Source organism: Luteimonas sp. Soil_C_5 (assembly GCF_057656615.1).
Map to the genome: position 1 here is coordinate 1 of NZ_JBDGKA010000001.1, position 452012 is coordinate 452012.

417 protein-coding genes, 15 tRNA genes, 1 other RNA gene and 4 pseudogenes (1 of these 437 running past the window's edge) are annotated in these 452012 nt (G+C 68.0%); 240 read left to right on the plus strand and 197 right to left on the minus strand.

Translation table 11 applies throughout. The annotated features are described in order from the left end of the window. The 3 genes from AC3A5K_RS00005 to AC3A5K_RS00015 form a co-directional block, all read right to left on the minus strand. On the minus strand, window positions 1-243 hold a 243-nt coding region (locus tag AC3A5K_RS00005), incomplete at its 3' end, for a hypothetical protein (protein WP_487615478.1). A gap of 49 nt (window positions 244-292) precedes the next feature. Then, window positions 293-2884: a penicillin acylase family protein gene (locus tag AC3A5K_RS00010; RefSeq protein ID WP_487615479.1), complete on the minus strand. Its 2592-nt coding sequence runs from the start codon at window positions 2882-2884 to the stop codon at window positions 293-295. 164 nt (window positions 2885-3048) lie between these two features. Further along, window positions 3049-4410 (minus strand): Hsp70 family protein, encoded by a 1362-nt coding sequence (locus AC3A5K_RS00015; protein ID WP_487615480.1) that lies wholly within the window; start codon window positions 4408-4410, stop codon window positions 3049-3051. A 186-nt stretch (window positions 4411-4596) separates the two neighbouring features. Here AC3A5K_RS00015 and bfr point away from each other — a divergent pair, with 186 nt between their 5' ends. Beyond that, window positions 4597-5094 (plus strand): bacterioferritin, encoded by a 498-nt coding sequence (bfr, locus tag AC3A5K_RS00020; protein WP_487615481.1) that lies wholly within the window; start codon window positions 4597-4599, stop codon window positions 5092-5094. A gap of 238 nt (window positions 5095-5332) precedes the next feature. Here the strand turns inward: bfr and AC3A5K_RS00025 are convergent, their stop codons facing one another. Next, window positions 5333-5983 carry a thiopurine S-methyltransferase gene (locus tag AC3A5K_RS00025; protein WP_487615482.1) on the minus strand — a complete coding sequence of 217 codons (651 nt, stop codon included), beginning with the start codon at window positions 5981-5983 and terminating at the stop codon, window positions 5333-5335. A gap of 135 nt (window positions 5984-6118) precedes the next feature. Then, entirely contained in the window at window positions 6119-8362 is a 2244-nt protein-coding gene (gene parC / locus AC3A5K_RS00030) for a DNA topoisomerase IV subunit A (RefSeq protein ID WP_487615483.1), read from the minus strand. Window positions 8363-8560: 198 nt separating this feature from the next. Between parC and AC3A5K_RS00035 the strand changes: the two genes are divergently transcribed. From AC3A5K_RS00035 to AC3A5K_RS00055, 5 genes are all read left to right on the plus strand, one after another. Beyond that, window positions 8561-9331 carry a Crp/Fnr family transcriptional regulator gene (locus AC3A5K_RS00035; protein WP_487615484.1) on the plus strand — a complete coding sequence of 257 codons (771 nt, stop codon included), beginning with the start codon at window positions 8561-8563 and terminating at the stop codon, window positions 9329-9331. A 471-nt stretch (window positions 9332-9802) separates the two neighbouring features. Then, on the plus strand, window positions 9803-11428 hold the full coding sequence (locus AC3A5K_RS00040) for a cytochrome ubiquinol oxidase subunit I (protein ID WP_487615485.1): 1626 nt from the start codon (window positions 9803-9805) through the stop codon (window positions 11426-11428). Window positions 11429-11455: 27 nt separating this feature from the next. Further along, a complete protein-coding gene (gene cydB, locus AC3A5K_RS00045; RefSeq protein WP_487615486.1) occupies window positions 11456-12604 on the plus strand; it encodes a cytochrome d ubiquinol oxidase subunit II in 1149 nt (382 codons plus the stop codon). A gap of 48 nt (window positions 12605-12652) precedes the next feature. Beyond that, on the plus strand, window positions 12653-12766 hold the full coding sequence (gene cydX / locus AC3A5K_RS00050; protein ID WP_487615487.1) for a cytochrome bd-I oxidase subunit CydX: 114 nt from the start codon (window positions 12653-12655) through the stop codon (window positions 12764-12766). 100 nt (window positions 12767-12866) lie between these two features. Continuing rightward, window positions 12867-13079 carry a hypothetical protein gene (locus AC3A5K_RS00055; RefSeq protein ID WP_487615488.1) on the plus strand — a complete coding sequence of 71 codons (213 nt, stop codon included), beginning with the start codon at window positions 12867-12869 and terminating at the stop codon, window positions 13077-13079. 175 nt (window positions 13080-13254) lie between these two features. Here the strand turns inward: AC3A5K_RS00055 and AC3A5K_RS00060 are convergent. The 3 genes from AC3A5K_RS00060 to AC3A5K_RS00070 all read right to left on the minus strand — a co-directional run bounded on the left by AC3A5K_RS00060 (window position 13255) and on the right by AC3A5K_RS00070 (window position 14117). Further along, window positions 13255-13341, minus strand: a tRNA-Leu gene (locus AC3A5K_RS00060). A gap of 109 nt (window positions 13342-13450) precedes the next feature. Then, window positions 13451-13873 carry a HemJ family protein gene (locus AC3A5K_RS00065; protein ID WP_487615489.1) on the minus strand — a complete coding sequence of 141 codons (423 nt, stop codon included), beginning with the start codon at window positions 13871-13873 and terminating at the stop codon, window positions 13451-13453. A gap of 157 nt (window positions 13874-14030) precedes the next feature. Beyond that, window positions 14031-14117 (minus strand) — tRNA-Leu (locus tag AC3A5K_RS00070). A 135-nt stretch (window positions 14118-14252) separates the two neighbouring features. Between AC3A5K_RS00070 and rnr the strand changes: the two genes are divergently transcribed. The 4 genes from rnr (at window position 14253) to AC3A5K_RS00090 (ending at window position 21111) form a co-directional block, all read left to right on the plus strand. Next, window positions 14253-16730 carry a ribonuclease R gene (rnr, locus tag AC3A5K_RS00075; protein WP_487615490.1) on the plus strand — a complete coding sequence of 826 codons (2478 nt, stop codon included), beginning with the start codon at window positions 14253-14255 and terminating at the stop codon, window positions 16728-16730. A 107-nt stretch (window positions 16731-16837) separates the two neighbouring features. Continuing rightward, on the plus strand, window positions 16838-17605 hold the full coding sequence (gene rlmB / locus AC3A5K_RS00080; protein WP_487615491.1) for a 23S rRNA (guanosine(2251)-2'-O)-methyltransferase RlmB: 768 nt from the start codon (window positions 16838-16840) through the stop codon (window positions 17603-17605). Window positions 17606-17625: 20 nt separating this feature from the next. After that, window positions 17626-20634 (plus strand): diguanylate cyclase, encoded by a 3009-nt coding sequence (locus tag AC3A5K_RS00085; protein WP_487615492.1) that lies wholly within the window; start codon window positions 17626-17628, stop codon window positions 20632-20634. A gap of 201 nt (window positions 20635-20835) precedes the next feature. Beyond that, window positions 20836-21111, plus strand: coding sequence for a CBU_0592 family membrane protein (locus AC3A5K_RS00090; protein ID WP_487615493.1), 276 nt, complete (start codon window positions 20836-20838; stop codon window positions 21109-21111). A gap of 298 nt (window positions 21112-21409) precedes the next feature. Here AC3A5K_RS00090 and AC3A5K_RS00095 read toward each other — a convergent pair whose 3' ends face one another. Next, complete coding sequence (locus tag AC3A5K_RS00095) at window positions 21410-21862, minus strand: hypothetical protein (RefSeq protein ID WP_487615494.1); 453 nt, start codon at window positions 21860-21862, stop codon at window positions 21410-21412. A 396-nt stretch (window positions 21863-22258) separates the two neighbouring features. Here AC3A5K_RS00095 and sugE point away from each other — a divergent pair, with 396 nt between their 5' ends. Next, a complete protein-coding gene (gene sugE, locus AC3A5K_RS00100; protein ID WP_487615495.1) occupies window positions 22259-22573 on the plus strand; it encodes a quaternary ammonium compound efflux SMR transporter SugE in 315 nt (104 codons plus the stop codon). 271 nt (window positions 22574-22844) lie between these two features. Next, window positions 22845-23918: a metallophosphoesterase gene (locus AC3A5K_RS00105; RefSeq protein ID WP_487616277.1), complete on the plus strand. Its 1074-nt coding sequence runs from the start codon at window positions 22845-22847 to the stop codon at window positions 23916-23918. Between the two features lie 103 nt (window positions 23919-24021). Here the strand turns inward: AC3A5K_RS00105 and rnt are convergent, their stop codons facing one another. From rnt to pstS (AC3A5K_RS00140), 7 genes are all read right to left on the minus strand, one after another. After that, a complete protein-coding gene (gene rnt, locus AC3A5K_RS00110; protein WP_487615496.1) occupies window positions 24022-24678 on the minus strand; it encodes a ribonuclease T in 657 nt (218 codons plus the stop codon). A gap of 105 nt (window positions 24679-24783) precedes the next feature. Beyond that, window positions 24784-25488, minus strand: coding sequence for a phosphate signaling complex protein PhoU (gene phoU / locus AC3A5K_RS00115; protein WP_487615497.1), 705 nt, complete (start codon window positions 25486-25488; stop codon window positions 24784-24786). 116 nt (window positions 25489-25604) lie between these two features. After that, window positions 25605-26432, minus strand: a complete 828-nt coding sequence (gene pstB / locus AC3A5K_RS00120; RefSeq protein ID WP_487615498.1) for a phosphate ABC transporter ATP-binding protein PstB — start codon at window positions 26430-26432, stop codon at window positions 25605-25607. Between the two features lie 35 nt (window positions 26433-26467). Next, window positions 26468-27355, minus strand: coding sequence for a phosphate ABC transporter permease PstA (pstA, locus tag AC3A5K_RS00125; RefSeq protein WP_487615499.1), 888 nt, complete (start codon window positions 27353-27355; stop codon window positions 26468-26470). Further along, a complete protein-coding gene (pstC, locus tag AC3A5K_RS00130) occupies window positions 27355-28326 on the minus strand; it encodes a phosphate ABC transporter permease subunit PstC (protein WP_487615500.1) in 972 nt (323 codons plus the stop codon). Before pstC ends, pstA begins: the two co-directional genes overlap by 1 nt. Window positions 28327-28468: 142 nt before the next feature. Then, on the minus strand, window positions 28469-29560 hold the full coding sequence (gene pstS, locus AC3A5K_RS00135) for a phosphate ABC transporter substrate-binding protein PstS (protein ID WP_487615501.1): 1092 nt from the start codon (window positions 29558-29560) through the stop codon (window positions 28469-28471). A 231-nt stretch (window positions 29561-29791) separates the two neighbouring features. Further along, on the minus strand, window positions 29792-30826 hold the full coding sequence (gene pstS / locus AC3A5K_RS00140) for a phosphate ABC transporter substrate-binding protein PstS (protein ID WP_487615502.1): 1035 nt from the start codon (window positions 30824-30826) through the stop codon (window positions 29792-29794). A gap of 281 nt (window positions 30827-31107) precedes the next feature. Between pstS (AC3A5K_RS00140) and AC3A5K_RS00145 the strand changes: the two genes are divergently transcribed. Further along, window positions 31108-32406: a porin gene (locus tag AC3A5K_RS00145; protein ID WP_487615503.1), complete on the plus strand. Its 1299-nt coding sequence runs from the start codon at window positions 31108-31110 to the stop codon at window positions 32404-32406. Between the two features lie 69 nt (window positions 32407-32475). Here AC3A5K_RS00145 and AC3A5K_RS00150 read toward each other — a convergent pair whose 3' ends face one another. Further along, window positions 32476-33708 (minus strand): dipeptidase, encoded by a 1233-nt coding sequence (locus AC3A5K_RS00150; protein WP_487615504.1) that lies wholly within the window; start codon window positions 33706-33708, stop codon window positions 32476-32478. Window positions 33709-33981: 273 nt separating this feature from the next. Here AC3A5K_RS00150 and AC3A5K_RS00155 point away from each other — a divergent pair, with 273 nt between their 5' ends. After that, entirely contained in the window at window positions 33982-35568 is a 1587-nt protein-coding gene (locus AC3A5K_RS00155; RefSeq protein WP_487616278.1) for a M28 family metallopeptidase, read from the plus strand. 287 nt (window positions 35569-35855) lie between these two features. Here AC3A5K_RS00155 and nth read toward each other — a convergent pair whose 3' ends face one another. Genes nth through AC3A5K_RS00170 form a run of 3 tightly spaced genes read right to left on the minus strand, consistent with a single transcriptional unit; the run spans window position 35856 to window position 37734 of the window. Beyond that, the gene (gene nth, locus AC3A5K_RS00160) at window positions 35856-36548 is read right to left on the minus strand and encodes an endonuclease III (protein WP_487615505.1); all 693 of its coding nucleotides are present in this window, start codon (window positions 36546-36548) and stop codon (window positions 35856-35858) included. Then, window positions 36545-36937 carry a hypothetical protein gene (locus AC3A5K_RS00165; protein WP_487615506.1) on the minus strand — a complete coding sequence of 131 codons (393 nt, stop codon included), beginning with the start codon at window positions 36935-36937 and terminating at the stop codon, window positions 36545-36547. Before AC3A5K_RS00165 ends, nth begins: the two co-directional genes overlap by 4 nt. 14 nt (window positions 36938-36951) lie before the next feature. After that, entirely contained in the window at window positions 36952-37734 is a 783-nt protein-coding gene (locus AC3A5K_RS00170) for an enoyl-CoA hydratase/isomerase family protein (protein ID WP_487615507.1), read from the minus strand. Window positions 37735-37924: 190 nt separating this feature from the next. On the opposite strand from AC3A5K_RS00170, the gene AC3A5K_RS00175 reads away from it, so the two are divergent. The 3 genes and pseudogenes from AC3A5K_RS00175 to AC3A5K_RS00185 all read left to right on the plus strand — a co-directional run bounded on the left by AC3A5K_RS00175 (window position 37925) and on the right by AC3A5K_RS00185 (window position 40413). Continuing rightward, a complete protein-coding gene (locus tag AC3A5K_RS00175; RefSeq protein WP_487615508.1) occupies window positions 37925-38614 on the plus strand; it encodes an FKBP-type peptidyl-prolyl cis-trans isomerase N-terminal domain-containing protein in 690 nt (229 codons plus the stop codon). A gap of 133 nt (window positions 38615-38747) precedes the next feature. Continuing rightward, window positions 38748-39550, plus strand: a pseudogene (locus AC3A5K_RS00180) (NUDIX hydrolase). Beyond that, window positions 39547-40413 carry a sulfurtransferase gene (locus tag AC3A5K_RS00185; protein ID WP_487615509.1) on the plus strand — a complete coding sequence of 289 codons (867 nt, stop codon included), beginning with the start codon at window positions 39547-39549 and terminating at the stop codon, window positions 40411-40413. The pseudogene AC3A5K_RS00180 and the gene AC3A5K_RS00185 overlap by 4 nt, the downstream one beginning before the upstream one ends. A gap of 309 nt (window positions 40414-40722) precedes the next feature. Here the strand turns inward: AC3A5K_RS00185 and AC3A5K_RS00190 are convergent, their stop codons facing one another. The 3 genes and pseudogenes from AC3A5K_RS00190 to uvrA all read right to left on the minus strand — a co-directional run. After that, a complete protein-coding gene (locus AC3A5K_RS00190) occupies window positions 40723-41481 on the minus strand; it encodes an enoyl-CoA hydratase/isomerase family protein (protein ID WP_487615510.1) in 759 nt (252 codons plus the stop codon). Between the two features lie 104 nt (window positions 41482-41585). Then, entirely contained in the window at window positions 41586-41999 is a 414-nt protein-coding gene (locus AC3A5K_RS00195; RefSeq protein WP_487615511.1) for an acyl-CoA thioesterase, read from the minus strand. Between the two features lie 176 nt (window positions 42000-42175). Continuing rightward, a pseudogene (uvrA, locus tag AC3A5K_RS00200) lies at window positions 42176-45073 on the minus strand (excinuclease ABC subunit UvrA); the annotation flags it as partial. Between the two features lie 371 nt (window positions 45074-45444). On the opposite strand from uvrA, the gene rplU reads away from it, so the two are divergent. From rplU to cgtA, 3 genes are all read left to right on the plus strand, one after another. Next, window positions 45445-45762 carry a 50S ribosomal protein L21 gene (rplU, locus tag AC3A5K_RS00205; RefSeq protein WP_487615512.1) on the plus strand — a complete coding sequence of 106 codons (318 nt, stop codon included), beginning with the start codon at window positions 45445-45447 and terminating at the stop codon, window positions 45760-45762. 12 nt (window positions 45763-45774) lie between these two features. Continuing rightward, window positions 45775-46035 carry a 50S ribosomal protein L27 gene (gene rpmA / locus AC3A5K_RS00210; protein ID WP_487615513.1) on the plus strand — a complete coding sequence of 87 codons (261 nt, stop codon included), beginning with the start codon at window positions 45775-45777 and terminating at the stop codon, window positions 46033-46035. A gap of 199 nt (window positions 46036-46234) precedes the next feature. Then, complete coding sequence (gene cgtA, locus AC3A5K_RS00215; RefSeq protein ID WP_487615514.1) at window positions 46235-47275, plus strand: Obg family GTPase CgtA; 1041 nt, start codon at window positions 46235-46237, stop codon at window positions 47273-47275. 304 nt (window positions 47276-47579) lie between these two features. Here cgtA and rpsT read toward each other — a convergent pair whose 3' ends face one another. Beyond that, window positions 47580-47852, minus strand: a complete 273-nt coding sequence (gene rpsT, locus AC3A5K_RS00220; RefSeq protein ID WP_096208933.1) for a 30S ribosomal protein S20 — start codon at window positions 47850-47852, stop codon at window positions 47580-47582. A gap of 178 nt (window positions 47853-48030) precedes the next feature. Here rpsT and murJ point away from each other — a divergent pair, with 178 nt between their 5' ends. The 6 genes from murJ (at window position 48031) to AC3A5K_RS00250 (ending at window position 55424) form a co-directional block, all read left to right on the plus strand. Continuing rightward, window positions 48031-49575 (plus strand): murein biosynthesis integral membrane protein MurJ, encoded by a 1545-nt coding sequence (gene murJ, locus AC3A5K_RS00225; RefSeq protein WP_487616279.1) that lies wholly within the window; start codon window positions 48031-48033, stop codon window positions 49573-49575. A gap of 112 nt (window positions 49576-49687) precedes the next feature. Next, window positions 49688-50671, plus strand: a complete 984-nt coding sequence (locus AC3A5K_RS00230) for a bifunctional riboflavin kinase/FAD synthetase (protein ID WP_487615515.1) — start codon at window positions 49688-49690, stop codon at window positions 50669-50671. Between the two features lie 65 nt (window positions 50672-50736). Then, window positions 50737-53550, plus strand: a complete 2814-nt coding sequence (ileS, locus tag AC3A5K_RS00235) for an isoleucine--tRNA ligase (RefSeq protein WP_487616280.1) — start codon at window positions 50737-50739, stop codon at window positions 53548-53550. Next, window positions 53550-54047, plus strand: a complete 498-nt coding sequence (lspA, locus tag AC3A5K_RS00240) for a signal peptidase II (RefSeq protein WP_487615516.1) — start codon at window positions 53550-53552, stop codon at window positions 54045-54047. The genes ileS and lspA overlap by 1 nt, the downstream gene beginning before the upstream one ends. Before the next feature lie 314 nt (window positions 54048-54361). Continuing rightward, window positions 54362-55312, plus strand: a complete 951-nt coding sequence (gene ispH, locus AC3A5K_RS00245) for a 4-hydroxy-3-methylbut-2-enyl diphosphate reductase (RefSeq protein ID WP_487615517.1) — start codon at window positions 54362-54364, stop codon at window positions 55310-55312. 36 nt (window positions 55313-55348) lie between these two features. Further along, a tRNA-Thr gene (locus AC3A5K_RS00250) sits at window positions 55349-55424 on the plus strand. A 49-nt stretch (window positions 55425-55473) separates the two neighbouring features. Here the strand turns inward: AC3A5K_RS00250 and AC3A5K_RS00255 are convergent. Further along, window positions 55474-56601 (minus strand): sensor domain-containing diguanylate cyclase, encoded by a 1128-nt coding sequence (locus tag AC3A5K_RS00255; protein ID WP_487615518.1) that lies wholly within the window; start codon window positions 56599-56601, stop codon window positions 55474-55476. Window positions 56602-56751: 150 nt separating this feature from the next. Here AC3A5K_RS00255 and radA point away from each other — a divergent pair, with 150 nt between their 5' ends. The 3 genes from radA (at window position 56752) to AC3A5K_RS00270 (ending at window position 59570) form a co-directional block, all read left to right on the plus strand. After that, complete coding sequence (gene radA, locus AC3A5K_RS00260; RefSeq protein WP_487615519.1) at window positions 56752-58140, plus strand: DNA repair protein RadA; 1389 nt, start codon at window positions 56752-56754, stop codon at window positions 58138-58140. Window positions 58141-58288: 148 nt separating this feature from the next. After that, window positions 58289-58930 (plus strand): 2OG-Fe(II) oxygenase, encoded by a 642-nt coding sequence (locus AC3A5K_RS00265; RefSeq protein ID WP_487615520.1) that lies wholly within the window; start codon window positions 58289-58291, stop codon window positions 58928-58930. A gap of 130 nt (window positions 58931-59060) precedes the next feature. Continuing rightward, window positions 59061-59570 carry a hypothetical protein gene (locus tag AC3A5K_RS00270; RefSeq protein WP_487615521.1) on the plus strand — a complete coding sequence of 170 codons (510 nt, stop codon included), beginning with the start codon at window positions 59061-59063 and terminating at the stop codon, window positions 59568-59570. A gap of 88 nt (window positions 59571-59658) precedes the next feature. Here the strand turns inward: AC3A5K_RS00270 and AC3A5K_RS00275 are convergent, their stop codons facing one another. The 4 genes and pseudogenes from AC3A5K_RS00275 to AC3A5K_RS00290 form a co-directional block, all read right to left on the minus strand. Next, entirely contained in the window at window positions 59659-61230 is a 1572-nt protein-coding gene (locus AC3A5K_RS00275) for a DHA2 family efflux MFS transporter permease subunit (protein ID WP_487615522.1), read from the minus strand. A gap of 34 nt (window positions 61231-61264) precedes the next feature. After that, a pseudogene (locus tag AC3A5K_RS00280) lies at window positions 61265-62470 on the minus strand (EmrA/EmrK family multidrug efflux transporter periplasmic adaptor subunit). Next, a complete protein-coding gene (locus AC3A5K_RS00285; RefSeq protein ID WP_487615523.1) occupies window positions 62467-63972 on the minus strand; it encodes an efflux transporter outer membrane subunit in 1506 nt (501 codons plus the stop codon). Before AC3A5K_RS00285 ends, AC3A5K_RS00280 begins: the two are co-directional and overlap by 4 nt. Further along, window positions 63969-64424 (minus strand): MarR family winged helix-turn-helix transcriptional regulator, encoded by a 456-nt coding sequence (locus tag AC3A5K_RS00290; RefSeq protein ID WP_487615524.1) that lies wholly within the window; start codon window positions 64422-64424, stop codon window positions 63969-63971. Before AC3A5K_RS00290 ends, AC3A5K_RS00285 begins: the two co-directional genes overlap by 4 nt. Before the next feature lie 410 nt (window positions 64425-64834). Here AC3A5K_RS00290 and AC3A5K_RS00295 point away from each other — a divergent pair, with 410 nt between their 5' ends. Beyond that, window positions 64835-68194 carry an autotransporter family protein gene (locus AC3A5K_RS00295; protein ID WP_487615525.1) on the plus strand — a complete coding sequence of 1120 codons (3360 nt, stop codon included), beginning with the start codon at window positions 64835-64837 and terminating at the stop codon, window positions 68192-68194. A 12-nt stretch (window positions 68195-68206) separates the two neighbouring features. Here AC3A5K_RS00295 and AC3A5K_RS00300 read toward each other — a convergent pair whose 3' ends face one another. Beyond that, window positions 68207-68992 (minus strand): cytochrome C assembly family protein, encoded by a 786-nt coding sequence (locus AC3A5K_RS00300; RefSeq protein WP_487615526.1) that lies wholly within the window; start codon window positions 68990-68992, stop codon window positions 68207-68209. Between the two features lie 114 nt (window positions 68993-69106). On the opposite strand from AC3A5K_RS00300, the gene ffh reads away from it, so the two are divergent. From ffh to rplS, 7 genes are all read left to right on the plus strand, one after another. Next, on the plus strand, window positions 69107-70477 hold the full coding sequence (gene ffh / locus AC3A5K_RS00305) for a signal recognition particle protein (RefSeq protein ID WP_487615527.1): 1371 nt from the start codon (window positions 69107-69109) through the stop codon (window positions 70475-70477). Between the two features lie 4 nt (window positions 70478-70481). Next, window positions 70482-71552, plus strand: coding sequence for an NAD(P)H-dependent flavin oxidoreductase (locus AC3A5K_RS00310; protein ID WP_487615528.1), 1071 nt, complete (start codon window positions 70482-70484; stop codon window positions 71550-71552). Next, window positions 71549-72340 carry an aminotransferase class IV gene (locus tag AC3A5K_RS00315; protein ID WP_487615529.1) on the plus strand — a complete coding sequence of 264 codons (792 nt, stop codon included), beginning with the start codon at window positions 71549-71551 and terminating at the stop codon, window positions 72338-72340. Before AC3A5K_RS00310 ends, AC3A5K_RS00315 begins: the two co-directional genes overlap by 4 nt. Window positions 72341-72445: 105 nt before the next feature. After that, window positions 72446-72709, plus strand: coding sequence for a 30S ribosomal protein S16 (rpsP, locus tag AC3A5K_RS00320; RefSeq protein WP_487615530.1), 264 nt, complete (start codon window positions 72446-72448; stop codon window positions 72707-72709). A 37-nt stretch (window positions 72710-72746) separates the two neighbouring features. Next, complete coding sequence (gene rimM, locus AC3A5K_RS00325; protein ID WP_487615531.1) at window positions 72747-73274, plus strand: ribosome maturation factor RimM; 528 nt, start codon at window positions 72747-72749, stop codon at window positions 73272-73274. 101 nt (window positions 73275-73375) lie between these two features. Continuing rightward, the gene (gene trmD, locus AC3A5K_RS00330) at window positions 73376-74143 is read left to right on the plus strand and encodes a tRNA (guanosine(37)-N1)-methyltransferase TrmD (RefSeq protein ID WP_487615532.1); all 768 of its coding nucleotides are present in this window, start codon (window positions 73376-73378) and stop codon (window positions 74141-74143) included. Between the two features lie 145 nt (window positions 74144-74288). After that, window positions 74289-74756, plus strand: coding sequence for a 50S ribosomal protein L19 (gene rplS, locus AC3A5K_RS00335; protein WP_487615533.1), 468 nt, complete (start codon window positions 74289-74291; stop codon window positions 74754-74756). A gap of 572 nt (window positions 74757-75328) precedes the next feature. On the opposite strand, the gene AC3A5K_RS00340 is transcribed toward rplS, so the two are convergent. Beyond that, window positions 75329-75658 carry a PepSY domain-containing protein gene (locus AC3A5K_RS00340; RefSeq protein WP_487615534.1) on the minus strand — a complete coding sequence of 110 codons (330 nt, stop codon included), beginning with the start codon at window positions 75656-75658 and terminating at the stop codon, window positions 75329-75331. 128 nt (window positions 75659-75786) lie between these two features. Here AC3A5K_RS00340 and AC3A5K_RS00345 point away from each other — a divergent pair, with 128 nt between their 5' ends. From AC3A5K_RS00345 to AC3A5K_RS00360, 4 genes are read left to right on the plus strand one after another with little or no spacing between them, the layout of a single operon-like run. Continuing rightward, entirely contained in the window at window positions 75787-76107 is a 321-nt protein-coding gene (locus tag AC3A5K_RS00345) for a PepSY domain-containing protein (RefSeq protein WP_487615535.1), read from the plus strand. Beyond that, complete coding sequence (locus AC3A5K_RS00350; RefSeq protein ID WP_487615536.1) at window positions 76107-76769, plus strand: response regulator transcription factor; 663 nt, start codon at window positions 76107-76109, stop codon at window positions 76767-76769. The genes AC3A5K_RS00345 and AC3A5K_RS00350 overlap by 1 nt, the downstream gene beginning before the upstream one ends. Next, window positions 76766-78109 carry an ATP-binding protein gene (locus AC3A5K_RS00355; protein WP_487615537.1) on the plus strand — a complete coding sequence of 448 codons (1344 nt, stop codon included), beginning with the start codon at window positions 76766-76768 and terminating at the stop codon, window positions 78107-78109. Before AC3A5K_RS00350 ends, AC3A5K_RS00355 begins: the two co-directional genes overlap by 4 nt. Further along, window positions 78106-78504: an RNA-binding S4 domain-containing protein gene (locus AC3A5K_RS00360; RefSeq protein ID WP_487615538.1), complete on the plus strand. Its 399-nt coding sequence runs from the start codon at window positions 78106-78108 to the stop codon at window positions 78502-78504. The genes AC3A5K_RS00355 and AC3A5K_RS00360 overlap by 4 nt, the downstream gene beginning before the upstream one ends. Window positions 78505-78851: 347 nt before the next feature. Here the strand turns inward: AC3A5K_RS00360 and AC3A5K_RS00365 are convergent, their stop codons facing one another. From AC3A5K_RS00365 to mutS, 3 genes are all read right to left on the minus strand, one after another. Beyond that, entirely contained in the window at window positions 78852-79799 is a 948-nt protein-coding gene (locus AC3A5K_RS00365) for an SDR family NAD(P)-dependent oxidoreductase (protein ID WP_487615539.1), read from the minus strand. Window positions 79800-80201: 402 nt separating this feature from the next. Next, a complete protein-coding gene (gene katG / locus AC3A5K_RS00370) occupies window positions 80202-82448 on the minus strand; it encodes a catalase/peroxidase HPI (protein WP_487615540.1) in 2247 nt (748 codons plus the stop codon). A 1115-nt stretch (window positions 82449-83563) separates the two neighbouring features. Next, entirely contained in the window at window positions 83564-86164 is a 2601-nt protein-coding gene (gene mutS / locus AC3A5K_RS00375) for a DNA mismatch repair protein MutS (RefSeq protein WP_487615541.1), read from the minus strand. Between the two features lie 264 nt (window positions 86165-86428). Here mutS and AC3A5K_RS00380 point away from each other — a divergent pair, with 264 nt between their 5' ends. Together AC3A5K_RS00380 and AC3A5K_RS00385 are read left to right on the plus strand one after the other, a co-directional pair. After that, window positions 86429-88957 (plus strand): TonB-dependent receptor, encoded by a 2529-nt coding sequence (locus AC3A5K_RS00380; protein WP_487615542.1) that lies wholly within the window; start codon window positions 86429-86431, stop codon window positions 88955-88957. Window positions 88958-89090: 133 nt separating this feature from the next. After that, on the plus strand, window positions 89091-89603 hold the full coding sequence (locus AC3A5K_RS00385) for a CinA family protein (RefSeq protein ID WP_487615543.1): 513 nt from the start codon (window positions 89091-89093) through the stop codon (window positions 89601-89603). A 68-nt stretch (window positions 89604-89671) separates the two neighbouring features. Here the strand turns inward: AC3A5K_RS00385 and AC3A5K_RS00390 are convergent, their stop codons facing one another. Together AC3A5K_RS00390 and AC3A5K_RS00395 are read right to left on the minus strand one after the other, a co-directional pair. Next, window positions 89672-90910 (minus strand): endonuclease/exonuclease/phosphatase family protein, encoded by a 1239-nt coding sequence (locus AC3A5K_RS00390; protein WP_487615544.1) that lies wholly within the window; start codon window positions 90908-90910, stop codon window positions 89672-89674. Continuing rightward, window positions 90907-91656 carry an arginyltransferase gene (locus tag AC3A5K_RS00395; RefSeq protein WP_487615545.1) on the minus strand — a complete coding sequence of 250 codons (750 nt, stop codon included), beginning with the start codon at window positions 91654-91656 and terminating at the stop codon, window positions 90907-90909. Before AC3A5K_RS00395 ends, AC3A5K_RS00390 begins: the two co-directional genes overlap by 4 nt. A 155-nt stretch (window positions 91657-91811) precedes the next feature. Here AC3A5K_RS00395 and AC3A5K_RS00400 point away from each other — a divergent pair, with 155 nt between their 5' ends. Beyond that, window positions 91812-92489, plus strand: a complete 678-nt coding sequence (locus AC3A5K_RS00400) for an EF-hand domain-containing protein (protein WP_487615546.1) — start codon at window positions 91812-91814, stop codon at window positions 92487-92489. A 145-nt stretch (window positions 92490-92634) separates the two neighbouring features. On the opposite strand, the gene AC3A5K_RS00405 is transcribed toward AC3A5K_RS00400, so the two are convergent. The 4 genes from AC3A5K_RS00405 to AC3A5K_RS00420 all read right to left on the minus strand — a co-directional run bounded on the left by AC3A5K_RS00405 (window position 92635) and on the right by AC3A5K_RS00420 (window position 96277). Continuing rightward, complete coding sequence (locus AC3A5K_RS00405; RefSeq protein WP_487615547.1) at window positions 92635-93816, minus strand: RNA polymerase sigma factor; 1182 nt, start codon at window positions 93814-93816, stop codon at window positions 92635-92637. A gap of 79 nt (window positions 93817-93895) precedes the next feature. Then, on the minus strand, window positions 93896-94723 hold the full coding sequence (locus AC3A5K_RS00410) for a hypothetical protein (protein WP_487615548.1): 828 nt from the start codon (window positions 94721-94723) through the stop codon (window positions 93896-93898). A 1-nt stretch (window position 94724) separates the two neighbouring features. Further along, complete coding sequence (gene tesB, locus AC3A5K_RS00415; protein ID WP_487615549.1) at window positions 94725-95612, minus strand: acyl-CoA thioesterase II; 888 nt, start codon at window positions 95610-95612, stop codon at window positions 94725-94727. Between the two features lie 92 nt (window positions 95613-95704). Further along, complete coding sequence (locus AC3A5K_RS00420; protein ID WP_487615550.1) at window positions 95705-96277, minus strand: N-acetylmuramoyl-L-alanine amidase; 573 nt, start codon at window positions 96275-96277, stop codon at window positions 95705-95707. Between the two features lie 23 nt (window positions 96278-96300). Between AC3A5K_RS00420 and AC3A5K_RS00425 the strand changes: the two genes are divergently transcribed. The 4 genes from AC3A5K_RS00425 (at window position 96301) to AC3A5K_RS00440 (ending at window position 100852) form a co-directional block, all read left to right on the plus strand. Further along, complete coding sequence (locus AC3A5K_RS00425; RefSeq protein WP_487615551.1) at window positions 96301-96801, plus strand: MOSC domain-containing protein; 501 nt, start codon at window positions 96301-96303, stop codon at window positions 96799-96801. Then, on the plus strand, window positions 96798-97328 hold the full coding sequence (locus AC3A5K_RS00430) for an alpha/beta hydrolase (protein ID WP_487615552.1): 531 nt from the start codon (window positions 96798-96800) through the stop codon (window positions 97326-97328). Before AC3A5K_RS00425 ends, AC3A5K_RS00430 begins: the two co-directional genes overlap by 4 nt. A 186-nt stretch (window positions 97329-97514) precedes the next feature. Further along, window positions 97515-99722, plus strand: coding sequence for a bifunctional 23S rRNA (guanine(2069)-N(7))-methyltransferase RlmK/23S rRNA (guanine(2445)-N(2))-methyltransferase RlmL (rlmKL, locus tag AC3A5K_RS00435; RefSeq protein ID WP_487615553.1), 2208 nt, complete (start codon window positions 97515-97517; stop codon window positions 99720-99722). Between the two features lie 275 nt (window positions 99723-99997). Beyond that, window positions 99998-100852 carry a pirin family protein gene (locus AC3A5K_RS00440; protein WP_487615554.1) on the plus strand — a complete coding sequence of 285 codons (855 nt, stop codon included), beginning with the start codon at window positions 99998-100000 and terminating at the stop codon, window positions 100850-100852. Window positions 100853-100921: 69 nt separating this feature from the next. Here the strand turns inward: AC3A5K_RS00440 and AC3A5K_RS00445 are convergent, their stop codons facing one another. The 3 genes from AC3A5K_RS00445 to AC3A5K_RS00455 form a co-directional block, all read right to left on the minus strand. Next, window positions 100922-101371, minus strand: coding sequence for a hypothetical protein (locus AC3A5K_RS00445; protein WP_487615555.1), 450 nt, complete (start codon window positions 101369-101371; stop codon window positions 100922-100924). 83 nt (window positions 101372-101454) lie between these two features. Next, on the minus strand, window positions 101455-102318 hold the full coding sequence (locus AC3A5K_RS00450; RefSeq protein WP_487615556.1) for a pirin family protein: 864 nt from the start codon (window positions 102316-102318) through the stop codon (window positions 101455-101457). Between the two features lie 93 nt (window positions 102319-102411). Continuing rightward, window positions 102412-102924 carry a DNA-deoxyinosine glycosylase gene (locus AC3A5K_RS00455; protein ID WP_487615557.1) on the minus strand — a complete coding sequence of 171 codons (513 nt, stop codon included), beginning with the start codon at window positions 102922-102924 and terminating at the stop codon, window positions 102412-102414. 163 nt (window positions 102925-103087) lie between these two features. Here AC3A5K_RS00455 and AC3A5K_RS00460 point away from each other — a divergent pair, with 163 nt between their 5' ends. The 15 genes from AC3A5K_RS00460 (at window position 103088) to AC3A5K_RS00530 (ending at window position 116339) form a co-directional block, all read left to right on the plus strand. Further along, complete coding sequence (locus AC3A5K_RS00460) at window positions 103088-105499, plus strand: DNA internalization-related competence protein ComEC/Rec2 (RefSeq protein WP_487615558.1); 2412 nt, start codon at window positions 103088-103090, stop codon at window positions 105497-105499. Window positions 105500-105525: 26 nt separating this feature from the next. Further along, complete coding sequence (locus AC3A5K_RS00465) at window positions 105526-106161, plus strand: MotA/TolQ/ExbB proton channel family protein (RefSeq protein ID WP_487615559.1); 636 nt, start codon at window positions 105526-105528, stop codon at window positions 106159-106161. A 3-nt stretch (window positions 106162-106164) separates the two neighbouring features. Next, on the plus strand, window positions 106165-106617 hold the full coding sequence (locus AC3A5K_RS00470; RefSeq protein ID WP_487615560.1) for an ExbD/TolR family protein: 453 nt from the start codon (window positions 106165-106167) through the stop codon (window positions 106615-106617). A gap of 28 nt (window positions 106618-106645) precedes the next feature. Next, a complete protein-coding gene (msbA, locus tag AC3A5K_RS00475) occupies window positions 106646-108433 on the plus strand; it encodes a lipid A export permease/ATP-binding protein MsbA (protein WP_487616281.1) in 1788 nt (595 codons plus the stop codon). Continuing rightward, complete coding sequence (lpxK, locus tag AC3A5K_RS00480) at window positions 108430-109401, plus strand: tetraacyldisaccharide 4'-kinase (protein ID WP_487615561.1); 972 nt, start codon at window positions 108430-108432, stop codon at window positions 109399-109401. The genes msbA and lpxK overlap by 4 nt, the downstream gene beginning before the upstream one ends. 68 nt (window positions 109402-109469) lie before the next feature. Beyond that, window positions 109470-110246, plus strand: a complete 777-nt coding sequence (gene kdsB / locus AC3A5K_RS00485; protein WP_487615562.1) for a 3-deoxy-manno-octulosonate cytidylyltransferase — start codon at window positions 109470-109472, stop codon at window positions 110244-110246. Then, window positions 110243-110725, plus strand: a complete 483-nt coding sequence (locus AC3A5K_RS00490; protein ID WP_487615563.1) for a low molecular weight protein-tyrosine-phosphatase — start codon at window positions 110243-110245, stop codon at window positions 110723-110725. Before kdsB ends, AC3A5K_RS00490 begins: the two co-directional genes overlap by 4 nt. A gap of 7 nt (window positions 110726-110732) precedes the next feature. Beyond that, window positions 110733-112163, plus strand: coding sequence for a thioredoxin-like domain-containing protein (locus tag AC3A5K_RS00495; RefSeq protein ID WP_487615564.1), 1431 nt, complete (start codon window positions 110733-110735; stop codon window positions 112161-112163). Further along, window positions 112160-114031 carry an excinuclease ABC subunit UvrC gene (gene uvrC, locus AC3A5K_RS00500; RefSeq protein WP_487615565.1) on the plus strand — a complete coding sequence of 624 codons (1872 nt, stop codon included), beginning with the start codon at window positions 112160-112162 and terminating at the stop codon, window positions 114029-114031. The genes AC3A5K_RS00495 and uvrC overlap by 4 nt, the downstream gene beginning before the upstream one ends. Before the next feature lie 18 nt (window positions 114032-114049). Beyond that, window positions 114050-114649 (plus strand): CDP-diacylglycerol--glycerol-3-phosphate 3-phosphatidyltransferase, encoded by a 600-nt coding sequence (pgsA, locus tag AC3A5K_RS00505; RefSeq protein WP_487615566.1) that lies wholly within the window; start codon window positions 114050-114052, stop codon window positions 114647-114649. A gap of 36 nt (window positions 114650-114685) precedes the next feature. Beyond that, window positions 114686-114761, plus strand: a tRNA-Gly gene (locus AC3A5K_RS00510). A 75-nt stretch (window positions 114762-114836) separates the two neighbouring features. Continuing rightward, a tRNA-Cys gene (locus tag AC3A5K_RS00515) sits at window positions 114837-114910 on the plus strand. Between the two features lie 41 nt (window positions 114911-114951). Beyond that, window positions 114952-115027, plus strand: a tRNA-Gly gene (locus AC3A5K_RS00520). Between the two features lie 98 nt (window positions 115028-115125). Next, window positions 115126-115212 (plus strand) — tRNA-Leu (locus AC3A5K_RS00525). Window positions 115213-115361: 149 nt separating this feature from the next. Then, window positions 115362-116339, plus strand: a complete 978-nt coding sequence (locus AC3A5K_RS00530; protein ID WP_487615567.1) for a GGDEF domain-containing protein — start codon at window positions 115362-115364, stop codon at window positions 116337-116339. 135 nt (window positions 116340-116474) lie between these two features. On the opposite strand, the gene AC3A5K_RS00535 is transcribed toward AC3A5K_RS00530, so the two are convergent. Further along, window positions 116475-116777, minus strand: a complete 303-nt coding sequence (locus AC3A5K_RS00535) for a hypothetical protein (RefSeq protein ID WP_487615568.1) — start codon at window positions 116775-116777, stop codon at window positions 116475-116477. After that, window positions 116777-117043: a hypothetical protein gene (locus AC3A5K_RS00540; RefSeq protein ID WP_487615569.1), complete on the minus strand. Its 267-nt coding sequence runs from the start codon at window positions 117041-117043 to the stop codon at window positions 116777-116779. Before AC3A5K_RS00540 ends, AC3A5K_RS00535 begins: the two co-directional genes overlap by 1 nt. Before the next feature lie 193 nt (window positions 117044-117236). Between AC3A5K_RS00540 and AC3A5K_RS00545 the strand changes: the two genes are divergently transcribed. Then, window positions 117237-118868 (plus strand): FMN-binding glutamate synthase family protein, encoded by a 1632-nt coding sequence (locus tag AC3A5K_RS00545; RefSeq protein WP_487615570.1) that lies wholly within the window; start codon window positions 117237-117239, stop codon window positions 118866-118868. A gap of 32 nt (window positions 118869-118900) precedes the next feature. On the opposite strand, the gene arsC is transcribed toward AC3A5K_RS00545, so the two are convergent. The 9 genes from arsC to AC3A5K_RS00590 all read right to left on the minus strand — a co-directional run bounded on the left by arsC (window position 118901) and on the right by AC3A5K_RS00590 (window position 125110). Further along, window positions 118901-119257, minus strand: a complete 357-nt coding sequence (gene arsC, locus AC3A5K_RS00550; RefSeq protein ID WP_487615571.1) for an arsenate reductase (glutaredoxin) — start codon at window positions 119255-119257, stop codon at window positions 118901-118903. Continuing rightward, on the minus strand, window positions 119254-120549 hold the full coding sequence (locus tag AC3A5K_RS00555) for a dicarboxylate/amino acid:cation symporter (protein WP_487615572.1): 1296 nt from the start codon (window positions 120547-120549) through the stop codon (window positions 119254-119256). The genes arsC and AC3A5K_RS00555 overlap by 4 nt, the downstream gene beginning before the upstream one ends. Before the next feature lie 57 nt (window positions 120550-120606). Beyond that, the gene (locus tag AC3A5K_RS00560) at window positions 120607-121083 is read right to left on the minus strand and encodes a GNAT family N-acetyltransferase (protein ID WP_487615573.1); all 477 of its coding nucleotides are present in this window, start codon (window positions 121081-121083) and stop codon (window positions 120607-120609) included. A gap of 114 nt (window positions 121084-121197) precedes the next feature. Then, a complete protein-coding gene (locus AC3A5K_RS00565; protein ID WP_487615574.1) occupies window positions 121198-122295 on the minus strand; it encodes a dipeptide epimerase in 1098 nt (365 codons plus the stop codon). A gap of 16 nt (window positions 122296-122311) precedes the next feature. Further along, window positions 122312-123727, minus strand: coding sequence for a C40 family peptidase (locus AC3A5K_RS00570; RefSeq protein WP_487615575.1), 1416 nt, complete (start codon window positions 123725-123727; stop codon window positions 122312-122314). Window positions 123728-124038: 311 nt separating this feature from the next. Further along, window positions 124039-124115 (minus strand) — tRNA-Asp (locus tag AC3A5K_RS00575). A 532-nt stretch (window positions 124116-124647) separates the two neighbouring features. Next, window positions 124648-124724 (minus strand) — tRNA-Asp (locus AC3A5K_RS00580). A gap of 15 nt (window positions 124725-124739) precedes the next feature. Beyond that, a tRNA-Val gene (locus AC3A5K_RS00585) sits at window positions 124740-124814 on the minus strand. Window positions 124815-124834: 20 nt separating this feature from the next. Then, window positions 124835-125110, minus strand: a complete 276-nt coding sequence (locus AC3A5K_RS00590) for an HU family DNA-binding protein (protein WP_487615576.1) — start codon at window positions 125108-125110, stop codon at window positions 124835-124837. Window positions 125111-125369: 259 nt separating this feature from the next. Between AC3A5K_RS00590 and AC3A5K_RS00595 the strand changes: the two genes are divergently transcribed. Further along, on the plus strand, window positions 125370-127352 hold the full coding sequence (locus AC3A5K_RS00595) for a SurA N-terminal domain-containing protein (protein WP_487615577.1): 1983 nt from the start codon (window positions 125370-125372) through the stop codon (window positions 127350-127352). Window positions 127353-127597: 245 nt separating this feature from the next. On the opposite strand, the gene AC3A5K_RS00600 is transcribed toward AC3A5K_RS00595, so the two are convergent. Both AC3A5K_RS00600 and gloB read right to left on the minus strand, forming a co-directional pair. Beyond that, window positions 127598-128782 carry a lytic transglycosylase domain-containing protein gene (locus AC3A5K_RS00600; RefSeq protein WP_487615578.1) on the minus strand — a complete coding sequence of 395 codons (1185 nt, stop codon included), beginning with the start codon at window positions 128780-128782 and terminating at the stop codon, window positions 127598-127600. Next, window positions 128779-129543 carry a hydroxyacylglutathione hydrolase gene (gene gloB, locus AC3A5K_RS00605; protein WP_487615579.1) on the minus strand — a complete coding sequence of 255 codons (765 nt, stop codon included), beginning with the start codon at window positions 129541-129543 and terminating at the stop codon, window positions 128779-128781. Before gloB ends, AC3A5K_RS00600 begins: the two co-directional genes overlap by 4 nt. Before the next feature lie 44 nt (window positions 129544-129587). Here gloB and AC3A5K_RS00610 point away from each other — a divergent pair, with 44 nt between their 5' ends. From AC3A5K_RS00610 to dnaQ, 3 genes are read left to right on the plus strand one after another with little or no spacing between them, the layout of a single operon-like run. After that, window positions 129588-130241 carry a methyltransferase domain-containing protein gene (locus AC3A5K_RS00610; protein ID WP_487615580.1) on the plus strand — a complete coding sequence of 218 codons (654 nt, stop codon included), beginning with the start codon at window positions 129588-129590 and terminating at the stop codon, window positions 130239-130241. A 22-nt stretch (window positions 130242-130263) separates the two neighbouring features. Continuing rightward, entirely contained in the window at window positions 130264-130710 is a 447-nt protein-coding gene (gene rnhA / locus AC3A5K_RS00615) for a ribonuclease HI (protein WP_487615581.1), read from the plus strand. Between the two features lie 23 nt (window positions 130711-130733). Beyond that, window positions 130734-131456 carry a DNA polymerase III subunit epsilon gene (gene dnaQ / locus AC3A5K_RS00620; RefSeq protein WP_487615582.1) on the plus strand — a complete coding sequence of 241 codons (723 nt, stop codon included), beginning with the start codon at window positions 130734-130736 and terminating at the stop codon, window positions 131454-131456. Window positions 131457-131477: 21 nt separating this feature from the next. On the opposite strand, the gene AC3A5K_RS00625 is transcribed toward dnaQ, so the two are convergent. Next, the gene (locus AC3A5K_RS00625; RefSeq protein ID WP_487615583.1) at window positions 131478-132182 is read right to left on the minus strand and encodes a PP2C family protein-serine/threonine phosphatase; all 705 of its coding nucleotides are present in this window, start codon (window positions 132180-132182) and stop codon (window positions 131478-131480) included. A gap of 311 nt (window positions 132183-132493) precedes the next feature. On the opposite strand from AC3A5K_RS00625, the gene AC3A5K_RS00630 reads away from it, so the two are divergent. Continuing rightward, window positions 132494-134878 (plus strand): PAS domain S-box protein, encoded by a 2385-nt coding sequence (locus AC3A5K_RS00630; RefSeq protein ID WP_487615584.1) that lies wholly within the window; start codon window positions 132494-132496, stop codon window positions 134876-134878. 429 nt (window positions 134879-135307) lie between these two features. On the opposite strand, the gene AC3A5K_RS00635 is transcribed toward AC3A5K_RS00630, so the two are convergent. Then, window positions 135308-136654 (minus strand): sigma-54-dependent transcriptional regulator, encoded by a 1347-nt coding sequence (locus tag AC3A5K_RS00635; protein WP_487615585.1) that lies wholly within the window; start codon window positions 136652-136654, stop codon window positions 135308-135310. A 154-nt stretch (window positions 136655-136808) separates the two neighbouring features. Next, window positions 136809-136899 (minus strand) — tRNA-Ser (locus tag AC3A5K_RS00640). Between the two features lie 115 nt (window positions 136900-137014). On the opposite strand from AC3A5K_RS00640, the gene AC3A5K_RS00645 reads away from it, so the two are divergent. Continuing rightward, a complete protein-coding gene (locus AC3A5K_RS00645) occupies window positions 137015-137425 on the plus strand; it encodes a DUF6165 family protein (protein ID WP_487615586.1) in 411 nt (136 codons plus the stop codon). Window positions 137426-137437: 12 nt separating this feature from the next. On the opposite strand, the gene AC3A5K_RS00650 is transcribed toward AC3A5K_RS00645, so the two are convergent. Together AC3A5K_RS00650 and AC3A5K_RS00655 are read right to left on the minus strand one after the other, a co-directional pair. Further along, complete coding sequence (locus AC3A5K_RS00650) at window positions 137438-137800, minus strand: hypothetical protein (protein ID WP_487615587.1); 363 nt, start codon at window positions 137798-137800, stop codon at window positions 137438-137440. Further along, the gene (locus tag AC3A5K_RS00655) at window positions 137797-138873 is read right to left on the minus strand and encodes a glycosyltransferase family 9 protein (protein WP_487615588.1); all 1077 of its coding nucleotides are present in this window, start codon (window positions 138871-138873) and stop codon (window positions 137797-137799) included. The genes AC3A5K_RS00650 and AC3A5K_RS00655 overlap by 4 nt, the downstream gene beginning before the upstream one ends. Window positions 138874-138919: 46 nt before the next feature. On the opposite strand from AC3A5K_RS00655, the gene AC3A5K_RS00660 reads away from it, so the two are divergent. The 9 genes from AC3A5K_RS00660 (at window position 138920) to ffs (ending at window position 144839) form a co-directional block, all read left to right on the plus strand. Then, window positions 138920-139678 carry a 3-deoxy-D-manno-octulosonic acid kinase gene (locus AC3A5K_RS00660; RefSeq protein ID WP_487615589.1) on the plus strand — a complete coding sequence of 253 codons (759 nt, stop codon included), beginning with the start codon at window positions 138920-138922 and terminating at the stop codon, window positions 139676-139678. Then, the gene (locus AC3A5K_RS00665) at window positions 139678-140448 is read left to right on the plus strand and encodes an MBL fold metallo-hydrolase (protein ID WP_487615590.1); all 771 of its coding nucleotides are present in this window, start codon (window positions 139678-139680) and stop codon (window positions 140446-140448) included. Before AC3A5K_RS00660 ends, AC3A5K_RS00665 begins: the two co-directional genes overlap by 1 nt. Next, window positions 140445-141467: a GTP 3',8-cyclase MoaA gene (gene moaA / locus AC3A5K_RS00670; protein ID WP_487615591.1), complete on the plus strand. Its 1023-nt coding sequence runs from the start codon at window positions 140445-140447 to the stop codon at window positions 141465-141467. Before AC3A5K_RS00665 ends, moaA begins: the two co-directional genes overlap by 4 nt. Before the next feature lie 344 nt (window positions 141468-141811). After that, window positions 141812-142366: a cyclic pyranopterin monophosphate synthase MoaC gene (moaC, locus tag AC3A5K_RS00675; protein WP_487615592.1), complete on the plus strand. Its 555-nt coding sequence runs from the start codon at window positions 141812-141814 to the stop codon at window positions 142364-142366. Next, on the plus strand, window positions 142363-142605 hold the full coding sequence (locus tag AC3A5K_RS00680; protein ID WP_487615593.1) for a MoaD/ThiS family protein: 243 nt from the start codon (window positions 142363-142365) through the stop codon (window positions 142603-142605). Before moaC ends, AC3A5K_RS00680 begins: the two co-directional genes overlap by 4 nt. Window positions 142606-142618: 13 nt before the next feature. After that, window positions 142619-143059 (plus strand): molybdenum cofactor biosynthesis protein MoaE, encoded by a 441-nt coding sequence (locus AC3A5K_RS00685; RefSeq protein ID WP_487616282.1) that lies wholly within the window; start codon window positions 142619-142621, stop codon window positions 143057-143059. Further along, window positions 143056-144063, plus strand: coding sequence for a cytochrome D1 domain-containing protein (locus AC3A5K_RS00690; RefSeq protein ID WP_487615594.1), 1008 nt, complete (start codon window positions 143056-143058; stop codon window positions 144061-144063). Before AC3A5K_RS00685 ends, AC3A5K_RS00690 begins: the two co-directional genes overlap by 4 nt. Then, window positions 144060-144626: a hypothetical protein gene (locus AC3A5K_RS00695; protein ID WP_487615595.1), complete on the plus strand. Its 567-nt coding sequence runs from the start codon at window positions 144060-144062 to the stop codon at window positions 144624-144626. Before AC3A5K_RS00690 ends, AC3A5K_RS00695 begins: the two co-directional genes overlap by 4 nt. A 116-nt stretch (window positions 144627-144742) precedes the next feature. Beyond that, an RNA gene (gene ffs / locus AC3A5K_RS00700) (signal recognition particle sRNA small type) lies at window positions 144743-144839 on the plus strand. Between the two features lie 34 nt (window positions 144840-144873). Here ffs and AC3A5K_RS00705 read toward each other — a convergent pair. The 4 genes from AC3A5K_RS00705 to AC3A5K_RS00720 all read right to left on the minus strand — a co-directional run bounded on the left by AC3A5K_RS00705 (window position 144874) and on the right by AC3A5K_RS00720 (window position 148818). Further along, window positions 144874-146043 (minus strand): zinc-dependent alcohol dehydrogenase, encoded by a 1170-nt coding sequence (locus tag AC3A5K_RS00705; RefSeq protein WP_487615596.1) that lies wholly within the window; start codon window positions 146041-146043, stop codon window positions 144874-144876. 236 nt (window positions 146044-146279) lie between these two features. Continuing rightward, window positions 146280-146504, minus strand: a complete 225-nt coding sequence (locus AC3A5K_RS00710; protein ID WP_487615597.1) for a DUF378 domain-containing protein — start codon at window positions 146502-146504, stop codon at window positions 146280-146282. 457 nt (window positions 146505-146961) lie between these two features. Further along, complete coding sequence (locus AC3A5K_RS00715; protein WP_487615598.1) at window positions 146962-147852, minus strand: manganese catalase family protein; 891 nt, start codon at window positions 147850-147852, stop codon at window positions 146962-146964. 471 nt (window positions 147853-148323) lie between these two features. Then, window positions 148324-148818 (minus strand): YciE/YciF ferroxidase family protein, encoded by a 495-nt coding sequence (locus tag AC3A5K_RS00720; RefSeq protein WP_487615599.1) that lies wholly within the window; start codon window positions 148816-148818, stop codon window positions 148324-148326. A 423-nt stretch (window positions 148819-149241) separates the two neighbouring features. Between AC3A5K_RS00720 and AC3A5K_RS00725 the strand changes: the two genes are divergently transcribed. From AC3A5K_RS00725 to cydB (AC3A5K_RS00740), 4 genes are all read left to right on the plus strand, one after another. Further along, a complete protein-coding gene (locus AC3A5K_RS00725; protein WP_487615600.1) occupies window positions 149242-149628 on the plus strand; it encodes a response regulator in 387 nt (128 codons plus the stop codon). A gap of 54 nt (window positions 149629-149682) precedes the next feature. Next, window positions 149683-151476, plus strand: a complete 1794-nt coding sequence (locus AC3A5K_RS00730) for a PAS domain S-box protein (RefSeq protein WP_487615601.1) — start codon at window positions 149683-149685, stop codon at window positions 151474-151476. A 202-nt stretch (window positions 151477-151678) separates the two neighbouring features. Next, window positions 151679-153076 (plus strand): cytochrome ubiquinol oxidase subunit I, encoded by a 1398-nt coding sequence (locus AC3A5K_RS00735; RefSeq protein ID WP_487615602.1) that lies wholly within the window; start codon window positions 151679-151681, stop codon window positions 153074-153076. Continuing rightward, entirely contained in the window at window positions 153076-154095 is a 1020-nt protein-coding gene (gene cydB, locus AC3A5K_RS00740; protein ID WP_487615603.1) for a cytochrome d ubiquinol oxidase subunit II, read from the plus strand. The genes AC3A5K_RS00735 and cydB (AC3A5K_RS00740) overlap by 1 nt, the downstream gene beginning before the upstream one ends. Window positions 154096-154187: 92 nt before the next feature. Here the strand turns inward: cydB (AC3A5K_RS00740) and AC3A5K_RS00745 are convergent. Next, window positions 154188-154280: transfer RNA gene (locus tag AC3A5K_RS00745), tRNA-Ser, on the minus strand. A 123-nt stretch (window positions 154281-154403) separates the two neighbouring features. Between AC3A5K_RS00745 and dnaX the strand changes: the two genes are divergently transcribed. The 4 genes from dnaX (at window position 154404) to AC3A5K_RS00765 (ending at window position 157710) form a co-directional block, all read left to right on the plus strand. Further along, complete coding sequence (gene dnaX / locus AC3A5K_RS00750; RefSeq protein WP_487615604.1) at window positions 154404-156257, plus strand: DNA polymerase III subunit gamma/tau; 1854 nt, start codon at window positions 154404-154406, stop codon at window positions 156255-156257. Beyond that, a complete protein-coding gene (locus tag AC3A5K_RS00755) occupies window positions 156257-156577 on the plus strand; it encodes a YbaB/EbfC family nucleoid-associated protein (protein ID WP_487615605.1) in 321 nt (106 codons plus the stop codon). Before dnaX ends, AC3A5K_RS00755 begins: the two co-directional genes overlap by 1 nt. A gap of 88 nt (window positions 156578-156665) precedes the next feature. Then, window positions 156666-157259, plus strand: a complete 594-nt coding sequence (gene recR, locus AC3A5K_RS00760; protein WP_487615606.1) for a recombination mediator RecR — start codon at window positions 156666-156668, stop codon at window positions 157257-157259. Window positions 157260-157362: 103 nt separating this feature from the next. Next, on the plus strand, window positions 157363-157710 hold the full coding sequence (locus AC3A5K_RS00765) for a histidine triad nucleotide-binding protein (protein ID WP_487615607.1): 348 nt from the start codon (window positions 157363-157365) through the stop codon (window positions 157708-157710). 100 nt (window positions 157711-157810) lie between these two features. Here the strand turns inward: AC3A5K_RS00765 and AC3A5K_RS00770 are convergent, their stop codons facing one another. Genes AC3A5K_RS00770 through AC3A5K_RS00785 form a run of 4 tightly spaced genes read right to left on the minus strand, consistent with a single transcriptional unit; the run spans window position 157811 to window position 162170 of the window. Beyond that, entirely contained in the window at window positions 157811-158299 is a 489-nt protein-coding gene (locus AC3A5K_RS00770; RefSeq protein WP_487616283.1) for a Slp family lipoprotein, read from the minus strand. Next, entirely contained in the window at window positions 158299-160245 is a 1947-nt protein-coding gene (locus tag AC3A5K_RS00775; RefSeq protein ID WP_487615608.1) for a transglutaminase TgpA family protein, read from the minus strand. The genes AC3A5K_RS00770 and AC3A5K_RS00775 overlap by 1 nt, the downstream gene beginning before the upstream one ends. Then, window positions 160245-161201 (minus strand): DUF58 domain-containing protein, encoded by a 957-nt coding sequence (locus tag AC3A5K_RS00780; protein WP_487615609.1) that lies wholly within the window; start codon window positions 161199-161201, stop codon window positions 160245-160247. Before AC3A5K_RS00780 ends, AC3A5K_RS00775 begins: the two co-directional genes overlap by 1 nt. Window positions 161202-161213: 12 nt before the next feature. Beyond that, window positions 161214-162170, minus strand: coding sequence for an AAA family ATPase (locus AC3A5K_RS00785; protein ID WP_487615610.1), 957 nt, complete (start codon window positions 162168-162170; stop codon window positions 161214-161216). Window positions 162171-162228: 58 nt separating this feature from the next. Here AC3A5K_RS00785 and AC3A5K_RS00790 point away from each other — a divergent pair, with 58 nt between their 5' ends. Next, on the plus strand, window positions 162229-164088 hold the full coding sequence (locus tag AC3A5K_RS00790; RefSeq protein WP_487615611.1) for an ArnT family glycosyltransferase: 1860 nt from the start codon (window positions 162229-162231) through the stop codon (window positions 164086-164088). 3 nt (window positions 164089-164091) lie between these two features. Here the strand turns inward: AC3A5K_RS00790 and AC3A5K_RS00795 are convergent, their stop codons facing one another. Together AC3A5K_RS00795 and AC3A5K_RS00800 are read right to left on the minus strand one after the other, a co-directional pair. After that, a complete protein-coding gene (locus AC3A5K_RS00795; protein ID WP_487615612.1) occupies window positions 164092-164670 on the minus strand; it encodes a Maf family protein in 579 nt (192 codons plus the stop codon). A 2-nt stretch (window positions 164671-164672) separates the two neighbouring features. Next, the gene (locus tag AC3A5K_RS00800) at window positions 164673-165014 is read right to left on the minus strand and encodes a hypothetical protein (protein ID WP_487615613.1); all 342 of its coding nucleotides are present in this window, start codon (window positions 165012-165014) and stop codon (window positions 164673-164675) included. Window positions 165015-165170: 156 nt separating this feature from the next. On the opposite strand from AC3A5K_RS00800, the gene AC3A5K_RS00805 reads away from it, so the two are divergent. The 8 genes from AC3A5K_RS00805 (at window position 165171) to fabF (ending at window position 171533) form a co-directional block, all read left to right on the plus strand. Further along, the gene (locus AC3A5K_RS00805; RefSeq protein ID WP_487616284.1) at window positions 165171-165689 is read left to right on the plus strand and encodes a YceD family protein; all 519 of its coding nucleotides are present in this window, start codon (window positions 165171-165173) and stop codon (window positions 165687-165689) included. Between the two features lie 20 nt (window positions 165690-165709). Next, window positions 165710-165904 (plus strand): 50S ribosomal protein L32, encoded by a 195-nt coding sequence (rpmF, locus tag AC3A5K_RS00810; RefSeq protein ID WP_487615614.1) that lies wholly within the window; start codon window positions 165710-165712, stop codon window positions 165902-165904. Between the two features lie 142 nt (window positions 165905-166046). Then, complete coding sequence (locus AC3A5K_RS00815) at window positions 166047-167030, plus strand: beta-ketoacyl-ACP synthase III (protein WP_487615615.1); 984 nt, start codon at window positions 166047-166049, stop codon at window positions 167028-167030. 75 nt (window positions 167031-167105) lie between these two features. Next, window positions 167106-167897: a BUD32 family EKC/KEOPS complex subunit gene (locus tag AC3A5K_RS00820; RefSeq protein WP_487615616.1), complete on the plus strand. Its 792-nt coding sequence runs from the start codon at window positions 167106-167108 to the stop codon at window positions 167895-167897. Window positions 167898-167978: 81 nt separating this feature from the next. Then, on the plus strand, window positions 167979-168923 hold the full coding sequence (fabD, locus tag AC3A5K_RS00825; RefSeq protein WP_487615617.1) for an ACP S-malonyltransferase: 945 nt from the start codon (window positions 167979-167981) through the stop codon (window positions 168921-168923). 102 nt (window positions 168924-169025) lie between these two features. Further along, a complete protein-coding gene (gene fabG / locus AC3A5K_RS00830) occupies window positions 169026-169769 on the plus strand; it encodes a 3-oxoacyl-ACP reductase FabG (protein ID WP_487615618.1) in 744 nt (247 codons plus the stop codon). Window positions 169770-169899: 130 nt separating this feature from the next. Beyond that, the gene (gene acpP / locus AC3A5K_RS00835; protein WP_096208844.1) at window positions 169900-170139 is read left to right on the plus strand and encodes an acyl carrier protein; all 240 of its coding nucleotides are present in this window, start codon (window positions 169900-169902) and stop codon (window positions 170137-170139) included. A gap of 155 nt (window positions 170140-170294) precedes the next feature. After that, window positions 170295-171533: a beta-ketoacyl-ACP synthase II gene (gene fabF / locus AC3A5K_RS00840; protein ID WP_487615619.1), complete on the plus strand. Its 1239-nt coding sequence runs from the start codon at window positions 170295-170297 to the stop codon at window positions 171531-171533. A gap of 136 nt (window positions 171534-171669) precedes the next feature. On the opposite strand, the gene cysS is transcribed toward fabF, so the two are convergent. Continuing rightward, complete coding sequence (gene cysS, locus AC3A5K_RS00845) at window positions 171670-173037, minus strand: cysteine--tRNA ligase (protein ID WP_487615620.1); 1368 nt, start codon at window positions 173035-173037, stop codon at window positions 171670-171672. 267 nt (window positions 173038-173304) lie between these two features. Here cysS and AC3A5K_RS00850 point away from each other — a divergent pair, with 267 nt between their 5' ends. From AC3A5K_RS00850 to proB, 10 genes are all read left to right on the plus strand, one after another. After that, window positions 173305-173679, plus strand: a complete 375-nt coding sequence (locus AC3A5K_RS00850) for a hypothetical protein (RefSeq protein ID WP_487615621.1) — start codon at window positions 173305-173307, stop codon at window positions 173677-173679. Window positions 173680-173939: 260 nt separating this feature from the next. Then, entirely contained in the window at window positions 173940-174962 is a 1023-nt protein-coding gene (locus AC3A5K_RS00855) for an N-acetylornithine carbamoyltransferase (RefSeq protein WP_487615622.1), read from the plus strand. 72 nt (window positions 174963-175034) lie between these two features. Then, window positions 175035-176276 (plus strand): argininosuccinate synthase, encoded by a 1242-nt coding sequence (locus AC3A5K_RS00860; RefSeq protein ID WP_487615623.1) that lies wholly within the window; start codon window positions 175035-175037, stop codon window positions 176274-176276. 78 nt (window positions 176277-176354) lie between these two features. Then, a complete protein-coding gene (locus tag AC3A5K_RS00865) occupies window positions 176355-177455 on the plus strand; it encodes an acetylornithine deacetylase (protein ID WP_487615624.1) in 1101 nt (366 codons plus the stop codon). A 118-nt stretch (window positions 177456-177573) separates the two neighbouring features. Continuing rightward, a complete protein-coding gene (locus AC3A5K_RS00870; RefSeq protein ID WP_487616285.1) occupies window positions 177574-178839 on the plus strand; it encodes an acetylglutamate kinase in 1266 nt (421 codons plus the stop codon). Next, complete coding sequence (locus tag AC3A5K_RS00875; protein WP_487615625.1) at window positions 178840-179466, plus strand: GNAT family N-acetyltransferase; 627 nt, start codon at window positions 178840-178842, stop codon at window positions 179464-179466. Continuing rightward, on the plus strand, window positions 179463-180416 hold the full coding sequence (gene argC, locus AC3A5K_RS00880; RefSeq protein WP_487615626.1) for an N-acetyl-gamma-glutamyl-phosphate reductase: 954 nt from the start codon (window positions 179463-179465) through the stop codon (window positions 180414-180416). Before AC3A5K_RS00875 ends, argC begins: the two co-directional genes overlap by 4 nt. A gap of 100 nt (window positions 180417-180516) precedes the next feature. Next, window positions 180517-181812: an argininosuccinate lyase gene (argH, locus tag AC3A5K_RS00885; protein ID WP_487615627.1), complete on the plus strand. Its 1296-nt coding sequence runs from the start codon at window positions 180517-180519 to the stop codon at window positions 181810-181812. A 160-nt stretch (window positions 181813-181972) separates the two neighbouring features. Next, window positions 181973-182230: a YciI family protein gene (locus AC3A5K_RS00890; RefSeq protein WP_487615628.1), complete on the plus strand. Its 258-nt coding sequence runs from the start codon at window positions 181973-181975 to the stop codon at window positions 182228-182230. Between the two features lie 7 nt (window positions 182231-182237). Then, window positions 182238-183386, plus strand: coding sequence for a glutamate 5-kinase (proB, locus tag AC3A5K_RS00895; RefSeq protein ID WP_487615629.1), 1149 nt, complete (start codon window positions 182238-182240; stop codon window positions 183384-183386). A 359-nt stretch (window positions 183387-183745) separates the two neighbouring features. On the opposite strand, the gene AC3A5K_RS00900 is transcribed toward proB, so the two are convergent. Together AC3A5K_RS00900 and AC3A5K_RS00905 are read right to left on the minus strand one after the other, a co-directional pair. Further along, complete coding sequence (locus AC3A5K_RS00900) at window positions 183746-184990, minus strand: CynX/NimT family MFS transporter (protein ID WP_487615630.1); 1245 nt, start codon at window positions 184988-184990, stop codon at window positions 183746-183748. An 83-nt stretch (window positions 184991-185073) separates the two neighbouring features. After that, window positions 185074-185150, minus strand: a tRNA-Pro gene (locus AC3A5K_RS00905). 189 nt (window positions 185151-185339) lie between these two features. Between AC3A5K_RS00905 and cydD the strand changes: the two genes are divergently transcribed. From cydD to AC3A5K_RS00935, 6 genes are all read left to right on the plus strand, one after another. After that, a complete protein-coding gene (cydD, locus tag AC3A5K_RS00910) occupies window positions 185340-186998 on the plus strand; it encodes a thiol reductant ABC exporter subunit CydD (RefSeq protein ID WP_487615631.1) in 1659 nt (552 codons plus the stop codon). A gap of 8 nt (window positions 186999-187006) precedes the next feature. After that, window positions 187007-188695: a thiol reductant ABC exporter subunit CydC gene (cydC, locus tag AC3A5K_RS00915; RefSeq protein ID WP_487616286.1), complete on the plus strand. Its 1689-nt coding sequence runs from the start codon at window positions 187007-187009 to the stop codon at window positions 188693-188695. A 196-nt stretch (window positions 188696-188891) separates the two neighbouring features. Continuing rightward, complete coding sequence (gene hisS / locus AC3A5K_RS00920) at window positions 188892-190262, plus strand: histidine--tRNA ligase (protein WP_487615632.1); 1371 nt, start codon at window positions 188892-188894, stop codon at window positions 190260-190262. After that, window positions 190259-190576, plus strand: a complete 318-nt coding sequence (locus tag AC3A5K_RS00925; protein WP_487615633.1) for a hypothetical protein — start codon at window positions 190259-190261, stop codon at window positions 190574-190576. The genes hisS and AC3A5K_RS00925 overlap by 4 nt, the downstream gene beginning before the upstream one ends. Then, complete coding sequence (locus AC3A5K_RS00930; RefSeq protein WP_487615634.1) at window positions 190573-192489, plus strand: HAL/PAL/TAL family ammonia-lyase; 1917 nt, start codon at window positions 190573-190575, stop codon at window positions 192487-192489. The genes AC3A5K_RS00925 and AC3A5K_RS00930 overlap by 4 nt, the downstream gene beginning before the upstream one ends. After that, the gene (locus tag AC3A5K_RS00935; protein WP_487615635.1) at window positions 192486-192848 is read left to right on the plus strand and encodes a hypothetical protein; all 363 of its coding nucleotides are present in this window, start codon (window positions 192486-192488) and stop codon (window positions 192846-192848) included. The genes AC3A5K_RS00930 and AC3A5K_RS00935 overlap by 4 nt, the downstream gene beginning before the upstream one ends. 160 nt (window positions 192849-193008) lie before the next feature. Here the strand turns inward: AC3A5K_RS00935 and AC3A5K_RS00940 are convergent, their stop codons facing one another. Next, window positions 193009-193332 (minus strand): tetratricopeptide repeat protein, encoded by a 324-nt coding sequence (locus AC3A5K_RS00940; protein ID WP_487615636.1) that lies wholly within the window; start codon window positions 193330-193332, stop codon window positions 193009-193011. Between the two features lie 21 nt (window positions 193333-193353). Then, window positions 193354-194367: a hypothetical protein gene (locus tag AC3A5K_RS00945; RefSeq protein ID WP_487615637.1), complete on the minus strand. Its 1014-nt coding sequence runs from the start codon at window positions 194365-194367 to the stop codon at window positions 193354-193356. A 343-nt stretch (window positions 194368-194710) separates the two neighbouring features. On the opposite strand from AC3A5K_RS00945, the gene AC3A5K_RS00950 reads away from it, so the two are divergent. The 15 genes from AC3A5K_RS00950 to AC3A5K_RS01020 all read left to right on the plus strand — a co-directional run bounded on the left by AC3A5K_RS00950 (window position 194711) and on the right by AC3A5K_RS01020 (window position 207534). Then, a complete protein-coding gene (locus AC3A5K_RS00950) occupies window positions 194711-195034 on the plus strand; it encodes a YerC/YecD family TrpR-related protein (protein ID WP_487615638.1) in 324 nt (107 codons plus the stop codon). 10 nt (window positions 195035-195044) lie between these two features. After that, a complete protein-coding gene (gene hisG, locus AC3A5K_RS00955) occupies window positions 195045-195959 on the plus strand; it encodes an ATP phosphoribosyltransferase (RefSeq protein WP_487615639.1) in 915 nt (304 codons plus the stop codon). After that, window positions 195956-197293 (plus strand): histidinol dehydrogenase, encoded by a 1338-nt coding sequence (gene hisD, locus AC3A5K_RS00960; protein ID WP_487615640.1) that lies wholly within the window; start codon window positions 195956-195958, stop codon window positions 197291-197293. Before hisG ends, hisD begins: the two co-directional genes overlap by 4 nt. Continuing rightward, window positions 197290-198372: a histidinol-phosphate transaminase gene (hisC, locus tag AC3A5K_RS00965; protein WP_487615641.1), complete on the plus strand. Its 1083-nt coding sequence runs from the start codon at window positions 197290-197292 to the stop codon at window positions 198370-198372. Before hisD ends, hisC begins: the two co-directional genes overlap by 4 nt. Next, window positions 198369-199454 carry a bifunctional histidinol-phosphatase/imidazoleglycerol-phosphate dehydratase HisB gene (hisB, locus tag AC3A5K_RS00970; RefSeq protein ID WP_487615642.1) on the plus strand — a complete coding sequence of 362 codons (1086 nt, stop codon included), beginning with the start codon at window positions 198369-198371 and terminating at the stop codon, window positions 199452-199454. Before hisC ends, hisB begins: the two co-directional genes overlap by 4 nt. 15 nt (window positions 199455-199469) lie before the next feature. Then, window positions 199470-199658 carry a hypothetical protein gene (locus AC3A5K_RS00975; protein ID WP_487615643.1) on the plus strand — a complete coding sequence of 63 codons (189 nt, stop codon included), beginning with the start codon at window positions 199470-199472 and terminating at the stop codon, window positions 199656-199658. Then, window positions 199646-200245, plus strand: coding sequence for an imidazole glycerol phosphate synthase subunit HisH (hisH, locus tag AC3A5K_RS00980; protein WP_487615644.1), 600 nt, complete (start codon window positions 199646-199648; stop codon window positions 200243-200245). The genes AC3A5K_RS00975 and hisH overlap by 13 nt, the downstream gene beginning before the upstream one ends. A 3-nt stretch (window positions 200246-200248) precedes the next feature. Then, the gene (gene hisA / locus AC3A5K_RS00985; protein WP_487615645.1) at window positions 200249-200983 is read left to right on the plus strand and encodes a 1-(5-phosphoribosyl)-5-[(5-phosphoribosylamino)methylideneamino]imidazole-4-carboxamide isomerase; all 735 of its coding nucleotides are present in this window, start codon (window positions 200249-200251) and stop codon (window positions 200981-200983) included. Further along, window positions 200977-201750 carry an imidazole glycerol phosphate synthase subunit HisF gene (gene hisF / locus AC3A5K_RS00990; protein WP_487615646.1) on the plus strand — a complete coding sequence of 258 codons (774 nt, stop codon included), beginning with the start codon at window positions 200977-200979 and terminating at the stop codon, window positions 201748-201750. Before hisA ends, hisF begins: the two co-directional genes overlap by 7 nt. Continuing rightward, window positions 201747-202367: a bifunctional phosphoribosyl-AMP cyclohydrolase/phosphoribosyl-ATP diphosphatase HisIE gene (gene hisIE, locus AC3A5K_RS00995; RefSeq protein ID WP_487615647.1), complete on the plus strand. Its 621-nt coding sequence runs from the start codon at window positions 201747-201749 to the stop codon at window positions 202365-202367. The genes hisF and hisIE overlap by 4 nt, the downstream gene beginning before the upstream one ends. Window positions 202368-202454: 87 nt before the next feature. Continuing rightward, window positions 202455-204011, plus strand: coding sequence for a M20/M25/M40 family metallo-hydrolase (locus tag AC3A5K_RS01000; protein ID WP_487615648.1), 1557 nt, complete (start codon window positions 202455-202457; stop codon window positions 204009-204011). Further along, window positions 204008-204571: a GNAT family N-acetyltransferase gene (locus AC3A5K_RS01005; RefSeq protein ID WP_487615649.1), complete on the plus strand. Its 564-nt coding sequence runs from the start codon at window positions 204008-204010 to the stop codon at window positions 204569-204571. Before AC3A5K_RS01000 ends, AC3A5K_RS01005 begins: the two co-directional genes overlap by 4 nt. A gap of 29 nt (window positions 204572-204600) precedes the next feature. Next, complete coding sequence (locus tag AC3A5K_RS01010; protein WP_487615650.1) at window positions 204601-205380, plus strand: SAM-dependent methyltransferase; 780 nt, start codon at window positions 204601-204603, stop codon at window positions 205378-205380. A gap of 56 nt (window positions 205381-205436) precedes the next feature. Then, on the plus strand, window positions 205437-205667 hold the full coding sequence (locus tag AC3A5K_RS01015; RefSeq protein ID WP_487615651.1) for a hypothetical protein: 231 nt from the start codon (window positions 205437-205439) through the stop codon (window positions 205665-205667). A 16-nt stretch (window positions 205668-205683) separates the two neighbouring features. Further along, the gene (locus AC3A5K_RS01020) at window positions 205684-207534 is read left to right on the plus strand and encodes a sensor domain-containing diguanylate cyclase (protein WP_487615652.1); all 1851 of its coding nucleotides are present in this window, start codon (window positions 205684-205686) and stop codon (window positions 207532-207534) included. 21 nt (window positions 207535-207555) lie between these two features. Here AC3A5K_RS01020 and AC3A5K_RS01025 read toward each other — a convergent pair whose 3' ends face one another. The 3 genes from AC3A5K_RS01025 to xseA all read right to left on the minus strand — a co-directional run bounded on the left by AC3A5K_RS01025 (window position 207556) and on the right by xseA (window position 212300). Continuing rightward, window positions 207556-209022, minus strand: a complete 1467-nt coding sequence (locus tag AC3A5K_RS01025) for an aldehyde dehydrogenase family protein (protein WP_487615653.1) — start codon at window positions 209020-209022, stop codon at window positions 207556-207558. Between the two features lie 43 nt (window positions 209023-209065). Further along, window positions 209066-210715, minus strand: coding sequence for an acetolactate synthase large subunit (locus AC3A5K_RS01030; RefSeq protein WP_487615654.1), 1650 nt, complete (start codon window positions 210713-210715; stop codon window positions 209066-209068). A gap of 241 nt (window positions 210716-210956) precedes the next feature. Beyond that, entirely contained in the window at window positions 210957-212300 is a 1344-nt protein-coding gene (xseA, locus tag AC3A5K_RS01035; RefSeq protein ID WP_487615655.1) for an exodeoxyribonuclease VII large subunit, read from the minus strand. A gap of 112 nt (window positions 212301-212412) precedes the next feature. On the opposite strand from xseA, the gene AC3A5K_RS01040 reads away from it, so the two are divergent. Together AC3A5K_RS01040 and AC3A5K_RS01045 are read left to right on the plus strand one after the other, a co-directional pair. Then, entirely contained in the window at window positions 212413-214596 is a 2184-nt protein-coding gene (locus AC3A5K_RS01040; protein WP_487615656.1) for a TonB-dependent receptor, read from the plus strand. 62 nt (window positions 214597-214658) lie between these two features. After that, entirely contained in the window at window positions 214659-215159 is a 501-nt protein-coding gene (locus AC3A5K_RS01045) for a copper chaperone PCu(A)C (RefSeq protein ID WP_487615657.1), read from the plus strand. A 21-nt stretch (window positions 215160-215180) separates the two neighbouring features. On the opposite strand, the gene AC3A5K_RS01050 is transcribed toward AC3A5K_RS01045, so the two are convergent. Together AC3A5K_RS01050 and AC3A5K_RS01055 are read right to left on the minus strand one after the other, a co-directional pair. Continuing rightward, entirely contained in the window at window positions 215181-215753 is a 573-nt protein-coding gene (locus AC3A5K_RS01050; RefSeq protein ID WP_487615658.1) for a response regulator transcription factor, read from the minus strand. Next, entirely contained in the window at window positions 215750-216991 is a 1242-nt protein-coding gene (locus AC3A5K_RS01055; RefSeq protein ID WP_487615659.1) for an ATP-binding protein, read from the minus strand. The genes AC3A5K_RS01050 and AC3A5K_RS01055 overlap by 4 nt, the downstream gene beginning before the upstream one ends. A 113-nt stretch (window positions 216992-217104) precedes the next feature. Here AC3A5K_RS01055 and ispG point away from each other — a divergent pair, with 113 nt between their 5' ends. Then, window positions 217105-218400, plus strand: coding sequence for a flavodoxin-dependent (E)-4-hydroxy-3-methylbut-2-enyl-diphosphate synthase (gene ispG / locus AC3A5K_RS01060; protein ID WP_487615660.1), 1296 nt, complete (start codon window positions 217105-217107; stop codon window positions 218398-218400). Beyond that, on the plus strand, window positions 218390-219082 hold the full coding sequence (locus tag AC3A5K_RS01065) for a phosphatase PAP2 family protein (protein WP_487615661.1): 693 nt from the start codon (window positions 218390-218392) through the stop codon (window positions 219080-219082). Before ispG ends, AC3A5K_RS01065 begins: the two co-directional genes overlap by 11 nt. Before the next feature lie 291 nt (window positions 219083-219373). Here the strand turns inward: AC3A5K_RS01065 and AC3A5K_RS01070 are convergent, their stop codons facing one another. After that, window positions 219374-219907: a DUF2939 domain-containing protein gene (locus AC3A5K_RS01070; RefSeq protein WP_487615662.1), complete on the minus strand. Its 534-nt coding sequence runs from the start codon at window positions 219905-219907 to the stop codon at window positions 219374-219376. A gap of 293 nt (window positions 219908-220200) precedes the next feature. On the opposite strand from AC3A5K_RS01070, the gene AC3A5K_RS01075 reads away from it, so the two are divergent. The 4 genes from AC3A5K_RS01075 to AC3A5K_RS01090 all read left to right on the plus strand — a co-directional run bounded on the left by AC3A5K_RS01075 (window position 220201) and on the right by AC3A5K_RS01090 (window position 226737). Next, entirely contained in the window at window positions 220201-221307 is a 1107-nt protein-coding gene (locus AC3A5K_RS01075) for an efflux RND transporter periplasmic adaptor subunit (protein WP_487615663.1), read from the plus strand. Window positions 221308-221313: 6 nt separating this feature from the next. Then, entirely contained in the window at window positions 221314-224445 is a 3132-nt protein-coding gene (locus AC3A5K_RS01080; RefSeq protein WP_487615664.1) for an efflux RND transporter permease subunit, read from the plus strand. Then, a complete protein-coding gene (locus AC3A5K_RS01085; protein WP_487615665.1) occupies window positions 224442-225986 on the plus strand; it encodes an efflux transporter outer membrane subunit in 1545 nt (514 codons plus the stop codon). The genes AC3A5K_RS01080 and AC3A5K_RS01085 overlap by 4 nt, the downstream gene beginning before the upstream one ends. 136 nt (window positions 225987-226122) lie before the next feature. Further along, on the plus strand, window positions 226123-226737 hold the full coding sequence (locus AC3A5K_RS01090; RefSeq protein ID WP_487615666.1) for a TetR/AcrR family transcriptional regulator: 615 nt from the start codon (window positions 226123-226125) through the stop codon (window positions 226735-226737). A 25-nt stretch (window positions 226738-226762) separates the two neighbouring features. On the opposite strand, the gene AC3A5K_RS01095 is transcribed toward AC3A5K_RS01090, so the two are convergent. The 17 genes from AC3A5K_RS01095 to asnS all read right to left on the minus strand — a co-directional run bounded on the left by AC3A5K_RS01095 (window position 226763) and on the right by asnS (window position 241244). Next, on the minus strand, window positions 226763-227449 hold the full coding sequence (locus tag AC3A5K_RS01095; RefSeq protein ID WP_487615667.1) for a DUF2461 domain-containing protein: 687 nt from the start codon (window positions 227447-227449) through the stop codon (window positions 226763-226765). Next, window positions 227446-228918 (minus strand): exodeoxyribonuclease I, encoded by a 1473-nt coding sequence (gene sbcB / locus AC3A5K_RS01100; RefSeq protein WP_487615668.1) that lies wholly within the window; start codon window positions 228916-228918, stop codon window positions 227446-227448. Before sbcB ends, AC3A5K_RS01095 begins: the two co-directional genes overlap by 4 nt. Beyond that, on the minus strand, window positions 228915-230294 hold the full coding sequence (locus AC3A5K_RS01105) for an FAD-dependent oxidoreductase (RefSeq protein ID WP_487615669.1): 1380 nt from the start codon (window positions 230292-230294) through the stop codon (window positions 228915-228917). Before AC3A5K_RS01105 ends, sbcB begins: the two co-directional genes overlap by 4 nt. Then, window positions 230291-231559, minus strand: a complete 1269-nt coding sequence (kynU, locus tag AC3A5K_RS01110; RefSeq protein WP_487615670.1) for a kynureninase — start codon at window positions 231557-231559, stop codon at window positions 230291-230293. Before kynU ends, AC3A5K_RS01105 begins: the two co-directional genes overlap by 4 nt. Then, on the minus strand, window positions 231556-231939 hold the full coding sequence (locus tag AC3A5K_RS01115; protein ID WP_487615671.1) for a 5-carboxymethyl-2-hydroxymuconate Delta-isomerase: 384 nt from the start codon (window positions 231937-231939) through the stop codon (window positions 231556-231558). Before AC3A5K_RS01115 ends, kynU begins: the two co-directional genes overlap by 4 nt. Window positions 231940-231952: 13 nt before the next feature. After that, window positions 231953-232963 (minus strand): amidohydrolase family protein, encoded by a 1011-nt coding sequence (locus AC3A5K_RS01120; RefSeq protein ID WP_487615672.1) that lies wholly within the window; start codon window positions 232961-232963, stop codon window positions 231953-231955. A gap of 56 nt (window positions 232964-233019) precedes the next feature. After that, entirely contained in the window at window positions 233020-233604 is a 585-nt protein-coding gene (locus tag AC3A5K_RS01125) for a hypothetical protein (protein ID WP_487615673.1), read from the minus strand. 77 nt (window positions 233605-233681) lie between these two features. Continuing rightward, window positions 233682-234230: a 3-hydroxyanthranilate 3,4-dioxygenase gene (locus AC3A5K_RS01130; RefSeq protein WP_487615674.1), complete on the minus strand. Its 549-nt coding sequence runs from the start codon at window positions 234228-234230 to the stop codon at window positions 233682-233684. Between the two features lie 4 nt (window positions 234231-234234). Further along, window positions 234235-234660, minus strand: a complete 426-nt coding sequence (locus AC3A5K_RS01135) for a RidA family protein (RefSeq protein WP_487615675.1) — start codon at window positions 234658-234660, stop codon at window positions 234235-234237. After that, window positions 234653-235327: a carbonate dehydratase gene (can, locus tag AC3A5K_RS01140; protein ID WP_487615676.1), complete on the minus strand. Its 675-nt coding sequence runs from the start codon at window positions 235325-235327 to the stop codon at window positions 234653-234655. Before can ends, AC3A5K_RS01135 begins: the two co-directional genes overlap by 8 nt. Window positions 235328-235334: 7 nt before the next feature. After that, window positions 235335-236762, minus strand: a complete 1428-nt coding sequence (locus AC3A5K_RS01145; RefSeq protein ID WP_487615677.1) for an aldehyde dehydrogenase — start codon at window positions 236760-236762, stop codon at window positions 235335-235337. Between the two features lie 34 nt (window positions 236763-236796). After that, complete coding sequence (nei, locus tag AC3A5K_RS01150) at window positions 236797-237606, minus strand: endonuclease VIII (RefSeq protein WP_487615678.1); 810 nt, start codon at window positions 237604-237606, stop codon at window positions 236797-236799. Between the two features lie 49 nt (window positions 237607-237655). Next, window positions 237656-238441: an SDR family NAD(P)-dependent oxidoreductase gene (locus AC3A5K_RS01155; RefSeq protein ID WP_487615679.1), complete on the minus strand. Its 786-nt coding sequence runs from the start codon at window positions 238439-238441 to the stop codon at window positions 237656-237658. 3 nt (window positions 238442-238444) lie between these two features. Next, the gene (locus AC3A5K_RS01160; RefSeq protein ID WP_487615680.1) at window positions 238445-239083 is read right to left on the minus strand and encodes an FMN-binding negative transcriptional regulator; all 639 of its coding nucleotides are present in this window, start codon (window positions 239081-239083) and stop codon (window positions 238445-238447) included. A 12-nt stretch (window positions 239084-239095) separates the two neighbouring features. Beyond that, complete coding sequence (locus AC3A5K_RS01165) at window positions 239096-239395, minus strand: hypothetical protein (protein WP_487615681.1); 300 nt, start codon at window positions 239393-239395, stop codon at window positions 239096-239098. Window positions 239396-239411: 16 nt separating this feature from the next. Further along, window positions 239412-239714: a hypothetical protein gene (locus AC3A5K_RS01170; protein ID WP_487615682.1), complete on the minus strand. Its 303-nt coding sequence runs from the start codon at window positions 239712-239714 to the stop codon at window positions 239412-239414. Window positions 239715-239843: 129 nt separating this feature from the next. Continuing rightward, complete coding sequence (asnS, locus tag AC3A5K_RS01175; RefSeq protein WP_487615683.1) at window positions 239844-241244, minus strand: asparagine--tRNA ligase; 1401 nt, start codon at window positions 241242-241244, stop codon at window positions 239844-239846. Between the two features lie 122 nt (window positions 241245-241366). On the opposite strand from asnS, the gene AC3A5K_RS01180 reads away from it, so the two are divergent. After that, window positions 241367-241708: a HesB/IscA family protein gene (locus AC3A5K_RS01180; RefSeq protein ID WP_487615684.1), complete on the plus strand. Its 342-nt coding sequence runs from the start codon at window positions 241367-241369 to the stop codon at window positions 241706-241708. A gap of 147 nt (window positions 241709-241855) precedes the next feature. On the opposite strand, the gene AC3A5K_RS01185 is transcribed toward AC3A5K_RS01180, so the two are convergent. From AC3A5K_RS01185 to cyoA, 5 genes are read right to left on the minus strand one after another with little or no spacing between them, the layout of a single operon-like run. Continuing rightward, window positions 241856-242614: an SURF1 family protein gene (locus tag AC3A5K_RS01185; RefSeq protein WP_487615685.1), complete on the minus strand. Its 759-nt coding sequence runs from the start codon at window positions 242612-242614 to the stop codon at window positions 241856-241858. 10 nt (window positions 242615-242624) lie between these two features. Continuing rightward, window positions 242625-243026, minus strand: coding sequence for a cytochrome o ubiquinol oxidase subunit IV (gene cyoD, locus AC3A5K_RS01190; RefSeq protein WP_487615686.1), 402 nt, complete (start codon window positions 243024-243026; stop codon window positions 242625-242627). Then, window positions 243023-243676, minus strand: coding sequence for a cytochrome o ubiquinol oxidase subunit III (gene cyoC, locus AC3A5K_RS01195; protein ID WP_487615687.1), 654 nt, complete (start codon window positions 243674-243676; stop codon window positions 243023-243025). The genes cyoD and cyoC overlap by 4 nt, the downstream gene beginning before the upstream one ends. 2 nt (window positions 243677-243678) lie before the next feature. Continuing rightward, window positions 243679-245691, minus strand: coding sequence for a cytochrome o ubiquinol oxidase subunit I (cyoB, locus tag AC3A5K_RS01200; protein ID WP_487615688.1), 2013 nt, complete (start codon window positions 245689-245691; stop codon window positions 243679-243681). A gap of 45 nt (window positions 245692-245736) precedes the next feature. Then, window positions 245737-246933 (minus strand): ubiquinol oxidase subunit II, encoded by a 1197-nt coding sequence (gene cyoA, locus AC3A5K_RS01205; protein WP_487615689.1) that lies wholly within the window; start codon window positions 246931-246933, stop codon window positions 245737-245739. 185 nt (window positions 246934-247118) lie between these two features. Between cyoA and AC3A5K_RS01210 the strand changes: the two genes are divergently transcribed. From AC3A5K_RS01210 to alr, 6 genes are all read left to right on the plus strand, one after another. Further along, a complete protein-coding gene (locus AC3A5K_RS01210; RefSeq protein ID WP_487615690.1) occupies window positions 247119-248441 on the plus strand; it encodes an MFS transporter in 1323 nt (440 codons plus the stop codon). A 399-nt stretch (window positions 248442-248840) separates the two neighbouring features. Beyond that, the gene (rpsF, locus tag AC3A5K_RS01215; RefSeq protein WP_487615691.1) at window positions 248841-249278 is read left to right on the plus strand and encodes a 30S ribosomal protein S6; all 438 of its coding nucleotides are present in this window, start codon (window positions 248841-248843) and stop codon (window positions 249276-249278) included. A gap of 11 nt (window positions 249279-249289) precedes the next feature. Continuing rightward, window positions 249290-249520: a 30S ribosomal protein S18 gene (rpsR, locus tag AC3A5K_RS01220; protein WP_096208774.1), complete on the plus strand. Its 231-nt coding sequence runs from the start codon at window positions 249290-249292 to the stop codon at window positions 249518-249520. A gap of 86 nt (window positions 249521-249606) precedes the next feature. Further along, the gene (gene rplI / locus AC3A5K_RS01225) at window positions 249607-250059 is read left to right on the plus strand and encodes a 50S ribosomal protein L9 (protein WP_487615692.1); all 453 of its coding nucleotides are present in this window, start codon (window positions 249607-249609) and stop codon (window positions 250057-250059) included. A 270-nt stretch (window positions 250060-250329) separates the two neighbouring features. Next, the gene (locus tag AC3A5K_RS01230) at window positions 250330-251730 is read left to right on the plus strand and encodes a replicative DNA helicase (RefSeq protein WP_487615693.1); all 1401 of its coding nucleotides are present in this window, start codon (window positions 250330-250332) and stop codon (window positions 251728-251730) included. A 79-nt stretch (window positions 251731-251809) separates the two neighbouring features. Further along, window positions 251810-252898 carry an alanine racemase gene (alr, locus tag AC3A5K_RS01235; RefSeq protein ID WP_487615694.1) on the plus strand — a complete coding sequence of 363 codons (1089 nt, stop codon included), beginning with the start codon at window positions 251810-251812 and terminating at the stop codon, window positions 252896-252898. Between the two features lie 29 nt (window positions 252899-252927). Here alr and AC3A5K_RS01240 read toward each other — a convergent pair whose 3' ends face one another. The 3 genes from AC3A5K_RS01240 to AC3A5K_RS01250 all read right to left on the minus strand — a co-directional run bounded on the left by AC3A5K_RS01240 (window position 252928) and on the right by AC3A5K_RS01250 (window position 256085). Next, on the minus strand, window positions 252928-253287 hold the full coding sequence (locus AC3A5K_RS01240) for a YbaY family lipoprotein (protein WP_487615695.1): 360 nt from the start codon (window positions 253285-253287) through the stop codon (window positions 252928-252930). A gap of 168 nt (window positions 253288-253455) precedes the next feature. After that, window positions 253456-254298 carry an endonuclease/exonuclease/phosphatase family protein gene (locus AC3A5K_RS01245; RefSeq protein ID WP_487615696.1) on the minus strand — a complete coding sequence of 281 codons (843 nt, stop codon included), beginning with the start codon at window positions 254296-254298 and terminating at the stop codon, window positions 253456-253458. After that, on the minus strand, window positions 254295-256085 hold the full coding sequence (locus AC3A5K_RS01250; RefSeq protein WP_487616287.1) for a M14 family metallopeptidase: 1791 nt from the start codon (window positions 256083-256085) through the stop codon (window positions 254295-254297). The genes AC3A5K_RS01245 and AC3A5K_RS01250 overlap by 4 nt, the downstream gene beginning before the upstream one ends. 139 nt (window positions 256086-256224) lie before the next feature. On the opposite strand from AC3A5K_RS01250, the gene AC3A5K_RS01255 reads away from it, so the two are divergent. From AC3A5K_RS01255 to AC3A5K_RS01275, 5 genes are all read left to right on the plus strand, one after another. Beyond that, a complete protein-coding gene (locus AC3A5K_RS01255; RefSeq protein WP_487615697.1) occupies window positions 256225-257838 on the plus strand; it encodes a POT-type proton-dependent oligopeptide transporter in 1614 nt (537 codons plus the stop codon). Window positions 257839-257858: 20 nt separating this feature from the next. Beyond that, a complete protein-coding gene (locus AC3A5K_RS01260; RefSeq protein WP_487615698.1) occupies window positions 257859-258473 on the plus strand; it encodes a rhomboid family intramembrane serine protease in 615 nt (204 codons plus the stop codon). 15 nt (window positions 258474-258488) lie between these two features. Continuing rightward, window positions 258489-259613 (plus strand): hypothetical protein, encoded by a 1125-nt coding sequence (locus tag AC3A5K_RS01265; protein WP_487615699.1) that lies wholly within the window; start codon window positions 258489-258491, stop codon window positions 259611-259613. Window positions 259614-260265: 652 nt separating this feature from the next. Beyond that, on the plus strand, window positions 260266-260475 hold the full coding sequence (locus AC3A5K_RS01270) for a cold-shock protein (RefSeq protein WP_487615700.1): 210 nt from the start codon (window positions 260266-260268) through the stop codon (window positions 260473-260475). Window positions 260476-260636: 161 nt separating this feature from the next. Further along, entirely contained in the window at window positions 260637-261452 is an 816-nt protein-coding gene (locus tag AC3A5K_RS01275; RefSeq protein ID WP_487615701.1) for a DUF3298 and DUF4163 domain-containing protein, read from the plus strand. 4 nt (window positions 261453-261456) lie between these two features. On the opposite strand, the gene AC3A5K_RS01280 is transcribed toward AC3A5K_RS01275, so the two are convergent. Together AC3A5K_RS01280 and AC3A5K_RS01285 are read right to left on the minus strand one after the other, a co-directional pair. Further along, on the minus strand, window positions 261457-262314 hold the full coding sequence (locus AC3A5K_RS01280) for an NAD-dependent protein deacetylase (protein ID WP_487615702.1): 858 nt from the start codon (window positions 262312-262314) through the stop codon (window positions 261457-261459). Window positions 262315-262472: 158 nt separating this feature from the next. After that, window positions 262473-264665: a M3 family metallopeptidase gene (locus AC3A5K_RS01285; protein ID WP_487616288.1), complete on the minus strand. Its 2193-nt coding sequence runs from the start codon at window positions 264663-264665 to the stop codon at window positions 262473-262475. Window positions 264666-264861: 196 nt separating this feature from the next. Here AC3A5K_RS01285 and AC3A5K_RS01290 point away from each other — a divergent pair, with 196 nt between their 5' ends. Next, on the plus strand, window positions 264862-265347 hold the full coding sequence (locus tag AC3A5K_RS01290; protein WP_487615703.1) for a glutathione peroxidase: 486 nt from the start codon (window positions 264862-264864) through the stop codon (window positions 265345-265347). Between the two features lie 21 nt (window positions 265348-265368). On the opposite strand, the gene AC3A5K_RS01295 is transcribed toward AC3A5K_RS01290, so the two are convergent. From AC3A5K_RS01295 to AC3A5K_RS01310, 4 genes are all read right to left on the minus strand, one after another. Beyond that, window positions 265369-265791, minus strand: coding sequence for a universal stress protein (locus AC3A5K_RS01295; protein WP_487615704.1), 423 nt, complete (start codon window positions 265789-265791; stop codon window positions 265369-265371). A gap of 44 nt (window positions 265792-265835) precedes the next feature. Further along, window positions 265836-266630, minus strand: coding sequence for a ferredoxin--NADP reductase (locus AC3A5K_RS01300; protein WP_487615705.1), 795 nt, complete (start codon window positions 266628-266630; stop codon window positions 265836-265838). A 116-nt stretch (window positions 266631-266746) separates the two neighbouring features. Then, window positions 266747-268420: an ABC1 kinase family protein gene (locus AC3A5K_RS01305; RefSeq protein WP_487615706.1), complete on the minus strand. Its 1674-nt coding sequence runs from the start codon at window positions 268418-268420 to the stop codon at window positions 266747-266749. A gap of 92 nt (window positions 268421-268512) precedes the next feature. Continuing rightward, complete coding sequence (locus tag AC3A5K_RS01310; protein WP_487615707.1) at window positions 268513-268992, minus strand: redoxin family protein; 480 nt, start codon at window positions 268990-268992, stop codon at window positions 268513-268515. A gap of 476 nt (window positions 268993-269468) precedes the next feature. Here AC3A5K_RS01310 and AC3A5K_RS01315 point away from each other — a divergent pair, with 476 nt between their 5' ends. Beyond that, complete coding sequence (locus tag AC3A5K_RS01315) at window positions 269469-270374, plus strand: DnaJ C-terminal domain-containing protein (RefSeq protein WP_487615708.1); 906 nt, start codon at window positions 269469-269471, stop codon at window positions 270372-270374. Window positions 270375-270416: 42 nt separating this feature from the next. Here the strand turns inward: AC3A5K_RS01315 and pilH are convergent, their stop codons facing one another. From pilH to purB, 12 genes are all read right to left on the minus strand, one after another. Beyond that, entirely contained in the window at window positions 270417-270806 is a 390-nt protein-coding gene (gene pilH / locus AC3A5K_RS01320) for a twitching motility response regulator PilH (RefSeq protein WP_487615709.1), read from the minus strand. A 64-nt stretch (window positions 270807-270870) separates the two neighbouring features. Next, entirely contained in the window at window positions 270871-271863 is a 993-nt protein-coding gene (locus tag AC3A5K_RS01325; RefSeq protein WP_487615710.1) for an acrylyl-CoA reductase family protein, read from the minus strand. An 18-nt stretch (window positions 271864-271881) separates the two neighbouring features. Next, window positions 271882-272175: a GIY-YIG nuclease family protein gene (locus tag AC3A5K_RS01330; protein WP_487615711.1), complete on the minus strand. Its 294-nt coding sequence runs from the start codon at window positions 272173-272175 to the stop codon at window positions 271882-271884. Between the two features lie 278 nt (window positions 272176-272453). Beyond that, the gene (locus tag AC3A5K_RS01335; protein WP_487615712.1) at window positions 272454-273047 is read right to left on the minus strand and encodes an LOG family protein; all 594 of its coding nucleotides are present in this window, start codon (window positions 273045-273047) and stop codon (window positions 272454-272456) included. A 144-nt stretch (window positions 273048-273191) separates the two neighbouring features. After that, the gene (gene lpdA, locus AC3A5K_RS01340; protein WP_487615713.1) at window positions 273192-274628 is read right to left on the minus strand and encodes a dihydrolipoyl dehydrogenase; all 1437 of its coding nucleotides are present in this window, start codon (window positions 274626-274628) and stop codon (window positions 273192-273194) included. Window positions 274629-274745: 117 nt separating this feature from the next. After that, a complete protein-coding gene (sucB, locus tag AC3A5K_RS01345; protein WP_487615714.1) occupies window positions 274746-275987 on the minus strand; it encodes a dihydrolipoyllysine-residue succinyltransferase in 1242 nt (413 codons plus the stop codon). Window positions 275988-276032: 45 nt separating this feature from the next. Beyond that, window positions 276033-278879, minus strand: coding sequence for a 2-oxoglutarate dehydrogenase E1 component (locus AC3A5K_RS01350; RefSeq protein WP_487615715.1), 2847 nt, complete (start codon window positions 278877-278879; stop codon window positions 276033-276035). Between the two features lie 205 nt (window positions 278880-279084). Beyond that, entirely contained in the window at window positions 279085-279990 is a 906-nt protein-coding gene (locus AC3A5K_RS01355) for a GNAT family N-acetyltransferase (RefSeq protein WP_487615716.1), read from the minus strand. Then, a complete protein-coding gene (locus tag AC3A5K_RS01360; RefSeq protein WP_487615717.1) occupies window positions 279987-281207 on the minus strand; it encodes a JmjC domain-containing protein in 1221 nt (406 codons plus the stop codon). The genes AC3A5K_RS01355 and AC3A5K_RS01360 overlap by 4 nt, the downstream gene beginning before the upstream one ends. 551 nt (window positions 281208-281758) lie before the next feature. Beyond that, a complete protein-coding gene (locus AC3A5K_RS01365; protein WP_487615718.1) occupies window positions 281759-282157 on the minus strand; it encodes a VOC family protein in 399 nt (132 codons plus the stop codon). 16 nt (window positions 282158-282173) lie between these two features. Then, window positions 282174-282704 (minus strand): DUF3060 domain-containing protein, encoded by a 531-nt coding sequence (locus AC3A5K_RS01370; RefSeq protein ID WP_487615719.1) that lies wholly within the window; start codon window positions 282702-282704, stop codon window positions 282174-282176. 79 nt (window positions 282705-282783) lie between these two features. Next, complete coding sequence (gene purB, locus AC3A5K_RS01375; protein WP_487615720.1) at window positions 282784-284166, minus strand: adenylosuccinate lyase; 1383 nt, start codon at window positions 284164-284166, stop codon at window positions 282784-282786. A gap of 122 nt (window positions 284167-284288) precedes the next feature. On the opposite strand from purB, the gene AC3A5K_RS01380 reads away from it, so the two are divergent. Continuing rightward, window positions 284289-285704: a class II fumarate hydratase gene (locus AC3A5K_RS01380; protein ID WP_487615721.1), complete on the plus strand. Its 1416-nt coding sequence runs from the start codon at window positions 284289-284291 to the stop codon at window positions 285702-285704. A gap of 76 nt (window positions 285705-285780) precedes the next feature. On the opposite strand, the gene AC3A5K_RS01385 is transcribed toward AC3A5K_RS01380, so the two are convergent. From AC3A5K_RS01385 to AC3A5K_RS01415, 7 genes are all read right to left on the minus strand, one after another. Then, a complete protein-coding gene (locus AC3A5K_RS01385; RefSeq protein WP_487615722.1) occupies window positions 285781-286515 on the minus strand; it encodes a hypothetical protein in 735 nt (244 codons plus the stop codon). 32 nt (window positions 286516-286547) lie between these two features. Further along, entirely contained in the window at window positions 286548-287405 is an 858-nt protein-coding gene (locus AC3A5K_RS01390; protein WP_487615723.1) for a DUF4097 family beta strand repeat-containing protein, read from the minus strand. A 74-nt stretch (window positions 287406-287479) separates the two neighbouring features. Beyond that, complete coding sequence (locus AC3A5K_RS01395) at window positions 287480-288142, minus strand: hypothetical protein (protein WP_487615724.1); 663 nt, start codon at window positions 288140-288142, stop codon at window positions 287480-287482. A gap of 25 nt (window positions 288143-288167) precedes the next feature. Then, window positions 288168-289214: a hypothetical protein gene (locus AC3A5K_RS01400; protein ID WP_487615725.1), complete on the minus strand. Its 1047-nt coding sequence runs from the start codon at window positions 289212-289214 to the stop codon at window positions 288168-288170. After that, on the minus strand, window positions 289211-290089 hold the full coding sequence (locus tag AC3A5K_RS01405; RefSeq protein ID WP_487615726.1) for an ABC transporter ATP-binding protein: 879 nt from the start codon (window positions 290087-290089) through the stop codon (window positions 289211-289213). Before AC3A5K_RS01405 ends, AC3A5K_RS01400 begins: the two co-directional genes overlap by 4 nt. Then, a complete protein-coding gene (locus AC3A5K_RS01410; RefSeq protein ID WP_487615727.1) occupies window positions 290086-290457 on the minus strand; it encodes a GntR family transcriptional regulator in 372 nt (123 codons plus the stop codon). Before AC3A5K_RS01410 ends, AC3A5K_RS01405 begins: the two co-directional genes overlap by 4 nt. Before the next feature lie 4 nt (window positions 290458-290461). Continuing rightward, window positions 290462-290746 (minus strand): hypothetical protein, encoded by a 285-nt coding sequence (locus AC3A5K_RS01415; protein WP_487615728.1) that lies wholly within the window; start codon window positions 290744-290746, stop codon window positions 290462-290464. Window positions 290747-290934: 188 nt separating this feature from the next. On the opposite strand from AC3A5K_RS01415, the gene AC3A5K_RS01420 reads away from it, so the two are divergent. From AC3A5K_RS01420 to AC3A5K_RS01450, 7 genes are all read left to right on the plus strand, one after another. Then, window positions 290935-291495: a glutathione peroxidase gene (locus tag AC3A5K_RS01420; RefSeq protein ID WP_487616289.1), complete on the plus strand. Its 561-nt coding sequence runs from the start codon at window positions 290935-290937 to the stop codon at window positions 291493-291495. A gap of 102 nt (window positions 291496-291597) precedes the next feature. After that, complete coding sequence (locus AC3A5K_RS01425; RefSeq protein ID WP_487615729.1) at window positions 291598-292512, plus strand: FKBP-type peptidyl-prolyl cis-trans isomerase; 915 nt, start codon at window positions 291598-291600, stop codon at window positions 292510-292512. Between the two features lie 81 nt (window positions 292513-292593). Next, a complete protein-coding gene (gene bamJ / locus AC3A5K_RS01430; RefSeq protein WP_487615730.1) occupies window positions 292594-293361 on the plus strand; it encodes a BamJ family beta-barrel-assembly machinery protein in 768 nt (255 codons plus the stop codon). A gap of 52 nt (window positions 293362-293413) precedes the next feature. Further along, window positions 293414-293644 (plus strand): SlyX family protein, encoded by a 231-nt coding sequence (locus AC3A5K_RS01435; RefSeq protein WP_487615731.1) that lies wholly within the window; start codon window positions 293414-293416, stop codon window positions 293642-293644. Window positions 293645-293655: 11 nt separating this feature from the next. Then, window positions 293656-294354, plus strand: coding sequence for a DUF2058 domain-containing protein (locus tag AC3A5K_RS01440; protein WP_487615732.1), 699 nt, complete (start codon window positions 293656-293658; stop codon window positions 294352-294354). Continuing rightward, window positions 294351-295106 carry a transporter gene (locus tag AC3A5K_RS01445; protein ID WP_487615733.1) on the plus strand — a complete coding sequence of 252 codons (756 nt, stop codon included), beginning with the start codon at window positions 294351-294353 and terminating at the stop codon, window positions 295104-295106. The genes AC3A5K_RS01440 and AC3A5K_RS01445 overlap by 4 nt, the downstream gene beginning before the upstream one ends. Next, window positions 295106-295972 carry an alpha/beta fold hydrolase gene (locus AC3A5K_RS01450; protein ID WP_487615734.1) on the plus strand — a complete coding sequence of 289 codons (867 nt, stop codon included), beginning with the start codon at window positions 295106-295108 and terminating at the stop codon, window positions 295970-295972. The genes AC3A5K_RS01445 and AC3A5K_RS01450 overlap by 1 nt, the downstream gene beginning before the upstream one ends. A 46-nt stretch (window positions 295973-296018) precedes the next feature. On the opposite strand, the gene AC3A5K_RS01455 is transcribed toward AC3A5K_RS01450, so the two are convergent. The 4 genes from AC3A5K_RS01455 to AC3A5K_RS01470 all read right to left on the minus strand — a co-directional run bounded on the left by AC3A5K_RS01455 (window position 296019) and on the right by AC3A5K_RS01470 (window position 302212). After that, window positions 296019-297428, minus strand: a complete 1410-nt coding sequence (locus AC3A5K_RS01455; protein WP_487615735.1) for an amidohydrolase family protein — start codon at window positions 297426-297428, stop codon at window positions 296019-296021. 79 nt (window positions 297429-297507) lie between these two features. After that, window positions 297508-300192: a methionine synthase gene (gene metH / locus AC3A5K_RS01460; protein WP_487615736.1), complete on the minus strand. Its 2685-nt coding sequence runs from the start codon at window positions 300190-300192 to the stop codon at window positions 297508-297510. After that, window positions 300189-301286: a homocysteine S-methyltransferase family protein gene (locus tag AC3A5K_RS01465; protein WP_487615737.1), complete on the minus strand. Its 1098-nt coding sequence runs from the start codon at window positions 301284-301286 to the stop codon at window positions 300189-300191. The genes metH and AC3A5K_RS01465 overlap by 4 nt, the downstream gene beginning before the upstream one ends. Continuing rightward, a complete protein-coding gene (locus AC3A5K_RS01470; protein WP_487615738.1) occupies window positions 301283-302212 on the minus strand; it encodes an ArsR/SmtB family transcription factor in 930 nt (309 codons plus the stop codon). Before AC3A5K_RS01470 ends, AC3A5K_RS01465 begins: the two co-directional genes overlap by 4 nt. A gap of 157 nt (window positions 302213-302369) precedes the next feature. On the opposite strand from AC3A5K_RS01470, the gene AC3A5K_RS01475 reads away from it, so the two are divergent. From AC3A5K_RS01475 to AC3A5K_RS01485, 3 genes are all read left to right on the plus strand, one after another. Next, the gene (locus AC3A5K_RS01475; protein ID WP_487615739.1) at window positions 302370-303578 is read left to right on the plus strand and encodes an acyl-CoA dehydrogenase family protein; all 1209 of its coding nucleotides are present in this window, start codon (window positions 302370-302372) and stop codon (window positions 303576-303578) included. 294 nt (window positions 303579-303872) lie between these two features. Further along, window positions 303873-308873 (plus strand): NAD-glutamate dehydrogenase, encoded by a 5001-nt coding sequence (locus AC3A5K_RS01480; RefSeq protein ID WP_487616290.1) that lies wholly within the window; start codon window positions 303873-303875, stop codon window positions 308871-308873. Window positions 308874-309220: 347 nt separating this feature from the next. Continuing rightward, window positions 309221-310009, plus strand: coding sequence for an NAD kinase (locus AC3A5K_RS01485; RefSeq protein WP_487615740.1), 789 nt, complete (start codon window positions 309221-309223; stop codon window positions 310007-310009). Window positions 310010-310078: 69 nt separating this feature from the next. On the opposite strand, the gene AC3A5K_RS01490 is transcribed toward AC3A5K_RS01485, so the two are convergent. Further along, a complete protein-coding gene (locus AC3A5K_RS01490) occupies window positions 310079-311194 on the minus strand; it encodes an alpha/beta fold hydrolase (RefSeq protein ID WP_487615741.1) in 1116 nt (371 codons plus the stop codon). 188 nt (window positions 311195-311382) lie between these two features. Here AC3A5K_RS01490 and AC3A5K_RS01495 point away from each other — a divergent pair, with 188 nt between their 5' ends. From AC3A5K_RS01495 to AC3A5K_RS01535, 9 genes are all read left to right on the plus strand, one after another. Continuing rightward, window positions 311383-312288 carry a 5'-nucleotidase gene (locus AC3A5K_RS01495; protein WP_487615742.1) on the plus strand — a complete coding sequence of 302 codons (906 nt, stop codon included), beginning with the start codon at window positions 311383-311385 and terminating at the stop codon, window positions 312286-312288. Between the two features lie 5 nt (window positions 312289-312293). Next, on the plus strand, window positions 312294-313109 hold the full coding sequence (locus AC3A5K_RS01500) for a spermine/spermidine synthase domain-containing protein (RefSeq protein ID WP_487615743.1): 816 nt from the start codon (window positions 312294-312296) through the stop codon (window positions 313107-313109). 122 nt (window positions 313110-313231) lie between these two features. Then, window positions 313232-315268, plus strand: a complete 2037-nt coding sequence (locus tag AC3A5K_RS01505; RefSeq protein WP_487615744.1) for an alpha/beta hydrolase family protein — start codon at window positions 313232-313234, stop codon at window positions 315266-315268. Between the two features lie 294 nt (window positions 315269-315562). Further along, the gene (locus AC3A5K_RS01510) at window positions 315563-316012 is read left to right on the plus strand and encodes a PA2169 family four-helix-bundle protein (RefSeq protein ID WP_487615745.1); all 450 of its coding nucleotides are present in this window, start codon (window positions 315563-315565) and stop codon (window positions 316010-316012) included. Window positions 316013-316196: 184 nt separating this feature from the next. Continuing rightward, complete coding sequence (locus AC3A5K_RS01515) at window positions 316197-317504, plus strand: MFS transporter (protein ID WP_487615746.1); 1308 nt, start codon at window positions 316197-316199, stop codon at window positions 317502-317504. Between the two features lie 30 nt (window positions 317505-317534). Continuing rightward, complete coding sequence (locus AC3A5K_RS01520) at window positions 317535-317996, plus strand: DMT family transporter (protein WP_487615747.1); 462 nt, start codon at window positions 317535-317537, stop codon at window positions 317994-317996. Beyond that, a complete protein-coding gene (locus AC3A5K_RS01525) occupies window positions 317993-318628 on the plus strand; it encodes an HD domain-containing protein (RefSeq protein ID WP_487615748.1) in 636 nt (211 codons plus the stop codon). Before AC3A5K_RS01520 ends, AC3A5K_RS01525 begins: the two co-directional genes overlap by 4 nt. A 32-nt stretch (window positions 318629-318660) precedes the next feature. Continuing rightward, window positions 318661-319026: a DUF6164 family protein gene (locus tag AC3A5K_RS01530; protein ID WP_487615749.1), complete on the plus strand. Its 366-nt coding sequence runs from the start codon at window positions 318661-318663 to the stop codon at window positions 319024-319026. Window positions 319027-319140: 114 nt separating this feature from the next. Beyond that, a complete protein-coding gene (locus AC3A5K_RS01535) occupies window positions 319141-319356 on the plus strand; it encodes a hypothetical protein (RefSeq protein ID WP_487615750.1) in 216 nt (71 codons plus the stop codon). Window positions 319357-319366: 10 nt separating this feature from the next. On the opposite strand, the gene AC3A5K_RS01540 is transcribed toward AC3A5K_RS01535, so the two are convergent. Further along, the gene (locus AC3A5K_RS01540) at window positions 319367-319561 is read right to left on the minus strand and encodes a hypothetical protein (protein WP_487615751.1); all 195 of its coding nucleotides are present in this window, start codon (window positions 319559-319561) and stop codon (window positions 319367-319369) included. 14 nt (window positions 319562-319575) lie between these two features. Between AC3A5K_RS01540 and AC3A5K_RS01545 the strand changes: the two genes are divergently transcribed. The 3 genes from AC3A5K_RS01545 to AC3A5K_RS01555 all read left to right on the plus strand — a co-directional run bounded on the left by AC3A5K_RS01545 (window position 319576) and on the right by AC3A5K_RS01555 (window position 322503). Beyond that, window positions 319576-321153: a leucyl aminopeptidase gene (locus AC3A5K_RS01545; protein ID WP_487615752.1), complete on the plus strand. Its 1578-nt coding sequence runs from the start codon at window positions 319576-319578 to the stop codon at window positions 321151-321153. A gap of 382 nt (window positions 321154-321535) precedes the next feature. Further along, entirely contained in the window at window positions 321536-322285 is a 750-nt protein-coding gene (locus tag AC3A5K_RS01550) for a sulfurtransferase (protein WP_487615753.1), read from the plus strand. Beyond that, on the plus strand, window positions 322282-322503 hold the full coding sequence (locus AC3A5K_RS01555; protein ID WP_487615754.1) for a hypothetical protein: 222 nt from the start codon (window positions 322282-322284) through the stop codon (window positions 322501-322503). The genes AC3A5K_RS01550 and AC3A5K_RS01555 overlap by 4 nt, the downstream gene beginning before the upstream one ends. A 147-nt stretch (window positions 322504-322650) precedes the next feature. Here the strand turns inward: AC3A5K_RS01555 and AC3A5K_RS01560 are convergent, their stop codons facing one another. Further along, on the minus strand, window positions 322651-323406 hold the full coding sequence (locus AC3A5K_RS01560; protein ID WP_487615755.1) for a type 1 glutamine amidotransferase: 756 nt from the start codon (window positions 323404-323406) through the stop codon (window positions 322651-322653). A 628-nt stretch (window positions 323407-324034) separates the two neighbouring features. After that, window positions 324035-325888, minus strand: coding sequence for a DEAD/DEAH box helicase (locus AC3A5K_RS01565; RefSeq protein ID WP_487615756.1), 1854 nt, complete (start codon window positions 325886-325888; stop codon window positions 324035-324037). Window positions 325889-326103: 215 nt separating this feature from the next. On the opposite strand from AC3A5K_RS01565, the gene AC3A5K_RS01570 reads away from it, so the two are divergent. Both AC3A5K_RS01570 and AC3A5K_RS01575 read left to right on the plus strand, forming a co-directional pair. After that, window positions 326104-326778, plus strand: coding sequence for a glutathione S-transferase (locus AC3A5K_RS01570; protein WP_487615757.1), 675 nt, complete (start codon window positions 326104-326106; stop codon window positions 326776-326778). Further along, a complete protein-coding gene (locus AC3A5K_RS01575; protein ID WP_487615758.1) occupies window positions 326775-328376 on the plus strand; it encodes a protein adenylyltransferase SelO in 1602 nt (533 codons plus the stop codon). The genes AC3A5K_RS01570 and AC3A5K_RS01575 overlap by 4 nt, the downstream gene beginning before the upstream one ends. A gap of 620 nt (window positions 328377-328996) precedes the next feature. Here AC3A5K_RS01575 and AC3A5K_RS01580 read toward each other — a convergent pair. Together AC3A5K_RS01580 and AC3A5K_RS01585 are read right to left on the minus strand one after the other, a co-directional pair. After that, window positions 328997-330877, minus strand: a complete 1881-nt coding sequence (locus AC3A5K_RS01580; RefSeq protein WP_487615759.1) for an ABC transporter ATP-binding protein — start codon at window positions 330875-330877, stop codon at window positions 328997-328999. Window positions 330878-330919: 42 nt separating this feature from the next. Next, window positions 330920-331564 carry a trimeric intracellular cation channel family protein gene (locus tag AC3A5K_RS01585; RefSeq protein WP_487615760.1) on the minus strand — a complete coding sequence of 215 codons (645 nt, stop codon included), beginning with the start codon at window positions 331562-331564 and terminating at the stop codon, window positions 330920-330922. Between the two features lie 147 nt (window positions 331565-331711). Here AC3A5K_RS01585 and AC3A5K_RS01590 point away from each other — a divergent pair, with 147 nt between their 5' ends. Together AC3A5K_RS01590 and AC3A5K_RS01595 are read left to right on the plus strand one after the other, a co-directional pair. Continuing rightward, the gene (locus AC3A5K_RS01590) at window positions 331712-333229 is read left to right on the plus strand and encodes a fumarate hydratase (RefSeq protein WP_487616291.1); all 1518 of its coding nucleotides are present in this window, start codon (window positions 331712-331714) and stop codon (window positions 333227-333229) included. Between the two features lie 61 nt (window positions 333230-333290). Next, window positions 333291-333926 (plus strand): glutathione S-transferase family protein, encoded by a 636-nt coding sequence (locus tag AC3A5K_RS01595; protein WP_487615761.1) that lies wholly within the window; start codon window positions 333291-333293, stop codon window positions 333924-333926. Between the two features lie 33 nt (window positions 333927-333959). Here AC3A5K_RS01595 and AC3A5K_RS01600 read toward each other — a convergent pair whose 3' ends face one another. From AC3A5K_RS01600 to AC3A5K_RS01610, 3 genes are read right to left on the minus strand one after another with little or no spacing between them, the layout of a single operon-like run. Beyond that, window positions 333960-335117 (minus strand): phospholipase A, encoded by a 1158-nt coding sequence (locus tag AC3A5K_RS01600; protein WP_487615762.1) that lies wholly within the window; start codon window positions 335115-335117, stop codon window positions 333960-333962. Between the two features lie 2 nt (window positions 335118-335119). After that, complete coding sequence (locus AC3A5K_RS01605; RefSeq protein ID WP_487615763.1) at window positions 335120-336328, minus strand: mechanosensitive ion channel family protein; 1209 nt, start codon at window positions 336326-336328, stop codon at window positions 335120-335122. A gap of 15 nt (window positions 336329-336343) precedes the next feature. Next, window positions 336344-336844, minus strand: coding sequence for a DUF456 domain-containing protein (locus AC3A5K_RS01610; RefSeq protein WP_487615764.1), 501 nt, complete (start codon window positions 336842-336844; stop codon window positions 336344-336346). Between the two features lie 259 nt (window positions 336845-337103). On the opposite strand from AC3A5K_RS01610, the gene AC3A5K_RS01615 reads away from it, so the two are divergent. After that, window positions 337104-337313, plus strand: coding sequence for a cold-shock protein (locus AC3A5K_RS01615; RefSeq protein ID WP_487615765.1), 210 nt, complete (start codon window positions 337104-337106; stop codon window positions 337311-337313). 71 nt (window positions 337314-337384) lie between these two features. Here the strand turns inward: AC3A5K_RS01615 and AC3A5K_RS01620 are convergent, their stop codons facing one another. Further along, the gene (locus tag AC3A5K_RS01620) at window positions 337385-337861 is read right to left on the minus strand and encodes a glycine zipper 2TM domain-containing protein (protein ID WP_487615766.1); all 477 of its coding nucleotides are present in this window, start codon (window positions 337859-337861) and stop codon (window positions 337385-337387) included. 175 nt (window positions 337862-338036) lie between these two features. Beyond that, window positions 338037-338495 (minus strand): hypothetical protein, encoded by a 459-nt coding sequence (locus tag AC3A5K_RS01625; RefSeq protein ID WP_487615767.1) that lies wholly within the window; start codon window positions 338493-338495, stop codon window positions 338037-338039. 73 nt (window positions 338496-338568) lie between these two features. Here AC3A5K_RS01625 and AC3A5K_RS01630 point away from each other — a divergent pair, with 73 nt between their 5' ends. After that, window positions 338569-339369, plus strand: a complete 801-nt coding sequence (locus AC3A5K_RS01630; protein WP_487615768.1) for a tRNA threonylcarbamoyladenosine dehydratase — start codon at window positions 338569-338571, stop codon at window positions 339367-339369. A gap of 7 nt (window positions 339370-339376) precedes the next feature. On the opposite strand, the gene AC3A5K_RS01635 is transcribed toward AC3A5K_RS01630, so the two are convergent. Then, window positions 339377-340168, minus strand: coding sequence for a TatD family hydrolase (locus tag AC3A5K_RS01635; RefSeq protein ID WP_487616292.1), 792 nt, complete (start codon window positions 340166-340168; stop codon window positions 339377-339379). Window positions 340169-340217: 49 nt separating this feature from the next. Further along, window positions 340218-340460, minus strand: a complete 243-nt coding sequence (locus AC3A5K_RS01640) for a DUF6116 family protein (RefSeq protein WP_487615769.1) — start codon at window positions 340458-340460, stop codon at window positions 340218-340220. A gap of 176 nt (window positions 340461-340636) precedes the next feature. On the opposite strand from AC3A5K_RS01640, the gene AC3A5K_RS01645 reads away from it, so the two are divergent. From AC3A5K_RS01645 to AC3A5K_RS01665, 5 genes are all read left to right on the plus strand, one after another. Continuing rightward, entirely contained in the window at window positions 340637-341434 is a 798-nt protein-coding gene (locus tag AC3A5K_RS01645; RefSeq protein ID WP_487615770.1) for a glycine zipper 2TM domain-containing protein, read from the plus strand. Between the two features lie 122 nt (window positions 341435-341556). Then, window positions 341557-342720, plus strand: coding sequence for an acyl-CoA dehydrogenase family protein (locus AC3A5K_RS01650; protein WP_487615771.1), 1164 nt, complete (start codon window positions 341557-341559; stop codon window positions 342718-342720). A gap of 39 nt (window positions 342721-342759) precedes the next feature. Next, the gene (locus AC3A5K_RS01655; RefSeq protein WP_487615772.1) at window positions 342760-343344 is read left to right on the plus strand and encodes a GNAT family N-acetyltransferase; all 585 of its coding nucleotides are present in this window, start codon (window positions 342760-342762) and stop codon (window positions 343342-343344) included. Then, complete coding sequence (locus tag AC3A5K_RS01660; protein WP_487615773.1) at window positions 343341-343985, plus strand: glutathione S-transferase family protein; 645 nt, start codon at window positions 343341-343343, stop codon at window positions 343983-343985. Before AC3A5K_RS01655 ends, AC3A5K_RS01660 begins: the two co-directional genes overlap by 4 nt. A gap of 10 nt (window positions 343986-343995) precedes the next feature. Beyond that, window positions 343996-346263, plus strand: a complete 2268-nt coding sequence (locus AC3A5K_RS01665; RefSeq protein WP_487615774.1) for a thiamine pyrophosphate-dependent enzyme — start codon at window positions 343996-343998, stop codon at window positions 346261-346263. A 117-nt stretch (window positions 346264-346380) separates the two neighbouring features. Here the strand turns inward: AC3A5K_RS01665 and ygfZ are convergent, their stop codons facing one another. Then, on the minus strand, window positions 346381-347232 hold the full coding sequence (gene ygfZ, locus AC3A5K_RS01670; protein ID WP_487615775.1) for a CAF17-like 4Fe-4S cluster assembly/insertion protein YgfZ: 852 nt from the start codon (window positions 347230-347232) through the stop codon (window positions 346381-346383). A 25-nt stretch (window positions 347233-347257) separates the two neighbouring features. On the opposite strand from ygfZ, the gene AC3A5K_RS01675 reads away from it, so the two are divergent. From AC3A5K_RS01675 to lolD, 10 genes are all read left to right on the plus strand, one after another. Then, window positions 347258-347416 (plus strand): DUF1674 domain-containing protein, encoded by a 159-nt coding sequence (locus AC3A5K_RS01675; RefSeq protein WP_487615776.1) that lies wholly within the window; start codon window positions 347258-347260, stop codon window positions 347414-347416. Between the two features lie 80 nt (window positions 347417-347496). Beyond that, complete coding sequence (sdhC, locus tag AC3A5K_RS01680) at window positions 347497-347892, plus strand: succinate dehydrogenase, cytochrome b556 subunit (protein WP_487615777.1); 396 nt, start codon at window positions 347497-347499, stop codon at window positions 347890-347892. Beyond that, window positions 347889-348308, plus strand: a complete 420-nt coding sequence (gene sdhD, locus AC3A5K_RS01685) for a succinate dehydrogenase, hydrophobic membrane anchor protein (protein WP_487615778.1) — start codon at window positions 347889-347891, stop codon at window positions 348306-348308. The genes sdhC and sdhD overlap by 4 nt, the downstream gene beginning before the upstream one ends. A 7-nt stretch (window positions 348309-348315) precedes the next feature. Continuing rightward, complete coding sequence (sdhA, locus tag AC3A5K_RS01690) at window positions 348316-350106, plus strand: succinate dehydrogenase flavoprotein subunit (RefSeq protein ID WP_487615779.1); 1791 nt, start codon at window positions 348316-348318, stop codon at window positions 350104-350106. Window positions 350107-350211: 105 nt separating this feature from the next. Then, a complete protein-coding gene (locus AC3A5K_RS01695) occupies window positions 350212-350994 on the plus strand; it encodes a succinate dehydrogenase iron-sulfur subunit (RefSeq protein ID WP_487615780.1) in 783 nt (260 codons plus the stop codon). Between the two features lie 4 nt (window positions 350995-350998). After that, entirely contained in the window at window positions 350999-351430 is a 432-nt protein-coding gene (locus AC3A5K_RS01700) for an MAPEG family protein (protein ID WP_487615781.1), read from the plus strand. After that, window positions 351423-351680 carry an FAD assembly factor SdhE gene (locus AC3A5K_RS01705; protein WP_487615782.1) on the plus strand — a complete coding sequence of 86 codons (258 nt, stop codon included), beginning with the start codon at window positions 351423-351425 and terminating at the stop codon, window positions 351678-351680. The genes AC3A5K_RS01700 and AC3A5K_RS01705 overlap by 8 nt, the downstream gene beginning before the upstream one ends. Next, window positions 351625-352098, plus strand: a complete 474-nt coding sequence (locus AC3A5K_RS01710; RefSeq protein WP_487615783.1) for a hypothetical protein — start codon at window positions 351625-351627, stop codon at window positions 352096-352098. Before AC3A5K_RS01705 ends, AC3A5K_RS01710 begins: the two co-directional genes overlap by 56 nt. Window positions 352099-352165: 67 nt before the next feature. Further along, window positions 352166-353407 carry a lipoprotein-releasing ABC transporter permease subunit gene (locus tag AC3A5K_RS01715; RefSeq protein WP_487615784.1) on the plus strand — a complete coding sequence of 414 codons (1242 nt, stop codon included), beginning with the start codon at window positions 352166-352168 and terminating at the stop codon, window positions 353405-353407. Beyond that, window positions 353400-354131 carry a lipoprotein-releasing ABC transporter ATP-binding protein LolD gene (gene lolD, locus AC3A5K_RS01720; RefSeq protein ID WP_487615785.1) on the plus strand — a complete coding sequence of 244 codons (732 nt, stop codon included), beginning with the start codon at window positions 353400-353402 and terminating at the stop codon, window positions 354129-354131. Before AC3A5K_RS01715 ends, lolD begins: the two co-directional genes overlap by 8 nt. 121 nt (window positions 354132-354252) lie before the next feature. Here the strand turns inward: lolD and AC3A5K_RS01725 are convergent, their stop codons facing one another. The 10 genes from AC3A5K_RS01725 to lexA all read right to left on the minus strand — a co-directional run bounded on the left by AC3A5K_RS01725 (window position 354253) and on the right by lexA (window position 365864). Then, entirely contained in the window at window positions 354253-355119 is an 867-nt protein-coding gene (locus AC3A5K_RS01725; protein WP_487616293.1) for a DMT family transporter, read from the minus strand. Between the two features lie 59 nt (window positions 355120-355178). Next, complete coding sequence (gene murB, locus AC3A5K_RS01730) at window positions 355179-356207, minus strand: UDP-N-acetylmuramate dehydrogenase (RefSeq protein WP_487615786.1); 1029 nt, start codon at window positions 356205-356207, stop codon at window positions 355179-355181. Window positions 356208-356214: 7 nt separating this feature from the next. Beyond that, a complete protein-coding gene (locus tag AC3A5K_RS01735) occupies window positions 356215-357267 on the minus strand; it encodes a quinone-dependent dihydroorotate dehydrogenase (RefSeq protein WP_487615787.1) in 1053 nt (350 codons plus the stop codon). A 1-nt stretch (window position 357268) separates the two neighbouring features. Continuing rightward, the gene (locus AC3A5K_RS01740) at window positions 357269-357565 is read right to left on the minus strand and encodes a DUF4190 domain-containing protein (RefSeq protein WP_487615788.1); all 297 of its coding nucleotides are present in this window, start codon (window positions 357563-357565) and stop codon (window positions 357269-357271) included. A 213-nt stretch (window positions 357566-357778) separates the two neighbouring features. Then, the gene (gene amaB / locus AC3A5K_RS01745) at window positions 357779-359314 is read right to left on the minus strand and encodes an L-piperidine-6-carboxylate dehydrogenase (RefSeq protein WP_487615789.1); all 1536 of its coding nucleotides are present in this window, start codon (window positions 359312-359314) and stop codon (window positions 357779-357781) included. Window positions 359315-359420: 106 nt separating this feature from the next. Next, window positions 359421-359497 (minus strand) — tRNA-Arg (locus AC3A5K_RS01750). Window positions 359498-359551: 54 nt separating this feature from the next. Next, window positions 359552-362797, minus strand: a complete 3246-nt coding sequence (locus AC3A5K_RS01755) for an error-prone DNA polymerase (protein ID WP_487615790.1) — start codon at window positions 362795-362797, stop codon at window positions 359552-359554. Window positions 362798-363017: 220 nt separating this feature from the next. After that, window positions 363018-364439 (minus strand): Y-family DNA polymerase, encoded by a 1422-nt coding sequence (locus tag AC3A5K_RS01760; protein ID WP_487615791.1) that lies wholly within the window; start codon window positions 364437-364439, stop codon window positions 363018-363020. 200 nt (window positions 364440-364639) lie between these two features. After that, window positions 364640-365254, minus strand: a complete 615-nt coding sequence (gene imuA, locus AC3A5K_RS01765) for a translesion DNA synthesis-associated protein ImuA (protein WP_487615792.1) — start codon at window positions 365252-365254, stop codon at window positions 364640-364642. 1 nt (window position 365255) lies between these two features. After that, entirely contained in the window at window positions 365256-365864 is a 609-nt protein-coding gene (lexA, locus tag AC3A5K_RS01770; protein WP_487615793.1) for a transcriptional repressor LexA, read from the minus strand. A 209-nt stretch (window positions 365865-366073) separates the two neighbouring features. Here lexA and AC3A5K_RS01775 point away from each other — a divergent pair, with 209 nt between their 5' ends. Then, a complete protein-coding gene (locus tag AC3A5K_RS01775) occupies window positions 366074-367132 on the plus strand; it encodes an AI-2E family transporter (protein ID WP_487615794.1) in 1059 nt (352 codons plus the stop codon). 108 nt (window positions 367133-367240) lie between these two features. On the opposite strand, the gene AC3A5K_RS01780 is transcribed toward AC3A5K_RS01775, so the two are convergent. Together AC3A5K_RS01780 and rnd are read right to left on the minus strand one after the other, a co-directional pair. Then, window positions 367241-367316 (minus strand) — tRNA-Ala (locus tag AC3A5K_RS01780). A 13-nt stretch (window positions 367317-367329) separates the two neighbouring features. Continuing rightward, entirely contained in the window at window positions 367330-368457 is a 1128-nt protein-coding gene (gene rnd, locus AC3A5K_RS01785) for a ribonuclease D (protein ID WP_487615795.1), read from the minus strand. Window positions 368458-368545: 88 nt separating this feature from the next. Here rnd and AC3A5K_RS01790 point away from each other — a divergent pair, with 88 nt between their 5' ends. From AC3A5K_RS01790 to AC3A5K_RS01800, 3 genes are read left to right on the plus strand one after another with little or no spacing between them, the layout of a single operon-like run. Continuing rightward, window positions 368546-370408, plus strand: coding sequence for a formylglycine-generating enzyme family protein (locus AC3A5K_RS01790; protein ID WP_487615796.1), 1863 nt, complete (start codon window positions 368546-368548; stop codon window positions 370406-370408). A 31-nt stretch (window positions 370409-370439) separates the two neighbouring features. Further along, entirely contained in the window at window positions 370440-371363 is a 924-nt protein-coding gene (locus tag AC3A5K_RS01795; protein ID WP_487615797.1) for a M48 family metallopeptidase, read from the plus strand. A 34-nt stretch (window positions 371364-371397) separates the two neighbouring features. After that, on the plus strand, window positions 371398-371826 hold the full coding sequence (locus AC3A5K_RS01800) for a hypothetical protein (RefSeq protein WP_487615798.1): 429 nt from the start codon (window positions 371398-371400) through the stop codon (window positions 371824-371826). A gap of 39 nt (window positions 371827-371865) precedes the next feature. On the opposite strand, the gene phbB (AC3A5K_RS01805) is transcribed toward AC3A5K_RS01800, so the two are convergent. From phbB (AC3A5K_RS01805) to gluQRS, 4 genes are all read right to left on the minus strand, one after another. Then, window positions 371866-372612 carry an acetoacetyl-CoA reductase gene (gene phbB / locus AC3A5K_RS01805; protein WP_487615799.1) on the minus strand — a complete coding sequence of 249 codons (747 nt, stop codon included), beginning with the start codon at window positions 372610-372612 and terminating at the stop codon, window positions 371866-371868. A 67-nt stretch (window positions 372613-372679) separates the two neighbouring features. After that, window positions 372680-373168 (minus strand): polyhydroxyalkanoate synthesis repressor PhaR, encoded by a 489-nt coding sequence (phaR, locus tag AC3A5K_RS01810; protein ID WP_487615800.1) that lies wholly within the window; start codon window positions 373166-373168, stop codon window positions 372680-372682. A 160-nt stretch (window positions 373169-373328) separates the two neighbouring features. Further along, window positions 373329-374069: an acetoacetyl-CoA reductase gene (gene phbB / locus AC3A5K_RS01815; protein ID WP_487615801.1), complete on the minus strand. Its 741-nt coding sequence runs from the start codon at window positions 374067-374069 to the stop codon at window positions 373329-373331. A 50-nt stretch (window positions 374070-374119) separates the two neighbouring features. After that, entirely contained in the window at window positions 374120-375031 is a 912-nt protein-coding gene (gene gluQRS / locus AC3A5K_RS01820; protein WP_487616294.1) for a tRNA glutamyl-Q(34) synthetase GluQRS, read from the minus strand. A 140-nt stretch (window positions 375032-375171) separates the two neighbouring features. Here gluQRS and htpX point away from each other — a divergent pair, with 140 nt between their 5' ends. Then, complete coding sequence (gene htpX / locus AC3A5K_RS01825; protein WP_487615802.1) at window positions 375172-376077, plus strand: protease HtpX; 906 nt, start codon at window positions 375172-375174, stop codon at window positions 376075-376077. 71 nt (window positions 376078-376148) lie between these two features. Here htpX and AC3A5K_RS01830 read toward each other — a convergent pair whose 3' ends face one another. Beyond that, complete coding sequence (locus AC3A5K_RS01830) at window positions 376149-378230, minus strand: EAL domain-containing response regulator (protein ID WP_487615803.1); 2082 nt, start codon at window positions 378228-378230, stop codon at window positions 376149-376151. A gap of 26 nt (window positions 378231-378256) precedes the next feature. Beyond that, window positions 378257-379300: an EF-P beta-lysylation protein EpmB gene (gene epmB, locus AC3A5K_RS01835; RefSeq protein WP_487615804.1), complete on the minus strand. Its 1044-nt coding sequence runs from the start codon at window positions 379298-379300 to the stop codon at window positions 378257-378259. Between the two features lie 91 nt (window positions 379301-379391). Between epmB and efp the strand changes: the two genes are divergently transcribed. From efp to folE2, 7 genes are all read left to right on the plus strand, one after another. Beyond that, a complete protein-coding gene (efp, locus tag AC3A5K_RS01840; protein ID WP_487615805.1) occupies window positions 379392-379958 on the plus strand; it encodes an elongation factor P in 567 nt (188 codons plus the stop codon). A 125-nt stretch (window positions 379959-380083) separates the two neighbouring features. Then, window positions 380084-380791, plus strand: coding sequence for a PA3715 family protein (locus tag AC3A5K_RS01845; RefSeq protein WP_487615806.1), 708 nt, complete (start codon window positions 380084-380086; stop codon window positions 380789-380791). A 2-nt stretch (window positions 380792-380793) separates the two neighbouring features. Then, window positions 380794-382137, plus strand: coding sequence for a TRZ/ATZ family hydrolase (locus AC3A5K_RS01850; protein WP_487615807.1), 1344 nt, complete (start codon window positions 380794-380796; stop codon window positions 382135-382137). Window positions 382138-382150: 13 nt separating this feature from the next. Then, entirely contained in the window at window positions 382151-382861 is a 711-nt protein-coding gene (ubiG, locus tag AC3A5K_RS01855; RefSeq protein WP_487615808.1) for a bifunctional 2-polyprenyl-6-hydroxyphenol methylase/3-demethylubiquinol 3-O-methyltransferase UbiG, read from the plus strand. Further along, window positions 382858-383538: a phosphoglycolate phosphatase gene (locus AC3A5K_RS01860; protein WP_487615809.1), complete on the plus strand. Its 681-nt coding sequence runs from the start codon at window positions 382858-382860 to the stop codon at window positions 383536-383538. The genes ubiG and AC3A5K_RS01860 overlap by 4 nt, the downstream gene beginning before the upstream one ends. After that, window positions 383535-384197 (plus strand): phytoene/squalene synthase family protein, encoded by a 663-nt coding sequence (locus tag AC3A5K_RS01865; RefSeq protein WP_487615810.1) that lies wholly within the window; start codon window positions 383535-383537, stop codon window positions 384195-384197. The genes AC3A5K_RS01860 and AC3A5K_RS01865 overlap by 4 nt, the downstream gene beginning before the upstream one ends. Before the next feature lie 128 nt (window positions 384198-384325). Continuing rightward, window positions 384326-385231, plus strand: coding sequence for a GTP cyclohydrolase FolE2 (gene folE2 / locus AC3A5K_RS01870; RefSeq protein WP_487616295.1), 906 nt, complete (start codon window positions 384326-384328; stop codon window positions 385229-385231). Window positions 385232-385755: 524 nt separating this feature from the next. Here the strand turns inward: folE2 and AC3A5K_RS01875 are convergent. The 3 genes from AC3A5K_RS01875 to yidD form a co-directional block, all read right to left on the minus strand. Further along, window positions 385756-386544 carry a M23 family metallopeptidase gene (locus tag AC3A5K_RS01875; RefSeq protein ID WP_487616296.1) on the minus strand — a complete coding sequence of 263 codons (789 nt, stop codon included), beginning with the start codon at window positions 386542-386544 and terminating at the stop codon, window positions 385756-385758. Window positions 386545-386664: 120 nt separating this feature from the next. After that, window positions 386665-388017: a dihydroorotase gene (locus AC3A5K_RS01880; protein ID WP_487615811.1), complete on the minus strand. Its 1353-nt coding sequence runs from the start codon at window positions 388015-388017 to the stop codon at window positions 386665-386667. Further along, on the minus strand, window positions 388014-388250 hold the full coding sequence (gene yidD, locus AC3A5K_RS01885; RefSeq protein ID WP_487615812.1) for a membrane protein insertion efficiency factor YidD: 237 nt from the start codon (window positions 388248-388250) through the stop codon (window positions 388014-388016). The genes AC3A5K_RS01880 and yidD overlap by 4 nt, the downstream gene beginning before the upstream one ends. Before the next feature lie 111 nt (window positions 388251-388361). Between yidD and dksA the strand changes: the two genes are divergently transcribed. Continuing rightward, on the plus strand, window positions 388362-389354 hold the full coding sequence (gene dksA, locus AC3A5K_RS01890; RefSeq protein ID WP_487615813.1) for an RNA polymerase-binding protein DksA: 993 nt from the start codon (window positions 388362-388364) through the stop codon (window positions 389352-389354). Between the two features lie 150 nt (window positions 389355-389504). Here dksA and AC3A5K_RS01895 read toward each other — a convergent pair whose 3' ends face one another. Then, window positions 389505-390767 (minus strand): MFS transporter, encoded by a 1263-nt coding sequence (locus tag AC3A5K_RS01895; RefSeq protein WP_487615814.1) that lies wholly within the window; start codon window positions 390765-390767, stop codon window positions 389505-389507. Beyond that, a complete protein-coding gene (locus AC3A5K_RS01900) occupies window positions 390764-391204 on the minus strand; it encodes a SufE family protein (protein WP_487615815.1) in 441 nt (146 codons plus the stop codon). The genes AC3A5K_RS01895 and AC3A5K_RS01900 overlap by 4 nt, the downstream gene beginning before the upstream one ends. 213 nt (window positions 391205-391417) lie before the next feature. Here AC3A5K_RS01900 and AC3A5K_RS01905 point away from each other — a divergent pair, with 213 nt between their 5' ends. Both AC3A5K_RS01905 and AC3A5K_RS01910 read left to right on the plus strand, forming a co-directional pair. Beyond that, window positions 391418-392833, plus strand: coding sequence for a cryptochrome/photolyase family protein (locus AC3A5K_RS01905; protein ID WP_487615816.1), 1416 nt, complete (start codon window positions 391418-391420; stop codon window positions 392831-392833). Between the two features lie 276 nt (window positions 392834-393109). Then, window positions 393110-393787 carry a YiaD family glycine zipper/OmpA-like lipoprotein gene (locus AC3A5K_RS01910; RefSeq protein ID WP_487615817.1) on the plus strand — a complete coding sequence of 226 codons (678 nt, stop codon included), beginning with the start codon at window positions 393110-393112 and terminating at the stop codon, window positions 393785-393787. Window positions 393788-394002: 215 nt separating this feature from the next. Here AC3A5K_RS01910 and AC3A5K_RS01915 read toward each other — a convergent pair whose 3' ends face one another. The 3 genes from AC3A5K_RS01915 to AC3A5K_RS01925 form a co-directional block, all read right to left on the minus strand. After that, window positions 394003-395208 carry an acetyl-CoA C-acyltransferase gene (locus AC3A5K_RS01915; RefSeq protein WP_487615818.1) on the minus strand — a complete coding sequence of 402 codons (1206 nt, stop codon included), beginning with the start codon at window positions 395206-395208 and terminating at the stop codon, window positions 394003-394005. A gap of 125 nt (window positions 395209-395333) precedes the next feature. After that, window positions 395334-397706 carry a 3-hydroxyacyl-CoA dehydrogenase/enoyl-CoA hydratase family protein gene (locus tag AC3A5K_RS01920; protein ID WP_487615819.1) on the minus strand — a complete coding sequence of 791 codons (2373 nt, stop codon included), beginning with the start codon at window positions 397704-397706 and terminating at the stop codon, window positions 395334-395336. A gap of 51 nt (window positions 397707-397757) precedes the next feature. Continuing rightward, complete coding sequence (locus AC3A5K_RS01925; RefSeq protein WP_487615820.1) at window positions 397758-398375, minus strand: TetR family transcriptional regulator; 618 nt, start codon at window positions 398373-398375, stop codon at window positions 397758-397760. Window positions 398376-398593: 218 nt separating this feature from the next. Here AC3A5K_RS01925 and ndk point away from each other — a divergent pair, with 218 nt between their 5' ends. The 11 genes from ndk (at window position 398594) to AC3A5K_RS01980 (ending at window position 409931) form a co-directional block, all read left to right on the plus strand. Further along, window positions 398594-399019, plus strand: coding sequence for a nucleoside-diphosphate kinase (gene ndk / locus AC3A5K_RS01930; protein WP_133392641.1), 426 nt, complete (start codon window positions 398594-398596; stop codon window positions 399017-399019). Next, window positions 399016-400200: a dual-specificity RNA methyltransferase RlmN gene (gene rlmN / locus AC3A5K_RS01935; RefSeq protein WP_487616297.1), complete on the plus strand. Its 1185-nt coding sequence runs from the start codon at window positions 399016-399018 to the stop codon at window positions 400198-400200. The genes ndk and rlmN overlap by 4 nt, the downstream gene beginning before the upstream one ends. After that, window positions 400187-400999, plus strand: a complete 813-nt coding sequence (pilW, locus tag AC3A5K_RS01940; RefSeq protein WP_487615821.1) for a type IV pilus biogenesis/stability protein PilW — start codon at window positions 400187-400189, stop codon at window positions 400997-400999. Before rlmN ends, pilW begins: the two co-directional genes overlap by 14 nt. Continuing rightward, entirely contained in the window at window positions 400996-401835 is an 840-nt protein-coding gene (locus tag AC3A5K_RS01945) for a RodZ domain-containing protein (protein WP_487615822.1), read from the plus strand. Before pilW ends, AC3A5K_RS01945 begins: the two co-directional genes overlap by 4 nt. 105 nt (window positions 401836-401940) lie before the next feature. After that, window positions 401941-402573, plus strand: a complete 633-nt coding sequence (locus tag AC3A5K_RS01950) for a YfgM family protein (protein WP_487615823.1) — start codon at window positions 401941-401943, stop codon at window positions 402571-402573. Between the two features lie 23 nt (window positions 402574-402596). Next, window positions 402597-403793, plus strand: coding sequence for an outer membrane protein assembly factor BamB (gene bamB, locus AC3A5K_RS01955; RefSeq protein ID WP_487615824.1), 1197 nt, complete (start codon window positions 402597-402599; stop codon window positions 403791-403793). Between the two features lie 179 nt (window positions 403794-403972). Further along, window positions 403973-405385: a ribosome biogenesis GTPase Der gene (gene der, locus AC3A5K_RS01960; RefSeq protein WP_487615825.1), complete on the plus strand. Its 1413-nt coding sequence runs from the start codon at window positions 403973-403975 to the stop codon at window positions 405383-405385. Beyond that, on the plus strand, window positions 405382-405969 hold the full coding sequence (gene mobA / locus AC3A5K_RS01965) for a molybdenum cofactor guanylyltransferase (RefSeq protein ID WP_487615826.1): 588 nt from the start codon (window positions 405382-405384) through the stop codon (window positions 405967-405969). The genes der and mobA overlap by 4 nt, the downstream gene beginning before the upstream one ends. Then, complete coding sequence (locus AC3A5K_RS01970; protein ID WP_487615827.1) at window positions 405962-407194, plus strand: molybdopterin molybdotransferase MoeA; 1233 nt, start codon at window positions 405962-405964, stop codon at window positions 407192-407194. The genes mobA and AC3A5K_RS01970 overlap by 8 nt, the downstream gene beginning before the upstream one ends. Window positions 407195-407699: 505 nt before the next feature. Next, a complete protein-coding gene (gene moeB / locus AC3A5K_RS01975; RefSeq protein WP_487615828.1) occupies window positions 407700-408830 on the plus strand; it encodes a molybdopterin-synthase adenylyltransferase MoeB in 1131 nt (376 codons plus the stop codon). Between the two features lie 84 nt (window positions 408831-408914). After that, window positions 408915-409931 (plus strand): DUF2272 domain-containing protein, encoded by a 1017-nt coding sequence (locus AC3A5K_RS01980; RefSeq protein ID WP_487615829.1) that lies wholly within the window; start codon window positions 408915-408917, stop codon window positions 409929-409931. A gap of 229 nt (window positions 409932-410160) precedes the next feature. Here the strand turns inward: AC3A5K_RS01980 and AC3A5K_RS01985 are convergent, their stop codons facing one another. After that, window positions 410161-410928: an alpha/beta hydrolase gene (locus tag AC3A5K_RS01985; RefSeq protein WP_487615830.1), complete on the minus strand. Its 768-nt coding sequence runs from the start codon at window positions 410926-410928 to the stop codon at window positions 410161-410163. Window positions 410929-410930: 2 nt separating this feature from the next. Beyond that, a complete protein-coding gene (locus AC3A5K_RS01990) occupies window positions 410931-411260 on the minus strand; it encodes a DUF1244 domain-containing protein (protein ID WP_487615831.1) in 330 nt (109 codons plus the stop codon). Window positions 411261-412005: 745 nt separating this feature from the next. Here AC3A5K_RS01990 and folD point away from each other — a divergent pair. The 5 genes from folD to AC3A5K_RS02015 all read left to right on the plus strand — a co-directional run bounded on the left by folD (window position 412006) and on the right by AC3A5K_RS02015 (window position 420715). Beyond that, on the plus strand, window positions 412006-412884 hold the full coding sequence (folD, locus tag AC3A5K_RS01995; RefSeq protein WP_487615832.1) for a bifunctional methylenetetrahydrofolate dehydrogenase/methenyltetrahydrofolate cyclohydrolase FolD: 879 nt from the start codon (window positions 412006-412008) through the stop codon (window positions 412882-412884). 113 nt (window positions 412885-412997) lie between these two features. After that, on the plus strand, window positions 412998-414455 hold the full coding sequence (gene guaB / locus AC3A5K_RS02000; protein ID WP_487615833.1) for an IMP dehydrogenase: 1458 nt from the start codon (window positions 412998-413000) through the stop codon (window positions 414453-414455). A 36-nt stretch (window positions 414456-414491) separates the two neighbouring features. Next, window positions 414492-415148: a hypothetical protein gene (locus AC3A5K_RS02005; protein WP_487615834.1), complete on the plus strand. Its 657-nt coding sequence runs from the start codon at window positions 414492-414494 to the stop codon at window positions 415146-415148. Continuing rightward, on the plus strand, window positions 415145-416725 hold the full coding sequence (gene guaA, locus AC3A5K_RS02010; protein ID WP_487615835.1) for a glutamine-hydrolyzing GMP synthase: 1581 nt from the start codon (window positions 415145-415147) through the stop codon (window positions 416723-416725). The genes AC3A5K_RS02005 and guaA overlap by 4 nt, the downstream gene beginning before the upstream one ends. A gap of 12 nt (window positions 416726-416737) precedes the next feature. Continuing rightward, a complete protein-coding gene (locus AC3A5K_RS02015; protein WP_487615836.1) occupies window positions 416738-420715 on the plus strand; it encodes an nSTAND3 domain-containing NTPase in 3978 nt (1325 codons plus the stop codon). Window positions 420716-420871: 156 nt separating this feature from the next. Here the strand turns inward: AC3A5K_RS02015 and AC3A5K_RS02020 are convergent, their stop codons facing one another. From AC3A5K_RS02020 to AC3A5K_RS02055, 8 genes are read right to left on the minus strand one after another with little or no spacing between them, the layout of a single operon-like run. After that, the gene (locus AC3A5K_RS02020; protein ID WP_487615837.1) at window positions 420872-421888 is read right to left on the minus strand and encodes a DUF4917 family protein; all 1017 of its coding nucleotides are present in this window, start codon (window positions 421886-421888) and stop codon (window positions 420872-420874) included. Window positions 421889-421909: 21 nt separating this feature from the next. Then, on the minus strand, window positions 421910-422740 hold the full coding sequence (locus AC3A5K_RS02025) for a hypothetical protein (RefSeq protein ID WP_487615838.1): 831 nt from the start codon (window positions 422738-422740) through the stop codon (window positions 421910-421912). A 52-nt stretch (window positions 422741-422792) separates the two neighbouring features. Next, entirely contained in the window at window positions 422793-424514 is a 1722-nt protein-coding gene (locus AC3A5K_RS02030) for an ABC-three component system protein (RefSeq protein WP_487615839.1), read from the minus strand. Continuing rightward, window positions 424511-424759: an ABC-three component system middle component 6 gene (locus tag AC3A5K_RS02035; protein ID WP_487615840.1), complete on the minus strand. Its 249-nt coding sequence runs from the start codon at window positions 424757-424759 to the stop codon at window positions 424511-424513. The genes AC3A5K_RS02030 and AC3A5K_RS02035 overlap by 4 nt, the downstream gene beginning before the upstream one ends. Then, the gene (locus AC3A5K_RS02040; RefSeq protein WP_487615841.1) at window positions 424756-425676 is read right to left on the minus strand and encodes an ABC-three component system protein; all 921 of its coding nucleotides are present in this window, start codon (window positions 425674-425676) and stop codon (window positions 424756-424758) included. The genes AC3A5K_RS02035 and AC3A5K_RS02040 overlap by 4 nt, the downstream gene beginning before the upstream one ends. A 45-nt stretch (window positions 425677-425721) precedes the next feature. After that, window positions 425722-425916 carry a type II toxin-antitoxin system RelB/DinJ family antitoxin gene (locus AC3A5K_RS02045; RefSeq protein WP_487615842.1) on the minus strand — a complete coding sequence of 65 codons (195 nt, stop codon included), beginning with the start codon at window positions 425914-425916 and terminating at the stop codon, window positions 425722-425724. 58 nt (window positions 425917-425974) lie between these two features. Beyond that, window positions 425975-427834 (minus strand): DNA/RNA helicase domain-containing protein, encoded by a 1860-nt coding sequence (locus AC3A5K_RS02050; RefSeq protein ID WP_487615843.1) that lies wholly within the window; start codon window positions 427832-427834, stop codon window positions 425975-425977. 29 nt (window positions 427835-427863) lie between these two features. Then, window positions 427864-428214 (minus strand): nucleotide pyrophosphohydrolase, encoded by a 351-nt coding sequence (locus AC3A5K_RS02055; protein WP_487615844.1) that lies wholly within the window; start codon window positions 428212-428214, stop codon window positions 427864-427866. Window positions 428215-429086: 872 nt separating this feature from the next. Between AC3A5K_RS02055 and AC3A5K_RS02060 the strand changes: the two genes are divergently transcribed. From AC3A5K_RS02060 to AC3A5K_RS02080, 5 genes are all read left to right on the plus strand, one after another. Beyond that, window positions 429087-429656 (plus strand): RNA polymerase sigma factor, encoded by a 570-nt coding sequence (locus AC3A5K_RS02060; protein ID WP_487615845.1) that lies wholly within the window; start codon window positions 429087-429089, stop codon window positions 429654-429656. Window positions 429657-429744: 88 nt separating this feature from the next. Further along, a complete protein-coding gene (locus AC3A5K_RS02065) occupies window positions 429745-429963 on the plus strand; it encodes a FecR/PupR family sigma factor regulator (protein WP_487615846.1) in 219 nt (72 codons plus the stop codon). An 85-nt stretch (window positions 429964-430048) separates the two neighbouring features. Next, on the plus strand, window positions 430049-430273 hold the full coding sequence (locus AC3A5K_RS02070) for a FecR/PupR family sigma factor regulator (RefSeq protein WP_487615847.1): 225 nt from the start codon (window positions 430049-430051) through the stop codon (window positions 430271-430273). Between the two features lie 284 nt (window positions 430274-430557). Further along, window positions 430558-432837, plus strand: a complete 2280-nt coding sequence (locus tag AC3A5K_RS02075) for a TonB-dependent receptor plug domain-containing protein (protein ID WP_487615848.1) — start codon at window positions 430558-430560, stop codon at window positions 432835-432837. Window positions 432838-432862: 25 nt separating this feature from the next. Beyond that, on the plus strand, window positions 432863-435112 hold the full coding sequence (locus tag AC3A5K_RS02080) for an Atxe2 family lasso peptide isopeptidase (protein ID WP_487615849.1): 2250 nt from the start codon (window positions 432863-432865) through the stop codon (window positions 435110-435112). On the opposite strand, the gene AC3A5K_RS02085 is transcribed toward AC3A5K_RS02080, so the two are convergent. The 7 genes from AC3A5K_RS02085 to AC3A5K_RS02115 form a co-directional block, all read right to left on the minus strand. Further along, the gene (locus AC3A5K_RS02085; protein ID WP_487615850.1) at window positions 435018-436796 is read right to left on the minus strand and encodes an asparagine synthase-related protein; all 1779 of its coding nucleotides are present in this window, start codon (window positions 436794-436796) and stop codon (window positions 435018-435020) included. The genes AC3A5K_RS02080 and AC3A5K_RS02085 overlap by 95 nt on opposite strands. After that, window positions 436796-437476 (minus strand): lasso peptide biosynthesis B2 protein, encoded by a 681-nt coding sequence (locus tag AC3A5K_RS02090; protein ID WP_487615851.1) that lies wholly within the window; start codon window positions 437474-437476, stop codon window positions 436796-436798. The genes AC3A5K_RS02085 and AC3A5K_RS02090 overlap by 1 nt, the downstream gene beginning before the upstream one ends. Before the next feature lie 41 nt (window positions 437477-437517). Beyond that, on the minus strand, window positions 437518-437655 hold the full coding sequence (locus AC3A5K_RS02095; RefSeq protein ID WP_487615852.1) for a hypothetical protein: 138 nt from the start codon (window positions 437653-437655) through the stop codon (window positions 437518-437520). 153 nt (window positions 437656-437808) lie between these two features. Next, window positions 437809-438429, minus strand: coding sequence for a GntR family transcriptional regulator (locus tag AC3A5K_RS02100; protein WP_487615853.1), 621 nt, complete (start codon window positions 438427-438429; stop codon window positions 437809-437811). A gap of 81 nt (window positions 438430-438510) precedes the next feature. Next, a complete protein-coding gene (gene arsB, locus AC3A5K_RS02105; protein ID WP_487615854.1) occupies window positions 438511-439581 on the minus strand; it encodes an ACR3 family arsenite efflux transporter in 1071 nt (356 codons plus the stop codon). Next, window positions 439578-440069: an arsenate reductase ArsC gene (locus AC3A5K_RS02110; RefSeq protein ID WP_487615855.1), complete on the minus strand. Its 492-nt coding sequence runs from the start codon at window positions 440067-440069 to the stop codon at window positions 439578-439580. The genes arsB and AC3A5K_RS02110 overlap by 4 nt, the downstream gene beginning before the upstream one ends. Window positions 440070-440106: 37 nt before the next feature. After that, window positions 440107-440430: an ArsR/SmtB family transcription factor gene (locus AC3A5K_RS02115; protein ID WP_487615856.1), complete on the minus strand. Its 324-nt coding sequence runs from the start codon at window positions 440428-440430 to the stop codon at window positions 440107-440109. Between the two features lie 44 nt (window positions 440431-440474). Between AC3A5K_RS02115 and arsH the strand changes: the two genes are divergently transcribed. The 5 genes and pseudogenes from arsH to AC3A5K_RS02140 all read left to right on the plus strand — a co-directional run. Beyond that, the gene (gene arsH / locus AC3A5K_RS02120) at window positions 440475-441188 is read left to right on the plus strand and encodes an arsenical resistance protein ArsH (protein ID WP_487615857.1); all 714 of its coding nucleotides are present in this window, start codon (window positions 440475-440477) and stop codon (window positions 441186-441188) included. A gap of 203 nt (window positions 441189-441391) precedes the next feature. Further along, complete coding sequence (locus AC3A5K_RS02125) at window positions 441392-441541, plus strand: hypothetical protein (RefSeq protein WP_487615858.1); 150 nt, start codon at window positions 441392-441394, stop codon at window positions 441539-441541. Beyond that, window positions 441538-441951 (plus strand): helix-turn-helix transcriptional regulator, encoded by a 414-nt coding sequence (locus AC3A5K_RS02130; protein WP_487615859.1) that lies wholly within the window; start codon window positions 441538-441540, stop codon window positions 441949-441951. The genes AC3A5K_RS02125 and AC3A5K_RS02130 overlap by 4 nt, the downstream gene beginning before the upstream one ends. Next, window positions 441948-443246, plus strand: coding sequence for a type II toxin-antitoxin system HipA family toxin (locus tag AC3A5K_RS02135; RefSeq protein WP_487615860.1), 1299 nt, complete (start codon window positions 441948-441950; stop codon window positions 443244-443246). The genes AC3A5K_RS02130 and AC3A5K_RS02135 overlap by 4 nt, the downstream gene beginning before the upstream one ends. 14 nt (window positions 443247-443260) lie before the next feature. Continuing rightward, window positions 443261-443424, plus strand: a pseudogene (locus AC3A5K_RS02140) (GMP synthase (glutamine-hydrolyzing)); the annotation flags it as partial. A 49-nt stretch (window positions 443425-443473) separates the two neighbouring features. On the opposite strand, the gene AC3A5K_RS02145 reads toward AC3A5K_RS02140, so the two are convergent. Further along, entirely contained in the window at window positions 443474-445972 is a 2499-nt protein-coding gene (locus AC3A5K_RS02145; protein ID WP_487615861.1) for a glycoside hydrolase family 3 protein, read from the minus strand. 435 nt (window positions 445973-446407) lie between these two features. Then, entirely contained in the window at window positions 446408-447505 is a 1098-nt protein-coding gene (locus tag AC3A5K_RS02150) for a branched-chain amino acid aminotransferase (protein ID WP_487615862.1), read from the minus strand. A gap of 296 nt (window positions 447506-447801) precedes the next feature. Here AC3A5K_RS02150 and AC3A5K_RS02155 point away from each other — a divergent pair, with 296 nt between their 5' ends. The 4 genes from AC3A5K_RS02155 (at window position 447802) to tadA (ending at window position 450692) form a co-directional block, all read left to right on the plus strand. Next, the gene (locus AC3A5K_RS02155; protein ID WP_487615863.1) at window positions 447802-447996 is read left to right on the plus strand and encodes a DUF2256 domain-containing protein; all 195 of its coding nucleotides are present in this window, start codon (window positions 447802-447804) and stop codon (window positions 447994-447996) included. Continuing rightward, entirely contained in the window at window positions 447989-449539 is a 1551-nt protein-coding gene (locus AC3A5K_RS02160) for a cryptochrome/photolyase family protein (protein WP_487615864.1), read from the plus strand. The genes AC3A5K_RS02155 and AC3A5K_RS02160 overlap by 8 nt, the downstream gene beginning before the upstream one ends. Window positions 449540-449641: 102 nt before the next feature. After that, the gene (locus AC3A5K_RS02165; RefSeq protein WP_487615865.1) at window positions 449642-450196 is read left to right on the plus strand and encodes an NADPH-dependent FMN reductase; all 555 of its coding nucleotides are present in this window, start codon (window positions 449642-449644) and stop codon (window positions 450194-450196) included. After that, window positions 450180-450692, plus strand: coding sequence for a tRNA adenosine(34) deaminase TadA (tadA, locus tag AC3A5K_RS02170; RefSeq protein WP_487615866.1), 513 nt, complete (start codon window positions 450180-450182; stop codon window positions 450690-450692). The genes AC3A5K_RS02165 and tadA overlap by 17 nt, the downstream gene beginning before the upstream one ends. Window positions 450693-450705: 13 nt before the next feature. Here tadA and AC3A5K_RS02175 read toward each other — a convergent pair whose 3' ends face one another. Further along, the gene (locus AC3A5K_RS02175) at window positions 450706-451191 is read right to left on the minus strand and encodes a DUF2721 domain-containing protein (protein WP_487615867.1); all 486 of its coding nucleotides are present in this window, start codon (window positions 451189-451191) and stop codon (window positions 450706-450708) included. 81 nt (window positions 451192-451272) lie between these two features. On the opposite strand from AC3A5K_RS02175, the gene orn reads away from it, so the two are divergent. Further along, entirely contained in the window at window positions 451273-451833 is a 561-nt protein-coding gene (gene orn / locus AC3A5K_RS02180) for an oligoribonuclease (protein ID WP_487615868.1), read from the plus strand. A gap of 41 nt (window positions 451834-451874) precedes the next feature. Next, on the plus strand, window positions 451875-452012 hold the 5' portion of the coding sequence (locus AC3A5K_RS02185; RefSeq protein WP_487615869.1) for a hypothetical protein. It continues 576 nt past the right edge of the window; only the first 138 of its 714 coding nucleotides appear in the window; its start codon is at window positions 451875-451877; the stop codon falls past the right edge of the window.

The window sequence follows — 452012 nt, forward strand, 5'->3', positions numbered from 1 at the left end:
TGCCCTGCGCTTCTCGGACAGCGGGGCACGCAGCCCAAACTCGCTGCGCTCAGACATGGGCTGCTCTTCGGCCCCGCTGTCCTGCGATGCTCGGCTCGCTTTACGGCTCGGTAGATCAAAGGCTGGCAGCCACAGCCACAGCCACAGCCACAGCCACAGCCACAGCCAAAGCCAAAGCCAAAGCCAAAGCCAAAACCAGCCGAAGCCGAATCGGAAGCCGAAGCCGAAGCGATAGCGAAGCATGGAGCCAACGCCGACGTCAAAAGCAAGCCGACGCCAACCCGGATCGAAATCAGCGCCCCGTGCGCGCCTCCGGCACCAGTTGCAACGTATGCGCCGTCGCCTGCGGCAGAAACGGCGAAGCCCGTCCCTGCACCCAATCGGCATGCCCGGCGCCCCAGTACGGCGACAGCGGATGGCCGCTCTGGCCACCGGGCATGTGCGCGAGGCCGTCGGCTTCGTGACCGGGCGCGACCACCATGCGCTGCGATGCGCCGAAATCGGGGGCCTGCACGCGCGGCATCATGCTGTCGCCGGGCAACGGGTCGGCCGGCATGCACAGGTGACGGCGCGCGATGCCCGGCAGGGCGGAGGCCAGCGGATGACAGATCGCCGCGGTGTTGCGCTCGCCCCAGCGGCGTTCGGCCAGCGGGCCCGCGTCGGCGAATTCATCGCGGACCTGCTGCGCCGCGTCTTCCAGCAGAGCATCCCAGCCGGCAACGCCTGCCGCGCTGCAGTCGTCGTCATCGCAGGCGAACCGGCGCGGCAACAGGTGCGCGGGGCGTTGCTGCAGCAGGGGCCAGACCACACCCTCGAGATGCGACAGCCCCGGCATCTCGAACGCGTCGCCTGCCGCGGCCCGGGCCGGTGCCAGCAGGCCGTCGGTGATGCGCTCGTGCACCGCCAGACGCCAGGCGCGGACCAGGCGGTAGCCGGCCGAGTCGACATCGGCCCGACCCGACCAGTCGCGCGATGCCTCCGCCAGGGCGCGCAGTGCGCTGTCACCCTCGCGCGGCGCGCGTTCGCCCAGCAGCTGCCACCAGCGCGTCATCAGGACGGCGCGGTCGTCGAGTTGCAGGGCCAGCAGGTCGGTCTCGGTGAACTGCGTGCCGGCCTGGAGGACGTCGCGGATCTGTTGCGCGCGGGCGCCGAGGGCGCCGCCGCCATCGCCGATGCGTGCGAGGGCGTCGCCGTCGACGACGCGGGTGTTGGCAGTCCACAGGCGATCGGCGTCGGGCGAACGCAGCACCGGTGACACGTTGGTGGCGATCGGCCAGGGGGCGCAAACGTTCCCGATACCGTCGGCAGGCGCGTCGGTCGCGGGTGCATCCGCCAGCGGCGGCACCGAAATCGTGGCGCCTGCGCAACCGGGGCCGCGCACCGGCAGCGGTCCGAGCAGGCGCCAGGCGATGCGGCCCTGGGCGTCGCCGATGACGAGGTTCTGTGTCGGCGTCGCAGTGCGGTCCGCGATCGCCAGGGCGTCGTCGAGATCACGCGCATACGCGAAATCGCCCAGCGCGAAATTCAGCGCGCCGGGTAGATGCGCCACCCAGCGCAGCGCGAGCGCATCGCCGGCATGGGCATCGCGGTGCACGATCGGCCCCCACGCGGTCTCGTCGATCTCCAGCGTGCGTGGCGCTTCGCCTGCGACCTCGATACGTTCGACATGGCGGACGACCGGCGTGCAGCCGCCGGTCGGTGTGGTGTCCGGGGCGCAGGGGCGCACGCGCTGCCAGTCGAGGTAGTCGCCGTAGCTGTTGGTGAAGCCCCAGGCGACATGGCCGGTGCTGCCGACGATCACGGCCGGCAAGCCGGGCAGGGTGAAGCCGGAGACGTCGACGCGACCGTCGGGCGCACGCGGGTGGGGATAGCGCAGGCGCGCGCGGAACCAGATGTTGGGCACGCGCAGGCCCAGGTGCATGTCGTCGGCGACGAGGGCACGGCCGTCTGCCGTCAGCGCGCCGGAGACCGCGAAGTTGTTGCTGCCCGGGCGCAGGTCGCCGGCGCCGTCGGACCTGTCCGCCACCTGCGCGATCCAGTCGGGCAAGGCGCGCGTTGCGGGAGTGGCAGACGCCGACGCGACGCCATGCGCGTCTGCGCCAGCAGCGGTGCGCGAGGCCGCGGCGATGTCCGATGTCGGCGTGTGTCCGCTGCCGGCCTCGGGCGCGGGCAGGGTGCGCAGGTCCACCGCATCCGCGCCCGGCAACACCGCGTCGCCGCGCGCCGCGCCGAACAGGGGGGCATCCCACGTGCTGCCGTCATGGGTGATCAATGCGTACAGCGCCGGCGACACGAGCGTGCGCAGCGCATCGAGTGCGCGCTCGTTGCGGTTGGTCGCATCCTGCAGGTCGAAATACATCGCAAAGCCGGTCAGCGCGGAATCGGCGGGCGTCCATGGCGCCGGTTGCTGGCGCAGCAGCAGATAGGGCCAGGGCCGCACGCGCAACGCGGCCAGTCCGGCGTTGACGCCCTCGGTGTAGGCCTGCAGCTGCGCCATGCGGCCACCGGCCATGTCGGACAGGTTCGCGTCCACGCGGGCGCGCATGCGATGGGTGCGGTTGCGCGCATCGGTCTCGAACGCGCGCGCGCCGAACAGCCCCGACAGTTCGCCAGACGGCACGCGCCGCATCAGGTCCATTTCGAAGTAGCGCTCCTGCGCGTGCACGTAGCCCAGCGCACGCGCGGCGTCGTCCTCGTTCTGCGCGTCGATGGTGACCACGCCGTCAGCGTCGCGTGCAATCGAGACCGGGGCCGACAGGCCGGGCAGGGCGAGTTCGCCATCGAGCTGCGGCAGGCTGCCGCGCAGCAGCCACCACACGGCCACCGCGGCCAGCACGGTCAGGACGACAAGCGCGAGCAGGGCCCGCAGGATCCACGTGCGCATCGCGCCTCCCCAGTGCCGCAACGGAGATGCGGCGTCCGGGGATTATTCCACGCCGCTTCGCGGGATCCGCCCTGCTTGACGAAGCGCGACACGCGTTCCGTCGCGAATCGTCCAACGGCCGATGCGGCGTGGCAGGGCGCACGGCGTCGGCCGCGCGCGCTGGCTCAGTCGTTGCGCGCGTGCTCGGCCAGTCCGGAGACCACGCCCAGCGAGGGATCGCCGCGGACGATGCGCGCCTGCGGGAACCGGGCCTGCGCGGCGGCCTGGACATAGGGCGCGCCGGACATGCCGCCGGTGAGGAACAGGCTGTCGGGCGGCGATGCGAGATCGCCGCGCACCTCGTCGAGCAGCGCGCCGATGGTGTCGAGGAAGCGCGCGCTGGCGGCTTCGAGATCGCCGCGCGTGGCGTCGACCTGCAGGCCCGGCTCGATGTAGTCCAGCGTGTGGCCGGCGTCGTCGGCGCTGCTCAGGTGCACCTTCATGCCTTCCACGCCGCGATAGAGGCGCGTGGTGCCGCCGTCGCGCTGCAGCGCCTGCAGGCGCGGGCCGAAGGGCGCATCGACATGGCCGAAATCGCGCTTGTGGAAATCGCGCTGGCGCGGCATGTCCTGCACCGTCGCCGCCTCGACGAAGTGGTGCACCGGGATGCGGCTGGCGCCCTTGCCGAACAGCGGCATGACCTGGGCCATGCTCAGCGCCAGATCGACGTCGGTGCCGCCGTTGGCCACGCCCCAGGCGCGATGCACCTGCGGCGCCGCAGCGCCGCCGATCTCGGCCAGCGCGATGTCGGTGGTGCCGCCGCCGATATCGACGACCAGCGTGGTGTGCCGGTCCGGACTGCCGGCGTGATAGTGCAGCGCCGCCGCGGCGGGTTCTTCGAGGAATTCGATCGAATCGAAGCCGGCCTGGCCCGCGGCCTCGCGCAGCAGCGCCAGCGCCTGCTCGCCACCGGCTTCGCCGAGCGAACTGCGGAAGCGCACCGGGCGGCCCAGCGTCGCCGCGCGCACGGTCGTGCCCAGCTGCTGGCTCGCGGTCAGGCGGATGTGCTCGAGGATGTGCGCGGCGATGCCGGTGATCGTCTCCTTGGCACGCGGATGCAGGTTGAAGCCGAGCATCGACTTCGGTGACTGCACCAGGTTGCCGCTGCCTTCGAGCAGGTAGCTCTCGATCGCCGCCTCGCCGAAGACCGCGTGCTGCAGGTCGGCCGCCGAACTTTCCGCCTCGCGCATGCGCGCCTCCAGCCACTGCCGGCGCACCACGCGCACCGCGTCGCGGCGCAGCTGCGCCGACGGACGCACAGCGCCACCAGCGCGGCTCTGCTCGGTGCGCAGGGCGCGCATCAGGGACTCCACCTCGGCCTCCATCGCATCGTCGAGCGCGAAATCGTCGAGGTCGGGCAGCGTGGTCGGGAAAAACACCGCGGTGCGGAACTGCGGTTGTCCGTCGAACTGGATGTGCACCAGGCGCTCGCCGATACGGGCGGCGGCGGCGGAATAGCTGGTACCGAAATCGATGCCGATCTTCATGGGGGCGACAGGCGGAAGGCGCCGGAGTCTACGCGGATGCGTGCGTGGATGCAGCCCCGCGTCGGCGTGGTACAGCCGCGGTTGCCGTGGGCGGCGTTGCGAATGCGAAATGCATCTATTCGCATCCGAACATCGTCATCGGGCGCTCGCTAGACTGCGCCCAGTCCACGCCGCACGAGCACCGCCATGAAGGGTCATCCCGAAGTCGTCGATTACCTGAAGTTCCTGCTCCGCGGGGAGCTGGCGGCGCGTGACCAGTATTTCCTGCATTCGCGGCGCTACGAGGACCTGGGCCTGCACCAGCTCTATGCGCGCATCAACCACGAGATGGAAGAGGAAACCCAGCACGCCGACGCGCTGCTGCGGCGCATCCTGTTCCTGGAAGGCGATCCGGACATGCGTCCCGATGCGTTCGAGCCGGGACGCACCGTCGAGGAGATGCTGCGCAAGGATCTGGATCTCGAATACCAGGTGCGCGAGAACCTCGCTAAGGGCATCGCGCTATGCGAGCGGCACGAGGATTTCGTCAGCCGCGAAGTGCTGCTCACGCAGCTGGCCGATACCGAGGAAGACCACACCTACTGGCTGGAAAAGCAGCTGCGCCTGATCACGATGATCGGCCTGGCCAACTATCAGCAGAGCCGCATGGGCGAAGCCGAGGGCACCCACGCCGGCGTGGGTTGACGCGCCCCGCGGCCTTGCCGCGGTCCACCCGTGATGCCCAATCGCCCGCGCCTGTCGCGGGCGATCGGCGTTGGGGGGCGCAGCGGCGCATTCGCGCGTGGTGTTCGCATGTGGCGTCCGGCTGATCGCGGACCGCGGTTGCACGGTGCGTCGAACGACTGGAGCGGCCCGCTCTGTGGATGGTCCGCGTCGCGAGGGTGTCTCCCGGTTCCGAGATGCGCGGCACGCGCCCCGCGCCTCAGCCCCGTCGATCCAACCGGTATACCGCCGTCGACAACGCCGAAACGCCGAAGCCCGGCTCCTTCGCCAGGATGTCGCGCCGCTCGGCCAGGGCGACGGTCCAGTCCGCCGCCAGCAACGCATGCACCTCGTCGGCCGAGACCGAGAACGGTGGCCCGGCCTTTTCCGGCTGCGGATATTCCAGCGTGACCAGCAGTCCCCGGCAGCCCGGCGGCATGCGACGCCACGTGGTGGCCGCATAGGTCGCGCGCAGCGGCGGCGGCAGCGCGATCAGCGCGGCGCGGTCGTACATGCCCGCGCACCCGGCAAGCACGTCGGCGTCCAGCGCGAAGGCGTCACCGACGATCAGTTCGTAGGCGCCCGCGATGAAGTGTCGCCCGGCGGCCGACGCGTGGGTCGCCGGAACCAGCCCGCGTTCGTCGAAGAACTGGCGCACCGCCAGTTCCGAGAGTTCGACGCCGAGCACGCGGTGGCCGCGTTCGGCCAGCCACACCATGTCCAGTGATTTGCCGCACAGCGGCACGAACACGCGTGCATCCGGCGCCAGCTCGAGGGCCGGCCAGTGCGTCAGCAGCAGCGGCAGCGGTGCATCGAGATGGAAACCGATGCGGTTGCTCGACCAGCGTTCGTGCCAGAAACCGGGCTGCATGTGGCTTCCCTCTATCGCAGAAAAGGCCGTGGGCGCGATGGCCTGCTCGCGCGTTCCGTCGCGCGCGAGCGCGCTCCCACAGATGTTCGATCGATGATGGGGCGCGCGCGGCGGGTATCCGCCGCGCCCGCGCCGTTACTCGACCGCCAGCCCTTCGACCTTCTGCCAGCCACGCGGCAGCAGGCCGCCGCGCGAGGCGCGCGGCCCGATGTAGGTGTCGAGATCCTTGAACGTCAGGGTCATCGTGCGCGTGCCCGAGCGCACCAGCAGCGCATTGCCCGGTGCGATCACCGCCACCGCGACCACCTGTTCGGTGCCGCGCTTGGCCTTGGGAATCTCGATGATCTTGTTGCCTTTGCCCTTGTCGAGTTCCGGCAGTTCGCTCACCGGGAACGCCAGCAGGTGGCCGGCGCTGGTCACCACGACCAGACGATCGGCATCCACCGCGCGTACCGGCGCAGGCTGCAGCACGGTCGAGCCGGGCGACAGCGACAGCATCGCCTTGCCGGCCTTCTGCCGGCCGGTGAGGTTCTCGAAGCGGGTCACGAAGCCGTAGCCGTGCGAGGACGCGATGACGAAGCGCGCATCGGCTTCGCCGCTGGCGATGGCCTGGAACGCCGCGCCGGCGGCCGGCGAGAAGCGTCCGGTCAGCGGCTCGCCATTGCCGCGCGCCGACGGCAGCGAGTGCGCGATCGTCGAATAGCTGCGGCCATTGGAATCGAGGAACGCGACCTGCTGCGTGCTGCGTCCGCGTGCGAAGGCGAGCAGGCTGTCGCCGTCGCGGTAGTTCATGCCGGCCGGATCCACGTCATGGCCCTTGGCCGCGCGGACCCAGCCCTTTTCGCTGACGACGATCGTCACCGGCTCGCTCGGCACCAGATCGCTTTCGTCGAGTGCCTGCGCGCTGCCGCGCACCACCAGCGGCGAGCGGCGGGCATCGCCGAACTTCTTGGCATCGGCGATCAGCTCGTCCTTGATCAGCTTCTTCAGCTTGCTCTTGCTGTCGAGCGTCGAAATCAGGCGATCGCGCTCGCTTTCCAGCTCGGCCTGTTCGCCGCGGATCTTCATCTCTTCCAGGCGCGCGAGCTGACGCAGGCGCGTCTCGAGGATGTAGTCGACCTGCTCGTCGCTGAGGTCGAAGCGCGCCTGCAGCACGGCGCGCGGTTCGTCCTCGGTGCGGATGATGTGGATCACTTCATCCAGGTTGAGGAACGCGACCAGCAGGCCATCGAGCAGGTGCAGGCGGCGCTCGACCTTGTCCAGGCGATGGGCCAGGCGCCGGGTCACGGTGTCGGTGCGGAACTGCAGCCATTCGCCCAGCAGCATGCGCAGGTTCTTGACCTGCGGACGGCCGTCGAGACCGATGATGTTGAGGTTGACGCGATAGCTCTTTTCCAGATCCGTCGTCGCGAACAGATGGCCCATCAGCTGGTCGACGTCGACGCGGTTCGAGCGCGGAATCAGCACCACGCGCACCGGATTGGCGTGGTCGGATTCGTCGCGGATGTCTTCCAGCCACGGCAGTTTCTTGGCGCGCATCTGCGCCGCGATCTGCTCGATCACCTTGCTCGGGCTGACCTGGTAGGGCAGCGCCGTGATCACGATGTTGGCGTGTTCCTTCTGGTACGTCGCGCGGGCGCGCACGCTGCCGTGGCCGGTCTCGTACATCGCCAGCAGATCGCTGGCCGGGGTGATGATCTCGGCCGACGTCGGATAGTCCGGGCCGCGCACGTGTTCGCACAGATCGCGCACGGTGGCGTCGGGATCGTCGAGCAGGCGCAGACAGGCGCTGACGATCTCGTTGACGTTGTGCGGCGGCACGTCGGTCGCCATGCCGACCGCGATGCCGGTGGTGCCGTTGAGCAGCAGATGCGGCAGACGCGCCGGCAGCCACGAGGGCTCCTGCATCGTGCCGTCGAAGTTGTCGGTCCAGTCGACGGTGCCGTGGCCGAGTTCGGCCAGCAGCATCTCCGCGATCGGCGTCATCTTCGATTCGGTGTAGCGCATCGCCGCGAAGGATTTCGGATCGTCGCTGGAACCGAAGTTGCCCTGGCCGTCGATCAGCGGATAGCGGTACGAGAACGGCTGCGCCATCAGCACCAGCGCCTCGTAGCACGCGCTGTCGCCATGCGGATGGTATTTGCCGATCACGTCGCCGACGGTGCGCGCGGACTTCTTCGGCTTCGCCGCCGCGCCCAGGCCCAGCTCGCTCATCGCGTAGATGATGCGGCGCTGCACGGGCTTGAGGCCGTCGCCGATGAACGGCAGTGCGCGGTCCAGCACCACGTACATCGAGTAGTCGAGATAGGCGCGCTCGGCGAACTCGCGCAGCGGCAACTGCTCGAAGCCATGGAAGGGGGAACGGACGGACTCGGTCATCGGGACAGCATCTGCGGCGGAACCGGGATTTTAGCGGGTGGTGGTCGCAGCTGCTGCGTTGCGGTGTGCACGTGGACGAATCGGGCGTCGGGACGGCCTGGCTGGGCCCGCGCGCATTGAGTTCCACGGGTCTGCGGCGCCCCGGAGGCATCCTGTCCGTGCCGGCGCCGGGAACGCCCCGGTTATCATGGCGTCCGCATGGACACCAAGCCCCGATCGCGCAGTGCCACCGAGTCCAGCGGCGCCGCGCGTCATGCGGCGGTCGGCAGCCCCAAACGTGCGCCGCACGGGGGCTGCGATGGTTGCCTGGCCCGGCCGCTCGCGATCTGCGCTTCCATTCCCGCCGCGGAAACGCATGCACTGGAGGCCGCTGCCGGTGAAGTGCTGCTGCCCGTCGGCGCCACGCTGGCCAGCGAAGGCGACCCGCGCCGCGAGGTCTACACCGTCACCCGCGGCATGCTGCGCCGCGTGCGCCTGCTGCCCGACGGCCGCCGGCTGGTCGCGGGCTTCCTGATGGCCGGCGACTTCATCGGCTTCAGCGGCGCTCCGCAGTACCGCCACACCCTCGAGGCCGTGACCGACTGCGTGCTGTGCGTGTTTCCCATGCAGTCGATGCGCAGCCTGTGCCAGCGCTATCCAGAACTCGAATCCGGAATGCTGGCCCAGGCTTGCAGCGAACTCGATGCCACCCGCGGCAACCTGATGCTGCTGGCGCGGCTCGGGCCGGGCGAGCGGCTGGCCGGCTTCCTGGTCGAACTGGGCGGACGCCAGCAGCAGCGCGGCGGACCGGCGCATCACGTCGACCTGCCGATGACCCGGGCCGACATCGCCGACCATCTCGGCCTCACGATCGAAACGGTGAGCCGCAGCTTCACCAAGCTGCGGCAGAGCGGGGCGATCGCATTCGAGGATCCGCGGCGGATCGATCTGGTCGATGTGGCGGCGCTGCGGCGTGCTGCCGGGCTGTAGCGGCTTGGATCTGTGCGTGGCTGCGGTGACCGAGAGGCCCACGAACGCCTGACCCGGTCATCCCGGCGAACGCCGGAAGCGTCTTCCAACAGCGCGAAGTGCGGTCATCCAGCGTCTTGCGCGCCGCCAGCGCGTGTCCGTCCACGGCGTCGAAGCCGGTGGATGACCCGACATCCGTCTGTTGAACGCCCGGCGTTCGCCGGAATGACGGGCCGGGCTTGCGAGCGTGACGTGCCGGAATTGCCCGGATGACTGGCTGAGATGGGCTGGAAAGATGGGCGGACCGGAACGGCGGGCCGGAATCGCCGGAACGACGGACTCGCCGTAATCACGGACCAGGAATCGCGAAGACGCCGGGCTGAAGCGCGACGCGCGCCAGCAGGGAGAAACCCGCCCCGCATTGATCTGGATCAATGCCCATCCGCCGGCCGGCGCGCAGCCTTGGCGCATGACCCGTTCCGGCCGCAATCCATGATCGACATGACCGTCGTCGAGCTGTCCCGCCTGCAGTTCGCGCTGACCGCGATGTACCACTTCCTGTTCGTGCCGCTGACGCTCGGACTCTCGTTCCTGATGGCGATCATGGAGAGCGTCTACGTCATGACCGGACGCGATGTCTGGCGGCGGATGACGCTGTTCTGGAGCGTGCTGTTCGGCATCAACTTCGCGATGGGCGTGGCGACCGGCATCGTCATGGAGTTCCAGTTCGGCATGAACTGGGCCTATTACAGCCACTACGTCGGCGACATCTTCGGGGCGCCGCTGGCGATCGAAGGCCTGATGGCGTTCTTCCTCGAAGCGACCTTCATCGGCCTGTTCTTCTTCGGCTGGAAGCGCATGTCGAAGATCCAGCATCTGGTGATCACCTGGCTGGTCGCGCTGGGCGCGAACTTCTCGGCGCTGTGGATCCTGGTCGCCAACGGCTGGATGCAGAACCCGGTCGGTGCGGTGTTCAATCCCGACACCATGCGCATGGAAATCACCGACTTCGTCGCGGTGATCTTCAATCCGGTCGCGCAGGCCAAGTTCGTGCACACGGTCTCGGCCGGCTACGTCACCGGTGCGATCTTCGTGATGTCGGTCAGCGCCTTCTACCTGCTGCGCGGCAAGCACAAGGACATCGCGCGGCGCTCGATCGCGGTCGCCGCCAGCTTCGGTCTGGCCTCGGCGCTGAGCGTCGTGGTGCTGGGCGACGAGAGCGGTTATGCGGCCACCGAACACCAGAAGATGAAGCTCGCCGCGATCGAGGCGATGTGGCACACCGAGCCCGCGCCGGCCGGGTTCACCGTGATCGGACTGCCCAGCCAGGCCGACCAGCACAACCGCTTCGAGATCAAGATTCCCTACCTGATGGGACTGATGGCGACGCGCTCGCTGGACGGCGAGATCCCCGGCATCCTGGAGCTGGTCGAACGGGCCGAAGTGCGCATCCGCGGCGGCCAGCTGGCCTACGCGGCGCTGGACGCCCTGCGCGAGGACCGGACCGACACCGCGGCGCGCGCCGCCTTCGACCAGCACTGGCCGGACCTCGGCCATGCGCTGCTGCTCAAGCGCTATCGCGACGACATCCTCGATGCGACCGAGCAGGAAATCTCCCAGGCCGCGATGGACACCGTGCCGCGCGTGGCGCCGCTGTTCTGGACGTTCCGCATCATGGCCTGTATCGGGTTCTACCTGATCGCCTTCTTCGCCTTCGCGTTCTGGCTGGTCACGCGCAACCGCATCGAGGACAGCCGGCGCTTCCTGTGGGTCGCACTGTGGAGCCTGCCGCTGCCGTGGATCGCGATCGAATGCGGCTGGTTCGTCGCCGAGTACGGCCGCCAGCCTTGGGCGGTGGAAGGCGTGCTGCCGACGTTCTATGCCGCGTCCGGCATCGCGCTCAAGGACATCCTGATCTCGCTGGCGGGCTTCGTGATCGTCTACACGGGCCTGGCGATCGTCGCCGCGAAGCTGATGCTCAATGCGATCGGCAAGGGCCCGGATGTACTGGCGCCGCCGGCCGGTGACGACGCTCCGGCCGCGATCGACGACGTCGCACCGGACCTCGATGCACGCGCATTCGACGCGCTCGATCGCACGCCCGCTCCGCGCGTCTGACGCGCCCACGTTCTGCAAGGATCTGCCATGGAATTCATTCCCCTCGACTACGCGACGCTGCGCCTGATCTGGTGGCTGCTGCTGGGTGTGCTGCTGATCGGCTTCGCGGTGATGGACGGCTTCGATCTCGGCGTCGGCGCGCTGCTGCCGTTCGTCGCCAGGACCGATGTCGAGCGCCGCATCGTCGTCAACACCATCGGTCCGGTGTGGGAGGGCAACCAGGTCTGGTTGATCCTCGGCGGCGGTGCGATCTTCGCCGCGTTCCCGCCGCTGTACGCGGTGAGTTTCTCGGGCTTTTATCTGGCGATGTTCCTGATCCTGTTCGCGCTGATCCTGCGGCCGGTCGGCTTCAAGTTCCGCGGCAAGGTCGAAGACCCGCGCTGGCGCCAGACCTGGGACTGGGCGCTGTTCGTCGGCGGCGCGGTGCCGGCGCTGGTCTTCGGTGTCGCGGTCGGCAACGTGCTGCTCGGCGTGCCGTTCCATTTCACCCCGGAGCTGCGTCCGGTCTACACCGGCGGCTTCTTCGCGCTGCTGACGCCGTTCGCGCTGCTGGCCGGGCTGGTCAGCGTGAGCCTGCTGGTCGCGCACGGCGCGGCAATGCTGGTGATCAAGACCGACGGGCCCATCGCCGCGCGCGCAGCGCGTTACGGCAGTGTCGCAGCCGTGCTGGGCGCAGCACTGTTCGTCGCTGCGGGCGTGTGGATCGCCACCGGCATCCACGGCTTCCGTGTGGAGTCGGTCATCGATGGCGCGCAGGCCTCCAATCCGCTGTTCAAGACCGTCAGTCGCGCCCCGGGCCTGTGGATGGAGAACTACGCGGCGATGCCGTGGACGATGCTCGCGCCGGCGCTCGGCATCGCCGGCGCGCTGGTATCGGCGCTGCTGCTGCGCATGCGCCGGGGCATGCTGGCGTTCATCGCATCGGGCACGTCGGTCGCCTGCGTGATCCTGACCGTGGGCCTCGCGATCTTCCCGTTCCTGCTGCCGTCGTCCACGGTGCCGGACGCCGGGCTGACGCTGTGGGACGCGTCGAGCAGCCCGCTGACGCTGTGGATCATGCTGCTGGCGACGGTCGTCTTCCTGCCGCTGATCCTGGTCTACACCAGCTGGGTCTACCGCGTGCTGCGCGGCAAGGTCACCGAAGCCAGCGTCGCCGACACCCCCAACGCCTACTGACGCCGCGCGGGCACGCCCGCGTCCGTCATCTTCAAGGGAGACAGTCTCATGTGGTATTTCGCCTGGATTCTCGGCATCGGCCTCGCGGCGACGTTCGCGATCCTCAACGGCATGTGGTTCGAAGTGCGCGAGCAGCGTCGGGAAGCCGCGCGAACGGCGTGACCCTGCGGTCGGCGCAGCGTTCGATGGCCGCTGACGCGGCATCACGTGCGGCCGCGCGTCGGCTGCGCACACTGTCGCCACCACCCGCGGAGCGATCACGATGAGCCGGAATGACACCCCCGACACCACGCGCGGTCCGCTTGAAGATGCGCGGACGCCCGATGGTCCGAAAACGCCGGGCGAATCGTCCGAGAAGCGCGACCAGGATCAGCGCAACGATCCGGAATCGATGCCGGGTGCCCTTGAAGGCAACCCGACACGTCGCAGTGGCGAGGGGACACCGGACGACCCCGGAAATCGCAAGCGCGAATGAAGCGACACATGCTGCACGCACGGTGCTGTCGCGTATCCGACACGCGCGCAGCGCGCCGGGCGATGCCAGGCGCTGCGGGACGACAGTCCGTCGCCTGCCCGCAAAAAAAAGACAGGCACAAAAAAACCCGCGTCGGCGGGTTTGATGTTCACGGCTGGTAAGGCTGTGATGACCTTGGTGCCCGGGAGAGGACTCGAACCTCCACGGAGTTGCCCCCGCTAGCACCTGAAGCTAGTGCGTCTACCAATTCCGCCACCCGGGCAGGTCAGGGCGCGAATTCTGCGGGCGCGCCGCGCCGCTGTCAATGCACCGCGCGCGATCCGCCGTCCGCATGCAGCTGCAGCGGGCCGCAACGCATCGCAGGCGCGCGCTCAGACGGGTTTCGTCAGGGCGAGCAGGGCGATGGCCAATGCGGTGCAGAACGTCACCGGCGCGGCCAGGCGCAGCACGCCTGGCGGTATCCACGACGGGTCCACCGTGGACATGCGCCGCAGTGCGCGGCTCAGCCAGATATGCAGGCCCACCAGCGCCAGGACCAGGGCGAGCTTGATGTGCAGCCATGGCATCCCCCACCAGCCGGCCTGCACGGCCAGCGTCGCGCCCGCGCCCAGCGCGGCCACCAAGGCAGGTGCGGTCACCCAGCGGTTCCAGCGGCGCAGGCTCGCCAGCAGGGCGCGGCCGTTGGCCGAAGTGGATCCGGCCAACAATGCGACGGCGAGGCCATTGCCCACCATGCCGCCGATCCACGTGGCCGCGGCCATCAGATGGAGCAGTTTGAGCGTCGGGTAATCCATGAGGTCCGGGAGCGCGGGCGTACTGCGCGCAGCATGCGCCTGGCGATGCGTCGTCCGGGGCCGGCCTGCGCGCACCTCGGGGATCGGCGGATTGCGGGCACAAAAAAACCCGCGTTGGCGGGTTTGATGTTCACGGCTGGTAAGGCTGTGATGACCTTGGTGCCCGGGAGAGGACTCGAACCTCCACGGAGTTGCCCCCGCTAGCACCTGAAGCTAGTGCGTCTACCAATTCCGCCACCCGGGCAGGTCAGGGCGCGTATGGTGTCGATGCGCGCGGGTGTTGTCAACGAAAATCCATCGTGCATACACCGCTCCGGAGTGCACGTGCCGCAACAGGCCTCGACGCGGGCTTCGAGGGGCGGGGTGTACCATCGCCCCGATGCCTAAACCTCCAAGCAAGCGCGGCGGACGCCGCACCCCCTCCGGAACCGCCCGGCCGTCGGACGATCGTCGTGATGGCCCGCACCGCGGACCGAAATCCTCTTCTGCCACGTCGTCAGCATCGGGCGCATTGCCGCCGTGGATGCCCGATCCGGGCCTGACCCGCGCGCTGCGTTCCGCGCGCCCGGCGCAGCCCCGCGACGACCGGCCGCCGCCGCGCCATGCGCCGACCGTCGGTACGATCGACGATCCCTACGCCAGCCGCGAAGCCGCGCGCTATGCCAACCCGATCGCCAGTCGTGAGGCGATCCTGCAGTTGCTCGTCGATGCCGAGGGCCCGATGACGCTCGACGAGCTCGCCGGCAAGCTCGAGCTGACCGAACCCGATCGCGCCGATGCCCTCGGCAAGCGCGTCGCGGCGATGCTGCGCGAAGGCCAGCTGCTGCAGAACCGCCGCGGCGGTCTGGTGCCGGCCAAACGCATGGATCTGATCCCGGGCACGGTGATCGCCAATCCGGAAGGCTTCGGCTTCCTGCGGCCGGATTCCGGCGCGGGCGAAGACCTCTTCCTGCCGCCGACCGAGATGCGCAAGGTCATGCACGGCGACCGCGTGCTGGCCAGCCTCACCAATGTCGATGCACGCGGCCGCCGCGCCGGTGTCGTCGTCGAAGTGCTCGAACGCCGCACGACGCGGCTGATGGGCCGCTTCTCGGTCGAGCACGGCATCAGCTATGTCGTGCCGGACGATCGCCGCATCCAGCGCAACATCCAGATCCCGGTGGACGCCCGCCAGGACGCGCAGCACGGCCAGCTGGTCGTCTGCGAGATCACCGCGCCGGGCGATTCGCACCGTCCGCCGATCGGCCGCGTGCTGACCGTGCTGGGCGATGTGCTCAAGCCGTCGCTGGTGGTCGAAGCCGCGATCCACGGCCACAACCTGCCGCACGAGTTCTCGCAGGACGTGCTCGACGAAGCGGCCGCGGTGCCGGTCGACGTGGAAGAACGCATGCTCGGCGGCCGCGTCGATCTGCGTTCGTTGCCGCTGGTGACGATCGACGGCGAGGATGCCAAGGATTTCGACGATGCCGTCTTCTGCGAACCCAACCGCGACGGCTTCCGCCTCGTGGTCGCGATCGCCGACGTGTCGAACTACGTGCGGCCCGGTACGCCGCTCGACGACGAAGCCCAGCTGCGCGCGACCAGCGTGTATTTCCCGGGCTTCGTCGTGCCGATGCTGCCCGAGACGCTGTCCAACGGCATCTGCTCGCTGAAGCCGAAGGTCGACCGCATGTGCTTCGTCTGCGACATGCAGGTGCTGCGCGACGGCACGGTGTCGGAATCGAAGTTCTACGAAGCGGTGATGCATTCGCACGCGCGCCTGACCTATACCCAGGTGTGGAAGGCGGTCGGCGAACTCGACGAGGACACGCGCGCCGCGATCAAGCCGGTGCTGCCGCAGGTCGAACGCCTGCACCAGCTCTACGCCGTGCTGGCCAAGGCGCGCGCCAAGCGTGGCGCGATCGAATTCGAATCGTCCGAAGTGCGGTTCGTACTCGACAACACCGGCGAAGTCACCCAGGCCGGCATGCTCCAGCGCAACGATGCGCACAAGCTGATCGAGGAATGCATGATCGCGGCGAACGTGGAGGCCGCGCGCTTCCTGCTCGAGGCCGCCATTCCCGCGCCGTACCGCGTGCACGACAAGCCTCCGGAAGCGAAGTACACGGACCTGCTGGAATTCCTCAAGGAATTCTCGCTGCGCCTGCCGCCGTGGTCGAAGGTGCAGCCCAAGGATTTCACCCAGCTGCTGAAGAAGATCCGCGAGCGCCCCGACGCGACCCTGCTCGAATCGGTGCTGCTGCGCAGCCAGAGTCAGGCCGTCTACACGCCCGAGAACATCGGCCACTTCGGCCTGGCGCTGGCGGCCTACGCGCATTTCACCTCGCCGATCCGCCGCTACCCCGATCTGCTGGTGCACCGCGCGATCAAGCACGTGCTATCGGGTCAGCCGCTGGCGAAGTTCCTGTACACGCCGAGGCTGATGGAAAGCCTGTCGCTGCAGTGCTCGGAGCGCTCGCGACGCGCCGACGAGGCCGAGCGCGAGGTCGACGAGCGCTACCGCGCCGCGTGGATGGAACAGCACGTGGGCGGCAAGTTCGACGGCGTGATCAGCGGCGTGACCAGCTTCGGCCTGTTCGTCGAACTGGACCAGTCGAAGGTCAACGGTCTGGTCCACGTGACCCAGCTGCCGAACGACTTCTACAGCTTCGATCCGATCCGCCGGATGCTCAACGGCCAGCGTGCCGGGCGCCAGTACCGCCTCGGCGACCGGGTGCGGATCATCGTGCTCAAGGCCAGCCTCGAGGACCGCAAGATCGATTTCCGGCTGGTGGACCCGGACGGCCAGGACCCTGGTGGCCCGAAACCGCTGCCGCCGCGCGGCAAGCCGGCCAAGCGCGAGAAGAAGCCTTACTGATCAGGCCGTTTCGCTAGAATGGCCGTCATTCGCGGGGCCGGCGCGCAGGTGCCGGCCCCGTCGATGTGTCCAGACGCCCGCATTCCTTTCTTCGAATTCCCAGCACCATGACCAACAAGCAGAACCAGTGGATCGTCGGCATCAATGCCGTGGCCGCGGCCATCGAGCACGACGCCGAGAACGTGCGCGAGGTGCTGCTGGAAGCGGGCGCGAAGAATCCGCGCATCGTCGAGATCGAATCGGCCGCGCGCCGCCGCGACATCGACGTGCGCCGGGTCAACCAGCAGGCGCTCGATGGCGTCGCCGGTGGCCTGCGTCACCAGGGCGCGGTCGCGCGCTATGCCGCGGCGAAGACCTGGGACGAGAACGAACTCGAAGGTCTGGTCGAGGCCGCCGAAGGCAAGGCGCTGCTGCTGGTGCTCGACGGTGTACAGGATCCGCACAACCTCGGCGCCTGCCTGCGCAGCGCAGCGGCCGCGGGCGTGACCGCGGTGGTGATTCCGAAGGACAAGGCGGTGCAGGTCAACGCGACCGTGCGCAAGACCTCGGCCGGTGCGGCGGACAGCATTCCGGTGGTGCGCGTGACCAATCTGTCGCGCACGCTGCGCGATCTGCAGAAGCAGGGCGTGTGGATCTACGGCCTGGCCGGCGAAGCCACCGCGACGCTGTATGCGACCGACCTGCGCGGCAACGTCGCGCTGGTGCTGGGCGGTGAGGCCGATGGCCTGCGCCGCCTGACCCGCGAACATTGCGACGGCCTGGTCACGATTCCGATGCCGGGCGGCGATGCGCTGGGCGGTGTCGAAAGCCTCAACGTCTCGGTCGCGGCTGGCGTGACGCTGTTCGAAGCGGTGCGCCAGCGGATGGCCCGCTAAACCAGCCGTCGGAGCGGGGCATGCGGCCCGTGGACGCGACTGCAGGTGCAGGTGGCCCGGCCGCATTCGCGCGCGGCCTGCTGCGTGTCGTCGTCCTGCTGGCCGGGCTGGCGTGGACGGCCGCCGCCGCCGCGGCCGGATCGTTGCCCGGTGCCACGCCCGGGCCGCTGCGCGATTACGCCGTCGACCACTGGTCCTCGCGCGAGGGCCTGCCGCACAACTCGATCCGGGATCTGGCCCAGACGCCGGACGGCTATCTGTGGCTGGCGACCTGGGAGGGTCTGGTCCGCTACGACGGCCTGGAGTTCGTCGTCTATGACCGCAGCACCCCGGATCCGGCGCTGCCCGACAACGGCGTCGGTTCGCTGTACGTCGATCCGGCCGGTGCGCTGTGGCTCAGCGATTCGCGCGGCAATCTGGGAAAGCGCGACGCCGATGGCAGCTTCCGGTTCTGGACCTCGGCCGAGCAGGGCTGGCCGCAGGTCCTGATCCACGCGATGGCGATGGACGCCGAGGGGCGCCTGTGGCTGCTGTTCGAGGGACGCGGGCTGGGTTGCCTGCATCCGGATGGGCGCTTCGAGTTCTTCGAGGCCGCGGCCGATGTACCTCTGCCGCTGAGCTATCCGCACATGGCGGTCGGCGATGACGGCCGGATCTGGATCGGTGGCATGGGCGGCCTGGTGGTGCGCGAGGCCGACGGTGCGCTGCGCCGGGCGCCGGCCGCGTTCGGTCTCGCGCCCGGCCTGGCGTGGCCGTACCGCGCGCCGGATGGCGCGATCTGGCTGGTCGCCGGCGACGGCGTGCACCGCGTGGACGGCGCACGCGCGCCGCGGGTGCACCGGATTCCGGGGCAGGGCGACATCACCGCGATGCTGCAGGATCGGCACGGCGACCTGTGGCTGGGCAGCGAGAGTCGCGGCCTGCTGCGCATCGGCGCGCGCGGCATCGAGGCGCCGCCGGCCGATGCCGCGCGGCCGTCGGGACGCATCGTGCAGTTGCTGGAGGACGCCGAGGGCAGCGTCTGGGCCGGGGCCAACGGCGGCCTGTTCCGCGTCCGCGAAACGCTGTTCAAGCGTCTGCTTGCCCGCGATGGGCTGAGCGGCGACTACGTGCGCGCGCTGATCGAGGACGGCGCCGGACGGCTGTGGATCGGCAGCACCGGCGGGCTCGACCGGCAGGGCGGGGATGGACGCCTGCACCCGGTCGCGCTGCAGCCGGGCGTGGCGCCGTCGGTGCTCAGCTTGGCACGCGGCGCGGACGGCGACCTGTGGGTGGGCGCCTATGGTGGACGCGTCTTCCGCGTGCGCGACGGCCAGGTCGTGGACCGGCTCAGCGGATTTCCCGGACACATCCGCGCCATCGAGATCGACGGCGAGGGCGCGGTCTGGATCGCGACCCACAGCGGTCCGCTGCGCCTGGTCGACGGCCGCGTGTCCACGCCGCGGGTGCAGGGGCTGCCGACCGGCCTAGTGACGTCGCTGGCGTGGATCGACGACGCGCTGTGGATCGGATCGGTCGAAGGCGCCAGCGTGCTGCAGGAAGGCCGCGTGCGGCATGTCGCCCTGCCGCCTGTGGATGGCGCGCGCACGGTATTCGCGTTCCGCGGCATCGGCGACGCCGTGTGGCTGGCGACGGACCGCGGGCTCTACCGCGAGCGCGACGGCGTGCTCGCGCACGTGGGACTGGCGCAGGGCATGCCGGTCGACACCGTGTTCCAGATCGTGCCCGACCGCCTGGGCAACGCCTGGATCACCAGCAACCGCGGCATGCTGCGCGCACGCATGGACGATCTCGATGCGGTGGCCGATGGTCGCCGGGCCCGCGTCGCGCTGGAGCGTTACGACGAGATCGACGGCATGTCGAACGCGCAGGGCAACGGCAGTTCGTCGCCGTCGGCGATCCTGCGTCGCGACGGTTCCGTCTGGATGGCGACGGCGCGCGGCGTCAGCGCGGTCGATCCCGAACGCTGGCGCACCTTCAGTGCACGGCGTTCGCCGCTGCCGCGGATCGAATCGGTGCGCATCGACGGTGCATCCGCGCCCTGGCACGACGGCGACCGGTTGCCGGGTGGCACGCGGCTGTCGGTGTCGTACGTCGGTCTGAGCTTCCTGATGTCGGACCGCATCGTGTTCCGCACGCGCCTCGACGGTGTGGATACGGACTGGGTGGAGCGCGGACGGCAGCGCAGCGTGGATTTCGTCGGCCTGCCGCCGGGCGAGTACGTGCTGCGCATCGCCGCGGCGCATCCGGACGGCGAATGGAGCACCGAGGAGGCCGAATGGCGTTTCGCCGTCGCGCCGCTGTGGTGGCAACGGCGCAGCGTGCAGGCGCTGGGCATTGCGCTGGTGCTGCTGGCACTGGCGCTGGTCTATCGCGAACGGATCCGCCGCTATCGCAGCGCGAACGACCGGTTGAGCCAGCTGGTGGACGACCGCACGCGGGCATTGCAGCGGCAGACCGAACAGCTGATCGAGGCCGACAGCGAGAAGACCGAGCTGCTGGGACGCCTGCGCATGCAGGCCGAAACCTTCGAACGCCAGGCCTACGAAGACGCGCTGACCGCATTGCCCAACCGGCGCAGCTTCGATGCCGCGCTCGCGCGCGAGTTCGCCCGTGCGCATCGCCGGCGCCAGCCGCTGTGCCTGTTGATCCTCGACGTCGACCGCTTCAAGGCGATCAACGATGTGCACAGCCACGCGGTCGGCGACGAAGTGCTGCGCCAGGTCGGCGTGCTGCTGGCCGGTGCCTGCCGGGCATCCGACATCGCGGCGCGGATCGGCGGCGAGGAGTTCGCGATGATCTTGGTCGATGCCAGCCGCGAGGATGCGCACGCGGTCTATGCGCGCCTGCGCGAGACCTTCGCGGCCAAGCACGATTGGGGCGGGGTGGACGATCTGCAGGTCACGATCAGCGCAGGCGCGACGATGCTCGATCCGCTGGACACCGCGCCCGCGCAATTGATGCGCCGGGCCGACGTGGCCCTGTATCGCGCGAAAAGCGAGGGCCGCGACCGGCTCTGCGATGGCTGACCCGCGAGCACTGCGACGGTCTGGTGACGATTCCGATGCCGGGTGGTGATGCACCGGGCGGTATCGAGAGCCTCAACGTCTCGGTCGCCGCTGGCGTGGCCTTGCTCGAGGCCGTGCGCCAGCGCCTGGCCTGAATCCGCGGCTTGCCGCGGCCGGGGCATCGGCGGAAGATGCGCCGAACCTCGTCCCGTGGAGTACGCGATGGATCTGAAATGGCACCAGTGGAGCGGCATCGTCGGTGCGTTTCTCGTCGTGCTCGCGTATTTCCTGCTGCAGGTCACCCGCTTCTCGGGCGCGGGCCTGCCGTATCTGCTGCTGAACCTGTTCGGCGCCATCGGTATGGCGGTGTCGTTGTACGGTGCTTTCAGCATGCCGGTGTTGATCATGCAGTTGGCGTGGATTGCGATCAGCTTGTTCGGGATTGTCAGGACGTTGGGCGCGCGGGGGCGGATGCGCGCCGGTCTTTCATCCAGGTAATCAGTCCAGTCGACGGGCGCTGAGGCGCGTCGGGGATTATCTTCGCGTTCCGCTGGGGCGCGCGATGCGCTGAAGTACAGGGCTTTCGCCCGCTGCGCGTGCGAGTCCCTTTTGGATGGACCCAAAAGGAACCAAAAGGTCCCTTCGCCGGACGCGAGCCGACGCGATGGAGCCGCGTCGGTGCCCTGTGCTCCTCGCCTGACGCGGCACGCAGCCCAAACTCGCTGCGCTCAGACATGGGCTGCTCTTCGGCCACGCCAGGCTCCGGTGCTCGGCTCGCTTTACGGCTCGATTGAAGTCAAACGCGAGAAGCCGAAGCCGAAGCGAAAGCAGAGGCGTAGGCAGAAGCAGAGGCAGAAGCAGAAGCAGAGGCAGAAGCAGAGCGAGCCTGTAGCGTCGAGCCGAGCCGAGCCGAAGCGAAGAGGTCGAGGCCAGGTGGCACGCCATCACGCAGGGTGGTCAGCACGCGAGCGAACACCTCGCATTTCAGTGGTCCCGTGTTGCGGCCACGCACGGTTGAGTTTCCGTAGAAGCGCGCCGTCGCGCAGAAGCGCATCCAAGAAAAGCCGATCTCGTCATGCCCGCGAAGGCGGGCATCCATGGACCTTGCTGCTCGCTTTGGTCGTTGCAACTGCGGATCCGTTTCTGCCCGATCTTGCTGTTGCTGTTGCTGTTGCTGTTGGTGTTGCTCTTGCTCTTGCTCTTGCGGCGGCTCTTGATCTCGAATCGAGCCGTAAAGCGAGCCGAGCATCGCAGGGCGTCGGGGCCGAAGAGCAGCCCATGTCTGAGCGCAGCGAGTTTGGGCTGCGTGCCCCGGTGCCCGAGAAGCGCAGGGGCCCGAGCCGGCGCAGCCGGCTCGGATCGCGTCCGGCGAAGACGGTTTTGCTTACTTTTGCCAAGACAAAAGTAAGCCGCGCGACAGCGCGGAAGCTGTGCACCTGCTTTCGCAGGGATCAAGGAGTTCGAAGAAACCGACCGCGAAAGAGGAAGTCCAGCGCGAGACGCTCGCCGCACACCGCGGGTTACACCCCGGTAATCCGACTCCCCCACCCACCAGCGATAATCCCCCCACACCAGGAAGCGGGGACGACCCCGCCACTCCATTCCACATCCGGGGACGGCCCCATCGCAACGATGGAGGCATCCCATGTCCTGGATCATTCTCGTGCTCGCCGGCCTGTTCGAAATCGGCTGGGCGATCGGCCTGAAGTACACCGAAGGCTTCACCAAACTCTGGCCCACGGTCGGCACCGTTTCCGCGATGGTGATCAGCGTCGGGCTGCTGGGCATCGCCATGCGCGATCTGCCGGTCGGCACGGCGTATGCGATTTGGGTCGGCATCGGCGCGGTCGGCACGGTCATTCTCGGCATGGTGCTGATGGGCGATGCGGCGAGTCCGGGGCGACTGGTCAGTCTCGGGCTGATCATCGCCGGCATCATCGGATTGAAGCTGGCGAGCTGAGTGCACGGGCGCGCGCTGCGACAGCGGCGCGTGGCCCCCATCGCAGCGACACGTGCGCGCGATTGCTGCGCACGCGTGTCCTCACCATGCCGCGACGAATCCGGAGCCCGGTTCAGGGCGCGCTGGCGCGCGTCGGTCGCATCGTCGAATATGGCCGGCCCTACGTCGGTCCGTCACGCACGGACTGCGCCTCATTGTTCCGGGAAAGCCTGTGCTGAGTGTCGTTGCGGTCGTTCTTGCGTCCTATCTCGTGTTGCGTGTGGTGCTGGCCCTGCCGCTGTCGCGGCTTGCGCGCGCCGGCCTTGCGGTCCTGGTGTTCTGCCTCGCGCTGCACCACCGGATCGTGGCCAGTTTCGCCGGCAGCATGGCCTCGCCGGAAATTCCCAAGTCTGCCATCGCGGTGCTGGGCACGGGCTTCATCGCGCTGCTGCTGACCACCCTGTTCGTGCTGGTGCTGGACGGCATCACGCTGGGGGCGTGGGCGCTTCGCCGCCGGCGTGCGCTCGCGGTGCTGCGGCGTCCGATGCTGCGGCCGGGTCTGGCGGGCGTTGCGCTGCTGCTCTCGGCCTGGGGCACCTGGCAGGCGATGGCCGTGCCGCAGGTGCGCCAGGTCGAGATCCCGATCGCCGGCCTACCGGCCGCGTTCGACGGCTATCGCGTGCTGCAGCTCACCGACATTCACGCCAGCCGCCTGCTGACCGGCGACTGGGTGGCGCGCCTCGTCGAGGACGGCAATGCACAGGCGCCGGACCTGATCGTGCTCACCGGCGACATGGTCGACGGCAGCACGCAGGCGCGCGCCGACGACGTGCGCCCGCTGGCGGCGCTGCGCGCACCTGACGGCGTGATCGCGATCACCGGCAATCACGAGTACTACGGCGAATACCTCGACTGGATGACCGCCTTCCGCGCCATGGGCATGCAGGTGCTGGAGAACGAGCACGTGGTGATCCGCCGGGCGGATGCCGCACTGACGGTCGCAGGCGTGACCGATCCGGTCGCCGCGCGCTACGACATGCCGCTGCCCGATATCGATGCCGCGCTGGCCGGCGCCGATCCCGAGGCGCCGGTGCTGTTGCTGGAACACCGGCCCGGCGAAGCGCCCGACCGCGCGCGACGCGGCGTCGCGCTGCAGCTGTCGGGCCACACCCACGGCGGTCACATCATCGGCATGGACCAGCTGGTCAAGCGCGCGAACGGCGGATTCGTGTCCGGCCGTTACGACGTCGACGGCATGCCGCTGTACGTCAGCAACGGCGCGGGCCTGTGGCCGGGCTTCGCGTCGCGGATCGGCGTGCCGTCCGAGATCACGCTGATCACCCTGCGCGCCACGCCGGCGCGCTGACGCGGCATCGCGCGCAGCGTGGAGCTGCGCACCCGGTGCGCACGCGTTCTGCCTGGTCAGGAATCGGCTGTCGCGCGTCCCGGAGCGGCAGCGCCGGGCGGGATCACTCCGCCGGCAGCGACGACGGCCAGGCGTTGGCGATCCGGCAGAATAGCCGCGCCGTCTGCTCGGTGTCGTAGAGCGCCGAATGCGCCTGGTTCTGGTCCCACTCGAAGCCGGCCGCCTGCACCGCACGCGCCAGAACCGTCTGGCCATAGGCCACGCCGGCCAGGGTCACGGTGTCGAACACGCTGAAGGGGTGGAACGGATTGCGCTTGTGTCCGCTGCGGTCGACCGCGGCGTTGACGAAGCCCAGGTCGAAGTGCGCGTTGTGGCCGACCAGGATCGCGCGCTGGCACTGGTGGTGCTTGAGCGCGGCGCGGATGCCGAGAAAGACGTGTTCCAGCGCGTCGCGTTCATCGCGCGCCAGCCGGAACGGGTGGTGAATGTCGATCCCGGTCACTTCGAGCGAGCGCGGATCGATCTCCATGCCGTCGGCCGGCAGCACATGCGAATGCGCGGGCTTGCCGAGCACCAGTTCGCCGTCCGCACCGATGTCGAGCGGGATCGCCGCGATCTCCAGCAGAGCGTGGCGGCGCGCGTCGAAACCGCCCGTCTCGACGTCGACGACGACCGGCAGAAAGCCGCGGAAGCGGCGTGACATCGGGATGTGGGGCGTGGCCGTTTCGGCCGGTACTGCCGGCACTTCGATATCGCTCATGGCGGCAAGCCTAGCAGAGCGGTCGAGCCGCACGACGCGCGCGCGATGCGCGGAGCGCCGCGACGCGCCGGCCAACGGGCCTGGCGCGCCGCGTCACCGGCGCGCTCAGGCGACGGTATTGGTCTCGTCGCGCTTGTCGCGCGGCGGCAGCACATCGTCGCCATGCACCAGGAACCAGATGTTCTCGGCGATGTTGGTGGCGTGGTCGCCGATGCGCTCGATGTTCTTGGCCATGAACAGCAGATGGGTGCTCGGCGTGATCGCGCGCGGATCTTCCATCATGTAGGTCAGCAGTTCGCGGAACAGGCTGGTGTACACGGTGTCGATCTCGGCGTCCTGCGCACGCACGCGTTGCGCGGCCTCGGCGTCGCCGTCGCGGAACGCGGCCAGCACGTCGCGTACCTGGCGGACCGCCAGCGTGCCCAGCACCGTCAGGCCGCGGGTATGCGGCAGCGGCGGGGCGAGATTGAGCGCGGTCGAACGCTTGGCGACGTTGGCGGCGTAGTCGCCGATGCGTTCGATGTCGGCGGCGATGCGCAGCGCCGCGAGGATCTCGCGCAGATCGCGCGCCATCGGCCCGCGCAGCGCCAGCTTCATCACGTCCTGGCTGACCTCGTGCTCCAGCGCGTCGATCGCGACGTCGTTGGCGATGATCCGCTCGGCGGCCTTGTCGTCACGCCGCTCGACGACGTCCAGCGCCGATTCCAGCTGCGCAGCCGCCATCTCGCCCATGCGCAGGATTTCCTGCGTGAGCCGGTTGCGTTCCTCGTCGTAGCTTTTGACGATGTGGTCGTTCGGTTGGTTGGGCATGTTGGAGGCCGTGATTCGTGATTGGTGATTCGTGATTGGAAAAAGCGATGGCGATTCATGAGGGTGGTGCTCTTTCGAATCACCAATCACGAATCACCAATCACGCAGGTTCGGTGTCAGCCGAACCTGCCTGTGATGTAGTCCTCGGTCTGCTGCTTCGAGGGCTTGGAGAAGATCGTTTCGGTGGTGTCGTGCTCGATCAGGTCGCCCAGGTACATGAAGGCGGTGTAGTCCGAGACGCGCGCGGCCTGCTGCATGTTGTGGGTCACGATGACGATCGTGTAGTCGACCTTGAGCTCCTCGACCAGCTGCTCGATGCGGCTGGTCGAGATGGGGTCGAGCGCCGACGTCGGCTCGTCGAGCAGCAGCACGTCCGGGCGCAGGGCCACGGCGCGCGCGATGCACAGGCGCTGCTGCTGGCCGCCCGACAGGCCGAGCGCGTTCTGGCCCAGCTTGTCCTTGACCTCGTTCCACAGCGCGGCCTGGGTCAGCGCCTGCTCGACGCGCACGTTGAGCTCGGCCTTCGACAGCTTCTCGTGGTGGCGGATCGCGTAGGCGACGTTCTCGAAGATCGTCATCGGGAACGGCACCGGCTTCTGGAACACCATGCCGACCTTCGAACGCAGACGGTTCATCGGGTACTTCGGCGCGAGGATGTTCTCGCCGTCGATCAGCACTTCGCCGCTGGCGACCATCTTCGGATACAGCGCATAGATGCGGTTGAAAATGCGCAGCAGCGTGGACTTGCCGCAGCCCGAGGGGCCGATCAGCGCGGTCACGCGCTTTTCGGGGATCTCCAGCTCGATGCCCTTGAGCGCATGGAAGTCGCCGTAATGGAAATCCAGGCCGCGCGCGGCGATCTTCACCGGCGTCGGCGCCAGCGTTTCGCGTGCATGGGTCGCCAGCTGGATCCGCTGCGACGGGGCAGTGTGGAGGTCGTTCATGGACAGGTCCGGTCGGAAGAGGGTCATGGCGGGGGTCAGTCGTGGACGACCCGTTTGCGCAGCAGGATCGCGCGGGCGAGCAGGCTGACCACCAGCACGAAGCAGGTCAGCACCAGGGCACCGGCCCAGGCCAGCTGCTGCCAGGATTCATAGGGGCTGCCGGCGTACTGGTACATCACCACCGGCACACTGGCCATCGGCTGCATGATGTTGTTGTTCCAGTACTGGTTGCCGAATGCGGTGAACAGCAGCGGTGCGGTTTCGCCCGAGATGCGGGCCAGCGCCAGCAGGATGCCGGTGACGATGCCGGCCGATGCGCTGCGGTAGAGCACCTGCACGATGACCTTCCAGTGCGGCACGCCGAGCGACAGCGCGGCCTCGCGCATCTGCGTGGGCACCAGCTGCAGCATTTCGTCCGTGGTGCGCACCACCACCGGCAGCACGATGAAGGCCAGGGCGATCGCACCGGCCAGCGCCGAGAAGCGGCCGCCGGTGGTCATCACGAACGCGGTGTAGACGAACAGACCCAGCACGATCGACGGCGCGGACAGCAGGATGTCGTTGATGAAGCGCACGACCGTGCCGACCTTGCGGGCGCGGCCGTATTCGGCGAGCCAGGTGCCGGCGGCGACGCCGAGCGGCGTGCCGATGGCGATCGCCATGCCGCACATCACCGCGCTGCCGAAGAAGGCGTTGAGCAGGCCGCCTTCGACCATCGGCGGCGGGGTCATCTGGCTGAACAGCGCCCAGTTGATGCCGCCCGCGGCCTTGGACACCAGCGTCCACAGGATCCAGCCGAGGAAGAACAGGCCGAAGGCGGCCGTCAGGCAGCCCAGCAGGATGGCGATGCCGTTGACGATGCGGCGACGGCCGTAGAGGCGGTCGGCGATCTGGCGCTCGCGTTCGGTGACGACACTGCCCATCACTTGCCCTCCTTGCGGGCGAGTTGCATCAGCATCAGGCGGGCGATCGCCAGCACCACGAAGGTCACCAGGAACAGCACGAAGCCGAGCAGCAGCAGCGCCGAGCGGTAGGTCTCGGTGGCTTCACCGAAGTCGTTGGCGATCAGCGCGGCGATCGTCGTGCTGGGCTCCAGCAGCGACGGCGTCAGACGCACCGAGTTGCCGATGACGAAGGCGACCGCCATCGTCTCGCCGAGCGCGCGGCCGAGGCCGAGGAAGATGCCGCCGATCACCGCCGAGCGGGTGTAGGGCAGCACGATGTCCCAGCTGACTTCCCACTTGGTCGCGCCCAGCGCGTAGGCCGATTCCTTCAGGCGCGTCGGCACCGTCAGGAACACTTCCCGCATGACCGCCGAGATGAAGGGAATGACCATGATCGCGAGCACGAAGCCCGCGGTCAGCGTGCCGATGCCCAGCGGCGGGCCCCGGAACAGGACACCGATGCCGGGCACCGCGCCCAGATAGTCGTTGAGGAACGGCGTGACGTAGGTCGTCATCACCGGCACCAGCACGAACAGGCCCCACATGCCGTAGATGATCGACGGAATGCCGGCCAGCAGTTCGATGGCGGTGCCCACCGGGCCGCGCAGCCAGCGCGGTGCGACCTCGGTCAGGAAGAAGGCGATGCCGAAGCTCACCGGTACCGCGATGACCATCGCGATCAGCGCGGTGACCACGGTGCCGAGAATCGGCACGAGGGCGCCGTAGCGGTTCTCGACCGGATTCCAGTCGGCGCTGGTGAAGAAGGACAGACCCTGGGTGGCGAGCGCATCGCGGCCGCCCCACAGCATCGACAGTGCGGCACCGGCCAGGGCCAGCATCGCGAAGACCACGGTGGCCGACAGCGCGAGCCGGAACAGACGGTCGTTGCGCGCGTCGCGGATGTCGCGTTGCCGGGGTGCCGGCGTGGCGGTGAGGGTGGCGGCGGTCATCGGTTCCCGGTCTTCAGCCCGTAGGTCCCGCGTAAACGGGATGTGGGCTCACATGCGTGGTGGGATGGATCGGGCGGCGTGTGGCCGCCCGGGGCGCGCGGATGACGCGATGGGCCACGCGCGATGCGCGTGGCCCCTGGCATCACTGGAACTCGGAGGCCCAGTAGGCTTCGATCTGCTGCACCAGCTCCGGCGGCAGCGGCACGTAGTGCAGTTCGCTGGCCTGGGCCTGGCCCGACTCGAACGCCCACTTGAAGAAGTCACGGGCGGCCTGGCTGCGCGCGGCGTCCTTCGGCTGCTTGTGCATCAGCATGAAGTTGGTCGCGGTGATCGGCCACGCCTCGGCGCCGGGCGCGTTGGTGATGACCAGGTTGAAGTCCTGCGCGCTCGCCCAGTCGGCGGTCGCGGCGGCCGCGGCGAAGCTGTCCTCGCTCGGCTGCACCCAGTTGCCGGACGCGTTCTGCAGCGACGCGTAGGGCATGTTGTTCTGCAGCGCGTAGGCCAGTTCGACGTAACCGATCGAACCCTTGATCTGCTGCACGTACGAGGCGACGCCTTCGTTGCCCTTGCCGCCCACGCCCGACGGCCACTGGACCGAGGTGCCTTCGCCGACGGTCGACTTCCACGACTCGCTGACCTTCGACAGGTAGTTGGAGAAGTTGAACGTGGTGCCCGAACCGTCCGAGCGGTGGACGATGCTGATCTTGCCGGCCGGCAGGGTCACGCCGGGGTTCAGCGCGGCGATCGCCGGATCGTTCCAGGTGGCGACCTTGCCGAGGAAGATGTCCGCCAGCAGCGAACCGGTCAGCTTCAGCTGGCCCGGCTGCAGGCCGTCGACGTTGAGCACCGGCACCACGCCGCCGATCGCCGACGGGAACTGGCCCAGGCCCGCGGCCTGCAGCTCGGCGCTGTCGAGCGGCTTGTCGGACGAGCCGAAGTCCACCGTGCCGGCCTTGATCTGGGCGATGCCGCCGCCCGAGCCGATCGACTGGTAGTTGACGCGGTTGCCGGTGGCGGCGTTGTAGTCGGCCGACCACTTGGACACCAGCGGGAAGATGAAGGAGGCACCGGCGCCGGAGATGTTCGCGGCGACGCGATCGCCTGCGCCCTGGCCCTGGGCCGGAGCGCCATCGGCGGACTGCGCGGCAGGCGCGTCGGTGTTGCCGCCGCAGGCGGCGAGGAAGATCAGGGAAGACAGCGCCAAGGCGCAGATGCGGACCGGGTGACGGGTCATGACAACTCCATGTGGGTACGCGACGCCAGGCGCCGACTGGGTCCCGCCATGAAATGATGTTTTTGTTACACCCGTATGACGGTGGTCGTCCGAACCCGTGACATGGCCTCTGTGGCGCGGCCGGCGGCCCAAAAAAAAGCGGGCCCGAAGGCCCGCGCAGGATGCTGCTGCAGTCGACGGGCCGGCCGGGGAGAGGACGGCCGGCCCGTCAGGTCACAGGGGCGTCCCGGTTCAGTAGCGGGCGTTCTCGGCCCAGTAGCGCTCGATCTGCTGCACCAGCGGCGCCGGCAGCGGCACGTAGCCCAGCGCACGCGCCTGCTCGCCGCCGTTGGCGTACACCCAGCGGAAGAAGTCCTGGGCGTTCTTGGCGCCGGCGCGATTGCGCGGCTCGCGGTGCATCAGGATGAAGTTGGTCGCGGTGATCGGCCAGGAGTTCTCGCCCGGCGCATTGGTCATGACCAGGTGGAAATCGCGGCTCGCGGCCCAGTTGGCGCTGGCGGCGGCGGCCGAGAAGGTCTCTTCGCTCGGATTGACGAAGTTGCCGGCGGCGTTCTGCAGGCGCGAGTAGGCCAGGCGGTTCTGCAGCGCGTACGACAGTTCGACGTAGCCGATACCGCCCTTGATCTGGCGCACATACGCCGCGACGCCTTCGTTGCCCTTGCCACCGATGCCGACCGGCCACTTGACCGTCGTGCCTTCACCGACGCCGTTCTTCCAGTCCGGGCTGACCTTGGACAGGTAATTGACGAAGTTGAAGGTGGTGCCCGAGCCGTCCGAGCGGTGGACCACGGTGATGCGCGCGTCGGGCAGGGCGATGCCGCCGTTGAGCGCCACGATCGCCGGATCGTTCCAGCGGGTGATGTTGCCGAGGAAGATGTTGGCCAGCGTCGCGCCGTCGAGCTTCATCGCGCCGGCGGCCACGCCTTCGATGTTGACGATCGGCACCACGCCGCCGATCACCGACGGGAACTGCACCAGACCCGACTTCTGCAGGTCGGCCGGGGGCAGGGGGGCGTCGGACGAGCCGAAGTCGACCGTGCCGGCCTTGATCTGTGCGATGCCGCCGCCCGAACCGATCGACTGGTAGTTGATCTGCTTGCTGGTGGCGGTGCGGTAGTCGGCCGACCAGCGGGTCATCGCCGGATAGACGAAGGAGGCGCCGGCGCCGGTGACGTCGTTCGCCTGGGCGGTGGTCGCGAACGTGGTCGCGAGCAGCGTGGTCGAGATGACCAGCGTGGCGACCCGGTGCTTCAGTAGTGCGTGCATTGGAATCCCTGGAGTGAGACGGCAGCCGCCGCCGTGCGCCGTATTTCACGCAGCGCACATGACAACCGCGCGTCAGCCCGATGACCACGCGGTGACGCGTGCCGATGGGCGTTGCAGCCGCGGCAACGGCGCACGTGTCATCGGACTGTCATGTCGATGCCATCGCACTGTCAGCAACGCTGCGCAGGCTGCGCACCTGTCGCTAACGGGCGCTTAACACCAGGGCCGAATCCAGGCCCACGCGCGGCGTGCGATCCACCTCATCTCACGGGAATCCACCAATGCGTCATTCCATGCTGGCCGCGTCCATCGCACTTGCTGTCGCGTCTGTCTCGTTCTCCGCCGCCGCCCAGAGCCAGAATGCCGAAGTCGCCGCGCTGCGCGCGCAGCTGGCCGAAATGCAGGCCAAGATCGACGCCCTCGAAGTGCGTACCGACGCGCAGTCCGACATCAACATCGGTACCCAGGAAAGCCTGGACAAGATGGCGACCACGATGCCGGTCGTCGACACCAAGGGTGGCCTCAAGGTGACGTCCGCCGACAAGCAGTTCGAGTTCTCGGCCGGCGGCCGCATCCACTTCGATGCCTACGCATTCGACCGCGACCTGCAGCCGAGCACCGGCACCACCGAATTCCGCCGCGCGCGCCTGACCCTGCAGGGCAAGGCCTACGGCTGGGAGTACAAGCTGGAGCAGGACTTCAGCGCGGGCAGCGGCCTCGACGGTTTCCGCGACGTCTACATCGCCCGTTCGGCGCTGGGCGGCAAGTTCACCATCGGTCACTTCAAGCCCTACCGCTCGATGGAAGAGCTGACCAGCTCCAACGAGATCCTGATGATGGAGCGTCCGTTCTCCACCGCGACCGGTCTGTTCAACGGCCGCCAGTTCCAGCAGGGCGTGGGCTACATGCGCGCCGACGGCAACTACACCGCGGGCCTGTCGGTGTTCAACCTGCGCAGCGCCTCGGGGGTCCGCAACGAAGGCGTCGGCGCGGCCGGCCGCGTTACCTTCGCACCGATCAACACCGCCGACAGCACGCTGCACTTCGGCGGCTGGGCGAGCCAGGAAAACCTCAACCAGGGCTCGGCCGACTTCACCGCCGCCGCCAACTACGCCGGCCGTCGTGGCCCGGCGCAGACCATCGCCACGACCACCGGCGCCAGCCGCAACCAGGTCACCGCGGTCGGCGTCGAAGCGGCCGGTTCGTTCGGCCCGCTGTTCTTCCAGGCCGAATACGCCAACGCCACCTACGGCCGTCCGCTCGGCGGCGACCAGGATCTGGCCACGTGGTACGTGCAGGGCAGCTGGCTGCTCAACGGCGGCCACAAAGCCTACAAGCCGGCGAACGGCATCTTTGCCTCGCCGAAGGTCGCCGACAAGGGCCTGTGGGAGCTGACCGCGCGCTACGACACGATCGAGAACAAGGACATCTCCAACATGGATGTCAGCAGCTGGATCGTCGGCATGAACTACTACGTCAATCCGAACCTGCGCTTCATGTTCAACTACACGAAGGGCGACAACACCTTCAACGGCGACGAGACCGGCCAGTACGCGCTGCGTACCCAGTTCTCGTTCTGATCGAGGCGACACCTGTCACCGGAAGGCCCGCGGCGATTGCCGCGGGCTTTTCGCGTTCAGGGCGTCCGGTCAGCGCGCCCCGGGGCTCGCCGGATCGGCAAGCGCCTGCGCCTGGCGCAACACGCGCAGCAGGTTGCCGCTCCACATCGCCTCGATCTGCGCTTCGGTGTAACCGGCGTCGAGCAGGCGCGCGGTGATCTTCGGCAGGTCCGACACGTCTTCCAGTCCGACCACGCCGCCGCCACCGTCCCAGTCCGCGCCGAAGCCGACATGCTCGGGTCCGGCCACTTCGATGATGTGCAGGATGTGGGCGAAATAATCGTCCAGCGTGGCTTTCTTCAGGCCGTGCTTCGCGTCGAGCTCGCCGCGCAGGCGGTCGAACTCGACATAGTTGGCCTCGCTCAGATTCGCGCGGCCGCCGAAGCGTTCGTACAGGGCGCGCAGCTCGCTCTGGTAGGCGGGCGTCGCGCCGGTATCGATCAGATAGCTGCCCAGCGAGTTCACCAGGATCACGCCGCCGTGTTCGGCCAGGGTGCGGATGCGCACATCGTCGATGTTGCGCGGGTGCTCGTGGACCGCATCCGCGCCGGTGTGGCTGAGGATGATCGGCGCCTTGGACAGTTCGATCAACTGGTCGAACACCGTGTCCGACGCATGCGAATGGTCGAGCACGATGCCCAGCCGGTTGGCCTCGGCGACGAGCGCGCGGCCCTTGTCGCTGAGCCCGTTCCATTCCGGCGGCGTGCTCGCCGAATCGGCGAAATCGTTGTTCGACGTGTGTACCAGCCCGAGCACGCGCACGCCGAGGCGGTGATACAGCGCCAGCAATGACGGATCGGCGCTCAACGGCGACGCGTTCTCGATGCTGATGTAGACCACGCGCTTGCCGGCATCGCGGATGCGGGGCGCGTCGTCGGCGGTGAGCGCGAGTTCGAAGGTGTCGGGGTGGGCGGCCAGCAGCTCGCGGATTTCGACCAGCCGCACCAGGCCCGCGTCACGCGCTGCGCGGTCGTCCTCGGGCGTGCGTCCGCGCTGGCCGGTGTAGATGACCCACAGGCCGCCGTCGAGGCCGCCTTCGATCATCTTCGGCAGGTCGACCTGGCTGGCGGTCGGCGGCGTGTCGTTGCGCTGGAGAATGTCCCAGCCGTCGCGGCCGAAGAAGCTCGGCGTATCGAGATGGCTGTCGAGGGTGAGGATGCGCTCGTGCAGGGCGCGGGCTTCGGCGGAGACGGTGTCGTCGGCCAGCGCGGGCGCGCAGGCGAGCGACAGGGCGAGGGCGAGACCGGACAGCAGTGGTTTCATACGGGCGCGTCGGGGATGGGGCCGCCCCGATGGTCGCATCCCGCGCCATCGCGGTGCAGGCAGTAACGGACCGGCGACATGCCGAGGCCGCCCGGTCAAGTGCCGTCATGCACCCGTCCCGCGCCGTGGGCACCCGGTAGCATGGACGGCTGCGCCGCGGCACACGGGCGCTGTCACCGGTCTGCCGAGCATCGCGGGCCCACCGTTCCGATCTGTCCGGGGAGTTCCGTGAGCAAGCCGCAATCCAAGCGTATCCGCCTGCTGCAGGCGGCCATGGCCGCCGTCGTCCTGGTGCCGGGCCTGGCCTTCGCCCAGACCGTCGAACCGGTCGATCTCGATGTCGTCGCCCAGATCCGCCACGAGGCCTTCAACCGCTCGCAGGTCGCGGCCAATCTCAAGGAACTGACCGAGACCATCGGCCCGCGCCTGACCAATTCGCCGGCCTATGTGCGTTCAAGCGAATGGGCGCGCAACAAGCTGACCGGCTACGGCCTGACCAACGTGCGCGACGAGGTCTACGACGAGGCCTTCGGCCGCGGCTGGGAATTCCGCGCCTCGCGCGTCGAACTGCTCACTCCGCGCGAATTGCCGATCCACGCGCTGCCCAAGGCGTGGACGCCGGGCACCGACGGTCCGGTCGAGGGCGAACTGGTGCTGGCCTCGTTCAAGACCCTCGAGGACATCGAAAAGCAGCGCGGCAAGCTGGGCGGCCGGATCGTGCTGCTGGACGAGGCGCGCGCCTACAAGCCTTCCGACCGGCCTGACTTCCGTCGCCATACCGAAGAGGATCTCGGAGAACTGCAGACCTTCCCGGTGCCGCAGGACGCCGACCCGGCTGCGCAGGACAAGCGGCTGGACGAGTACCGCAAGCGCCAGGCGCTGGTGCGCGCGCTGAACACCTTCTTCGCCGAGGAAGGCGTGCTGGCGACGCTGTCGATCAGCTCCTGGGACAACGGCATCGTCCGTGTGATGGGCGGCGGCGGGCGCAAGGCCGGCGATCCCGAAGGCGTGCCCGACCTCGTGGTCGCGGCCGAGCATTACAACCAGCTGGTGCGCGCGGTCGAACGCGGCCAGGCGCCGCGCCTGCGCGTCGACGTCGATACACGCTTCACCAGCGACACCGACCTGCCGGCCACCAACACCTTCGCCGAATTGCGCGGCAGCTCGAAGGCGAACGAGACCGTGATCATCGGCGCGCATCTGGACTCGTGGCACACCGGTACGGGCGCGGCCGACAACGGCGCGGGCGTGGTCGTGATGATGGAGGCGATGCGCATCCTGAAAGCAATCGACGCGCGTCCGAAGCGCACGATCCGCATCGCACTGTGGGGCGGGGAAGAACAGGGCCTGCACGGCTCGTCGGGCTACGTCGCCCGGCACTTGGCCGACTGGCCCGCGCCGACCGATCCCGAACAGCAGGCATTGCCGCGTGCGTTCCAGCGCGGCACCGGCCCGCTGCAGCGCCGCGCCGGCTACGACCGCTTCTCGACCTATTTCAACTTCGACAACGGCACCGGCCGCATCCGCGGCATCTACGCCCAGGAAAACCACGCCGCGGTGCCGGTCTTCCGCGCCTGGCTGGCGCCCTTCCACGACCTCGGCGCGACCATCGTGACCACGCGCAACACCGGCTCGACCGACCACATCGCCTTCGACCGCGTCGGCCTGCCGGGCTTCCAGTTCGTACAGGACCCGGCCGACTACTTCAGCCACGTCCACCACACGCATCTCGACACCTACGACCACGTGGTGCCCGACGACCTGAAGCAGGCCGCGGCGATCATCGCCTCGTTCGCGTACCACGCCGCCATGCGCGACGAGCGCCTGCCGCGCAAGCCGTTTACGGATCGGGACGAGTGATGCGGTTCAAGCGCGACGGCGAGCGTGCCGTCGCGTGTGTCCATCAGCCAGCAAAAAGATCCCAGGGCTCGTCATTCCCGCGCAGGCGGGAATCCATGGAGCTTTACCTCGAAGTCTCGTGTGTACAGGCATTACAGTCCCGCCGACACACGCTGGCGGAATGACCCTCGATTAGCGCGGCCTCAACGTCCATGGATTCCCGCCTGCGCGGGAATGACGGTCGGAAAGATTCTGCGGGCGTTACGGTTCTTGCGTGCTTTCATGTCAGCAACGACGCAAGCAGATGCCTAACCCGTCGCCCCGGGCGTCTTGTCCTTGAATCGGCACAGATCCCGCACCACGCACTTCGGGCAGTCCGGCTTCCGCGCCTTGCAGGTGTAGCGCCCGTGCAGGATCAGCCAGTGGTGTGCGCCGAGCAGGAATTCTTCTGGCACCACGCGCATCAGCCGGTCTTCGACCGCGCGCACGTCCTTGCCCGGTGCGAGCCCCGTGCGGTTGGACACGCGGAAAATATGCGTATCCACCGCGATCGCCGGTTCGCCGAACACCGTATTGAGCACGACGTTCGCGGTCTTGCGGCCGACGCCCGGTAGGGCTTCCAGCGCGGCGCGGTCGTTCGGCACCACGCCGCCGTGCTGCTCGACGAGGCGGCGGCAGGCGGCGATGACGTTCTTCGCCTTCGCGTTGAACAGGCCGATCGTCGAGATGTGCCGCTTGAGCGCGTCCTCGCCGAGATCGAGGATCGCTTGCGGCGTGTTGGCGATCGGGTACAGGCGCCGCGTGGCCTTGTTGACGCCGACATCGGTCGCCTGCGCCGACAGGATCACCGCGATCAGCAGTTCGAATGGCGTGGTGTACTCGAGTTCGGTCGTCGGCTCGGGATCGAGCTCCCGCAGGCGGGCGAGGAATTCGTGGATCTCCGCACGCGTCATCGTCGGGCCGCGCCGTTTCGGCGCAACGGTGCTCTCCGGCGTGTTCACGACGCGCCGCCCGTCGCGCGTGCCTTGGCGCGGGCGAGGATCGCCGCAGCGCCCGAGGGCAGGGCAGGACGTACCGGCGCGGCATCGTCTGCGGCTGGCACCGACGCGGGCACGCGTCGAGCGGCCTCACGGGCCTCGGCCCGCCGTGCAAGCCGCGCATTGCGCGCCTCGTAGCGCGCACGTGCGTCCCATGCGGCACGCAGTCGTGCGCGTGTCGCGAGCAGCAACCCGCGCGCTTCGGCTTCGAGGGCGTCGGCGCAGGTGTCGGGCCACGCATCCATCAGCCCGGCCTCGATCGCGGCATCGAGGGCGTCTTCGCGCAGCAGCGCGACGAGGCGTTCGAGGGTATCGGGGGGCGGGGCGCTGGCGTCGGGCTGGCGGTGCGGCATGGCGTGCGTACGCCTCAGCGGTTCTGGAACTCGGGCTTGCGACGTTCGAGGAAGGCGCGCGTGCCTTCGCGCATGTCCTCGGTCGAGAACGCCAGGCCGAACTGCGCGGCCTCGTATTCCAGACCTTCGCCGAGTGCGCTTTCGCCGCCGATGTTGATGCAGTCGAGGATGCCGCGCAGCGCCAGCGGGGCCGCATTGGCCAGCTGGTTCGCCAGCGCCATCGTCGCGTCCGCCAGTTCCGCTGCCGGCACCACGCGGTTGACGATGCCCAAGGCCTGGGCGCGGGTCGCATCGATCGGGGTGCCGGTCAGGCACAGCTCCAGCGCCGCAGCACGTCCGGCCAACCGCAGCAGGCGCTGGGTGCCGCCGAAGCCGGGAATCAGGCCGAGATTGATCTCGGGCTGTCCGACCTTGGCGGTGTCGGCGGCGATGCGCAGGTGGCAGCACATCGCCAGTTCCAGACCGCCGCCCAGCGCGAAGCCGTTGACCATCGCGATTACCGGCTTGGGCAGAGTCTCAATCCGGCGCATCATCCGCTGCCCGCGCAGCGCGAAATCGCGGCCTTCGACCGGGCGCAGGGCGGTCATCTCGGCGATGTCAGCCCCGGCGACGAACGCCTTGGGACCGGCGCCGGTCAGCACCACCGCACGCACCGACGGCGCGTCGGCCGCCGCATCGAAGGCGACATGCAGCGCATCGAGGGTCGCGGAGTCGAGCGCGTTCAGCTTGTCGGGACGGTTGACCGTGATGATGCGCACGGCGCCCTGGTCTTCGATCAGCAGGGGAGAATCGGACATCGGAACAGCAGCCTCCAGGCGCATGTCCGCGGCGGCGTGGAACTTGCCAGGCCGCGCGCGGTCGGATAGGGAAGTCGTCAGTGGCGGTTAAGCCCTGCGACCGCTATCCTAGCGCGTCAAGATGGGGCGGTTCGACCGCCCTTTCTCGCGACAGGCGATATCGAAATCTGACCTAGCGGAGATCCACGGAATGAAGTTGCGTTTTATTGCGGTCGCAATCGCGGCCACCACGTTCAGCGGCGCGGCGTTCGCGCAGCAGGCCGCTGCACCCGCAGCCGGTAACGACAGGACCACGCTGAGCTACGCGTTGGGTTTCGATCTGGGCAACCGCCTGGCCGAGACGGGCGAGTCAGTCGACGTCAACACGATCATCAGGGGTCTGCAGGACGGTCACGGTCGCAAGGACCCGACCTACACCCCCGAGCAGATGGGCACCGCCTACAACGGCTTCCAGCAGCGCATGCAGCAGAAGATCGTGGCAGAGCGTCGTGCGGCCCTGACCGAGAATGAAGGCAACGCCACGGCGTTCCTCACCGAGTACAAGGCGCGCGAAGGCGTGGTCTCGCTGCCGAGCGGCGTGATGTACCGCGTCGTCGAAGCCGGTGCAGGCGCCAAGCCGACGGCAGCCAGCCAGGTCGAGATCGCCTATCAGGCGCTGGTCGTGCCGGTCGGCATCGGCCTGAGCTCCGACGACAAGACCGAGCCGTTCCGCGTCTCGGAATCGCCGGTGGCGGGTCTGCGTGAAGTGCTGCCCCTGATGCCGCTCAATGCGGTGTACGAGGTCGTGTTCCCGCCGGGCCGTTTCGTGACGGGCGAGAACACCCAGGAAATCGCACGCCAGCCGGTCGGCGTGATGGTGAAGCTGCTCAGCGTCCGCTGATCCGCGTCACCGCGAGTGGTGCCCTGCGCCGACGTGCCCTGCACGTCGGCGCAGTCGTTTCCGACATCCGCACAAGACGCCACGCGTCACGTCGGGTTCGGCGTGGGCGGTGCGCGACCGCTAGAATCGAGGCATGGATTCGATCCCCCGCGCAGTGCTGACCCCCTGCACCGGCGTCTGCACCATCGACGAACACCAGCGCTGTCACGGCTGCCTGCGCACGCTGGCCGAAATCGGCGGCTGGCTGCAGATGAGCGATGCCGAACGCCAGCGCATGATGGACGAGGTGCTGCCCGCGCGTGAGGCCGCGCGTCGATGACGCTGGCCGCTGCAGATCTGCGGCGTCTGCTGCATCCGCTGGACCGCGTGCCGACCACGCGCGGCTGGAACGTCGATGAACTCGATGGACTGCTCTCGCCCGATCTCGCGCTGCGCGAGGCCGCGGTGCTCGTCGGACTGATCCGCCGTGAGCACGGCCTGCATGCGCTGCTGACGCGGCGCACCGACACCCTGCGCCACCACGCGGGTCAGGTCAGTTTCCCTGGCGGCCGGCTCGAGCCGGAGGATGGTGGCCCGTTGCAGGCCGCGTTGCGCGAGGCGCAGGAAGAGGTCGGCCTGGCACCGGCGCAGGCCGCGCCGCTGGGTTACCTCGATCCGCTGGCCACGATCACCGGCTACCGGGTCATCCCGGTCGTGGCGATGCTCGATCCCGACTTCGAGCCGGTGCCGGATCCTGGCGAAGTGGCGGATGTGTTTGAGGCGCCACTGGCCTTCCTGATGGCGCCGGAGCGATTGCGGCGCGTGGACATCGAGTTCGGCGGACGCGTCCGGCACGTGCTGGAGTACGAAGCGCTGGCCGGCGCACCGACGCACCGGATCTGGGGCGTGACCGCATCGATCCTGTTGAATCTGCGCGAGCATCTGGAGCGCCTGTGAGCCTGCCGTGGACCACCCTCGTGGATGCGACGACGCTGGCGGATGCCCTCGGCGATTCCCGTCTGCGCATCGTCGATTGCCGCTTCACGCTGGCGGTCGCGGGCGCGTCGGATGGCGCCGGTGAAGCGGCGTGGCGCGCAGGCCACGTTCCAGGCGCGGTGTATGCGCATCTCGAACGCGACCTCTCGGGGCCCAGGGGCCCGGGCCTCGGTCGCCACCCGTGGCCGGGTGCCGATGCGTTCGCTGTGACGCTGTCGCGCCTCGGCATAGCGCCCGGCATGCAGGTGGTCGTCTACGACGACAGCGACGGCGCATTTGCCGCACGCCTGTGGTGGCTGCTGCGCAGCTTCGGCCACCAGGAAGTCGCCGTGCTCGATGGGGGCTGGGCGGCCTGGTGTGCACTCGAGCTTCCGGTCGAAACGACGGTGCCCCATGTCGACGCGGCGCCGCCGAGTGCCGGAAGCTTCGACGAAGCACGCCTGCTGCGTGATGCCGACGCCGTACAGCGTCATCTCGATGCCGGCGGCCTGCTGCTCGACGCCCGCGCGGGCGCACGCTTCCGCGGTGAAGTCGAACCGCTGGATCCACGCGCAGGCCATGTGCCGGGTGCGCGCAACCGGCCCTATGCCGAGAATCTCGACAACGGTTGTTTCAAATCGGCCGGGTCGCTCGCGTCGGAGTTCGACGCGCTGCTCGGCGGGCACGCGCCGGCCGATGTCGCGGTGATGTGCGGATCGGGCGTCACCGCCTGTCACCACCTGCTGGCGATGGCGCATGCGGGACGCGAGGGCGCGAAGTTGTATGCGCCATCGTGGAGCGGCTGGGTGGATGCGCCACAGCGTGAGGTCGCGGTCGGGGCCTGAGCGCGTCCCGGTTGCGGGCGACCAACGGCCTGGATCGAGGGTGTGGGGCAGGCTGTTCGAAACGGCCGGGGCGTATCGCCACCCCATCAATACGGGTCCCGGCGAGCGCAGACGCACGTCTGTTGGAAGTTACCGGGATGAAGGTACGAGCGAATCCCTGACGCGATCGATCTGCCTCGTCGGGCGACGAGGCCTCCCAGTCACGTGCACGAACCCCAAAGCCGTCGCCCCATCGGCTTTCGACAGACGAGTATCTGGTCAAGCTTGGCGCCACTTGATGCTGCGTACAGCGGATGGACCGACCGAACCTCAGCGGCCCAGTCTGGCCACCAGCGCCCGCAGGCCCGCCTGCGTATCCGGCGCATGCCAGGCCTCGACGAGGCGATCCAGTTCGATGTTGTCTTCCGACAACGCGTCCACCAGATCCGCCCGGGCAATCGCGCGGGTTTCCAGCATCGGCGCGCGGGGCAGGGCGAGCAGGGATTCGAGCCAGAGGCGCGCGCGCAGCGACACTTCGTCGATGCCGGCCAGTTCGTCCACCAGCCCCAGACGCAGTGCCTCGTCGGCATCGACCAGCAGGCCGCCGACGATCAGACGTTCCGCCTGACGGGCACCGATCGTGCGCCGCATCAGCCGCTGGATGCCGTCCGGCGCGACCAGTCCGACCTGGGTTTCGTTGAGGCCGATGCGGTAGGCGCCCGATGCCATGACGCGGTAGTCGCAACACAGCGCCAGCACGCAGCCGCCTGCCGGCGCGTGACCTGCAAGCGCGGCGACGACCGGCATCGGTGCGCCGGCCAGTGCACGCGCGCCGGCGAAGAACGCGTCCCAGGCATCGCGCAACGATGCGCTGTCGGGCAGCGCCAGCAGATGCGGCACGTCGAGGCCACCGGAGAATACTTTCGGGCCACCGGCCAGCACCACGCCGCCGATGCCATCCGCGGCCGCGGCGTCGATCGCATCACGCAACGCGAGGCACAACGTCGGGTCGAGCGCGTTCACCGGCGGACGCGCGAGCGTCAGCTCGCGGATCGGGCCGTGGTCCTGGATTTCGATCAGCGGGGACATCGCGCGGCTCCTTCGGATGGAAGCCGCATGTTAGCCGTTGCCGGATACGCGCCTGTGCGCGTACCGGAACAACCGGACATCGCGGCCGAAGCCGCGTCCGCGGTTCAACCCGCGGCGGCGAGCATCTTCGCGCGCACGGGCTCGGGCAGCGCCTTCGGCCGTCCGGTTGCACGGTCGATCCATACGATCACCACGTGGCCTTCGGCGTGCAGTGTGGCGCCGTCGTCGGAGACGATGCGGTGGCCGATCGTCACGCTGGTGTTGCCGAGACGCTCGGCCAGCAGTTCGACGACGATCTTCGACGGATACGGGATCGGCACCTTGTAGCTCATCTGCACCGCGGCCAGCAACGGCGCGATCTCGTCGGTGACCCAGGGCTCGCCCACGGTGTCGAACCAGCGGATGCGCGCTTCTTCGAGGTAGGTCATGAAGTTGGAATTGTTGACGTGGTTGAACGCATCGAGATCGCGCCAGCGCAACTCGATCGGCATCCGGATCATCACGTTCGACGCGCTCATGCCTTGGCTCCCTTCTTCTTCGGCGCCTGCTTCGCGCCGGTTTTCTTCGTGCTCGGCTGCGCCGCTTCGGACGCCTCCGGATCGGCCTGCTTCGAGCCGGCCTTCATCAGTTCCGCGCGTACCTTCGCATCGGCTTCGGCGGCCTTCGTGGACGCCCCCTTGCGCGGCAAGGGCTTGGGCAGATGCGTCGTCGCCTTGCGCGCCAGCTTGCGTTCCGGCTTCGGCGCTGCCGGTTCCGGCAGCTTGGCCTCGAGCAGGCGCGCGAGGAACTGGCCGGTATGCGACTGCGGCATCGCCGCGACCTGCTCGGGCGTGCCCTCGGCGATGATCTGGCCGCCGCGATGGCCGCCTTCCGGACCGAGATCGACCACCCAGTCCGCGGTCTTGATGACGTCGAGGTTGTGCTCGATCACCACCACCGTATTGCCGTCGTCGCGCAGCTTGTGCAGCACGGCGAGCAGATGCTCGATGTCGTGGAAGTGCAGGCCGGTCGTCGGTTCGTCGAGGATGTAGAGGGTGCGGCCGGTGTCTCGGCGCGAGAGTTCCTTCGACAGCTTGACGCGCTGCGCCTCGCCGCCCGACAGCGTGGTCGCGCTCTGGCCGAGCTTGACGTAGCTCAGGCCCACGTCGATCAGCGTTTCGAGCTTGCGCGCGATCGGCGGCAGGTTCTCGAACAGGCCCAGGGCATCTTCGACCGTCATTTCCAGCACGTCGTGGATGCTGTGGCCCTTGTAGAGGATCTCCAGCGTTTCGCGGTTGTAGCGCTTGCCGTGGCACACGTCGCAGGGCACGTAGACGTCGGGCAGGAAGTGCATCTCCACCTTCAGCAGGCCGTCGCCCTGGCAGGCCTCGCAACGGCCGCCGCGCACGTTGAAGCTGAAGCGTCCAGCCGCGTAACCACGGGCACGCGATTCCGGCACCTGCGCGAACAGTTCGCGCAACGGCGTGAACAGCCCGGTGTAGGTCGCCGGGTTCGAACGCGGCGTACGGCCGATCGGCGACTGGTCGATGTCGACGACCTTGTCGAACATGTCGAGGCCTTCGATCTCGCGGTACGGCGCCGCCTTGTGCGAGGCGCCGTTGATCTCGTTCGCGGCGAGCGAATGCAGGGTGTCGTTGATCAGCGTGGACTTGCCCGAGCCGGACACGCCGGTGATCGCGGTGAACAGGCCGGAGTGGATCGTCAGGTCGACGTTCTTGAGGTTGTGGCCCGAAGCGCCGAGCAGCTTGAGCTGCATCTTCGGATTCGGCTTGTGCCGCTTGGTCGGAATCTCGATGCGCTTGCGGCCGCTGAGGTACTGGCCGGTCAGCGAACGCGGCGCATTGAGTACGTCCTCGTACGAGCCCTGGGCGACGACTTCGCCGCCGTGCACGCCGGCGCCGGGGCCTATGTCGACGATGTGGTCGGCGAGGCGGATCGCGTCCTCGTCATGCTCGACGACGATGACCGTATTGCCGAGGTCGCGCAGGCGCGTCAGCGTGCCCAGCAGACGCTCGTTGTCGCGCTGGTGCAGGCCGATCGACGGCTCGTCGAGCACGTACATCACGCCCACCAGACCGGCGCCGATCTGCGACGCCAGGCGGATGCGCTGCGCTTCGCCGCCCGACAGCGTGTCGGCCTTGCGTTCCAGCGTCAGGTAGTCGAGACCGACATCGACAAGGAAGCTCAGACGTTCGCCGATTTCCTTGACGATCTTGGCCGCGATCTCGCCGCGCCAGCCCGGCAGCTCCATCGTGCTGAAGAACGACAGCGCCTCGTCGATCGGCAGCACGATGATCGACTGCATCGGCCGGTCGGCGACGAACACGTTGCGCGCGGAGCGGTTGAGGCGCGCACCGCCGCAATCCGGGCACGGCCGTTCGCTGATGTACTTCGACAGTTCCTCGCGCACCGCGGACGACTCGGTCTCGCGGTAGCGACGCTCGAGGTTCGGCACGATGCCTTCGAAGCGGTGCTTGCGCTGGGTGCGCGCGCCCGAATCGGTGATGTAGGTGAAGCTGATGGTCTCGGTGCCGCTGCCGAACAGCACCGCATCGCGCGCCGCCTTCGACAGTTCCTGCCACGGCGTGTCGACGTCGAAACCGTAGTGCTTGGACAGCGACTGCAGCAGCTGGAAGTAGTACGCGTTGCGGCGGTCCCAGCCGCGCACCGCGCCCGCGGCCAGCGACAGCTCGGGGTGTACGACGACGCGGTCGGGATCGAAGAACTCGCTCACGCCCAGGCCGTCGCAGGTCTGGCAGGCGCCGATCGGCGAATTGAACGAGAACAGGCGCGGTTCGAGTTCCGGCAGCGCGTAATCGCAGACCGGGCAGCTGTACTTGGACGAGAACAGCTGCGGCGCGACGGAGGCATCGTCGATCGCCTGCACCGACACCATGCCTTCGCCGAGCTTGAGCGCGGTCTCGAAGGATTCGGCCAGGCGCTGCTTCATGTCCTCGCGGACCTTGAAGCGGTCGATCACGGCCTCGATCGTGTGCTTCTGGCGCAGGGCGAGCGTGGGCAGGCCGTCGATCTCGTAGAGCACGCCGTCGACACGCACGCGCACATACCCCTGCGCGCGCAGTTGCTCGAACACCTGGGCGTGTTCGCCCTTGCGCTCGCGCACGACCGGCGCCAGCAGCATCCAGCGCTGTTCGGGATCGAGGGTCAGCACGTGATCGACCATCTGGCTGACCGTCTGGGCTTCCAGCGGGTAGCCGTGGTCCGGGCAGCGCGGACTGCCGACGCGCGCATAGAGCAGGCGCAGGTAGTCGTAGATCTCGGTGATCGTGCCGACCGTCGAACGCGGGTTGTGCGAGGTCGATTTCTGCTCGATCGAGATCGCCGGCGACAGACCTTCGATATGGTCGATGTCGGGCTTTTCCATCACGCTGAGGAACTGGCGCGCGTACGACGACAGCGACTCGACGTAGCGGCGCTGGCCTTCGGCGTAGATCGTGTCGAACGCGAGCGACGACTTGCCCGAGCCCGACAGGCCGGTGACCACGATCAGCTTGTCGCGCGGCAGATCGAGATCGATGTTCTTGAGATTGTGGGTACGGGCACCGCGAATGCGGATGGTGTCCATCGCCATCGACTTGGAATCCGGTTGGGAGCGGGGGAGGGCGGTCCAGACCCGATCGCGACGCCTGGGCGTGTGCGGGACGGGCAGTCGATCAGACTACCGAGGCGGGTAGATGGGGGCAAACCCGGCAACGACCAGTGTGCGGGCGCCGCGTCGCAGCCTGTGAGACCGCGCGGCGTTCAGGCAGGTGCACGGCCGACACGCGGGGCGGGGCGCGGCGATGAGCCACCTGCGGAGCGCTTCACCGGCGTGCGGCGGCAGATGCGGGGGCAGGTTGACCGCAAGTGGCTGAGTCCATTAGAATTCCGCGCCTGTCCGCCCTGGTTGGCGGTCAGAAACAAGAATAACTACAGAATCAACACCGATACGAGAGGCTCCACATGTACGCAGTACTGGTCACCGGCGGTAAGCAATACCGCGTGGCGCAGGGCGAAACGCTCCGCGTCGAGAAGCTCGAGGCCGAAGCCGGCAACGAGATCACCTTCGACAACATCCTGATGCTCGGCGACAGCGATGGCATCAAGCTCGGCGACGCCCTCAAGGGCGCCAGCGTCACGGCCAAGGTCGTGAGCCACGGCCGCGCCGACAAGATCCGCATCATCAAGTTCCGTCGCCGCAAGCACCACATGAAGCGTCAGGGACACCGTCAGCATTACACCGAAATCGAGATCACCGGCATCGCCGGTGGCAAGAAGTAAGGAGCAGCAGTCATGGCACACAAAAAGGGCGTAGGTTCCTCGCGCAACGGCCGCGACTCCAACCCGAAGTACCTGGGCGTCAAGATCTTCGGTGGCCAGGACATCGAAGCCGGCAACATCATCGTGCGTCAGCGCGGCACCCAGTTCCATCCGGGCGCCGGCGTCGGCCTGGGTCGTGACCACACGCTGTTCGCGCTGGTCGACGGCAAGGTGGAATTCGCGACCAAGGGTCCGAAGAACCGCCGCACCGTGAGCGTCGTCGCCGAGGCCTGAGCCTCCCGCGATGCGTGATCTCCGAAAGCCCCGCTTCGGCGGGGTTTTTCGTTGGTGGAGCCGGGGTGGGTGATTCGTAATTCGTGATTCGGCGAAGCGTGCCTGCTTTGCGATTTGCGCGCGACGCCCCACATAGATCTTGTTCCTGCAGTGCGCTTGCGTTTTCCAATCACGAATCACCACTTACGAATCACGCCTTATGAAACTCGTCGACGAAGTTGAAATCACCGTGACCGCCGGCACCGGCGGCAATGGCTGTGTCGGATTCCGGCGCGAGAAGTTCATTCCGCTCGGCGGCCCCGATGGCGGCGACGGTGGCGACGGCGGCAGCGTGTGGATCGAAGCCAACGAGAACCTCAATACGCTGGTCGACTTCCGTCACCAGACGATGTTCCGCGCCCAGCGCGGTGAGGGCGGCATGGGACGGCAGATGTACGGCAAGGGCGGCGACCAGCTGTCGATCGTCGTGCCCGTGGGCACGGTCGTGCACAACGTCACCACCGACGAGGTGATCGGTGATCTGACCGAGCATGGTCAGCGACTGCTGGTCGCGCGTGGCGGCCGCGGTGGTCTGGGCAACATGCATTTCAAGAGTTCGACCAACCGTTCGCCGCGCCAGTCGACGGCGGGCGAGCCGGGCGAGGAGCGCACGCTCCGGCTCGAGCTCAAGCTGCTGGCCGACGTGGGCCTGCTGGGCTTTCCGAACGCCGGCAAGAGCACCCTGATCCGTGCGGTCTCGGCGGCCACGCCGAAGGTCGCCGATTACCCGTTCACCACGCTGTATCCCAATCTGGGCGTGGTCAGCGTGGAGCCGGCGCGCAGTTTCGTCATCGCCGACATTCCCGGCCTGATCGAGGGCGCGGCCGATGGCGCCGGCCTCGGCGCACTGTTCCTGCGCCACATCCAGCGCACGCGTCTGCTGCTGCACCTTGTGGAAATCCAGCCGCTCGACGGCACTGATCCGGTCGACCAGGTGCGCGCGATCGAGCGCGAGCTGGAGAAGTTCGATACCGGCCTGCTCGACAAGCCGCGCTGGCTGCTGGTCAACAAGGCGGACACGCTGCTGCCCGAAGAGGCCGAGGCGGAAGCGGCGCGCGTCATCGCCACGCTGGGCTGGACCGGGCCGTGGTTCCTCGTCTCGGGCCTGGCCCACGACGGCACGCGCGAGGTGATGCTGAAGGTGCAGGCCGCTCTCGACGAGCTGGATCGCAGCGAACGCGAAGCGGCCGACGCGCTCTGACCCGCGAAGGCGGGCGGATCGCATTGCGCGGCCTGCTCGACACGCACGAAAAACCCGGCCATCTGCCGGGTTTTTTATTGCGCCGGTCGCCGGCCAGCGCTGTCGGAAGCGCTAGCGCCTCGGCCGATGCGCCGTCGCCCGGATTTCGTCCGCTACATTGCAGTCGTGCGCACAGCAGCAGGTTGCGGGCTGCTGCGCCGACCCGACGTCTGCTTCGCTTCCGGGCAGTCGGAACGCAAACGGAAAAACCCGGCCGAGGCCGGGTTCTTCTTGCATCGTCGACCGCCGAAGCGGTCGGCAGGACTCAGGCAGCGGCCTTGAGTGCCTTGATGCGCGCGGTCAGGCGGCTCTTGTGGCGAGCAGCCTTGTTCTTGTGGATCAGACCACGCGAGCTGAAACGGTCGAGGATCGGCTGGGCGACGTTGAACGCCTCCTGTGCGCCGGTCGCGTCGTTGGCGTCGAGTGCCTTGAGCACCTTCTTGACGGCGGTGCGGAGCTGCGAGCGCTGGGCGGAGTTGCGCGCGTTGCGCACAACGGTCTGCTTGGCGCGCTTCTTGGCGGACTTGATGTTTGCCACGATGGATTCCTGGAAGCTGGACGTGTGAAAATCCGGCGTCGCCGGACGAATGGAAATTTGAGCAGGAAATTATGGGTGTTTCAGTCACTTGCGTCAACATGCCCGGCATGAACGGGACCATCCGGTGACGGCGCCCGATCCGGCGGCCGCCAGTCCGACGCCGAACCGGCGCGGCGGACTGCTGCGTTCGAGCGCGGTGTTCAGCGCGATGACCCTGATCTCGCGGATCGCCGGCTTTGCCCGCGACATGCTGCAGGCGACGCTGTTCGGGACCGGTGGGGCGATGAGCGCCTTCATTGTCGCCTATCGCATCCCGAATTTCCTGCGCCGTGTGTTCGCCGAAGGCTCGATGGCGATGGCCTTCGTGCCGGTGCTCAACGAGATCAAGCAGCGCGAAGACCGCGCGGCGCTGAAATCCTTCATCGATCACATGGCCGGCGCACTGTGCGCGGTGGTGCTGGTGGTCTGCGCACTGGGCATGCTGCTGGCGCCGCTGATCGCGCGCGTGTTCGCACCGGGCTGGGTCGATCAGCCCGAATTGCTTGCGCAGACCGCGCAGATGCTGCGGATCACCTTCCCGTACCTGCTCTTCATCTCGCTGATGTCGCTGTCGGCGTCGATCCTCAACAGCCATGGCCGGTTCGCGCTGCCGGCGTTCACCCCGGTGCTGCACAACCTGACGATGATCGCCGCGATGCTGTGGCTGGCGCCGCGCTTCGAGCTGCCGCCGGAAGGGCTGGCCTGGGGCGTGCTGATCGCAGGATTCCTGCAGCTCGCACTGCTGTGGCCGATGCTCGGCAGGCTGGGCCTGCGCCCGCGCTTCCGTCCCGGGTTCGGGCATCCGGAAGTACGCAAGGTGGGCAAGCTGATGCTGCCGACGCTGTTCTCGTCGTCGGTGGCGCAGGTGAACCTGATCGTCGGCACCGCGTTCGCGTCGCTGCTGGCGGCGGGCAGCGTCGACTGGCTGTACTACTCCGACCGGCTGATCGAGTTTCCGCTCGGTCTGTTCGGCGTGGCGCTGGGTACGGTGATCCTGCCGCACCTGTCGCGCCGCCATGCCGCCGAAGACGCACAGGGCTACAGCCATTCGCTGGACTGGGCCTTGCGCATGGCGCTGCTGGCGGGCGTGCCGGCGGGCCTCGGCCTGCTGCTGCTGGCCGAGCCGATCACCGCGACGGTCTTCAACTACGGCGAATTCGGCGCGCGCGACACGCGCATGGCGGCGATCAGCCTCACTGCGATGAGCCTCGGCGTCCCGGCCTTCATGCTGAGCAAGGTGCTGGCGCCGGCCTTTTTCGCGCGCCAGGACACGAAGACGCCGATGCGCGCGGCGATCTGGACGGTCGCGGCGAACGTGGTGCTGACGATCGTGTTGACCACGCCGCTGTGGCTGTACGACATTCCGGGCGCACATGGCGGCATCGCGCTGGCGACCGCGCTGGCAGGCTTGGTCAACGCGGCGCTGCTGTGGCGCTACCTGCGCCAGCGCGGCATCTTCGCGCCGGAGCCGGGCTGGGGTGCCTACCTCGTGCGCCTGCTGGGCGCCTGTGTGGCGATGGCGGCGGTGGTTCTGGTCCTGCGCGTCTGGGTGGGCGACTGGACCGAGATCACCGGCGTCTGGCACCGCGTGGGCTGGCTGGCGCTGACGATCGGCGCCGGCGCCGCGGCTTACGGCGTCGCGATGATCGCGCTGGGGTTACGGCCGCGGCACCTGCGCCACTGACCGGCGCTCGAGCGCGAGGCGGCTGAACCCGGCCCAGGCCGGGTCGCGGCTATACTTGCCGGTCACTTTTTTCCGCGGGCGTGCACTGGTGCGCCCGCCGCAACGGACCCACATGAGCAGGCTGTTCCGCGACATCGCCGGCGGGCCCCTCTGTGCCGACGGCAGCGTGGTCTGCATCGGCGCGTTCGATGGGCTGCACCTCGGGCACCAGGCGCTGGTGCGCCACGCGGTGGAGCGGGCGCAGGCGCTGGGCGTCGAAGCCGCCGCCCTGAGTTTCGAGCCGCTGCCCCGCGAGTTCTTCGCCGCCGCGTCGCCGCCGCCGCGTCTCGGGCCGGTGCGCGCGAAGGTCGAAGGCCTGCGTGCGCTGGGTGCCGACGTGGTGGGTCTGCTGCGCTTCGATGCGCGCATGGCCGCGATGTCGCCCGAGGCCTTCGTCGACGCCGTACTGGTGCAGCGCCTGCGCGCACGCGAAGTCTGGGTGGGCCCGGGTTTCCGCTTCGGCCACAAGCGCGCCGGCGATCTGGCGACGCTGCAGGCGCTGGGTCGCGAGGCGGGATTCGCCGCCGGCGAGATCGAACCGCTGGTGATCGACGGCGAGCGCGTGTCGAGCACCCATATCCGCACTGCACTGGTCGCCGGTGATTTCGACCACGCCGCGCGTCTGCTCGGACGGCCCTATGCGGTGTCCGGGCGCGTGGTGCGCGGCAAGCAGCTGGGCCGCACGCTGGGTTACCCCACCGCGAATCTGCGCTTCGGCGGCAAGGTGCCGGCGCTGCGCGGCATCTACGCCACGCGCGTGCACGGCGTAGGCGATGCGCCCTGGCCGTCGGTGTCCAGCTTCGGCACGCGGCCGACCGTCGGCGGTGTCGAGCCGCTGCTCGAAGCACACCTGTTCGATTTCGAGGGCGACCTCTACGGGCGCCGCATCGAGGTCGAGTTCGTCGCACGGTTGCGCGACGAGGAAAGATTCGACGACCTGCCCAGCCTGGTCGTCCAGATGGACCGCGACGCCGAACAGGCCCGACGCGTGCTGGCCGCTGCCGGCACGGCCGACGACACTCCACGACACGAACCGCAACGACAGGACTACGCGTGAGCGCAGAGGCCAGCAACTCCAACCCCTACAAGTCGACGATCCATCTGCCGGCGACCGAGTTCCCGATGCGCGGCGATCTGCCCAAGCGCGAGCCGACGACGCTCGCACGCTGGGAGGAAGACGGCCTGTACGCGCAGCTGCGCGCGCATGCGAAGGGGCGTCCGCAGTTCGTGCTGCATGACGGTCCGCCGTATGCGAACGGCTCGATCCATCTCGGCCACGCGGTCAACAAGATCCTCAAGGACATCATCGTCAAGTCCAAGGGCATGGCGGGTTTCGATGCGCCCTATATTCCGGGCTGGGATTGCCACGGCCTGCCGATCGAGATCGCAATCGAGAAGAAGTGGGGCAAGGTCGGCGTCAAGCTCGATGCGGTCGAGTTCCGGCAGAAGTGCCGCGAGTACGCCAACGAGCAGATCGACATCCAGCGTCGCGACTTCAAGCGCCTGGGCGTGCTGGGCGACTGGGACAACCCGTACAAGACGCTCGATTTCCGCTTCGAGGCGAACGAGATCCGCGCACTGGCCAAGGTCGTCGACAACGGGCACCTGACCCGCGGCGTGAAGCCGGTGCACTGGTGTTTCGACTGCGGCTCGGCGCTGGCCGAAGCCGAGATCGAATATGCCGACAAGGTGTCGCCGGCCATCGACGTCGCCTACGCCGCGCGCGACAGCGCGGCCTTCGCGCATGCCTTCGGCGCCACGTTGCCGTCAGACGTCGAGATCGCACTGCCGATCTGGACCACCACCCCGTGGACGCTGCCGGCATCGCTGGCGGTGTCGCTGGGCGCGGATCTCGAATACGTGCTGGTCGAAGGGCCGGCGCGCGAGGGCGGGCGTCGCTGGCTCGTGCTGGCCGACGCGCTGGCCCAACGTGCGCTGCAGCGTTACGGCATCGACGGCGACCCCGTCGTGCATGGACGCGTCGCCGGCAGCTCGCTCGAGCACCTGGTGCTCGCGCATCCGTTCTATGCCGAGCGCGACATTCCGGTGATCCTCGGCGACCACGTCTCCGACGAGGACGGCACCGGCGCCGTGCACACCGCGCCCGGCCACGGTCAGGAGGACTACGTGGTCGGCAAGGCCTATGGCCTGCTCGACCGCTATTCCGCCGCGCAGATCAATCCGGTCGACGGTCGCGGCGTCTATCTGCCGTCGACGCCGCCCGCGGGCGAGACCGTGCTCGCCGGTCTGCACATCTGGAAGGCCAACGACGTCATCGTCGAAGTACTGCGCGCGGGCGGCACGCTGCTCGCGCTCGCGAAGCTCGAGCACAGCTATCCGCATTGCTGGCGCCACAAGACGCCGATCGCGTTCCGCGCGACGCCGCAGTGGTTCATCTCGATGTCGCAGGCCAACCTGCGCAACGACGCGCTGGCCGCGATCAGGAACGTGACCTGGTATCCCGAGTGGGGCCAGGCGCGCATCGCCGGCATGGTCGAAGGACGTCCGGACTGGACGATCTCGCGCCAGCGCACCTGGGGCGTGCCGATCGCGCTGTTCGTGCATCGCGAGACCGGCGAGCCGCATCCGCGCAGCACCGAGCTGATGCGCGACGTCGCCGAGCGCGTCGAGCAGCACGGCGTCGATGTCTGGTACACGCTGGATGCCAGCGAGCTGCTGGGCGACGAAGCGGCGGACTACGACCGGATCACCGACATCCTCGACGTCTGGTTCGATTCCGGCATCACCCACGAAGGCGTGCTGCTCGAGCGTGGTCTCGGCAAGCCGGCCGATCTGTACCTCGAAGGCTCGGACCAGCATCGCGGCTGGTTCCAGTCCTCGCTGCTGACCGGTGTCGCGATCGACAAGGCCGCGCCGTACCGCCAGTGCCTGACGCACGGTTTCACCGTCGACGAGCACGGCCGCAAGATGTCGAAGTCGCTCGGCAACGGCATCGAGCCGCAGGACATCATGAAGACGCTGGGCGCCGACATCCTGCGCCTGTGGATCGCCTCGGCCGACTACAGCAACGAGATGTCGCTGTCGCAGGAAATCCTCAAGCGCAATGCCGACGCCTACCGCCGCATCCGCAATACCGCGCGCTTCCTGCTCGGCAATCTCGCCGGTTTCGAGCCCGCGCAGCATCTGCTGGCGCCGACCGACATGGTCGCGCTGGACCGCTGGATCGTGCATCGCGCCCACGGCCTGCAGCAGAAGATCGCCGAGGCCTACGCGCGTTACGACTTCGCCGAGATCGTGCAGGCGCTGTCGAACTTCTGCAGCGTCGATCTCGGCTCGCTGTATCTCGACGTCACCAAGGACCGGCTCTACACGATGCCGGAGCACTCGGCCGGCCGGCGCAGCGCGCAGACGGCGATGTATCACGTGCTCGAAGCCTTCGCGCGCTGGATCGCGCCGATTCTCAGCTTCACCGCCGACGAGCTGTGGGCCTATCTGCCTGCGCCCGCGCAGGGTGTGCGCGAGGCCAATGTGCAGTTCGCCACGTGGTATCCGGGCCTGACGCCGCTGGACGGCGAGGCGCCGTGGTCGCCGCAGGATTTCGACCGCGTACTGGAGCTGCGAGAGCGCGTAGCCAAGGTGCTTGAACCGATGCGCGCCAGTGGCGAGATCGGCGCGGCGCTGGATGCGGAAATCGAACTGCGTTGCAGCGTCTCGGACGCGAACTGGCTGTCGCCGGTCGTCGACGAGCTGCGCTTCCTGCTGATCAGCGGCGACGTGCAACTGGTCGAGGACGCCGGGGCAACCGGCATCGGCATCGCGGCCCAGGTGACCAGCAAGGCCAAGTGCGTGCGCTGCTGGCAGCGCCGCGACGACGTCGGCGCGACGGCCGAGCATCCGGAGCTGTGTGGCCGCTGCGTCACCAACATCCAGAGCGACGGCCGCGGTGGCGGCGGCGAGACCCGGAGGTGGTTCTGATGGCCACGGTCAAACCGAATGCACTGCCGTGGCTGGTGCTGTCGATCGTCGTCATCGCGCTCGACCAGCTGACCAAGTGGTGGGTGCTGACCTCGCTGCCCGAGTACACCGCCATCCCCGTCATCGAGGGGTTCTGGAACTGGTACCGCACCTACAACACCGGCGCGGCCTTCAGCTTCCTCGCCGATGCGGGCGGCTGGCAGAAGTGGTTCTTCACCATCCTGGCGATCGTGATTTCCGGCGTGCTGGCGTTCTGGCTGTCGCGCACGCCGCGCAGCGACTGGCGGACGGCGCTGCCGTTCGCGCTGGTTATCGGCGGTGCGATCGGCAATGTGATCGACCGGCAGATCCACGGCCACGTGGTCGACTTCATCCAGTGGCACTGGCAGGACCATTACTGGCCGGCCTTCAACCTGGCGGACGCGGCGATTGTCGGCGGCGCGATCGGCATCGCGCTGTTCGGTTTCATCGGTGGCAAGGACGCGGCGAAGAAATAGGCCGAATCGAGGCCGGTTGATCGTGCGGCTGAATGTTGGCACGGGCTGCTTGGCCTCAGTGGCGAGCGGCGAGCAGCGCATGCGTTGACGATGCCGCGTGGCCGTCTTGCCCTCGATCTCGTCGGCGTTCGTCCTGGGCCTGTTCATCGTGGACATCGGCTCGGCGGGCTCGGATGGCCTGAACCGCGGCCCCGGCGCCCGTGCAGTGGCCATACAGTCCTGCCGGCGGCGAACCGGAAAGGCCGCCTCGCGTCCCGGCACGCGCCGCGCAGCGTTCCACCGGCGTTGCCGGCCATCCGGGTAAACTGCGCGCCATGGATATCGTGCTCGCCAATCCCCGCGGATTCTGCGCCGGCGTCGACCGTGCGATCGAGATCGTCAAGCGTGCGATCGAGACGCTCGGTGCGCCGATCTACGTGCGCCACGAAGTGGTGCACAACCGTTTCGTGGTCGAAGACCTGAAGCGTCGCGGCGCGATCTTCGTCGAGGAACTCGACGAGGTGCCCGACGGTGTCACCGTGATCTTCAGCGCCCATGGCGTGTCGCAGGCCGTCCGCGAGGAAGCCGCGCGTCGCGGCCTCAAGGTGTTCGACGCGACCTGTCCGCTGGTGACCAAGGTGCATTTCGAGGTCGCGCGCCATTGCCGCGCCGGCCGCGACGTGGTGCTGATCGGTCATGAGGGCCATCCGGAAGTCGAAGGCACGATGGGCCAGTGGCGCGCCGAAATGGGCAGCGGCTCGATCTATCTCGTCGAGGACGAAGCCGACGTCGCCGCGCTGGTGGTCAACCAGCCGGAGAACCTCGCCTACACCACGCAGACCACGCTGTCGGTCGACGACACCCGCGGCGTCATCGCGGCGCTGCGCGCGAAATTCCCGGTGCTGCAGGGGCCGAAGAACGACGACATCTGCTATGCCACACAGAACCGCCAGGACGCGGTGCGCGATCTCGCGCGCGAATGCGACCTGGTGCTGGTGGTCGGTTCGCCCAACAGCTCCAACTCCAATCGCCTGCGCGAGCTTGCCGAGCGCGACGGCGTGGAGGCCTATCTGATCGACGGCGCGCAGGAAATCGACCCGCGCTGGGTCGAAGGCCGGCAGCACATCGGCGTCACCGCCGGCGCCTCGGCCCCCGACGTGCTGGTGCAGGGCGTGCTGGACCGGCTGCTTGAGCTGGGGGCGGGCGGCATCCGCGAGCTGTCCGGCGAGCCGGAAAACATGGTCTTCGCCCTGCCCAAGGAACTGCGGCTGCAACTGGTCGATTGACCGCACGCCGCGCGCTCCCTAGAATTCGCGTCCCAAGCCGGAATAGCTCAGTTGGTAGAGCGGCGCATTCGTAATGCGTAGGTCGTAGGTTCGATTCCTATTTCCGGCACCAGTTCTACGAAACAGGCGACCTCCGGGTCGCCTTTTTCGTGCGCGCGGACTCAGGCCGGCTCGATCCGGTCCCGTCCGCCGGCTTTGGCGCGGTACAGGGCGGCGTCCGCATCGCGAATCCATTCCGACAGCGCGGTGTGCGTTGCGCGGGTTTCGGCCAGGCCGATGCTGATCGTGCAGGTCAGGCCGGGTTCGGCCTCGAAGCGCAGGGCGGTGACCGCCGCGCGTACGTGTTCGGCGACCGCGAGGCCGCGCGCGCGATCCGCCGCGGTCAGCAGGAGCGCGAACTCGTCGCCGCCGAAGCGCGCGGGAATGTCGTCGGCGCGCGCCGCATCGCGCAGCACGGCTGCGACCTGCCGGATGACGACATCGCCCATGCCGTGGCCGTAGCGGTCGTTGATGTCCTTGAACCGGTCCAGATCCACCAGCAGGAGAACAGCCGGGCGGCTGCTGCGCTGGAACATCAGGAAGGCATGGGCGGCGCGCTCGTCGAAATGGCGGCGGTTGGGCAGTTCGCTGGCCGAGTCGGTCAGGCTGGCCCGCGCCAGCTGACGGTTCTGGCGGGCATTGGTGCGCCCTAGCCGGTAGGTCACCACGCTCAGTGCCATCTGGTAGCCGAACAGCAGCGGCAGGCAGGCGAGCGCCGTGCGCAGCGAGGTGTCGGGTGCAAATGGACGGCCGCTCGCCAGCCACACCAGCGCCAGGCCGATCACGAAGGCGGGCAATGCGCGTCTGAGCAGTCGCCAGCCGCCGGCGGCATAGCGGTCGGCGACCAGCACGCTGATCATCACCGCGCTCGGCAGCAGGTTGAACGCGATCGCGGCGATCCACGCACCGCCCGCGATGGCGTCGACGATGAGGCTGCGGTATTCGACGGCGGCCGGATCGCGCGCGCGACGCGCCAGCCACCACGCGAGATGCGGCCAGCCGAGTGCGTTGAGCGCGAGCAGCCCCCAGACCCACGCCGGCGCGTCGCGTTCCAGCAGCACCGAGGCGATCGGAAGCGCGCACAACACCGTGCCCAGCATGCGCATGCGATGGATGCGGGTCACGAAATGCAGAGCCGGCGTGCGCGACCGATCGGCGATGTCGTCGTAGTACGGCACGGAGTGGGCCACCGGTTCGGCAACGATGCGGCTCGATTGTAGTGGCGCAGGCCGGCGGCACGTCACGGGCATGTGTCGAAGCGTGTCGGGCAACCGGTCCGGAAGGTGTCGGCGATCCCGTCATGCCGTGCAATGCCGTACGCGTCGCCATCGCGACGGTCTCCGATGGTGCGACGGGCCTCCGCTATGCTGCCGCGTCTCTTCCACCGATCGCGCATTCCCGTGGCCAAACCTGCTGCCAAAGCCCGTACCGCCTTCGTCTGCAACGAGTGCGGCGCCGATTTCAACAAGTGGCAGGGCCAGTGCAGCGCCTGCGGCGCCTGGGATTCGATCTCCGAAATCGTGCTCGAAAGCGCGGCCGCGGCGAGTTCGCCGGCGTCGCGTCGCAGCGGCTGGGCCGGAAAGATCGATGCGCCCAGGGTCATGGCGCTCAAGGACGTGCAGCAGGGCGAAGACGTGCGCGTGTCGACCGGCATCGGCGAATTCGATCGCGTGCTCGGTGGTGGTCTGGTCGAAGGTGCGGTCGTGCTGGTCGGTGGTGATCCGGGCATCGGCAAGTCGACGCTGCTGCTGCAGGCGCTGGCGCAGATGGCCGGCACACTGCCGGGCCTGTACGTCACCGGCGAGGAATCGCTGGCCCAGGTCGCGGGTCGCGCGGTACGGCTCGGGCTGTCGCTCGATGGTCTGCACGCGCTGGCCGAGACCGGCATTGAACGCATCCTGCAGCACGCGTCCGAACTGCGCCCGAAGCTGATCATCGCCGACTCGATCCAGACGCTGTGGACCGAGTCGCTGACCGCCGCCCCGGGCTCGGTGAGCCAGGTCCGCGAATCCGCCGCGCGTCTGGTGCGCTACGCCAAGGAAACCGGCACGGCCGTGTTCCTCGTTGGCCACGTGACCAAGGAAGGCGGCATCGCCGGTCCGCGCGTGCTCGAGCACATGGTCGATGCGGTGCTGTATTTCGAAGGCGACAGCGGCAGCCGCTTCCGGGTCATGCGCGCGTTCAAGAACCGCTTCGGCGCGGTCAACGAACTCGGCGTGTTCGCGATGGGCGACAAGGGGCTCAAGGAAGTGCCCAACCCGTCTGCGATTTTTCTATCCGGCGGCAGCACGCCGCAGCCCGGCAGCTGCGTGATGGTCACGCGCGAAGGCACGCGGCCGTTGCTGGTCGAAGTGCAGGCGCTCGTGGACGCATCGCCGCTGTCGAATCCGCGCCGCGTCGCGGTGGGCATGGAAGGCAACCGGTTGGCGATGCTGCTGGCGGTGCTGCACCGCCACGGCGGCATCATGACCGGCGACCAGGACGTGTTCGTCAACGTGGTCGGCGGCATCCGCGTGCAGGAAACCGCGGCCGATCTGCCGGTGCTGCTGTCGGTGCTGTCGTCGCTGCGCGATGCGCCACTGCCGGACAAGACGATCGCGTTCGGCGAGGTCGGATTGAGTGGCGAGATCCGCCCCGTGCCCAATGGCGAAGAGCGCCTGCGCGAGGCGGCGACGCATGGGTTCAAGCGCGCGATCGTCGCCAAGGCGAATGCGCCGAAGACCGGCAGTTTCAAGGGCATGGAGGTCATCGGCGTCGAGCGTCTGGCCGAGGCGCTGGAGCACATCTGATGCTCGTCATCTGAGGCACACTCCATACATGGCCGGATCCGATTTCACGACACTCCTCGACGCGGCTGCGTCGGATCCGCGCATCTTGCTCGGTCATCGGCAGGATATGGACTCGCTGTGCGGCACATTCGCCAGGGAGGGCCGGGTCGTGGTCGCGGACGCGCTCGACGGGGACTTCGCCCGTGCCTTGCGCGCCAGCATCGACGCATGGCCGCGCTGGGCCTTGGTGACCCGGATCAACGGCGCCCATCGCAATTTCGACGCGGCCGCGATCTCCGCGATGACACAGGAGCGGATCAAGCCTTTGCAGGCATTGATCGCCGAGGAAACACGCCACGGCATGCAGTACCTCTACGAACGCTTCCCGGTCCACGACATCGACTACGAGCCGGAACGCCTGCCGTCGGCACTCGACCTGTTCCGGGAGCTGCTGCGTGAGGGGCCGCTCATCGATCTGGTGCGCACGATCACCGGGTTCGAGGACATCGTGTTCGGCGACGGTCAGGCGACGCGGTACCGGGCCGGCCATTTCCTTACTCGTCACGACGATGCGCAGCCGGGCAAGCAGCGGCGGGCCGCCTACGTGCTGGGTCTGTCGGAAGACTGGCGCCCCGACGACGGTGGCCAACTGCAGTTCCTCGACGCGCGGGACCGGGTCGAGCACGTCGTCGTTCCGGCGTTCAATACGCTGACGCTGTTCCGGGTGCCGCGTCCGCATCTGGTCACGGCGGTGTCGCCGTTCACCGACAATGCGCGCCTGTCGATCACCGGCTGGATGCGCGCATCGTGAGCGTCGCGGCCCGCGCGAGACATGTATGTTCGCAGGCGCGAAATCCGGGGCCGCGCCTTGGACGACAGACCGCATGATCGACGGGCGATCCGTCGCACGCACAGCGTCAATCCTGCTGCACCCCTTCGTCGTGCTTACGGTGCTCGCCTTGCTGGCGGCATGGCAGGTCGATCCGGCATCGCTGATCCGAACCGCTGTCGGCATCTGTATCGCCATCGCGATCGTGTCGGTCTTCATCTGGCAGCGCCGCCGCGGCGGCCACTGGCAGACCGTCGATGCCTCACGTCGGCAGGAGCGACCGCTGCTGTACGTTCTCGCGCTGCTCGTCGCCGGTGGCTACTGGCTGTGGATGGGCGGCCGCGCGTCGGCGACATCCAACGGCGTACTCGCCGCCGTGGCGATGCTGTGCGTGGCCGGCATCGCCAATCGCTGGATCAAGCTGTCGCTGCACATGGCGAGTCTGTCCTTCGCCGGCGTGGCCGCATGGTCGTTGTGGCCGGCCGCGGCGATCGTCGCACTGGCGACGTTGCCGCTGCTCGGATGGTCGCGTCTGAAGATGGCGCGGCACACGGTGCCTGAAGTGCTCGGCGGCACCGTGCTGGGTCTGCTCTCAGGTGCGACGCCGCTCGCAGCGGGCTGACCATTCCGTAGGCGCGCGCTTGCGCGCGATACGGCTTTCCCGGTAGCGCCGTCGCGCGCGAGCGCGCTCCCACGTTCGCGCGTGGCGCTCAGTGCCCACCCGACGCCGCGCCGCCCAGCTTCGCCACGAACGGCGGCTTCGCCATCCACACGAAGGCGATGACCACCAGGAACAGGATGCCGAGCAGGTGGAAGATCTCGTTGAAGCCCAGCTGCGCGGCCTGCTGGGAGATCATCTGGTTGAGCAGCATCGCGCCGCGTTGCACATCGCCCTGGCCCAGCGTGGCGACGGTCTGCTGGATCACCGGGTCGTGCGCTGCGAGGTGTTCGGTCAGTTGTGCGTGGCGCACGGTGCTGCGCTGGTTCCAGCCCCAGGTCGTCAGTGACGCGGCGAAGCTTCCGCCGAGCGTGCGGCAGAACGTCGCCAGGCCCGAGCCTGCGGCGATCTCGTGCGGCTCCAGGTCCGACAGCAGGATGGTCAGCACCGGCATGAAGAACAGCGCGACGCCGAGTCCCTGCCACAGCTGCACGGTGGCGATGTGCTGGAAGTCGACGTCGAGGTTGAAGCCCGAGCGCAGGAAGCTGGTGAACGCCATCACCATGAAGGCGAAACTGGCGAGAATGCGCAGGTCGAAACGCGTCGCGTACTTGCCGACCAGTGGCGTCAGCAGCACCGGCAGGATGCCGATCGGCGCCGTCGCGAAACCGGCCCAGATCGGCGTGTAGCCGAGATTGCGCTGCAGCCACAGCGGCACCAGCAGGCCGACCGCGAAGAACGCCGCGTAGCCGAGCACCATCGCGATCGTGCCGAACGCGAAATTGCGGTGCCGGAACAGGCGCAGATTGACGATCGGATCCTGCTCGGTGAGTTCCCAGATCAGGAACACCGCCAGGCCCAGGACCGCGACGACGGCGAGCACGACGATCTTCGTCGAAGCGAACCAGTCCTCGTCGTTGCCGAGGTCGAGCAGGGTCTGCAGAGCGCCGACGCCGAGTACCAGCGTGACCAGGCCGACATAGTCCATCTTCGGCGTTTCGAGCTTTTCCGGCCGGCCGCGCAGCTGGTTGGCGACAACGACGCTGGCGAAGATGCCGATCGGCACGTTGATGAAGAAGATCCATTCCCAGCTGTAGTTGTCGGTGATCCAGCCGCCGAGGATCGGCCCGCAGATCGGCGCGACCACGGTCACCATCGCCAGCAATGCGATCGCCTGGCCGCGTTTGGCCGTTGGATAGATCGAGATCAGCAGCGCCTGGGTGACGGGATACATCGGGCCGGCGACGAAGCCCTGGATCGCGCGCGCGGCCACCAGAAATCCCATGCTCGATGCGAGACCGCACAGCAGCGACGCGAGCACGAACGCGAACGTCGCCCACACGAACAGCTTGCGTTCGCCGAAGCGCCGGACCATGTAGCCGGTCAGCGGCAGCGCGATCGCGTTGCTGACCGCGAACGAAGTGATCACCCACGTCGCCTGGTTGGAACTCGCGCCGAGGTTGCCGGCGATCGTCGGCAGCGACACGTTGGCGATCGTGATGTCGAGCACCTGCATGAACGACGCCAGCGCGAGGCCGATCGTCGTCAGCGCGAGGTTCGGCGGACGGAATGCGGTCGGCGCGGCGGGCGACGGCGCCGCGCCGTCTGCAGTCGTGGAGGCCATGGTGGGGGCTCGCGTTCGGCGTGTGGCGCAGGCGTCAGCGGGCCGCGGTCGCGGCGCCGGGCAGGTTCTGTTCGATGGTGCGTGCGATCAGCGCGTTGGCGGCCTGCAGTTCGTCCACGTAGGCCTGTGTCGACATCAACGGCGTCGCGCTGCGCGCGCTGTCGGCGGCCAGTACCGGACCGTCCTGGTCACGGATCGAGACATCCACCTGCATGCTCAGGCCGAGCCGCAACGGGTGCGCGGCGACCTGCGCGGGATCGAGCTCGATCCGCACCGGCACGCGCTGCACGATCTTGATCCAGTTGCCGCTGGCGTTCTGCGCCGGCAGCAGCGAAAACGCGCTGCCGGTGCCCATGCCGAGACTCGCGACGCGGCCGTCGTAGCGCACGTCGCTGCCGTAGAGATCGGCGTGCACTTCGACCGGCTGGCCGATGCGCATCTTCGTCAGCTGGGTTTCCTTGAAGTTCGCCTCGATCTAGACCTGTTCCAGCGGCACGATCGTCATCAGCGTATTGCCCGGCTGCACGCGCTGACCGAGCTGCACCTCGCGCCTGGCGACGTGGCCCGACACCGGCGCGACGATCGCGGTGCGCTGGCGGTCGAGATACGCCCGGCGCAGCTGCGACGCGGCGGCTTCGACCTGCGGCTGACTGGCGATCTCGGTCGCATCGACCAGCGCGCGACTGCGCGAGAGTTGCCCGCGCGAGGCCGACAGCGTGGCTTCGGCCGCGGCCAGCATGTCGCGTGCGTGTGCCAGTTCTTCCTGCGAGACCGCGCCGCTGGCGACAAGGCCCTCGCGCCGCTTCACGTCTGCGCGCGCCTGGGTCACCGCGACCTGGCGTGCAGCCAGTTCGGCCTGGCCGGATTCGACGCTGCTGTACAGGCCGCGCACCTGGCGCACCGTACCGGCGAGATTCGCGACGGCCTGGTCGTAGGCGACCTGCGCGTCGTTGGGGTCCAGGTGCACCAGGGCCTGGCCGGCTTCGACCTTCATGCCGTCGTCGGCATCGATCGAGACCACCGTACCCATCGTCTGCGGCACGATGCTGACGACATTGCCCTGCACGTAGGCATCGTCGGTGTCCTCGTGCCAGCGCGCCACCAGCAGGTAGTACGCCAGCCATCCGAGGAAGGCGATGACCGCGACGGCGGCGAGCAGCAGCAGGGCGCGGCGACGCTTGCCGTTTGGCGGCGCGGCGGCGGGCGTGGCTTCGGCGGGAGAGTGGGAAGCTGACGTCATGGCGTGATCGCCCGGGCAAGGTCGTGCGTGGAGGAGGGCGGTGCGATCGGCGTGAGGCCACCGCCGAGTGCGCGGTCCAGATCGACCGCCGCGTCGAGACGCAGTGCCCGCAGTGACGCGCGCTGCTGTTCGAGCTGGAACAGCGGACGTTGCGCGGCCAGCACATCGAGCTGGGTGCCGAGGCCGGCGTCGTAACGTGTGCGGGCCAGCGACAGTGCGCCGTCCGCGGCGGACACTGCCGCATCGACGGTCAGGAGCTGCGCGTCCAGCGCACGTGCGGCCTGCACGGCGTCGGTGACCTCGCGCAGCGCGCCGACCAGCGTCTGGTTGTAGCCGGCGACCGCGAGGTCGTAGTCGGCATCACGCTGCGCCAGGCCACTGCGCAGGCGGCCGCCATCGAAGATCGGCAGGCTCAACGCCGGACCGCCCAGGCCGAGCAGGGCCTCGTTGCCGAACAGGTTCGACAGGCCACCGGATGCCAGGCCGACCAGCGCGCTGAGGTTGACGCTGGGCTTGAACGCGGCGGTCGCAGCGTCGATGCCGCGACCCGCCGCTTCGACCCGCCAGCGCGCGGCGACGACGTCGGCGCGGTGGCCCAGCAGCTCGCTGGGCAGGACCGCCGGCACGGCGGGCGAGGGCCTCGCCAGCAGGCGCGGCGGCGCGATGTCGAGTCCGCGATCGGGGCCCTTGCCGAGCAGCGCTGCGAGTGCGTTGCGCAACGCGTCGATCCGCTGCTGCGCTGCCTGCTGCTGCTGGCGGGCGATGCCGATCGTGGTTTCGGCGTTGCGCAGCTGCAGCTGGTTGTCGAGGCCGGCGTCCACGCGCTGGCGGCTCAGCGTCATCAGGCGCGACGCGCGGTCCTGTTCGCGCCCGGCGACGGCATGCGCATCGAAGGCCTGTGCCAACGCGATGTAGGCGTGGGCGACATTGGCCGAGACGGTCAGCCGCGCGGCCTGGGCATCGACTGCCGTTGCCTGCGCCCGGCCGACGGCCGCCTCGTACCGGGCGCGCTGGCCGCCCCAGAGGTCGGGCGCCCAGGCGAACTGCAGCATCAGCACCGTGCTGGCATTGAGCTCGCCGCCGAGTGGCGCGGGTGCCAGGGTTTCGGGCAGCTGCACACCGGTGTAGCGCGCGCTGGCACCCAGCGTCGGCCGGCGCTCGGCATCGAATAAACCCGCCTGCGCCTGCGCTGCACGCGTACGCGCATCCGCGGCCGCCAGCGACGGACTGTCGCGCAGGGCCTCGGCGATCAGCGCGTCGAGTTGCGGGTCGCCCAGCGCGCGCCACCAGTCGGTGGCCGGAAACGCGGCGGCGCTGAAGCCGTCGCCCGTCGGCGCTGCACCGAGGCTGCGCGCGCTCGACAGGCCATCCGCATCGGCGGGGGCGAGTTGCGGCTGCAGGCCACGGCTGCTGGCACAGCCGGCGAGTGCCAGCGCGGACGCCAGCAACAGCACGGCCGGCGCCCCACGGGGGACGCTTCGAACACGGCAGGACATGGTCATTCGCCCGGGAAGGAGAGGTTGTCGCGAACCTGCGCAAGCAGGCGGGTGAGTTGACGCTGTTCGTCATCGGACATGCCGGACAGCGCGCGTTCGCGCACCCGGCGGCCGCACTGGTCGATGTCGCCCCAGATCGCGCGGCCCTGTTCGGTGAGGTCGATATGCAGCGCGCGGCGGTCACGTGGATCCACCACCCGCGTCACCAGCCCGCGGGCGACCAGCTTGTCGAGCAACCGGGTCATCGCCCCGGGATTGAGTTCCGCGGCGCGGGCGAGTTCGGTCGCGCCGACTGTGCCCGCGGCGATCTTTTTCAGCGTGATGTACTGGCTGAAGGTCAGCTCATGTCCTGCCTGCGCCAGCTCGTGGGCCATCCGCGCCCACATGGTGTCGCGCACCTGCCGGAACAGCAGGGCCAGCGACGACGCGCTTTCGTTGGGGGGCAGGAGAGCTTCCATGGCGGCGCATATTCCTCGCCCGCGCAATAGTTGTCAATGCAAGTATTGTTCTGGCAATGGAATGCTGCGGTCGGTCTGTCGAGCGGCCCGTTGCCGCGGAAAACGCGTGTGCGCACCCCGGCAGGTTTGCGTCATAGCGCGCAGTGGCGCGCGCCACGCGGGGGCACCGCAGCACATTGCTCACGCATGCCTCACACAGGGTCGTAGTGAGATCGGGCGGCAGGGGCTGAATTCCGGGGGTGCGTGCGTCGCAGATGCAGTCCCGTCAACGCGGCGGCGGATGCTGCCCGGGAGTCTTGTTGATGGTGTTGAAACGACGCACTCGCCTTACCACACGTTCCGCGCTGGCAGTTTCGATTGTCGCCGCGCTTTCGATCACAGGCACCACCGCGCACGCCGCCTGCGTTCTGGTGCCGACCGCCGGCAACGACACGCACGTCTGCAGCAGCGACGTGTACACCGGCGACCTCGTCGATCTCGATGGCAGCAACAGCCTTGAATTTCCCGCAGGCGGCAGCGGCGTCATCGATGGCGGCGTGACCTTCGGCGCCGGCGCCGATCGCATCGACATGCAGTCCGGCACCATCACCGGCACGGTGAATCAGGGCGCCGGCAATGACGTCTTCCTGATTGCCGACGGCGCGGTTGCGGGTGATGTGAACCAGGGCAATGGCGTCGACCGCTTCGTGATGACCGGCGGCACCATCGCTTCGCTCAACCAGGGCGCCCAGCTCGATTACGCCGAAGTGCATGGCGGACGGATCATCGGCCTGTTCTTCGCCGGCGATTTTTTCACCATGATCGGTGGCCGCATCGGCGAGGTCAACCTCGAGCAGGGCAACAACGAAATGCGCATGTCGGGCGGCAGCATCGACGGCAACGTCAGCGCCGCGCAGAACAACGACCTGCTGGAACTCTCCGCCGGCGACATCGGCGGCACGGTGAACTTCGGCAACGGTGCCAATACGGTGCGGATCAGTGGCGGCCGCATCGGTGGCGACGTGCTGACCGGCAGCGGTGTCGACGTGTTCGACATGCGTGGTGGCACGGTGGCCGGCAGCGTCAACCAGGGCGCCGGTGACGATCTGTTCGTCCTCGCCGACGGCACCATCGCGGGCTCGGTCTTGCAGGGTGACGGCAACGACCGTGCAGAGGTCTCCGGTGGCCGCATCGGCGGCGATCTGGACCAGGGCGAAGGCAACAACGTGGCGGTGATCAGTGGCGGCGAGATCGCAGGCGCGCTGACGAGCGGGAGCGGCGTCGACTCGATCTCGGTCAGTGGCGGCAGTATCGGCAGCGTCAGCCAGGGCGGTGGCAACGACGTGTTCGAGATCAGCGACGGCGTGGTGCTGGGCGCGGTCAGCCAGGGCGCGGGTGTCGATCGCTTCGTGATGACCGGCGGCACGATCGGTTCGTTGAACCAGGGCAGCGAGCTCGATTACGCCGAAGTCCACGGCGGCCGCATCGTCGGCCTGTTCTTCGCCGGCGACTTCTTCACGATGACCGGCGGGCGGGTCGGCGAGGTGGATCTCGAGCAGGCGAACAACGAGATGCGCATGTCCGGCGGCAGCATCGACGGCAACGTGCGTGCGGCGCAGGGCAACGACCTGCTGGTGCTGTCGGGTGGCACGATCGGCGGCGGCGTGACGTTCAACAACGGCAACGACACGGTGATCGTGTCCGGCGGCCGCATCGGCGGTGACGTGCTGCTGTTCAATCCGGGCAGTGCGAGTGTGCAGTTGCACGGCAACAATCTCGTGCAGATCAGCGGCGGTGCGATCGGCGGCGGCATCACGACCGGGCAGGGCAGCGACCGCTTCGAGTGGACTGGCGCCGGCAGCATCGGCGGCGACATCGCGTTAGGCGCGGGCGATGATCAGGCGATCCTGCGCGGTCTCGACGAGGCGTTGCTCACGGCGACCGCGGCACCTGGCAGGCGGATCGACGGCGGCGAAGGCGCGGATGTCACGACCGGCAACGCTACCGATCGTCTGGTGTTCGACGGCACGACGTCCGCAGGCGCTGCGCGCTATACGCGCTGGGAGCAGGTGGCGCTGACCAATGCATCGGCGTTGACGCTCGACAGCGACTTCGTGCTCGGCGATGCGGGGACCGCGACCGGGCGGTTCGACATCGATGCGTCCAGCCGGCTGCTGGTCGGTGCCGGCGCAGATGCGGCCATCGCGCCCTTCGCGGCCGGGAGCGCGGCGACCGTCGTCAACGCGGGTCTGATCGATTTCACCAACGGCGCATCCGGCGCGGGCGACCGGTTCACCGTTGTGGGGGACTACATCGGCGCAGGCGGCGCGTTGCGGCTGGACACCGTGCTGGGCGGCGATCACTCGGCCTCGGACCGCCTCGTCATCTCCGGCGGCACTGCCAGCGGCTTCACCGGGCTGGATGTCATCAATGCCGGCGGCACCGGCGCGCAGACGCGCGCGAACGGCATCCTGCTGGTCGAGGCCGTCAACGGGGGCGCGACGGACCCCGGCGCATTTGCACTCAACCAGCCGGTGGCCGCCGGCGCGTACGAGTACCTGCTGTTCCGCGGCGGCATCACCGATGGCAGCGAGGACAACTGGTACCTGCGCAATACGGTGGTCGCACCGCCGCCGCCTACGCCGGACGATCCGGATCCGACCCCGCCGCCGCAACCTGCGCCCGTGCCGCGGCCGATCGCGCCGGCGCCGGGACAGCCTGATCCGGCGCCGCCGATACAACCGCCGTCGTTTCCGCCGCCCACCCCCGGCAACCCTGCGCCCCCGCCGCCGGATCCGCCCACGCCGGAGGCCACACCGCGGATCGACGACGTCGTGCCGCTGTTCCGGCTGGAAACCCCGGCTTACGCAGTCGTGCCGCCCGCTGCGCACGAGATGGGCCTCGTGATGCTCGGCACGTTCCACGAGCGCCAGGGCGAGCAGGGGTTCCTGCGCGCGGATGGCGCGCTCTCCGCGGGCTGGGTCCGCGTACTGGGGCAACGCCATGAGCGCCACTGGCGCGGCACCGCGGATCCCACGTTCGATGGCGGACTGACCGGCGTGCAGGCGGGTGTCGACATCTATGGGTCGGCGCCGGGCGATGGGGCGCGCCATCACGTCGGCGTATTCGTCGGTCAGGCGCGGATGCGCGGCGACGTACGCGGATTCGCGCTCGGCTGGGACAATCTCACCGTGGGCGATCTGCGGCTCGACGGAGATCACGTCGGTTTGAGCTGGTCGCGCGTCGCGCCCGACGGGGCCTATCTCGACGCGGTCGTGATGGCCGCGCGGCTGGAAGGCACTACCCGCTCGAGCCGGAATCTGGGCGTGCAGCTCGACGGTGACAGCCTCGCCGCGTCGCTCGAAGGCGGCTGGCCGATCGCACTCGGCGAGCGCTGGACACTCGAACCGCAGGCGCAGCTCATCTGGCAGCGCGTGTCGTTCGACGATGCTGCCGATACGTTCTCCAGCATCGGCTTCGACGCGGAGGATGCCGTGACCGTGCGCATCGGTGCGCGGTTGCACGGCAGTTACGACACCGCGGTCGGCGTGGTGCGTCCCTATCTCAAGGCCAATCTCTGGCACGACGTGGGCAGCACCGATCGGGTCACCCTGGGTGGCGACGTGCTGGCCAGCGAACGCAAGGGCACTGCGCTGGAGCTCGGTGGTGGCGTGGTGTCGCGCGTCAGCGAGGGCGTCAGCGTGTTCGCGGTCGGCGACGTCACCCGCAACCTGGGCGGCGAACGGCGGCGGGTGCTGGAGGGCACGCTCGGCGTGCGCCTGGACTGGTGACGCGGCTGACGCTCAGCCGCGTCTGAGCACCAGCTCCAGCACGAACTTGCTGCCGAAGAACGCCAGCACCAGCAGCGCCATCGCGGCCAGCGTCCAGCCGACCGCGCGGGCGCCGCGCCAGCCGTGGCGCCAGCGGCCGAACAGCAGGGCGCCGAAGGCCAGCCACGACAGCACGCTGAGCACGGTCTTGTGCATCAGGTGCTGGGCGAAGAAATCGTCGACGAACAGCACGCCGGTGACGAGGGTCGCGGTGAGCAGGGCGAAGCCGACCCAGATCGTGCGGAAGAGCAGCGATTCGAGTTCGGTCAGCGGCGGCAGGGCGCGCAGCCAGCGATGGAATTCGCGCCGGCGCAGGGCGCGCTCCTGCGCCCACAACAGCAGCGCGAGCAGCGCCGCGACCGCGAGCGCCGCGTAAGCCAGCAGCGCGAACCAGGCATGCAGCTGCAGACGCCAGTCCAGAGTGTCGGACACCGGGTGCGCGGACTGGCCGTAACCGAGCAGGGTCAATGCCGCGATCGGAAACACGATCACGCCCAGCGCCGCCATGCGTCCGCGCACGTCGTACAGCACGGTCAGCACCGCCATGCCCAGGCCGACCAGCGACAGGGCCGCGAAGAAATGCAGTTCCGCGCCGACCTCGCGCCACACCAGCACGTGCGCGCCGGCATGCAGGGCGACCGCGCCGAGCGCAGGCACGGCCCACCACGCGTTGCCCGGCGCCGGCTCGCGTGCGACGCCGCGCACCAGCGCCGCGGCCGCCAGCAGATAGAGCAGGGCTGCGATGAGAACGATTGTCATCGCGCGAGTGTCTCATGGCGCGCGCGCTGCGGGCAGCGGCTGGCGTCCGGTAATGGGGTCTCGGAGGGCGCCGGGCTATAATCGCCGGCCGTATTCCGCCGCATCGAGTCCCGCATGTTCGAGTCCCTGACCCAGCGCCTGTCCGGCACCATGGAGCGCCTGCGCGGCCGCGGTCGCCTGACGGAAGAGAACATCCGCGAGGCCACCCGCGAAGTGCGCATCGCGCTGCTGGAAGCCGACGTCGCGCTGCCCGTGGTGCAGGCGCTGATCGAGCGCATCAAGGTGCGTGCGGTCGGCCAGGAAGTGCTCAAGTCGCTGACCCCGGGCCAGGCGCTGATCAAGGTCGTCCGCGACGAGCTGACCGCGGTCATGGGCGCGCAGGCCACCGAGCTCAATCTCAATGTGCCGGCGCCGGCGGTGATCCTCATGGCGGGCCTGCAGGGTGCGGGCAAGACCACGACGGTCGGCAAGCTCGCCAAGCTGCTCAAGGAAAAGCGCAAGAAGAAGGTCATGGTGGTCTCGGCCGACGTCTATCGTCCGGCCGCGATCGAACAGCTGAAGACGCTGGCCGAGCAGGTCGACGTGACGTTCTTCCCGTCCGAATCCTCGCAGCAGCCGGTCGACATCGTGCGCGCAGCGATCGCCGCGGCGAAGAAGTCCTTCATCGACGTGCTGCTGGTCGACACCGCCGGCCGCCTCGCGATCGACGAAGCGATGATGGACGAGATCAAGGCGCTGCATGCCGCGGTCAATCCGGTCGAGACGCTGTTCGTCGTCGACTCGATGACCGGCCAGGACGCCGCCAATACCGCCAAGGCCTTCGGCGAAGCGCTGCCGCTGACCGGCGTGGTGCTGACCAAGACCGACGGTGACGCCCGCGGCGGCGCGGCGCTGTCGGTGCGCTACATCACCGGCAAGCCGATCAAGTTCGTCGGCACCGGCGAGAAGGTCGACGGCCTCGATGTCTTCCATCCCGAGCGTGTCGCCAGCCGCATCCTCGACATGGGCGACGTGCTGTCGCTGGTCGAGCAGGTCGAAGGCCAGGTCGACAAGGACAAGGCGCAGAAGCTCGCCGAGAAGGTCGCCAAGGGCAAGAAGTTCGACCTCAACGACATGCGCGACCAGCTCGAGCAGATGCAGAACATGGGCGGCATCGGCAGTCTGATGGACAAGCTGCCGGGCCTGGGCCAGGTGCCCGAACATCTCAAGCAGCAGGTCAGCCAGGGCAAGGAAGTGCCGCGCATGATCGCGATCATCGGTTCGATGACGAAGAAGGAACGCCGCAATCCGAACCTGCTCAACGGCTCGCGCCGCGCGCGTATTGCCGCCGGTTCCGGCACCACGCCGTCCGACGTCAACAAGCTGATGAAGCAGTACATGCAGATGGAAAAGATGATGGGCAAGATGGCCCGCGGCGGCATGAAGGGCATGATGCGCGGCCTGCAGGGCATGATGGGCGGCATGGGCCGCATGCCGTTCCGCTGATCCGATGAGCCGTCCGGCGCGCCAGCGGGCCGACGCGTTCTGCGGGCGCTTCGGCCTGCGCGTGCCGGTGCTGCTCGGTCCGATGGCCGGCGCCTGTCCGGTTCCGCTGTCGGCCGCAGTGGCCGCGGCCGGGGGCATGGGCGCGATGGGCGCGGTGCTGTCGCAGCCCGATGACATCGGTACGTGGATGCGTGATTTTCGCGCAATGTCCGCCGGGCCCGCGCAGATCAATCTCTGGATTCCGGATCCCGCGCCGGCACGCGATGCGGCGGGCGAGGCCGCGACGCGCGCGTTCCTGGCGCAGTGGGGGCCGGTGGTGCCCCCGGATGCCGGGGATGCGACCCCGGCCGATTTCGATGCGCAATGTGCGGCGCTGCTCGCCGCGAAGCCGGCGGTGGCGTCCTCGATCATGGGCGTGTTTTCCGATGCGTTCGTTGCCGCGCTCAAAAGTGCCGGGATCGCGTGGTTCGCCTGTGCGACCACACGCGAAGAAGCCCAGGCGGCTGAAGCCGCCGGCGCGGACGCGATCGTCGCCCAGGGATTCGAAGCCGGCGGACACCGCGGCGCATTCGATGCCGGGAAAGCAGAACAGCAGGCGACCGGCCTGTTCGCACTGCTGCCGCGGCTGGCCGATGCGGTCTCGATTCCGGTCATCGCCGCGGGCGGCATCGCCGACGGGCGCGGAATCGCGGCCGCGCTGACACTGGGCGCCAGCGCGGTGCAGATCGGCACTGCATTCCTGCGCACGCCCGAGGCGGCCATCGCGCCGGCCTGGGCAACCGCATTGGCGACCACCGAACCCGAAGACACCTGGCCGACGCGCGCGTTCTCCGGACGCCTGGGCCGTGCGATCGCGACCGGCTACGTGCGCGCCGCGGCCGCCGGCGACGCGCCTGCGCCGCAGCCGTATCCGGTGCAACGCGGGCTCACCGCGCCGATGCGTCAGGCAGCGACCCGCACCGACACCTTGGCCGGGCTGCAGGCCTGGGCTGGGCAATCCGCGTGGCAGGCACGGGCAGAGCCCGCTGGCGCGCTTGTCGAGCGCTGGTGGTCCGACGCCAGGGCCCTGCTGTGACGGGGACCGTCGTCTACTGCAACGGCCGTCCGGCCACGGTCGAGGACCTGACCGGCCCGGCGCTGCGCAACGATGGACACTTCACGACCTTCCAGCTGCGCGAACGCGCGGTCCGCGGCTTCGCGCTGCATCTGCAACGCCTGGACGAGGCCTCGCGGGCCTTGTTCGACACCGGTCTGGATCCCGAGCGCGTGCGTCGGGCAGTCGCGGCTGCCGTGATCGGGACTGCCGCGCAGGACGCGACGGTGCGCATCACCGTGGTACCAGGCGCGGCGGGCGGCGCGTCGGGGCTGGACGTGCTGGTGTCGATCGCCCCGCCCGCGGATCCGGAGCCTGCGCCGTTGCGTCTGCGCAGCTTCGTGTTCCAGCGCGATACCGCGGCGCTCAAGCACGTGGGCACGTTTCCGCTGTTCCAGCACCAGCGCCTGGCCCGGCGGATGGGCGATGACGACGCGTTGTTCGTCGACCCGGACGGCTTGGTCATCGAAGGCTCGGTCTGGAATGTCGGGCTGTGGGACGGCGCAACGTTGGTCTGGCCCCGGGCCGACGCGCTGCGCGGGACCCAGGAGCGGCTGCTGCAGGCGGGGCTGGATGCGCTGGGCATCGAGCAGGTCACCCGCCCGGTGATGCTGAGCGAGTTCGACGCGGGCACAGCCGCATTCGCCTGCAACGCGCGGGGGCAACGGTTGATCGGATCGGTCGACGGTCGCCTGCTCGGGCAGGGGGCGGGTCTGCCGGCGCTGCTGGCCCGTGCGCTGGACACCCAGCCGCGGGTGCCGGTGGCCTGAGCGCTGCGAGCGGGGGCAGGGCTTGCACCCGCCCGGGAAATTCCCGTTATAATCGCCGGCTTACCTCGCCACTCTGGCGACTGGGCAACACAGGAAGCAAAGCAAATGGTCAAGATTCGTCTGACGCGCGGTGGCGCCAAGAAGCGTCCGTTCTACCACATCATCGTGACCGACTCGCGCAGCGCGCGCGACGGCCGCAACATCGAGCGCGTGGGTTACTACAACCCCGTCGCGACCGGTGGCGAGCAGCGCGTCGTCCTCGACACCGCGCGCGTCGACCATTGGGTGTCCAAGGGCGCGCAGATGACCGACAAGGTCCGCGGCCTGTACAAGGACGCGGGCAAGGCTGCGGCCGCCGCTGCTGCCTGATCCATGGGCCGCGCCTCCGGGCGCGGCCGTTTTCGATATGAATGACCCGACGCGCCAACCTCCCCGCCGCATGATCCAGGTGGGCAAGGTCCATGGCGCGTTCGGCGTGCGTGGCGAAGTGAAACTCGAATCCTTCACCGAGCCGCGCAGCGCGATCTTCCGCTATCAGCCCTGGGTGCTGCGCGACGCGCGCGGCATCGAGCGCGAGTGCGAAGGCGCGAAGGGTCGCGAGACGCCCAAGGGCGTCGTCGCGACGCTGCCCGGCGTCGAGGATCGTGACGGTGCCGAAGCGACGCGTGGACTCGAAGTCTTCGTGCCGCGAGAGGCGCTGCCGCCGCCCAGGCCCGGCGAGTACTACTGGGTCGACCTCGAAGGCCTGCGCGTGCGCAACGTCGAAGGCGTCGATTTCGGCGTCGTCTCGCATCTGTTCTCGACCGGCGCCAACGACGTGCTGGTCGCGCAAGGCGATCGCGAGCGCATGGTGCCCTTCGTCGTGCCGGACTACATCGTGTCGATCGATTTCGACACGGCGACGGTGACGGTCGACTGGGATCCGGAGTTTTGAAGAGCTGTCATTCGTGATTCGTCATTCGTGATTGGGAACAGCGGGCCATGACGCCGGAAAACCCACCGAGTCACCAATCACCAATCACCGATCACCGCCCTTTGCGCATCGACGTCGTCAGTCTGTTTCCCGATTTCATCGACCAGGCCGCAGCCGTCGGCGTGGTCGGTCGTGCGCGTGAGCGCGGGCTGCTGACGATGCAGGGCTGGAATCCGCGCGATTACGCCGAAGGCAATTACCGCCGTGTCGACGATCGCCCCTTCGGTGGCGGCCCCGGCATGGTGATGCTGATCGAGCCGTTGCGAGCGGCCCTAGACGCTGCACGTGCGGTCGATCCGGCGCCGGTGCGCGTGATCTACATGAGTCCGCAGGGGCGTCCGCTGACCCAGGCCAAGGTGCGCGAACTCGCGGCACTGCCGCGGCTGTTGCTGCTGTGCGGCCGCTACGAAGGTGTCGACGAGCGACTGCTGCAGGCCGAGATCGACGAGGAGCTGTCGATCGGCGATTACGTGCTGTCGGGTGGCGAACTGGCCGCGGCAGTCGTTGTGGACGCCGTCGCCAGATTGCAGGACGGCGCGCTCGGCGATGCGGAGTCCGCGGTCCAGGACAGTTTCGAAGGCGATGGCCTGCTCGATTGCCCGCATTACACGCGTCCCGTCGAACATGAAATGGGCCGGGTGCCGGACGTGCTGCTGTCGGGCAACCACGCCGAGATCGCCAAGTGGCGGCGCCAGCAGTCGCTGGTCCGCACGCTGGAGCGACGTCCTGAGCTGATCGACGAGGCCGCGCTCGGCAAGGCCGATCGCCGCCTGCTGGCGGCCTGGCGGGCCGGGCAGGGCGGGGATGCGACCGGCGGATCAGGCGGCTGATCCCGCCCGCCGGGGTGCTGGCATTCGCCGTGCGACCCCGTCTATAATGCACGGCTAACCCGTTTCACCCGAGCCAAAGAGCTCGCCGAGCCAGAGCGTGCGTCCACGTGCACCACGCCTATAACGACACCAACAGGCAAAGACCATGACCAACAAGCCCTCCCTGAACACCCTGCTGCAGGAATTCGAAAGCGCCCAGAGCTCGCGTGAGCTTCCCGAGTTTGGCCCTGGCGACACCGTTGTCGTCAACGTCAAGGTCAAGGAAGGCAATCGTGAGCGCGTGCAGGCTTACGAAGGCGTGGTCATTGCCAAGAAGAATGCCGGTCTGAACTCCGCGTTCACCGTCCGCAAGATCTCGCACGGTTTCGGTGTCGAGCGCGTGTTCCAGACCCACAGCGCGATCATCGATTCGCTGCAGGTCAAGCGCCGCGGTGCTGTGCGCGCCGGCAAGCTCTACTACCTGCGTGGCCTGGAAGGCAAGAAGGCGCGCATCAAGGAAGACCTGTCGGCGGGTGCGAAGGCCAAGAACGAGAAGGCCCGCGCCGACGAAGCCGCTGCCGCCGCCGCGAAGGCTGCGCAGGCGCAGGCCGACAAGGCGCCGGCCGCCGAGTAAGTCCGGCCCGCTCCAACGTCGCACGACGGCCGCCGCAAGGCGGCCGTTTGCGTTTGGGGCGAATCGCCGTGCGGTTGCCTGTCTGCATGCGCCGCCTGCGCGTGACTCGACGACGTCGCCGAATCCCTCGTGCGTCGGCATGCGTAAGGCCGGACGCGGTGTCCGGAGCGCGCAACGCGCGTGCCCGAGCAGGCAAGCCGCGCGGAAGATGTCCACGTGTCGGCACTTCTCTTCTTGCGCAGGTACATGCCCGCCGATGCGCCTGCGCATCAGCCGATCCGTGCGCCGTATCCCGTACCGCGGCATGCGCGAATGCCTTCGATACCAGTTGGAGAAGCTGGCGAGCCGGCGAGTGCACTGATCCGCACGACACGGCCGCTGTGACCTTCCAGATACAGGCGCGCGCGCTGCGTGCGGCCGGACACCTGCGCCTGCGCGTGCGCGAGCGACCGGCAGCGACGTACACGCGCAAGATCGCGCTGCATCGCCGCGAGCTGTCGAGGCCCCAAAAAAAAGGGCGCCGGATCCGCATCCGGCGCCCTGCATCCGCGACGTCGCGTCGCGTTGGCGACTCAGTCGTAGTCGGTCTCGAGCAGACGGCCGGTGCGCGCCGAATATTCCAGCTCGACGATGCGGCCATCGGTCTGGCGGATGTCGATGTCGTATTCGCTATCGTCGTAGGCCACATCGATGACGCGACCCGGGTAGCGGCGCTGCGCATCGGCGAGGATGGCATCGAGCGATGCGCTGTTGGCACGGGCACGCGGGTCCGCCTTGGCTGCGGCCGCCGCGTGCACGGCATCGTCGCGTCCGTCGCGGACCTCGTCCTGTGCGACGGCGCCGGAAATGGCGAAAGTGAGGCCGGTGGCGGCGAGCAGGCCGGCGATGACGAGACGCTTCATGGGATGTCCTCTTGGGATGTGGGAAGACCGGTTCGCAACCGGTTGAGGGCCAGTGTCCCGATCACGTCTAACCGGGTTCTGATCGGTGCGTTCACGATCCGGTTAATGCCGGCGGCGACACTGGCGTCATGCGTCCGTTTCTCCTCCCTGTCATCGCCGCTGCCGGCCTGCTGCTCGCGCCCCCCGTGTTGCTGATGCCGGCCGGCGCGCAGGACACGCGCCGCGGCGCCGACTACGCCCGCGAAGGTGTGCGCAGCGGCGAGTTCGTACGGCTGGAATCGTTGATCACCGACGCCGAGCGTCGCTATCCGGGTCGCGTCGTCGAGGTGGAGCTGGACGACGATGACGACGAATACGAAATCGAGATCCTGATGGCCGATGGCCGCGTCGTCGAACTGACTTACGATGCGCGCGACGGGCGACTGCTCAAGGTCGAGATCGACGACTGATGCGGATCCTGCTGGCCGAAGACGACGCCGAACTGGCCGATCGCGTGGCCGCCGCGCTGGCCGCCGCCGGCTTGGCCGTGGACCGTGTGGCCGACGGTATCGAGGCCGAGTTCCGCGGCCAGACCGAAGCCTACGACGCCGCCGTCCTCGATCTCGGCCTGCCGGGGCTCGATGGCGTGTCGGTGTTGCATCGCTGGCGTGAGGCCGGGCATACCTTGCCGGTGCTGGTGCTCACCGCGCGCAGCCGCTGGCACGACAAGCTGGCCGGGTTCAACGCCGGCGCCGACGACTATCTCACCAAACCCTTCCAGATCGAGGAACTGGTGCTGCGCCTGCACGCGCTGATCCGCCGGAGCGCGGGTCACGCGTCACCGCGCCTGCGTTGCGGGCCGCTGGAACTCGATGCGCACGCCGGCCGCTTCGCACTCGATGGCGACCCGCTGGCACTGACCGCGCAGGAGTACCGGATCCTCGCCTATCTGATGCACCACGTGGATCGCGTGGTCAGTCGCGCCGAACTCGGCGAGCACGTCTACGACAACGGCTACGACCCCGATTCGAACGTGCTGGACGTGCTGATCGGCCGGATCCGTCGCAAGCTCGGTGTCGCCCTGTTGCAGACCGTGCGCGGGCAGGGCTTCCGGCTCGCGGACGCGGGATGAGCGGCATGCGCGCGATGTCGCTGCGCTGGCGGCTGTGGCTGGCCGGCGCCGCGGGTGTGGCGATCGCGACCCTGGTCGCGGGCGTGGTGCTGGGTGCCCTGTTCGAGCGCTCCGGCCAACGCGCGCTCGACCGGCGTCTCGATGACGATTTCGCCACGCTGGCAGCACTGGTGGAAGCGCGCGCCGACGGCGGCTGGCAGATGCGGCGCGTGCCCGCCGACGAGCGCTACGCGCGTGTGTTCTCCGGCTGGTACTGGCGCGTGGGCACGGGCGACGGCAGCATGCAGGCGCGCTCGCTGTGGGACGGCGATCTCGCGGTCGATGCGCCGCCGCGGATCGGGCCCGCGACATGGGACGACACCGTCGGCCCGCGCGGACAGCTGCTGCGGGTCCGCGTGCAGCAACTTCGGCTGCCGGGCGTCGATGCGCCCGTGCCTGTGATCGTCGCCGGCGACCGCAGCGATGTGATCGCCGAGACGCGCGAGTTCCGCCGCATCGCGATGCTGGCGTTCGCGGCGGCAGCCGCGCTGTTGCTGGCCCTGCTGGCCTGGCAGGTGGAGTGGGGGTTGCGCCCCTTGCGGCGCATGCGCCGGACGCTTGCGCGGGTGCGCGATGGCGACGACATCCGCTTCGGCAGCGACCGCTGGCCGGCCGAAGCCGCGCCGCTGGCGCAGCAGATCGACGATCTGCTCGACGAACACGGTCGTCGCGTTGCGCGCGCGCGGCACGCGGCAGACGATCTCGCGCATGCCTTGAAGACGCCGCTGGCCGTACTGTCGGCCGACGCGCAGCAGCCAGGCCCCGGCTTGCCTGCCGTGGTGCAGGCCCAGGTGGCGCGGATGCGCGCTGAAATCGAACGGCGGCTGGCGGGTGGATTCGCAACCGATGGCCGTCAGCGCACACCGGTCGCCCCGGTGGTCGCGGCGCTGTGCGCCCTGTTCGAACGCACCTCCGGTCCGGACGTGCGCCTGCACCACGACGTACCGGACGGGCTGGTGTTCGCAGGCGCGCGCGAGGACCTCGAGGAAATGCTCGGCAATCTGGTCGACAACGCGGTGAAGTGGGCGCGGACGGCAGTGCGCATCCAGGGCGTTCGCGAAGGACGCCGCTTGCGGCTGGTCGTGGCGGACGACGGCCCCGGCATGCCGCCCGAACTGCTGGCGACGGCACTGGAGCGTGGAGCGCGCATGGACACCCGTGTGCCCGGTCATGGCCTCGGCCTGTCGATCGTCGACAGTATCGCCAGCAGCTACGATGGGCGTCTCGTACTCGACACCTCTTCCGATGGATTCCGCGCGGCGCTCGAGCTGCCGGCGGGCGATCCGCCCAGAACGCCATGACCGACTCTCCCGACAGCGTGCGCCTCGATCTCTGGCTGTGGGCCGCACGCTTCTTCAAGACCCGTGCGCTGGCCAAGCAGGCGATCGAGACCGGCAAGGTGGATGTCGACGGCCAGCGCGCGAAACCGGCGCGTGCGGTGCGGCTGGGCAATGCGCTGCGCATCGCGCGCGCCGAGGAATTCTTCGAGGTCACCGTGCAGGGACTGTCGGACAGCCGCGGGCCGGCTGCGGTCGCGCGGACGCTGTATGCCGAATCCGAGGCATCGCGTCAGGCCCGCGAAACGCGTCTGGCGGAGCTGCGCGCGGCGCGCGCAGGCTATCAGGCGCCCGAGCACAAGCCCGACAAGCGCGCGCGGAAACTGATCCGCGCACTCGGCGATATCGACGCGCTCTGATCCGACGCATCGTCGTGCTGGCGACCGTCAGGGCTGACGCGCCCGATTGCGGCGAGCTGTGCCGGTCCACAGGGAAGGGCAGGCGCGCTGTCGTGCGGATGCCTGCGACGCTGGGGTTCGCGAGCGTGAGCGGGCTCGGTGCATGTGCAGGTCAGCGGGCACGTTGGGTGGACGTGGGCTATCCGTCTCCGGGGATGGTGTGCCGACGTGGAGCGTCAGGTGCGCGATACGTCCCAACCGGAATCACGCGAACGCAGGCGCGGTTCGCTGCCGCAGCAGTGCCGGGAGGCGACGCGCGGCCTCCGTTTTTTGGGGGCATTGAAGCCGGGACGTCCCCGACTGACCGATCAACCGGTCAACCAGTCCTCGACGAGTGTTTCGGACACATCCCACAGCCGCGCGGCGATCGCCGTATCGCGCTGCGCGTCGCTCTGAGGCGCCGGTGCGAAATCCCGATAGAACGCGCCGTTGATGCCGGACGCCGCAGGCGACGCCGCCAGCCAGCACGGCGTTGCCGCGCCCTGTTGCACGCTGCGCGCGTCGTCGCGGTAGCGGTTGCCGACGTTGCGCAGGATGTTGCTGCGCGTGTGGCCGGGCGACACGCAGTTGGACGTGGTCCGTGTGCCCGCCAGACGCCGCGACAGTTCCAGCGAGAACAGGCCGTTCGCCAGTTTGGAGTGCGCGTAGCGTGCGTCCCAGCCCGCGCCGGAGAGGTCATCGAACTGGATGCCGCCCGGCGGCGCATTGCGTTCGTCGCCGCTGCCGAGCACGACCACGCGTCCCTGCGGCGCGGCGGTGACGCGATCGAGCAGACGCCGTACCAGCAGGTAGTGGCCGAGATGGTTCACGACGAAGGTCTTTTCGATGCCGCGGACCTGCTCCAGATCGTCGAGCACCACGCCGGCATTGCAGACCAGCGCATCGACCGGCACGTCGAGCGCGCGGATCGTGTCGCTCGCGGCGGCGACCGAATCGAAATCGGCGAGATCCAGCACCACCGGCGTTGCGCGACCAACGACGGCGGCGCAGGCGGCTTCGCCGCTCGCCTGCGACCGCGCGGTGCCGATCACGTGCCCGCCGCGCAGCGCGAGCACACGCATGGTTTCCTGGCCGATACCGGACGTGCAGCCAGTGACGACGATGGTCCGGCCACGCAGGTCGAGGCCGGCTGTCGCGTCTTCTGCGGTCGTCGTCGCATCGAGATTCGGCGTGCGAGCGAAGCCGGGCAGGGTGCTCGCAAGTGTGGCGAGCGCGCCGGCCTGCAGCAAGCGGCGCCTGCGTTGATCGAAATGCATCGGTCGTCGGATCTGTGACGGATCGGGCCGTCGAGTGTAGGACGACATGTGCGGACGGATCACGCGCGATGGGGTCTGCGTGCGCGAGGACCGCTCCGTAGGCCGGGTCGCGCGTAGCGAAATCCATCACACGATCCGTCCGCAGCGGCACGCAGAACGCGTGCCTCACGCGCCGCGTCGCGTCGACGCACGTCTCGACGCAGGCGTGCGATGGATTGCGCTGGGCTTTCCCCATCCGACGTTTCCGTGGGAGCGCGCGCGCGACGGTGAGATCCCGGCAGCGTGTCTTCGCGCGCGAGCGCGCTCCCACGGATGCGGGCATGTCGTCGGAAACAAAGACGCCGATGCGTGGAGCATCGGCGTCCGGTCTCACCATCGCCCGAGGGCGATATCGCGCAGTGATCAGCGCAGGTCGTAGCGATCCAGGTCCATGACCTTCGCCCACGCGGCGACGAAGTCCCGCACAAATTTCTCCTTGGCGTCGTCGCTGGCGTAGACCTCGGCCAGTGCGCGCAGGATCGCGTTCGAACCGAACACGAGATCGACGCGGGTGCCGCTCCACCTCTTCGCGCCGGTGCCGCGCGCGCGCCCTTCGAACGTCGTGCGGCCCGACGGCGCCCATTCGGTGCCCATGTCGAGCAGATGACGGAAGAAATCGTTCGACAGTACGCCCGGGCGATCGGTCAGCACGCCGTGCGGGCTGCCATCGTGGTTCGCACCGAGCACGCGCAGACCACCGACCAGCACGGTCGTCTCCGGCGCGGTCAGCGTCAGCAGCTGCGCACGGTCGATCAGCAGGTGCTCCAGCGGCACCACTGAATGGCCCTTGGCGTAATTGCGGAAACCGTCGGCCCAGGGCTCCAGCGCGTCGAAGGATTCGACATCGGTCTGTTCCTGCGAGGCATCGCTGCGACCGGGCGAGAACGGCACGCTCACCGACACCCCGGCGTCCTGCGCGGCCTTCTCGACCGCCGCCGCGCCGCCGAGCACGATCAGATCGGCCAGTGACACCTGCTTGCCGCCCGCGCCCTTGCCGTTGAAGTCGGCCTGCACCTGTTCGAGCGCGGCGAGCACCTTCGCCAGCTGCGGCGGATTGTTGACCGCCCAGTCCTTCTGCGGCGCAAGCCGGATGCGCGCGCCGTTCGCGCCGCCGCGTTTGTCGCCACCGCGGAACGTCGACGCCGACGCCCATGCGGTCGACACCAGTTCGGAAACCGACAGGCCGCTGGCGAGGATCGCCTGCTTCAGCGAGGCGACATCGGCATCGTCGATCAACGTGTGTTCGACCGCCGGCACCGGGTCCTGCCAGATCAGTACTTCGTCCGGCACTTCAGGGCCGAGGTAGCGCGCACGGGGACCCATGTCGCGATGGGTGAGCTTGAACCACGCACGCGCGAACGCGTCGGCGAACTGGTCCGGGTTTTCGAGGAAGCGGCGCGAGATCTGCTCGTAGGCCGGATCGAAGCGCAACGCGAGATCGGTCGTCAGCATCGTCGGCAGCTGCTTCTTCGACGCGTCGTAGGCGTGCGGAATCGTCGCCTCCGCGTTCTTCGCCACCCACTGCTGTGCGCCGGCCGGACTCTTCGACAGCTCCCATTCGAAACCGAACAGGTGTTCGAAGAAATCGTTGCTCCATTGCGCCGGCGTCTTCGTCCACGTGACTTCGAGGCCGCTGGTGATGGTGTCGGCGCCCTTGCCGCTGCCGAAGCTGTTGTGCCACCCGAAGCCTTGGGCTTCGAGCGTGTGCGCTTCCGGCTCTTCGCCGACGTGTTCGGACGGCGCCGCGCCGTGGGTCTTGCCGAAGCTGTGGCCACCGGCGATCAGCGCGACGGTTTCCTCGTCGTCCATCGCCATGCGGCCGAAGGTGTCGCGGATATCCGCGGCGGCGAGCAGCGGATCGGGATTGCCGTCGGGACCTTCCGGATTCACGTAGATCAGACCCATCTGCACCGCGGCGAGCGGGTTCTCGAGCTTGCGCGAATGCACGTCGCCGTCGGCATCGTCATCCGACACCAGCACGCCGTCGTCGCCATCCTTCGGCACGCCGTGCGAGCCGTGCGCATAACGCACATCGCCGCCGAGCCACGTGGTCTCGCGGCCCCAGTACACGTCGAGGTCCGGCTCCCAGGTGTCGTCGCGGCCACCGGCGAAGCCGAAGGTCTTGAAGCCCATGGTCTCCAGCGCGACGTTGCCGGTGAGGATCATCAGGTCCGCCCACGAAATCGCGCGGCCGTACTTCTGCTTGATCGGCCACAGCAGGCGACGCGCCTTGTCGAGGCTGACGTTGTCCGGCCAGCTGTTGAGCGGCGCGAAGCGCTGCTGTCCCCGACCGCCACCGCCGCGCCCGTCACCGATGCGATAGGTGCCGGCGCTGTGCCAGGCCATGCGCACGAACAGGCCGCCGTAATGGCCGAAGTCAGCCGGCCACCAGTCCTGCGAATCGGTCATCAGCGCGGCGAGATCGCGCTTGAGGCCGTCGTAGTCGAGCTTGGCGAATTCGGCGGCGTAATCGAAGTCTCCGCCCATCGGGTCGGACTTCGCGGAATGCTGGTGGAGCAGATCCAGACGCAGCTGGTTCGGCCACCAGTCGCGGTTGCTGGTGCCGCCGCCGGCGGTCTGGTGGAAGGGGCACTTGGCGTCAGTGGACATGGCTGGCGTTCTCCCGTGTGGTGTCTGGACGATGGCGCGCCGCGCAGTGACGTCGGCACATCGAGGATCGAGTTTGCGAACAACGGATGACAGATGGCGTACATACACCGGCGCACCTGCGGATCAGTCCGCGTGGGATTCGGCCGGCGCGCAATGACAAGGCCGCCGTCGGCAGAAAGCGATGCGCTGGCATATGGCTGGCGGCCTCCCGTCGCGAGCATTCAGGGTAGGTGCGCGGGTTGCCGGGAGGGAAATCGATTGTTCGCGTCTATCCGATAGGGGGCGGCTATCGAAATAGCGCTGTGGACATGCCGAACGTGTCGGCGTGTCACACCAGTGCGCAAACAGCCTGAGGTCGTCAGCCGGGCAGACGGGATTCCCGAACCTTCGTCCGGACGATCAGAGGTCCAGAAGTTGGATACGCAGATTCATGCATGTGGACCGACAGGCGCGACGTGCCATCTCCGGCCGTGCGAGGAAGTTGGATGCCGTCATTCCCGCCCAAGCGGAAAACCAAGGATTTCAATCCGGACCGTCGGAACTCCGCTGAAGCTGGATGACAGTGTCACGCTCGTGGATCGAACACGTGCGATATGCCACTGCGACCGAACTCGCAATTTCAACAGTCGCCATCCCCGCGCAGGCGGGGATCCATGGACGTCAATCCAGAGCGTCATCACCTCGCTGTAGCTGGATGACGGCGCCACACCCGTGGAGCGAACACGCGCGACGTATCACTGCGCCCGAACGCGCAACCCAACGGTCGTCATTCCCGCTCAGGCGGGAATTCAAGGACATCAATCCGGACCGTCGGAACTCCGCTGAAGCTGGAGGACGGCGTCACGCTCTTGGATCGAACACGCACGACGGACCACTGCGACCGCACGCGCAACCCAACGGTCGTCATCCCCGCGCAGGCGGGGATCCATGGACGTCGATCGGGAGAGTCGAAGTCTCTCAAAAGCCGGTCGCAGCCTTGCGTCCAGCGGATCGGATGCGACGGTGTTCTGCGCCGTTGAAGCCACGTCCCTGGATCCCCGCCTGCGCGGGGATGACGCTGTTTCAAACTGCGCGCGTCCTGCACAAAAAAGAGCGACGCGTCGTCGCGGCAACACTCAAAGCAACGCGCGCACCCGATAGAGCGCTTCCAGTGCCTGCTTGGGCGTCAGTTCGTCCGGATCCAGTCCCGCCAGTGCTTCCAGTGCGGCGGATGCGGGCGCGAACAGGCCGATCTGCTGCGGCGACTCGAGCGAGGCCGCCGACATCGGCGCGGACGACGGACTGTCGTGCCGCCGCTGTTCCAGTTCCGCCAGCCGTGCGCGCGCGTCGCGGACGACCTGCTTCGGCAGGCCGGCCAGCGCCGCGACCTGCAGGCCGAAGCTGCGGTCCGCGGGGCCGTCCTTGACCGCGTGCATGAACACCAGTGTTTCGCTGCCGCTCTTGTCGCGATGTTCCACCGCGTCGAGATGCACATTGGCGATGCCGCTGCCCGGCTGCGCCAATGCGGTCAGTTCGAAGTAATGCGTGGCGAACAGCGTGTAGCTGCGGTTGGCGGACGCGAGATGCCGCGCGCACGCATCGGCCAGTGCGAGACCGTCGTAGGTCGACGTGCCGCGGCCGATCTCGTCCATCAGCACCAGCGAGCAGTCCGTCGCGTGATGCAGGATGTAGCTGGTCTCCGCCATCTCGACCATGAAGGTCGACTGGCCCTTCGCCAGATCGTCGCCGGCGCCGATGCGGGTGAGGATACGGTCGATCGGACCGAGCACAGCGCGCGAGGCCGGCACGAAGCTGCCGATGTGCGCGAGCAGCACGATCAGCGCGTTCTGGCGCATGTAGGTGCTCTTGCCGCCCATGTTGGGACCGGTGATCACCAGCATGCGGCGGGCACGGAACTCGTCGCCATCGCCCAGCAGCAGATCGTTGGGTTCGAACGGTGCCTTGCGCACCGCCTCGACCACCGGATGCCGGCCGCGTTCGATGCACACGCCGGGCGCGTCCGTCAGCTGCGGGCGCGCCCAGTCCAGGCTCTGCGCGCGCTCACCGAAACAGGCCAGGACGTCGAGTTCGCTCAGCGCACCTGCGCACTGCTTCAGCGATTCCAGACGTTCGCCCAGGGTGTCGAGCAACTGTTCGTAGAGCAGCCGCTCGCGCGCGAGCGAACGTTCGCGTGCCGACAGCACCTTGTCCTCGAAGGACTTCAGTTCTTCGGTGATGTAGCGCTCGGCGTTGGTCAGCGTCTGCCGGCGCGTGTAGTGCGTCGGCGCCTTGCCTGCATGCGCTTTGGAAATCTCGATGTAATAGCCGTGCACCCGGTTGTAGCCGACCTTCAGCGTGGCGATGCCGCTGGCCTCGCGTTCGCGGGTTTCCAGATCGACGAGGAACTGGTCGGCGTGCTGGCTGAGCTGGCGCAGTTCTGCGAGCTCGGCATCGTGCGCATCGGCGAACACGCCGCCGTCGCGTGCGAGCACCGGCGGCTGTTCGACCAGCGCGCTGGCCAACAGATGCGCTTCGGCCGCGTGTTCGCCCAGTCCGTCGTGCAGCGCCTGCAGCCGCGGGGAATCGAGTGCGCCCAGCACGCTGCGCAGATCCGGCAACAGCGCGAGGCCGTCGCGCAGCGTGGACAGGTCGCGCGGGCGCGCGGAACGCAATGCGATGCGGGTCAGCACCCGCTCCAGATCGCCGAGCGCGCGGAAGCGCTCGCGCAGGTCGACGTCGCTGCCGGCATCGATCAGGGTCTGCACCGCATGCAGGCGGGCATCGAGCACGGCGCGGTCGCGCAGCGGCCTGTGCAGCCAGCGGCGCAGCAGACGGCCGCCCATCGGCGTGACCGTGGAATCGAGCACGCCGAGCAGGGTGTTGCGGGTGTCGCCGTCGACGCGGGTGTCGAGTTCGAGATGGCGCCGCGTCGCCGCGTTCATCGCGATCGCGCCGTCGCCGCTTTCCACGCTGATCGAGGTCAGATGCGGCAGACGCTGTTTCTGGGTTTCCTCGACATAGCCGAGCAGTGCGCCGGCCGCGGCGACCGCCAGCGGCAGGTCCTCGATGCCGAAGCCGGTGAGATCGTGCAGGCCGAAGAAGTGCAGCAGCTGGCGGCGACCGGAATCCGCATCGAACAACCACGGCGGGCGACGGCGCGCACCGGTGCGCTCGGACAGAAAACCCGGCCAGCCGTCCTCGTCGGGCACCAGCAGTTCGGCCGGATCGAGGCGGGAGATCTCGGCCTCCAGCGTGTCCTCATTGGCGCACTCGCAGACCAGGAAACGGCCGCCGGCGAGATCCGCCCAGGCCAGTCCGTACTGGCCGTTGCGATGCCGCGACACGGCCATCAGCAGGGTGTCGCGACGTTCCTGCAGCAGCGCTTCGTCGGTCACCGTGCCGGGCGTGACGACGCGCACCACCTTGCGTTCGACCAGGCCCTTGCTCGCGGCCGGGTCCCCGATCTGCTCGCAGATCGCAACCGACTCGCCGAGTGCCACCAGCCGTGCCAGATAGCCCTCGGCGGCGTGGTGCGGCACGCCGGCCATCGGGATCGGCGCGCCGGCCGAATTGCCGCGCTGGGTCAGGGTGATGTCGAGCAGACGCGCCGCCTTGCGGGCGTCGTCGTAGAACAGCTCGTAGAAGTCGCCCATGCGAAAGAACAGCAGCACATCGGGGTGATCGGCCTTGGCGGCGAAGAACTGCTGCATCAACGGCGTGTGCTGGGGCGCGGACATCAAATCACTCGTGTGGCCGGCCCGACATTCTGCCTGAAACGGGCGTTTTCCGGGGCGCGGACGCTGCCCGGAACGCCGTCCGGAACATCGTCCCGAAGCCCATACGCGGGCGTCCGGAAGTGTGCTAGCGTGCCGCCAAGACAAGCAATTGTCGGACGTTCCGGTCATGTCCCCCACGCGCGACCGGAACGGCGGGGCTTCCCGATGGCGCAATGCCGTCGGGCGTCGGTTTTTCGGGAAAACCACACGCATTCGGGGGACAACATGGATTCACGTCAGTTGCAGCGCAGCCTGCTCAGTCATGCCGTCGTCGTCGCGCTTGCCGCGGCTGTAATACCCGCACACGCCCAGTCGGCGCCTGCCGATCCGGACACGCCGACGACGCTGTCGGGGATCACCGTCACGGCGCAGAAGCGCGAGGAAGCGCTGCAGGACGTGCCGATCGTCATCAACGTCCTGCCCGAGCAACTGCTGCAGGACACCGGCGTGCGCGACATCAAGGACATGCAGGTCCTGGTGCCGGGCCTCACCGTCACCAGCACGCAGTCCGCGGCGCAGACGACGGCGCGCATCCGCGGCATCGGCACGGTGGGCGACAACCCGGGCCTGGAATCCTCGGTCGGCATCGTCATCGACGGCGTCTACCGCGCGCGCAACAGCGTGGGCTTCGGCGACCTCGGCGAGATGGAGCGCATCGAGGTGCTGAAGGGGCCGCAGGGCACGGTGTTCGGCAAGAACACCTCGGCCGGCGTCATCAACGTCATCACCCGGCGGCCCAGCTATACGCAGTCGGCGGAAGGCGAGATCACGGTCGGCAACTACGGGCTGCTCGGCGTGTCGGGTTCGTACAACGACGCCCTGAGCGACAACGCCGCGTTCCGCATCTACGCGACCAAGCGCAAGCGCGACGGCGTCGACAACGTCGACACCTCGGGCGGTCCGCGCGTGGAAACCGATGACGGCGACCAGAATTACCACTCGCTGCGCGGCCAGCTGCTGCTGGAGCCGACGTCGAACCTCAACATCAATTTCATCGCGGATTACACCAGTCGCGAAGAGAACTGCTGCGTCTCGGTGACCACGCAGCGCGGGCCGACCGCCGACATCATCGACCGGCTGACGCCGGGCGGCGAGGGCATCATTCCGGTGGTCGATCTCGACCGTCGGCTGGCCTATGCCAACCGCACCACCGAGCAGGACCTCAAGGACAAGGGCATCTCCGCCGAGGTCAACTGGACCACGCCCTGGGCCAACGACGCGGTGCTGACGTCGGTCACCGCGTTCCGCGACTGGAAAGCGATCACCAGTATCGACTTCGACTACAGCGGCGCGGATATCCTGTATCGCCCGCCGAATGAAGACGACTCGCTGGTGAAGTTCGAGAACTTCAGCCAGGAACTGCGCCTGACCGGATCGGGCGATCGCATCGACTGGATGGTGGGCCTGTTTTATTCCGACGAGGATCTGGGGCGAAACGACTCGTACCAGTTCGGCAATGCATACGAGCCGTACCTGTCGGTTGCGCTGCTGGGTAGGATCAATCCTGCGCTCGCGTTGCGGCCGGATGCGCCCTTGTTCCTCGCCAATGCGACAGGTCGCCCATTCGGCAGTCTGTTCCGGGGCGTGGGTGCGCAGGATCGCTACGAGCAGAATGCCAAGAGTGCGGCGATCTTCACCAACAATACGTTCCGGGCGACCGACGCCCTGGATATCACGCTTGGACTCCGTTACACACGCGAGAAAAAGACACTCCAGTCTGATTTCTCGAATCCAGATGGAAGCCCAGCGTGCGCGTCCTATTTCCTGCCTAGCGGGGCGGTGAATCCTGCTGCTGCCGCGCGCATCGGGGCGGCGCTGGTTTCCCGTGGGGTGCCCGCCTCGTCAGTACAGGCTGCAGTGCCGCAGGTGATCGCATTTACATGTCTGCCCTGGGCGAACATCGCGCACAACGGGAGTTCGACGTTCCAGGAGCGCACCGAAAAGGAATGGTCCGGCACGTTGAAAGTGGCCTACGACTGGTCTGACGACGTGATGACCTATGCGTCGGCCTCCCGCGGCTATAAGGCCGGTGGCTTCAATCTCGACCGGGTGCAGGGTCCGACCCCCGCCGACCCCCGCCCGTGGGCGCCGCTGACTGACGACACCTCTTTCCCGGGCGAGTTCGTCGACAGCTACGAACTGGGTCTCAAGACCACCTGGGCAGAAGGCAACCTGCTGTTCAACGCGGCGTTGTTCTATCAGGAATATGAGGATTTCCAGCTCAACAGCTTCCTCGGCACGGCGTTCGTCGTGCGTTCGATTCCGAAGGTGACCTCGCAGGGCATCGACGCCGAAGTGCTGTGGCAGACCGGCCTGCCGGGCCTGATGCTGCAGGGCGGCGTGACCTATGCGGAAACCGAGTACGGCGACGACATCGTGCCGGACCTGCCGTTGCTGCCGGGCGGACAGATGAGCTTCGCGCCGAAATGGTCCGGCAATGCCTCGGCCACCTACGCCTGGGACATCGGATCGACCTTGCAGGGCCGCTTCAACATTGGCGCCAAGTACATGTCCGAGTACAACACCGGCTCGGATCTGCGTCCGGAAAAGATGCAGGACGCCTACACGTTGCTCAATGCGCGGATCGGCTTCGGCCGCCAGGACCAGCGCTGGATGCTGGAGGTGTGGGGTCAGAACCTGACCGACGAAACCTACAAGCAGGTGGGGATCGACGCACCGATCCAGACCGGATCCTTCAATGCCTTCCTCGGCGCGCCGCGGACCTACGGCATGACCTTGCGCATGCGCTACTGAGGCATCACGTCCAGGGATGATCGGGACAGGCGGGCCGGAAACGGCCCGCCTTTTTCCTGCGTCGACGCCGCGCGAGGGCAGTGCGGGCCGGTAATTTGCGGTACAACGGCAGCCTCTTCCGCGGGCATCCGTCATGCACCAGGCCGATTTTCCTTCCGATGCAACCCTGCAGACGCTGGCCGAACGGACCGGCCAATTGCTGCGCGACACCCACCATCGGCTGGTGACGGCCGAGAGTTGCACCGGCGGCTGGATCGCCAAGGCGGTGACCGACGTCGCCGGATGTTCGGACTGGTTCGACTGCGGCATGGCCGCCTACAGCTACGAGGCCAAGCAGGCGCTGCTGGGCGTCAATCCGCACACGCTGGAAACCCAGGGCGCAGTGAGCCGCGAGACCGCGATCGAGATGGTGTCCGGCGCGCTGGTCAATTCGGGCGCCAGCGTGGCGGTGGCGGTCACCGGCATCGCAGGGCCGGGTGGCGGCAGCGAGGACAAGCCGGTCGGCACCGTGTGGATCGCCTGGAAGCGGCGCGGCGGTTACGCGAGCGCGCACCTGTTCCAGTTCGCCGGCGACCGCGATGCGGTGCGCCGGCAGACCGTGGCCGCCGCGTTGCTCGGACTGGCCGAGACCGTCGACGCGCGCTGAGCCTGCGTCCTACGAATCCCGTTCGACCGAATCGCCCGGGACACATCGGAGACCGTTGCCGCGGCCGGTCAATCGCGCAGCACGTCCACCCAGACCAGGCGGTGGTCGCTGCCGTCCACGATGTCCGCGTGCGGCGAGGTCGACGGCGGCCAGAACACGCCGCTCCTCGAAGGCCGCTGGCCGACTGACGGCAGGACGTAATCGATGCGCAGATTGCCGACGCGCGGCCCGAACTGCCCGGTGTCGTGTGCGGCGGCGCCGCGATGCACGGCGTTCGCACCGCCGTCGCGTTCCGCTGCTTCGACCGCGCCCTCGCTGCGCGGCGTCGCCATGCGCAGCACGCGCGCATGTTCCAGCAGTTCGACGATTGCGGTGTGGTCGCCGGAGCCGTCGACGGGATCGTTGTTGAGATCGCCCAGGATCACGAAGCGGGCATCCCCGGCGAGGCCGCCGCAGGTGCCCGCGTCGTCGCACAGCCAGCCGGTGTGTCCGGATGGCGCGAGATAGGCGTTCCAGAAGCGGATCTCGTCGCGGTTGCGCGCGACGTTGCGTTGCTCGGGTCCGTCGAACGCGGGCGGCGTCGGATGCGAGGCCAGCACGTGCAGCACGCCCTGCGGGGTACGCACCGGCACGTCCCAGTGGGATTTCGACGACAGCCGCAGTTGCGCCCACACCGCGTCGGGATGGAAGCTGCGACCGGTCGCAGGATCGCGCGGCCGCATGGCATCCGGCATCGCGCTCCATTTCAGCAACTGGAATGTGCGCGCCGCTTCGGCATCGATCGGGTGGCGCGACAGCAGCAGCATGCCGTACTGGCCGGGATGCAGGCCGTAGCCCCAGGCATCGTTGCCGCGGTCGCGTCCCTCACCGTCCACGGTGCCGTTGTTGTCGAGATCCAGCCCGCTCTGTACGCCGGTGTTGACCGGCGCGAGATAGCGATAGGGATAGTGCAGCGCGGCGCCGCCGCCCGGCTGCGGACGTTCCAGCCAGCGCTGCTGGAACAGGTCAGCCGCGCTGCCGTCGGCGACATAGTCGAATTCGTTGATCAGCACGATATCGGGACGCACCTGCTGCAGCACGGCCGCGACCTTGCGCGCGTTGTCGTCATCGCCTTGCAGGCGACGCACCAGTCCGCCAGCCTCGTCGCTGTTGAGCGAGGCGTTGTAGGTGGCGATGCGCAGCGCACCGCGCTCGGGTGCAGGGGGCGCGTTCGCAGTCGGCGGATCGCCCTGCAGATTCACGCGGACGCAGGCGGCGAGCAGCAGCGCTGCGAGGGCGAGCAGAAGCCAGGTCATCGTGCGGGTCATCGCGCGACGTCCGGCAGGCGGCGCCACTGGCGGCCGTCGAAACCCTCGAGCGGGTGGTAACTGCGTTTGTAATCCATCTTGCGGTGTCCTTCGATCCAATAGCCAAGATACAGATGATGTCGTTGCGCCCGCCGCGCCCAGGCCAGCTGCTGCAGGATCGCCAGCGTGCCCAGGCCGCGTGACGCGAGGTCGGGCTCGTAGAAGGTGTAGACCGCCGACAGCGCGTCGTCGGTGAGATCGGTCACGGCCACTGCGACGAGCTGTCCGTGCAGGCGCAGCTCCAGCAACCGGCCCTCGTTCCAGCTGCCGATCAGGAACTGGTCGAATTCGTTCGGGCCGTGGTCGTCCATGCCACCGCCCGGATGGCGGGACGCGAGGTAACGCCGGTACAGCGCGAGGCGTTCCTCGTTGCGCTCGGCGGCGACCACGCGCGTCTCGATGTCCGCGTTGCGGGCGAGCGTGCGGCGCTGGGTGCGGTTGGGGACGAAGTCGTCGACCGGAATCCGCACCGCCACGCAGGCCTGGCAGCCGGCGCAGTGCGGCCGGTAGACGATGTCGCCGGAGCGGCGGAAGCCCCAGCGCAAGGCCTGCGGATAGAAGCGTGCGAGCCGCGTGTCGTGCGGGTCCAGCACCAGGTCGCGTGCGGTCCGTTCGGGCCAGTAGCCACAGGGATGCGCGCCGGTGTGGAACAGGCGGAGGTCTGTGGCGATGTCGGCATCGGGATCGGGGCGCGGGCTGTGTTGCATGCAGGCAGGATAGCGTCGGCCGTCGCAGGCGACGCGACAGCCGGTCGTGACCGGCCCGCAGCTGAACCGCGCAGGCGGCCCGTCAACGCATCGTGCGGTGGACGCGTTGATCCCTGCACAAGGCGGCACGGTGCCGCACACAACGGGAACTGACGATGCAGATGAAGACCCTTGCCGCCGCCCTGGTCGCGGCCATGACCCTCACGATGGCGGGCGCGAGCGTGGCCCAGTCGCCGACGCGTGCAGCGGCGTCCGATGCCGCCACCACGGCCAAGCCTGCCGGCGAGCGCCAGCGTGCACACGGCATGCGCGGCCATCGCGGTCACGGCGGCAATCCGGTCGATGCGCTGGCGCGCTTCGATACCGACAACGACGGCCGCATCAGCCGCGCCGAAGCCCAGGCGGCGCAGACCGCGATGCAAGCCCGGCGCGATGCGAAGCGTGCGGAACGTCCGGCGCGCGAAGGCGCCGACAGGCCGGCGACACGGGGCGACGGTGCGCGTCGTGGCCCGGGCGGTTCGCGTCCGCATGCGGGGCGTGGCTTCGATCTCGTCGCCAATTTCGACGCCATCGACCGCAACAACGACGGCTATCTGACCCGCGGCGAGCTGCGCACCTGGCAAGAGGCGAAGGCGGTCGAGCGTCGCACCGAGCGCGAGCGCCGGTTCGACACGATGTTCCGCGAGGCCGATCTCAACGGCGACGGCAAGCTCAGCCGGGTCGAAGTGGCCGAGAAGATGCCGCGTCTGGTCGAGCGTTTCGCCTGGATGGACGAGAACGGCGACGGCTTCCTCAGCCGCGAGGAGCTGCAGGCGGGTCGTCCGCAGCGCTGAGTCGCGGGCGATACAGCAACGGAAAGGCCGCGCAGTGCGCGGCCTTTTTCTTTGAAGCGCAGGATCGCAAGGGCTCTCGCGAACGCATCCGCAGACGGCGTACGCGCAGGAAAACCGTCCGCGCGACACCGTGTGGAGGCACGGATCAGGCGCTTTTGAGCCATAAGATCAACAGCACACCCACCAGACCGACGTTGGTCAGGATCAGGCCGCTGGGTCCGAACATCAGGCGATAGCCGAGTGCGCGGCGGGCGCCGCCCTTCGGGTCGCGGGCGATGTCCCGCGCGATCAGCGGATTCATCAGGCGCGGCATGCTGGTGAGCAGCGGATAGTTGTAGGGAAACAGGGCAATGACGAGCAGGACGGACATCCAGCCAACCGGCAGCCCGCGAAAGCCGGCGATGAAGCCGATACACAGCGCCACCAGGCCGCCTGCCAGCGAACCCCACAGGAACCAGCGGTCGTAGAGCTTGAGAATCGCGACGCGTTCGGCGTCGGTATCGGCATACCGCGCGACCATCTTCCGGCACAGCCACATCGTCAGCCCGCCGAACACCAGCGACACGCCTGCGGCGCCGAGTGCGCCCGCACTCCCCAGCGCCGCCTTGCCGGCGACACCGGCGCCGAATGCGCCACCGGCTGCGACGCCTGCGACCGTACCCGCTGTCGCGGGCTTCGCGAATGCAGCCAGACCGGCCGTGACCAGCACGGTGAACGCCGTGCCCGGCGCCGAGCCCGTCGCGAACTCCCGGAAACGCGCCATCAGATCCTCGCGCAGGCTGCGGCGTGCGCGCGACAGACGTTTACGCACCGCGGCGTCCGACAGGCCGAGCAGGGCGGCGACCTGCTTCGAATTGCCGCCCTCGCGGTAGTACAGCAGCAGGACTTCGCGGCTCTCGTCGGGCAGTTCGGAGATCAGGTCGGCAGCGACGCGCCCGCTCTCGTCGTCGACGATCCGCTGCATCGGGCAACCGTCCGGATCGGCGGCCTGTGCGATTGCGATCTCGGCGGCTTCGCCGGCGACCAGGCGCTCGCGACGCGCACGCAGATGGTCGCGCGCCAGGTTGCGGGTGATCTGGCGCAGCCACGGCAGGAAGCTGGTCGTGTTCTGCAGGCGTCCCAGGTGCTGCCAGGCCTTGAGATAGGCCTCCTGGGCGATGTCCTGGCTGGCCTGCACGTCGCGGGTGATCGCCAGGGCGATGGCGGTCGTGGCGTTCTGGCTCAGGTGGACGATGCGTCCATACGCTGCCTGGTCGCCGCTGCGGGCGGCAGGCAGCTCGAAGTGGATGCGGTCTTCCAGGCTGGCGTCGGTTGCGATCGCGGTCATCGGTTCGGGTCCATTCGGCGGGTCACGACCCACAGGACGTGTCCCGCCGGCCGGATGTGACCGGCCGGCCGATAGTGCCTCAGTCCGCCGCTGTGAAGCTCCAGGCGCGGCCGTCGCGGGCCACGTCCAGGGTGCGCGTGTTTCGCGCGTCTGCGGTGTCCGGATCACCGCTGATCACGTCGACGGTGCCGGTGCCCATGCCGTCCGTGCGGTAGTTGGTGATCTCCAGCCACGTGGCCGGCGTGTCGCCAGCGCAGTGTGGCGCGGCGCGCAGGCCGGGGCCGGCGGCCTCCAGGCTTGCCAGCACCGGCGCGGTCGGCGTTGCGCCATCGATCGCGATGCAGGCCGGGCCGTCGATGCCGGCAATTTCGGCGGCCAGCACCGTTTCGGCCAGCGCCTGCGGTACCGGAATCCGGTTCACGGTGGCCTCGACGGTCGGCGGCACCATGTCCAGGCGCGGTTCCTCGACCGCCGCCGGTGCCGCGGCAACCTCGGCAGCTCCGGTGTCCGGTCCCGAGCGGGTGAACCAGGTCAGCGCCACCACCAGCGCCGCGCCGCCCAGCAGGGTGTAGCGGACCTTGGACGCGCGCGACATGCCCTGGCGCGCTTCCGGACGCTCCGAGGCGAACACCACGTCGGTCTGGCCGAGGTAGCTGCGCGTCGACGGCTGGGTCTGCAGCAGGCCGATGTCACGCAGCAGTGCACGTGCCCGGGTCTGGTCGTCGGATCGGATCACCCACACCGACGGCCTCGGGCCGCCGGCGTTGTCGCGAAAACTGAAGGAACTGCGGCGGCTGCCCTTGTAGGAGCGGCCGTTGAGGATGCGCACCTCGATGCCGTCGGCGCGCAGCAGTTCGGCGACGCGTTCGACGTTTTCCAGGCGCGGGCTGCTGAAGATCTGGCGCATCTCAGACCACCTTCGCGGCAGCGGCGTCGCCGGGCAGCACGCGGATCATCCCTTCCTGCGCGGTGCTGGCGACCAGTCGGCCGGCGCGGTCGAAGATCTGTCCGCGCGCCAGTCCACGCGCGCCCTGCGCGCTGGGGCTGTCGAGCGAATACAACAGCCAGTCGTCGACGCGGAACGGGCGGTGGAACCACAGCGCGTGGTCGAGCGAGGCCATCTGCACGTTCGGCTGGTAATAGCTGATGCCGTGCGGGAACGTCGCCGTGCCCAGCAGCTGGAAATCGGACGCGTAGGCCAGCAGCGCGCGGTGCAGCACGGGCGCGTCGCCGACCGGGCCGGTCAGGCGGAACCACATCTGCTGGAACGGCGGACGCTTGGGCGGATGCAACTCGTCGCGTGGGTACACGTGGCGGAATTCGAACGGTCCGCTGCGGTCCAGCCAGCGCTGCACCTTCACCGGCAATTTCGCCAGCACTTCGGCCGGCAGCGGATCCTGCGGCGCGATGTCTTCGGGCGCCGGCACTTCCGGCATCGTCAGCTGATGTTCGGCGCCGGCTTCTTCCTCCTGGAACGACGCCGCGCAGAAGAAGATCACCTTGCCGTGCTGAATCGCGGTCACGCGGCGCACCGAGAAGCTGCCGCCATCGCGGGTGCGGTCGACGTCGTAGACGATCGGCGCGTCCACATCGCCGGCGCGCAGGAAATACGCATGCAGCGAATGCGCCGGGCGCGGGCTGGTCATCGTGGCCTGCGCGGCCGACAGCGCCTGGCCCAGCACCTGGCCACCGAACACGTACTTGGTGCCGATGTCGCGGCTCTGGCCGCGGAACAGGTTGTCTTCGAGGCGCTCGAGCGAGAGCAGATCGATCAGTTCGGAAACGGGCGGGGTCATCGCGGGTGCCGTGCACGGTGGGGACGGCAGCGCAAACCGCGTGCCGGCCGACGATTATAGGTGGGGCCGGGCCGACGCCCTGACGCGGACGTTCAGACGCCGATTCGGGTCAGCGGCACGCGCGCCAGCACATCCGCCCATGGGAACAGCGGGCCGGGATCACGCTTGCGGGCGACGGTCAGGGCCGGGTCGTCGCTGGCGGCGACGCGATCGGTGTCCAGATCCTCGTGGCCGGCGATCTCTTGCAGGTTCGGCAGCGTGGCGCGCAAATGCGCGAGCAGGGCGACGAGCGCGTCGATCTGCGCCGGCGTATAGGCCTCGTCCATCGCCTGATGGCGGCTGTCGTACCAGTCCGGAAAGCGGCCGGTATTGACCAGTTCGATGCCGACCGACTGCGCGTTGTGGCCGCGCACGTGGTGGGCGACGCGGGTCGCCGGCACGTATTCGACGATGCGACCGTCGCGGTCGATGTACCAGTGACCGCTGGCGCCGTTGCCACTGTCGTAGAGCACGCGCTCGCCGTAGACACGCGCCGTGGCGAGGTCGGGCAGCTCGGTGCAGTGGATGACGACCAGGGTGATGTCCGACGCCGCACGCGGCGCCAGCAGGTCCACATAGGGCAGCGGTTGCAGTGCGATCCGGGGTGCGGACGTGGGGTCGGACATGGCCCGGATGCTAGCATTCACACATGAGAAATCCGCCTCCAGACTCCGACCTGCACGCCCTGATGACGCAGTTTCCGCGCGTCGGACGTGTGGACTGGATCGGCCTTCGGCCTGCCCGTGACGTGCCGATCCGCGCCGTCGACAGCGCGGTCGCGGTGACCGGCGTCGGCCTCGAAGGCGACCGTTACACCGGCGGCAGCGGCAAGCGCGGCGTGACCCTGATCCAGGCCGAACATCTGCCGGCGATCGCTGCGCTGAGCGGCCATGCCGAGGTCACGCCGGTGACGCTGCGCCGCAACCTCGTGGTCTCGGGCATTCCGTTGATCGCGCTCAAGGGGCGGCGTTTCCGCGTCGGCGATGTGCTGCTCGAAGGCACCGCGCCGTGTGATCCGTGTTCGAAGATGGAGGCGGCGCTCGGCCCCGGCGGCTACAACGCGATCCGCGGCATGGGTGGCCTATGCGCGCGCGTGATCACCGGCGGCGCGCTGAAGATCGGTGACGCGGTCGAGTGGGTGGACGCATGAGCGCGCGCGGCCACTGCATACTCTCGCACGGGTTCGAAAGCGGCCCCGATGCGACCAAGGTCACCGCGCTCGCCGAGGCCGCGGAACGCCTGGGCTGGAGCCACGAGCGCCCGGACTTCACCGATCTCGACGGCAAGCGCGACGTCAGCCCGCTCGGGGATGTCGCCGCGCGCATCGAACGTCTGCTGCGGCTGACCCTCGATGCCGCCGCGCGCGGACCGGTGGTGCTGGCCGGTTCCAGCCTCGGTGCGTGGATCGCGGGGCATGTCTCGCTGCAGGTGCCGGTGGCCGGCCTGTTCCTGATGGCGCCGCCCGTGCGCCTCGACGTCGCGCATCCGCTGCAGGCGGCCGAGGTGCCGCTGTCGGTCGTGCACGGCTGGGACGACGAACTGATTCCCGCGGCCGATGTCGTCGGCTGGACCTGCGCCCGCCGCGGCCGGCTGTTGCTGGTCGACGACAATCACCGCCTGTCAGCGAACGTCGAGGTTTCGGCCGATGCGTTCACGGCATTGTTGCGGTCACTTTGATCGCGCCGGAGTTTCACGCGTTCCGCTGCTCCCCGGACGTCATTCCCGCGAAGGCGGGAATCCAGTGCCTTTTCCCGCGCCGCAGAACGCTTCCGCGCTCGGTTGCGTCGTGGAGCGAGGTCGCTGGATTCCCGCCTTCGCGGGAATGACGGGTTTGAACTCTCTTTCCTTGAATTCCTGACACCCATGAAATTTTTCGCCAGCTGCCCCAAGGGCCTCGAATATCTGCTCGTCGACGAGCTGCTCGCACTCGGCTGCGCGCACGCCACAGCGACGACCGCCGGCGCCAATGTCGAGGGCACCCTGCATGACGCGCAGCGCGCGGTGCTGTGGTCGCGTCTGGCCAGCCGCGTGCTGTGGCCCATCGCCGATTACGCCTGCGAGGACGAGGACGCGCTGTATGCCGGCGCGCGCGCCGTCGACTGGACCGAACATCTCGACGCGACCATGACGCTGGCGATCGATCCGCATGTCTCGGGCAGCGCGATTACCCACGCGCGCTACGCCGCGCAGCGGGTCAAGGACGCGATCGTGGACGGCTTGCGCGAAGCGACCGGTGCGCGTCCGGATGTCGATGTCGAATCGCCGGATCTGCGCCTGAGCCTCGTGGTGCGCAAGGGCCGCGCGATCCTGTCGGTCGATCTCGGCGGTGGCCCGCTGCACCGTCGCGGCTGGCGCCGCGCGCAGGGCGAAGCGCCGTTGAAGGAAAACCTCGCCGCTGCAGTGCTGATGCGCGGCGGATGGCCGGCGCTCTACGCCGAAGGTGGCGCGCTGCTGGATCCGATGTGCGGCAGCGGCACGCTGCTGATCGAAGGTGCGCTGATGGCGGCCGATGTCGCGCCCGGTCTCGCGCGTGACGGCGGTGCGGCGACGGCCGGCCGTGCGCCCAGCCGCTGGCGCGGGTTCGACGTCGCGCACTGGGAGACGCTGTGCGAAGACGCGCTCTCGCGCGAACGGACCGGCCGTCAGCGCTTGCGCGCCGTGTTCTTCGGCCGCGATCTCGATCCGCATGCGATCCATGCCGCGCGCGAGAACGCCACGGCCGCCGGCCTGCGCGAGGCGATCGAGTGGCAGATCGGTGACATCGCCACGCTACAAGCACCGGTGCCGCCGGCCTCGCAGGAAGACGCAGCGTTGGCGGAATCGGTGAAGCGCGGGCTCGCGGTCTGCAATCCGCCCTACGACGCGCGCCTTGCCGCCGACCCCGCGCTGTACCGCACGCTCGGCAATGCGCTGGGACGCGCGGTGCCCGAGTGGCGCGCGAGCCTGCTGTGCGGCGATCCCGAACTCGCGCACGCCACCGGCCTGCGCGCGAAGAAGAAGTACCAGGTGTTCAACGGCGCCATCGAGTGCAGCCTGATCGTCTGCGATCCGGTACGGCCGCCGCAGCGCGCCGTCAGCGAAACAGCGGACGCACTCGGCGAAGGCGCGACGATGGTCGCCAATCGCCTGCGCAAGAACCTGCGCAAGTTCAAGACCTGGCGCGAGCGCGAGGGCGTGACCTGCTACCGCGTCTACGACGCCGATCTGCCGGAATACGCCGCCGCGATCGACGTCTACATCCAGTCCGAAGCGGACGTCAGCGCCGAAGGTACGCCGCTGTGGCTGCACATCCAGGAATACGCCGCGCCGGCCGAGATTCCCGAAGCCGTGACACGCCGACGTTTCGGCGACGTGCTGGCCGCCGCGCGTGACGTGTTCCGCATCCCGCGCGAGCGCATCGCGGTCAAGACGCGTTCGAAGGGCAAGGGCGGCAGCAAGTACGGCCGCTTCGATGCGCGCCACGAATTCCTGCTGGTCGACGAAGGCCGCGTGCACCTGCGCGTGAACCTGTTCGACTATCTCGACACCGGCCTGTTCCTCGATCACCGGCCGATGCGTCTGCGCATCGCCGATGAAGCTGCCGACACGCGCTTCCTCAACCTGTTCGGCTACACCGGCGCCGCGACCGTGCATGCGGCTGGCGGCGGCGCGCGCACGACGACCACCGTCGACCTGTCGGGCACGTACCTGCAGTGGTGCGCCGACAACCTCGCCGCGAACGGCTACGGCGGCGCGAAGCATCGCCTGGTCCAGGCCGATGCGCTGCAGTGGCTGGAGGCAGAGACGGCGCAGTTCGATCTGATCTTCTGCGACCCGCCGACGTTCTCGAACTCGGCGCGTGCCAAGGACTTCGACATCCAGCGCGAACACGTGCGCCTGTTGGAGGCCGCGGTCGCGCGGCTCGCGCCGGGCGGCGTGCTGTATTTCTCCAACAACTTCCGCCGCTTCAAGCTCGACGCCGAAGCCGTCGCCGCGTTCGCGCACGTCGAAGACATCAGCCCGGCGACGATTCCGCAGGACTTCGAACGCAACCCGCGCATCCATCGCGCCTGGCGCATCACCGCGCGCTGAGCTGCTGACGCCCTGGGGAGCGCGGCTGTGGGGCATTTCCCCGGCCGCGGCTCCCCTCGAACGTATGCAAGCGCAGGCACGGACCGTTGCGAGCGATGGGCGCGCGTCTGCGCCTGTCGCGTGGGCGCGCGTTTGCGCGCGATAGGACGTCGACGGTCCGGCGCCCTCGCGCGCCCATTTGCCGACGCGCCACGGAAACCTCCGTTCCAGCCAAGCGCGTGGAATCCGGCCGGGGTGCCCGCATCGTGTACGCAGTCCCGACAGGAGCATGCCCGATGACCGCCACTGCAGACGCCGCCCGCATCATTCGCCACGTGCGCGGCATGCCCGCCAGCGATGGTGCGGGCGTGAAACTCACCCGCGTGATCGGCTCGCCGCAGCTGCCCGATCTCGATCCGTTCCTGATGCTCGACGAGTTCGGGACCGACCGGCCCGAGGATTACCTCGCCGGTTTTCCCGAGCACCCGCATCGCGGCTTCGAAACCGTGACCTATATGCTCGACGGCCGGATGCGCCACAAAGACAACCACGGCAACGAAGGCCTGCTGGTGCCCGGCAGCGTGCAGTGGATGACCGCCGGGCGCGGCCTCGTGCATTCGGAAATGCCGGAGCAGGAAGCCGGTCGCATGCGCGGCTTCCAGTTGTGGATCAACCTGCCGGCGCGCGACAAGATGACCGCGCCGAAGTACCAGGAATTCGCGCCCGCGGGCTTGCCGGTAGTGACGCCCGCGGCCGGGGTGTCGGTGAAGATCATCGCAGGCGAGGTCGATGGCGTGGCCGGACCGATCGTGCAGCCCGCCACCGATCCGGTCTATCTCGACATCACCCTGCAGGGCGGAACCGCCTGGACCTACGCGCTGCCCGAAGGCCACAACGCGTTCGCCTACGTCTACGAGGGCAGCCTGCAAGTGGGCGAGGGCGAGGCAGCGCGTCCGCTGGCGCAGCAGGAACTCGCGGTACTTGGCGGCGGGGCGCGCCTGCGCCTGCAGGCCGGCACCAGTGAGACGCGGTTGATCCTGGTCGCCGGTCGTCCCTTGCGTGAGCCGGTCGCGCGCCACGGGCCGTTCGTCATGAACACCCGCGAGGAACTGATGCAGGCCTTCGTGGATTTCGAACAGGGCCGGTTCTGATCCCGCGCCCCTGACGCCGAAGGCCCGGCGATTGCCGGGCCTTCGGGTGTCGACCGGTTGCGATCGGGCTTACTTGCTGCCCAGCCTCACATCGGAGAAGTGCAGCGCCTCGGCGTCACGCAGGGTGTTGGCCAGCTGCGTTTCGTTGGTGGCGCGCACGATGATGTGGGCGTACTCGCCGGACGGCAGTTCCAGCAGCGTCTCGCGCACGAGGGCGCCAGTGAGGTCGTTCTGCGGCGCATGCCAGTACGTCCGGCTGCCGTCGATCGTGACCCGGTCGCCGATGCGATCACCCCGACGCGGCTTGAACGTCGCCTCGCGTCCGATCGTGACCGCGAACGCTTGGCGTTCGGTGTCGCGCTCGATCGCACGGCAGAACACGAAGTTCGGTCCCTGCTGGACCTCCCAGTGCGCGGTGCTTCCGCCCGGCAGCTGCGGACAATCGTTTGCGGATTGCGCCTGCGCTGCGCCTGCGCACAGCAATGCGCCGATCAGCGCCAGCGATCTGGTGGCTTGCATGGCATTCCCCTAGTGGTTGTGTCACCCCACGTTGACGATACGCCTACAACCGTGCTGCATCGCAGTAAATTTTGTGACGAGTTTCACTTTTTGGGCAGTGGGATGAACTCGTCGTCGCCCGGAACTGTGCCGAACCTGCCGTCCCGCCAGTCCTGTTTGGCTTGTTCGATCCGCTCTTTGGACGAGGACACGAAGTTCCACCACAGGTGACGCGGGCCGTCGAGCGGCTCGCCGCCGAACAGCATCGCTTTCAGCGGCGTCTTCGCGCGGAGCTTCGCCGACGCGCCCGGATCGAGCACGGCGAGGTGGCGCGATGGCACGTCGACACCGTCGAGCTGCGCGTCGCCTTCGAGCACGTAGAGCGCGCGTTCGGCGTGCGAGGGCGGGATGACCAGCTCCGCATCCGGTGCGAGATCCAGCGCCACGTTGAGCGTGTCCGCGAAGACGCGCACCGGCGATTCCTCGCCGAAGCCGCGTCCCGCGATCACCCGCACCCAGGCGCCGTCGCGGCGGAACTGGGGCAGGGTGCTGGCCGGGTGGTGATGGAATTCCGGCGCGGCTTCCTCGTGCGATTTCGGCAGCGCCACCCAGGTCTGCATGCCGTGCAACGGCTGCTCGCCATCGCGCAGCGTCAACGGGGTCCGCTCGGAATGGGCGATGCCGCGGCCCGCGGTCATCCAGTTGACGTCGCCGACGGTGATGTCCTGCGACGAGCCCAGGGTGTCCGCGTGGTGGATCCTGCCCGCCCACAGGAAGGTCACCGTGGCCAGGCCGATGTGCGGATGCGGGCGCACGTCGATGCCGCCGCCGCGCTCGAACACCGCAGGTCCCATGTGGTCGACGAAGACGAACGGACCCACGCTGCGGGCCTGCAGCGTCGGCACCGCGCGGCGGACTTCGAGGCCGCCGCCGAGGTCGTGGGCGCGGGGCTGGATGAAGGTGGTCATGGCGTGCTCCGCATGCGATCCGGACAGGGCGCCAGCATGCCAGCAGCGATGCAGCCGGCGGCACCGCGGTGCGGGACGATCCGTTGCGGTCGCTCAGGTCGCGATCTTCAGGCCGTCCCGCCAGGCCGCGAGCTTGGCGTCGTACGACATCGCCGCGTGCGCAGGACTGGTCGAAGGCAGTCGAACGCAGGCCGGCGGCGCATCCAGTGTCGGCAGCACATGGCGGCGGAACAGCGCGTCCGCCGTCGCGCCGTTGAAGCAGATGCGAACGATGCCGGGCTGCGCCTGCAGCAGGCCGGCCAGATCGTTGGCGACCACGCTGCCGGGCAGGATCCGCGCGTCCAGGCTGCCGGGGCGCACGCATTCGCCGGCGACATCCCACAGCGCGACACCCGCGGCAGTGAGGCGCGCCAGCCGCTGGTCGTACCCGAGGTCGGGCCCCGCATCGAACAGCGCGCCCATGATCGGCCAGAACAGATTGCGCGGATGCGCGTAGTAACGCTGCGCGTCCAGCGAGGCGTCGCCCGGCATGCTGCCCAGCACCAGTACCTGCGCGCCGTCGGCCACGACAGGCGGGAAGCTTCGGACGGGCGTCGGGGCAGGCATGGCCGCGGATGATGCCGGAGCGCCGGTGAAGCCTGCACGCCCGTGCTTTCCTGACGCCGGCGCGCCCTGAAGGCGGATGGGCGCGTGGCAGCAGCCGTTCGACGCTGCTGGGATGACCAGTCGACCGCCCGATCCCGTACACGGCCCCACGCCTGATGCCCCCTTGTCTGCGCTCGCCGTGTCGTCGCGCGGGCCAGACCACGGAATCCAGCGTCTGCCGGTCTTCGGTCTGGAGACCGCAGCCGGCCTGGTGTTCGGCGCTGCCGGCCTGCTGATGCTGCCCGTGTTGCCCCCGATGTGGCTGGTCGCCGCCGCGCTGGTGACCGGCGCGATGGGGTGGGCGCGCGGACGCCGGCTGGCGCGCCTCCTCGGCGCGTGTGCGTTCGGCGCCGCGCTGTGCGCCCTGCATGCGAGCCACAGTCTGTCGCTGCAATTGCCGCTGGACCTGGAGCGTGCCGATGTCGAAGTGCGCGGACGCGTGGTGCAGTTGCCGACGCACGAACCGCAGCGGTCGCGCTTCGCGTTCCGCGTCGACGCCGCCGCCGGCGTGCCCGAAGTCCTGCAGGGCCGTCTGCTTCGTCTGACCTGGTACGACGACCGCGGCGCCGAACCCGATCCGCGTCGGCTGGCGATCGAGGCCGGCAGCGAATGGGCATTCACCGCCCGCGTGCGCGCGCCGCGCGGCCTGCGCAATCCTGGCTGGATCGACAGCGAAAAACACGCGATGGCGCACCGGGTCACCGCGGTGGGTTACGTGCGCACGCAATCGCCGGTCGAACGGCTGGACGGTCGCAGCGGAATCGACGGCTGGCGCGATGCGGTGGCGACGCGCATCGACACGGCCGTGGGCAGTCCGACCTCGCGCTACGTGCGTGCGCTCGCGATCGGCGACACCCGCGCCCTGGGCGATCTGGACTGGGAAGCCCTGCGCGCGACCGGGTTGACCCACCTGATCGCGATCTCCGGATTCCACGTCGGTATGGTCGGCGGCTTCTTCGCGTTGCTCGCCACGGCGCTGTGGTGGTGCGTGCCCGCACTGGCCCGCATCGTGCCGAGACCGCAGGGCGCGGCCGTGGTCGCGCTGCTGGCATCGACCGGTTACGCGGCCGCCGCGGGCTGGGAACTGCCGACCGTGCGCACCGTCCTGATGATCGCGGTAGTGGCGGCCGCGCGCCTCACGCGGCGCCAGCTGCGGGTTCCCGATGCACTGGCCTATGCCGCGATCGCCGTGGTGCTGGTGGATCCCATGGCGGTGCTGTCGGCGGGCTTCTGGCTCAGCTTCGCCGGCGTCGCCTGGCTGGTCTGGTGCCTGCCCGATGCGCGCGATCTGTCGATGGCGCGCGGGCTGGTGGTCTCGCAGTGGGTGGCGACCCTGGGCCTGTTGCCGCTGACCGCGACCCTGTTCGGCCAGGCCTCGCTGGCCGGGCCGATCGCAAACCTCGTCGCGATTCCATGGTGGAGCCTGGTCGTGGTGCCGCTCGCTCTGGTCGGCACCGGTCTGGAGGTCCTGCACAGCGGCAGCGGCGACTGGGCATGGCGGCTCGCGGCGCAAGCGTTCGATCTGAGCTGGCCGCTGTTCGACTGGCTCGCGGCCAGTCCCTTCGCCTTGTGGTGGCTGCCGGAGCCGCCTCTGCTCGCGCTGCCCCTGGCCCTGCTGGCCGCGTTCTGGATGCTGCTGCCACGCGGGGTGCCGGGCAAGGCGCTGGCCGCGGTGCTGTGGCTGCCGCTGCTCTGGCCGGATCGCCGGCTGCCGCCGCCCGGCGAGGCGGACCTGATCGTGCTCGATGTCGGTCAGGGCCTGGCGGCCCTGGTGCGCACGGCGACGCATGCGGTGCTCGTCGATGCGGGCCCTGCGGTGCCCGACGGCTACGACGCCGGCGAACGCGTGGTCGTGCCGGCCCTGCAAGCGCTGGGCGTACGCCGGCTGGATGCGATCGTGATCAGCCACGGCGATGCCGACCACGCCGGCGGCTACGCGGCCGTGCAGCGGCGGTTCGCGGCGCCGGTCGTGTTCGCGCCGCAGTGGGACCGCGTGCCGGGCGCATCGCCGTGTCTGGCGGACTCGGGCTGGACGACCGACGGCGTGGCATTCCGGTTCCTGCATCCGGATGTGTACTTCCCGGCGTTCCGCAATCCGTCCAGCTGCGTGCTGCGGGTCGAGACCGCACACGGCGCGGCCCTGTTGCCGGGCGACATCGACGCGGTGGTCGAGCGGATGCTGGTGTACCGCGACGCGGCGGCGCTGCGCGCAGACGTCGTCGTGGCGGCGCACCACGGCAGCCGCAGTTCCTCGGATCCGGCCTTTGTCGCAGCGACCGCGGCCGGTCACGCGGTGATGTCGGCCGGGCACGGCAACCGCTTCGGCCATCCGCATCCGACGGTGGTGGAACGCTGGACGGCGGCAGGCGCCGAGGTGTCGGGGACTGCGGACGGCGGCGCGGTGCGGATCCGCCTGGGGCAGGGCGGGCCGGTGCTGGAGACGGAGCGGCGCCGGTTTCCGCGTTTGTGGGATGCCGCGCAGCGCACGGCGGCACAGGCGCGGCAGCGGGCTACGCTATCCTATCCGGACGACTGAACCGGCCACGGGCCGAAGGGGTTTGCGTGCTCGAACTGGTGAAGGCCGGCGGCTGGCCGATGATTCCGCTGCTGCTGCTGTCGGCGTTCGCGCTGGCGATCATCGTCGAGCGCTTCTGGGCCCTGCGCCGCAAGGCCGTGCTGCCGCCCGGGCTGGGCGAGGAAGTACGGGTGTGGGCGGCGCGTGGCGCGCTGGACCCGGCGCACATCGAATCGCTGCGCAAGACCGCGCCGCTGGGCGCGCTGTTGGCCGCGGCGCTCGACGTGCGCAACCGGCCGCGCGAAGAGATCCGCGAGCGGGTCGAGGACGTCGGCCGGCACATCGCATTCCGCATGGAGCGCTATCTCAACGCGCTGGGCACGATCGCCGCGGCCGGTCCGCTGCTGGGCCTGTTCGGTACCGTGGTCGGCATGATCCAGATGTTCCTGGGCGTGATGGACCACGGCGTGGGCGACGTCAACCAGCTCGCCGGCGGTATCGGCAAGGCGCTGGTGTGCGCGGCGGCCGGCATGATCGTCGCGGTGCCGGCGCTGATGTTCCACCGGCATTTCCGCGCCCGCATCGACGGCTACATCGTGCAGATGGAGCACGAGGCCATCGCGCTGATGGACGCCATCGATCCGCGCAGCCGGCCAACCGCGCAGGCCGCGGCGCAGGCCTGACCCATGCGTATCCGTGACCGCCGCGCCGAGGACAACCCGGAGCTCAATCTCGTGCCGCTGATCGACGTGATCCTGGTGCTGATCATCTTCTTCGTGATCACCACCACGTTCGACGCGCGCTCGGTGCTCAAGCTCGAGCTGCCGCAGGCCACCGGCGAGCGCAACGATGCCCAGGCCGGCACGCTGAGCCTGCTGATCAATGCCGACGGCCGCTACTTCGTCGACGACCGCGAAGCGCTGCGTACCGATGTCGAATCGCTCAAGCGCACGATCGCCGAGGTCGCCGGCGACGATCGCGAGCGCACCGTGCTGCTGCGTGCCGATGCGCGCACGCCGTGGCAGGCGGTCGTGACCGCCTACGACGCGCTGGGTCAGCTGGGCTTCAAACGCATCGCCAATGCGACCGCGCCGCAGGCCACCGCGACGGCGCCGGCCGACGCCGTGCAGGGGCTGTAACGTGGGCAAATCCGCACAGACCGCGGCCATCGACGCCGCGCCGCAGGGCGCGCCGCGTGCCGAGCGGGCGTGGCCGGTCTACCGGCGCCTGCTGAAGTTCGCCACCGACTATCGCGGCCTGCTGTCGGTTGCGCTGGTCGGCATGCTGATCGAAGCGATCGCCGGCGGCGCCTTCACCAAGATGATGGAACCCATCATCGACGAGACCTTCATCGGCCCCAACGCCGGCGTGAACCTGTGGCTGCCGGCCGCGATCATCGGACTGTTCGTGCTGCGCGGTGTGGCCGGCTATCTGGCCGACTACAACATGGCCAAGGCCGGTCGCGGCATCGCCCGCGACCTGCGCGTGCGCGTGCTGGGCAAATACCTGCGCCTGCCGGGCATGCGCTTCGACGCCGAGCCCGTGCCGTCGATGCTGGTGCGCCTGGGGTCGGATTCCGACCAGGTCTCGCAGGCCGCCGTCGATGCCGCCAAGGTGATGCTGCAGCAGTCGCTGCAGATCATCGCCTCGCTGGTGGTGATGCTGTGGACCAGCTGGCAGGTCACGCTGACCATTCTGGTCATCGCGCCGCCGCTGTCGTGGATCATGGGCAAGGTCGCGCGCCGCTACCGCCGCGTCAGCCACAACATCCAGGACAGTTCGGCGCAGCTGATGCAGGCGGCCGACCAGTCGCTGAGCAACCAGCAGGAAGTGAAGATCTACGGCGCGCACGCGGCCGAGAACGCGCGCTACCGCGCGGTGGCCGATACCCACATGCGCCTGAACCTCAAGGTCGAGGCGACGCGCGCGATCTCGTCGGCCGTGGTCCAGCTGATGGGCTCGGTGGGTCTGGCGCTGCTGATCGTCATCGCCGGCTACGAGGCCTCGCAGGACCGGCTGACGGCTGGCGGTTTCGTCGCGCTGATGATCGCGATGATGGCGATCATTCCCGCGCTCAAGCAGCTGACCAACGTGCAGAACATGCTGCAGCGGGGTGTGGCGTCGGCCGAGCGCCTGTTCGAGATCCTCGATGCGGACGACGAACACGACGGCGGCACCCGGCCGCTGGCGCGCGCCCGCGGCGAGATCGAGTTCCGCGGCGTCGGTGCGCGCTATCCCGGTCAGCCCGAGCCCGCGTTGCAGGACGTCAGCTTCGTCGCGAAGCCGGGCACGGTCACCGCGATCATCGGCCGCTCGGGCAGCGGCAAGTCGACGCTGATCAAGCTGATTCCGCGCTTTTACACCCAGGCGCAGGGCGAGATCCTGCTCGACGGCCATCCGATCGAGGAGTACCGCCTGGCCGATGTGCGCCGGCAGATCGCGCTGGTCGGTCAGCAGGTGATGCTGTTCGACGATTCGATCGCCGCGAACGTGGCCTACGGCGAGATGGCGAGCGCGACGCCCGAGGCGCTGGACCATGCGATCCGCGGCGCGAACGCGATGGAGTTCGTCGAGAAGCTGCCGGGCAAGCTCGACAGCGGCATCGGCAGTCGCGGCGGGCGCCTGTCGGGCGGCCAGCGCCAGCGTCTGGCGATCGCGCGCGCGATGCTCAAGGACGCGCCGATCCTGATCCTCGACGAGGCCACGGCCGCGCTCGACACCGAATCCGAGCGTCTGGTGCAGGACGCGCTGGAACATCTGATGCCCGACCGCACGACGCTGGTCATCGCACACCGCCTGTCGACGATCGAACATGCCGACCAGGTGCTGGTGCTGGACCACGGCCTTCTGGTCGAACACGGCACGCACCAGGAGCTGCTGGCGCAGGGCGGGCTGTACGCCCATCTGCACCGGATGCAGTTCCGCGACGGCGACGGTGGAGACCGGCTGGCGTGAAGGCACCGGGGTACTGGTTCGACGGCCGACGGCCGCCGCTGCACGCGCGCCTGCTGTCGCGGGTCTACGGCGCCGCCACCCGCTGGCGGCTGAAGTTCCTGCGTCCGCGCAAGGTGTCGAAGCCGGTGCTGGTGATCGGCAACCTGATCGCGGGCGGCAGCGGCAAGACGCCGTTGACGATCGCCGTGGTCGAGCGCCTGCAGGCGGCCGGCTGGACGCCGGGTGTGGCCAGCCGCGGTTACGGCCGCGAGGATGCGCGCCAGCCGCGCTGGGTCGAAGCGGTCAGCGATCCGCGGCTCTCCGGCGACGAACCCGTGCTGATCGCGGCGCGCACCGGCGCGAAGGTACGCGTGGATGCCGATCGCGTGGCCGCGGCCGAAGCGCTGATCGACGCGGGCTGCGACATCGTCGTTTGCGATGACGGCCTGCAGCACTACCGGCTGCGCCGGGATCTGGAAATCGAGGTCATCGACGGCCGTCGCCGCTACGGCAATGGCGCGCTGATTCCGGCGGGTCCGCTGCGCGAGCCGGTCGAACGCGGGGCGCGCTGCGATTTCCGCGTGCTCAATACCGCGATGGACGAGGACCTGGTGCCGCGCTTCGGCGAGTGGCCCATGGGCCTGGAAACGGGTCATGCGCTGCCGCTGCTCGGCGGGCGTCCGCGCCGGATCGAGGCTTTCGCCGGGCAACGCGTGCATGCGGTCGCCGGCATCGGCGATCCCGAGCGCTTCTTCTCGACGCTGCGCGCGCACCGGATCGCGGTTGTGCCGCACGCCTTTGCCGACCACCATCGCTACACCGCCGAAGACCTGCGGTTCGGCAGCGATCTGCCGGTGTTGATGACCGAGAAGGACGCGGTGAAGTGCATGCGTTTCGCCGGTGAGCGGCACTACAGCGTGCCGGTCTCGGCGCGCCTGCCCGAGGCGTTCTGGATCGCGCTGCTCGACCGCTTGTCCGCCCTGCGCTGATCGCGTCGGCGCGGTCGGGCCGCGCGCAGCACACGGCCGCGGTCACGCCGATCTGGGACAATGCGGCCATGACCGCACTCCACGATTTCGTCGTCGCGATTCCCGCGCGCCATGCCTCGACCCGGCTGCCCGGCAAGCCACTGCAGCCGCTCGGCGGCGAACCGCTGGTGCTGCACGTCGCCCGTCGCGCGCTGGAAGCCGGCGCCGCGGAGGTCTGGGTGGCCACCGACGACACCCGTGTGCGCGAAGCACTCGCCGGCACGCCGGTGCAGGTGGCGATGACCGCGGCCGAGCACTCATCGGGCACCGATCGTCTGGCCGAATGCGCACGCATCGCCGGCTGGGCCGACGACCGCATCGTGGTGAACCTGCAGGGCGACGAGCCCTTCGCGCCGGCGTCGGGAATCCGCGCGGTGGCCGCGCTGGCCGCGGATCCGGAGGTCGCGCTGGCGACTCTGGCCGCGCCCGTCGAGGATGTGGAGACGCTGCTCGATCCCAACGCCGTCAAGCTGGTCCGCGCCGCGAATGGCGACGCGCTGTATTTCAGCCGGGCGCCGGTGCCGTGGCCGCGCGATGCCTTCGCGCACGACCGCAGCCGGATGCCCGCCGGCGACTGGTGGCGCCACATCGGCATCTACGGCTACCGGGTCGAGTTCCTGCGCCGGTTCGCGGCGATGCCGCCCGGGCGCCTGGAGCAGATCGAGATGCTGGAGCAGCTGCGCGTGCTCGAAGCGGGATTCCGGGTGGCGGTCGGCATCGCGCCGGAGCCGTTCCCGCCGGGTGTCGACACTCCCGAAGATCTTGCCCGCGCCGAGGCCCGGTTCGCGGCGGCGGCGCGCGCATGACGCGCCTGCTGGTGGTGTGCCTGGGCAACATCTGCCGGTCGCCGGTGGCGGAAGGCGCGCTGCGCCAGCGTCTGGCCGACGCGCGGCTGGCGAAGCGGGTCGAGGTGGATTCCTGCGGCACCGGCGACTGGCATGTCGGCGATCCGCCCGATCCGCGCGCGATCCGCAGCGCCGCCCAGCACGGCATCGACATTTCCGCGCTCCGGGCGCGCACCCTGGACGCGGCCGATTACAGCCACTTCGACGTCGTGCTGTGCGCGGACGCGAGCACGCTGCAGATCGTGCGCGCGCGCCAGCCTGCCGATGCCACCGCCGAAGTGGCGGGCCTGCTGGACTGGGCCGGTCTGGGCGCGGGCGATGTGCCGGACCCCTATACCGGCGACGCCGCCGGGTTCGAAACGGTGTGGCAACTGCTGGACCGGGCCGCGGCCGGCATCGTCGACCGGATCGCCGCCGGCACGGCGCCTGATCGCGCATAATCCACCCATGACCGCCAACGCCGCGCCCGCGCCCGAGTTTCCGGCCAGTCTGGAATGGCTGAACCTGACGGACCCGCTGCGCATGGCGCAATTGCGCGGCAAGGTCTGCGCGGTCGCGTTCGTCAATCTCGGCTCGGCCTGGTGCCAGCAGCGGCTGGCGGACCTGGGCCATCTGCGTGCTCGCCATCGCGAGCGCCTGCAGGTGGTCGCGGTGCACGTGCCGCGGTTCGATGCCGAGCGCGAAGTGCGCCGCAGCAGCAAGCGTTCGCATTTCCAGCAGCACGATTTTCCGATCGCCCATGACGGCGACTGGGCGCTGTGGCAGCACTACGGCATCGAGGCATGGCCGACCGTCGTGCTGCTCGATGGCGACGGTAACGTGCGCGACCGGATCGTCGGCGAGGGCGGTTTGCGCGAACTCGACGCACGTGTCGCGTCGCTGATTTCGGAACTCACGCCGCAACTGGTCAACGCCGATCCGATCCGCCTGCGCCGCAGCGGCGAACCGCCGTTGCCGCTGCGTTTTCCGGTCGGTCTGGCGTTGTCGGGCAACTATCTCTACGTGGCCGACAGCGGTCACCACCGGGTGCTGGAATGCGATTCCAGCGGCCGCATCCTGCGCCAGTTCGGCAGCGGAAGCCCCGGCTTCATCGACGGTCCGATGGAACTGGCGGCGCTGTCGCGGCCGCATGGCCTGTTCGTGCAGCGCGACGTGCTCTACGTCGCCGACACCGGCAACCACGCGATCCGCGCGATCGAACTGCGCACCGGCGACATCACCACCGTCTGCGGTGCAGGGCGTCCGGGCACGACGGTGGAAGGCTCGCTGGCCGATCCGCGTGCGGTGGCGCTCGACCAGCCGCGCGACGTCGTGCTGGCCGGCGACAAGCTCTACATCGCCACCGCCGGCGACAACCGCGTCTGGCGTCTGGACCTCGGCACGTCGACGATCGCTGCCGTTGCCGGCAGCGGACGTCTGGCGGTCGCCGACGGCAGCGGAGAGATGGCGTCGTTCGCCGAGCCGGTCAGTCTGGCCTGCGTGCAGCAGACCCTGTACGTCTGCGACGCGGCCGGTTCGGCGGTGCGCAGCGTGCATACCCGTACCGGCGTGGTGTCGACGCTGGTGGGGCAGGACCCCTGGGCGTTCGGACGCGTCGACGGCGCGCGCACCGACGCGCGACTGCAGCATCCCCAGGCGCTGGCGCTGGATCCCACTGCGCCGGTGCTGTGGATCGCCGACAGCGGCAACGACACGCTGCGGCGCCTGCGTCTGGGCGGCGGCGAGCTGACGACCTTCGAACTGCCGCAGCGCCTGCACGCGCCATGCGGTCTTGCGGTCTCGCAGGACGCGGTGTGGATCGCCGACACCGACGCGCACGCCGTGCTGCGTCTCGACCCGGCGACGGGCGCGCTGCGCCACGTCCCGATCGGCGAATGACCGGCGCGACCCGGCGCGCACGGACCGGCGGCCCCGCGTTCGACGGCAAGGCGTTCGTGGCCGGTCTGAGTACCGCCCCCGGCGTGTACCGGATGCTCGCCGACGACGAGGCGGTGCTCTACGTCGGCAAGGCGGCGGACCTGCGCAAGCGCGTGGCAAGTTACTTCAACGCCACGCCCAAGGCCACGCGCACGATGGCGATGATCGCGCAGATCGCGCGCATGGAAGTCACCGTCACCCGGACCGAAGCCGAAGCGCTGCTGCTGGAAAACCAGCTGATCAAGTCGCTCAAGCCGCGTTACAACGTCTCGCTGCGCGACGACAAGAGCTATCCCTATGTGCTGGTGACCGGCGATGCATGGCCGCGGATCGCCGTCCATCGCGGGCCGCGCAACGTCGCCGGACGCTACTTCGGGCCGTATCCCGGCGTGACCGCGGTCCGCGAGACGCTCAACCTGATGCAGAAGCTGTTCAAGCTGCGCAACTGCGAGGACAGCGTGTTCCGCAACCGCTCGCGGCCCTGCCTGCAGCACCAGATCGGGCGTTGCACCGCGCCCTGCGTGGGGCTGGTCTCCGAGCGCGACTATGCCGATGCGGTGCGTCGCGCGTCGCTGTTTCTCGACGGACGCAGCGACGCGCTGACCGATGAGGTGTCGCGCGACATGGAAGCGGCCGCCGAACGGCTCGACTTCGAGGAGGCCGCGCGCCTGCGCGATCTGCTCGGCAACATCCGCGGCATGCAGGCGCGGCAGTACGTCGATGGGCGCGTCGCCGAACTCGACGTGCTGGCCTGCGCGATGCGCGGGACACATGCCTGCGTGCTGCTGCTGTCGTTCCGCGACGGCCGCAACCTCGGCACGCGCGCCTTCCATCCGCGCACCAACGGCAGCGACGATCCGGCCGAAGTGCTGGCCGCGTTCGTGTCCCAGCACTACGCCGAACAGCCGCCGCCGCGCGAGATCGTGCTGGATCGTGCGATCGATGACCTGCCGTTGCTGGAGCAGGCCTTCGGCGAGTCCGCGGGCCGGCGCGTGCAGATCAAGACCAGCGTGCGCGGCGACCGTGCGCGCTATGTCGATCTCGCGCGACGCAATGCCGAGATCGCGCTCGCCAGCGAGATGGGCAGCCAGGCCGCGCAGCATGCGCGCGCCGAATCGTTGCGCGAGATGCTGGGCCTTGCCGAGATCGCGAAGCGCATCGAATGCTTCGACATCAGCCACACGATGGGTGAAGCGACCGTGGCGTCCTGCGTGGTGTTCGATGCCGACGGCGCGGTGCGCGGCCAGTACCGGCGCTACAACATCACCGGCATCGAACCGGGCGACGACTACGCCGCGATGCACCAGGCGCTGACGCGTCGCTTCCGCCGCGCGGCGGAAGGCGATGGCGTGGTGCCCGACGTCTTGCTGATCGACGGCGGTGCAGGGCAGGTCAGCCAGGCGCGCAACGTGCTCGACACGCTCGGCATCACCGGTGTGTGTCTGGTCGGCGTGGCCAAGGGCGAAGCCCGCAAGCCGGGCGACGAGACGCTGCTGCTGCCTGATGGCCGCGAACTCAAGCCGGGCGCCGCATCGCCGGGTCTGCAGCTGGTGCAGCAGGTGCGCGACGAGGCGCACCGCTTCGCGATCACCGGTCACCGTGGCCGGCGGCAGAAGGCGCGCAACACCAGCCGGCTCGAGGACATTCCGGGCATCGGGCCTCGGCGCCGCGCGAGTCTGCTCAAGCATTTCGGCGGGCTGGGCGGATTGAAGGCCGCTGGCGCCGAGCAGATCGCCCAGGTCGAAGGCGTCAACGCAGCGCTTGCGCAACGTATCTATGCGACCCTACACGGGCTCGACGCTGGCGCCCCCGGCCAGGGCCAGGACTGATTCCCCCACAGGCTTGAGATGAAATTCACGATTCCCACCTGGCTCACGCTGCTCAGGATCATGATGATCCCGGTGCTGGTGCTGGTGTTCTACCTGCCGTTCAAATGGACCAACTTCGCCGCCGTGCTGGTGTTCGGACTGGCATCGCTGACCGATTGGCTCGACGGTTGGATCGCGCGCAAGTACCACCAGTACTCGGCCTTCGGCGCATTCCTCGATCCCGTGGCGGACAAGCTGATGGTCGCGGTCGCGCTGTTCCTGATCGTTCAGGGACATCCCACACCGTGGATGGCGTTCTGGGCTGCGGTGATCGTGGGCCGCGAGATCGCGGTGTCGGCGCTGCGCGAGTGGATGGCCGAACTTGGACAGCGCGCTGCGGTGAAGGTCGCGGCGATCGGCAAGATCAAGACGATCGCGCAGATGGTGGCGCTGCTGTGCCTGCTGTATTCGGTCACGCCCGAGCGTCCGCCGCGGCCCGAGCCGTGGATGGGCCACGCGATCTTCGTGATCGGCGACTACCTGCTGGCGATCGCCGCACTGCTGACATTGTGGTCGGGACTCGCGTATCTACGTGCCGCGTGGCCGATCATGCGTGCAGCAGAGAAGAACAAGTATTGACACATCGCCGGCGAACGGTAGAATTTCGCCTCCCAAGCGGGAATAGCTCAGTTGGTAGAGCGCAACCTTGCCAAGGTTGAGGTCGAGGGTTCGAGCCCCTTTTCCCGCTCCAGTTTCGAAGGCGAAACCCCGGGCAGTACGCGGGGTTTCGTTTTGTCGGCAGACTCCGGTCGGTCGAAGGGTCACCGGCCTGGTGGCAGAGTGGTTATGCAGCGGATTGCAAATCCGTGTACGCCGGTTCGATTCCGACCCAGGCCTCCAGCCGGCGCTTCCATCGGGCCTGGCGTTACAATCGGTTCATTGCGGGAATAGCTCAGTTGGTAGAGCGCAACCTTGCCAAGGTTGAGGTCGAGGGTTCGAGCCCCTTTTCCCGCTCCAGTTTCGAGAAAGGCTCCGCGCAAGCGGGGCCTTTTTTCGTTGTGGCGTGACGTCCGTGGTTCCAATCGCACGCATGCTCAGGCACGCTGTCGCCGCCTGCCCGGATGGCGAAACTGGTAGACGCACCGGACTTAAAATCCGTTGGCCGCAAGGTCGTGCCGGTTCGATTCCGGCTCCGGGCACCAGGTATCGACGCGAATTGCGCACCCGGCGAGGTGCGGCGTCGGGCAATGCAGCCGGCTTTCACCGGCCCGGGCCTAGAGTGTGCCCACTGGCGCAGGGGCGCCCATGACACGGGGGGCGCGATGCGCAGGGTGCGCGGCATCGCGAACGCATGATTTCCAGATTCAGGGACAACTTCCGGCTTGCGATCATCTCGCTGCTCGGGCTGACAGGCGCCTGTGCGCTGTCGGGCTTTCTGGTCTGGCGGCTGGCGCGTGGCGACTGGGCCGAAGCGCTTTTCGATGGTGTGGTCGTGGCGGGCATCGTCGCCCTCGTATGGCTGGCGTGGCGCGAGCGTCGACTGGCGCTGGCCGGCACGCTGATGGTGGCCTTCAACACCGGCGCCTGCCTCGTCGCATCGGTGCTCATCGGCGAGGCCGCCGACGGCTGGATCTACGTCGTGCTGATGACCAACTTCTACATCGCCGGCACGCGCATGGCGGCGGTCAGCGGGCTGGTGCTGGTGATCGCGGCGACGTTCGCACTGTGGTGGCGGAACGACGCGTATCACCTGAGCACGGTCGTGACGTGGATCCTCGTCTACGCATTTTCCTATGCGTTCTCGCGGCGCGTTCGCCTGCACAGCGATTCGTTGGAGCGACGTGCGAACCGCGACCCGCTGACCCAGATGTCCAATCGCGGTGTGCTCGAATCGCGGCTCGGCATGATCGTGTCCGGTCGCGACCGCGGACGCTTTGGTCTGCTGATCCTGGACATCGACCGGTTCAAGTCGATCAACGACGCGTTCGGTCACGGCGCGGGCGATGTCGTGCTGGTCGCGCTGGCGGACGTGCTGCGCGACGCGCTGCGCAAGGGCGACAGCGTCTACCGGTTCGGCGGCGAGGAGTTCGTGCTCGTGCTGCCCATCGGTTCGGAAGCCGCGTTGTCCACGGCGGCCGAACGTATCCGGCTTGCAGTGTCGGAGCAGCTGGCGAGTCCCGGTGGACCGGTGACGGTGTCGATCGGTGGCGCGATGCACGACGGCGAACCGGACTGGCAGGACTGGTTCGCGCGTGCCGACGCGGCCCTGTATCAGGCCAAGCGCGCGGGGCGCGATCGCGTGCACGTCGCTTCGCCGCTGGAAAACTGACGCAGGCACGATGTGCGGAGTCAGAGGCGCATCAGCGCGCTTGGATGTATCGAGTGGCGATGGTTCGCGTGCCTGGCGTATCGGCCGAATGCCGAGCCATTTGCATTGCACACCATGGACGCTGCGCGTCGAGGCTTAGGCCTGTCCGTCGACCCAGGTGCGGGACGCGAGCTCCGCCGCGCGCGTCGCCTTTGCATCACTGCGCCGACGCCGCATCGAACGTCGCATGCAACGCAGGCGACGCCGCCAGCGCAGCGCGTTGCCGATGACGAGCAGGATCGCCAGCGCGATGGAGAGCGCGAGTGCCCAGGGCGCAAGCGGGGCGATGCCACCGATGATCGAGCCGCTGGTCCGCGACATCGCCATCGAGAAGACCGCCCCGGCCAGCACGACGTAGACCGGCAGTACGCACATCCGCCACAGGGCGCGTGCCGACATCATCGCAGCGCCTCCGGCATGGCCTGGACACTGGCTTCGAACTCAGCCGGCTCGATGACGGTCGCCGATGGCGGCATCGATGCACCGAACCGCCAGTGGTGGGCGGCATCGCCGCGCACGCTTTCCCACGATGTCTGCCTGGGCGCGTGTTCCCAGATGTCGCGGAGCGCCGGCTCGATCTCGTGCCAGTCCGCATCCGGATGACCGGCGCGGACTGCGCGGGCCATTTCGGCAAGGATCACCTGGTGGTGGAGGTCACGGCGCATCGGAGCGGGCGGTCGGCGTCGGGAACTGCAGGCTAGGCGCCGCGATGCCAAAGCCCGTGAAGCTGTTGGCGCGGACCGCGTCGTTCAGCCTTGACGGCGTGGGCGCCCGCATCGGGCTACGCTGCACACGGTTTTCCGCGCGCGCATTGCCGCAGACCGGAAGCCTTTCGCACGTTCAACGAGAAGGAGTCCAATGGTCCGCTATCTCGCGTACGGCACGAGTGCAGTGATGGTGCTGGTGTCGCTGTTCTATGCGATCCGCACGGGAAGCCCGGGCTGGATCGTCGCCACGGTGGTGTTCGGCGCGCTCGTCGTGCTCGGCACGTTCGACATCCTGCAGCCCCGCGCGACGCTGCGCCGGCTGTATCCGCTGACCGCGCATTTCCGCTACGGCCTGGAATCCTTCCGGCCCGAAATCCGCCAGTACTTCATCGAGGACGACCAGGACGAGGTGCCGTTCTCGCGCCAGCAGCGCGCGCTGGTCTATCAGCGGGCCAAGAACGTCAGCGACGTCGTGCCGTTCGGCAGCGAGTTGCCGATGTACGGCTCGCAGTACGAATGGATCAATCACTCGCTGATGCCGGCGCATGCGGACTCGCACGACTTCCGGATTCCGGTCGGCGAGGAACGCGCGCAGCCGTATGCGGCCAGCGTGTTCAACATTTCGGCGATGAGTTTCGGTTCGCTGTCGGCGAACGCCGTGCGGGCACTGAATCTGGGTGCGCAGCGCGGCCGCTTCTATCACGACACCGGCGAGGGCGCGATCGCGTCCTACCACCGCGAGCACGGCGGCGATCTGGTCTGGGAAATCGGCTCGGGCTACTTCGGCTGCCGCGATGCGCACGGGCGCTTCGACGAGGACCGCTTCGCCGCGCAGGCGGTGGATCCGCAGGTGCGGATGATCGAACTCAAGCTGTCGCAGGGCGCGAAGCCCGGCCACGGCGGCATGTTGCCGGGTGCGAAGGTCACCCCCGAGATCGCCGAGACGCGTGGCATTCCGGTGGGGCAGGACTGCGAATCGCCGGCGGCGCACACCACGTTCTCGACGCCGCTCGGCCTGCTCGAATTCGTCGATCGCATGCGCACGTTGTCCGGCGGCAAGCCGACCGGGTTCAAGCTGGCGATCGGCCATCCCTGGGAGTGGTTCGGCATCGCGAAGGCGATGCTCGAGAGCGGCATCCTGCCGGACTTCATCGTCGTCGACGGCGCCGAAGGCGGCACCGGCGCCGCGCCGTCCGAGTTCATCAACCATGTCGGCCTGCCGATGCAGGAAGCGCTGATGCTGGTGCACAACACCCTGGTTGGCGTGGGCCTGCGCGAGCGCGTGCGCATCGCCGCGGCCGGCAAGATCACCAGCGGGTTCGACATCGCCCGCGCACTGGCGATGGGCGCGGACTGGTGCAATGCGGGGCGGGGTTTCATGTTCGCGCTGGGCTGCATCCAGTCGCGCAGCTGTCACACCGATCATTGCCCGACCGGCATCGCGACCCAGGATCCCGCGCGCTGGCGCCTGCTCGACGTGCCGGACAAAGCAGACCGCGTATTCCATTTCCACCAGAACACGCTGCGCGCGCTGCGCGACATGCTGGGTGCGGCGGGGCTGGAGCATCCGATGCAGCTGGGGCCGGAACACATCCTGCGTCGCGTGTCGCCGACCGAGGTCCGCTCGCTGGCGGCGCTGTACCGCTTCCTCGAGCCGGGCGAACTGCTGGGCGGCGTGCCCGAGCACGCTGTGTTCCGCGCGTTCTGGCCGGTCGCTCGGTCCGACAGCTTTGCGCCGCCGGCGAAGGTCGGCGCGATGCACGCTGCCAAGCGCACGTCCTGAGGCGCTGCGGCGGCGTCAGCCGCCCGCGCAGCTCAGTCGAGCAGGGTGAGCAGGCGCTCGGTCGGGCGGCCGATGACGGCCCGTGTACCGCGGACCAGGATGGGGCGTTCGATGAGTTTCGGATGCGCCGCCATCGCGGCGAGGATCGCCGCGTCGTCGATGCCCGGATTGTCCAGGCCGAGCGCCGCGTACTCGGGCTCACCGGTGCGCAGCAACGCGCGCGGCGTCAGCCCGAGTTGCGCCACCAGCGACTGCAGCGTGGCGACGTCGGGCGGCGTCTCCAGATAGCGCACGACGCGCGGGGTGATGCCGCGTTCGTCCAGCAGCGCCAGCGCCGCGCGTGATTTCGAGCAGCGCGGGTTGTGGTACAGCACATAGATATCGGTCATGCGGGAGTTCCAGGATCGGGCGCGTCGGCAGGCGCGCCGCTGTGTCGGGCGACGACGCCGGTGGCGGTCATGTCGGCACTGGTATTGGCAACGGTGGCGAACACGTCGGGCAGGGTGTCGACGGCCAGCAGCACGCCGAGCGGTTCGACCGGCAGCCCCATCGCCTGGGTCACCGGCAGGTTGTTGGTCATGAAGCTCACCTGGCCCGGCAGGCCGACCGAGCCCATGCTGACCACGACGCTCAGGCCGATCGCGATCGCGAGCTGCGCGGCGCCGAGCTCGATGCCGTACATCCAGGCGATGAAGATCACCACGCTCAGATACTGCGTGGGGCTGGCGACGCGGAACAGCGACACCGCCATCGGCAGCACCAGCGACGTGACCGCGAGTGGATAACCCAGCCGCGTACGCGCGTTGTCGACCATGACCGGCAACGACGCCAGCGACGACTGCGTGCTCGCCGCGATCGCCTGCACCGGCAGCAGCGCGGCGGCGAATCGCGGCAGCCGCTCGCGTGCGACCAGCACGGCGACCGCGTACATCAGCAGGGTGATCGCGATGTACAGGGTGCACTGCAGCGCGATGTAGTAACCCAGCGCGGCCAGCACGCCGAGTCCGACGTGCGCACAGACCGCCAGCACCAGGGCGAATACGCCGACCGGCGCCGTCCACAGCACCCAGCGCACGATGACGAGCATCGTGTCGCCGATGGTGCGCACCAGTTCCAGCATGCGCTCGCGCCGCGCCGGTTCCAGCCGGGTCAGCGCGAATCCGAAGAACATCGAGAACACCACCAGCGGCAGCATCGCGCTGGCTGCGGCGGCCGCGATCGCGTTGCTGGGAATCACGCTGGTGATCCACAGACCGAAGCCCGGCGCCTGCGGCAGGACTTCGGGCGCCTGGATCGCGGCACGGAACAGGGCGACCTGGGTCTCGTCGCGCGGCATCAGAGACAGGAACGCGGGCGCGGCGAATGCGGCGAAGGTGCCGCAGGCGACCAGCAGGATCACGAAGACCGCCATGGCCAGGCGTGCGGTCCTGCCGGACGCGGCGGCATCGGCCGCGGAATTCACGCCGACGATCACCAGCGCCGACACCAGCGGCACGACCGTCATCTGCAGGGCGTTGAGCCACAGGCGGCCGATCGGCTGCGCGATCGTGGCGGCGCCGTCGGCGATCGCGGGATCCCAGGCGGCGAGGCCGATGCCGACGAGGGCGCCCATCACCAGTGCAAGCAGCACGCGCGCCGGCATCGAAAGTCCGCGGCGGGGCGGAGAAGGCAGGGTGGTCATCGGCACCGCGCGACTGGAAGGGCCCGCGCAGCATGCCATGCGCCCGACCCGCGCCGGTCAGGCGGCATCGGAGGCCGGTGCCGCGGCGAGATCGCGCGTGAGCATGTCGCGGTGGTCGTCGCGGAAACCCGCGCGCAGGTAGAGCGCCTTTGCACGCGCGTTGTGGTGATGGACTTCGAGACGGAGACAGGTCGCGCCCCAGGCCTGCGCCTGTTCGGCGGCAAGCGCCAGTGCGGCGGCGCCCAGGCCGCGACCGCGCGCCTGCGTGGCGACGAAGAGTTCGTCGAGCAGCACGAACGGCCCGCCATGCTCCAGGCTGAAACCGCGGGTGAGCACGAGATAGCCGGCCTCGCCGGATGCGCCCAGCAGCAGGATCGCGCCATGCGCGGGATCGGCCATCAACGCCGACGCGCCGGCGGCTACGCGATCCCGATCGAACGGAATGCGATCTTCCGCATAGAAGGTCTGCATCATCGACAACAGGGCGGGCAGGTCGGCGGGCGTGGCCAGGCGGGTCTCGGGGCGGAGGCTCATGGGCGGGTGTTCCGTGGAGATGTGGGTGTCAAAAGCGGGACGTCTGCGCGTCGTCGGTGGACGCTGGCAGCGGATGCGCCGCGCCGGTACGCCGATGGCTTCGAAGCCGTCATTTCAGTGCGCCACAGGTTCGATGCCGGCGATCGACGTGATGCCGAGTCCGGCACCTTCGCCGATCGCAATGGCCGCATCGTCGAAGCGCACGCCGCCCTCGACCGGATCGCGCGTGCACAGCGAGGGACCGTCCAGATCGACATACCGGATCACGTGGGATCTGGCGGCGGCAAGATGGGCGGCGGCCGCGACGCTGATGCTGCTTTCGATCATGCAGCCGACCATGCAGTGCATGCCGTGCAGGGCCGCGATGTCGGCGAGCAGGATCGCCTGCGACAGGCCGCCGGTCTTCATCAGCTTGATGTTGACGATATCGGCCGCGCGCATGTGGATCAGCTCGATCAGCGCACGCGGGCCGAACACGCTTTCGTCGGCCATCACCGGTGTCACGACGCGGTCGGTGACGTACTTCAGCCCCGCGAGGTCGTGTGCCCGCACCGGCTGCTCCAGTAGCTCGGGCAGGATGCCGGCACCCTCCAGCCGGTGCATCGCGTGGACGGCCTGCTTCGGCGTCCAGCCCTGGTTGGCGTCCAGCCGCAGGCGTGCGCGGTCACCGACGGCCGCATGGATCCCGTGGATCCGCGCGAGATCCTGGTCGAGGTCCAGGCCGATCTTGATCTTCAGCGCGTCGAAGCCGCGATCCACGGCCGAGCGGGCCTCGGCGATCATCGCATCGAGGGTGTCGACACTGATGGTGATGTCCGTGCGCAGCGTCGGCGTGCCGCCCCCGAGGATGCGGTAGAGCGGCGCGCCGTGCAGTTGCGCGAACAGGTCGTACAACGCGATCTCGACCGCGGCCTTCGCGCTGGTGTTGTGCTCCAGCGCGGTCTGCACCAGACGGGTGAGGTGGGTGAGATCGCCGATGTCGCCGCCGATCAGGCGCGGCGCGATGCCGGTCGAAATCGCCGCGATGATCGATCCGTGTGTGTCGCCGGTGATCACTGCGGTAGCGGCCGCGGCGCCATGGCCGACATGACCGGTGTCGGTCTCGATCATGACGACCACGTCCTCGACCTGCGTCACGGTGCGCAGTGCGGTCTTGAACGGCGTTCTCAGCGGCACGCGCAGCATGCCGAGGCGGATGGCGGTGATCTTCATGGGCGACGTCCGGGACTCAGCGCACGCGCTGGATGCTGGTGATGCGGTCGATCATGCGCGTGCCGTCGGCATCGGCCAGCAGCGGCGTCATCGGCGTGACCACGACGCCGTTGAGCGCCTGCCGGCGGATCGCGCCGTCCGGTTCGCGCAGGTGCGTGCCGGCAGTGTCGTGGATCACCCAGGGTTCGCCGTCGACGTGACCGATGACCAGCATCACGTGGCCCGGAATGAAGACCATGTCGCCCACATCGGCGTCGCGCAGCAGCTGCAGCCGCTGGGCGTAGGGCGTGCCGGGCGCCACTTCGATGCGGTCCAGTGCTGGGCTCACCGACTGCGCGCTGGTATTGCGCGGCAGCAGCACGCCGACGCTGCGATAGATCTCGGAGACGAAGCCGCTGCAGTCGCGCGCGTTGTAGCGATGGCCCCAGCCGTAACGTTCGCCGAGGAACTTGAAGGCCTGACCGATCAGGTGCGCCCGCGTCAGCGGCAGGATGTCCGTCGCCACGTCGGCCGCACGCGGAATCGCCGCCGGCGCGAACGCCAGCGCGCCATCGTCGCCGCGCACCGGCAACTCCACGACGTAGCCATAACCCGGCAGCTGTCCGTTGAGCGGTGCGTCCGCAGGCCAGTCGAGCCGCGGGACACGGACACCCATCTCGAGTTGCACGTCGGACACGGCCGGGGCGTCCGGCGTATGGACGGTGCGCGCCGTCGCGCCGGTGACGACGAGGCCTTGCGCCGCGCGCGCGACGTAGGCCGCGACCGCATCGTGCGGACCCAGGGCCACGTGCGCGCGTTCGATCCACGCGGTGTAGCGTTCGCTCACCACGAAGTACCAGGCGCCGTCGCGACTGGTGTGCAGTACGGCCACGGGCGCGCCGGGAAACAGCGCGTCTTCCTGGAAACGGTCGATATCGGTGTCGCCGGGACGGCTGAAGACAGGTTGCGACGTGGGGAACGCGCGCAGGTCGGCACGCCGAAGTACCAGGCCGGTACGCGGCGTCACAGACTCGGGAATCGCATCGAGCGCGAGCGTGGACTCGAGCGCATCCAGCGCAGCGGCGTCGAGCGCGCCGTCTACGGTGTAGCGCGGTTGGCTGGGTCGTGCGGAGACGCCGGCAATCCGCGCGGTCACGGCGGCACGGTCCAGGCTGCGCGGCAGAGCCAGTGGATCGTGCAGGGTGTTGTCCAGTCGTCGCATGCGTGCGTCCTGGGCCGCGATCCCGGTGCGGTCCAGCAGCGGTGCGTCCGGCGCATCGAGTCGATCGATCCAGAATGCGGGCGACAGCATCGGTTCGATGAGGCCGGGCATCGTCGACGCGGCATCGCCGGACGATCCCGCGCGCACGGGCGCGTGCAGCAGCATGGCAACGGCCAGCAGCGCGAGCAGCGCGAGCGGGCGGGCAGGTGTGGACTTCGGGAACATGCGCATCGCGTCTCCTGCAGGCGCACGCGAAGCGGGCGGCCGCCTGTCGATCGGCATTCGAGGATATGGGGTTTTCGGATGGCGGCAACACGCGCGCAGCGTCGAAGTGCGATGCACTGCAGGCGTGCGCGTGCGTAGCGCGGTGCGCATCGAGACGGAGCGTGCAGCGAGGCGACGCACTGCCGGGTGTCGCGGCATCAGGGCGATGCAGGAATCGGCACCGCAGGCGGGCAGTGCATGGGCGCCGCAGGCGTTCAGAACGACGTACGCCACATACGAAAAAGCCCCGCATCGCTGCGGGGCTTCGTCGTTACATATGGCGGAGCGGACGGGACTCGAACCCGCGACCTCCGGCGTGACAGGCCAGCATTCTAACCAACTGAACTACCGCTCCAAGGCGCGAGATTCTACATCAATCTCCGGGTTTGGGAAGAGGAAAATTCAACTTCGTTGCAATCGGTCTCAAGGGCGGTGGCGCGTGGTCATGGACGCGTGTGCCGGGACGCATTCGGGATGCGTGAGCGTGCCGCGTCGCACCGTCGTCGGAGTGCGATGCGATGTCATGCATCGACATCGATGCCGTGTCGTTGCTTGCGATCTCCGGCCATCCGCAGTCGCATGAGCGGCGCGCGTACAAGCGCGTCTCTGTTCCTGCGTCTGCGTGATGCACGCGCAAACAGCGCACAGGAGAAGCGGGTCCGTACGGGCGCGGGGGATGTGCGCTGTCGTCTGATTCCAGATCAGAGAACGACCAAGGGTCCAGCGCAGATGTGGCGCGCATCTTCAAACGACCAGAGGTTGACCGCCAGATCGAACGGGCAGGGCGAACGCGTCAGGCGACGCCAATGGACGCTCGCGGCTTCCACACAGCGACCAATGCAGAGGCGAAAAAAAACCCCGCATTTCTGCGGGGTTTCCGGTGTAACTGGCGGAGCGGACGGGACTCGAACCCGCGACCTCCGGCGTGACAGGCCAGCATTCTAACCAACTGAACTACCGCTCCGCGCTTTGAAACTATTGGTGGGTGCTGAGGGTTTCGAACCCCCGACCCTCTCCGTGTAAAGGAGACGCTCTACCGCTGAGCTAAGCACCCATGCGGAACAACCAAGCCGCTTACTTTACCGCATCCTTCAGCGCCTTGCCAGCCTTGAACGCAGGCACGGTCGAGGCGGCGATCTGGATCGGCTCCTTGGTCTGCGGGTTCAGGCCGGTACGCGCAGCGCGCGGACGGGCGACGAACGAACCGAAGCCGACGAAGTTGGCGGAATCGCCGCTCTTCAGCGTCTCGGTGATCGTGTCGAGCACCGCGTCGACAGCGCGGCCGGCATCGGCGCGCGACAGGCCGGCCTTTTCGGCGACGGAAGCGATGATGTCATTCTTGGAAGCCATGCGAATTCCTCTTCTTTGATTTGTACGCGGTGTATGGCGTCTTGGGAAACCGGGTCGTCAGGCGTGCGCGACGACCCCGGGGAGAGCGTTCGGAGGCGCATGGTACGCGATCGTTCCGGGGAATACGACTTCATCCCCGGCTCCACTGTGAACACGCGATCGGGTCTCGGGACCGGACGCGGCGGCCCCGGAAGCGCGCGCCTGCGCCCGCGTCACCATGCGGTTAAACTGCCCGGCTCGCCCCTCCAGTGTCCGAACAATGCTGCAAGCGCTTCGAGATAAGACCAGTGGTTGGATCGCCATCGCCATCGTGGCGGTCCTGGCGGTTCCGTTCGCATTCTTCGGCATGGAGCAGTACCTGTTCCAGAACAATGCCGACTACGCCGCCAAGGTGGAGGCACCGCCGAAGTGGTGGCGCTCCGCGCCCGACGTGTGGCTGGTGCGCAAGGTCGCCTGGTCGAGCACCGAAGTGAGCACCGAGGAATTCCGCCAGGCGTTCGACGCGATGCGCGAACAGCGCCGCGAGGCCGAGGGCGAGAACTTCGACGCACGCGGGTTCGAGACCATCGAGAGCAAGCGTGAGGTGCTCGAGCAGCTGATCGACCGCGCGGTGCTCGCACTGGCCGCCGATCGCGCGAACATCGTCGTCGGCGATGCGCAGGTGGAAGCGCTGATCCGCACGATTCCCGCGTTCCAGGTCGAGGGCCGGTTCGATCCGCAGCGTTACCAGCTCGCCCTGCAGTCGGCGCAGCCGCCGCGCACGCCGTCCGAGTTCGATGCGTCGATCCGTCTCGACATGCAGCGCGCGCTGGTGCCGCAGGCGATTTCCGAATCCGCATTCGTCACCACCGGCGAGTCCGAGCGTCTGATGCGTCTGCTCGGCGAACGTCGCGACGTGAGCTTCGTCATCGTGCCGCCGCCGGCCGCGGACGAAGCCCCGGTGGCCGCTGCCGATCTGCAGTCGTGGTTCGAATCCAACGCCAACCGCTACCGCGAGCCGGAGAAGGTCGCGCTGGAATACATCGAAGTGCGCAGCGAAGCGCAGGCGGGTGAGGGTGCGGTCGACGAAGCCGAAGCGCGTGCCCATTTCGAACAGGTCAAGTCGCGTTTCAGCGCCGCCGAGCGTCGTCTGGCCTCGCACATCCTGGTGGAGGTGCCGGCCGATGCCGACGCCGCCGCCCAGGAGACCGCGCGGGCCAAGGCTGCGGAGATCGCCGCGCAGGCCAAGCAGCCGGGCGCGGATTTCGCAGCGCTGGCGCGCGCAGAATCCGATGATCCGGGTTCGAGCGAGAGTGGCGGCGATCTGGGTTGGGTCGAGACCGGGATGATGGCCGGTGCGTTCGAGGACACCCTGTTCAAGATGCAGGCCGGTCAGGTCAGCGATCCCGTGCGCACCGATTTCGGCTGGCACGTGCTGCAGCTGCGCGAAGTCGATGCCGGCCGCGCGGTGGCATTCGAGGACGTGCGCGAAGAGATGGAGCGCGAGGTCCGCGACAACGAAGGCTCGCGTGGGTACAACGAGCTGGTCGGCCGTATTGTCGACGAGATCAACCGTCATCCCATGTCGCTCGAGCAGGCCGCGGCAGCTGGCAATCTGCAGGTGCAGACCATCGCCCCGTTCGCGCGTGGCGCCGGTAGCGGCATCCCGGCCAACAGCGCCGTGGTGCAGGCGGCGTTCTCCGAAGCGCTGACCCAGGACGGCACGGTCAGCGATGCGATCGAGGTGGGTCCGAACCACACGGTCTTCATTCGCGTCACCAGCCACACGCCCGAGCGCGCGCAGACGCTGGATGAAGTGCGGACCCGCGTCACCGCCGAAGTGCGCGGCGACCGTGCGCGTCGTCAGGCCGAAGCGGCTGCCGATGCGATGGTGGCCGAACTCAAGGGCGGCGCCACGCTGGCCGCGCTGGCCGAAGGCCGTTCGCTGGAAGCGCAGTCGATCCCGGGCGTGCCGCGTGGCGCGCCGGTGCCGGATGCGGTCGCCAACCAGGCCTACTTCCGCGCGGCCCCGCCGGCCGAGGGCGCAACGACGCCGGGTCGCGTGATACTGGCCGATGGTCGTGCGGTGGTGTTCACCGTCGACCGCGTGATCGTGGGTGATCCGGCGGAGGCGAGCGAGCAGGAGCGGACGATGCTGCGCCAGCAGCTCGGTGCACTGCTCGGCAGCGAAGATGCCGAGGTGCTGCAGAAGGCCCTGCGCAGCGAGATGAAGATCACCGTCAACGAGGCCCGCCTCCTCTGACCGATCCAGAACGCCCGGCACTGCCGGGCGTTCTGCTATGGGATGTCCACAACGGCCTGCGCGCACGGCGGACCACCCGGGCCGGGACCTGACACTTCGACGCCGCCACCCGCAGCAGCCGCTCGGCTCGCGTCGGCTGGACAGGAAAACGCCCGGCATTGCCGGGCGTCGTCATGTCTGGTGCCGGCCTGCGCGCCGACAGCGGTGTTCGGGGCCCGACGCGGCCACGTGGGCCACGCGGTAGATCAGGGGCCGTCGTCGATCGTGAGCTGCATGCCCGGGCGCAGCACGCTGCGACCGTCGAGATCATTGCGACGCAGCAGGGCCTGGCTGCCGACGTCGTACCGGCGCGCGATCGACCAGATCGAATCGCCGCGCACCACGGTGTGGGTACGGCCGGTCACCGACTGCGCCTCGGGCGCCGCGGTGTCGACGGCATCGGGTTCCGGCGGCGCCTCGGCCATGAACACCGGCGCGGTCGCGGCCGCCTGCGGCACCAGGATCTGCACCGGCTGGCCGATCCGGGCCACGCGCCCGTCCGCATGGGCGGGGTTGAGCCGGCGCAGCTGCTGGGCGTCGGTTTCGTGCCGCGAGGCCAGGGTGTCGAGGTCGCGGATGCCGGCCGGCACCGGGATCGCCTGCAGCACCGGCACATCGCGGTCGAGTGCGGCCATCCAGCCGTCGCGGGTTTCTGCTTCCTTGATCAGGCAGGACAGCGCGTGCAGCTTGCGGACATAGCTGTGGGTGACGTCCGGCATGGCCAGTGCGGCAGGCTCGGCGCTGGCGGGCGCCTGGCCTGCGCGCTTGAGCGCACCGAGCACGCGGTACTCGCCGGCGTTATAGGCCATCACCGCCAGCCGCCAGTCGCCGGCGAACATGCCGTGCAGGGTCTTGAGATAGCGCACCGCAGCCGTGGTCGCGTCGGCCGGGGACAGGCGTCCGTCATAGCCGGGGCGGATCGGGATCTCGTGGTTGCGCGCGGTCACCGCGATGAACTGCCAGAGCCCCGCGGGGCCGGAAGCGCTGCGTGCGCCGGGCCGGTAGCCGCTTTCGACGAACGGGATCAGGGCGTATTCGGTCGGCAGGTGGGCCTCGCGCATCGCCTCGACCACGTAGCCGAACAGCGGCAGCACATCGTTGCTGCGCGAGGCGAGCTGACGCGGCACGTGTCCGAAGTGCGAACGCCAGCGTGCGCTGGCGTCGTCGCGGCAATCCTGGTCGGCCAGGCCGTCGATAAACCGGCGGTAGATGTCCTGGCCGTTACGGACCGCAGGACCGCCGGCAGTGCCGGCGTTGCCGGCCATCGCGGTGGAGAGGCTGGCCTGCGCCGGCGCGGGCGCCGCGCCCTCCGTGCCGGCGATACCCGACAGCGCCGGCATCGCCGCGAGGACGAGCGCCGCGGCGAGCCGGGTCCCACGACGCGCCGTCATGCGCGGAAACCGTCCTTCCAGCGCCGCAGCGCGGCGAACACCTCGACCCGGTCGGCGGGCGCGTGACCGAGCTGCGCGGTCACCGCTGCGTGGATCGCAGGCGCCTCCGTACGGAGGAAAGGATTGCAGGCCAGCTCGGACTGCAGCGGGACGGGAAGCGTGGGCCGGTGGGCACTGCGCATCGCGATGATCTCCTGTTCGCGGCGCTCGAGCGCCGCATTGTCCGGGTCCACGCTCCGCGCGAACGCGGCATTGGACCGGCTGTATTCATGGCCGCAACAGACCAGGGTCTCGGCGGGCAGGGCCGCCAGACGGTCGAGCGAGGCCAGCATCTGGGAGGGCGTACCTTCGAACAGACGCCCACAGCCAAGGCTGAACAGGGTATCGCCACAAAACAAGTGGCCGTGACCGGAAAATGCGATGTGGGTCGCGGTATGGCCCGGGACGGCGATGACATCGAACCCGCCGCCGCGCCAGTCCACCCGGTCGCCATCGCCGACGCGGCGTGTCGCGAACGGGATGCGCGGATCCTCGGGTGCGACGATTTCCAGCGCCGGCCAGCGCGCCCGCAGTGCCGCCACGCCGCCGATATGGTCGTCGTGATGATGCGTGAGCAGGACCATGTCGGGCGCCGCGCCGGCGTCGGCGGCTGCCAGGACCGGCGCCGCATCGCCGGGATCGACGACGATCGTGCCGGCATCGTCGGCTTCCAGCATCCAGATGTAGTTGTCGTCGAAGGCGGGCAGGGGCGTCAGTCGCATCGTCTCGGGTCGGTGCCGGCCGTGAAGCCCGTACAATGCGGACCATGCCCGCGATCCTCCCGACCGGTCAACCTGCCGCCGCCAGCGACTGGTTCGACACCCCCGCCGGCCGCGCGATCCTCGACAGCGAGCACGTGCTGGTCGCCGAGGCGCTCGGTGTGCATCCGGGGCTGCCCTGGCTGTGGCTGTCGCCGGGCACGCCGGGGTACGAGATCGAAGGCCGCGGGCTGCACCTGGTGCGGCGCGGCGCCGGCCTGACCGGCGTGGTCCGCTGCAGCTGCCCCCTGCCGCTGCCGAGCGAGGCTTTCGGCGCCGTCGTCCTGCAGCACGTGGTCGGCGCGCACCGCAATGATCGCGAGCTGCTGCACGAAGCCGCGCGGGTACTGGCACCGGGCGGCCACCTCACGCTGCTGGTCCTCAATCCGCTGACGCCCTACCGCTGGCGTTGGCGGGGCTGCGGCATCGCCAGCGCCGAACCGCTGGCCTGGCGCCGGCGCCTGCGTGATGCCGGCCTGGCGCCCGATGCCGTGTCGCGCGGTGTCGGCCCCAGCTGGCGCGTGCAGCCCGTGGATGACATCCAGAACGGCCCGGGCCTGCGCGCGGCGTTCGCCCTGCGCGGCCAGAAGCGCCATCTGCCCCTGACCCCCGTGCGCCGGACGCGTGCGCTGCCGATGCCGGCCGCCGCGCCGGCCACCTGACGCCCGTACCTGCAGGACATCGATGAAGTCGATCGAGATCTATACCGACGGCGCATGCCTCGGCAATCCCGGCCCCGGCGGCTGGGGCGCGCTGCTGCGCTACCGCAGCACCGAGCGCGAACTCAGTGGCTACGAGTCGCAGACCACCAACAACCGCATGGAGTTGATGGCCGCGATCATGGCGCTGGAAGCGCTGACCGAGCCCTGCCAGATCGACCTGCACACCGATTCGCAATACGTGCGCCAGGGCATCACCGAGTGGATGCGCAACTGGGTCAAGCGCGGCTGGAAGACCGCCTCCGGCGGCGCGGTGAAGAACCAGGACCTGTGGCAGCGGCTGCAGCTCGCCAGCGACCGCCATACGATCGAATGGCACTGGGTCAAGGGCCACTCCGGCCATCCCGAGAACGAGCGCGTCGACGCGCTCGCCACCGCTGCTGCGCGCGCCCAGCGCGGCGCCGCCGCCTGACCGTTTCCAGGAGCCCGCACGCGATGCGCCAGATCGTCCTCGATACCGAAACCACCGGCCTAGAATGGAAGAAGGGCAACCGGGTGGTCGAAATCGGCTGCGTCGAACTCGTCGAGCGCCGACCGACCGGGCGCACCTATCACCAGTACATCCGTCCCGACTGCGATTTCGAACAGGGCGCGGCCGAAGTCACCGGTCTGAGCCTCGAGTTCCTGGCCGACAAGCCGCCGTTCGAGGCCATCGCCGATGCCTTCCTCGCCTTCATCGACGGCGCGGAGCTGGTGATCCACAACGCCGCGTTCGACGTCGGCTTCCTCGATCACGAGCTGTCGCTGCTGGGCGCGCACTACGGCAACATCCGCAGCCGCGCCCGGGTCGAGGATTCGCTGCTGCTCGCGCGCCAGCGCTTCCCGGGCCAGCGCAATTCGCTCGATGCGCTGTGCAAGCGCCTGGGCGTGGACAACGCCCATCGCCAGCTGCACGGCGCGCTGCTCGATGCCCAGCTGCTCGCCGAGGTCTACCTGTCGCTGACCGCGGGCCAGCACGAGATCGGATTCGCCGCGCCTGCGGAATCGGCGTCGAAGGTGTCGCGCCTGGCGACTTTGCAGCCCACCGGCGCACGGCCGGCGCTGCAGGTGCCCGAAGTGGATCTGGCGCTGCATGCCGCGCGGGTCGAGGCGATCCGCAAGCGCGCCGGCAACTGTCTCTGGGATCCCGCGCCGGCCGAAGCCGCGCTCAGCGCCTGAGGCGGAGCCGCCCGGCCCGGATCACTGCCGGCGGATCAGGATCACGGTGACGTTGTCCGAGCCGCCGCCATCGAGCGCGGCGGCCACCAGCCCGTCCACGCATTCCTGCGCGCTGCATTCGGTGTGGGCCAGCACGCGTGCGATCACGTGGTCGTCGACTTCCTCCGTCAGGCCGTCGCTGCACAGCAGCAGCTGGGTGCCGGGTGCCAGCTCGCCGGACAGCGTCTCGACATTGAGCGCATCCGGGTCGGTCACGCCCAGCGCCTGGGTCACCACGTTGCGGTGCGGATGGCTGCGCGCCTGGTCGACGCTGATCGCGCCCTTGGCGATCAGTTCCTGGACGTAACTGTGATCCTGCGACAGCTGCGCCAGCGTGCGGTCGTGCCAGAGGTAGACCCGGCTGTCGCCCACCCACGCCACTTCGAACCGCGGGCCGGTCACGCGTGCAGCCACGACGGTGGTGCCCATGGGCAGGCTGTCGTTGCGCCGCCGCGACGCCCGGATGATTTCCTCGTCGGCGACCCGGATCGCGACCGGCAACGACGCGCCGCCGCGGATCTCGCGGACGATGGTCTCGCGCGCCAGCGCGCTGGCGACCTCGCCGTACTCGTGACCGCCCATGCCGTCGGCGATCAGCCACAGGCCGAGCTCGCTGTCGCCGTAATAGGTGTCTTCGTTGAGGTCGCGACGCAGGCCGACGTGCGTCAGATGCCCGAACTCGATCATGCGATTCCCGACGCGCGCGCGGACGGCTGATGCTGCGGACAACGGCGTGGGCGTTGCAGGTCGGCCATCGGCAAGGGCGGGCGCTCGCGGGGCGCTGCGGTGGGATCGAATGCGGTAGGCATGCGGCATTGTGAGGCCAGATCGGCCGGTGCGCATAGGCCGGCCGCGGGCAGCGCGGATCCATCGCGCGTGTGCGAGCCCGGTCCGCAGGCAGTGCACCTGCCATGGGGCAGTCCCATGGGGACCCGCTCGCATTTGCGGCATGTCAACGGCGCTGGCGTAAAGTGAAGCCCCGTCCTGGTCGCCCGTCGATGTCCGAGTCCGCAGCTGCCTGGCCCTGGTGCACCGGTGAGATGGCCGCGAGATGTCGCGCGTTCGACTGGGGCGCCACGCCGCTGGGTCCGATCGACGCCTGGCCCGACGTGCTGCGGCACACGCTGGCGACGATGCTCGAATCCACGGTGCCGATGGTCGTGGCCTGGGGCAGCCCCGGCATCTATCTCTACAACGACGCCCTGCGCACGATGCTCGGCCAGCGCCATCCGCGCCAGTTCGGTCAGCCGCTGGTCGACGCCTGGCCCGAGATCCGGACCGAGGTCGCCGACATGCTGGAGACGGCGCTCGCCGGCCGCACCAGGCAGTTGCGTGGCACGCCGTTCGACCTCCTGCGCAACGGCAGCAGCGAGCGGGTGCTGTTCGATGTCGATTGCTCGCCGATCCGCGACGCGGCCGGCACGCCGGCCGGCTTGCTGCTGGTGATACGCGAGCTCGCGCGCGAGAGCGCCGTGCGCGAGGCGGAGGCGGTCGGCCGGCGCGAGCATTCGCTGCTGGCGCTCAGCGACGCGATCCGCGACCTGAGCGATCCGGGCGAGATCCACGATGTCGCGGCGATGCTGCTCGGCGCGCATCTGCATGTGGACCGCATCGGTCACGCCGATGGTCGCCGCGGCGGCTTCATCGTCCGCGAAGGCTGGGAGCAGGGGCGTGCGCAGAGCGCGTGGCCGGCGGCATCGCTGGGCGTGTGCCTGTTCGGCGACGGACATCTGCAGGGCGGCGTGGTCGTCGACGATACCGCCCGCGATCCGCGGCTGACCGTGGCCATGCGCACGCTGCTGCAGGCGCACGACGTGCTGGCGGTCGGTGCCCCGGCGCCGCGCGGCAGCGGCATCGACCGGTTCGCCGCCCTCAGCCGGACGCCGCGGCAGTGGACCACGGACGAACTGGATCTGCTGCGCGAAGTCGGCGAACGGGTGCACGCCGCGACCGAGAAGGCGCGCGCCCGGTTTGCGCTCGCCAGCAGCGAAGCGCGCTTCCGCGCGGTGGCCGAGCAGGCCGCGGCCGGCATCGTGATGGCCGACCGCGACGCCCGGCTGGTCTACGTCAACGATCGCCATTGCGAGGTCATGGGCCGGGCGCGCGAGACCCTGATCGGCTGCACGATCCAGGAACTGACCCATCCCGACGACTGGCCGCACGATGCCGAGCGCATGGCGACGCTCTATCGCGACGGCACCGCGTTCACCGTCGAGAAGCGGGTCCTGGTCGATGGCCAGGCGCGCTGGGTGCGCCTGTCGGTCAGTCCCTGGCGCGATGCGGCCGGGGCCGTCGTCGGCAGCGTCGCGGTGAGTCTCGACCTGTCGTCGCGCCGGCTGGCCGAACATGCGTTGCGCGACAGCGAGGCCCGGTTCCGGCAGTTCGGCGACGCCTCGTCCGATGTGCTGTGGATCCGCGATGTGCGGACGCTGGCGCTGGAATACCTGAGCCCGGCATTCGAAGCGATCTACGGCCAGATGCGCGAGGTGTCCCTCGCCAATCCCGATTACTGGCTGTCGATGGTGCATCCGGACGATGTCGCCGCCGTGCGCGCGACCGTGCGCCGGGTGCGGCGCGGCGCACGCGCCAGCTACGAGTTCCGGATCGTGCGCCCGATGGATGGGAGGGTGGTCTGGGTCCGCAATACCGATTTTCCGATCTACGACGAGGCCGGCCAGCTCCAGCGTATCGGCGGGATCGGGCGCGACATCACGCGTGAGCGCGAAGACGGCGCGCTGATGGAAACCCTCGTGGCCGAACTGCAGCACCGCACCCGCAACCTCATCGCGGTGGTGCAATCGCTGGCCCTGCGCACGCAGCAGGAGAGCACCGATGTCACCAGTTTCGGCCGCCGGTTCGAACAGCGCCTGGATGCGCTGGGCCGGGTGCAGACCCTGCTGTCGAAACGCCCCGACGGTCAGCCGGTGACCTTCGACGCCCTGCTGCGCCAGGAGCTGGACGCGCATGGCGTCGGCGCGCCGGACACGCGCGTCGTGCTGCAGGGCCCGTCCGGCGTGGCCCTGCGCGCACGGGTGGTGCAGACCCTCGCGCTGGCGCTGCACGAGCTCACCACCAACGCCCTCAAATACGGCGCCCTGTCGGATGCCGGCGGGCGCCTCGAGATCGAGTGGGGCGTGCGTGACGCCCCGGGCACGCAGGGTCTGTTGCAGGTCAGCTGGCGGGAAACCGGCGTCCGCCGCGCGCCCGAAGTGATGTCGGGCGGCTATGGGCGCGAACTGATCGAGCGCGCATTGCCCTACCAGCTCAAGGCGCAGACCCAGTACCGGCTGCGCGAGGACGGCGTCGATTGCCTGATCGAACTGTCGCTCGGCAGCGGCCTGACGGCGCCGGTGGCGAAGAAGGTCCGCGCCGACCCCGGTTGAGCGGGGCGCGCTGTGCGTGTGGATGGCCAGCGATCCGATCGCGACCTCTGACACGGTTCGACATTGCGCAGATGCCGATGCCCTCACCGGGCGTCGCCAGGATCAATGTTGCATGCCGGCGCGGGAGGCAGCCGACGCTGCCTGCACCTCAGGTCGAAGCGGCGTCGCCAGCCTGGACGCGGCCACGCGCTGCACCGCTTTTCGCCCCGCCCGCTGTAATCGGCGTCGGCGATTGCGCAGTCGGAACCATCAGCTCACCTGCGCGGCGACAGGCAGCTTCGCTGTCCTGCAGGAACTCGCGCGCACGTGCCGGATCGCCGGCGTCCAGCGCGGAACGCGCCGCACTGATGGCGCAGGCGGCGCCGTTGACCGCATTGCGAAGCGCGTGCAGCCATTCGGAATCCACATCGGCAAGCATCTTCGGACGCGTCATTTCGACGGCGCGTCCTCGTTCGCCTGTCCGGCCAGGCGCGCAAGCTGGTTGTGCACCGTGCGCACGCTCACGCCGAGCGCGCGGGCGGTGGCGGTCTTGTCGTTTCCGAAGTGGGCCAGCGTCTTCAGCAGCGCACGGCGTTCGATCTCTGCCAGCGTGGTGCCGACCGAGAACAGGATCGAGGTGTCCGATTCCTTCCACACGGTGGCGCTGGGCAGGTTGGGGCGCACGTGCAGCGCATCGTCGTCCTGCAGCAGATAGGCGCGCTGGACGGCGCTGCGCAGTTCGCGCACGTTGCCGGGCCAGCTGTGGCGCAACAGGGGCGCCTCGCTGCCGGGCGCCAGATGCTTGTTGCGGTGGTAAAGCGTGTTGAGCTTGTCGATGAAATGACCCGCCAGCACCACCACGTCCTCACCCCGGTCGCGCAGCGTGGGCAGGGCCAGCGAAACGTTGTCGAGCGCGTAGTAGAGGTCTTCCCGCAGCGCCCGCTCACGCATCGCGTCCGCGGGATCGCGGCTGCTGGCCGCGATGATCCGGACCGAGGTGCGCCGGCTGGCGTCACCGGCCGGTGCAATGGCGATGCGCTCGAGCGTGGCCAGCAACTGCAGCTGGTGCGCCGCCGGCATGTCGTCGATTTCCTTGAGGAACAGCGTGCCGCCGTCGGCCTGCCGCAGCACGTCGTCCGTCAGTCCGGTGGTGCCGTGCCGCAGGGTCGCTTCCGGATCCGCCAGCAGTCCGGCGAGTTCCTCGCTGGAGGCGGCGCTGCAGTTGACCGCCGCGAAAGGCCCGGTGCGGCCGCTGGCAGCGTGCAGGGCGTGCGCAACGAGATCCTTGCCGGTGCCATGCTCGCCCCACAGCAGCACCGAGGCATCGGTCGGCCCGACGCGCAGCACCGTATCGATCACGCTGCGGATGCGCGGCGAGTTGCCGACGAGTTCGCTGACCGCCGAGAGATCCGCCGAGGGTCGGCCCGGGGCGCGGTAGCGGGCGGCGACGCGCTCCATCAACGCGCGCAGCTGGTTGGGATCGAGTGGCTTGACCAGGTACTCGATCACCGGCGCCGAGACGGCCCGCTTGGCAGAGTCGAGCGAGGGCTTGCCGGTGACGATGACGACCTGGCCGTGCTGCGCGAGATCGATGTCGTCGAGCAGGTCCAGCCCGGAACCGTCCGGCAACTGGAGGTCCAGCAGCAGGAGGTCGGCGCGCGAGCGGGCCAGGAACAGACGCCCCTCGGCGAGAGTGTCGGCAAGCTGCACCCGGAAGCCGGCCGAGAACGCCAATTGCCCGGCGGCACGCGCGAACGTGCCGTCATCGTCGAGTATCAGAGCAGTTGGCTGCGGCATCACGATCCTCCTGGAGGCAGGAACGCTATGCAGCGCGCAGTTAAGCCTGCGTGCAAGAAACGCCCGCGATCGGCGGCTGCCTGCAGCTATTGCGCACCAGCGGCGCGCAGAAGCCCAGAACGCAAAACGCCCCTTGCGGGGCGTTCGACGAAACTGGCGGAGAGGGGGGGATTCGAACCCCCGAGGCGCTATTAACGCCTGCCTGATTTCGAGTCAGGTACATTCAACCGCTCTGCCACCTCTCCAGTTTCCCGCAGGACCGCTGGGCGGCTCCGGGGGCGCAATCATACGGGGCGCCCGCGCGGGCGACAAGCGGTCGGCATTACACTGTCGGGCCACTTCGACGTCGTCAGGTTGCCCATGTCCGAAATTTCCGTGCCCGTGTCCTTCGGTGAGCTGCTGGACAAGATCTCGATCCTGCAGATCAAGTCCGAGCGGATGCACGACGAGGCCAAGCTCGCCAACGTGCGCGCCGAGCTGACCGCGCTGGAGAGCACCTGGATGGCGCACCCGGCAGCGGGCCACGACATCGTCCGCCTGCGCGCGGAGCTGAAGGCGGTCAACGAACGCCTCTGGGTGATCGAGGACGACATCCGCCTGAAGGAGAAGGCGCAGGCCTTCGACGACGAATTCGTGCGCTTGGCGCGCAGCGTCTACTTCGAGAACGACGGCCGCGCGCGGATCAAGAAGGAGATCAATCTGGCGCTCGGGTCCGCGTACGTGGAAGAGAAGTCGTACGAGGATTACGCCAGCGGCGCGGCCGCGCCCTGAAGCCGACGGCAATCACGGCCGGCGCGTGCCGGCCTTGTGCTCGATGTACTCGTCCATGCGGCTGAGCAGCCGCCACCACTCGCTGCCGTCGTCGCGGAACGTCCGCACGGCGCCGGCGCGGACGAGGATCCGCCGCAGTTCGTCGTCCTCGTAACCGCCCAGGTGCTTGCGCAGGACGTCGAACGAGCGGTCGGTATAGCCCTTGTGGCCGAGGAAGTGCCGCGCGGTGTCTTCGGCTGCGAACTCGGTCTTGTATTCGGTGCGCAGCCGTTCCAGCTGCTGCGCATGCAGCTGCCGGTTGAGCAGCCAGCTGACCGCGCCGCCGACGATCGCGCCCACCAGCGACGCGATCACACCGGCGACGAACGGCGTCACCGCACCAGGCCCAGGTCGGCGCGCCGCCGCTCGAACGCGGCGATCGCATCGTCGACGGTCACCAGCGACATGACGTCGTCGAATTCGATCTTGGTGCCCCACTTGAGGGCTGCGCCCGGCTTGCCGAGGAAGCGGCGCGCGGCGGCGTCGTAGCGGTCCACGCAGAACCGGCGGTCGGAATAGGGACCGCTGCGCTCGGGATTGCTGGCCGCGTGCAGGCCCAGGACCTTCGTGCCCATCGCGTTGGCGATGTGCATCGGGCCCGAGTCCGGCGTGACCAGCAGCTGCGCGCGGGCGAGCAGGGCGGGCAGCTGTTTCAGCGTGTCCTTGCCGACCAGGTCGAGCGCGGGCGCCGTCATCGCCGCCAGGATCGCATCGGTGGTCTCGCGCTCCAGCGCGCTGCGTCCGCCGCACAGCACGATGCGCCAGCCCGCGTGCGCGGCATGGTCGGCCAGCGCCGCGTAGCGGTCGGGCATCCAGTTGCGGCGCACATGGCTGGAACACGGCGAGATCATCAGCACCGGCTGGCCGTCGTCGGGCCACTGCGAGGCGGCCCAGGCATGGGCGTCGTCGGGCACCGGCAGATCCCATTCCACGCGGTCCTGGCGCAGGCCGAGCGGCTCGCAGAAGCTGCCGATCGCATCGAGCACGTGGATGCCCGGCCGGTCCGGGATGCGTTCGTTGACGAACAGCCCGTGCAGATCCTTCGACCGCGCGCGGTCGTAGCCCACGCGCCGGCGTGCAGGCACGAAGCCCGACAGCAGGTTCGCGCGCGCGGCCACCTGCATCTGCAGCAGCGCATCGAAGCGGCGCGCCTCGCCCAGCCGGGTCCCGAGCTCGCGACGCGCAGCGCGCATGCCGGCCAGGCCGCTCTTCTTGTCGTAGACCACGAGGTCGACGTCGGGCAGGCCGTCCAGCAGGCGCGCTTCGCCCTTGCCGATGAGCCAGGTCAGCGCGACATCGGGCCACGCACGCCGCAACGTCGCGATCAGCGGCAGGACATGGGTCACGTCGCCGAGCGCCGACAGCCGCAACAGGCAGATCGAACGGGGCCTGAAAGCAGGCGCGGACACGGCGGAACCGGGCGGGACAGGCGTCAAGGCTTGATAGACTCGCTGGATGAACAGATTCGACCCCAGCGAGAGCCTGACGCCGATTCCGGCAGCCGGTCGCGCGGGTGACTACGGCGCCATTCTGTTCGACGGCACGCAGCTGCGGCAAGCCGATCCCCGCTGGTTCGATCCGGCCCTGTGGGGCGACCGCGCGCAGCGCATCGAAGGCAGCGGACGCGGCGGTGCGTGGTTCATCGATGCCTCGCACGGGCCCTGCGTGCTGCGCCAGTACCTGCGTGGCGGCATGGTCGGCCGGGTCAACCGCGACCTGCACCTGTGGCGCGGTACTCCGCACGTGCGCAGCTTCGTCGAGTACCGGCTGCTGCGCGAGTTGCTGCGACGCGACCTGCCGGTGCCCGAGCCGATCGCCGCCAGCTACCTGCGCCGTGGATTGACCTACCGCGCGTGGATCCTCATTGAACGGCTGCCCGACGTGCGCTCGCTGGCCGATCTGGTGGCCGAGGCGCCGGCCGATGCGCCGTGGGAACAGACCGGGCGCCTGATCGCGCGCTTCCATCGCGCGGGCCTCGACCATGCGGACCTCAACGCCCACAACATCCTGTTCGATTCGCTGGGCAAGGGCTGGCTGATCGATCTCGACCGCGGCCGCCTGCGGATTCCCGAGACCCGCTGGCGCATGGGCAATCTGGCCCGGCTGGAGCGATCGCTGCTGAAACTGCGTGGCGCCCGTACGCCGGAGGCTGTGGCTGCGGACTTCGCCCGCCTGCGCCGGTCCTACGACACCCTGTGGAGCCGGGGCACCTGATGGCGCAGCCGCTCGACTGGGGGCTGCGCTTCCACGGCGTCGGCAACGCGTCGGCAGTGGCGCTGGGCTCACCGATGGCCACGATCGAGCAGGGCGGTGCGCCGTGGCTGACGATCGACTGCGGCGCCGAAGGCCTGACCGCGTATCTCGATCATTACGGCGAGGCGCCACGCGCGCTGTTCGTGACCCATGTGCATCTGGATCACGTCGCCGGCTTCGAGCGCCTGTTCGTCGACCGTTACTTCGATCCTGCGCGCCGCGGTCGCCTGCCGGTCTACGTGCCGGCGCCGGTCGTGCCGCTGCTGCACCAGCGGGTGGGCGACTATCCGAACGTGCTGGCCGAAGGCGGTGCGAACTTCTGGGATGCCTTCCAGCTGATTCCGGTCGGCGATGCGTTCTGGCACGACGGCGTGCGCCTGGAGGTGTTCCCGGTGCGTCACCACTGGCCGCAGACCGCATACGGTTTGCGCCTGCCGGGCAGCCTGGTGTGGAGCGGCGACACGCGACCTATCCCTGAGATGCTGGCGCGCTTCGCCGACCGGGACGAACTCGTCGCCCACGACTGCGGCCTGCATGGCAATCCCTCGCACAGCGGGATCGACGATCTGGAGCGCGAGTACCCGCGCGATCTGCTCGCGCGCTGCGTGCTCTATCACTACGCGTCCGAAGCTGATGGCGCCGCACTGGAAGCACGCGGCCAGCGCGTGGCGCGTCCCGGCACGCGTTTCGCACTGCGTCCACCGGCGCGGGCGCAGGCTTTCGTCGCATGAGCGCCCTGCCACATCTGCCCCGGGCACCGCTCGACCGCCTGGGGCGCCCGCTGCACGATCTGCGCCTGTCGGTCATCGAAGCCTGCAATTTCCGCTGCGGCTACTGCATGCCGGCCGATCGCGTGCCCGACGACTACGGCTTCGACCAGGCGGGGCGGCTGTCCTTCGACGAGATCGAAACGCTGGTGCGCGGCTTTGCGCGACTGGGCATGCACAAGCTGCGCCTGACCGGCGGCGAGCCGCTGCTGCGCAAGGGCCTGCCGGCGCTGATCGAGCGTCTGGCCAAGGTGCCGGGTATCGAAGATCTGGCCATGACCACCAACGCCTCGCTGCTCGCGCGGCACGCGCAGGCGCTGCGCGATGCCGGACTGCAGCGTTTGACGATCAGTCTCGACGCGCTGGACCCCGCGCTGTTCCGGCAACTGTCGGGTGGCCGCGGCGAGATCGACGACGTGCTGGCCGGCATCGACGCCGCGGAACGCGCCGGATTCGGCGCGATCAAGTTCAACTGCGTCGTCCAGCGCGGGATCAACGATCACGAAGTCGAACGCATGGCCGCGCATTTTCGCGGCAGCGGGCATGTGCTGCGCTTCATCGAATACATGGACGTCGGCACCTGCAACGGCTGGGACCGCGCACGCGTCGTGCCGTCGCGCGAACTGCATGCCCGCATCGATGCCCGCTGGCCGCTGCAGGCACTGGATGCGCATTACCGCGGCGAAGTGGCCGAGCGCCATGCCTTCGCGGACGGCGCCGGCGAGATCGGCTTCATCAGCTCGGTCACTGCGCCGTTCTGCGGCGACTGTCAGCGCGCCCGCGTGTCGGCCGATGGAAGTCTCTACACCTGCCTGTTCTCGGGCAACGGCCAGCCGATGCGCAGCTGGCTGGCCGAAGGCGAGGCCGCGTTCTCCACCCGGCTGTCCGAACTGTGGACACGCCGCGCCGACCGCTACAGCGAACTGCGCGGCAGCGGACGCGCGCCGCGCAAGCACGTCGAGATGTTTCTGGTGGGTGGCTGAGTTCTTCCGACGTGGCGAGTGTCGATGCGCGCCTTGCACGCTCCCGCTCGTCATTCCGGCGAACGCCGCAATCCAGTGACGTGCCGCCAGCTTGCAAGGTCATCGATCTGTTGCGGAGCCCGCGATCAGACACCGGGTGACCAGCCACTCCGCTGCTGAAAGCCCGGTGTGCGCAGGAATGACGGACGGAGGAATGACGGGGTGAGCTGCGACACGCCGTCCGCATTTCTCGTGATCGATTCGCGGATGTCTCGGCCTGGATTCCGGTAGGGAACCCAGCCTGTCGCGGGCCACTTCAGATCGGCCCCGGTACCATCCGCGTTCCGCAGTCACGACCCGAGCGCATGGCCCGTACGAAATCTCCAGCGAAACCGGCGCTGACCCACATCGATGCCGCTGGCCGCCCGACCATGGTCGATGTCTCCGCAAAGACCACCACCGCGCGCGTCGCGAGCGCCGAATGCCGCGTGCGCTTTCCCGCGGACGTCGCCGCGCAGCTGCACGCCAACGGGTTGAAGAGCGCGAAGGGCGGCATCGTCGACACCGCGATCATCGCCGGCACGATGGCGGTGAAGCGCACGCACGAACTCATTCCGTTCTGCCATCCGCTGCCGATCGACGGCATCGCGATCGCGATCAACTGGCAGGGCGAGCGCGAGCTGCGCATCGAATGCACGGTCAAGACCACGCATCGCACCGGCGTCGAGATGGAAGCGCTGACCGGCGCGACCGTGGCCGCGCTGACCGTCTACGACATGTGCAAGGCGCTGTCGCACGCGATCGTGCTGGGCCCGGCGAAGCTGGTCGGCAAGCGTGGCGGCAAGCGCGATGTCGGCACCATCGCCGCCCCGGCGACCACCGGCAGCCGCAAGGTCCCGAAACAGGAATCCAAGCGATGACCGGCGTCCGTCTGCTGTATTTCGCCAGCCTGCGCGATCGCGCGGGCATGGACGGCGAATCCCGCGACACCACGGCAGGCGACCTGCGCGCGCTGTACGCGGAAGTGCAGGCGCTACACGGGTTCGCGTTGCCGGTCGACCGTCTGCGCGTGGCGGTCGACGGCGCGTTCGCACGCTGGGACGACGCGCTGCGCGAGGGCAGCGAGATCGCCTTTATTCCCCCTGTCAGCGGAGGCTGAAATGGACGACCGCATGTTCTGGCTGGCCGATGCGCCGGTCGATCTGGCGCCGCTGCGCCGACGTCTCGAACACGACCGCGCAGGCGCGTTCGCAAGCTTCGAAGGCTGGGTGCGCGATCACAACGAAGGCCGCCCGGTGCTGGGCCTGCGCTACGAATCGTATGTCGCCCTGGCCGAGGCCGAAGGCGCGAAGGTCCTGGCCGAAGCGCGCGAGCGCTTCGATCTCTGTGCCGCGGTGTGCGTGCATCGCATCGGCGATCTGGCGATCGGCGAGATGGCGGTGTGGGTCGGCGTGAGCGCAGCCCATCGCGGCGCGGCCTTCGATGCCTGCCGTTACATCATCGACGAGATCAAGGATCGCGTGCCGATCTGGAAGCACGAGCGCTACGCCGACGGCGACGCCGGCTGGCTGCATCCGGATTCGACGCGCGGCACGACGGGCGAGGGCGCATGAGGCGCGTTGTCGCTTCGGCACTGCTGATGGCAGTGGTCTTCGGCGCGCAGGCGCAGTCGCGGCTGCTGGTGGGCAACAAGTCCGCCGATACGGTCTGGGCCATCGATACGGCCTCGGGCAACAAGCTGGCGGCCTACGCGACCGGTCCGGCGCCGCACGAGATTGCCGTCTCCGCTGATGGCCGCAGCGCGATCGTCACCACCTACGGCCATGCCGACGCGAATCACAGTCTCACCGTCATCGATCTGGTCGACGGCGGCACGCGCACCGTCGATCTCGGCTCGCACGGCCGCCCGCACGGCCTGCAGCTGCTGGCCGGCGGCGATGCGCTGGTGACCACCGAGGCCAGTGCAAGCCTGTTGCGCGTGGATCCGCGTCGCGGCGTCGTCGCTGGCGTGGCCGAGGTGGGCGAGGGCGTCGGGCATATGGTTGCCGTCTCGAACGACGGGGCCGCGGCCTACGTCAGCAAGATCCGCGCGGGCAGCGTGGTGCGCGTCGACCTCGCCACGATGCAGGCGACGGCAGAGCGGCCTGCCGGCGCAGGCGCCGAGGGCATCGCCGTGGCGTCCGACGGCCGCGTCTGGGTGACCAATCGCGCCGACGACACGGTGACCGTGCACGACGCCGACAGCCTCGACATCGTCGCCACGCTGCCCAGCGCCGGGTTTCCGATCCGCGTCGTGTTCACGCCCGACGGGCGACACGCGCTGGTCACCAATGCGACCGCGGCCACGCTGTCGGTGTTCGATGTCGCAACGCGCACGACGGTCGCTACCGTGCCGCTGACGCCGCCCGACGCCGCGTTGCAGGACACGATGCTGGGCCGTGGCGCGCTGCCGATCGGCGCCGTGGTCGATCCCGTCGCTGCCCGTGCGTATGTCGCGATCAGCGGAGCCGATCGCGTGGCCGTGATCGACACGGCGACGTGGCGCGTCGTCGACTACTGGTCGACCGGACGTGAGCCCGATGCGCTCGCGCTGGTGCCGGACGTGGCAGCACCGTGAGTCGTCTGACTGCGTGCGTCGCCTGCATGATCCTGCTGGCGGGCTGCGCCACGACGCTGCCGCCGAGCGGGCACGATGTGGAGGTTGCGCGTGTGCCGCAGGGCGCGGTGGGCGCGTCGCTCATCGCGCCGCCGGCAGACGCGCGTCGCATGGCCGCCGATCCCGCGCGGCGCTTCATCCATCCCAATCTCGATGCGGACGCGGCGCTGCCCGCGTATCCATCCGCCCAGCTCGCGCACCGCTGGCGCCCGGTCATCGTCTGCGTCGACGCGGCCATCGATGCGACGGGGAGGGTGTCGGCTGCAGCGGCCCGGACCGATGGCGACTGCGCCGCTCCCGAAGACTTGCCCATCGCGCCCTTCGCCGATGCGGCGCTGGCGGCTGTGCGGAACTGGACCTATGCCCCGGCGCTGCTGTGCGTCGCGCCGGACGGCTATGCGGGAGACGATCCCTGCCAGTCGCCCGACGTCGTGGAAACGCCGACGGCCGTGCGGCTGTCCTATGCATTCCGGTTCAGCCAGCAGGACGGGATGCCCGAGGTCGAACGCGTGGGCGCGCCCTGAGATCCACGACGGCATAGGCGCGCCGCCGTCGTCCTGCTAGACTCCGCGTCCCGCAGCCGAAGCGGGCGGGTGTGAAACCCGCGGGCAGGTCCCGATGCGACAACTCCATGGTGGCCCCGTCGGCCCCTCGCGACGCTAGATTGAAAATCCCGCCAGGGCCGGAAGGCAGCAACGGTATCGATCGATGCGGGCGCCGAGGTCAGTCGGCGGGGCCATCGCCATGTCCGGGCTGGCCCCGCGATCGCCGTCAGGGTGTCAGCACGACCTTGCGGCAGGCGTCGCTCTCGTCCTTGCCGTCGAAGAGCTCGTAGCCGCGCGCCGCGTCCGCCAGTGACATGCGGTGGGAGATGATCGTCTCCGGGTGCAGCGTGCCGTCGCCGATCCGGTTGAGCAGTTCGGGCATGTAGCGCTGCACATCGGTCTGGCCCATCTTGAAGGTCAGGCCCTTGTCGAACGCGTCGCCCAGCATGAAGGCGTGGATGAAGCCTGCGTACACGCCCGGCACGCTGACCGTGCCCGCACGCCGCGTCGCCGCGATGCACTGGCGGATCGCCGCGCCGCTGCTGGTCTCGAGTTTCAGGCCGGTCATCAGCGTGTCGGCGCGGCTGCCCTTGGCCTCGAAGCCGACCGCATCGATCGACGCGTCCGCGCCGCGGCCCTTGGTCTGCGAGACGATGAACTCGGCCGGATCGTCGATCTCTTCGAAATTCACCGGAATCACGCCGTAGGTCTGCTGGGCGAAATCCAGGCGGTACTGATAGCGATCGACCATGAAGATGCGCTCGGCGCCCAGCATGCGACAACACGCGGCCGCCATCAGGCCGACCGGTCCTGCGCCGAAGATTGCGACCGTCGAGCCTTCGGTAACCCGGGCATTGAGCACGGCCTGATAGCCCGTGGGCAGGATGTCGGAGAGGAACAGCACCTGCTCGTCGTCCAGAACATCGGGGATCACCAACGGTCCCACATTGGCCTTGGGCACGCGCACGAATTCGGCCTGTCCCCCGGCGATGCCGCCGTAGAGATGACTGAAGCCGAACAGGGCCGCTGGCGGGCGCAGACCCTTGCGGTTCAATGCGGCGCCCTGACCGGTGTTGGTGGTCTCGCAGGAGGCGAATTCCGACAACTGGCAGTGGAAGCAGTCACCGCAGGCGATGACGAACGGAATCACCACGCGATCGCCCTTGCGCACGCTGGTCACGTCCGGGCCGATCTCCTCGACCACGCCCATGAACTCGTGCCCCAGGATGTCGCCATCATGGAGTTCCGGAATCTTGCCGCGGTACAGGTGCAGATCCGAGCCGCAGATCGCCGTCGCGGTGACGCGCAGCAGGATGTCATCGGCGTCGCGCAGGACGGGATCGGGGACGGTTTCAACCCGGACATCGCGGGTGCCGTGATAGGTGAGTGCTTTCATCGTGTGTTCTCCAGCAGGGAGCGGAACGGCCGGCAGCCGTCCCGGGGAATTGATCCGTGACCTGGCGGATCGGCTGCGATGCAGGCCGTGTCCTCGATCACGTCGTGATGCCTTACGCCTGGCGCAGGCGCGTCGCGTGCGATGGACGGCGGCACGCGGATGCGGGAGGCACGCGCCGCGACCGTTCAACAAAACGCACGCACGACGCAGGCGCGTCATGCGTGCGCAGATCGGACTCAGCGGACGCGCGGCGAACGCAGGTCGTGCGCTTCGGGGCGGAACAGGGCGATCAGCTGCCACAACGCGGACAGTCCGACGAGGACGTAAATCAGGCGCGCGCCGGGCGATGCCTGACCGCCGAAGATCGCAGCCACGAGATCGAACTGGGCGGCGCCGACCAGGCCCCAGTTGATACCGCCGACGATCACGAGGATCAGGGTCACGATGTGGAGGGTTTTCATGGGCAGTCCATCGGGTAAGGAGCGAGTGCGCACAGTGGTCGCGTCGCGGTGAACCATGGGCGAGTGCTGCGCCGTTTCAGCGCGTCCACCCTGCGCTTTGTGCACGCATTGAAATGACCGCATGCGGCGCGCCTCCACGTGCAGTGCGCGGCGTCGCGATGGCGTCGCGGGTGCATGACGTGGGGTCCCGTCGTCAGCGGGAACCGATTGCGGGACCGGCGGTGCAGACGTGCATGCGCGATCCGCGGGCCCGCGCGATTGGCGTCGAAACGATGATCCGGATGCGTGCCCCTTCGGCATGCAACGCGGCAGATTCCGGAAATCCCGGGCAACGAGAACGCCGGACAGTGCTGCCCGGCGTCTGTGGTGCCATCACGGCGCCCCGTGCATCCATCGATGGCGGGACTGGTGCAACGGACCCGCCAGGGCGCGTCGCGCCCTCGACGGGGGATGCGGATCAGCGGGCGGTGCGGACGGCGCCGGCGCCCGGGCCGGCGCCAAGCTCGGCACCGGTCAAGGGGTCGATGTCCGACAGCGACGCCGTGCGCGCCGAGAAGGCGTCCAGCGCAGCCGATTCCGTTTCGGTGAGGCCGACCGATGCAGTGCCGTCGCCGCCATCCACCGCGGCTTGCGCATCCCGATCCTCGACACGCTCCCACAGGTCGCCGTCGTTCCACGGTCCGGTGACATCACTGCCTTCCGACATGTTGAAATAGATATCGGTGAACGCCAGATCGCCCGGCAGCTTGCCCGGCGGAAAGTTGTCGGTAATGGCGTAGAGCGCCTTCTCGAACGACTTCTGGTGCGCGACCTCACGCGTCATCAGAAACGTCAGCGCGTCCTTGATGCCGGGGTCGGTGGTCACGGTGATCAGACGTTCGTAGACGATCTTCGCGCGCGCCTCCGCGGCAATGTTGGAGCGCAGGTCCGCGGTGGGTTCGCCGATCGAATCGATGTAGGCAGCCGACCACGGCACGCCGCTCGAATTCACCAGCGCCGGACCATTGCCGTAGAGGATGGCCTGCGTCTGGCTGGTGCTGTTGCCGGTGAGCAGACGCATTTCCGCCATCTCCTCCATGCCCTCGGCCAGTTCGCCCTTGGCGCCCTTGTTGAGCATGGTGATGATGGAGCCGATGATCTCGAGGTGGCTCAGTTCTTCGGTCGCGATGTCGAACAGCAGATCCTTGCGGCCTGCGTCGTCTTCCGCGAGCGCCTGGGTGAAATAGCGCATGGCCGCTGCCAGCTCGCCCTGCGGACCGCCGAACTGTTCCAGCATCAGCGTGGCCAGCTGCGGATTCGATTCCTGGACGCGCACCGTGTACTGCAGCCGCTTGTTGTGCATGAACATGCAACACCTGCCTTGATCGGATTGGGTGGGGTGGTCGCGAACCGCGCGTCCCGAAACGAGGGCGCGCCGTGATGTGCGCGGGGCGACATCGCGGACTGCGGTGGTGACCGCGTCACGAGACCATCCGGCCGATCACGCGCTCGCGAAGTGGACGCGCGCAGAAGTACGCAGGCCGTGCAAATCCGTCGTCGCATCCACACGTGTGTCGAGCGTCCGGAGTGCACGCACGCGAAAAGCCTCCGGCATCGCCGGTTGAATGGCGCGGAGGTCGGTCATGCAGATCTGAAACGCAGGGGTCTATGCCGCGAGAAGGATGTCTCAGCCGGTAAAGGCCAAGGCGAATGACAGTCGCCCGTTCGCGGCGTCCGCATCCGCTGGAGTTGCGGCACGTCCTTCTAGGATCACTTCGGGCACGCGAGCCCGACCTGCGAAAACACGCCCTGTCACGTCCCGGACAGGGCGCGATCTGACTCAGGCCTCCGCGGCGCGCTGGTTGCCGCCGGACTCGGCGATGACCGTGAGCAGGGCGTCGGTCGACTTCTCTTCTTCCAGCGTCTGTTCCAGCAGCGGAATCGCATCGGTGTAGCCGAGCTGCTTGGCCAGCGCGCACAGCGTGCCGTAGGACGCGATCTCGTAGTGCTCCACCTTCTGTGCGCCGCCGACCAGCGCCGCATCGCGCAGCGCGCCTTTCTCGATCGAGTCGATGACTTCCTTGCTTTCCTCGACCAGGCCTTCCATGGCGGCGCAGCGAATGCGTTTCAGGCGGATGCCCAGCAGTTCGACGATCTGGTCGAGCCGCTCGATCTGCACGGTGGTCTGTTCGTGGTGGGTCTGGAAGGCGGCGGCGAGTTCCGGCGATTCCACCGCGCGAATGAGCCGGGGCAGGGCCTTGTGCATCTGGCGCTCGGCGGAATGGGTGTCCGAAATCTCGTGCACGAACAGGTCTTCCAGCGTCTTGATCGCCATGGGTGTCATCGCAAGGGAGTGAGGAGGGCGATTGGAGATGCCGGCCCGTTCCGTGCACGTGACCCTGTTGCCGAAGAGAGAGTCCGAGCGTGCGAAATGTGCAGGGTGGGGCGGTGACCGATGGTGCCGACCCGAGCGGCAGTGCCCATGGACGATCGACGTTCTGGATGCCAGGACAACACAGGACGCAGCGCCTGCGACCGCATCCCCGACATCACGCGTTGCTTCTGATGCCGGTGTGGGATGCGAATGTCCATCGCGCTCCACATCACGCTTTGATGGCGGCAGGCACGCGTCTACGCATCTGTCAGCTGCTGCGGCGCCCGACAGTCAACCCACTTCAGCGTTGCCTGCAGCGCGTGACGAATCCCGCGGGCGCGCCGTCCACAATGCGCGTCGGAGATCGCGCACACAGGAGCCCGCATGACGACGCCACATCCGGACCCGGCCCTGCTGGCCGGTCGGCGCATTCTCCTCGTGGAGGATGACTACCTGCTGGCGAACGCGCTGGGCAGCCTGCTGTGCGATCGCGGCGTGCAGCTGCTGGGGCCCTGCGGCACGGTCGACGATGCACTGCGCCTCCTCCGGAGCAGCGATGCGCTCGACGCGGTGGTGCTGGACGGCAATCTGGACGGCGAGCGCGCGGACCGCGTGGCCGACGCGGTGCTGGCGCGGGGCATTCCGCTGGTCTTCGTCTCCGGTTACGACCGCGAGCTGCTGCCCCCGAGATTCAAGGATGTCCCGCATTGCCTGAAGCCGGTGGACGTCGATCATCTGGCAGCGGCGCTGGCCGGACAGCTCGAGGCCTGACGCCTGCGGTAACGGATTCACTGCAGGGCGTCCTGCAGGGCGCAGACTCCAGCGATGGAAACCTCCCACGCAGGCGCGGCGTCCGCGGCCGCCGCTGTCGCATCGAGGTTGGGTGCGACCTTCGCGCATGCAGGCGTCGGTCTCTGCGAGATCGATGCCGATGGTCGCTTCGTGCGCGTGAATCGCACGCTGTGCAGTCTGCTTGGACGAAGCGAGCAGGCTCTGTCGGCGCTGCGTGTGACGGACGTGACGCATCCGGACGACGTCGACGCGAGCGCTGCGCTGATCCACCGCGTGGCCGCGGACGGCGTGCCGCGTTCGATCGACAAGCGCTACTGCGTTGCGGACGGCCACACCGTCTGGGCGCGCAGCACCGCGACGCGATTGCCCGGCCTGCCGGGGCAGCACGTCAGTCTGCTGGTCGTCACGGTCGATTTGACCGACCGGCGTCGCGCCGAGCAGGCGCTGCTGGAAAGCGAGCAGCGTGCACGCACCCTCATCGAAGGCATCGCCCAGGCCACCTGGGAGCTCGACAGTGATGGCGCCGCACGCGGCGAGTCCGCGTCCTGGCATGCGCTGACCGGGCAGGACGCCGCGGCGCGCGCGGGCGACGGCTGGCTGGACGTGATCCATCCCGACGATCGCGAGGGCGCGCGTCTTGGCTGGCAGGACACCCTGGCCACAGGCGGCGTTTTCGATGTCGATGTCCGCCTCGCCCGACGCACGGGCGGTGAGCCGTGGACGAACCTGCGCGCCGGCCCCGTCCGCGATGCCAATGGCGCCTGTCTCAAGTGGGTCGGCATGAGCATCGACATCTCCGCACGCAAGACTGCCGAGGCCGCCCGCCACGCCAGCGAATCGCGCCTGCACAGTCTGCTCAACGGCATCCCGCAACTGGTGTGGCGGGCGCGCGAGGACGGGCGCTGGACCTGGTCCAGTCCGCAATGGCAGGCGATGACCGGAGAAGACGCATCGGCCGCGCTCGGTTTCGGCTGGCTGGACGCCGTGCATCCCGACGACCGCGCGTCGACCCTGGCGCGCTGGTCGGATGCCATGCGCACGGGCGTATTCGAAGTGGAGCATCGTCTGAGCAATCCGGGGCTTCGTCGCTACGCCTGGTTCCAGACCCGCGCCTCACCGGTGCGGCTGGACGACGGCTCGATCGTCGAATGGCTGGGCACGTCGACGGATGTCGACGACCTGCGCCGGCTGCAGGAAGGGCAGCGCATCCTGGTGGCCGAACTGCAGCACCGCACGCGCAATCTGCTCGGTCTGGTCAGCGCCATCGCCGGCCGGACCATGGACGGCAGCCGGGACTTCGAGGATTTCCGCGAGCGCTTCAACATCCGCCTGGATGCGCTGGCCCGGGTGCAGAGCGCGCTGTCGCGCCTGGACGAAAGCGAGCCGGTGGCGCTGGACGGCCTGATCACCGAAGAACTGTCGGCGCATGGTGTCGTGCCGGGACACCGGATCACGCTGCACGGTCCGCGGAATCTCAATCTACGCCTGCAGAGCATCCAGCCGCTGGCGATGGCGCTGCACGAGCTGACCACGAACGCGGTGAAGTACGGCGCCCTGGGGTGGCCGGGCACGCTCGCGATCCGCTGGTGGCTGGCGCGCGAGGACGGCAGCGCCGAACGCATGCTGCACATCGAATGGCGCGAATCCGGGGTCACGATGCCGGCGCTTGATGCCGGTCGTCGCCTGGAGGGGCAGGGCGGACAGGGCCGCGAGCTGATCGAACGGGCGCTGCCCTACCAGCTGCAGGCGCGCACGCGGTTCGACCTCACCGGCGATGGGCTGCACTGCGCGATCGTCCTGCCGGCGGCGCGCGTGCTCGAGGACTGAAGCGAGGGCCTGCCGTCCGCCGCGCAGTGGCGATGTCTGCGGGCGTGCATCGGCGCATCCCGCTGCGCGGTGGACAGCCCGTCTACCGATCGCGTCCGGCTCACCCGCGCGACCTTCGGTCGCATCGTCAAGCCGCGACGGCCGACGGAGAATTCACGTCACCGCAGGCACCGTAGCCGGAGCTGCGACCCAAGGACGCCGAGTGGATGCCCTGCTGCTTTCACGGATCCAGTTCGGATTCGTGATCTCGTTCCATGTGCTGTTTCCCGCGTTCACGATCGGCCTGTCGAGCTGGCTCGCGTTTCTCGAGTTCCGCTGGCTGCGCACGCGTGATCCGGTGTGGCGCGAGCTGTATTTCTTCTGGATGCGGATCTTCGCCGTGTCCTTCGGCATGGGCGTGGTGTCGGGCATCGTCATGAGCTTCCAGTTCGGTACCAACTGGTCGGCGCTGAGCATCGCGGCCGGCAATATCCTCGGGCCGCTGCTGAGTTACGAGGTGCTCACGGCGTTCTTCCTCGAGGCAAGCTTCCTCGGCGTGATGCTGTTCGGCTGGGGGCGGGTGTCGGAGAAGCTGCATTTCCTGTCGACGTGCCTGGTCGCAGTGGGCACGCTGATCTCGACGTTCTGGATCCTCTCGGCCAACAGCTGGCTGCACACGCCGGCGGGCTATGAGCTGATCGACGGCGTGTTCCATCCGGCCGACTGGATGGCGATCATCTTCAATCCCTCGTTTCCGTATCGGCTGGCGCACATGGCGCTGGCGGCGTTCATCACCACGTGTTTCGTCATCGGCGGCGTGGCGGCCTGGTATCTGCGCCGCGGCGAACACGTCGACGCGGCGACACGGATGCTCAAGCTCTCGGTAGCGTTCGCCGCAATCACCGTCCCGCTGCAGATCTTCGTCGGCGATCTGCATGGCCTGAAGACCGGTGAGATGCAGCCGGTCAAGCTCGCGGCAATGGAAGCGCACTGGCACGAGAGCGCACCCGGCGAAGGCGTGCCGCTGGTGCTGTTCGCGGTGCCGAACGTCGAGGAAGAGCGCAACGATTTCGAGATCGCGATTCCGCGGCTTGGCAGCGTGATCCTGACCCATAGCTGGGACGGCACGATTGCGCCGCTGACCGCGGTGCCGCGCGACGAGCGGCCGCCGGTGGCGCCGGTGTTCTACGCGTTCCGGGTCATGGTCGGCATCGGCATGGCGATGCTGCTGCTCACGGTCGTCTCGCTGTGGGCGTGGCGCCGGCGCTGGCTGTTCGAATCGAAGTGGCTGCTCAACACCTGGCGGCTGATGGCGCCGAGCGGCTTCATCGCCGTGCTGGCAGGCTGGTTCGTCGTCGAGATCGGCCGACAGCCCTGGGCGATCCAGGGGCTGCTGCGCACCGCGGATGCGGTCAGCGACATCGACCGCACCAGCGTGATCATTTCGCTCAGCGCATTCTTCATCGCCTACGCGGTGGTGTTCGGCGCCGGTGGCGGTTACATCCTCAAGATGATCCGCAAGGGCCCGCAGCCCATCGACGATGGCCCGGATCACGACGACGGCGAACGTACGCCGATGCGGCCGATCTCGGCGGCCGACGGCCCGGTGGGAGACGACTGATGGAGTTCGACCTGCAGACCGTGCTGCCGGTGATCTGGTTCGGCGTGATCGGCTTCGGCGTGCTGATGTACGTGCTGCTGGACGGCTTCGTGCTGGGCCTGGGCGTGCTCGCGCCGTTCGCCGAAGACAGCGATCAGCTCGACCACATGATGACCACCGCCGCGCCGATCTGGGACGGCAACGAGACCTGGCTGGTACTCGGCGGTGCCGGCCTGCTGGCGGCGTTCCCGCGCGCCTACGCGATCGTAATGTCGGCGCTGTATCTGCCGGTGCTGCTGATGCTGATCGCACTGGTGTTCCGCGGCGTCGCGTTCGAATTCCGCTTCAAGGCGCAGCGCGGCAAGCGCTTCTGGGGCGTCGCGTTCGCGCTGGGTTCGCTGCTGGCCGCGTTCGCGCAGGGCGTGATCCTCGGCGCGCTGGTCGAAGGCATGGCGCTGGAGGAGGGCAAGTATGCCGGCGGTGCGCTGGACTGGTTCAGTCCGTTTTCGATGCTGACCGGCGCGGCGGTGGTATTCGGCTACGCGCTGCTCGGCAGCGGCTGGCTGATCCTCAAGACCGAAGGCCGGCTGCAACAGATGGCGCGCACGCTGACCCGACCGCTGGTGCTGGTCGTCGCCGCCTTCATGGGGCTGGTCAGCGCGTGGCTGCCGTTTCTGGATTCCGAGATCATGTCGCGCTGGTTCGAGGACGGGAATTTCTGGTGGCTGTCGCCGGTGCCGGTGCTCGCACTCGTCAACGCCATCTGGCTGTGGCGCGCGGCAATGCGCGAAGGCCGCGATGCGCGCCCGTTCCTGCTGACGCTGAGCTTCTTCGGACTGGGATTTCTCGGATTGGTGCTGGGCATGTGGCCGAACATCGTGCCGCCGTCGCTGAGCATCTGGGAGGCGGCGTCGCCGCCGTCGTCGCAGATGTTCGTCCTCGGCGGCCTGGTGGTACTGCTGCCGCTGATCCTCGGCTACACCGCGTGGTCCTACCGCGTGTTCCGCGGCAAGGTCGCGGCCGATGCGGGCTATCACTGAGCAGTGGACCGGGGCCGGTGAGCCCCGCCGGAACCCGGACACGAAAAAGCCACCCGTCGGGTGGCTTTTTCATCAGCAGCCTACGCTGGTATTGGCGGAGAGAGGGGGATTCGAACCCCCGAAGCGCGGTTTAGACGCTTACACACTTTCCAGGCGTGCTCCTTCAACCACTCGGACACCTCTCCGGGACCTGCATCGCGCCCGATGGAACCCTGCGCGCGACCGCCGCATTGGACTGCGGGCCGGCCATTCTATCCGGGCCTGCGACCGGTCACAAGGAACCTGGACGGGCATGGCAGAATAGGCCGATGTCCTATCTCGTCCTCGCCCGCAAGTGGCGCCCCAAGCGGTTTGCCGAGCTTGTCGGGCAGGAGCACGTGGTCCGTGCGCTGACCAATGCGCTGGAAACCGGCCGCGTCCATCACGCCTTCCTGTTCACCGGCACCCGCGGTGTGGGCAAGACCACGATCGCGCGCATCTTCGCCAAGAGCCTGAACTGCGAGACCGGCACTTCGTCCGATCCCTGCGGCGCGTGCGAAACCTGTCTGGCGATCGACGCCGGTCGCTACATCGATCTGCTGGAGATCGACGCCGCCAGCAACACCGGCGTCGACGACGTGCGCGAGCTGATCGACAACGCGCAGTACATGCCCTCGCGCGGCCGGGTGAAGGTCTACCTGATCGACGAAGTGCACATGCTGTCCAAGTCGGCGTTCAACGCGCTGCTCAAGACGCTGGAAGAGCCGCCGGGGCACGTGAAGTTCCTGCTGGCGACGACCGACCCGCAGAAGCTGCCGGTCACCGTGTTGTCGCGCTGCCTGCAGTTCAACCTCAAGCGGCTCGACGAGCAACAGATCCAGGGTCAGATGACCCGGATCCTCGAAGCCGAAGGCATCGCGGTGGAAAGCGGTGCGATCCGCCAGTTGTCCAAGGCCGCTGATGGCAGCCTGCGCGACGGACTGTCGCTGCTCGACCAGGCCATCGCCTATACCGGCGCGGGCGGCGAGGGCGGTGCGCTCGGCGACGCCGCCGTGGCGACGATGCTCGGCACTGTCGACCGCACACGCGTGGGCAATCTGCTGTCGGCATTGGCCGAAGGCGACGGGCCGCGCCTGATGACCGAAGTCGCGGCCCTGGCCGAATTCTCGCCTGACTGGTCCGGCGTGCTAGATGCGCTGGCCGAGGCTCTGCACCGGATCCAGATCCGCCAGCTGGTGCCCGAGGTCGGCGTCGAATCCGACGGTCTGGACCTCGACGCGCTGGCCGGCGCCGCACGGCCCGAAATCGTGCAGCTGTGGTACCAGATGGCGCTCAACGGCCGTCGCGACCTGCCGCTGTCGCCGAGCCCGCGTTCGGGGTTCGAGATGACCGTGCTGCGGATGCTCGCGTTCCGTCCGGCCGAAGGCGGCGGCGCAGCGGCCGCGTCCGGTGGCGGCACACAGGCGCGTCCGAGCGGCCCCGCCGCCGCGCGCGCGGCGTTGGCCGGCGGGCCCGTCGATGACGCTGCTGCAGCGCGTCCGGCGGCGCCCCGGGTTGCCGTTGCACCGCAGGCGGCACCGGTCATCGCGACCTCCGCGCCTGTCGCACCGGCACTGCCCCCGGCACCGTCTGCACCGCCGATGGCGTCAGCTGCCGCGCCGGTCGCGGAATCGCCGGACGCGATGGATCCTGCGCCGGCCCGCGGTATCGACATGCCGCGCCGCGCAGCGCCGGCCGATGATGTCCGCACGGACGCGCCTTCGGCGTCGGCTGTGCGTACGCTGGATGCCGACCAGTGGCTCGACCTCGTCGCGGACCTGCCGCTGCGTGGTCCGGTCCGCGAACTGGCGGCCAGTGCGGCCTTCGTCGCCTTCGACGGCGACGTGTTGCGCCTGGCCCTGCCGGAATCCGACGAACATCTGAAGGCGCCGATCATGGTGCAGCAGCTGACCGATGCGCTGGTCGCGCCGTTCGGCCGGGCGCCGCAGATCCGTTTCGAGGCCGCGCCTGAAGCCGCCGCGCCCACCTTGCACGAGCGCAATGCGCGCGCGAGAGAGACGCGCCAATCGTCGGCCGAGCAGGCTTTTCTTTCCGATCCGGACGTGCAGCGGCTGATGTCGCAGCAGGGCGCGAAGCTCGTGCCGGATTCCATCCGCCCCTTTGACGAACAAGGATTCAACTGATGCGTGGAAACATTGCCCAGCTGATGCAGCAGGCGCAGAAGATGCAGGAAGACATGCAGCGCGTGCAGCAGGACATCGCGGCCCTCGAAGTCACCGGCAGCGCCGGCGGCGGCATGGTCAGCGTCACCCTGACCGGCACCAAGGAATGCCGCAAGGTGCGCATCGATCCGAGCGTGCTGACGGATCCCGAGATGGCCGAAGATCTGGTCGCAGCCGCCTTCAATGATGCGTCGAACAAGATCGACGAGGAATCCAAGACGCGCATGGCCGGTGCCACGGCGGGCATGCAGCTGCCGCCCGGCATGAAGATGCCGTTCTGAAGCGCCAGGAACGGTGACTCGGGATTCGTGAAAGCGGAGTCCTCCGTATCCGGATTTCACGAATCACCGGTCACCCGTCGTATTCCCGATGTCCTCGCTGCTCGAACAACTGATCGATGCGTTCCGCGTGCTGCCCGGTGTCGGGCAGAAATCCGCGCAGCGCATGGCCTACCACGTGCTCGAACGCGGGCGCGAGGGCGGTGCGCGCCTGGCGACGGCGCTGGCCGAGGCGGTCGAGAAGATCGGCCATTGCGCGCGCTGCCGCGATTTCAGCGAAACGCCCGTATGCCCGACCTGCAGCAGCGCCGCGCGTGACGTGCAACTGCTGTGCATCGTCGAATCGCCCGCCGACCGGCTGGTGATCGAGCAGGCCACCGGCTTCCGTGGGCTGTATTTCGTGCTGCAGGGTCGCCTGAGTCCGCTCGACGGCATCGGCCCGCGCGAGCTGGGGCTCGATGTGTTGGCCGCGCGTCTGGCCGAGGGCGAGGTACGCGAGCTGATCATCGCGACCAATCCCACCGTCGAAGGTGAAGCGACCGCGCACTACCTCGCGCAGATCGCCCGCCAGCACGACGTACGTCCAAGCCGGCCGGCGCATGGCCTGCCGCTGGGCGGCGAGCTGGAATACGTCGATCGCGGCACGCTGTCGCATGCGTTCGGCAGCCGCAGCGAAGTGGTTTGAAAGCAGTAATTGGTAATTGGTGATTCGTGATTGGAAGAGCGTGGGCCGGCAGGTCGTCGGAGTATGCTTTCACGAATCACGAATCACGAATCACGGCCTTTCCATGACCCTCTTCCACAAGATCATCCAACGCGAGATCCCGGCCGACATCGTCTACGAGGATGCGTACCTGATCGCGTTCCGCGACATCGCGCCGCAGGCGCCGGTGCATGTGCTGTTCGTGCCCAAGCAGGATTACGCCACGCTCAACGACGTGCCGGCCGATGCGCCGGAGATCGTCGGTCGCCTCGCATCGGCCGCGGCGCAGTATGCGAAGGCGCAAGGCTTTGCCGAAGACGGCTACCGCATCGTCATGAACTGCAATGGAGACGGTGGACAGACGGTGTTCCGGATCCATCTGCATCTGCTGGCCGGCGCGCCGCTCGGTCGTTTCGGAACGCCGGCGGCCTGACGTCGCAGCGCCGCACGTTGCCGGGTGCCTCTCCACGCTGGATGTGGCGGCGCGGCAGCAAGCCTTTTCGAATCACCAATCACCAATCACCAATCACGAATCACCAGTATCCCCACCAGGGCCAGGGCGCGGGTCGCGTGATCACGTCGACCTGCTCGCGTACCGGCCACAGGTAGACGACTTCGGCATCGATGCGCGGGAACCGGTAGTCGTACTCCCCGATGCGCCGCGTGTCGTAACCCGCGATGCGTCCGGTGAACGTGACCTCGCGGTTGCGCTCGAACACGGCGGGATCGTAGAAGCCTGCGCGGCAGGCGACGAACCGGCCATTCGTGTCGTCGGCCGCCCAGTACGGCCGTCCACCGGCGGTCAGGCGGGTGGCGATCATCTCGAAGCAGGTTGCATCCGGGCGCGGTTCCACTTGGACGATGCGGCCGCCCCAGCGCACGGCGGTGCCGGTGTAGTCGCCGAGCACGGCGGCGTGCGGTGTGGGTACTTCCGAATAGCCACCCTGCAGCGGCTTGGGTTGCGAGGCGCAGGCGCCCAGCAGCAGGGCGAGCGCGGCGACGGACAACAGGCGTGCGCGGATCATCGGTTTCGGGCTCCCTCGGCGGGGCGGTGCGCGCGCAGGTCGCGCGGCAGCGTCGGGTCGGATGGGCGCGCAGCGTAGCGGGCCGCGACGAAACGGCGGGTGAGGACGAGGAGCGCGCCGGCACCGCCGCGGGTCGTCGACACACGCGTGGCCCAGGCCATCGGGGGTTCGTGCGCATCGCGCGCGAGCCCCAGCCGCTCATAGCGCCGGCCGAGGCGGTGCCAGGCGCGCAGCAGCGGGTCGCGTTCGCGTTCGCTGCGCGCCACCAGCCACAGCATCCAGCCCAGGGCGAGCGCGGCGAACAGCGCGAACAGCAGGCCGAGCGTCATCGGATCCAGGCGCTCCACGCCGATCCGCTGCAGCAGCACCTGCTGGCGACCGGCATCGAAACCGAGCACGAGATCGTTCCAGCCGCGACGCGCCCAGTCGCCGATGTCCAGGATCGGGGCGAGCGCGCCGCCCGCAGCGCCACCGGCGCCCAGGCGGTCTTCGAGGGTGTCGTAGATGCGCTCGGGCGCAACCGCAGCCGTCGGATCCACGCGGACCCAGCCGCGGTCCGCCAGCCAGACTTCGACCCAGGCGTGCGCGTCCATGCGGCGCACGATCCAGTAGTTGCCGTAGGCGTTGCGATAGCCGCCGACGTAGCCGGTGACCACGCGCGCCGGAATGCCGGCCTCGCGCATCAGCACCGCGAAGGCGGCACTGAAATGCTCGCAGAAGCCCGCCCGCTGTTCGAACAGGAATTCGTCGACCGCATGGCGTCCCGGCAGCGGCGTGTCGAGGGTGTAGGCGAAGTCGCTGCGGATCCAGGCGAGCGCGCGATCCACCAGCGCGCCGTCGTCAGCGGTCTCGCCGCGCCATTGGCGGGCCAGCTCGCGGGTGCGGGGATTGAAGCCTTCGGGCAGCCGTAGTGCCTGCGCGCGCAGCGTGTCCGGCAGCTCGCGCTCGAACGCGGCCTGCGGCGAGGACCGCAGCTGCCACCGGGTCACGCGGTCCAGCCGGCGCGGGCTGGTCAGGGTCCAGGTCTGTGACGCCTGCATGCCGTCGGGCAGGGCCAGCGGCATTTCCAGCGCGACCAGCAGGTTGCGTTCGGTGGGTTCGAGGGTGATCTCGTAGTCCCACACCGGTGCACCGCGTTCGATCTCGGCCGGTGGCATGTGCCGCAGCCAGGGCGATGCGGTCCAGGTGCGGCCGTCGTAGTCGGTCAGCGTCGGGCCGCGCCAGTACATGTCGCGCGTGTCGGGCTCGGGGCCGCGGAACGTCGCGCGCAGCGCGGGCGAATCGTCGGCGATCAGATCCAGCCACTGGCCGGGCGACATCTCCTCCGACAGGCCGGGCCGCGCCGCCGACAGTTCCGGCACGCCCCACAGCGGCGTCGCCAGTCGCGGGAACAGCCAGAACGCCACCAGCGCCAGCGGCAGGCCGACCGCGATCAGGCGCAGCACCGTGCGCAGGCGTGTCCGGTCGCTGCCTTCGGCGACCGCGAGGCCGGATTCCTGTTCCGACAGCCGCAGCAAAGCCATCAGCACGAGCACCGCGCCGGCGAAGGCCAGCACCAGCGACAGCGGGCCTTCGTCGAGCAGGAACGTCGCGAACGGCGCGAACAGTGCGAAGCCCAGCAGGCTGCGCGCGTCGCGCAGCGTGCGCAGTTCCGAGGGTTTGATCGCGAGCATCGCCGCGAGCAGGGCGCAGCCCGTGTCGCGTCCGACCGAGAAGCCGGTCTGCACCAGCACCAGGCCGACCAGGGTCAGTGCGAGCACGCCGCGCAACCAGCCCGGCACGACGCGCCGCGCCGACACCAGTGCAACGAAGGCGCCGATCACGGCGATCACCGCGCCACTCAGCGGAGGCAGTTGCAGCAGCAGTGGCAGCAGGCAGGCGGCCGCTGCGATCAGCACGCGAATACGGCCGGCATCTTCCAGAACGATCGAGCGGCGCGCCATCAGCCCCCCTGCGGCAGCAGCGCGAGGGCGCGCAGGCAGGCGTGGCGATGGGACTGGCCTTGATCCGGCCCGATTGCCGGATGACCCGGCAGTGCGAGCCGGTAGCGCACGCCGTCGCGTTCCGCTTCGTCGATCCAGCGCGCCAGGCGACGGATGCGGTCCTCGTGCGCCAGCCCGGCCGTCTGCGGCCAGTCCAGCGTGATGTCGGCGCCCTGCGGGCGTTCCAGCTCGCGCACGATCAGGGCGTCGCGACGCGCGGACGGCTTCCATGCAATCGCGCGACGCGAATCGCCCTGGCGCCACTCGCGCAGATGGTGGAGGTCGTCGCCCGCCGCGTGCAGGCGCGCCTGCGCGGTGTCACCGCCGCCCATCGGCAAGGGTGGGCCGGCCGCTTCCGGCGCGGGATACACCAGCACCGGTGTCTGCGGCCAGACCCAGGACCAGGCGCGCGCCAGCCCGAACGGGCGCGAGGTCGAGATGCGCAGCCGCGGCAGGTCCAGCCAGCCGCGACGCTGGGTGGCCAGCAGCAGCACCGCCTCGCCGCGGGCGTCGTGCAGCGTCAGCGTCGCGCTGGCATCGCCGCCTTCGACCAGAAGCCCCTGTCGCGCGCGACCCGGCGCGGCGACGGCATGCAGGCGCAGCGTCATCGCGCGGCCTGCCGCCACCGGTTCGCCGTGGACCGCCTGGATGTCCAGCCCACCCAGCTGCAGCTGCGTCCACAGCAGGCTGGACAGCGTGGTGCCGATCAGCAGCAGGCACAGCAGCAGCGCGGGATTGTTGTTGTAGTTCAGCGCGCCGATGGCCATCGTCGTCAGCAACAGGACGACGAACCAGCCGAATGCGGTCGGCAGGATGTAGATGCGGCGCCGGTCCAGGCGGACGGGCAGGGCTTCGGGACGGCGCGGACGCGCCCAGGATTCGATGCGGCGGCGCAGGCCGGCAGCAGGGACTGGCATCGTGCGGCGCGGTCAGTCGACCGGAACGGCCTGCAGGATCGACGCAGCGAGTGCGTCGCCTCCATCGGCGGCATCGGTATCGGCGACCAGTCGATGCGACGCGATCAACGGGAACAGGTGCTGCACGTCGTCCGGCAGCGCGTGATCGCGGCCCTGCAGCAGGGCGAGCGCGCGCGCCGCACGCAGCAGCGCCAGACCCGCGCGTGGCGACAGGCCCACGCGGATGCCCGGATGCTGGCGGCTGCGTGCCATCAGCGCCTGCACGTAGTCGATCAGGGCGGGACTCGCATGGATGGCGGTCACCGCGCGGCGCAGCTGCAGCAGATCGTCGGCGCCGAGCAGGGGCATCATTCCCGAGATCAGCGAGCGGCGATCCTCGCCGGCCAGCAGCGCACGTTCGGCATCGCGATCCGGATAGCCCAGATTGAGCCGCAACAGAAAGCGGTCGAGCTGCGAATCGGGCAGGGGATAGGTGCCCGACAGATCGACCGGATTCTGGGTCGCGATGACGAAGAACGGATCCGGCAAGGCATGCGTCACGCCGTCGACGGTGACCTGGTGTTCGGCCATCGCCTCGAGCAGCGCGCTCTGCGTGCGCGGCGGCGCGCGGTTGATCTCGTCGGCCAGCAGCACGTTGGTGAACACCGGGCCGCCGTGGAATTCGAAACGGCGCGCGCCGCCGTCGTAGACCGACACGCCCACGACATCCGACGGCAACAGGTCGGAGGTGAACTGCACGCGCTGGAAGTCCAGGCCCACGGTCGCGGCGATCGCATGCGCGAGCGTGGTCTTGCCCAGTCCCGGCAGATCCTCAATCAGAATATGGCCGTCCGCCAGCAGCGCGACGAAGCTCATCGTCACCGCGGTCGGCTTGCCGAGCACGATGCGATTGACCTGCGCCTGCGCCGACGACAAGGCCTCACGGTGCCGGTCGGTTAGCATGGCGGGCGTCGTGAGCGGAACGGACATGCGCTGTCTCCCTGCGGCAATTCCCACGAGTGTAGCGAGGTCGGGTTCGATGCGGCGGATGGAAATGCGGACGGTCTTCATCGTCCTCTGGGTCGCGACCGTCGCGTTGAAGCTCGCGATCGCCAGCCGGCTTCCGCTGTTCGTCGACGAAGCGTTCTACTGGCTCGAAGGCCAGCATCCGGCGTGGGCCTATTCCGATCTGCCCGGCCTCACGGCGTGGCTGATCCGCATCGGCACCGAAGTCTTCGGCGACGGGCTGCTCGCGGTGCGTCTGCCCTTCATCGCGATCTCCGCGCTGGTGCCGTGGTGGATCGCCTGGTTGACGCGGCGGGAGTTCGGCGCCGAAGCCGGCTGGCTGTCGGGCTGCCTCGCATTGCTGTTCCCGCTGCTCGGTTCGCTCGGGGTGATGGCGCTGCCCGATGCGATCCTCGCGCTGGCGACGGTGCTGTGCCTGGATGCCGGCGTGCGCCTGCTGCGCGGCGTCAGTCACGGTGGTGCGGTGCTGCTCGCGCTGGGTCTGGCGCTGGGCGCGCTGAGCCATTACCGCTTCATCGCGGTAATCGGCGTGGGCATCGTCGCGCTGCTGTGCCTGCCGCGCGGACGCGAGGCGCTGCGCGATCCGCGCGTGTGGATCGCGATCGCCGCCGGCGCGGCCGCATGGATTCCCCTGCTGGCCTGGAACGTCGACAACGCCGAGGCCGGCCTGCGCTTCCAGATGGTCGACCGTCATCCCTGGGCGCTGCATGCGGAAGGCTGGCGGTTCCTGGTGATCCAGGCCGTCTTCGTGACGCCGTTGCTGTTCGCGGCGCTGCTGGTCGCCGCCTGGCGGATGCGTCGACTGCCCGACGATGCGGCACGTTTCCTCGCGCTCAGCGGTGGACTGCTGGTCGCCGGTTTCTTCGTGCTGGGCTTCGTCGCCGATACCGAGCGCGTCAGTTTCCACTGGCCATTGCCGGGCTACCTGGCGCTGTTGCCACTGGCCGGTTTCGTGCTGCTGGGCTGGCCGCGCTGGTTGCGGGCGGCAACCTGGGGGTTGCTGATCGTCGGCTTCGTCGCGGTGAACGCGTACTACTTCGCGGTGTCCACGCCGCAGGTGCGCGAGCGCGCCGCCGAGCTGAAGTGGTATCCGTCGAATTTCGCCGGCTGGGACGAACTCGCCGACGCCGTGCGCGAGGAGCTGGCCGCGATGCCGGCCGATACCGTGCTGGTGGCCGACAACTTCAAGATCGGCGCCGAGCTCGGCTTCGCACTGGGCGATCCTGCGATCCGCGTGCTCGACCATCCGATCAACCGCCACCACGGGCGCGCACCGCAGCTCGGTCTGTGGGGCCTGCAGCTCGACGACCGGGCGCAGCTCGACGGTCGTCCGGCCCTGCTCGTGATCGGCGCCACGGACGTCAAGTTCAGTGCGCTGCTCGAGCGCTACCAGACCGTCTGCGCGCGCATGGGCCGTCTGCCGATCAGCCGCGTCGTCAACGCCGACCGCGGCGCGCAACGCTTCGTGCTGTCGCGGCTCGATGCCGATGTCGGCGCGGATCCCGAGGGATGCGTCACGCCGGCGGTCGCGCATGTGGACGTGCCCGCGCCGGGTGCGCGCGTCGACCGCACGTTCGAAGTGAGCGGCTGGGCGGTCAAGGATGTCAGCGGCATCGCGTCGATCACGGTCACGCTCGACGGCGTGCCGGTGGCGGACGCGTCCTACGGCAGCGAGAACGGCTGGGTCGATACGTTCCTGCAGGGGCGTTCGCGTGATCCGTCGGGCGTGGATGTCGGCTTCCGCGCAACCGTCGACGCCGGCACGCGCGCGCCCGGCCTGTACTGGCTGGGCCTGCGGATCACCGGGCGCGATGGATCGGTCGAGGACTGGGCCGAACAGCCGGTGCGGATCTCGCCACCGGCGCCGACGTCGGCCGACTGAGGCTCAGGGCACCGCGTAACCGGCGCTGCGCAGCAGGCGCGCGGTGGCGATCAGGGGCAGGCCGACGAGCGCGGTGGGATCGGATGTCCGGATCGCATCGAACAGCGCGATGCCCAGGCCTTCGCATTTGAAGCTGCCCGCGCAATCGAATGGTTGTTCGGCATCGACATAGCGTTCGAGCGTGCCGGCGTCCAACGCGCGGAACTGCACCTCGGTGCGATCCTCGGCGATCAGGGTGGTCTGGTCCTCGCGCGCCAGTGCGACGGCGGTATGGAACACCACGCTGCGTCCGGACATGGACGCGAGCTGTGCGAGCGCAGTCGCGCGGTCGCCGGGCTTGCCCAGCAGCTGTGCGCCGGCCGCGGCCACCTGGTCGGAGCCGATCACCCAGGCGCCCGGCGCGCGATGGGCCACGGCTTCGGCCTTGGCCCGGGCCAGGCGTAGGGCCAGCGCTGCCGGGGCTTCGCCGTCGAGCGGATGCTCGTCGACCTCGGGCCGGACGCACTCGAACGGCATACGCAGGCGCGTCAGCAGTTCGCGGCGATACGGGGACGTGGAGCCGAGGATCAGCGGTCCGGCCATGTTCAGACGCCCGCCGCGGCGCGGGCCTGCGCAAGCTGGGCCAGATGCCGGTCGACCTGGGCCTGTGCGGCGAGGATCGAGTCGCGCATCGCATCCAGCGCGGCCACGTTGGCATCGGCGCCGTGCTGCTGCAGCCACAGGCGCTGGCGCAGCATTTCCTGCAGGGCTTCGCGCACCGGACCGCTGCTGCCGTCCAGGCTGTCGATCTGCGATCGCGCCTCGCGCAGCAGGCTTTCGAACGCATCCGCGGCGTCGAGCACCCGCGCATACGCCGCCCGGCGACGACGCGCGCGCCGCCAGTGCCACAGGCCTACAATGACGGCCGCAAGCGCGGCAGCAAGCATCAGATTCTCGATCGGTGGCACAGGCGACCATTCAGGAAGACGGGCCCGGCAGTCTGCCGTGCAGGGCGGAGCGGGGCAAACCCGCGCCGCGGCAGGGTTTCCAGACGGTCCGCGCCGTTGACAGCCCGCCGGGGCATCTTTAACATTCTGCGGCTTATGTCCGTCCAGATGCCCGAGTGGGTCGATGCTTGGCGCATGGTCGCGGCCAGGAGCCTCCTGGAAGGGCGGCTTGCGTTGTCCTCGATGCCGCGCCTGTCCGATGCCCTTGCCGATACCGATGGTGTTGATGCCGACTGCTCGATCGAGTTCGGTCACGATGCCCTGCAGACGGCGTTCGCCGAACTGCGCATCGAGGCCGGTCTGCCGCTGGTGTGCCAACGGACGCTCAAGCGGTTCGTGCATCCGGTGCAGATCGTGCAGCGGCTGGGCCTGATCCGCGATGAAGCGGACGAGGCCGGGCTGCTGCCGGATTACGAAGCGTTGCTGGTACCCGCGGACGGCATGCTCGCGCCGGCGACGCTGATCGAGGACGAACTCATCCTCGCGGTGCCGGTGATGCCGGTGGCCCCGGGTTCGGTATCGGTCGAGCGCGACTGGCCGGTATCGGCGGAAGAAGAAACACGCGTCAACCCGTTTGCGGCGTTGGCGGATCTCAAGAAAGACCGAAACAACTAGACCTTGCTGGAGCAATTCCCATGGCTGTGCAGAAATCCCGCGTTACCCCGTCCCGTCGTGGCATGCGCCGCGCCCACGACAAGCTCGACGCCAAGCTGCTGTCGACCGATCAGACGTCGGGCGAGACGCATATCCGTCACCACGTCACCGCTGACGGTTACTACCGCGGCAAGCAGGTGATCCAGCCGAAGACGCGCGTCGTCGAAGAAGACTGATCGCGCTTCAGGTCCCGCCGTGCAACACGGCGGGACCTCGATCATCCGGGCGGCGCGCCCGTCGCGGTGACGCGCCATGCCGATCCGTCGGCACGGACGTCGTCCTCCCAGCATTCCCACGAGGCGAGGGCGGCCCCGCACGATGACCAGCACACGCATCTATTCCCGCATTGCAGGCACCGGCAGTTATCTGCCTGAAAAGGTGCTGACCAACGACGACCTCGCGAAGTTCGTCGATACCAGCGACGAATGGATCGCGACGCGCACCGGCATCCGCGAGCGCCACATCGCCGCCGAGGGCGAGACGACGAGTGACCTGGCCTTCCATGCCGCCACGCGCGCGATGGAAGCGGCCGGTGTGTCGGCGGCCGAGCTCGATCTGATCATCGTCGGCACCACGACGCCGGACATCATCTTCCCGTCCACCGCCTGCCTGCTGCAGGCGCGGCTGGGCGCCAACGGCTGCGGCGCGTTCGACGTCAATGCGGCCTGCTCGGGCTTCCTGTACGCATTCTCGATCGCCGACAAATTCATCAAGTCGGGCGACGCGAAGACCGTGCTGGTGGTCGGCGCGGAAACGCTGACGCGCATGGTCGACTGGACCGAGCGCACCACCGCCGTGCTGTTCGGTGACGGCGCGGGCGCGGTCGTGCTCAAGGCCGATACCGAGACCGGCATCCTCAGCACCCATCTGCACGCCGACGGCGCGAAGAAGGAACTGCTGTGGAATCCGGTCGGTGTGTCCGCCGGCTTCCGCGACGACCAGCCCAACGCGGGCGTGCGCATCCAGATGGCCGGCAGCGACGTCTTCAAGTACGCCGTCAAGGCGCTGGACTCGGTGGTCGAGGAAACGCTCGAGGCGAACGGTCTCGATCGTCACGACATCGACTGGCTGATCCCGCACCAGGCCAATCTGCGCATCATCGAAGCCACGGCCAAGCGCCTGGACATGCCGATGGATCGCGTCGTGGTCACGGTCGACAAGCACGGCAACACCTCGTCCGGTTCGGTGCCGCTGGCACTCGACGAGGCCGTGCGTTCGGGTCGCGTGCAGCGCGGCCAGCTGGTGCTGCTCGAGGCATTCGGCGGCGGCTTTACCTGGGGTTCGGCGCTGCTGCGCTATTGATCCGGTCCGAGTCGGAGCCGTGGGCGTTCCGCGAATCACGCCGGAACGGAAATCCGCCGGCAGCGAGGAGGCCCCATGGGCGTTGAATCGATCGTGGTATCCGGGCGCGATGCCTGGCTGAAAGCCTATGAAGGCGGCGACACCCGGCGGCTGAGCCTCGGCATCCTCGACGCGATCGCGCGAGGTCTCGACATCGATGCCCTGCGTCCGCCGCCGCATCCCGGCGGCGGCGAAGCCAAGCGCATCGAAGCGCGCCGCATCGCCGAACTCGACGCGCAGGGCGTGCGCGTGCCGCGCGTCCTCGGCGAGGGCGCGTCGACCTTGCTGCTCAGCGATCTCGGCACCACGCTCGCGGCGCGACTGCGCGAGGCGGATGGTGATGCCGTGCGCATCGATGCGCTCACCGCGCAGGCGATCGACGCCGTGGCCCAGGCGCACGCGCGCGGCGCGTATTTCGGCCAGCTGGTGCCGCGGAACATCACGCTCGACGATGCCGGTTGTGTCGGCTTCATCGACTTCGAGGAGGACCCGCTCGAAGTGATGTCGCTGCCCCAGGCCCAGGCGCGCGACTGGCTGCTGTTCGCGTTCGGCATGGCGAAGTACTACGACGGCCGCACCGATGCACTGGCCGACATGCTGTCGGTGGTGCTGCAGCGTGCGCCGGAAGTCGCGGCGCATGCCGGTCGTGTCGGCCGTCTGCAGGGGCTCGCGCGCCAGTTGAGCCGTCTCGGCCGCTCCGCGCGCCATGTCGCGCATTCGATTCTGGTGGTGCGTGCGGCGACCGTGCTGCCGATGCTGCTGGTCGCGGTGGTGCTGTGGGATCTCATCGACGACGGTGAGATCGCGCTGCTGCAGCTGTTGTTCTGACGCCGTGCAATACGCACCGGTACAGACAATGTCGCGCGATGGCCTTTATCATCGCCCCCGTTTCAACGGCTGGAAGATCGCGTGACCGCATCACACCTCGCATTCGTGTTTCCCGGGCAGGGCTCGCAGTCGCTGGGCATGCTCGGCGAACTCGCCGCGCAGCATCCCGCGATCGGCGAAACCTTCGCCGAAGCGTCGGACGGCGCGGGCGTCGATCTGTGGGCGCTGGCGCAGCAGGGGCCGGAAGTCGATCTCAACCGCACCGAATTCACCCAGCCCGCACTGCTCGCGGCCGGCGTCGCCGTCTGGCGCGCATGGCAGCAGCAGGGTGGCGCAGTGCCGACGGTGCTCGCCGGTCACAGCCTCGGCGAATACACCGCACTGGTGGCGGCAGGCGCGCTGCAGTTGCGCGATGCCGCCCGACTGGTGCGTCTGCGCGGCCAGCTGATGCAGGATGCGGCGCCCGCGGGTACCGGTGCGATGGCCGCAGTCATCGGCGCGGAGGATGCGCTGGTCGAGGACGTCTGCCGCGATGCGTCCGACGACGCGGTGGTCGTGCCTGCGAATTTCAACTCGCCGGGCCAGGTCGTCATCGGTGGGCATGCGGCTGCGGTCGATCGTGCCATCGCGCTGCTCGGCGAGCGCGGCGTGCGCAAGGTCGTCCGGCTGGCGGTCAGCGTGCCGTCGCATACGCCGCTGATGCGCGATGCCGCCGACAAGCTGGGCGAGGCGATGGCGGCGGTCGCATGGTCCTCGCCTGCCGTGCCGGTGATCCAGAACGTCGACGCCACCGTGCATGAAAGCACCGACGCGATCCGCGACGCGCTGGTGCGTCAGCTCTATCTGTCGGTGCAATGGACGCGCTGCGTCGAGGCACTGGCGGCGCAGGGCGTCGGCCGGATCGCCGAGTGCGGCCCGGGCAAGGTGCTGACGGGCCTGATCAAGCGCATCGACAAGTCGCTCGACGCCCGTCCCCTCGGCGCGCCTGCCGATTTCGACGCCGTGCGTGCAGACTGGACGACGTGAACCCGCGCCGGCTCGACATCGTCGACCGCGGCTGAGCCTCCACGTCCGTTCCCGTTCCGTCCGGCCCGCCTGTGGCCGGACTTCGCCTCACTGGAGCTTTCCATGACCCATCATCTGACCGGCGAGATCGTCCTCGTCACCGGTGCGAGCCGCGGCATCGGCGCCGCCATCGCCGACACGCTGGCCGCGCAGGGCGCGACCGTGATCGGTACCGCGACCAGCGAGGCGGGTGCGGCGAAGATCGGCGAGCGCCTGTCCGCGCACGGCGGCCATGGCCGCGTGCTGGACGTCTCGCAACCCGGCACGATCGAAGCGCTGGTCGATTCGATCGCGTCGGAGTTCGGCGCGATCTCGATTCTCGTCAACAATGCCGGCATCACCCGCGACAACCTGTTGATGCGGATGAAGGACGAGGACTGGCAGGCGATCATCGATACCAACCTCACCAGCGTCTTCCGCAGCTCGAAGGCGGTGATGCGCGGAATGATGAAGGCGCGCAAGGGCCGCATCATCAACATCGCATCGGTCATCGGCGTGACCGGCAACGCCGGCCAGGCGAACTACGCCGCGGCCAAGGCCGGGATCATCGCCTTCAGCAAGTCGCTGGCGAAGGAGATCGGCTCGCGCGGCGTGACCGTGAATGTCGTCGCGCCCGGCTTCATCGCGACCGACATGACCCGCGACCTGCCCGACGCGTCGAAGGCTGCGCTGACCGAGCAGATCGCACTCGGCCGACTGGGCGAACCGGACGACATCGCCCAGGCCGTGGCGTTTCTCGCGAGCCCGTCCGCGGCGTACATCACCGGCGAAACACTGCACGTCAATGGCGGCATGTACATGCCCTGAGACGGGCGCTGAAATACCCTCTGATTCAAGGGCAAGTCGTTGAATGGCAAGGGCTTCGATGGTGGTACGCCCGTCGCCCGGCTTTCCCTTACACTATCCACCGAAATCGCCTCCCCGGAGCAGACTACCCATGAGCAACATCGAAGAGCGCGTCAAGAAGATTGTCATCGAACAGCTGGGCGTGAAGGAAGACGAAGTCAGCAACAGCGCTTCGTTTGTCGACGACCTCGGCGCCGATTCCCTCGACACCGTCGAGCTGGTGATGGCGCTGGAAGAAGAGTTCGAGTGCGAGATTCCGGACGAAGAAGCCGAGAAGATCACCTCGGTGCAGCAGGCGATCGATTACATCAAGGCGCACACCAAGGGCTGATGCCCGCGTCCGCGCCCACGGTTTCATCGAGGGGCGCGAGACCGGTCCGGCCGTGCGACGGCCGGACGTCCAGGTTCCAGCACGAGGCCGCACTGCGGCCTCGTGCATATGGGCGGACGCGCACGCGCCGCCACCGACTTGTCAGGAGTTGAGCAATGGCCAAGCGCCGCGTCGTCATCACGGGCATCGGCATTCTGTCGCCGCTGGGCAATGATCTGGCTTCGAGCTGGGACGGTATCGTCAACGGCCGCTCGGGCATCGGTCCGATCACCCATTTCGATGCCACCAATTTCGCCACGCGCATCGCGGGCGAAGTGAAGGATTTCGACGCGAGCCAGTGGATCGCGCCGAAGGACGTCAAGAAGATGGATCCCTTCGTGCACTACGGCGTCGCCGGTGGCCTGATGGCGATCGCCGATGCGGGCATCGACGTGCGCGAATCCGACGCCGAGCGCATCGGCGTGGCGATCGGTGCGGGCATCGGTGGCCTCAAGGGCATCGAGGACACCGCGATCAAGTACCACGAGGGCGGCCCGCGCAAGATCTCGCCGTTCTATGTGCCGTCGACGATCATCAACATGATTTCCGGCCAGGTCTCGATCATGACCGGCGCCAAGGGGCCGAACATCGCAGCCGTGACCGCGTGCACCACCGGCACGCACAACATCGGCCTGGCGATGCGCATGATCCAGTACGGCGACGCGGACGTGATGATCGCCGGCGGCGCCGAGTTCGCGACCACGCCGACCTCGGTCGGTGGTTTCTGCTCGATGAAGGCGATGTCGACCCGCAACGACGATCCGACCGGCGCCTCGCGTCCGTGGGACATCGAGCGCGACGGCTTCGTCATGGGCGACGGCGCGGGCGTGCTGGTGCTCGAGGAATACGAGCGCGCGAAGGCACGTGGCGCGCGCATCTACGCCGAGCTCGCGGGCTTCGGCATGAGCGGCGACGCGTTCCACATGACCTCGCCCAGCGAGAACGGCGAGGGCGGTGGTCGCTGCATGCGCGCCGCGATCGACGACGCCGGCATCGATCCCTCGCAGATCGGCTACATCAACGCGCACGGCACCTCGACGCCGGCCGGCGATGTCGCCGAGACGATGGGCATCAAGGGCGTGCTCGGCGCGCATGCCTCGAAGGTGATGGTCAGCTCGACGAAGTCGATGACCGGTCATCTGCTGGGCGCGGCCGGCGGTATCGAGGCCGTGTTCTCGGCGATGGCGCTGCACACCGGCATCATTCCGCCGACGATCAACCTGCACACGCCGGGCGAAGGCTGCGATCTCGACTACGTACCGCTCACCGCGCGTGAGCACCAGGTCGAATACGTCATGTCGAACTCGTTCGGCTTCGGCGGCACCAACGGTACGCTGGTGTTCCGCAAGGTCTGACGGCGACGCTGGACCTGTGCAAGAAAAGGCCCGCGCAAGCGGGCCTTTTTCTGTCTTCCGTTGGGAGCGCGCCTGCGCGCGATGGCGCTTCAGCGAAATGCCCCGTCGCGCGCAAGCGCGCTCCCCCAGTGATCCTTCAGCCGCGTTTCCAGCGCACGCCCTGCGGCGTGTCCTCGAGCACGATCTGTTCCGCCGCCAGCTGGTCGCGGATCGCATCGGCACGGGCGAAGTCGCGGGCTTGCTTGGCGGCGATGCGCTCGTCGATCAGCGCCTGGATGCGCGCATCGTCGCCTTCGCTCGCGCCACGGGCGAACCAGTCGGCCGGCGCCTGCTGCAGCAGGCCCAGGGCAAGGCCAGCGCCGAGCAGTTCGGCCTTCGCGGCCGCACGCGCGTCGGTGTCGACGGCTTTGCGCGCCTCCCCGGCGATGCGGGCCACCTCGGCCAATGCGGCCGGAGTATTGAGATCCTCGTCCAGCACCCGCTCGATGCTCTCGGGAATGCGCGCGGATACTTCGACATCGCCGAGGTCGCGCAGCGTGCCGTACAGCCGGTCCAGCGTACGCACCGACTGTTCGATCAGTGCATCCGACCAGTCCAGCGGCTGCCGGTAATGCGCGGAGAGCAGGGCATAACGCAGTGCCTCGGGCGGATGTGCCTGCACCAGGTCATGTACGCGTTCGATATTGCCGACCGACTTCGACATCTTGCTGCCGGCGAAGGTCAGCATGCCGTTGTGCAGCCAGACGCGCGCGAACGGTGCGCCGCCGTGGGCGCACTCGCTCTGGGCGATCTCGTTCTCGTGATGCGGGAACTGCAGGTCGACGCCGCCGGCATGGATGTCGATCGTCTCGCCCAGATGCGCGGCGGCCATCGCCGAGCATTCGATGTGCCAGCCCGGGCGGCCGCGCCCCCACGGCGAGTTCCAGCCGGGCAGGGCATCCGTCGAGGGCTTCCACAGCACGAAATCGCCCGCATCGCGCTTGTACGGCGCTACTTCGACACGGGCGCCGGCCAGCATGTCGTCGATGTCGCGGCGCGAGAGCTTGCCGTAGCCGTCGAAGCTGCCGACCGCGAACAGCACGTGGCCTTCGGCCGCGTACGCATGTCCGCTCTCGACCAGGCGCTCGATCATCGCGACGATCTCGCCGATGTGCGCCGTCGCAGCCGGCTCGATGTCCGGTGGGGCGATGCCGAGCGCCGCCATGTCCGCACGATAGGCGGCCGCGAAGCGGTCGGTGATCGTCGCGATCGGCACGCCCTGTTCGGCAGCGGCGGCGTTGATCTTGTCGTCGACGTCGGTGATGTTGCGCGCATATTTCAGCGCGCCGTAACGACGTCGCAGCAGATCCGCCAGCACGCCGAACACCACAGGACCGCGGGCGTTGCCGATATGGACGTAGTTGTAGACCGTGGGTCCGCAGACGTACATCGTGGGGCAGGTCGGATCGAGCGGCGCGAACGGCTCCATCTGGCGGGTGAGGCTGTTGTGCAGGTGGAGAGGCATCGCGCGGCCGAACAGGAAGACGTCGCGATTCTAGCGGGCGCGCGCAGGCGCGAATACCCGCGATGCGCCGGGCCGTGGCGCGGTGTCGCTGCGATCACGACAGCGACGATTCAGCCCGGTCGCCGGGCGCACCCCTACACTGGCCCGGTGCTGTCCCTCCCTCGTCGAAGTCGTTGGTTGCGCCTGTCGGCGCCCGTGTGGGCGTTCGCATGCGTGTGCGCGGCTCCGGCGTTCGCGCAATCGGCGCCGCATCCCGCGACCACGCGGATGGAGTACGCCCAGGTCCTGCGCGCCGATCCCGTCTACCAGACGTTGCGCGCGACCAGCATGGTCGAGCGCTGCGAGGCGGCGACGCCCGTGCTTTCGGATCAGGATGAGCGTCGCGGTCTGGCGCGCGTGGTCGGCGCGGTCAAGGACGTGCTGCGCTCCGACGGCGACCGGGTGGAGGAAGTCGACCGCTCGGCCGGTGGTGACTGCCGCATGGTGCCGATCGAGCGCGAGTTCCGGCGTCCGATCGCCTTCGATGTCGATTACGTGCACAAGGGCGTCAAGTACCGCTCGCGACTGCCCTACGATCCGGGCAACCGCCTGCGGGTGCAGGTCACGGTCACGCCGGTGGTCGCACCGGCCGATGGACGCTGACATGAAGCGGGCCGCCTGTTGCGGTGCAGCGCGCCGCGTGCGAGGATGCGCGCCGATGAACCCGCTCCGCGCCGACGCCGACATCCTGACCTCCGCCCGTATGGCGTCGGGCATGACGTCGCGTGCGCGTCGACCGGAAGCCCACATTTCCCGGGGCTAGACGGACACGTGCGCGCATGCGCCATCCGACGACGAACCCGGCCCATGCCGGGTTTTTTCGTTTCCGGCCCTCCGAATCCGCTTTCCATACGAGCCTACCGATGACCGCCATCCGACACTTCCTCAACACGCAGGACTGGTCCCGCACCGATCTGGACGCCCTGCTGGCCGACGCCGCGCGCTTCAAGCAGGAGAAGCTCGGTGACGCGCTCAAGGGCCGGTCGATCGCGCTCGTATTCTTCAATCCCTCGATGCGCACGCGCACCAGCTTCGAGCTGGGCGCGTTCCAGCTCGGCGGCCACGCCATCGTGCTGCAGCCCGGCAAGGATGCGTGGCCGATCGAATTCGATCTGGGCACGGTGATGGACGGCGACACCGAGGAGCACATCGCCGAAGTCGCGCGCGTGCTCGGCCGCTATGTCGACATGATCGGCGTGCGTGCGTTCCCGAAGTTCGTCGACTGGACCTACGACCGCCAGGACGTCGTGCTGAAGGCGTTCGCGAAGTACTCGCCGGTGCCGGTCATCAACATGGAGACCATCACCCATCCCTGCCAGGAGCTGGCGCACACGCTGGCGTTGCAGGAGCACTTCGGCACGTCGGACCTGCGCGGCAAGAAGTACGTGCTGACCTGGACCTATCACCCGAAGCCGCTCAATACCGCGGTCGCCAACTCCGCACTGACCATCGCCACGCGCATGGGCATGGACGTGACCCTGCTGTGCCCGACGCCGGACTACGTGCTCGACGAGCGTTACATGGACTGGGCCGAAGCCAACGTCGCAGAGAGCGGGGGCTCGCTGCAGGTCAGCCACGACATCGACAGCGCCTACGCCGGCGCCGACGTGGTCTACGCCAAGAGCTGGGGCGCACTGCCGTTCTTCGGCAACTGGGCACCCGAAAAGCCGATCCGCGACCAGTACAAGCACTTCATCGTCGACGAAGCGAAGATGGCGCTGACCAACAACGGCGTGTTCTCGCACTGCCTGCCGCTGCGCCGCAACGTCAAGGCGACCGACGCGGTGATGGATTCGCCCAACTGCATCGCCATCGACGAGGCCGAGAACCGGCTGCATGTGCAGAAGGCCGTGATGGCCGCGCTGATGCGCGGCAGTGATTCGTGATTGGTGATTCGGAAAAGCAAAGCTGATCCCGTATTCCTTGACCCCTATCTTCAAGCGTAGAGACCCTCTCCCATGTCGCAGCAGCCCGCTTCTTCGAATCACGAATCACGAATCACCAATCACGGCTCCAAAGATATCGTCCTCGCCTTTTCCGGCGGCCTCGACACCAGCTTCTGCGTGCCCTACCTGAAAGAGCAGGGCTGGACCGTGCACACCGTGTTCGCCGACACCGGCGGCGTCGATGCCGAAGAGCGCGCCTTCATCGAGCAGCGTGCGGCCGAACTCGGCGTCGCCAGCCACGTCACCGTCGATGGCGGTCCTGCGATCTGGGACGGTTTCGTCAAGCCGTTCGTCTGGGCCGGTGAGGCTTATCAGGGCCAGTACCCGCTGCTGGTGTCGGACCGTTATCTGATCGTCGACGCCGCGCTCGCGCGCGCGGCCGAGCTGGGCACCAATGCGATCGCGCACGGCTGCACCGGCATGGGCAACGACCAGGTGCGGTTCGACCTCGCCGTGAAGGCGCAGGGCGAATACCGCATCGTGGCGCCGATCCGCGAGATCCAGAAGGAACACACGCAGACGCGCGCCTACGAGCAGGCGTATCTGGAAGAACGCGGCTTCGGCGTGCGCGCCAAGCAGCAGGCCTACACGATCAACGAGAATCTGCTGGGCCTGACGATGTCCGGCGGCGAGATCGATCGCTGGGAAGCGCCGGGCGAAGGCGCCCGCGGCTGGTGCGCACCGCGTGCCGAATGGCCGGAAGCGCCGCTGCAGGTCAAGGTCCGGTTCGAGCAGGGCACGGCGGTTGCACTCGATGGCGAAACGCTGCCGGGCGCGCAGATCCTGGCGAAGCTCAACGCACTGTTCGCGCCCTACGGCGTGGGCCGCGGCGTCTACACCGGCGACACCGTGATCGGTCTCAAGGGCCGCATCGTGTATGAAGCGCCGGGCCTGATCTCGCTGCTCGCCGCGCACCGCGCGCTCGAAGACACCGTGCTGACCAAGCAGCAGAACCGCTTCAAGCCGGAAGTCGCGCGCAAGTGGACCGAGCTGGTCTACGAAGGTTTCTTCCACGATCCGCTCAAGGCCGACATCGAAGCCTTCCTCGCATCCTCGCAGGCCAAGGTGACCGGTGAAGTGGTGCTGGAAACCCGCGGTGGCCGCGTCGACGCGGTGGCGGTGACCTCGCCGCACATCCTCAACGCCAAGGGTGCGACCTACGCGCAGTCCGCGGACTGGGGCGTCGAGGAGGCCGAGGGTTTCATCAAGCTGTTCGGCATGAGCAGCACGCTGTACGCGCAGGTGAATCGCTGAGCAGCCGGGATGGGAATTCGTGATTCGTGATTCGGAACGGCAGGTCATACGACCTGCCGGCGCAACGCTGGACAGGCCATGACAACGCTTCTCGCCCACACCCTCGACCATCTCGAACAGCTGGTGTCCTTCGACACCCGCAATCCGCCGCGTGCGATTCGAGCCGAGGGTGGCATCTTCGATTACATCCGCGGCCAGCTGCCGGGCTTCGATGTCGAGGTGATCGACCACGGCGACGGCGCGGTGAGCCTGTTCGCGGTGCGCGGTACGCCGACGGTGCTGTTCAACGTGCATCTGGACACGGTGCCGGATTCGCCCGACTGGAGCGCCGATCCGCACGTGATGCGCCGGCTCGACGATCGCGTGGTCGGCCTCGGCGTCTGCGACATCAAGGGCGCGGCGGCGGCGCTGATCGCGGCGGCCAATGCCGGCGACGGCGACGCGGCGTTCCTGTTTTCCTCGGACGAAGAAGCCAATGATCCGCGCTGCATCGCAGCCTTCCTCGCGCGCGCTCTGCAGTTCGAGGCCGTGCTGGTCGCCGAGCCGACGCAGTGCGAAGCGGTGCTCGCGCATCGCGGCATCAGCTCGGTGCTGATGCGTTTCGCTGGCACTGCGGGGCATGCATCCGGAAAGCAGGATCCGGCGGCGAGCGCGCTGCATCAGGCGATGCGCTGGGGCGGCCGTGCGCTCGATCATGTCGAATCCCTGGCGCACGCGCGCTTCGGTGGCCTGACCGGTCTGCGCTTCAACATCGGCCGGGTCGAGGGTGGCATCAAGGCCAACATGATCGCGCCGGCCGCCGAGCTGCGCTTCGGTTTCCGGCCGTTGCCGTCGATGGACATCGACGATCTGCTTGAGACCTTTTCCGGTTTCGCACAGCCCGACGCGGCGCATTTCGAGGAAACCTTCCGCGGGCCGAGCCTGCCGTCCGGCGACATCGACCGCGCCGAAGAGCGCCGACTCGCCGCGCGCGACATCGCCGACGCCTTCGATCTGCCGATCGGCAACGCCGTCGATTTCTGGACCGAGGCGTCGCTGTTCTCCGCCGGCGGTTACACCGCGCTGGTCTACGGCCCCGGCGACATCGCGCAGGCGCACACCGGCGACGAGTTCGTGACGCTCGAACAACTGCAGCGCTACGCCGAGTCGGTAGACCGGATCATCAACGGCGATCGCTGAGCACCACCCGCACCCTCCGCTTTCCACGCGTCATCCCACGCCCAACCGATTGCAGCCCGTGAACATTCCCGCGACCCACGTCCAGACCCGTCAGACCATCGTGCGCCTGCTTTCGAGCATGGCCAGCGCGAAGGAGATCAGCCAGTACCTCAAGCGCTTTTCGCAGCTCGATGCCAAGCGCTTCGCCGTGGTCAAGGTCGGCGGCGCGGTGCTGCGCGATGAACTCGATGATCTGACGTCTTCGCTGTCGTTTCTGCAGGAAGTCGGCCTGACGCCGATCGTGCTGCACGGCGCCGGCCCGCAGCTGGACGCCGAGCTTGCCGCGGCGGGCATCGAGAAGCAGACCGTTGGCGGCCTGCGCGTCACCACGCCCGAGGCGCTGGCCATCGTGCGCCGCGTATTCCAGGCCGCGAACCTGCGCCTCGTCGAAGCCCTGCAGCGCAACGGCGCGCGTGCGACGTCGATCACCGGCGGCGTGTTCGAAGCGACGTATCTCGACCAGGCGACCTATGGCCTGGTCGGCGAAGTGAACGCCGTGAACCTCGCGCCGATCGAAGCCAGCCTGCAGGCCGGTTCGATTCCGGTGATCACGAGCCTGGGCGAAACCGCGTCGGGCCAGATCCTCAACATCAATGCCGACTTCGCCGCCAACGAACTGGTGCGCGAACTGCAGCCCTACAAGATCATCTTCCTCACCGGCACCGGCGGCCTGCTGGATGCCGACGGCAAGGTCATCGATTCGATCAACCTGTCGACCGAGTACGACCACCTGATCCAGCAGCCGTGGATCCACGGCGGCATGAAGGTCAAGATCGAGCAGATCAAGGCGCTGCTCGAGGGCCTGCCGATGGCCTCGTCGGTGTCGATCACGCGTCCGGCCGATCTCGCCAAGGAATTGTTCACGCACAAGGGCTCGGGCACGCTGGTGCGTCGCGGTGAACGCGTGCTGCGCGCGGCCGACTGGTCGGAGCTGGATCTCGAACGCCTGAAGTCGCTGATCGAATCGAGCTTCGGCCGCGCACTCGCGCCGGACTATTTCGAGCGCACGCCGCTGCTGCGCGCCTACGTCAGCGAGAACTACCGCGCAGCGGTGATCCTGACCGAAGGCGAGGGCACGGTGTATCTGGACAAGTTCGCCGTGCTCGACGATGCACAGGGCGAAGGTCTCGGTCGCGCGGTGTGGAACGTGATGCGCGAGGAGACGCCGCAGCTGTTCTGGCGGTCGCGTCACCACAACCAGGTCAACATCTTCTATTACGCCGAGTCCGACGGCTGCATCAAGCAGGAGAAGTGGAAGGTGTTCTGGTACGGCCTCGACGGCTTCGAGCAGATCCAGCGTTGCGTCGCGCATTGCGCGACCCGTCCGCCGACGCTGGTGGGCTGAGTGGGCGAGCGCGCCGCCGAGGCTGCGTGGACACAGACGCCGACACTGACCGGTCGTTATGTCTCGCTGGTGCCGCTGACGCCCGCGCATGCGGACGCGCTCGCCACGGTGTCGCGTGACAGCGCGCTGCATTCGGTCTGGTACATCAATGTGCCCGCGCCGGAGAATGTGCCGCGCTACATCGACAAGGCACTCGAGGCGCAGGCGGCCGGCGAAACGCTGGTGTTCGCGGTGCTGGATGCCGGCGGCAGCGTCGTCGGCAGCACGCGCTTCTACGATCTCGACGCTGCAGTGCCCAATCTCAAGATCGGCTACACCTGGTACGCGCCGCGTGTGCAGCGCACCGGCCTCAACACCGAAGCCAAGTTGCTGCTGTTCACGCACGCCTTCGATGTGCTCGGTTGCGCATCGGTGGCGTTCGAGACCAGCTGGTTCAATCACGCCTCACGCGCGGCCATTGCGCGCCTGGGCGCGAAACAGGATGGCGTGCTGCGCCATCACAAGCGGCATGCCGACGGCTCGTTGCGCGACACCGTGGTGTTTTCGGTGATCGATGCGGAATGGCCGGCGGTGCGTCGCCACCTCGAATTCAAACTCGACACGTTCAAGCTGGACAGCCCTCCATGAGCACATCCCCCATCCGCCTCGGCATCGTCGGCGCGCGCGGCCATACCGGCCAGGAACTGATCCGCCTCGTCGCCGCGCATCCGGGCCTCGAACTCGCGTTCGTGTCCTCGCGCGAGCTCGACGGCCAGCGCGTCGCCGATCACAACGACGGCTTCCAGGGTGAACTGCGTTTCGAAAGCCTCGATGCCGACGCGGTCGCTGCGAAGGGTGTCGATGCGGTGATCCTCGCGCTGCCCAACGGCAAGGCCGCGCCCTTCGTCGCCGCGATCGATGCCGCGAAGCCGGACACGCTGATTGTCGATCTGTCGGCCGATTACCGCTTCGAGGCCGGCTGGTATTACGGGCTGCCGGAACTGACGCGTGCGCGGTACGCCGGCCAGCGCCGGATCAGCAATCCCGGCTGCTACGCGACCGCGATGCAGCTGGCGATCGCGCCGCTGGTCGACCATCTTGCCGGGCCGCCGCAGTGCTTCGGCGTGTCGGGTTACTCGGGCGCGGGCACCACGCCGTCGGACAAGAACGACACCGCGCTGCTGGCCGACAACCTGATGCCGTATGCGCTGACCAACCACGTGCACGAGCGAGAGGTGTCGAAGCAGCTGTCGCTGCCGGTCGAATTCATGCCGCACGTCGCGCCGCATTTCCGCGGCATCACGATGACGGTAAACCTCTGGCTCTCAGTGCCGATGTTGCGCGACGCGGTCAAGGCGCTGTTCGATGCGCGATACGCCGACGAGCCGCTGGTCGAAGTGATCGACGACGCGCCGTGGGTCAGCCAGATCGCCGGCCGTCATGGCGCGCAGATCGGTGCGTTCACAATTGCGCCGGGCAATGGCCGCGTCGTCGTCGTGGCGACGCTCGACAACCTGCTCAAGGGCGCGGCGACGCAGGCAATGCAGAATCTCAACCTCGCGCTGGGCTTCGATGAGCTGACGTCGATCCCGCATTGACACGCTGCCTGTGTGGGAGCGCGCTCGAGCGCGATGGGCTTTACCGGGAGTGCCGCATCGCGCGCAAGCGCGCTCCCACAACATCACAACGGAAATCAACATGAGCACTCTCCTCTGGCAGAAGCCCGGCGTCGCCGTCGACACGCAGATCCAGGCGTTTCTCGCCGGTGACGACGTGATCCTCGACCGCGAGTTCTTCCTGCACGACATCGCCGCGAGCGCCGCGCATGCGGAGGGCCTGCAGCGCGTCGGCATCCTTTCGAGCGACGAGCTCGACGGGCTGAAGCGCGAGCTGGCCACGCTGGCCGACGATTTCCGTAGCGGCGCCTTCGTGCTCGACGAACGTTTCGAAGACGGCCATTCGGCGATCGAGGACCGCCTGACCGAACGCCTCGGCGATGCCGGTCGGCGCATCCACACCGGCCGCAGCCGCAACGACCAGGTGCTGGTCGCCACGCGCCTGTGGCTGAAGGAGAAGCTCGCGCGTCTGGCGTCGCTGTCGCGCGAGATCGCCAAGATCGCGATCGACCGCGCCGAAGCCGAGCGCGAGCTGCCGATTCCCGGCTACACGCACATCCAGCGCGCCGTACTGTCCTCGGGCGGCATGTGGTGGTCGGGCTGGGCCGAGGCCTTCATCGACGATGCCGTGCGCGCGCAGGACACGCTCGCGCTGATCGACTGCAATCCGCTCGGCACCGCGGCCGGCTACGGCGTGAACCTCACGCTCGATCGCGACCACACGACCGCCGCACTCGGCTTCGCGCGCCTGCAGGTCTCGCCGGTCTACGCGCAGCTCTCGCGCGGCAAGTTCGAACTCGCCGCGCTCGAAGCGCTGGGCAGCGCGACGCTGGATCTACGTCGTCTCGCCTGGGACCTGTCGCAGTTCACCAGCGCCGAGTACGGCTTCGTCGCATTGCCGGCGCAGTACACGACCGGCAGTTCGATCATGCCGAACAAGCGCAATCCAGATGTCGTCGAACTGATGCGCGCCACGCACGCCAGCGTCGCCGCGGCGCGGACCGAGATCGAGCAATTGCTGTCGCTGCCGTCGGGCTATCACCGCGACCTGCAGAGCTCCAAGGGCGCGATCTTCCACGGCTTCGGCCGTGGACTCGCCGCGCTGGAGCTGCTGCCGGCGCTGCTGGCGAATCTGGAGTGGCGCGAAGACCGGCTGCGCGCCGCAGTCGATTCGGGCATGTACGCGACAGACGTTGCGGTCGAGGCCGCGATCGCCGGCGTCCCGTTCCGGGAGGCCTACAAGGCCGCCGCGCAGAGCGCCGACACGGCCGGCCGGGGCCGCACGCCGGAAGGCAGTCTCGCCGCGCGCACCTCGCCGGGTGGCGCTGCCGACCTGCGTCTGGATACGCTGCGCGCGCGTCTGGCGGCGCTGGATTGAGCTGCACACAGCACGCATAGTCGCTCGGGATGCCGTGCGCCCGGCGCGTGGCTGCCGGAATGGCAGCCCGTCGGCTGGGCGCGTGCGATGGCCTGCGATGCGATCGGTGCAGGGACAACGGGTGTCAGTGCCCTTGGAATGTTCGGAGGAGTGCCGTCACATGAAACGCTATCTGGTGCTCGCGATGCGTCGGCCCACGTTCGATGCGTCGGTGGTCGCGCCGCACAAGGCCTTTCTAGACACGTTGCGTGACCGCGATCTGCTCGAGTGCACGGGCGGGTTCACCGATGGCAGCGGCGGCGCCTACGTGCTGCGCAACATCGACAGCCTTGCCGAGGCGAAGGATCTCGTGGCGCTGGATCCGCTGGTCCTGCAGGACGCGTCCGAACTCACCGTCCGCGAGTGGACGCTGCGGTAGGGCACCGATGAACACGCCGTCGCCCACCGACTTTCCCGAACAACCGCTGCCGCCCTGGCGGCGCGCGGTGCTCAAGGTCGGCAGCAGCCTGCTGGCGGCCGATGGTGGCGGCCTGTCGGACCGGTACGCAGCAGCGCTGGCCGGCTTCGTGCGCGCAAGCCATGCGGCCGGCCGCGAGCTCGTGGTGGTGTCGTCGGGCGCTGTCGCGGCCGGACGCGCGATCCTGCACGCGAATCCTGCAGACGGTGCGCCGATGGCCGAACGCCAGGCGCTGGCCGCGCTTGGCCAGGCGCGGTTGACCGGCTTCTGGCAGGGCTTCTTCGAACGCCCCGTCGCGCAGGTGCTGCTGACGCACGACGACCTGCGCAACCGCCGCCGCTATCTCAACGCCCGAGCCACGCTGACCGCGCTGCTGCGCCACGGCGCGCTGCCGGTGGTCAACGAGAACGACACGGTGTCGGTCGACGAACTCAAGCTCGGCGACAACGACAATCTCGCGGCGATCGTCGCCGCGCTGGTCGATGCGGACGTGCTGTTCATCGCCACCGACATCGATGGTCTCTACGACGCCGATCCGCGCATCGAGCCGCACGCGCGACCGATGCCGGTCGTAGCGAAGATGAGTGCGTCCCTGCTGGCGGTCGCCGGCGGCGCCGGCAGCAGCGTCGGCACCGGCGGCATGCGCACCAAGCTCGAAGCCGCGCAGCGCGCCGCATCGGCCGGGGTCGCGACCGTGCTGTTCAACGGCCGCCGCGCGGACGTGCTCGACGGCCTCGCCCACGACCGCCTGCGCGGGACGCGCATCCATCCGCTGCGCACGCGCATGGCCGCGCGCAAGCACTGGCTGCAGAACGCACCCGCGGAAGCCGGCGCGATTCTTATTGACGGTGGCGCCGCGAACGCGATGGTGGAGAAGGGCGCGTCGCTGCTGCCGGGCGGTGTGCTGGCCGCCGAGGGGCAGTTCCGACGCGGCGACCTGGTCTCGGTCGTGCTGCTCGACAGCGACGCGCGCGAGCCGATCGCACGCGGCGTGACCCAGTATTCGGCCGACGACATCCGCCGGCTGGCGCGGCGGCACTCGCGTGATATCGAAGCGACGCTCGGCTACAGCTACGGCGAGACGATCGTGCACCGGGACGATCTGGTGCTGGTGTAAGGGCGCGCTGTCGCACTCCGCCATCGACCACGTTGCGGCGCATATACCCGCGGCTCTTTTCTATAGCGCGAAACATTGGTCCACGAGTGTCCTGGCGACCGGGGGCGACGGGCTCGTGTTTCCGGTACCAGACGCGGGTCGCCGGCTGACCAGCGCACCGCTCACGAAAGTCATCACCGGCCGTCGCTCGATGAATGACCGTGCCTGATCCAACACGGCTGCGAACTCGCAGGCTTTTGATCGTCATTCCCGCGAAGGCGGGAATCCATGGACGTAGCCGTCCGGTGTCGAAGCGCGATGCGGCCGTAGCGCCACGTGGATCAACCCTGGACGCGTCGCGCGCGGTCACCCGCGACGCATCACCGCGCCCGCGGGTGCCAGCTGTCTTCCAGCGCACGCGGCTGGCAGGCCATCCAGCTGCCCATCAGCAGCACGCCCACCACCGCGTACAGCAGTGCGAATGGCCAGTGCCAGCCATCGGTCGCGGCATGCAGCACGCCGAACAGCAATGGTCCGATGCAGCTGAAGGCGTAACCCACGCCCTGCATGAAGCCCGACAACGCGGCCGAGCCCGACGGCGAGCGCGTGCGCAGGTTGATCAGGGTCAGGCTCAGCGGGAACGTCGCCGGGCCCAGTCCGAGCAGGGTGACCCACAGCACCGGGGCGGCCATCGGCGCGAGCAGCAGGCCGGTGAACGCGGTGACGTAACAGATGGCGCACAGCACCACGATCGGAAACGGATTGCGCATGCGCACCGCGATCGACGGCATGCCCAGCGCGCCGACCAGGCCCAGCGCGGAGAACAGCGCCACCATCGTGCCGCCGAACGCGGGCGAGGCGCCGGCTTCGGTGAGCAGGGTCGGCAGCCAGGTGAACATCGCGTAGGTGATCAGCGACGTGGTGCCGAACATCAGCGCCATGCCCCAGGCCACCGGCGAGCGCCAGGCGCGACCCGCCGCGGCGATGGGCAGCCCGGGCAGGGCCGCCGACGCGGCGTCCACGGCCAGGCCGCCGCGACGTGCCAGCACCAGCAGGCCGATCCACGGCAATGCCGCCGCAACCGCAGTCAGCGTCCACGCACCCAGCGCGACCCGCCAGCCGGCGGCCTCGGCCAGCGGCACGGCGAGCAGTGCGGGCAGCATCGTGCCCAGCTGCAGCACGGTGATGTACAGCGTGCTGACCGCGCCGACGCGTTCGGGGAAATAGCGTTTGACCAGGGGCGGCAGTACGACGTTGCCGATGCCCATGCCGGCCAGCGCGACGATCGAACCGGCCATCAGCACGCCGACGCCGTTGGCCTGCGCGCGGAGGGCGAGGCCGGCGGCGGCGAGCAGCATCGCCAGCAGTGCGGTGCGTTCGATGCCGATGCGACGCGCCAGCATCGGCGTCGCAACACCGAACACCGCGAACGCAGCCGTCGGCAGCATGCCCAGCACGCCGGCGGTGGTCGATCCGAAACCGAAGCGGTCGCCGAGCAGATCCAGCAGCGGCGTCAGCGACGTCACCGCGGTGCGCAGATTGAATGCCGACAGTGCAATGCCGAGCAGCACCAGCACACGCACCAGCGTGGACGACGGGCGGGAGGCGGCGGGCAGGGGGTCCATGGCAGGCGCTCGCGTGGCCGCGAGCGGGGCACGGCCCGGAAAACGAAAAACCGGCCGCAAGGCCGGTTTCGATTTCACCAGATTGGTCGGGGAGACAGGATTCGAACCTGCGACCTCTACGTCCCGAACGTAGCGCTCTACCAGACTGAGCTACACCCCGACAGGTGAGCCGCGCATTCTACCGATGCACTCCGCCCGAGGGCAAGAGGTTCGTGTCGATCACGTGCAGGTCGGCATCAAAGTGGATGGCGACCGCGTCGTGTGCGCGGCGGACTGCGATAATACCCGGCGCGCTGTCAGGCCGGAAGAGGTGACGCGCCGTTCCCGCAGCAGGATGCCTCCCGATTCCATGATTCCACAGCGACGCCTCCGCTCGCGCTGGCTCGATGCGCAACTCGCACCGGTGCAGGCGCGTCACCGCGTCGCGCTGGCCTGCCAGGTGTTCGCGGGCTGGCTGTGGATTCCGCAGGCCGCGGCCATCGCCTGGGCGTTCGATGCGGTGCTGTTCTCGGGCGGCGGTATCGAGGCGTTGCCTCGGCCGCTGGCCGTGCTCGGCGCGGCGCTGCTGCTGCGCGTGCTGCTGGGCTGGATCGGCCAGCGGGCGTCGGCGGATGTGGTCGAAGGCACGCTGGAGCGCATGCGCACGGGCCTTGCCCGCGCGGCGATCGCGCGGGGACCGGTGTGGCTGCGTGGCCAGCGCAGCGGCGAACTGGTCGCCATGTCGACCGGCCATGTCGATGCGACCGCGCCGTATTTTGGTGGCTATCTGATGGCGCGCGCCGAAGTGGCCTGCGTGCCCGTGGTCCTGCTGGTAGCGGTGTTCGCCGCCGACTGGATCGTCGGACTGGTGCTGCTGCTGACCGCGCCGCTGGCGCCCATCTTCATGATGCTGATCGGCATGGGCGCCGAGACCGCGGGCCGGCGCCAGCTGGCGGCGCTGGCACGTGCCGGTGCGCACTTCACCGATCGTCTGCGCGGGCTGGATCTGATCCGCGTCTACGGCCAGGGCGATGCCGAACAGGCCCAGGTGGGCGAGGCGACCGAGACCATCCGCGAGCGCAGCATGCGCGTGCTGCGGATCGCGTTCCTGTCGTCGGCGGTGCTGGAATTCTTTGCGTCGGTCAGCGTTGCGGTGATCGCGGTGTATTTCGGTTTCAGCTATCTCGGCATGCTGGATCTGCGCGGTACGCCGCTGTCGCTGTCGACCGGTCTGTTCTGCCTGCTGCTGGCGCCCGAGTTCTACGCGCCGCTGCGACGCCTGGCCGCGCATTACCACGACCGCGCCAATGCGCTGGCCGCGGTCGCCGAGATCGAATCCACCTTCGGCACGCTGCCGGCGATCGACGTCGCGACGCCTACCGTCGATGCGCCTGGCGGGTCGGCGCCTGCGGTCGAGCTCGAGGACGTGACTTTGCGCCATCCGGGCGCACCGGCGCCGGTGCTGCAGGGCGTCTCACTGGCGGTGCCGGCCGGTGCGCGCCTGGCGCTGGTGGGCCCCAGCGGATCGGGCAAGAGCACGCTGCTCGATGCGCTGGCCGGCTGGCTCACGCCCGAGCAGGGACGCATCGTGCTGCCGCCGGACACGCGCATTGCCCTCGCCGGGCAGCGCCCGTGGCTGTTCCACGGCAGCATCGCCGACAACCTGCGCATCGGCGCGCCGGACGCGACCGCAGCGGAACTGGACACCGCCGCGCGTGTCGCCCAGGTGCTGCGCTTCGCCGAGCGTCTGCCCGACGGTCTCGACACGATGATCGGCGAACGCGGTTTCGGCCTGTCCGGTGGCGAAGCCCGGCGTGTCGCGCTGGCCCGCGCGCTCCTGCGCCGGCCTGGCCTGCTGCTGCTGGACGAGCCCACCGCGTTCCTCGATCCGCAGACCGAGGCCGATCTGCTCGCCGCCCTCGACACGCATCTGCCCGACTGCACCGTCGTCGTCGCCACCCACAGCGAGGCGGTGATGCGCTGGGCCGGCACCGTCTGGCACGTGCCTGCGCCGGAGGCGCTGCCATGACGCCGTCGATGCAGTCCACGCCCGGCAGCACCCGCATGCTGCTGCGCCGGCACCGCCGCCGCGTGCTGCTGGCGATCGCGCTGCTGGCGACGACGCTGGTGGCCGGTATCGGCCTGCTTGGCGTTTCGGGCGGCTTCCTGACCGCGGCGGCGCTGACCTTCGGCACGCTGGGCAGCTTCAACTTCTTCACACCGTCGGCCGGCATCCGCGGCCTGACCCTGGCGCGCATCGTGTCGCGCTATTTCGAGAAGCTGGTCGGCCACGACGCGATGCTGCGCATCGCCCGCGACCTGCGCAGCTGGTTCTTCGCCCGCGCATTGCGGCTCACGCCCGGCCAGCTGGGCCGGCTGCGCACCGGCGATCTGCTCGCCCGTCTGATGGGCGACATCGACGCGGTGGATGGCCTGCTGCTGCGCGCGACCGGTCCGCTGCTGACGCTGGCATCGGTGGGCCTGCTCGGTATCGGCGTCGCCACCTGGCTGCACCCGCCGACCGGCGCGGTGCTCGCGCTGGTCGCCCTGGCGAGCGGCGTCGGCGTGCCCTGGATCGTCGCCCGCGGGCGTGCGGCCGAGGAAACCGAACGCGCGCGGCGTCGCGCCGGCCTGCGCGCGCGCCTGCATGAGCTCTATGAAGGCCACGCCGATCTCGCCGCACTGGGCGCTGAAGCCGGCTGGCTGGCGCGTGTGGAGGCGGACGGCCGCGAGGTCGCCGGCTTCGAACGGGCCCGGCGTCGTCAGCTTGCCGATGGCGGTCTCTGGCATGGCCTGGTCACCGCCGGCGGCCTGCTCGCGGTCGCGTGGATCGCGGTCTCCGCGGCTGTTGCCGGCAGTCTGCCGCCGGCGCACGCGGCCGCGCTGTTCTTCGTTTCGATCGGCCTGTTCGAGGCCTGGGCCGGCGCCGGGCTCGCGTGGCAGGCGCTGACGGCCGCGCGGGCGTCGATCGCGCGCCTCGATGCCGTGGCCGGCGCGGAACCTGCGGTGGTCGATCCGGAGACGCCATCTGCGGTGCCGGCGACCGGTGCGCTGGTGTTCGACGGTGTGGACTTCGCCTGGACACCGGGCGGCCGTCCGGTGCTGCGCAGCCTGGATCTGTGCATCGCGCCGGGCGAGCGGATCGCCATCAGCGGCGACAGCGGCGCGGGCAAGTCGACGCTGACCGCGCTGCTGCTGCGCAGCGCCGACCCGGACGCGGGCACGCTCGCCTACGGCGGGGTCGCACTGGAGGCGATGCGCGCGCAGGACTGGTTCGCGCGCATCGGCTGGCTGCCGCAGAACGCGCCGGTGTTCGCCGGCCGGATCCGCGACAACCTGGCACTGGGCGCGCCGGATGCCGACGATGCCCGGCTGTGGGACGCCCTGGCGCAGGTGCGCCTGCGCGGCTGGGCCGAGCGCATCGGCGGTCTGGATGCCTGGGTGGGCGAGGCGGGCGTCACCATGTCGTCGGGTCAGGCCCGGCGCCTCGCGCTGGCCCGCGCGCTGCTGCGCGGTGCGCGGCTGGTGGTGCTGGACGAACCCACCGAAGGCCTCGACCAGGACACCGCCGATGCACTGCTGCTCGAACTGCCGGCGCTGCTCGGCGACCGCAGCCTGCTGCTGATCACCCACGGCACGCTGCCGCCCGGTCTTGTCGACCGGCATCTGTGGCTGCGCGATGGGCGCCTGCACGACGTCCCGCGCGCGCAAACGGCTTCTGTGTAGGCGCGCGCTTGCGCGCGAGATCTAGCCGGAACACCGTTGCGCGTGAGCGCTCACCCTGCAGGAGCGCGCTGGCGCGCGATGGATCTGTACGGGTAAAGCCCCCATCGCGCGCCAGCGCGCTCCTACAGGGGAATGCGCAGCACGGGGACGCATTAGAATGTCCGCCTCTATCCGCATCACCGAAGAGCCTGCCCGCATGATCAAGCCCCGGACCCCGCCCGGCGTCATGGAACTGTTGCCCCGCGACCAGATCGCCTTCCAGCGCATGCTGGATACGATCCGCCGCACGTTCGAGGGCTTCGGCTTCCTGCCGATCGAGACGCCGGTGTTCGAGCTGTCGGACACGCTGCTGACCAAGTCGGGCGGCGAGACCGAGCGTCAGGTGTATTTCGTGCAGTCGACCGGCGCGCTCGAAAAAGCCGCCGAAGGCCTGCCGGAACTCGCGCTGCGCTTCGACCTCACCGTGCCGCTGGCGCGCTACGTCGCTGAGCACGAGCACGACCTCGCATTTCCGTTCCGCCGCTACCAGATGCAGCGCGTCTACCGCGGCGAACGCGCGCAGCGCGGTCGCTTCCGCGAGTTCTACCAGTGCGACATCGACGTGATCGGCAAGGATTCGCTGTCGCCGCGTTACGACGCCGAAGTGCCGGCGGTGATCAGCGCGGTGTTCGCCGCGCTCGACATCGGCGAGTTCACGATCCAGCTCAACCATCGCAAGCTGCTGCGCGGCTATTTCGAAGGGCAGGGCATCGACGACACGCGGCAGATGACCGTGCTGCGCGAGATCGACAAGCTCGACAAGCGGGGCGAGGACGCGGTGCGCGCGACGCTGACCGGTGAGGATTTCGGCCTGTCCGATGAGGTCGCCGAGCGCCTGCTCGCGTTCTCGCGCGTGCGCTCGACCGGCCACGACGATGCGCTGGCCAAGCTCGATGCGCTCGGCGCCGGCACCGGGCTGTTCGAAGAGGGCCGCAATGAACTGCGCGACCTGCTCAACCAGCTGCGTGCGCTCGGCGTGCCGGAATCGCGCTACGCGTTGAACCTGTCGATCGCGCGCGGTCTCGATTACTACACCGGCATGGTCTACGAGACGATTCTCGATGCGCATCCGCAGATCGGTTCGATCTGTTCGGGCGGCCGCTACGACAACCTCGCCAGCCACTACACCAAGTCGAAGCTGCCGGGTGTCGGCATCTCGATCGGCCTGACGCGCCTGTTCTGGCAGCTGCGCGAAGCGGGACTCGTCGCCACCGCCGACAGTTCGGTCGACGTGCTGGTCACGCTGCTCGACGATGCCTCGCTGCCCGACGCGCTCGCGCTGTCGCAGCGGCTGCGCAGCAGCGGGCTCAATGTCGAAACCCAGCTCGAACCGCGCAAGCTCGCCAAGCAGTTGCAGTACGCCGACCGCGCCGGCATCCGCTTCGTCGTGATCCGCGGCGAGGACGAAGCCGCAAAGGGCGTCGTCGCGGTCAAGGATCTGCGCCGCGGCGAACAGTTCGAAGTCGCCGACGACGATCTGCCGCGCACGCTGCTGGTCGAACGCGAGCAGTGGCAGGCGATGCGATGAAGCTGCGGTCGATCGGGGCTGCGGCCCTGTCGCTGCTGATCATCCTGTCGCTGGCTGCCTGCTCGCCGTTCTCGACCCGCTTCAAGCGGGTCACGTCCGGCGTCTATCACGTCGAGAGCGTCCAGTGCGCGACGTCCGGCGATGCGTCCGAGGTGCTGGCCGGTATCGCGGCCGAGGCCGAACGCCGCTGTCCTGGCGGTCATCGCCTCGACGATACCGTCACCTCCCAACTCGGCACCCGCGGCAGCTTCTTCGGCGAATGTCCGGCCGCCCACGTCACCACGACGGTGACCTGCTTGGAGTCCACCCGATGAAATCCATCCGCCTCGACGGCCGCTCGCTCACCCGCGCGCAGCTGGTCATGGTCGCGCACGGTGCGCCGGTGGCGCTCGACGACGACGCGCTGAAGGGCGTCGCCCGCGCCGCCGATTTCCTCGCCGAGCAGGTGCGCCGCGAGGAACCGATCTACGGCGTGTCGACCGGCTTCGGCAGCAATGCCGACCGACTGCTCGGTGCGCGTCCGCTGCGCGACGATCTGCCGGGCGCGACGCCCTCGGGCCGCTCGCTGCACGAGGAACTGCAGGTCAATCTGATCGTGACCCACGCGGTCTGCGTCGGTGAACCGCTGTCCGCGGACGTGGTGCGCGCGATGCTGTGCATCCGCATCAACACGCTGCTCAAGGGTCATTCGGGCATCCGCGTGCAGACGCTGCAGGCGCTGGCCGCGCTGCTCAATTCCGGCATCGTGCCGGTGGTGCCGGCGCTGGGGTCGGTCGGTGCGTCGGGCGATCTCGCGCCGCTGTCGCATCTGGGGATCGTGCTGCTGGGCGGGGGCGAGGCCTTCGTCGACGGCGAGCGGATGCCGGGTGCTACGGCGCTGAAGCGCGCGGGTCTCACGCCGGTCACGCTCTCGTACAAGGAAGGTCTGGCGCTCAACAACGGCACCGCGCAGATGCTCGCCACCGGCGTGCTCGCGCTGCAGAAGCTCGACGCGCTGCTCGACACCGCCGATCTCGCCGCGGCGATGACGATCGACGCCTTCGCCGGTCGCCTGGGCGCCTTCGATCCGGACGTGCACGCATTGCGCCCGCATCCGGGCCAGGTCGAAGTCGCCGCGCATCTGCGCGAGCTGCTCGCCGGCTCCACGCTCGCCGACAGTCCCTATCACCTCGTGCCGCGCTTCCGCCCGTGGCTGCCGACCAGCTGGGACACCGCCGAGGCGCAGGCGCTGCGCTTCGACATCGGCTGGGACTGGGTGCCGAGCGACCAGCGCCATGGCCGCGAGAAGTTCTACACGCGGTTCCGTCCGTTCCGCGGCGGCAAGAAGCATCAGCCGCAGGACAGCTATTCGCTGCGCTGCATTCCGCAGGTGCACGGCGCGGTGCGCGATGCGATCGAGCAGGGCAAGCGCGTGTTCGAGATCGAACTCAATGCGGTCACCGACAACCCGCTGGTGTTCCCTGATCGCGAGGCCGAGCACGTCGAGGAGAAGGTCATTTCCGCCGGCCATTTCCACGGCATGCCGCTCGCGCTGGCGATGAGCTACGTCAAGGCCGCGATTCCGGTGCTGGCGTCGATCTCCGAACGTCGTCTCAACAAGCTGGTCGATCCGGCGACGAACGATGGTCTGCCGGGCTTCCTGATCGGCAACGAGGATGCGACCGAGTCGGGCTACATGATCGTGCAGTACACGGCGGCGGCGATCGTCAACGATCTCGCCACGCGCGCGCATCCGGCCAGCGTCTACTCGATCCCCACCAGCGCGAATGCCGAAGACCATGTGTCGATGGGCACCAACGAAGCGCGCCACGTGCTGTCGATGGCCGAAGATCTGGGCAAGGTGCTTGCGCTGGAGATCTACACCGCCGCGCAGGCGCTCGATCTGCGGGTCGACATGATCAACGCCGCACGCGATCTCGCGCGACGCGGTGATGCGGAAGCGCTGGCGGCGAAGGTGCAGGGCGGTCCCGCCTCTGATCGGCCGACCCGCGGCGCCTTCGTCGACGAAGTCGAAGCGCTGCGCGCCGAACTCGCTGCCTGCGAGCCCTTCCATCCCGGTGAGATCGTCGCCGCGGCGCACGCCATCGTGCGCGAGGCGATCCCGTTCCTCGATCGCGACCGCGCGCTCGACGGAGAAGTCGCCGCCGCGGTGAAGCTGGTGTCCGAAGGCGCACTGCTCGGCGTGTTGCCGCGCTGGCGCGTGCAATCCGCCGGCCCGGCCGCTTGAACCTCGCGCTGCATTTCGGCTGGCTGGGCGTGCTGGAGGCGGCGCTGATCGCGCTGGTCGTCGGCGCGGTCTGTTACCTCATGTTCCATTGGCTTGGCGCGCGCAGCCGCTGGGCGCATGGGCACGCGATCGGTTGGGGCAGCCTAGTCGCCTTAGCAATCGCGACCGGCATCGACGCCTGGCACCTGTTCTATATGGGCGTGGTGCGGCTCGAATCGCCGGTCTACGCGCGCATCGCACTGCAGAAGATCCACGATCCGAACTTCCTCGCCGCCCGGGTGTTCATGTCGTCGGTCGGCGCCCTGTCTGGCGTGGCCCTGGCGTGGATGGCGATGCACGCGCGCAAGCGCATCGACTGACACGCCGCCATCTCGTGTGGGAGCGCGCTTGCGCGCGATGCGGGTTTGCCGGGCAGGCCCATCGCGCGCAAGCGCGCTCCCACAGGCCATGCCGGCAGCAACGCCGGTGAGCGTCGGACCGGGATCCAGCGTGGCCTTGGCGGCGCGGCGGGCATCCGGCTCAAACGTCCGCCTTCCGCCCGCGCTCGATCCGCCGAAGAAACACCGTCATCTCCTTCGACGACTGCACGTCGCCGCGCCGCGCCGCAGCTTCCAGTCCCGCGCGCCACGCCGCTTCGGCTTCGCCTTCGCGCCCCAGTGCCAGCAGCGCCTTGCCGAGCAGCTTCCACGCGGCCGAATAGTCCGGATCGTGCCGCGTCGCGGCTGCAAGATGTGTCGCCGCCGCGTCCACGTCGCCCGCCTGCAGACAGGCATTGCCCAGCCCGAAGCGCAGCAGCGCATCGTCGCGTCCCGCATCGAGCAGTGCCTGCAATCGTTCGCGCATGAATCACCTATGTCCCGAAGCTCAACGCGAATTTTCGCCCGGGGCGGGGGCAGGACCGGTGGAACGCAGCAATCCGGCGCGCACCAGCATCGCGTGCAGCGCATCGCGATCGCTACCGTCGCGTTGCCAGCGCCCGAAGCGTTCGATCAGCGCGCCGTCGCGGAACACCAGAAACTGCGGCGTGGTGTCGAAGTCCATCGGCCACTGCGTGGCGTCGGCGGCGATGTGGATCGGTGTGGCGGGATGGCGCCGGTTCCAGCCGCGCAGCACGGCGGCCTCGGCGATCGCGGTCGGCGCGATCAACCACGTCGCGTGTTGCGCGAACACCGGGCCGATTTCGGCGTCACCGGGAATCGCGGCGGCCGCTGCGTTGCTGAAGCCGCAGCCCGGCGAGGACACGACAACGATGTGGGTGCTGAGGTCGATCGCATCCAACCGCAGCGTCGGCACGGGGGCGTCGTCGGCTTCGATGGTCCAGATGCCGACTGCACCTTCGGACAGCGGCCGCGAGGTATCGAGCGTCGGGACCGGCGCAAGTCCCGCATCCGGAAGACTCGCAGTGAAGACTTGGGCCTGTTCGATGCGGCCGCTGCGCAGCAGCGCCTGCTGCAAATCGCGATGGTCGTTGCGCATCGCGAGGCCACGCGTCTGCAGGCGGGCGTGCAGGGCGACGGCACCGTCGATGCGGGTGCTGTCCGGAACCACGGCTGCGCGATGCACGGCCGCGCGATGCAGCAGGCGCAGATCCTCGCCGTTGTCCCGCTCGGACGCGACCTCGCGCGCGATCAGCCGGTCGATGGTCGCTGCGACCCGGTCATCCGGCGGACTCTGCAGCGAAGCGTCCTGCCAGTCGCGATACGCATCGAGCACCTCGTTGCTCGGCGCAGCCAGTCGGCCATCGACGCGCGCTGCGCGCAGGCGCACGGCCTCATCCGGAGCGAGACCGTGGAAAGGAAATGTGTCTTCCAGCAGCAGACGTTGGACTGCAGACGCTTCCTCGCTGGTCAATTCGGCGAGCAGGATATCTACCGGCAAGGTATTCAGCCCTCGCGGTCCGAAACCCAACGAGTCCAGAAAAAGCGCACGTGCGTAAGGCGGCATCCGATCCAGAGGTGAGGCGTTGTGTGCGAGCCATTGCTCGAATGCCGCGGCGGTCGTGAAGTGGGGGGCAGCGGCATCCTTGCCGGCAGTCCTTGCGGGCGCGGCCAGAAGCAGGGCGAGGCTGAGGACGAACGCTGTTCGATACATGGCGATCCTTCGCTGGTGCAGTCGCCCGATTGGAGCATGTTGGGTGTCGCTTGGCGACGACGGATTGACTTAGGCCGGAATCGGCGTAATGTACTAGCACGCTATTACATTGATACATCGACCCGCGACCGTGAAGCAACGTCCCGAACCCCTGCAGGACCATGAAGCCAGCACCTCGCTGACGGCGCTGGCGCGTGCGTTCGCGCAGCTGAAGACGGCTGACGAGGTCGCGCGGTTCCTCGACGATCTCTGCACGCCAGCGGAGCTGGAAGCGCTGGTCGATCGCTGGCGCGTGGTGCCGCTGCTGCAGCAGGGCGTGCCGTATCGCGAGATCCACGAGCGCACCGGCGTCAGCGTGACGACCGTCGGCCGCGTCGCGCGCACGCTCGATCGCGGCGCCGGCGGCTATGCGATCGCGGCGCGCCGTGTGGCGCGCACACCCGAATCCCACTGAGGTCATCCCCATGAGTCCTGTGAACGGCGGCGCCACGCGCGATCGCCTGCGCATCGCCATCCAGAAGTCCGGTCGCCTGAGCGAGCCGGCGCGAGCGCTGCTGGCGTCCTGTGGTCTGTCCTGGCGCGAGAGCCGCGACAAGCTGTTCTGCTACGGCGAAACGCTGCCCGTCGATCTGCTGCTGGTGCGCGACGACGACATCCCGGGCCTGCTCGCCGATGGCGTCTGCGATTACGGCATCGTCGGTCGCAACGTGCTCGACGAGGTCGGCGCCGATCGCGCGCTGCGTGGTTTGCCGCAGGTCTCGAAAGCCGTGCGCGGTCTCGGTTTCGGCGGTTGCCGTCTCGATATCGCGATTCCCGAGTCCATCGAGTGGACCGGGCCGGCGCAGCTGCAGGACAGCCGCATCGCGACCAGCTATCCCGGCCTGCTGCAGCAGTGGCTGGACGCACAGGGCGTGCAGGCGACGATCGTCAACCTGTCTGGTTCGGTCGAGATCGCGCCGCGTCTGGGCCAGGCCGACTTCATCTGCGACCTGGTCTCCAGCGGTGCCACGCTGACCGCGAACCAGCTCAAGCCCGCGGTCACGCTGATGACCAGCGAAGCCGTGCTGGCCGGCCCGGTCACGCCGTTCGCCGATGTGCGCGGCGAGCTCGCGTCGCTGCTGCTGCGCCGTCTCGACGGCGTGCTGCGACTGCGCGACAGCCGGCTGGTGATGTTCCAGTCGCGCCGCGACGGCGTGGACGCGCTGCTCAAGCTGCTGCCCGATGCCGAAGCGCCGACGCTGCTGCAGGTCGACGGCAGCGACAAGGTCGCGCTGCAGGTGCTCTGCCACGGCGAGATGACCTGGCCGCGGCTCGAAGCCTTGAAGCAGGCCGGCGCCGTGGGCCTGATGGTGCTGCCGGTGGAGCGGATGCTGGCATGAGCACGATCAGAACTGCGTCCATCGACGGCGCGATTCCCGCGATCGTCGACTGGGATGCCGCCGACGCCGATGCGCGTACCGAACTGCTGCGCCGGCCCACGCAAGCTGTGGCCGCGCAGACGCGCAGCGCGGTCGCCGACGTGCTCGACGATGTGCGCACGCGCGGCGATGACGCCTTGCGCGAACTGACCGAACGCTTCGATCGTGTCGTGCTCGAGGACTTCGAAGTCGACGTCGAGGAATTTGCAGCGGCCGAGGCTGCAGTGCCGGCGGAGTTGCGTCAGGCGATGATCAATGCCGCCGCGCGCATCGAACGTTTCCACGCGGCCGGCATGACCTCGGGCTACAACGTCGACACCGCCGACGGCGTCAACTGCGCGCGCATCGTGCGGCCGATACCGCGCGTCGGCCTGTACGTGCCCGCCGGCACCGCACCGCTGCCGTCGACCGCACTGATGCTCGGCGTGCCCGCGCGCCTGGCAGGGTGCCGGGAAGTGGTGCTGTGCACGCCGCCGCGTGCCGATGGCAGCGCTGACCCGGCTGTTCTTGTCGCCGCGAGACTCACCGGCGTGCACCGCGTGTTCAAGCTGGGCGGCGCGCAGGCGATCGCCGCGATGGCCTTCGGTACTGCGCGCGTGCCGGCCTGCGACAAGCTGTTCGGGCCCGGCAACAGCTTCGTCACCGAAGCCAAGCAGCAGGTCGCGCAGTCGGGCACGGTCGCGATCGACATGCCGGCCGGTCCATCGGAAGTGCTGGTGATCGCCGATGCCGGCGCGGACGCCGCGTTCGTCGCCGCCGATCTGCTGTCGCAGGCCGAACACGGTCCGGATTCGCAGGTCCTGCTGCTGTCCGACGACGATGCGCTGCTGGAAAAAGTGCGCGCAGAACTCTCCACGCAACTGGCGGCCTTGCCGCGCGCGGCGATTACGCGCCAGGCGATGGCGCGCTCGCGTCTGCTGCTCGTGGACACGCTCGATACCGCGTTCGCCATCAGCAACCGCTACGCGCCCGAGCACCTGATTCTTGCGCTGCGCAGCCCGCGCACCTGGCTCGACAAGGTAGAGGTCGCCGGCTCGGTGTTCCTCGGCGACTGGACACCCGAAGCGCTCGGCGACTACTGCAGCGGCACCAACCACGTGCTGCCCACCGGCGGCGCGGCGCGCGCCTGGAGCGGGGTGAGCGTGTCGAGCTTCCAGAACACGGTCAGCGTGCAGTCGGCGAACGCTGCCGGCATCCGCGCGATCGGCCCTGACGCGGTGACCATGGCGCGCGCCGAGGGTCTGGACGCGCATGCGAACGCGGTCGCGCTGCGCATCACGAAGGCGTCGGCATGAGCGGCGTGCGCGATCTGGTCCGCGAAGACCTGCGCGATTTCGCCGGCTACGCGTCCGCGCGCACGCAGCGGCTCGAAGGCGACGTCTGGCTCAACGCCAACGAGGCGCCGCTGTCGAATCCGGGCGATGCCGACGGCCGCTGCCGGCGGTATCCGTCGCCGCAGCCGCCCGAACTGCAGGCGCGGCTGGCCGAGCTGTATGGCGTCGATGTCGGGCAGCTGCTGATCGGGCGGGGCAGCGACGAGGCGATCGATCTGCTGGTGCGTGCCCTGTGCGTACCCGGCCGCGATGCCGTGCTGGCGACGCCGCCGGTGTTCGGCATGTACGCGGTCAGCGCGCGGTTGCAGGGCGCCGACTTCGTCGAAGTGCCGCTGGTCGATGGCATGGATGGATTCACGATCGACGTTGAAGGGGTTCGCACAGCGGCGCTCGCGCGCTCGGCCCGGCTCGTGTTTCTCTGCTCGCCGTCGAATCCGACCGGCGGGCTGGTGCCGCTGTCCGACGTGACCGGTCTTGCCGATGCGCTGGCGGGCCGGGCGGTCGTCGTCGTCGACGAGGCCTACATCGAATTCGCCGGCGCGGACTCGGCCACAACCGTGCTCGCCGCGCACGACAACATCGTCGTGCTGCGCACGCTGTCGAAGGCGCATGCGCTGGCGGCCGCGCGGATCGGTGTGGCGATCGGCCATCCGGACCTCATCGCGGTGCTGCGCCGCTGCCAGGCGCCGTATCCGGTGCCGACGCCGTGCGCCGATCTCGCGCTGGCGGGGTTGTCGCCCGCGGCGCTGGAGGTCACGCAGGCGCGTGTCGCGGAGACCATCACCGAACGCGATGCGCTGGCCGCGGCGCTGGCGACCACGCCGGGCGTGCGCCAGGTGTATCCGTCGGCCGGCAACTACCTGCTGGTGCGTTTCGTCGACGCCGATCGCGCCTTCGCCGCACTGCTGTCGGCTGGCATCGTCGTGCGCGACCAGCGCGCCGCGCCGCAGCTCGATGACGCGCTGCGCATCAGTCTCGGCACGCCCGCTCAGAACGCGCGCGTGCTGTCCGCCCTGCAAGCTTTGGAGATCGCGGCATGACTGCGCGCGGCAAGAAGATCCTGTTCGTCGACCGCGATGGCACCCTGATCGAGGAGCCGGCGGATTTCCAGATCGACGCGTTCGAGAAGCTGCGCTTCGTGCCCGGCGTGATTCCGGCGATGCTGCGCCTGCGCGACGCCGGCTTCGAATTCGTCATCGTCACCAATCAGGATGGTCTCGGCACCGAGGGCTATCCGCAGGCCACGTTCGACGGCCCGAACGATCTGATGCTGGGCATCTTCGAAAGCCAGGGCATCGTGTTCCGCGAAGTGCTGGTCGACCGCAGCTGGCCGGCAGACAACGCGCCGACCCGCAAGCCGGCGCTCGGTCTGGTGATGCACTATCTGCGCGACCGCGGCATCGATCTCGACGCCTCGGCGATGGTCGGCGACCGCGATACCGACATCCAGTTCGCGGAGAATCTGGGCATCCGCGGCTTCAAGCTGCGCACCGCGCAGTTCGGCGGCGAGTGGGACTGGGCCGGCATCGCGCATGAACTGTGCGATGCGCCGCGTCGCGCGACCGTGGTCCGCAACACGAAAGAAACCCGCATCCGCGTCGAGCTCGATCTCGATGCCGCGGCCGATGCACGCGTGTCGACCGGCCTGCCGTTCTTCGACCACATGCTCGACCAAATCGGCAAGCACGCCGGCATTGCGCTGGTGGTGCAGGCCGAGGGCGATCTGCAGATCGACGAACACCACACGATCGAAGACACCGGCATTGCGTTGGGCCAGGCGCTGCGCGAAGCGCTCGGCGACAAGCGCGGAATCGCGCGTTACGGCTTCACCTTGCCGATGGACGAAACGCTGGCGAGCGCCGCGCTTGACTTCGGCGGCCGGCCGTATCTCGTCTTCAAGGGCAGCTTCGTGCGCGAACGCGTCGGCGACATGCCCACCGAACTGGTCGAGCATTTCTTCCGGTCAGTCTGCGATTCGGCAGCGCTGAACCTCAACATCAAGGTCGAAGGCGACAACGATCACCACAAGGTCGAAGCCTGCTTCAAGGCCTTCGCCCGCGCGCTTGGTCAGGCCGTGCGACGCAGTGGCGATGCGCTGCCGAGTACGAAGGGGACGTTGTGATGAGGTTTGGACGCGATGAAGCTTGAGCCCGTCATTCCCGCGAAGGCGGGAATCCAGCGCCTTCCTTTCAGGAAGTCGCTGCGCGCGATGTTCTTCATGAGCCGACAGCAAAGTCCCTGGATTCCCGCCTTCGCGGGAATGACGGTAGTTGAGGTGCGCGCGAAAGATCGCCGAACTTCGAAGGAAAACCCATGCGCGTCGTAATCGTCGAAGCCGGCGGTGCCAACACGGGTTCGGTGCGCTACGCATTCGAGCGTCTCGACATCGACGCGGCGCTGGTCACCGATGCCGCCAGCATCCGCGCTGCGGACCGGGTGATCCTGCCCGGTGTCGGCACGGCGGCGCAGGTCATGGCGCGGTTGCAGCAGCTCGATCTGGTCGACGTGCTGCGCACGCTGGACCGTCCGCTGCTCGGCATCTGCGTCGGCATGCAGCTGCTGTTCGATTCGTCGGAAGAGGGCGAGGTCGCCGGTCTCGGTCTGCTGCCGGGCCGCGTGTCGCGCCTGCGCGGCGGTCCGGGACTGCGGGTGCCGCATATGGGCTGGAGCACGTTGCGCGCAACGCGGTCCGATGCGCTGGTCGAAGGGGTCGACGGTGCGCAGGCCTACTTCGTCCACAGCTTCGCCGCGCCGGTCACCGATGACTGTGTGCTGGCGGGTGATCACGGTCAGGCGTTCGCGGCCGCCGTGCGTCGCGGCCACATCGCGGGCACTCAATTCCACCCCGAGCGGTCCGCCGCTGTCGGCGCGCGCGTGCTGCGCAATTTCCTGTCCCCTGCGTTCGAGGCCTGAGTCATGGCATTCACCGTCTATCCCGCGATCGACATCCGACACGGCCGCGTCGTGCGCCTCGCGCAGGGCGATTACGCGCAGGAAACACGCTACGGCGACGATCCGCTGGTGCAGATCGAGGCCTATGCCGACGCAGGTGCCGAGTGGCTGCATCTGGTCGATCTCGATGCCGCGCGCGAGGGCGGCTACACGCTGGCGCCGCTGCTGGCGCGCATCCGCGCAGATACCGGCCTGCGCGTGCAGACCGGTGGTGGCGTGCGCACCGAAGACGACGTGCGCCGCATCCTCGATGCAGGCGCCGAACGTGTCGTGGTCGGCTCATTGGCGGTCCGCGAGCCGGCGCAGGTGCTGCAATGGATCGAGACCTTCGGCGTCGATCGCATCACCGTCGCGCTCGACACCCGCCAGGGTCGCGACGGCGTCTGGCATCTCCCGGTGCATGGCTGGACCGAGACCGCCGACGCCACGCTCGACGTGCTCGCGGTGCGCTACGCGCAGGGCGGCCTGCGCCATCTGCTGAGCACCGACATCGCCCGCGACGGCATGCTGTCGGGTCCCAATCTCGATCTCTACGCGCACCTCAAGGCGCTGGTGCCGACGCTCGACGTGCAGGCGTCCGGTGGCGTGCGCGAGCTCGCCGACGTGCGCGCGGCCAAGGCCCAGGGCTGCGGCGGCATCGTGCTCGGCCGTGCGCTGCTCGAAGGGCGCCTGGGCGTCGCCGAGGCGCTCGCATGCTGAGCCGCCGCATCATTCCCTGCCTCGACGTGCGCGAGGGCCGCGTGGTCAAGGGCGTGCGCTTCCGCGATCACGTCGACATGGGCGACATCGTCGACCTCGCGCTGCGCTATCGCGACGAAGGCGCCGACGAGCTGGTGTTCTACGACATCTCGGCCAGTCCGCAGGGCCGCTCGGTCGATCGCGGCTGGGTGGAACGCGTCTCGCGGCTGATCGACATTCCGTTCTGCGTCGCCGGCGGCATCCGCGATGTCGACACGGCGCGCGCGGTGCTGCATGCCGGCGCCGACAAGATTTCGATCAACACGCCGGCGCTGGAGCGTCCCGCGCTGATCTCCGAACTGGCCGAAGCCTTCGGCGTGCAGTGCGTGGTCGTCGGCATCGATTCGATCCGCGAAACCGACGGCGAATGGCGCGTGCGCAGCTACACCGGTGACCCCGACCGCACCCGCGAACTGCCGATCCGCACGCTCGACTGGATCGCCGAGGCCGTGCGCCTTGGGGCGGGCGAGGTCGTCCTCAACTGCATGGACAAGGACGGCGTACGCACCGGCTACGATCTCGAGCAGCTGGCCGCCGCCCGTGCCGTGTGCACGGTGCCGCTGATCGCCTCGGGCGGTGCTGGCGAGATCGCGCATTTCGCCGATGCGTTTCTGCAGGCGGACGTCGACGGCGCGCTCGCGGCCACCGTGTTCCACAGCGGTCGCATCGCCATCCCAGAGCTCAAGCGCGCGCTTGCCGCGCAGCACATCGAGGTCCGCCGCACATGACATCGACCGCCACCCCATCCGCGCCGGACGTCGACACGCTGGACTGGGACAAGGGCGACGGTCTGCTGCCTGCCGTCGTCCAGGACTCCGCCACGCTGCGCGTGCTGATGCTCGGCTACATGGATCGCGCCGCTTACGCCGAAACCCTGCGACTGGGGCAGGTCACCTTCTTCAGCCGCAGCAAACAGCGCCTGTGGACCAAGGGCGAGCAGTCCGGGCACACCCTCGAACTCGTATCGATGGAAGCCGACTGCGACGCCGACACGTTGCTGGTGCTGGCCACGCCGCGCGGACCGACCTGCCATCTGCAGCGTCCGAGTTGCTTTCCGACCGCGCCGGCCGGCGTCCTCGCCGAACTCGACGCGTTGATCGGGACCCGCGAGCGTGAGCGCCCCGAGGGCAGCTACACCACCCGCCTGTTCGATGGCGGCATCCGCCGCATCGCGCAGAAGGTCGGCGAAGAGGGCGTCGAGGCCGCGCTCGCTGGTGTCGTGCAGGGAGACGACGAACTGCTCGGCGAAAGCGCGGACCTGCTGTACCACCTGATCGTCCTGCTGCGCGCGCGTGGGCTGTCGCTGGCGGACGTGGAAATAGTGCTTCGCGCCCGGGGCGGTTGAGGCGTCAGCCCTGGCCGATGCAGGACACGGTTTCCTCGCGCGAAGGTCGCGGGCATGATCGGGTGAACTGACCCGGGAGTGCCACGGATGCGCCTGTCGACTGCTGCTCTGCTGCTGTGTCCCCTGCTGCTGACGATCGGATCGGCGCAGGCCGAACGCCCCGTCTATCCGTTCACCACGGACGCCCGATTCGATTCGGCCGCGGTGCCGGCCTATGCGGGCCGGCACGATGCGGTCTATGCGCACATCGACGCGCAGCAGGACGCGCACGTCGCGCAGTTGCAGCGCTGGGTGCGCCAGCGTTCGATCAGTGCCGAGAACGACGGTATCGACGCGATGGCGGCGCTGCTTGCCGACGACCTGCGGACGCTCGGGTTCCAGGAAGTGCGACTGGTCGAGACGCCGGGCCATCCCGGCGTGCTCGGGTATTACGACGCGGGCGCGCCGACCACGCTGGTGGTCTACATGATGTACGACGTGCAGCCGGTCGAGCCGAACTGGCGGATCGAGGATCCGTTCGCCGGTGAACTCGTCGAGCACGAGTTCGGCACTGTGCTGATGGCACGCGGCGCGATGAACCAGAAGGGGCCGCAGCGCGCGTTTCTCAATGCGATGGCGTCCATGCTGGCCGTCGACGGCACGCTGCCGGTCAATCTCTACGTCGTCGCCGAAGGCGAGGAAGAGCTGGGCTCGCCGAACTTCGGCGCAGTGCTGGCGCCGTGGCGGGACCGCCTGCGTCAGGCCGACGGTGCGTTCTTCCCGATGCTGATCCAGAGCGCGACCGGCGATGCGCAGCTCAATCTGGGCGTGAAGGGAATCATCTATTTCGAGCTGGAGGCGCGCGGCGGCGCGCATGGCGGGCCCATGCGATCGGAGATCCACGGCTCGTTCAAATCGCTGGTGGATGCGCCTGCGCTGCGTCTGGTGCAGGCGATCGCTTCGCTGACCTCGGACGACGGCAATACGGTGCGGATCCCCGGCTACTACGAGGCCGTACGGCCGCCGACCGAGGCCGAGCAGACCCTGGTCAACACGCTGGCCGCGGATGTCGACGATGCGGCGCTGCAGCGCTCGCTGGGTGTGGAGCGCTGGGTCGACGGGCTGACCGGGCGACAGGCGATCGTGCGGAACCTCTGGGAGCCGACGCTCAATGTCGACGGCATCTGGAGTGGCTACACGGGCGAGGGCATGAAGACCATCCTGCCGCATGTCGCGACGGCCAAGCTCGACTCGCGGCTGCCGCCCGGGCTCGAACCCGACGCCGCCTACGCCATGATCCGCGCCCATCTGGACGCGGGCGGCTTCGAGGACATCGTGCTGCGTCCGCTGTCGGGCTATCCGGCGGCGTCGACCGCCGCCGACACGCCGCTGGTGCAGGCCGCGATCGGCGTCTTCAACAAGTACGGGGCGACGGCGCGCGTCGCACCGTGGCTCGCCGGCAGTGCGCCGTTCTACCAGTTCACGCGCACGCTGGAGCTGCCGTTCGTCTTCGGCGGTCTGGGTCATGGCTGGGGCGCGCACGGGCCGGACGAGTACATGCTGATCCGGCCGGCGGAGGGCGTTCGCGCCGCGGGGTTGCCCGATGTCGAAAAGTCCTACGTCGACCTGCTGCACGCGCTGGCAGAAAGCGCGCAGGCGCAATGACCACTGGCGGCGCTGCGGCCGACGTCTCGGTCTACTGGCCGGACGCCTTCACGACCGACCGGCTGCGCGCGACGCCCCTGTGCGATGACGATGCGGGGCTGTTCGCGGCGCTGTATGCCGACGCGCCGACGATGGCGCAGGTCGCAGCACCTCTCGCACCCGCGGCAACGGCTCGCGCCTTCGCAGCCGCATTGCGTCAGATGCGGCGCTTGCCACCGGTCGCCCGGTACTGGCGGCTCGACGAAGGCGGCGTGGCGCTGGGTCTGCTGTCGCTGGTGGCCGATGCCGACCGCCGGACGGCCGAGACAGGCCTGTTGCTGGGCGGCGCAGGGCGCGCGCGCGGCGTTGCCCGGGAGGCGCTTGCCGCCTTGCTGCCGCAGGTGCTGTGCCCGGGCGGACTGGAGGCGGTCTGGACCCGGCATCGCACCGGTCACGGCGCGGCCGCGGGACTGATGCGCCACCTGCGGTTCGAAGATAGGACGGGCGAGCCCGGCTGGGTGCGTTGGCAGATGACCGCCGGGCGCTGGCAGAAGCTTGCGGCCGAGGCGGGCAGGGTCTAGATTTGCCCCTTCGCAGGGGGCGATCAAGCATGGAAAGCAGGGGCCGTCTGGCCTGTGTCGGCGTGGGCATGATGCTCGGTGCCCATCTGGCACCACGGGCGCGGCGGCATATCGAGACCGCCGATGTGGTCTTCGTCGCCGTCTCCGATCCGCTGGTGGAGCAGTGGGTGATGCGCATGAATCCCGACGCCCGCAGCCTGCAGCCGTTCTACCGGGAAGGCCGGTCGCGCCATCGCACTTACGCCGACATGGTGGAGGCGATGCTCGCCGAGGTCCGCGCAGGCCGCGAGGTCTGCGGTGCGTTCTACGGCCACCCGGGCGTGTTCGCCTGCGTGCCGCACCGCGCCATCTCCGCCGCGCGGAACGAAGGCTTCCAGGCGATCATGGAACCCGGTATCTCGGCCGAAGACTGCCTGTACGCGGATCTCGGCGTGGATCCGGGCGAGGTCGGCTGCCAGCACTACGAAGCCAGCCAGTTCATGTTCTACCGCCGGATCATCGACCCTTCCGCCTGGCTGATCCTGTGGCAGGTGGGCGTGGCCGGAATCCGCGACACAGGGCGTTTCACCAATACGGCGGCCGAGCGCGCTCTGCTGGTCGAACGCCTGCTGGAGGACTACCCGCCGGACCACCTTGTGACGCTGTACGAAGCTGCTACGCTCGCGGTCGCGCGGCCCCGGATGGAACGGGTGCCGCTCAGGGGACTCGTCGACGCCACGCTGCACCAGCACACCACGCTCGTGGTCCCGCCTGGTAGGGCGATGGTGCGGGACGAGGGGATGTGGGGACGTCTTTTTCCTGGCGGGTAAAGCCGCTTGCTTTACAACGTCGCGGAACTTTTGCCATCGAACTAGAAGGGGAAGTCATGTTGGATGTCGTTGCACAGCTCGAAGCTGTGGGTACAGAGACGTTTTTCGCGGTCGACAAAGATATGGGCGCTCTCATGGCTTTAAGCCAGCAGGCAGCTGAGGGTCGCGTGATGGCATGCGTCATCATGACTCCCGATGGAGGGGAGTCTGAGCCTCAACAAGATCAACCCGATCAGGATGATGACGGTGTGGAAGATCAGCGTGATCAGGAAGCTTCCGAGGTCTAAGCGGGAACTAAGCTGCGTGCAGACGACTCTCCGGCGTCGTCTGCTCTTTGCGTTGCTCGCCGCTGTCTGTGCGGCTACGGGCGATTTGCACGCAAATCCGGCGCTGGACGTAATGATCGAAGAAGCAGATTCGCTACGGACATCGGATCCTCAGCGAGTGGATGTGCTGTTGAAAGAGTTGGGTGGAATGCTTGCCCACGCCACCCCAGCGCAGGCTGGTCGAATAAGAATGCTTCGAGTTCATCGTTCGATGACCTCCGGGAATTCGGAATCTGCGGTGTCAGAGCTTCGGCAGATCCTTACAGATTCAGTAGATCCGCAGACACGTTTTGTTGCCGCTTCAATGCTGGCAAATACCTATGCTGTTCTTAGGCAGTTCGAAGATGCGCTGCGCGCTTTAGAAGTCATGCTTCCGCTTGCAGCGAGCATTGAAGAACGAGATATCCGGCACCGAGGACTCATGGTCGCCGCAATTGTCTATAACCAAGTCGGTGAGTATGGATTGGCGTTGCGCCACTCTGAATTGGTCTCCACTGATCAGCCTTCGGCTCGAACTCAGTGCGCAATCGCGAGCGTCACCTTAGAAGCCCGAAACGGACTCGCAGAGGCGTTCGAAGATGCACTCGTGCATCGAGGTATCGACCTATGTAACGGCGAGCCGATAATCGCGGCTTTTGTACGCTGGCATCACGCGCGTCAGATGGAAAAGCAAGGGCGTGTCGCCGAGGCGGTCGTCGTGCTCTCCGAGCATTTGGCGGAGGTAGAAGCGACTGGCTATCCCTTCATCATCGCGCAGTACTACGCCTTTCTTGCCGAGCTCGAAATGAGAACTGGTGACTTGGCTCACGCGCGTCGTCATTCCGATCAGGCCTTGGCGATCAGTAAAGAAGCGATGTCAACCGAGGCTGTGGTCAAAGCCCATCATGTGCAGTACTTATTGGCATTGGAGGCGAGCGATCTCTCCGCAGCGCTCGCCGCCTACCGCCAATACGCCGAAGCCGAACGCGCGCACTTCAACGACGTGAAGACGCGCGAGATGGCCTACCAGGTCGTGCGTCACCAGTCCCTGCAGCAGACGCAGCAGATCGAACTGCTGCGCCAGAAGAACGAGTTGCTGGAACTGCAGAAGCGGGTGACCGAGCAGCGTGCGCAGAACTGGTTGTTGCTGGCGCTGGTGCTCGTGGCAGGGCTCGCCTCGGTCGGGTACTGGGCCTACAAGACCAAGCGACTGCAGGTGCGCCTGCAGCGCATGACCGAGACCGATGCCCTGACCGGCATCTGCAACCGGCAGCATTTTTCCGAGCGCGTCACAGTGGCTCTGGCGGGCTGCGCGCGGGAGGCCGAGCACGCGGTGCTGGTGATGTTTGATCTCGATCATTTCAAGCAGGTCAACGACCGATTCGGCCATGCGGCCGGCGACTGGGCGCTGCAGCAGGTGGCCGAGGCGGTTCGGCCGCTGTGCCGCCGCGTCGATGCATTCGGACGGCTGGGCGGCGAGGAGTTCGCGCTGTTCCTGCCCGGACTGGATGCCGCGGCCGCGGTCCGGCTGGCCGGCGACATCCAGGCGCGCTTCGGTGCGATCGATACGGCTGCCGCCGGTTACGGATTCCGGATCACCGCGAGCTTCGGCGTCGCCGAAGTCGACAGTGCCGGCTACAGCCTGACCAACCTGATGCGCGAGGCCGACCAGGCGATGTACGCGGCCAAGCGTGGCGGCCGGCGGCAGGTGAGGGTATTCGAGGTGGCGATGGAATCCGATGGTGCAGGCCCCACTCCCATCGAACTGTTGCGGGGTGCGCTGCGCGAGACGGCGGCGGATTCGCCGACGCCGTCGGCCGGCGATCCGGCCCACCGCGCCATGGCCTGACGCGGTGTGCGTGCGGCCCGGTTACACCGGGTCGCGGATCACCAGCAGCCGTTCTTCGGTCATGTCGCGGATCGCGTACTTCACGCCTTCGCGGCCGCAACCCGAATCCTTGATGCCGCCGTAAGGCATGTTGTCGACGCGGAAGCTCGGCACGTCGCCGACGATGACACCGCCGGCCTCGATCCGGTCCCAGGCACGCATCGCGTTGGCCAGGTTGCCGGTGAACACACCGGCCTGCAGGCCGAAATCGCTGTCGTTCACCCGCTTGATCGCCTCGTCGAAGCTGTCGACCGGTTCCAGGATGGCCACCGGGCCGAACACTTCCTTGCGCTGCAGGTCGGCGTCGCGCGGGACCTTCTCCAGCAGCGTCGCAGGAATGAGGTTGCCGTCGCGCGGACCACCGGCGATGACCTTGGCGCCGCCCTTGCGCGCAGCGTCGATCCAGGACTGGATGCGGTCGGCGGCGTCGCTGTCGATCACCGGACCCACGAAGGTGTTTTCGTCGCGCGGATCGCCACTGCGCAGCGCGCCGATCGCCTTCTTGAGCTTGCGCCGCAGCGCGTCGTGGATCGTGCGGTGCGCGTAGATGCGCTGCACGCCGATGCAGCTCTGGCCGGACTGGTAATAGGCGCCGAAGACGATCCGCTCGACCACGTGGTCGAGGCTGGCGCCTGGATCTTCGTCGACGATGCAGGCGGCATTGCCGCCGAGTTCCAGCACGACCTTCTTCTTGCCGGCGCGCGCCTTGAGGTCCCAGCCGATCAGGCCGCCGGTGAAGCTCAGCAGCGCGATCCGCTCGTCTTCGGTCAGCGCCGCGGCGTCCTCGTTGCTGCAGGGGATGACGGAGAACGCGCCCTTGGGCAGGTCGGTCTCGGCCAGGATCTCGCCGATGATCAGCGCGCCGACCGGCGTTTTCGCCGCAGGCTTCAGGACGAACGGACAGCCGGCCGCGATCGCCGGCGCCACCTTGTGCGCCACCAGATTCAACGGGAAATTGAACGGCGTGATGAAGCTGCAGGCGCCGATCGGCACGCGCTTGACCATGCCGCGATAGCCGCGCGTACGCTCTGAGATCTGCATCTCGATCGTTTCGCCTTCGCTGCGCGTGGCCTCGCCGGCGGCGATGCGGAAGGTGTCGATCAGACGGGTGACTTCGCCGCGGGCATCCTTGATCGGCTTGCCGGCCTCGATGCACAGCGACAGTGCGAGTTCGTCGAAGCGTTCCTCGAACCGGCGCACGCAATGTTCCAGCACGTCGCGGCGCTGGTCGGGGCTGAAGTCGGCCATCGGCCCGCGCGCCTTGTGCGCGGCGACGATCGCCTTGCGGATCGCCGTCGCGTCGCCCATCGCCACGCGCGTGGCGACCTTGCCGCTGTACTTGTCGCGCACCTCGAGATCGGTGTTCGCGGCGACCGGCGCATTGGCGAGGTAGTAGGGATAGCTGCGGGCGAGCCCGGCGGTCTTGCGGGCGGTCTTTTGCTTGGCCATGGGGGCGCTCCGGAATCGGACGGAAAGGGGCGTACAGCGCGGATCAGTCGATCGCGGCGCTGCGCTCGGGAATCTCGGTGTTGAGCAGGGCGTCGTCGTCGCCGTAATCGATGGCGAGATCGATCAGGTCCACGCCTGGCGTGTCCAGCGCAGTGCGCAGGGTGTCCGCGAAGGCTGCGGCGCTGTCCGGGCGATGGCCGCGCGCGCCGTAGCTTTCGGCGTAGCGCACGAAATCCGGATTGCCGTAATCCATGCCGTAGACCGGGTAATCCTCGTGCTGCTGCTTCCACTTGATCATGCCGTAGGCATCGTCGCGCAGCACGATGACGACGAGATCGAGCTTCAGCCGGACCGCGGTCTCGAGCTCCTGCGAATTCATCATGAAACCGCCGTCGCCGCAGACCGCGACGATCTTACGGTCGTCATGCACCAGCTTGGCGGCGATCGCCGACGGCAGGCCGGCGCCCATCGTCGCCAGCGCGTTGTCGAGCAACAGGGTGTTGGGCTCACGGCAGCGGTCGTTGCGTGCGAACCACAGCTTGTAGAGGCCGTTGTCGAGACAGACGATATCGGTCGGGTCGAGCGCATCGCGCAGGATCTTGACGAGATGCGGGCCGTGCACGGGAAAGCGGTCGTCGGCGGCAAGTGCGGCGATGTTCTCGCACAGCGCGGTGCGTACGCGATCGAAGAACGCGAAGTCCCAATGCGGCTGCGGCGTGTCCAGCGCTTCGGCGAGCTGCCAGACCGTGTTGGCGATGTCGCCGACGACCTCGATCTGCGGGAAGTAGACCTGGTCGACAACCGCGCTCTCGTAGTTCACGTGGATCACCGTGCGCCGGCCGCTGCGCATGAAGAACGGCGGCTTCTCGATGACGTCGTGACCGATGTTGACGATGCAGTCGGCGGCGTCGATCGCGCGATGCACGAAATCCTTGTCCGACAGCGCGGCGGTGCCGAGCCAGAGCGGGTGCGTTTCGTCGAGTACGCCTTTGCCCATCTGCGTGCTGAAGAACGGAATGCCGAGCCGGTCGACGAACGCGCGCAGCATCTTCGCCGTGGTCTTGCGGTTGGCGCCGGCGCCGATCATCAGCAGCGGATGTTTGGCCTTGCGGATCGCCTCGACTGCGTTCGCGATCGCCTTGTGCTCGGCCAGTGGCCGGCGCGTGTACGGTGCGGGTAGCAGACTTGCGTCGGTCTCGTCACCGGCGATGTCCTGCGGCAGTTCGAGATGGGTCGCGCCGGGGCGTTCCTCTTCCGCACGCTGGAACGCATCCCTCACGCGCGCCGGGATCGCATCGGCGGACACCAGCTGATGCGTCGACTTGGTCAGCGGCCGCATCATGTCGACGACGTCGACGATCTGGAAATGGCCCTGCTTGCTGGTGCGGATCGGTTTCTGCCCGGTGATCATCAGCATCGGCATCGCACCGAGCTGCGCGTAGGCGGCCGGCGTGACGAGGTTGGTCGCGCCGGGGCCGAGCGTCGACAGACACACGCCGGCGTTGCCGGTCAGACGGCCGTAGGTCGCGGCCATGAAGCCGGCGGCCTGTTCATGACGGGTGAGGACGAGCGCGATGTCGGACGCGCGCAGGGATTCGAGCAGGTCCAAGTTTTCCTCGCCGGGAATGCCGAAGACGTGGGTCACGCCCTCGGCTTCGAGCGCCTGGACGAACAGATCGGACGCCTTGGTCATCGTGCGGGAACTCCGTCGTGACATGGGCGCCCAGCATGCCAGCGGCGGCGTGAGCAGCGGGCGAGATGGGGCGGAACGCTGCGTTTGCCGGGCTGTGGGGCCGACAGGTGTGATCGACGGACTGCGTGTGCGTCTGCGCTGTCCTGTTTGTGGGAACGCCGGATCACGTGTGGCAGATGCAGCCGTTTCGCGAGCGCGCGCGCCCACCCGTTAAAACAGCCGCGGGGCGTGCCCCGGTCGATCAGGGCTTGGAGGCGTCGACCCGGACCCGCAGGCGACCGTCCGCCAGCCGCGCCTGCAGCGCATCGCCCGGCGCGACGTCGCCGAGGCGGCGCACGACGGTGCCGTCGTCGCGCTGCAGGATGCTGTAGCCGCGTGCGATCGTCGCCAGCGGACTGACGGCTTCCAGCGAACGCGCCAGGCCGCGCAGCTGCAGGGCATCGCGCTGAAGGCGGCGGCGCAGCGCGGCTTCAGGACGGCCACGCAGCGCTTCGAGCTGTTGCCGCAGCATCTGCAGGCGCCGGCCTGGTGACTGTGCCTGCAGGACGGCGTCGGCGTGACGCAGCCGTGCGCGCTGCTGCTGGAGCTGGCGGTCGAGCGCGCTGGTCAGGCGTCGCATCGCCGTGTCCTGGCGCGTGCGCAGTGCATCGAGGCGCGCCTGCGGTCGCATGGCCTGCAGGCGCAGGCCCAGCCGGTCGACGCGCTGGTGATGGTCCTGCAACAGGCGCCGCTGGGCAGTGTCGACATGCCGCTGCAGTTGCCGGGTGCGCCCCAGCAGGTCGATCCGGTCGGGCGTCAGCAGTTCGGCTGCGGCCGAGGGCGTCGGTGCGCGCAGATCGGCTGCGAAATCGGTGAGGCTGAAGTCGGTTTCGTGGCCGACCGCCGAAATCACCGGCACCGGCGACGCGGCGACCGCGCGCACCAGGGCCTCGTCGTTGAACGCCCACAGGTCTTCCAGCGAGCCGCCGCCGCGGGTCAGCAGGAGCACGTCGTAGCGGCCCGAAGCCGCGGCCGCCTGGAACATGCGCAGCAGCTGCGCCGGCGCCTCGGCGCCCTGGACCAGGGCCGGCAGGATCTCGACCTCGAGCAGCGGAAAGCGGCGCGCGAGCACGCTGAGAACGTCGCGTACGGCCGCACCCGAGGGCGAGGTGACGATGCCCAGGCGGCGCGGGAAGGCGGGCAGGGGGCGCTTGCGCGCGGCCTCGAACAGGCCTTCGGCCTGCAGCTGCGCCTTCAGCGCATCGAACGCCCGGCGCAGCGCGCCTTCGCCGGCCTCCTCCAGCGTGTCGAGGATCAGCTGGTACTCGCCGCGCGCCTCGTACAGCGTGACCCGGCCGCGTGCGCGCACCTGCAGGCCGTCGCGCGGCACGAAGCGCAGCCACTGGCTCTTGGGCTTGAACAGCGCGCAGCGCACCTGGGCGCGCGCGTCCTTGAGGGTGAAGTACATGTGGCCCGAGGCCGGGCGCGACACGTTGCCGAGTTCGCCTTCGACCACGACCTGGGAAAACGTGTCTTCCAGCAGGCCGCGGGCGAGAGTGTTGAGCTGGCTGGGCGTAAGAACGTTGGCGGAAGCGGGGTCATGCATGCGGACAGGATACCCGGCGCCGCATTCGCACTGCCGGGTGCGACACCGGGTCGCATTGGCGCCGTGTTCACGCAGGCCTAGCCTCGATGGCCCTCGATCGCGGCGCGCCTGCATGGCCTGTATTCCCGGTTCCACCCTCCGCGGTCATCGTCTGCGTCCGCTCGCCGTGCTGCTGTCCGCGCCGGTCGTCGCGCTGGCGTCCGGCGCGCCGCCTCCGGATGCGGTGACCCTGGACCGCGTGGCCGTGACCGGCCTGCGTGCGCTGGACGCGGATGCCGATGGCGGCACACGGCTGGATCTGTCGATCCGCGAGACGCCGGCCTCGGTGTTCCGGATCGATCGCGACATGTTCGACGCGCGCGGCGTGCGGACCACGCAGGAAGCGCTGTTCGCGCTGCCGGGCCTCGTGGTCGCATCGCCGCCGGGCCACGGCAACACGGTCACCTGGCGCGGGTTCTCCGGCGCGCAGGTCACCCAGCTGTTCAACGGCATCAACGTGCAGTACGCCTCGATCGCGGCGCGGCCGGTCGATGGCTGGATCTACGAACGGGTCGAGGCCATCGGCGGACCGTCGAGTTTCCTCTCGGGCGCCGGCGCAGTCGGCGGCACCATCGATTACGTGACCCGTCGCGCCGGTTTCGACGCGGACAGCGCTGGCGGCATTGCCAGCGTCGGCAGCTTCGACAGCCGGGTGCTGGCGGGCGGCTTCAACCATCGCATCGGCGGTGACGACGCGGTCCATGCGCTGCGCGTCGACGGTGGTTACAGCGCACGCGACGGCTGGGTCGACGGCGAGCGCCGCGAGGCCTGGACGGCAGCCGCGTCCTGGGCCTGGGCACTCACCCCGGCGCTGACCCATACGCTGGCCTTGGAAGCGCAGACCGAGGACAACGCCCGCGTGTACTGGGGCTCGCCGGCGGTGGCCGACGGCCGCAACCGTCTCGACATCCTGCCCGGCACCGCCGGGCGCAACTACAACGTCGCCGATGGCTTCTATGCCCAGGACGTCAGCTGGGCGCGCTCGCTGCTCGAATGGGACGGCGGCACCGCCGGCCGCGTCCGCAACACGCTCTACCGCTACGACGCGCTGCGCGATTACCGCAATGTCGAAAGCTATCGCTACACCGCGGCGCGCGATGGCGTGGCGCGTTCGGGCGTGCTGCAGCAGCGTCACGACCAGCAGGTCACCGGCAATCGCACCGACTGGACCGTCGACGGCAGCCTCGGGACGTTGCCCACGCAATGGGCGGCGGGTCTCGAATTCGCCTGGAACCGGCAGACGCGGTCTCCGCAATCGATCGCCGGCACGATCGACACCGTTGCGGTCGACGCACGCACGCCGGGGCATTTCTTCGCGATTCCAGGCACCGCGCCGGGCCACGTGCCGGGCGCGACCAACCGCTTGCGCACGCAGGCGCTGTCGCTGGAGAACATGACCCGGCTCTCGCCGCGGCTGGGGCTGATGACCGGCCTGCGGCAGGAACGCATCGCGCTGGAGGTCATCAACCATCGTGCGGTCACGCCGACCAGTCCTGCGCGCTGGCAACGCGATTACACCGCGCGGACCGGTCGCGTCGGCCTGCATCTCGATGTCACCGACGCCGCCAGCGTGTACCTGCAGGCAAGCACTGCTGCCGATCCGCCCGCGGGTATCCTGTCGACCGCGGGCTTTTCGGCCTTGCGCGACTTCGATCTCAGCCGTGGACGGCAGCTGGAAGCCGGCGCGAAGACGGATTTCGACGGCGGCCGTGGCCACGCGACGTTGGCGGCCTATCGCATCGTGCGCCGCAATCTCGCGATCGCCGATCCTGACACTCCCGGCCAGACGCTGCCGGTAGGCCAGCAGTCCGCGCGCGGGCTCGAGGCCACGCTGGACTGGCGCCCGGTCGATGCGCTGCGGTTGCAGGCCAACGCCGGCTGGGTCGATGCGCGCCTCGACGATTTCACCGAGACGGTGGCCGGCGTGGTGGTGTCGCGCGCCGGCAACCGGCCGGCCAATACGCCGGCGCGTGTCGCCAATGCGTGGCTCGATTACCGCCTGGCGCCGGACTGGCATGCCGGTGTCGATCTGCGCGCAGTGGACGATCGCCAGGCGACCGCCGCCAACACGTTCCAGACCGCCGGCTACGCCGTGTGGGGTGCGCATCTGCGCTGGCAGGCGACACTGGCGCTCGCTGTCGAACTGCGCGGGCGCAACCTCGGCGATCGCAGCTACAGCATGCATGCAATCGGTACCGAGATGGTCTATCTGGGCGAGCCGCGCTCGGTCGAACTGGCCCTGCGCCTGCGCATGTGAGGCGCAGGGGCGATAATCCCCCTCACGCCGGTGCCCCGCGCCGCAATTCAAGGAGTTCCGCGATGTCACGACGTCTTCTTCTCGCCACCGCCTGCATGGCTGCGCTCGCGCTTGCGGCCTGCAGCCAGAACGCACCGGCGGATGCCGCCGCAACGGGTGCCGCTGCCGAGGGCGTGACCGTCAGTGCCGCGTGGATCCGCGAGACCCCGCCGACGGCCGCCGTCGCCGGCGGTTATCTGACGCTGCGCAGCGCCATCGACGACCGCCTGGTGTCGGTGGAAACACCGGCATCGGCCAGCGTCGAGATCCACGAGATGCGCCACGGCGGCGGTGTCATGCAGATGCGCGAATTGCCTGATGGCGTCGAACTGCCGGCCGGCACCGAGGTCGCGCTCGCGCCCGGTGGCAACCATCTGATGTTCATCGCGCCGGTCGAACCGATGCGCGCCGGCCAGTCGATCGAGGCGACGCTGGTGTTCGAACACGCACCGCGCCAGGCGGTCACGTTCGAAGTACGCCCGCTGGCGGGCGATGCACCGGCGCAGGACGCCCACGCGCACTGACGCTTCGCACGGCCGCCGGCGTCAGTCCGTCGGCGGCCGTCGTTCCGGCCCCGGACGCTTGGCCAGCTTGCGCTGCAGCGAGCGCCGGTGCATGCCGAGCAGGCGGGCGGTGGCGGAGATGTTGCCGCCGGTCTCGCTGAGCGCCTGCTGGATGTGTTCCCACTCCAGCCGGTGCAGCGGAATCATTGTCGCGCTCTCGATCGACGCATCGGCCACGCCATCGGCAGCCGGCAGGACGGGCGCGCGTTCGGTGTCCAGCAGCACGCGCTGCAGGGTGTCGGCCGAGACCGGCTTGGGCAGGTAATCGTCGGCGCCGCGCTTGATCGCTTCCACGGCCGTCGCGATGCTCGCGTAGCCGGTGACCAGCAGGATGCGCATGTCGGCGCGGATCGCGCGCAGCGGCTCGATCAGGGTGAGGCCGGAGCTCTCGCCCAGCTTCAGATCCACCAGTGCGAAGTCTGGCCGCGTGCGTGCGGCGATCTCCAGCGCGGTGGCCGCGTCCGCCGCGATCTCGCACGCGATGCCGCGGCGGTGCAGGGCGCGCCGCAGCGCGTCGAGATACAGGGTGTCGTCGTCGACCAGCAGACCGTTCATGGCGTCGTCTCCTGAGAAGGGGCGAGGTCGGCCGGGTCCACGGGCACGCGGAAATGCACGCGCGCGCCGCCGCCGTCGGCTTCCTCCATGTCCAGTTCGCCGCCCAGCTGTTCGATGGCGGCATGCGACAGCGCCAGGCCGATACCCAGCCCGTCGGCCTTGCCGCTGCGGAACAGCACCGGCAGAAACGGCGCCTGCGCGTCGAAGCCGGTGCCGTGGTCGCGGATCGCGCCGTCGAGCACGCCGGCCTCGATTTGCAGATGCAGGTCCACCTGACGGCTGCCGTTGGCCTCGCTGGCGTCGGCGGCGTTGTTGAGCAGGGCGAGCAGCAGGTGGCCGATGGTGCGGTCCACGCGCTGGTGGGATTCGACGTTGCCGCTGCGCGTGAGCGCGATCGCCGGGCGCACCAGCTGCCAGTGTTCCAGCACCCGGCCGATGTCCACCCGGGCGCCGGCGGCAGGGTCTGCGGGATCGGCCAGCGAGCGCACGCGGTCGCGGCAGGTATCGACGAGGCGGCGCAGGGTGGCGACGTCCTCGACGCCTTCGGGCGTCATCGCGGCCGTTTCCAGATCGTCGAGCAGCAGGGTCATCGTGCCCAGCGGGGTATTGAGTTCGTGCGCCACCGAGGCAGCGTGCGTGGCCAGCGCGAGGATGCCCTCGTTGCGGACGAAGCGTTCGCGCAGCGCGGTCAGTTCACGCTCCCGGCGGTCGCGCGCGCCCGCCAGCCGCAGCATCAGGTACAGCACCAGGCCCACCGACAGCACGAAGTTCACCGCCATGCCGGCCAGATGCAGGTCGAAACCGTCGTGCAGGTGCGGCAGCGGCTGACCGAACTGCACCGCCAGCAGGTAGCCGGTGAGCCCGGCGAAGGCGCTGGCCACGGCCCAGATCGCCGGCAGCGCCATCGCGGTCAGCGCGATCGGCAGCAGGAACAGCGACGCGAACGGGTTGGCGATGCCGCCGGTCCAGGCCACCAGCCAGGCTAGAACCGCGGTGTCGACCAGCACATGGACGAAGGCCTCGCCCGGCCCGGCATCGCGGCTGCTGCGCAGGCGCATGTGGACCAGCACGTTGAACGCCGCCAACACCAGCACCGGTCCCCACAAGGGACCGCGGGGCAGGGCCATGTGGAAGCCGTGGGTCGCCCACAGGATGGTCAGCGACTGCCCGCCCACGGCCAGCCAGCGCAGGCTGTACAGCGTGCGGACGAGGGCGGTGGCGGGCGGCTGCGGCTGCATCGGCGGCCATCGTAGTGTAGGTGCCGGCACGCCGCCCTGCGGCCGTCGGTCGCACCCGCATCGGTTTCGGGTTCCGTCAGCGGGTGCGTGGCCGGAGCCGGTAAACTGCGCCGATGTCCACCCAGCCCGCTTCCGCCCCCGCCGCCTGCCTCTCCGAGCCCGTGCGCCTGCCCGAATTCGGCGCTGCCGCGCGCCGCGGCACGCGCCAGGTTCTCATCGGAGGGATCGCCGTCGGCGGCGATGCGCCGGTGGTCGTGCAGTCGATGACCAATACCGACACCGCCGATATCGCCTCGACCGCGAAGCAGATCGGCGAGTTGTGGCGCGCCGGTTCGGAACTGGTGCGCATCACGGTCAACAATCCCGAATCCGCCGCCGCGGTGCCGCGCATCGTCGAGCGGCTGGCGATGCAGGGCATCGAAGTGCCGATCATCGGCGACTTCCACTACAACGGACACCAGCTGCTGAGCGGCGAACCTGCCTGCGCGGAAGCGCTGGCGAAGTACCGGATCAACCCGGGCAACGTCGGTTTCGGCAAGAAGAAGGATCTGCAGTTCGGTCAGTTGATCGAGTTCGCGATGCGCTACGACAAGCCGGTGCGCATCGGCGCGAACTGGGGCTCGCTCGACCAGTCGCTCGCCGCCGCGCTGATGGACGAGAACGCCCAGCGCAACGTGCCTTGGGATGCGGGCCGCGTGCTGCGCGAGGCGCTGATCCGATCGGCGGTCGATTCGGCAGAACGCGCCGTCGAATTCGGTCTCGGCCGCGATCGCATCGTGCTCAGCGCCAAGGTCAGCGGCGTGCAGGAACTGGTCGCCGTGTATCGCGATCTGGCCGCGCGCAGCGATTTCGCGCTGCATCTGGGCCTCACCGAGGCCGGCATCGGCAGCAAGGGCATGGTCGCGTCCAGCGCCGCGCTGGCGATCCTGATGCAGGAAGGCATCGGCGACACGATCCGCATCTCGCTCACGCCCGAGCCCGGCGCCTCGCGCACCAAGGAGGTCGTCGTCGCGCAGGAACTGCTGCAGACGATGGGCCTGCGCGCGTTCACGCCGATGGTCACTGCGTGCCCGGGCTGCGGCCGCACCACGTCGGAGTTCTTCCAGGAACTGGCCGGCGTGGTCCAGGACCATGTGCGCGACAAGATGCCGGAGTGGAAGATCACCCACCCGGGCGCGGAGAACATGACGCTCGCGGTGATGGGCTGCGTGGTCAACGGGCCGGGCGAATCGCGCCACGCCAACATCGGCATTTCGCTGCCGGGTACCGGAGAAGCCCCGTCGGCACCGGTTTTCATCGACGGCGAGAAGGCGATGACCCTGCGCGGCGAACACATCGCCCATGAGTTCGTCGCGCTGGTCGACGACTACGTGCACCGCCATTACGGCCGCCGCGTCGATGCCACCTGACGGCGGCGCCGTCGTCGCCGAGGGCTCGCGCGAAACCGGCGGCCTGCTGCGCCGCCACGGCTGGAAGTTCCTGCTGCTGTTCGCGGGCGTGCTGCTGCCGATGTGGGGCTTCATGGAACTCGCCGACGAGGTCCACGAATCCGAAGCGATCCCGTTCGACGAGCCGATCCTGCTGTTCGCGCAGGAGGCCGCGCGCGACGGCTTCACCCGCGTGTTCCTGTTCTTCTCCGAGATCGGCTACGCCAAGGGCGTGGTGCCGGTCGACATCGGCCTGGTGCTGGTGCTGTTGGCGATGAAGCGCTGGCGCGATGGTCTGTTCGTCGCGGTGGCGACCGGCGGCTCGGCGCTGTTGAACCTTGCGACCAAGCAGTTGTTCGCGCGCGACCGCCCCAGCCTGTGGGACTCGATCGCGCCCGAGGCGACCTACAGTTTTCCTAGCGGCCACGCGATGGGATCGATGACGCTGGCCGCGGTGCTGATCCTGCTGGCCTGGCCGACGCGCGCGCGCTGGTGGGTCATCGCCGCGATGGCCGTGTTCGTGCCGATGGTCGGCCTGTCGCGCGTGTACCTGGGCGTGCATTACCCGTCCGACATTCTGGCGGGATGGGCGGCGGCCTCGGCGTGGGTGGTGGGCGTGTATCTGGTGATGTACCACCGGCCGAAGTTCAGGCGCGACGCATAAGCGCATGCGTGGGGGCGCGCTGATCAGAGCGCGCTTGTCCGCGATGGGGCAGTGGCTGTGCTGCCGAGTACACCGAGATTGCAGCGAAGCGGCTCCGCTGATCTGGAACGCCTGCGTTGCGTCGTGACCGCAGCGCGACCACCCTCGCGTCGCACACCGTGACCCGCGGCCTGGCTGCCGGATCCCGCAGGTCGGGCAGGGCGTCACCGTTCGCCACCCCGTCCGTTGCAGAAGACCGTCGCCGCCACGCGGTGCACGAGGATGCAGGCGTGTCGCCAACGGCAGGAAGCCCTAGATCGGCAAGCGGATATCCGACAGCTTCCAGCTCAGACCCTTGCGCGTCAGCACGAACTCGATCGGACGGTCGCGGTCGTCGCGCACCGTGGCGGTGAAGCGCGAGGGCGAGTGGTAGCGGTAGTGCGCGTCTGCGAGCGGCGGCTCGCGTTCTGCGTCGGGACGGACCTGCGTCGGCGATGCGCCGCCGGCGAGACTCCACAGCCGTTGACCACGCATCAGCGCGCTCAGACCGACCGGCGTGACCATCATGTCGACGCCCGTGCCAGCCGCACTGCCGGCAAGCCGCAATCCGATCGCGCCGAGCAGGTTCGACTGCAGATCCGGCCCGGCCTCGCGCACGATTACATCGGCCAACTGCAGCCGCAGGCTCGCGCGCAGCGCCGGAAAGTCCACCTGCCGCGACAGCGCACGCGAGTCTTCGTTCTGCAACGCATTGCGGATCGCATGGATCGTCAGCAGCGGACCGGCTGCGACATACACCGCCAGCAACAGCGCGAGCGCGACGGCACCCCATGCGAACTTCTTCATTCCAGATTCCCGATCGACCTGAGTTGCGCATTGTTCCGTGCACGACGCATCCGGCGCTGAACATGCGCGGTCTAAGGCACCCGAGCAAGACGGAGGCGCAGAGGTCGAAGATCGCCGCGCGCGGCCATCGACGCCGTCTGCTGTCGCAGAGCGATCAAAGCCGCCCCCGCTTTCGTCTGCGCTTGGGGCAGGCACCAGCCGGCCTTCATTGGTTATCGACCCGTCGGTCGTTAGCGTGCACGGCCCGTTCTGCTCCACGGTGCTCCCGCATGCCCACGCGTTCCCCGGGATGGATGTCCCATCTGCCCGCCGGCGTCGATTCGATGCATCCCCGCCGGACCGCGGCACGCCTGGGGCGCCCGGGACTGCTGGCCTGGCTCGGCGTGATGCTTGCCGGCTGCAGCAGCGATCCTCTGCCGGAGCCGGCGCCGCGGCCGGTGATCGTGCAGGAGCTGGGCCGCGCGTCCGCCGACGCCGGGGAGCGCCAACATGCCGGCCGGGTCGAGTCAGTGGCACAGACCGACATGGGATTCATGGTGCAGGGACGCCTGGTGCGCGTGCACGTGGAGGCGGGCGAGGCGGTCGAGGCCGGACAGTTGCTGGCCGAACTGGACGACGCCGATTACCGGGTCGAACAACGTCAGGCCGCAATCACCGAGCGCACGGCCGCCGCGGATCTGGCGCGACGGCGGACGCTGGCCGAAGAGGGCATTCTCGCGCCGGCCGCGATCGAGCTGGCCGAAACCGAACTGGCCAACGCGCGGGCGCAACGCGAAGCGGCCGACCGCCAGGTCGCGCATACCCGGCTGCTGGCGCCATATGCGGGCCGGGTCGCGCGCCGTCTGGTGGATCCGGGCACCGTGGTGCCACCCGGCGAAGCCGTGCTGAGCCTGCAGGCCGGCCGCGGTTTCGACGTGGTCGTCGACGTCGCCGAACGCGATGCGCTGCGTCTGCCGCTCGACGGCACGCTGGAAGCCCGGGCGACGCTGGCGGCCGCGCCCGATCATCCGCCGCTGGCCCTGGTCTACCGCGAACACAGCACGTTGCCCGCCGAAGGCACGCGCACCTATCGCCTCGTCTTCCGCGGTGAGGCGCCGGCTGGCGCCAACGTCCTGCCCGGCATGGCAGTGCGCGTGGCCATGCCGGATCCGCATGCGCCCGCGACGCCGGACGGACTCGCACGGGTGCCGCTGTCGGCGCTGCTGACCGGCGCCGATGGCGCGGCCATGGTCTGGCGCGTCGATGCCGGCAAGGCGGTGGCGCAGCCGGTGGAAATCGTCGAACTGGGCGACGCCTGGGCGCTGGTGCGTGGTGAATTCGCCGACGACGCCCAGGTGGTCGTGGCCGGCGCCCGGCAGCTGGGCGACGGGCAGGCGGTCGACGCCCGTCTGCGGCGGTAAGCGGTCATGGATATCGCGCGTTACGCCGTCCGCAACCCGGTCCTTGTGTGGCTGCTGATCCTGGTGACGGTGGGCGGTGGCCTGCTGGGCTACAACCGGATCGAACGCCTGGAAGATCCCGCCTTCACCATCCGCCAGGCCGTGGTGGTGGCGCTGTATCCCGGCGCCAGCGCCGAGCAGGTCGAGCGCGAGGTCACCGATGTGCTGGAACGCGCGATCCAGCGCATGTCGCAACTCGAAGAGATCAAGAGCATCTCGCGGCCGGGTTATGCCGAACTGCAGGTGGAGATCCGCGACACCTTCAGCGGAGACGTGCTGCCGCAGATCTGGAGCGAACTGCGCAACAAGGTCGGCGATGCCGAAGCCGAGCTGCCGCCGGGTGCCCTGCCGCCGGTGGTCAACGACGATTTCGGCGACGTGTTCGGCATCTATTACGCGGTCACCGGCGACGGTCTCAACGACACCGAACTGCACGACGCGCTGAAGACGCTGCAACGCGGCCTGGTGACGACCGAGGGCGTCGGCGCGGTGGAGTTCGCCGGGCTCAACACCGAACGCTTCGTCGTCGAAATCTCCCAGGCGCGGATGGCTGCGCTGCAACTGTCGCCGCAGGATCTGTCGGCAGCGCTGAGCGGCGCCGAACAGGAAATGCCCGGCGGCGCGTTGCGCGCCGATACGGTGCGCCTGCGCGTGGCGCCCACCGGCGCGTTCGATTCGATCGAGGCGCTTCGACTGCTGCCGTTGGGGCAGGGCACGGGCCGGGTGCTGTTGGGTGACATCGCCGAGATCCGGCGCGAGTTCGAGGACACGCCCGACCAGATCATCCGCTACGACGGCCAGAACGCCGCCACGCTGGCCATCGCCGGTTTGCCGACCGCCAACATCGTCGACGTCGGCGCGGCTGTGGACGCGACGCTGACGGCGTTGCTGCCGACGCTCCCGGCCGGCTTCGAACTGCATCCCATCTACGAGCAGCCCGCCGTCGTCGACGGCGCGGTCGGCAGCTTCATGATCAATCTGCTGATCTCGGTGGCGATCGTGATCGGCATCATCTGCCTGGCGATGGGGCTGCGCGGCGGCCTGATCATCGGCGCGGTGGTGGCGTTGTCGGTGGCCGGCACCTTCCTTGCGATGTATCTGCTCGACCAGCAGCTCGAACGCGTGTCGCTGGCCGCGCTGCTGATCGCGATGGGCATGCTGGTCGACAACGCGCTGGTGCTGCAGGACGGCATGCAGGTCGGGCTGCGCCAGGGCAAGCGCCGGCTGCAGGCGGCCGCCGATTCGATCAAGGCGACGCAATGGCCGCTGCTCGGCGCGACCGCGATCGGCATCCTGGCCTTCGCCGGCATCGGCCTGTCGCGCGACAGCACCGGCGAATTCCTCGGGTCGCTGTTCATCGTGATCCTGGTGTCGTTGCTGCTGAGCTGGGTCTATGCGGTGCTGGTGATTCCGCTGTTCGGCGTACGCTGGATGAAGGAGCCGACGGGCGACGACACGGCAGGCGAAGACGACGACGCGCGTGTCGATGCGGACGCGAACGCCGCCGGCGCCGGAGACACCCGGAACGCCGCCGAGGATCCCGCGTTCCAGGGCCGCTGGTTCGCGAGATTCCGCGGGTGGCTGCGCGCCTCGCTCGCACGGCCCGGCCTGACCATCGGCGTCGCCACTGCGCTCACCGTGGTGTGCATGTTCGGATTCACGCGCGTGCCGCAGGCGTTCTTCCCGACCTCGACGCTGCCCATCGGCCTGATCAATGTGCACATCCGCCAGGGTGCCGACGTCCGCGCCACGGCCGAGGCGGCCGAGGATCTGGCCGCGTGGGTGCGCGAGGAATTCGACGGCATCGAACACGTCGTGAGCTTTTCAGGCAGCGGTGGTCATCGCTTCATGCTGACCTACCAGCCGGAGCGGCCCGATCCTTCGTACGCCCAGCTGATGCTGATGGTCGAGGACCACGACCAGTTGCCCGACATCCTGTCGGACTACAACGCGCGTGTGGCCGAGCGCTTTCCGGAACTGCAGACCTACGGCTACCAGATGGTGTTCGGGCGCAATCCGGAGGCGCGCGTCGAGGCGCGTTTCCATGGTGAGGACACCACCGTGCTGCGCGATCTGTCGTCGCGGGCGCAGACCATCATGCGCGAGGCCGGCCTGTTCAACGTCCGCGACGACTGGCGCGAACGCGATCTGGTGATCCGCCCGGAACTGGACCTCGAACGCATGGCCGAAGCCGGCGTGACCCGCGAGGACGTCTCGCAGGCGCTGCGCATGGGCACCGAAGGCCTGCAGCTGGCCTCGCTGCGGGAAGGCGACGAGCAGCGTCCCGTCAGCGTGCGGTTGCCGGCAGCGGAGCGCCCGGACGCGGGCGCACTCGGCGACCTGCTGGTCTGGAGTTCGGGCAGCCAGCGCCACGTGCCGCTGTCGCAACTGTCCACGCGCATCGTGCCGGTGCAGGAAGAAGCCGTCGCCCACCGCATCGACCGCGAACGCGTGCTCAACGTGCGCGGAGAGCCCCCGGTCGGCGTCGAACCCGCGGTCGCGCGCGATGCGATCGTCGAGCGGATCGAGGCGATCCCGCTGCCGCCGGGCTATCGCCTGGCCTGGGGCGGCGTGCACGAGGCGTCCAGCGATTCGTCGGGCGCGCTGATGTCCACGCTCGGCCTGCCGTACCTCGGCATGGTGCTGATCACCGTGCTGCTGTTCGCCGGCGTGCGCCAGGCGATCGTCGTCTGGCTGGTGGTGCCGATGAGCATCTGTGGCGTGACCATCGGCCTGCTGTTGAGCGGCATTCCCTTCGGCTTCATGGCGCTGCTGGGTCTGCTCAGTCTGACCGGTCTGCTGCTGAAGAACGCCATCGTGCTGGTCGAGGAAATCGACACCCGCATCGACGCCGGGACCCCGCGGCGCACGGCGATCGTCGAAGGCACGACCAGTCGCGTCTCGCCGGTGGTGCTGCTGTGCGCCACCACCGTCGCCGGCATGATTCCGCTGCTGTTCGATCCGCTGTTCGCCTCGATGGCCGTGACCATCATGGGCGGCCTGCTGTTCGCCACCGTGCTGACGCTGTTCGTCGTGCCGGCGCTGTATCTGAAGCTCTTCCGCGTGCAGGAAGACGAAACCGTGGAGGCCGCCCGATGAGCGTTTCATTCCGTATCCGCGTGCCGGGCATCGCCGTGCTGTGCCTGGCGCTGGCCGCCTGCGTAAGCGCGCCGCCGCAGCGCACGCAGCCCCCGTTGCCGGCCGCGTGGTTCGGTCCGGCCGGCCCCGCGCCCGACAGCGCCGATGGCGCGACGCTCGCGCGCTGGTGGCTGCAGTTCGATGATCCCGTGCTGCACGGGCTTGTCGACGCGGCGCTGTCGCGCAACCTCGACGTGCAGGCGGCGCTGGCCGATCTGCGCCAGGCGCGGGCGCAGCTACGCGGCGCGTCGGCTGCGCTGTGGCCGGTGCTCGACGGCAGCGGGCAGGGCAGCCGGCAGTGGATCGATGTCGGCGACGCGCTCGACGGAGAGGACAATCCGCTGGGCGATCTGGTCGGCACGGGCAGCACCGCGCTCGATTCGTGGCAGCTGGCCTTGCAGGCCAGCTGGGAACTCGATCTGTTCGGCGCGAACCGCCTGCGCCGCGAGGCCGGCGCGCTCCAGCTCGGCGCGGCCCAGGCGCAACTGGTGGCGGCGCGGCTCGCGGTCGCCGGCAATCTCGCCCAGGGCTACGTGCAGGCGCGCGGTCTGCTCGCGCAGCTCGAACTGCTGGAAGCCGGCATCGACACCGCCCAGGGCCTGGAACGCGTGGCCGAGGCGCGCTTCGGCCTGGGTGAAGTGACCCGGCTGGATGTCGAGTCGGCTGCCGCGCAGGTCGCTGCGCTGCAGGCGCAACGCGGCGACCTGGAGTCGGCGCTGGCCGAGACCACCTTCGCGCTCGACACGCTGACCGATCGCGCCCCGGGCAGCACACGCACGCTGCTGGGCGATGCGACGCGCGTGCCGGGCGCGGATGCGGCCATTCCGGTGGGCCAGCCGCTCGACCTGCTGCGCCGCCGGCCGGACATCATCGCCGCCGCTGCGGGACTCGACGCTGCCGAGCGCAGCGCGCTGGCCAGTCGCCGCGATCTGTTCCCCAAGCTGGCGCTCAATGCGTCCTATGGCCGTTCCGGTCTGGCGCTCGGCGATGCGATCTCGGGCACCTCCACGCTGCGCAGCGCCGCCGCCCAGATCGCGTTTCCGTGGCTGGATTTCGGCGCGAGCCGGGCCGCGATCGACGAGGCCGATGCGCAGGCCGATGCCGGCTTCGTCGGCCTGCGCCAGGCGATCGCCCGCGCGCTGGAGGAAGTGGAAGTCGCCAACGCCCAGCGCGATGCGCGCGAGCGCCAGCTGGTTCGCCGTGACGAAGCGCTCGCACGCGGCGAGCGCGCGCTGCGCATGGCGCAGCGCACCTACGATGTCGGGCTCTCGGATCTCGATGCGGTGCTGCAGGCGCAGGACGGCGCGCTACAGGCGAGGCGGGACCGGCTCGAAACCCGGATCGCATTGAGTACGGCACAGATCGCGCTCTACACCGCAGTGGGCGGCGGCTGGCAGGCCGAGGCCGGCGGTCAGGGCGGTCTGGACGCGGTCGACGCCGACCTGCAGCTGCATCCGGTGCCCGATCGCATCCGACAGGTCGGTGAGGAAGCCGGGTCATGAGCATCGCGCGTCGCCTATGGCCTCACGCGTGCGGCGGTCCGCATGCGGGCAGCGTTGCCTGTGCGTCCGCCGGTCTGGTGGTCGCCTGGCGCCCGGACTACGCTCGGAGCTCGAACCTTCCGCCCGGTGTCCGCCCGTGACCGATGCTCCCCGCAAGCGCGTCCGACTGCCCGCGCCCGTGCGTGCGAAGCATCTGCTGGACGCGGCGCTGGTCGAGTTCTCCGAGCATGGTTTCGCTGCTGCGCGGATCGAGGACATCGCGCATCGCGCCGGCCTGTCCAAGAGCGGCGTCTACGCCCATTACGACAGCAAGGAAGCGATCTTCGAAGCGCTGCTCGAATACACCATGCAGCCTGCGCCCGATGCGCCGCCCGTGCTCGATGAAGCCACGACCGTCGAGGCCTTCGTCGACGCGTTCATCGACGGCTGTTATCGGCATATGGCCGATCCGACCGTGTTGCGCATGCTGCGCCTGATGATCGCCGAAACCACGCGGGTGCCGGAACTGATCCAGCGCTGGCACCACAGTTTCGTCGTGTCCTTCCATCGCACGCAGGCCGACACCCTGGCGCGCGCTGTCGAGCGTGGCCTGGTGCGCGCCAGCCCGCTGACCGACCAGTTCTCCCTGGCGTATGCGCCGGTGCTGTACGCCGCGATCACCCAGCTGGTGACGGGACAGCCCAGCCTCACCGATCCCGCGCTGCGCGATGCGCATGCGCGGATGATGCTGAGCCTGCTGCGCGCGCCCTAGCGAGGCGCTGCCCGCAGGCGCGGGATCAGAACTCCAGATCCAGCGACGCGCACAGATAGTCGACGAATGGGGACAGCGTGACCAGATCCGCGGCAATCGTCTGTCGCAGCTTCGGTCCGGTCATCGCCTCGTCCTCCAGCGTGCGCCAGAACACCCAGTTGCGGTGCTTGAGGTCGTCGATGAATTCGAACTGCGGATCGAAGCCGCGCGGCGGGCGGACCAGCATTTCGCTGGTCTCGAATTCGAACTGCTTGCGCAGCTTCTTCGCGTGCGCGGCGGCCTTCCAGCTTTCCGGATTGTCGACGATGAACTGGCGGACCTTCCGCTGGGTGTCCGATTCCGGGTGCCAGAGGCCGGCGCCGACGAAGCTGCCCCCGGGCTGAAGGTGCACGTAGAACGACGGCGCCGCGGTCTCGCGACGGCGCTCATGGAACAGCCGCGCGCCCTGCCAGGTCTTGTACGGCGACTTGTCGTTGGAGAAGCGCGCATCGCGGTGAATGCGGAACAGCGAGCCGCCGACCGTGCGCGTGTCGGCACGGAAATGCGGGCTGACCACGGCGACATCCGGCTGCAGATCGCCGATCAGGCGCAGGAACGGCTGGCGCACGTGCGCCTCGTAGTCCTTGCGGTGCTCCTCGAACCACGGCTTCTCGTTGTGGCGCGCGAGCGCGCGCAGGAACTTGAAGCTCTTGTCGCTGAAGTACGTGGTCATGCGGCAGTCGTGGGCAGAGTGGGGGCGGCGTGCAAGCGCGTGTGCAGGCTCTGTCCCCAGTCGTCGAGGGCATCGAGCAGCGACAGGCGCCGTGCGTCGTCGGGATTTTCGGCGCGCAAGGCGTCGATCTGCGTGAAGTAGCTGGCGAAATCCTGTTCGGCCTGCGTCGTGCCGGGTGACAGGCGCGCGCGACGGTAGTCGTCCCACTGCAGCTGTTCTGCGGGGCTGAGCGTGTCTGGCCAGTTGCGTGCGCGGTAGCGCAGCAGCAGGGCGTCGAGGCGCGGATCCTCGAATCCGAAGTCGCGTGCGCCCAGCAGCGTCGGCGGCGTCGCGCGGACCTGGCCCATACGCCGCTTGTCGCCGTCGCCGGCGAAGCCGTCATAGAGCGCGCCATCGGGATCGGAGGGCCCGAACTCGCGCTCGACCGCGAACACCTGGCGGATCTTCTCGGCCAGTACGGGGCCTGCGGCGCGAAGCCGGGCGGCACGTCGCTCGATGTCGGCCGGATCGATCGAAAGACGGTCGAAATCCGTCTCGCGCAGATGACTCCACGCCACCAGTGCCGGGCAGCGGTTGCTGTGCACTTCCTTGAGCGGAATGCGCGCAACGCCTTCGGGCAGATCCTCGCGGCGCACGAAGACGCGCGCGGCGATGGCCTCGGCATCGAGGTCGAGCAGCCAGTCCGGATCGCCGTCGAGGTCGAAGACCACGACGCGACTGTCGATGCGCGGGTGCCGCGCGATCGGCAGTACCGGCGCCGCGCACAGGCGTGCGGCCGGATAACGCTGCGAGACGTGCAGCACCGGCGTCATCGCGATGGTGTCCAGCATCGAGGCCACATGGCGCTTGTCGCGCAGCTTGGCCGCGTAATCCCACAGGCGCGGCTGCGCGTCGCGGAACTTCCGGGCCAACCCGATCAGCGCGCGCACGTCCGACAGCGCCTCGTGGGCGTCGCCGGTGCGCACGTCATTGGCCGTCGCCAGATGCTCGAGCTTGAACGAGGTCGCGCCGTCCTCTCGCGTCGGCCACACCAGGCCCTCGGGGCGCAGCGCATGCCACAGGCGCATCACGTCGAGCAGATCCCAGCGTGAATTGCCGCTGCGCCATTCGCGCTCGTAAGGATCGTAGAAATTGCGGTACAGGCCGAAGCGCACGAACTCGTCGTCGAAGCGCAGCGAGTTGTAGCCCAGCGTGCAGGTCTTCGGCCGCGCCATTTCCTCAAAGATCCGCGCGAAGGCATCCGCCTCGGGCACGCCCGTGCCGAGCGCATGCTGCGGCGTGATGCCGGTGATCAGCGTCGCGATGGGCGAGGGCAGCAGATCGTCGGCAGGCCGGACGAAGATGTCGATCGGCGCATCGATCTCGTTGAGATCGGCGTCGGTGCGGATCGCGGCGAACTGCGCGATGCGCGTGCGGCGCGGATCGGAGCCGAAGGTTTCCAAATCGTAGAAGAGAAAACTGTCGCTCACGCCGGTACGTCCTCCAGCGGCGTCAGCAGGTCGAGGACCTCAGCGTCGATCGCGTCCCAGTCCAGCGTCGACAGGGATGCATGCCCCGCAGTCGCACGTTCGAGAATGCCGCGCTGGATGTCGGTGCGCGTCATCGCCAGCGAGTAGGGGATGCGCATGAAGGTGACCATCGCGTAGTGCGGCACGAAGCGGCCGGGGTGGCGGTCCTGCAACGCGAGTTCCAGCTCGCGCTGGAGCAGGTAGTCCGCATCGTCGACGCGGTCGCGCATCTCCAGATAGTTGTCGAGCGCCATGCGCTGGATCGCGGCGGCGTCCGGCTTGCGTTCGACCTCGAAGGCGGCGAACGCGGTCGCGAGATTGTCGTGCGCATCCAACTGCCGGGCCAGCGCCACACAGTCCTCGAACGCGCAGTTCATGCCCTGGCCGTGGAACGGCACCATGGCGTGCGCTGCGTCGCCCAGCAGCACCGCGCGGCCGTCGAGATGCCAGCGGTCGAGATACAGCGTGGCCAGCTGGCCGACGGGATTCGCGGCCCAGTCGCGGTCGAACTCGGGAATCAGTGCCAGCGCGGACGGGAAGTCGCGCTCGAAGAACGCTCGCGCCGCGGCGACGTCGTCCAGCTGGTCGAACGCAGGCCCCCCGTCCGGGCCGGCGTGGTGCGGAAGGAACAGGGTGACGGTGAAGGTCTTTTCGTCGTTGGGCAGCGCGATGCACATGTAATGCCCGCGCGGCCAGATGTGCAGCGCGTTGGGCTCGATGCGGAAGCCGCCCTCGGCGGTCGGCGGAATCTCGAGTTCCTTGTAGCCGTGGTCGAGAAAATCGCTGCGCTGCCCGAGATCGCGCACGCGGTGCATGGCGCCGCGCAGTGCAGAGCCCGCACCGTCGGCGCCGATCAGCGCTTCGAATTTCACTTCGCGCGTGCTGTCGTCGCGCGGATCGCGGAATACTGCCCGCCGCGAATCGAAGTTCACCGCGTCCAGGCCGGCATCGAAATGCAGCCGCGCGCCGGCGGCTTCCGCCAGATCCAGCAGCACGATGTTGAGATCGCCGCGATGCACCGACCAGATGACTTCGTCGTCGTCGCGACCGTAGCGCTGCAGCACCGGCTCGGTGTCGCCGACGTGGACCATGCGGCCGCGCATCATGATCGCGTGGTGCATCACCGCGTCATCCGCGTCGGCGGCGCGCAGCGCGTGCCGGCCGCGCTCGGCCAATGCCAGATTGATCGAACGGCCGCCGCCGTAGCCCTGCACGCGCGGATCGCCGCGCTTCTCGTAGAGATCCACGTCCCAGCCACGTCGCCGCAGCAGGATGCCGAGCAGGGCGCCGGCGAGGCCGGCGCCGATGATCGTCAGATGGCGTGCGGGTGCCGTCACGCGTCGCGCCACCGCGCCACGGTGCGCACGAAGCGCAGCACGTCGGCGTGGGTGTTGTAGAGCGGCGCGGGCGAGATGCGGATCACGTCGGGCTCGCGCCAGTCGCCGAGCACGCCGTTGTCGGACAGATATTCGAACAGGGCGCGGCCTTGCTCTCGACCGCCGCGCACGCGCAGCGACAGCTGGGCGCCGCGGCGCGCGACGTCACGCGGCGTCGCGATGTCGAGCACGTCGTCGAGCTGGCTGCGGATCAGCGTTTCCAGATAACCGGTCAACGTTTCCGACTTCGCGCGCAGCGCCGGCATGCCGGCCTCGGTGAAGAGATCCAGCGACGCGCGCAGCGGCGCGAGGCCGAGGATCGGCGGATTGCTGAGCTGCCAGCCCTCCGCGCCCGGCGTGGGCTGGAAGTCGGGGCCCATGCGGAAACGCGTTGCCGCGTCGTGGCCCCACCAGCCGGCGAAACGCGGGCGATCGGTCTGCGCATGCCGCGCGTGCACGAATGCGCCGGCCACCGCGCCCGGCCCGCTGTTGAGGTACTTGTAATGGCACCACACCGCGAAGTCGGCATCGCTGTCGTGCAACTGCAGCGGCAGGTTGCCGGCCGCATGCGCGAGATCGAAACCGACGACCGCGCCGGCGGCATGACCGAGGCGCACGATCTCCGCCAGATCGAAGGCTTCGCCGGTGCGGTACTGCACGCCCGGCCACAGCACCAGTGCGACGCGGTGGCCGTGCTCCTCTATCGCCGCCGCAATCGCGTCCGTGCCGAACAGGCCGTCCGCGCCGGGCTGCACTTCGATCAGATCGGTGTCGGGGTCGAAACCGTGGAAGCGCACCTGCGATTCCAGCGCATAGCGATCGGACGGAAACGCGCCGGCTTCCATCAGGATCGCCGGACGCTCGGCGGTCGGGCGATAGAAGCCGACCATCAGGAAATGCAGGTTCGCGGTCAGCGAGTTCATCGCGACCACTTCCTCGGGCTGCGCGCCGACAATCTCCGCCAGCTGCGCACCGACCAGGCCGTGATAGGTCATCCACTGCGAATTGCCGCGGAAGTGGCCTTCGACCGCTTCCATCGCCCATTTGTCGAGCACGTCCTCGACCTGCGCGCGCACGCCGCGCGGCTGCAGGCCGAGCGAGTTGCCGACGAAATACGCCTGCTCCACATCGCCGAAGCGCGGCAGATGGAACTGCGCGCGGAAGCGTTGCAGCGGATCGGCGGCGTCGGCAGTCGCGGCGTAGTCGTCGGTGAAGAAATCGCTCATGCGCGGGTCTCCGGCACCACGCGGCGCGTGTGCGTGCTCTTGATGTAGGTGGCCGCCTGCAGTTCCACCACCTCGACACACAGCTGGCAGTGCAGGTCGAGTGCGGGGAGGCAGGACGCGAGCGCATCGTGGACATCGCGCGCCAGGGCGGCCCGCACGTCTTCCGGACGGCCCGGCATGACCTTCAGCGTGGCGTGGACGAAGCCGTGGCCGTCGTCCGCGTTGCCGATGCGGTACTGGTCGAGCGCGAGCGCGCGGCTCTTGATCGCGACGTCTTCGAAATGGCCGCTGTCGACGAGCGCGCGATTGGCGGCCGCCAGCGCGGCACGGGGATCGAAGCCGTCGATGTTCGCGGTGTGGTGGAGGATCAGATGGGGCATGGGGGTCTTGTCGTCAGAGAAAGCGGCTGGCGGGCAGGCCCAGCCATTCGAGCGCGGTGCCGTGGTAGAGCCGCGCCCGCGAAGCGTCGTCGAGCGGGATTTCCTCGATGCCGGCGCCGGGCACCTGTTCGCCGAGCGGGAACGGGTAGTCGGTGCCCAGCATCACCCGGTCCGCGCCACAGGTGTCGAGCAGATACTGCAGCGCCCGCGGGTCGGCCACCCAGGAGTCGAAATACAGCTGCTTGAGATAGCCGCGCGGATTGTGCGGATTGTCGGTGGCGACGAGGTCGGGCCGCATGTTGAAGCCGTGTTCGATGCGACCGATCGTGTACGGAAAGCTGCCGCCGCCATGCGCCATGCAGATCTTGAGTTTCGGCAGCCGCTGCAGCACGCCGCCGAAGACGAGACAACACGCCGCGCGCGACTGCTCGGCCGGCATGCCCACCAGCCACGGCAGCCAGTACTTGGGCATCGACTCGCTGCCCATCATGTCCCAGGGATGCACCAGGATGGCGGCGCCGAGATCGGCCGCGGCTTCGAAGAACGGGAAGAGCTCCGGCGCGTCGAGATTCCAGTCGCCGATGTGGCTGCCGATCTGCACGCCCTGCAGGCCGAGCTGGTCGACGCAGCGCTCGAGTTCCTGGATCGCCAGCCGCGGCGACTGCATCGGCACCGTGCCGATGCCGGCGTAATGGCGCGGATGCGCGGCGACTGTCGCGGCCATGTGGTCGTTGAGCGACTGGTGCAGTTCCAGCGCGTGCGCCGGCTTCGCCCAGTAACTGAACATCACCGGCACCGTGCTGATCACCTGCACCTGCACGCCGAAGCGCGCGTAGTCGTCGATGCGTTCCTGCGCGTCCCAGGTCTTGGACCAGATCTCGCGGAAGAAGCGCCCGTCCTTGTAGATGCGGTGGCGGCCGTCGTCGGTATGGTGGATGACCGGAAACCGCGCCTCGCCGTACTTCGATGCCAGATCCGGCCAGTCGCGCGGCAGGTAATGGGCGTGGATGTCGATCTTCAGCATGGTCGTCATCCTAGACGACCGGCCCGCGCCGATCACGCCGCAGCCGCACAGCGGGTTCAGGGGGCGTCGGACTTGCCCGCGCGGCGTTCCTGCCGCAGCGCTTCGATCGTCGGGGGCTGCGGACGCGCCGGCTGGCCGATCGACGCCGCCATCTCGCCGACCTTGGCCTGCGACTCGGCCAATGACGGCACCCCCATGCGCGCGCGCTCGGCATCGTCGACCGCGCCGTCGGCGACCGGGTACAGGAACAGACCCGCATCGCTGCCCTGGAACTGGGTGCCGTACCACTGCGGCTGCAGCTGCGTGGTCATCATGCGGTCCCAGGACGCGGCGACGAGCCAGCGATAATTCGCCCGCTCGGGATCGAATGCCGCCGCCAGCGTCGCCAGGGCGTGTGCGATGCGGTAATCCGCGAGCGTGCTGCCGTGCTGGAACACCATCGCCGCGCGGAAGTGATCCTCTGCGCTGCGCAGCGCGCCGTCGCGCATCAATGCGAGGACACGTGCGCGCCGTCCGGCGTCCTGCTGCGCGACCACCGACCAGTCGATGTCCGTGCCATCGGCGCGCACCTGCTGGTCGTCGTCGTACAGGGCGGCCAGTTCGGCGTTGTCTGCGACCTGCGCCTGGACCGCCGGGGCCATGGCGAGCAGTCCACACAGCAAGGAAACCCGCAAACGTCGATGCATACGCATGGTCAGCCGGTCCGAGTGCGGGGATGTCAGGTGATGTCGGCCAGCGTGTCCGGATCGGGATCGTAGCGGGCGGGGCGCGGATTCAGATGGCCGCAGGCCTTGCAGGTGCGGTGTTCGATCGAGCCGTAGAAGCGGTCGAACACCGGTGGGAAATCCTGCTCGATGTCGTGCAGATGGAAGTACTGCTCGAACAGCGTGTGGTTGCAGCGCTCGCAGAACCACAGCAGGCCGTCCTGTTCGTGCGGCAGACGCTTGCGTTCGATGACCAGGCCGATCGAATCGGGCCCGCGCTGCGGCGAATGCGGCACCTTGGGCGGCAGCAGGAAGGTCTCGCCGGCGCGGATCGGAATGTCGCGCGGGCGGCCGTCTTCCTGGATGCGCAGCACCATCTCGCCTTCGAGCTGATGGAACCACTCGGGGCCTTCTTCCCAGTGGTAATCGGTGCGTGCGTTCGGCCCGCCGACGACCATGACGATGAAGTCGCCGTCATAGATGCACTTGTTGCCGACCGGCGGCTTGAGCAGATGACGGTGTTCGTCGATCCACGCCTGGAGGTTCAGCGGTCCGGGGATCATCGGTTCACTCCTTCGGCTGGGCGACGCACTTGAGCTCGATCGCGATCGGCGTCGGCAATGCATCGATGCCCAGCGTCGTGCGGCAGGGCGCGGTGGCGGGGTCCGGGAAATACTCGGCCCAGACCGTGTTGTAGCCGGTGAAGTCGCCGGCCATGTCGGTGAGATACACGGTCACGTCGACGAGGTCTTCCCAGCGTGCGCCGCTGGCATCGAGCACGGCGCGCACGTTGGCGAACACCGCGCGGGTCTGCGCGGCGATGTCGTGGCCGATCACGCGCCCGTCGGCATCCAGCACATTGCCCGGGACCGAATCGGTCGCCGGATTGCGTGGGCCGATTCCCGACAGGAACAGGAGGCCGCCGGCGCGGCGCGCATGCGGATAGCGGCCCACGGGCCGCGGCGCCGCGTCGGCCCGGATGGCCTCAGCCATCGCGCCGACCCTGGGCGGCGACGCGCGCGATGTCGGCGATCGCCGACTCGTAGGCCGGGCCGATGTCCTCGTACTTCGCGACGTTCATGCCCAGCTCGCGGACCTCTCCGTCGCCCAGGGCGTAGACCCAGCCGTGGATCGCGAGCGGCTGTCCGCGCGCCCAGGCATCGCGCACCACGGTGGTCTTGCAGATGTTGAGCGCCTGCTCCACGGCGTTGAGCTCGCACAGCCGCGCCAGGCGCATGCCGACGTCGTCGACGGTCGCCAGCAGGTCGGCATGCTTGTAGGCGATGTCGCCGACGTGCCGCAGCCAGTTGTCGACCAGGCCGACACGCGCGCCGGTCAGCGCGGCGTGGACGCCGCCGCAGCCGTAGTGGCCGACCAGCAGGATGTGCTCGACCTTGAGCACGTCGACGGCGAACTGGATCACCGACAGTGCGTTGAGGTCGCCGTGCGACAGCACGTTGGCGATGTTGCGGTGGACGAAGACCTCGCCCGGGTCGAGCCCGAGGATCTGGTTGGCCGGCACGCGCGAATCGGAGCAGCCGATCCACAGGTACTTCGGCGTCTGCTGGTTCTCGAGTCGGTGGAAGAAGTCCGGGTCGTCGCGGCGCACGCGCTCGGCCCAGTCGCGGTTGCGTTGCAGCAGGGATTCGATATCGGTCATGACGCGATTATCCCAGAGACAGGCCGACGTTCTTCGGCTCGGTGAAAAAACGCATGGCTTCCAGGCCACCTTCGCGGCCGAGACCGGACGCGCCGGTGCCGCCGAAGGGCGTGCGCAGGTCGCGCATCAGCCAGGTATTGATCCAGACCATGCCGGCCTGCAGGCGCGCCGCCATGCGGTGCGCGCGGGCGAGATCGCGGGTCCACAGCGATGCGGACAGGCCGTAGTCGCCGGTATTGGCCAGGGCCAGCGCATCGGCCTCGTCGGTGAACGACTGCAGGGTGACCACCGGGCCGAAGATCTCGTCGCGGTTGGTGGCGCAGTCCGGACCCAGGCCGTCGATGACGGTCGGCGCGACGAACCAGCCCGGCCTGTCCAGCGCATGGCCGCCGCACAGCACGCGGCCGCCTTCGTCGCGGGCGCGCTGCAGCGCGCCCATCACCTTGTCGAAGTGCGCCTGCGACACCAGCGGGCCGAGACGCGCGTCCGGGTCCATCGGATCGCCCAGGCGGAGCGCGGCGACCTCGGCGACGAAGCGCTCACGGAAGGCGGTCGCGATCGAGTGCTCGACCAGAATCCGCGAGCCGCACAGGCAGATCTGTCCGCTGTTCTGGAAGGCAGAGCGCACCAGCGTGTCGAGGTGGTCCTGCCAGTCGCTGTCCGCGAACACCAGCGTCGCGTTCTTGCCGCCCAGCTCCAGCGACGCCTTCTTGAGCAGGCCGCCGGCGCGCGCACCGATGCGCCGGCCCACCGCGGTGCTGCCGGTGAAGGACACCGCGCGGACACGGCGATCGTCGATCAGCGGCTCGCCGACTTCAGTTCCGCGGCCATGCACCAGATTGAACACGCCGGGCGGCAGAGCGATCTCGCCCGACAGCGCGGCCAGCAGGGTCGCGCTGTGCGGTGTGACCTCGGAGGGTTTGGCGACGACCGCATTGCCGGCGGCGAGGGCCGGCGCGATCTTCCAGGTCAGCAGGTACAGCGGCAGATTCCACGGCGAAATCGTGGCGACCACGCCCAGCGGCTGGCGCAGGGTGTAATTCAGACCGGCCTCGCCGTGGTGCGATTCGCTGGCGAACTGGGTGGCGGCGTGTGCGAAGAACCGCAGGTTGGCGACCGCGCGCGGAATCTCCACGTCGCGGGCCAGCGCGAAGAGCTTGCCGCCATCGCGGGATTCGGCATGGGCGAAGTCGTCGCTGCGCGCCTCCAGGGCAGCGGCCAGGCGTTCCAGCCAGCCGGCGCGCTCGCTGTTGGGCAGCGCCGCCCAGGCCGGCGCCGCGCGCGCGGCGGCATCGATCGCAGCCTCGACATCGGCCGCGTCGCCGTCGGCGACTTCGGCGAACGGACGGCCGGTGGCCGGGTCGTCGACCGGCAGCCAGCGGTCCTGCATCGGCGCCTGTGCGGCGCCGTCGATCCAGTGGGTCAGCCGTTGCATCGGCACAGCCTACCCGAGCCTCCGCGGCCTGCCATCAATGCTGGCAGCCCCGGCACCAGTACAGCCGGCGCGCGGCGATCCGCGCGTTGACGATGGTGCCGCCACAGCGCGGGCAGGGCGTGCCCTCGCGCTCGAACACTTCGAAGCGGAACCGGCGCTTGATCTGCGCCAGATAATCCTTGCCGGGCGGCAGCGCATCGCCCTGCTTGGCGCGGTAGGCGCGTCGGGGCACGTCGATGAGCGCCTTGGCCAGCCGTCGTCGCTGGGTGGCGTCGAGGTCGCCCGCGGTGCGATAGGGTGAGAGCTTCGCCTCGAACAGCACTTCCGAACGCAGGTAGTTGCCCATGCCCGCGGCGAAGCTCTGGTCGAGCAGCAACGCGGCCAGACCGCGACCGGCGCGCTCGGGGTCGCGCAGTGCGGCGTCCAGCATCGCGGCGTCGACCGCCGGGTCGAGCACGTCGGGACCCAGCTTGGCGAGATAGGGCTGGCGGTCGAGTTCTTCCGTGCGCCACAGCGCGACCGAGGGCGCGGCGTACAGCGCGGCGATGCCGCGGACGCAGTCCAGACGCACGCGCGGCGCCGTCTCGGAGGTCAGCGCTTCGGCGTCGTCGACCAGCCGCCAGAAGCCGAACAGATGGCTGTGGGTGTAGAGGGTCCAGCCGGTGTCGACCGCGATCAGCAGGGCCTTACCGCGGGCCTCGACACCGCTGACCCGCTTGCCGACCAGCAACCGGCGGCGGCGCTGCAGGGCCGGATCGCGGAACCAGACGTCGTCGAGCGTTTCGTCCAGGAGCAGGGCACCGAGACGGTCTGCGAGATCGTGGACTTCGGGACCTTCCGGCATCGCGGCATTCGAGCAGCGCCGCCGTCGATGTCCTGTGAGGCGCGTGCCCTCAGATCGAAGCCATCCGGCCGCCGTCGACCGGCAGGCTGACGCCGTTGATGTAGCCGGCCGCGGGCGCGCACAGGAAGGCGATCGCGGCGGCGGTTTCGGACGCCTCGGCGAACCGGCCGGCGGGCACCGTCGCTTCCATCGCCTGGATGACCGCGTCAGCGGACTGGCCGGTGCGTGCACTGCGGTCGGCGACGATCTGGTCGATCCGCCCGGTACGGGTGTAGCCCGGCAGCACGTTGTTAACGGTGATCCCGTCGGCCGCCAGTTCCCGCGACAGGGTCTTGGCCCAGCCCGCGACCGCGCCGCGCACCGTGTTGGAGACCCCGAGATTGGCGATGGGCTCGCGCACCGAGGTCGAGACGACGTTGACGATACGGCCCCAGTGCGCCGCCTGCATCGCCGGCAGCGTGGCCTGCACGAGGGTCTGTCCGGCCAGCAGATGGCGCCGGAAAGCCTCGACGAAGGCATCGGCTTGCGCCGCATGCGCGGGCCCGCCGGGCGGGCCGCCGGTGTTGTTGACCAGGATCTGCGCCGGGTGCGCGGCGACGTGGGCCTCGACAGCGGTGCGCAGCGCGCCGGTGTCGTCCATGTCGACGGCCAGGCTGAAGTGGGTCTGGCCCCGGGGCGTCGGCAGTGCATCGCGCACGGTGGCCAGTGCATCGGCGCGGCGGGCCAGCACGGTGACGCTGGCGCCCAGCAGGGCGAGTTCGTGCGCGGTCGCGCGGCCGATGCCTTCCGATGCGCCGCAGACGAGGGCGTGTCGGCCGGTGAGATCGAGATCCATGGCTCAGGGCTCCGGAAGGGTGGGACCGGTCAGGCCGTCGCGCATCAGCGCCGCGATGGCGCGTGCGTCGTCGTCGGGACGGCCCTCGAGGGCGGCGATCACCGCAGCGCGGTTCGCCTCGGGATGGTTCTGGCTGAGCTTGCGGGTCAGCACGGTCGACTGCACGCGGACCCGGAAGCCCACGATGCCGCGCAGCTGCCCGCGCTCGCGCGGATCCGCGTGGTCGTAACGCCAGTCGCCGCCGACCGTGGGCTCGAACCGGTCCGCGGTGCGGGCGACCAGTGCGCCCAGCGCGTCCTCGTCGTCGAACCGTTCGAAGCGGCCACGCAGATGGGCGACCACGTAGTTCCAGGTCGGCACCCGCGCGCGTTCGATCTTGTCGGGGTACCAGCTCGCGGACAGATAGGTCTGCGGGCCGTGCACGAGGATCAGCACGTCGTCGCCGTGGTGGGCCTGCGGGTTGGCGCGGCCCCAGTGGCCTTCGAGCACGAGTGCCCCGTCGTCACGCCGCGCAAGGACTGGGACATGACTCGCATCCGGTACGCCATCGCGCACCGTGACCAGGGTGACGAACGGATGTGCGTCGAGCAGCGCATCGAGATGCGCCGGATCGGTGTCGACGAAAGCCGGGGGTGTCGCCATCGGTGGATCGAGTCAGGCGCGGCCGCCGAGCGACTGCACCATGCGCTCGCGCAGCCCGGCGTCGTCTTCAGCGTCCGGCGGCGACAGCGTGTCGATGGCGAAGCCGCGATCGAGCGCATCCTCGGCATCGAGGCCGTCGAACGCGACGAACTCGGCGTCCATCAGCATCGCGCGGGCGGTGTCCTCGCTGTCGTAGGGCAGGGTATTGCCGTCGCTGTCAAAGACCTCGGCCGTGCCGGCGTCGAGCACGCGCAGGCGCGCCCAGATCACGGTCCGGCCCAGGGTCGCCAGCCACCATTCGTCGCGGGTCATGCGGTCCATCCTCGTATCAGGGGGCGATCGACCACAGCCACAGCACGGCGGAGGCCGCCAGTGCGCCGAGGATCACCATCAGCGAAATGCGGGCCGGCGTCGCCAGCCCGGTGAACTGCCGGTCCGGCACTTCGTAATAGCGCCCGGCCAGCAGCCACGCGAGCGCGGTCGGGCTCAGGAATGCGTTCTCCCCCATGCGCGCGCGCCGTTCCGGATGCCGGTCGCGCAGATGTACCAGCGACAGCGGCCAGAAGATCACGAACGCGGTGAATCCACCGATCGCGACGCCGAAGAAACACAGGGCGAGGAAGAGGGTCACGGAGCGACCGTGATTGGTAATTGGTGATTCGTGATTCGAAAAAGCAAAATCTTTCTCCGATCGTGACCCGTGACGCGATGGTGACCCGCTCTTTCGAATCACCAATCACCAATCACTCATCCCCGTTCTTCAGTACTCCGCCTGTCCCGGCGCGCGCGGATACGGGATCGCGTCGCGGATGTTCGACAGGCCGCAGACGTAGACGACCAGGCGTTCGAAGCCCAGGCCGAAGCCGGCGTGCGGGACGGTGCCGTAGCGGCGGAAATCGCGGTACCAGCTGTAGTGGTCGCGGTCGAGGCCGAACTGGTCCATGCGCGCGTCGAGGACGTCGAGACGCTCCTCGCGCTGCGAGCCGCCGATGATTTCGCCGATGCCGGGCGCCAGCACGTCCATCGCCGCGACGGTCCTGCCGTCGTCGTTGAGGCGCATGTAGAACGCCTTGATGTGCTCGGGATAGTTGGTCACCACGACCGGGCGGCCGACATGCTGCTCGGTCAGCCAGCGCTCGTGTTCGGTCTGCAGGTCCAGGCCCCATTCGACCGGGAACTCGAAGGCGTGGCCGGACTTCTGCAGCAGCGACACGGCTTCGGTGTACTCGATGCGCTCGAACGGCGCATTGATGAAGCCTTCCAGACGCGTGACCGCGTCCTTCTGCACGCGCTCGGCAATGAAGGCCATGTCGTCCGCGCGCTCGTCGAGCACGGCTCGGAACAGGTACTTGAGGAATTCCTCGGAGATGCGGGCGTTCTCGGCCAGGTCGGCGAACGCGATCTCCGGCTCGATCATCCAGAACTCGGCCAGATGACGCGTGGTGTGGCTGTTCTCGGCGCGGAAGGTCGGGCCGAAGGTGTAGACCTTGCTCATCGCCAGGCAGAAGGCCTCGACGTTGAGCTGGCCGGACACCGTCAGGAAGGTTTCCTTGCCGAAGAAGTCGCGCGTGAAATCGACCTTGCCGTCCTTGCCGATCGGCAGGTTGGCCATGTCCAGCGTCGAGATGCGGAACATCTGGCCGGCGCCCTCGGCATCGGACGTCGTCACGATGGGGGTGTTGATCCAGTAGTAGCCGTTCTCGTGGAAATACCGGTGCGCCGCCTGCGCCAGGCAATGGCGGATGCGCGTGACCGCACCGAACAGGTTGGTGCGCGGGCGCAGATGCGCGACCTCGCGCAGGAACTCCAGCGAGTGCGCCTTGGGCTGGATCGGATAGGTTTCCGGATCCTCGACCCAGCCGACGACCTCCAGCGATTCGGCCTGGATCTCGAAGCTCTGACCCTGTCCTTGCGACTTCACCAGCGTGCCGGTGGCGATGACCGAACAACCGGCGGTCAGGCGCTTTACCTCGGCCTCGTAGTTGGCCACCGTGTCCGCGACCACCACCTGGATCGGCGCGAAGCACGAGCCGTCGCTGACGTTGACGAAGCTCAGGCCGGCCTTGGAATCGCGCCGGGTCCGCACCCAGCCGCGGACGGTGACATCGCCACCTTCAGGAATGTGGCCGGCGAGGGCCTGCTGGACGCTGGTCGTGGTCATGCCTTGAATCCCGGGAATCCGGACCGATGATGGGCCGCACAGTCTAACCGCGCCGCCCGGCGCTGCGTGCTGCGACCCCGCGCTCAGCTGGCGCTCTCGAACGCAGGAGTACACTTTTCGCCATGACCATCGCACTCGCACCTGCCGCCCTCGATCGTGCCCGCCGGTTCCTGGCCTCCAGCCCGGAGGCGCTCGGCCTCCGCTTCGGTGTCACGCGCACGGGCTGTTCGGGCTGGGGCTATGTCGTCGACCTCGCGCACGACGAGAAGCCGGGCGACACGGTGACCGAGCAGGACGGCGTGCGGATCTATGTCGATGCCACCAGCCAGCCCATGGTCGACGGCACCGAGATCGATTTCGCGCAGAAGGGGCTGAACCAGGAATTCGTGTTCCGCAACCCGAATGCGGCCGCCGAGTGCGGTTGCGGCGAGAGCTTCACCACCGACGCCGACAAGGCGCTCTGAGGTCCGCCAACGCGCGCTGGAGCGCCCACGAGCGCTCCGCCTGGATGAGTGAGTTCCGGTTTCCGGCTGCACGGCCGGTGAGATCGATGCTGTGCCTGCGTGCAACGCGCAGGCTTCTGTTTCCCGCCAGTCCCGATGCGTCGGACGTCAGGCCGCGTCGCTCGTCCGGCGCCTGAATTCGCTGCGCAGCACGAACACCGCGGCAAGACCTGCCAGCAGCGCCATGCCGAACCAGGTCAGCGCATAGCTCAGATGGTTGTCGCGGAACTGCACGATGGTCAGCCCGGGCACCGGCCAGTTGCCGGTGTCGAGCCGGTCCTGCGCATCGACGAAAAACGGGGCGACCGGTGCCGGCACCTGGCGTGCGGCGGCCAGTTCGTCGGGAATCCGCAGATACCAGCGGTCGTCATCCGGCACGTTGTCGCGCAGGAAAACCAGCGGGCGTTCCGGCAGGCGCAGCAGGCCGGTGACCGTGACCGTGTCGTCTTCCGACAGACGTGCGCGCGTGTCGGGAGCGCGATGCGCGTTGTCGACGTAGCCGCGGTTGATCCACACCGTGCCGGTGTCGGTCGCCATCGGCGTCATGATCCAGTAGCCGGGACCGCGTTCGGTCGAGGCATAGACCGGCACTTCCTGGCTGTGCAGCAGCCGGCCGCGCACGGTGACGCGGCGATATTCGTCATCCGCGGCATCGATGCGCGGCCAGTCGGCCGCCGCGGGTGCGGGCACCGGATCGGCGTGCACGCGGGCGTCGATGCGCTGGATCAGGTCACGCTTCCAGCCCATGCGTTCCAGCTGCCACACGCCGAGGGCGGCGAAGCCCACGGCGGCGGTGGCCAGCAGCACCAGCAGCGCCCAGCGTGCAGCCGGGCGCCGGGGGCGGGCAGGGGCGTCGACGGAAGTCACGATGTGCGCGTCAGGGCGCGACGCGCATCTGCTCCGGCGACATCGGCATCATGTTGGTGTTGAGGTGGTGCATGACCCACAACGAACCCACCAGCGCGATGAGGATGATGATGCCGGTGAACATCAGCGAGGCGAGGATCCAGCCGCCTTCCGATTTCCGGTTCATGTGCAGGAAGTAGACCATGTGCACGACGATCTGCACCGCACCGAACAGCATGATCAGCGCGACCGTCCAGACGCGGCTTTCCAGCACTTCGCCCATGACCAGCCAGAACGGGATCACGGTGAGGATGACCGACAGGACGAAGCCGATCACGTAGTCGCGCATGCTGCCGTGGCTGTGACCGTCGTGCGCGGGCTCGTGCGCGTGGTCGTTGGCGCGGGCGGCGGCGTGGTTGGTGGTGTGGCTCATCCCACGACTCCCATCAGATAGACATACGAGAAGACGCCGATCCAGATGACGTCGAGGAAGTGCCAGAACATCGACAGGCACATCAGGCGGCGGCGGTTGGCTTCGATCAGGCCGTGCTTCTTCAGCTGCACGACCAGGGTCACCAGCCAGATCAGGCCGAAGGTCACGTGCAGGCCGTGGGTGCCGACCAAGGTGAAGAACGACGACAGGAACGCGCTGCGCTGCGGCGTGGCTTCCAGATGCACGAGATGCTGGAACTCGTAGATCTCGATGCCGAGGAACGCCAGGCCGAACAGACCCGTCACCAGCAGCCAGCCGATCGTCCGGTTGATGTTGTTCTTGTAGGAATTGAGCATCGCGAAGCCGTACGTGATCGACGAGAACAGCAGCATGAACGTCGCGATCAGGATCAGCTTCAGGTCGAACAGGTCGGCCGGCGAGGGGCCGGCCGCGTAGTTGCGGCCGAGCACGGCGTGGATGGCGAACAGGATCGCGAAGATCAGGCAGTCGCTCATCAGGTAGATCCAGAACCCGAGGTTGGTCCCGGTTTCCGGATGGTGCTCGTGCCCGTCATCGTGCGCGTGCGGGTCTTCGACCACGTGGTACACGCGCTCGGTGGTGCCGCTGGTGGGTTGAATCGTCTGTGCCATGTTCAGAGTGCCTGCTGCGCCAGATCGCGCGTGCGTTGTTCCTCGGTCGCCGTCACTTCGTCGGCCGGAATATAGAAGTCGCGGTCGTAATTGAAGGTGTGCCAGATCGCCGCGACGATCAGCGTCACGAACGACAGGCCCGCCAGCCACCAGATGTGCCACACCAGGCCGAAGCCGAGTGCCACGCTGATCGCCGACAGCACCACACCCGCGCCGGTGTTCTTCGGCATGTGGATCGGCACGAAACCGGTCGTCGGACGCTGGTAGCCGTGCTTCTTCATGTCCGACCACGCATCGATCTCATGGACGACCGGGGTGAACGCGAAGTTGTAGGCCGGCGGCGGCGACGAAGTGGCCCACTCCAGCGTGCGACCGTTCCAAGGATCGCCGGTGGTGTCGGCCAGCTTCTTGCGGTTCTTCACCGCCACCACGATCGACATGATGAAGGCCAGGATGCCCGCGCCGACGATGGCCGCGCCGATCGCCGCGATGATGAAGAACACCGACAGCGAGGTGTCCTCGAACTGGCTCAGGCGACGGGTGATGCCCATCAGACCCATGATGTAGAGCGGGGTGAACGCGAGCCAGAAACCCACTAGCCAGCACCAGAACGAGACCTTGCCCCAGAACTCGTCGAGCTTGAAACCGAAGGCCTTCGGGAACCAGTACACCATGCCGGCGAACAGGCCGAACACCACGCCGCCGATGATGACGTTGTGGAAGTGCGCGACCAGGAACAGGCTGTTGTGCAGTACGAAGTCGGCCGGCGGCACCGCCAGCAGCACGCCGGTCATGCCACCGATGACGAAGGTGAACATGAAGCCGATCGTCCACAGCATCGGCACGTCGAAGCGGATGCGGCCCTTGTACATCGTGAAGAGCCAATTGAAGATCTTCGCGCCCGTCGGGATCGAGATGATCATCGTCGTGATGCCGAAGAACGCATTGACGCTCGCGCCCGAGCCCATGGTGAAGAAGTGGTGCAGCCACACGAGGTAGGACAGGATCGTGATCACCGCGGTGGCGTAGACCATCGAGGTGTAGCCGAACAGCCGCTTGCCGCAGTAGGTCGCCACGATCTCGGAGAAGATGCCGAACGCCGGCAGCACCAGGATGTAGACCTCCGGGTGACCCCAGATCCAGATCAGGTTCACGTACATCATCGGACTGCCGCCGAGGTCGTTCGTGAAGAAGTTCGTGCCGACGTAGCGGTCCATCGTCAGCAGCGCCAGCGTCGCCGTCAGGATCGGGAACGAGGCGACGATGAGGATGTTGGTGCAGAGCGAGGTCCAGGTGAAGATCGGCATGCGCATCAGCTTCATGCCCGGCGCGCGCATCTTGACGATGGTCACGATCAGGTTGATGCCCGACAGCGTGGTACCGACACCTGCGATCTGTAGACCCCACAGGTAGTAGTCCATACCTGTGCCTGGACTGTAGTCGGCGCCCGACAGCGGCGGATACGCCAGCCAGCCGGTACGCGCGAACTCGCCCACGAACAGCGAGATCATGATCAGCGCGGCGCCCGCGGCGGTCATCCAGAAGCTGAAGTTGTTGAGGAACGGGAACGAGACGTCACGTGCGCCGATCTGCAGCGGCACCACGTAGTTCATCAGGCCCGTCACCAGCGGCATGGCCACGAAGAAGATCATGATCACGCCGTGCGCGGTGAAGATCTGATCGTAGTGGTGCGGTGGCAGGAAGCCCTCGCTGCCGCTCGCCGCCATCGCCTGGTGCGCGCGCATCAGCACCGCATCGGAGAAGCCGCGCAGCAGCATCACGATTGCGAGGATGCAATACATGATGCCGATCTTCTTGTGGTCGATGCTGGTGAACCATTCCTTCCACAGGTACCCCCAGAGGCGGTACTTGGTGACGAGGAACAGCAGGGCGATGCCGCCCAGCACCACGCCGACGAAGGTCAGCGCGAGGATCGGGTCGTGGAGGAAGGCCAGCGCGTCGAGCGAAAGCCGCCCGAAGACTGGCGAATTGATGTGGTCCTGGGGTGCGGACATGGGGTTCCTGCCTGGTACTTGATGTCGTGGGGGCGGTCCGGCGCGTCAGCGCCGGTCTGCCTCGGCGTCGGCGTCGGCCTTGCCCGGGGCGCCCTCGGAAGAGGGGGCCTGGCCGGGTTCCATCGGCTCGGTGCCTTCGTCGATGTCGCTTTCTTCGGTCGGCTGCGGCGTCGTGTCCTCGGGCGAGACCGGACGCGGCTCGAAGCCCTGCGGCTCGGTGTCACGCGCATCGCGGCCGGCTTCGGGGAACGTCGCGCCCGGGGCCTCCGAGGCCTGGCCCACGCGACGGTTGTCGTAGCGCAGACGGGCGTAATTCTCCTTGCTGTCCACACCGCCGCCGCCGAGGCTGTCGATGTGCGCCATCTCGTGCATGCACATCGTGCCCGGGGACACGCACATGTTGAGGATGGCCTCGTACAGCGCCGGATCGACGTCGGTGAAGTAGCGGGCCGGCTCGCGCTCGGACGGCTTCTCCAGCTCCAGATACTCGTCGCGGCCGAAGGCCACGCCCTCGGCGCGCACCTTCGACACCCACGCATCGAAGCCGTCCTGGCTCATGCCGTGGAAATTGAAGTGCATGTGCGAGAAGCCGTCGCCGCTGTAGTTGCCGGAGAAGCCCTTGTAGACGCCTTCCTTGTTGATGACGGCGTTGAGATTGGTCTCCATGCCGGTCATCGCATAGATCTGGCCTGCCAGCGCCGGGACGAAGAACGAGTTCATCATCGACGAGGAGGTGATCTTGAACTGGATCGGCACGTTTACCGGCGCAGCCAGTTCGTTGACTGTGGCGATGCCCTGTTCGGGATAGAGGAACAGCCACTTCCAGTCCAGCGCGACCACTTCCACCACCAGCGGCTCCACGCCTTCGGCGATCGGCGTATTGGCGTCGATGCGGTCGAGTGGGCGATAGGGATCGAGTTTGTGGGTCGCGATCCAGGTCACCGTGCCCAGCACCAGGATGATCGCCAGCGGCGCCGACCAGATGATCAGTTCCAGGCGGGTCGAGTGGTGCCAGTCCGGCGCGTACTCGGCCTCGGTGTTCGACTCCCGGTATTTCCAGGCGAAGAAGAAGGTCAGGAAGATCACCGGCACGATGATCAGCAGCATCAGGACCGTGGACAGGATGATCAGGTCACGCTGCTGGACGGCGATGTCGCCGGCAGGTCGCATGACGATCCAGTCGCAGCCCGACAGCAGGAATGCCACCGAGAGCAGCGCGAAGGCTCGGAATATGGATTTCATTGAGTGATCGACGACGAGGGGAAGGGCGGGCGAATTGACAGTGGCGCCACGGCGCCAGGACTAGCTTGGGGTGGAACCGGATCGACCGTGTTGCTGCGCACCTTGCTAGGCGGGGTCGTTTCGGGTTCACAATGCAACGCGGGGCCTATTATCCCCCATAAACCGACCGGAGAGAGAGCGCGCAGATGAGTCGAGCCGAAGAGCAAGCCACCACCGGGCTGGACGACGCGCCCGAGACCAACGACCCGATCGAGGTCTCCCCGGGCAAGATCGCCTTTCCTGTCGTCATGGGGCGGACGTCTGAATTCTTCGACTTCTTCGTCTACGGCATCGCGTCTGTTCTGATCTTTCCGTATCTGTTCTTTCCCGACAGCGACCCGGTGCAGGCGACGCTCAAGTCGTTCGCGGTGTTCTCGCTGGCGTTCATTGCACGGCCGATCGGCTCGCTGGTCTTCATGGCGATCGATCGCAACTTCGGCCGCGCGATCAAGCTGACCGTCGCGCTGTTCCTGCTGTGCGGCTCGACCATGGCGATCGCGTTCCTGCCCAGCTATGCCCAGGTCGGCATGCTGGCGCCGGTACTGCTGGCGGTGTTCCGCTTCGGCCAGGGTCTGGGCTGGGGCGGCGCCTGGGACGGCCTGCCGTCGCTGCTGTCGCTGAGCGCCCCGGCCAACCGTCGCGGCTGGTACGCGATGGTGCCGCAGCTCGGCGCGGCGCTGGGCTTCATGCTCGCCTGCGGCTTCTTCTTCGTGTTCGTGCGTGCGCTCAGTCCCGAGGACTTCTTGGCCTGGGGCTGGCGCTTCCCGTTCTTCGTCGCGCTGGCTTTGAATGTCGTCGCGCTGTTCGCCCGCCTGCGGCTGGTGATCACACCGGAGTTCGTCCAGCTGTTCAAGGAACGCGAACTGCAGCCGCGCCGGGTGTTCGAGACCGTGCGGACCCATCCGCGCCAGGTGTTCGTGGGTGCGCTGATCCCGCTGGCGTCCTACGCGATGTTCCACCTGGTCACGATCTTCCCGCTGAGCTGGGCGACGCTGTTCACCGACCACGATGCGGCCGACTTCCTCGGCAGCCTGTTCCTGGGCTCGATCGTCGGCGGCCTGGGCATCATGGCCTCGGGCCTGATGGCCGACCGGGTGGGGCGTCGCGGCCAGCTGGCGATCGCCGCCGTGCTGATCGCGCTCTTCAGTTTCGCCGCCGCGCCGCTGCTCGGTTCGGACACCACGGCCGGTCGCACCACCTATGTAGTGGTCGGCTTCGCGCTGCTGGGCCTGTCGCTGGGCCAGGCGAGCAATGCGATCGCCTCGCGCTTCGAGAGCATCTACCGCTACACCGGCGCCGCGGTGACGTCGGATATCGCCTGGTTGCTGGGCGCCGGCTTCGCGCCGCTGATCGTGCTGTGGCTGTGCAGCCACTACGGCCTGGAATACGTCGGGTACTACCTGCTGTCCGGCGCCGTCGTGACCCTGGCCGCGCTGGGCTTCAGCCGGACCCTGGAAACGGTCCGCTGAGCTACGCGCATGCCGCGCCGTCCCCGTCGGGGGCGCGCGGCGTGCAGCAGGTCGATACGCGGGGCTGGGCACTTCGTTCTCGTTCGGTTCCGCCGGTGCGGAACGCATTGCAGACGATGAAGGCGCCTGCCCGGACCGTCGCCGCGGGGGCGTCATTCGGGGTCCGGAAGGCGACGTTGGCGCGCCGGTCATTCCACCATGGCCCGGTGCGCACCGGTCTGCGACCGATTGTCGCAGCGCCGCATGGCCCCCCGTACTTGCCGGTGGCCCGGCGTTCTGTGAGAATGCCCGGCTCCCTGCACCCCGGTGCCGGGAGTCTCTTGCTCCACCGGGCATCCACTCCGGGGGGCTATCCGGACCGCCGCCGATGGCGCGGTCGATATCCGAAAGGAAACCACAATGCGTCATTACGAAGTTGTGTTCCTGGTCCATCCGGACCAGAGCGAGCAGGTGCCCGCGATGATCGAGCGTTACAAGTCGATGATCGAAGGCGCCGAAGGCACCATCCACCGCCTCGAGGATTGGGGTCGCCGCCAGTTGGCCTACCCGATCAACAATCTGGTCAAGGCCCACTACGTGATGTTCAACATCGAAGTCGGCCAGACCGGTCTGGACGAACTCGTCGAAGCGTTCCGCTTCAACGATGCGGTGCTGCGCCACCTGGTGGTGCGTCGCGACGAAGCCGACACCGAGCAGTCGCTGATCATGAAGAACAAGGACGACAAGGGCGACAAGCCCGAGCGTGGCGAGCGCCGCCGCCGTGACGACGATGGCGAGTCCACCGGCAGCGATGCCGAGACGACCGCCGACAAGTCCGATTCCGCCGAAGCCGCCTGAGGATCACGCACATGTCCAAGTTCTTTCGCCGCCGCAAGTTCTGCAAGTTCACCGCCGAGGGCGTCAAGGAGATCGATTACAAGGATCTCAACACCCTGCGCCAGAACCTCACCGAGAACGGCAAGATCGTGCCGAGCCGCATCACCGGCACGAAGTCGCGTTACCAGCGTCAGCTGGCCACGGCCGTCAAGCGCGCACGTTTCCTCGCGCTGATCCCGTACACCGACAATCACAACGTCTGAGCCCTTCGGGCTTTACGCGTTCTCGTCCGATTCGGACAGCACTCGTTGCGGCGCTCCGGCGCCGCTAACGGATACGGAGCAACACCATGCAACTCATTCTTCTGCAGAAGGTCACCAACCTCGGCAACCTGGGCGACAAGGTCAGTGTGAAGCCGGGCTACGGCCGCAACTTCCTGGTGCCGCAGGGCAAGGCCGTGCCGGCCACCACCAAGAGCATCGCCGAGTTCGAAGCGCGTCGCGCCGAGTACGAGGCCAAGGCCCAGTCGCAGCTCGACGAGGCGCAGCAGCGTCTGGCCAAGCTCGAAGGCGCCAGCGTCACCGTCTACGCCAACGCGTCGACCGAAGGCAAGCTGTACGGCTCGGTCGGCCCGCGCGAAATCGCCGACGCGCTGACCAAGGCGGTCACGCCGGTCAACAAGTCGGAAGTCGTGCTGGGTGAAGGCGCGTTCCGCAACACCGGCGAGTTCGACGTCGTGGTGCACCTGCACGCCGACGCCGAGACCACCGTCAAGGTGATCATCGAAGGCGAGGTCGCCTGAGTCCTCCGGGACTCATGGCTCTCCGGAACGGGCGCCCCAGGGCGCCCGTTTCCGTTTCCGAGGTCTGACCGGGCCGCGTTCGGGCGGCGGATCGCGCTGCCGCCGGGGCTGACCGTCGTTTGCGCAGGGGCGTCTGCGTCTCAGGCCACGCGATCCGTCGCGCGCAGGCTGTCGTCTTATCCACAGGTTGTGGGGGCGCGTATCCACAGGCCCCTGCACTAGCATCGAACGTCGCGCGCCACGGCGCGGCCCGTTCCAGCGAATCCGTCCATGTCCGTACGTCCCGATTACCGCAACGAGCACCGCGCCGACACGCGCGTCGAACAGCTGCGCATTCCGCCGCAGTCGGTCGACGCCGAGCAGGCGGTGCTGGGCGGCCTGATGCTGGCGCCCGATGCCTATGACCGCATCGCCGATCTGCTGGTGCCGGACGATTTCTACCGGCGCGACCACCAGAAGATCTACGCCGCGATCCAAGAACTGGCCGAAAAGAGCCGGCCGTTCGACGCGGTCACGCTGGGCGAGTGGTTCGAATCCAACAACCTGTCGGACCTGGTCGCCGGCGGCGCCTATCTCGGCGAGCTGGCCAGCACCACGCCGTCGGCGGCGAACATCCGCGCCTATGCCGAGATCGTCCGCGACAAGGCGATCCTGCGTCAGCTGATCGACGTCGGCACCGAAATCGTCAACGACGGTTTCCAGCCCGACGGCCGCGACAGCAGCGAGATCCTGGCCAAGGCCGAGCAGCAGGTCTTCAAGATCGCGGAAGCCGGCGCCCAGGGGCGCACGGACTTCACCGCGATCAACAAGGCGATGGCCGAAGCCTTCGACGTGCTGCAGACGCGCTACAACAACGGCGGCGGCGTCACCGGCCTGCCGACCGGCTACACCGAATTCGACGAGATGACCGCCGGCCTGCAGCCGACCGATCTGATCATCCTCGCCGCGCGTCCGGCGATGGGCAAGACGACCTTCGCGCTCAACATCGCCGAATACGCGGCGATCAAGACCAAGAAGGCCGTCGGCGTGTTCTCGATGGAAATGTCGGCCAGCCAGCTCGCGCTGCGCCTGATTTCCTCCAATGGCCGCATCAACGCGACGCGTCTGCGCACCGGTGCGCTCGAAGACGAGGACTGGAGCCGGGTCAGCAGCGCGATCCGCATGCTCAAGGAAACCAAGATCTTCATCGACGATACGCCGGGTCTCGGTCCGGACGTGTTGCGCGCGAAGTGCCGCCGTCTCAAGCGCGAGCACGATCTGGGCTTGATCGTCATCGACTACCTGCAGCTGATGTCGGTGCCGGGCAACGCCGAGAACCGTGCGACCGAGATCTCGGAAATCTCGCGTTCGCTCAAGGGGCTGGCCAAGGAACTCAACGTGCCGGTGATGGCGCTGTCGCAGCTCAACCGCTCGCTGGAAACGCGCGCCGACAAGCGTCCGGTCATGGCCGACCTTCGCGAGTCGGGCGCCATCGAGCAGGACGCCGACGTCATCGTCTTCATCTACCGCGACGACTACTACAACAAGGAAACGTCGCCGGACAAAGGCTTGGCCGAGATCATCATCGGCAAGCAGCGAAGCGGTCCGACGGGCTCGGTGAAGCTGAAGTTCTTCGGCGAGTACACGCGCTTCGACAACCTGTCCCACGATTCGATCGGCAGCTTCGAGTAACGCCGCGGTTCACCTCCGCGTCCGGCGCACGCGCCGCGGCGAGGGCACAATAGACGGCCCCACAGTCGCTGCGCTTCGCATGGCCCGCCCGATCACCGCCACCATCCATACCGATGCATTGCGCCACAACCTGGGCGCGATGCGCACGCAGGCGCCGGGGCGGCGACTGATGGCGATGGTCAAGGCCGACGGCTACGGACACGGACTGGAAACCGCGGCGCGCGCCCTGCGCGAGGCCGATGCGTTCGGCGTCGCCGCGATCGAGGATGCCGCGCGCATCCGCACCGCGGGACTGGATCAGCCGATTCTGGTGCTGTCGGGCTTCGACAACCCCGACGATCTCGACCAGCTGCGCGCCCTGGGCGCCGAGGCGATCGTGCATCACGCGGCGCAGCTCGATCTGCTCGAGCGCACCGACGGCGCGCCGATCCGGGTCTGGCTCAAGGTCGACACCGGCATGCACCGGCTCGGCTTCGCGCCCGACCAGGTCCGCGAGGCGCATGCGCGCCTGCGCGCGGCGCGTGGCGTCGCCGGCGACATCGTGCTGATGACGCATTTCGCCAGTTCCGACGAGTTCGATGCGCATGCGCGCAACGGTCTGCAGACACCGGCGCAGATGCGTGCCTTCGTCGCGGCGACCGAAGGTCTCGACGGCCCGCGTTCGCTCGCGAATTCCGCCGCCGTGCTCGGCTGGCCCGATGCCTACGGCGACTGGATCCGTCCGGGCGGTGCGCTGTACGGCATGTCGGTCGTCGCCGGCCGCAGTGGCGCTTCGTTCGGACTGCGGCCTGCGATGACGTTCGAGACGCGTCTGCTCGCAGTCAATCGCGTGGCCAAAGGCGAGCGCATCGGCTATTCGGCCACCTGGGAAGCCCCCGAAGACATGCCGGTCGGCGTGGCCGCGGTCGGCTACGGCGACGGCTATCCGCGGCTCGCGCCAGCCGGTACGCCGGTGCTGGTCAACGGCCGCATGGCCAGCGTGGCGGGCCGCGTGTCGATGGATCTGATGACGATCGATCTGCGCGGGCAGCCCGATGCGCGCGCCGGCGATCCGGTCGTGCTGTGGGGCGATGCGTTACCGGTCGAGACCGTGGCCGAAGCCGCGGGCACGATTTCCTATGCATTGACCTGCGGCATCACCCGGCGCGTGCGCTTCGTCAACGCCTGAGGCGCGTGTCGCGCTTTGCGCGCGGAGGGTCAGTCCGGCTGCACGTGGCGCAGGCGCACGCGCCCGACATGCACGTCGGTGCTGTCCGGGCCGATCGTCACCGGCACCCGTGTATCGGTGACGAAGCGCAGCGCGCCGTCCGGCATCGACACCGATGCGTGCAGGCCATACATGCCGTTCGCACGCAGCCGCTCGCGCGGCACGTCGATCTCGAATTCGTAAGGACCACTGCCCACCGTGGTCACACGCTCCGCAAGCACCGCGGTCGGCGTATCCGCCAGCTGGCTGTCGATCACCTGCACGCGCAGGCGCGCGCCTTCGGGCACAAGGATCTTTTCGAAGTAGACCGCTTCGCCCTGGATGCGGACGCGGGCGTCGGTGTCGGGCATGGCGGTGGCTCCGGTGGGGGCGCCCGGTGCGGACGTCTGGCAGGCGGTCAGCGCCAATGCCGCGCACAAGGGGGCGGCGGCGAAGCGGAGCAGGCGGGTGCGCATCGGGATCTCCGGAAAGTCAGGTCAGGCGCGGCCGAGCATGCGCCCGCGCCGGCGAATCATGCGTCAAGGCGCCGCATCCGCGCGTGGACGCAGCACCACCAGGGTGCCGAAATGGTCGGATGGCCAGGTTCCCGACGCATCGGGCGTGTCCAGCACGATCCGCGCCTCGCGCACCTCGAAGCGCCCGCGCTCGGCGAACACCAGATCGATGCGCGCGCGCAGATCGGGAAAGAAATGCGGGTTCAAGGTCGTCGCGCCGGCGGCATCGGCGCCGGGATGCAGCGCCGCCCAGGTATCGACGAAGCCGTCGAGCACGCGCAACTCCGGCGCGGTCGCCGGTGCATTGAAGTCACCCAGCACGATGGCCGGCGCATCGTCCGCCGCGCGCCCGATCCAGGCCATCGCATCCTCGAGCTGGCGCTGACGGATCGCGCCGCCATCGCGCGTCCAGTGCAGATGGGTGAAATGGACGGCGACCGGCCTGCCGTCGAACACCAGTCTCGCCCGGCCCATGGTGCGCGCGTCGTCGTGCGGGGCCAGCGGGGTCCAGTCGCGGGACTCGACCGGCAGCCGGGTCAGCAGTGCGTTGCCGTAGCGGTGCGCCTGGCCCTCCGGATCGACCGACACGAACTGGACCGTGTAGCCCAGCGCTGCGCCGATGGTCTCGGCCTGGTTGGGCAGCGTCGCGGTCTGCAGCACTTCCTGCAGCGCGATGACATCGGCATCCAGTGCGTGCAGGCCTTCGACGATCAACGGCAGGCGGGCCGGCCAGTCGGCCGCGTCGTGATAGAGGTTGAAGGTCACCACGCGCAGGTCGCGCGCCGGCGCGGGTGCCTGCGCGTGCGCGATCGCCGTGCAGGCGGCGAGCACGGCAGCCAGTGCGACGCGCCGCAGCGTGCGGATCATCGCGCTGCCGCGTCCGGGCCCAGCGCCTCCGCGGTGCGCAGAACCGGATACAGGTTCAGGCGCGCATCCCAGGCGCTGTGCCGGCGGTAGAAGAACTCGAGCCGGGCGCGCGGGTCGGCGGCGAAGGCCGCGTCCTCGCGCAGGCGCGTGTCGAAGGCGCTGCGCAGTGCGGGGTCGGCGGCGAGCATCTCGCGTGCGACCTGCTCGGCCACGTAGTCCTCCATGTATTCCTTGCGCTCGAAAGCGTTGTTGAACCGGCCCCAGGCCGCGAGCGAGTCGGGCGCCTGCGGTTCGAGCAGTGCGGCGACCAGGCGTGCCTTCGGCTGCGCGATCGGCACGAACAGTGCGCCGGCGGCGAGGTCCTGGGTCTCCGGTGCCCAGGCGCCGTCGAGCGTGAGCCGCTGGTGGCCTTCGACCGACGCGGCCGCCGGCGTCGCCGTGGTCGCGCGGAACGCATCGACCGTGATCTGCGGGTGGGCCCGGTCGAGGCGCGCGTAGCGGATGCCGTGCACGCGCAGCATCCCGCCCACCATGTCGGCGTGCGCGGCGGGCACCACGTAGCCGCCGCGCGGCAGCGTCACCGTCAGCGCGGGCACGATCTCGTCGCGCAGGGGTACGCGCCAGACCTGCGGCGTGGTCTCGTCGTAGCGGGTCATCAGGCCGCCCGACACATCGGATTGCGTCCGCGTGTAGGCGTAGCCGCGGAAATCGACCATGCGCGCCGCGTCCGTGGTCCGGTAGTCGAGGGGCAGGGACTGGCCGCCGAGCGCAGCCGCGCGCGCGTCGGCCGCGTCTGCGATCCGCGCCCAGTCGCGGCCATCGCGGGCCACCCGCTCGAGTACCGAGACGATGGTGTTGCGGGTGAGCGCGACGCGCACCGGATACGTCTTCCACGAATGCGTTTCCACCAGCATCGCGAGCCGGTTGCGCAGCTGGAAATAGCCGGTCGAGAAACGGGGCGGCGAAACGCCGTCCTCGAAGCCGGACGTGGGATCGTCGTGACGCACGAACGAGGGGTAGTACGGCAGCGGCAGCGCGCCCTGCGCGGCGAGATCGGCGATCACGCCGTCGCGCCACGCGGTGCCGGCCGCGCGCAGGGCCGGGTCGCCGGCATGCACCGGTTCCACCTGGATCGAGATGTCGTGTTCGAACTGCGCGCCGTTGGTCGCGTGCAGGTCGACGTAGGCGATCGGATCCCAGGCCTCGACCAGCGCCAGCATCGCCTGCATCTCGGGGCTGTCGGCCTTGGCGTAGTCGCGGTTGAGGTTGTAGTTCTGCGCCGTGGTGCGCCAGCCCATCTCGCGCGGCCCGCGCTGGTTGGGGCGGTTCCAGGCACCGAAGCGCTCGTGGCCGTCGACGCTGAAGACCGGCACGAACACCCAGACCAGTTGTTCCAGCGCGCCCGGCGCGGCGGTGCCGTCCAGCACCTCGCGCAGCGCGAGGAAGCCGGCGTCCTTGCCGTCGATCTCGCCGGCGTGGATGCCGCCCTGGATCAGCACCACCGGCAGACCGGCTGCGCGCGCCGCGTCGGGCGTCAGCGCACCGGCGCGCGAGACCGCCAGTGCCTTCATCGGCCGCCCCTCCGGCGACACCCCGAAATCGAAGCAGCGCACCGCGTCCGGGTAGGCGGCCTGGAAGGCATCGCAGAGCGCGATGGTCTCGTCGTAGCGCCCGGTCTCGATGAAGCCGTTGCGCTCGGCATGGGTGGTCAGGGCGGCCGGCGGCGCGGCGGACAGTGGCGTGCCCAGCACCAGCAGCAGGGGCAACAGCGCGCAACGCGCGGGCAGGGGAATCGGCATGGCGGGCGAGGGCAGCGGGAATGGGGCCACGATGGTACTCCCGGCCTCGCGCCCGGCCATGCGAGGGCTGCCGCGACGGCCGGCCGATCGACTACGCTTGCCGCCTTTCCCCAGCCGAACGTCCGCGATGTCCGCCACCGCCCCTCCTGGTTCCACTCCTGCCGGGCGCATGCCGCGGCAGATCGGCTACATCGTCGGCAACGAAGCCTGCGAGCGTTTCAGCTTCTACGGGATGCGCAACATCCTGGTGCCGTTCCTGATCAGCTCGGTGCTGCTGGGCTATCTGCCGGCGGGCGACGACCGCGAGGCGATGGCCAAGGAGATCTTCCATACCTTCGTCATCGGCGTGTACTTCTTCCCGCTGCTGGGCGGCTGGCTGGCCGACCGCTTCTTCGGCAAGTACCACACGATCCTCTGGTTCTCGCTGATCTACTGCGCGGGGCATGCCTGTCTGGCGCTGTTCGAAAGCAATGCGACCGGGTTCTATACCGGCCTGTTCCTGATCGCATTGGGGTCGGGCGGCATCAAGCCGCTGGTGGTGTCGTTCTGCGGCGACCAGTTCGACCAGAGCAACAAGGACAAGGCGAAGCTGGTCTTCGACGCCTTCTACTGGATCATCAACTTCGGCTCGTTCTTCGCCTCGCTGCTGGCGCCGTGGCTGCTGCACCGCTACGGCCCTGCGGTCGCGTTCGGCGTGCCGGGCGTGCTGATGTTCATCGCGACCTTCGTGTTCTGGCTCGGCCGTCGCCACTACCAGAACGTGCCGCCGTCGCGGCGCGATCCGCATGCGTTCTCGGAAGTGATCCGCACCGCGCTCTCGGCGCACGCCCCCGGTGCAGGGCGTCCGGGCCTCGTCGTGGCCCTGGTCGGTATCGTGTCGGCCGTGGTGATGCTGGTGCTGTGGGCCTTGTCGGCAACGGTCGCGCTGCCGTGGTGGCCGACCGACTTCGGATTCGTGATCACCGCCTGCCTCGCGCTGGGCGTGATCATCGCGCTGGGCGGGTGGGGCGCGTCGATGCAGCTCGAGCGTGCGCGCGGCCTGCATCCGGACCTCGCCGTCGACGGCGTGCGCGCGGTGCTGCGCATCCTCATCGTCTTCGCACTGGTCACGCCGTTCTGGTCGCTGTTCGACCAAAAGGCGTCGACGTGGATCATCCAGGGCCGGCAGATGGTGATTCCCGACTGGCTGCCGTTCCAGGACGCGGCGCAGATGCAGGCGCTCAATCCGCTGCTGGTGATGCTGCTGATCCCGTTCAACAACCTCGTGCTGTATCCGGCGCTGCGCCGCATGGGCTTCGAGCCGACCGCGCTGCGCCGCATGGGTTGGGGCATCGCGATCTCGGGCACGTCGTGGATCGCTGCCGGCGGGCTGCAGCTGTGGATCGACAGCGGGCAGGAGGTGTCGCTGGCCTGGCAGTCGCTGCCGTATCTGCTGCTGACCTTCGGTGAGGTACTGGTGTCGGCGACAGCGCTCGAATTCGCCTACAGCCAGGCGCCGCAGGCGATGAAGGGGGTGATCATGGCGTTCTGGTACCTCACCAGCACGTTCGGCAGCCTGTGGGTGCTGCTGACCAATGCCGGCGTGCGCAACGAGGCCGTGGTCGCCTACATCGCATCGACCGGCATGAGTACGAACGCGTTCCTGATGTTCTTCTTCGCGGCGTTCGCGTTCGTTGCCGCGCTTGCCTTCGGGATGTACGCACGTCGCTACCCGATGCAGGACAATTACCGCACCGCCTGATCCTGGATGCACCCACGCGCATGAATGTCGGACCCGTGACCCTCATCCTGATCGCGATCACCGCACTGGTGTCGTGGCAGGCGTTCGAGAAGCCCCGGCTGCTCGGGCGTCTGATCCTGTGGCCGCCGGCGGTGGAACGGCATCGCCAGTACGACCGCCTGCTGACCCACGGGTTCATCCACGCCGACTGGCAGCACCTGCTGTTCAACATGATCACGCTGCTGTTCTTCGGCGGCACCATCGAGCGGGCGTTCGCGCCCTACATCGGTCCGGTGGGCTTTCTGCTGTTCTATCTGTCGGCGATTCTCGTCGCGATCCTGCCGACCTACCTGCGTCACCGGCACGATCCGAACTACCGGAGCCTGGGTGCATCGGGCGCGGTTTCGGCCGTGCTGTTCGCCTCGATCCTGATCAATCCCTGGGCGCTGCTGCTGGTGTTCTTCATTCCGATGCCGGCGATCGTGTTCGGCGTCTGCTACATCGGTTACAGCATCTGGATGGATCGCCGCGGCGGCGACAACGTCAATCACAGCGCGCATCTGTGGGGCGCGGGCTACGGCGTGTTGTTCACCGCGATGATGGAACCGCGCATCATCGGCGTGTTTCTGGAACGCCTGGCGTCGCCTTCGTTCTGAGGCTGCAGTCCGCACGTGCGCGACGCGATTTGCGCGTCGCGCGCACCGCGTGCGCATCGGCACAACCAACGCGACGCTCACCGCACTTGCATGTCGCGCGTGATACTTCTGCATCCACGTTCAACGATGGAGTGCACATCCATGGCAGTCACGCGTGCCAAAGCCACCACCCTGCTCAATGCAACCGAGATGGGTCTCTTCGACGCCAGTCGCGCCAATGCGCTGCGCGGTCACACCGAAGCGCAGCTCGCGCGTCTGGTCATCCGCGCCCGGACTGCACGCGACCGCTCGCGTGATCTCGAGAAGCGCCAGCGTCTCGCATCGCGCAAGTCGACCGGCAGCAAGTCCGGCAAAAGCGGTCAGGCGAATGCACGGACTGGCGAGAAGGCCGAACTGCTGGCCGACATCCTGACGCGACTGCAGGACCAGCATCGCGAGACCGCCAAGGCGGCGAAGGCTGCCGCGCGGGCCAAGCCTGTCGCGAAGAAGGCTGCAGCGAAGAAGACGACCACGAAGAAGACGGCGGCGAAGAAGCCCGCGGCCGGCAAGGTCAAGGTGTCGAAGACCGCCAAGAAGACGGTGGGCAAGAAGGCAGCGAGCGCCGGTAAGTCGTCGACGACCAAGGCGGTCAAGAAGAGCGCCAAGAAGACCACGGCCACGAAGTCCGCAAGCAAGCGTGCATCGAAGTCGGACTCGGTCGCGAAGAAATCCGGCGCCAGGAAGACGGCTGCAAAGACAACGACCGCGAAGACGACGACCGCCAAGACACCGGCTGCGACCAGGACAGCGGCGAAAAAAGCGGCTGCCAAACAGAAGGTCACGAAGTCGGCATCGCGTGGCGCCGTCGACGGCGCGCCGAAGACGAAGTCGAAGCGTGCGATCTCGCCGGAGCGGGCACTGAAGAACACCCGCAAGCTGCTCGAACAGCACAACGCGGAGGCCAGCCAGCCCAAGCCCTGGGACACGCTGGGCAATGAAGGCACGGCCCAGGCGACACCGGGATTTCAGTCGCCGCAGGCGCGCTCCAAGGCGCTGGCGCTGCACGCGGGTGAAACGCGTCAGGCGCCGATCAACGGCAGCATCAGCACGCGCGATCGCAAGAACCAGGGCAAGCGCGATCATCGCAACAAGCCGGACTGATCGGATTCCATGTCGCAGATACGCCGCCTCTCAGAGGCGGCGTTTTTTTTGCGTCGCGGCCTGCGGTGATGTTGCGCGATCAAGAGGCGCGCGATGATTCATCGTTTCCCGCACGCGTGTGCGCGCAGCCGCCGGTGTGCATCCGAGCGTGCGCGCGCAGCCCGATGGAACGACGCCGTGCACGCAGCCGATCGCATCGCGATCCACGTGCATTCGAGCCGAGCATCGAGTGTGTTCCAGCGCCGTCGTGTTCCGCACCGTGCACTGACGATATCCGGCGCTATCTGGCGCCACGTGGCAGGGCGTGGTGACCGCCTGCGTCAGACGTGTCGCTGCGAAATCGCCCGCCGAAGCGGCGGTCCCGCCCCGGAAATCCCGTCGATGACCCCGTCCAGGCCGCGCTCTGGAGGGGGTTAGCCCATTCACATTTTGCGCCACAGATACGGTATTGTTCGCGAACTGTTCAAGGCCGGGATCACGGTACATCGTGGCTCCGATGCGGTAGATCCAAGTTGACGGCCGGGTTCCGGTCGGGACGATCCGCTCCATCGCTTTCGCGTTACCCCTTGCTCGACAGTCGCGGCGCCACGTCACTCAAACAGGACGGTGGCCGTCGTGTTCCCATGACCAAACTGCTTCAAGGAGTAACACCATGAGTGATCGTCAAGTCGGTACTGTCAAGTGGTTCAACGATGCCAAGGGCTTCGGCTTCATCACCCCGGAAAGCGGCCAGGACCTGTTCGTCCATTTCCGTTCGATCCAGGGCACCGGCTTCAAGTCGCTGCAGGAAGGCCAGAAGGTCTCCTTCAAGGTCGTCCAGGGCCAGAAGGGCCTGCAGGCTGACGAAGTGCAGGCTGTCTAAGACACCGGCTTCAAGCGACATCGAACCCCGGGTGGAAACGCCCGGGGTTTTTGCTGTCTCGAATCCGCGGATCCGGTTGCCTGCCGTCACGGCGAGGCCACGGATGGCGCGTTAGCGTTTCGTGAGTTTTGAGGCCGCGCCGCGGCATGGGGATCGATGCGATGAAACGTTTGCTGGTGTGCGGCCTGTTGCCGGTGATGCTGCTTGCCTGTCAGCGCGAGGTGCCGCCGGCCACCGGGTCCACGGGTGAAGCCGTGCAGCCTGCCGAGGTCCAGCCCTTGCCCGAGGCACCGACCCGTCTGGAAGACGTGGTGGAGATGGATTCGAAATTCATCATCGGCATCAGCTATCCGCCCGAAGCGAACACGTATCCCGGACTCGCAGCCGAACTGCATCGCTACGCGCAGGCTGCGCGCGATGAACTGATGGAAGCCGTGCGCGGTGCGGAACTGCCGGCGGGCACGATGTACGACCTCTCGCTGAGTTTCAGCACGATCGCCCACACGCCGGAACTGCTGGCGATCGCAGCCGACGGCAGCAGCTACACCGGCGGCGCCCACGACAATCCGCTGATCGAACGCTTCGTCTGGCTGGTCGCCGAAGAGCGTCTGCTGACCGCGGATGCGCTGCTGGAAGGCCCCGATGACTGGCGTGCGATTTCCGGCTACGTGCGCGAGCAGCTGCATGCCGCGCTGTCGCAGCGCGTCGACGCCGACGAACTGGAACCCGACGAGCGCAGCCGTCTGATGCGTTCGGCTGGCAAGATGATCGACGAAGGCTCCGGCCCGGATGTCGGCAACTACCAGCAGTTCGAGCCCGTGCTCGGGCCGGGCGGCAAGCTGGCCGGCCTGCGGTTCGTGTTCCCGCCGTACCAGGTTGGCCCGTACTCCGATGGCGTGCAGACCGTCGAGGTGCCGGCGTCGGTGCTGCTGCCGCACGTTGCGGCGAAGTACCGCGGGCTGTTCGTCCCGGCCTGACCGGTCAGACCGGCGCGGCGTAGGCGGTCAGTCCGCCGAGCGTCGCCGCGATGTCCGCATCCAGTTTCAGCGTGGCGAGACCGTCGGCCCGGGTGGTGCCGCGGTTGAGGATCGCCAACGGCCGGCTGGCGTCCGCGGCCATGCGGGCAAAGCGGAAGCCCGAATAGACCATCAGCGACGAACCCACGACGAGCATGGCGTCGCTCTCTGCAAGTGCCGCTTGCGCCGCAGCGACGCGTACGCGCGGCACGTTCTCGCCGAAGAACACGACATCCGGCTTCAGGCGACCGCCGCAGTGCAGGCATTGCGGCGGCACGAAATCCGCTTCGGCGTCTGCTGTGATATCGGCATCGCCATCGGGCGCGGCGCCGACATGGCCGGGCTGCCAGCCTGGATTCGCGGCCACCAGCACCGGTTGCAATTGGGCGCGTGGCAGGCGGTCGCCGCAGTCCAGACAGACGACCGCGTCCAGCCGGCCGTGCAGATCCACGACGTGTCGGCTGCCGGCCGCCTGGTGCAGGCCGTCGACGTTCTGTGTCAGCAGCATCGACAGGCGGCCTGAGGCTTCGAGATCGGCCAGCACGCGATGCGCCACATTCGGCCGGGCGGCGGAGAAGCGCGGCCACCCGACATAGCTGCGGGCCCAGTAGCGACGATAGACCGCGGGATCGGCGGTGAACGCCTGCCAGGTCACGGGCGCGGGGCGTTTCCAGGCGCCGGTCTCGTCGCGGTAGTCGGGAATACCCGAGCCGGTGCTGATGCCGGCCCCGGTCAGGACGAACACGCCTGTGTGCGTATCCAGCCAGTCCTGCAGGCGATCGGCGGCGGAAGACGTCGGGGGCGTTGGGGACGGGGCGGACATGCCGCCATGCTACCTGCGCGATCCGGCGAGGATCGATTGACCGCCGCATCGTCGTCTGCACGACGGGTGCGATTCATCGCAGGGCGTCGCGGTTCGATGGCCGCATACGAAAACGCCCGGCACGAGGCCGGGCGTTCCGTCATGCAGATGCGCGTGGGTCAGTCGGCGGTGGCCGGTGCCAGGCCACGCTTGATCAGCAGCGGTTCGATCTGCGGCTCGTGGCCGGTGAAATCGACGAACAGCTGCTTGGCATCCTTGCTGCCGCCGCGCGACAGCAGGGTGCTGCGGAAGCGGTCACCGTTCTCGCGGGTCAGGCCGCCGTTCTGCTCGATCCACTGGACGGTGTTCGCGTCCAGCACTTCCGACCAGATGTAGGCGTAGTAGCCGGCCGCGTAGCCGCCGTTGATGTGGCTGAAGTACGGCGTGCGGTAGCGCGGCGGCACCGGCGCGTAGTCGAGGCCGGCGGCCTTGAGCGCAGCGGCTTCGGTCGCCATGACCTGGTTGCCCGACGGCAGCTGGTCGGCCGGCAGCTGGTGCAGGTACTGGTCGAGCATCGCCGAGCCCAGGTATTCGGTCGTCGCGAAGCCCTGGTTGAACGTCGAGGCGGCCTGCACCTTCTCCATCAGCTCGGCCGGCATCGGCGCGCCGGTGCGGTAGTCCTTGGCGTAGTTGGCCAGCACTTCCGGCCAGTCGGCCCACATCTCGTTGACCTGCGACGGGAACTCGACGAAGTCGCGCGGCACGCTGGTGCCGCTGAAGAACGGGTACTTCACGTCCGAGAACATGCCGTGCAGCGAGTGGCCGAACTCGTGGAACATCGTCGTCACTTCGTCCCAGGTCAGCAGCGTCGGCTGGCCGGCCTGCGGCTTCGGGATGTTCTGGTGGTTGGCGGTGACGGTCAGCGTGCCTTCCAGCTCCGACTGCGAGACGTAGGAGTTCATCCACGCACCGCCGCGCTTGGACGCGCGCGCGTAGGGGTCGTAGATGAAGATCGCCAGCTGGCTGCCGTCTTCGTTGAAGACGTCGTAGGTCCAGGTGTCGGGGTGGTACTTCGGCAGATCGGTGCGCTCGCGGAAGGTCAGGCCGTAGAGCTTGGTCGCGGCGAAGAACACGCCGTTCTCCAGCACGTTCTTCATTTCGAAGTAGGGCTTGAGCTGGGCGTCGTCGAAGCTGTACTTGTCCTGGCGGACCTTCTCCGTGTAGTAGGCCCAGTCCCACGGCTCGAGCTGGAAGGTCGGCTCGCCCTTGGCGGCCTGCTCGCGGTCGATCATCGCCTGCAGTTCGGCGGCTTCGAGCTTGGCGTTGGCGACGGCGGCCGGTGCCAGCTGGCCCAGCATGTCGTTGACGGCCTCGACGGTGCCGGCAGTCGAATCCTCGAGGATGAAGGCGGCCTGGTTCGGATAGCCCATCAGGTTGGCGCGTTCGGCGCGCAGCTTGAGGATGTCGGCGATGACCTGGGTGTTGTCGTACTGGTTGCCGCGGCTGCCGCGGGCGACCGACGCCTTGTGCACGCGCTCACGCAGCTCGCGGTTGTTGATCTGCGGCAGCGGCGGCTGGCCGGTGGTGTTGAGCAGGGTGATGACGTACTTGCCCTCGAGCCCGCGCGAGGTGGCTTCGGCAGCGGCCGCGGCGATCTGGCCTTCGCTCAGACCGTCGAGTTCTTCGACCGTATCGACGACGACGGCCGAATCGTTGACCTCGTTGAGGACGTTCTGGCTGAAGGTCGTGCCGAGCTTCGCCGACTCGGCATTGATGCGGCGCATCTCTTCCTTCTGCGCTTCGGTCAGGTTGGCACCGGCGCGGACGAACATGGTGTGGTAACGCTCGACCAGGCGCTGGCCTTCGGCGTCGAGACCCAGCGAGGCCACGTTCGTGTTGAGCGTGTCGATGCGGGCGAACAGCTCGGGGTTGAGCATGATCGCATCGCGGTGCGCCGCGAATTTCGAGGCGTACTCGGCATCGATGCGCTTGCGGTCGTCGTTGGTGTCGGTGCCGTTGAGGGCACTGAAGATGCGGCGCGCGCGCGACAGCACTTCGCCGGATTTTTCCAGCGCGATGATGGTGTTGTCGAACGTCGGCGCTTCCGGATTGTTGGCGATCGCCTCGATCTCGCGCAGGTTCTCGGCCATGCCGGCGTCGAAGGCCGGGCCGAAGTGCGTGTCCTGGATCTGGTCGAAGTGCGGGTAGCGCAGGTCCAGCGTGCTCTCGACGAACAGCGGGTTGTCGGACGGCTGCTGGGCCGACATCGACGTGGATGCGGCGGGCGCCGGTGCGCTGGTGGACTGGGCGAAGACGGGCAGCGCGGACGCGGCAAGGGCCGCACACAGGGCGACGGCAAGCGGGTGCTTCAGCAAGGGGTCTCTCCGGATAACAGGACCCCCTAGGCTAGCTGATCCGGGCGCAAGACGACCCGTGCCGAAAGTCGCGCACCGCTGTCACCATCTAAATCATGGAGTTGCGGCATTGTCTGAATGTAGTGCGCGATCGAGCATGCCGCCCGGATCTGGAATGCGCCAGACTGGACGGCCCGTTTTGCCGGATACGCGCATGGCTTCCGCCTTCGATTTCGATGCCGTCACCCTCGAGGGTCAGCGCCAGCCGCTGTCTGACTACGCGGGCCGCGTGCTGCTGATCGTCAACGTGGCCTCCAGGTGCGGTTTCACCCCCCAGTACGCGGGTCTGCAACGCCTCTGGCAGGACTACAGCGAGCGTGGCCTGGTCGTGCTGGGCTTTCCCTGCGACCAGTTCCGGCAGCAGGAGCCGGGCAACGCGGCCGACATCCGCAACTTCTGTGCGTTGAACTACGCGGTCGACTTTCCGATGTTCGCAAAGGTCGACGTCAACGGCGAGGACGCCCACCCGCTGTGGGCATGGCTGCGCCAGCAGAAGCGCGGCGTGCTGGGGACGCGCGCGATCAAGTGGAACTTCACCAAGTTCCTCGTCGGCCGGGACGGCCAAGTGCTGCGCCGGTTCGCGCCCGCGACGCCGCCTGCCGCACTGGGCGGTTCGATCCAGACGGCACTGGGCGACTGATCGTCTCGCGCCGCCGGGGGCTCAGCGGATGATCGTGACCGGCACGTCGGTCTGTGCGATGAGCTTGGTCGACACCGAACCCAGCAGGACGCCCTTGACCGCAGACCGGCCGTGCGAGCCCATGACGATCAGGCTGACCTTGCGCTTGCGCGCCACCGCCAGGATGGTGTCGGCGATCTCGCCGACCTCGCGCATTTCGTCCACGGGCTGCTTGCTGCGCCGGATGATCGGTCGCGCGGACGCCAGCGCATGGTCATGGTTGGCGGCGTGGTACTCCGCAATCGCCTCGCGACCGATGCGGCGCTCCATGCCGGGAAACGCCGGCTGATCCACATGCAGCACCGTGATGAGGGCCGGCTTGGCCAGCAGCTTCGAGAGTCCGAGCGTGTACTTCAACGCCCGCAAGCTGATATCGCTGCCATCCACTGTGACGAGGATCTTCATGGGCACATCTCCGATGTCAGCAGGAGTGTAGTCCCCGGCGGCGGCTATTTTTCGACGAAGGCCCGTTCGAACACGTACTGGCCGGGCGTGCCGATCCGCGGCGCGGCCTCAAAACCGCGTGCATCGAGCAGATTGCGGAAATCGCCGAGCATCTGCGGGCTGCCGCAGATCATCGCGCGGTCGTGCGCCGGATCGAGCGGCGGCAAGCCCAGATCGGACGCCATGCGCCCGCTGTCGAGCAGTTCGGTCAGGCGCCCCCGATGGCTGCGACCGTTGAAGTCGAAGTCCTCGCGGGTCACGGCCGGGTAGTACAGCAGCTGCTTCGACATCTGCTCGCCCAGAAACTCGTGGTGCGGCAGTTCGTTGACGATGTAGTCGCGATAGGCCAGATCCTGCGGCGTGCGCACGCCGTGGGTGACGATGACCTTGTCGAAGCGCTCGTAGGTCTCCGGATCCTTGATCACCGACAGCCACGGCGCGAAGCCGGTGCCGGTACCCAGCAGATAGAGATTGCGGCCCGGATGCAGATCGTGGATCAGCAGGGTGCCGGTCGGCTTGCGGCCGATCAGGACCTGATCGCCGGGCTGGATGTGCTGCAGGCGCGAGGTCAGCGGGCCGTTGTCGACCTTGATGCTGAAGAACTCCAGCTGCTCTTCCCAGTTCGCGCTGGCGATCGAATACGCGCGCAGGATCGGCTTGCCCTCGGTCTCCAGCCCGATCATCACGAACTGGCCGTTCTCGAAACGGAAGCCGTCGTCGCGGGTGGTGGTGAAGCTGAAGTAGGCGTCCGTCCAGTGACGGACATCCAGCACCGTTTCGGTGCCAAAGGCGGCTGACATAAGCGAAAGAAGCGACGCGGGAAGCCGGACATGATACCAGCGATGAGACCGGTTCTCATTTTGCAGACGCGGCCGCGGCCGGACACGCCGTTCCGGACGCGCCGCGCCCCAATGCGCTAGTTCGGCCCGCGTTCCTCGTTCGGTTTCGCGCGCTTGTCGCCGAGCAGTGCACTGAGCACGATCGCGATGCCGAGCCCGGCGCCGGTGAGGAACAGCAGCAGCGCGATCGCCGGATAGCCGAACAGGCGTGGACCGCCCGGGTTGTCCATCATCATCGCCGACGCGAGGATCAGCGCCGCGGTGACGATGCCGGCCGCGATGCGGTTGGCGATCTTGTGCAGGCTTTCCAGCAGGTGCGACTCCTCGAGCCCGGTCAGGCGCACGCGCAGCCGGTTCTCCGACAGCAGCGACAGCACGTTCGAGACCTTGCGCGGGGCGTCGCGCACCAGTTCCTGCAGATCCATCATCTCGCTGGCCAGACTGGCGGGCGAGAGCGACTTGCGCAGGCGCTGGCGCATCATGTCGTTGAGGTGTTCCTCGACCACGCGCTTCATGTCGAGCTCGGGCGCCAGGGCGTGCACCACGGATTCCAGATGCAGCAGCGTCTTGCCGAGCAGGCTCATCTCCGGCGCGGTGCGCAGTCCGCAGGCCGTGGCCAGTCGCACCAGGTCGAGCATCAGCTTGCCTTCCGTCTGCCCGGTCGCGCCCGATTGCGCGGCGTAGCGCGCGACCAGCTGGCCGACGTCGCGGTAGTAGCGCGCCTCGTCGAAATCCTCCAGCCGCGTGCCCATGGCGATGCCTTCGGCCGCGACGTGTTCGCCGCGTCCGTCGACCGCGGCGAACAGCAGCTTGAGCAGACGCTCGCGGGTGCGCGGCGGCACGTGCGCGACCATGCCGAGATCGAGCAGGGCGATCCGCCCGTCGCGCGTGTACAGCAGGTTGCCCGGATGCGGATCGGCATGGATCTCGCCATGCACGAACACCTGGTCGAGATAGCCGTGCAGCAGCGCGGTGCCCAGCGGCGCCATGTCGTGTTCGGTGCGCTGCAGGCCGGTGATGTCGGTGACCTTGGTGCCTTCGACGAGTTCCATCGTCAGCACGCGCGGCCGGGTGAGATCCCAGACCGGCTTGGGCACGAACAGCGTGGGATAGGCGGCGAAGTGTGCGTCGAAACGGTCGAGGTTTTCGGCCTCGATGCGGTAATCCAGTTCGGCCAGCAGGGTGCGCCGGAATTCGTGCACCCAGTCCGCGAAGCGGATGCGCCGGCCGACGTCGGTCACCCGGTCGACGCCGCCGGCAAGACGGGCGAGGGTGTCGAGGTCGTCGCGGATCTGCTCCACGATGCCTGGACGCTGCACCTTCACCGCGACCTTGCGGCCATCGCGCAGCGTCGCGCGGTGCACCTGCGCGAGTGAGGCGCTGCCGAGCGGTGTTTCGTCGAAGGATTCGAAGATCTTGCTGATGCGTACGCCGAGCGCATCTTCCACCGCGTCGTGGATCACCTCGAACGGCAGCGGCGCGACGTCGTCCTGCATCCGCTCCAGCGCGGTGAGGTAGGCCGGCGGCACCATGTCGGGACGCGTGGACAGCGCTTGCCCGATCTTGATGAATGTCGGGCCGAGTGCCTCGAGATCGTCGACGAACGCGTCGGGCTTGCCTGCCTCGGCCGCATCGACGTGCGCGATGTCGGGATCGAGTTCGAAGCCCGACAGCACACCCGCGCTGCGGTACTTCATCAGGAAGCGCAGGATCTGCGCATTGCGCGCGAGCACGCGGCTGGTATCGGTCATCGGTGGGCTCCCTTCAAGAGGGCCAGCGTACGGACCGAAGCGTCAACGCAGGCTCACGGCAGATCACGCGCTGCGCGTGCACGCCGATGCACTCAGTCGAGATGCGCCAATACGTTCTCGGCCGACGACACCTTGAATTCGCCCGGTGCTTCGACGAACAGCTGCCGGACCACGCCGTCTTCGGCATACAGCGCGAAACGCCGCGCGCGCGTGCCCATGCCGTAGGCGCTCGCATCCATCTCCAGTCCCAGTGCGCGCACGAAATCGGCATTGCCGTCGGCCAGCATCTGCAGGCCCGACGGTACGTCGACGCTGTCGCCCCAGGCCTGCATGACGAAGGGATCGTTGACCGCGACGCAGGCGACATCGATGCCGCGCTTGCGGAACGCGTCGAAGTGTTCGACGAAACCCGGCAGGTGATGTTCGGAACAGGTCGGCGTAAAGGCGCCGGGCACCGCGAACAGCACCACGTTCTTGCCGGAGAACAGCGTCGGCGTATCGATAATGCGCACGCCGTCATGGATGTACTTGAGCGTCACTTCGGGAATCGTGTCGCCGATCTGGATGGTCATGGCTGCGCGCTCGCACGGGGGGATCGGCGCAGTCTAGCCGCTTGCCACCGGCATCGAGATCACGTCGGACGCGTGCGCGGGACACGCGCTGTCGGCGGTGGCGCGACGAGCGTCGACACGCGAGTGCAGGCTGCGGCTCTGCCCGGGCGGATGTCGCGTCGCGGTGCCGGCCTGCGGGATCCTTCGCAGGCGCGCAGACGAGCGCGGCGACACCACGCGGGTGGCGCGTCGTTCCGCGGCGGGGTGGCGTCGTCGTGCAGGACATCCTTGCAGACGGTTTTCGGCTTCGCGCGTCGCGTGCCGCTTCGTGCACAGGGCGCACCCTGGCCCAAGGCCGGTCCCTCGGCGGTCCGCGCGCTTCGCAGGCCGCTCGACACACGACGCGATCAAGGGCCTGCGGGTATCCTTCGGGCCGTTGCCGGTTCCGGCATTCCCGTTGCCCACGGCGTCCCGGCGCCGTATCGGAAGAATCGAAGATGCAGTTCAAGGACTACTACCAGATCCTCGGCGTCGAACCCAATGCGGGCGACGCGGAGATCAAGACCGCCTACCGTCGGCTGGCGCGCAAGTACCACCCGGACGTCAGCAAGGAGCCCGGCGCCGAAGACACCTTCAAAGGCGTCAACGAAGCCTACGAGGCGTTGCGCGATCCCGAGAAGCGCAAGGCCTACGACCAGCTGCGCGCGCGCGGCTACCGGCCCGGTGACGACGTGCAGCCGCCGCCCGGTGGATTCGGCGGCTATGGCGCCGGCCGTGGACCGGAGTTCGACGAGATCTTCGCGGGCGGCGCGGGGGGCGGCTTCAGTGATTTCTTCGAAGAACTGTTCCGCCGCCGCGGCGCAGGCGCAGGGGGCCCCGGCGTGCATCCCGGCGCTGCGCCCCGCGGCGATACCCGCGCGCGCCTGGCGGTGCCGCTGGAAACCGTCTATCGCGGCGACAGCGTGCGTGTGCCGGTGCTGGGGCGCGCATTCGATGTGCGCATTCCGAAGGGCGTTCGCCCCGGCCAGGTGGTGCGCCTGCCTGGACAGGGCCAACACGGCGGCGATCTGCTGCTGGAAATCGAATACGCCGCGCATCCGGATTTCGATGTCGACGAGCGCACGGTGCTGCACGCCTTGCCGGTGGCAGCCTGGGACGCCGCACTGGGCGCGACCGTCAGCGTGCCGACCCTGGGTGGCCGGGTCGAACTGAAGATTCCGGCAGGCTCGGAAGCGGGCCGCAAGCTGCGGCTGCGCGGGCGCGGACTGCCCGGCGCCAGTGGCGCAGCCGCAGGCGACCAGCTGGTCGAACTCGAGATCGAGGCGCCCACGCCTCGCACGCCCGCACAGACCGCGGCGTACGAAGCGTTGCGCGATGCGTTCAATGCGGTAGAGGGCGACTGAGTCGCACGGACGCCGCAGTGCGGCGTCCGGTGGAGCGGCGGCTTATTCCGCGGGCGGTGGCGGCGCGTCGACGCCGACCGTCTTGGCGATCGTGTCGGACAGTTCGACTTCGCTGAAAGGCTTGGTCAGATAGGCCTTCGCGCCCTGGCGCATGCCCCAGACGCGATCGGTGTCCTGGTCCTTGGTGGTCACCAGCACGACGGGAATATGCCGCGTGGCCGGATCCCGGGTGATCGAGCGGGTCGCCTGGAAGCCGTTGAGGTTCGGCATCACGACATCCATCAGGATCAGATCGGGCAGTTCGCGCTTTGCGGCTTCGACCCCCGCCTGTCCGTCTTCCGCGGTGAGCGCTTGATGGCCGAGCTTTTCGACGATGCGACGGATGCCCATGAGCTGCGACGGCGAGTCGTCGACGATCAGAATGCGTGCCATTGTGTCCCCTTCAATTCCCTCGGGATTCTAGCTGCGCATTCACAGTGCGCAAGCATCCGGCGGATCAAAGCGTGACGAGCGTTCGGCCATGCGCGCCGCCAGCGAGCATTCGCGCGAAGACATCCGGCAATCCATCGAGTCCGACCTCGCGCGTGCAGATCGTTTCCAAATGCCGGGGCTTCCATTCCTGCGCCAGCCGCGCCCAGACGATGTCGCGCAGATCGCGCGGCGTGCCCGCCGATGCGACACCCAGCAGCGACACGCCGCGGATGATGAAAGGCATCACCGTCGCATCGAGATCCGCGCTGGCCGCAAGCCCGGCGGTGGCGACATTGCCGCAGGGCACGGTCTGCGCGAGCAGGCTGACCAGCATCGGCCCGCCGACGTTGTCGAGCCCGCCGCCGAAGCGCGCGGATTCCATCGGGCGCGTCGTCGCCAGTGCATCGCGGCCCAGCACTTCGGTCGCGCCGATCGACTTCAGATACGCCACCTGGTCGGCCTTGCCGCTGACCGCATGCACCTCGTAGCCGGCCGCGCTGAAGATGTCGACCGCCAGCGAACCGACGCCGCCGGTCGCTCCGGTCACCGCAAGCGGCCCCAGTGCCGGCGTCTGCCGGTTGTCCTGCATGCGCAGCAGCGCGAGCGCGGCCGTGAAGCCCGCGGTGCCGATGATCATGCTGTCGCGCAGGCTCAGGCCCGCGGGCAGGGTCACGGCCCACTTCGCTTCGAGGCGCGCGAACTTCGCGTAACCGCCATCGCGCGTCTCGCTCAGGCCGCAGCCGGTGACCAGCACGGCGTCGCCTTCCTTGAACGCCGCATCGCGCGAACGCACGACATGACCGGCGACGTCGATTCCGCCGATCAGCGGGAACTGCCGCAGGATCTTGCCCTGGCCGGTGCCGGCCAGCGCATCCTTGAAGTTGACCGAAGAATGCGCGACCTCGACCTCGATCTCGCCTGCGGAGAGGTCGTCGATGGCGACCTGTTCGATGCCGCTGCGATACCCGGCAGCGTCGTTGTGGATACGGAAGGCGTCGAAGCGGGCGGGCAGGGACATCCGTGCGACCTCGTGGTGTCAGGTAAGGTCAGGATACAGGTCGTGCCAATAGGGATTGGTGTCTTCGATCAGCTGGATCTTCCAGACGCGTTTCCATTCCTTGAGCGCCTTCTCGCGTGCGATTGCGGATGCCATCGTGTCGTGGAGTTCGTGCCATACAAGCGTATGGATGCGATGACGTCTGCTGAAGCCGGAGACGGAATTGTTGCGATGCTGCCAGATGCGCTGGGGCAGGTTCGAGGTCACGCCGATGTAAAGCGTGCCGTTGCGGCCGCTGGCGAGGATGTAGACGCAGGGAGTGCGTTTCCGCATACATGAATCCGCTGCTGCGCTGTCGCTTGATCGTAGCGAACGCACGTCAGCACGGAAGTCGCTGGGTCCCGGCGTTCGCCGGGACGACGGTAGAAAAGGGTGTCAGTGTTTACCGCGTCATCCGGAAGCTCCGTACATTCCGGAATGGATTTCCACTCAGAAATCCCCCGTCATCCCGGCGAACGCCGGGATCCAGTGACTTCGCGCGCGCGCGGTGCACGTCATTCAGTGCGGACATCCGCGTGCGCCCTGGAATCTGCCGCGACTCGAGACCTCGATTACTTCAAGACACTGCGCCGCTTCTCGTCGATCCATTTGCTCGCCTGCGCCGGCTCATATGCCCGCATCCAAGCCAGCATCTCGTCGATGTCGCTGCCGTACCAGAGGTCGGCGCGCTGGTCCGGATGCAGGAAGCGCTCTTCGACCATGCGATCGATCATGCCGATCAGCGGGGCGTAGAAGCCGTCGATGTCGAGGAAGGCGCAGGGCTTGTTGCCGATGCCGAGCTGGCGCCAGGTCAGCATCTCGAAGATCTCTTCCATCGTGCCGAAGCCGCCGGGCAGGGCGACGAAGCCGTCGGAGAGTTCGAACATGCGCATCTTGCGCGCGTGCATCGAATCGACGATCTCGAGTTCGGTCAGGCCGCGGTGTGCGACTTCCCAGTCGGCGAGCTGCTGCGGAATCACGCCGGTCACTTCGCCGCCGGCTTCGAGCACGGCGTTGGCGACGGTGCCCATCAGGCCGACGTTGCCGCCGCCGTAGACCAGACGCAAGCCGTCCTGTGCGAGCCGATCACCCAGCGCCATCGCGCGTTCGGCGTAGACGGGCTTGTTGCCGGCGTTGGAGCCGCAGTAGACGCAGATGCTTTTCATCGAGGGGCCGTGATTCGTGATGGGTGATTGGTGATTCGAAAATGCAGACGCCGGGCAAATGCCCGGCGTCCCTTCAGTGGACTGGCGAGATCGGGAAGGCGCTCTTTCGAATCACCAATCACGAACCACCAATCACTGCCAACGTCAGTTGGCTTTATGGATCGACCGCTTGTCGACCGCCATCGCCGCGTCGTGCACCACTTCCGACAGCGACGGATGCGCGTGGCAGATGCGGGCGAGGTCGTCGGCCGAGCCGCTGAACTCCATCGTCAGCACACCTTCGTGCACGAGCTCGGAGACGTTGGCGCCGACGAGGTGCATGCCGAGCACGCGATCGGTTTCGGCGTGCGCGAGCACCTTCACGAAGCCGGTCGCCTCGATCATCGCGACGGCGCGGCCGTTGGCGGCGAACGGGAAGCTGCCCGCCTTGTAAGGAATGCCCTCGTCCTTGAGCTGCTGCTCGGTCTTGCCGACCCAGGCCAGCTCCGGCTCGGTGTAGATGACCCACGGAATCGTGTCGAAATTGACGTGGCCCGGCAGGCCGGCGATGAGTTCGGCGACCGCGATGCCTTCCTCGAAGCCCTTGTGCGCCAGCATCGGGCCGCGCACGCAGTCACCGACCGCCCACACGCCATCGACGCCGGTGTGGCAATGGTCGTCGACCTCGATCTGGCCACGGTCGGTCAGCTTCACGCCGCTGTCGTCGGCCAGCAGGCCCTTGCTCGCGGCCTTGCGGCCCACGGCGACCAGCAGCTTGTCGACGGTGATCGTCTGCTCGCCGCTGCTGTCGGTGTAGCTGACGACGACTTCCTTCTTCTTGCCCTTGCCGGTGATCTCGGTCTTGGAGACCTTGGCGCCCAGCTTGATGTCGAGGCCCTGCTTCTTGAATTCCTTCAGCGCGGTCTTCGCCACTTCGGCGTCGGCCAGTGCGAGGAAGTCGGGCAGGGCTTCGAGAATCGTGACCTCGGCGCCGAGGCGCTTCCACACGCTGCCGAGCTCCAGGCCGATCACGCCGGCGCCGATGACGGCCAGGCGCTTCGGCACTTCGGTGAAGTCCAGACCGCCGACGTTGTCGACGATGGTGTCGCCGTCGAACTTGGCGAACGGCAGCTCGATCGAATCCGAGCCGGCCGCGATGATGACGTTGGTGCCGGTGAGTTCGATCTCGGCGCCGTCGTGCTGCTTGACCTTGACCAGACGGTCGGCGTGCAGCGTGGCGAAACCGTAGTACGGCGTGACCTTGTTCGCCTTGAACAGCATCGCGATGCCGCCGGTGAACTGCTTCACGATCTTGTCCTTGCGACCGATCATCGCTTCGACGTCGATCTTCGGATCCTTGAAGCTGATGCCGTGGTCGCCAAAGATGTGGCCCATGTTCCAGAACTGGCGCGAGGAATCGAGCAGCGCCTTCGACGGAATGCAGCCCACGCGCAGGCAGGTGCCACCGAGGGCCGGCTTGCCGTCCTTGCCCAGCGCGGCGTCGATGCAGGCGACCTTCATGCCGAGCTGCGCGGCGCGGATCGCGGCGTGATAGCCGGCGGGACCGGCACCGATGACGACGACGTCGAATTGTTCAGCCATGGGGAATTCCTTCTTTCGATGCCTGCCCGGACGGGCAGGGTGCCGATGCGGCGAATTTGGGGGTGTGGCGCGGACGCCACAAGCGCGAACCCCCTCCGTGGAGGGGGTCGCGGCGCATCACATGCCGAGCAGCATGCGGTGCGGGTTTTCCAGCTGGTTCTTGATGTCGACCAAGAACAGCACCGCGTCCTTGCCGTCGATGATGCGGTGGTCGTAGGACAGCGCCAGATACATCATCGGCGCGGCGATCACCTGGCCGTTCTCGACGATGGCGCGCTCCTTGATCGAGTGCATGCCCAGGATCGCCGACTGCGGCGGGTTGACGATCGGCGTCGACATCAGCGAGCCGAAGGTGCCGCCGTTGGTGATCGTGAACGTGCCGCCCTGCAGATCGTCCAGGCCCAGCTTGCCGTCGCGCGCCTTCTTGGCGTAATCGGCGATGCCCTGCTCGATTTCGGCGAAGCCCTGGCGCTCGACGTTGCGCAGCACCGGCGTCACCAGACCGCGATCGGTCGAGATGGCGACCGAGATGTCGGCATAGCCGTGATAGATGATGTCGTTGCCGTCGACCGAGGCGTTGACCACCGGGTACTTGGCCAGCGCATTGGCGGCGGCCTTGGCGAAGAAGCTCATGAAGCCGAGCTTGATGCCGTGATCCTTCTGGAACTGTTCGCCCAGCTCCTTGCGCAGCGCCATCACCTTGCCGAGATTCACCTCGTTGAACGAGGTCAGCATGGCGATCGATTCCTTCGACTGCATCAGGCGCGCCGCAATCGTCTTGCGGATGCGGGTCATCGGCACGCGCTCTTCCGGACGTGCGCCACCCGACACGCCCGGGGTCTTGCCCGAGGCGTAGTTCAGCAGGTCTTCCTTGGTCACCGCACCGCGGCGACCGGTGCCTTCGACCTGCGAGGCATCGATGCCCTTGGTCTCGGCAGTGAAGCGTGCGCCCGGCGGCAGGCTGTCGTTCTTGCCCGAAGACGACGACTGCGGCTTGGTCGAGGCCGGCGCCTTGTCGTCGGCCTTCTTGGCGTCCGACTTCGGCTGCACTTCCTCGGCACCGGCAGCCGGCGCTTCCTTGTCCTTGGTGCCCGATTCGGCGGCCGGCGCTTCGGCGGCGGCACCTTCCTCGATGATCGCGATGACCTGCGCGCTGTTGACCGTCGCGCCTTCTTCGAATTTGATTTCCTTGATCACGCCGTCGACGGTCGACGGCACTTCGAGGACGACCTTGTCGGTCTCCAGGTCGACGATGTTCTCGTCGCGCTTGACGGCGTCGCCGGCCTTCTTGTGCCAGGTGGCGATGGTCGCGTCGGAGACGGATTCGGGCAGGACCGGGACTTTGATTTCAGTGGCCATCTTGGCTTCCTGGAAAAGCGGTTGAATGTGGGGGTTCGAACTGGATTATTCGGAGAAGACCTTGCCGTCGAGCGCGTTGACCAGCGCATCGGCAATGAGCTGCTGCTGCTCGGCGACGTGGTCGTTGAAATGACCGACGGCGGGCGAGGGTGAGCGGGCGCGGCCTGCATAGTGCAGCGACTGCTTGGCGCCCGAGCAGGCTTCGAGGTGATGCTTGATCTGGTACCAGGCGCCCTGGTTCTGCGGCTCTTCCTGACACCACACGACCTCGGTGGCGTTGCCGTAACGCGCGAGCTCGGCGGTCAGCTGTTCGCGCGGGAACGGATACAGCTGTTCCACGCGCAGCAGCGCGACGTTGTCGAGTGCCTGCTTGCGCGACTCTTCCAGCAGGTCGTAATAGACCTTGCCCGAACACGCGACCACACGCGTGACCTTCTTCGGGTCGGCGTCGGCATCGGGGATCAGGTGCTGGAACTCGCCGTTGGCCAGTTCCTCGAGCGAGGAGACGGCCAGCTTGTGGCGCAGCAACGACTTCGGGGTCATGACGACCAGCGGCTTGCGCGTGGTCATGCACAGCTGGCGACGGATCATGTGGAACGCCTGCGCCGGCGTGGTCGGCACGCAGACCATCATGTTTTCGAGCGCGCACAGCTGCAGGAAGCGCTCGAGGCGCGCCGAGCTGTGCTCGGGGCCCTGGCCTTCGTAGCCGTGCGGAAGGAACAGCGCCAGACCGCACAGACGCTGCCACTTGGCTTCGCCCGACGACAGAAACTGGTCGATGACCACCTGGGCGCCATTGGCGAAATCGCCGAACTGGCCCTCCCAGATGCACAGCGTGCCCGGCTCCGACGACGCGTAGCCGTACTCGAACGCCATCACGGCTTCCTCGCTGAGCAGCGAGTCGATGATGGTCGCGTCTTCCGGATTCTTCACCAGCTGGCGCAGCGGCATGTAGTTGCCGCCGGTCTTCTGGTCGTGCAGCACCGCGTGACGGTGGAAGAACGTGCCGCGGCCGCTGTCCTGGCCCACCAGGCGCAGGCGGTTGCCGGCGTCGAGCAGGGTTGCGTAGGCGAGGTTTTCCGCGAAGCCCCAGTCGCCGGGCTGTTCGCCGGCGGCCATCTTGCGGCGGTCGTCGTAGATCTTGGCGACGCGCGCCTGCAGGCTGACGTCGTCCGGCACCGTGGTGATCGCCTTGGCGAGCGACTTCAGCTTGTCCACCGACACGGTGGTGTCGAGTGTGTCGCTGAGCCGGCCGGCGAGATACGGATCCCAGTCGATCGTCAGTTCGTAATCGGACGGCTTGCCTGCGGCGAGCTCGACCGTGACCTCGCCCGCGTCGAGCTTGTCACGGTAGCGGTCGACGACACCCTTGGCATCGGCCTCGCTGAGCACGCCTTCGGCGACCAGCTTCGCGGTGTACAGCTCGCGCGGGGTCTGGTGCTTGCGGATCACCTGGTACATCAGCGGCTGGGTCGCGGCCGGCTCGTCGGCCTCGTTGTGGCCGTGACGGCGGTAGCAGACGAGATCGATGACCACGTCCTTGCCGAACTGCTGGCGGAAGTCGTAGGCCAGTTCCGCGCAGAACACCACGGCTTCCGGATCGTCCGCGTTCACGTGCAGGATCGGCGCGCCGACCATCTTGGCCACGTCGGTGCAGTACAGCGTCGAGCGCGAGTCCTGCAGTTCGCTGGTGGTGAAGCCGACCTGGTTGTTGATGACCACGTGCACCGTGCCGCCGACCGCGAAACCGCGGGCCTGCGACATCTGGAACAGTTCCATGTTGACGCCCTGGCCGGCGAAGGCCGCATCGCCGTGCAACAGCACGGGCACCACGGCCTTGCGCTCGGTGTCGCGACGGCGGTGCTGGCGCGAACGCACGCTGCCTGCGACCACCGGGTTGACGATTTCCAGGTGCGAGGGGTTGAACGCCAGCGCGAGATGGACCGAACCGCCGGGCGTCGTCAGATCGGCCGAGAAGCCCATGTGGTACTTCACGTCGCCGGTGTGCGCGCGGTCGTCGTCGTGGTGTTCGAACTTGCCTTCGAACTCGTCGAACAGCTTGCGCGGGTTCTTGCCGAGCGTATTGACCAGCACGTTGAGACGGCCGCGGTGGGCCATGCCGATGACGATGTCCTTGACGCCGTCCTTGCCGGCGCGCTGGATCATGTTGTCGAGCAACGGGATCAGCGCATCGCCGCCTTCGAGCGAGAAGCGCTTCTGGCCGACGTACTTGGTGTGCAGGTAACGCTCGAGGCCTTCGGCGGCGGTCAGGCGTTCGAGAATGCGCTTCTTCTCGTCCGCGCTGCGCGCGAAGCGGCCACCGGTCTTCTCCAGGCGCTGGTAGAGCCAGCTGCGCTGTTCGAAGTCCGGGATGTGCATGAATTCCGCGCCGATCTGGCTGGAATACGTGGTCTTGAGCAGTGCGAGCAGGTCGCGCAGCTTCATCCGCGGCTGGCCGGCCACACCACCGGTGCTGAACTCGTCGTCGAGATCGGCATCGGTGAGTTCGTGGAACGGGAGACCCAGATCCGGCGGATTGACCGGCGGCATCATGCCCAGCGGATCGAGCTTCGCGCCGAGATGGCCACGCGACCGGTAGGCGGTGATCAGGCGGCCGACATGGCGCTCGCGCTCGTCGCCGGCACCGCCGGACGAGGAACCCGCAGCGACCACGCCGCGTGCGGCCAGACGACCGGCTTCGGCGACGGCCGACAGGACCGCGGAGTGGGGAACGTCACCCGCCTCACGGCCCTTGAAGGAATCGAACCACCGTTTCCAGTCGGTCCCGACACTGTCGGGATCCACCAGATACTGCTCGTACAGATCTTCGATATAGGCGGCGTTGGCGCCGAACTGGGACGACTGCGCAAACTGCTTCAGGAGACTGTCCACGTCGGGTGATTCGGACTCGATTGGGAGGGGGAGTGGCAGACCCGATCCGCATGAAACGCGCGCATCGAGAGGCCGATGTAGACCCCGGAGTATACCCGTCTCATCGCGCTTCTTGCATTACCGGTGCCCGATGTGGCGCCGCTGGACGATGGTCGAATGCCGCTGTTGCCGATGTCCGCGCAGGGCGCGGCACGCGGCGCACACCCTAGATACCCAGCGCGCGGAACTCGCTGCACGGGCGTGAACGTTCCCACACCGGGGCGAACTGGCGTTCGAGTTGCCGGGCGCGTCCGGGCAGGGTGGTCGCGGCCTCGCCATCGAAGCGGTTGCCGAGTGGGCGACTGAGGAAACCGCCACTGTCGTTGACGACGAACGCACCGGCGAATGCGCGATCCACCGGATCCTCGACCTCGCGGAATGCGAACGCGCTGGGCAGGCGTTGCGCGAGGGCGAGCAGGGGTGGGTGCTCGCGCTGCGTGGTCGCGGCGTCCTGCAGCAGCAGCTGCACGCGGCCGCCCCGGCTTGCGGTGGCGAACCGGCGCAGGGCCAGCAGGACCTCGGGATGATCGAACAGGCCCGGGTCCAGATCCCGGCTGCGCACCCACAGTCCACGCCGGGCGCACTGGATCACGGTGACCGTGGCGTCGACCGCGCCTGCCACGTCATCGATCTCGAACGCGGCGCCGGCAACCCGTCGCATCGCGCGATGGGCAATGCCGGCTTCCTCGAAACGGGGGCCGTGGGCGACGAAGCCGTGGCGGGCGTACAGCGATTGCGCCTGGAGCTGGGCATGCAGGCGCGTGCTGTGCAGGCCCGCGCGACCGGCGAGGTCGAGCAGGGCGCGCAGCAGGGCATCGCCGACGCCCTGGCCGCGCCGGTCGGCGCGAACCGCCAGTCGCCCGATCTTGCCGTCGGGTGCGAGGCGGCCGGTACCGATCGGCGTGCCATCGGAATCCACCGCCAGCACATGCCGGCTCAGGGCGTCGAGTGCGTCGCGCTCGAGTTCGGCCGGCACGCCCTGCTCCTGCACGAAGACCGCATCGCGCAGCGCATGCGCCGCGGCCTGCTGGCGCGGATCGACGATCTCGACGACCTGGAGCGGCCGGCTCATGCGTCGTCGGGAAGCCGCAGCTGGTAGTGGCCCAGTTCGAGCAGGGCATTGACCGTGTCGCGCGCGTCCGGCGACAGCGCGGCATAGCCGGGTGCGTCGAAGCGGTCGGCGCCGGCGATCAAGGGTGCATCTGCCGGCGGCACCGACAGCGCGGTCCCGGCGACGAACAGCTGCGCGCCCTCGGCGGTGCGGCGCCAGGCCATGCGCGAGAAGGGGTTGCGCTGCAGGACCGCGCCGCATTCCGACAGCTGCCATTCGAGTTCGATGCGGGCAGGCACCGAATCGGCCGGCATCACGTCGTGCGCGTTTCGGTAGCTGGTGATGAAGCGGCCGAACCAGTCGCCGAGACGGTCGGGATCGTCGGTGCGCAGAGCCTGCAGCGCCTCGACCACGCGCGCCATCGCGGCGTCGTCGATCTCGTTCGGATCGGCCGGCACCGCCAGCGTTTCGTCGTGGTAGCGCTGCGCTTCGTCGCTTTCGGCGGCCAGCGTGTCGACGAAGTCGCCCATCAGTTCGGTGATCGCCGGCGCGCGCATGCCCACCGAGAACGTCAGGCAGGGATCCTCGGCAACGCCGTGGTGCGGGACCATCGGCGGCAGGTACAGCATGTCGCCGGGGCCGAGCACCCAGTCGTGGGTGGCGGTGAAGGTGCGCAGCAGCTTCAGCTCGACGTCGTCGCGGAAGTCCTGCGGCGGCAGCCCGCGGCCCATAGCCTGCGAGGCGTCGATCTGCCAGCGACGATGGCCCTGGCCCTGCAGCAGGAACACGTCGTACTGGTCGACGTGGGCGCCGACCGAACCACCGGTCGCGGCGAAGCTGACCATGATGTCGTCGATCCGCCAGCGCGGCAGGAAGGCGAAATGCGCGAGCAGGCCGGCGACATCGGCATCCCACTTGTCGACGTCCTGCACCAGCAGGGTCCAGTCGCGGTCGCCCAGGCCCGGGAACAGGTCCTCGTCGAACGGCCCGGTCTCGACCTGCCAGCCATCGCCGGCACGGTCGTGGCGGATCAGCCGCGACAGCGCGAATTCCTCGCAGGCCAGGCCGGCCAGATCCTCGGGCTGCAGCGGGCTCTCGATGCCGGGAAACGCGTTGCGGATCAGCAGCGGACGCTTCTGCCAGTAGTCGCGCAGGAAGTCCCCGGCGGACATGCCGAGCGGACCGCCGTCGGCGTACAGGCTGGCGTCGATTTCGAAGGGAAGGGGGGCTGTGCTCATGGGGCGGCAGACTACGCGAAAACGGGGGCGGTCTCGACGGGTTGGGGGGTGTGCCGAGCGCTTTCGCACACAGCCGCGGGGATCACTCGGATCCCCGTCGCCCCGGCGCAGGCCAAGGTCCATTCTGATCGTCGAGACTGGCCGGAACGGCCGCTGGGACTTCCGCGACATGGACCCCTGCTCGATCTGAGCGTTCGCGATTGAAGCCGCAGTCGCCGTCATTCCGGCGACGGGCGGAATTCAGTGCCTGAAGTGTTCTGGGGGCGACACGTCGCTGGATCCTGGTTTGCACAGACATTCGTCTGTTGTGTGCCGCTGGAATCACGGCCTGTCAGTTCTGACGGGCACGAGACAGAGCTTGAGTTGGGTAGGGGGGCTCACGAACCGTCATTCGGGCGAAGGACTGGAATCCAGTGCCTTGGCCTGTGCCTCAGCTTGCGAGCGGGCAGCAGGTCACTGGATGACCAGCGCTTCGTGCTGCTGCAAGGCGCCGCTGGCCTTCGCCGAGATAACGACCGACGCGGAAGACGCCGCTCGCCCGTCGCATCGCGTCAGGTCGCGATCGCGTCATATCCGTGCGTACTGAACGCCAGCAGACACCACCCATGCCCGAACGGATCAGCCAACTGCACGATCCGCCCATAAGACTCGTCGCGGATGCCGCCTTCCTGCACCGCGCCTGCGGCAAGGGCCTTGGACAAGGCGGTATCGAGATCGTCGACGACGACATCGATATGCAGCGGCATCCAGTGCCGTGCGTAGTCACGCGGGGTCGTGCCTGCACCGATGCTGCCGGCCGCCTTGCGCAACAGATACAGCGGTGTGCCGGCGCCCAGCAGCTCGATGACGTCGTCGCCGAGGCGGCGTGCCGGCGTCAGCCCGAACGCGGCGACGTAGAACGCCAGTGCGCGCTCGAGATCATCGACATCGAGGTTGAGCAGGATCCGCATCTGCCGGCGTGCCGCGTCACATCACGCGATTGCCGGTGCCCGTGTCATCGAGCGCCGGCGTGTTGTCGGGATTGACGACGTTCGATGCGCCGCTGAAGGTCACGCGGTCGATCCGCCGTGCGAGCACCGTATTGCGGTCGCCCGAGATTTCCAGCGCGTCGACCTCGGTCAGATTCAAGGCGTTGTCGGCGCCGCGGACATCGACGTCGCCGACGCGGCTGTTGAGCACGGTGACCTGGTTGCCTTCGACCCGCAACGAGCTCGCATGTTCGACGTTGACCGCGCCATCGGATGCGGTGATGACCACGGCGCCGCAGTCGCCGTTCAACACCAGATCGAAGCCGTCGCGGGTGATCGCGACATCCTGTCCGCTGCACTGCGCGCCGCTGGCCGGATCGGTCAGCACGCCGGAGATCGCCGCGGATGCCACCTGCGAGGCGGCTTCCGTCGGCGATGCGCCGGTCGAGGTGTCGGCTGGCGACGCCTGTCGATCGCAGGCGGCCAACGACAGTGCAGTGAGGCAGAGCAAAAGGGGAAGCTGTCGCATGGCGGTCTCGTCGGCGAAGTTGAATCGCCGCGAGCCTAGCGACGCGAATGTTCAGTCCGCGTCGCGCAGTCCGGTGGCGTCAGATCCCGCGGGCGAGCTGCTCGGCCAGACCGGTGTACCCGCCCGGCACCAGGTCGCGCAGGCGCGCCTTGTCTTCTGCCGGCAGATCCAGACCATCGACGAATTGGCGCATCGAGTCGGCGGTGATGCCCTGGCCGCGGGTCAGCGCCTTGAGCTGCTCGTAGGGGTTGGGCAGGCCGTGGCGGCGCATCACCGTCTGTACGGCTTCGGCCAGCACTTCCCACGAGGCGTCGAGATCGGCGGCGAGGCGCTCCGGGTTGACGCTGAGCTTGCCCAGACCACGCTGCAGCGCATCGAGCGCGATCAGCGTGTGGCCGAATGCGGTGCCCAGCGCGCGCAGCACGGTCGAATCGGTCAGGTCGCGCTGCCAGCGGCTGATCGGCAGCTTGGCGGCGAAATGCTCAAACAGCGCGTTGGCGATGCCGAAGTTGCCTTCGGCGTTCTCGAAGTCGATCGGGTTGACCTTGTGCGGCATCGTCGAGCTGCCGACTTCGCCTTCCTTCAAGGCTTGCTTGAAGTAGCCCAGCGAGATGTAGCCCCAGATGTCGCGGCACAGATCGATGCCGATCGTGTTGATGCGCTTGTGCACGTCGCTGATCTCGGCGACGCAGTCGTGCGGCTCGATCTGGGTGGTGTAGGGATTGAACTCGATGCCCAGCGATTCGACGAAGCGCTGCGCGAACGCCGGCCAGTCGACATCGGGGTACGACACGACGTGGGCGTTGTAGTTGCCGACCGCGCCATTGATCTTGCCGGTCAGCGCGACGTCCCACAGCAGCTCGCTCTGGCGCTGCAGGCGCGCGACCACGTTCGCCAGTTCCTTGCCGACGGTCGACGGCGATGCGGTCTGGCCATGCGTGCGCGACAGCAGCGGCAGCGCCGCGTGGTCGTGTGACATCGTGCGCAGCGTCTTGATGAGCGTGTCGATAGTCGGCAGCAGCACGTCCCGGCGCGCTTCGGCCAGCATCAGCGCGTAGGACAGATTGTTGATGTCCTCGCTGGTGCAGGCGAAGTGCACGAACTCGAGCGATGGCGCCAGCGAGGCATCATCCTTGAGCTGTTCCTTGATGAAGTACTCCACTGCCTTGACGTCGTGGTTGGTGGTGCGTTCGATCGCCTTGACGCGCGCGGCATCACTGACCGAGAACTCGTCGGCCAGCGCCTTGAGGCGCGCACGCTGTGCGTCGTCGAAGGCGGGCAGTTCGGCAATGCCCGGCTCGTCGCCCAGCGCCAGCAGCCATTCGATCTCCACCCGCACGCGGGCCCGGATCAGGCCGTATTCCGAGAAGATCGGACGCAGCGCATCGACCTTGGTGGCATAGCGGCCGTCGAGCGGCGACAGGGCGAGCAGGGCGGCTTCGGTCTTCTGGATGTCGGACATGGGCAGTGTGGGCGCGCAGCGGGCGAAGCCGTCATTTTAGCCTGTACGGCCCTCGCGTATCCTGCGGACACGACGCCAGCGACCGTGCCAGCCGAGTCATTCCCCCTCCTGGAGCCGAATCGATGCGCAAGACCCACGACGCGAATGCGTTCCGTACCGAACACGACAGCATGGGCGAGCTGCAGGTCCCCGCCGACGCCCTGTGGGGCGCGCAGACCCAGCGCGCGGTGCAGAACTTCCCGATCTCCGGCCGCCCGATGCCGCGCGGTTTCATCAGGGCGCTGGGCCTGGTCAAGGCCGCGGCCGCCGAGGTCAACGCGGGCCTGGGCCTGCTGCCGGAGAAGACCGGCAAGGCGATCCGCGCCGCCGCGCTCGAAGTCGCCGACGGCAAGCACGACGCCCATTTCCCGGTCGACATCTACCAGACCGGGTCCGGCACCTCGTCGAACATGAATGCCAACGAGGTCATCGCGACGCTGGCCTCGACCGCCTCGCGCAAGGTCCACCCGAACGACCACGTCAATCTCGGCCAGAGTTCGAACGACGTGGTGCCGACGGCGATCCGGGTCTCTGCGCAGCTCGCCGTCGTCGAAGATCTGCTGCCGGCGCTCAAGCATCTGCGCCGCACGATCGACAAGCGCGGCAAGGCGCTGGGCAAGGTGGTCAAGACCGGCCGCACACATCTGATGGATGCGATGCCGCTGACCTTCGCGCAGGAATTCGGCGCGTGGTCGTCTCAGATCGCCTCGGCCGAAGCGCGCCTGAGCGATGCGCTCAAGCGCCTGCGCCGGCTGCCGATCGGCGGTACCGCGATCGGCACCGGCATCAACGCGCATCCGCAGTTCGGCAAGAAGGTCTCGCGGGCGCTGTCCACGCTGACCCGCACCAGCTTCGATTCGGCCGAGGACAAGTTCGAGGGCATCGCGACCCAGGACGACACGGTCGAACTGTCCGGTCAGCTCAATGCGCTGGCGGTCGCGCTGATCAAGATCGCCAACGATCTGCGCTGGATGAACTCCGGGCCGCTCGGCGGTCTGGGCGAAATCGAGCTGCCGGCGCTGCAGCCGGGCAGTTCGATCATGCCGGGCAAGGTCAATCCGGTGATTCCCGAGGCGACGGTCATGGTCGCTGCGCAGGTGATGGGGCACCACACCGCGATCACCGTCGCCGGGCAGACCGGCAACTTCCAGCTCAATGTCGCGCTGCCGCTGATCGCGGCCAACCTGCTGGAATCGATCCAGCTGCTGTCCAATGTCACCCGTCTGCTGGCCGACGACGCGATCGCCGGCCTCCAGGTGCGCCGCGACAATGTCGACGCCGCACTCGCGCGCAACCCGATCCTGGTCACCGCGCTCAACCCGATCATCGGCTACGAAAAGGCCGCGGCGATCGCCAAGCGCGCGTACAAGGAAAACCGGCCGGTCATGGAGATCGCGCAGGAGGACAGCGGCCTCTCGGATGCGGACCTGCGGACGCTGCTCGATCCCGCGGAACTGACCAGGGGCGGCATCCATGAAGGCGCCAGCGGCGGCGGTTGATTCAGTGAGTGGACTATAAAAAACCGGCCATTGGCCGGTTTTTTTGTCTCGATGCAGCTGGCGTCGGGGGGCAGCGTCAGTTCGACACCGGCGCCACCGCGGCATCCGCTTCTGCGGCTTCATCGTCGCGGTGGACCACGGTGTCCTTGCGGCAATCCTCGACGTCGGTCGCGTCCATCGTGGCGTAGGGCTGGAAGGCCGGCAGCGCGGCCGCGAGGGCCTGTTGCGAGGCGAGCAGCGGGGGCAGGTTGTCGCACAGCTTGTCGGCTTCGGCTTCGATCTTGGCGCCCTCGGCTTCCATGCGCTTTTCGAAGTCGGCGGACTGGCCCGACAGCGCGCTGGCGATCGCGCCCTTCGCGGCTTCGGCGCCGAGCTGGGCGCCCTGGATGCCGATCGTGATGCCGGCCTCGGCGATCGAGATGATGTTGGCGCGATGCGCCAGCAGCAGTTCGCGTTGCGCGGCGTCGATCTCGACAGTCTTGCCATCGACCAGAAAGTCGCCGGCCGGGCTGATCTCGGCCTTGGGCAGGCTGGACGTGCGGGTATCGTCGCCGCCGAAGCGGAAGCCGTTGATGTTCAGTCCGCCGCCACCGCTGCCGCCGACGCTGATGTTCTTCTCGACCAGATCCTGGCGCGCCGTTTCCAGCGCGCGGCGGGTGGTGCGGGCGACGAAGCCTTCGTCGGCCGGCGCCGTGGTGGCGTCGCCGCTCGCGGGGGCGTCGTGGGCTTCGTCACGCCCACAGGCGGTCAGCATGCCCGCACAGGCAAGCAACAGGGCCAGGGGCAGGGCGCGGGACGGGAGGGTCTTCATGGTCGGACTCCGGGTCTGTCTCTGTAAGAGGGTCAACGTTTGCGCGGCACGCTGACGGTGCCGCGCACATCGCGGTGCGAGACCTCGCCGCTGCCCTTGGCAGCCACTTCGAGATCGCCGCCGATGCCGCGGGCATCGACGTCACCCGAGCCGATCGAGCCGACATGCACACTGCCCTGCACGTCGCGCAGATCGATGTCGCCCGAGCCCAGGCTGCCGATCCGCACGTCGCCACGCGCGCCTTCGAGCTTGAAGTCGCCCGAGCCGACGCTGCCGACTTCGACCGGACCGCGTACGCCGCGTGCTTCGACATCCCCCGAACCGATCGACAGCACCTTGAGGCTGCCGGCATCGTCGACGGTGACATCGCCCGAGCCGACCTTCGCGGTGGCACGCCCGGTGATGCGGCGCAGTTCGGCGTCGCCGGAGCCGACATCGGCGCTCGCGGCCGAGACGCCGGTGACCCAGGCATCGCCGGATCCCACGACCGCCTGCACCAGCACATGCGCCGGCACCTGGCCGGACAGGTCCAGATAGGCGTAGTTGTTGGCGAACAGGCCCGACCCGGTGCTGGTTTCACGGCGCAGGCGCACCGTCAGCGTGTCGCCGGATTTCGTCTGCTCCAGCACCATCCGCTGCAACAGGCCGTCGGACGATGCGCAGGCGCGGCCGCGCAGGGTGGCGTCGGGCTGTTCGGCGCCATCGATGCGCAGCTTGTTGTTGGCGATCTCGAAACGGACCGTGCGCACGCCATCGAGCTGCAGTGCGAGTTCGTGCGGCTTGCTGTACCGGCATTGCGGCGTGTCCTGCGCCTGCGCTGCCAGCGGCAGCGCACAGGCGGCCGCAAGGGCGAGGGCGATCAGGGCAGTACGGGGCTGGCGGGACGTCATGTCTGGAACTCCTGTCGAAAGCGGCGCCAGCGAGGGCGCGGGAATGCACATGGTCGAACGCGTCGGCGCGCAGGTCACCGGGTGGCGAATTCCTGACGCACGTCCTGCCTGCAGCGTTCGGCGTCCTGCGGCGTCAGACGTGCGTACGGGCGGAACGCGGGCAGATCGGCGGCCAGCTGCTGCTGCGCATCGCGCAGCGCCGGCATGCGATCGCAGATCCGGAGCACGCCGGGCCCAACGGTGGCCTGCACGCGCCGCTCGATGCGGCGTTCCAGACTGCCGGTCATGGCCGAGACCATCAGCGACACGACGCCGCGGTCGACCGCATCCATCGCGGCCAGCGCGGTGACCTCGCCGATGTCGATGCCTTCTCTGGCGATCTCGATCACCCTGCCGCGGTAGTCGAGCAGTTGACGCCGCTGCGCTGCATGGATGGCGACGGCTTCGCCTTCGATCAGGAAATCGCCCTGCGGGGTGATCTCCGCCTTCGGCAGGTCCTTGTCGGCGCCTGCCTGCCCGCGCTTGTCACGGTCGAATCCGACGCTGTTGCCGACATCGAGATTGCCGGTCTCGAGTTCGGCGCGGGCCTGGGCGAGATCGGTCCGGATCTCCAGGCGCGCGGCGTCGAGATCGCGGCGGATCTCGCTGCGGATGCTGTCGTCCTGCGGCGGCGCGGACCATGCGACCAGAGGCAGACAGAGGGCAAGGGCGAACACGGCAACGACGGCAGGCTTCATGTGCGGATCTCCGGATGCGGAACGGTCAGCCTTCTTCGCGCCAGCGACGCAGGCGGATGGCGAGCAGGATCATCAGCACGCCGGCGATGATGCCGACCCACATCGACGGGCTGTTGAAGTTGGAATACACACCGTCGAGACGCAGCAGGTGGGTCATCTCGTCTCCGCCCGCCGAGGCGCGCTGGATGTCGGCGCCGGTCAGCGGGACAGTACCCAGCAGCATCCGTGCGATGACGTTGGTCCACAGCCAGTGGCGCTCGACGCCCAGCAACTGCAGCAGGCCGGTCATGGAGCTGGCCAAGCCCACCGCCAGCGGAATCAGCACCGCCCACAGGAAGGGCTTGCTGCGCGCCCAGGCCGAACACAGCATCAGCCACCCCACGGTCGGCAGTGCCCAGAGGGCGTAGACCGGAATCGCCGCCAGCAACTGGCCGGCCAGCAGGAACGCGCTGCCGTTGCCCCACAGCAGCGGCAGCGGATTGGCACCGTGCGCGGCGGCGGCCACGCTGATCGCGACCAGGAACAGCAGCATCGTCACGATGGCCATCGCGGTGGCGACCAGCGGAATCACGAGGGTCGCGGTGACCACCTTCGACAGCACAGTCGCGGAATCGGAAATCGGCAGCGACTTCCAGAACAGCACGCTGCGGTCCTTGCGATCGTCGTACAGCGCGCCGAGGCAGTAGAAGAACGCGACGAAGATCATCACCAGGAACGGCCAGCTCGCCGCCATGAACAGCGTGAGGTAGAGACCGTCGGACAGCTGGCGCATGTCCTCGCTGGTGAGCTGGGCGACCAGCGTGCCGAGGTCCAGGCCGTTCACGGTGACGCCGTTGTGCTCGATCGTGTTGCCTTCCGCCACCGAGCGGTGGGCGAAGAAGATCGCCACGACCAGCAGGCCCACCGACAGCAGCAGCGAAATCGCGCCAGCGATCGCCGGTGCCCAGAAGATCCCGCCCTTGTGCTCCCAGTACTCGCGGCGCAGCAACAGGCGGAAGGTGCTGGTGGCATGCGGCCTGGCGGCCGTGCGCGCGGGGGCGGGCATGTCGAAACGTTCGGCAGGCGCGTTCATGCGTAGGCTCCTTTCATGGTGGCCACGAACAGGTCGGCCAGGCCCGGGGTGCGGGTTTCGCCGTAGGTCGACAGAGTGGAAACGGGCACGTTGTCGAACAGCATCACGGTCTTGCCGAAGGGCAGGGCGCGTTCGTCGATCGGGCGGTGGGCGCGGGCGGCGTCGAGCTGGTCGGCATTGACCAGCACTTCGACGAAACGCTCGCCGACATCGTCCATCGGTGCGTCCAGCACGATCTTGCCGTTCTGGATGAAGAGCACGTCGGTGAGGATGTGCTCGATCTCCTCGACCTGGTGCGTGGTGACGATGATCGTCTTCTGCTCGTCGAAGTAGTCCTCCAGCAGACGCTGGTAGAACTGCTTGCGATAGAGGATATCGAGGCCGAGCGTGGGCTCGTCGAGCACCAGCAGCTTGGCGTCGATCGCCATCACCAGGGCCAGATGCAGCTGCACGATCATGCCCTTCGACATTTCGCGCACGCGCTGCTTCGGTGTGAGCTTGGTGTTCGCCAGGAAACGCTCGCAGCGTGCCCGGTCGAAGCGGGGATGCACGCCCTCGACGAAGTCGATCGCTTCGCGCACGCGCATCCAGCGCGGCAGCACCGCGACGTCGGCGATGAAGCAGACATCGTTCATCAGCGCGTTGCGCTCGGTGCGCGGATCGCGTCCCAGCACCGACAGGTCGCCCTCGAAGCGGATCAGGCCCAGCAACGCCTTCAGCGCCGTGGTCTTGCCGGCGCCGTTGGGGCCGATCAGGCCGACGATGCGGCCGGCGGGGATGCTGAAACTCGCACCATCCAGCGCGCGAGCGCCCTTGTAGGTCTTGCCGAGGTTCCGGGCTGCGATCACCGGGACCGGGTCGAGGACGGCGTTCATGGGTTGGCTCCGTTGCCGATGGATTGCAGCAGGTCCCGGGCCGACAGCCCCAGGCGTTCGATCCGTTCCAGCACCAGCGGCCACTCGTCCTGCAGGAAGCGCTCGCGTTCGCTGGTGCGCAGCTTCTTGGAGGCTTCCTCGGTGACGAACATGCCCAGGCCGCGACGCTTTTCGACGAGCGCCTCGTCGGCCAGTTCCTGGTAGGCGCGGGAGACGGTGATGGGGTTGAGCTGGTAGTCGGCCGCCACCTGGCGCACCGAGGGCAGCGCATCGCCAGGCTTGAGGACGCCGTCGAGCATCATCGCGATGACCCGTTCCTTCAGCTGGCGGTAGATGGGAGCGCCGTCGCTCCATTCGATATTGGCCATGGCCTCAGCTCCTTCCACCCGTGCCCCGCGCGAACGAGAAGTACGGCATGGCGATGGCACTGCGCGCGCGCTTGCTGCGGCTGCGCGGCGGCGTGGCGGGGGCGGTGTCGACGGACGTCGGACCGGACTGCGGGCGGGCATCGCCCGACACCTTCATCGTCCGGGCCGGGGCGGTCTCCATACCGGTGGGGTCGGCGGACGCGGCCGGCCAGGCGACCAGCAGACCGAGCACCAGCGTGGCGGTCGAAGCGGTGCATGCGAAGATCGAGGTATGGAGCTTGCGGTTCATGGGACCGTCCTGCTCTGGTGGGTAGGTGTTGTAGGCAACTATAACACCACATCAGGGCGTGTCAACTCGAAGTATTCCGTTGTTTACCCAACTGATGGCAGGGGGCCTGCCGGAGCGCTGTCATGCGTCGAGTCCTTCCTTTGCAGCTGTTGATCGCCGGTCTGACCGTCGCGGTCGCCGGCATCGCCATGTCCCAGGCAGCGGCGCCCGCCGCTGGCGCGGTTGAAGCGACCGCATCTTCGAACGTGCGGGTCGTCGATCATCGCTATCGCCCGCTGGCCGGGCGCGAGGCGGTGGATCTGGCGCAGACCTATGGCGGCGATGTATTGCTGATCGTCAATACCGCCAGCAAGTGCGGCTTCACGCCGCAGTTCGAGGGGCTCGAAGCCCTGCATGCGCGCTATCGCAGCCGTGGATTCGCGGTGCTCGGCTTTCCGTCCGGCGACTTCAAGGAACAGGAATTCGAGGACGAGCAGGCGATCCAGGAGTTCTGCACGCTGACCTATGGCGTGCAGTTCCCGATGTTCGAGAAGGTCCACGTGGTCGGCGACGCGGCCACGCCGCTGTACCGGCAACTGCGCGAGGCCACCGGTCAGGCGCCGCAATGGAACTTCCACAAGTATCTGGTGGGCCGGGACGGGCGGGTGCTGGCGCAGTGGGGCAGCCGGACCGCGCCGGACGATCCGGACATCGTCGCCGCGATCGACCGCGCGCTGGCTGCGCCGCGCCCGCGACCTGCCGGGCGCTGAAGCCGTCCTGACCCGTTGGGGCCGGCGATTGCCCACCGCGGTCATCGCCGCGACAATAGCCGGCTGCATCAGTCCGGATCGTCCGGGCAGGAGACGTTGCGGATGTTGACCCTGTTTCGCGCCGGTGTGCTGGCGTTGCTGATCGTGGCCGCTGCGCCGGCCGTCGCTGCCGAGCCCGCGGGCGATCGTGCGAAGACGAGTTATGTGGTGGGACTGGACGTGGCCGGCTCGCTGGGCCAGATCGGCGCGGATCTCGATCTCGCCACGTTCGAACGCGCCATCGTCGCGACGCTGGCCGGCACGCCGCCCACGCTGTCGGATACCGATCGCCAGCAGATCGGCCTCGCGCTCGGCCAGCGGGCCGCCGCCCGCAGTGGCCGTCCGGTGCCCGGTCTGCCGCCGGGCAGCGAGCCGCCTTCGGTGGATCCGGCGAAGGCCGGCACCCTGGTCGGCACCGACATCGGACGTTCGCTGGCGCCGCTGAAAGGCGAGATCGACATCGCGCCGCTGATGCGTGCGGTGCGCGAGGTGCTGAACGATGCGCCGCGCACGATGGACGCTGCCGAGATCGAAGCGGTGCGCCAGGCGATGGTGACCCGTGCGCAGACGCGCGCGGCCGGTGCGGCCCAGGCCAATCGCGAAGCCGGCATGGCGTTCCTCGCCGGCAACCGGGGCAAGCCGGGCGTGTTCGCGACCGCGTCGGGCATCCAGTACCAGATCGAGCGTCAGGGCCAGGGCCCGCGTCCGCGCGCCACCGACCGGGTCCGGGTGCACTACCGCGGCACGCTGCTCGACGGCACCGAGTTCGACAGCTCCTACGCGCGCAACGCGCCGGCCGTGTTCGGACTCGGCGAAGTGATCGCCGGCTGGACCGAGGGCCTGCAGCTGATGCCGATCGGCGGCAAGTACCGCTTCTGGATTCCCGGCGATCTGGCCTACGGCCCGCGCGGCAGTCCGCCGAACATTCCGCCCAATTCCACGCTGGTCTTCGACGTCGAACTGATCGACATCCTCTGACCGCACGCCTCCGCGCACGCGGAGGCACCCAGTCCCAGACTCTCTTTTCACATCACACGACCCCTTACGGAGCTGTCCCAGATGAAGACCACCACGCGTTTCGCAATTGCCGGCCTGGCCGCCGCCCTGCCGCTGGCGATGATCGCCTGCAAGCCGATCGACAAGGAGACCGGCAAGCCGGTCGAGACCGCCGCCGCCACCGACGCTGCCGCGGGCACCGACATCGCCGGCCTCAAGGGCGAGCGCGAGCAGATCAGCTACATCATCGGCAACCAGATGGGCGAGCAGCTCAAGCAGATCAAGGACGAACTGGACGTCAAGACGCTGCAGCGCGCCATCGCCGAAACGCTGGACGACAAGGCGATCGAGATCAGCGACGAGCAGGCCATGGGCGTGATGCAGGCCTTTGGCGAGCGCATGCAGGCCAAGCAGCTGGCCGAGGCGGAAGAGAAGGGCCGGACGAACGTGGCCGAAGCCGAGAAGTTCTTCGCCGAGAACGCCGGCAAGACCGGCGTGCAGACGACAGCCTCGGGCCTGCAGTACCGCGTGGTCACCGAAGGCACCGGCCCGAAGCCGGGTCCGGAAGACACCGTGCGCGTGCACTACAAGGGCACGCTGCTCAACGGCGAGACCTTCGACAGCTCCTACGATCGCGGTGAGCCGGCGCAGTTCGCGCTCAACCAGGTCGTCCCGGGCTGGCAGGAAGGTCTGCAGCTGATGCCGGTCGGCAGCAAGTTCGAGCTGTGGATCCCGTCGAACCTCGGCTACGGCGAGATGGGCTCCGGCCCGATCGGTCCGAACCAGGCGCTGGCGTTCGAGGTCGAGCTGCAGGAGATCGTGGCCAACTGAGTCCCGGTTCGCCGCGCCGTCACCGGCGCGGCGGCACCTGGTCCGACCTGACATGACGCAAGACGATTCCATCACCGGGCTGGACGCGCGGGTGACCGAACTGGAGACGCGCCTCGCGTTCCAGGAAGAGACCATCGCCCAGCTCAACGACGCGCTGAGCCAGGCCCGCCTTGAACTCGGCGCGCAGACCGGTCTGTTGCGCCGGGTCATGGACGACCTGCGCCAGGCCCGCACCGTGCAGTTCCCCGATCCGTCGGACGAGCCGCCGCCCCCGCATTACTGAGGTCGACAGCGATGACCGATTCCCTCCGCGACCAGCTGCTCGGCCTCGGATTCAAGGCGCCGGCGCCCGCCGCGCCCAAGCCCCGGCGCGACGAGCGTCGTCCGCGGCCCGACGACCGTCGCGGTCCACGGCCTGCCGGCCGTGCCGCCGATGGCAAGGGCGGCGCGCCGCGTGGCGACAACGCCGCGCGTCCGCAGCCCCGCAACAGTGGCGCCGCACGCACGGACGGCAAGCCGCGTCCGAACGATCGCCGCGGTGCGCCGCAGGGCAAGCGCCCGTCGCGCGAGGACATCGATCTCGGCAAGGCCTACGCCATCCGCGCCCAGCGCGAGAAGGATGAGCGCATCGAAGCCGAGCGCGTGAAGCAGGAAGAGGCCCGCTTGCGCCGGGAGGCGCGCGCGAAGCTCGAAGTCTTCATGCAGGACAAGGCGCTCAACCGGCCCGAGGCCGACATCGCCCGGCATTTCGAGTACGGCGGCAAGATCAAGCGCATCCATGTCGACGCCGACCAGCTCAAGGCGCTCAATGCCGGCGAGCTGGGTGTGGTGCAGGTCAACGGGCGCTATCTGCTGGTCACCACCGCGGTACTGGACGAGGCCGGCAGCATCTTTCCGCAGGGCGTCGCGCTGCGGGTCGATCCGGCGGCGCCTGCCGGTGACGATCCCTACAGCGATCCGAAGTACCAGGTGCCGGACGACCTAGTGTGGTGACACGCGCGCTGGCAGGTCTGGTCGCGGCATCGGGCCTCGTCTGGGCGGGCGGCGCGTCGGCGGCCGAGCCCTTCGAATTCGACCGGCCGGGCATCGGCTTTTCCACCTCCGTGCTGGCACCGGGCGAATTCGCCTGGGAGCAGGGGCTTCCCGACGTCGAACGCGACACGGCGGACGGCGTCCGCACGACCACGCAGACCTTCGGCAGCCTGCTGCGCATCGGCCTGGGCGCTTCGCTGGAGCTGCAGCTGGCCGGCGAGCCGCACGTGCGGATGGCGGCCCGCTCAGGCGATGCCCGCACGCGCGTCAATGGCGCGGGCGATACCCGCGTCGGCCTGAAATGGGCGTTGCCGGCATCGGGTGAGCTGGAGTGGGCGCTGCTGGCCCAGTACGGCCTGCGGACCGGTTCGCAGGACCTGCGGCCCGAACGGCACGCCCGCAGCCTGGCGGCAACGGTCGGCGGCGAGACGGCCGGCGGTCGCGGCTATGCGGTGTTCGCCGGCTACGCGCAGGACGATGCCGGCAGCGGCTGGCAGCTCTCGCCCAGCCTGACGTTGTTCGAAGGCGACACGCTGAGCACCTACATCGAAGCTGCGGTCGGATCCGGCGCTGCCGAAGGTGTGGTCGCGGGCGGTGGTCTGACCTGGCAGCCGCGCGACAGCGTGCAGCTCGATGTCTCGGTGCTGCGCGGGCTGGATGACGCGGCTGCCGACTGGGCAGGGGGCATCGGCATCTCGGTCGGCTTCCGCTGATGCCCACGCCGGGAACTGCCGGCGACGTCTCTGTTTCGAAAACGCCGCGTGACCGGCTGGTCTTCTCGCACGCCAACGGCTTTCCGGCGGCGACCTATGGGCGGGTGCTGGCGCCGCTACGGCAGCGCTTCGACGTCTCGCATGTGGACGCGTTCGGCCATGCGCCGCAGTATCCGGTCTCGCGTGGCTGGCCCGGCCTTGCGCAGCAACTGCTCGACCATATCGGCGGCACGCCGGATGGTCAGCCGCTGTGGCTGGTGGGGCATTCGCTCGGCGGCTATCTGAGCCTGCTCGCCGCCGCGCAGCTGGGCGACCGTGTCACCGGCGTGGTGCTGCTCGATTCCCCGCTGATCGGCGGCGTCACCGCGCAGCTGATCAAGCTTGCACGCCGGGCCGCGCTCGACCGGCACCTGATGCCGCTGCAGCAGACCCTGCAGCGGCGCACGCAGTGGTCCGATATCGAAGCGGTGCGGGCGCATTTCGCGGCCAAGCCGGCGTTCGCGCGTTGGGATGCGCAGGTGCTGTCGGATTACGCATCGGCCGCCACGGTGCCCGACACGCTGGGCCGCCGCCTGCTGTTCGATCGCGAGATCGAACACCGCATCTACGCCACCTTGCCCACCCGCAGCGTGCACCTGGCGGCGCAGCGGGTCAGCGCGCCGGTCGGCTTCATCGCCGGCCGGCAATCCCGCGAAGTGCGGCAGATCGGACTGCGTGCGACACGCGCGATCGTCGGCGCGCGCCTGGCCTGGATCGACGGCAGCCATCTCTATCCGATGGAGCGTCCCGACGACACCGCGGCGTCGATTCTCGGAATGATCGAGGCCCTGCGCGCCCGGACTGGCGAACGCCGCGCCGCGGTCTGAGCATCGCGACCGGCCGGGCCGCGTGTGCGGCCCGGCTCTGTCCCGATCAGTCGATCGCGTAGTCGGCGACCGGTCCCGCCACCTGGCGGCCGGCCTGCCACACCGCTTCGATGCTGCGCGTATTGCGGATATCCGTCAGCGGATCGGCCGACAGCACCACGAAATCGGCGCGGCGTCCGGGCTGCAGCAGGCCGCGGTCCTCGAGCTTCAGCAGACGCGCCGAGTCACGTGTGGCGACGGTCAGTGCCTGTTGCGGCGTGTAGCCGGCCTGCTGCATCAGTTCCAGTTCGCGGTGTTCGGCGAAACCGGCCACGCGATGCGGCAACGCGCCCGCGTCGGTGCCGAAGCCGATCAGCACGCCGGCCTCGCGCAGCGTGTCGAGATTGCGCAGGTTCATCGCCACCGCATCGCGTGCGCGCTGGGTCGCCGGATCGGCCAGCTTGGTGGCGCGCCAGTCGGCATCCGACCACTGGCTGACCACGGCGGCCGGCAGCGCGTTGCGCAGGAATGGCGTGTCCAGCCACTCGGGATGTTCGGCATAGATGTAGTTGGCTTCGTCGATCTGCAGCGTGGCGATGTAGCCGGTGCCGGCTTCGCGCATCGCCGTCGCCAGGGCGGCCTCCACCGGCTGGTCGCGCACGCCGTGGGCGATGATGTCGATGCCGCTGGCGACCAGATCCTCGGTCGGGGCGAGATCGTGGATGTGCGCGGCGACCAGCAATTCGCGGCTGTGCGCTTCCTCGATCGCCGCCCGGTAGACCTCGGACGTCATCGCTGGTGCCTTGCCGCCCAGGTCGTCGACCCAGAGCTTGATCACGTCGACGCCGGCGTCCGCCTGGGTGCGCACCGCGGCACGCGCGGTCTCCGCGTCGGTCGGGCGTGCCACCGGATCATTCGCCAGCCCCATGTTGGCTGCGGGCGGCGCGCCGTCCGGCGTGCCGATGCCTGCGCCGGCGCCGAACAGCTGCGCGCCGAGGGCCGCGTCGGCCGCGACCTCGCGGCGGATTTCCGGAAACGCGTTGCCGTTCATGCCCAGCGAGACCAGCGTGGTCACGCCGTAGGCCTGGAACTGGCGCAGGTCGCGGACCACGATGTCCCGCGTGTAGAAACGGTCGCCGTGTTCGGTGCCCTCGGTGTTGCCGACGTGCGCATGCGCGTTGACGAGGCCGGGAATGATGTGGCGACCGGCGTAGTCGATGCGCTCGGCGTCGTCGGGCAGTGCGTCGGAGCCGGGGTCCTCGATGCGCTCGATCAGGCCGTCGCGGATGACCAGCGCGACCTGTCCCAGATCGCGTTCGCCGTCGAATACACGCGCGTTGTCGATGACGAACACGCCAGCTTCTCCGCCGGGTGCGGTCGCGGTGTCCGGCGCTGCGGTGCCGGTGTCGGTACCGCCGCAGGCGGCGAGGCAGGTGGCGGCGGCGAGCGCGGCGAGGGGGCCGAATCGGCGAAGCATGCGGTGTCCTTGAAGAGCGATCAGGACGCGACACCTTACCGTCCCCCGGGTCGCGAGCATGTGTCCGCCGCCAGCGGACTCAGTCGGGGTCGTAATCCAGGTTCGAGGCCAGCCAGCGTTCGACCTGCGACAGCGGCACGTTCTTGCGCTTCGCGTAGTCCTGCGCCTGTTCCTTGGAGACGCGGCCGACGACGAAGTACTGGCTCTTCGGATGACTGAAGTAGTAGCCCGACACCGCTGCGGTCGGCAGCATCGCGAAGCTTTCGGTCAGCGTCATGCTGGTGTGCGCGGTCGCATCCAGCAGTTCGAACAAGCGGCTCTTCTCGCTGTGTTCCGGACACGCCGGATAGCCGGGCGCCGGGCGGATGCCGCGGTACTTCTCGGCGATCAGCGCATCGTTGTCGAGGCGTTCGTCGGTCGCATAGCCCCAGTAGTCGGTGCGCACGCGCTGGTGCAGCCGCTCGGCCAGCGCTTCGGCCAGACGATCGGCCAGCGCCTTGAGCAGGATCGCGTTGTAGTCGTCGTGTGCGGCTTCGAAACGGGCGACGTGCGGATCGATGCCGATGCCGGCGGTCACCGCGAACGCGCCGATCCAGTCGTCGACGCCGCTGTCCTTCGGCGCGATGAAATCGGCGAGACAGAAGTCCGGGCGTTCGACCGGCTTGTCGACCTGCTGGCGCAGGAAGTGCAAGGTGGCCTCGCCGTCGGCGTGCTGCAGCACCACGTCGTCGCCGACGCTGTTGGCAGGCCACAGGCCGAACACCGCCTTCGCGGTCAGCCATTTCTCGTCGACGATCCTGCGCAGCATCGTCTGCGCATCGTTGAACAGTTCGCTGGCCTGCGGGCCGACGACTTCGTCGGTCAGGATCGCCGGGTATTTGCCGAACAGCTCCCAGGCGTTGAAGAACGGCGTCCAGTCGATGATGCCGACCAGATCGTCCAGCGGATAGTCGTCGAAGACGTGCACGCCGGGCTTGTTCGGCGTCGGCGGCGTGTAGTGGCCCCAGTCGCCGTCGAAGCGCTGCGCGCGGGCCTTGGTCAGCGACACCAGCCGCTTCGCGTCGCCGCGGTTGGCGTGGCGCTGGCGGATCTCGGCGTAGTCGGCGTCGTTGGCGGCGACGAAGGCGCCACGCAATTCCGGGCTGATCAACGACTGCACCACGCCGACCGCGCGCGATGCGTCCTTGACCCACACGGTGGGCGATGCATAGTGCGGCGCGATCTTCAGCGCGGTGTGCGCGCGCGACGTGGTGGCGCCGCCGATCAGCAGCGGCAGCTCGAATCCCTGCCGCTTCATCTCGCGGGCGACGTGGCTCATTTCCTCGAGCGACGGGGTGATCAGGCCCGACAGGCCGATGACATCCGCCTGCACTTCGCGCGCCTTGTCGAGGATGGTCTGGGTCGGCACCATCACGCCCAGGTCGACGACCTCGAAGTTGTTGCAGGCCAGCACCACGCCGACGATGTTCTTGCCGATGTCGTGCACGTCGCCCTTGACCGTCGCCATCAGCACGCGGCCGTTGTTCTTGCCGCTATCGCCGGTGCGCGCCTTCTCGGCCTCGATGTAGGGCAGCAGATAGGCCACGGACTTCTTCATCACGCGCGCGGACTTGACCACCTGCGGCAGGAACATCTTGCCGGCGCCGAACAGGTCGCCGACGACGTTCATGCCGGCCATCAACGGCCCTTCGATGACTTCGAGCGGACGCGAGAAGGACTGGCGCGCCTCCTCGGTGTCTTCGACGACGTACTGGTCGATGCCGTGCACCAGGGCGTGGGTGAGCCGCTGCTGCACCGGCGCATCGCGCCAGGCCAGGTTCTCAACCTTGGCCGCGCCTTTTTTTCCCTTGTAGCGTTCGGCCAGCTCCAGCAGGCGCTCGGTGGCGTCGCTGCGCCGGTTGAGCACGACGTCCTCGACGCAGTCGCGCAGTTCCGGATCGAGGTCGTCGACGATCGGCATCGCGCCGGCGTTGACGATGCCCATGTCCATGCCGGCCTTGATCGCGTGGAACAGGAACACCGCGTGGATCGCCTGGCGCACGACCTCGTTGCCGCGGAACGAGAACGACACGTTGGAGACCCCGCCCGAGACATGGCAGTGCGGCAGCGTCGCTTTGATCTCGCGCGTGGCCTCGATGAAGTCGACCGCGTAGTTGTCGTGCTCGGGAATGCCGGTCGCGATCGCGAAGATGTTGGGGTCGAAGACGATGTCCTCGGGTGGAAACCCGACGACTTCGGTCAGCAGCGTGTAGGCGCGCGTGCAGATTTCGACCTTGCGCGCCTTCGTGTCGGCCTGGCCGACCTCGTCGAAGGCCATGACCACGACCGCGGCGCCGTAGCGCAGCACCTTGCGCGCCTGTTCGAGGAACGCGGCTTCGCCCTCCTTGAGCGAGATCGAATTGACGACGCCCTTGCCCTGCAGGCATTTCAGGCCGGCTTCGATGACGGTCCACTTCGAGGAGTCGACCATCACCGGAATGCGCGCGATGTCGGGCTCGGCGGCGATCAGGTTGAGGAAGGTCGTCATCGCATGCTCGGAATCGAGCATGCCCTCGTCCATGTTGACGTCGAGAATCTGCGCGCCGCCTTCGACCTGCTGGCGTGCGACCTCGACGGCTTCGGGGTAGCGGTTGTCCTTGATCAGTTTGCGGAACGCTGCCGAGCCGGTGACGTTGGTGCGTTCGCCGATATTGACGAACAGCAACTCGGGCGTGATCACCAGCGGCTCGAGGCCGGACAGGCGGGTATGGCGGGGGCGGGTCATGCGGCGACATCCAGCGTCGCGGGCGGTCGACGCGGCGCCACGTCGGCGACCGCCCCGGCGATCGCCCGGATGTGATCGGGCGAGGTGCCGCAGCAGCCGCCGACGATGTTGAGCAGTCCGGCGCTCGCGAACTCGCGCAGCACCTCGGCCATGTCCTCGGGTGTCTCGTCGTAGCCGCCGAACGCATTCGGCAGGCCGGCGTTCGGATGGCAAGACACGTAGGTCTGCGCGATCTGCGACAGGGTCTCGACGTGCGGACGCAGGTCCTTGGCGCCGAGCGCGCAGTTGAGGCCCACCGCATGCGGACGCGCGTGCTGCAGCGAGTACCAGAAGGCCTCGGCGGTCTGGCCCGACAGCGTGCGGCCCGAGGCATCGGTGATCGTGCCGGAGATCATCACCGGCAGGCGTCCGCCGCGGTCGTCGAACACGGTCTCGATCGCGTACAGGGCCGCCTTGGCGTTGAGCGTGTCGAACACCGTCTCGACCATCAGGATGTCGGCGCCGCCGTCGATCAGGCCGTGCGCGGCGTCGCGGTAGATCGACACCAGTTCGTCGAAGGTCACGGCGCGGTAGCCGGGGTCGTTGACGTCCGGGCTGATCGACGCGGTGCGGCTGGTCGGCCCGAGAATGCCGGCGACGAAGCGCGGACGGTCGGGCGTCAGCGCCTCGGCCGCGTCACAGGCCGCGCGCGCCAGCGCCGCACCGTCGCGGTTGAGTTCGTGCACCAGGTGCTGCAGGTGATAGTCGGCCAGCGAGACGGTGGTCGAGTTGAAGGTATTGGTCTCGACGATGTCCGCGCCGGCGGCGAGGTAATCGGCGTGGATGCCCTGGATGATGTCGGGCCGCGTCAGCGTCAACAGATCGTTGTTGCCGCGCTGGTCATGGCTTTCGCAGCCGCAGCCGGCGCCATGGGCGTGGCCTTCGGCAGCGTACAGCGCGTCGTAGCCATGGGCGAAACGCGTGCCGCGGTAGTCGGCCTCGGTCAGTTCGAAGCGCTGGATCATCGTGCCCATCGCGCCGTCGAGCACGAGGATGCGATTGGCCAGCGCGGCGTCGAGCGCCGCGACGCGTTCGGGGTGCAACCAGGTGGTCATGGCTTTCTCGCGATGATCGAGATCACCTGGAAATGCGGCGGACGCTTCTCGCGGGTCACGGTTTCGGCGCTGTGGATCTCCAGCCCGGCCTTGGTGACGAAGCGGCGCAGCTCCTTGTCCGGGAAGCCGAGGTTCGCGTGACCGTAGGCCTGCACCGCGGTTTCGTGACCGTGGCGATCGAGGCTCGACAGCAGCAGACGACCGCCGGGCCGCAGCACGCGCGCGGCCTCGGTGACCGCCTGCGCGGGCTTGGTCGCATAGGTCAGCGCGTGCATCAGCACCACCAGATCGAAGCTGTCGTCATCGAAGGGCAGGGCGTGCATGTCGCCCTCGCGCACCTCGACGTTGGCGAAGCGCTTCAGGCGCTCGGTCGAGGCGGCGACCACGCGCCGGCTCGCATCGAGGCACACATAGCGGTGCGCATGCGGCGCCAGCAATTCGGCCAGCACGCCATCGCCGGAGGCGATGTCGAGGACGTCGCCGGTTTCCAGCAGCGGCAGCGCGGAACGCGCCAGGGCTTCCCAGGTGCGGCCGGGCGAATAATGCCGCTCCATGTCGCCGGCGACGGTATCGGCCCAGTTCTGGTCGGCCGCGCGCATCGCCAGCACGCCGGGGATGCGTTCGGCGTCCTGGCGCAGCAGCGGGTCGTCGCTGCCGGTGCTCAGTGCCTGCCACAGGGCGCGCTGGGCCGGATCGAGCGCGGCATCGTCGAAACGGTAGTAGGCGGACACGCCGGCGCGGCGGTCGCGCACGAGGCTGGCTTCCTTCAAACGTGCCAGATGCGTCGACACCCGGGGCTGGGCGAGCCGTGTGATCGACGACAGTTCGGCGACCGTCAGTTCCTCGACCTCGAGCAGCGCCAGCAGGCGCACGCGGGTCGGATCGGCCAGGGTTTTGAGGCGGGCCGACCAGGCTTCGAGGTCCATGCATATCTCCGTATCGCGATACAGAGATGATTGTCCGTGGCCGGGGCGTCTGCGGTCAAGGCGGGCGCGGTGCTGCAGCGTCGCGCCTCACATGCCGGCTGCGCTTCAGAGGCGCCGCTGGGCCGCATTATGCTGCGCTGCGCCATCGTTTGAACGTATGTGTACAGGCGATCGTCGCTACAATTGCCGGATTGTCTACGACAGGAGTGGCGGCGCCGTGGAGTTCGGTTTCAGCGAAGAACAGTTGATGATCCAGGACATCGCGCGACGGATCGCGCAGGAAAAGATCGCGCCCAGCGCGGAACACCACGATCGGACCGGTGAATTCCCGCTCGAGAACATGCGCCTGCTGGGCGAAAACGGGCTGATGGGCATCGAAGTGCCCGACGAGTACGGCGGCGCCGGCATGGACCCGATCTCCTACGTGCTGGCGATGGTCGAAGTCGCCGCGGCCGATGCCGCGCACTCGACCATCATGTCGGTCAACAACTCGCTGTTCTGCAACGGCATCCTGACCCACGGCACCGAAGACCAGAAGCAGACCTACGTGCGTGCGATCGCCGAAGGTCGCGAGATCGGCGCGTTCGCGCTGACCGAGCCGCAGTCCGGATCCGACGCGACGGCGATGAAGTGCCGCGCGGTGAAGCAGGCCGACGGCAGCTACGTGATCAACGGCAAGAAGAGCTGGATCACCTCCGGCCCGGTTGCCAAGTATTTCGTGCTGTTCGCGATGACCGACCCCGACAAGGGCGCGCGCGGCATCACCGCGTTCATGGTCGACGGCAGCCGTGATGGCTTCCTGCGCGGCAAGACCGAACCCAAGCTCGGCATCCGCGCCTCGGCGACCTGCGAGATCGAGTTCGAGGACTATGTGGCCCGCGCCGAAGACGTGCTGGGCGAGGAAGGCCAGGGCTTCAAGATCGCGATGGGCGTGCTCGACGCCGGCCGCATCGGCATCGCCTCCCAGGCCATCGGCATCGCCCGCGCCGCGTACGAGGCGACGATCGCCTACGTCAAGGAGCGCAAGGCCTTCGGTGCGCCGATCGGCACGTTCCAGATGACCCAGGCCAAGATCGCCGACATGAAGTGCAAGCTGGATGCGGCCCTGCTGCTGACGCTGCGCGCAGCCTGGCTCAAGGGCGAGGGCAAGCGCTTCAGCAACGAAGCGGCGATCGCCAAGCTCACCGCTTCCGAGGCGGCGATGTGGATCACCCACCAGGCGCTGCAGATCCACGGCGGCATGGGCTATTCCAAGGAAATGCCGATCGAGCGCTATTTCCGCGACGCCAAGATCACCGAAATCTACGAGGGCACCAGCGAGATCCAGCGCCTGGTCATCGCCCGCAACGAAACCGGACTGCGCTGAGCCACGCATGCGTCTCGCGCCCCGCGCCAGTCTCGTGCGTTGCCGTCGTCCGCGCCGCCCCCGTGGCCGCGCGGCGGCGTCCGTCGTCGCCGATCCCGTGACCGCCCGCGCCGTGCGCGGGCCGGTCGTCGCCGTTTCCATTCTTCCTGTCGGCCCGCGTGAGAACGCGGGCCTCATTGCATCGGACCTCCTGTCGCCATGAGCACACCCCGCAAGACCGGCACGAAATCTCCTTCCGCGAAATCCGCCAAGGTCAAGGCCAAGCCCAAGTCCTCGCCGCCGAAGTCCAAGCGGATGTCGTCGGCACCGTCCGCGACCGCGAGCGTGACCAGCTCGCTGCTCGTCGCGCCGCCGATCACCCTGTCGAAGGCAGGCACCGCGGGCCCGCGCAAGGCCGGTCCGGGCCTGCTGGATCCGATCTTCGCCGCGGTGCGCAAGCGCGCCGGCAAGGACACGCACCAGGACGCCAACGCCTTCGCGCAGGCGTTCTACCGCCGCATGACCGAGGAAGAACTGCCGCTGCACAGCGCCGACGGCTGGGCCGCGCTCGCCGCCGATCTGTTCGTCTTCGCCGCCAAGCGCAAGGCCGGCACACCGAACATCCGCCTGTTCAATCCCGTACTGAAGACGCATGGCTGGGAATCGCCGCATACGGTGCTGCAGATCGTCAACGACGACATGCCGTTCCTGGTCGATTCGGTGACGATGGCGCTGGCCGAGCAGGGCATCGGCGTCCATGTGCTCGGCCATCCGGTGCTGCAGGTCACCCGTGATCGTGCGGGCCGCATCACCGCGGTCGGCGAAGGCGAGACCGAGTCGGTCATGCATCTGGAGATCGACCGGCAGACGCCGGAAGACAACGCCCGCATCGAAGCCCTCGTGCGCAAGGTGCTCGACGACGTGCGCGGCATCGTTGCCGACTGGCCGGCGATGAAGGAGAAGATGCGCGAAGCGGCGGCCGAACTGCTGTCGCGGCCGATGCCGGTGTCCGATGCGCTGCGCCAGGAAGCGCAGGCGTTCCTGGAGTGGGCGGCCGACGACCATTTCACCTTCTTCGGCTACCGCGAATACAAGGTGCGCACCACGCGCGGCCATGGCGTGCTCGAAGCCGTCGCCGACAGCGGCCTCGGCCTGCTGCGCGAACCGGGCCCGGTGAAGTCGCGTCCGCTCGAATCGCTGGCCGCGCACACGCTGCGCGCCGCGGGCGAAATCGATCCGCTGATCCTCACCAAGACCAGTGCGCGTGCGACGGTGCACCGTCCGGGCTACATGGATTATATCGGCGTCATGCGCTACGACGCCGAGGGCAATGCGCTCAGCGAGCAGCGCTTCCTGGGCCTCTACACCTCCAGCGCATACACGCGCCGCCCGTGGGAAATCCCGCTGGTGCGCGACCGCTTCGACCACGTGATGCGCGAATCGGGGCTCAAGCCGACCGGCCACAGCGGCAAGGCGCTCAAGCACATCCTTGAAACGCTGCCGCGCGACGAGCTGTTCCAGTCGACATCGGACGAGCTGTACCGCCTCGGCACCGGCGTGCTCGGCCTGCAGGAGCGCGTGCGCAGCCGCATGTTCCTGCGCCGCGACCGCTACGGCCGCTTCTATTCGGTGCTGGTCTACATCCCGCGCGACCGTTTCAACACCGACGTGCGTCACCGCATCGAACAGCTGCTGCGCCAGGTCATGCACGCAGACCATGTCGACGCGAGCGTGGTACTGGGCGAATCGCCGCTGGCGCAGCTGCACCTGCTGGTGCGGCCGCGTGCGGGCGAGCAGTTCGAAGTCGACGAGGCGATGCTCGAATCCGAGCTGTCGTCGATCGTGCGCAACTGGCAGGACGACCTGCGCGACGAACTGGTGCGCCGTCATGGCGAGAGCGAAGGCCTGGCGCTGGCCAGCCGCTTCGGCCGCCTGCTGCCGCCGCCCTACATCGAACAGGCGTCGCCCGCGGTCGCCGCGACCGACGTCGAGAAGCTGGCCGCCGCCGAGACCTCGGATGCGCCGCAGCTGAGCCTGTACACGCGCACCTTCCCGCATCGGGACGAGACCACGCTGTGCTTCAAGCTCTACCAGCGCGAGCGCCACCTGCCGCTGTCGGACGTGCTGCCGGTCATGGAGAACATGGGCCTGCGTGTGATCGCCGAGCAGCCGCTGCGCATCGAGGTCGACGGTACGCCGCTGTACATCCAGGACTTCATCGTCGAGGCGCTGGCCGGTGACGTCGACGTCGAGCGCCAGGCCGCGCCGTTCACCGACGCCTTCGACCGCATCTGGCGCGGCGACGCCGAGAACGACGGCTTCAACCGCCTGATCCTGGGCGCCGATCTCGACTGGCGCCAGGTCGCGATGCTGCGCGGGTACTGCAAGTATCTGCAGCAGGTGGGCGTGCCGTTCTCGCAGGCCTATGTCGAGGACACGCTGAACCGCTATCCGCTGCTGGCACGCCTGCTGGTGGAAGTGTTCGAGGCGCGTTTCGATCCGGCCACCGGACACGAGACCCGGGAGCAGATCGCCGCAGGCGTCGCCACGTTCACCCAGCAGCTGCAGACCCTGGGCGGCGACGAGGCCACGATGACGGTGCTGGCGCCGGTGCTGGACGCGCGTGGCCAGGGCCGTGACGCGCAGTACGACCAGGCGCGTACGGCACTGAAGGCGCTGCTCGATCGCGTGTCCAGTCTCGACGAGGACCGCATCGTGCGCAGCTACCTCGGCGTCATCGACGCGACGCTGCGCACCAGCTATTACCAGCGCACCGCCGACGGCGGCTATCGCGAGACGATCGCCTTCAAGTTCGACTCGGCGCGCGTGCCGGACCTGCCCAAGCCGCGCCCCTACCGCGAGATCTTCGTCTACGGTCCCCGCGTGGAAGGCATCCACCTGCGCTTCGGGCCGGTCGCACGCGGTGGCCTGCGCTGGTCCGACCGCCGCGAGGATTTCCGCACCGAAGTGCTGGGCCTGGTCAAGGCGCAGATGGTCAAGAACACGGTCATCGTGCCGGTGGGCTCGAAGGGCGGCTTCATCGTCAAGCGTCCGCCGGTCGGCGGCGACCGCGATGCGCAGTTCGCCGAAGGCGTCGCCTGCTACACGCTCTTCATCAACGGCCTGCTCGACATCACCGACAACATCGTCGATGGCGACATCGTGCCGCCGCAGGATGTCGTGCGGCACGACGACAACGATCCCTATCTGGTGGTTGCCGCCGACAAGGGCACCGCGACCTTCTCCGACATCGCCAACGGCATCGCCCGCGAGCACGGCTTCTGGCTCGACGATGCGTTCGCGTCGGGCGGCTCGGTCGGTTACGACCACAAGGGCATGGGCATCACCGCGCGCGGCGCGTGGGAATCGGTCAAGCGCCACTTCCGCGCGATGGACCGCAACTCGCAGACCCAGGACTTCACCACCGTGGGCGTCGGCGACATGTCCGGCGACGTGTTCGGCAACGGCATGCTGCTGAGCGAACACATCCGCCTGGTCGCCGCGTTCGACCACCGCCACATCTTCATCGATCCCAATCCGGATGCTGCGCGTTCGTTCGCCGAGCGCCAGCGCATGTTCGCGATTCCGCGTTCGAGCTGGGAGGACTACGACAAGTCGCTGATCGCCAAGGGCGGCGGCGTGTGGCCGCGTTCGGCCAAGTCGATCCCGGTGTCGGCGGAGGCGCGCGAAGCGTTGGGCATCGAAGGCGGCGCCGGGCCGATGAGCCCGAACGAGCTGATGTCCGCGATCCTGCGCGCACCGGTCGATCTGCTGTGGAACGGCGGCATCGGCACCTACGTCAAGGCATCGGGCGAAACCCACGCCGACGTCGGCGACCGCGCCAACAACGCACTGCGCGTCGACGGCCGCGACCTGCGCTGCAAGGTGGTAGGCGAGGGCGGCAATCTCGGCCTCACCCAGCTGGGCCGCATCGAGGCGGCGCTGCACGGCGTGCTGCTCAATACCGATTTCATCGACAACTCGGCCGGCGTGGACACCTCGGACCACGAGGTCAACATCAAGATCCTGCTCAACGATGTCGTGCAGTCGAAGAAGCTGACGCTGCCGGCCCGCAACAAGCTGCTGGCGTCGATGACCGACGAGGTCGCCGGCCTGGTGCTGTGGGACAACTACCGCCAGAACCAGGCGCTGAGCCTGATGGAGCGGATGAGCGTGGCGCGCCTGGGGTCGAAGCGGCACTTCATCCGCACGCTCGAAGCGCAGGGGTTGCTCGATCGCCAGATCGAATTCCTGCCTTCGGATGCCGAGATCGGCGAGCGCAAGGCCAAGGGCCTCGGGCTGACCCGTCCGGAGCTGTCGGTGCTGCTGTCGTATTCCAAGCTGGTCGCGTTCGACCAGATGCTGGCCTCCGACATTCCCGAGGATCCCTACCTGTCGCGCGAGCTGCAGCGCTATTTCCCGCAGCCGCTGCAGAAGAAGTACGCGCCGGTGATGGAAGGCCACAAGCTCAAGCGCGAGATCATCGCCACCGCGGTCACCAACCAGATGATCAACCGCATGGGCGCGACCTTCCTGATGCGCATGCAGGAAGACAGCGGCCGTTCGCCGGGCGAGGTGGCCAAGGCGTTCACGATCACCCGCGAGACCATCGAGGCGCGGACGCTGTGGAACCGGATCGACGCCCTGGACGGCACGGTGCCCGAATCGGTGCAGGTCGATGCCCTGCAGGTGATCTGGAACCTGCAGCGGGCGTTCACCCGCTGGCTGCTGGCACGCCCCGGTGCGATTCCGGACATCACCACCGCCGTGGAGCGTTACCACGACGGCTTCCATGCGATCCGCAATGGCCGGCAGATCATCGCCGACAGCCAGCGCGCCGGTCATGACGCCAGCCTGCAGGCATGGATCGACAAGGGCGTGCCGGAGGATCTCGCCGAGCAGCTGTCGGCGCTTCCGTATCTGGACGCGGCCTGCGACATCATCGAGGTCGCCAGCGAGCGCAAGCAGAAGCCGGTCGACGTGGCACGTCTGCACTTCCGTCTCGGCGAGGCCTTGAATCTGCCGTGGCTGGCCGAGCAGATCGACGCGCTGGAAGTCGACGGCCGCTGGCACGCGGTCGCCCGCGGCGTACTGCGCGAGGAACTGGCCGAGCAGCAGCGCGCCCTGGTCAGCCAGATCCTGGGGATGCCGGGCACGACGCCGGAGGAGAAGGTCGCCGCGTGGCTCGCACGCGACGATGCCTCGCTGCGCTTCACCCTGGCGATGCTCGGCGAACTGGCTGCGCAGAAGGCGCTGGACTATCCGACCGCGTCGGTCGCGGTGCAGCGCGTGTCGCAGCTCGTGCAGCGCAGCTGAGATCGCACCGGGAGGGCGCCGCGTGCGCCCTCCTGATGCCGCTTCCGGGTCGCGCTCGTGAGTGATGGGGCTTTTTGTAATGCCCACCGCGCGATCGTGCTGGCATTGGAACCGCATCGCGCGGTTGATGAGGCAGCGGCCGCATCGGCGTCAGAGGCGGACGAGCTTCGTGAAGGGAGCATTTCCATCCTCGGCATGGAAGCGCGTGCGTGCGCGACGGTTTGCATCCCTACGGCACATCGCACGCGAGCAAGTTCCCGCTTGAACACGTCGGACCGCGCGTGGCGCACACGCCCTTCCATCGGCTGCGTTAAGCTGCGCGCCGTCGTTCAAGCACCGGCCCGCCGATGACCGCAACGCCCCGCATCGCCTTCGTCGCCAGCCAGGCCGAGGACGCGCAACGCGCCCTGTCCACGCTGACGGGCCTGCACGGCCAGCACGAACCCGCCGATGCCGACGTGCTGGTGCCGCTGGGCGGCGACGGCTTCATGCTGCAGACGCTGCATCGCCACGGCCATCTCGGCAAACCGGTCTACGGCATGAAGCTGGGCACGGTCGGCTTTCTGATGAACCAGCACCGCGGTGGCGAAGCCGGGCCGGGCCAGGGACTGCTCGCACGTATCGCCGCGGCCGAGCCCGCGGTGCTGCGGCCGCTGGAGATGACCGCGGAAACCGAAGGCGGCACGCGGGTGACCTCGCTGGCCTACAACGAGGTTTCGCTGCTCCGTCAGACCCGCCAGGCCGCGCACCTGCGCATCGATCTCAACGGCACCACCCGGCTGGAAGAACTGGTCGCCGACGGGGTGATCCTGTCGACCGCCGCCGGCAGCACGGCCTACAACTTTTCCGCGCACGGCCCGATCCTGCCGCTGGGCGCCGGCGTGGTCGCACTCACGCCGATCGCGCCGTTCCGTCCGCGTCGCTGGCGCGGCGCGATCCTGCGCGCCGAAACCGAAGTCCGATTCCGCGTGCTCGATCCCTACAAGCGTCCGGTCAGCGTCACCGCCGATTCGCACGAAGTCCGCGACGTGGTCGAAGTGACGATCCACGAGTCGCACACGCATACCGTGACCCTGCTGTTCGATCCCGAGCACAACCTCGAAGAACGCATCCTCAGCGAGCAGTTCGTGGTCTGAACCGGGCGATGCGACGCGGCGTGATGGGGCGCCCGCTCCGGATCTGACGCGGCGCCCGATATGCCGTGCTCAATCGTCGAGACGCGGCCCGTCGCCCGCGGCTACCGCGAGTGGACGCACGCGCTGCACCAGCGTCATCAGGGTGCGCCCGGGTTCCTCGATCGGTGCGAAATGCGCTGAATGCTCGAACCACGCCGCATGCTTGAACGGCGCCTCCACGGCGGCGATCCAGTCGGCGACCGGCTGCGAGGGCGTGGTGTAGTCGTGCAGGCCCAGCAGCATCACCACCGGCGCCTGCACGCGCTGCAGGCCGCGGAAATCGACGCTGCGCCACTCGCCGAGGATGCGGTCGAGCGTGAGCGTGCTGCCGGCGGCGATCGCGCGCCGGTCCTCGGGCGTGTAGTCGGGCGACAGCCGCTGCGCGCGGAAGTAGTAGTCGGAGTTGTCGCGATACGCGCTGTGGCCGCCGTAGTGGATGACCCATTTGCGCTGTGCATCGATGCGACCGCCCCGCAGATCGGCGCCGGGGTAGGGCGCCAGCGCTTCGAGTTCGCGTGCGGCAGTGGCGTTGCCTTCGGCGCGTGCGGCCTCGAGGGCATGCGCGTAGCCGATGGTTTCGTCGGTCCAGGGATGGATGATCTGCCCGATGCCGACATAGGCATGCAGCCATTCGGGCTTTTCCGCCAGTACGCGCATACCGATCACGCTGCCCCAGCTGTGACCGACCAGGATCACCTTGCGCTTGCCGTAGGTCGTGCGCAGCCAGTCGATGAGTTCGATCGCGTCCCCGACGTAACGGTCGATCGCGATCGTCGGCGCGACCGCATCGGCCTCGTTCGCCCGCAACGTGCGGCCGGCGGCGCGCTGGTCCCACTGCACGACGGTGAAGTAGTCCTCCCATGGCCTCTGGAACGTCCATGAGGCCGGCATCATCGGCGCCGCCGGTCCGCCGTGGACGTAGAGCAGGACCGGATTCGCGCGGTCCATGCCGCGCACCGTGATCACCTGGTCGATGCCGCCGATCCGCACGGTATGCGTTTCCTGCACGCCGGTCGGGGCGACGATGCGCTGCAGCTCGCAGACGATGCCGCGGGCTTCCGCGTTGGGATCATCATCCGGCGGAACGGCGCCCGCATACAGCGGCAACGCGAGCAGGGCGAGGGCACACAGGCGGACCAGTGACATGGCGCATTCCTCGTGGCGCGGACTGTGATCCACGCTGCACCTGCGCGCAGATGCGGCCCAGTGCCGTTGGTCAGGGGCCCGTATGCCGGGATCGCGCATAATTCGCGCACGCCGTTCCGGCCGCCTCACGGTCTTCGCACCGTCGATGCCCCGCCGGACACCGCCGCCCCTTCGTTCTGTGATCCGCCATGCCCGACCTGTCCGTTCCCACGCTCACCGTCGCGATCACCACCCGCGCCCTGTTCGATCTCGAGGACAGCCATGCGGTGTTCGAGGCGCAGGGCATCGAAGCCTACGCCGAACACCAGCGCGCCCATGAGGACGATGTGCTCGAGCCGGGCATCGCGTTCCCGCTGGTGCGCAAGCTGCTGGCCCTGAACATCGACGCGCCGCCCGATGCGCCGCACGTCGAGGTGATCCTGCTGTCGCGCAATTCGGCCGACAGCGGGCTGCGGATCTTCAATTCGATCCAGCACCACAACCTGGGCATCACCCGCGCGACGTTCACCTCCGGCGAGCCGACCTGGCCCTACATCAAGCCCTTCGGCACCCAGCTGTTCCTGTCGGCGAATCCCGATTCGGTGCGTCGTGCACTGGAGAACGGGGTTGCTGCCGCGACGATCATTCCGGCGCGCGCACCGGCGCATCGCAACGATCAGCTGCGGATCGCGTTCGACGGCGACGCGGTGATCTTCGGCGACGAGGGCGAACGCCTGTCGCAAGAGGGCGGCCTCGACGCATTCCACAAGCACGAGCGCGAACGCGCGCGCGAGGAAATGACCGGCGGCCCGTTCCGGGGCTTTCTCGCCGCGCTCCACGACCTGCAGGCCGCATATCCGGCCGGCAAGGGCGCACCGATCCGCACCGCGCTGGTCACCGCGCGCTCCGCGCCCGCACACGAACGCGTGATCCGCACGCTGCGCGCCTGGGGCGTGCGTCTGGACGAAGCGCTGTTCCTCGGCGGTCGTCCGAAAGGCCCGTTCCTCGACGCATTCGGCGCCGACATCTTCTTCGACGACTCGCAGCACAACATCGAGTCCGCGCGCCCACACGTCGCCGCCGGCCACGTGCCACACGGCTGGTCGAACCGCTGAACACGATGCGCGATCGACACGATGCGCCGCCGTCGCGCGGCTGGTTCGCCCGTCTGCTCGGACGTCTGCGCGGCGACGGGCCGGACGGCATGCGCCGGCCCTATATCCGCCGGCACGAGGGCTTCGTGTCGCTGCAGTTCATCCGCAGCCAGACGCAGAGCCGCATGGTCGACGGCGATCCCGGCCGGCTGCTGATCGACTACACGCGCACGATGTTCGCGGCGTTGCTGTGGCAGCCGGGGCCGCGGGTGCTCGGCATGGTCGGGCTGGGCGGCGGTTCGCAGGTCAAATTCGCCCACGCGCAATTGCCGGCGACGCGGATTGAGGTGGTCGAGCACAACCCGCACGTGGTGGCGCTGCGCCGCGAGTTCGGCATCCCCGACGACGATGACCGGCTGGACGTGGTGGTCGACGATGGCGCGCGCTTCGTGGCCGCCCGACGCGACGCGTTCGATGTCCTGCTGCTCGACGGCTACGACGAACGCGGTATTCCCGCGGTGCTGTCCACGCAGGCGTTCTACGACGATTGCCGCGACGCGCTGACCGCGCACGGCGTGCTGGCCTGCAACCTCTACGTGCGCGATCCCGAAACGCACGTCGCCAAGCTGCGCCAGGCCTTCGGCGATGCGCAGGTGCTGGTGATCGACGAGCCGAAGATGAGCAACCGGGTCGCCTTTGCATGGCGTGGGGACCTGCCGGACCTGGACGCCGACGCGCTGGTGGCGCGGGTGCCGCCAGCGATCGACGGCCTGCTGACGGGCGTGATGCACCGGATCGCGACGCGCATCGTGCGCCATCGCACGCTGGCTTCGCGCGGCTGAGCGGGGCACGTCCAGCGCCTGCAGGCACTGGAAGGCGTGCACGCGACGGTGCCACCGCATTGCGTCGCCTGGCGAAGGCCGGCACAGTTCCGGACTGGTTCAAAGGTCGCGGAGGCCGTTGCATGCAAGCTTGGATCGTGGGACTCGTCGGCGCACTGGTGCTGGCGACAGGCGCGTCGGCGACGACACGCGGCATGACCCTGGAGCAGATCGCGCAGACCCGCGCGGTCACCCAGGCCCAGGTGAGCCCGGACGGCGCCAATGTCGCCTACCTGCTGTCGGTGCCGCGCACGCTGGGCGTGGATCCGGATGGTCCCGCGCGCAGCGAGCTGCACGTGGTCGACCAGGCCGGCACCAGCCGTGCCTTCATCGCCGGCAAGGTCGACGTGGCCGCGCCGCGCTGGCTGCCCGACGGGCGCTCGATCGCCTACCTCGCCAAGCGCGAAGGTGACGAGAGCCGCCGCGTCTACACGATTCCGCTGCAGGGCGGCGAGTCCACCGTGGCCGCGCAGCTGCGCGGCGACATCACCGCCTACGATCTGTCGCCGGATGGTCGCCGGGTCGCGCTGCTGTCGGTGCAGCGCGAAAGCGATGCGCGCAAGGCGCTGCGCGACAAGGGCTTCACCCAGAAGGTCTACGAGGAAGACTGGCGCCCCGTGGAACTGTGGATCGCCGATGTCGGCGGCCAGGGCGAACCGCGCCGCATCCAGATCGAAGGCAGCGTGCAGTCGGTGCGCTGGAGCCCGGCCGGCGATCGCCTCGCGGTCGTCGTCGCGCCGCGCCAGCTGACCGACGACACGATGGTCGATGCGCGCGTGCGCATGTATTCGGTCGAAGGGCGCGAGATCGGCCGCGTCGACAATCCCGGCAAGCTGGGCGAGATCGCATGGAGTCCCGACGGCGCGCATCTGGCGGTGATCTCGGCGGCCGATGAAAACGATCCGCGCGAAGGCCGACTGACGGTGGTCGGTCGCGACGGGGGTGCACAGCGCGATCTGCTGCCGGGCCTCGAAGGCCACGTCTGGAACGTCGCCTGGCGCGACCCGTCGACGCTCGTGTTCCTCAGCCAGGAAGGCGTGCAGAGCCGGCTGGCCGAGGTCGATGTCGAAGGCGGCACACAGCGCACGCGCCTGGCCGCATCCGGGCCCGTGCACATGGGCCTCAGCGTGGCGGCCAACGGCGCGGTCGCGCTGGTCGGCAGCACGCCCGAGCATCCGTCCGAGGTCTTCCTGCTGCCCGCGGGCGCCAGTGAGGCGAGTCGCCTGACCGACAGCAATCCCTGGCTCAAGGATGTGCGTCTGGCGCGCCAGGAAGTCGTGCGCTACACCGCGCGCGACGGGCTCGAACTCGAAGGCCTGCTGGTGCATCCGCTCGAGCGGCGCGGCAACGCGCGCGTTCCGTTGATCCTGGTCGTGCACGGCGGCCCGGAAGCGCATTACTCGAACGCGTGGCTGAACTCGTATGCGCAGCCCGCGCAGGTCGCGGCCGCACGCGGCTTCGCGTCGTTCTTTCCGAACTACCGGTCCAGCACCGGCCGCGGGCTGGCGTTCTCCAAGCTGGGCCAGGGTCGCCCGGGCATGGAGGAGTTCGACGACCTGGTGGACGGCGTCGATCACCTGATCGACATCGGCCTGGTCGATCGCGACAAGGTCGGCATCACCGGTGGGTCCTACGGCGGATACGCGAGTGCCTGGGGCGCGACGTACTACAGCGAGCGCTTCGCGGCATCGGTGATGTTCGTCGGCATCTCGGACCAGGCCAGCCTGGTCACCACCGGCGACATTCCGCGCGAACAGCACCTCGTGCACATGCGCAGCTGGCCGTGGGACAACCCGGACATGTATCGCCAGACCAGCCCGATCACCCACGCGCAGAAGTCGCGTACGCCGACGCTGATCCTGCACGGTGAAGCCGATCCGCGCGTACCGGTGATGCAGTCCTACATGCTGTACCGCTACCTGCAGCTCGCCGGCCAGGCGCCGGTGCGTCTGGTGCTGTATCCGGGCGAAGGTCACGGCAACACGCGCGGTGCATCGCGTTACGACTATTCGCTGCGTCTGATGCAGTGGATGACGCATTACCTGACCGGACGCGGCGGTGAACCGCCGGCCTACGAGATCGACTATCCGCTGCCGGAGCAGGCGACGCCTGCGCGCTGAAGACGCGTCGCACGTCGTCCCACAGAACCGCGCCGAAATCCGGCGCGGTTTTTTCTTGCGCCGCGTTGGATCCAGCGTGCGCCTGACTGGTAATCCGCAGGGCATTTGCAGCGTGATGGACGCACTGGATTCACGCGGCCGTCGCCTGCGCGTCACGCCTCCTTGCGTCGCGCATCGATAGCGTGTCGCCATCGATCCACGCACCGATGCATCGCATTGCCTGCGTTGGACGATGCGGCCCCCGGCCACGCCGGCGATGCGCCGCTCCGATCACATATTGGGAGATCCCTCACGATGAGCAACAAGACCGCGAATACCCTGAACGACCTCATTTCGATTGCCCGCGACGGCAAGGAGTTCTACGAAGAGGCCGCGCAGAAGATCGACGATGCCGAGCTGAAGACGCTATTCGCCCGCATCGCCACCAACAAGGCGCAGATCGTCAACGAGCTCAGCGCTGCGGTGCAGGCCGCGGGCGGTACGCCGGAAGATTCCGGCACGATGGTCGGCAGCATGCAGCAGATGTACGGCAAGCTCCGCGCCACGCTGGGTGACAAGGAATACGGCTACGTTGCCGAACTGGAAGAGTCGGAAGACCGCCTGCTGGAAGCCTTCGACGAAGCTGCGCGTGATGCCGACACGCCGCCGGCCGCGCGTGACGTCGTCGTGCGTCTGCTGCCGGAAGTCCGCGCCTGCCACGACGTGATGCGCACCCGCAAGAAGGCGATGAAGGCAGCGAAGTAATCCGCTGACGGTGCGCGTCTGCAGGCCGGCACCGATGCATCGCGCATTGCCGGCCTGAACGATGCGATGCCCTAGAAACCGACCGGTTCTGCCGGTCGGTTTTTTTTTGTTCCTGTAATGGTGCTGGCCGTCGTGGCGGGCAGGGCACTGCAATCGGACGGGTCGCCTCTGGCATCATCGGGCGATGAACATCTCCGCGCCCGAAACCGCCCCCGCGCCCCGCACCGATCGCCGCCGTGTGCTGTTTGCCAGCCTGATCGGCACGACGATCGAGTTCTTCGATTTCTACATCTACGCCACCGCCGCGGTGCTGGTGTTCCCGGCGCTGTTCTTTCCGTCGGCGGATCCCGCGTCCGGTGTGCTGCAGTCGCTGGCCACATTCGCGCTGGCGTTCTTCGCGCGGCCGATCGGCTCGGCGGTGTTCGGGCATTACGGCGACCGCGTCGGGCGCAAGGCGACCCTCGTCGCGGCCCTGCTGACGATGGGGATCTCCACGGTGCTCATCGGCCTGTTGCCCACGCATCCCCAGATCGGCGTCACGGCGCCTCTTCTGCTGGCGCTGTGCCGGTTCGGACAGGGCCTGGGGCTGGGCGGCGAGTGGGGCGGTGCGGTCTTGCTGGCGACCGAGAACGCGCCGCCAGGCAAGCGCGCCTGGTATGGCATGTTCCCGCAGCTGGGCGCGCCGATCGGCTTCTTCCTCGCGACGGGTTCCTTCCTGCTGCTGACGGCGGTGATGGACGATGCCGCCTTCCTGTCCTGGGGCTGGCGCATTCCGTTTCTCGCCAGCGCCGTGCTGGTGCTCATCGGCCTGTGGGTGCGGCTGAAGATCCACGAGACGCCCGATTTCCAGAAGGTGCTCGATCGCCAGGAGTGCGTCCGTCTGCCGATCCGCGACGTGCTGGTGCACGAATGGCGCGGCGTCGTGGCCGGCACCCTGCTGGCGCTGGCGACCTTCGTGCTGTTCTATCTGATGACGGTGTTCGCGCTGAGCTGGGGCACCGCGCAGCTGGGCTATTCGCGCGAGCGTTTCCTCGTGCTGCAGCTGGTCGGCGTGCTGTGCTTCGCGGCGACGATCCCGATCGCCGCGCTGTACGCGGACCGCGTGGGCCGGCGCCGCGCGATGATCGTCGCGAGCGTGCTGATCCTGCTGTTCGGCCTGGCGTTTTCGCCGCTGTTCGTGGCCGGCAGCACCGTGGGCGTGCTCGCGTTCCTGATGCTGGGCCTGGCGTTGATGGGCCTGACCTACGGGCCGGTTGGCACGATGCTAGCCGAGCAGTTCCCCACCGCCGTGCGCTACACCGGCGCGTCGCTGGCGTTCAATCTGGCGGGCATCTTCGGCGCGTCGCTGGCGCCGTACATCGCGACCTGGCTGGCAGGACGCTACGGCCTGCACGCGGTGGGCTGGTATCTCGCCGCGGCCGCACTGTTGAGCCTGGGCGCGCTGCTGTCGCTGCCGCGCGACCCCCCCGTGCCTGTGGACCGCACGCCTTAGACTGGCCGCGATCTCGAAGTGGAGCGCGCAATGAATACCTGGTGGCTGGGCAGCGTCGCGCTGGCCGCGATCGTCGGCATGGTGCTGCCGCTGCAGGCGGTGCTCAATGCGCGGCTCGGCGCACTCACCCAGGGCGCGCTGTTCGCGTCCTTCGTCTCGTTCGCGGTCGGCACCCTGGTGCTGGGGGTGGTGCTGACGGTGTCGCGCACGCCGTGGCCCAGTCTGCGCGACCTGGCCACGCTGCCGCCCTGGCTGTGGCTGGGCGGCGTGATCGGCGCGGCCTTCGTGTTCTGCGGCACGCTGCTGGTGCCGCGGCTGGGTGCGGCCGGACTGATCTGCCTGATCGTGTTCGGACAGGTCGTGGGCTCACTGCTGGTCGACCACTTCGGCGTGCTGTCGCCGGCGCGTCCGGTCGATCTCATGCGGCTCGCCGGCGCGGGCCTGGTCTGCGTAGGTGCGCTGATGGTGGTGCGTCCGTGGAGCGCGGGATGAGCGACACGCCCGCACTGCAGCCCCCGGTCGCGCTGCCGCCGGCGATGCGCGCTGCCCTCGAGGTCGCCTACGTGCAGCCGCCCCGCGCCTATCACTCGTTCGCGCACGTCGAGGCGCTGCTGCGGCTGTACGCGGAAGTGGCGGAGACAACGGGCTGGGCGCAGCCGGCCGAGGTGTATCTCGCGATCCTGTATCACGACGCCATCTATGACGCGCGCCGCGAAGACAACGAAGCGCGCTCGGCGGCGATGGCGGCCGGGGCGATCGCCCAGCATCTGCCTGATGCCGGCATCGACATCCCCCGCGTGGTCGGTCTGATCGAAGCGACCGCGGCCCATGGTCGCCACGTCGCCGGTGATTTCGGCGCCGATGCGATCGGCGACGACACGAGGCGCTTTCTCGATTGCGACATGGCGATCCTCGGCGCGGACCCGGCGGCGTTCGACGCCTATGACCGCGGCATCGCCGCCGAGTACCGGCACGTGCCGCGCTGGCTGTACACATTGAACCGGCGCCGGTTTCTCAAGGGCCTGCTGGCGCGTGAGCGGATCTATTTCGACGACGGTTTCCATGCGCGTTTCGATACGCAGGCCCGGCACAACCTGCGACGCGCGGTGACCACCAAACGCTGAGCCTGCGGAAGCGGCGCGGTATCATCTGCCGCATGGCCAAACTCCTGCTCAACCTGCGCTACGTGCCCGAGGACGAAGCTGCCGATGTCCGTGCGTTTCTCGACGCGGCGCGGCTCGAGTGGTACCAGACCCGTCCCAGCCCGTTCGGCATTTCCCAGGGCGGCATCTGGCTGCGCAACAACGAGGATCTGCCCGAAGCCAAGCGGCTGATGGCCGAGTACCAGGGCGGCCGTCAGGCGCGTGCGCGCGAAGAACAGGCGCAGGCCGAACGCGACGGGACGGCCGAGACCTTCGGTGACATCGTCCGTCGGGATCCGGTGCGCTTCGCCGGCATCGTCGTCGCGATCCTGTTCCTGCTGGGATTGCTGGCCGTGCCCGGGTACATGCTCTCGCGCTGACCGCGGGCCTGCACCGCGTCACCGGGCCACGACGCCGGCATCGCGAAGCTGCGCGTCCGCATTGCCCGTCACCTGTCCGCACTGCGGCATCGGTGGCAGACCCCGGAGTCCGTCATGGCCACGCCGCCCGACCGCAGCACACCCAGGCCGAAGACTGCCCCGTGGACACGACCGAACCCGAAGCCCAAGGCGGCGCGCGGGCATCTGACGGATGCGCAGAAGAACGCGGCACGCCAGCGTGCGGACGAGGCCGGTCGGCGCTATCCCAACCTCGTCGACAACATGTGGGCGTCGCGCCATCTCACGCGGGACGGGACGCCGAAGGCCTGAGGCCCGCGGCTCACGCGTCGTCGAGGTCCTGGTAGAGCTGGATCCAGTTGCCGCAGGTGTCGTCGAACACGGCAATCGCCTGGGGTTCCGCTGTGGCGGGTGTCGACCGGACTACCCCGCAATGCGCATCGACAGAACCGGTGTCGGCGCCGGAATTGTTAAAGTCTTCCGCTGCCCGCGCCCATGCGCGGCAGACCCCAGCCATTGCCCGGAGATTCCATGCGCGCACACCGCACGCCGTCACGCCCCCTGTTCGTCGCCCCGATCGTGCTGATCGCCGCGTTGACCGCCCTGCCAGCCGCCGCCCAGCGCGACATCCGCTTCGACGCGGCCGAGGCTCCGACCGGCGGCACGCTGGTGCTGGCCGTGCCCCAGGTGGCGGAAGGCGCTGCGCGTGACGGCGCGTTCGCGCGCATCGATGCCACCAGCCAGGGCGCGTTGACGCGCGCGGTGACCGCCGCCGGTTTCAGCGGCAAGGCCGACAGCCAGCTGGACCTGCCGGGGATTGCGGGGTTCGATCGCGTGCTGCTGGTCGGCACCGGCGAAGGCGCGGCGGATGCGCGCCGCATCGAGGACGTCGGCGGCCACATCGGTCGCTTCGCCGCACGCAGCCGCGCGCCGCAGGTCGATGTCCTGTGGGAGGGCGCGGAATCCGGCGCCGCGGCGCAGCTGGCGTTCGGCGCCGCGCTCGGCCAGTACCGATTCGACAAATATCGTACCGGCGGCGATGCCGACACGGCGCGCGCAGGCGAGGGCACCCTGGTCGTCCGCAGCCCCGAAGGCGCCGCTGCGGCGCGCAGCTGGGACGGTGACTGGAAGGCGGTGGCCGAGGGCGTCGCGTTCGCCCGCGATCTGGTGACCGAGCCGGCCAATGCGCTGTATCCCGAAGAATTCGTCGCGCGCACGCGGGCTGCGTTCGCCGGCAAGCCGAACATCAGCATCGAAGTGCTGGACGTCCCGGCGATGGAACGCCTGGGCATGGGCAGCCTGCTGGCCGTGGGCCAGGGCAGCGTGCGGCCGCCGCGGATGATGATCGTGCGCTACAACGGCGGCGCGCGCGGCGAGGCGCCGGTGGCGTTCGTCGGCAAGGGCATCACCTTCGATTCGGGCGGCATCTCGATCAAGCCCAGCGAGAACATGTGGCGCATGAAGTACGACATGACCGGCGCCGCCAGCGCGACGGGCGCCGTGCTCGCACTGGCCGGCCGCAACGCCAACGTCAACGCCGTCGCGGTCGCCGCGCTGGCCGAGAACATGCCCTCGGGTTCGGCCACGCGTCCGGGCGACGTGATCCGCACCGCGGCCGGCAAGACGTACGAAGTCATCAGTACCGATGCCGAAGGCCGCATGGTGCTGGTCGACGCGCTCTGGTACGTGCAGCGTCAGGACAACCCGCGCGTGATCGTGGACATCGCCACTCTGACCGGCGCCATCGTCACCGCGCTGGGCAACGACTATGCCGGCCTGTTTACCCGCGACGACGCGCTGGCCGCACAGCTGGAGCGTGCAGGCGAAGCCGCCGGCGAGCCGGTCTGGCGCATGCCGATGCATCCGGGCTACGGCAAGCTGCTGGAATCGCCGATCGCCGACATGCGTAACGGCGGCGGACGCCCGGGCTCGGGCACGGCCGCGCATTTCATCGGCGAGTGGATCGATGCTGGCCGTTCGTGGGCGCATCTGGATATCGCCGGCATGGCCTGGCGCGACGGCAACGAACTGTCGACGACGCCGGCCGGTGCCTCGGCATATGGCGTGCGCCTGTTCGACCGCTTCGTGCGGGAGAACTACGAGCGCTGAGGCGCATGGGTGGGGCGGGACAGATGCAGGTCCCGTCCCCCTTTCAACGCCGTCATCCCGCCGGCCTCTGACGGACGCAGGTCCATCCAGGCCGTGAATCCGGTGCCCTGAAGGCGCGATGCGTTCCGGATGCTGGAAGCCGCTGGATGGACAGCCATTCGGCTGTTGAAGCGCGCTTCCGGCGCGACCGGACAGTCGTTCGTTGAAGGCTGCCGGGATGACGATTCTCTGCGGCCCGTTCAAGAACGGGCCGCAGGATCTTCCCGCCGACTCCCAGGCCACTGTTCTGCGCTCGAAGCAGCGGCCTCCGGGGCTCACCGGGGGACATCGACTGCCGAGATTCGAGGCAGGGTGAAGCCCGCCCCCCGCTACAATTCCCCGCATGATCGACAACCTCGCCGCCTACCACTTCGTCGTCATCGACGAGCCCGACGCCGTCGCCGCGTGGCTGCACGCGTTGGCCGAGGCGGGCGAGCTGCGCGGCACGGTGCTGGTCGCGCCCGAGGGGATCAACCTGTTCCTCGCCGGTCGCATCGAGGCCATCGATGCGCTGATCGATGCCGTGCGCGGGGATGCGCGTTTCGCGACGCTGCAGGTCAAGCGCAGCGGCAGCGATGCGGTGCCGTTCGCGCGGCTCAAGGTCAAGGTCAAGCCCGAGATCATCAGCTTCCGAAAACCCGAAGCGATGCCGGTCGCAGCGCCCGCGCGTGCGCCGGACGTGACGCCCGACACGCTGGCGCGCTGGATCACGCAGGGCCATGACGATGCCGGCAAGCGCCTCGTGCTGCTCGATACGCGCAACCGCGAAGAGTTCGGCTTCGGCACGTTCTCAGGCGCGCTGACCTTGCCGATCGACAACTTCACCGAACTGCCCGGTGCGCTCGCCCCGCATCGCGAGGCATTGCGCGACGCGACCGTGGTGAGTTTCTGCACCGGCGGCATCCGCTGCGAGAAGGCGGCGCTGTGGATGCGCGCCGACGGCATGGACAACGTGCTGCAGCTCGATGGCGGCATCCTCGGTTACTTCGAACAGGTCGGCGGCTTCGGCTACGACGGCCGCTGTTTCGTATTCGACGACCGCGTTGCACTGGATCCAGAGCTGCGTCCGCTGCAGGACGGCGTGCCAGCATGAGCTGGCTCGGTTTCGTCCTAGTGGTGCTCGGCATCTGGCTGGCGTTCAAGGTCGCCGGCGTGGTGCTGCGGCTGATCGTCACGGTGCTGATCGTGATCGCCGCCTACTGGTGGCTGGCGCCGTATTTCGGCTGGCCACCGCTGGGCGAGGTGATCTACGTACTGGGCCCGGACGTGCGGATGCCGGAGATTTCCCTGCCGGATCTGCCGCTGCCGTAGGTGTCGGCCGGCAATGCAGTCGATGCATTGTCAGCGTCTGCAGATGCGCACCGCGCGCTGGCGAGTGGCCGGTCGCATGATCGCTGGTGCGACCGGGACCGCCGCGTCACGCGCGCGCAGCTGCAGGAATCGAGCCGCGGCTATGCCTCAGCCGAACTCGCGCGACGGCAGGACGTAGCGCCGGTCGGGACGGCCGACCAGATCGAGGAAATTGTTGAATACCGCGCCGGCCTGCGCCTGCATCGGTGCGATGTGCCGCTGGGTCAGCGTGCGGATCGCCTCGGCGTCGTGGGCGAGGCCGGAGGCGGCCAGCTCGTCGCGATAGGCCGGCGTCGCCAGCCAGCGCTCGATCAGCGGCTGGTCCATTTCGAGATGGAACTGGAACCCGTAGGCGTTGTCGCCGTAGCGGAAGGCCTGCTGCTCGCAGCTGTCGGTGCGGGCCAGATGCACGGCCGTGGCCGGCACCTCGAAATGGCGACCGTGCCACTGGAACACCGATGACGCGCTGCCCAGCGGCGCCAGCACGGGATCGGCCCGGCCGGCGTCGGTCGTGTGCAGCGGATACCAGCCGATCTCCGGCCGCTCGATACGACGCACGGGCGCGCCCAGCACATGCGCGAGCAGTTGCGCGCCGAGGCAGATCCCCAGCACCGGACGGCCGAGTTCGAGCATGCGCTCGATCGCGCGCAGCTCGGTCAACAGATGCGGGCGCGCGTGGCGTTCCTCGACGTTCATCGGCCCGCCGAGCACCACCAGCCCGCGATAGCGATCCACCGTCGGCTGCGCCTCCGGCTCGCGTTCGAAATTGACGAAGCGGATGCGGTGACCGCGCCGGCGGATCAGCGGATCGAGCGTGCCCAGCGGTTCGGCGGCGACATGCTGGAAGACGAGAATGCGGGGCATGGGGCGATTCTAGAGGGCATGGTCGCGCGATGCCTCACGGCGCGTCGCCATCGCAGCGGTTCGCCGTTGTCCTGGCTGCCTTCAATGGACGACTGTCGGATCACGCCGGAAGCGCGCTTCAACAACCGAATGGCTGTTCACCAGCGCCTCGAGACGCCAGGGGCAGCAGAACGCCACGCCTTCGACACCGTCATTCCGACGAAAGCCAGCACCGGATGGTCTGAACCCTGAGGAAGGCAGGAAGCCACGACATCGTCATCCCGTCGCAAGCTGGGATCCAGCGCCTTGGAATTTTGCGGGAGGCAAAAAGCCTCGCCTCCAGCACCGTCATCCCGGCGAAGGCCGGGATCCAGCGCCTTGAACCTCTGTGGCGGGCAGAAACGTCGCGCCCTCGACACCGTCATGCGGGCGTACCGGGAATCCGGTGCCCTGTGTTTCTGCAGAGGAACCACGCCTTCAACGCCACCATCCCGGCGGCCTTCAACGGACAACTGTCCAGTCACGCCGGGAGCGTTTTTCAACAGCCGCCCGGCGGGTCATCCAGTACCTTGGCGCGCGACCGGAGGCGGCCAGTCACTGGATTCCGGCTTGCGCCGGAATCACGTCAAAGGCGCGCCGGGCCGGAGCCTCAGCGCGGATCGCGACGCGGCGGACCCTTGCGCGGGCCGCCCGGCTTGAAACCACTGGGCTTGTGACCCGGGGGCTTCGCACCGAAGGGACGCTTGGCGCGCGGCGGGGCCGCGGTCATGTCGGCGTCTTCGGCGCGGCGGATGCGGATCGGCTGGCCGCCGACACGCACCTTCTTCAGATGCTCCAGCAGCTCGCGCGGCATGCCTTCCGGCAGGTCGACGAGGCTGTAGTCGTCGCGGATGTCGATGCGGCCGATGAACTTGCTTTCGAGATCGGCTTCATTGGCGATCGCGCCGACGATGTTGCCCGGCTGCACGCCGTGCACGTAGCCGACCTCTATGCGGAAGGTCTCCATGCCGACGTCCGGATCGCGCGGACCGGTGTCAGGGCGCGGCGCACGCGGTTCGCGCGGCTCACGGGCTTCACGCGGTTCGCGTGCGCTACGCGAGGCCTCGCGGCCACCCGGACGCTCGACGAACTCTCGCTCGAACGCGGGCTTCTCCGGCTTGCGCGGCGGCTCCAGCAGCAGCGGCGTGTCGCCCTGGACGACCTTGGCCAGCGCAGCGGCGATTTCGGCCGCCGGCACGTTGTGCTCGCGCTCGTAGCGTTCGATCAGCTCGCGGAACATGCCCAGCTCGCTGCTGCCCAGCGCGGTGGTGATCTTCTCGAGGAACTTGGACACGCGCGCTTCGTTGACGGTCTCGACGCTCGGCAGCTGCATCTGCTCGATCTTCTGCCGCGTCGCGCGCTCGATCGCGCCGAGCATGCCGCGCTCGCGCGGGGCCACGAACAGGATCGCCTCGCCACTGCGACCGGCGCGGCCGGTGCGGCCGATGCGGTGCACGTAGCTTTCGGTGTCGTAGGGAATGTCGTAGTTCAGCACGTGGCTGATGCGGTCGACGTCCAGGCCGCGCGCGGCGACGTCGGTCGCCACCAGCACGTCGAGACGGCCGTCCTTGAGGTTCTGGATCGCACGCTCGCGCTGCTTCTGGTCCAGATCGCCATTGATCGCCGCGGCCGACAGGCCACGCGCCGACAGCTTCTGCGCCAGTTCCTCGGTCGCCAGCTTGGTGCGCGCGAAGATGATCATCGCGTCGAAGGGCTCGGCCTCGAGAATGCGGGTCAGCGCGTCGAGCTTGTTGACGCCGCTGACCATCCAGTAGCGCTGGCGGATGTTGGCGGCCGTCGTCGTGGTCGCCTTGATCGCGATCTCGACGGGATTTTTCAGATAGGTCTGGGCGATGCGCTTGATCTGGCTCGGCATCGTCGCCGAGAACAGCGCGACCTGGCGCGTGTCCGGGGTCTTCTTCAGCACCGCCTCGACGTCGTCGATGAAGCCCATGCGCAGCATCTCGTCGGCTTCGTCGAGCACCAGGGCGCGCAGCTCGGACAGATCCAGCGAGCCGCGGTCGAGATGGTCGATGACGCGGCCGGGCGTACCGACGATGACCTGCACGCCGCGCTTGAGCGCGCTCAGCTGCTGGGCGTAGCCCTGGCCGCCGTAGATCGGCAGCACGTGGAAGCCCGGCATGAAGGCCGCGTACTTCTGGAAGGCCTCGGCCACCTGGATCGCCAGTTCGCGCGTCGGCGCGAGCACCAGCGCCTGCGGCTTGCGCTGGGCGGGATCGATGCGCGCCAGCACGGGCAGCGCGAACGCGGCCGTCTTGCCGGTACCGGTCTGGGCCTGGCCCAGCAGGTCGCGGCCTTCGAGCAGCGGCGGAATGGTCGCGGCCTGGATCGGCGACGGCGACTCGTAGCCGACCGCGGTCAGCGCGCGCAGCAGGGTCTCAGGCAGGGCGAGATCGGTGAACTTGGGGGCGTCTTGGGGCGTGATGGGCGACTCGGCGCTCATGATGCTGTCTCTCGTAGCGCCGGCGCAGGGCCGGTCGGGGAACCGCATAGTGTAGCGGGCGGGCCGCTCCGCCGCCGGCCGCAGTCGCTGCGTGCCTGAATACGCCAAAGCTTCTGTTCACGTGAGGGTGATCGCAAGCGTGGATGTCTCGGGCCTTCGACGCCTGTCGGCGCATCATGGGCGCAACCGGGCACGCTGCCCCGACGGAGATCCCGATGATCCGGGTGCATCACCTGAACAACTCGCGCTCGCAGCGCGTGCTGTGGCTGCTGGAAGAACTGGGCCAGCCCTACGAGGTCGTCCGCTACGCGCGCGATCCCAAGACGATGCTGGCGCCGCAGGCCCTGCGCGGCCTGCATCCGCTGGGCAAGTCGCCGGTCGTCGAGCTGGACGGCCGGATGCTGGTCGAATCGGGGGCGATCATCGAGGCCCTGGTCGAGCGCTTCGACCCCGGACACGCGCTGTCGCCGGCGCCGGACGATGAAGACGAGCGTCTGCGCTATCGCCAGTGGCTGCATTACGCCGAAGGCTCGGCGATGCCGCCTCTGCTGTTGACGCTGGTGTTCGCGCGGATCCGCAGCGCGCCGGTGCCGTTCTTTGCCAAGCCCATTGCCCGCGGCATTGCCGACAAGGCAATGCGGGCCTTCGTCGGACCGCAGCTGGCGACCCATCTGGGATACATCGAGGCCGAACTCGGCGCGCATGCCTGGTTCGCCGGCGAACGCTTCACCGCCGCCGACATCCAGATGAGCTTCCCGCTGGAAGCGGCCGTCGCGCGCGCCGGCACGCATGTCGGGCCGCACATCCAGGCGTTCGTCGAACGCATCCACGCGCGGCCGGCCTACCAGCGTGCGCTGGCGACCGGTAGCCCGTTCACCCTCGGCCGATGAGCCTGCATCCGGACACCGCGCTGCCCGAGGTCGGGCTCGCGCACGGCCTGCGATTCGACAACCGCCTCGTACGTGAGCTTCCGGGCGATCTCGAAGCCGGCGCGCGCCGACGCCAGGTCGAAGGCGCGTTGTGGTCGCCGGTGCTGCCCACGCCCGTGGCTGCACCGCGCTTGCTCGCGCACTCGGCGGACATGGCCCAGGCCCTGGGGTTCGACGAGGCCACCGTGGCATCGCCGAAATTCGCATCGGTGTTCGGCGGCAATGCGCTCGTAGCCGGCATGCAGCCCTACGCCGGGAATTACGGCGGGCACCAGTTCGGCCACTGGGCCGGGCAGCTCGGCGACGGTCGCGCGATCACGCTGGGCGAGGGCAGCACTGCCGCCGGCGAGCGCTGGGAACTGCAGCTCAAGGGCGCCGGGCCGACGCCGTACTCGCGCACCGCCGATGGCCGCGCTGTCCTGCGCTCGTCGATCCGCGAATTCGTGTGCAGCGAGGCGATGCAGCATCTCGGCGTGCCCACGACGCGGGCGTTGTCGCTGGTCGCCACCGGCGATGCGGTGGTGCGCGACATGTTTTACGACGGGCATGCCGCGCCGGAGCCTGGCGCAGTCGTCTGCCGCGTGGCGCCATCGTTCATCCGCTTCGGTCATTTTGAACTGCCGTATGCCCGCGGGGATGTCGCGCTGCTGCGGCAGCTGGTCGACTTCACGATCGCGCGCGATTTCCCGCATCTGGGCGGCCAGGGCGAGTCGCTGTACGCCGACTGGTTCGCGGAGGTCTGCACGCGCACGGCGACCATGGTCGCCGGCTGGATGCGCGTCGGCTTCGTGCACGGCGTGATGAACACCGACAACATGTCGATTCTCGGATTGACCATCGACTACGGCCCCTACGGCTGGATCGACGACTACGACCCGGACTGGACGCCCAACACCACGGACGCACAGGGCCGCCGCTACCGCTTCGGCTGGCAGCCGCGGATCGCCCATTGGAACCTCGGCCGTCTGGCGCAGGCGCTATCACCGCTGTTCGGGGATGTCGCGCCGCTGCAGGCCGGTCTCGATGCCTATGCCGCGTCGTACGCCGCGCTCGATCGCGCGAACATTGCCGCGAAGCTGGGGCTGTCGGACGCGGGCGATGCGGATGTCGAACTGATGCAGCGGCTGCACGGGCTGCTGCAGGCCGGCGAGGTCGACATGACGCTGTGGTTCCGCGGGCTCGCCGACCTCGATCCGGCGACGCCGTCGCTGGCACCGATGCGCGATGCGTTCTACGACCCGGCCAAGGGTGACGCGCTGGACGCGGAGTTCGAGGCCTGGCTGCAGGCGTATGCCGCGCGCATCGCGGCCGACGCGCTCGAACCCGGGGCGCGACGCGCGCGCATGCAGGCGGCCGACCCGCGCTACGTGCCGCGCAATTACCTGTTGCAGCAGGTCATCGAAGCGGCCACGCAGGGTGACGTGGCGCCGATCGGTGAATTGTTGGAGGTGCTGCGGCGTCCGTATACCGATCAACCGGGGAACGAGCGGTTTGCGGCGCGCCGGCCGGAGTGGGCGCGTACGAAGGCGGGGTGTTCGATGTTGTCGTGCAGTTCTTGATCTGAGCTGCGCGCAGGCGGGTGTTTGCGTTGCTTCGGCTTCGGCTTTTCAGCTCTGGATCTTGCGAGCCGTTCAGCGAGCCGAGCATCGCAGGGCGGCGGGGTCGGAGAGCAGCCCATGTCTGAGCGTAGCGAGTTTGGGCTGCGTGCCCCGCTGACCGAGAAGCACAGGGGACCGACGCGGCTTCATCGCGTCGGCTCGCGCCCGGCGACGGCGTTTTTGCTTACTTTTGGTAAGACAAGAGTAAGCCGCGCAACAGCGCGGAAGCCCTGTTCCTGCTCCGGCATCTACTTTCTAAATTCGAAACCAATTGCAGGGCTTTCGCCCGCTGCGCGTGCGAGTCCCTTTTTGAAGGACCAAAAAGGAACCAAAAAGTCCTCTCGCCGGGCGCGAGCCGACGCTATGAAGCCGCGTCGGTTCCCTGCGCGCCTCGCCTGACGCGGCACGGCGCCCAAACTCGCTGCGCTCAGACATGGGCGCCTCTTCGGCCGCGTCAGACTGCGGTGCTCGGCTCGCTAAACGGCTCCCAAGTTCAAAGACTGAGCGCCAAAGCCAAAGCCGAAGCCAAAGCCGAAGCCGAAGCCCAAAACCGTGCGAACAACACGGCACACCGCCCGAACTCAGGGATCCCGATACCCCGCCGCCTGCAACTCGAACAGCTCGGCATAACGCCCGCCCTGCGTCATCAGCTCGGCATGCGTGCCACTCGCCTCGATGCGCCCCTGTTCCAGTACGAGAATGCGGTCCGCCATGCGCACGCTCGAGAACCGGTGGGAGATCAGCACAGCGGTGCGCTCCTCAGACAGCTCCTTGAAGCGGCGGAACACTTCGAACTCGCTGCGTGCGTCAAGCGCCGCGGTGGGTTCGTCGAGAATCATCACCTGCGCCTCGCGCATGTAGGCGCGGGCGATGGCGATCTTCTGCCACTGGCCGCCGGACAGATCGACACCGGTCTTGAAGCGCCGGCCGATCAGCTGGTCGTAGCCACCGGGCAGGCCGGCGATGAGTTCGTCGGCCATCGAGCGGCGCGCGGCGTCCTGGATGCGCGCGTCGTCGCCCATCGCCTCGATGCGACCGACGCCGATGTTCTCGCCGGCGGTCAGGTGATAGCGCACGAAGTCCTGGAAGATCACGCCGGTGTTCGCGCGCAACGCGTCGAGGTCGTAGTCGCGAAGATCGCGGCCGTCGAGCAGGATCCGGCCCTCGTCGGGGTCGTAAAGACGCGCCAGCAGTTTGACCAGCGTGGTCTTGCCCGCGCCGTTCTCGCCGACGAGCGCCAGCACCTCACCCGCCTGCAGGGTGAAATCGAGATGCCGCACCGCCCAGCGTGTCGCTCCGGGATAACGGAACCCCACGTTCTCGAACACGAAGCCTGCGCGGATCGGCTGCGGGAACGGCACCGGATCGGCCGGGGAAATGATCTCGGGTTCGATCGCGAAGAACGAGAACAGGTCGTCGAGATACAGCGCTTGCCCGGCGACCTGCGAGAAGCCGACCAGCAGGCTTTCCAGCAACTGGCGCAGGCGGCGGAAACTGCCGGCGAGGAAGGTCAGATCGCCGATCGTGAAATCGCCGCGCACCGTGCGCCAGGCGATATAGGCGTACGCGACGTAGTAGCCCAGCGTGCCGAGCGCGGCCAGCAGCGTGCCCCAGATCGCGCGCCGCCGTGCCAGCGAGCGATTGGCCAGGAAGAAGCCGTCGGCGAGCGTGCGGTAGCGGTCGATCAGGAACCGGTGCAGGCCGAAGATCTTGACCTCTTTCGCGGTCTCCAGACTGGCGCCGGTCTGGCGCACGTATTCGAGTTGGCGGCGCTCGGGCGTCCACTGGAAATTGAGCGTGTAGCCGAGCGCGTTGAAGTGCGATTCGCCGATGAAGGCCGGGATCAGTGCGATCGCCAGCAGCAGGATCAGCCACGGCGCGTAGACCATCAGGCCGATCGCGAAACTCACCACGGTGATCGCGTCCTGCACCTGGCCGAACAGCTGGCCCATCAGGTTCATGCGGCCCATCGTCTGCCGGCGCGCGCGGTCGAGCTTGTCCTGCAGCTCGGGATCTTCGAAGTCCTCGAGATCGAGCGTCGCCGCATGCTCCATCAGACGCACGCTGGTCGCGTTGGTGAACAGCTCCGACAGCAGATTGTCGGCGTAGCTGACCATGCGGCCGAGCAGATCGGAGCCGATCGCCAGGGCGAACTCCAGCGCGAGCAGCCACGCCAGATGATCCAGCGCGCCGCCGTGCCAGGCGGTGGCGAGATCGTCGAAGGCGACACCCGCGCCGACGAGGCGGATCGCCTCGTCGATGATCAGCTTGCCGATGTAGAGCATCACCACCGGCAGGAACGCGCGGATCAGGCGCAGACCCAGGCTGGTCAGCGTCAGGCCGGGGCTGGTCTGCCAGATCAGTTTCAGGAACGGCCGCAGATTGCGCATCGCATCGAAGCGTTCGCGCAGGCTCGGGCGTTGCGCGCTGGCGGCGGCGCGCTTGGGGGTGGGTGTCGACATGGGCGATATCGTATGCGTGCGCGGGGCAGGCCGCTGCGACGGTCAGCGCATCGCGTCTGGTGGCTCGCCGTCGCCACCGGACTGCAGCGCCACCGGCAGTTGCCAGCCGAAGCGCAGCGCCGCCATCCGCAGGCCGAAACACAGCAGCGCGCCGGCGATCGCGCAGGGCGCGGGTGGCCAGTGCAGCCAGTGTCCGACGGCGACCACGGCCGCGCCGGCCAGCGCCGCCACCGCATAGAGCTCGGCGCGCAGCACCAGCGGCACCTGCGCCATCAGCACGTCGCGGGCGATGCCGCCGCCGATGCCGGTCAACATGCCGAGCGCGGCGGCCATCGGCGGGGCGATGCCGAAATCGAGCGCCTTCTGCGTCCCGACGACGGCGAACAGCGCCAGGCCCATCGCATCGAACATCCGCACCGGCTGCTGCAGCCGCTCGATCAGCGGTGCCCAGACGAAGGTGATCAGGCCGGCGGCGAGCGTGATCGCCGGATAGCGCCAATCGCTGAGCGCGGCGACCGGCGTCGCACCGATCAGTACGTCGCGGGTCATGCCGCCGGCGGTGGCCGCGGCGAAGGCCAGCACCAGCACGCCGAACAGATCCAGCCGGCGGCGCACGCCGAGCATCGCGCCACTGAGCGCGAAGACGAAGGTGCCGACCAGATCCAGCACGAGTACGAGGGTATCCATGCGCCTAGTGTGCGCGGCGCGCGCCGGGCCTGCAGCCCCGGACGGGGCCGCGGGCGGGCCGATGGCCTAGAATGGACGGGTTTTCCGCCAGCCTTCGAGCCAGCCGTGACCGCCAGCCATTCCGCATCCCCGGTGTCGTCGACACCCGTGTCGATCCGCCAGGACGACTTCATCCAGTCCGTCGCCGATGCCCTGCAGTACATCAGCTACTACCACCCGGTCGACTACATCAAGAACCTCGCTGCTGCTTACGAGCGAGAGGCCTCGCCGGCCGCGAAGGACGCGATCGCGCAGATCCTGATCAATTCGCGCATGTGCGCCGAAGGCCACCGGCCGATCTGCCAGGACACCGGCATCGTCACCGTGTTTCTCGAAGTGGGTATGTCGGTGCGCTGGGACGACGCGACGATGGGCGTCGAGGACATGGTCCACGAAGGCGTGCGCCGCGCGTACAACCATCCGGACAACAAGCTGCGCGCCTCGGTGCTGGCCGATCCCGCCGGCAAGCGCTTCAACACCAAGGACAACACGCCGGGCGTGGTCAACGTCAAGATCGTGCCGGGCAACACCGTCGATGTGATCGTCGCGGCCAAGGGCGGCGGATCGGAAGCGAAGTCGAAGTTCGCGATGCTCAATCCGTCCGATTCGATCGTCGACTGGGTGCTCAAGACCGTGCCGACGATGGGCGCCGGCTGGTGCCCGCCCGGCATGCTCGGCATCGGCATCGGCGGCACCGCCGAGAAGGCGATGCTGCTGGCCAAGGAAGCGCTGATGGAGCCGATCGACATCGTCGAGCTGCAGGCCCGCGGCGCGTCGAACCGCGCCGAAGAACTGCGTCTGGAGCTCTACGACAAGGTCAACGCGCTCGGCATCGGCGCGCAGGGCCTGGGCGGCCTGACGACCGTGCTCGACATCAAGGTCAAGGATTTCCCCACGCACGCAGCCAACCTGCCGGTGGCGTTGATCCCGAACTGCGCGGCCACGCGCCATGCGCACTTCACCCTCGACGGCAGCGGCCCGGTGATGCTCGATCCGCCGTCGCTGGCCGACTGGCCGGAGCTGACCTACAACCCGACCGGCGCGCGCCGCGTCGATCTCGACACGATCACCCCGGAAGAGGTCACGACCTTCAAGCCGGGCGAGGTGCTGCTGCTGAGTGGCAAACTGCTGACCGGTCGCGACGCCGCGCACAAGCGCATGGTCGAAATGCTCAACCGCGGCGAGACGCTGCCGGTCGATCTCAAGGGGCGCTTCATCTATTACGTCGGCCCGGTCGATCCGGTGCGCGACGAAGTCGTCGGCCCCGCGGGCCCGACCACCGCGACGCGCATGGACAAGTTCACCGACCAGATCCTCGAACAGACCGGTCTGCTGGGCATGGTCGGCAAGGCCGAGCGTGGCCCGACCGCGATCGAGGCGATCAAGAAGCACCAGTCGGTGTATCTGATGGCGGTCGGCGGTTCGGCGTATCTGGTGTCGAAGGCGATCAAGGCCGCCAAGGTGCTCGCGTTCGAGGACCTCGGCATGGAAGCGATCTACGAGTTCGAAGTGCAGGACATGCCGGTGACCGTCGCCGTCGATTCGGCCGGCACTTCGGTGCACGAGACCGGTCCAAAAGAGTGGAAGGCACGCATCGGCGGCATTCCGGTGGTCGAGATCGCATGATCCGCGCGCACCGCCGGCCCTGTGGCCGGCGGTACATTCCAGTTCCAGACCGGAGATCGTCATGTCCGTCGTGCTCTACGGTGCTCCGAGCACCGCGTCGCTGGTGGTCCACTGGCTGCTGATCGATCTGGAGATCGAACACGCACTGCATCAGCTGGATTTTTCGGTGCAGGCGCAGAAGTCCGCCGCCTACCTGGCACTCAATCCCGCCGGCCGTGTGCCGACCCTGGTGATCGACGGTCAGGTGCTGACCGAATCGGCCGCGATCGCGATGCATCTCGCCGATCTGTACCCGGAAGCTGGCCTTGCGCCGCCGCCCGGCGCGCCCGCGCGGGGCGATTACTACCGCTGGATGTGCATCTGCGTGTACACGCTGATGCCGGCCTACCGGGCCTGGTTCTATCCGCACGAACCCGCCGGCGAGGCACACGCGGACGCGGTCATGGACCGTGCGCGCATCCAGATCGAGGCCGCCTGGCAGCAGGTCGCCAACCATCTCGATGCGCAGGGACCGTACCTGCTCGGTGATGCGGTGTCGGCGGCCGATTTCGTGCTGACGATGTTGATGCGCTGGTCGCGCGCGATGCCGCGCCCCAGCGACGCGTGGCCAGCGCTCGCCGCGCACGCGCGCCGGATGAAGGCGCGTCCCTCGTTCGCCGAGGTCTACCGGCGCGAAGGTCTCACCGACTGGACCTGACGCGCCGCGGCCCGGCCGCGACGCGTCGACGGCTCAGAACCAGTCGAGCAGCGAGATGCCCAGGCCGACGTAGGTCGCCTTGTGGTTGTAGTCGATCAGGCTTTCGCCGTAGCCGTTGAACACCTGCAGGTGTCCACGGAAATTGCGGTGGATCGGGAAGCCCCAGTCGAACTGCAGCGCGCCCCGCGACCGTTCGCCGCTGCGCAGCGTGTGCCGGCCCATCAGCGTATACACGTGCCCGCCGCGCACATGGGTCAGGGTCATGTCGCCACGGCCCATGTAGTCCTCGATATCCGGATTGTCGTCCTCGTTGCCGTCGGAGATGCGCACCCACGGGCGCACGACCAGCGCCCAGTCCTCGCGGTCGAAGCCGAAATTGAACATCACCCGGTTCCAGCTGCGCGACAGCGGATCGCCGCGGCCGTTGGACTGGTGGTTGACGCCGATCGCCGCCATGCGGCCATGCCAGCCGCCGGGCAGGCTGTAGCCGTTGCGGAACACCATCAGCACTTCGGGTTCGTAGTTGGTCTCGCGGAACGGCCGCGATTCGTCGGTGTTGTAGACCTGCCACCGCGAGCTCTGGGTGTAGCCCATCCAGATGTCGCCGTTGGTCCCGAACAGGTTCTCCACCGCCTTGGTCTTGAAGCTCAGCTGGAACTTCGCTTCCAGGCTGTCGAGCGACTGCGGCGTGGTCACCGTGTTCTCGGGATTGGGCGACGACGGCATGTTGTTGACGTCCGAACTCCAGAACGCCGGCAACAGATAGACCGGCTTGTACGCGCGCAGGTTGAAGATGCCGAGCTTCGAGTCCTTGGCCAGCTCCCATCGGCCGTCGAGCAGCGAGCCCTGGCCCACGTTGGCGATCGCATCGTTGAGATGCTGCTGGCCGTCGTGCGCGTAGAGGACTTCGCGCCCGGTCGTCGGGGCCGCCATCGCATCCGCGCGGGCGGCAGGGTCCCGGCGCAGTTCGCGTGCGACCGCGGCTTCGGTATCGGCCTGCTGCGGCGTGCGCGCGGCGCGCCCGGTCATCTCGTCGAAGCACGCCAGGCGCTGGGCGTCCTGCTCGAGTGCGGCGCAGGCCTCGAGGCTTGCGGGTGCGGTCGGCGCGCTGCTCGGGACGGCGGGTTCCTGGGCATGCGCGAACGGGAGCGCTGCGGCTAGGGCGGCAGGAAGCAGGTGGGCGGGTCGCATGGTCAGGGGGCTTCCTTGGGTGTCAAAAGGTTGTGGTCGTCGGTGACCTGGGCCTCGGCGACCTGGCGGTCGATATCCCGGTTGACCGAGGTGTCGACGCCGATGCTGGTGGCAGGTTCGTGGTCGGCCGGTGAGGATGCGTCGGCCGGTGTCTCGTCGCGGCTCAGCACGACATGCGTGGTGCTCTTCGGCCCCTGGATGCCGGCGCGCCAGAAGGCGCCCTTGACCAGGCGGATCGCCTCACTGCGGGTCTTGCCCAGATCGCTGTGGCGCTGGTCGACCCAGCCGAAGAAGCGCAGCACGATGCCGGACGCCCCGAACTCGACGACCGTCCAAGACGGTCCCGGATCGGTGAGCACGCCTTCGATCTTGGCGATCTCTTCCATCGCCAGCGCATGCGCCCGGCGGATCGAGTGGCTGCCGTCGATGCTCAGAGTGAAATCGAAGCGACGTTTCGGGTTGCTGGTGTAGTTGAGGATCACCGCTTTGAACACCAGTGCATTGGGCAGGCGGAGTTCGTTGCCCTCCAGCGTGACCAGGGTCATCGCGCGCGCGCTCAGCGTCGCGACGCGACCCTCGTAGCTGTCGATCTTGACCATCTCGCCGGGCTCGAACGGGCGGCGCAGGCTCAGCAGCACGCCGGCGATGTAGTTCTCGGCGATGTCCTTGAAGGCGAAGCCCAGCGCCAGGCCGAGCACGCCGGCCGAGCCCAGCATCGCGCCGACCAGGGCGGTGGCATTGAGCAGGTCCAGTGCGACGAGAATGCCGATCAGCAGGATCACCGCCCGCACCGCGCGGCGGATCAGGCCGTCGAGATAGGGATTGCGCGTGCGCAGGCGCAACCAGTGCAGGCGCCTCGACACCAGGCCGCCGAGCCACGAAGCCACGACGACAATGAGCATTGCAGCGAGCAGCAACGGCAGGCTGGCCACCAGGCGAAGGATGCGCGCCTCGGCCTCCTCATAGACGGCGTCGAACCGGCCGCGGACATCGACGTTCTCCAGCGGCGCCGCTTCAGCGCTTGGCGCAGCGGGCGACGCAGCCGGTTCGCTGACAGGCGCAGCGGCCGGCGCAGCAGCAGGCGCCGCCATCGTCGATGCCGGAAACGCGACCAGCGCCAGGCATGCCAGCAGAACGGTCGAAAACAATGCGGAGCGCCAGCCGGCAGGCGGCAGGGCGTGGGGCGGCGGAACGGCAACAGGATCGGTCATGCACGCATTGTCGCGTCAAAACCACCAGGCCAGCGCAAAGATGCCGAGCATCAGCACCGCAAGTGCCAGTTTCAGTGCGACACCCAGCGCGATGCCTACCCAGGTTCCGACACCGACACGCGTCGCCTGTCCCAGACCGGCGGGTCGCAGGTCGCGCCGGCTGATCAGTTCGCCGACCACCGCACCCACGAACGGCCCGGCGAACAGGCCAGGCAGCCCGAAGAACAGACCGACGAAGGTGCCGACCACCGCGCCGACGAGGGCGAGTCGACTCGCGCCCACGCGTTGCGCGCCGACCGCCGTCGCCCAGAAATCGACGACGAACGAGACCGCGGTCAACACACCAAGCGCGACCAAGGACCACGTGCCGATACGTTCGAACCCATCGGCCCATGCGGCGAGCAGCATGCCGGCGAACACCAGCGGAAGTCCGGGCAGCGCGGGCAGGACGACACCCGCCAGTCCGACCAAGACGAGCAGTGCCGCGAGGACATGGAACAGGGCGGTCAACTCCACGCAGGACCTCCTTGAGCGCGGTGTCGAGGCTGGTTTTCAGCGGGGCTGGAACTCGATTGCATTTTCATAAATGCCGGGGTACTTTGCAGGCGCTGTGTTTGTCAAGGTCACCGTGAACCGTGACCCTGCACCAAGTAGATTCGTGTTGGCTCGTCCTACCGGTCCGCTGCATCGTCGCACCGTGTTCTCCTTGCAACCAGCCGCCTAGACAGGTGTTCCATCGATCAACTATCGAATCGTTCCAGGGAGAGAGAGCAACATGGCAGATCGTGAGACCGGTATCGTCAAGTGGTTCAATGACGCCAAGGGCTTCGGCTTCATCAGCCGCGAGAGTGGTGAAGACGTATTCGTGCATTTCCGCGCCATCCAGGGCACGGGCTTCAAGAGCCTGCAGGAAGGCCAGCAGGTGACGTTCGAAGTGGTCCAGGGCCAGAAGGGCCTGCAGGCCGACGCAGTGACGCCGGTCTGACGCCGGCACGATCGCGCCCATGAAAAACCCGGCCTCGCGGCCGGGTTTTTTTTTGGCTGCAGTTCGCCCGCTCAGTATACGTAGGCGCGGCCGTTCTGCACCCGCACGTACGCACCTTCCTGGATGCCGCCCAGATCGCTCTGGGTCACCACCGTGGTGCGACCGTCCTGCATGCGGACGTGCACGTTGTACTGGCCGCTGCCTTCGACCCGGTTCTGGATCGCATTGCCGGCGACCGCGCCGCCGACTGCGCCTGCACCGATCGCGACATTGCGACGTCCCGAGCTGTCGGTGTTGCGGCGCGCAAGTTCCTTCGCAGCCACCGCGCCGACCACGCCGCCGATCAGCGGGCCTGCAATATTCGGATTCTGGTTGCCGCCCAGCGATTCGATGCGGGTCACGGTGCCGCAGTCGTAGCAGTTCGCGGGACGGGAATTGTTGTAGCCACCGCTATTGCCATAGCCGGAGGAATATCCCGGCGACGTGGCACACCCTGCCAGGGCGAGCGACGCGGCGACGACGACGGTTCCGATCAGACGTTGATTCATGGGGTGATCCTCCGGGGCGGGTCTTGGATGTAGGCGCACGATGTGCGCCCGACACGGCGAACCTATGCACTTCTGTGTGAATGGCGCAGCAATTTCTCTTCGACACGGTGCCAGTGCACGCAATCGTGCAGCCCGGATTCACCCTGCGTGGCGTGTGTGCGTCATCGCGGCCGCATCAGCGGCGGATGTCGCGATGGCAGGCGCGACAGTCGTCCTGGATCGCACGCATGGTTGAGGTGAGTCCGGCGCAGGTGGCCGGTACGTTGGCCACCGCGGTATCAAGCGTCTGCCTGAGCGCATCGGCGTGCGCGGCGAATCCGCGGTGGTCGCGCCAGTCCGGGAAGGCCGGTTCGAGATCCTGCGACACGGCGTGCAGTGCGCGCAGGTGCGGCAGGCTGGTGTCCGGCGTGCATTGCTGCATCGTGATCGCATGTTCGAGCTGGGCCATGTGCGCGTCGGCCAGATGCATGACCGCAAGCGGATAACGGTCCTGCCAGGTGCGGCGGCTGTCGACGGCGCGCAGGATCACCAGCAGCGCGAACAGGCCGACCACCAGCCCCAGTACGAAGATCACGGCGTAACGTGCGCCGGACGTGGCCGGCGTTGCGGGGCGCGGAGGATCGGGCAGGGACATGGCGGCACTCGGGACTGCATCGACGCGGCGCGAACTTAGCATGCGGCCTGCGCGCGCCCGCTAGAATTGACGCATGGACGAGGCCGCACGCGCACGCTTTTCGGGAATCGAACGTCTCTACGGGCGGGGCAGCGTTGCGCGCCTGCTCGGCAGGCATGTGGCCGTAGTCGGCCTGGGCGGTGTCGGCTCGTGGGTGGCCGAGGCTCTGGCGCGTACGGGCGTCGGCGCCCTGACGCTGATCGATGCAGACGACATCTGCGTGTCGAATACGAATCGACAGCTGCCCGCGATCGAAGGGCAGTACGGACGCAACAAGGCTCAGGCGATGGCCGAGCGCTGCAGGGCGATCAACCCGTCGATGACCGTGCACGCGTGCGAGGCGTTTGTCACCCCGTCGAATCTGGAAGAGATGCTGGGCGGCGGTTACGACCTGGTCGTGGATGCCTGCGACAGTTTTCGCAGCAAGGTCGAACTCATCGCCTGGTGTCGGCGTCGCAAGCTGCCGGTGATCACGGTGGGCGCGGCGGGCGGGCGGATCGACACGACGCTGGTGCGGGTCCGCGACCTGTCGCGCACCGAGCACGATGCGATGCTCGCACTGATCCGCAAGAAGCTGCGCAGCGAGTTCAATTTCCCGAAAGGTCCCAAGCGCTACTTTGGCGTGCCGGCGATCTATTCGCTGGAGAACGTGCGCTATCCGCAGGCCGACGGCAGCGTCTGCGGCATCCGCCCGCAGCTGGGGCCGGACGCGGCATTGAATCTGGATTGCGGCGGCGGCCTGGGCGCGGCCACGCACATCACCGGTGCATTCGCGTTCGCGGCCGTGGGCAAGGCGATCGAGATGCTGCTGAAGCCGGTGCCCGAAGCCGCCTGATCCGAAGTCACGACTCCAGCACGCGCTGCTGCAGCCAAGATGTGGACAGGCCGAACAGGCGTGCGGCGTTGCGTGCGGTCTGCTCGGCCAGCGCGTCCACGTCCTCACCGCGCAAGCCTGCGACGGCATCGCGTACCTGCAGCAGGTGCGCCGGCTCGTTGCGCTGACCGCGATGCGTGCTGCCCGGCTGGTCGGGCGCATCGGTCTCGATCAGCAACTGCTCGGTAGGCAGGTCCGCGACGACGCGATGCAGGCGCCGGGCGCGCTCATACGTCACCGGCCCACCGATGCCGACATGGATGCCCAGTTGCCACAGCCGCTGCGCCTGCTCGGCGCTGCCACTGAAGCTGTGCACGACGCCCCGGATGCCGTCGAAGCGGCGCAGGGTCGCGATCACGGCATCGACGGCGCGTCGTGCGTGCACGATCACCGGCAGATCGTGGGCGCGGGCCAGGCGCAACTGACCTTCGAAATAGAACGCCTGGCGCACCGGGTCCAGCCCGTCGACGAAATAGTCGAGGCCACATTCGCCGATCGCGACGATATGCCGGTTGCGGATCGTGTCCGCCAGCCTGTCCAGATCTTCAGGCTCGTGATCTGCCAGAAACATGGGGTGCAGGCCATACGTCGCATGCAAGCCGGGATGCGCTGCGCAAATGTTGCCGAGCTTCGACCAGCCAGCGCGGTGTGTCGCAGGAATCACCTGCTGGACGACACCTGCATCGCGAGCGCGCGCCAGGACGGCGTCGCGGTCGATGTCGAATTCGGGCGCGTCGATATGGCAGTGACTGTCGATCAGCCGCCCGCGTAAAGACGACTCCGCCGCACCCGCCTGCGACCCCGTGGTGTCAGAACCGCCGCGTGTCGCCATCGATCGGCGCGCGGCGCGAATCTGCGGTATCGGACTTCGGCGCGCGTTTGCGCTTGGCGAGCATCATCGTCGCCAGGCCCAGCAGGATCTCGTCCACCAGGATGATCGGGTCGGGAATCAACAGGTTGATGCCGAACAGTGTGGCCATCACCAGGAACATGCGCGGATAGCTCAGCCGCGACAGCCAGGCGATCAACGGGGCAGACAGGAGACGGGCCATGGGAGCCTCGACCGGATGCGATGCGGAACCCTAGCATGCGGGTCCCGAACGACGCATAGCGTCAAATTGTTTAACAAAACGTCAGTTTTTCGGGTCGATTGCCGGGCTGTATTCAGGTTCGGAGTGCTGCAATCGCTTCGAACGCAACGGGCCGTCCAGGCCACAAGGAGACCCCGATGAAAGGCAACACTCTCGCAATCGCATTGGCATCGCTTCTGGTGGGTGGCGTGGCAGTCGGGGCGTACCACAACAGCCGCGACGCGGCGCCGCGCACCGATGTGGTGACCACCGAAGCCGGCACGACCGTCGACGCAGCCACGGGTGAAGTCATCGACCAGCCGTCGGACGCCCTCGAATACGCCGACGTGCTGGCAGTGCAGCCGGTGACGGAAGCCGGCCAGGTCTACGCGACGGTACTCGGCACGGATCCGGTGCGCGAAACCATGACCAGCACCTCGCCCCGCGAGGTCTGCGAGGACGTCGTGGTGCAGGAACGTCTGCCCGAACGTGATGGCAACGTCGGCGGTACGGTTGCCGGTGCGCTGATCGGTGGACTGGTCGGCAACCAGGTCGGCGGCGGCAACGGGCGCAAGGTCGCGACGGTGGCAGGCGCGGCGACGGGTGGCTATATCGGCAATCGCGTCGACCGGAACCATGTCGGTGGTCGCGTCGTGGAGCGGGTCGACCGCCAGTGCCGCACCGTGCAGGACTCGTCGCAGTCCTCGCGCGTGGTTGCCTACAACGTGACCTATCGCAACCCGGACGGCACCACCGGTTCGATGCGCACCGACAGCAAGCCGGGCAACCGCATCCTGCTCGGCGACGAACAGAAGACCGTGGGCTACGACGTCACCTATCGCTATGACGGCACGGAGCGCACGATCCGCATGCAGGAAGAGCCGGGCGATCGCCTGCCGGTAGTCAACGGCCGCATCATGACCGCGGCGCTGGAGACCGCGCCCGATCGCGGGTGAGCAGCTGACACGCGGTGATCAAACGAACGGGTCGGCAGTTGCCGGCCCGTTTTTTGTTGCACTGCTCCACGGGCGATCGGGCGCGCTGGCTAGAATGGATCGTCATCCACGATGAAACCGCCATGGCCCTGCATCCCTACGATCTCTATGACGTGCGCTCGTTGCTCAGTGACGAGGAGCGCGCAGTGCAGGACGCAGTCGCGCGTTTCACCGACGAGCGCGTGCTGCCGATCATCGGCGACTGCTTCGACCAGGCGCGCTTCCCGAACGAACTGGTCCCCGAGATGGCCGGCCTCGGCCTGCTCGGTGCGACACTGCCGGAGGCATACGGCTGCGCCGGGCTCAACTCGGTCAGCTACGGCCTCATCTGCCAGGAGCTCGAACGCGGCGACTCCGGGCTGCGCAGCTTCGCCAGCGTGCAGTCCTCGCTGTGCATGTATCCGATCTTCGCCTACGGCAGCGAGGAACAGCGCCAGCGCTGGCTGCCGGACATGGCCAAGGGCGAGGTCATCGGCTGCTTCGGGTTGACCGAAGCGCACGGTGGCTCGGACCCGGCGAACATGAAGACCCACGCGAAACGCGACGGCGACGACTGGGTGCTCAACGGCTCCAAGATGTGGATCACCAACGGCAATCTGGCCCACGTCGCGATCGTCTGGGCGCAGACCGAAGACGGCATCCAGGGGTTCCTCGTCGAGCGGGATTTCGCCGGGTTCACCGCGCAGGAGATCAAGCACAAGATGAGCCTGCGCGCGTCGGTGACCAGCGCGTTGTACTTCGATGGCGTGCGCGTGCCGGAGGCCAATCGCCTGCCGAACGTCAAGGGACTCAAGGGTCCGCTGGGCTGTCTGACGCAGGCGCGCTACGGCATCACCTGGGGACCGATCGGTGCAGCGATCGCCTGCCTCGACGAGGCATTGAATTACTCCAAGGAACGCATCCTGTTCGAGCGCCCGGTCGCGGCGACGCAGAGTGCGCAGATCAAGATGGCCGACTGGGCGCGCCGCATCACCAGCGCGCAGCTGCTGTCCCTGCAGCTCGGTCGCCTGAAAGATGCCGGCAACATGCAACCCACGCAGGTGTCGCTGGCGAAGTGGAACAACTGTCGCATGGCGATCGACATTGCACGCGAGGCGCGCGACCTGCTCGGCGGCGCCGGCATCACCACCGAGCACAGCCCGATCCGGCACGCGCTCAATCTCGAATCGGTGATCACCTACGAGGGCACCGAGACCGTGCACCAGCTGGTGGTCGGGCGCGAGCTGACCGGCATCAACGCGTTCTGAGATCGCGGCAGCCGGGCGTCGTGCGCACGTCCGGATCCAATGCTGCCGCCACGACGTTCCAGGAGACATGACGTGTCGTATCCGGATGTCCAGCTCGAAACCGAACGCCTGATCCTGCGCCTGCCGCGGCGTGAGGATTTCGAGCCCTACGCAAACTTCTCCGGCGACGAGGAGACCATGCGTCACCTCGGCGGCGTGCAGCCGCCGCCGGTGGCCTGGCGCAGCCTCGCGGGACTGGTGGGCAGCTGGCAGTTGCTGGGATTCGGCATGTTCTCGGTGATCGAGAAAGCCAGTGGCGACTGGATCGGCCGCGTCGGGCCGTGGCAGCCGTTCGGCTGGCCGGGCACCGAGGTGGGCTGGAGTCTGCGGCGCGCGTCGTGGGGGCAAGGCTATGGGCCGGAAGCGGCCACCGCGACGATCGACTGGGCGTTCGACACACTGGACTGGGACCAGGTGATCCACACCATCGACCGGGCCAATACCGGTTCCAAGCGCGTCGCGGAGAAGCTGGGTTCGCGCTTCCTGCGCATGGGCCTGCTGCCCGCGCCGTTCGACGGCAACCCGGTGGAGATATGGGGACAGACGCGCGCGCAATGGCAGGCGGCCCGGGCGAACCGCGCATGACCGTCGTCCACGGCTACTCGCCGTCCGGTAACTGCCACAAGGTGCGCCTGCTGCTGGAGCAGCTGGGCCGGCCGTATACGTGGATCGGGACCGACAGCAGTCGCGGCGAAACGCGCACGCCGGCTTACCTCGCCAAGAATCCGAACGGCCAGGTGCCGATGCTGGAGCTCGACGACGGCCGCGTGCTGGTCGAATCGAACGCGATCCTGTGTTTTCTCGCCGCCGGCACACCGCTGCTGCCGGGCGATCCCTGGCAGTACGCGCAGGCGATGCGCTGGATGTTCTTCGAGCAGTACAGCCACGAGCCGGCGATCGCGGTCGCGCGTTTCATCCGCGGCTGGACCGATGCCGATTCCCCGCGCCGCGCGGAACTGCCGGCGCTGCAGGCGTGTGGCCATCGTGCGCTGGCGGTCATGGACGGCCATCTTGCCGGCGGTGCGGCGTGGTTTTCCGGCAGCGTCTACGGCGTCGCCGACATCGCGCTGTTCGCCTACACCGCAGTTGCGCCTGACGGCGGTTTCGACCTGGCCCCGTATCCGGCGCTGCGCGACTGCCTCGCGCGCGTCCGCGGCACGCCGGATTTCATCGACATGCCGGCGCCCGCGCCGGTCAACGCCGCGAGGCTCGCGGCCCCGGACTGAAGGTGACTCGATGTTTGCAGTCGTTCCCGATCCGATCCCGGCCCGCATGAAGGGCCTCAACCGCGCCGAGATCTGCGACGCGAATTTCCAGCAATTCGTGCGTGAGTGGGGCGGTCCGCGTGACGCGGCGCCGGCCGACGACGCGGCGATCCTCGCCGGCAGCACGCTCGATGCGCGCGGCTTTCGGGAACTGTTCGAATCGCAGCTGATCAGCCGTCATCTGGATCTGATGGCGCGCGTGCTGCGCGTGCAGAACAAGGTCTTCTACACGATCGGCTCGAGCGGCCACGAAGGCAACGCGATGGTCGCGCGCGCCACGCGGCATACCGATCCGGCGTTCCTGCACTACCGCAGCGGCGGTTTCATGGCCGAGCGCTTCCGCAAGCTGCCGGGCATGGATCCGGTGATGGATTCCGCGCTCTCGTTCGCCGCCAGCGCGGATGATCCGGCCAGCGGCGGCCGGCACAAGGTCTGGGGCAGCAAGCCGCTGTGGGTGCTGCCGCAGACCTCGACGATCGCCTCGCACCTGCCCAAGGCGCTGGGCACCGCGATGGCGATCGAACACGCGCGACGGATCGGCCAGCCGTTGCCGGTGCCGGACGACAGTCTGGTCGTCTGCTCGTTCGGCGACGCTTCGAGCAATCACGCCACCGCGCAGACCGCGTTCAATGCCGCCGCCTGGGCAAGCTATCAGGGCCTGCCGGCGCCGGTGCTGTTCGTCTGCGAGGACAATGGCATCGGCATTTCGGTGAAGACGCCCGAGGGCTGGATCGCGCGCAACTTCGCACAACGTCCGGGACTGGACTACTTCGCAGCTGACGGCCTCGATCTGGCCACCGGTTTCGGTGATGTGCAGCGCGCCGTCGCGCATTGCCGTCGCAGCCGCCGGCCGACCTTCCTGCATCTGCGCACGACGCGACTCATGGGCCATGCGGGCACGGACTTCGAGATCGAATGGCGGGCGCTGGACGAGCTGTGCGCGGTCGAGGCCAGCGACCCGCTGCTGCGCTCGGCGGCGATCGCGCTGGCATCCGGCCTGATGTCGGCGGTGGACATCCTGTCGCTGTACGAGGCCACCCGCAGCCGCTGCTTCGCCGCTGCCGAAGCGGCCGAGCGCCGTCCCAGACTGGAATCGCTGGCGGAGGTGACCGCGCCGCTGGCGCCGTATTCGCCGTCCGAGGTCCATCGTGAGGCGACGCGGTCCGTCGACCCGGCAGCGCGCATCGCGCTGTTCGGCGACGAGGCGCGGCTGCCGGAGCGCCAGCCGCCGCGTCATCTCGCGGTGCAGATCAACCAGGCCCTGCACGATCTGATGCTGAAGTATCCCGAAGCGCTGCTGTTCGGCGAGGACGTGGCGCAGAAGGGCGGCGTCTACACCGTCAGCAAGGGCCTGCAGAAGGCGTTCGGCGGGCGGCGCGTGTTCAACACGCTGCTCGACGAGACCATGATCCTCGGCATGGCCCAGGGCTACGCCAACATGGGCCTGCTGCCGCTGCCGGAAATCCAGTACCTCGCGTACTTCCACAATGCCTGCGACCAGATCCGCGGCGAGGCGGCCAGCCTGCAGTTCTTCAGCAACGGCCAGTACCGCAATCCGATGGTCGTGCGGATCGCGTCGCTGGGTTACCAGCGCGGTTTCGGGGGGCATTTCCACAACGACAATTCGATCACCGCGCTGCGCGACATTCCCGGGCTCGTCATCGGTTGTCCCTCGCGCGGCGACGACGCGGCAATGATGCTGCGCACGCTGATGGCGCTGGCGAAGGTCGATGGCCGCGTCTGTGCGTTGCTCGAACCGATCGCCCTGTACATGACCAAGGATCTGTACCCCGGTGACGGCGCGTGGTCGACGGCGTATCCGCCGCCCGACCAGGCCCTGACACTGGGCGAACCGCGGGTCTACGACGTCGACGCGACCGATCTGCTGATCATCACCTTCGGCAACGGCGTGCCGATGAGCCTGCGCGCCGCGCGGACGATCCAGGCCGAGCAGGGGTGGTCGGTCCGGGTGGTCGATCTGCGCTGGCTGCTGCCGCTCAACGACGCGGAGATCGCGCGGCATGCGGCGGCGTGTGCGCGCGTGATCGTCGTCGACGAGGGGCGGCGCAGCGCCGGCGTGGGCGAGGGCATCATCACCGCGATCGTCGAGGCTGGACTCGGCGCCACACCGCTGCGGCGGGTGGTCGGCGCCGACACCTACACGCCGCTGGCATCCGCCGCGCTGCTGGTGATTCCGGGCGAGTCCGACATCGTGGAGGCGGCGCGCACGTTCGCCTGACGCGAACGACGTCGATCAAGGGCCGGCGCGGTGGGATCGCCCGGCCTTGGCCGGAAATGCGCGCGCGATCAGTGACCTCGGCAGGCCGTCAGGCGCCGGGCAGGGCGTGGATGTGGATCAGCGCGCCAGACCGTCGAGCAGCGGCACGATCGAGACCGCGGTATCGGCAATCGACAGCGGCGTGTCGGCACGCTCCAGCGGCAGCACCGCCAGCTGGATCTGCGTCGACACACTGACCAGGCGTCCGATCGTCTGGCCATCCTGGGCGACATCTGCGCCCGGCTCCGCGTCGGCAGCGCCCGTCAGCGCGATCAGGCCGCGCCTCGCCTGTCCGAGGAAATGGGTGCGCGCGACGATTTCCTGGCCCGGATAGCAGCCCTTGCGGACGCTGAAGGCGCGCAGTCGATCCAGCGACAGCTGCTGGGGCGTCCAGGCCTCGGCCTGTCCGGTGGGCAGACGCGGCAGTCCGGCGGCCATATCGAGGTCACGCCACTGGTCTGCATGCGCAGCGTCCGATGGCGCGCCGGACGACAGCCGCAAGGCGCGCGGATGCCCGTCGATGCTCCAGTCGAGTTCGATCGCAGCGTCGCCGATGTCCGCACGAGCGCCCTGCGCGCGCGTCGGCGCATCCAGCGTGCCGGCCACCTGCAAGCCCGCGTCGACCGTGATCGTCACCTTGCTGCGGAAGACGAAGCGTTGCAGTGATGCGGCGAATGCGGCGGGGTCCGCGTCCAGAACCAGCAGATGCAACGTCTCCGCATCGACGCGGAGGATCGCGAACAACGCGATCACACGGCCCTTGGGCGTCAGCCAGCCGCTCCAGTGCCAGTGTCCGGCCTCCAGGGCCGCGACGTCGCTCATGAACTGGGCGTGCGCGAATGCCGTCGCATCGCGCCCCTTCATCGTCACGACGGCGACGCCGGGAAGCGCGAAAGACCGGTCGGATGCAGCGTGCAGCTTGTCTGACATGGGGCTGGGAACTAGACTTGAACGGATGATCAACCCCGACATCATAGGCGACGACGCGGACCAGCCGCAGACGCCGGTGCCGGTGCCGGTTCCCGAACCCGAAACCGAGGTCGGTGGCCGCGTCGGTCCTGATCCCACCCGTTACGGCGATTGGGAAAAGAACGGTCGTTGTATCGATTTCTGATCCGTCACGTCGCGTCTGGCGAGCGGATTCGCACCACCAGCCACGCGGCGAGACGCCGCCAGCGAGGAGAGCAGCCAGCGATGGCAAAGCGCAACCGTCCCCTGTCACCGTTCATGCTCGGCACGCTGTATCGCCTGCAGATCACATCGGTGATGTCCCTGATGCACCGGGTCACCGGCATCGTCGCGTCGATCGGCGCATTCGGCCTGGCCTGGTGGCTGCTCGCCGTCGCCCAGGGCGGTGACGCCTACGCCTCGGCCGCTGCCTGCCTGTCCTCGCCGCTCGGCATGCTGGCACTCGCCGGTGTCTCGTTCGCGCTGGTCTATCACCTGCTCAATGGCATCCGCCATCTGATGTGGGATGCCGGCATGGGCTTCGAGCTTCCGGAGGTCTATCGCTCCGGTTACACCGTGATCGCGCTGGCTGTCGTGCTGACGGCCGCGATCTGGTTCATCGCGTTGCGAGGTGTTGCATGAGCGAGACCAAGACGCCGGACGAAGTGGTCCGTCCGCGCGATTTCCGCACGCCCGTCGGCCGTGCACGCGGCCTGGGCTCGGGCAAGACCGGCACCGGACATTTCTGGTGGCAGCGCGTCACCGCCGTGGCACTGGTGCCGCTGGTCGCCTGGTTCGTCGGCACCCTGGTGTCGCTGGCCGGCGCCGATCTGGCGACCGTGCACACGGTCCTCGCGCGTCCGTTCAACGCGATCGCCTTCGCGCTGTTCGCGATCGCGATGTTCTGGCACGCCAAGCTGGGCCTGCAGGTGATCATCGAGGATTACATCCACCAGCGCGCGCTGGAAGTCACCCTGCAGCTTCTCGTCACATTCGCCTGCGCCGCTGGCGCGCTCGCATCGCTGTACGCGATTGCGCGCATCGCACTGCTGGGCTGAGAACCACATGACCAACGCTTACAAGATCACCGAACACACCTACGACATGATCGTCGTCGGCGCCGGCGGCGCCGGCCTGCGCGCGACCTTCGGCCTGGCCCACAAGGGCCTGCAGACCGCGTGCCTGACCAAGGTGTTTCCGACCCGTTCGCACACCGTGGCCGCGCAGGGCGGCATTTCCGCCGCGCTCGGCAACATGGGCGAGGACGACTGGCGCTTCCACTTCTACGACACGATCAAGGGCTCCGACTGGCTGGGCGACCAGGACGCCATCCAGTACATGTGTCGCGAGGCGATTCCCGCGATCATCGAGCTCGAGCACCAGGGCGTGCCGTTCTCGCGTACCGAAGAGGGCAAGATCTACCAGCGTCCCTTCGGTGGCATGACTACGCATTACGGCAAGGGCATCGCCCAGCGCACCTGCGCGGCGGCCGACCGTACGGGTCACGCGATCCTGCACACGCTGTACCAGCAGTCGCTGGCGCATGACGCGCGTTTCTTCATCGAGTACTTCGCGCTCGACCTGATCATGGACGAGGACGGCGCCTGCCGCGGCGTCCTCGCACTCGACATGGCCGAGGGCACGCTGCACCTGTTCCGCGCCCAGGGCGTGGTGCTGGCGACCGGCGGCTACGGCCGCGCGTACTTCTCCGCGACCTCCGCGCACACCTGCACCGGCGACGGTGGCGGCATGGCGCTGCGCGCCGGCCTGGGTCTGCAGGACATGGAGTTCGTGCAGTTCCACCCGACGGGTATCTACGGCGCGGGCTGCCTGATCACCGAAGGCGTGCGCGGCGAAGGCGGCATCCTGCGCAACGCCAGCGGCGAGCGCTTCATGGAGCGCTACGCACCGAACGCCAAGGATCTCGCTTCGCGCGACGTCGTGTCGCGTTCGATGACGATGGAAATCCGCGAAGGCCGCGGCGTCGGCGAGCACAAGGATCACATCCATCTGGATCTGACCCATCTCGACCCGAAGGAAATCCACGAGAAGCTGCCCGGCATCGCCGAGAGCGCGAAGATCTTCGCCGGCGTCGACGTCGAAAAGCAGCCGATTCCGGTGATTCCGACCGTCCACTACAACATGGGTGGCATTCCGACCAACTACCACGGCGAAGTCGTGCAGTTGAAGGACGGCAATCCGGATGCGGTGGTCCCGGGCCTGTACGCGATCGGCGAAGCCGCCTGCGTGTCGGTGCACGGCGCCAACCGTCTGGGCTCGAACTCGCTGCTCGATCTGGTGGTGTTCGGTCGCGCGGTGGCCAACCGCTGCGCCGAGACGATCAAGCCGAGCGCGCGTCACAAGCCGCTCGCCAAGGACGCCTGCGACAAGGCGCTGTCGAACCTCGACGCACTGCGCAACGCCAGCGGCAGCACGCCGACCTCGGTGATCCGCGACAACATGCAGCGCACGATGCAGAACGATGCCGCCGTGTTCCGCACCAGCAAGACGCTGGCCGAGGGTGTCGAGAAGATCCGCGAGATCCACGCGTCGTTCGCCGACGTCAAGGTCAGCGACCGGTCGATGGTGTGGAACTCGGACCTCGTCGAAACGCTGGAACTGCAGAACCTGCTGGGCCAAGCGCTGGTGACCATCGTCTCGGCCGAGAACCGCAAGGAATCGCGAGGCGCGCATGCGCACGAGGACTTCCCGGACCGCGACGACGAGACTTGGCACAAGCACACGCTGTGCTGGGCCGACAACGCCGGCAACACGACGATCGATTACCGCCCGGTGCACATGTACACGCTCGACGACGAAGTCGAAGCGGTGCCGCCGAAAGCACGCGTGTATTGACAGCTGTGATTGGTGATTCGTGATGGGGGATTCGAACAGGCGAGAGTGCCGCGAATTGCCGCTTCTACGAATCACGAATGACCAATAACGAATCACGGACTCCCCATGGCAGAATTTTCGCTCCCGAAGAATTCCAAGGTGCAGCAGGGCCGGCACTTCCCGGCCACGGGCGCCACGCGCGTCCGTACCTTCAAGGTCTACCGCTGGAATCCGGATGACGGCCGCAACCCGTCGACCGATACCTACGAGGTCGATCTCGACAAGTGCGGTCCGATGGTTCTCGACGCGCTGATCAAGATCAAGAACGAGATCGATCCGACGCTGGCGTTCCGCCGCTCGTGCCGCGAAGGCATCTGCGGTTCGTGCGCGATGAACATCGACGGCACGAACACGCTGGCCTGCACCCGCGCGATCGACGACTGCAAGAAGGCCGAGGTGCCGATCTACCCGCTGCCGCACATGGAAGTGGTCAAGGATCTGGTGCCCGACCTGACCCACTTCTACGCGCAGTACGCCTCGATCCAGCCGTGGATCCGCACCCAGAGTGCGGCGCCGCCGGACCGCGAACGCCTGCAGTCCAAGGAAGACCGTGCCAAGCTCGACGGTCTGTACGAGTGCATCCTGTGCGCCTGCTGCACGACCAGCTGCCCGAGCTACTGGTGGAACGGCGACCGCTACCTCGGTCCGGCCGTGCTGCTGCAGGCTTACCGCTGGATCATCGACAGCCGTGACGAGGACACCGGCAAGCGCCTGGACGATCTCGAAGATCCGTTCAAGCTCTACCGCTGTCACACCATCATGAACTGCGCGCGGACCTGCCCGAAGGGTCTGAATCCGGCGAAGGCGATCGGCGAGATCAAGCAGCTGATGCTGGCGCGTCGCGGCTGATGCCGTGACGCCGTCGTCGACGGCGGTCCTGTGGCCGGGGTTCGCCCTGGCCGGCCTGACCTTTCTGGTGATGGCCGAGATGTACCGCCGCCGGTTCACGCAGATGCGCCGTGAGCGCATTACTCCGGGTGCCGTCGCGACTTCCGCGCAATCTGCGCGCCTGTTGACGGACAGCGCAGCAGCCGACAATTTCCGCAATCTGCTGGAATTGCCGCTGCTGTTCTACGTTGCGCTGCTGCTGGCCCATGTGACCGGGCAGGACCAGGCCGCGATCCTGGTGCTGGCCTGGTTGTTCGTCGGGCTGCGTGCCGCACACAGTGCGATCCATTGCATCGGCAATCGCGTCGTGCCGCGTTTCATCGCCTTCATCTGCAGCGTCCTTGCGCTGCTTCTGCTATGGGCCCGGCTCGCCCATGGAGTGTTCACCCATGTCTGACGACGCCACCGAACTCCGTCGCCTGCGCTGGCGCAGCCGGCGTGGCATGCGTGAACTCGACCGCTTGTTCGAACGCTGGCTCGACCGCTGCTGGGCGACATCCACCGAGGCCGAGCGCGCCGTTTTCCGACGGCTGCTGGACTGCGAGGACGATAGGTTGTGGAAATGGTTCCTCGGCCACGAACGTCCCGACGATGCCGAACTCGACGCCTTCGTCCAATCGATCCGCGCACTTCCGCACGAGTCCTGACGGCGCGTCCGCGCGTATCCGCTGGCAGCCATCGCGCCTGCTGCAGGTCGCGCTCGGCGCACTGACCGCCTGCGCCTGCCTGTCGATCTGGCTGTCCGAACTGCCGGCGCTGCTGTCGTGGAGTGCGATGCCACTGCTGGTCGTCGCGGGTGCGCTTCGTATCCGACATGAAGCACGCCGCCCCACGCGCCTGCTGGTGATCGACGTGGGCGGCACCGTGACGCTCGATGGCCAGCGGCTCGACGATGCACGGCTGCACTGGCGCGGACCGATCCTGCGCCTCGAATGGCGCGAGGCCGGGCGAGGGCATGCACTGCTGTGGTGGCCGGATACCCTGCCGCCGGCCCGACGACGTGAACTGCGTCTGGCCTCGGCCGCGCTGGCAGCGCCACCGCGGACGGAATCGATGGCACCATAGCCGCTGCCCGGCGGGGCCATGCGGCGAGCGACGTGCCGACGGCGCGCCGCCTTCAGACCGGACGTTCATGCTCAGACCCATTCCTGCCGCCATCGGCCTGCGCTATCTGCGCGCCAAGCGCCGCAACGGATTCATCTCCTTCATCTCGCTGGCCTCGATCCTCGGCATCGCCATCGGCGTGACCGTACTGATCACCACGCTGGCGGTGATGAGCGGCTTCCAGAAGGAAATCCGCGACCGCATGCTCGGCATGGTCGCGCACGCGACGATCAGCGCCGACGGCGACACGCTGTCGAACTGGCAGCGCGCGATCGATGTCGCACGCGAGGATGCGCGTGTGGCCGGCGCCGCGCCCTACGTCGACACGCAGGCGCTGCTGCGCGGCAGTCGCAACGAACCTGCCGCGGTGCGTGCGATCGTGCCGGAGGACGAAGCGCAGGTGTCCGACCTCGCCACGTCGATGGTCATCGGCAAGCTCGAGGACCTGCAGCCGGGCACGTTCAATATCGTGCTCGGGCGCGAACTCGCGCTATGGCTGGGCGTGGGCGTCGGCGACAGCGTCATCGTGACCACCGATTTCCAGGTCACGCCGATGGGCGCGGTCCCGCAGCTCAAACGCTTCACCGTCAGCGGCATCTTCGAAGCCGGTTACCAGGATTTCGACCGGCGTCTGGCCGTGGTCAATCTCAGCGATGCGCAGCGCCTGCTGCGGATCGGTGATGGCGTCACCGGTGTGCGCCTGAAACTGCACGATATGGACCGCGCGCAGCAGGTAACGCGTGATCTCGTGCACAAGCTCGGCGGCGTGTACCGCGTGAGCGACTGGAGCATCGAGAACGCGAACATGTTCCGGGCGCTGAAGCTCGAGAAGACAATGATCGGCATCCTGCTGTCGCTGATCATCGTCATGGGCTCGTTCAATCTCGTCGCGTCGCAGGTGAGCCTGGTGACCGACAAGCAGGCCGACATCGCCATCCTGCGCACGCTGGGGCTCACGCCCGGCGGGGTCATGCAGGTGTTCATGGTGCAGGGCACGATGATCGGCGTGATCGGCACGATCCTCGGCATTACCGGCGGTCTGCTGCTGACCTTCAATCTCGAACACATCCTGCGCGCGATCGAAGGCGCGTTCGGCGTCGTGCTGATGCCCGAGGATGTCTATTACGTGACCGGCCTGCCGATCGACCTGCAGGTCAGCGACGTGGTGATGATCGCCAGCGTCGCGCTGGTGATGGCCTTCGTCGCGACGATCTATCCGGCGCTGCGCGCAGCGCGCACGGCCCCGGCGGAGGCGCTGCGCTATGAGTGAGACGACGACTGCCGCACGCACGCCCGCACCGGACATGGTGGTGCTGGCGGCCGAAGGCCTGGGCAAGACCTACGCCGAAGGCAGCTTGAACACGCCGGTGTTCGACGGCCTGGACTTCGCGGTGCGCGCCGGCGAAACCGTCGCGATCCTCGGTGCGTCCGGCGCGGGCAAGAGCACGCTGCTGCATCTGCTGGGCGGGCTGGATACGCCGACGGCGGGCGAGGTGTTCGTGTCGGGCCAGAAGATGAGCGCACTGTCGAACGCGGCGCGCGGCACGCTGCGCAATCGCTCGCTAGGCTTCGTCTACCAGTTCCATCACCTGCTGCCCGAGTTCACGGCGCTTGAGAACGTGATGCTGCCTGCGCTGCTCAACGGTGCCAGCGATGCCGATGCCACGAAACGGTCGCGTGATCTGCTGGAGACCGTCGGTCTCGGCCATCGGCTCGCCCACAAGCCGGGCGAACTGTCGGGCGGCGAGCGTCAGCGCGCCGCGGTGGCGCGTGCGCTGGTCAACAAGCCGGCCTGCGTGCTCGGCGACGAGCCGACCGGCAATCTCGACGAGCGCACCGCGGCGACGGTGTTCGAGCTGATGCTCGAACTCAACCGCGCGCAGCACACCAGCCTGGTGCTGGTGACGCATGACCGCCGGCTCGCGCGCAAGCTCGACCGGGTCATGGAACTGCACCAGGGCAAGCTGCGCGAAGTGGCGAAAGACGACGTCTGAGGTCGGCTCGTGCGGGACCTCCCTGTGAAGCGGCCGCGGCAGCGACGGGGTGTTCCGGATCGGGCATAGCGGCCGAGGCCGCGCCCGCAACGACGCGCGTGATTCCGGTTCGCGGCGCCGGCTATTCGCTCGGCTTCGCGGCTTCAGTCGGCCGCTGTGTCGCGGCGCGGCGCGACAGCACCGCTTCGCGGTGCGCGATGTAGCCGTTCGCACCGAACACGATGCCGGCGCCGATCGCGGTCCACATGTCGATGACTTCGCCGAACAGCAGCCAGCCGAACAGCACGACGATCGGCAGCTGCACGAAGCTGATCGGCTGCAGCGCGGACACTTCGCCCAGGCGCAGCGCCCGTGTCCACAGCCATTGGCCCAACGTGCCCAGCACGCCGGTCGCGATCAGCCACAGCCACACCGTCGGGCCCGGCCAGACCCACTGGAACAGGGCGGGGATCAGCGACAACGGCACCCACAACAGGTAGGTGTAGAACACGATCGTGTCCGGCGGATCCAGCTTCGAGAGCTGCTTCATCTGGATCGCGACCAGTGCGGCGAGGAGCGCGCCGACCACGGGCACCAGCATCGCGGCCGTGAACGCCACGCCCGGCCGCAGGATCACCAGCACGCCGAGAAAACCGGCGGACACCGCCATCCAGCGCCGGATGCGCACGATCTCGCCGAGCCAGATCACCGCCGCGATCGTCGCGAACAGCGGCGCCGCATACGACAGCGAGATCGCCTGCGACAGCGGCAGATGGCCGATCGCCCAGAACGCGCACAGCATCGAGCCGAGGCCGACCACGGTGCGGATCACGTAGCGGCCCAGATTGCGCGTGCGCGGCAGGCCTGCGCCGCTGCGCAGGAGGATCGGCAGCAGGGCGAGCAGGCCGAAGAAGTTGCGGAAGAACGCGACCTCGGTGGTCGGGACGGTCGCCGACGCATAGCGGATCGCGATTGCCATCAGCGCGAACGCCGAGGTGCTGCCCAGCATCAGCAGCGCGGCCTGTCCCTGCACGGTCGCGGGTCGCCAGCGGAGCAGGGCGCGGGCGTTCACCACGCCGCCCCGACGATCCTCGGTTCGGGTTCCAGCGCCACGCCGAAGCGCATCTGCACCGAGGCCGCGATGCGTCGCGCCAGCCCCAGCAGTTCGGTGCCCTGCGCGTTGCCGTGATTGACCAGCACCAGCGCGTGGCCGGGCGCCACACCGGCGTCGCCATCGCGATGGCCTTTCCAGCCGCAGCGGTCGATCAACCAGGCAGCCGAAAGTTTGCGCAGGTCCGCATCGACCGCGAACACCGGAATCCCGCCGTGCGCTGCGACCAGTGCGGAAGCCTGCGCGGCCGGCACGATCGGATTCTTGAAGAAACTGCCGGCGTTGCCGATCACCGCAGGGTCCGGCAGCTTGCTGCGGCGGATGTCGATGACGGCTTCGGCCACGTCGAGCGGACGCGGCGATGTGATCCCGCGCGCGGCCAGCACGTCACGCAGGCCGGCGTAATCGAGCACTGGCTGCGCGAAACGGTGCAGCGCGAACTCGACGGCAGTGACGATCCAGCGATCGGCCAGCTGCTTGAAGACGCTGTCGCGATAGCCGAAGCGGCAGGCGGCCGCGTCGAGCCGCACGAACGCGCGCGTGTGCTGGTCGAAGGCTTCGACCGCGACCACGTGTTCGCCGACCTCGACGCCGTACGCGCCGATGTTCTGGATCGGCGCGGCGCCGACCGTGCCCGGAATCAGCGCGAGGTTCTCCAGCCCGCCCAGTTCCTGCGCCAACGTCCACAGCACGAAACCGTGCCAGTCGGCGCCGGCGGCGGCGCGCACGACGACCTGCTCACCATCGTCCGACACCACGCTGCGGCGTGCATCGATGATCGCCAGCACGTCGCCGGCATCGCCTGCGAACAACAGATTGCTGCCACCGCCGAGGATCAGCGGCCGCGCGCCGTCGAGCAGGGCGAGGGCGTCGGGCAATCCCTCGACGTCGCCCACTTCGAGCAGGCGCTGGGCGCCGGCACGGATGCCGAAACTGTTGCGCGACGTGAGATCGGCCCGCTCGAGCAGGCGGAAGGAATCGGACATCGGCCGGTCAGAGATTGGGCACGTTGCCGCGGCTCGGTGCCTCGCGGCGCCGGCGGATGGCTTCCACGCAATCGCCGATCAGCGGCGGGCCGCGGTAGATCAGGCCGGAATAGACCTGCACCAGCGACGCGCCGGCCGCGAATTTCTTCACCGCATCCGCGCCCGACATGATGCCGCCCACGCCGACCAGTGGAATGCTGTCGGGCAGGCGCGTGCGCAGCATCCGCAGCACCGTCGTCGACTTGTTCATCAGCGGCTCGCCGGACAGGCCACCGGCTTCTTCGGCCTGCGGATCGGACTGCACGCTGATCCGCGAAATCGTGGTGTTGGTGGCCACGACGCCATCGACATGCAGATCGGAGAGCACGCGCGCGGCGGCCGCGATGTCGTTGTCGTTGAGATCGGGCGCGACCTTGACCAGCACCGGCACGCGGCGGCCGTGCTGCGAGGCCAGACGCTCCTGCGCATCGCGCAGTGTGCCGATCAGGCGGCGCAGGGCCTGTTCTTCCTGCAGTTCGCGCAGCCCCGCGGTGTTGGGCGAGGAGATGTTGACGGTGATGTAGTCGGCCAGCGGATACACGCGTTCCATGCAGAACAGGTAATCGTCCGCGGCGTCCTCGTTGGGCGTGTCCTTGTTCTTGCCGATGTTGATGCCAAGAATGCCGTTGCGCTTCGCGCGGCCGACGTTCGCCACCAGCGCGTCGACGCCCTGGTTGTTGAAGCCGAGCCGGTTGATCAGCGCCCGGTGCTGCGGCAGCCGGAACATCCGCGGTTTCGGGTTGCCGTCCTGCGGCTTCGGGGTGACCGTGCCCACTTCGACGAAACCGAAGCCGAGCGCGAACAGCGCATCGATGTGCGCGCCGTTCTTGTCCAGACCCGCGGCCAGACCGACCGGATTGGGAAAGCGCAGGCCGAAGGCCTCGGTCGGCAGGGGCGTCGCCGGCTGTCCCAGCAGGGTCGTCAGGCCGGCGCGGTGGGCCGCATCCAGCGAGGCGAGCGCCAGGCCGTGCGCGCGTTCGGCATCCAGTCGGAACAGCAGGGGGCGCGCGAATCCGTACACGTCAGGAGGCGGCCGCGATCATGGCGAAGATCCCGCCGAAGACCAGGAACGCGAGCATCAGCAGCAGGACGCCGAGTCCGATCGCGGTGTAGCCCAGGATCAGGCCCGAGATCGCGAGGCCGTCGCCGTCGGTACGATCGGGCGCTCGGCGGATCTCGCTGCGTGCCAGGTGGCCGGTGACGATGGCCACGATGCTGCCGATCAGCGGCACCACGGTCCAGCCGAGCAGGCCGGACACCAGGCTGACGATCGCCATCGGACTGGTCTGGCGGTACGGCACGGGCGTGGGAGTGGTCATGGACAGGTCTGCAGGCGGATGCCGGGCATGGCCGGACACGCATCCACTCCCGCGCAGCGCGGAACGGACAGGCAGACCGGAGTTCGCGGCACCATCGGTGGCGGCCCAGGGCAAGCGGGGGGAAGCGCCGATTATTCCAGAAGCATCGCCGCGATGGGAGCGCGCGATGGCGGCAGGCGTGTCGTCATGCCTGCCGCCGGCGCGACCGGTCGCTCAGAGGTCGAACTTGATGCCCTGGGCGAGCGGCATGGAATCGGAGTAGTTGATCGTGTTGGTCTGGCGGCGCATGTAGGCGCGCCACGCGTCCGATCCCGATTCGCGACCACCGCCGGTTTCCTTCTCGCCGCCGAAGGCGCCGCCGATTTCCGCGCCGCTGGTGCCGATGTTGACGTTGGCGATGCCGCAATCCGAACCCCAGGCGGCGAGGAACTGCTCGGACGCGCGCAGGTCGGTGGTGAACAGCGACGACGACAGGCCCTGCGGCACGTCGTTCTGCAGGTCGATCGCTTCTTCCAGATCGCTGTACTTCATCACGTAGAGGATCGGCGCGAAGGTTTCGGTCTGCACGACCTCGGCGTCATTGGTCAGGCCGCTGATCAGCGCCGGCAGCACGAAGTTGCCCTTGCGGTCGTCCAGCGCGCGGCCGCCGCTCTCGATCGTGCCGCCGCTGGCCTTGGCCTTGGCGACCGCATCGAGATACGCCTGCACGCCGTCGCGGCTGTTGAGCGGGCCCATCAGATTGGCGGCGTCGGTCGGATCGCCGATCTTCTTCTCGACCTGGCCGTAGGCGGTCTTCAGCTTGGCCAGCACGTCGTCATAGATCGACTCGTGCACGAACAGGCGGCGCGTCGTCGTGCAGCGCTGGCCGGCGGTGCCGACGGCGCCGAACACGATCGCCGGGATCGCCAGCTTCAGATCGGCGGTCGGGTCGACGATGATCGCGTTGTTGCCGCCCAGTTCCAGCAGCGAGCGGCCCATGCGCTTGGCGACGCGCTCACCGACGTGGCGACCGACCTTGGTCGAACCGGTGAAGCTGACCAGCGCGACGCGCTTGTCGTCGACGAAGCCCTGCGCGAGATCGCTGCCGGCATCGTTGAACAGGAAGAAGATGTCCGGGAAGCCGGCCTTGTTCAGCGCTTCGTTGCAGATCTTCATCGACGCGATGGCGGAGAGCGGCGTCTTCGGCGACGGCTTCCAGATCGAGATGTTGCCGCAGACCGCGGCGACCAGCGCATTCCAGGCCCACACCGCGACCGGGAAGTTGAACGCGCTGATGATGCCGACCACGCCCATCGGGTGCCACTGCTCGTACATGCGGTGGCCCGGACGCTCGGAGTGCATCGTCAGGCCGTAGAGCTGGCGCGACAGGCCGACGGCGAATTCGCCGATATCGATCATTTCCTGCACTTCACCGTCGCCTTCCGGCTTCGACTTGCCCATTTCCAGCGCGACCAGCGAACCCAGCGCGTCCTTGTGCGTGCGCAGCGCGTCGGCGCACAGGCGCACGGCTTCGCCGCGGCGCGGGGCGGGGGTTTTGCGCCAGATCTTGAACGCCGCCTGGGCGCGTTCGACGATCAGGTCGTAATCGGCCTGCGAGCTGGCCTGCACGCGGGCGAGCACTTCGCCATCGGTCGGGTTGATCGGTTCGATGACGCCGGCATCGCGGGTCTTCGACCACTCGCCGTTACCCAGGTAGGTGCCCGATTCGGTGTCGGACAGGCCGAGCGCGGTGAGGACGGAATGGGTCATGGACAGAACTCCTTGTGAGCGCACACGGCCGATGCGACACCGGCGGCGTACGGGGGGAAGCGGCGCGACGCGGCGCGGCACGGAGGCCGGCAATGGCGGTCGCGGATGGTGACCCCGGCCCGATTCGAACGGGCGACCTGTCCCTTAGGAGGGGACCGCTCTATCCAGCTGAGCTACGGGGCCGAACCCGGCGATTTTCGCATGCGGGGTGGGGGAATCCCAAACACGGAGGCCGCCTCAATGAAAATCGCGGGACGCCAGCGGCATTCCGCCGAGAAGCGGGCTGAGATCGTGCAGATCGCCGGCGATCAGGTGCGCCACGCCATCCACGCGTTCCCAGCGCCCGCGCACCGCGAGCAGTCGTGATTCGAGCAATGCGCGCCGACGACGCATCGCAAGGCGCGCCCAGACGATGACGTTGATCATCCCGGTCTCGTCCTCGAGGGTGACGAAGATCGTGCCTTTCGCAGTGGCCGGGCGCTGGCGCTGGGTGACCAAGCCGGCGACATGCACGCCGCTGCCGTGCGGCCGGTCCTGCAGCTCGCGCAGGCCGACGATGCGACGCTCGGTCATCTGCGCGCGCAGCAGGGCCATCGGATGCGGGCCGAGGCTCAGGCCGAGCGTGCGGTAGTCCGAGAGGATTTCCTCGCCCGTGGCCGGTGCGGGCAGGGCCACCCTGTCTTCGGCCGGACTGCCGGGCAGCAACGGTCTGCGTTGTTCGATGCCGGCCACCGCCCAGCGCGCGGCGTTGCGATGGCCGGCCAGTCCGCGCAGCGCATCGGCTTCGGCCAGCGCCTGGCGTGCGCGCGCATCGAGACCGGCGCGCTGGCACAGATCGGCGAGATCTGCGAACGGCCGCTGCGCACGCGCGGCGACGATGCGCTGGGCCACGTCCTTTGGCAGCCCGGCCACCAGACGCAGGCCGAGCCGGATGGTGGGCTGTTCGCCCGGATCGGCGTCGCTGCGCCAGCGTCGGCCGCCGAGCAGGGTGCTGTCGTGATCGCTGTGCAGCACGTCGACCGGCAGCACATCGACCGGCGCGCGCAGGGCGCTGCCGCGCCGCGCGTCCTGCACGATCTGGCTGGGCGAGTAGAAACCCATCGGCTGCGCGTTGAGCAGGCCGCAGGCGAATGCGGCCGGCTCGTGACGCTTGAGCCAGCAGCTGGCGTAGACCAGTTTCGCGAACGAGGCTGCGTGGCTCTGCGGAAACCCGTAGGAACCGAAGCCCTTGATCTGCTCGAAGATCTGGTCGATGAAGCCGGACGCGTAGCCCTTGCCTTCCATCAGTTCACGGATGCGCACCCGGTGCGGTTCCATGTCGCCGCCCTGGCGCCAGGCCGCCATCGAGCGCCGCAGCTGGTCGGCCTCGTCGGCGGTGTAGCCGGCGTGGATGACGAGTTCCATGACCTGTTCCTGGAACAGCGGCACGCCCAGCGTGGGGCCGAGGATGTCCTCGACGCCGGGCGAGGGATAGGTCGGGATTTCCTTGCCCTGCCGGCGGCGCAGGTAGGGGTGCACCATGTCGCCCTGGATCGGGCCCGGGCGCACGATCGCGACTTCCACCACGAGGTCGTAGAACGTCGCCGGTTTGAGTCGCGGCAGCATCGCCATCTGCGCGCGCGATTCGATCTGGAACACGCCGACGGTATCGGCGATCTGGATCATGTCGTAGGTCGCGGTGTCCTCGCCCGGGATCGTCGCGATCTCGTGGTCGCGCCCGCGATGGCCGCGCACCAGGTCGAGGGTCTTTCGAATGCAGGTCAGCATGCCGAGCGCGAGGCAGTCGACCTTGAGCATGCGCATCGTTTCCAGATCGTCCTTGTCCCACTGGATGATCGTGCGGTCGGGCATGGCCGCGTTTTCGACCGGCACCACGGTGGACAGCGGCGCATCGCAGATCACGAAGCCGCCGACGTGCTGCGACAGGTGCCGCGGATGGTCGCGCAGCAGTTCGGTCACGAACAGGATCCTGGCGATCAGCGGATTGTCGAGATCGAAGCCGGCCTCGGCGATGCGCTGCTCCATCGGCGTCTCGCCATTACCCCAGCCGTAGCAGTTGGCCAGCAGCGCGATCTGGTCGGGCGGCAGGCCGAAGGCCTTGGCGACGTCGCGCACCGCGCTCTTGCCGCGATAGGCGATGACCGTGGCCGCCAGCGCGGCGCGTGTGCGGCCGTATTTGGCGTAGACGTACTGCAGCACTTCCTCGCGCCGTTCGTGTTCGAAGTCGACGTCGATGTCGGGAGGCTCGTTGCGTTCCTTCGACAGGAAGCGCGCCATCAGCAATCGCGTTTCCACCGGATTGACCGCGGTGATGCCGAGCGCGAAACAGACCGCCGAATTGGCCGACGAACCGCGGCCCTGGCACAGGATGTTCTTCGACCGCGCGAACCGGACGATGTCGGCCACGGTCAGGAAGAAGGCTTCGTAGCCGAGGCCTTCGATCAGCGCGAGTTCCTCGTCGATCTTGGCGACGATCGCCGCCGGCGTGCCCTCGGGCCAGCGCACGCGCATGCCGGCTTCGGTCAATGCGCGCAGATGCGTCGACGGCGTTTCGCCTTCGGGCACCAGCTCGACCGGATAGCGGTACTCGAGGTCCTTGCCCAGATCGAAACGGCAGCGCTGCGCCAGCGCGACCGTCTCCTCCAGCAGGGCATGCGGATGGATGTTGCCCAGCGCGCGACGGCCGCGCAGATGCCGTTCGCCGTTGCGGAACAGGTGGGCGCCGCATTCCGACAGCGGCAGGGTGTGGCGGATCGCGGTCAGCGTGTCCTGCAGCAGACGGTCGCGGCGCAGCGCCATGTGCACGTCGCCGCTGGCGAGCGCGGGCATGTCCAGCTGCCGCGACAGGGCCAGCAGCATCTGCAATCGGGCGCTGTCGTCGCGTTCGCGGTGCAGTTCCACGGCCAGCCGCGCCTGGGCGCCGAATACGTCGCGCAGCCATGCGCCCTGCGCGGCATCGGGCGTTGCGCCCGGCAGCCACAGTGCGAACACGCCCGGGTCCGCGGTGCGGCACCGCGCTTCGACATCGGCGCGATGCAGGCGGTATTCGCCCTTGCCGGCCGCGCGGCGGCCTGCGGTGATCAGTTCGCACAGCCGGGTGTAACCGCCGGCGTGCTCGACCAGCAGCACGAAGCGGGTGCCGTCGACGAGGGTGAATTCGCTGCCGACGATCAGCGGCACGCCGGTCGCGCGAGACGCCTCCAGCGCACGCACGATGCCGGCCAGCGAACACTCGTCGGTGATCGCCAGCGCCGCATAGCCGCATTGCGCGGCGCGCGCGAACAGCGTCTCGGCGTTCGATGCGCCGCGCAGGAACGAGAAATCCGATAGGCAGTGCAGTTCGGCATAGGCGGGGGCATCGTCGCTGCGCCGCTCGTGCAGCACTTCGTCGTTGGCCGCGCTGCGCAGACGCGACGCGACGGTCCATGCGCGTGGTGGCCGACCGCCAGGCGTGTCGCGATCGATGCCGTCTTCGATGCTCATCGCGCGCCCGCCGGGCGATGGCGTGCAGCGGTCCTGTCCGACACCATCGCAGCCGGCTGCGGTGCCGCTGATCCGAACGGTTCCGGCGGCGATGGCGCGCCGGGGGAAGGGCGTGCGCCATGCGTGCACAGCGAGGTGCGAATGCCGCGCATTCCCTGCCGCCCTGCGCAGGCTGGCGATTGCAGCGGATCGGCCCACGCGGCCGCGACAGATGACGCGCTCATGCGAACCATCCGTGCAGCATCCAGCCCGCGTGTTCGCCCGGCGGCACGAAGGCCCAGGCGCGCTGGCCGCGCGAGGTCTCGACGACGTAGTAATCGCGCCGCGCATCGTCGCCATCCCACCAGCCGCTTTCCAGCCGCTCGGGCCCGGACAGGATGCGCAGGCGCGGATCGCGCAGCGGCACCGGCTGCGGCAGCAACCAGGCGGGCCGCTCCGGACGCGGCGGCGCGGCGCGCACCGGTTCGCCGGTGTCGCCGAACACGCGCGCCCACGCGCGTTCGGGACGTGGGTCGTCGGAGGGCGCGACGCGGTACACCGCCTCGTCGCCCAGGCGCGCGCGCAGGCGTTCGCGCAGTTGCGGCCAGGGCAGGGCCTGCTGCGGGCGCTGGTCGAACAGATCCCGGCTCGCCGGCACGAACGGCGGCAGATGGCGGGCCACCAGGCCGACCGCGATCACCGGCGCATCGATCGCCACGCGTTCCAGCCGGCTGCGTGCCAGTTCGAACAGCATCGCCGGCGCACGTTCGGGCGCCAGCAGGCCGACGTCGACATCGGTACGCGTGCGTTCGTGTTCCAGCCGCAGCACGAAGCGCTGCACCCCGCCGTCGCGGATCGACAGATAGGTGCACAGGTCGTTGATCAGCCGGCGCAGCGGAAACAGCAGCGCAGTGTGGCTTTCGACCTCGTAGCCCAGTTCGACGCGCGCGTCGAAATGATCGGGTGGGGTGTAGCACTCGAGGGGATCGTCGGCGTCGCCGTACAGGCGGTCGACGTGATCGAGCAGGGCCGGCCCGAACCGGCGGCGCACGCCGTCGCGCGGCAGCGCGCGCAGTGCGGCCAGGGTGCGCACGCCCATGCGCTGCAGGCGTTCGCCGGCATCGTCGGGCAGGGCGGCGCGGCGCACCGGTACGCGGCCGAGCAGCGCGGGCAGCGCCGCGGGAGTGGTCACTGCATGGCCGTCGCGCAGGCCGGCCAGGACGCGTGCGGCGCGCGGCGTCGGTGCCAGTGCGATGCGATGGCGGAAACCGAGGGCGTCGAGTTCGCCGCGCAACCTGCGCTCGAACGCCGGCCACGGGCCGAACAGGCGGAAGCTGGCCCGCGCCTCGAGCACGATCGCCCGCGACCACTGCCGGCTGACCAGCGAACTGTGGCGATAGGCCCACGCGGCGAGGAAACGATGCCAGCGCGCCTCGGCGTCGGCGTCGTAATCCACGGTCCGTACATCGGCCATCAGCGCATGCGCGGCCGACAGCCGCATGCCGGGTTTCAGGCCGGCGCCGGCTGCCGCCGTGTTCACCGCATGCAGGCTGCGCAGCTGCGTCGGACCCTCGACCAGGGCCAGTGGCGCGTCGGGATCAGGCAGGCGCCGGAGAACGGCGTCGAGTGCCAGCTGCGGCACGAGGATGCAGGCCCAGAGCACGAGGCCGGCTCAACAGCGCTGCGCGCGCACGTGGCGCGGAGTAGAACGCTGGAACGACATCGACATCGGACGCGCATCGGTCTTGCCGTGCCGCATGCAGACACGCAAACGCGCCAGCGCCCCATGCGGCAGTCGCCATGCCCGGTGGTCGAGGCCGTCCACGTCGACGTCCACAACGATGGCATCGCAACGTCGCGCCATCAGTGCGCCAACCGCAGGGCCAGCGCCGGCGGCTGCGCACCGCGGCATTTGCGTACGCGCCAGGCGCCTTCATCGGGCTGGAATTCGAGCCGCAGCGAGGCCGGCGAGGCATTGACCGCATAGCGCCGGTCGCGCAGGGCGAACGCGCAGCTGCCGCCGGTGTCGGCGGCGACCTGCAGCCGGCGCAGCAGGCGGTCGTCGGCGGTCTGCGGCCATCCGATCACCGCCGCGCAGGCTGCGCTGCGCAGGCATTGTTCGAACGCCCACAGCGCATCGCGCGGCGCAGCTTCGACGATGTCGAGACAGGCGAGGTCGATACCGCCGGCCTGCCAGGCCGGGGCGTAGGCGACATAGGGCGGTGCGACCAGCACCACGCGTTGGCCGGCCGCGGTCATGCGTGCCAGCGCGGGCATCAGCAGGGCGAGTTCGCCCACGCCATCGGCGGGTAACAGCAGTTCGGTCAACGCGCCGCGCGGCCAGCCGCCTTCGGGCAGCACCGCATCCAATGCGGCGAATCCGGTCGGTTCGCCGGTGGCCACGGCCTGCACGCCGCGACCCGCATGCCAGACGGTGCGCGCGGCGAGCAGGGCATCGAGAGCCTGGGCTTCGGCCATGTCAGCCCTGCCGCACCAGCCCGCAGAACAGGCCCTCAATCGCGAAATCGGCGCCCGTCGGCACGCGGATCGGCGCATAGGCCGGGTTGCGCGGCAGCAGATGCACGCCCTCGGCATCGAGCGCCAGCCGCTTGATGGTCAGTTCGCCGTCGAGCCGGGCGACCACCGTCTGCCCGTCGCGCGCATCCGCGCTGCGATGCACGCCGACCAGGTCGCCGTCGAGGATGCCGTCGTCGATCATCGAATCGCCTTCGACCCGCAGCAGATAGTCCGGGCGCAGCGCGAACACGCCGCGGTCCATCCACAACTGCCGGTCCAGACCGATGTCGGCGCCGATGGGCACGCCGGCCGCCACCCGGCCCAGCACCGGCAGCATCAGCAGGTCCGGACGGGCATCGCCGGCACCGGGCAGGCGCAGGCCGCGTTTCTCGTGCGGCCGGCTGTCCAGCAGCCCGGCACCGGTCAGGGCGCGGACGTGTTTCTGCGCGGCATTGCGCGAGGCGAAACCGAAATGCGCGGCGATCTCGGCCAGGCTGGGCGGGCGGCCGGCGGCGAGCCGTTCGCGGATGTAGGCGAGCACGGCGGCACGCTGGGAAGGCAGGGAATCCATGGTGTACATTTGTACACCTTCGCGATCCGGCTGGCGAGCCGGCGCGAATGTCCCGGGATGGCCAAGTCGCGCCCTCCACCCTGAATGCACGGCCTGCACGACGGATATGGGACAACGCCGTCCCGGGCGCGGCGTCTGCCGTTCCGTTTTCCGCATTCCCGTGTCGCGTGCCGTCCACCCGGCGCCGGCTGCCCACTGTCTGGATTTCCATGTCGACCACCGCCGATCTCTCCCGTTTCACCCGCCAGGTCCTGATCGTCATCGCGCTGGTCGCGGTGCTGGTGCTGCTGTGGGCCCTGCTGCCGGTGCTGATGCTGGTCTTCGGCGCGATCGTGTTCGCGGCGCTGCTGCTGTCGCTGTCGAACCTGCTGCGGCGGGTGTTGCCGGTCTCGCACGGGATCTCGCTCGCCATCGTGCTGGTCGTGCTGACCGGCGGACTCGGCCTGCTGCTGTGGATGTTCGGCGCTCAGGCCTCGCGCGAAATGGCGACGCTGATCGAGGCCCTGCCGCCGGCCTACGAGGAATTCCAGAACTGGGTGGAGGAAACCACGATCGGCAGCATGCTGGCCGAGCAGATCGACAGCCTGCGCAACAACATGGGCCGGATCGCCAGCAGCGCCGGTGCGATGGCGATGACCTTCTCCAGCGGGCTGATGAATCTGTTGCTGGTCTTCATCGGCGCGATCTATATCGCGGCCCAGCCCGGCCTCTACCGCGCCGGCCTGCTGCAGCTGGTGCCGAAGTCCGTGCGCGACGTCAGCGCGGATGCGCTCGACACCAGCGCACGTGCGCTGCGCCTGTGGCTCGGCGGCCAGCTGATCGCGATGGCGGTGGTCGCGGTGCTGACCGGCATCGGCCTGTGGCTGCTCGGCGTGCCGGCGGCGTTCGCGCTGGCGCTGATCGCGTTCCTGCTCGATTTCGTGCCGATCATCGGCCCGATCGCCGCGGCGATTCCCGGCATCCTGCTCGGCTTCACCGTCAGCCCGAAGATCGGTCTGGCGACGGCGGTGCTGTACATCGTGATCCAGCAGATCGAGAGCAATGTGCTGCAGCCGCTGATCCAGCAGCGCGCGGTCGAACTGCCGCCGGCGCTGCTGCTGTTCTCGCTGCTGGTGTTCGGCACGTTGCAGGGCTTCGCCGGTCTGCTGCTGGCCGCGCCGCTGACGGTGGTGCTGTACGTGCTGGTCAAGCGCCTCTACGTGCGCGAACTGCTGGATACCGAAACGGCGATTCCAGGCGAGTCCGATTCCGAACGGTCGGGCAGCTGATCACGCTGCATGCGGCGTGCCCGGACGGCGCGCCGCATGCTGTGGCATCCAGGACCCACATACAGAAAAACCCCGGAAAGCCTGCGCTTTCCGGGGTTTTCTGTTTCGTGGTGGAGCGGAGGGGGATCGAACCCCTGACCTCCACGATGCGAACGTGGCGCTCTCCCAGCTGAGCTACCGCCCCACGAAGCGTCGCATCATACAGAGGCCGTCGGCGGTCCGCCAGCCTCTGCGAGCAGGGGGGCGAGTGCGGGTTCGAGTTGCGTGCGCCGCCAGCCCGACAACGCGCCCGGCCAGTCCGCACCTTCGACCAGCGCTTCGAGCCATTTGCGCGACGCGAGGATGCCGTCGGGCAGACCGAGTTCGCTGCTGCGCGTGGCCACCGCCTGCTGCAGGCGCTTGAGCTGCTTGCGGTCCGGTTCTTCGCCGCTGGACAGCGGCGCCTCGGCCTCGTCCGGCAGTTCGGTGGTCAGCGCCTGCCAGATCGCCGCGCCCAGCTTGCGCGGCGCCTTGGGATGCGCCTCCAGCCGGTGCTGCAGTGCCGTCGGGTCGGCCGGCGGATCGCGCGCCAGCAACGTGGCCAGCTCGTTGTCGAGGATCCAGCTGCGCGGCTTGTCCTGCAGGCGCGCCTGCAGATCGCGCCAGCGCAGCAGACGCAGCAGGCGACGCTGCGCATCGGCATCGAGAAACTGCCCGGCGCGTCCGCCGAGTTGCGGCCAGCGCTCGCCTTCCAGGTTGCCGGCAGTTGCGACCAGACGCGCGCAGTCCTCGTCCAGCCAGTCGACGCGATCGAGTTCGGCGATCCGGGCGGACAGGCGGTCATGCAGCGCGAACAGGTGTTCGACGTCATCGGCCGCGTATTCCAGCTGGGTCGGCGACAGCGGCCGTCGCAACCAGTCGGAGCGCGTCTCGCCCTTGGGCAGCGCGATGTCGAGCTGTTCCTGCACCAGGCGCTGGTAGCCCATGCCGCCGCCGACGCCCGCCAGGGCCGCGGCGATCTGGGTGTCGAACAGCGGTGTCGGCACTGCGCTGCAGGCATGGCCGAACGCGACCAGATCCTCGCTGGCGCTGTGCATCACCTTGACGATGCCCGGATCGGACAGCAGCGGACGCAGGGCTTCGGCGATGCCGGGTGCGAGCGGATCGACCAGCAGCACCTCGATGCCGTCATCGCGTTCGATCGCGATCTGCACCAGCGCCAGCTGCGGCCAGAAGGTGCGCTCGCGGATGAATTCGGTATCGAGCCCGACACGGGCGGGAGCGGCGGGAAGCCGCGCGCGGAGACTGGCCGGATCGTCGATCCAGCACGCATTGGAAGAGGCCATGCGCGACAGCCTAGCGGCGGCGCCCGGTCGCGGCAATCGCGACGGCCACGACATCGCCCCGTCGGCGTCGATGGCTTAATCTGACGCGATGCGGTTACGGGAGTCGGGTTTGCGCGGACACATCGTCGTCAGCTTGCTGGCCTGGCTGCTGCTGGGCCTGCTCGGTGGCTGTCGTGGCGACGGGCCGGGCACGTCCGCCGATGACGCCCTGGGCGATGGCAGCGTGACCATCAGCGGCGATGACCTGATCGCCGCCGACCTCAACTGGACGCCGTCGCTGCCGCGCATCGAGCCGGACAACGCAGACGCGGCGCGCGCGCAGGCGGCCGAGGCGCTGGGCGCCGACGATCTGTACGCGACCGCGGACTCCGCGATCCCGCTGTATCTCGCGCTGTCGCGCATTCCCGGCCAGGAACGCGCCGCGGCCACCGGCCTGCGCCGTGCCCAGGCGCGTCTGCTGGTGCTCGGCGGCATGGCGCTCGACGAGGCCGACACCGGTGATTCGATCGCCGGCCTGCGCGCGGCGCATGCGTTCGCCGCGGTGGCGCGCTATCTCGCCGCCGACGATCCCGATGTGATCGCCTATCTCGAACGCGTCGACGCCAGCGACCGGCTGTGGGAACTCAACCGCACCGCCGAACGGGCGATGCAGGCCGGTGAGCTGGGCGAAGCAGGCGGCGGCGCATTGGCCGGCTTCCGTCAGGCGGCATCGCTGCGCCCGGGGCAGCCGCGCGCCCTGCAGGGCCTGGCGGCGGTGGAAAGCGCGCTGATCCGGCGCGCCGAGACCGCAGGCGCGGCCGGGGATTTCCGCGCGGCGTCGCGCTGGCTGGCCCACGCGATGACGATCCGCCCGGGTTTCGCCACCGTGCCCGACGCCGAGCAGCGCATCGAGCGGATGCGTGCGATCCGCATCCAGCGCCTGCGCGATGCCGGCGTCGAAGCGCTGCCGAAGATCAATGGCGTCGCCGAGGCGCGCGCGCGGCTGGCCGAGATCCTGCTGGTCGCCGAACCCGGCAATCCGGTTGCGCTCGACCTGCGCGAGCGCATCGACCGCGCCGTGCATTACGGCGACTTCCGTCCCGGCCAGGTCTTCACCGATGCCCTCGAAGGCGGTGCCCGCGGGCCGCAGATGGTCGTGCTGCCGCACGGCGGTTTCATGATGGGCGCGCTGCCCGGCGACGAAGACGCCCACGACAACGAGACGCCGCGCCATCCGGTGCGGTTCGAACGCGGATTCGCGATGGGCGTGCGCGAAGTGACCGTGGGCGAGTTCCGGCGCTTCGTCGATGCCACCGGCTTCCAGTCGCGCGCGGTGCGGCGCGGCTTCTCGATGGCCTACGACGAGCGCACCGGCAATTTCCTGCGCCGCAGCCGGGTCGACTGGCGCTCCGATTACGTCGGCCGTCCGGCCGGCGACACGATGCCGGTGCTGCACGTCAGCGCCAAGGACGCGCAGGCTTACGTCGACTGGCTGTCGGCGCAGAGCGGCCGCCGCTACCGGCTGCCGAGCGAGGCCGAGTTCGAATACGCGTTTCGTAACGGCTCCAGCGAACGCTTTCCCTGGGGCGAGGGCACGCCGCCGGACGGCGCCGGCAATATGACCGGCGCGCTCGACCGCTCGCCGTCGGGCCGGACCTGGGGCAATGCGTTCGAAGGCTATGCCGACGGCTACTGGGGGCCTGCGCCGGTGGGCAGCTTCGACGCCAACACCTGGGGCGTGCACGACCTCGCGGGCAACGTCAGCGAATGGATGGCCGACTGCTGGCACGCCACCTACCGGCGCGCGCCGGACGACGGCTCGGCCTGGGTCAATCCCGGCTGCCGCGACCAGGTGATCCGCGGCGGCTCCTGGGCCAGTTCGCCGGCCCAGACCCGGGCCAGCTGGCGGGCACTCGCGCAGGTCGACACGACCAATGCCAGAATCGGGTTCCGCGTCGTCCGCGATCTTTGAACCCCGCCGGCATCCGGCATCGGAGCACACCATGAGACAGGATCCCTTCGGCCGCGGTGACCGGCGTTCCGCCGGCCGGACGCCCCGGCGCGGCATCAACATGCGGTTCGTGATCCTGCTGCTGTTCGCGGGTTACGGCGTCTACTACTACGTCTCCAACCGCTCGACCGATCCGGTCACCGGCGAGACCGTGCTCATCGACCGCGCGCTCGATGTCGAGGACGAAAAGGCGCTCGGCCTGGAAGCCTACGAACAGATCCTGCAGCAGGAACGGCCGGTGCCGGCCGACAGCGAGATCGCCCGCGACGTGCGCGCGATCGCCGACCGGCTGATCGCCAAGGTCGGCGTGGTCGAGGCCGAGCTGGCGCGCGAGAACGGGTTCGAACCGACCCGGTTCTCGGAAAGCTTCGACTGGGAGGTCAACGTCATCGACTCCGAGCAGGCCAATGCCTTCTGTCTGCCAGGCGGCAAGATGGCGGTCTACACCGGTCTGGTGCCGGTCGCGCAGAACGCCGATGCGATGGCGGTGGTCATGGGCCACGAGATCGCACATGCGCTGCTCCGGCATGGTGCCCAGCGCATGGCCCAGCAGCGCCTCACCCAGGTCGGACAGATGGCCGGCGCGATGAGCGGCATGGATCCGCAGCAGCAGCAGATGGTCATGGCCGCGATGGGCTACGGTTACCTGCTGCCGTACGCGCGCAAGCACGAGACCGAGGCCGACGTGGTCGGGCTGATGCTGGCGGCCGCAGCCTGCTTCGATCCGCGCGAATCGGTGCCGCTGTGGGAGCGGATGAGCGCGACCAGTGGCGGCCAGGCGCCCCCCGAGTTCTCGTCCACGCACCCCAATCCGGGCACGCGCATCCAGAACCTGCAGAACCTGATCCCCAAGGCGTTGGAATACCGCGCGAAGTTCTGCGAGGACGCGCAAGGCACTGCCACAACATCCATCTGAAAGCCGAATCAATCCTCAGACAAGGAAAGCACGCATGCGAAGCGCTCTGCTGGTGGTCGCGGTCTATGGCGTCTGCGCGTTCGGAAGCGCGCGGGCATCGGATCCGGAAGAAGCACCTGCGCCAACGCCCCTCAACCTCGTCTGCGAGGGCAACTGGCGGGGCGCCAACACTGGCGGAAGCGCGCGTTTCTACTTCAAGTTCAATGGCGCAAGCGGCACGATGCAGGTGCCTGAAGACCTCCGTCCACCAAGCCGGCACTGGCTCGGTGACGGCTGGATCAACCTGGAGGAGATCGTCATGAACGCATCCAGCATCACGGCGCGGGCGCGATTCAACTTCATGGCGGATCTCCGCATCAAGATCGATCGCATGCACGGCGAGATCGACTTGAAAGGTTCATTCATCCAGTACGCCGGGGTCTGCGAACCCTATGATCCCGAAGCCCTTCGGCCTGCCTTCTGACCCGGTGTCGACACGCCCCGGACCAGACGGGCGGATCTTTCAGAATCCCATCAGCAGACCGCCGTTGACCGGCAGGTTGATCCCGGTGATGTAGCCGGCGTCGTCCGCCACGAGAAAGGCGACCGCGCGCGCGATGTCGTCCGGTTGGCCGACGCGACCGACCGGCACGCTGGCGACGGTGCGGGCGAGGACCTCGGGCGGCATCTTCGAGGTCATCGGCGTTTCGACATACCCGGGCGACAGGCTGTTGACGGTGATGCCCTTGGCCGCGACTTCGCGGGCCAGCGACATCGTGAAACCGTGCAGCCCGGCCTTGGCCGCGGCGTAGTTGGTCTGGCCGAAGTTGCCGGTCTGGCCGCTGACCGAACTGATGTTGACGATGCGCCCGAACCCGCGCGCGACCATGCCTTCGACGGCGGCGCGGCACAGGTGGAAGGCGCTGTCGAGGTTGATGCGCAGCACGTCGTCCCATTGCGCGGTGTCCATCTTGCGCAGCGTCGCGTCACGAGTGATGCCGGCGGCGTTGACGAGGATGTCGAGACGGCCGTGGCGGCGTTCGACGTCGGCGATCGCCGCAGCGCAGGCATCGGCATCGCCGACATCGACGGCGAGCGTCGTCACCGGCAAGCCTGTCATGTCGGCGACGAACGCATCGAGCCGCGCGCTGTCCGCCGGCAGATCGGCTGCGACGACGTGCACGCCGCGTGCGGCGAGCTGCTTGCAGATGGCGCGGCCGATGCCGCCGAGGCCACCGGTGACGATGGCGACGCGTGAGGTCTGGGTCATGCTTGGGTTTCCGGAAGCGGACACGAAAACGGCGCGGAGTCCGCGCCGTGTCGGCAGTGCGGACCGATCAGCGGCCGCGCTTGGGCGGATCGCGATCGGCAGGCTTGGCGCCCGGCGCGACGCTGCCGACCATCGTCTTCTGCATGTCCTTCCACATTTCCAGATTGCGTTCGGTCAGCTGGTTCATCATCGTCCACGGCGTCTGGCCGAGCAGGCCGCCCATCTGCTGACGGAACTGCTGCTGCTGGTCGAGAAAGACCTGCATCGAGCGCTCGAGATAGCTGCCCATGAAGCCCTGCATCGAATCGCCGTAGAAACGGATGATCTGGCTCAGCAGCTGGGTCGATAGCACCGGCTCGCCGTCCGATTCGTGCTCGGAGATGATCTGCAGCAGCACCGAGCGGGTGAGGTCGTTGCCGGTCTTGGCATCGCGGACCTCGAATTCCTCGCCATCGACGATCAGCTGGCGTACGTCCTCGATGGTGATGTAGCTCGAGATCTCGGTGTCGTAGAGCCGACGGTTCGGATACTTCTTGATGATGCGCGTTGCACTCATGAAGCCAACACTCAGGTCATTGGTGCCGCGCAGCATGGCGCAGCCCCGGGGGGCACGCAACTGCGCGCACGGTGTGAATGGGGTGGGACGCGGCCGCAGTCGGCGCGCGTCCACTCGGAAACGGGAGGCACCGACCGCTGCATCGCGCAGCGGCAGGCAGTCACCAGCCCATGTGATGGCCGCCGTTGATGTCGAGATTCGAGCCGGTGATCCACGAGGCCTCGTCCGACACCAGGAAGTTCACCGCGTAGGCGATTTCCTCCGGGCGACCCAGGCGACCGGTCGGAATGTCGGCCGCGATCTTCGCGCGCACCTCTTCCGGCACCGCCATCACCATGTCGGTGGCGACGTAACCGGGCGACACCGTATTGACGGTGATGCCGAGCTTGGCGTTCTCGCGCGCCAGCGAAATCGTGAAGCCGTGCATGCCGGCCTTCGCCGCGGCGTAGTTGGCCTGGCCGTACTGGCCCTTGAGACCGTTGATGGAACTGATCTGGATGATCCGGCCCCACTTGCGGTCGCGCATGCCTTCGATCACTGGACGGGTGACGTTGTAGACCGAGTTGAGGTTGGTGTTGATCACGTCCTGCCACTGCAGCGCATGCATCTTGTGGAAGGTGCCGTCGCGGGTGATGCCGGCGTTGTTGATCAGGATGTCGATCGGACCGAGCTGGGCTTCGATGTCGCGCACCATGCGTTCGGCGGCTTCATGTTCGGAGACGTCGCCCGCCGCGAGCGCGACCTCGTAGCCTGCCTCGCGCAGCGCACGTTGCCACGCCAGCGCCTTCTCCTCGTTGCGGAAATTGGTGGCGACGCGATACCCGTTGTCCGTCAACCGCTTGACGATGGCCGTGCCGATTCCGCCGGTCCCGCCGGTTACCAATGCAACGCGTGCGCTCATTCCACCCCTCCGATTGGCTGCATCGCCAACGTGGCGATGCTCGGGCCAGTCTAGTCAAGGTGGATGACGTGATCATGGTGCGGTGCACAATGGCGGTCTTGATCCGGGATCAGTGCGGCATCGAAAAGGTTGCGTGCGGCCTCGAGGCAGGCGTGGAGATCCTGCGAGGGCAGCGCAGCAGACTGTCCCAGTTGGCGCCACGCCCGATGCAATGCAGGGATGGGCGCATCGGCACGGAACGCATCCGCTTCCGTGGATTTCGACAGTTTGCGTCCATCAGGGTCGAGCAGCAGTGGCAGATGCAGATAGCGCGGCGTCGGCAGCCCGAGGGCGCGCTGGAGCAGAATCTGTCGCGGCGTGGAATCGAGCAGGTCCGCGCCGCGCACCACCTCGGTGATGCCCTGCGCGGCATCATCGACGACGACCGCCAGCTGGTAGGCCCACAGGCCATCGGCGCGGCGCAACACGAAATCCCCGACCGCTTCGGCGATGTCCTGTTCGAACCGTCCACGCACGCCATCGTCGAAGGCCACCCGTGTGCCGGCGGGCACGCGCAAGCGGACTGCGGGATCGGGGCGGGGTGACCGGGCCACGCAGGCGCCCTGATGCCGGCCCTGCGTCGCGGCGAGATCACTGCGGCTGCAATGGCACACGAAGGCCCGACCGTCGCGCAGCAGGCCATCCAGCGCGGCCCGATAGGCGGCATCGCGTTCGCTCTGACGGACGACGTCGCCATCCCACAGCAGCCCGCAGGCCTGCAACGCCTGCAGTTGCAGGTCCGCAGCACCGGCGACTTCGCGCACGCGATCCACGTCCTCGATCCGCACGTGCCAGGTTCCGCCATTCCTGCGCGCCATCAGCCAGCTGCCGAACGCAGCCAGCAGCGAACCCGCATGCAGCGGGCCGGTCGGCGAGGGCGCGAAGCGGCCGCACGCCCGCCCGTCCGCGCCCGGCGACGGGATGGAACTGTCTCGATGATGAACTGTCACGGGTCGTGCACTCTGGCGTCGCGACCTTGGAATTGAAATATTAACGCTGCGGTCGCACATCGACCGTGCGCGATTCTCCGCCTGCGCAGGCGCCCGAACGACACTGGACTCCGATGCTCAAACGCTACGCTCTCCTCATCGCCACCAACTTCGCCGTGCTGGCACTGGTCAGCATCGTCATGGCGGTCCTCGGCATCAGCCCGGCGTCCTACGGTGGTCTGCTGGTCTTCGCGGCGCTGCTGGGCTTCGGCGGCTCGTTCTTTTCGCTGGCGATTTCCAAGTGGTCCGCCAAGCGCTTCACCGGCGCGCAGGTGATCACCGAGCCGCGCAACGAGTCCGAGCGCTGGCTGCTGACGACCGTCCAGCGCCAGGCCGAGATGGTCGGCATCCGCACGCCCGAGGTGGCGATCTACGATGCGCCCGAGATCAACGCCTTCGCGACCGGCGCACGCCGCGATGCGTCGCTGGTCGCGGTGTCGACCGGCCTGCTGCGCGCGATGACCCGTGACGAGGCCGAGGCCGTGCTCGCGCACGAGGTGGCCCACGTCGCCAACGGCGACATGGTCACGATGACCCTGCTGCAGGGCGTCATGAACACCTTCGTGATCTTCCTCGCACGCGTGGTCGGCAGGGTGGTGGACGGCTACCTCAACGGCGGCCGCGACAACGGCGGTGGCGGCATCGGCTACTTCGCGGTGGTCTTCGTGCTCGACATGGTCTTCGGCCTGTTCGCGTCGATGATCACGATGTGGTTCTCGCGCCATCGCGAGTTCCGCGCGGACGAAGGCGGCGCGATGCTGGCCGGCCGCGACAAGATGATCGCCGCGCTCGAGCGCCTGTCGCTGACCTACGGGCAGAACACGTTGCCCAAGCAGGTGGCGGCGTTCGGCATCAGTGGCGGCGTCGGTGGCGGCCTGAAGAAGCTGCTGATGAGCCATCCGCCGCTGGAGGACCGCATCGCGGCCCTCCGCAACGCGCCGGCGGACAGCAGCGCGGTGAAGCAGGGCTTCCTGGCCTGACAGCCATCGCTGCGCTCCAACGAAAAAGCCCGCCAGCCGGCGGGCTTTTTCATGGGCGGGTCGCGCCGCCGTCACTCGAAGTCGTAGTTCATGCCCGGGCCGGCGGCCGCCAGGAAGTTGCCCTGCACGTAGTCGATATCGGCAGAGAACAGGATCGACATGCTGGCCGCGTCCTGCACGAACTCGGCGATCGTCCGGATGCCGATCTCCCGCGCGCGCTTGGCGATCTCGGCGATCCGCTGCTGGTTCTCCGCATTGCCCGGCAGGTCGTCGGTGAAGCTTCGGTCGAGCTTGAGCAGGTGGGGCTGCAGGTGGGTGAGCAGCTGGAACGAATCCAGGCCGACGCCGAACTGCTCCAGTGCGAAGCGGCAGTCGAAACGACCGATGCGCTCGGCGAACGCCTGCGTCGCCTTGAGGTGGGTGAAGACCTTGGACTCGGGCAACTGCAGGACGAGGTACTCGCCCGGCACCTGATGCGCGGCCAGCTGTTCGCCGATGAAATCCGACAGTGCGTCGCCATCGAGCGAGGCCTGGCTGATCTTGACCAGCAGCGTCGTCGGCCGGTGTTCCCGCAGACGCTGGCCGATCGCGGCGATCGCGCGACCCACGACGTAGCGGTCGATCTCGCCGAGCATGCCGTTGTCTTCCGCGATCTGCAGGAAGGTGCCCGGCGCGATCATCTCGCCGTCGCCGCCGTCGAGGCGCAGCAGGATCTCGTACACCGCGGCCGTGTCGCCCTGCAGGTTGATCAGCGGCTGGTAGTGCAGCTGGAAACCGTCGCCGTCGAGCGCGCCGCGCAGGCGGGCCACCCAGGCCTGGATGCGTTCTTCCTCGACGCGATCGACCGCGCTGGGGTCGAAGATCTCGCTGCGGTTGCCGCCGGTGCCCGATGCCGATTCCAGCGCGCGCGTGGCGCGGGCCAGCACCTGGCCGACATTGGCGATCTTCTCGCCCACCTGCACGCCGCCGACGCTGACCGTGACCACGCTCGAGCGGGCGCCGATCTCGAACACGTGCGCGGCGAAGCCGTCGCGGATGCGCTCGGCGGTCGCGGCCGTGGCGTGATAGTCGTGGCCCGGCAGCAGCACGGCCAGGGTATGGCCGGCGTAACGCGCGGCCGTGACGCCGTCGCCGAGGATCGATTGCAGACGCGTGGCCGCAGCGGCCAGCAGGTCGTCGGCCTGGTCGAGACCGATGTCGGTCAACAATTGATGGTGATGGTCGGGCTCGATCATCAGGAAGCCGTGCTGGCGATCCGCCTGCGCGGCTTCATCGACCGCGTCCTCGATCGCGCGCAGGAACGCCGGCCGGTTGAGCAGGCCGGTGACCTGGTCGCGGTGGCGCAGTTCTTCCAGTTCCAGCGCGAGATCGGGATCGATCAGCTCGCGGCGACGGAATACCACCTGCAGGCAGGGTTCGCCTTCGTACTGCGCGGTGGTGAACTCCATCGCGGCAGGAAACGCGTTGCCGTCGATGTCGCGCGCCTCGACCTCGTGACGCGGCGGCGGCGGCTCGCCCTTGGCCAGCGACTTGAGCAGCGCCTTGAACGATTCCACGTGCTGCGGCGCGACCATGTCCAGCAGCGAGATGCCTTCGATGTCCTCGAACTGCTCGTAGCCGAAGGTCTCCAGATATGCCGCGTTCGCACGGATGTGCATGCCCTCGTGGATGTAGGCGATGGGATCGCGCGAGGAGTCGATCAGCGCGTCGCAGCGGCGCTCGGTCTCGCGCACGCGGGCTTCGAGCCGGCGCAGGTTGCGGCGCGCGTCACGATCGGCCCAGGCCTCGCGCACGCTGGCCAGCAGCTGTTGCGGCGCATTGCGCAGCGCGACGGTGCGTGCGCCGGCGAGGATCGATTCGACGAAGCCGGTGTCGTCCAGGGTATCGACGATCGCGATCACCGGCAGATCGCGGCCGGTCTCGGCCACGCGCTGCATCACCTGCGCGAACGGCACGAGCGTCGCAGCGCGGGCGGCGAGCACCAGGTCGATGGCCTGGTTGCCGGCCATGCGGCCGAGTTCCTCGTCCGATTCCGGACGCGACGGACGCACGGCGATGCCGGCGTTGCGCAGTCCGCTGACGATGGCTTCGGCATCGTCGACACGGTCGTCGACGATGAGCAGGCGCAGTGCGGTGTCGGCTTGGGTCGACATCAGGGGCTCCGTTGCAGAGACCGGCGTTATGCCACGGGGGGCGCATCCCGTCCATCGCCGTGCGCCAGGAGCGCGCGTTTCGAAGTGTCGCCGGCGACCTCGCGCACGAGTCGCGGCACCAGATAGCCGGACTGGCGCGCGACCAGCGCGGCATGCAGCGCCAGCGCGCGTGCATCGTCGATCTCGAAGTGCGCTGCGCCGGAGACGCGGTCGAGCTGGTGCAGGTAGTAGGGCAGCACGCCGGCGGCCAGGCCGCGCTCCGACAGGTCCGACAACGCCTCCACGGAATCGTTGACGCCCTTGAGCAACACCGCCTGGTTGAGCAGCAGCGCACCCGTGCCGCGCAGCGCGCGCATCGCCGCATCGACGTCTGCATCGAATTCGTTGGCGTGGTTGGCGTGGACCACGACGACCACGGGCCAGGGCAGCGCGGCCAGCCAGTCGCAGAGCTCGGGATCGACGCGCTCCGGCAGCACGATCGGCAGCCGGGTGTGGATGCGCAGGCGCTTCACATGTGCGATGCCGCGCAGGGCGTCGGTGAGTTCGGCCAGTTTCGGCGTGGCCAGCGACAGGGGGTCGCCTCCCGACAGCAACACCTCTTCGATCGTGGCGTCGGCGCGGATGGCGTCCAACGCCGCCGCCCAGCCGCCCGCGGCGGCGGTTTCCTCGGCATACGGGAAATGCCGGCGGAAACAGTAGCGGCAATGCACGGCGCAGCTGCCGGTGGTGACCAGCAGCGCGCGGCCCTCGTACTTGTGGAGGACGCCGTGGCCGGCCTTGGCCGAGGCATCGCCGACTGCATCCAGCGAAAACCCCGGGACCGGGCGCAGTTCCTCGTCCAGCGGCAGCACTTGGCGCAGCAGCGGGTCGTCCGGGTCGCCGTGGCGCATCCGTGCGACGAAACCGCGCGGCACCCGCAGCGGAAACTGGGTCACCGCGCCGGACGAGACGCCCGCCGCGTGCCCGGAGAGGCCCAGCATGGCGAGCAGTTCGGCCGGGTCGCGCACGGCATCGCGCCAGAGCTGCTGCCATCGGCGTGGCTGCATCGGCGCGGAAGCTGCAGGTATCATGTGCGATTGAATCCGTAGAGCCGACCGCGCGTGCCGCGGCCGGGAAACCCCGTAGTGTAGCCGCCGGCGGTGCCGGCCAGCAGGAGCAGCGATGGCCAGTTATGGCATGAACGACGTCAAGAACGGCCAGAAGATCCTGGTCAACAACGAGCCGTGCGTCATCACCGACACCGAGTACGTGAAGCCGGGCAAGGGTCAGGCGTTCACGCGCATGAAGTACCGCAACATCAAGACCGGCCGCGTCGTCGAACTGACGATGAAGGCCACCGACTCGGTGGAAGTGGCCGATGTCGTGGACACCGACATGCAGTTCCTCTACGCCGATGGCGAGTACTGGCACTTCATGAACCCCGAATCCTTCGAGCAGGTCCAGGCCGACAAGGCCGGCATGGGCGGCGCGGAGAAGTGGCTCAAGGGCGAGGAGCAGTGCGTGGTGACGCTGTGGAACGGTACGCCGATCCAGGTCACGCCGCCGAATTTCGTCGAACTGCAGATCACCGAGACCGATCCGGGTGTGAAGGGCGATACGGCCGGCACCGGCGGCAAGCCGGCGACGCTGGAAACCGGTGCCGTGGTGCGCGTACCGCTGTTCGTCGCCCAGGAAGAAATCATCAAGGTCGACACCCGCTCGGGCGATTACGTCAGCCGGGTGAAGTGATCGTGGCGTGCGTGCGCTGGCGGCTGTGGGCGGCTGCGCTCGCGCTCCTGTCCGCCGCTGCGGGCGCGCACGCAGCGGAGACGGCATCGCCTCGCGATGCCTGTCCGCTGCAGACGATCTACGCGATGACCGAGGCGGGCCTGCTGCCCGGGGACGGCGATACGCCGCTCCTGGGCCAGGCCTGTCGCGTGTGGCCCTACGATCCATCGCTCGCGCTGGCGGCGTTCGCGTATCCGCTGACCCCGTCGGACCGGGTCGGCGAACGTGCACTGCGTCTGGTGATCGCGGTACTGGATGCGCAGGACGCGCGGCTGCTTTCGGTCCACGAAAGCGACGTGGGCGAGGACGCCGTGTTCGCGCTGGCCGAAGACGGCCTGCTGCTGGATACCGCGCGTTACGACCTCGCCAAGGGCACCCGCGCCTTCGGCGTGGTGCTGCGCAGTTCGGCGCCGGGCGCCAGCTGCCCCGATGCACGCTTCAACGACGAACTCACGCTGTATGTCCGCGATGGTGACGCGCTGCGGCCGGTGTTCACGTCGTACCTGGACTTCTGGGCGCGGGTGGAGGGTGAGCCCTGCAGCTGGGCGCGCGGCCAGCGCCTGGTCACCGAGGAAACGGCGTTCACCATCGGTGTGGAGCGCGGTGCGCACCACGGGTATGCCGACCTCCGCGTGACCGCCAATGTGATGCGCGTTGAAACCGTGACCGGCAGCGACCGCGAAGAAACCGCGCGCCGTCGCGACAGCCGCGTCGTGCGCTACGACGGCACCCGCTACGACACGGGCCCGCTGGAGCGCGGCTTCTTCTGGACACAGAGCCCCGAGGGACAATGAGCATGCACGACACGCCCCCGCAGACCATCGACCTGTTGATCGAAGCCGCGCACGTGGTGCCGGTCGTGCCGCACGCGGTGGTGCTCGACGACCACGCGGTCGCGGTGCATCGCGGCGAGATCATCGCCGTGCTGCCGATCGCAGAAGCGCGGCTGCGCTTCACTCCGGCCGAAACCGTGTCGCGTCCGCACTCGGCCGTGTTGCCGGGTCTGGTCAACGCGCATACCCACAACCCGATGACCCTGCTGCGCGGCATCGCCGACGACCTGCCGCTCAAGGTCTGGCTGCAGGAACACATCTGGCCGATCGAGGGCGCGGTGATCAGCCCGGCCTTCGTGACCGACGGCGTCACGCTGGCGATGGCCGAGATGCTGCGCGGCGGCACCACCTGCGTCAATGAGAACTACTTCTTTCCCGACGTGCAGGCCGCGGTCTACAAGCAGCACGGTTTCCGCGCGCGTGTGGGTCTGCCGGTCATCGATTTTCCGACCGCCTGGGCCGGCAGCGACGACGAGTATTTCGACAAGGCCGGCGCAGTCCACGACCAGTGGCGCGACGATCCGCTGATCGCGATGGCGTTCGCGCCGCACGCGCCGTACACCGTGAGCGATGCGAATTTCGAACGCATCCGCATGTTGGCCGACCAGCTCGACCTGCCGGTGCACCTGCATCTGCACGAGACCGCGCAGGAGGTGGAGCAGTCGCTGCAGCAGTACGGCCAGCGGCCGCTCGCCCGGCTGGACCGCCTGGGACTGGTCAACGACCGCCTGATCGCCGTGCACATGACCCAGCTGACCGACGGCGAGATCCATCTGTGCGCCGAGCGCGGCGTCAGCGTGGTGCATTGCCCGGAATCGAACCTCAAGCTGGCGTCGGGCTTCTGCCCGGCCTGCGCCCTCGCGCGCGCCGGCGTCAATGTCGCCATCGGCACCGACGGCGTCGCCAGCAACAACGATCTCGACATGTTCGGCGAGACCCGCACCGCGGCGATCCTGGCCAAGGCCGTCGCCAACGACGCAGCTGCGTTCGATGCGTTCACCGCGCTGCGCGCAGCCACGCTGGGCGGCGCGAAGGCGATCGGCTTCGATCATCTGGTCGGCTCGATCGAGCCGGGCAAGCAGGCCGATCTGGTCTGCGTCGACCTGTCGCCGATCGAGACCCAGCCGCTGCATCACGTGGTCTCGCAGCTGGTGTATGCGACCGGTCGTCACCAGGTCAGCGACGTCTGGATCGCCGGTGCGCGCAAGCTGCGCGAGCGTGAGTTGATCGGCTTCGATCTCGACGCGATCGGCGCCAACGCGCGCGAATGGCGTGCGCGCATTTCCTCCATCCGCCCCCAGTCCTGACCGGAGCCGCCGCATGAGCGCCCCCCGCGACAATTTCCACCAGTCCGAACTCGACAAGTTCGGCGCCCTGGCCAACCGCTGGTGGGATGCCGACGGCCCGCAGAAGCCGCTGCATGCGCTCAACCCGGTGCGCCTCGACTACGTGCGTCATCGCTGCCAGCTCGACGGCGCCACCGTGCTGGACGTCGGGTGTGGCGGCGGCCTGCTCAGCGAGGCCATGGCCAAGCTCGGCGCCAAGGTGACCGCGATCGACCTGGCCGAGGATCTGGTCAAGGTCGCCAAGCTGCACGGCATGGAGAGCGGGGTTCAGGTCGACTATCGCGTGCAGCCGGTCGAGGCGCTGGCCGCTGAGCGGCCCGGCAGCTTCGATGTCGTGACCTGCATGGAGATGCTGGAGCACGTGCCCGATCCGGGCGCGATCCTGCAGGCCTGCGCCACGCTGCTGAAGCCCGGCGGCCACCTGTTCGTGTCGACGCTCAACCGCACGCCGGCCGCGTTCGCGCTGGCGATCGTCGGCGCCGAATACGTCGCGCGCCTGCTGCCGCGCGGTACCCACCAGTACGCGGCCTTCATCAAGCCCTCGGAACTCGGCGGCTGGCTGCGCGAAGCCGGTCTGCAGCTCGACGACGTCAGCGGGTTGATGTACGAACCCTGGCGCAACGGCGCGCGCCTGATCCCGCGCACCGACGTCAACTACGTCGCCTGGGCGCGGAAGCCGGCGTGAGCGACGCGGCCCGTTTTCCGCCTGGCGCGCTGTTCGATCTCGACGGCACGCTGCTCGACAGCGCGCCGGACATGCTGGCGACCGTCAACCGCATGCTCGACAGTCGAGGTCGTCCGCCGATCACGCTGGCCGACATCCGCCCGGTCGTGTCGCGCGGCGCGCGCGCGATGGCCTCGGTCGCGTTTCCCGAACTGGACGCCGATGGCGTGGTCGCGCTGGTGCCCGAGTTCCTGTCCGTCTACGGCGAGGAACTCGGCCGGCACAGCGCGCCGTTCGACGGCGTCGAAGCGATGCTGGCGACGCTGGAAGCGGCCGGCACGCGCTGGGGCATCGTGACCAACAAGCCGGAGGGCCTGGCCCGCCGGATTCTGCCGCAGCTCGGCTGGCAGGACCGCTGCGCGGTGCTGATCGGCGGCGACACGCTGGCCGAACGCAAGCCGCATCCGCTGCCGCTGCTGCACGCGGCCGAGGCGATCGGCCTGGCGTCGTCGGCCTGCGTCTACGTCGGCGACGATGCGCGCGACATCCTCTCGGCCCGCGCCGCGGGCATGCCGTCGATCGTGGCGCTGTGGGGGTATCGGGTCGACGATGACGATCCGGTGGCCTGGCAGGGCGACGTGATGCATGCCGATCCTGCAGCGCTGGCCCAGCCCGCCGGCTGGCCGACCGCGGCATGAGCGGCGGGATCGACGTCGATGACGAGTTCGTCGCGAAGTGGCGGGCGCGCTGGCCGGAATGGCGGATCGGCCTGGGCTTCGTGGCGCCCGCGGAACGGGCACGCGTCGAAGCGTGGTTCGCGCTGGTGGATGAACTGACCGACGCGGCCTGGGGTGGGGCGGATCCGACGCCCGGGCTGGCCAAGCTGGCCTGGTGGCAGGAAGAACTGCAGGGATGGGCGAAAGGCGCGCGCCGGCATCCGCTGGCGGTGACGCTGCAACGGACCGACGCCCCGTGGCAGACCCTCGCGCTGGCTCTGCGCGTCCTGCCGGCCACTCGCGAACTGGCCGCCGATCCCGCGCAGGAGCTGGCCCAGCTGCGCGATCTGGCCCTGGCGATCGACGCCTGCGAAGCGCGTCTGTTCGCGACCGTCGGTGTCGCGCCGGCACACGACGCCGCGCCCGTGCTGCTGGCGGCCAAGGCCTGCCTGTACGCGGACGCCGCGCTGGCCCGTGCGTGCCTGTCGGCGTGGCCGCCGCGCAGCGGCCCGCGGCCTCGGCGGATCGCCGATGCCATCCTGGCCGCACGCCTGCGCACGCTGGCACACACCGGCGAAGTCCGGCCCGCCACCGGGCCGTCGCTGCTGTGGGCGACCTGGCGGGCCGCCCGCGGCGCCTGAATCCCGTGCGCCCGCGACGGCGGGGAAACGCTCCGTTGCGGGGCCGCGCGCGGGCAAGCCGGTAAACTGGCGGACTTTCGTGGCCTCTGCGGCCGCGCCATCTCCTTTCCGCGAGTTCGCCCTTGAGCATGTCCGCACGCAGCCATTCCCTTCCCGACGTCGCCGGTGACCAGGCCCAGGCCGCGGGCCTGCTCGACTGGGTGGGCATGTCCCAGATCGCGCTGCCGCTGCGGATCGAAGGCGGCGACGGCACCCAGGTGACGGTGGCCGCGTCCGCCGACATCGGCGTGAACCTGATCGACGCGGATGCGCGTGGCATCCACATGTCGCGGCTCTATCTGCATCTGCAGGACGCGTTGTCCAGCGAGCCGCTGGGCCGCGCCTCGCTGCAGCGCGTGCTGCAGGACTGCATCGCCTCGCAGCGCGGCCTGGCCGACCGGGTCCAGCTGACCCTGCGCTACGACCAGCTGCTGCGCCGGCCGGCGCTGGCCAGCGCGCACAGCGGGTGGAAGTCGTATCCGGTGGAGATCGATGCGGTGCTCGACCCGCAGGGCCTGGCCTTGACCCTGTCGGTCTCGGTCGAATACTCCAGCACCTGTCCGGCCTCGGCCGCGCTGTCGCGCCAGCTCAATGCGGCGCGCTTCGCCAGCGATTTCGCGGGCACCACGCCGGATCTGGACGCCGTGCACGACTGGCTGGCGTCGCCGCGCGGCCTGGCTGCCACCCCGCACGCGCAGCGCAGCCGCGCCGACGTGCGTCTGGCCCTGACCGGGGATGTCGAGGCGTTCCCGGTGCTGGCCCTGGTCGATGCGCTCGAACACGCCCTGGCCACGCCGGTCCAGACCGCGGTCAAGCGCGAGGACGAGCAGGCCTTCGCCTCGCTCAATGCCGAGAACCTGATGTTCTGCGAGGACGCCGCGCGTCGCGTGGCCGCCGTGCTGACCGCCAACCCGCGCGTCGCGCGCTTCGATGCCACGGTGTCGCACTTCGAAAGCCTGCACGCGCATGACGCGGTTGCGCGGGTGAGCGGGTGAGCGGGCCGTAAGCGTTTTCGACATCTGGCTCGCTACTTCAAGAAGACGTTTTTTGCCCGTTTTCCCGGCCGTTTTCAACGGACGGATGCCTGACAAGACGTGCGCCGCCGCCTGCTTTACCGGGCCTGCAAATGGCAGTCCACGGTTGACCAGTCATCCGGCTGTCGAGGCGCGCTTCTGGCGTGCGCCGGGATGACGCGGGCCCAAGCCCATGGCGCCGACCACTGGCCGCTGATCGCGTGTTGCGCGCTTCGACAACACGGCTCGCACTCCGAAAACTTGCCTGCATACGCACGCCGAGGTGGCGCAGACGAGCGGGCCGCGAGTTGTTCGAGCCGTCAGGTTCACCCTGTCGAATGACGTCTTTCGGCTGCCATCCCGGCGCACGCCGGATGCGTTCTTCAACAGCCGCACGGGCTGGTCATCCGCCGCCTCTGCTTGACTGGAGCTGGAAATGAAGTCGATGGAAGCGACGTCATCCAGCTGTGGGCGCGGATCCAGCTGCGCCGGAATGACGCCTGGACCTACGGCCGCTCCAGCACCAGCTGCGGATCCACCCGCACGTCGAGCCAGTTCATGCCCCAGTGCAGGTGCGGGCCCGTCGCGCGGCCGGTCGCGCCGACGGCGCCGATGACCTGGCCCTGTTCGACGCGATCGCCGACGCGCGCGTCGATGCGCGACAGGTGCAGGAAGTTCGAGCTCACGCCGTGGCCGTGGTCCAGCAGCAGCGTGCCGCCGGTGAGGTAGAGGTCGGGCGCTGCGAAGGTGACGATGCCGGCGGCCGGTGCCTTGACCGGCGTGCCGGTCGGCGCCGCGATGTCCATGCCCGAATGCGGTGAGCCGGGCTGGCCGTTGTACGAACGCGCGCGGCCGAAGCGGCCGCTGATGCGACCCTCGACCGGACGGATGAAGCCGTTGCCGAAGTCGACACGATCGTCGTCGCGGACGCGGGCCGCTGTGACCTGGGCCTGCTCTCGGCGGATGCGTTCGGCGGTGGCCGGCGGTGGATTGACCGTGGTCGGCGGCACGCCGTTGACGCGTTCGACCGGCCAGTCGCGTGGCGTGATCACGATCGACGCGTTCTGGCTGCTGCCGTCCGCGCGCGTGACCTGCAGCTGCACCGGTCCGGCCTCGTCGCGCCCGATGCCGATCACCACGGTGCCGTAACCGCTGACCCGGACTGCGCGATCGCGATACGTCACCCGGCTGCCCGCGGGCACCTTGCCGATCACCAGGCTGCCCTGCTGCACCTGCGCGGGGAAGCGGATGTCACCGGCCTCCTGCGCCGACAGCGGCGATGCGATCGCAAGCATCGAAAGGAGCAGGACGAGGGTCAGGGGCAGACGGCGGAGCAGGGGCATGCGGTGATCCGGAAGAAAGAGAGTGCGCCGGGCACGCGGCGCCCCGGCGAGGACGGCGTGGTGCCGGCCGGCTCAGCGTGCGAACGCGAGCCGCTGTCCCGCCGCATCGCCGACGAGTTGCGTGCCATCCCAGGCAAGCCGGCCATTGACCCAGGTCGAGGCGATGCGCGAACGGAACGTCGTGCCTTCGAACGGCGACCAGCCGCACTTCGACAGCACCTGCTCGCGCGTCACGGTGAACGGCGTGTCTTCCACCATCACCAGATCGGCGAAGTAGCCCTCGCGCAGGAAGCCGCGTTCGGCGACGTCGAACAACTGCGCCGGTGCATGCGCGAACTTCTGCACCACGCGGGTGATGTCGAAGTGGCCCTCGTGCACGCATTCCAGCGCCGCGGTGAGCGCGAACTGCACCAGCGGCAGACCGCTCGGCGCACGCGTGTAGGGGTTCTGCTTTTCCTCCAGCGTGTGCGGCGCGTGGTCGGTGGCCAGCACGTCGATCACGTCCTCGGCCAGCGCGCGCAGCAGCGCCGCGCGATCGCGTTCGTCCTTGATCGCCGGATTGCACTTGATCAGATGGCCGAGGCGCGCGTAGTCCGGGCGGGCGAAGCGCAGGAAGTGGATGCAGGTCTCGGCGGTGATGCGCTTGCGCAGCTTACCGCTTGCATCGACCAGCGGGCCGGCCTCGAACAGCGCCAGTTCTTCGGCCGTCGAAATGTGCAGCACGTGCAGGCGGGTGTCATGGCGCCGGGCCAGCGACAGCGCCAGCTGCGTCGACTTCATGCAGGCCTCGCGCGAGCGGATGTCCGGATGGCATTCGGCCGGAATGTCGTCGCCGTACTTCGCCACGTATTCGCGCTGGATCGCATCGATCGTCGGCGTGTCCTCGCAGTGCGTGATGATCGGCACCGGGGTCTCGCGGAAGATGCCGTCCAGCGTCTCGGGGTTGTCCACCAGCATGTTGCCGGTCGAGGCGCCCATGAACACCTTGACGCCGGGCGTGGTCAGCGGGTCGATCCGGCGCACATGGTCGAGGTTGTCGTTGCTCGCGCCCATGTAGAAGCCGTAGTTGGCGCGGGCGCGGCCGGCGGCGCGGTCGTACTTGTCCTGCAGGACCTCGGCATTGAGCGTCGGCGGACTGGTGTTGGGCATGTCCATGAAGCTGGTCAGTCCGCCGGCGACGGCCGCGCCCGACTCGCTGGCCATGTCGGCCTTGTATTCCATGCCCGGTTCGCGGAAATGCACTTGGTCGTCGATCATGCCGGGCAGCAGCCAGCGGCCGGCGGCATCGACGATCGCCGGATTGCCGCGCGCCGGCAGGTCGGCGCCGATCTCGGCGATGCGGCCGTCGGCGCCAATGCGCAGGTCGCCTTCGATCACCCGGCCTTCGTTGACGAGGCGGGCGTTGCGGATGAGGGTCTCGGTCATGGATTCGGGTCCAGTTTCGGCATCGGCACCGGATCGTGCCCGCCGGGATGCAGGGGATGGCAGCGTGCAAGCCGCCGGGCCGCGAGCCAGCCACCGCGCAGGACCCCGAAGCGGGCGATGGCGACCATCGCGTACTCCGAACAGCTGGGGTGGAAGCGGCAGCGCGGGCCGAGCAAGGGGCTGATGAACCGCTTGTAGCCGCGCAGCAGGGCAATGAGGAAACGCTCGATCACGGCACGTCGGCGAAGGCGATGAACACAGCGGCGAACGTGGTTGCCGCTGCGGGGTTGGCAGGGTATAACACCCCGCTTCCCCGTCCAAGGGAATGACAAGGATCGCAGCACGTGGCAGTCAAGAAACCCGTGAAGAAGGCCGTCCAGAAGGCCGCCAAGCCCGCCGCCAAAGCACCTGCCAAGGTTGCGGCCAAGAAGTCGTCCGTCACCAAGAAAGCGGCGCCCGCGAAACAGGCTGCAAAGCCTGCGGCGGCCGTGAAGAAGACTGCTGCGAAGAAGGTCGTCGCCAAGGCGCCTGTGAAAAAGGCGGCTGCGCCCCGACCGCCCGCCAAGAAGGCCACGCCTTCCAAGGCGCCTGTCAAGAAGACCGCGAAGAAGGTGGTGGCCAAGGCCGCGCCGTCCAAGCCTGCGGCGAAGCCCAAGGCCGTCGCTCCCGCGCCGGCTGGCAAGCCCGTCGCCAAGAAGGCCGCACCGGCGAAGTCCATCAGCGACAAGCCCGCGGCCGCCCCGGAGACCCGACCTGCCAAGGCGGCTCCAGTGAAACCGGCCGCGCCGAAGGTAGCGGCTTCCACTCCCACAACACGTCCACGTCCGGCCGGCAAGGTGGCCGTCGCGGGCGTTGCGCGCCAGGCGGAACCGGCGCCCAAGACGAAGGTGAAGGTCGTGCAGTACAAGACCGATGTAGAAACAGGTCGTCCCATCCTCCCGGAAGGCTACAAGCCCGGTGCCGACGAGGAATACATGAGTGCGTTGCAGCTCGAATATTTCCGTCAGCGCCTGCTCAAGTGGCGGACGGATCTGGTCGAAGAATCCAAGCAGACGATCGAAAACCTAAAGGACGAAGTCCGCGATGTCGGTGATGAAGCCGAGCGCGCGACCCGCGAAACCGAGAATTCGCTCGAACTGCGGACCCGTGATCGCTACCGCAAGCTGATCGGCAAGATCGACAGCACGCTCAAGCGCGTCGACTCCGGCGAGTACGGCTACAGCGTCGATTCGGGCGAAGAGATCGGTCTGGAGCGCCTCGAGGCGCGCCTGACCGCCGAGCGCACGATCGACGAGCAGGAGCGCTGGGAACATCTGCAGAAGCAGATGGGGGATTGAGCGAAAAGCGGTGACCGGGGATTCGGGATTCGAAAAAGCGGATCACCGTCCCCGCTTCGCTCGATGCAGAAAAAGCCCGCCGATGGCGGGCTTTTTCGTGCGCGACTGATGTGTTTTCGAATCACCAATCACCAATCACGAATCCCGGCTTCACTTCAGATCACGCAGATCCAGACGGCGCAGCACCGGCGCCTTCTTCGCGGTCACCGCGACCACGCCCATCGTCATGAAACCACCGAGCACCACGGCGGGCACCAGGCCGAGCAGGCGCGCCATCGAACCCATGTAGAACGCGCCGATCTCGTTCGACGAGCCCACGAACAGGCCGTTGATCGACGACACCCGGCCGCGCATGTGGTCGGGCGTGGCCAGCTGCATGATCGTCGAGCGCATGACCACCGACACGCCGTCGCACATGCCCGACAGCAGCAGGAAGAAGGCCGACAGCCAGAACGCCGTCGACAGGCCGAATCCGATCATGCACAGGCCGAAGCAGGCCACCGCCACCAGCAGCGCCCGTCCCGCATTGCGCTGGATCGGATGCCGGGCCAGCCAGATCCCCATCGCGACCGCGCCCAGCGCCGGTGCGCCGCGCAGGATGCCCAGGCCTTCGGGACCGTAGTCGAGGATGTCGTGGATGAAGGCGGGCGCCAGCGAGATCGCACCGCCGAAGAGCACCGCGAACATGTCCAGCGCCAGCGCGCCCAGCAGGATCTGGTGACCGAATACGAAGCGCGCGCCTTCGGCGATGCTGGCGAACACCGGCTCGCGCTGCAGCTGTGGGGCCGGCTCGGTGACGTCCATGCGCCAGAGGAAGACGATCACCACCAGGGCCAGCGCCGCGGCCAGGGCGAACACCGCCGGGATGCCGATCGGCTTGATCAGCACGCCACCGATCGCCGGACCCAGCACCAGCGCGCTCTGGAACACGATGCTGCCCAGGCTTGCGCCGCGTGCGTACTGGGCGCGCGGCAGGACCCGGGCGAACAGCGCGTTGTAGACCGGTCCGAGAAACGCGCGGACCATGCCGGTCAGCACGATCGGCAGGTAGAGCAGCCAGATGCTGCCGGCGATGACCTCCAGCACGATCAGCGCCAGCAGCAGCGGCGTGATCGCCAGCCCCGCCGCTGCGACCATGCCCAGCCGGCGACGCGGCAGGTGGTCGACCAGATAGCCGGCGAACGGCGCCACGCAGAAGTAGGGCAGCACCTCGGCAAGACCCACCAGCCCGAGCATCCACGGGTTTCCAGTCACCGCATAGATGTGCCAGCCGACGGTGACCGCGACGATCTGGTACGACAGGATCGTGAAGATCCGGTAGCCCAGCAGCGCACGGAAATTCCGGTTGCGCAGCGGCGCGGCGCGGCTGGTCGACGCGTCGTCGGCACCGCTGTCCGGCGGCGGGGTGCTCACGCCAGTGCGCGCTGCGCCCGGTCCTTGATGAAGGCCAGCAGCGCGGCGAGGCCGTTGCTGCGGGTCGGCGACAGGTGCTTGGACAGGCCGACATCGCCGACGTAGCTGGCATCGGTGTCGAGGATCTCGCGGGCGCTGCGGCCGGAATACACCCGCAGCGCGAGGTAGATCAGGCCGGACACGATCGCCGAATCACTGGCGGCGGCGAATTCGAGCCGGTCGGCGTCGCCCGAGGGCACGATCCAGACCATCGACTGGCAGCCATGCAGGCGGTTGGCCTCGGTCTTCAGGTCGTCCGGAAACGCCGGCAGCCTGCGGCCGAGGTCGATCAGGTACTGGTAGCGCTCGGACCAGTCGCTGAAGAATGCGAACTCTTCGGCGATGGCGCGCTGCGCGGCTTCGGGACTTTCGTCGAGGGGGAACGTGGGAGCGGTCACTGCGGCAACGGGAAGCGGGCGGGCCGCGCGTGGCGCGGTCCAGAACGCGACATTCTGACGGAATCGCGTGCGGAAGGCGTGCCCGCAACGCTGCATTCCCGTGGTCGCACGGGCAATGGGCTCGTCTGACGGACCGCGATCCGCGGATTGTCGCCATGCTCATTCGTATTCATTCATGCTGCGCGCCTCGACGACATCCATTACGGAGGCGCGATGGCCACTGCCATCGTCTGGTTTCGCAACGATCTGCGCCTGGACGACCAGCCGGGGCTGCGAGCCGCGCTCGATGCCGGCTTCGCGCCCGTCTGCGTCTACATCCACGCGCCAGAAGAAGAGGGTGACTGGGGCCCCGGCGCGGCCTCCAATGCCTGGCGGCACCGCTCGCTGCAGGCGCTGGATACGGCGCTGCGTGCGCGCGGCTCCCGTCTGCGGATGTTCCATGGCCCCACCTTGCCGACCCTGCAGACGCTGGTCGACACCTGCGGCGCCGAGGCCGTGTTCTGGAATCGCCGCTACGAGCCTGCAATCGAGGCACGCGACGCGACCATCAAGCGGGCGCTGCGGGAAGCGGGCATCCGCGCGGACAGCCACAACGGCGCGTTGCTGTTCGAGCCTTGGTCGGTCAGCACCGGACAGGACGGCCCCTACAAGGTGTTCACCCCGTTCTGGCGCAAGGCCCTGACCCAGTGGCAGCCGGAAGCGCCCTGGTCGGCGCCGCGCACCTTGCCGGCGGTGGATGACGGCCCGCACGGCGTGCCGCTGGACGATCTGCTGCTGACCGCCTCGCCGGCGTGGGATACCGGCTTCTGGGAGACGTGGACGCCGGGCGAGGCAGGCGCACATGAAGCTCTCGAGGTGTTCATCGACGGCGCACTGCACGGCTATCGCGACAGCCGCGACCGGCCGGACCAGGTCGGCACCTCGCGCCTGTCGCCGCATCTGCATTTCGGCGAGATCGCGCCCTGGCGTGTAGTGGCTCTGCTGGAGGACGCGCGCCGGGCGAATACGGCAGCCGATATCGACGGCTACGTGCGCCAGCTCGGCTGGCGCGAGTTCTCGCATCATCTGCTGCACCATTTCCCGAAGACGCCGACGCAGGACTTCAATCCGAAGTTCGCGCGCTTCAAATGGGCGCGGCGCGATGCCCGTCAGCTCGACGCCTGGCGCCACGGCAGGACCGGCGTGCCGATCGTCGACGCCGGCATGCGCGAACTCTGGCACCAGGGCTGGATGCACAACCGGGTGCGCATGATCGTCGGCAGCTGGCTGTGCAAGCACATGCGGATCCATTGGCACGAAGGTGCCCGCTGGTTCTGGGACACGCTGGTCGATGCGGATCTGGCCAACAACACGTTGGGCTGGCAGTGGATCGGCGGGACCGGCGCGGATGCGTCGCCGTACTTCCGTATCTTCAATCCGGTCACCCAGTCCGAAAAGTTCGATCCCAAGGGCGACTACATCGCGCGCTGGGTACCCGAGCTCGCCCGTCTGCCCGTCCCGCTGCGCATGGCGCCCTGGCGCGATCCCGATCGACTCGCCGCCGTGGCGCCCGACTATCCGAGCGCACCGATCGTCGGGCTGGAAGCGGGCAGGGATGCCGCGCTGGCGGCGTATCGCGACAGCCGGTGAGGCGGCGACGGCCGCGTGGCCGTAGGGCGCTGTCGCCGGCAGCTCGGGTCATGCGCCCCCGGTCGCGTTCGCCCGTTATCGTTCCGGGATTGACGACGCAACACCGCACCGTTTCCATTCCTCGGTTCGCCACGCGGTCCAGTGCAACGCTTTTGCTGAACAGGGGTGGTCGACGCAAAAGCCCCGTCACTCCGCATGCATCCTGAACGGGTTAGTGTCGGCGCCGTTCTTTCGACGGACCTCGCGTCCGCATCCCGCGACCATCAGGAGACATCCATGCGCACACTGACTTCCGCAGGTATCACCACTGCACTTGCCGGCGCCCTGCTGCTGACCAGCTGCGCCACGTACACCGGCCAGACGAACGCGCCCGACGACCCGAACCGCACGCGCAACAACGCGTTGATCGGTGCCGGCATCGGTGCGGTCGCCGGCCTGCTCAGCGGCGGTGATGCGACCGAACGTCGCCAGCGCGCGATGGTCGGCGCGGGTGTCGGCGGTCTTGCCGGTGGCGCCGTGGGTGCCTACCAGGATCGCCAGGAAGCCGAGCTGCGTCGCCAGACCCAGGGCACCGGCATCCAGGTCGACCGCGACGGTGACGTCATCAAGCTCAACCTGCCGGACGGCGTGACCTTCGACTTCGGCAAGGCCGATCTCAAGTCGCAGTTCTACCCCGCGCTCAACAACGTCGCGCGCACGCTGTCGGAATATGACCAGACCATCGTCGAGATCTCGGGTCACACCGACAGCGTCGGCAGCGACGCGGTCAACCAGCGCCTCTCGCAGCAGCGTGCGGATTCGGTGGGTAACTACCTGATCGGCCAGGGCCTGCTGCGTCAGCGCTTCGAGATCGTCGGTTTCGGCAAGTCGCGTCCGGTGGCCGACAACGGCACGGAGCAGGGTCGCGCGCTCAACCGCCGCGTCGAGATCCGGGTGATTCCGCTGCAGTCGTAAGTCGCAGCGAGCGTCACAAAAAAGCCCCGGCATTGCCGGGGCTTTTTTTGTGGTCTGCGATCCGCATTCCAGCGGCGCACGTCATGCCCGCCAGTGCGGGAATCCATACACCGCAACAGAGCGGCGGGTACAAGGTCCCCGGGTTCCCGCTTGCGCGGGAACCACGGTCTTCTCGTGACCTCGTACGTGCCCTTGGACTGCCGACATCGTGCGGCTCAAAGCGCCTCGATCACACCCGCGGCGCCCATGCCGGTGCCGATGCACATCGTCACCAGGCCGTAGCGCTTCTTGCGACGGCGCATGCCGTGGACGATGGTCGCGGTGCGGATCGCACCGGTCGCGCCCAGCGGATGGCCCAGCGCGATCGCGCCGCCCAGCGGATTGACCTTCGACGGATCGAGCTTGCTGTCGCGGATTACCGCCAGCGCCTGCGCGGCGAAGGCTTCGTTGAGTTCGATCCAGTCGATGTCGTCAAGCGTGAGGCCAGCCTGCGCCAGCGCCTTCGGAATCGCCGCGATCGGGCCGATGCCCATGACCTCAGGACGCACGCCGGCGACGGCGAAACTGACGAAACGCGCCAGCGGCTTCAGACCGTAGTCCTGCACGGCCCGCCCCGAGGCCAGCAGGATGCCGGCGGCACCATCACTCATCTGCGAGCTGTTGCCGGCCGTCACCGAACCGCCGAACTGGCCGTTGCGGAACACCGGACGCAGCTTGGTCAGGCCTTCGATCGACGAGTCCTGGCGCGGGCCTTCATCGGTGTCGACCAGCAGCTTCTTCAGACGCACGGCATTGCCTGCGAGGTCGGGCTGGTGGGAGACGATTTCGTAGGGGCTGATCTCGTCCTTGAACTCGCCGGCCTGGATCGCGGCGATCGCCTTCTGGTGCGAGGCGAGGGCGAACGCGTCCTGGTCCTCGCGCGAGACCTTCCATTCCTCGGCGACCTTCTCGGCGGTGATGCCCATACCGTAGGCGATCGCGACGTGGTCGTCCTTGAACACGCTCGGGCTCAGCGCGACCTTGTTGCCCATCATCGGCACCATCGACATCGACTCGGTGCCGCCGGCCAGCATCAGGTCGGCATTTCCGAGGCGGATCTCGTTGGCCGCCAGCGCGACAGCCTGCAGGCCAGACGAGCAGAAGCGGTTGATGGTCTGCGCAGCCACCGTGTCGGGCAGGCCTGCCAGCAGCACGCCGATGCGCGCCACGTTCATGCCTTGCTCGCCTTCGGGCATCGCACAGCCGATCACGGCGTCGTCGATGCGATTGACATCGATACCCGGCGCCTGCGCGACGACGGCCTTGAGCACGTGCGCGAGCATGTCGTCGGGGCGGGTGTTGCGGAACACGCCCTTCGGCGCCTTGCCCACCGGGGTGCGGGTGGCGGCGACGATGTAGGCGTCCTGGATCTGCTTGCTCATTGGAAACTCCGGAATCTTGAGGCGTATGCGATTCGTAATTCGTGGATTGGTGATTGGTAATTCGAAAATGCGGAAATGCCGCTTCTTCGAATCACGAATGACGAATCACCAATCACGGCGCTTGTTCAGTTCCTCAGCGGCTTACCGGTCTTGAGCATGTGGCCGATGCGCGCCTGGGTCTTCTCCTGCTGGGCGAGCTCGACGAAATGCTTGCGCTCCAGACGGATCAGCCAGTCCTCGTCGACGACCGCGTTGCGGTCCACGTCGCCGCCGCACAGGACGGTGGCGATGCGCTCGGCGATCTCGTAGTCGTATTCGCTGACGAACCGGCCTTCGAGCATGTTGACCAGCAGCATCTTGAACGTGGCGATGCCGACGTCGCCGGCGACGCGGATCGCGCGTGCGGGCAGCGGCGGGCGATAGCCGGCTTCGGCCAGCGCCGACGCCTGCTGGCGTGCCACGTGCAGCAGTTCGAACGCGTTGAAGGTCACGATGTCGTCGGCGCGCAGCAGGCCGAGTTCCTTGGCGTTGACCGCCGAGTTCGACACCTTGGCCATCGCGATGGTCTCGAAGGTCTTCTTCAGCTCGGCGAACACATCGCCGTTCGGACCCGCGGCCTCGGACGCACGCACCGCCAGTTCCTTCAGGCCGCCGCCGGCCGGCAGCAGGCCGACGCCGGCCTCGACCAGGCCGATGTAGCTTTCCAGATGCGCCACGGTGCGCGCGCTGTGCATCTGGAACTCGCAGCCACCGCCCAGCGCCAGACCGCGCACGGCCGCGACCACGGGCACCAGCGAGTACTTGATGCGCTGGCTGGTCTTCTGGAAGTTCTCGACCATCGCCTCGAACGCGTCGACCTTGCCGGCCTGCAGCAGGCCCAGCGCACCGGCGAGATCGGCACCGGCCGAGAACGGCTCCTTCGGCTGCCAGATCACCACGCCCTTGAACTTCTGCTCGGCGATGCCGATCGCTTCCTGGATGCCGTCGAGCACGTGGTCGGAGACCGTGTGCATCTTGGTCTTGAAGCTGATCACGCCGATGTCGTCGCCGTCCGTCCACAGACGGATGCCGTCGTTCTCGTACACCGTCTCGCCCTGATCGAAGCGCTCACCCAGCAACAGATCGGGGAAGCGCTGGCGGCGATACACCGGCAGCGCGGAGCGCGGCAGCTTGGCGTTCTTCGAGGGGCTGTAGCTGCCTTCGGCGGCGTGCACGCCCTCGCGGCCGTCGAACACCCAGTCGGGCAGGGGCGCGCTGCTCATGGTCTTGCCGGCGACGATGTCCTCGGCGATCCAGTCGGCAACCTGCTTCCAGCCCGCGGCCTGCCACAGTTCGAACGGACCCTGCTGCCAGCCGTAGCCCCAGCGGATCGCCAGATCCACGTCACGCGCGGTCTCGGCGATGTCTTCGAGATGCACGGCGCTGTAGTGGAACAGGTCGCGCAGGATCGCCCAGACGAACTGCGCCTGCGGGTGCTCGCTGGCGCGCAGCTGGGCCATGCGCTGCGCCGGGTCCTTGTTCTTGAGGATCGCGACCACCTCGTCGGCGGCCTTGCGGTCCGAGGCGCGGTAGTCCTGCTTCTCGAGATCGAGGACCAGGATGTCCTTGCCGGCCTTGCGGAAGATGCCGGCGCCGGTCTTCTGGCCCAGCGCGCCCTTGTCGATCAGCGCCGTCAGCCACTTCGGCGAGGCGAAGTACTCGTGCCAGGGATCTTCGGGCAGCGTGTCGGCCATCGTCTTGATGACATGCGACATCGTGTCCAGACCCACGACATCCGAGGTGCGGTAGGTCGCCGACTTCGGGCGGCCGAGCAGGGGGCCGGTCAGCGCATCGACCTCGTCGAAGCCGAGCTTCGATTCCTGGGTGTGGTGGATCGTCGACAGGATCGAGAACACGCCGATCCGGTTGCCGATGAAGTTCGGAGTGTCCTTGGCATAGACCACGCCCTTGCCGAGCTGGGTCACCAGGAAAGTTTCGAGGCCTTCGAGCACCGACTGGTCGGTGGTCTTGGCCGGAATCAGTTCGGCCAGATGCATGTAGCGCGGCGGGTTGAAGAAATGCACGCCGCAGAAGCGGTGGCGCAGTTCTTCGGGAAGAACGTCCGCCAAGGCATTGATTCCAAGGCCCGAGGTGTTGCTGGCGAGCACCGCATGCGCCGGCACGTGCGGGGCGATCTTGCGGTAGAGGTCCTGCTTCCGGTCCATCTTCTCGGCGATCGCCTCGATGATCAGGTCGCAGCTTTCGAGCTCGGCCAGGCCGGTTTCGTAGTTCGCCGGGACGATGGCCTCGGCCAGCGACTTGCTGCTCAGCGGGGCCGGGCTCAGCTTGGCCAGGTTCGCGAGCGCCTTGCGCACCACGCCGTCCTTGTCGCCCTCCTTGGCAGGCAGGTCGAACAGGACCGTGTCGATCCCGGCGTTGGTCAGGTGCGCGGCGATCTGCGCGCCCATGACACCCGCGCCGAGAACCGCGGCGCGACGTACAAGCAATTTCTCAGACATTTGCTCCATCCCTTTGTTTCAAAAAGAAACCCGGCGTGGCCGGGCTGGTGGTCAGGCGCGGAAACCGGCCGCGGCGAAGCGGATCAGCTCCCCGGCGATGCGGCTGCGGTGCGCATGTTCGGTGGTGCCCGGCGGGCGTTTGATCAGGCCGAAATCGGCCATGGCATAGGTCAACGCACCGGCGAGGAAATCGAGCCGGCCGTAGAGTTCGGCCTTGCCCAGCGCCGGCAGGTTGGTCGACAGTGCGGCGGCGAACTCGCGGGGCACATGTCCGTACTGCTCGGACAGAAACTTGCGCAGGGCGTCGTTCTTCTCGACGTAGGCCCGGGCGATGACGCGGACGAAAGCGCCACTGCCGGAACGTCCGCCGGCCATGTCCAGCGCGGGTTCGACGAATGCCGCGATGATCGGCTCGATCTCGCCCGGGTGTTCGGTCAGTGCAAGTTTGAGTTGCGCGAGCCGCTGCGCGCTCATCTGGTCCATGCGGCGACGGAAGACCTCGTTGACGAGGTTCTCCTTGCTGCCGAAGTGATAGTTGACCGCGGCGATGTTCACGTCCGCCCGGCTGGTCACCTGCCGCAACGACGTGCCCGCGAACCCGTGGGTCGCGAACAGCTCCTCGGCGGCGCCGAGAATCTTGTCTTTCGTGGAGAACTGGGCGGTCGCCATCGGCGGTCATCCTAATCAAACGCTTGTTTGATGCTAGGCCCAAGCCACCTGACGCGTCAATGACCCGGCGGCCCCCGGCACCTGCGCCGCTTGGTCCGAATACGTTAGAATCTCCGCAGCCATGTTGGCTAAACCCGCGTCCCATCGCGGGTTTTTCCATTTCCATGTAGACTTGGCCGTTCCGGAGCGGACGGCCCCATAACCCCGGAGAACACCAGATGGCGCTCGAGCGCACCCTGTCCATCGTCAAGCCCGACGCCGTTGCCAAGAACGTCATCGGCGAGATCTATTCCCGCTTCGAAAAGGCCGGCCTGAAGATCGTGGCCGCCAAGTACAAGCAGCTGACCCGCGAGGAAGCGGAAGGCTTCTACGCCGTGCACAAGGAGCGTCCGTTCTTCGGCGCGCTGGTCGAGTTCATGACCTCCGGCCCGGTGATGATCCAGGCCCTGGAAGGCGAGAACGCCGTGGCCGCACACCGCGACCTGCTGGGCGCCACCAATCCGAAGGACGCCGCGCCGGGCACCATCCGCGCCGACTTCGCAGACTCCATCGACGCCAACGCCGCCCACGGCTCGGATTCGGTCGAGAACGCGCAGACCGAGATCGCGTACTTCTTCAAGAACGACGAAGTCGTTTCCCGCTGAGTAATGCCATCGTGACCGAGGTCGCCATCGACGCCACCGTCGCCAAGCAGAACCTGCTCGACCTCGACCGCGAGGGTATGGAGCGCTTTTTCGCCGAGACCCTCGGCGAAAAGCGCTTCCGTGCCCACCAGATCATGAAGTGGATCCACCATCGCTACGTGACCGACTTCAACGACATGACCGACCTGGGCAAGGCGCTGCGCGCCAAGCTCGAGGCGCATGCCGAAGTCCGCGTACCGCAGATCCAGTTCGAAAAGCCCTCCACCGACGGCACCCACAAGTGGCTGCTGGCGATGGATGGCAAGAACGCCATCGAGACCGTCTACATCCCCGACAAGGGGCGCGGCACGCTGTGCGTGTCCTCGCAGGTCGGCTGTGCGCTCAATTGCCAGTTCTGTTCCACCGCGACCCAGGGCTTCAACCGCAACCTGTCGACCGCCGAGATCATCGGCCAGGTCTGGGTGGCGGCGCGGCATCTGGGCAACGTGCCCCACAAGCAGCGCAAGCTCACCAATGTCGTGATGATGGGCATGGGCGAGCCGCTGATGAATTTCGACAACGTCGTCCGCGCGATGAGCATCATGCGTGACGATCTGGGCTACGGCCTGGCCAACAAGCGGGTCACGCTGTCGACCGCCGGCGTCGTGCCGATGATCGACAAGCTGGGCGAAGTCAGCGACGTCTCGCTGGCGGTGTCGCTGCATGCGCCCAACGACGCGCTGCGCACCCGGCTGGTGCCGTTGAACAAGAAGTACCCGATCGCCCAGCTGATGGAGTCGTGCGTGCGCTACGCCGAGCGCAAGCGCGGGGCGTCGGTCACGTTCGAATACACCCTGATGAAGGATGTGAACGACCAGCCCGAGCACGCCCGCGAGCTGGTCCGCCTGATGCGGGAGTTCGACAACCGCCTGCAGATGAAGGACGCGGCCAAGGTCAATCTGATCCCGTTCAACCCGTTCCCGGGCACCCGCTTCGAGCGGCCGGAGGACGGCGCGATCCGCCGCTTCCAGAAGCTGCTCAACGAATCCGGGCGCATCGCGCCGGTCCGCCGCACGCGCGGCGACGACATCGACGCGGCCTGCGGCCAGCTCAAGGGGCAGGTCGCGGACCGCACCCGTCGGCAGGCGGAACACCGCAAGCTGCTGGCGGAGGGGGATTCAGGTGTCGATGCGGCTGCGTGATGCAGCGCTTCTTCTGATCCTGGTGCCGGCGCTGGTCGGCTGCTCCCGGCTTGGTTTCATCAAGCCGAGTGGCAAGAACGATTTCCGGCCCGATCCGCCGACCTACAACACCCGCGGGACCGCCGAGTCCCGCCGCAACGAGACCGCCCGCCAGGATCTCGTGCTGGCGACCCGCGAACTCGAAGCCGGCAACGATGCCGCCGCCGAACGTGCCGCGCGCCGCGCGCTGCGCACCGATGGCACCGCGGCCGACGCCAATACCGTGCTCGCACTGCTGCAGGAACGGCAGGGTCGTCGCGAGCAGGCCGGCGGCTTCTACCGCGCAGCGGTGGAGCGCGCGCCGGATCACGGCGCCTATCTCAACAACTACGGCGTGTGGCTGTGCGGCGGCGGGCAAGCCGCGGAATCGCTCGCTTATTTCGATGCCGCCGTACGCGATCCCCGTTACGGCGCGCCGGCCGGCGCGATGGCGAATGCCGGTTCCTGCGCGCTGGATGCAGGACAGCCCGGTCGTGCCGAACCCGATCTGCGCGCGGCGCTGGCGCTCGATCCGGACAACGTCGTGGCGCTCGATGCGATGGCCCGGCTGCTCTTCGGCCAAGGGCGTTTTTTCGATGCGCGCGCTTTTTCGCAAAGACGGCTTGCCGCGGGCCCTGCAACTGCGGCAGCATTGCAACTGGCGGCACGTATCGAACAGGGACTCGGCGACTCCAACGCCGCCGAGCGTTACGTGCAACGCCTTCTGACGGATTTTCCGTCCTCGCCGAACGTCCAGCCAAGGGAAGCCAGTTCACCATGAGTTCTTCGAACCAGACCGTGCCTGCGTCTTCGTCTGGGGTCGGTGAGCGTTTGCGCGAGGCTCGAGAACAGGCCGGGCTGAGCATCGCGGACGTGGCGGGGCGGCTGCGCATGCAATTGCGGGTGGTGGAAGCGCTGGAAGCCGAGAACTGGAGCCGCCTCGGCGCCCGGGTCTTCGTGCGGGGCCAGCTGCGCAGCTACCTGCGCCTGCTGAACTTGCCGGAATCGCTGTCCGACAGCGTGCCCGATGCCTCCCTGGTGCAGGCGCCCGAACTCACGCCGCGGACCTATACGCCGCCGATGCAGCGCATGCTCGACAAGGCGATGGGCCGCGCGGTCTATGTGGTGATCACCGCGCTGATCGTCGTGCCGGTCTGGGTCGCCACGCGCACCCATGTCGGCAGCGCCGACGAAGTGACCGCGTCGCTGGGACTGGCGAACGAGGCCGAACCTGCGCCCACCGCATCGCGGCCTGCCGGCCCGACGCCGGTGACCGCATCGCTCGGTGGCATGTCGAAGCGCCCGGCCGTCGCGCCGCTGGCGGATGTGCCCGAATCCACCGCAGCCACCGACCAGTCGCTGGTCCTGCGGTTCAACGGCGACAGCTGGATCGAGATCAGCGGCCGCGACGGTCGCCAGATCGAGCAGGCCCTCGTGCGGGCCGGCCAGGAACGCAGCTTCGACATCGCCGAAGTGGGCCGTGTCGTACTCGGCAATGCCGGTGCGGTCGAGGTGCTCCGCGGGAGCGACGTTCAGGATCTGTCCGACTTCCAGCGGGCCAGCGTCGCCCGCTTTGCGGTATCCTCCGACGGCGTTCTCGCGCCGCTCTCCGAGTAGCCCGCAGCGCATCCGGGCTCCGGCCCGGTCGATCGGTGGTCGAGGCCGCCGACGTTTCCTTTTCACCTGTTGTGACCCGCCTGTAATGGTGGGCGTAGAGATCATATGGCGATTGACGAGTTGCTGGACGAGCGCGAACAGGGGGAGCGGGTCAAGGCCTGGCTTCGCGACAACAGTCTCGGACTGATCGGCGGCCTGGCGCTCGGCGCAGCGGTGATCTTTGGGTGGCAGTTCTGGAAGCAGCGCACGCATGTGCAGGCGGTCGAACAGAATGCCGCCTACGAGAGCGCGCTGCTCGACCTGCTTGGCGGCGATCTGGACAAGGCGGCGCAGCGTGTGGCCGACCTGCCGGATGGCGCCTACGGCGAGCTCGCCGCGCTGCAGCTGGCCAAGGCCCAGCTCGATGCCGGCGACCGCGATGCGGCGATTGCCACCCTCGAATCCGTCGAGCGCACCGAACCCGGTCTCGCGGCCGTTGTGCAGCAGCGCCTCGCGCGCCTGCTGACCGATGCGGGTCGCGGCGAGGAAGCGGTGACCCTGCTGGCCGATGCCCGCGATGCGGTCTCGCTCGAAGCCCGCGGCGACGCGCATTTCGCACTGCAGCAGCTCGACCAGGCGCGCACCGACTATTCGGCGGCACTGCGCCATCTCGACAGCGCCGCGCCGCAGCGCGGTCTGCTCGAACTCAAGCTTTCCGAAGTCGGCGGCACTCCCGACGCACCCGAGGTTGAATCCTGATGACCCAGCAGACGGCCCCCGCCGTGGCTCTTCCCGTCCAGTCCCGCGCGCTCCGGATCGCGGCGATCGCGCTGTGCGTGTTCGCGGTGAGCGGTTGCAGCACGGTCCGCGGGTGGTTCGGCAACAGCGAGAAGGCCGACGCCAAGGCGCTGACCGAGCCCGCGCCGCTGACCGACTTCACCGCGTCGGTCAACGTCACCCGCCTGTGGTCGGCCAACGCCGGCAAGGGCGAGGATCGCCTCGGCGTGCGCCAGGCGCCGGCCGTGGCCGACGGCCGCGTCTATGTCGCCGCGATCAAGGGCGGCGTCCGCGCATTCGATCTGCAGTCCGGCGCGTCGGTCTGGCAGCACGCGTCCGACCTGCGCCTGAGTGGCGGTCCGGGCGTGGGCGATGGCCTGGTCGTGGTCGGCACGCTCGACGGCGAAGTGCTCGCGCTCGACGCGGCCACCGGTGAAGAGCGCTGGACCGCGCAGGTCACCAACGAAGTCATCGCTGCGCCGGCCGTCGGCCAGGGCGTGGTGCTGGTGCGCTCCAACGATGGCCGCGTCACCGCGTTCGATGTCGCCAGCGGCGAGCGTCGCTGGTTCTGGGTGCGCGAAATGCCGGCGCTGACCGTGCGCGGCAACGATGCCCCCACGCTGGGCCCGGGCTTCGTGTTCGTCGGCAATGACGACGGCACGATCGCCGCGCTGTCGCTGAGCGACGGTCGCACGCTGTGGGAGCAGGCCGTGGCCCAGCCCGACGGCCGCACCGAACTCGAGCGCATGGCCGACGTCGACGGTTCGCCCGTCCTGGACGACGCCGTGCTGTTCGCCAGCAGCTACAAGCAGCGCACGATGGCGCTTGAAGGTCCCAGCGGACGTCCGCTGTGGGTCAGCGAGCACGGCGGTTCGAACCGTCCGGGCGTCGGCGCGCAGCGCGTCGTGGTCACGGATCCGGCCGGCACCGTGTGGGGCCTCGACAAGTACAGCGGCACCGCCGCGTGGCAGCAGCCGGCCCTGGCCCGCCGCAACCTCAGCGGCGCGGCGATCCACGGCGATTACGGCGTGGTCGGCGATTACGACGGCTACCTGCACTGGATGCGCCTGGACGATGGTTCGTTCGTGGCCCGCGAGCGCGCTGGCCGCGCCGCGATCAACGGCGCGCTGGTCGTCGTCGACGGCGTGCTGGTGGTCCAGAACGTCAACGGCAACGTGACCGCCTGGCGCATCGCGCAGTAAATGTTCCAACGGGCGCGGGTGCCGGAAACCGGCATCCGCAGCCCAGACAGCGGAACGCGCACCCCGGGGTGCGACACTACGGCCCCGGGTAGTCTCGCTGCCCGGGGCCGTACGCGTTCCAGCCGCAGGCGACGGACATGCCGCCGCGTGCTTTTTTCCTCATTCAATCCGGACTGCCCATGCTTCCGCTCGTCGCCCTCGTGGGCCGCCCCAACGTCGGCAAGTCGACGCTGTTCAACGCGCTGACCCGCACCCGCGACGCGCTCGTCCATGACGCGCCGGGCGTCACCCGCGATCGTCATTACGGCGTATGCCGGCTCAACCCGGACGTGCCGTTCGCGCTGGTCGACACCGGCGGCATCGCCGGCGAGAACGTGCATCTCGAAGGCACCGGCCTGGCCGGCCCGACCGCGAAGCAGTCGCGCGCCGCCGCGGCCGAAGCCGATCTGGTGCTGTTCGTCGTGGACGGCCGCGAAGGCGCCTCCGCGCTGGACGACGAGATCCTGCGCTGGCTGCGCAAGATCGACAAACCCACGTTCCTGATCATCAACAAGACCGACGGTCTGGATGCGCGCGCGGCCGAGGCGGATTTCTCGCGCTACGGGTTCTCCGACACGCATGCGATCTCGTCGGCGCACCGCCACGGCATCGACGAACTGGTCGACGAGATCCTCGAGAAGCTGCCGGAAGTGGGCCAGTCCGAGCAGCTCGACAGCGATCCCGACCGCGTCCGCGTGACCTTCGTCGGCCGCCCGAACGTGGGCAAGTCGACGCTGGTCAACCGCATCCTCGGCGAGGAGCGGATGATCGCCTCCGAAGTGGCCGGCACCACGCGCGATTCGATCGAGGTCGATCTCGAACGCGACGGCCGCAAGTACCGTCTGGTCGACACTGCCGGCATCCGCCGCAAGTCGAAGGTGGACGAGGCGGTCGAGACGTTCTCCATCATCAAGACGCTGCAGGCGATCGAACATTCGCAGGTGTCGGTGGTGATGATCGACGCCAGCGAAGGCGTGACCGACCAGGACGCCAGCGTGCTCGGCGCGGTGCTCGATTCGGGTCGCGCGCTCGTCGTCGCGGTCAACAAGTGGGACGGCCTGACCGATTACCAGCGCGAGCAGACCGAAGCGCTGCTGTCGCGCAAGCTGGCCTTCGTGCCGTGGGCCGAAGCGGTGCGCATCAGCGCCAAGCACGGCTCGGGTCTGCGCGAACTGTTCCAGGCGATCCACCGCGCGCACGCGTCGGCCAACTACAAGTTCGGCACCTCGGAAGTCACCAAGGCGCTCGAAGTGGCCTACGAGACCAATCCGCCGCCGGTCGTACGCGGACACGCGCCGAAGCTGCGTTACGCGCATCCGGGCGGCGAGAATCCGCCGACGATCATCGTCCACGGCAACCGCCTGCGGACGCTGCCCGACAGCTACAAGCGCTATCTGGAGAATTTCTTCCGCAAGCGCTTCAAGCTCGTCGGCACGCCGGTGCGCTTCCTGTTCCGCGAGGGCGACAACCCCTACAAGGACAAGAAGAACGTGCTCAACGAACGCCAGCTGGCGAAGAAGAAGCGGCTGATCCGGCACGTCAAGCGCAAGTGATCCCGCCGCCGTCCCGTGACACGCTGACCGTCGGCCTGCTGGCCGGTGGCCGCGCGACGCGACTGGGCGGTCTGGACAAGGCCTGGCTGCTGCGCGATGGCGTGGCCCAGGTCGAACGACTCCACGCACGTGTCGCGCCGCATGCCGCGCGCGTGCTGGTCAGTGCCAATCGCGACCTGCCGCGTTACGCGGACGCAGGCATCGACGCCATTCCGGATCGCTACCCCGATCGCGGCCCGCTGTCGGGCCTAGACGCGCTCGCGGCTGCGTCCACGACGCCGTGGCTGTTCACGCTGCCGGTGGACGCGCTGCACATCGAAGCCTCCGTGCTGTCGCGCCTGATCGACGCGGCCGGCGACACTGGCGCGAGCGCCGAAGACGACGACGGCCTGCAGCCGCTGGTGGCGCTGTGGCCCGTGGCCGGATTGCGCGCAGCGGTGGCCGATGCGTTGGCCGGCGACGATTTCTCGGTACGCGGTCTGCAGCGCGCACTCGACATGCGGACCGTGCGCTTCGCGCAGGTCCGCTTCGGCAACCTCAATACGCCCGGTGATCTGCGCCGGGCCGGAGTCACCCATGACTGAGCCCACATTCCCGTTCCGCGTCCCGTTCACCGAGGCCTGCGCAATCGTCGATGCCGTCGCCGCCGAACGTCGTCTGCAGCCGCAGACCGTTTCACTGTCGCGAGCGCATGGCCATGTACTGGCGCGCGATGTGGTCGCGACGCTGCCGCAGCCGCCGTTCGACAACTCGGCAATGGACGGCTTCGCGCTGCGCCACGCCGATCTCGTGGCCGAGGGCGCGCCGACGCGCCTGCGCCTGGACGGCGAGCAGTTCGCCGGGCCCGATGCGGCGTTGACCGTCGAGGCGGGCAGCTGCGTGCGCATCACCACCGGCGCGCCGTTGCCGGCCGGCGCCGACACTGTGGTGATGAAGGAAAACACGCTGCTCGATGGCGATGAGGTCGTCGTGCAGATCGCGCCGCGCCCCGGTCAGCACGTGCGCCGCGCCGGTGAAGATTCGCGCATCGGCGATCTGCTGCTGCGCGCGGGAGACACGCTGACGCCGGCCCGCATCGGTCTCGCAGCGTCGCAGGGTCTGGCGCAGCTCGATGTCGTGCGGCGTCCGACCGTCGCGGTGTTCGCCACCGGCGACGAACTCGTCGAGCCCGGCATGTCGCTCCGGCCCGGGCAGATCTACAACTCCAACCGCGACCAGCTGATGGCGCTGCTGCGCGCCGAAGGGCTGGAGCCGGTCGCGTTCCCGACACTGCCCGACGATGCGGCGCAGATGACGTCCGCGCTGCGCCATGCCGGCGAAGCCTTCGACCTGGTGCTGACCTGCGGCGGCGTGTCCGCTGGCGAGAAGGACCTGCTGCCCGAGCTGCTGCAGCGCCGCGGCCGTGTGCGGGTCTGGAAGATCATGATGAAACCCGGCATGCCGCTGCTGCTGGCCGAAGGCGACACCTTGGGCCCGGCGCTGTTCCTGTGCCTGCCGGGCAACCCGGTCTCGGTGCTCGCGACCTGGCTCGCACTGGGCCGTCGTCTGGTCGACGGTCTGCAGGGCAGGGCGCCGCGAGCCCTGCGCCGCGCGCGGCTGGCCTCGGACTGGACGAAGACCCACGAACGCCTCGAACTGCTGCGCGGCCGCTGGTGGATCGACGACGAGGGGATTTCCCGGGTGGAACCGAACCCGGCCGATGGATCGCACCGGATGCAGGCGGCCGCGGATTCGGACGCGCTGATCGTGCTCGATGCCGGCGCCCGCGATTATGCGAGCGGCACGCCGGTGGATGTGTTGCCGTATTGAGCGCTTCCAGTGGCCTCACATCCTCAATGCCGTCATTCCCGCGCAGGCGGGAATCCAGGGACGTTGTACCTTCAGAAGAAGCAGCGTGATGACCTTTGATACCTCGGTGGATGTGTTGCTTTACTAATTCGGGTCCCGGGGACGCGCAGCGCACTCACCTCTTCAACATCGTCATTCCCGCGCAGGCGGGAATCCAAGGACGTCACATCTTCAGAAGAAAGCGGCACGGTGACCTTCTCGGCTACGCGTCATCGACCTGATCGGATCGATCTCCGGACAGCAAAGTCCGTTGATGATCAGCCATTCGGCTGTTGAGGAGCGCCTCCTGCCTGACCGGACATGCGTCCGTTGAAAGCCGCGGGAATGAGGCGTGACGTCCATGGATTCCCGCCTTCGCGGGAATGACGCTGACTTGGCATACGTCTTCGGGGACCGCGACTGATGGACGTGACAGCCGCACGCAGCGTTCCCCGCGCACGCACCGCGTCCGCGCGATAATCGCGCCATGGCCATCCAGCAACTCACGCCGGCGCAGGCCCGGCAACGCCAGCAGCAGGGCGTGCGCCTGATCGATGTGCGCGATGCGCATGAGCGGGTCACCGGCATGGCCGAGGGCGCGGATGGCGTCGATCGCGCCGTGCTCGAGGCCGCGCCACTGGCGCATGCGCCTGACTTGCAGGCGCCGCTGGTGCTGATCTGCCAGAGCGGCCGCCGGTCCCTGGAGGCGGCGGAAACCCTGGCCGCGCTCGGCTACACCGGTCTCGCGTCCGTCGCCGGCGGCACCAGTGCCTGGCAGGCCGAGGGTCTGCCCACCGTGCTGCCGGATGGCGATGTCGATCTCGATTTCCACGAGCGCTATTCGCGGCATCTGAAGCTGCCGGAGATCGGGCTCGCGGGCCAGCAGCGGCTGGCCGAAGCGACCGTGCTGGTCATCGGCGCGGGCGGTCTCGGGTCGCCGGCGGCGTACTACCTCGCCGCGGCCGGTGTCGGCACGTTGCGCATCGCCGACGACGATGTCGTCGACCGCAGCAATCTGCAGCGGCAGATCCTGCATGCCGAGGACCGCATCGGCCAGCCGAAAGTCCAGTCGGCGGCGACCACGCTCGGTGCGCTCAATCCACGCACGCGCATCGAAGCCATCGCCGAGCGCGTCACCAGCGACAACGTCGATCGCCTGCTCGACGGCGTCGATCTCGTGCTCGACGGCGCCGACAACTTCCCCGTGCGCTACCTGCTCAATGACGCCTGCGTGCTCCACGGCGTGCCGCTGGTCTACGGTGCGGTCCACCGGTTCGAAGGGCAGGTCAGCGTGTTCGATGCCGGGCGTGCGCGTGGACGCTGCCCCTGTTACCGCTGCCTGTTCCCCGAACCGCCGCCGCCGGAAGCCGCGCCCAACTGTTCCGAAGTCGGCGTGCTCGGCGTGCTGCCGGGCGTGATCGGTCTGCTGCAGGCGACCGAGGCGCTCAAGCTGCTGCTGGGGCTGGGCGAACCGCTGAGCGGTCGTCTCCTGCAGTTCGACGCGTTGCGTATGCAGTTCCGGCAGACGCGCCTGGCCCCCGATCCGGATTGCCCGGTCTGCGCACCCGGACGCCCGTTCCCGGGCTATATCGATTACGCCGCGTTCTGCGCGGGCTGAGTCGGCACCCGGGCACAACGCCTCTTCACGGCGTTGTGGGGCAGGATGCGACGACCGCGATCCCCTGCGCGGATGGAGTGAGCGATGCGCCACCTGCTGACGCGCCTCTTGTCGCTGGTCCTGCTGCTGTCGCCGATGGCGGCGTTCGCGGCCGATCCCTGTCCCTTGCTGCGTGCGCAGGTCGAGGCTGCCGATCCGGCCACCCGGCTTGCCGCAGCGGCCTGCGAAGAGCATCTGCGCTGGCATCGCCCTTTCATCGACGAGCGCGGCCGCTATGCCGGCTCGACCGTGCGTGAGGCCGAAACCGCGCTGCTGACCACCGGCGAACAGGCCTGGCGGCGCGTGGCCGGTTACTGGCAGGGCGCCGGCCTGCTGCCGCGGCTGCAGCATCGCCCGGGCGCCTACGACTGCACGTTCGCCCCCTTCGCCACCCAGCCCTCGGCGGCCTGCCGGGCGTTCTTGGTCGACGTGCCGTGGTCGGCGGCTTTCATCTCCTGGACCACGCGCCGCGCCCGGTTGCCGGGGTTCAACGGTTCACCCAGCCACGTGGATTACGTGCGCGACGCCTATCGCAATCCCGAGACCAGCGCCTACCGCGTGGCCGATCCCGTCGCGACGCGCCCGGCGCGTGGCGACATGCTGTGCTACGTGCGCGCCGCGAACCGGGTGTTCGGCTTCGCCGGCCTGGCGACGCTGCTCAGCAGCGAGGACGGCGGACTCGGCATGCACTGCGACATCGTGGTCGGTGCAGCGGGCGAGGGCGCGGCGAACGCGTATCTGGTCGGCGGCAACGTGCTCGACGGCGTGACCATGCGGCTGATGCCGCTGAGCGCCGGCGGCCAGTTCGCGTCGCTGGCGATGCGCGCGGTCGAGGATCCGCCGTGCACACCCGATACGCCGCTGGCCTGCGATGCGAATCGGCAGGACTGGGCCGTGCTGCTGCAACTGCGGCCCGCCGCCGAACTGGCGGCGCTGACACCGGCGTCCCCGCTGCAACTCGCCGCGCCGCCCGTCATGCCCGATGCCACTGGTCCGGCGGGATCCGCACCGATGTGCTGCGTGGAATGCAGCATCGGCGACGGACTACCGCGCTGCCCGTAGGTGGTGCCCGTATCCGGCCGAGCGCCGCCCGCGGGCTGCGCGTCCAGGGATGCTCTGTACAAGTCGGTGCTTCTTCGTCATTCCCGCGCAAGCGGGAATCCAGTGCCTCTGCTCTCAGGCGTTTGAAAGTCCCCGGATGCTCAGCGCTTCGGCTGTTGCGACGCGCTTCCGTCTGACCGGACATGCGCCCGTGGAAAGCCGCGGAAATGGCGATTCGATCAGAGAATCCCTAGCGGAAGAATCCGCTAAGCGCCTCGGGATACGCCGGAAACTGCTGGATGTCGTTGTGTCCGGCCTCGGGAAACGCGATGACGCGCGGCGGCGTCGGCAGCGCCTCCGCCAGACGGTCCGCGCGTGCAGGCGGCACCACCGTGTCGCGGTCCGCGCGCAGGATCAGCAGCTGTCCGTCGAACGCGGCGAGATCGCGCGCCGGGCTGTAGTGCTCGCGCAGCAGCCAGCGCACCGGCAGCCAGCGGTAATGACCCTGGGCGACTTCGGCCAGGTCGTCGAAGGGCGTGATCAGCGCCAGTCGGGCGACCGGCCGCTGCGCCGCGACATGGCTGGCCACGCCAGTGCCGACACTGCGTCCGAGCACGTCGACCTCTGCGCCCGGGTGCGCCGCCGCCACGCTGTCATACAGCGCCAGCGCGTCCGCCTTCATCTCCGTCGCGCCCGGGGCGCCATCGCTGGCACCGTAACCGCGATAGGCCAGCAGATGCACCCGGTGACCGGGAAACCAGCGGGCGAAGTCGGCACGGTTGGCTTCGACGCGTTCGGCATTGCCGCCGAAGTACAGCAGCGGCCGGCCGTCCTCGGGACCGATGCGCCAGCCGCGCAGCACCACGTCGCCGCGGTCCAGTTCGAAATCCGTCTGCGTCGCCGGTGTCCCGGTGACCTGGGGCATGTACAGCAGGTGGCGCTGGCCGAACAGCATCGCCAGGCACAGCGCGGCGTAGCCGAGCACCGCGATTCCCAGCACGTACGCGAGCAGACGCATGCTCAGCCCGGCGGATGCGCGCGTTGCGCGGCTTCGAACGCGGCCAGCTGCTCGGACGTCGCCTCGCGCTGGTGTTCGGCTTTCCATGTGGCGAAGGGCTGGCCGTAGAGCGCGGTGCGCGCCGCGTCCTTGTCGAGATCCACGCCTTCGTCGCGCGCTGCATCGCGGTACCAGTCGGCCAGGCAATTGCGGCAGAAGCCGGCGAGGATCATCAGGTCGATGTTCTGCACATCAGGGCGTGCGTCCAGCAGGTGCGCGCGCAGGCGCCGGAACACGGCCGCTTCTGCGCGGATTTGCGCATCGTCTGACAGGGCGGGGGCGGCATCGGCCATGGAAAACTCCGAACGTGGGGCGGGGTGACAGGATCGGTGCCCGGCCCGCGACCCGCAAGCCGGTTGATTGTCGACGCGTGCGGACCCTGTCGGTAAGGGCGCGCTTGCGCGCGACAAAACCGATGGGAAAGCCTTATCGCGCGCGAGCGCGCTCCCACGGTGGACGTGGCTTCCGGCATCGCCCGTTGCGAAGCGCGCCGCCGTAACTGGAAACAACGTGCAAGAAAGCCCTCATGTGGGAGCGCGCTTGCGCGCGATAGACCGCGATGGGAGAGCCAATTCGCGCGCGAGCGCGCTCCTACGGTGAAGTGGCTTTCGGCATCGACGGCATGCGCTTGTGTCAGCAGCTCCAGTCTCGAAGCGCACGTCGGAGCCGAAGCAACGCGCGAAAAATCCTCCTGTGGGAGCGCGCTTGCGCGCGACAAGCCGCGTTGGGGAGGCCGCATCGCGCGCGAGCGCGCTCCTACAGTGAACGTGGCTTCCTGCATCGCCGGCATGCGCTGGTGCCGGCATCGCCGTCGCGAAGCGCGCCGCCGGAACCGGAAACAACGCGCGAGAAAATACTCCTGTGGGAGCGCGCTTGCGCGCGTCAGACCGCGATGGAAAAGCCATGTCGCGCGCAAGCGCGCTCCTACGGAACACGTGGCTTCCGGCATTGACGGCACGCGCCAACAGCGCCCACCGCGGACCGCGCCGCCGGAATCGGCGACAATACGCGCCCTTCAGATTGCCGAAGCCGCTCCGCATGACCGCCCCCGTCCCGGCCCGAATTCTCGACGGCAAGCGCATTGCCGACACCCTGCTCGACGAACTGCGCGTGCGCGTCGACGCGCGCCTGGCCGCGGGCCGGTCGCGTCCCGGCCTGGCCGTGGTGCTGGTGGGCGCGGATCCCGCGTCGCAGTCCTACGTGCGCAACAAGCGTCGCGCCGCGGAGAAGGTAGGTATCCAGGCCTTCGATTTCGATCTGCCGGTGGGCACCACCGAGGCCGAACTGATCGCGCTGATCGACCGGCTCAATGTCGATCCGGCCGTGCACGGCATCCTGGTCCAGCTGCCGCTGCCCGGCATTCCCGATGCCAACCGGCTGATCGAGCGCATCGACCCGCGCAAGGACGTCGACGGCTTCCACCCGGCGAACGTCGGCCATCTGGCGCTGCGCCAGTTCGGCCTGCGCCCGTGCACACCGCGCGGCATCACCACGCTGCTGGCCTACACCGACCGCCCGGTGCGCGGGCAGAGTGCGACCATCGTCGGCGTCAGCAATCACGTCGGCAGGCCCATGGCGCTGGAGCTGATGATCGCCGGCTGCACGGTGACCACCTGCCACCGCTTCACGCCGCCGGATGTGCTGCAGCGGCACGTGGGCGAGGCCGACATCCTGGTGGTCGCGGTGGGGCGCCCGGCGCTGATTCCCGGCGAATGGGTCAAGCCCGGCGCCGTGGTCATCGACGTGGGCATCAACCGGCTCGAGGATGGCCGCCTGGTCGGCGACGTGGGCTTCGCCGCCGCCGCGCAGCGCGCCAGCTGGATCACCCCGGTGCCGGGCGGCGTGGGCCCGATGACCGTCGCCACGCTGATGCAGAACACCATCGAGGCCGCGGACGCCGCCGACGCGGCCCGCTGATCCCGGGGCTGCCGTCCCCCAGGATGGTCGTGTCGCCGGTGCGCCGCTGCGTTGCAGCCGCCGGCGGCGCAAACGCGATAGAATGGCGCGCTTCCTCCCCTCCGGCGCCCCGCATGCTGCGCATCCAGGCCGAAGCACTCACGTACGACGACGTTTCGCTCGTCCCCGCCCATTCGACGGTCCTGCCCAAGGACGTCCGCCTCTCGACGCGGCTCACCCGCGACCTGCGCCTGAATCTGCCGATCATCTCGGCGGCGATGGACACGGTGACCGAGGCGCGGCTGGCGATCGCTATGGCCCAGCTGGGCGGCATCGGCATCGTGCACAAGAACCTCAGCATCGAACGGCAAGCGGCCGAGGTGTCGAAGGTCAAGAACTTCGAAGCCGGCGTGATCCGCGAACCGTTCACCGTCGGTCCCGACGCGACCATCGCCGAGGTCATGAAGCTCACCCGCGCCCGCAACATCTCCGGCGTGCCGGTGGTGGACGGCGGCCGGCTGGTCGGCATCGTCACCGGGCGCGACCTGCGCTTCGAGACCAAGCTGGACGATCCGGTCCGCAACGTGATGACCAAGCAGGACCGCCTGATCACCGTGCGCGAAGGCGCCAGCGACGGCGAAGTGCTGGCGCTGCTGCACAAGCACCGCATCGAGAAGATCCTGGTCGTCAACGACGCGTTCGCACTGCGCGGCCTGATCACGGTCAAGGACATCCAGAAGGCCCACGACAATCCCAACGCCGCCAAGGACGCCGACGAGCAGCTGCTGGTCGGCGCCGCGCTGGGCGTCGGCGGCGATACCGAGGCGCGCGTCGAAGCGCTGGTCGCGGCGGGCGTGGACGTGGTCATCGTCGACACCGCGCACGGCCATTCGCACGGCGTGCTCGATCGCGTGTCGTGGATCAAGAAGCATTACCCGTCGCTGCAGGTGATCGGCGGCAACATCGTCACCGGCGATGCGGCCAAGGCGCTGGAAGACGCCGGCGCGGACGCGGTCAAGGTCGGCGTGGGTCCGGGTTCCATCTGCACCACGCGCGTCGTCGCGGGTGTGGGCGTGCCGCAGATCACCGCGGTCGACATGGTGGCCGAGGCGCTGCAGGACCGCATTCCGCTGATCGCCGACGGCGGCATCCGCTACTCGGGAGACATCGGCAAGGCGCTGGTCGCTGGCGCATCGACGGTGATGATCGGCGGCCTGTTTGCCGGCACCGAGGAATCCCCGGGCGAGACCGAGCTGTTCCAGGGCCGCAGCTACAAGAGCTATCGCGGCATGGGCAGCCTGGGCGCGATGGAGCAGGGCAGCAAGGACCGGTATTTCCAGGATTCGTCCGATGCCGACAAGCTGGTGCCCGAAGGCATCGAAGGCCGCGTGCCGTACCGCGGCCCGCTGAGCGGGATCATCCACCAGCTGGCGGGTGGCTTGCGCGCGACGATGGGTTACGTGGGCTGCGCCACGATCGAGGACATGCGCAGCAAGCCGCAGTTCGTGAAGATCACCGGCGCCGGCCAGCGCGAGAGCCACGTGCACGACGTGCAGATCACCAAGCAGCCGCCGAACTACCAGGCGGGCTGACGTTCCGTGAGAGCAGCGACGGGGGGTGTCGGCGTCGTGGTCCTGATGCTGGTGTCGGCGTGCCAGCACGACACCGCTCGAAGCGTCGCGTCCCAAGCCGGTGAGCCGGCAGCCTCCGCTGCCAGTGCCGCGCCTGTTGCCGGCGCGGCAACCGGCATCGCGGCGGATGCAGGCAGCCAGCGCTTCAGCGCCTGCGGTGCCAGCTTCGACATCCCGGGCGACTGGGTGCCCGAACAACGCGCCGGCGGCGAGTGGCGGGTCCACGGACATAACGCAGCGGATGCGGGCTTCAAGGTGTCCGTGCGCTGCATGCCCGACCAGGTGATCTCGCCGCGCGCGCTGCTCACTGAACTCGACGCGGTACGCGACGTGCTCGGCTACGGCCCCGACACCCTGCACCTCGGCACGCTGGAATATCAGCTGTGGGCGGCCGTTCTTCCCAAGCGTCCCGGCCTGGTGGCCGTGCTGCAGGCCGAAGATGACGGCCCCGGCCGCATCGAAGTGGCCGTCTGGGCGGACCCCGGCAAGCGCTCGCCGTACGATCCGCCCTCGAAGTCGCAGGGCCTGCTCGCCATCCACTGGTCCGATGACGACCCGCAGCAGGTCGCCCGGTACACCGCACTCCGCACACAGATCATTTCCTCCTTCTCAGCGCCGTTGCCCGACGGGCACGACCGGACCCGAACGCCATGACCGACCTGCACAGCGACAAGATCCTGATCCTCGACTTCGGCGCGCAGTACACGCAGCTGATCGCCCGCCGCATCCGCGAGCTGGGCGTCTACTGCGAAATCTGGGCCTGGGACCATGATCCGGCCGAGATCGCCGCGTTCGCGCCCAAGGGCATCATCCTGTCGGGCGGCCCGGAATCGACGATCGAACACGATTCGCCGCGCGCACCGCAGCAGGTGTTCGACGCCGGCCTGCCGCTGCTGGGCATCTGCTACGGCATGCAGACGATGGCCAAGCAGCTGGGCGGCGAGACCGAGGCCGCCGACGCACGCGAGTACGGCCACGCCGAAGTCGCCATCGTCGCCAAGGACAGCCTGTTCGACGGCCTGAGCGATCACGCCGGCGCCCAGCGCCTCGACGTGTGGATGAGCCACGGCGACCACGTCAGCGCCGCGCCGCCCGAGTTCACCGTCACCGCCAGCACCGACCGCGTGCCGGTGGCCGCGTTCGCCAACGAAGACAAGCGCTGGTACGGCGTGCAGTTCCATCCCGAAGTCACGCACACCAAGCAGGGCCTCGCGCTGCTGCGCCGCTTTGTCGTCGACATCTGCGGCTGCGCCACGCTGTGGACCGCGGCCAACATCATCGACGACCAGATCGCGCGCGTCCGCGAGCAGGTGGGCAGCGACGAGGTGATCCTCGGCCTGTCGGGCGGCGTGGATTCGTCCGTCGTCGCCGCGTTGCTGCACAAGGCTATCGGCACGCAGCTGACCTGCGTGTTCGTCGACACCGGCCTGCTGCGGCTGGGCGAGGGCGACCAGGTCATGACGACCTTCGCCGATGCCTCCAGTTCCCATGGCCTCGGCGTACGCGTGATCCGCGTCGACGCGCGCGACCGCTACTTCAGCGCGCTCGCAGGCGTCAGCGATCCAGAAGCCAAGCGCAAAATCATCGGCAACCTGTTCGTCGAGATCTTCGACGAAGAGTCCAACAAGCTCAGCAACGCCAAGTGGCTGGCGCAGGGCACCATCTATCCCGACGTCATCGAATCGGCCGGCAGCAAGACCGGCAAGGCCCACGTCATCAAGAGCCACCACAACGTCGGCGGCCTGCCCGAGCACATGAAGATGGGCCTGGTCGAACCGCTGCGCGAGCTGTTCAAGGACGAAGTGCGGCGCCTCGGCGTCGAACTCGGCCTGCCGCGCGAGATGGTCTACCGCCACCCGTTCCCGGGCCCGGGCCTGGGCGTGCGCATCCTCGGCGAGGTCAAGGCCGAGTACGCCGAGATCCTGGCCAAGGCCGACCACATCTTCATCGAAGAACTGCGCAAGGCCGATCTCTACGACAAGACCAGCCAGGCCTTCGCCGTGTTCCTGCCGGTCAAGTCCGTCGGCGTCGTCGGCGACGCCCGCGCCTACGAATGGGTGATCTCGCTGCGCGCCGTGGAGACCATCGACTTCATGACCGCCCACTGGGCGCATCTGCCGTACGACTTCCTCGGCCGCGTCTCGAACCGGATCATCAACGAAGTCCGTGGCGTCTCGCGCGTGGTGTACGACATCAGCGGCAAGCCGCCGGCGACGATTGAGTGGGAATAACGGATGTAACTTGTGAGCGCAGTCACAGACTCTAAAGATGGTGGGATGGACCTGGGGTCAGCCAGCCGTTCTCTTGCCGGCTACGAGTATCAAATCGACATCTCGGTTTGGCTGGCGCTTGACTTAGTCCTAGCAAACCGTCTTACGCAAGAGTTGGTCTTGGAGCCTGTCTCCGAGGAGGACATTGAGGCTGATCTCGCCGAGAGTGAGCCTGGCCGTCTCACAAGCTCGGCGGTATTGGACGGCTATAGGCTGATTGTGCAAGCCAAGTTGCGTAGCGGAGACGCGTGGACTGTCGCTGGTGTGAAAGCGCTGCTCAAGCACGGGAAGAATCGGCCTTCGGCAGCCAAGCGACTCGAAGACAGCAATTCCCGATACCTGCTGATCACCTCCGCAGGCTTAAACGGTGGAACGCGCGAACTCCTTGTTCGGCGAGCGGGAAGTTGGCCGAATCCGGTCGATATGCCGGCGACACTGAGAAAAGTCTTACCCAAAGGCGCGGAAGGTAGAGTCGCGATCATCGGCAGTAAAGATGAGGAGCGCGTCGCCGCTGATATCAAAACGCTTTTGACAGAGAGCTTCCGCGTTCCCCACGCCCAGCTCAATGATTGCCGCGCGGCTTTGCGCGAACAAGCACGTGTGCGCATCGGGGGCGCGGGCGGCGGTCGGTGGACGCGCCCGCAGCTGGAGCAGATTATTCGCCGCCATAACGGTTACATCGCCAGCTCCCCTGAGCTTGACGCCTACGTCTGTCCTACCAACTGGAATGAGCTTCGAGGGGCGATGCGCGAACGGAACGCCGCGCTGATCATCGGCCAGTCCGGGACGGGGAAAACGATGGCGACGCGTAAACTTTATGACGAATTACGTAAAGAAATACCAGGCCTTGCGCGGGTGCCAATTACGCTTGGTCCCGATCAGCTTCGCGACGATGTTACGGACTCGCCCGTCCTCTATGACATTGAGGATCCTTGGGGACGATACGACTTTGATCCCAAGAGCAGACCTTGGAATGATCAACTCGCTCTGTTCTTCGCTAAGTCGCGCCCTGATCGAATGGTCGTCGCGACTTCGCGGCTTGACGTGGCGCAGAGCGCTGGCGCGCTCGAAACAGTCAAGCAGTGGCGAATCGCACTCGAAGCAGAACACTACGGCAGCGCAGAGCGACTGCGATTGTATCGAACGCGAATTGATGCGCTGCCGCGCGCACTGCAACCGCTTGCAAGAAAAAATGAAAGCGCAGTGCTAGCCGAGCTCGCGACGCCACTTGAGATTCAGAAATTCTTCGATGCCTTGCCAACCTTCGAAGACAAGGACCGGCGCAATCCGGCCGGATTAGTGGCAGAGGCAATTAGAAGGGCGCATCACGACTCCATTGAACGGACAGTGGTCGATCAAATCGAGGGGCGCGGAGACGTTCGAGCCGCCGCGATTCTATGGGGACTTCTCAAAGCCAGTAACAAGATTTCATTACAGCTGCTGCGTGATATTGAAGAGCTCCTCGCTGACTCTGAGCCTCATTTTGAAAGGGGTGTTTCCCCACTAGTCACGTTCTTCATCGCCGCTCGAAACCTGCGGCAAGCTGAAAGCACTATCGCCTATTATCATCCGAGGGTAGAGGCGGGTATCGAGCAGACACTGCTACGTGATCGTCTCGTCTCGCGTCGCTCATTGCGGCTCCTTATAGACATTCTAGTGTCACCCACTGGACCAGATGAAGTATGGGGTGTCGCGGCCTCGGCGCGTCTCCTTTTTGCCGCCAATCGTAGGCCGGAGCTGAAGCCGGCGCCTTCTAGGATGGCGCAGGTTAAGATCGATGCTTGGCTTGCATCTGAGTTGGCCAAGGGCGGCAAGGAGTTTGGAGACAACCTCGGTCTTGCCGAAGCAGCAGGATCGCCGGAAAGCAATGTTTCCGAGATTGCGCGCTTCTTGTTGCACCGGCCTGATCGCACGTTCGGCTGGATGCATGTTTGGGGGGCGCCGGAGCATGACGAATCATGGTACGCCCGGATGCGCGCTGATCCAGCGGTTAAGGCTGTTATGGAAATTTTCATCCGCGATGTGCTGCCAAGCGCTCGAGATGATTTTCGAGACACCTTTGTTGAAGAGGCCGGGCGAGTTGCGAGCGGGCTTACATCAGCATTCCTCGCCGCGGCATCCGTAGCGGTGCACTACGGAGTCACACAAACTCACGAAGCAATTGCGAAAGGTGCGCTGGCCGATATTGTCGGCTTCGAGTTAATTGTCGACGCCGCCGTTGCAGTTCGCACTCCAAGCGCCGCCGAAAACGAGCGTTACGCGGAGACCTACCTCGCGATCGTCAATGGTGAATATAGTGAGGATTATGCTGAGCACCTAAGTGACAATGATGACGGCTGGACCGCCGGAGAGTTTATTGAAGCTTATGTTCAGCGGGTTCGAGAGACGATTGGCTGGCGCCATTTGAGCGAGCATCGGCATCGAGAGAAGTTGCTTTATTACTGGCTTCAAGGGCTAGCTAGGGACGAGAATTTCGACTCTGATGAGATTGCCGGGGTCTTCTCGCGAGGTTACGGAAGCGAGAACGAGGAAGCTCTTTGGTACATACTCCTCAAGGCTTGGGGCCAGCGCTTCGAAACTGCGCTAGTGGAGCGCATCGTCGAGGGTCACGCCAACTCTCGGGTTCGCCTTGCTGCGTTAGCATGCCTTGCGGAGCGAGCGACAGATAGGCTGCAAGCAATCTGTCTGGACATGTCTAACCGCGGACTTGATGGCCGGCTGGTCGAGATCGCACTCGATCTCGGCGAGGTGCGCTGCAAGCGATCCAGTTTCGACGGCGCGGTGTTCGGCGAAGCCGCCGATCGTGCGGCAATGCTTCTTCCGCCGTGTCTTAAGGAGATTTGCGACGCCGTCGTCGCGATTGAGAGGAAGGCTACGCCCCTCCTTTCGGTGCAAGCGCGTGAGCTTTTGGCAGGTATCGAATCACCGAGCGAGGATCTACGACTATTCCGTGTCACCTTGGACGCTCAGGTTCCTATGCCGCCGATCAAGGAAGATGTCAGTTGGCTGCTGGCTAACGCAGGCGAGGTGCAAAGCGGGGTTGAAGCGATTTCGGCTGCGGTCCGCCACTGCATGACAGCAGAAATCAACTTTGGGCTGTCTCACCGTTTCGCGGCGGTGGTTGCGCGCGCGCTCAGGGCGATAGCGACGCCTATGGCAGCGCCTTTACCTGAGCCTCTGCTAGCTCTTGCTCGCCACAAGGGAAGTCCGGTGCGGAAGGAGCTAGTAAAGCTACTCGACGCCAAGCCAAATATTGAGCATCTCCCAGCACTGCTTGTGCTTGCGAAAGACAACTGGTCGCCTCAATCATTCAATTATGATGAGGGCAATTATCCCATCGCGCAGGCCGCAATTGGGGCGATTGGGAAGCTAGGGGTACTTGAGGATGAGGTGGCCGATGAGCTCTACCGACTGGGAATTGACACGCGAGATTCAGACGTCCGCTCGGCGATTTTTAGTTTACTCGTGCGTTTTTCCGGCGTGCGGTTCCAGTCGATACTGTTCGACCTCGCGGTTAATCCCGGTACGCGTTCGATTAGGCTAGCGGCGTCTTCGGCGCTCATGGGGGGCTATGAGCATGTTACAGCCGATTTAATCTCACGCCTGACGGCAAAGATGCTAGTGAATCGGATCGAAGAGGTAGCGTCCAGGTTTATCTTGCTCCTATCGTTGCGTGCAGAAATAAGTCAGATCCTGACGGTAGCTGAGGCTTTATCTACGCAAGAGAAGCGCCGGGTTTTTCTGCTCCTCGTAATATGGATTCTTCGGGAGCGGAGCGAAAATGCGGCTTGGAAGGTAGCGCGGATGCTGCCTATAGATCACCTTGGGGTGAAGTGGGCGATGGGAGATCTTGGGATAGAGCTAAGCCCAACGTGTTTGGACGATCTTGGGGATCCGATATGCGTAGAGCAAGTTTTGTTTTTTATGGTGCCCAAGAAGAATAAACGCTAAGCCCGCGAGGATGCTTGGCCGAATATCTGTGTGCGCTTTCGATGTTATCGAAATAAATACGATTCTGGTGTCAACTTGGAAGGCGAATTTAATTACATGCTTTGATTGCATGCGAGCTTCATGCTCGGAGGTTCTATAGCAATTCGCCGATAGTAATTAAGCAGCCGGGTGAATCCAGCAGCCTGGACTTTCGCTGTCGAAAAAATCCACCTCGACATGTGCTCCCAACTCATCTTGGATCGTCTGGAAGACCCGATTGCAGTACGCCTGATCCCCTCGGAATACTGATACCGCCACACGATTGATGCCCGTGTCTTTCATGCGTTTCAGCAGGTGAATGTCCTGTTCGGCAAAGCCCCAGCCGTAGACCACCAGCGTATCCCGCTGTGATTTCATCACCTCTCTGTAGACCGTGGAGAGGTAGTAGCTGTTCTGAATGGAGGCAACTTTCTGCGTCCACGTTCCCTCGCTCACGAACAAGGGCACGACCTCTCCGTTCTGCCAGCGTTGCAGGACCGCCTCCAGTAACCCATCCTGAAGATTGTGGATCTTGCGCTCCTGCTCAACCAAGTTTCGGCACAACACCAGGCTGCCATGCGCATAGAACACAAGCGAGGTCGAACGATCTCCTCGAATCGGGTGCCTAAATCGCTGCCAGTTATCGTCGAAGGCGCCACCTCCCACAAAGCAGTCTTTGAACGCATGCTGGTCGTCGATGTCCAACCCGTAGGTCATCGCCCAGTACAGCACCAGGTCGTAGTTGAGCGAGATGACGGTTCTGAACCGCTTCAAGAAATGATAGATACTGGGCAGGTGGACGCTTACCGCGCCGTGCTCCGGGTGAATGTCGCGGACTGTTTGGATGAGGCAGTCCCTAAGGCCGACGTAGGCGGCATGGGTCCGCTCGTCAGGTATTCTTAGCGAGCAGTTGACGTTCGATGCCTGCCAGACGATCCGAAGAACCAGCTCGAAGTCGTTGGTCTGAAAGAACTCAAACAACCGCTGAGCATCCTCGGGAAGCAGGGTCTGCTCGACGGCATGTTGCAGCAGCGAGCCGTAAGAGAAGCTCGGACTGACGGAAATGCTGGCACCGTTGCCGAGCAGCGCTGTGCAACCGTAGTTGTCCTCAATCGCTTTCCAAGACCTGATTTCAAACGGCATGTTGTTGGTCATTGCGCATCCACGTCGGGAGGCTCAAGGCTGTTGAGTTCTCACAAGATGATTCTTGAGCAGGAACCAGCACATATTGAGTGCGAAAGAACGGCCAAGTCGCGTCATCTGATCTTCGGGGATTCCCACCGGGCGGTGAGCGCCAGGACTGAGAAAACCAAAAACACCAGCCAAGCCTTTTTCCTCCTCCGTAGTGATCTCGCCAGTACTGCGCAGGAACATAAGCACCTCGCCCCACCTTGAAGGGTTGTAAGTAGCGGGCGTCTGCCGCTGCGAGGCAACACGGGCGGCTATGTCGCCGGCCAAAGTCTCCAGCGCCACGCGGGCGTTCACAAGCGATGCGTTGTAGTCGGGTGGAGCTGCCCGGAACGCGCCAGCCGAATCGTTGATCTTGGAGATGATCTCCTGCGCACGAGGAGCGCCGGAGCTATGTAGCGCCGTAATCAAGTCGTCTTCCAAAGGAGCCGCATCGGAGATCGACGGATCGGTCTGGATTAGTTTCTTGTCCTGGATGATGTAGCCGTCCAGCAGAAGGCATCGCGCCAGATCATGCTGACGTTCGTCGAATCGATACTTTGGATTGACCCTGGCCCGTAGATCGCCCTCAGTTGCAATGACCTCAGCGAGCGCCTGCATAAGCGTGTGGTCATCCAGATCGCACAGCGTATTCAACAAACCGTACAACAGTTGCGCGTGCGACAAAGAAAGGTTTTGAGCGCCGTACTTGCCCAGAAGCACGATCGAAATCATCGGCTCCTGCAGCTCCAGGAATTGGGCGAATGAATAGCGGGTTCTCTGTCCGATCATGCTGCCTCCCGAAATACAAATGGGCGTACTAGGCTTCTTCTTGCCCAAGCTAGGAAGCTTGGGCTCAGGCGGACGCTCTAGACTTCAATCAATCCTTTGCTTATCCGAATCTGATGCCAAACAGCCCACCATCCTCTGTAGCATCGGTTAAGCGCGTGGGAAGTACATAATCATTCAGGTCAAAGCCTTCGATACTCTCTTTGAAGGCATCATCTTCATTCATCGTCACGATGTACTGGAAGCCAAGCTCCTGCGCGATCTCTGAGCCCAGACGCAGCGCACTGATAGCCTGACGTCCATCGACACCGTCAAATAGATGGCTGTCATGGATCAGGAAGCCCGGCCCCATCTGTCGTTTGGCGCACAAGCGCATAAGCATCATGTCGAAGCAGAAGATCTGCATGTTCTTGATGCCCTTGCTGCGCTCACCCTGCATCGGAAACTTGAAGATCGGTCCATTCGAGGTTTCATCAACCGTCATGCTGCCGGCCGACTCATATAAACGTTGGGAGGTTTCCTCGAAGGCGACGATAGCCTCCGCTAGTCGGTCCTTTTGCTCGGCGAAGTCACGCCGCAGGCGGATCGTAAGGCGGTTGCGCTCGATCTCCAATTCGTTCTTCGTGCCTTCGAGCTGCTCTGCGGCCTCGAAGCGTTGCCGTAACGATTCCACTTCGGACTCCAGCCGCCCCAGTTCGCCTTGCAGCTTCAGGAACTGTTCGAGCGCGCCATGGCTCCTGAGAATGCCCAAGATTTCGCCGCGTCTCTGGTCGAGCTGCGCCTTCTTACTATCGCGCAGCTCGATACGCAGCTTCGCAGCTTCGAGTTCGCTGGACAGATAGTCTTTGCGATTGCGCACCACGGATTCATGAAAGCTCTTCACGTCCTCGTAGCGGCGCTTGACCAAGCCAGGTAGAACGATGCCGGCTTCTTGATAGACCGCCTGGAGGTCTTCATGGTCCGGAGGAACCTCAGAGGCCAGCGCGCTTTCCAGATCACGAACAGCTGAGAAGTCGATAGTGTTGGCATTCGCCAGCTCATTGAGCTGGCGGGTCAAGCTGGCGCTCTCGACTTCCAGTTCTCGGTACTCCGGCAAAACCTGAAAAGTCTCAACTTCTGCGTAAAGCTTCCTGAGACGAGCTTCCTGGATGGTCAGCTCCGTGCGCAAGTCGGCGGCCTTGCCGATGATCGAGCCGAACGCACCGTTGACGGCGGCCTTCTTCAACTCTTCGAGGGTCTTCTCCCGATCGCGCACGGCTTGCCAATCTCGGGCAATCTGCCAGTCCAGTCCGAGCAGGAACATCAGCGCCATCTGCATATCGCCAGTTCCCTGCATCGTGGCCTGCTTTTCCGGCGTCATGAAGGCGCCGCTCGCCTGCCGGCGTACGAAGTAGGCAAACAGCGACCGAAACGAGGGCGGTTTGCTGCCTGCAGCTTCAAGGCTGCTCAGACCAAACATTTGTTCGCCGAGGAACGTGCACCACTCGGTGGCCGAGAACTTGACCTTCGCGGCAGGCGGAGCTGTCACGAAGATTTTGGCTTTGGAGCTGCCGCTTCGCTCGACGACGACTCGTTCCAACTTCAGATCGAAGTCCATGCCGAAAGTGTGTTCGGCCAACTCCGAGGTGCGAAAGATCGAGTCCGGACCGGCATCCGCACCAAGAAGAAAATGCACTAACTCAATGAAGCTAGTTTTGCCGGCGCGATTGCGCGTTTGCTTGGTGGTTGCTCCCTCAGTCTTCTGTGCGAGCAGTACGTTCAGGCCGGATTTCAGTTCTTTAAGATTCTTGAAGCTAGGCAGCGTGCTGAAAATGTGGTTTATCACGCTGTCCTCCGCGCCACGAGACCACTTTCGAGCTCGATGGTTCCTAGGGCAAACAGAAGGTCGAGGGCGAGCAAGAACCAGTCATACGTAATTCGCCGAGGCATCGCGGCCGGGCCAGCGTCATGCCTGTTCAATTCCTCCCACAGCGCCGAGACAGTCTTGGGACGGGCGAGGAAGGTCAATACGTGCGCGCCGACAGTCAGTAGCGCACGATCCTGCGGCAGATGTTTGGATGGCAAGATCATGCAGCCGCCATCGCTTGAGCGTCTTCAAAAATCTCGCACTTGTCGAATAGGTACGCCATGACGGCCAACACAGCCGCCTTATGCGCGGGTGACGTATTCGCAGCGCCCCCAGCCCATGCTTCTAGTCGACCAAATATTTCGTCGGGATGGAGCTGCGGAACGCCGTCCCGCAGCCCTACGTATTGACTCTTGAACGCCTGCGCGATTTCTTCGCCGTAGGTGGGGTTTTTCCAGTTATTGAAGAACTGAGCAACGAGCGGGGACTTCTGCATGCCGATCTTCAGAAAGTCGGACACTGCCTGAGATAAAAGGTTTGCCTCAATCTTCCCGCGCGACACATCCTTAACTTCGCTCGTCGTGGGTACCGGCGTGATGCTGATATGGGTAAGCACAGCGAATAAGTCGCTGAAGCCCAAATTGACGTTCGCTTCCATTGTCAGGGAGGGGCCGAACCATGATTCAAGATCCTGAAGACTCAACTGACGGAACTTCGCCAACATTTCCTCGTACCCACAATGTCCAATCTTGATTTGTGGGTTGTCCTGCGCGAGCTGTGCCAAGGCTTCGATGATGTGTGGACCCAACCGGCCATCGGGCGCATTGTGCACAAAAGTCCACTCATCGAAGTGCTCTTCCCAATGCTCCTTCGCCCCTCCAAAGTCCTCATTGATCTTCCTGATGGCCTCGGCGGCACTTAATTCGTTGGGGGCGTAACTCTGAAACAGTATTCGCGCGGAGGGAAGATATCCGTCGTTCTTGCGATCTCCAACGTTCCCCCAAGGCCGGCAAGCCATGAAGTCGTTAGGGTGCACCTTCGACATTAGCTTCTCGAAAAGGCGCTGGAATCCATCGCCCTTGCACTCCAAGAAAGCAATGCGAAAGTCCTTCTCATAGTTGAGTTGCTGTACGCGGTCCATGCGGTCTGGCTCAGCCCTAAATGCATTGAAGTTATTGAAAAAAGCTCAAGACTTCTTCGTGTCGGATTGGATCTGCACACGATTGATATCGAACGGCAGTGCCCTGTCTGCTGCAATGCGCGTGAGCAGCACTCGGATGGCATCCGACACAGACAAGCCCATTCCTGCCAGCACGGTCGTGGCTTCTTCTTTGATGTGCCCGTCGATGCGGGCGCGAACAACATCGCTGCTACTTGCCATTGCACACCTTAAACGCATCATGTAGCTACATTGTGCTCCGTTTGGGCCTCATTGTCACTCATAGTGTTCTGCTGCGTCGCACTGGGAAACCATCTGCAATATGCACGTAGCATCCCCTTACTCCGCGACTCATCAGCGTCTTGTATGTGTTCCGCACAATGAGCTCTAAACGATCTCGCGCGGCGCCTGGATCTCGCTTCATGAGTGACCTATAGCCCCGGATCGATCGATCCATACGTGAGCGCTCTGCGGGAAAAACATTAGGTCTTCCGTCGATCCAACTGAGATCGGGCCCTATGATTACCCCCACGTAATCGAGCTCCAATCCTTGGCAGGTGTGGATGCAGCCGACTTCTTCGACTGAATCGGGAGCAACAATCCAAAGGCTGCCGTCTTTGTCGAGATTCCATCTCGCTTTGTAGCCATGCTCGGGAATCTCGATGTCCCACGCCTTGGGGTCCTTTTTGCTCTTCCAGTCCCAACAGTATCCCGCCACAACGCGGGCTTTGTTGTTGAGCTTGTTCTTCTCGCGGATCAGATCGTGTAGTTCCGCCGGCGAATCGACGAGGCGGAAGTCAAAGCTATCGCGATCAAAGTCGGCATTCGCCGTCTCGCGGATGCCGAGGAAGTTATCGAGCCAAGCGATGTATCCGTCCGAGCCAGCGCAGCGGAACTGGGAGGCAAGTTCCATGTGGGTCACCTCGGCACCAGCGGCTTGCGCCCAGCGCTCCAGTTCTGCGATGCGGCCGATGTCGGACAGGGTCACAACCTGGTCATCGTCAGCAAAGAAGACGATGCAGCGTGCGCTACGGATCAGTTCCATGATCTGGTTCTGACCGAGATTGCCGTACAGGCCGCTCTTTTCGTTCAAGCGATGGGCTTCATCCACGACCAGGGTGTCGAAGACATTTGGGTGACTGTCATGAAATCCGCCGGACCCGGCGAACAGGTTGCCGATTTCTACCTGACGCAGGTGTCCGGCCAGCTTCTGCTTGTAAACGGCACGCGGCGCTGCGTTCTTGGAGACGTACTTGGTGAGCTGACCGCGCTTGGTCAGCTCGACTAGTAGGTTTATGGCCACTACTGATTTGCCGGTACCGGGCCCACCCTTGACGATGACCACTTGTTTGCGGGCATCGCTGGCTTGCGCGGCCTTGGCCAAGCAGGTCTCGTAGACGACCTTCTGGTCGTCCACCAGCACGAACTCCTGATTGCCCTTGAGCATCTTGGCCACGCTGTCGGCCAGCATTTTCGACGGCCGGATGCGCCCATTCTCGATGCTGTAGAGCAGCTCGCCGCTGTCACCCTTCTTGACGTGCTGCTTGATGAAGCTGCGTAGGCGCGCGAGTTCGTCCGCGCCGTCGAGGAATGTCGGCGCCTTGTCCAGATAGGCGGCGTACCGCGCGTCGCGTATGACGCCGTCGTCCTTGTAGTTGTGCAGGTAGGCGCAGGGGCGAAGCTCGGTGTTTGACTCGTAGATGGCCTCGTTGAAGCCATTGAGCAGTGCAGCGTAGGACCATGCCTGGTAGCTGGGATGCGGACCTTCGGTCTCTGAACGACCGCCACGGTTGGCGACGATGATGCCGTCCTTCTCGCTGACCCGGGAACTGGACCACTGCTTGAGCTCGACGATGACCAGATGTGGCGTCCCGTCGTCGGCTTTGCCGGACAGAATGAAGTCGATCCGCTTGGACGTCTGCGGAATACCGAACTCGACGCCGACACCGATATCATCCGGGATATCGCTGTCGCGGAGTACGCGCGCCATCGCCGCAAGGGAGTTGCGCCAGGACTTGAATTCGGACTGGGCTGCGTAACGCCCGGTGCGCTGCACGAAGGCGCGTTCGACCACGTCCTCGATCTGCGCATGATCGGTGTCGTGCAGGAATGTGCTCTTTGTCGCCTGATAAACGATCACGCCAGCGTATCCCCCCTTGGGCGGCTGTTTCAGAGTTCGGTGTACTTCCTGCTGGTGCCCTTGGCCCGATCGACCGGGTACTTGGCGGCATTGATCGCCAGCTTCTGCTGAGCGGCGGCCACGGGATCGATGTCCAGCTTGTCTGCCAACTGCAGGAGGTAGAGCAGGACGTCGGCGATCTCGTGACCAACTTGCTGGCGCTGCTCCTCGCTCAGGTCGCGGCTCTGCGCCTCGGTGAGCCACTGGAAATGCTCAAGCAGTTCGGCCGCTTCGATTGACACAGACAGGGCAAGGTTCTTGGGGCTGTGGAATTGCTCCCAGTCCCGCTCCAGCGCAAAGGCGCGGAGTGCGGCGTGCAGCGCTTCAATGTCCTGGCTCATCCTTGGCTCCGTCACTGTTCTCGCCGAAGTATAGGCGGTGGAGAACTTAAGCCCGATAGGTATCGCGGGCGAAGTCTGACTTGCGCCAAGGATCGCCTCCCATGGCGAGCGCGCTGCCTATGAGCGCAGGATGGTGACGTTGTCCTGGCCACCTCACCTAACCAGTCGTTAGGGGACGAGGGCAAGAACCCTCAACAAAGCGCCGACGACCAAAGCCCCGCTAGCGGGGCTTTGTTTAATAGGGGATTGGCGTCCCTTCATCTAGGCGCACGAACGCGCCCATCGGTCACGATGCCGGCGCTTTTTTTTGGTCCGGTTTCTAGCCGGACCCGGTTGCCAGCTTATGGCGGGCGGTGCGCGGGGCCTTCGGGCCACCGGTCCTAGAGCCGGTACGCCAACCCGCACCGTCCGCCGCCTAGTTCGATAAGACGAATCGCTCGCCACTAGGAGACTGCCATGCCAGATGCTGGCTCATGTACCTGTTCTCCAACTGTCGAACGCGAAGTACGCGTCGCGTCCGAGAAGCCGTTGAGTTTGACTCAACGGTTTAGCCGCTTTAGCCGAATAGCGCCTCGTATGAGCCTTCGCGATGACGCTGCGCGCAGCCTACCGGCATACGTTCACGACGCGCGTGCTGATGGGGTAGGGCATATCCGTCGCCCGACATCATTCAAAGCAGAGAGGGACTTCCGCTCTTGCCGAAGGCATTGAGCGAGATCCCGCGATTTCCACCCATCGACGGGTTGCATCGTCACCATGGCGAGTCGAATTTCCAGAAGACTGCGTGCGGAAGACACTGCTAGCGTACTGCGGCTGGTGGGAGGACGCTTCCGGATGGGTCGTCGAAGTGCGTCGCCAGAGTCGCATCTGCGATGAGTCAACACGACCGACATCTCGCTTTGAACGAGCTCGCTTTGGAGGGGGATGCTAAGCGGCTGCGCTCGCAGTTCGATGAGGCGATGACGGCTCATCGAGATGAATTGCTGAAGTATCTGCATCGACGCACTCGCGATGCCGAGTTGGCTGCAGATCTAACGCAGGAGACCCTCTCGCGAATGATGGTGTACCGCGACAACTCGAAGGTCGAGAGCTACGAGCTCCTGATGTACCGCGTCGCTCACAACCTCGTGCTTGAACATCAGCGCGCCCGATTCCGTCGGCATGCGTCAGACCACGTTTCGTTGAGCGTGGTGGGTCCTCTTCGCGCGGACGAGGCGCCAGTTGAGGAGATCGTGGATGCGCGGATGTCGCTTGAACTGCTCAGGCGTGCTCTGATCGGATTGCCTCCCAAACGACGTCTCGCCTTCATGCTCAGCCGATTCGAGGGCATGACCTATCCTGAAGTTGCAGCCCGAATGGGCATCTCAGTGAAAATGGTCGAAAAACACATCAGCAAGGCTTTGCTAGCTTTTCGAGCCGCGGTCGGCGAGCAGGACGGGTAGTCCGACGCTGTAGAAGTACAAACCGTCTAGAACATTGATAGCATCGTTCACCCGCGTGAACAGGCGTCCTGCATGGGCGTTGTCAGCTATGGCTACCGATAACGAGCGACTTGCCCAGCTTGCAGCAGACTTCTTGGCGCGAAGCCGCGAGGAAACGCCGTCCGAGCGGCAGGCGCGTGAGGCTTGGTTGGCCGAGGATCCACGCCACCTGCGCATCTACCAATCTTTGGAGCAGCTCGATAAAGATGCGACAGCGCTTCTAGATGATCCAGAACTGCGAGCGCTTCTGAAACGCAACTCAGAGTAAGGCGCAGGTAGATCAGCTGGCCATTCCGACGTGCTGATAGGATCGTTTGTCGGGCAACGCACTCGCCGCATCCGTCAGATTGACGATGAGCCAGGAATACGATCGTATCGTTCAACGAGCCGCGGGTTTCTTAGCCCGGAGCCGCGAAGAGTCGCCCAGGCAGCGAGCGAACCGCGAGAAGTGGTTGGCTGCCGACCCGCGGCACGAACGGGCATATCGATATCTCAAGCGATTGGACGAGGATGCCCGTCGCCTAGGGGGCGATCCCGAGCTGCGTTCACTGGTGGATCTACACCTAAAGTCGCCGTAAAGATTTTGACGAAAGCAGTTCGCCGAACGCTCGCCGGAAGAGGCCTTTCGCTGGGCGTGTGTATGCGCAATTCGAAACGCATGTCTTCGCTCTACCTCTATAGGTAGGGCTTTTCTCTTAGCCGACATCAGATCTCGTTAGGAGGCGCACCGGCGATCTTGCCGCGCCACGGACGAGGCAATGACATGCGGAAGAGATACGCCCGGCGATGCGGGCCATTTGTAAGAAACACGCTGGCTGCTGCGGTCGCCGCTTTGCTCCCGCTAGCGGGTGCTGGAGCTCAGGTGAGTGGCGCGCCTCTAGATCTTGATACGACCGCGGCCTCTCGCACGAATGATCCTGACGCGATCCAACTCGACACGATCCAAGTCACAGGCACCCGCATCCGAGGCGGCACGACACCGTCACCAGTAATCACGATCGGTAGCGAGCGCATCCAGGAAGAAGGCTTCGCGGACTTGGGCGAGGTGATCCGCAGCATTCCGCAGAACTTCGGGGGCGGGCAGAACCCGGGCGTGGTGGCGGCCGTGGGATCCGGCAACACCTACAACCAGAACGTGACTGGTGGCACCAGCCTCAATCTACGTGGCGCGGGTGCAGATGCCACGCTCACGCTGCTCAACGGCCGGCGTCGATCGTATGGCGGGCTTTACGACTCGGTGGATATCAGCGCGATTCCGGTGGAAGCGGTGGAGCGCGTCGAGATCGTGGCCGATGGCGCTTCGGCGATCTATGGCTCCGATGCGATCGCCGGCGTCGGCAACGTGATCCTGCGGCGCGACTTCGAAGGGGTGATGATGGGCACGCGCTACGGTGCGGCCACCGATGGTGGCCTGACCACGCGCGAGTACAGCGGCACAACAGGCGCGGTGTGGGACGGAGGCGGGCTGATTGCTTCGGTGAAGCGGGTGGAGGCCGACCCCATCGATGTCAGCCAGCGGCGTTACACCGAGGCGATGGCTAGTCCCCACTCGCTGCACCCGGGCAGCACGCTGTGGAGTGGCCTGGTCAGCGGGCACCACGCCTTGGGCGATGTGGCGCAGTTGCGGCTGGACGTATTGCGGTCCAGACGCACGCAGCTTTACTTCCAGCGCTATCCGGCGTTCTGGTACGACAACCAGACCGAGAACACGGCGGAGCTGGTGTCGCCGACGGTGGAGTTCACGTTGCCGGGCGATTGGACGCTGGCGCTGGGGGGCACCTGGAGCCGCGATCGCAACGAGTACGCCATCTGGCAGGTGCGGGCCGATACGGGCGCATCCACGCTGGCGCAGCAGGCGTGCAACTGCAACGAGAGCCGGTCGTACGAGATCAATGCCGAAGGGCCGCTGTTCGCCCTGGCCGGCAATCAGGCGCGGCTGGCGGTGGGCGCGGGTTACCGCACGAACGATTTTCTCAACGCGACGTATTCCGCGAACCGGGCCTACGCCGGCGAGGAGAGCAGCCGCTACGGTTATGCCGAGATAAGCCTGCCACTGCTGGGTGCCGCGCCCGGTGTCTTGGGGCCGGAGCGCCTGGTGGCGACGGCGGCCTTGCGCGGTGAGGACTACGACAACTTCGGCAGCGTGGTCACGCCGAAGCTCGGCCTGGTGCACCGGATAGGCACCGACTTCACCACCAAGCTGTCGTGGGGGCGGTCGTTCAAGGCGCCGATGTTGAGCCGTCGCTACGGCAACCGCTTCGTGTACCTGGCGCCCGCCAGCCTGGCCGGCGGCACGGGTTACGCGCCGGATGCCACGGTGTTGATCACCTGGGGCGCGAACCCGGATCTGGAGCCGGAGCGTGCTCGCACCATGAGTGCGTCGCTGGCGTTCCACCCGCAGGCGCTGCCCGGACTGGAAGCCGAACTGACGTGGTTCGACATCGACTACTACGACCGCGTGCTGGCACCACTGGCGGTGATCGGGCAGGCACTCAGCGGTTCCACCTATGCAGACTTCGTGGACCTTGCGCCGACGCCTGCGGAGCAGGCGGCGCTGCTCGCGTACTACGCAGACAACCTGCAGAACATTGCCGGCGTGCCGTATGCCCCCGGCAAGGTGGTCGCCGTTGCCTACAACAACTACACGAACGCACAGCAGCAGCGTATCCGTGGGTTGGATGCGTCGGGTTCGTACCGGTTCGACCTGGGGCAGGGCCGCATGACAGTGCGGGGCTCGGCCAGTTGGCTCGACAGCACGCAGCAGAACACGGCGGGGCAAAGACCGTTCGATCTGTCGGGCACGATCTTCTACCCGGCCAAGGTCAACGGCCGGCTGGGCGGGGTGTGGACGGATGGCGGCTTCAGCGGTGCGCTGTTCGCCAACTACACCGATGGCGTGCGGCACCACATCACGCGCACCAGGACGTCATCGTTCACCACCTTCGATGCCACGTTGCGCTACGCGATCGATAGCGGCAGTGGGGCGCGCGCCGGTTGGGATTTCTCGCTGGCGGCGCAGAACCTCTTGAACCGGCCGCCGCCGCTGTACACGCCGGCCGTTGCGACGGATGTGCCGTTCGATTCCACCAACTACTCGGCCATTGGACGCTTCGTCAGCGTCTCGGTGGCCAGGCGTTGGTAGCGTGGCGCGGCAGCTGAGTCATGGCATGCGGCCCGGCCTTCGGGCCGGTGCCGCATTGCTGACGGTGCTGGGTGCGCTGGGCGGCAGTGCGATTGCCGGCACCGTGCCTGCACGCATGCTGGTGGAGGTGGCGGACCTTGGGAATCCGGTCATCTCGCCAGACGGGCAGTTCGTGGCGTACCGGCTGGAACAGGCCAACGTGGAGCGCGATGTCTACGACACGGTGTGGTACGTGCAGGCGATGGCGGGCGGCGCACTGCCTTTGCGCGTTGCAGATGGCGGCGTGCCGCTGCGGCAACCCACGGGCGGGATGGTGGCCGCTTCGCCGGCTGTCTGGTCATCTGATGGACGATGGATCTACTACCGGGCGCTGCTGGATGGACGCATTGCAGTGTGGCGCGCCGCGGCAGATGGCTCAGGCGCGGAACAGGTGACCACAGACGACGCGGATGTGCGTGCGTTCGTGCTGGATGACGAAGGCGACACGCTGCGTTACAGCGTGGGCGCCACGCGTGAGGCAGTGCGGCGTGCGGAACAGACCGAGTACGACCGCGGCGTGCGCATCGATGCGTCGGTGTTCATTGGTGCGGGTCTGCTGGGCTCGAGTCGCCTCGGAGGGCGCCCGGCCACGCAGCGGCTGTACGGAGACTGGTTCGCGCCTGGACCGTTGCTCGCCGACGCGCCCGCCCAGTGGAAGCGTGTTGATCTGGGCGCGCGTGGCGGAGCAGTGACCAGTGCGCCGGCACCTGACGCCGCCGCGCCGACATTCGGCGGCCAGTCGCCGACCCCATGGCGATGGGCCGCGCATCCGGTGGACGCGCGGATTGCCACGCTGATCCGCGTGGGCGATGCCGGCGCGCGCCGGCAGAAACCCGACGTGCAGCTTGCCGTGCGCGCCTCTGCCGATGCCGCCCGCGAGGTCGTGTGCACGCAGGCCCTGTGCACCAGGCAGGACATCAGTCACGTCCAGTGGCGGCCGGGCAGTGATGACGTGCTGTTCACCGTGACGGACCGACAGGCGGGCAGGGCGCAGGCGGTCTATCGATGGAATGTGGTGACCGGCGTTGTGACCGAGGTGGTGCGCAGCCGCGGACTGCTGTGGGGAAGCAGTCTGCGTTTCCATGACGTGCCGTGCGCGGTGTCGCGGAGCGACATGGTGTGCGTCACCGCCGAGGCAGACCGTCCGCCGCGCATGGAGGTCATCGACCTTGAGCGCGGCGAGCGCCGCGTGTTGTTCGAGCCCAATCGCGCGCTCGCGCTGCACGTCGCACGTGAGGCACCTGCGACCCTGCTGCGCTGGGAGGACGACCGCGGGGATGTCTTCACCGGGTGGCTGTTCGACGCGCGCGTGCCGGCCGGGAGTCTGGCGCCTCCGTTGTTCGTGACCTACTACACCTGCGATGGATTCCTGCGCGGCGGAGTCGGGGACGAGTGGCCGTTGGCCAGCCTGGCAACGCATGGCATTTCGGCGCTGTGTATCAACGGCAATCCATCGTTCAAGGATGCCCGGGAGAGCTACGCGCAAGGCACGCGGGCAGTGGAGAGCGTGGTGCGCCTGCTCGGCGACGCAGGTGCAATCGACCCGACGAAGGTGGGGATGGGCGGCCTGAGCTACGGCAGCGAGGTCACGCTTTGGACGCTGATGCACTCTGACGTGGTGACGGCTGCTTCGGTCAGCTCGCCGTCCGTGACGCCAAGCTGGTACCTCTTCAACAGCCTGCGCGCCGGATTCCGGCAGGTGGCCGAGTCCAACTGGCAGATCGGCGCACCGCACGAAACGCCGGCGCAGTGGCAGGCGTTGTCGCCGGCATTCAACTTGGAACGCATCCAGGCGCCGCTGCTGTTGCAACTGCCGGAAGAGGAATACCTGCCGGCGCTGGAGTACGCACTGCCGATGGTCCGGGACCGCAGGGCGGACATGTACGTGTTCGCAGGCGAGCCGCATATCAAATTCGGGCCCAGACACAAGCTGGTGGTGTACGAGCGGAACCTCGACTGGTTCCGGTTCTGGCTGCAGGGTGTGGAGCGGCCTGATCCGCAGGATGCCGATCAGTACCGGATCTGGCGCGGCATGGCCGAGGCTGTCGCCGCCAGGGAAACCATGTCCGCGCGTCCAGGACCGAAGCGGCTGTCGCCCGTCATTCCCGCGAAGGCGGGGCTTTCAACGGACGAATGTCCGATCATCCAGCGCCTTCGCTTTCAACCATGTTTTCGCTTTGAACACGTTCGCAATCGCCTTGATGGCGAACCCAGTTCTCGATCATGCACAGATTGAAGATCCGGAAGAACGAGGTGTCTTTGGCCGGAACGTCGCTCTGGATGGTCTTGCGCAACGCATCCATGTCCAGCAGTCCTTGCGCGTTGAGGTGGCCGCTGTCCAGAAATCCGAGCATGGCGTGCTTGTTTCCACCGTAGAGCGCGCCGGCCAGTGTCACGTACGTACCTTTGCTGCGTCGATGCAGGATGTCGTGCGGCAGCAAGTCGGCAAACGCATCCCGGGCAACGACACGGTTGCGTCCGGTGCGGATCCACATCCAGGTGGGCACTCGCAGGCATGTCTCGACGACCAACTGCGACAGCAGCGGTAGCCGCACCGGCCAACGCCGGTTGCGCGCCATGCCGTCCCAGTACCCCTGGGTGCCCACCAGCGCGCCGATCCTTTCCACGTCGCCGATGTAGGCGTTCGGCGGCGCATCGAGCCAAGGATGCGGCGCAGATGTCGAGCGCCGAGCAGACGGTGCCAGAAACGTGTGGTCGGCCGGCCGGGTGGGTTTGGCACCTCGTCGCATCTTTCGCAGCGTCAGACGAAGCGCTTTCTGCAGATGGCAGTCGTAGAGCGTGGAGAGATCACCCACGCTGCGAAAGCCGGCAGCCAATCCCCGTTCGCGGAAAGCATCTGCCGCAGGTGATGCATTGCCCAGATAGCAGAACACGGTGTCGCCGCCGGCACCGGAGATGAAACTGGCCGGGGCGTGCGTCATCGCCGCCTGATGCAGCGCTGCGTCGGCGGCATGGTGTGAGATGCCCATGCCTGGGGTGGCCGAATCCTCGGGCGGCTGAAAGTCGAAACGGGCGGTGCCAGCGTCGACTGTCAGCGTGTGCAGGTCTGTTCCGAGCAGAGCCGAGACGAGCCTGGCGTATTGACGCTCGTCGGTGCCCGAGTGCGGGGATGTCAGGTTGCAGCAGGTGACGCGCGCATCGGTCTGGCTCAGGCACGCGCCGACGATGGACGAGTCCAGGCCGCCTGACAGTTCAAGTAGCAGGTTTCGGTCTGTCTCTGCCCAGGCATTGACCGTGGCGCTCACCGCATGACGGACGCTGCGTGCGGCTTCCTCCGGGTCACGGAATCGTTTGTGGGCGGTCACGTGATCCCAAGGCGACCAAGCGGCAAGGACGTCCACCTGCATCGAGTCGAGCGTCAACGCGCATCCCGGCAGCAGCTCGCTCACGCCATCGATTCCGGTCCTCGTCGTGTGCAGGTGCGTGAAGTTCAGCGCGTGCGCGATGTAGTCCCAATCGATGCGCCGCTCGCACATTCCGGAACTGACGGCGAGAGAGATATCCGAAGTTATGAATCCTTGCCCCTCGATGACGGCATGCATGCAGGCCACGCCGCCCGAGGGGCTACGCAGGATGCGGACTGCTTCGGGATCCCCAGCCGTCAGTTCGATCAGAACGTAGTCGCCCCAGTAGTTCGCCAACAGGTGGCGGTGCAGGGGAGTGCCGGCATTGGGCAAGAGCCCGGGCGGGGCGACAGGCTGCCTTGCGAACAGATGTCCAATGACCCATGCGCGTTCCGAGATGCGCTGCAGCTTGGTGACCGGCTCGCCGAAGATACGCAGCTGCGGGGTTGAGGCCAGGCACTCCATTCCCGCCTTCTCAAGCATCTGCGTAGGTGCAGCCAAGGACTCCGCTCTTTCATTGGCGATGTTCAGCAGCACGATGTAGCGGTGTTCCATCACAGCACCAGGATCGGCGTATGCATGCGCGCGTAGGAAACCGTCTCGTTCAACGCCATGTCGCCCGCCTGCAACCACGCGTGGGCAGAGAAGGGTTCGGCGTTGACGCCAAACACGAGTCGGGACTCCAAACCCCGCTTCGCGAGGAAGCGGTCCAAGGCGAGCGAATCCAGAAGACAGGAGTGTTCGACGGGAATGAATCTTCTGGCGTACCTGTATTGGCCAGCAGCGCGAGCGAACGTATCCATGTCACTGTCTTGGCGGGTCCCGTCGACCGGCCGCTCGGTTCCGCGGCAGCAGTCCACATGCGCATCAAGCAGTTCACCGATATTGCGGGTACGCAATGCGCGCCGGGTTGTGTAGACCAGACGCGCGATCTCGAAGATGATCTTGAGGCCGGCAGTTTCCTGCCCCAAAGAGAGCTCCGATGCACTTCGTTGCGGCACGGGAACATCAAGCGCGGGTTGTTCGGTTTCAGTCGGGTCGCTCTCGAGCAGGACGCCCCGTGCCCGCAGGACATCCAGGTCCTTGTCGTTTATCTCGCTGTCGGCAAGGTAGGCACGAAACGCCTTGTCAGACGTGCCCGTGAGCATGAAGTAGGCGTCGCTTCGGAGGTCCATGAACACGATCCGCCCGCCAACGCAGCAGTAGTGCAGGCCCTTGCGCACGATGTAAGCCATGGCGAAAAGAGTGAGGGCGCGCCTTGCGGCGCGCCCGTGACTCACTCTTCCGAGATGCCGGAGAAGGGAATGCGCCCCTCACCCATGACCTCGGTCTCGAAGCCGGCGCCCTTGGTTTCGATGCTCACCGCACCCAGGGCAACCACTTCGACCTGCACTTCACTTTCTTTGATGTCCATGTCCTTCTCCTGCGTTGTGTCATGGCGAGTCCATGACAAGCCGAGTGTCGAGACGCGGAACCGTAATTCTCAAATGATTTTTGTTGTGTACTTTCGGTATTCCCTGAAAGTGTGAGGCGAGCCGTATACACGTTCGCGTGCGCAGCGACCGCGTCAGTGCAGCGCGTCGCGTGCTTGGGTCAGCAGGTGCACTGTCGTGGGCACCAGTTTGCGTCGACGCCCGTGGTAGGCGCGCAGCCCGCATTTCAGGCGCGGAATCTCCGCGCGCTCCCAGGCCTCGACAAGGTCCTCGAGTTCAGAGTGCGCCTCAGGCACAAGCGTGCGCTTTGCGGTGCGGATCGGGGCGAGCCGATCATTGGCATTGCGCGCGGCGATGTGCAGTTCTTGCTGCGGCGTCCGCCGCGCGATGGTGTCGAATAGCTGCCAGGTGGCTTTCGCAATGCTCTCCTGGACGTCAGGGGCGCGCTGCCGGGTGCCGTTGGGCAGGGCGCCGTGGTCGAGGGACGCCATCAACTGGATTTCCATCCACTCGTAGAGCGCGCGCAATGCAGCCTCGGTGGGCAAGGGCATGTGGAACCCGTCACGTCCTCTGTCGACGATCAGTCGCTCACCGCTCAGGTGATGCAGCGCGAAGCGAACTGGCGTGAGACTGGCGCCGAACTCGGTGGCCAGTGCGGCCGGTTCGAGGCGTTGGCCGGGCGCGAAGCGTCCGCACTGCAACGCGCGACGGATCTGTCCGTACAGGCGCGCTCCTTTCGACTGGCTCGCGATCATCGCGGCACTCCATGTCTGCGTAACCCCAGGTCCCGAAAACGATATTACATCTGCGTGACCGCGCTGCAACGCGCGTGCGTGCTAAGCGGATTTAGCGCTCCAGTGAGTTCTGCCGCGCCACCACAAGGCCACGTGTACCAGCGCGATCAGCACCGGTACTTCGACCAGCGGCCCGATCACGGCAGCAAAGGCGACAGGTGACGCTAAGCCGAACGCGGCGATGGCCACCGCAATCGCAAGCTCGAAATTGTTACCCGCCGCCGTGAACGCAATGGCAGTCGTGCGCGGATAATCCCTCGCGATCAGTCGGCCCATCCAGAAGCTCAGTCCGAACTGGATCAGGAAGTACAGCGTCAGCGGAATCGCAATGCGCACCACGTCCATCGGAATCCGCACCACGTCGGCGCCCTTGAGGCTGAACATCGCGACGATGGTGAAGAGCAGGGCGGCCAGCGTGATCGGGCTGATCTTCGGCAGGAACCGCGTCTCGTACCAGCGCTCTCCCTTCGCCTGCACGAGCCAGCGACGGGTCAGGTAGCCGGCAAGGAATGGGATGCCCAGATACACCAGCACGGCCTGCGCAATGGTCCAGGTACTGACGTCGACAACGCTGCCGTCAATCCCGAACACAGGCGGCAGCCAGCTGAGGAAGAACCAGGCATACGCGCTGAAGAAGAGAATCTGGAAGACCGAGTTGAACGCAACGAGGCCAGCAACGTACTGGTTGTCGCCGCGCGCAAGCTGATTCCACACCAGCACCATCGCGATGCAGCGCGCCAGGCCGATCAGGATCAGCCCGGTCATGTATTCCGGATAATCGCGCAGGAACAGTACCGCCAGCCCGAACATCAGGAACGGCCCGATCAGCCAGTTCTGTATCAGCGACAGCGCCAGCACGCGCTTGTCGCGGAACACGTTCGGCAATTCTGCGTAGCGCACCTTGGCCAGCGGCGGATACATCATCAGGATCAGGCCGATTGCGATAGGCACGTTCGTGCTGCCCCAGCTGAGCGTATCGAGCGCAGCCGGCAGGCCGTCGAACAGCGTGCCGAGCGCGATGCCCAGCGCCATCGCCGCGAAGATCCACAGCGTGAGCCAGCGGTCGAGAAACGACAGGCGACCCGGTGCAGGCGCAGGCGCGGGCGTGCTCATCCGACGTCGGCGATCGGTTCGAGCAGCGCCTTGACCGCGTCCTTGTCGGCCCAGACGTCGTCGCGGATGTCGAGAAACGCGCGCATGCGCTTCTGGATGATCGCGTGCGCATGCGCAAATGCGGCGCGCTTGTCGGCGTCGCTGCCAGTCACCGCGGCGGGATCGAACAGGCCCCAGTGCACGCGCACGAAGTCGCCGTGGACGATCGGACAGGACTCGTTCGCCGCGCTGTCGCAGACAGTGACGATCAGGTCCATCGGCGCGGCGGTCTCGGCCGAGAATGCGTCCCAGGACTTGCTGCGCAGGTTGTCGGTGGGAAAGCCCTCACGCTCGAGCTGGGCGATCGCGAACGGGTTCACCTGGCCGGCCGGCTTGCTGCCGGCGCTGTAGGCCTCGTAACGGCCCACGCCCCAAGCGCGGAGGGTGGCTTCGGCCAGCACGCTGCGGGCAGAGTTGCCGGTGCACAGGAACAGGATGCGTCGGGTCATGGGTCGGGCTCTCGGGTGGATTGCGTAACGGAATGGATCAGGACCCGCAGGCAGCGGACGGCGCGCAGTCGCCCGCGTCGTCGGCGCAGCAGTTCTCGGTGAGATAGCCGACCAGTGCGTTCATCGCATCGAAATCGGCGCGGTAGCGGATGGTCCGGCCGCTCTGCTCGCCGCTCACCAGCCCGGCGGCGGTCAGCGCCTTGAGGTGGAAGGACAGGGTGGCGCCAGGCAAGGCGAGCGCCTCGGCGATGTCGCCGGCCAGCTTGCCGGCGCGACCGGCCCGCACCAGCAGCCTGAAGACCGACAGGCGCGTGTCCTGGCCGAGGGCGGCGAGTGCGGAGGTTGCGGCTTTATGTTCCATGTTTCTAGAATAGTCGAACATTTATGACGGTCACAAGTCACCCGATGGCATCCGATCTGCCCAATCTCGATCCCGACGCGTTCAAGCCCATCGACCTAGCCGCACTCGGCGTGCCGGCCGATGGCCACCCGCCGCGCATCCTGATCCTCTACGGCTCGCTGCGCCCCGAGTCCTACAGCCGGAAGCTGGCGCTGGAGGCCCAGCGCCTGCTCGAACTGTTCGGCGCCGACACCCGGCTGTTCGATCCACACGACCTGCCGATGCTCGATTCGGTGCCGGCCACCCATCCCAAGGTGGAGGAGCTGCGCGCACTGTCGCTGTGGTCCGAAGGCCAGGTCTGGGTGAGCCCGGAGCGGCACGGCGCGCCGAGCGCGGTGTTCAAGAACCAGATCGACTGGCTGCCGCTGGAAAGCGCCGGCGTGCGCCCCACCCAGGGCCGCACGCTGGCGGTGCTGCAGGTCTGCGGCGGCTCGCAGTCGTTCAACGTGGTCAACGCACTGCGCCTGCTCGGCCGCTGGATGCGCATGGTGACTATCCCCAACCAGTCCTCGGTGCCCAAGGCTTGGCAGGAATTCGACGAGGCCGGGCGCATGAAGCCGTCGGCGTACTACGACCGCGTGGTCGATGTGATGGAGGAGCTGGTGAAGTTCACTTTGCTCGTGCGGGACCGGACCACCTATCTCACTGATCGATACAGCGAGCGTCAGGGCGATCTATCGGCGAAAAGACTGGCGAGGGCATCTGGGACGATTGTCTGACTGACCGATAGAAGTGGTCGCAACCGACGGCGACGGGCCAGACGTCCGCTTCCGGCCGGAAGCGGTAATGGTCAGAGCTCGAGCCGTTGCGCGTCCCGTGCAGCACGCATCTTTCGGACACTGTCGCGGCAGACACGAATGCCGACGCTGGCTGTGCGAAACGGTACGGAGCAGCGATTTGCGCTCTGGCGACCTCGAACGGCATGGCGGGTGTGCTGATGCGTGTCGATCTGAAGCGACATCGTGACGATCCGCTGCGTGAAGCGCGCAGATTGAACGCGTTGCTGGCTTCAATGGATGCGAATCTGGATGCGCTTTCGGGACGGCTTTCATCGATGTATAAATCGCCTTGAATGACGACTTGCTTGATAATTGCGCCGATAGTCGTCATATTCGACGACATATGAACACCACGGACCACCCTCATCTCCTGTCGCTCACACAGCTGGGCAGCCAACTGGCAGCCCTGCGCGTGGCGCGCAACCTCACCCAGGCGGAACTGGCCGAGCAGGCCGGCGTGTCCAAGCGGACGGTCGAACGCTTGGAAGCGGGGGCCACGGCCACCCAGCTGTCCACGTTCTTGCGGGTCTGCGGCGTGCTTGGGCTGGAAGGCCGGCTTGCGCAGCTGGTGCCCGAACCGGTCGACAGCCCCGTGGCCCAGTTGCGTCAGCAGCGCCGCACACGACAGCGCGCATCGGGCGCAAGCAAGGACGCGCCGGCACCGAAGGCGAAGCCGGGCACGGGCTGGAGCTGGGAGGCATGACGATCGCCGAAGTCCAACTGTGGGGCCGGACGATCGGCGCGGTGTCGGTGCCGGCAGGCGCGACGACAGCCGCGTTCGAATACGTGCCGGAATTCCTCGGCAGCGGCATCGAGCTTTCACCGCTGCACATGCCGCTGCAGCCGCGCATCTACGCCTTCGCTGAGCTGCCGAAGCCCGCATTCCACGGCTTGCCGGGCCTGTTGGCCGATTCCCTGCCGGACCGCTTCGGCAACGCGCTCATCGATCAGTGGCTGGCGATGCAGGGCCGCTCGTCGCAGAGCTTCAACGCTGTCGAACGTCTTTGCTACACAGGGGCGCGTGGCATGGGCGCGCTGGAATTCAAGCCGGTCAGCGGGCCGAAGGCCAGCCGTTCCGACACGCTGGACGTCGCGGCGCTGGTGGGCCTGGCCTCCGACATCCTCACTCATCGCGAAGCTCTCGACGCCAGCCTCGAAGGTCCGGCGCGGCAGAAGGCCATGCAGGACATCCTGCGCGTGGGCACTTCGGCCGGCGGCGCGCGCGCGAAGGCGCTGATCGCCTGGAATGCAGAGACCAACGAGGTGCGCTCGGGCCAGGTGGCGGCCGATCCGGGCTTCAGCCACTGGCTGCTCAAGTTCGATGGGGTGGCGGGCAACAAGGACAAGGAACTGCTGGATCCGCAGGGCTACGGCGCCATCGAATACGCCTACGCGCTGATGGCGCAGGCGGCCGGCATCGACATGAGTGAATGCCGCCTGCTGGAAGAGGGCGGACGCCGCCACTTCATGACGCGCCGCTTTGACCGCCCTGACGACGGCAGCAAGCTGCATATGCAGTCGCTCGGCGCGCTGGCGCATTTCGACTACAACCTGCCTGGTGCCTACTCCTACGAACAGGCCTTCCTCGTCATCCGGCAACTGGGCCTGCCGATGGCGGCCATCGAGCAGCAGTTCCGCCGCATGCTGTTCAACGTGGTGGCGCGCAACCAGGACGACCACGTCAAGAACATCGCGTTCCTGATGGACAAGCAGGGCCAGTGGTCATTGGCGCCAGCGTTCGACGTCAGCTACAGCTACAACCCCGAAGGCGACTGGACGTCCACGCACCAGATGCGCGTCAACGGCAAGCGCGATGGATTCACGCTGGAGGATTTCAAGGCGGCTGCGGGCGTTGCCGGCCTCAAGCGCGGGCGGGATCGCAAGATGCTGGATGAAGTGCTGACCGCGGTGCAGGAGTGGGGGACGTTCGCAGGCCGGGCGGGCGTGGACACGCAGCAGGCCGCGCAAGTCGGGTCGGTGCACAGGCTGCGGTTTTGATGGCGCTTCTGGCGATCACATGCAGCGCTGTGGAGGCCATCGACGCATAGCCGCCCGTCATGTGCGGCTGCCGTACGACTGCCTCAACCGCGTTACGAACCGGATCATCCACGAAGTCTGCGGCGTCTCGCATGTGGTCTGGGACATCAGTGGCAAGCCGCCGGCGACGATCGAGTGGGGATGGATCAAGACTCCCGGACTCACGACAGCGCGCAGCACCCGCACTCTCAAAGCGCCGGGAGCTCGTGCTTGCCGACGATGTCGAGTTCGACTGCGACGCCCGGCGAGTGAGCGGCTGTAGCGTCCGTGGGCTGCCCGCCGCCGACCCATAACGTGGCGCGCCCGGGTTCGATCTGCCTACGGCCCGCGTCGTCCACCACTACGAACGCTTCCGCAGGAATGTCCAGCTTCACGGTCTGTGTTGTGCCGGCCGCGAGGGTGACGCGCTGGAAGGCGGCCAGGCGGCGGAGTGGGGCGCCCGCCTGTTCTCTCGAGACGTAGAGCTGGACGATCTCGTCCGAGTCCCGGTCGCCCAGGTTCGCGACCTGCACTTCGAGGTGCGCGCTGGCGCCCGCATCGATCCGCGATTGCGGGAGCCGGGCGTTGCTGTAGCCGAAGCGGGTGTAGCTGAGTCCGTAGCCGAAGGGGTACAGCGGGCTGCCCCGGAAGTAGCGATACGTGCGGCCTTCCATCGCGTAATCGGTGAAGGGCGGCAGGTCGCGCACACTGCGATAGAAGGTCAACGGCAGTCGGCCCGACGGGCTGAAATCGCCGGCGATCAGTTCCGCGACGGCGCGCCCGCCGTCACCGCCCGGATACCAGGCTTCGATGATGGCGGGTAGGTGTTCGTCGGCCCAGTTCACGCTCATCGCGGAGCCGTTCATGAGCACCAGAATGACCGGCTTGCCGGTGGCGTGCAGCCGCTCCAGCAAGGCCTGCTGGGGCGCCGGCAGATCGAGACTGGTGCGATCGCCGCCGGAGAACCCGGGTGCCTGTACCGACATTTCCTCGCCCTCCAGCTTGGCCGTCAGGCCGCCGGCGAACACCACCAGGTCCGCGTTGCGCGCGGCCTCCAGCGCAGGCGCATCGCCGACACTGGGTCGGCTCCATTGCAGGCGATGCGTGGCGCGGACACCGATCTGCCGGGCCTCCACAACGATCGAGTGGACCTGGCCAGCAACCAGTTGCACCGGGCGATCCGACGTGGGCCAAGCGCCATCCCAGAGATCGGCGACGAGCTGTCCGTCGATATGCACGCGATATCCGGCGTCGCCGGAATACCGGAACCGGTACTCGCCCGTTTCGGGTGCCCGCACGTATCCGGTCCATCGCGTCGAGGCATTGCGCTGCTCGCGATCAGGCCAGCCCCAGCGCGCCTGGACGTTGTCGACCGTGTCAGTCGTCGTCGCGCCCCCGAGTTCTGCATCTGCAAACACCTCGGAGTGCAGTCCGGGACGCGTGCACGCGGCGTCCAGACAGAACGCCGTATCCGCGATGTCCTCGAGTGGCGGCGCAATCCAGCCGACGCCTTCGACATGGGTGATCTGCACCTGCGGAAAGCGATTGCGCAGGCCGGACACGATGGTCGCGGGATCCGAAGGTGTGCCGTTGTAGTTGCCCACCAGCGCATCGACGCTGTCGGCGTTCGGCCCGATCACCGCAATTCTGCGCGGCGCCTGATCCAGCGGCAACAGCCCGTCGTTCTTCAGGAGTACCAGCGAACGACGCGCGGTTTCCAGAGCGAGTGCGCGATGTTCCGGCGTGTCGAAATCGGTCGCTTCGATGCCTGCATGCGGGCCACTCGCCACGCGATCCATGGTGCCCAGCCGGTAGCGGGCGGTGAAGAGTCGAAGCAGCGCACGATCCAGGTCGGACTCCTGCAGAAGGTTCTGTTCGACCGCCCGCACCGTTGTCGCAGGCTGGAAGGTCGCGTTGAACCGGAAATCGCAGATCAGGTCGGTCCCCGCCTTCAGCGCCAGCGCCACCGCTTCTTCCGGGGTGTCGACGAGCGCGTGCGAGGTCGGGAGATGGATATCGGCAACCGCCGCACAATCGGAGACCACATGGCCGTCGAACCCCCAGTCCTCGCGCAGCCGGCGCTGCAGATAGTCGGGATTCGCGCATGCCGGCAGGCCGTCGATCGCGTTGTAGGCACACATCAGCGCTTGTGGCTGGGCCTCGGTGACGGCTGCATGGAACGCGGGCAGGTACGTGTCTGCAACATCGCGCGCGGAGGGATGAATGTCGTCGCTGTGGCGGGATGCCTCAGGGCCACTGTGCACGGCGTAATGCTTCACAGCGGCGATGGTCTTGGGGAACTGCGCGTCGGCGCCCTGCAGACCCCGGATGTAGGCCACGCCGAACCGTCCGGTGAGGTACGGGTCCTCGCCCCAGGTCTCCTGGCCACGGCCCCATCGGGGATCGCGAAAGATGTTGATATTGGGCGACCAGACGGTCAGGCCGTGGTACTGCGGTGTGCTGCCGTCTGGCGTACGCGCGCCGCGGTACTTCGCGCGGAACTCCGTTGCGACGACACCGGCAACCTGCTCGATCAACGCCGGATCCCACGTGGCCGCCATCCCGATCACCTGCGGAAACACGGTGGCGATGTCCGCGCGCGCCACCCCATGCAGACCCTCGCTCCACCAGTTGTACGCGGGCACGTCCAGGCGCGGAATCGCGGGCGCGTCATGCTGGATCTGGCTCGCCTTCTCCTCGAGCGTCATGCGCGACACAAGTGCGGCTGCGCGCGCTTCAGCAGACCCGGGATCAACCGCACCCGAATCCGTTGCGTGCACCGGTGTCGCAAGTGCAAGGCTCAGCACGCCGTGGAGAACGGCGACCCGCAACACGTTCGATCTCTGCATCTGTCAGCCCGATTTGCGCGTCTGCTGGAGGCACATAGAGCCACGTCGAGCGTGCCGAGAGCAAGTTTCAGACTGGCGCTTTGGCCTCTGATCGGCGTGATGGGTGTGCTGGTCGGATCAGCTCGCAGTCGCGGCGACGCAGTCACTCGTGACCCTCCAGTGTCCGCGCCCGTAGCGAGCGCTGCGTCCAGTGACCGCGCGAAACAACGGTTCCAGGTGCGCTTCCCCATCGTCGCCAACAAGAAGAACGGCCCGCTTGCGCGGGCCGTTCCTGTCGTGCCGTGACGCGTCGGCTCACACCAACCGCGTCAACCACCCGTGCCGGTCCGGCACGCGGCCGTACTGGATGTCGAGCAGATCCTTGCGGATGCCCATCGTCACTTCGCCGGGCTGCGCATCGGCATCGCCGACGCTGAAGTCGTTGCCCTTGAGCACTCCGATCGGGGAGATGCTGGCCGCGGTGCCGCAGGCGAAGACTTCGGCAATCTCGCCCGAGCGCACGCCATCGATCCATTCGCTGATCTCGACGCGGCGCTCGACGACGGTGTGGCCGCGGTCGCGCAGCAGCTGGATCACGCTGTCGCGGGTGATGCCTTCGAGGATGCTGCCGGTGAGTGCCGGGGTGACCACGCTGCCGTCGCGCTGGACCAGGAACACGTTCATGCCGCCGAGTTCTTCGACGTAGCGGTTGGTCTCGGCGTCGAGGAACAGCACCTGGGCGCAGTCGTTGGCGACGGCCTCGCGCTGCGGCAGCAGCGACGCGGCGTAGTTGCCGCCGCACTTGGCCGAACCGGTACCGCCGCGGCCGGCGCGTGCGTAGTCGCGCGACAGCCAGATCGAGACCGGTTTGACGCCGCCTTTGAAGTAGGCGCCCGCGGGGCTGGCGATCACGTAATAGGCCACGCGACGGGCCGGGCGCACGCCGAGGAAATCCTCGTTGGCGATCATGAAGGGGCGGATATACAGGCTGGACTCGCCGCCGCCCGGCACCCAGGCCTGGTCGGTGTTGACGAGCTGGCGGATCGATTCGACGAACAGGTCGACCGGCAGTTCCGGCAAGGCCATGCGTCGCGCGGAATGCTGCAGGCGGCGACCGTTGGCGTCGGGGCGGAAGGTCCAGATGGAACCGTCGGCATGGCGGAAGGCCTTCATGCCTTCGAAGATTTCCTGGCCGTAATGCAGCACCGCGGCGGCCGGCGAGAACGTCAGCGGGCCGTAGGGCCGCACGTGCGCGTCGTGCCAGCCGGCTTCGACGGTCCAGTCGATCGCGACCATGTGGTCGGTGAAGTGCGTGCCGAAGCCGGGATCGGCGAGGATCGTCTCGCGGTCGGCCTGCTGGCGGACCTGCTGCGACGGGACGATACGGAAGGTGTGGATCGGCTCGGTGGTCATGCGGCGGCTCAGATGTGGAGGGCATGGACGGGTGCGGCGCAGCGCGGCGTCCTGCACGGCGTTGCCCAGCGTCGGGTGGGGGTGGATGGTACCGGCGATGCCCGCCAGCGTCGCGTGCAGCGGGGTGGGGCGGACGCATCACTGACCGTTCGGACGCCTGCGCCGGTCTCACCGGATGCGACGGCTCGGGCCGACTGTGCCGCTTCAGACAGGCGTTGCAGCCACGCTCCACGACGCGCGCACGGCGTGCGCCGCATCCTGTCGCCGCGCTCCGCCCGGAGATCACGGACCCGCCCATGGCGCCTGCAGGCAATCGCGATTCACCCGGCAACAAGTCGTACCTGCCCAGCAAGCCCTGCGCGGTCTGCGGGCGCACGATGACCTGGCGCCGCGCCTGGGCGAAACACTGGGAAGACGTGCGCTATTGCTCAGAGCGTTGCCGCCGCAACAAGGGCGCAGCCGGTGCGCCCGGTCCATCCCGCGATGACTGATCGTCCGGTGCGCCATCTGGTCGTGGTGCTGGGCGACCAGCTCGATCCGTCTGCGTCCGCGTTCGACGGCTGCGATCCCGCGCTCGACGCCATCTGGATGGCCGAGGTCGAGCAGGAATCCACCCACGTCTGGTCGGCCAAGGCGCGCATCGCCCTGTTCCTGAGCGCGATGCGGCACTTCGCGCAGGACCGGCGAGCCGACGGCTGGGCCGTGCACTACCGCTGCCTCGACGACGCCGACAACCGCGGCACCCTCGGTGCGGAACTGGCCGAGGCGATCGTGCGCCTGCGTCCCCAGACCGTGCGGATCACCGCGCCAGGCGACTGGCGCGTGCTGCAGATGCTGCGCAAGACCGCTGCGGCTGCGGACGTGCCGCTGGTGATCGAACCGGACCGGCATTTCTACTGCGATGTCCGCGCGTTCGCCGCGTGGGCGCGTACGCAGCCCGAGCTGCGGCTGGAGATGTTCTATCGCCATCTGCGTCGCCGGCATGGCGTGTTGATGGCGGGCGATGCGCCGGCCGGCGGTCGCTGGAATTTCGATACCGAGAACCGCGCGCCGTTCGAGGCGCAGGGCCCGGGCGTCGTGCCGATACCGCCGCCGGTCGCGCCCGATGCGATCACGCGCGAAGTCCTGGATCTGGTGCGCACGTGCTTTGCCGATCACCCCGGCGGGCTGAACCACTTCGCTTGGCCGGTGACCCGCGCGCAGGCGCTGCATGCCTTGGAGCGCTTCATCGAGGAACGCCTGCCGGCCTTCGGCCGCTGGCAGGACGCGTTGTGGCCCGATGCGCCGTGGCTGTGGCATTCGCAGATCGCGTCGGCGCTGAATCTCAAGCTGCTCGCCCCGCGCGAAGTGGTCGGCGCGGTGGAGGCCGCATGGCGTACGGGCAGGGCGCCGCTGCCAGCGGCCGAAGGCTACATCCGCCAGATCCTCGGCTGGCGCGAATACGTGCGCGGGGTGTACTGGACGCAGATGCCGCGCTATGCGGAGACGAACGCGCTGCAGGCCACCGGCGATCTGCCCGGTTTCTACTGGACTGGCGACGCGCCGATGCCGTGTCTCGCCGATGCGCTGCGGCAGACGCTGGCCCTCGGCTACGCCCACCACATCCAGCGCCTGATGGTCATCGGCCTATATGCGCAGTTGCTGGGCGTCGAACCGGCGCAGGTGCACCGCTGGTTTCTCGCGGTCTATGTCGACGCGGTGGAGTGGGTAGAGATGCCGAACGTGCTGGGCATGAGCCAGTTCGCCGACGGCGGGCTGATGTCGAGCAAGCCCTACATCGCCAGTGGCCGCTACATCGAGCGCATGAGCGCCGGCAGCTACTGCCGCCGCTGCGCCTTCGATCCGGGCCAGCGCACCGGGCCGCAGGCCTGCCCGTACACGCGCCTGTACTGGGATTTCATGCTGCGCCACGAAACGCGGCTGGCCGACAACCCGCGCACGGCGCAGCAGGTGCGCAGCCTGGAACGCCTGGACGCGGCGGAGCGCGCCCGTATCGTCGAAGAGTCCGACGCGTGGCGGCGCAGCCACGTCTGACGGCACGTGCGGCAGGCCAGCCCGGGCGCCGGACCACGCGTCTGCGGTAAAGTCGCGGCCAGCTGCGGCGCGGTGCCGGCAGTCCAAGCCCGCAGGTGACCCATGGTCAGGATTCTCGGAATCTCCGGCAGCCTGCGCGCAGGCTCGTACAACACCGATCTGCTGCGTGCGGCGCAGTCCGTGCTCGATGCGGACGTCGAACTCGACGTCGCCACCCTGCACGGCATTCCCCTGTACGACGGTGACCTCGAAGCGCGCGACGGTATCCCGGCCGAGGTCGATGCGCTGAAGGCGCGGATTCTCGCGAGCGACGGCCTGCTGCTGGCCACGCCCGAATACAACAACGGCATCCCCGGCGTGTTCAAGAACGCGATCGATTGGCTGTCGCGACCGGCGAACGGCATTCCCAAACTGTTCGGCGGCCGCCCGGTCGCGGTGATCGGCGCCTCGCCTGGCGGCTTCGGCACGGTGTTGTCGCAGGCGGCGTGGCTGCCGGTACTGCGGACGCTGGGCACGCGTCACTGGTCGGAAGGCCGCCTGATGGTGTCGCGGGCCGGGCAGGTGTTCGACGGCGATGGCAGCGTGCTGGATGCGCGCGTGCGCGAGCAGCTGGCCGATTTCATGCGCGGATTTGCCGTCTATGTCCGTGGGCGCTGACGGTACCCAAAGCGCGGTCGCGCAGTGCGCCCAGGACGTCGACGCGATGCGCCAGGCGCTTGCGCTGGCCGATCGTGCGATGACCGAAGACGACGAGATTCCGGTCGGCGCGCTGGTGCTGGATCCGTCCGGCGCGGTGATCGGCACGGGTTGGAACCGAAACATCGCCGAGCATGATCCCAGCGCGCATGCCGAGATCGTGGCGATGCGCGAGGCCGGTCGTGCGCTCGGCAATCACCGGCTGATCGGCTGCACGCTGGTGGTGACGCTGGAGCCCTGCGCGATGTGCGCGATGGCGATGGTCCATGCCCGGGTGGCGCGCGTGGTGTTCGGCGCGTTCGATCCGAAGACCGGCGCGGCCGGCAGCGTGTTCGACGTGCTGGGCGATCCGCGCCACAACCATCGCATCGCGGTGACCGGCGGCGTGCTCGCCGACGTGGCCGGGCCGATGCTGACGAACTACTTCAGGCGCAAACGCGGTCTGCCGCCGCGCTGACGCGGCGCGCACTTCAGATCAGCGGGCTGCGCCGGTTGGCCTGGCGGTGCGCATCGTCCATTTCCTCGTTGACCGCGTGCACGGCCATCGCGGCCTCGCGCGCCAGCAGCAGGCTGGCTGCGAACATCGCCAGCACGCCGAGGGCGGCCAGCAGCGTCGGCGCATGCGCGAAGCGGTGGCCGAAGAAGGAATCGCCGGCGACCGTCAGGCTGGTGCCGACGAAGCAGCTGATCGCCACGTAGAGCAGCTGGCTGCCGCGCAGGATGATGCGGCTGCGCCTGCGCTGCAGCGCGATGCGCGCTTCCAGAATCCTGCGGTCGTCGGCATCGCTGCCGTCGTCGTCGGCAAGGTCGCGCAGCAGCGAGCGGGTGCGGTCGATGACGCGCGCCAGTCGCGCGTTCGCAGAGCCCAGCAGCGATGCGGTGGCGGTCAGGAAGAACGCCGGTGCGAGCATGGCGGTCAGGATCGCGTAGTGGGCCATTTCGGGACTGGACAGCATCTGGGCAGGGAACACGGCAGCGCCGGGCAGTGGAATCGACTGGGATATCATGCGCCGTCACGACCACGAACGCGAACCACCATGACGGAAAAACTCGGCGACGGCAGGCTGATCTGGATCGATCTGGAGATGACGGGACTCGATACCGACCATGACCGGATCCTGGAAATCGCGACGATCGTCACCGACGCGCAGCTCAACGTGTTGGCCGAAGGTCCGGAACTCGCGATCGCGCAGACGCTGGAGACGCTGGAGTCGATGGACGACTGGAACCGCACCCAGCACACGCGTTCGGGCCTGTGGCGCCGGTCGCTGGAAGAAGGCGTGGGCGTGGCCGAAGCGGAAGCGCGCACCCTCGAATTCCTGGCGCAGTGGATCTCCCCGCGGAGTTCGCCGATGTGCGGCAACTCGATCTGCCAGGATCGCCGCTTCATGCACCGGCAGATGCCGGCGCTGGAGAAGTTCTTCCACTACCGCAATCTCGACGTGTCCACCATCAAGGAACTCGCACGGCGCTGGGCGCCGCAGGTGCTGGGCGGCTTCACCAAGCATTCCGCACATACCGCATTGAGCGACGTGCGCGATTCGATCGACGAGCTGCGCCACTACCGGCGTCATTTCGCGGCGCTCGCCGAACCCTGATTCCGGGCCAGCCGGCCCATGACGCAAGGAGGCGTTACATGATGTCCAACCGACGATCGTGTCTTGCAGTGGCGATGATCGCCGCTGCGCTGTGTGGGCCGCAGGTGCAGGCGGAGACGCCGCTGGTCTACAACGTGGTCGAACTCACCGAACAGCGCTGCGACGGGCCCGCGATGATC

Coding starts and splice junctions, on each gene's coding strand:
- AC3A5K_RS00010 (WP_487615479.1), bottom strand. CDS start 2,884: ATGCGCACGTGGATCCTGCGGGCCCTGCTCGCGCTTGTCGTCCTGACC.
- AC3A5K_RS00015 (WP_487615480.1), bottom strand. CDS start 4,410: ATGAAGATCGGCATCGATTTCGGTACCAGCTATTCCGCCGCCGCCGCC.
- bfr (WP_487615481.1), top strand. CDS start 4,597: ATGAAGGGTCATCCCGAAGTCGTCGATTACCTGAAGTTCCTGCTCCGC.
- AC3A5K_RS00025 (WP_487615482.1), bottom strand. CDS start 5,983: ATGCAGCCCGGTTTCTGGCACGAACGCTGGTCGAGCAACCGCATCGGT.
- parC (WP_487615483.1), bottom strand. CDS start 8,362: ATGACCGAGTCCGTCCGTTCCCCCTTCCATGGCTTCGAGCAGTTGCCG.
- AC3A5K_RS00035 (WP_487615484.1), top strand. CDS start 8,561: ATGGACACCAAGCCCCGATCGCGCAGTGCCACCGAGTCCAGCGGCGCC.
- AC3A5K_RS00040 (WP_487615485.1), top strand. CDS start 9,803: ATGATCGACATGACCGTCGTCGAGCTGTCCCGCCTGCAGTTCGCGCTG.
- cydB (WP_487615486.1), top strand. CDS start 11,456: ATGGAATTCATTCCCCTCGACTACGCGACGCTGCGCCTGATCTGGTGG.
- cydX (WP_487615487.1), top strand. CDS start 12,653: ATGTGGTATTTCGCCTGGATTCTCGGCATCGGCCTCGCGGCGACGTTC.
- AC3A5K_RS00055 (WP_487615488.1), top strand. CDS start 12,867: ATGAGCCGGAATGACACCCCCGACACCACGCGCGGTCCGCTTGAAGAT.
- AC3A5K_RS00065 (WP_487615489.1), bottom strand. CDS start 13,873: ATGGATTACCCGACGCTCAAACTGCTCCATCTGATGGCCGCGGCCACG.
- rnr (WP_487615490.1), top strand. CDS start 14,253: ATGCCTAAACCTCCAAGCAAGCGCGGCGGACGCCGCACCCCCTCCGGA.
- rlmB (WP_487615491.1), top strand. CDS start 16,838: ATGACCAACAAGCAGAACCAGTGGATCGTCGGCATCAATGCCGTGGCC.
- AC3A5K_RS00085 (WP_487615492.1), top strand. CDS start 17,626: ATGCGGCCCGTGGACGCGACTGCAGGTGCAGGTGGCCCGGCCGCATTC.
- AC3A5K_RS00090 (WP_487615493.1), top strand. CDS start 20,836: ATGGATCTGAAATGGCACCAGTGGAGCGGCATCGTCGGTGCGTTTCTC.
- AC3A5K_RS00095 (WP_487615494.1), bottom strand. CDS start 21,862: ATGCTCGGCTCGCTTTACGGCTCGATTCGAGATCAAGAGCCGCCGCAA.
- sugE (WP_487615495.1), top strand. CDS start 22,259: ATGTCCTGGATCATTCTCGTGCTCGCCGGCCTGTTCGAAATCGGCTGG.
- rnt (WP_487615496.1), bottom strand. CDS start 24,678: ATGAGCGATATCGAAGTGCCGGCAGTACCGGCCGAAACGGCCACGCCC.
- phoU (WP_487615497.1), bottom strand. CDS start 25,488: ATGCCCAACCAACCGAACGACCACATCGTCAAAAGCTACGACGAGGAA.
- pstB (WP_487615498.1), bottom strand. CDS start 26,432: ATGAACGACCTCCACACTGCCCCGTCGCAGCGGATCCAGCTGGCGACC.
- pstA (WP_487615499.1), bottom strand. CDS start 27,355: ATGGGCAGTGTCGTCACCGAACGCGAGCGCCAGATCGCCGACCGCCTC.
- pstC (WP_487615500.1), bottom strand. CDS start 28,326: ATGACCGCCGCCACCCTCACCGCCACGCCGGCACCCCGGCAACGCGAC.
- pstS (WP_487615501.1), bottom strand. CDS start 29,560: ATGACCCGTCACCCGGTCCGCATCTGCGCCTTGGCGCTGTCTTCCCTG.
- pstS (WP_487615502.1), bottom strand. CDS start 30,826: ATGCACGCACTACTGAAGCACCGGGTCGCCACGCTGGTCATCTCGACC.
- AC3A5K_RS00145 (WP_487615503.1), top strand. CDS start 31,108: ATGCGTCATTCCATGCTGGCCGCGTCCATCGCACTTGCTGTCGCGTCT.
- AC3A5K_RS00150 (WP_487615504.1), bottom strand. CDS start 33,708: ATGAAACCACTGCTGTCCGGTCTCGCCCTCGCCCTGTCGCTCGCCTGC.
- AC3A5K_RS00155 (WP_487616278.1), top strand. CDS start 33,982: ATGGCCGCCGTCGTCCTGGTGCCGGGCCTGGCCTTCGCCCAGACCGTC.
- AC3A5K_RS00165 (WP_487615506.1), bottom strand. CDS start 36,937: ATGCCGCACCGCCAGCCCGACGCCAGCGCCCCGCCCCCCGATACCCTC.
- AC3A5K_RS00170 (WP_487615507.1), bottom strand. CDS start 37,734: ATGTCCGATTCTCCCCTGCTGATCGAAGACCAGGGCGCCGTGCGCATC.
- AC3A5K_RS00175 (WP_487615508.1), top strand. CDS start 37,925: ATGAAGTTGCGTTTTATTGCGGTCGCAATCGCGGCCACCACGTTCAGC.
- AC3A5K_RS00190 (WP_487615510.1), bottom strand. CDS start 41,481: ATGTCCCCGCTGATCGAAATCCAGGACCACGGCCCGATCCGCGAGCTG.
- AC3A5K_RS00195 (WP_487615511.1), bottom strand. CDS start 41,999: ATGAGCGCGTCGAACGTGATGATCCGGATGCCGATCGAGTTGCGCTGG.
- rplU (WP_487615512.1), top strand. CDS start 45,445: ATGTACGCAGTACTGGTCACCGGCGGTAAGCAATACCGCGTGGCGCAG.
- rpmA (WP_487615513.1), top strand. CDS start 45,775: ATGGCACACAAAAAGGGCGTAGGTTCCTCGCGCAACGGCCGCGACTCC.
- cgtA (WP_487615514.1), top strand. CDS start 46,235: ATGAAACTCGTCGACGAAGTTGAAATCACCGTGACCGCCGGCACCGGC.
- AC3A5K_RS00230 (WP_487615515.1), top strand. CDS start 49,688: ATGAGCAGGCTGTTCCGCGACATCGCCGGCGGGCCCCTCTGTGCCGAC.
- ileS (WP_487616280.1), top strand. CDS start 50,737: ATGCGCGGCGATCTGCCCAAGCGCGAGCCGACGACGCTCGCACGCTGG.
- lspA (WP_487615516.1), top strand. CDS start 53,550: ATGGCCACGGTCAAACCGAATGCACTGCCGTGGCTGGTGCTGTCGATC.
- ispH (WP_487615517.1), top strand. CDS start 54,362: ATGGATATCGTGCTCGCCAATCCCCGCGGATTCTGCGCCGGCGTCGAC.
- AC3A5K_RS00255 (WP_487615518.1), bottom strand. CDS start 56,601: ATGCCCGTGACGTGCCGCCGGCCTGCGCCACTACAATCGAGCCGCATC.
- AC3A5K_RS00275 (WP_487615522.1), bottom strand. CDS start 61,230: ATGGCCTCCACGACTGCAGACGGCGCGGCGCCGTCGCCCGCCGCGCCG.
- AC3A5K_RS00285 (WP_487615523.1), bottom strand. CDS start 63,972: ATGACCATGTCCTGCCGTGTTCGAAGCGTCCCCCGTGGGGCGCCGGCC.
- AC3A5K_RS00290 (WP_487615524.1), bottom strand. CDS start 64,424: ATGGAAGCTCTCCTGCCCCCCAACGAAAGCGCGTCGTCGCTGGCCCTG.
- AC3A5K_RS00300 (WP_487615526.1), bottom strand. CDS start 68,992: ATGACAATCGTTCTCATCGCAGCCCTGCTCTATCTGCTGGCGGCCGCG.
- ffh (WP_487615527.1), top strand. CDS start 69,107: ATGTTCGAGTCCCTGACCCAGCGCCTGTCCGGCACCATGGAGCGCCTG.
- AC3A5K_RS00310 (WP_487615528.1), top strand. CDS start 70,482: ATGAGCCGTCCGGCGCGCCAGCGGGCCGACGCGTTCTGCGGGCGCTTC.
- rpsP (WP_487615530.1), top strand. CDS start 72,446: ATGGTCAAGATTCGTCTGACGCGCGGTGGCGCCAAGAAGCGTCCGTTC.
- rimM (WP_487615531.1), top strand. CDS start 72,747: ATGAATGACCCGACGCGCCAACCTCCCCGCCGCATGATCCAGGTGGGC.
- rplS (WP_487615533.1), top strand. CDS start 74,289: ATGACCAACAAGCCCTCCCTGAACACCCTGCTGCAGGAATTCGAAAGC.
- AC3A5K_RS00340 (WP_487615534.1), bottom strand. CDS start 75,658: ATGAAGCGTCTCGTCATCGCCGGCCTGCTCGCCGCCACCGGCCTCACT.
- AC3A5K_RS00345 (WP_487615535.1), top strand. CDS start 75,787: ATGCGTCCGTTTCTCCTCCCTGTCATCGCCGCTGCCGGCCTGCTGCTC.
- AC3A5K_RS00350 (WP_487615536.1), top strand. CDS start 76,107: ATGCGGATCCTGCTGGCCGAAGACGACGCCGAACTGGCCGATCGCGTG.
- AC3A5K_RS00355 (WP_487615537.1), top strand. CDS start 76,766: ATGAGCGGCATGCGCGCGATGTCGCTGCGCTGGCGGCTGTGGCTGGCC.
- AC3A5K_RS00360 (WP_487615538.1), top strand. CDS start 78,106: ATGACCGACTCTCCCGACAGCGTGCGCCTCGATCTCTGGCTGTGGGCC.
- AC3A5K_RS00365 (WP_487615539.1), bottom strand. CDS start 79,799: ATGCATTTCGATCAACGCAGGCGCCGCTTGCTGCAGGCCGGCGCGCTC.
- katG (WP_487615540.1), bottom strand. CDS start 82,448: ATGTCCACTGACGCCAAGTGCCCCTTCCACCAGACCGCCGGCGGCGGC.
- mutS (WP_487615541.1), bottom strand. CDS start 86,164: ATGTCCGCGCCCCAGCACACGCCGTTGATGCAGCAGTTCTTCGCCGCC.
- AC3A5K_RS00380 (WP_487615542.1), top strand. CDS start 86,429: ATGGATTCACGTCAGTTGCAGCGCAGCCTGCTCAGTCATGCCGTCGTC.
- AC3A5K_RS00385 (WP_487615543.1), top strand. CDS start 89,091: ATGCACCAGGCCGATTTTCCTTCCGATGCAACCCTGCAGACGCTGGCC.
- AC3A5K_RS00390 (WP_487615544.1), bottom strand. CDS start 90,910: ATGACCCGCACGATGACCTGGCTTCTGCTCGCCCTCGCAGCGCTGCTG.
- AC3A5K_RS00395 (WP_487615545.1), bottom strand. CDS start 91,656: ATGCAACACAGCCCGCGCCCCGATCCCGATGCCGACATCGCCACAGAC.
- AC3A5K_RS00400 (WP_487615546.1), top strand. CDS start 91,812: ATGCAGATGAAGACCCTTGCCGCCGCCCTGGTCGCGGCCATGACCCTC.
- AC3A5K_RS00405 (WP_487615547.1), bottom strand. CDS start 93,816: ATGACCGCGATCGCAACCGACGCCAGCCTGGAAGACCGCATCCACTTC.
- AC3A5K_RS00410 (WP_487615548.1), bottom strand. CDS start 94,723: ATGCGCCAGATCTTCAGCAGCCCGCGCCTGGAAAACGTCGAACGCGTC.
- tesB (WP_487615549.1), bottom strand. CDS start 95,612: ATGACCCCGCCCGTTTCCGAACTGATCGATCTGCTCTCGCTCGAGCGC.
- AC3A5K_RS00420 (WP_487615550.1), bottom strand. CDS start 96,277: ATGTCCGACCCCACGTCCGCACCCCGGATCGCACTGCAACCGCTGCCC.
- AC3A5K_RS00425 (WP_487615551.1), top strand. CDS start 96,301: ATGAGAAATCCGCCTCCAGACTCCGACCTGCACGCCCTGATGACGCAG.
- AC3A5K_RS00430 (WP_487615552.1), top strand. CDS start 96,798: ATGAGCGCGCGCGGCCACTGCATACTCTCGCACGGGTTCGAAAGCGGC.
- rlmKL (WP_487615553.1), top strand. CDS start 97,515: ATGAAATTTTTCGCCAGCTGCCCCAAGGGCCTCGAATATCTGCTCGTC.
- AC3A5K_RS00440 (WP_487615554.1), top strand. CDS start 99,998: ATGACCGCCACTGCAGACGCCGCCCGCATCATTCGCCACGTGCGCGGC.
- AC3A5K_RS00445 (WP_487615555.1), bottom strand. CDS start 101,371: ATGCAAGCCACCAGATCGCTGGCGCTGATCGGCGCATTGCTGTGCGCA.
- AC3A5K_RS00450 (WP_487615556.1), bottom strand. CDS start 102,318: ATGACCACCTTCATCCAGCCCCGCGCCCACGACCTCGGCGGCGGCCTC.
- AC3A5K_RS00455 (WP_487615557.1), bottom strand. CDS start 102,924: ATGCCTGCCCCGACGCCCGTCCGAAGCTTCCCGCCTGTCGTGGCCGAC.
- AC3A5K_RS00470 (WP_487615560.1), top strand. CDS start 106,165: ATGCGTATCCGTGACCGCCGCGCCGAGGACAACCCGGAGCTCAATCTC.
- kdsB (WP_487615562.1), top strand. CDS start 109,470: ATGACCGCACTCCACGATTTCGTCGTCGCGATTCCCGCGCGCCATGCC.
- AC3A5K_RS00490 (WP_487615563.1), top strand. CDS start 110,243: ATGACGCGCCTGCTGGTGGTGTGCCTGGGCAACATCTGCCGGTCGCCG.
- AC3A5K_RS00495 (WP_487615564.1), top strand. CDS start 110,733: ATGACCGCCAACGCCGCGCCCGCGCCCGAGTTTCCGGCCAGTCTGGAA.
- uvrC (WP_487615565.1), top strand. CDS start 112,160: ATGACCGGCGCGACCCGGCGCGCACGGACCGGCGGCCCCGCGTTCGAC.
- pgsA (WP_487615566.1), top strand. CDS start 114,050: ATGAAATTCACGATTCCCACCTGGCTCACGCTGCTCAGGATCATGATG.
- AC3A5K_RS00530 (WP_487615567.1), top strand. CDS start 115,362: ATGATTTCCAGATTCAGGGACAACTTCCGGCTTGCGATCATCTCGCTG.
- AC3A5K_RS00535 (WP_487615568.1), bottom strand. CDS start 116,777: ATGTCGGCACGCGCCCTGTGGCGGATGTGCGTACTGCCGGTCTACGTC.
- AC3A5K_RS00540 (WP_487615569.1), bottom strand. CDS start 117,043: ATGCGCCGTGACCTCCACCACCAGGTGATCCTTGCCGAAATGGCCCGC.
- AC3A5K_RS00545 (WP_487615570.1), top strand. CDS start 117,237: ATGGTCCGCTATCTCGCGTACGGCACGAGTGCAGTGATGGTGCTGGTG.
- arsC (WP_487615571.1), bottom strand. CDS start 119,257: ATGACCGATATCTATGTGCTGTACCACAACCCGCGCTGCTCGAAATCA.
- AC3A5K_RS00555 (WP_487615572.1), bottom strand. CDS start 120,549: ATGACCACCCTGCCTTCTCCGCCCCGCCGCGGACTTTCGATGCCGGCG.
- AC3A5K_RS00560 (WP_487615573.1), bottom strand. CDS start 121,083: ATGAGCCTCCGCCCCGAGACCCGCCTGGCCACGCCCGCCGACCTGCCC.
- AC3A5K_RS00565 (WP_487615574.1), bottom strand. CDS start 122,295: ATGAAGATCACCGCCATCCGCCTCGGCATGCTGCGCGTGCCGCTGAGA.
- AC3A5K_RS00570 (WP_487615575.1), bottom strand. CDS start 123,727: ATGCGCATGTTCCCGAAGTCCACACCTGCCCGCCCGCTCGCGCTGCTC.
- AC3A5K_RS00590 (WP_487615576.1), bottom strand. CDS start 125,110: ATGGCTTCCAAGAATGACATCATCGCTTCCGTCGCCGAAAAGGCCGGC.
- AC3A5K_RS00595 (WP_487615577.1), top strand. CDS start 125,370: ATGCTGCAAGCGCTTCGAGATAAGACCAGTGGTTGGATCGCCATCGCC.
- AC3A5K_RS00600 (WP_487615578.1), bottom strand. CDS start 128,782: ATGACGGCGCGTCGTGGGACCCGGCTCGCCGCGGCGCTCGTCCTCGCG.
- gloB (WP_487615579.1), bottom strand. CDS start 129,543: ATGCGACTGACGCCCCTGCCCGCCTTCGACGACAACTACATCTGGATG.
- AC3A5K_RS00610 (WP_487615580.1), top strand. CDS start 129,588: ATGCCCGCGATCCTCCCGACCGGTCAACCTGCCGCCGCCAGCGACTGG.
- rnhA (WP_487615581.1), top strand. CDS start 130,264: ATGAAGTCGATCGAGATCTATACCGACGGCGCATGCCTCGGCAATCCC.
- dnaQ (WP_487615582.1), top strand. CDS start 130,734: ATGCGCCAGATCGTCCTCGATACCGAAACCACCGGCCTAGAATGGAAG.
- AC3A5K_RS00625 (WP_487615583.1), bottom strand. CDS start 132,182: ATGATCGAGTTCGGGCATCTGACGCACGTCGGCCTGCGTCGCGACCTC.
- AC3A5K_RS00630 (WP_487615584.1), top strand. CDS start 132,494: ATGTCCGAGTCCGCAGCTGCCTGGCCCTGGTGCACCGGTGAGATGGCC.
- AC3A5K_RS00635 (WP_487615585.1), bottom strand. CDS start 136,654: ATGCCGCAGCCAACTGCTCTGATACTCGACGATGACGGCACGTTCGCG.
- AC3A5K_RS00645 (WP_487615586.1), top strand. CDS start 137,015: ATGTCCGAAATTTCCGTGCCCGTGTCCTTCGGTGAGCTGCTGGACAAG.
- AC3A5K_RS00660 (WP_487615589.1), top strand. CDS start 138,920: ATGAACAGATTCGACCCCAGCGAGAGCCTGACGCCGATTCCGGCAGCC.
- AC3A5K_RS00665 (WP_487615590.1), top strand. CDS start 139,678: ATGGCGCAGCCGCTCGACTGGGGGCTGCGCTTCCACGGCGTCGGCAAC.
- moaA (WP_487615591.1), top strand. CDS start 140,445: ATGAGCGCCCTGCCACATCTGCCCCGGGCACCGCTCGACCGCCTGGGG.
- moaC (WP_487615592.1), top strand. CDS start 141,812: ATGGCCCGTACGAAATCTCCAGCGAAACCGGCGCTGACCCACATCGAT.
- AC3A5K_RS00680 (WP_487615593.1), top strand. CDS start 142,363: ATGACCGGCGTCCGTCTGCTGTATTTCGCCAGCCTGCGCGATCGCGCG.
- AC3A5K_RS00685 (WP_487616282.1), top strand. CDS start 142,619: ATGTTCTGGCTGGCCGATGCGCCGGTCGATCTGGCGCCGCTGCGCCGA.
- AC3A5K_RS00690 (WP_487615594.1), top strand. CDS start 143,056: ATGAGGCGCGTTGTCGCTTCGGCACTGCTGATGGCAGTGGTCTTCGGC.
- AC3A5K_RS00705 (WP_487615596.1), bottom strand. CDS start 146,043: ATGAAAGCACTCACCTATCACGGCACCCGCGATGTCCGGGTTGAAACC.
- AC3A5K_RS00710 (WP_487615597.1), bottom strand. CDS start 146,504: ATGAAAACCCTCCACATCGTGACCCTGATCCTCGTGATCGTCGGCGGT.
- AC3A5K_RS00715 (WP_487615598.1), bottom strand. CDS start 147,852: ATGTTCATGCACAACAAGCGGCTGCAGTACACGGTGCGCGTCCAGGAA.
- AC3A5K_RS00720 (WP_487615599.1), bottom strand. CDS start 148,818: ATGGCGATCAAGACGCTGGAAGACCTGTTCGTGCACGAGATTTCGGAC.
- AC3A5K_RS00725 (WP_487615600.1), top strand. CDS start 149,242: ATGACGACGCCACATCCGGACCCGGCCCTGCTGGCCGGTCGGCGCATT.
- AC3A5K_RS00730 (WP_487615601.1), top strand. CDS start 149,683: ATGGAAACCTCCCACGCAGGCGCGGCGTCCGCGGCCGCCGCTGTCGCA.
- cydB (WP_487615603.1), top strand. CDS start 153,076: ATGGAGTTCGACCTGCAGACCGTGCTGCCGGTGATCTGGTTCGGCGTG.
- dnaX (WP_487615604.1), top strand. CDS start 154,404: ATGTCCTATCTCGTCCTCGCCCGCAAGTGGCGCCCCAAGCGGTTTGCC.
- AC3A5K_RS00755 (WP_487615605.1), top strand. CDS start 156,257: ATGCGTGGAAACATTGCCCAGCTGATGCAGCAGGCGCAGAAGATGCAG.
- recR (WP_487615606.1), top strand. CDS start 156,666: ATGTCCTCGCTGCTCGAACAACTGATCGATGCGTTCCGCGTGCTGCCC.
- AC3A5K_RS00765 (WP_487615607.1), top strand. CDS start 157,363: ATGACCCTCTTCCACAAGATCATCCAACGCGAGATCCCGGCCGACATC.
- AC3A5K_RS00775 (WP_487615608.1), bottom strand. CDS start 160,245: ATGGCGCGCCGCTCGATCGTTCTGGAAGATGCCGGCCGTATTCGCGTG.
- AC3A5K_RS00780 (WP_487615609.1), bottom strand. CDS start 161,201: ATGCCAGTCCCTGCTGCCGGCCTGCGCCGCCGCATCGAATCCTGGGCG.
- AC3A5K_RS00785 (WP_487615610.1), bottom strand. CDS start 162,170: ATGTCCGTTCCGCTCACGACGCCCGCCATGCTAACCGACCGGCACCGT.
- AC3A5K_RS00790 (WP_487615611.1), top strand. CDS start 162,229: ATGGAAATGCGGACGGTCTTCATCGTCCTCTGGGTCGCGACCGTCGCG.
- AC3A5K_RS00795 (WP_487615612.1), bottom strand. CDS start 164,670: ATGGCCGGACCGCTGATCCTCGGCTCCACGTCCCCGTATCGCCGCGAA.
- AC3A5K_RS00800 (WP_487615613.1), bottom strand. CDS start 165,014: ATGCTTGCTGCCGCGCTTGCGGCCGTCATTGTAGGCCTGTGGCACTGG.
- AC3A5K_RS00805 (WP_487616284.1), top strand. CDS start 165,171: ATGTCCGTCCAGATGCCCGAGTGGGTCGATGCTTGGCGCATGGTCGCG.
- rpmF (WP_487615614.1), top strand. CDS start 165,710: ATGGCTGTGCAGAAATCCCGCGTTACCCCGTCCCGTCGTGGCATGCGC.
- AC3A5K_RS00815 (WP_487615615.1), top strand. CDS start 166,047: ATGACCAGCACACGCATCTATTCCCGCATTGCAGGCACCGGCAGTTAT.
- AC3A5K_RS00820 (WP_487615616.1), top strand. CDS start 167,106: ATGGGCGTTGAATCGATCGTGGTATCCGGGCGCGATGCCTGGCTGAAA.
- fabG (WP_487615618.1), top strand. CDS start 169,026: ATGACCCATCATCTGACCGGCGAGATCGTCCTCGTCACCGGTGCGAGC.
- acpP (WP_096208844.1), top strand. CDS start 169,900: ATGAGCAACATCGAAGAGCGCGTCAAGAAGATTGTCATCGAACAGCTG.
- fabF (WP_487615619.1), top strand. CDS start 170,295: ATGGCCAAGCGCCGCGTCGTCATCACGGGCATCGGCATTCTGTCGCCG.
- cysS (WP_487615620.1), bottom strand. CDS start 173,037: ATGCCTCTCCACCTGCACAACAGCCTCACCCGCCAGATGGAGCCGTTC.
- AC3A5K_RS00850 (WP_487615621.1), top strand. CDS start 173,305: ATGGAGTACGCCCAGGTCCTGCGCGCCGATCCCGTCTACCAGACGTTG.
- AC3A5K_RS00855 (WP_487615622.1), top strand. CDS start 173,940: ATGACCGCCATCCGACACTTCCTCAACACGCAGGACTGGTCCCGCACC.
- AC3A5K_RS00860 (WP_487615623.1), top strand. CDS start 175,035: ATGTCGCAGCAGCCCGCTTCTTCGAATCACGAATCACGAATCACCAAT.
- AC3A5K_RS00865 (WP_487615624.1), top strand. CDS start 176,355: ATGACAACGCTTCTCGCCCACACCCTCGACCATCTCGAACAGCTGGTG.
- AC3A5K_RS00870 (WP_487616285.1), top strand. CDS start 177,574: ATGGCCAGCGCGAAGGAGATCAGCCAGTACCTCAAGCGCTTTTCGCAG.
- argC (WP_487615626.1), top strand. CDS start 179,463: ATGAGCACATCCCCCATCCGCCTCGGCATCGTCGGCGCGCGCGGCCAT.
- argH (WP_487615627.1), top strand. CDS start 180,517: ATGAGCACTCTCCTCTGGCAGAAGCCCGGCGTCGCCGTCGACACGCAG.
- AC3A5K_RS00890 (WP_487615628.1), top strand. CDS start 181,973: ATGAAACGCTATCTGGTGCTCGCGATGCGTCGGCCCACGTTCGATGCG.
- proB (WP_487615629.1), top strand. CDS start 182,238: ATGAACACGCCGTCGCCCACCGACTTTCCCGAACAACCGCTGCCGCCC.
- AC3A5K_RS00900 (WP_487615630.1), bottom strand. CDS start 184,990: ATGGACCCCCTGCCCGCCGCCTCCCGCCCGTCGTCCACGCTGGTGCGT.
- cydD (WP_487615631.1), top strand. CDS start 185,340: ATGATTCCACAGCGACGCCTCCGCTCGCGCTGGCTCGATGCGCAACTC.
- cydC (WP_487616286.1), top strand. CDS start 187,007: ATGCAGTCCACGCCCGGCAGCACCCGCATGCTGCTGCGCCGGCACCGC.
- hisS (WP_487615632.1), top strand. CDS start 188,892: ATGATCAAGCCCCGGACCCCGCCCGGCGTCATGGAACTGTTGCCCCGC.
- AC3A5K_RS00925 (WP_487615633.1), top strand. CDS start 190,259: ATGAAGCTGCGGTCGATCGGGGCTGCGGCCCTGTCGCTGCTGATCATC.
- AC3A5K_RS00930 (WP_487615634.1), top strand. CDS start 190,573: ATGAAATCCATCCGCCTCGACGGCCGCTCGCTCACCCGCGCGCAGCTG.
- AC3A5K_RS00940 (WP_487615636.1), bottom strand. CDS start 193,332: ATGCGCGAACGATTGCAGGCACTGCTCGATGCGGGACGCGACGATGCG.
- hisG (WP_487615639.1), top strand. CDS start 195,045: ATGAGTCCTGTGAACGGCGGCGCCACGCGCGATCGCCTGCGCATCGCC.
- hisD (WP_487615640.1), top strand. CDS start 195,956: ATGAGCACGATCAGAACTGCGTCCATCGACGGCGCGATTCCCGCGATC.
- hisC (WP_487615641.1), top strand. CDS start 197,290: ATGAGCGGCGTGCGCGATCTGGTCCGCGAAGACCTGCGCGATTTCGCC.
- hisB (WP_487615642.1), top strand. CDS start 198,369: ATGACTGCGCGCGGCAAGAAGATCCTGTTCGTCGACCGCGATGGCACC.
- AC3A5K_RS00975 (WP_487615643.1), top strand. CDS start 199,470: ATGAAGCTTGAGCCCGTCATTCCCGCGAAGGCGGGAATCCAGCGCCTT.
- hisH (WP_487615644.1), top strand. CDS start 199,646: ATGCGCGTCGTAATCGTCGAAGCCGGCGGTGCCAACACGGGTTCGGTG.
- hisA (WP_487615645.1), top strand. CDS start 200,249: ATGGCATTCACCGTCTATCCCGCGATCGACATCCGACACGGCCGCGTC.
- hisF (WP_487615646.1), top strand. CDS start 200,977: ATGCTGAGCCGCCGCATCATTCCCTGCCTCGACGTGCGCGAGGGCCGC.
- hisIE (WP_487615647.1), top strand. CDS start 201,747: ATGACATCGACCGCCACCCCATCCGCGCCGGACGTCGACACGCTGGAC.
- AC3A5K_RS01000 (WP_487615648.1), top strand. CDS start 202,455: ATGCGCCTGTCGACTGCTGCTCTGCTGCTGTGTCCCCTGCTGCTGACG.
- AC3A5K_RS01005 (WP_487615649.1), top strand. CDS start 204,008: ATGACCACTGGCGGCGCTGCGGCCGACGTCTCGGTCTACTGGCCGGAC.
- AC3A5K_RS01010 (WP_487615650.1), top strand. CDS start 204,601: ATGGAAAGCAGGGGCCGTCTGGCCTGTGTCGGCGTGGGCATGATGCTC.
- AC3A5K_RS01015 (WP_487615651.1), top strand. CDS start 205,437: ATGTTGGATGTCGTTGCACAGCTCGAAGCTGTGGGTACAGAGACGTTT.
- AC3A5K_RS01025 (WP_487615653.1), bottom strand. CDS start 209,022: ATGGCCAAGCAAAAGACCGCCCGCAAGACCGCCGGGCTCGCCCGCAGC.
- AC3A5K_RS01030 (WP_487615654.1), bottom strand. CDS start 210,715: ATGACCAAGGCGTCCGATCTGTTCGTCCAGGCGCTCGAAGCCGAGGGC.
- xseA (WP_487615655.1), bottom strand. CDS start 212,300: ATGCATGACCCCGCTTCCGCCAACGTTCTTACGCCCAGCCAGCTCAAC.
- AC3A5K_RS01040 (WP_487615656.1), top strand. CDS start 212,413: ATGGCCTGTATTCCCGGTTCCACCCTCCGCGGTCATCGTCTGCGTCCG.
- AC3A5K_RS01045 (WP_487615657.1), top strand. CDS start 214,659: ATGTCACGACGTCTTCTTCTCGCCACCGCCTGCATGGCTGCGCTCGCG.
- AC3A5K_RS01050 (WP_487615658.1), bottom strand. CDS start 215,753: ATGAACGGTCTGCTGGTCGACGACGACACCCTGTATCTCGACGCGCTG.
- AC3A5K_RS01055 (WP_487615659.1), bottom strand. CDS start 216,991: ATGCAGCCGCAGCCGCCCGCCACCGCCCTCGTCCGCACGCTGTACAGC.
- ispG (WP_487615660.1), top strand. CDS start 217,105: ATGTCCACCCAGCCCGCTTCCGCCCCCGCCGCCTGCCTCTCCGAGCCC.
- AC3A5K_RS01065 (WP_487615661.1), top strand. CDS start 218,390: ATGCCACCTGACGGCGGCGCCGTCGTCGCCGAGGGCTCGCGCGAAACC.
- AC3A5K_RS01070 (WP_487615662.1), bottom strand. CDS start 219,907: ATGAAGAAGTTCGCATGGGGTGCCGTCGCGCTCGCGCTGTTGCTGGCG.
- AC3A5K_RS01075 (WP_487615663.1), top strand. CDS start 220,201: ATGTCCCATCTGCCCGCCGGCGTCGATTCGATGCATCCCCGCCGGACC.
- AC3A5K_RS01080 (WP_487615664.1), top strand. CDS start 221,314: ATGGATATCGCGCGTTACGCCGTCCGCAACCCGGTCCTTGTGTGGCTG.
- AC3A5K_RS01085 (WP_487615665.1), top strand. CDS start 224,442: ATGAGCGTTTCATTCCGTATCCGCGTGCCGGGCATCGCCGTGCTGTGC.
- AC3A5K_RS01095 (WP_487615667.1), bottom strand. CDS start 227,449: ATGACCACGTACTTCAGCGACAAGAGCTTCAAGTTCCTGCGCGCGCTC.
- kynU (WP_487615670.1), bottom strand. CDS start 231,559: ATGAGCGATTTCTTCACCGACGACTACGCCGCGACTGCCGACGCCGCC.
- AC3A5K_RS01115 (WP_487615671.1), bottom strand. CDS start 231,939: ATGCCCCATCTGATCCTCCACCACACCGCGAACATCGACGGCTTCGAT.
- AC3A5K_RS01120 (WP_487615672.1), bottom strand. CDS start 232,963: ATGCTGAAGATCGACATCCACGCCCATTACCTGCCGCGCGACTGGCCG.
- AC3A5K_RS01125 (WP_487615673.1), bottom strand. CDS start 233,604: ATGGCCCCGGCGGTCCAGGCGCAGGTCGCAGACAACGCCGAACTGGCC.
- AC3A5K_RS01130 (WP_487615674.1), bottom strand. CDS start 234,230: ATGATCCCCGGACCGCTGAACCTCCAGGCGTGGATCGACGAACACCGT.
- AC3A5K_RS01135 (WP_487615675.1), bottom strand. CDS start 234,660: ATGGCTGAGGCCATCCGGGCCGACGCGGCGCCGCGGCCCGTGGGCCGC.
- can (WP_487615676.1), bottom strand. CDS start 235,327: ATGACCGATATCGAATCCCTGCTGCAACGCAACCGCGACTGGGCCGAG.
- AC3A5K_RS01145 (WP_487615677.1), bottom strand. CDS start 236,762: ATGCAACGGCTGACCCACTGGATCGACGGCGCCGCACAGGCGCCGATG.
- nei (WP_487615678.1), bottom strand. CDS start 237,606: ATGCCGGAAGGTCCCGAAGTCCACGATCTCGCAGACCGTCTCGGTGCC.
- AC3A5K_RS01155 (WP_487615679.1), bottom strand. CDS start 238,441: ATGGATCTCGATCTCACCGGCCGACACGCCCTCGTCTGCGGCGCATCG.
- AC3A5K_RS01160 (WP_487615680.1), bottom strand. CDS start 239,083: ATGGCGACACCCCCGGCTTTCGTCGACACCGATCCGGCGCATCTCGAT.
- AC3A5K_RS01165 (WP_487615681.1), bottom strand. CDS start 239,395: ATGACCCGCGACGAATGGTGGCTGGCGACCCTGGGCCGGACCGTGATC.
- asnS (WP_487615683.1), bottom strand. CDS start 241,244: ATGACCACGACCAGCGTCCAGCAGGCCCTCGCCGGCCACATTCCTGAA.
- AC3A5K_RS01180 (WP_487615684.1), top strand. CDS start 241,367: ATGACCATCGCACTCGCACCTGCCGCCCTCGATCGTGCCCGCCGGTTC.
- cyoD (WP_487615686.1), bottom strand. CDS start 243,026: ATGAGCCACACCACCAACCACGCCGCCGCCCGCGCCAACGACCACGCG.
- cyoC (WP_487615687.1), bottom strand. CDS start 243,676: ATGGCACAGACGATTCAACCCACCAGCGGCACCACCGAGCGCGTGTAC.
- cyoB (WP_487615688.1), bottom strand. CDS start 245,691: ATGTCCGCACCCCAGGACCACATCAATTCGCCAGTCTTCGGGCGGCTT.
- cyoA (WP_487615689.1), bottom strand. CDS start 246,933: ATGAAATCCATATTCCGAGCCTTCGCGCTGCTCTCGGTGGCATTCCTG.
- AC3A5K_RS01210 (WP_487615690.1), top strand. CDS start 247,119: ATGAGTCGAGCCGAAGAGCAAGCCACCACCGGGCTGGACGACGCGCCC.
- rpsF (WP_487615691.1), top strand. CDS start 248,841: ATGCGTCATTACGAAGTTGTGTTCCTGGTCCATCCGGACCAGAGCGAG.
- rpsR (WP_096208774.1), top strand. CDS start 249,290: ATGTCCAAGTTCTTTCGCCGCCGCAAGTTCTGCAAGTTCACCGCCGAG.
- rplI (WP_487615692.1), top strand. CDS start 249,607: ATGCAACTCATTCTTCTGCAGAAGGTCACCAACCTCGGCAACCTGGGC.
- AC3A5K_RS01230 (WP_487615693.1), top strand. CDS start 250,330: ATGTCCGTACGTCCCGATTACCGCAACGAGCACCGCGCCGACACGCGC.
- alr (WP_487615694.1), top strand. CDS start 251,810: ATGGCCCGCCCGATCACCGCCACCATCCATACCGATGCATTGCGCCAC.
- AC3A5K_RS01240 (WP_487615695.1), bottom strand. CDS start 253,287: ATGCCCGACACCGACGCCCGCGTCCGCATCCAGGGCGAAGCGGTCTAC.
- AC3A5K_RS01245 (WP_487615696.1), bottom strand. CDS start 254,298: ATGATCCGCACGCTGCGGCGCGTCGCACTGGCTGCCGTGCTCGCCGCC.
- AC3A5K_RS01255 (WP_487615697.1), top strand. CDS start 256,225: ATGTCCGCCACCGCCCCTCCTGGTTCCACTCCTGCCGGGCGCATGCCG.
- AC3A5K_RS01260 (WP_487615698.1), top strand. CDS start 257,859: ATGAATGTCGGACCCGTGACCCTCATCCTGATCGCGATCACCGCACTG.
- AC3A5K_RS01270 (WP_487615700.1), top strand. CDS start 260,266: ATGAGTGATCGTCAAGTCGGTACTGTCAAGTGGTTCAACGATGCCAAG.
- AC3A5K_RS01275 (WP_487615701.1), top strand. CDS start 260,637: ATGAAACGTTTGCTGGTGTGCGGCCTGTTGCCGGTGATGCTGCTTGCC.
- AC3A5K_RS01280 (WP_487615702.1), bottom strand. CDS start 262,314: ATGTCCGCCCCGTCCCCAACGCCCCCGACGTCTTCCGCCGCCGATCGC.
- AC3A5K_RS01290 (WP_487615703.1), top strand. CDS start 264,862: ATGGCTTCCGCCTTCGATTTCGATGCCGTCACCCTCGAGGGTCAGCGC.
- AC3A5K_RS01295 (WP_487615704.1), bottom strand. CDS start 265,791: ATGAAGATCCTCGTCACAGTGGATGGCAGCGATATCAGCTTGCGGGCG.
- AC3A5K_RS01300 (WP_487615705.1), bottom strand. CDS start 266,630: ATGTCAGCCGCCTTTGGCACCGAAACGGTGCTGGATGTCCGTCACTGG.
- AC3A5K_RS01305 (WP_487615706.1), bottom strand. CDS start 268,420: ATGACCGATACCAGCCGCGTGCTCGCGCGCAATGCGCAGATCCTGCGC.
- AC3A5K_RS01310 (WP_487615707.1), bottom strand. CDS start 268,992: ATGACCATCCAGATCGGCGACACGATTCCCGAAGTGACGCTCAAGTAC.
- AC3A5K_RS01315 (WP_487615708.1), top strand. CDS start 269,469: ATGCAGTTCAAGGACTACTACCAGATCCTCGGCGTCGAACCCAATGCG.
- pilH (WP_487615709.1), bottom strand. CDS start 270,806: ATGGCACGCATTCTGATCGTCGACGACTCGCCGTCGCAGCTCATGGGC.
- AC3A5K_RS01325 (WP_487615710.1), bottom strand. CDS start 271,863: ATGTCCCTGCCCGCCCGCTTCGACGCCTTCCGTATCCACAACGACGCT.
- AC3A5K_RS01330 (WP_487615711.1), bottom strand. CDS start 272,175: ATGCGGAAACGCACTCCCTGCGTCTACATCCTCGCCAGCGGCCGCAAC.
- AC3A5K_RS01335 (WP_487615712.1), bottom strand. CDS start 273,047: ATGAAAAGCATCTGCGTCTACTGCGGCTCCAACGCCGGCAACAAGCCC.
- lpdA (WP_487615713.1), bottom strand. CDS start 274,628: ATGGCTGAACAATTCGACGTCGTCGTCATCGGTGCCGGTCCCGCCGGC.
- sucB (WP_487615714.1), bottom strand. CDS start 275,987: ATGGCCACTGAAATCAAAGTCCCGGTCCTGCCCGAATCCGTCTCCGAC.
- AC3A5K_RS01355 (WP_487615716.1), bottom strand. CDS start 279,990: ATGAGCCGGCCGCTCCAGGTCGTCGAGATCGTCGATCCGCGCCAGCAG.
- AC3A5K_RS01360 (WP_487615717.1), bottom strand. CDS start 281,207: ATGAGCACAGCCCCCCTTCCCTTCGAAATCGACGCCAGCCTGTACGCC.
- AC3A5K_RS01365 (WP_487615718.1), bottom strand. CDS start 282,157: ATGCGGATCCTGCTCAACCTCGATGTCGATGATCTCGAGCGCGCACTG.
- AC3A5K_RS01370 (WP_487615719.1), bottom strand. CDS start 282,704: ATGCGACAGCTTCCCCTTTTGCTCTGCCTCACTGCACTGTCGTTGGCC.
- purB (WP_487615720.1), bottom strand. CDS start 284,166: ATGTCCGACATCCAGAAGACCGAAGCCGCCCTGCTCGCCCTGTCGCCG.
- AC3A5K_RS01380 (WP_487615721.1), top strand. CDS start 284,289: ATGCGCAAGACCCACGACGCGAATGCGTTCCGTACCGAACACGACAGC.
- AC3A5K_RS01385 (WP_487615722.1), bottom strand. CDS start 286,515: ATGAAGACCCTCCCGTCCCGCGCCCTGCCCCTGGCCCTGTTGCTTGCC.
- AC3A5K_RS01390 (WP_487615723.1), bottom strand. CDS start 287,405: ATGACGTCCCGCCAGCCCCGTACTGCCCTGATCGCCCTCGCCCTTGCG.
- AC3A5K_RS01395 (WP_487615724.1), bottom strand. CDS start 288,142: ATGAAGCCTGCCGTCGTTGCCGTGTTCGCCCTTGCCCTCTGTCTGCCT.
- AC3A5K_RS01400 (WP_487615725.1), bottom strand. CDS start 289,214: ATGAACGCGCCTGCCGAACGTTTCGACATGCCCGCCCCCGCGCGCACG.
- AC3A5K_RS01405 (WP_487615726.1), bottom strand. CDS start 290,089: ATGAACGCCGTCCTCGACCCGGTCCCGGTGATCGCAGCCCGGAACCTC.
- AC3A5K_RS01410 (WP_487615727.1), bottom strand. CDS start 290,457: ATGGCCAATATCGAATGGAGCGACGGCGCTCCCATCTACCGCCAGCTG.
- AC3A5K_RS01415 (WP_487615728.1), bottom strand. CDS start 290,746: ATGAACCGCAAGCTCCATACCTCGATCTTCGCATGCACCGCTTCGACC.
- AC3A5K_RS01420 (WP_487616289.1), top strand. CDS start 290,935: ATGTCCCAGGCAGCGGCGCCCGCCGCTGGCGCGGTTGAAGCGACCGCA.
- AC3A5K_RS01425 (WP_487615729.1), top strand. CDS start 291,598: ATGTTGACCCTGTTTCGCGCCGGTGTGCTGGCGTTGCTGATCGTGGCC.
- bamJ (WP_487615730.1), top strand. CDS start 292,594: ATGAAGACCACCACGCGTTTCGCAATTGCCGGCCTGGCCGCCGCCCTG.
- AC3A5K_RS01435 (WP_487615731.1), top strand. CDS start 293,414: ATGACGCAAGACGATTCCATCACCGGGCTGGACGCGCGGGTGACCGAA.
- AC3A5K_RS01440 (WP_487615732.1), top strand. CDS start 293,656: ATGACCGATTCCCTCCGCGACCAGCTGCTCGGCCTCGGATTCAAGGCG.
- AC3A5K_RS01450 (WP_487615734.1), top strand. CDS start 295,106: ATGCCCACGCCGGGAACTGCCGGCGACGTCTCTGTTTCGAAAACGCCG.
- AC3A5K_RS01455 (WP_487615735.1), bottom strand. CDS start 297,428: ATGCTTCGCCGATTCGGCCCCCTCGCCGCGCTCGCCGCCGCCACCTGC.
- metH (WP_487615736.1), bottom strand. CDS start 300,192: ATGACCCGCCCCCGCCATACCCGCCTGTCCGGCCTCGAGCCGCTGGTG.
- AC3A5K_RS01465 (WP_487615737.1), bottom strand. CDS start 301,286: ATGACCACCTGGTTGCACCCCGAACGCGTCGCGGCGCTCGACGCCGCG.
- AC3A5K_RS01470 (WP_487615738.1), bottom strand. CDS start 302,212: ATGGACCTCGAAGCCTGGTCGGCCCGCCTCAAAACCCTGGCCGATCCG.
- AC3A5K_RS01475 (WP_487615739.1), top strand. CDS start 302,370: ATGTGTACAGGCGATCGTCGCTACAATTGCCGGATTGTCTACGACAGG.
- AC3A5K_RS01480 (WP_487616290.1), top strand. CDS start 303,873: ATGTCGTCGGCACCGTCCGCGACCGCGAGCGTGACCAGCTCGCTGCTC.
- AC3A5K_RS01485 (WP_487615740.1), top strand. CDS start 309,221: ATGACCGCAACGCCCCGCATCGCCTTCGTCGCCAGCCAGGCCGAGGAC.
- AC3A5K_RS01490 (WP_487615741.1), bottom strand. CDS start 311,194: ATGTCACTGGTCCGCCTGTGTGCCCTCGCCCTGCTCGCGTTGCCGCTG.
- AC3A5K_RS01495 (WP_487615742.1), top strand. CDS start 311,383: ATGCCCGACCTGTCCGTTCCCACGCTCACCGTCGCGATCACCACCCGC.
- AC3A5K_RS01500 (WP_487615743.1), top strand. CDS start 312,294: ATGCGCGATCGACACGATGCGCCGCCGTCGCGCGGCTGGTTCGCCCGT.
- AC3A5K_RS01505 (WP_487615744.1), top strand. CDS start 313,232: ATGCAAGCTTGGATCGTGGGACTCGTCGGCGCACTGGTGCTGGCGACA.
- AC3A5K_RS01510 (WP_487615745.1), top strand. CDS start 315,563: ATGAGCAACAAGACCGCGAATACCCTGAACGACCTCATTTCGATTGCC.
- AC3A5K_RS01515 (WP_487615746.1), top strand. CDS start 316,197: ATGAACATCTCCGCGCCCGAAACCGCCCCCGCGCCCCGCACCGATCGC.
- AC3A5K_RS01520 (WP_487615747.1), top strand. CDS start 317,535: ATGAATACCTGGTGGCTGGGCAGCGTCGCGCTGGCCGCGATCGTCGGC.
- AC3A5K_RS01525 (WP_487615748.1), top strand. CDS start 317,993: ATGAGCGACACGCCCGCACTGCAGCCCCCGGTCGCGCTGCCGCCGGCG.
- AC3A5K_RS01530 (WP_487615749.1), top strand. CDS start 318,661: ATGGCCAAACTCCTGCTCAACCTGCGCTACGTGCCCGAGGACGAAGCT.
- AC3A5K_RS01535 (WP_487615750.1), top strand. CDS start 319,141: ATGGCCACGCCGCCCGACCGCAGCACACCCAGGCCGAAGACTGCCCCG.
- AC3A5K_RS01540 (WP_487615751.1), bottom strand. CDS start 319,561: ATGGCTGGGGTCTGCCGCGCATGGGCGCGGGCAGCGGAAGACTTTAAC.
- AC3A5K_RS01545 (WP_487615752.1), top strand. CDS start 319,576: ATGCGCGCACACCGCACGCCGTCACGCCCCCTGTTCGTCGCCCCGATC.
- AC3A5K_RS01550 (WP_487615753.1), top strand. CDS start 321,536: ATGATCGACAACCTCGCCGCCTACCACTTCGTCGTCATCGACGAGCCC.
- AC3A5K_RS01555 (WP_487615754.1), top strand. CDS start 322,282: ATGAGCTGGCTCGGTTTCGTCCTAGTGGTGCTCGGCATCTGGCTGGCG.
- AC3A5K_RS01560 (WP_487615755.1), bottom strand. CDS start 323,406: ATGCCCCGCATTCTCGTCTTCCAGCATGTCGCCGCCGAACCGCTGGGC.
- AC3A5K_RS01565 (WP_487615756.1), bottom strand. CDS start 325,888: ATGAGCGCCGAGTCGCCCATCACGCCCCAAGACGCCCCCAAGTTCACC.
- AC3A5K_RS01570 (WP_487615757.1), top strand. CDS start 326,104: ATGATCCGGGTGCATCACCTGAACAACTCGCGCTCGCAGCGCGTGCTG.
- AC3A5K_RS01575 (WP_487615758.1), top strand. CDS start 326,775: ATGAGCCTGCATCCGGACACCGCGCTGCCCGAGGTCGGGCTCGCGCAC.
- AC3A5K_RS01580 (WP_487615759.1), bottom strand. CDS start 330,877: ATGTCGACACCCACCCCCAAGCGCGCCGCCGCCAGCGCGCAACGCCCG.
- AC3A5K_RS01585 (WP_487615760.1), bottom strand. CDS start 331,564: ATGGATACCCTCGTACTCGTGCTGGATCTGGTCGGCACCTTCGTCTTC.
- AC3A5K_RS01595 (WP_487615761.1), top strand. CDS start 333,291: ATGTCCGTCGTGCTCTACGGTGCTCCGAGCACCGCGTCGCTGGTGGTC.
- AC3A5K_RS01600 (WP_487615762.1), bottom strand. CDS start 335,117: ATGCGACCCGCCCACCTGCTTCCTGCCGCCCTAGCCGCAGCGCTCCCG.
- AC3A5K_RS01605 (WP_487615763.1), bottom strand. CDS start 336,328: ATGACCGATCCTGTTGCCGTTCCGCCGCCCCACGCCCTGCCGCCTGCC.
- AC3A5K_RS01615 (WP_487615765.1), top strand. CDS start 337,104: ATGGCAGATCGTGAGACCGGTATCGTCAAGTGGTTCAATGACGCCAAG.
- AC3A5K_RS01620 (WP_487615766.1), bottom strand. CDS start 337,861: ATGAATCAACGTCTGATCGGAACCGTCGTCGTCGCCGCGTCGCTCGCC.
- AC3A5K_RS01625 (WP_487615767.1), bottom strand. CDS start 338,495: ATGTCCCTGCCCGATCCTCCGCGCCCCGCAACGCCGGCCACGTCCGGC.
- AC3A5K_RS01630 (WP_487615768.1), top strand. CDS start 338,569: ATGGACGAGGCCGCACGCGCACGCTTTTCGGGAATCGAACGTCTCTAC.
- AC3A5K_RS01640 (WP_487615769.1), bottom strand. CDS start 340,460: ATGGCCCGTCTCCTGTCTGCCCCGTTGATCGCCTGGCTGTCGCGGCTG.
- AC3A5K_RS01645 (WP_487615770.1), top strand. CDS start 340,637: ATGAAAGGCAACACTCTCGCAATCGCATTGGCATCGCTTCTGGTGGGT.
- AC3A5K_RS01650 (WP_487615771.1), top strand. CDS start 341,557: ATGGCCCTGCATCCCTACGATCTCTATGACGTGCGCTCGTTGCTCAGT.
- AC3A5K_RS01655 (WP_487615772.1), top strand. CDS start 342,760: ATGCTGCCGCCACGACGTTCCAGGAGACATGACGTGTCGTATCCGGAT.
- AC3A5K_RS01660 (WP_487615773.1), top strand. CDS start 343,341: ATGACCGTCGTCCACGGCTACTCGCCGTCCGGTAACTGCCACAAGGTG.
- AC3A5K_RS01665 (WP_487615774.1), top strand. CDS start 343,996: ATGTTTGCAGTCGTTCCCGATCCGATCCCGGCCCGCATGAAGGGCCTC.
- ygfZ (WP_487615775.1), bottom strand. CDS start 347,232: ATGTCAGACAAGCTGCACGCTGCATCCGACCGGTCTTTCGCGCTTCCC.
- AC3A5K_RS01675 (WP_487615776.1), top strand. CDS start 347,258: ATGATCAACCCCGACATCATAGGCGACGACGCGGACCAGCCGCAGACG.
- sdhC (WP_487615777.1), top strand. CDS start 347,497: ATGGCAAAGCGCAACCGTCCCCTGTCACCGTTCATGCTCGGCACGCTG.
- sdhD (WP_487615778.1), top strand. CDS start 347,889: ATGAGCGAGACCAAGACGCCGGACGAAGTGGTCCGTCCGCGCGATTTC.
- sdhA (WP_487615779.1), top strand. CDS start 348,316: ATGACCAACGCTTACAAGATCACCGAACACACCTACGACATGATCGTC.
- AC3A5K_RS01695 (WP_487615780.1), top strand. CDS start 350,212: ATGGCAGAATTTTCGCTCCCGAAGAATTCCAAGGTGCAGCAGGGCCGG.
- AC3A5K_RS01705 (WP_487615782.1), top strand. CDS start 351,423: ATGTCTGACGACGCCACCGAACTCCGTCGCCTGCGCTGGCGCAGCCGG.
- AC3A5K_RS01710 (WP_487615783.1), top strand. CDS start 351,625: ATGCCGAACTCGACGCCTTCGTCCAATCGATCCGCGCACTTCCGCACG.
- AC3A5K_RS01715 (WP_487615784.1), top strand. CDS start 352,166: ATGCTCAGACCCATTCCTGCCGCCATCGGCCTGCGCTATCTGCGCGCC.
- lolD (WP_487615785.1), top strand. CDS start 353,400: ATGAGTGAGACGACGACTGCCGCACGCACGCCCGCACCGGACATGGTG.
- AC3A5K_RS01725 (WP_487616293.1), bottom strand. CDS start 355,119: ATGCTGGGCAGCACCTCGGCGTTCGCGCTGATGGCAATCGCGATCCGC.
- murB (WP_487615786.1), bottom strand. CDS start 356,207: ATGTCCGATTCCTTCCGCCTGCTCGAGCGGGCCGATCTCACGTCGCGC.
- AC3A5K_RS01740 (WP_487615788.1), bottom strand. CDS start 357,565: ATGACCACTCCCACGCCCGTGCCGTACCGCCAGACCAGTCCGATGGCG.
- amaB (WP_487615789.1), bottom strand. CDS start 359,314: ATGACCCATTCCGTCCTCACCGCGCTCGGCCTGTCCGACACCGAATCG.
- AC3A5K_RS01755 (WP_487615790.1), bottom strand. CDS start 362,797: ATGAGCATCGAAGACGGCATCGATCGCGACACGCCTGGCGGTCGGCCA.
- imuA (WP_487615792.1), bottom strand. CDS start 365,254: ATGGCCGAAGCCCAGGCTCTCGATGCCCTGCTCGCCGCGCGCACCGTC.
- lexA (WP_487615793.1), bottom strand. CDS start 365,864: ATGGATTCCCTGCCTTCCCAGCGTGCCGCCGTGCTCGCCTACATCCGC.
- AC3A5K_RS01775 (WP_487615794.1), top strand. CDS start 366,074: ATGTCGACCACCGCCGATCTCTCCCGTTTCACCCGCCAGGTCCTGATC.
- rnd (WP_487615795.1), bottom strand. CDS start 368,457: ATGGCCTCTTCCAATGCGTGCTGGATCGACGATCCGGCCAGTCTCCGC.
- AC3A5K_RS01790 (WP_487615796.1), top strand. CDS start 368,546: ATGCGGTTACGGGAGTCGGGTTTGCGCGGACACATCGTCGTCAGCTTG.
- AC3A5K_RS01795 (WP_487615797.1), top strand. CDS start 370,440: ATGAGACAGGATCCCTTCGGCCGCGGTGACCGGCGTTCCGCCGGCCGG.
- AC3A5K_RS01800 (WP_487615798.1), top strand. CDS start 371,398: ATGCGAAGCGCTCTGCTGGTGGTCGCGGTCTATGGCGTCTGCGCGTTC.
- phbB (WP_487615799.1), bottom strand. CDS start 372,612: ATGACCCAGACCTCACGCGTCGCCATCGTCACCGGTGGCCTCGGCGGC.
- phaR (WP_487615800.1), bottom strand. CDS start 373,168: ATGAGTGCAACGCGCATCATCAAGAAGTATCCGAACCGTCGGCTCTAC.
- phbB (WP_487615801.1), bottom strand. CDS start 374,069: ATGAGCGCACGCGTTGCATTGGTAACCGGCGGGACCGGCGGAATCGGC.
- htpX (WP_487615802.1), top strand. CDS start 375,172: ATGCTCAAACGCTACGCTCTCCTCATCGCCACCAACTTCGCCGTGCTG.
- AC3A5K_RS01830 (WP_487615803.1), bottom strand. CDS start 378,230: ATGTCGACCCAAGCCGACACCGCACTGCGCCTGCTCATCGTCGACGAC.
- epmB (WP_487615804.1), bottom strand. CDS start 379,300: ATGATACCTGCAGCTTCCGCGCCGATGCAGCCACGCCGATGGCAGCAG.
- efp (WP_487615805.1), top strand. CDS start 379,392: ATGGCCAGTTATGGCATGAACGACGTCAAGAACGGCCAGAAGATCCTG.
- AC3A5K_RS01845 (WP_487615806.1), top strand. CDS start 380,084: ATGACCGAGGCGGGCCTGCTGCCCGGGGACGGCGATACGCCGCTCCTG.
- AC3A5K_RS01850 (WP_487615807.1), top strand. CDS start 380,794: ATGCACGACACGCCCCCGCAGACCATCGACCTGTTGATCGAAGCCGCG.
- ubiG (WP_487615808.1), top strand. CDS start 382,151: ATGAGCGCCCCCCGCGACAATTTCCACCAGTCCGAACTCGACAAGTTC.
- AC3A5K_RS01865 (WP_487615810.1), top strand. CDS start 383,535: ATGAGCGGCGGGATCGACGTCGATGACGAGTTCGTCGCGAAGTGGCGG.
- folE2 (WP_487616295.1), top strand. CDS start 384,326: ATGTCCGCACGCAGCCATTCCCTTCCCGACGTCGCCGGTGACCAGGCC.
- AC3A5K_RS01875 (WP_487616296.1), bottom strand. CDS start 386,544: ATGCTTGCGATCGCATCGCCGCTGTCGGCGCAGGAGGCCGGTGACATC.
- AC3A5K_RS01880 (WP_487615811.1), bottom strand. CDS start 388,017: ATGACCGAGACCCTCATCCGCAACGCCCGCCTCGTCAACGAAGGCCGG.
- AC3A5K_RS01905 (WP_487615816.1), top strand. CDS start 391,418: ATGGCCACTGCCATCGTCTGGTTTCGCAACGATCTGCGCCTGGACGAC.
- AC3A5K_RS01910 (WP_487615817.1), top strand. CDS start 393,110: ATGCGCACACTGACTTCCGCAGGTATCACCACTGCACTTGCCGGCGCC.
- AC3A5K_RS01915 (WP_487615818.1), bottom strand. CDS start 395,208: ATGAGCAAGCAGATCCAGGACGCCTACATCGTCGCCGCCACCCGCACC.
- AC3A5K_RS01920 (WP_487615819.1), bottom strand. CDS start 397,706: ATGTCTGAGAAATTGCTTGTACGTCGCGCCGCGGTTCTCGGCGCGGGT.
- AC3A5K_RS01925 (WP_487615820.1), bottom strand. CDS start 398,375: ATGGCGACCGCCCAGTTCTCCACGAAAGACAAGATTCTCGGCGCCGCC.
- ndk (WP_133392641.1), top strand. CDS start 398,594: ATGGCGCTCGAGCGCACCCTGTCCATCGTCAAGCCCGACGCCGTTGCC.
- pilW (WP_487615821.1), top strand. CDS start 400,187: ATGCGGCTGCGTGATGCAGCGCTTCTTCTGATCCTGGTGCCGGCGCTG.
- AC3A5K_RS01945 (WP_487615822.1), top strand. CDS start 400,996: ATGAGTTCTTCGAACCAGACCGTGCCTGCGTCTTCGTCTGGGGTCGGT.
- AC3A5K_RS01950 (WP_487615823.1), top strand. CDS start 401,941: ATGGCGATTGACGAGTTGCTGGACGAGCGCGAACAGGGGGAGCGGGTC.
- der (WP_487615825.1), top strand. CDS start 403,973: ATGCTTCCGCTCGTCGCCCTCGTGGGCCGCCCCAACGTCGGCAAGTCG.
- AC3A5K_RS01970 (WP_487615827.1), top strand. CDS start 405,962: ATGACTGAGCCCACATTCCCGTTCCGCGTCCCGTTCACCGAGGCCTGC.
- moeB (WP_487615828.1), top strand. CDS start 407,700: ATGGCCATCCAGCAACTCACGCCGGCGCAGGCCCGGCAACGCCAGCAG.
- AC3A5K_RS01980 (WP_487615829.1), top strand. CDS start 408,915: ATGCGCCACCTGCTGACGCGCCTCTTGTCGCTGGTCCTGCTGCTGTCG.
- AC3A5K_RS01985 (WP_487615830.1), bottom strand. CDS start 410,928: ATGCGTCTGCTCGCGTACGTGCTGGGAATCGCGGTGCTCGGCTACGCC.
- AC3A5K_RS01990 (WP_487615831.1), bottom strand. CDS start 411,260: ATGGCCGATGCCGCCCCCGCCCTGTCAGACGATGCGCAAATCCGCGCA.
- folD (WP_487615832.1), top strand. CDS start 412,006: ATGACCGCCCCCGTCCCGGCCCGAATTCTCGACGGCAAGCGCATTGCC.
- guaB (WP_487615833.1), top strand. CDS start 412,998: ATGCTGCGCATCCAGGCCGAAGCACTCACGTACGACGACGTTTCGCTC.
- guaA (WP_487615835.1), top strand. CDS start 415,145: ATGACCGACCTGCACAGCGACAAGATCCTGATCCTCGACTTCGGCGCG.
- AC3A5K_RS02020 (WP_487615837.1), bottom strand. CDS start 421,888: ATGACCAACAACATGCCGTTTGAAATCAGGTCTTGGAAAGCGATTGAG.
- AC3A5K_RS02035 (WP_487615840.1), bottom strand. CDS start 424,759: ATGATCTTGCCATCCAAACATCTGCCGCAGGATCGTGCGCTACTGACT.
- AC3A5K_RS02040 (WP_487615841.1), bottom strand. CDS start 425,676: ATGGACCGCGTACAGCAACTCAACTATGAGAAGGACTTTCGCATTGCT.
- AC3A5K_RS02045 (WP_487615842.1), bottom strand. CDS start 425,916: ATGGCAAGTAGCAGCGATGTTGTTCGCGCCCGCATCGACGGGCACATC.
- AC3A5K_RS02055 (WP_487615844.1), bottom strand. CDS start 428,214: ATGAGCCAGGACATTGAAGCGCTGCACGCCGCACTCCGCGCCTTTGCG.
- AC3A5K_RS02060 (WP_487615845.1), top strand. CDS start 429,087: ATGAGTCAACACGACCGACATCTCGCTTTGAACGAGCTCGCTTTGGAG.
- AC3A5K_RS02065 (WP_487615846.1), top strand. CDS start 429,745: ATGGCTACCGATAACGAGCGACTTGCCCAGCTTGCAGCAGACTTCTTG.
- AC3A5K_RS02070 (WP_487615847.1), top strand. CDS start 430,049: ATGAGCCAGGAATACGATCGTATCGTTCAACGAGCCGCGGGTTTCTTA.
- AC3A5K_RS02080 (WP_487615849.1), top strand. CDS start 432,863: ATGCGGCCCGGCCTTCGGGCCGGTGCCGCATTGCTGACGGTGCTGGGT.
- AC3A5K_RS02085 (WP_487615850.1), bottom strand. CDS start 436,796: ATGGAACACCGCTACATCGTGCTGCTGAACATCGCCAATGAAAGAGCG.
- AC3A5K_RS02090 (WP_487615851.1), bottom strand. CDS start 437,476: ATGGCTTACATCGTGCGCAAGGGCCTGCACTACTGCTGCGTTGGCGGG.
- AC3A5K_RS02095 (WP_487615852.1), bottom strand. CDS start 437,655: ATGGACATCAAAGAAAGTGAAGTGCAGGTCGAAGTGGTTGCCCTGGGT.
- AC3A5K_RS02100 (WP_487615853.1), bottom strand. CDS start 438,429: ATGATCGCGAGCCAGTCGAAAGGAGCGCGCCTGTACGGACAGATCCGT.
- arsB (WP_487615854.1), bottom strand. CDS start 439,581: ATGAGCACGCCCGCGCCTGCGCCTGCACCGGGTCGCCTGTCGTTTCTC.
- AC3A5K_RS02110 (WP_487615855.1), bottom strand. CDS start 440,069: ATGACCCGACGCATCCTGTTCCTGTGCACCGGCAACTCTGCCCGCAGC.
- AC3A5K_RS02115 (WP_487615856.1), bottom strand. CDS start 440,430: ATGGAACATAAAGCCGCAACCTCCGCACTCGCCGCCCTCGGCCAGGAC.
- arsH (WP_487615857.1), top strand. CDS start 440,475: ATGGCATCCGATCTGCCCAATCTCGATCCCGACGCGTTCAAGCCCATC.
- AC3A5K_RS02125 (WP_487615858.1), top strand. CDS start 441,392: ATGGCGGGTGTGCTGATGCGTGTCGATCTGAAGCGACATCGTGACGAT.
- AC3A5K_RS02135 (WP_487615860.1), top strand. CDS start 441,948: ATGACGATCGCCGAAGTCCAACTGTGGGGCCGGACGATCGGCGCGGTG.
- AC3A5K_RS02145 (WP_487615861.1), bottom strand. CDS start 445,972: ATGACGCTCGAGGAGAAGGCGAGCCAGATCCAGCATGACGCGCCCGCG.
- AC3A5K_RS02150 (WP_487615862.1), bottom strand. CDS start 447,505: ATGACCACCGAGCCGATCCACACCTTCCGTATCGTCCCGTCGCAGCAG.
- AC3A5K_RS02155 (WP_487615863.1), top strand. CDS start 447,802: ATGGCGCCTGCAGGCAATCGCGATTCACCCGGCAACAAGTCGTACCTG.
- AC3A5K_RS02160 (WP_487615864.1), top strand. CDS start 447,989: ATGACTGATCGTCCGGTGCGCCATCTGGTCGTGGTGCTGGGCGACCAG.
- AC3A5K_RS02165 (WP_487615865.1), top strand. CDS start 449,642: ATGGTCAGGATTCTCGGAATCTCCGGCAGCCTGCGCGCAGGCTCGTAC.
- tadA (WP_487615866.1), top strand. CDS start 450,180: ATGTCCGTGGGCGCTGACGGTACCCAAAGCGCGGTCGCGCAGTGCGCC.
- AC3A5K_RS02175 (WP_487615867.1), bottom strand. CDS start 451,191: ATGCTGTCCAGTCCCGAAATGGCCCACTACGCGATCCTGACCGCCATG.
- orn (WP_487615868.1), top strand. CDS start 451,273: ATGACGGAAAAACTCGGCGACGGCAGGCTGATCTGGATCGATCTGGAG.